The organism is Streptomyces sp. NPDC054757 (assembly GCF_053612185.1).
Map to the genome: position 1 here is coordinate 1 of NZ_JBSHBW010000002.1, position 455,618 is coordinate 455,618.

A 455,618-nucleotide genomic window follows, 5' to 3' on the forward strand; every position below is an offset into this window, starting at 1 on the left:
AGCCGACGAATCCACGGAAGGACAGCCGAAGCGCCAGTCAGTCCTGGGGTCAGACCGCCGAGCGGAGCCACAGCAATCATCACTGTCAGTCCTCCGCGGGACCGGCCGACGGGCTGGTCGTCAGGTTCGCCGGCCGGGGCTCCTTTTCCGGGGTCCTCACCCGACCTCCCCGGCTGCCCCGCCTGCGGGGACGAGAGACCGCTGGTATGGAATTCGACCGGGCACGGCTGGGTGGAGGTGTGCCGTGGGTGCTGGCGCCATGTTCGTGCGGGCACCGGCACCGGTTCGTCCTGGAGACGCCGTTCAACTGGAGAGGGATCTGGCAGCGGGCTCACATGAGCGATGACGGCATGCCGAACCCACATTGACCTGCGGGCCAGCCGGTTGGATGTGGCACGGGGGTGCACGGATGCTGCTGGGAGGCCGCCAGCCGGTCACCACACGTCGACGGACCAGACGTCGCCCCTCTGATGTCCGTCTGGATCTGGGTCGCTTGACCCGTGCGAGTCAAGGTCAGCGACGACTTGGATGCGGGCGGCGGACGCGGATACGCGGTAGCAGTCCATGTGACTCGACGTGTTGTGCTTGTCGAGTTCGATCGTGTGGCCCAGGGCCAGGATGGCGGTCTGCAGTTCCTTGAAGGGGACTCTGGGTGCGAATTCCCCGTATTCCCGCGAGAGCGGGGACGGCACGGTGCTCGGGGACTGGTCGTACAGCAGTCGTTGGATCTTCACGCCGAAGCCGAAGCACGACATCTGCCCTTGCCGCCCTGGCTGGTCCGGCGAGAAGTTGATTTCCACGAGCCCGTAGTCCCGCCGCAGTAGGCCACCACCGGGGACATCGAGGCATGTCGCCCCCAGCGCGGCCTCCCAGGCTTCCGGGTCGGCACCGAGGCCGACCCCCAGGACCCCACCGCAGACGGCGACGTGAGCGTAGAAGTCCAAAGCGGACACCCGTCAACTCCCTCAACTATCCGGACAGGGCACCACGTGCTGATCTCCGCACAGGACAGGCGGATCAGCGCCCAGTATTCCGTGATCGTACGGAGCAGCCGGTCAGGGCAGTCGCCCGGTGAGTCCGGCTCCGTCGTCGACATCGACGTACATCCCATCCCGGCCAACGAGACCAAGGGGGAGCCGGAGCATCAGCACATCGACTTCCGCTTCCTCTTTCACACGGAGACCGCTGATATCGGTGCGCTCCAGATCGGGGAAGTCACGGACGCGGCGTGGCTGTGCGTGGACGCTCTCGCGTCAAGGAGGCTGGTGGGAAGGGTGTCGAGCGCACTGCGCTGAATCGGGCACCGGGCCGCTCGTGGCAGGCGGGCAGGGGCAGATGGTCGTCGTTCGCGACCGGTGTGAAGTGCGCTGGGACAAGGGCCCGTTCAGTCCCCGCCCTTCATCCGGCCCCGCGTCCCGGCGCCCCCGAAGCGGGCGGGTGCGCCGCCCTCCCCGGGCGGTCCGCCGATGACGATGCCGCCGAGTACCGCGCCACCCGGGTCTCCTGGCGGGGTTCCGTAGGCCCGTACGTCCTGTTCGGCCAGGTACTGGGCCTGCCCGGCCAGGGAGTCGGCCTGGCGGGCGGCGGACAGGGCGCGGCGGGGGTCGGGGCCCGCGAGCGGGCCGGACTCCTCCAGGTGGCGCCGGGCCTCCGCAAGGCGGGTGCGGGCCTGGATGCCCACCGCGCCCCGGTGGGTGGTGAGGTAGTCGGCCGCTGCCCCGGTCGTGGAGCGCGCCGTCAGGGTGGCCGCTTCGAGGAGTTCGGCGGCTCTGCGGGGGCCCGGCCCGGGGGCGCCGCCCGCCAGGGCCCGGTCCAGCGGGGCGTCGGCATCCGTGACCCGGCGCAGCGCGTCGACCGGGTCGTAGGGCCCTGTCCGCTGCTCCTGCCGTACGCCCGCCGTGACCGTCTCCGCGCGGGCGATCCGGCCCTGGAGGTCCGCCCCCGCCGCCGCGGTGGCCACCGGCAGCGAACGGGCCTCGGCCAGGTCCGCCTCCGTCTCGGTGAGCGCGCCGGTCAGCCGGACCTCCGCCTCGGCCACCTCCCGGGCCAGCCGGTCGACCGCGTCGATGAGCGTCGCCGCCTGCCCCACCGCGCTCTCCGCCGCCCGTACGTGCACCGCGGCCCGCGCGTACTCCGCGAAGTCCACCGACTGCCGGGCCTGGTTGAGGCCGTTCGTCGCGAAGAGGAGCCGGTCCTTTGCCTGTTCGACGTTCCCGGCGACCGCAGCCGACGCGGATTCCGCGTACCGCTCACGCAGTGCGGCGAGGGTGGACGCGGCGGCCCCGGTGCGTCCCGCGACCGTCCGGAAGGCGCTCTCGGCCGTGGTCAGCGCCTGCGGGGCCTCCGTCTCCAGGGCGCGCAGCCGGTCGAAGCCCTCCGACTCCTCGTCCAGGCGCCGCCCGGCCTCCGTGCACCGGGCCCCGATCTCCTCCAGCACCTGCCGCCGGGCCGCCTCACGTTCCGGGAACGAGTCGTCCAGCTGCTGGCGGAGCCGGAACGCCGTGGCCAGCTCGGTCCTCGCGTACACCAGCGCCGCCCGGTACGGCTCCACCGCCCGGTCCCCGTACCGGGCTGCGGCGAGGTCCAGCTCCTCCGTACTCGTCCGCACCGCGTCGTCAGTCGCCACCAGCAGCTCCCCGGCCTCCGTATCGAGCTGCGCCAGGGCGATCCCCTCGGTGGCCCCGGGCGTCCAGCCCTGCTGCATCGCGCTGCCGGCCGGGGTCGTTCTGGTCCCGGCCCGCCGCCTCCTGCGGATGTACGCGTAGACCGCCAGGCCGCCGACCACGATCACCAGGGCGAGCGGGACCAGCAGAGCGCCGTTGCCCATGTCGACCTTCCGGCCGCCGGGATCGTGAGCGCCGAGCGCGTACACCCGGCCGGTCGCCTGCGCGGCCGGTGCCGGGGCCACCAGCAGGAACACCGCACCGAGCGCGGCGCCCAGAGCGGCGATGACGGCGGTGTGCGGCCGTGCGGATGGCTCGTGCGGCGTCACATGGGGGAGCGTATGACCGTCCCGGGCGGCCCGCGACCGCAGCTGCTCTGCCCGCGGACCGCGGCTACTCTGTGGGGCTTACCGTACGAGCTCGTGGGGGCACGGGGTGCAGGTACGACACTGGGGGATCCGGCGCTGGGGGATCCGAAACTGGGGGATCCGAAACTGGGGGATCCGAATACGGCGCGCGCTGGCGGGCCTGCTGATCCGGACCGCACCGCACGGCGGACGTACGCCAACAGCGCCGCGCGGCCGGGCGCACAGCCCGCTGCGGGTCCGGCTGCGGCGGGCCGGGGCGGCGGTCGCGGTGCTCCTGCTCGTTCCGGTGCTCGCCGCGGGCGTCGCCCTGCGGACCGCATACGCGGGCGACTACCGCGACGGGACCCGCACCCGCGGCCGTGACGCCCTCTGGCTCGGCCACGCTTGGGTCGACGGCCGGAAGAAGGACACCGACGTCCACGCACTCGCGGCCCGGCTGCGGGGGAGCGGTCTGCGGGACCTCTATGTGCACGCCGGGCCCCTGGAGCACGACGGAACCCTGCCGGCCGCCCGCTACGCCGGGGCGAAGTGGCTCATCGCCGCCGTACACCGCGAGCTGCCCGGGGTACGCGTCCAGGCGTGGCTCGGCGACGAGCTGGCCACCGAGAGCCCGGACGGCCTCGATCTGACGCGGGCCGCGTCCCGCAGCGCCGTCGTCGCCTCCGCGCGCCAGGTCATCGACGCGGGCTTCGAAGGGACACACTTCGACCTGGAACCGCTGCACTCGGGCGACCGCGACTATCTGGCGCTCCTCGACCGTCTGCGCACCCTCACCAGGCAGCGCGGCGTCCTGCTCTCGGTGGCCTCCCACCAGATCGACCCGCTGCCCGCCCTGCACACCGTCGCGGGCGCGCTCAGCGGGCACCCGAAGTACTGGTCGCAGAAGTACTTCGGCGAGGTGGCCCGCCGGGTCGACCAGATCGCGGTCATGTCGTACGACACCGCGCTGCCGCTGCCGAGCCTGTACGGCGGCTATGTGGCCGAGCAGACCGAGCTGGCCCTCGAAGTGGCCCCGGAATCAACCGACTTGCTGATGGGGCTGCCCTTCTACCACGAGACCAAACCCGGCCATATTGCCTCCGCCGAGACGGCCGCGGCCGCGGTGCGCGGGGTGCGGCTCGGGCTCGGCAGACAGGAGAGCGGCCGGGAGCGCTTCGGGGTCGCCCTGTATGTCGACTTCGCCGCGACGGAGGCGGACTGGACGGCGTACCGGAAGGGCTGGAACTGAACCGGGCGGCGTACCGCAAGGGCTGGAGCTGAGCGGCGCGTAACCCCTGCCCTGCGGGGGGAGCGGGGCGGCGGGCTGCGCTGCCGTCCCGCCCGGTACGGGAAAGGCGGCGCGCGCCCGTGCGAGCGCCCGCGTTGCTCCGCACGGGTGGGGTTCGGGCGGCTTCACGCCGTGGCTTCCACGGGCGGCCAGGGGCCTCCCCTTCAGTGAAGGGGTCATAGGTGTGATCAACATGAAATGCCACCAAACCCGAAGATTCGCGTTCATTCCCCGCAGGGATGGGCGGGGTCGGCCCCGGAGGTATCAGCCATGTCCCACGTCGGCGTCCCACACGGGAGAGCGAAGCGTCGCAGCGTCGCGCTCCTCGCCACCGGTGTACTCACGCTGCCCGTGCTGGCCGGGTGCGGTTCGAGTGATGACCACGGCAGCAACGCGAAGGCGGTGGGACCCGACATCGCGACGGCCTCGCGGTCCCGGATCGCCGACGGCGGCACCCTGCGCTGGGCGGTCGACGCGATGCCCGCCACCCTGAACACCTTCCAGGCCGACGCCGACGCGTCCACCTCGCGGATCGCGGGCGCGGTGCTGCCCGCGCTCTTCACGCTCGACCGCTCGGGGCGGCCGAAGCTCAACGGCGACTATCTGGAGTCGGCCAAGGTCATCAAGCAGGAGCCGAAGCAGGTCGTCCGCTACCGAATCAACCAGAAGGCGGTCTGGAGCAACGGCCGGGAGATCGGGGCTCCCGACTTCGTGGCCCAGTGGCGGGCGCTCAGCGGCAGGGACTCGGGGTTCTGGACCGCGCGCAACGCCGGGTACGACCGGATCGAGAAGATCGAGCGGGGCAAGGACGACCTGGAGGTCCAGGTCACCTTCAACAAGCCGTACGCGGACTGGCGTTCGCTCTTCACCCCGCTCTACCCGAAGGAGGTCATGAGCACCCCGGACGCCTTCAACGACGGCGCGCGCAAGAAGCTCACGGCGACCGCCGGGCCGTTCAGCATCAAGAGCGTGGACGCCGGAGAGAAGCAGACCACGCTGGTCCGCAACCCGCACTGGTGGGGGCGGCAGGCCAAGCTCGACTCGCTCGTCCTGACCGCCGTCCCGGCCGAGCGGCGCACGGCCGCCCTCACCGCGGGCTCCGTCGACCTCGCGGACGTCGACGGACCGGCCGCCGGCCGGATCACCCTCGCGGACAAGGACGGGAACAACGGGCAGCCGCTGACCCACGGCCCCGGCAGCGAGGTGCAGCCGGCCGACGCCCTGCTCAACTGGGCCGCGGCGCACGGCGCGGACGGCCCGGAGGCCCAGGAGCAGGCGAGCCGGGCCGCCGAGCAGACCCGTCAGGACCGCCAGGAGTACGCGCGGCAGCAGGCGGCCCTGCACGGCTATGTGATCCGCAAGTCCCTGGAGCCCGCCTACACCCAGCTGGCCATGAACGGCAGCTCCGGCCCGCTCGCGGACGAGCGGGTGCGCCGGGCGGTCGCCAGGGCGCTGGACCGCAAGGAGATCGCGTCCGACGTGCTGAAGCCGCTCGGGCTGCCCGCCCTGCCGCCCGGCAGCCATCTCGCGCTGGCGGGCCAGGAGGACTACGCGGACAACAGCGGCGCCATCGGCGACCACAACCCGCGCCAGGCCCAGGCGCTGCTCTCCGCCGCGGGCTGGACGGCCGAGGGCGCACGCCAGGCGGACCAGGGCACCAAGGCGGGAAGCAAGCCGGACGCGTCCGGCACGCCGTCGGGTTCGGGCAAGCCGTCCGCATCCGGCAAGCCGCAGCAGACCGCGAAGCCCGACGCCTCGGGTAAGCCGCAGGAGTCCGCCAAGCCGGAGACCTCCGCCAAGCCGGACACCTCCGCCGAGCCCGACGCGTCGAAGTCCGCTGCGGGCTCCCTCGACGACTCGAAGTCCGGGACCGCTGACGACTCGAAGTCGGGAACCGCCGCGTCCGGCGACGAGAAGCACCAGGTGGCGGGCGCGTACGCCCCCAAGGGCACCGCTGCTCCGGCCGCCGCAGCACCCGCGGCGGCGCTCGGCAAGAACGGCAAGTCGCTGACCCTGCGCTTCGTGCTCCCCTCGGGCCCCGGCTCGGAAGTGATCAACAGCGTCGGCACCAAGATCACGCAGGAACTGGACGCGGTCGGCATCCGTACCGTGGTCAGCAAGGTCGACAGTGCCGGCTACTTCAAGGACCACATCGCCTCCGGCGACTACGACCTGGCCATCTACTCCTGGCCCGCCACCGCCTACCCGGCCACCGACGCCCGGCCCATCTACGCCAAGCCGGCCGTAGCGTCCGACGGCTCCCTCATGGTCGACCAGAACTACACCCGGGTCGGCACGGACCGTATCGACCAGCTCTTCGACCGCGCCGCCGGCGAGCTCAACGAGAAGGCCGCACGGGACCTGGTGAAGCAGGCCGACGCCCATATCTGGGCCACCGCGGGATCGATTCCGCTCTATCAGCGCCCGGACCTCGTCGCCGCGAAGCGCGGTGTCGCGAACGCCGGAGCCTTCGGTTTCACCTCCCCCGTCTACCAGGACATCGGCTTCCTGAAGTCCGCCAAGAAGTCCTGAGCACCCCCGCCCAGCTGTCCCCGAGCCCCGGATCACCGCAGGTCGTAGCGGTGGCCCGGGGCTCAGCCGGGAGATGCGGCCCGACCCCTCCACTTGCCCGCCGGCCTCGTCGGCGGGCAAGCTGGTGTCCCGCGCCGCAGGCTGGCCCGCAAGACCCTCACCGCCCCCGCGCGACCCTTGTCACACCAGGGCCGGGGGCCGCTAACCCTCGCCCGGGAAGCCCCGGGCGCGCGAGCCCCGTACCATGGGACTGGCCGTGGCGCGTCCGCCCGGCGGGCGTAGCCGAGACAGACGCCGCATCCCACGAGCTGAGAGAAGCGCAAGCCACCCATGCCCACGCGCCACGACATCCGTAACGTAGCCATCGTCGCCCACGTCGACCACGGCAAGACCACCCTGGTCGACGCCATGCTCAAGCAGGCCGGCGCCTTCGCCGCGCACGCCGCCGAGCACCTCGACGACCGCATGATGGACTCGAACGACCTGGAGCGTGAGAAGGGCATCACGATCCTGGCCAAGAACACGGCCGTGAAGTACCACCCGAAGGATGGCGGCGACGTCATCACCATCAACATCATCGACACCCCCGGCCACGCCGACTTCGGCGGTGAGGTCGAGCGCGGTCTCTCGATGGTGGACGCGGTCGTCCTCCTCGTCGACGCCTCCGAGGGGCCGCTGCCGCAGACCCGCTTCGTGCTCCGCAAGGCCCTGGACGCCAAGCTGCCGGTCATCCTCTGCGTGAACAAGACGGACCGCCCGGACTCCCGGATCGACGAGATCGTCAACGAGACGTACGACCTCTTCCTCGACCTGGACGCCGACGAGGACCAGATCGAGTTCCCGATCGTCTACGCGTGCGCCCGTGACGGCGTCGCCTCGCTGACCAAGCCCGACGACGGCACCGTCCCGCAGGACAGCGACAACCTGGAGCCGTTCTTCTCCACGATCCTCTCCAGCGTCCCGGCCCCGGAGTACGACGAGGACGCCCCGCTCCAGGCGCACGTCACCAACCTCGACGCGGACAACTTCCTCGGCCGTATCGCGCTCTGCCGTGTCGAGCAGGGCGAGCTGCGCAAGGGCCAGACCGTCGCGTGGATGAAGCGCGACGGCACGATGTCCAACGTCCGCATCACCGAGCTGCTGATGACCGAGGCGCTCACCCGCAAGCCGGCCGAGAAGGCCGGCCCCGGCGACATCTGCGCCATCGCCGGTATCCCGGACATCATGATCGGCGAGACCCTGGCCGACCCGGAGAACCCGATCGCGCTGCCGCTGATCACGGTGGACGAGCCGGCCATCTCGATGACCATCGGCGCCAACACCTCGCCGCTGGTCGGCAAGGGCGGCAAGGGCCACAAGGTCACCGCCCGGCAGATCAAGGACCGTCTGGACCGCGAGCTGATCGGTAACGTCTCGCTCCGCGTCCTGGACACCGAGCGCCCCGACGCCTGGGAGGTCCAGGGCCGCGGTGAGCTGGCGCTCGCCATCCTGGTCGAGCAGATGCGCCGTGAGGGCTTCGAGCTGACCGTCGGCAAGCCCGAGGTCGTCACCAAGCAGATCGACGGCAAGACGCACGAGCCGATCGAGCGCATGACGATCGACTCGCCCGAGGAGCACCTCGGCGCCATCACGCAGCTGATGGCGACCCGCAAGGGCCGTATGGAGACCATGACGAACCACGGTTCGGGCTGGGTCCGCATGGAGTGGATCGTCCCGTCCCGCGGCCTGATCGGCTTCCGTACGGAGTTCCTCACGCAGACCCGCGGCACCGGCATCGCGCACTCCATCTTCGAGGGCCACGAGCCGTGGTTCGGTGACCTGCGCACCCGCCACAACGGTTCGCTCGTCGCGGACCGCGCGGGCGTCGTGACGCCGTTCGCGATGGTCAACCTCCAGGAGCGCGGTGTCATCTTCACCGAGGCCACCACGGAGGTCTACGAGGGCATGATCATCGGTGAGAACTCGCGCGCCGACGACATGGACGTGAACATCACCAAGGAGAAGAAGCTCACCAACATGCGTGCCGCCTCCGCGGACACCACCGAGAACGTGGTGCCGGCCAGGAAGCTGTCGCTTGAGCAGTCGCTGGAGTTCTGCCGCGACGACGAGTGCATCGAGGTGACCCCGGAGACCGTGCGGATCCGCAAGGTCGTCCTGGACCAGAAGGAGCGCGGCCGCAGCGCCTCCCGCGCCAAGCGCTGACGCCCCGCCCCGGGATCCCGCCCGGCCCCCCCACCACGACCGGTGGGGGGCCGGGCGTCTGCACGACCGGTGGGGGGCGTTGCGTGTCCGGCCTCAGCCCATCCGGTCGCCCGGTTTCCCGTACCGAAGGAAGGCGCCGGTCTCCACGGACCACGGGCCGAGCGTCACAGTGTCACCGAAGATGTACGGGGCCTTCTGCCGGTAGCGGTCGCCGCAGGGCTCGGAGTGGACCTCGATGGTCCCGGTGCGCGGATCGACGATCATGTAGAGCCCGATCCCCATGGCCGGATACTCGGCGAGCTTCTCGCCGTAGTCGTTCTCCGGGTTGGAGGGCGAGACGATCTCGATGACTGCCAGGACCTGCGTGGCATCCACGGCGAGGCCCGGTTCGTCGAGTGCTTCCTCGGGGATGACGAGGGCGTCGGGGCGCCGCATCCGGCCGATCTCGGGGTGCTCGATCTCCGGGCCGTTCTCGCAGACATATCCGGGACGGGTGGCCGGAAGCTGCTCATTGAGCTGGTTCCGGATGCGGCGCACCGTTCCCTCGTGGCGCTTCGAGGGGCTCATCATGGCGAGGAACGGCCCGCTGGGGCCGATCTCGACGTTCCAGGATCCCTCAAGGTGTTCGGCGTAGGCAGTGAGTTCCTCGGCGATCGCGCGCATCTTCGCGTAGTCCATGTACGAAGCGTAGCCAGAGCGGCACCGGGGGCTGCGCTCCCGGTGCCGCTCCCGCCCGGCCCGTGCGTCAGGAAGGCCCCCGGTACTGGTGCATCATCACCGCCGGGTCCGGGGACCAGTACGCGTGCACGGTGGCCGTCCGGGTCCAGCCGAGGCGCTCGTACAGTGCGACCGCCGAGGTGTGGGTGGTGACCACGTCCAGGAGCGGGCGCAGCCCCGACTCCCTTGCCACGCGGGTGAGTCGGCACATCAGCAGCTCGCCCATGCGGTGGCCGCGCGCGGCCGGGGAGACGTACAGCCGGTTCACCTCGCAGGTGCCCGCCTCCGCTCCCGGCGTCAGCACCGCGTGCCCGGCCACCTCGCCGTCCAGCTCGGCCACCCAGGAGCCGAGCAGACCGTCCGGCGTGATCCAGGCGGCGGGGTCGGCGGGCCAGTACAGGGGGTAGCGGTCCCGGGCGTGCACATCGGCGAGGATCCGGACACACGCGTCCAGGTCCGCGTCCTGGCGGGGGCGTATGCGAGCGGTCATCGGATCAGCGGTCATCGCAGCATCGAAACACAAACCGCTTGCGGCGCCTGAGCCCGCCCTGTTGGGTGACCGGATGGACACGGGTACCGACCGCACCGACGAGCCGGGTCCCGGGCCTTCGCCCCGCACGGCCACTCCAGGAGCAGGGGTCACGACAGCAGCCGTCGCAACGCCTCGCCTCACGCCGCACGGCGGGCGGCCCGTATCGGCGGCGGCCCGTAACAACGCCGAGTGGTGCGACGCCCTCTGCCGTACCCACGGAGTGCGCGGTGTGTTCTCGCCCGCCGCCTGGACCTGCGCCGAGCGCACCCCGCCGTACTATCCCGATGCGGTGACCCTGGCGCCCGGGGCCGACGCCGCCGCTCTGCTCGCCGCGGTCGACACCGCGGCACCCGGCTGCACGGTCAAGGACAGCTTCGCCGATCTCGATCTGACGGGGCACGGGTTCGACGTCCTCTTCGACGCCGAGTGGATCCACCGGCCGGCCACCCTGCCCGCGCCCCCGGCGCCGGAGGGCGTGCGCTGGGAGCGCGTCCGTACGGCCGAGGGGCTGGAGGAGTGGGAGCGGGCCTGGGACGGCGGGGTACGCGGGCTCTTCCTCCCCGCGCTCCTCGCCGACCGGCACACGGCGGTGCTGGCGGCCCGGCGGGGCGGGCAGTGGGTGGCCGGAGCGGTCGTCAGCGCGAGCGCCACGGCCACCGGGGTGTCCAACCTCTTCACGGTGGGGGAGTACTCCCCGGACGCGGCCTGGGACGGCTGCCTCGCGGCGATCGCGGCCCGCCGCCCCGGCCTGCCGGTGGCCGGTTACGAATCCGGCGACGACCTGAACACCGCGCTGCGCCACGGCTTCGAACCGGCGGGCCCGCTGCGCGTCTGGCTGAGAGAAGGCTGAGGCATGGGGATCCATCCGTCACCGGGCGGTACGGTCATCTTCCTGAACGGCACGTCCAGTTCGGGGAAGTCGAGCATCGCCGCCGAGCTGCTGCGGATCCTGGACGGCCGGTACTTCCACTTCCCGGTGGACGCCTTCCACGCGATGCGCTCGGAGCGGGAGATCCTGCCGCACGAGCTCCAGGACGTCATCGACAGCACCGCCCGCGGCTTCCACCGGGCCGCCGCCGGCATGGCGGCCGGCGGCAACGACATCGTGGTGGACCACGTGTTCAGCCGGAGCTGGCGGCTGGCCGACTGCGTCTCGGTGTTCGTCCCGGACGATGTCATGCTGGTCGGGGTCCGCTGCCCGCTCCTGGAGCTGGAACGGCGCGAACGGGAGCGCGGCGACCGCACCCCAGGGCTGGCGGCCATGCAGTTCGACCAGGTCCACGCGCACGGGCTCTACGACATCGAGTGCGACACCAGCGTGCTGAGCCCGCTGGAGTGCGCGGAGCGGATCAGGGACTTCCTGCCGGTCCGCCCGCGCCCTACGGCCTTCCGGCAGCTGCGCGACCGGTCGGGGGCACGGGATTAGGGTCTGCCCGCGGTCACTGCGCTGGGCGGCAGGTACGGGCCGGTCCGGTTCTCGCGTGGCCCGGCCGCTGTCATGAGGTCTGCTCCGCGCCCGCCGCCCCCGCCGCCGGGACGGGACCGGTGCCGTCGGCCTCGATCACGCCGTCGACGGGGGTGCGCAGCGGGGAGAGGTACGCGAGTCCGGCGATGGCCAGACGGAGCACCGCGCCGACCGCGATGATCAGATACATGTCGTGGAAGGCCGACTCCAGCGCGCCCGCGAGCAGCGCGGAGACCGGGATCGAGGCGAAGGCCAGCATGCGGGTGGTGGCGACCACCCGGCCGAGCAGCTCCCGGGGAACGATCTTCTGGCGCAGGGTGAACCAGGCCACCGGGTTGATGGAGCCCAGCGCGTACAGCAGCCCCCAGACCACCCCGATGGCGAACGCGCCGCGCAGCGGGATCAGCAGCAGGGTGCCGAGACCGGCCAGCGCCGTGGTGCTGATCAGGATCCGGCCGGGCGGGAACCTCTGCACCAGGCGGCCCGCCACCGCCGCTCCGAGCACCGCACCGACCCCCTGGGCGGCCAGCACCACACCGATCACCTGCGGGCTCAGATGCCGGTAAGTGGTCAGATAGAAGACGAAGTTCGCCTGGATCAGCCAGATCGCGAAGTTGGTCCCGGTGAACATCAGCGAGCCCGCGGCAAGCACCCGGTTGCGCCGGAACACGTACCGCAGGGCCACCCGGATGTCCTGGACGAAGGTGGCGCCGCGCTGCGGCTGCCGTCCGCCGTCGGTCGCGGTGTGCCGGATCAGCAGGATGGCGCCGGCCGAGACGACGAACGTCGCCGCGTTGACGTAGATGGTCGTCTCGTAGCCGAGGAACATCACCAGACCGCCCGCCGCGGCCGGCCCGATCATGCTCATGATGTTGTCGCCGGACTGCATCCAGCTGTTGGCCGGGCCGAGCCGGTCGGCGGGCACGATCTCCGGCAGGAAGCTCTGGAACGCCGGGTGGTAGACCGGCTCCACACAGGCCAGCAGGAACGCCGTGAGGTAGATGGGCCACAGTGCGTGGCTGCCCGCCGAGACCACCAGGGCGAGCGCGGTGGCGATCACGGCCGCGGTGAGGTCACCGAAGATGAGCAGCCTGCGCCGGTCGAAGCGGTCCGCGAACACCCCGCCGGGCAGGGAGAGCAGCAGGAAGGGGATGTACTCGATGGCGTAGACCGCGCCCGTACTGAGCGCCGAACCGGTGAGTTTGAGCACCAGCAGGGGCAGGGCGAGGCGGTAGAGCCAGTTGCCCAGTGAGGACGTGATGTAGGCAGTCAGCAGGGTGTAGTAACGACTTCCCACAGGCGCTTCTCCAGAGAGTCCGTGATGAATCGGCGCCGATGCGCGGGGGGTTGAGCGAGGTCCGAGTGAGGTCCGAGCTGGTTCCGGGCGGGTTCCGGGCCAATTCCGGGGCCGGTTCGGGGTCGGTTCCGGTCCGGTTCCGGGCAGGGAAGCCGGGTCCCGTCCGCAGCTGTGGACGGCGGGGGCCGTGGAACACCCTATAGATCTCCGGGTGCCGGGATACGGCGAAAGCATCCGATTCCGGCCACCGGTCCAGCAGGGGCGAGGCGGGGGCCAGGGCGGCGGAGGCAGGGACAGCGGCAGGGGCCCGCAGTCGGTGCCGTCCGGCCCCGGTCCTGCGGAGTTCAGCTGGACACGGCCCGGCCGGCCGCCATCGCTGCGGACGGGCCCGCCGCGGGACCGCACACCGGGCAGTCGCTCTGCCGTTCCCAGCGCTCGCTCTCGCCCATGGCGTAGTCCGCGAACCGCAGTTCCATCAGCCGCCCGGCGGCCACCGGCGGGGCGATACCCGTGACCAGCCTGGTCAGTTCGCCGATCAGGAAGCCGGTGGTCATCGTGACCAGCGGGCAGAACGCCGCGTTGTCGCCGCCGATCTGCCGCTCCCGCTTCTCCTCCAGCAGCTGCCCTGCGACCTCGTCGGCCGCGAAGGTCTGGCGCCGCCAGCACTCGATGCAGCCGGTGCGGCCCGGCAGCATGGTGTAGTAGACGGCGCGCTGGGTTTCGAGACCGCCGGTGATCAGCGGCACCCCGGTACGTACACAGGCTTCGTTCACCCAGTTCGCGATCTCCATCTTGGGCCGGTCCGCGACGGAGATGACCACATCCGACCCCTCCAGTACGCCCAGGACGTCCTCGACGGAGCCGATCTTGAGGTCGACCGGTTCGATGTCGATGTGCGGGTTGAACTCCTTCACCCGCTCGACGGCGAGGGGCAGCTTCCGCTCCCCGATGTCGCCCTCCCGGTACAGGATCTGCCGGTTGAGGTTCGACAGCTCCACCCGGTCGAACTCCACCGCGCGCACATGCCCGATCCCCATCGCGGCCATGTCCAGCAGGATGTGCGAGCCCAGTCCGCCCAGGCCGAGCAGCGTGACCCGGCAGTCGCGGAGCTTGCGCTGCTGGTCGTACTTGTTGTCGTCCATCCGTGCGAACGAGCCGAAGAAGTTGATGTTCCGTTCCCAGCGCTTCAGTTCATGCGCTTCGAGTACACCGTCCGCGGTCTGCCGGGCGTCCAGCAGGAACTGCGCCTCGTCGAACTGGGCCACTGCCTCGTCGACGTCCTGGCGTGAGACCTCGGGGAAGTCGGTGGCCAGCGCCCGGTGCACCTCGTCCGTGGTACGCGTACCGTCCAGCAGCTCAAGGAGGCGGCGGACGGCGCCGGTCGGGTCGGCGATCTCGGTCACCTCGCCGTAGCCGCCGATGAAGACCGTGTCACCCGAGCCGAAGGTGGGCGAGGTGTGCTTGAGCTGGGGCCTGCGTGTCTCGGCGGGGGGCATCGTCGTCTTCCTTCCGCGATACTGATGTGTGGGCCGGCCGGGGAGACCCGGACCGCCCGATGGACCTCCGCGGGTGGGCGATTGGCGCGCCCACCCGCGGAGTCACAGAGGGGTGAGGGAGCGGTGTCCCTCACCGGAGGGCTCAGCCCTCGTTCGCCTGGCCGGCGATGCTGGCCTTACGGGTCGTCATGGCAACGGACATAGTGATCAACTCCTTCCGGGCCCCTCAGGGCGTGGATTTCCCGCTGCCCGCGGGGTGCGGGGAACGGAAGTCTGTGCGCGCGGGCGGCCCGTGCGGCCTGTCAGACCCGGCCGGATCGCGCCGCCCGGCCGACTCGGCCGCCTCGCGCAGCTCGTCCAGGGAGAGAGCCAGCTGTGCGACGGCGTCGTGCCAGGTGCGGCTGGGGTCACCTGTGGCGAGGGTGAGCAGCTCCGCCGGCTTCCGGGTGTCGCCCAGCCGCAGCATCTCCGTCAGCCGGTCACCCACGCCGGGCGGATCGGCCTCGAAGTGGCGCAGCAGCGTGAGCGCGGACAACTGCCCGTACACATAGGCGTAGTTGGAGCCTGGCGTGGTGAAGAGGGGCTCCAGATAGCTCCACCACAGGCGGTACCCCTCGGTCAGGCGGACCGCGGGGCCGTAGAGGCGGTCATGCCCTTCGGTCCACAACTCGCCCATGCGGTCCGCGTCCAGGGCCTCACCGTCGCGCACCCGCTCGTGCAGGGCCACCTCGAACCGGTGCAGCGCCGCATGCCGGCCGATCGCGACCATCTGGTCTGCCAGCCAGCGCGCCAGCCGGCGCAGCCGTACCGCGGGGTCCGCCGTACCGGCCAGCGGCTGCCGCACGGCAAGCCCCTCACAGAACAAGGCGAAGGTTTCGGCCATGACGGGGGCCGGGGTGGCTGCCAGATAGGGCTGACCGGCGGCGAGCTGGAGAGAGACGGCGTGCCCGGTCTCGTGGACGAGGGTCAGTACGTCCCTGGGCATTCCGCGGAAATTCATGGAAACGCAGGGGAGCTGTCCCGGAATGGTCTGAGTGAATGCGCTCCTGCTTTTCCCGGGGCTCGGTACGGCGTCAATCCTGCCGCTGTCGAAAAGAGTGCGGGCCGAATCGGCGGCCGTCGGCGATATGGATTCCATCACGGATATCGCGACGGCCACAGCTTCGGCCCATGTGGTTCCGGTCGACGGCGGCACGAGGGGCGCGTATCTGTCGTAGTCGGCGAAGTCACCGACTCCCAGGATTTCGCGCTTCAGGGTGTAATAGGAGTGGATCAGCGGAAGGCATTCGTCCGCAGCAGTCAGCAGTCAGCAGTCAGCAGTCCGTCGACCTCGGCCCGCGACACCTGGTCGAACAGGCGCCGCTCCCGCAGCCAGTCGGTGCCCCGGATGGCGGCCCGGGTCTCGCTGTCCGCCACCGTCATCGATAGGGCGAAGGCGCGCAGCCCGGCCCGGTCGGCGAGCGCCGCCCCGATGGCCGCGTGGGTCGCCTTCCGGGCGTCGCGGTCCGCCTCGTACAGGCCGGGAAGCGCCTCGGCGACGCTGCGCGGAGCACCGCCGTCCAGCTTTACGGAGAGGTCGCGCAGGAGCTGCTGGGAGAGCCGTTCCCATCCTTCGCCGCCGGTCGGCAGCAGCCGGGCCAGTATGGATTCCTGCACGTCAGGAAGGTTTCCGGCGCTTGCCGCCCGTACCTTGCCGAGGAAGTTCGCGTAGGGGCCCAGGCCGTCGGGGGCCTCGGGCAGGGCGCCCAGTCCGGTTTCGAAGAAGGCCAGGGTCGAGGCCAGTTCGGCCCAGGCCCGGTCGCAGCGGGACAGCAGCGCGAGCGCCCGGGGGCGCAGTGCCGTGTCGGTCTGCAGCAGCTCGCCGTAGCAGGAGGCTTCCTGGATCCGGGCGACGCAGTGCTCGTAACGCCGGATGGCGGTCCGTAAGGAAGGCGCGTCAAGACCGGACAGGGCGCCGGCGTAGTCGGCCGCCATCTTCTGCGCTTCGCGGAGCGGCTCGCTCAGTAACGCGTCCACCACCGCGGAATCCGGGTCGGGGAAGAGGGAGGCGACGTCCCAGTGCGGCACCGCGGAATGCAGTACTGAATGATCCGGTACCGAATAATCCGCTACTGAATTCTGAGCGGCTGGGGAGTTTTTACCGTGCGTCGGCATCCATCCTCCTTTCAAGCCCATCCGTGCTGGCTGTCAACTGAGCGCCGAGAACAGAAATACAGAGAGAGCGACTTGGAGGATCTCCGCCGGGACTGCCTGACTTTTCAACCGGCGGCAGGAGGACAATAGGCAGGGGGTTGTACGGGCGTCAAGGGTCTGTTCCGGAAAGGCTTGTACCCGCCGTTTCGGCCGGGCCGGCGCGAGGTCTGGGGCTGTACTTCGCGCACAGCACAGCGCCCCGCACAGGGGTGCGGGGCGCTGTCGGGAACGGCCGGGCCTCTGGCAGCCTCTGCGGCAACGGTCCATCCCGACGGACGTAACATCCTCATCCGTTGCCAGAAGCCGGCTACAAGCGGCTCTTCTTCAGTTCAGCTTTTGACGACCCAAGTGGATTGCGACCTGTTGCTGGGGCGAACGCCGCACATAACCTTGCCGCTGACCTCCTTGAAGTACCCACACCCTGCGGAACCGATGGAGGTAGAGGAGTTGATTTTCAGGCTGCTGAACATCATTACCTGCGCCTTGGAGCATCCTCGCCCATAGGCCGGCTTGTTCTTGCCGGAATGCGCGAGGCAGTCACCGCCGTACGGGTTCACGATAGTCGCGAGCTTCGAACCCATGTTGGCCCAGCGCTGCTTGTTCGTGTTCTTGCATGCAGCCAGGGTGACCTTCTTGTCGAGCCCGTTGAACTGCAGACACTTGCCGGTCGCCTTGTTCACCAGGTGAACAGAGCCCCACGCCTGTGCTGGTGAGGCCGGGCCGAACGCGGTGAGCGCGAGCGTGGCCACGCCGGTGGTGATGCCGATCTTGCTGATTGTCTTCACTGCTGGTTCCCCCTGTTTCGGATGGCAACCTATGGTCGACGGAGAGTATTGCATCGGCGCTTGGCGTCACGAAAGCGATTTGAGGGGGAATTGAGATTGCCCTGCGACCGGACGACATCAACCCGCTGGGCGGAGTGCGGAGGGCGGGCCGTTCCTCGAATATCGAAGTGGGTGGGCCGCACAAAGGGTGCTGATGTCCTGTGAGAGCCATGCAAAGGGCCGCGGAAATACGTGAGGGCGCCCTCCGTCACAGACGGAGGGCGCCCTCAGCAACGGGTCTCTACGGCCTACTGGGGTCATGGCGGCGGGACCTGGAGCGGTGGGCCGATGCCGTGATTTCCCCGTTCTGGCTCCCGGGCGGTCAGGCGGCGGCCGGGGGCTCCTCGGGGAAGTGGCAGGCCGTGAGGTGGCCGGGCTTGCTGTCCGTCAGCTGGACGAGCGGCGGCTCGTCGGTGGCGCACTTCTCGGTCGCCTTCCAGCAGCGGGTACGGAACCGGCAGCCGCTCGGCGGGTTCAGCGGCGACGGGACGTCACCGACGAGCCGGATGCGGTTGTCCTCCTTCTCCGTGCCCTCGTCGGGGACCGTGGCTTCCGGGACAGCGGAGAGCAGCGCGCGCGTGTACGGGTGCCGCGGGGCGCTGTAGAGCGTCTCGCGGTCGGCGATCTCGACCATCTTGCCGAGGTACATGACGGCGACGCGGTGCGAGAAGTGCCGGACGATCGCCAGGTCGTGGGCGATGAAGAGGAAGGAGATCCCCATCTCCTCCTGGAGCTTCTGAAGGAGGTTGACGACCTGGGCCTGGATGGAGACGTCGAGTGCGGAGACCGGCTCGTCGGCCACGATCAGCTTGGGCTCCAGGGCGAGGGCGCGGGCGACGCCGATGCGCTGGCGCTGGCCGCCGGAGAACTCGTGCGGGAAGCGGTTGTAGTGCTCCGGGTTGAGGCCGACGATCTCCAGGAGTTCGCGGATCCGGTGCTCGCGGCCGCCCTTGGGGTTGATGTCGTTGACCTCCATCGGGCCACCGACGATCTTGCCCACGGTCTGGCGGGGGTTGAGCGACGAGTAGGGGTCCTGGAAGATCATCTGGATCTCGGAGCGGACCGGCGCCAGTTCCTTGCGGGAGGCGTGCGTGATGTCCTTGCCCTGGTACATGATCTTGCCGGCCGTGGGCTCCATCAGCCGGGTTATCAGCCGTCCGGTGGTGGACTTGCCGCAGCCGGACTCGCCGACCAGGCCGAGCGACTCGCCCTGGTGGACGGCGAAGTCGAGGCCGTCGACCGCTTGGACGTCCGCGACCTTGCGCTTGAACGGGAATCCGCCCATCACCGGGAAGTACTTGGTCAGGCCGGTGACTTCGAGCAGGGGGGTGTCGGTGGTCATGTTCGTTCGTTTCCCTTTGGCTCTGGGTCAGCTCAGCCGGGGCTGGATCTGGTCGGCGAAGATGTCCTTCTTCTGGACTGGGCTGAGGTGGCAGGCGGAGCCACGCCCCGCTGCGAGTTCGAGAGGCGGCCGCTCCGTGGAGCAACGGTCCCCGTCGACCTGGTCCTTGAAGGTGCACCGGGGGTGGAAGCGGCAGCCCGTCGGCGGGTTCAGCAGGCTGGGCGGCGAACCCGGGATCGGCATCAGCGGGATGTCGACCGGGCCCTTCAGGCTCGGCATCGAGCCGAGCAGCCCCCAAGTGTACGGGTGCTGGGGCGCCCGGAGTACCTGACGCTTGGAGCCGCGTTCCACACAGCGGCCGCCGTACATCACCAGCACGTCGTCCGCGACATCGGCGATCACACCGAGGTCGTGGGTGATGAAGACGATGGCCGTGCCGAACTCCTGCTGCAGGTCCTTCAGGAGGTCCATGATCTGCGCCTGGACGGTGACGTCCAGCGCGGTCGTCGGCTCGTCGGCGATCAGCAGCTCCGGGTCGCAGACCAGCGCCATGGCGATCATCGCGCGCTGCCGCATACCGCCGGAGAACTGGTGCGGGTAGTCGTCGACCCGCAGGTCCGGCTGGGGAATGCCGACCCGGGTGAGCATCTCGATCGCCCGCTTGCGGGCCACCTGCTTGGAGGCGCCGGTGTGCTTCCGGTACGTCTCACCGATCTGCTGGCCGACGGTGTGGAACGGCGACAGCGAGGCCAGGGCGTCCTGGAAGATCATCGCCATCTTGTTGCCGCGCAGCCGCTCCAGCTCGCGCTCGCTGGCGCCGAGCAGCTCCTGGCCGTCGAGGGTGATCTCGCCGTTGATCTGGGTGCGGTCGCGGTCGTGCAGGCCCAGGATCGTCAGGTTGGTGACGGACTTGCCGGAGCCGGACTCGCCGACGATGCCGAGCGTCTTGCCCTTCTCCACGTCGAAGGAGAGGCCGTCGACGGCCTTGACTGTGCCGTCCTCGGTCGAGAAGTGGACCTGTAGGTCCCTGACAGAGAGGAAGGGCTGCTGATCGGTGCTCGTCACGAGGACGCTCCAGGAAGTGTTGCGGGGATCGGGGGTGGGGCCGAGCGGGGGCGGGAGCGGGTCAGGCGAGACGGATCCGCGGGTCGATGAGGCCGTAGATGGCGTCCACGAAGATGTTGAAGAAGACGATCGCCGCGGCCGCCACGAGCGTGACGCCCAGGAGCATGGGCAGGTCGCTCGTGTCGACGGACTGCAGTGCGAGCCGGCCGATCCCCTGGATGCTGAAGACCTGTTCGGTGATGATCGCGCCGCCGATCAGTGTGCCCAGGTCGATGCCGAAGATGGTGACGATCGGCCCCATGGCGCCCCGCCAGGCGAAGCGGAAGAAGACCGAAGCCCGGGAGAGACCCTTGGCGCGTGCCGTGCGGACGTAGTCCTCGGTGAGCTGCTCCACGAGCTGGGAGCGCGTCATACGGGTGTAGTTCGCCGTGAAGATGATGGAGAGCACCAGCCACGGCAGCAGCAGTCCGGCTGCCCACTTGACCGGGTTCTCCGTGATCGGCGTGTACGACGGCTGGTCGAGCAGCCCCATCTGCTGGACCAGGATGAACATCGCGATATAGCCGACGAAGTAGATCTGCAGCGAGGAGCCGAGCAGCGACAAGGAGCTGGCTACCTTGTCGAGGGCCTTGCCCTGCTTGACGGCGGCGACCATGCCCGTGCCGATACCGATGATCAGGAAGAAGAAGGCGGAGCCCAGCGCGAGCGAGATCGTCAGGGGCAGCCGGTCCATGATCGTGCCGAGGACGGGCTGGCGGTTGGTGAAGGAGTAACCGAGGCAGGGGGCCGGGCAGTGGCCGTAGTTGCCGTAGTCGCGGCCCGCGAAGATGCCGACCAGCCAGTGCCAGTACTGGACCGGCATCGGGTCGGCTATTCCCAGGTTCAGCCGGATCTGCTTGAGCAGCTCTGGCGTGCAGGTCTTACCGCAGGCCAGACGCGCCGGGTCACGGGGGATCGCGTAGAAGAGGTAGAAGGTGATGGCGCTGATGATCAGCAGGATGACGATAGCGCCGGTCACGCGGCGGAGAAGAAATCGAAGCATGGGGTCGTGACTTTCCGGGTGGGGCGCCGTCGCCGAGGTGTAGGGAGCGGGGGAGGGCCGGGGCCGGGGGAGGGCCGGGGCCGGGGGAGGGCAGCCGATCGGGCCGCCCTCCCCCGGGTGACGGGCTACTTCGTCGTGTAGAGCTTGGTGATCGCGATACCGGTGGCGCCGGCGTCGTAGATCAGCCCGCCGACCTTGGAGCCGTGCAGCCAGTTACGGATCGGCCAGTAGTCGGGGACACAGGCCGCCAGCTCCATGATCTGGCGGTCGATGGCGCCCCAGGCCTCGTCGGCCTTCTTCTGGTCCGTGATCAGCGCAGCCGCGTCGATGGCCTTGTTGACACTCGGGTTGTTCAGCTGCGGCCAGTTCGACGCGCCGTTGGCGATCACACGGCCGTCGAAGGTCGGCTGGAGGGCGGTGTAGCCGCCCGGCCAGTCGGCGGACCAGCCGGCCGCGAACATGTCGTAGGTGTTGTCGATCTGGGCGATCTGAGTGTAGAAGGTCGTCTTGTCGACCTGCTTGGTGACCGGGGTGAAACCGGCCTTGGTGAGGGCGTTCTTGATCGCCACAGCCTGCTTGACGGCGTTGTCGGACTGCTGGAAGGCGATGACGACCTTCTGGCCCATCTTGCCGGCCTCCTTGAGGAGCGCCTTGGCCTTCTCCGGGTCACCGGTGGGCTTCTTCCGCTTGCCGTAGAGGTCGAAGTCGGTGTGGCCGGGGGTGAGGGGGCTGATGATCGTGGTGGCGATCTCGGAGTTCGAGGTACCACCGCGGATCAGCTGGCACTGCTGCGACGGCCACGCGTAGTTGAGCGCCTGGCGGACCTTGACGTCCTTGATCCGCGTCGTGTTGATGGCGTAGTAGTACGTCGCGGTGTCGAGGTGCGTCAGGACGCGCTTCTTCAGCTGCGGGTCGCCGAGCACCTTCTGGATGCGCTCGGGCGCGATCTCGTTGAACATCGACACGGTGTGCTGGTCGTTGCCCTGGTCGGCGACGTAGCGGTCCGTGGACGCGAGCAGCTGGAAGCCGAACTGCAGCTGCCACTTGTCCGGGTACGCGTTGCGGATCGGGTCCGTCTTCGGGTCCCAGTGCGGGTTGCGCGAGATCGACATCGACTTGCCGGGCTGACGGGCGTCGATCTTGTACGGGCCGCAGGAGAACGGCTTCTTGTCGTAGTCCTCCTTGGTGTCGTGCTTCTTGGGCACCAAGGAGAAGGCGCGCATACCGAGTGTGAAGTTGAAGTCGGTACGGGCCGTGTTCAGGTGGAAGGTGACGGTCTTGCCGCTGATCTCGATCGAGTCGAGGTGCTTGCCGCTGTAGGGGCCCTTGTAGTCCTTGCCGCCGACCAGCCACTGCTGGGGGTAGCGCGGGCCGTACGTGATGAAGGTGGCGAAGAGCCGCTCGAAGGTGTGGCGGACGTCCTCGATCGTGACGTCGGAACCGTCCTCCCACTTGCCTCCGTCCTTCAGCGTGAAGGACCAGGTCTTGCCGCCGTCCTTCATCGTGCCGGCGTCGGTGGCGAGGTCGCCCACGAGGGTGGCGGTGCCGTTGCTCGCGATCTTGTAGCCGACCAGACCGCGCATGAAGAGCGGGGTGATCCAGCCCTCGTAGCTCGACCAGATCTGCGCCGGGTCCAGGTGGTCGCAGTCGAGCTGGTCCATCGTCCAGATGGTGCCGCCCTTGACCGCGCCCGGGACCTCGGGGGCGGGACCGGTGGAGTCGGCCTTGGTGCCGACCAGGATCTTGTCGGCCTTGCCCTTGCTGACGTTCGGGGCGTCCTTGCCGCCACTGCCGGTGTCGCCGCCACCGCCACCGCTGCTGCATGCGCTGAGGACGGTGGAGCTCGCGGCCGCCACTCCGGTGGCTATCAGGAAGTTTCTGCGGGAGAAAGACATGGCGTATTGGTCCTTGGGTTCGGTGGACGAGGCAGGTGCGACAGGCCGGACCGCGGCGGCCGGGCTGTTGGAGCGGAGATTCAGCGCTTCGACTTGGGGTCGAGCGCGTCGCGTACCGAGTCGCCGAGCAGATTGAAGGCGAGCACGAAGATGACCATGGAGACGCCCGGGAAGAGCATGAAGGTGAAGTCGTCCGTGTAGAACGTCGAACCACGCGCGATCATGACTCCCCAGTCCGGGGTCGGGTCGATCATGCCGACGCCGAGGAAGGCAAGACCGGCCTCGGCCGTCACCATGGCGGGCAGCGCAAGAGTGGACTGGATGAGGATCGGCGTCCAGAGGTTCGGAAGCAGTTCCTTGAAGATGATCCGGGCAGGCGATGCGCCGGTCACCTTGGCTGCCTCGACGAACTCCCGCTCACGCAGCGCCAGTACCTGTCCGCGGAGCAGGCGGGCCAGCGAGGCCCAGCCGAAGCCCGCGAGGACCAGGATCAGACTGATGGCGCGGAGCGACGTCGGGATGTCATCGTCCGGACCGACGAAGAGCCCGTAGACCACCGGCATGAAGGCGATGAAGAACAGGGTCGACGGGAAGGACAGCAGGACGTCGATGAGCCGGCCGATGAGGTAGTCCGTCTTGCCGCCCAGATATCCGGCCGTCACGCCGATGACCACCCCGACGACGGTCAGGAGGATCGTGATCGCCGAGGCGATCAGCAGCGAGGTGCGGATTCCGTAGAGCAGGAACGTGAAGACGTCCCGGCCCAGCGACGGCTCCAGGCCGAACCAGAAGTCGCTGCTGATGCCGCCATTGGGCTTGATCGGGTAGGCGAAGCTGTTGAGCAGCCCGGGGGTGTCCTGGCCGTACGTCTCGTACGGGTTCTTCCCGTACAGCTTCGCGATCAGCGGTGCGGCGATGCCGATCACGAAGAAGAACACGACGACGCAGGCGGATATGACGCCTGTCTTGTCGCGCTTGAATCGCCGCCAAGCCAGTTGGCTTGGGCTCCGGGCGTCGGCGCCCTTGTTCGGGCTGTCGGGCTGCCGGGACTCCTCAACGATATCGGTGGCAGTGGTGTCCACCGGAACGAGGGGGGCCGGGGATGGCGTGGTCATCGAACTCCTGTCCCCGTACGGAAAGCGGCATCCTCCGGGCAGGAGGAGCTAAGGGGTTGGAACGGACCCAATCAATCGAGTTGACAACGGTCAATGCGCGTAGCAAGTCCACACCTGTTCTTTAGGTTTTTGACCGTGTCTTGAAGGAAGAAAGACGCGTTCTTGGTGGACGTCGGATTTGGGTAAACCCCAAAGCGTACCTTTTCGGGCACCCGCGTCCGGTCAAAGGTGTGTCCATTTCGTTATGCGGGGCATCCGGGCGTTTCTGGTGACGGATGGACACAGACGGCCGTAGAGAAGGTGCATTGGTGGTGCTATCCACAGATATTGGGGCCTAAGTGGGATTCAGGACCTAGAGGAGGCACTCCATGCGCGGAGCCACACACGCCAAGTGGGCCGCTTGCGCGGTCGCCGTCGCCCTCGCGGCGACCGCCTGCGGCGGCGGAGGAAGCAGTGGCGGAAGTGGCGGGGCGAACGGGGTCCTCAGCTCCTCCTGGGGCGATCCGCAGAACCCCCTGGAGCCGGCGAACACCAACGAGGTCCAGGGCGGCAAGGTCCTCGACATGATCTTCCGGGGCCTCAAGAAGTACGACCCGAAGACCGGCAAGGCCGAGAACATGATGGCCGCCGGCGTCACGACCAAGGACTCGGTGAACTTCAGGATCACCATCAAGAAGGGCTGGACCTTCAGCAACGGTGAGAAGATCACCGCCAAGTCCTTCGTCGACGCCTGGAACTACGGCGCGGATCTGAAGCACAACCAGAAGGACGCGTACTTCTTCGGGTACATCGACGGCTACGACAAGGTCCACCCGGACTCCGGCAGCGCCACGGCCTCCAAGCTCTCCGGGCTGAAGGTCGTCAACGACACCACCTTCACGGTGAAGCTCAACCAGAAGTTCTCCACGTTCCCCGACACCCTCGGGTACCCGGCCTTCGCCCCGCTGCCCACGGCGTTCTACAAGAACCACTCCGCCTGGCTGTCCAAGCCGATCGGCAACGGTCCGTACACCGTGCAGTCGTACACCAAGGGCTCCAAGATGAGCCTGCGCAAGTGGGCCAAGTACCCCGGCCCCGACAAGGCGCAGAACGGCGGCGTCGACCTCAAGGTCTACACGGACAACAACACCGCCTACACCGACCTGACCGCGGGCAACCTCGACCTGGTCGACGACGTGCCCGCCGCGCAGCTCAAGAACGTCAAGGCCGACCTGAACGGGCGCTACATCAACACCCCCGCGGGCATCATCCAGACGCTCGCCTTCCCCTTCTACCGGCCCGACTGGAACACCGCGGGCGCCAAGAAGGTGCGGATCGGGCTCTCGATGGCGATCAACCGCCCGCAGATCACCAAGACGATCTTCCAGAACACCAGGACCCCGGCCACCGACTGGACCTCCCCGGTCCTCGGCGCCGGCGGCGGATACAAGGCCGGGCTCTGCGGCGCCTCCTGCAAGTACAACCCGGCCGAGGCGAAGAAGCTGGTCAAGGAGGGCGGCGGGATCCCCGGCGGCCAGCTGAAGATCTCGTACAACGCGGACACCGGCTCGCACAAGGAGTGGGTCGACGCCATCTGCAACAACATCAACAACAGCCTCGGCAACGACAAGGCCTGTGTCGGCAACCCGATCGGCACCTTTGCCGACTTCCGCAACCAGATCACGGCGAAGAAGATGACGGGCCCGTTCCGGGCGGGCTGGCAGATGGACTACCCGCTCATCCAGAACTTCCTGCAGCCGCTGTACTACACCAACGCCTCGTCCAACGACGGCCACTGGACCAACAAGCAGTTCGACAAGCTCATCAACCAGGCCAACGCGGAGACCGACAAGGCCGCCGCCGTCAAGAAGTTCCAGGACGCCGAAGGGGTGCTCAGGGACAACATGGGCGCCATCCCGCTCTGGTACCAGAACGGCAGCGCCGGCTACTCCGACCGTCTCTCGAACGTCGCCCTGAACCCGTTCAGCGTGCCGGTCTACAACGAGATCAAGGTCCACTGACGCCTGCGGGAGCACGGCCCGGCGCGCCCGGCGCGCCGGGCCGCACACCTTCCCGGAACGACGACCCCCGGAGCCCCTCATGGGACGTTATGTGATCAGGCGTCTGCTGCAGATGATCCCGGTCTTCATCGGTGCGACGCTGCTGATCTTCCTGATGGTGAACGTCATGGGCGACCCCGTCGCGGGACTCTGCGGCGACCGCGCCTGCGACCCGGCCACCGCCGCCCAGCTGCGCAGCGAGTTCGGCCTCGACAAGCCCGTGTGGCAGCAGTACCTGACCTATATGGGGAACGTCTTCACGGGCGACTTCGGGACCGCGTTCAACGGTCAGAAGGTCACCGACCTGATGGGCAGCGCCTTCCCCGTCACCATCCGGCTCACCATCGTCGCCATCATCTTCGAGGTGCTCATCGGTATCTCCTTCGGCGTGGTCACGGGACTCCGGCGCGGCCGTCCGATCGACTCCACCGTCCTGCTGCTCACCCTGATCGTCATCTCCGTGCCGACCTTCGTCACCGGCCTGCTGGCCCAGCTGCTGTTCGGCGTGAAATGGGGACTGATCCAGCCCGCCGTCTCACCGGAGGCCCCCTTCAACGAGCTGATCCTGCCCGGCCTCGTGCTCGCCTCCGTCTCCCTCGCGTACGTCACCCGGCTGACCAGGACCTCGATCGCGGAGAACCGGCGCGCCGACTACGTCAGGACCGCCACGGCCAAAGGGCTCCCGAGACGCCGCATCATCATCCGCCACCTGCTGCGCAACTCGCTGATCCCCGTCGTGACCTTCATCGGGACCGACATCGGGGGCCTGATGGGCGGTGCCATCGTCACCGAGCGCATCTTCAACATCCACGGCGTCGGCTACCAGCTCTACCAGGGCATCGTCCGCCAGAACAGCCAGACCGTCGTCGGCTTCGTCACCGTCCTCGTCATCGTGTTCCTGGTGGCGAACCTCGTCGTCGACCTCCTCTACGCCGTTCTCGACCCGAGGATCCGGTATGCCTGAGCCGCAGAATTCCGACGAAGCCATCTCCGCCGCCGGGGCCGGCGGGGCCACCGACCTCGCCATGGGCGAGGGCGTGACACTGGAGAACCAGCAGGACGGCGGCGGCCCCGGCCCCGACGAGCCGGCCCGCAGTCTCTGGTCCGACGCCTGGCGCGATCTGCGCCGCAACCCGGTCTTCATCATCTCCGCGCTGGTCATTCTCTTCCTGGTGGTGATCTCGATCTGGCCCCAGCTGATCGCCGACCAGAACCCGCTCGCCTGCAACCTGGACAAGGCCCAGGAGGGCCCCCAGCCCGGCCACCCCTTCGGCTTCACCGGACAGGGCTGCGACGTCTACACCCGTACCGTCTACGGCGCCCGGCAGTCCGTGACGGTCGGTGTCTGCGCCACGGTCGGAGTGGCCGTCATCGGCAGCATCCTGGGCGGACTCGCGGGCTTCTACGGCGGGGCGGGCGACGCGGTCCTCTCCCGGATCACCGACATCTTCTTCGGTATCCCGGTGGTGCTCGGCGGTCTGGTGCTGCTGTCCGTGGTCACCAGCAACACCGTCTGGCCGGTGATCGGCTTCATGGTGCTGCTGGGCTGGCCGCAGATCGCGCGTATCGCGCGCGGCTCCGTCATCACCGCCAAACAGAATGACTACGTCCAGGCGGCGCGGGCGCTCGGCGCGTCCAACTCCCGGATGCTGCTGCGCCACATCGCGCCGAACGCGGTCGCGCCCGTGATCGTCGTGGCGACCATCGCCCTCGGTACGTACATCTCGCTGGAGGCGACCCTGTCCTTCCTCGGCGTCGGCCTGAAGCCCCCCACCGTCTCCTGGGGCATCGACATCTCCGCCGCTTCGCCCTACATCCGCAACGCCCCGCACATGCTGCTCTGGCCGGCCGGAGCACTGGCGATCACGGTGCTCGCCTTCATCATGCTCGGCGACGCGGTGCGCGACGCCCTCGACCCCAAGCTGCGCTGAGGAGTCCGGACCATGCTGCTCGAAGTACGCGATCTGCACGTGGAGTTCCACACCCGCGACGGGGTCGCGAAGGCGGTGAACGGCGTCGACTACACAGTGGACTCCGGTGAGACGCTCGCCGTCCTCGGCGAATCGGGCTCGGGCAAGTCGGTGACCGCCCAGGCCATCATGGGCATCCTCGATGTGCCGCCGGGCCGGATCGCGGGCGGCGAGATCCTCTTCCAGGGGCAGGATCTGCTGAAGCTCAAGGCGGAGGAGAGGCGGAAGATCCGCGGCGCCAAGATGGCGATGATCTTCCAGGACGCCCTCTCGTCGCTCAACCCGGTGCTCAGCGTGGGCGAGCAGCTCGGTGAGATGTTCACCGTCCACCGGGGCATGTCCCGCAAGGACGCCAAGGCCAGGGCCATCGAGCTGATGGAGACGGTGCGGATCCCGGCGGCCAGGGAGCGGGTCGGCCAGTACCCGCACCAGTTCTCCGGCGGGATGCGCCAGCGCATCATGATCGCCATGGCGCTGGCCCTGGAACCGGACCTGATCATCGCCGACGAGCCGACCACCGCCCTCGATGTGACCGTCCAGGCCCAGGTGATGGACCTGCTCGCGGAGCTCCAGCGGGAGTTCAACATGGGGCTGATCCTCATCACCCACGACCTGGGCGTGGTGGCGGACGTCGCGGACAAGATCGCGGTGATGTACGCGGGCCGGATCGTCGAGACCTCACCGGTCCACCAGATCTACCGGGCCCCCGCCCACCCGTACACCAAGGGCCTCCTCGAATCGATCCCGCGCGTCGACCAGAAGGGCCAGGAGCTGTACGCGATCAAGGGGCTGCCCCCGAACCTGCTGCACATCCCGCCCGGCTGCGCCTTCAACCCCCGCTGCCCGCTGGCTCAGGAGGTGTGCCGCACCGACGTGCCGCCGCTGTACGAAGTGTCCCCGGAGCGCCGGAGCGCCTGCCACTTCTGGAAGGAGACGCTCAATGCACGCTGACCGCTCGCGGCGCCACGCGGCACAGGACGAGGCGGGCGCGGAGGCCGAGGCCCGGCGCGACCTGATGGAGAAGTCGCACGCGGAGGTCGCCTTCCACGAGAAGGAGCCCGTCCTCGAAGTCCGCGACCTGGTCAAGCACTACCCGCTCACCCAGGGAATCCTGTTCAGGAAGCAGGTCGGCGCCGTCAAGGCCGTCGACGGGGTGTCGTTCGCGCTCCGCCAGGGCGAGACGCTCGGCATCGTGGGCGAGTCCGGCTGCGGCAAGTCGACCGTGGCCAGGATGCTGGTCAATCTGGAGGCGCCCACGGCCGGCACGATCCGGTACAAGGGCGAGGACATCACCAGAATGTCCGGCCGCGCGCTCAAGGCCGTACGCCGCAACATCCAGATGGTCTTCCAGGACCCGTACACCTCGCTCAACCCCCGGATGACGGTCGGCGACATCATCGGGGAGCCGTACGAGATCCACCCCGAGGTGGCGCCCCGGGGCAGCCGCCGCCGGAAGGTCCAGGACCTGCTCGACGTCGTCGGGCTCAACCCGGAGTACATCAACCGCTATCCGCACCAGTTCTCCGGCGGCCAGCGCCAGCGCATCGGTATCGCGCGCGGCCTCGCGCTCAACCCCGAGATCATCGTGGCCGACGAACCGGTCTCCGCGCTCGACGTGTCCGTACAGGCCCAGGTCATCAACCTGCTGGGGCGGCTCCAGCAGGAGTTCGGCCTGGCGTACGTGTTCATCGCGCACGACCTGTCGATCGTCCGGCACATCTCGAACCGGGTGGGGGTGATGTACCTCGGTCGGATCGTCGAGGTCGGCTCGGACGCGGAGATCTACGAGCACCCCACCCACCCGTACACCCAGGCGCTGCTCTCCGCCGTGCCGGTGCCGGACCCGGAGGCGCGGGACCGGCGCGAGCGGATCATCCTGGCGGGCGACGTGCCCTCACCCGCCAACCCGCCGTCCGGCTGCCGCTTCCGCACCCGCTGCTGGAAGGCGCAGGAGCGGTGCGCGCGTGAGGTGCCTGCGCTGGCGGTGCCCGAGCTGTTCCGGGACGCGGAGGGTCCGGTGCACCACGACTCGGCCTGCCACTTCGCCGAGGAGAAGCAGGTCGTACCGGACACCGGGCCGGACGAGGGCCCGGGAGGGCCTGCGGACGGCGGCGCGGGGCCCTTCGGCGGTGGACCGTCCGGCGGTACCCCCTCGGGTGGGGCACCTTCCGGTGGTACGCCCGGGGGCCCGCCGCCCGGTGGTACGTCCGGGCCCGCCGGTGCGACGCCTGCCTGAACCCGGGGCGCGGGCGAGGCTTCGCCGGCCGCCTACTACTCCAGCCGTAGACCGTAACTGCGCTGGTGATGCCTCATGCTCTCCTCGGCTTGCGGGGCTTGGTCCAGCTGCCGTGGGGCCGGTTTCGTTCCTGGGCCAGCAACGCCGAGTCGAACTGGGCCTTGCTTGTCACTGCTCGCGGTTCGGGTTCGAGCACGGCCGCAGTCGATCGCCAGGGGACAGCCGCGCCCCAGCCGACGAGAGGCATGGTCTCGTTGTAGTGGGGCGCGAACTGCGCGGTGATGAGGGTCGGCATCTGATAGTTCAAGCCACGCACATGCTCGATGAACGCCTCGGATAGCACGACATGGTGCGTTTCAACGTAGTGCGGGAAATCCTGGCGCCAGAGCCAGGATTTCCGTCGGTGACCAGCGATGAGCAGCCCAGGGAATGCCGGTGCGCGCTCCCGGTGATGATGGGTCGGATCGCGGGCCGGTCCGCACGGGTCGAACCCCGCCGCCAGATAAGGAAGTTGATGCTCTGTCTGTTCTCGGACCTGCTGCGCAGGACTCGCCTCAGCTGAGTTGGCTGGACGGGGACTCTGGTGGCGATGAGGCCAAGGGGGACTCCTCGTCGTCCGCTGGAGGTCGCATCTCGGACCTCTTGAAACGGTGCCACGCGTCGCGTGCTTTCCCGGCGGAGTCGATCACGTCCGGGACCTGGTCGAGCAGCCCTTTTAGTGCAAAGAGCAGCACGGAAGCCACGCCAGCGATGGCGAGAATGACGATGATGGCGTTGCCGTCCACCGATCCTGACCTTCCCTGTCATGAGTCGGATCGGGTGCGCAGGCAGCCTCGATCCGAACCCTTCGGTTCGGACCGAGACACCCGCGCTGATGCGGCGCGCAAATGTTCTCGGGTTGGACCGCTTTCCAGGTCCAGGTGTTGCAAGGCGTGCGGTGTTGCTCTACCCATCAACCCCGGGAGCTTGACTCACATCGTCGAGCGTGGTGGTCCAAGAACCACCGAACCCAGTCACTTAGGTTGACGTTGTCCTGCCCTCCCGTTTCACCGGGGCGCACAGGTGCGCGGAGCTTTTCGACTCACTGTTTTCGATGGTACCGCAAGGCACACAACAGCGCCCTGCCGTAGAGAAGTTGATGGCAGGGCGCTGATGTTCGGTCTGGTTACTCCTCCACCGCCTTGACCCGCTCCAACGGCACATCCCACTCAAGGCCGCCACCCTCGGGCACCATGAACGCCTGTCGGCTGACCACCGTCTGTGTCTTCTTGGTGCGTTCCACAAGCACGCCCATCAGCAGGCCCGTGCGTTGAGAGATCGTGTCCTCGACGAGGGTGCCGCGCGGGTAGGGCAACGTGCCGTGGCTGACGGTCGTTTTTGGCTTCTCGTGTCCGGTCACTTCCGACCCTCTCTCCGCAACGCGTCAGCCAGGCGCGCGGCCACATCGGCGCGAACCCGCCCCAGCTCCACGAGCCGCAGGGCCGGGGACGCGGCGTCAACCGCAAGTGAGGGGAGGACGATCCCGACCCCGGCCAGTGCCGCTCTCAGGGACTCCATCGCCGTGAACGGGTCGATGCCCTGCTGTTCTTTGGTCGCCATGAACAGGACGCTAGAAGTGACGAGTTGCCCGGCGGTACGCTGTTTTCTCAAATTTGCTCGCCACTCGTCCGAGGTTGCTGATGTTTTCTCCTGCACCCTGCCTGACCCCGTAGAACGGAACCGACGGCCCGGTCATGCTGTGAGATCAAGACCCCCTCGAAGGGAGAGCGTCATGGCTCGTCAGTTGCGCTTCATCGGCACAGACAGCAAGGTCGATGGTTGCCCCGCCCTGCACACGGACGAAGGAACCGGCGAGATCATCGTGCAAGGCACCCCCGTCACTGACCCCGAAGACCTCGCAAACCTGCAGCATTTCGGGCCGGACGATGCGGCAGTGGCCGTACCGCGCGAACTACTCGTGAACTGGGGGCCGAAGGAAATTGAGCCGGTGCCGGACCTCGTGGATCGGGCCACCTTCCGCCGCCTCTTCGAGACCTTCAAGTACACCGCTTGGCGTCTGGAGACTCGACGCGGATACGCCTCGGACCGTGAGGACCCCGACTTTCAGGCGTTCTTGGCCACCGGGTTCGCGCCCTGCGACCCCAACGAGCCCTGGTTTGTCAACATCAAGGCCCAGAGCGAGGCAGGCAAGACGGTCGGCCGGGTGCGCGTAGCCGACGACCCGATGACGACCGAGCAGCGGTTCTTGCTCGACTACGCCCGGCACAACGCGGCGGTCGGCGAGGACATCCGGTACCTGTGGCGCGAGGACGCGGCCGAGCTGCCCGCCGAAGACTTCTGGATCTTCGATTCGCGGATCGTCGCCCTGCTGCACTTCGACGACGCCGACAACATCACCGACATTGAGCTGATCACCGAACCGGCTGAGGTTGTGCGGTACGCCACGGTGCGTGACGCGGCGATGCACCACGCCGTGCCGTTCGACCAGTTCGCCGCGACCGAATGACGCGTAACCGGTGAGCACTGACTACCAGCAAGCCAGGACGGCCCTGGGGGCGCGACTGCGCGAACTCCGGTTCACCTGCCCTGGTGGTCGTCTTACCGGTCAGCAGCTTGCCCAGCGGCTTGGCTGGCAGGGCTCCAAGGTCAGCAAGCTGGAGAACGCCAAGCAGACAGCCACTCCCGAGGATCTGAGGTCATGGGCCGACGCGACCGAGCAGCCGGGCGTGTACCCCGAGCTTGCCGCCCGGCTGGCGGGGTTCGAGTCCCACATCAGGTCATGGCGTCGCGCGCTGGCGAACGGCTTCAAGCCGCTGCACGAGGGGCTGAGCGCCGAGATCGACCGCACCTCGGAAATGTGGCTCTGGGAAGAGTCAGTGATCCCTGGTCTGTTGCAGACCCCCGAGTACGCGCGCCACGTCATCCAGCGGTATGCCGACCTGTTGGGTGGAGCCAGCGACATCGAGTCCGCTGTGCGCTCCCGGGTGCAGAGGCAGGAGTGGCTGTACCGGCCCGGCTGCAAGCTGCACGTCCTGGCGTGGGAAGCGGCGTTGCGGTCGCTGGTCTGTCCGCCCTCCGTGCTGGCCGCCCAGCTCGACCGCCTTTCCGGGATGCTCGGTATGGACACTGTGGAGCTGGGCGTTATCCCGTTCACGGCCTCCGTCAAGATCGTGCCCGCTAACGGCTTCTGGCTCCTCGATGACCGCCTGGTGGTCGCGGAGGACTGGCACGCCGAGATGTGGTTGGACGACGCCGACAACATCGCCTTGTACTCGAAGGTCTGGCGGACCCTGCATGAGTCGGCCGTGTATGCGTCTGACGCCCACAACGTCATCAACTCCGCCCGCCGTGCACTGAACTCGCATTGACGGATCGCCTGGGCCGAGGCCAGAGAAGACGTCTCCGGGGCCCGTGCTGGCAGGTACGGCCCGCGGTCGCCCCGCGTGGGGGCTCCAGGCCCGGGGAGACCCCACGGTAGGCCGCCGCTGGGCATCCCCGTACCCGCAGGCCCGGCCCGGGGGAGGGCCGGGACGGATCACACCGCGCTAGACGCTCTCCACGCCGGGCGCGTCCGGGCCGCCCGGGTCCGTCTCCAGTTCCCGCAGTGCCGGGTCGAGGATGATCTCCGACTCGCGTTCCGTCGTGGGGGCCTCGGGGAAGTGGCAGGCCGTCAGGTGCCCGTCCCGGTTGCCGTCGACCCGTACCAGCGGGGGCTCCTCGGCCGCGCACTTGTCCTGCGCCTTCCAGCAGCGGGTACGGAAGCGGCAGCCGGAGGGCGGCGAGATCGGGGACGGTACGTCGCCCGCGAGCCGGATGCGTTCATGGACGGCGCGGTCCTCGTCGCTGATGAGCGCGGGCTCCGGGACCGCCGAGAGCAGCGCGTGGGTGTACGGATGGCGGGGCTGCTGGTAGATGGAGTCCCGGTCGCCCACCTCGACGATCTTTCCGAGGTACATGACGGCGACCCGGTCCGAGAAGTGCCGGACGACCGCCAGGTCGTGGGCGATGAACAGGAAGGCGATGTCCAGCTCGCGCTGGAGTTCCTGGAGGAGGTTGACGACCTGGGCCTGGATGGAGACGTCGAGTGCGGAGACCGGCTCGTCGGCCACGATGAGTTTCGGCTCCAGGGCGAGGGCGCGGGCGACGCCGATGCGCTGGCGCTGGCCGCCGGAGAACTCGTGCGGGAAGCGGTTGTAGTGCTCCGGGTTGAGGCCGACGATCTCCAGGAGTTCGCGGATCCGGTGCTCGCGGCCGCCCTTGGGGTTGATGCCGTTGATCTCCATCGGGCCGCCGATGATCTTGCCGACCGTCTGGCGGGGGTTGAGCGACGAGTAGGGGTCCTGGAAGATCATCTGGATCTCGGGGCGTACCGGCGCCAGCTGACGGCGGCCCGCGCGGGTGATGTCCTGGCCCCGGTAGACGAGCCGGCCGGAGGTCGGTTCGAGCAGCCGGGTCAGCACCCGCCCGGTGGTGGACTTGCCGCACCCCGACTCGCCCACCAGGCCGAAGCTCTCGCCGGTGTGCAGGGTGAGGTCGATGCCGTCGACGGCCTGGACCGCGCCGATCCTGCGCTTGAAGGGAAAGCCGCCCATGATGGGGAAGTGCTTGGTCAGCCCCTCGGCGGAGAGCAGTACCTCACCCTGGCGGGGCGCCTTGTCGCGGGGAGCGGGAATGGTGGCCTCGTGCGCCATGTCGTATCGCTTCCTCGGTGTGGTGTCCTGACCCCGGCCGGTGGGCCCGGTCGTGGCTTGATCCATCAACTCCCTTGCCAGCGGTGCGGGATGGGCTCTTCCGTGCTCGTCCGTGCTCTGCCCGTGCTTCTGCCCCGCTGTTGGAACCATCGCAGCTGAGCGAGCGTGGCCCGGTGCGAGGACGCGAGTCAAGGGTCCGAACCGCCGGAGTTCTTCGGCGGAGTGCTTTAACAGAGCGGCAATCCTGCTGTGGCGGAGCCGATATACGGGACCGGCAGAGTGGGGGGCTACGGGGCCGTGCGGGTGCCGTGGACCGGCCGGGGTGATGTGTCACCCCGGCCGGTCGCCCCGGCCCCTGTCTGACGCGCCCTGCTCAGCCGGTCGCGTGCGGCGCCGGATCCAGGGACCGCCGGATGAAGTCCACCTGGAGCAGCAGCAGGTTCTCCGCCACCTGTTCCTGCGGTGTCATATGGGTGACACCGGAGAGCGGCAGCACCTCGTGCGGGCGGCCCGCGGCGAGCAGCGCCGATGAGAGCCGCAGGGTGTGGGCCGCGACCACGTTGTCGTCCGCCAGGCCGTGGATGATCATTAGCGGCCCGGCCGGATTCTCCGGAGCCGAGAGGCCGTCGTCGGTGACGAGCGAGCTCGCCGCGTACACCCCGGGCTGCTCGCCCGGGTCGCCGAGATAGCGCTCGGTGTAGTGGGTGTCGTACAGCCGCCAGTCGGTGACCGGCGCGCCCGCGACCCCCGCGTGGAACACATCGGGGCGGCGCAGCACGGCGAGCGCGGCGAGGTAACCGCCGTACGACCAGCCGCGGATGGCGACCCGGCCCAGGTCGAGCGGGAACCCCTGGGCGGCCAGGCCGTGCAGGGCGTCGACCTGGTCGTCGAGGGTGAGCGTGAAGTCGTCCCTGATGGCCTTCTCCCACGCGGGGGAGCGGCCCGGGGTCCCCCGGCCGTCCGCGACGACCACCGCGAAGCCCTGGTCGGCGAACCACTGCGACGTGAGGTGCGCGTTGTGCGCGGCGACCACCCGCTGGCCGTGCGGGCCGCCGTACGGGTCGAGGAGGACCGGGAGGGGGCCGTCCGATTCCCGGTACCCGCCGGGGAGCAGGACGGCGCACGGAATTTTTCGTGCGCCCCCCTCGGTGAACTTCACGCGGGGGGTGAGACCCGGGGCTTCCGCGTACGAGGCGACCGTGGCCACCTCCTTGCCGTCCCGCAGCACCCGGACATCCGTACCCGGCCGCTCCATCCGGGCCGAGAGCAGCACCGTGACCCCGCCGGAGCGCACCGCCGAGTGCACACCGGGGCCTTCCGAAAGGCGCTCCACGCCCAGCTCGTTGACCCGGTACACATGGATCTCGCCGGTCTCGGGGCGGGCGGCGGCCTCGCCCGCCGAAGCGGAGACCAGCACGTCGTCAACAGAGATGTCCAGCACCGCCCGAACGTGCAACTCCGGCCCGGTGAGCAGCCGGTCGCCGACCGCGAGGACCCGTGCGCCCCCCTCGTCGGCGATCCGGACCAGACCGCCCGCGGGCGCCCAGGCGGGCACCCCGGGGAAGAGGTCGAGCCACACCGGGTCCTCGTCGACATGCACGGTCCTGGTGGTGCCGGACTCCGTGTCGACCCCCAGATAGCGCTGGCTGCGCTGGTCACGTGCCTGGACGAGCAGCAGGGGCGCACCCTCCTGCGACCAGTGCACGGCCGCCAGATACGGGTAACGGACGCGGTCCCAGACCACTTCGGTGCGGGCGCCGTCCAGGGCGTACAGAAAGAGCCGAACCTCGGCGTTGGGGGTGCCGGCCGCCGGATAGCCGACCTGTGCGGGCTCCCGCTCGGGGTGTGCGGGATCGGCGATCCACCAGCGCTGTACGGCGCTGTCGTCGGCCCGCGCCACCAGCAGGCTCCGCGAGTCGGGCGCCCACCAGAAGCCGCGCGAGCGCTGCATCTCCTCGGCCGCGACGAACTCGGCGACCCCGTACGTGACATGGGTGTCCTCCGGCTCCGCGAGCACCCCGTCACCCTCCCCGTCCGCGCCCACGACGCGCAGCGCGCCACCGCTCACATAGGCGATACGGCTGCCGTCCGGGGACGGCCTGGGGTCGATGACCGGTCCAGGCACCGGCAGCTCCCGGGTGCCGCCGTCCCGCAGACCGGCCGTGAACAGCCGTCCGGACAGGGCGAAAGCGGCCAGCTCGGCGGCGCCGTCGACCGCGTACCCGACGATGCCGGCCGAGCCCTCCCTGCTCCGTTCGCGGCGGGCCCGCTCCCCGGCCGAGAGCTGCTCGGCCGCCCCGCCGAGCAGTACCTCGGGGTCGGCGGCGACGCGCTCCTGTGCGCCCTGCCCGGTGTCGAGCACCCAGAGCCGGTTCGCCCGGTCCGTTCCGGTGGGGGAGCGCAGGTAGACGACCCGGCTGCCGTCCGGCGACACCGTGAAGGCGCGCGGGGCGCCGAGCGTGAAGCGCTGGGTCCTGGCGAACCGGCGCGGAAAGGAGTGTTCGTTCGATGTCATGCGACCGAACCTAGTACCGCGGCGGACGACGGAGGAGGCACGGCGGAGCACGCCCGGCGGCGGGCATGTGCCGACCGGTTCTGCCGGGGGCGTACGTCCATGCGCCCCTCGTGCTGCCGTGCATCGATCATGCACGGCGCCGGATAGTTATGATCCGTAGCGCTAGGTGGGTATGAGGCTACCGGCAGTGGTGGCATGCCCCTGGACCGTACGCAAATGGAGGTGAACCGTCATGGCGCTCTCGATCTCGGCGGTGGTGCTGCTGACGATCATCGTCGTGCTCATGGTCAGGAAGTCGGGGCTGAAGGCAGGGCACGCGGTGGTCTGCGCGCTGCTGGGCTTCTACCTGGCCAGCTCGTCAGTGGCGCCCACCATCCACTCGCTGACGACCAATGTGGCCGGGATGATCGGCGGCATCAAGTTCTGAGCCGGTGTCCGGACACCCCGGGGGTGCGCACGGCTCGTACGCTGGTCCCATGACGGACCTCCCCGACCGGCGCCTGCTCCTGGTGCACGCGCACCCCGACGACGAGTCGATCAACAACGGCGCCACCATGGCCGCGTACGCCGCCGATGGCGCCCACGTCACCCTGGTGACCTGCACTCTCGGCGAGGAGGGTGAGGTCATCCCGCCGGAACTCGCCCATCTGACGTCGGACCGCGAGGACGGTCTCGGCGCCCGTCGCATCGGTGAACTGGCCGCCGCGATGAGGGAGCTGGGCGTCACCGACCACCGCTTCCTCGGCGGCCCCGGACGCTTCCGGGACTCCGGGATGATGGGCGTCGGACAGAACCACCGCGAGGGCGCCTTCTGGAACACGGCGGTGGACCACGCGGCCTCGTACCTCGTCGAAGTGGTCCGTTCGGTGCGGCCGCAGGTCCTGGTGACGTACGACACCAACGGCGGCTACGGCCATCCCGACCACATCCAGGCGCACCGTGTCGCGATGCGCGCCGCCGAACTCGCGGCCGAGCCCGCCTTCCGGCCGGAGCTCGGCGCACCGCACACCATCGCGAAGATCTACTGGAACCGGGTGCCGCGCTCGGTGGCCGAAGCGGGCTTCGCCCGGCTGCGGGCGGCCGGTGCCGGCTTCCCCGGGATCGCGGACATCGGCGATGTGCCGGGGGTCGTGGACGACGCGGTCGTCACCACCGAGATCGACGGCACGGCGTACGCGGCGGCCAAGTCGGCCGCGATGCGCGCGCACGCCACCCAGATCGTGGTGGACGGCCCGTTCTTCGCGCTCTCCAACGACCTGGGCCAGCCGCTCTTCACGCGTGAGTACTACGAACTGGTGCGGGGCACACCGGGAGCGCCGGACGGCGAGCGCGAGACGGACTTCTTCGCGGGGATCCCGGGTGTCGCTGCGACCCCGGACCTGGCGGCCGGCGCAGCGCCGGGCACCACGGGAGCGTCCGCATGAGCGCCGGCCAGCACGGTCCGGGCCTCGCCGCCCCGCTGAACCCCCGCCGTATCGCTGCCTACTTCGGGCTGGTCGTCCTCGGCGCACTGGCCGGCCTCGCGGGCGCGCTCGTCCAGGCCGGCTGGTTCCCCGGCGGTCTGGTGCTCGCTCTGGTGGGCACCGCGGCCGTCTTCTACGGCGGCCGGGTGGCGACCGGGACGGCGGTCGGGGTCGGCGCCCCCGCCATCGGCTGGCTGGTCGCCGTCATGCTGCTGACCGCCACCCGCCCCGAGGGCGACTTCGTCTTCGCCGCGGGGACCGGGTCGTATGTCTTCCTGCTCGGCGGGATGGTGGCCGCTGTGATCTGTGCCACCGTACGGAAAGTGCCGCGGCCACCGGCCGATTACGCCCGACCTGGCAAGTGATGTGCCGCTTCGCCCGGTGAACCGGGCCCGGCCGCGGGGCGGTCGGAACGTCGCATTCCGCTGGGTGGGGGGTGCGATCGCGCCGTGCCCAGTATGGTGGTGCGCGCCGCCGAACCTCCCGCACCAGTAAGAACGGGCGGCGGAGCCAACCGGGAGAACCTGCCTTGAGTCGTGAAACTGACAGTTCGTCCACCGGCCGCCAGGGACGTGGCGGGGCCGCGTACCCCTCGGGCACGCCGCCGTACGGAACCCGCCAGTCTCCGGAGGAGACCGCAGGGGCGGCTCCCGAGCCGCAGCCGGACGAGCCCAGGACCGAGACCACGCTGACGACGCGCATCCGGATCAACATCCCCGGCTCGCGGCCGATTCCGCCGGTCGTCATGCGGACGCCCATGGGCGAGAGCGAACCCATCGACGGCGCCCGCGGCACCGACCAGGAGCGCACCGCGGCGATGTCGCTGCCGCCCGAGCCGGAACCGGAGCCCGAGGCGCCGAAGGCCGAGCGGCCCACCAGTGACTGGTTCGCGCCGCGCAAGCCCGCCGCGGCCTCCGGGTCGCCTTCGCCCTCCGGGTCCTCCGCGCCGTCCCCGTCCTCCGGGCCCGCTGCGTCCTCCGCGCAGTCCGGGCTCAACGGGGCGGGGGGAGCGCCGCGTTCCGGCGGACCGTCCGGGCCCGGCGGACCGTCCGCCGCTCCGGGGCCGCGCGGGCCCGGAGCGCAGGACGGTGCGGGCCCCCGCTCCGATCTGCCGTACTTCTCCGACCGGCCGCAGCAGGGCACGGGTGGACCCGGCGCCCCCGGTACGCCGGGCGCCCCCGGTACGTCCGGTCCTTCCGGGGCGCAGTCCGGGCCTCCCGGTGCCCTCGGCTCGCTCGGACCGCTCGGTTCCGCGGGGCTCGCCGGTCCGTCCGGCCCGACGACAGGGCCCGCGACCGGCACCAGTTCCCTGACGCCGCCGCTCGGCGACACCCCCTCCGGCGCCGGGGGGACCGGGACCCCGCTGTCGGACGACACCGCCGTACTGACACCGCAGCAGCTCGCGCCCGGGTACGGTCCCGGCGCCGGTGGCCAGGGCGCCCCGCCGGCCGGCGGCAATGTCTCGGGCTCCACGCTCAGCAGCGGGGTCCCGGTGGCTCCTTCCGAGCGCCGGGCGCCGTTCCCGCCTGGCCCCGGCGGCGGCCCCGGCGGCGGTACAGGTCCCGGCCAGGGCGCGCCCGTCGGCGCCGGGGCGCCGCGCTCCGAAGGACCCACGGCGTTCAGCCCGTCCGAGCACCCCGGCGTGGTCCCCACCCCGGCCCCCGCGCCGGTCCGCCCGGCCGCGCCGGCCAGGAAGGGCCGCTCGAAGCTGAGCCTCATCGCGGTCGGCGTCGTCGTGCTCGCCGGTGTGGCCTACGGCGCCGGGCTGCTGATGAACCACTCCGACGTACCCAAGGGCACCACCGTGCTCGGTGTCGACATCGGCGGCGGCACCCGCGACGAGGCCGTCAACAAGCTCGACAGCGCGCTCGGCAGCCGGGTCAACGCCCCGATCCAGCTGAGCGTCGACGGCCGCAGGACCGAGCTCAGGCCCGCGACGGCCGGACTCACCCTGGAGACCCAGGCCACCGTGCGCAGCGCCGCGGGCAGTGACTACAACCCCGTGTCCGTGATCGGTTCGCTCTTCGGCGGCCGGCGCCAGATCGAACCGGTCCTGCCGACCGACGAGGAGAAGCTCGGCGCCGCGCTCACCGATCTGGCGGGCACGTCGGGCTCGGCGTCGGACGGCACGATCAAGTTCGTACCGGGCAAGGCCGTCGCCGTACCGGGCAAGGCGGGCAAGTCGCTGGACGTCAACAAGTCGATGGTCGCCGTCCGGGACGCGTTCCGGGCACAGGTCCAGACCGGAAAGGCGCGCACCGTGCCGCTCCCGGTCACGGCCAGACAGCCGACGATCTCCCAGACCGAGATCGACCGGGCCATGAAGGAGTTCGCGAAGCCCGCGATGTCCGGTCTGATCACGATCAAGGCGGGCAGCAAGCAGATCCAGTTCGGCCCGGAGAAGTCGCTGCCCAAGATCCTCTCCATGAAGCCCGTCGACGGACGGCTCGAACAGGTCTACAACCGGACCGCCATCGACCAGCTTCTGGAAGGTGTCTTCGACGGCATCATGATCACCAAGGGCGACGGGCAGAAGCACCAGGTCTCGGCCACCGACGTGGCCCAGGCCATGCAGCCCGCGCTGCTCGGCAAGACACCCGCGCAGCGCACGGCCACGATCAATCTCGACCCGAGCTGACCTGGGCCGCGCCGAGACCTGTACGAGAGCCATTCGTACGAGAGCCACCCGTACGAGAGCCACCCGTACGAGAGCCGCACCCGTACGCGGCTCGTGGCCGCACCACAGTGACACCGCACCACAGCGACACTCGTACGACAATCAGGCCCCCGCCGGCCGCACGAACCAGACCGGCGGGGGCTCTGTCATGCCTCGGCTATGACATCTGTCATCGTCAGTCCACGACAGGCGGCTCTGCCGCCGGTGGCGCCGGTACGCGAGGCTGTACCCATGACGAAGACGACAGCACCGCCCACCACCGTGGCCAGCTTCGAGCAGGTGAACAAGAGCTACGGCGAGGTCCGGGCCGTGGACGGCCTCACCCTCGAACTGCACCCCGGCGAGACCGTCGCGCTCCTCGGCCCCAACGGGGCGGGCAAGTCGTCGACGCTCGACCTCCTGCTCGGACTGCGCAACGCCGACTCGGGCACCGTCCGGGTCTTCGGCACCACCCCCGAGCAGGCCATCAGGGACGGCCGCGTCGGCGCCATGCTGCAGAGCGGCGGTCTGATGGAGGACGTCAAGGTCCGCGAGCTGGTCCAGCTCGCCTGCGATCTGCACCGCCACCCGCGCCCGGTCGCCGACGTGCTCGACCGCGCGGGCATCACCCAGATCGCCGACCGTATGGTCAACAAGCTCTCCGGCGGCCAGGAGCAGCGGGTCCGCTTCGCGCTGGCGACGGCCGGTGACAACGACCTGATCGTCCTCGACGAGCCGACCACCGGTATGGACGTCTCCGCCCGGCACGCCTTCTGGGCCACCATGCGTGAACAGGCCGACCAGGGCCGTACGGTCCTCTTCGCCACCCACTACCTGGAGGAGGCGGACGCCATCGCCGACCGCGTCCTGGTCCTGCACAAGGGGCGGCTGCTCGCCGACGGGACCGCCTCCGAGATCAAGGCCAAGGCCGGCGCCCGGCGGATCGCCTTCGACCTGGAGGGTCTGATCGACGAGGACGTGCTGCGCGCCCTGCCGTTCCTGACCGCTTTCGACGTATCCGGCCGCACCGTCCGTATCCAGTCGTCCGACGCCGACGCCACCGTCCACGCGCTGTACGGACTCGGGCTCTACCCCCGCAACCTCGAAGTCGCGGGCCTCGGCCTGGAGCAGGCCTTCGTCGCCATCACCGAGGCCGAGGAGGCCAAAGCAGTATGAGGACCCTGATCAAGCTCGAAATCACCCGGACGCTGCGGAACAAGAAGTTCATGTTCTTCTCGATCCTCTACCCCTCGATGCTGTACCTGATCATCTCCAGCGGCGCCTCCTCGTCGGACAAGCTCGGCAACACCGGCCTCACCCTGCAGAACTTCTACGTGGTCGCGATGGCCTCCTTCGGCGCGCTCACCGCGGTTCTCATGGGCAACAGCGAGCGCATCGCCAAGGAGCGCGAGAAGGGCTGGGTGCGCCAGCTGCGCCTCACTTCGCTGCCGGGCCGCGGCTATGTCCTCGCGAAGATCGGCAGCGCGGCCGTGGTCACCCTGCCGTGCATCGTCGTGGTCTTCATCGTGGCGGCGCTCGCCAAGAGCGTACGGTTCGACGCCTGGCAGTGGCTGGCCCTGACCGGTGTCATCTGGGCCGGCAGCCTGGTCTTCGCCGCGCTCGGCGTCGCCATCGGGTACATCGCCAGCGGGGACGCGGTCCGGCCGATCACCATGATCATCTACTTCGGCCTCTCCATCCTCGGCGGCCTCTGGATCCCCACCACGACCTTCCCGCAGTGGCTGGGGAACATCGCGGAGTGGCTGCCCACCCATGCGTACGCCGGTCTCGGTCAGGCCATCGAACTGGGCAACGCCCCGCACGCCAAGGACGTCGCCATCCTCTTCGTCTACTTCCTGATCTTCGCGGGCGGCGCCGCCTGGCTGTACCGGAAGGACACACTGAAGGCGTGAACCAGGAACGAGTGGTCGGTATCGGCACAGTGCCCGAGAACCCCAGGGAAGCCGCCAGGAAGATGCTCTGGATCGGCATCTGGCTGGTCTTCCTCGCCACCCCGCTGAACGCACTGCTCGACGGCCGCTATTCGGCCGCCGGGCAGGCGCTCGGCTGGACGGGCCTGATGCTCTTCGTCGGCCTGTACCTCGTCATGGTCTTCCGGCACACCGGCCGCTCACGCCGCCCGGACTCCGTCAACAGCACCCTGGCCGCCGTCCTGGGTCTTATCGCCGTCGGGCTCAATCTGGCCCTCGGCTCTCCCTGGCTCGTGCTCTTCGTGTACGTGGCGGTGAACTGCGGTGCGGTCCTGCCGCTGCGGCGGGCGGCCTGGGGGATCCTCGGGGCCACGGCGCTGCTGTGTCTCCTCGCCCTCCGTACCGGTGATCTGGAGCAGCAGGCCGGGCCGCTGCTCGTCCCCACCCTGCTCGGCGGATTCGCGATGACCGGGGTGCGGCAGCTGATCCGTACGACGGTCGAGCTGAAGGAGGCCCGCGCCACGGTCGCCCAGCTCGCCGCCAACGAGGAGCGGCTGCGGATGGCCCGCGATCTGCACGACCTGCTCGGCCACTCCCTGTCGCTGATCACGCTCAAGTCCGAGCTGGCCGGCCGGATGCTCCCGGACCACCCGGGGCAGGCGGCCGGCCAGGTCGCGGACATCGAGCAGGTCAGCAGGCAGGCGCTGACCGATGTACGGGAAGCGGTCACCGGCTACCGCCGCCCCACCCTGCCCGGCGAACTGGCAGGCGCCCGCACCGCGCTCGCGGCGGCGGGCATCACAGCCGATGTGCCCGCCGAGGTGCCGGAGGACTTCCGGGCGGGCGAGCTGGACGAGGACCGGGAGGCCGCCCTCGCCTGGGCCCTGCGCGAGGGCATCACCAACGTCGTACGCCACAGCGCCGCCCGCCACTGCACCGTCACGCTCGGCTCCCGGCAGACCCTGGACGGCCGCCGCGTCGAACTCGTGGTGCGCGACGACGGCAGGAACGCCACCGCGGGCCCGCACGGCAACGGGCTCACCGGCCTGGCCGAGCGCCTCGCCAAGGCCGGCGGCACGCTCGATACGCAAGCCGGTCCCGGCTTCACCCTCACCGCACGCGTCCCTCTAGGATCCGGTGCATGATCAGGCTCCTGCTCGCCGAGGACCAGGCCATGGTCCGTGAGGCCCTCGCCGCCCTGCTGGGGCTTGAGCCGGATTTCGAGGTCGTGGCCCAGGTGGCCCGTGGCGACGAGGTCCTGGCCGCCGCCCGGGAGCATGCCGTCGATGTCGCCCTGCTCGACATCGAGATGCCGGGCCTGACCGGTATCGAGGCGGCGGCGCAGCTCCAGCGCGAACTCCCCGCGCTCAGGGTCGTCGTCCTCACCACCTTCGGCCGCCCCGGCTATCTCCGCCGGGCCATGGAGTCGGGCGCCCACGCCTTCCTGGTCAAGGACGCCCCCGCGGCCCAGCTGGCCACCGCGGTACGGAAGGTGCTCGCCGGGGAGCGGGTCATCGACCCCACCCTGGCAGCCGCGGCGCTCTCGGACGGCGCGAACCCGCTGACGGACCGGGAGCGCGAGGTGCTGCGCGCGGCGGCGGACGGCTCGACCAACGCGGAGCTGGCGGCCGCGCTGCATCTGTCGCAGGGCACCGTCCGCAATTACCTCTCGACGGCGATCCAGAAACTGACGGCCCGCAACCGGGCCGATGCCGTACGGATCGCCCAGGAGAAGGGCTGGCTCTGACGCCACCAGGACGCGTCCCTCACGGATGCATCCTGGCCCCCTTGAGGACCTTGTCCACCGCGTTGCGCGGCCCGTACACCGCCAGCCCCACCAGATCGAGCCGGTCGCGCCCGACCGCACGGACCGCGGCCCGGTTGTCCCGGTCGTTGCCCGTACGGAACAGATCACGGGTGAAGACGGCCCGGGGGAGCGCGCGGGACAGGACACGGGAGTGCGCGGCCCGCAGAGTCTCGCAGGCGCCCTCGAGGACCAGGACGGGCTGCCGGAACATCGGCAGATAGGCGGTGCCGTCGGCGTCGGCGTACGGTCCGCCGATCACCTCGGGCAGCGTCGGGCCGAGCCCGCTGACCAGGAACGCGGTGACGTTCAGCCGCTGCCAGGTCTCCAGGTCCTCGTGGAGCAGCACCGCGATCTTGGTGTCGAAGCGGACCGGCGCCTCGTCGGGGACGGCGGGGGAGGGGGTGGCGGCCGTGGGGCCGGGGACGGTGCCGGTGGGGTCCGGTGCGGTGTCGGTTCTCATGCTCCGAGACTGCCGGGAGGTCCCGCGCGTGGTCTTGTACGTTCTTTGCATGGTGTCCGTGCCGGAGGTCTCCGCATGGCGCCCGCCCGTCGCGGGTGTCGTGGAGGTCTTCCATGCCCACTTCACCGAGCACGCCTATCCGATGCATGTCCATGACGCCTGGACGCTGCTGATCGTCGACGACGGCGCGGTGCGGTACGACCTCGACCGCCATGAGCACGGCACCCCGCACGACACCGTCTCGCTGCTGCCCCCGCAGGTGCCGCACAACGGTACGCCTGCCACCCCGGAGGGCTTCCGCAAGCGGGTGCTCTATCTGGACATGACACAGCTGGACGCCGGGTACATCGGCGCCGCTGTCGACCGGCCCGACCTGGTCGACCCGGTGCTGCGCCACCGTGTCGGGCTGCTGCACCAGGCCCTGGCATCGCCGGGCGACGAGCTGGAGGCGGAGAGCCGGCTGGCCCTCATCGGTGAGCGGCTGCGCGGTCATCTGCGGCCCGGCACCCCGCCCCGCCGGCCGGACGAGGACAGCAGGTCCGTCGCGGACCGGCTGCGGGGACTGCTGGACGAACGGCTGGTCCAGGGGCTGACCCTGCGGGAGGCCGCGGCGGAGGTGCACGCCCACCCGGCCCATCTGGTACGGGCGTTCAGCGGCGCGTACGGCATCACCCCGCACCAGTATCTGACGTCCCGCCGGGTCGACCTGGCCCGCGGGCTGCTGCTCCAGGGACAGCAGCCGGGCGAGGTGGCCGCCGCCACCGGGTTCTACGACCAGTCCCATCTGACACGGCACTTCAAGCGCGTGGTGGGCATCGCTCCCGGCCGCTACGCCCGCACCGCACCGGCACGGTGAGCCCGGCCGGTAGGGGTGGCGGAGCCGTCAACCGGCAGTCGTGCGGGCGACCGGCCCCCGGGCGGCAACTGGCATCAGAGCGCCCTCAGTTGAGCATCGCACGCGCCGCCCTGGCCCGGCCGCGTACCGTCTCGGCCGCCCCCGGGTCGACCGCGGCGACCACCTCCGCGTACTCCTCCAGCTCCACCGCACCGCGCATGAAATCGCCCCGCTCCACCAGGAGCTGGGCGTGTTCGTAGCGCAGCTGCGCCGGGTGGGCGGGGAGCAGCAGGGCCAGTTCGACCGCCCAGAGCTGGACGTCCGTGCGCTCCGGGCGGGCAGCGGCCCAGGCGCGGATGTTGTTCAGCACCCGCAGGATGATCTCCAGCTGATCCGCCGGGGCGAGCATGGCCGGATCGAAGGGTGCACCCGTGGCCCCGGCGACCAGGGCCCCCGCGTCCTCCCCGGTGAGCAGCCGGCCGCCGCCGAAGGGATCGGCGAGCACCCGCTCGTCCGGCGGGCCCGCCGGATCGCCGAAGCCGACCACGAAGTGGCCCGGCAGCGCCACCCCGTACACCGGGGCCCCGGCCCGCCGCGCCACCTCGATCCACACCACCGAGAGAAGGATCGGCAGCCCACGCCCGCGCCGCAGCACCTCATGGAGGAGCGAGGACTCCAGTCGCTGGTAGTCGGCGGCGGCGCCCCTGAAGTCATGCCGTACGCCGAGGAGTTCGCCCAGGGCGAGGGCCCAGGCGCGGGCCCCGGTCACCCCGAACGGCAGCGCGCCCGCCAGCCGGTCGAGTTCGATCTGGGCCGCGTCGATGCCGTCCTGGCCGAGTGAGGGATCGGCCTCCGTGCCCACCAGCAGACACAGCAGGGCGAGATCGGGCCGCTCCGAGCGGGCCTCCTCGGCGAACTGCCGTCGCCAGTCGGTGGATTGCTCGTCCATATCGCTCTCGTACCCGCCTATGCCGTGGGGATGTGCTGCCGGTAGTGGTGGTAGCTGTGGTGGGTCCGGAAGCCCATGCCGTCGTAGAGCGCACGGGCCCCGGTGTTCTCCTCCTCGACCTGGAGCCAGGCCGCCGACGCGCCCTCGTCGAGCGCCCGGCGGGCCAGCGCGGTCATGACGGCGCTCGCCAGGCCCTGGCGGCGGACCGCCGGGTCCACCTCCACGGCCATGAACCCCGCCCACCGCCCGTCGGTCACACAGCGGCCGATCGCCAGGGGCACTCCGTCCGGACCGGCGACCGAGGCGAACCAGGTCGAAGGACCGCTGCCGAGCACCGCGAGCACGGCCGGATCCGGGGCGCTGCACCGCTGGTAGCGGGCGAGCCAGGACGCGTCACAGGAGCGCGAGAGCGCGACCCGCGCGACGGTGTCCTCCAGCGGGCGGGACGGATCGCCGAGCGGCGCCAGCGCCGCGATCCGCACCAGCGCGCTCACCTCGCGGGTCCAGCCGCGCTGTTCGAGTCCGGCCGCCAGCAGTTCCTGAGTGCCCTCGTTCCCGGTGGAGAGCTGGACGTACGCGGGCAGTCCGCGCTCCGCGTACCAGGCGTCCACCCGCTCCAGCGCCTCGTCCAGCGGGCACCCGGGATCACCGAGCGGCAGTACGGAGTTGGCACGGCGGGTGAATCCCTCCCGTCGCCCGGCCTCCGCCCCCCGACGACGTGCGTCGCGCGGCACCTCCTGGACTGCGGCCCGCAGCTGCCAGTCGCCGAGTTGCTCGCTCTCCACCGGCTGCCAGGCGCGGGCCGTGGCCCTCGCCAGTTCGGGAAAGGTCGCCGACGGGCCACGCCGCCGTGCGGGCGCCGCGGGCACGGTCTTCCCCGCGACGAGCGCCGACTCCGGGATACGGACCGACACGCCCGACCGCTGTGTGATGGACAGCACACCATCGTCCCATGATGTGAGAACGCCCACCGTGTCGGTGAACTTCGCACCGGGTGCGGCCTCGTTGGCCAGCTGCCTGACTGATACCCGTTTGCCCACGTCAACAGGTGTAATTCGGACCTCAAGGCGTCCGCCGGTAGTGAATTCCACAGCTCTCTCCGCCCCTCCTGTTCGGATCGCGCCCCGGAACGGAGATACTAGGTGTGGGCATCGACGACGCCGCGCTCCCGCGCAGAGCAGCCCTACCGAGGAGGAACGACAGCGTGACTTACGTCATCGCGCAGCCTTGTGTCGACGTCAAGGACAAGGCGTGCATCGAGGAGTGCCCCGTCGACTGCATCTACGAGGGCTCCCGGTCCTTGTACATCCACCCGGACGAATGCGTCGACTGTGGTGCCTGTGAGCCGGTCTGTCCGGTGGAAGCGATCTTCTACGAGGACGACACCCCGGAGGAGTGGAAGGACTACTACAAGGCGAACGTCGAATACTTCGACGAGCTCGGTTCGCCCGGTGGAGCCTCCAAGCTCGGCCTGATCGAGCGCGACCACCCCTTCATCGCGGCGCTGCCTCCGCAGAACGGCTGATCCCGTAACGACCCGGTCCCGTACGGCATCTTCGCCGTACGGGACCGCGGCATATGACGTGGACGCCGTTCCGCGGGGCCGCAGCCAAGCCCGCGCGGTCCGCACCGCGCGGCTTCCGTACGTACGAGAAAGTGAAGCCCGTGTCCGCACTCTCATCGCGCCTCCCCGCCTTTCCCTGGGACAAGCTGGAGCCGTACAAGGCGACGGCCGCCGTCCACCCGGACGGCATCGTGGACCTCTCCGTCGGCACCCCGGTCGACCCGGTGCCGCCGCTCGTCCGCGAGGCGCTCGTCGCCGCGGCCGATTCACCGGGGTATCCGACGGTGTGGGGGACCCCCGAGCTGCGTGACGCGCTCAGCGGCTGGTGCGAACGCAGGCTGGGCGCGCGTGAGGTCGCGCACACCAATGTGCTGCCGGTCGTCGGCTCCAAGGAGCTGGTGGCCTGGCTGCCGACGCAGCTCGGCCTGGGCGCCGGTGACCGGGTCGCCTACCCGCGGCTCGCCTACCCGACGTACGAGGTCGGGGCGCGGCTCTGCGGCGCGGAGCCCGTGGAGTACGACGACCCGACGGAGCTGGACCCGGAGGGGCTGAGGCTGCTCTGGCTCAACTCGCCGTCGAACCCGACCGGCCGGGTCCTCTCCGTGGACGAGCTGGCCCGGATCGTCGCCTGGGCGCGTGAGCACTCCGTCCTGATCGCCAGCGACGAGTGCTACTTCGAGCTGGGCTGGGAGGCCGAGCCGGTCTCGGTGCTCCACCCGGATGTCTGCGGCGGTGTGTACGAGGGCCTGATCGCCGTCCACTCGCTCTCCAAGCGCTCCAACCTGGCGGGCTACCGTGCCGCGTTCATCGCGGGCGACGACGCCGTGCTCGGTGAGCTGCTGCAGATCCGCAAGCACGGCGGGATGATGACGGCCGCGCCCGTCCAGGCGGCGGTGGTCGCCGCGCTCGGCGACGACACGCATGTGACGGAGCAGCGAGAGCGGTACCTGGCCCGGCGCACCGCCCTGCGGACCGCGCTGGAGGCGCACGGCTTCCGGATCGAGCACAGCGAGGCCAGCCTGTATCTGTGGGCGACCCGCGACGAGGCGTGCTGGGACACCGTGGCCGACCTCGCCGAACTGGGCATCCTGGTGGCGCCGGGTGACTTCTACGGGGAGGCGGGCGGGCGTTTCGTCCGGGTCGCGCTGACGGCCACGGACGAGCGGGTGGCCGCCGCGGTGAAGCGGCTGGGCGAGCGGTAGGCCGGTACGCACGCGCCGAGGCCCCCGGGAGTGGACACTCCCGGGGGCCTCGGCGTGGTGCCCGGCGGCTCCTACTTGCCGAGCGGGAGGCCCTTGACCGGCAGCTTGCCCGCGGACGGCAGGCCGCCGCCCGCGCTCTGCGCGGTGCCGCCCACCAGGGTGCCGGCGCTGCCCGCGGTGTCGCCCGCGGCCTTCTGGGCGGCCGGGGCCGCGGTCTTGCCGACGGCGCCGACGGTCTTGCCCGCGGCCGGGACGGTCTTCTTGACGGCCTTGCTGCCGGTGTCACCGGCCATGCCGGTGGTCGTCCGGGCCGCACTGTCGACGGAGTTGCCCAGGCCGGCGCCGTCGAGGGCGGTCACGCCGCCCAGGTTCGGGGTCTGCGGCAGCGCCGCGGCGTTCGCGACACCGGCCGCGGCGACCACGGGGGCCGCGCCCGCCGCGATCAGCAGCGCGGTACGGGCGATCCGACGGGGCAGGGAGAGGGACATGGTGCTCCTTGAGCGGGAGGGGACTTGGCTGTCCGGCGTCCGGACGCTGTGACAACCGCTCGGGGGGAGGGGGAAGTTGCGGTGCACCGAGGTAAAGAGTCTGCAATGCATCGCATTATCGGTTTCGGATAAAAGCGGACAAACGATGGCACGCCATAAAGCTTGCTGAACCGTCACTTCCCTTGCCCCCCATAGGGTCACCGGACCGATCACCGGGACCCCCCGAGCGGGCGCGAAAAGCGCTCACGGCCGGCCGAGCTCACTGCTTCCGGGTGACGGATCGCGTATGCGTACGGGTTGTCCGTACGTGACAGTGCTGTCCGTACGTGTTCTCCGTACGGGTTGTCCGTACGGGGCGCTCCCGGTCCTACTCCGTGACTGTGATGCGGACTTCGGCGGCGCCCCCGCCCGCGCTCCGCCCCTTCGCACCGGCCTGCCCGGTGCCCGTGTCCGTCCTGTGCCACGGTGCGTGGTTGTTCGCCGCTGTCCACTCCCGGCCCGCGAAGGAGACCCGCTGGATGTGGAGCGCGGCCGAGTTGGCCACCGCCCAGTGCGCCAGCTCCCAGCCGCGCTGCTGCGCGGACCCGGTGCCGAGCGTCCCGACGGCCGGCTTCTTGGCGGAACGGACCGGCAGCAGCACCTCCGACGGCTGCGCGGGCTTCCCGGCGGGCAGCACCCCGGGCCCGAAGGACCGCTTCAGCGCGGCGCGCACCGCGGCCGGATCGCCCACCAGGCTGCTCTTGGTCGCCGCGCAGGAGAACGAGGCGGGCACCCGGCCGGTCAGCGCGGACGCGAGCAGCGTGGCGTCCGGCTCGTGCTTCGCGTACGCATCGGGGAAGGCGCTGCGCTGCACGGCCTGGGCGGCGACCGTCAGCGGCAGCTGCGTGTAGTCATGCACCTTCACGAGGTGCTCGTAGAACTTCCCGGCCGAGTACACCGGGTCCATGATCTGCTTCGCCGTTCCCCAGCCCTGCGACGGCCGCTGCTGGAAGAGGCCCAGCGAGTCCTTGTCGCCATGGTCGAGATTGTGCAGCCCCGACTCCTGGAGCGCGGTCGCCAGCGCGATGGTCACCGCGCGCTCCGGCATCCCGCGCGAGGTTCCCACGGCGGAGATCGTCGCCGCGTTGACGGCCTGCTCGGGACTCAGCCGGTAGCCGCTCCCGCCGTCGCCCTGAGCCGTGCAGCGCGGCCCGCTGCCGCCTCCGCTGAGGTACTGCACCAGGACATAGCCCGCCAGCGCCAGCAGTACGGCGAGGGCGGCCACGATCCGGAAGAGACGACCGCGGCGTGGCGCGGCAGTGGGCTGGGACACAGGGCACACCGTACTGGAGCGCGGGTTAGGGTCTGTGCCATGTCAGAGACCCCGCTTGACCTCACACTCGACGCCCCGGCCCTGACCGCACAACTGGTCGACTTCCCCTCCGTGAGCGGCACCGAGAAGCCCCTCGCCGATGCGGTCGAGGAGGCGCTGAGGGCGCTGCCGCACCTGACCGTCGACCGGTTCGGCAACAACGTCGTCGCCAGGACGCACCTCGGCCGCGCCGAGCGGGTCGTGCTGGCCGGGCACCTCGACACCGTGCCGATCGCGGACAACGTCCCGTCCCGGCTCGACGAGAACGGCGTCCTGTGGGGCTGCGGCAGCTGTGACATGAAGTCCGGCGTGGCCGTCCAGCTGCGGATCGCGGCGACCGTGCCCGAACCCAACCGGGACCTCACCTTCGTCTTCTACGACAACGAAGAGGTCGCGGCCGAACTCAACGGCCTCAAGCACATCGCCGAGGCGCACCCCGACTGGCTGGCTGCGGACTTCGCGGTCCTGCTCGAATCCTCCGACGGCGATGTCGAAGGCGGCTGCCAGGGCACCCTCCGCGTCATCCTGCGCACCAAGGGCGAGCGCTCGCACTCGGCGCGCAGCTGGATGGGGTCCAACGCGATCCACTCCGCTGCGCCGATCCTGGCCAGGCTGGCCGCGTACGAGCCGCGCAGGCCGGTGATCGACGGACTGGAGTTCCACGAGGGGCTCAACGCCGTACGGATCGAGGGCGGCGTCGCCAACAACGTCATCCCGGACGCCTGCACCGTGGTGGTCAACTTCCGTTACGCGCCCGACCGCAGCGAGGAACAGGCCCTGGCGTACGTCAAGGAGTTCTTCGCGGAGTGCGACGTCGACGAGTTCATCGTCGACGACCACACCGGCGGCGCGCTGCCCGGCCTCTCGCACCCCGCGGCCGCGGCGTTCATGGCGGCGGTCGGCGGCGAGGCCCGCCCGAAGTTCGGCTGGACGGACGTGTCGCGCTTCAGCGCGCTCGGTGTTCCCGCGGTGAACTACGGTCCCGGAAACCCGCTGCTCGCGCACAAGCGGGACGAGCGCGTCGCCATCACGAAGATCTCGCACACCGAGGAACGGCTCCGCGCCTGGCTGACGGCCTGAATTTCCTCATTCGTCACTTGTGCCGACCTAGGCTGTGAGGACACGTACAGCGGAGGGAGCACAACATGGGCAACCCTGAAGGAGCGCCGGCGCCGGAGGAACAGCGGCTCGGCCCGGTGGTGCGCCGCCGGGACCAGGTCCAGTCCGGCACCACCGACCAGCGGCTGCTCGACACCACGGAGAAGGGCCCGGCCGACTGGCTGCACACCGACCCCTGGCGGGTCATGCGCATCCAGTCGGAGTTCGTGGAGGGCTTCGGCGCACTGGCCGAACTGCCCAGCGCGATCAGCGTCTTCGGGTCGGCCCGCACCGCGCCCGGCACACCGGAGTACGAGGCGGGGGTACGGATCGGCCGCGCCCTGGTCGACGTGGGCTTCGCGGTGATCACCGGCGGCGGCCCCGGTGCGATGGAGGCGGCCAACAAGGGCGCCAGAGAGGCCAACGGCGTCTCGGTCGGGCTCGGGATCGAGCTGCCCTTCGAGCAGGGGCTCAACCAGCACGTCGACATCGGCGTCAACTTCCGCTACTTCTTCGTCCGCAAGACGATGTTCGTGAAGTACGCCCAGGGCTTCGTGGTCCTGCCGGGCGGCCTCGGCACCCTGGACGAGCTGTTCGAGGCCCTGACCCTGGTGCAGACCCGGAAGGTGACCCGGTTCCCGATCGTGCTCTTCGGTACGGAGTACTGGGGCGGCCTGGTCGACTGGCTGCGCGGCACGGTGGTGGCGCAGGGCAAGGCGTCGGAGCACGATCTGCTGCTCTTCCACGTCACGGACGACGTGGACGAGGCGGTGGCGCTGGTGACCAAGGAGACGGGGCTGTGACGCACGCCCGGCCTGCTCCGAGCGGAAACTCCTAGGCCAGTCCCCGCCGGGCCACCGCCGGAGCGCGGTGGCCCGCGATCGCCGCCACCATGTCCAGTACCTGCCGGGTCTCGGCCACTTCGTGCACCCGGTAGACCTGGGCCCCCAGCCACGCCGAGACCGCCGTCGTGGCCAGCGTCCCCAGCAGCCGTTCCCTGACCGGCTTGTCGAGCGTCTCGCCCACGAAGTCCTTGTTGGACAGGGAGACGAGGACCGGCCACCCCGTCGCGGTCATCTCGCCCAGTCTGCGGGTCGCCTCCAGCGAGTGCCGGGTGTTCTTCCCGAAGTCGTGGCCGGGGTCGATCATGATGCCGTCCGGCCTGACGCCCAGCGCCACCGCACGCTCCGCGAGGCCGACCGTGACCCGCAGGATGTCGTCCATGACGTCGTCGTACGTGACCCGGTGCGGCCGGGTGCGCGGTTCGGCGCCGCCCGCGTGCGTACAGACCAGACCGGCGCCGAACCGGGCCGCTACCGCGGCCAGTTCGGGATCGACCCCGCCCCACGCGTCGTTCAGCACATCCGCGCCCGCCTCGCACACCGCGGCACCGACGTCGTGGCGCCAGGTGTCGACGCTGATCACCACATCGGGGTGGCGCCGCCGCACCTCGGCGACGAAACCGACCGTGCGCCGCGCCTCCTCATCGGCCGTCACATGCTCGCCGGGGCCCGCCTTGACCCCGCCGATGTCGATGATGGCCGCACCCTCGGAGACCGCCTGTTCCACGCGGGAGAGCGCGGGCTCGTCGCGGAAGGTCGCCCCCTGGTCGTAGAACGAGTCCGGGGTCCGGTTCACGATCGCCATGATCACCGGTTCGTGCGCGTCGAACTCGCGCCGTCCCAACCGCAGCATCCGCCTCTTCCTCTCGCCCTCTGATCCCCACCCGACGGGTCGCCTGCGACCCCGGGGCTCCAACCGGAAGACCCTAACGGTCGGCAACGCATGGCACGATCGGACCCGCACGGTTCCGCTATCCGGGGAGAGACTCACTCGTGTTCTGGTTCTTGCTGATCGCGATGGTCGTGGTGGTCGCTGCGGTCACCCTCGCGGTGATCGGCGGCGGTGACGGCGCCGCACTGTCCGACGCGTCCCCCGAACTGCCCGTCGACCCGCTGCCCGCGGCCCGGCCGGTCGGCCGCGCGGACATCGAGGCGCTGCGGCTGCCCATGGTGGCGCGCGGCTACCGGATGGCCGACGTGGACGACGTACTGGGCAGGCTCGGCGCCGAACTGGCCGAGCGCGACGCCCGGATCGCCGAGCTGGAAGCGGCGCTCGCCGGTGCGCGCGCCGCCGCAGTCCACGACGAGGACCCCCGGGGATGAGCCAGGAGGCGGTCCCGGGGGCCGACGGGAAGCTGCGCTGCCCCTGGGCGGTGTCGACCGCGGACTACGTCGAGTACCACGACGGCGAGTGGGGCCGCCCGGTCCACGGCGACGACGCCCTGTACGAGCGGCTCTGTCTTGAGGCGTTCCAGTCCGGGCTGTCCTGGATCACGATCCTGCGCCGCCGCGCCGGATTCCGTAAGGCGTTCGCCGGCTTCGCCATCGCCGATGTGGCCGCCTTCACCGACGACGACCGGGAGCGGCTGCTCGCCGATCCCGGGATCATCCGCAACCGCGCCAAGATCGACGCGGTCCTCGCCAACGCCCGGGAGCTGGCGGGCTGGGAGCCGGGCAGCCTCACCGCGCTGCTCTGGTCGTACGCCCCCGACCCGGCCGCCCGCCCGGCGCCCCGCAGCGTCGCCGACATCCCCGCCGTCACCCCGGAGTCCACCGCGATGGCCCGGGAACTCAAGAGGCGCGGCCTGCGCTTCACCGGCCCGACCACGGCCTACGCCCTGATGCAGGCGTGCGGCCTGGTCGACGACCACCTGGCGGACTGCTTCGCCCGGCGGGCCCCCACGGGCGTCCGTCCCGGGGCGGCGGGCTGACCCGCGGGGGTGTGGCCGGCGGGGATGTGGTCCCTCAGCGCCCCAGATAGCGCGGCTGGGTCTTGCCGACGAAAGCCTCCACCGCGATGAGATGGTCGTCCGACGCACCCGCGCGCGTCTGGAGTTCGTCCTCCTTCTCCAGCGCATCCCGGAGCGGATGACCCGCCCCGTAGGCGAGGGACTCCTTGATCGCGGCGTACGCGACCGTGGGGCCCGCGGCGAGCGCGCGGGCCACCGCCAGCGCCTCCGCGGCCAGCTCCGCCTCCGGCACCAGCTTGTTGGCGATGCCGAGGTCGTACGCCTCCTGGGCACCGAACGAGCGCGGGAACAGCAGCAGATCGGCGGCGCGGCTCTGGCCGATCAGCCGGGGCAGCGTCCAGGAGACGCCCGAGTCCGCGGTGAGGGCGACACCCGCGAAGGACGTGGTGAATTTCGCGGTGTCGGCCACGACCCGGTAGTCGGCGGCGAGCGCGAACCCGAGGCCCGCTCCCGCTGCCACGCCGTTGATCCCGGCCACGACCGGCTTCGGCATCTCGGTCAGGGCCCGCACGATCGGGTTGTAGTGCTCCCGCACGGTCGACATGGTGCGCCCGGTGCCCGCCTCGCGGTCGGCCGTCAGCGAGGCGATGTGCTCCTTGAGGTCCTGTCCGACGCAGAAGGCGCGCCCGGTGGCGGTGAGCAGTACGGCGCGCACCTCCGAAGCGGCGGCCGCGGTCTGCACCGCGTCGCGCAGGGCCGCCTTCGCCTCGGTGTTCATCGCGTTCATGGAGTCGGGACGGTTGATGGTGACCGTCGCGAGTCCGTCGGTCACCTCGTAGAGCACGGTGTCCGCCATGGGGCCCTCCACTGCTGGGTGTCGGCTGCTGATGGTGCTGATACGTCGTACGCAGCTCAGCATGGCGGAGATCATCGACGGCGGACATGTGACCTGCGTCAAACAATGCCGGCCGGGAATGACGGACGGGGCGGCGCAGTATCGCAGGGGGAACGCCGAATTGAGTGGTTTTGCGGAAGTGCGTTGCGCAAGCGATGCAGACCGATGTTGGTCATCGGGTCCTGGGATGCGGGATAATGGCTGGGAAGCAATATGTTCGATGCCGGTGACACCTGGGTTGTCGGCTGCGATGAGCTGGTTTCAGGAAGGGGAACGAGCATGGCGGCCATGAAGCCGCGGACGGGCGACGGCCCGCTCGAGGTGACCAAGGAGGGGCGGGGCATCGTCATGCGCGTTCCGCTAGAGGGCGGCGGACGACTCGTTGTCGAGCTGACCCCGGACGAGGCCGATGCACTCGGCGACGCGCTGAAGAAGGTCGTCGGCTGACGCGGACGCCCCCACAGTTCTTTCCACCACTGCCCCGGCTCCGGCCGGGGCAGTGGTGTTCCGGGTGCGGGGCGGCTGTCGTTCAGCCCGGGTGCGGGCTGTCGTTCAGCCGAGGCGTACGGCGCAGAGCAGCCCGTCGCCGACCGGGAGGAGCGAGGGCAGCAGCCCCTGGCTCTCGCGCACCGTGCGCAGCAGGTCACGCAGGTGCAGCACTTCCGCGGGCTGTGCGGCGGAGTCGACCGTACGGCCGTCCGCGAAGACCCCCTCGAAGCAGACCAGTCCACCGGGCCGCAGCAGGCGCAACGATTCGGCGAGCACATCCAGCGACTCCAGCCGGTCGCCGTCGCAGAACACCAGGTCGTACCCGCCGTCCGCGAGGCGCGGCAGTACGTCGAGTGCCCGGCCCGGGATGAAGCGCGAACGGTTCGCCGCGAAGCCGGCGGAGCGGAACGCCTGACGGGCGAAGCCCTGGCGCTCGGGCTCCGGGTCGACGGTGGTCAGCACGCCGTCGGGGCGCATGCCCTGGAGCAGATAGATGCCCGATACGCCGGTACCGGTACCGATTTCGGCCACCGCTTTGGCGTCCGTGGTGGCGGCAAGCAGCCGCAGCGCCGCACCGGTGCCGGGCGAGACCGAGGGCAGCCCGGAGTCGCGGGCCCGGTCGCGGGCCCAGCGCAGGGCTTCGTCCTCGGCGACAAAAGCGTCGGCGAAGGCCCAGCTCGTCTGCCGGTTGGCGGTAATGGCCCTCTCCTGTCCCCGTAGTTGGCGCACTCGTGACTGTATCCGCTGCACCCGGGAACCCGCAGATGGGACCGCGCGTTGAAGGAGGGCAGGGGGGATGCGGATGTACGAGGATTCCGGCAATCAGTCTTATCCGGAGCTAACGGGCGAGGTGGCTATGGTAGGGGCTCCACTGGACACCACCAGAGCCGACAGGGGAGGTGCGGCTGCGCCTGTGGATCGGGGAGGAGTGCTGCGGCGCTTTCTCAGGTCGGCGGGTGAGCCGAAATCCGTGACCGACATTGCTGACAGCTCCAGCGCTGCTGACTCCGTACAGACCGCTACTTTCGCCTCAGACGCGGATGCGCAGACCTGGACGCCGCCCTCGTGGGAGGAGATCGTCAGCACGCACAGCGGCCGGGTCTACCGGCTCGCCTACCGCCTGACCGGTAACCAGCACGACGCCGAGGACCTCACCCAGGAAGTCTTCGTCCGTGTCTTCCGCTCGCTGTCGACGTACACCCCGGGCACCTTCGAGGGCTGGCTGCACCGCATCACCACCAACCTCTTCCTGGACATGGTCCGCCGCAAGCAGCGGATCCGTTTCGATGCCCTCGGGGACGACGCCGCCGAGCGGCTGCCGAGCCGTGAGCCGTCGCCGCAGCAGGTCTTCCACGACACCCACTTCGACGCGGACGTCCAGCAGGCGCTGGACACCCTCGCCCCGGAGTTCCGCGCCGCCGTGGTCCTCTGTGACATCGAGGGCCTCTCGTACGAGGAGATCGCCGCCACCCTGGGCGTCAAGCTCGGCACGGTGCGCAGCAGGATCCACCGTGGCCGCTCCCACCTGCGCAAGGCCCTCAAGCACCGTTCGCCCGAGGCCCGCCGCGCCGAGCAGCGCGCGCTGGCCGGGGTGGCACCCGGCCTGGACGGAGAGGATGGGACCGCGTGAGTGGATCCAGTCCGACCCCGGCCGAGCAGCACCTCGGGGACCGGCTCGCCGCACTGGTCGACGGTGAGCTGAAGCACGACGCCCGTGAGCGGGTGCTCGCGCATCTGGCCACCTGTGCGAAGTGCAAGACCGAGGCCGACGCGCAGCGCCGGCTGAAAACCGTCTTCGCCGAGACCGCGCCCCCGCCGCCGTCCGAAGGGCTGCTCGCCCGTCTGCAGGGTCTGCCCGCCGGGCCCGGGGGCGACGATCCCGGTCGGCGCGGACCGTTCGGCGGCCGTTTCGCCGACGAGATCTTCGGATCCGCGGGCGCGTCCGGCGGCCGTTCCTCCGACCCCCGGGTCGACACCTTCGGCTATGTGCCCGCGGGGCCGCACGCCACCACGCTTCCGGACGGCGGTCCGGACAGCGGCTTCCGGATCCACCCGGTGGGCCGGAGCGACCAGGAGCGCTCGGCCTGGCGCGGACGGAGATTCGCGTTCGCCGCCGCCAGCGCGGTCTCGCTGGCCGCCATCGCGCTGGGCGGCACGCTGCCGTTCGACGGCGCGGGCGAATCCCCCGCGCATACGGACGGCCCGCCGAACAACGTGACACCGATGAGCGCCACGGACCCGGTGGGTGTCGGCGTGGACCCGCACCGCAGCCGCACCGGCGACGGCGCCCGGCTCGCCCACGGCGGGCGGGCCCCGGTTCTGCCCACTGCCTTCGCCGGACACCACGCGTCGCCCGCGCCGGACGCCCGCCCGGCCCGTCAGCCGCTGTACTCGCTGACGACCCCCCTGGTCACCGTCTCCTCGCTCTCCGCCTCCGCCGTACGTCCCCCGCTGGCGGCCGCCACCCCGCCCGCCGAGCCCGCGCAGCCGAGCCCGGGTGTCACACCGCCACCGGTCCCGCTCGCCGCACCGGGAGCCTCGGGGCTTCCGGCCACCGCCCAGCACTGAGCGGGGCTTCCGGCCCCTGGAAACCTGGTTGAATCCCTGAAAGGCTGCCCGCCACAGGGCATGCGGAGCATGGGGCAGGTGCGGGGAGAGCATGGACGACGGGAAGCCCACCGGGCCGGACGCCGCATGGTGGAGCACACCGGCCCGCCCCGCGCCGGACAGCCCCATGCCGGACCACCTCGCACCGGACCGTCCCTTGCCGGACCTTCCCGTGCCGGGCCGCCCCGCACCGGACCTTCCCTTGGCGGGCCGCCCCGCATCGGACCGTCCCTCGCCGGACCTTCCCGCGCCGGGCCACCCCGCACCGGACCGTCCCGTACTGGATCATCCCGAGCCTGGGCCGATATCTGGGCGGGTACCGTCCCTGCGCGAACCGCTGCCTCCGCTCCAGCCAGTACCGGCAGGAGCACCGGCACCCGCGCCTCAGCCCCAGCCACAGTCCCGGCCGCTGCCCGAGGCGGCACCTCGGCCCGGATCACAGTCCCGGCCACTGCCTGACCCGGTGTCTCACCCGGAGCCGGTGTCCCACCCCGGTCCGGCGCCCCGCCCCGAGCGGCTGTCCCGGCCCCTGCACGACCCCGACCCCTACGGCACCCCGCCCTATGGCGGTCCGGGCCCCTGGGCCCCCGCCCCGCCCGTTCAGCTGCCCGCTCCCACGCCCGCCGAAGGCACCCACGTCCCACCGGCCTACACGGGCGCCGTGCAGCCACCGCAACGCCACGTACCGCACAGGCATCACCAGCCTCTCCCGCCCCAGCAGCCGCACCACCAGCAACACCTGCCGGCTCCACCCCAGCCTCAGCCGCACCACCAGCAACACCTGCCGGCTCCACCCCAGCCCCAGCCCCAACCGCACCACCAACCGCTGCCGTATCCGTACCCGTACCAACTCCAGCAGTCCCCGCAGTGGAGCCGCTACGACCCGTGGAGCGCTCCGCCGTCAGCGCCCCCGCCCCCCAGCGGGGAGCCCGGCGGGGAGAAGCCCGGCGGGCAGAAGAGGCGTCGCCGGGGAGCGGTCGTGGCCATGGTGGTGGCCGCGCTGGTCGCCGGGGCCGTCGGCGGCGGCATCGGCGCGTACGTCGAGCTGAACGGTTCACTGTCGGGCGTCCGGCTCTCGCAGGCCGGCCCGGAGAGCCCCGCCCGTGCGCCCGGCACCACGGCCGGTATCGCCGCGAGCGCGCTGCCCGGGGTGGTCACCCTGCATGTCAGGGGGAGCGAAGAGGCGGGCACCGGCACCGGCTTCGTCCTCGACCGCGAGGGGCACATCCTCACCAACAACCACGTAGTCCAACCGGCCGGATCCGCTGGTGAGATCACCGTCACGTTCAGCGGCGGTGAGAGCGCCAGGGCCCGGGTCGTCGGCCGGGACAGGGGCTACGACCTGGCCGTCGTCAAGGTCACCGGAGTCTCCGGGCTCACCCCGCTGCCGCTGGGCAACTCCGACAATGTGCGGGTCGGCGACCCGGTCGTGGCCATCGGCGCCCCCTTCGACCTCGCCAACACGGTGACCTCCGGCATCATCAGCGCCAAGGACCGCCCGATCACATCGAGCGGCACGTCGAGCGGCGGGGAGGGCGACGGCAGCGACGTCAGCTATGTCGACGCGCTCCAGACCGACGCCCCGATCAACCCGGGCAATTCGGGCGGCCCGCTGGTCGACTCCAAGGCCCGGGTCATCGGCGTCAACAGCGCCATCCGAGCCGCCGGCAACAGCTCGGACTCCGAGGGCGGCCAGGGCGGCCAGGACGGCCAGGAGAGCCAGGGCGGCTCGATCGGCCTCGGCTTCGCCATCCCCATCAACCAGGCGAAGCGCGTAGCCGAGGAGCTCATCAACAACGGCAGGGCCGTCCATCCCGTGATCGGTGTCACACTCGACATGAAGTACGCGGGTGACGGCGCCCGGGTGGCCGACCGGGCGACCGACGGCGGTCCGGCGGTGGCGCCGGGGGGAGCCGGAGCCGGTGCGCGGATCGAGCCGGGGGACATCGTCACAGGTGTGGACGGTGAACCGGTGCACAGCGCCCAGGAGCTGATCGTCCGGATCCGCGCGCACCAGCCGGGCGACAGACTGGCCCTCACGGTCCGCCGGAAGGGCCGCGACCGGCCTGTGACCTTGACTCTTGGATCGGCCGGCGGCACATGAAAGACCGGGGGAAGGTACCGTCCGGGCAGCTTCGCCGGGTACCGTGGTCGGGGCCCGGACCACACCCCGACCTGCGGGCCGCGGAGAACACCAGGAGCAAAAAGTGTTCAATGACGTAGGCCCCCTTGAGATCGTGACGCTCGTGGTGCTCGCCGTGATGGTGTTCGGCCCGGACAAGCTGCCGAAGGTCATCCAGGACGTCACCCGCACGATCCGGAAGATCCGGGAGTTCTCCGAGAGCGCCAAGGAGGACATCCGTACCGAACTCGGCCCGGAGTTCAAGGACTTCGAGTTCGAGGACCTGAACCCGAAGACCTTCGTGCGCAAGCAGCTCATGGACGGCAGCGACGAGCTGGGTCTCAAGGAGATCCGCAGCAGCTTCGACCTGAAGAAGGAGATCTCCGAGATCACCGACGTGGTGAACGGCAGGTCCGTCGTCGACGACAGTGACACGGAGGCCGCGGCCGAGATCGCCCCGAGTAGCGCCAATGGCTCATCGACAGGTCCTGACCTGCTGAAGAAGAGCGGCCCTGACCTGCAGAAGAAGAGTGTGACGGTCGACACCGACGAGCGGCCGCCGTTCGACGCCGACGCCACCTGAGTATTCTCCCTCTGTCCGGCAGTGAGGGCGCCCGTGGGGGTGGGCCGCTTCGGACGCTGAGGAGCGAGGAGGCGGCCGGCACATGGAGACGACGAGTCGGACAGGGGCCCACGCGGTCGACGACTATCTGAGGGCGCCGTTTTCGTGGTACGGGCTGGACGAGGCGTTCACCGGCACACGGCGCCTGATGCAGGTGGGCGTCGCGGCGGACGGTACGGTCCAGCACGGCTCGCTGGGACACGGTGACGAGCCCGCCGTGAGACCCGACGCGCAACCGGAGAAGGACCACTTCGCCGCCGTGGTGACCATCGCGTCCAGCCCGGTGCGGCGCAGCGGGGACGGTACGGGTGTACTGGAGGCCACCACGGTCTCATCGGCGGCCTGGCTCGCCGGTTCGGGACTGCTGGCCTGCACCTGGCCCGCGCAGCTCGACCACGCTCTGCGCGACGACTGGGTCGACCAGCAGACCGAGGCCGCTTTCGAGCTGGCCGACGACCTGTCGGGCCCGGAGTGGTCGGAGCTGACCCTGCCGGTCGACGGGGTGCCGACGTCCTTCTCGTACCGCGAGACGGAGTTCGGCTGGGTGCTGGCCGGTGCCACCGAGACCGGTGTCCACCTGGGGGCCTACGGGCGCGGGATGAGCGCGTACGGGCTGGGATTCGCCGTGGCCAAGGACATCACCGTGTACGTCTGACACACGGGCCGCATCGCACAGGAGCCCGGGGGCCGACCGCCCCCGGGCTCCTGTGCGGGCCCGCCGCCTAGAACTTGTTGCGCGGAGTGACCCCGAGCGACATGCCCGCGAGCCCCCGCTGACGGCTGCTCAGCTTGCCCGCGATGGCGCGCAGCGCGGTGCCCGCGGGGGAGTCCGGGTCGGTCAGCACGACGGGCTTGCCCTCGTCGCCGCCCTCGCGCAGCCGTACGTCGATCGGGATGGAGCCCAGCACCGGCACGGTCGCTCCGGTGGTCTTGGTGAGACCTTCGGCGACCTTCTGCCCGCCGCCCGTACCGAAGACGTCGACCATCTCGTCGCAGTGCGGGCAGGGCAGGCCCGACATGTTCTCGACGACCCCGACGATCTTCTGGTGTGTCTGTACGGCGATGGAGCCGGCCCGCTCGGCCACCTCGGCGGCGGCCTGCTGCGGGGTGGTGACCACCAGGATCTCGGCGTTCGGCACGAGCTGCGCCACCGAGATCGCGATGTCCCCGGTGCCCGGCGGCAGGTCGAGCAGGAGCACATCGAGGTCGCCCCAGAAGACATCCGCCAGGAACTGCTGGAGCGCGCGGTGCAGCATCGGGCCGCGCCACACCACCGGGGCGTTGCCCGGCGTGAACATACCGATCGAGATGACCTTCACGCCGTTCGCGGATGGCGGCATGATCATGTTCTCGACCTGGGTGGGCTTGCCGTACGCGCCGAGCATCCGCGGCACGCTGTGCCCGTAGATGTCCGCGTCGACCACGCCGACCTTCAGCCCGTCGGCGGCGAGCGCGGCGGCCAGGTTGACCGTGACCGACGACTTGCCGACGCCGCCCTTGCCGGACGCGACCGCGTACACCCGGGTCAGCGAGCCGGGCTTGGCGAAGGGGACCTCGCGCTCCGCGGTGCCGCCGCGCAGCGAGGCGGCCAGCTCCTTGCGCTGCTCGTCGCTCATCACGTCCAGCTCGACGCTGACCGCCGTCACCCCTTCGACGCGGGCGACCGCGTCGGTGACGTTGGTGGTGATGGTCTCGCGCATCGGGCAGCCGGAGACGGTGAGGTAGACCGTGACAGCGACCGCCCCGTCCGCTCCGATGTCGACCGATTTGACCATGCCGAGTTCGGTGATCGGACGGTGGATCTCGGGGTCGTTCACTGTCGCCAGTGCTTCACGCACCGCGTCTTCCATAGCCATGCGTCGATGGTACGGCGCCCACCGATATCCCGGGAAAGAGCGGTCAGTGGTCGGCTTCGTCACTTTCCCGCGGGAATACCTGGGGCCGTTCCGCCAGGTCTCTGACGAGGTCCTGGAGTTCAGACCTGATCCAGTCACGGGTGGCCACCTCGCCGAGACCCATCCGGAGCGCGGCGATCTCCCGGGTGAGGTACTCGGTGTCGGCGATGGAGCGTTCGTTCTGATTGCGGTCCTGCTCCAGGTTGACCCGGTCCCTGTCGTCCTGGCGGTTCTGCGCGAGGAGGATCAGCGGGGCCGCGTACGACGCCTGGAGCGAGAGCACCAGGGTCAGGAAGATGAAGGGGAACGGGTCGAAGCGCAGGGCGTGCGGGGCCCAGGTGTTCCACACCACCCAGATGACGATCACGACCGTCATCCAGACGATGAACCGCCCGGTCCCCAGGAACCGGGCGACCCGCTCCGACATGCGGCCGAAGGACTCCGGGTCGTACTCGGGAAGCCAGCGCCGCCGCGGTGCGAGCGGCTGGTCGAGACGGCCCCTGGACGTCTGCTCAGCGGTCATCGGCGGCCTCCGCTGGGCGGTCGTCGTCGCGGTCGTCGTCGTCCGGGCCCGCGCCGTCGGCCGGACCGGGCCCGTCGTCCGGGCCCGCGCTGCCGTCCAGCGGCGGGCGGCCGTCGTCCTCCGCCGGCCGGTCGTCGTCCGGCTGCCGGCCACCGGGCGCGCCGGAATCCTGGTGGAAGTCGGTCTCGCGCCAGTCGCTCGGCAGCAGGTGGTCGAGTACGTCGTCGACGGTGACCACCCCGAGCAGCGAGCCGCTCGCATCCACGACAGGCGCCGCCAGCAGGTTGTACGCGGCGAGATAGCTGGTCAGCACCGGCAGCGTGGCCTGCGGCGGCAGCGGCGGGAGGTCGCTGTCGACGATCGCGCCGACCAGGGTGAACGGCGGATCGCGCAGCAGCCGCTGGAAGTGCACGGCGCCCAGATACTTCCCGGTCGGTGTCTCGTCCGGCGGCCTGCACACGTACACCTGCGCGGCCAGGGCGGGGGAGAGGTCCTCCTTGCGGATCCGGGCGAGCGCGTCGGCGATCGTCGCGTCCGGGCGCAGCACGATCGGCTCGGTCGTCATCAGACCGCCCGCGGTCCGCTCCTCGTACGAGAGCAGCCGCCGTACGTCGGCCGCGTCGTCCGGCCGCATCAGCGTCAGCAGCCGCTCCTTGTCCTCCTCGGGCAGCTCGCTCAGCAGGTCGGCGGCGTCGTCCGGGTCCATCGCCTCCAGGACGTCGGCCGCGCGCTCCTCCTGGAGCTTGCCGAGGATCTCCACCTGGTCGTCCCCGGGCAGCTCCTCCAGTACGTCGGCGAGCCGGTCGTCGTCGAGAGCGGCGGCCACCTCGGCCCGGCGCTTGGGCGACAGATGGTGCAGCACGTTGGCGAGGTCGGCCGGGCGCAGTTCCTCGAAGGTGGCGACCAGGCTCTCCGCGCCCTGGCTCTCCTCCTCCAGGGAGAAACCGGTGACCCCGGACCACTCGACGGTCAGCGTCTCGCCCTTGCGCCGCAGCGCGCCGCCCTTCCCCTTCCGTACGAAGACCTTGTCGATCTCCCAGTCCCGGCGGGCCGGGAGCTGCTGCACGGAGACGTCCAGGACGGTCGCCTGCTCGTCCGTCCCGGTCAGCCGCACCCGCCGGTCCAGCAGCTCACCGAGGACCAGCCGCTCGGTGGGGCGCTGTTCGAAGCGGCGGACGTTGACCACTCCGGTGGTGATGACCTGTCCCGACTCGATACCGGTGACCCGGGTCATCGGCAGGAAGATCCGGCGGCGCCCGACCACCTCGACGACCAGTCCGAGCAGCCGGGGCGGACGGCTGCCGACCCGCAACATCGCGACCAGGTCGCGGACCCGGCCCACCTGGTCGCCGTTGGGGTCGAAGACGGAGACCCCCGCGAGGTGCGAGACGAAGATCCGGGGGGCGCCTGCCGCCATCCGCCGCCTCCTCCTCGTACGCTCCGTGCCCTGGTCCTGGAGGCGTACCGCCGTGCCCGTTTCATGCCACTGCGGTGCCTTCTTCGGGCTTCACGTTAGCCCGTCCCCTTCCGCGCCGCCCCGGCAGCGGGTCCGGATGGCTTCCTGCCGGTTCGCACGGGCGGCACAGGTACGCTGCGGTCTCCTGGTGAGGACACTCGTATGAGAGGCAGTGCGTACGTGGCTGCATTTCCCCCGGCCGCCCGAGCCCGCAGGGCAGGACTCGCGGGCGCGCTCTGCGCCGCTCTGGCGGTGTCGCTCGCGGCCTGCTCGGGCGACCCGGACGCGGGGACCAACGGCGTCGGCAAGCTCTCCGCCAAGGAGATCGAGTCGAAGGCGCGCACCGTGGCGGACAGCGCCAGGGCGGTGGCGCTCTCCGGCACGCTGATCGGCAAGGGCGGCTCGTACCAGCTGGACATGCGGCTCAACACGGACGGCGGCACCGGCTCCGTCACCTCGAAGAGCAGTACGTTCACGCTGCTGCGGATCGGTGACGCGCTCTATGTGAAGGCCGGGGCCGGCTTCTGGAAGCAGACCGACGGCAAGAACGGCGCCGACGCGGCGGGCAAGCTCGACGACAAGTACGTCAAGGTGCCGCAGCGGGACCCGGCGTACCAGCGCTTCCGCGGGTTCACCGACATGCACGCGCTGCTCGGCGGGCTGCTGGGGCTGCAGGGCACGCTGGGCAAGGGCGACCGGACCAAGGTGGGCGGCGTCCCGGCGATCCGGGTCACCGGGGGCGGCGGCAAGGGCGGCACCCTCGATGTGTCGCTGAAGGGAAAGCCCTATCCGCTCCGGTTCGAACGGGCGGGCGGCGCGGGCACGGTCCAGCTGACGCAGTGGAACAGCGACGTCACGCTGGTGCCGCCGGGCAGGGGCGACACGGTGGACTACGGGCGCGATCTGCCCAAGTCGTGAGCGGGGGGCGGGAGTTCGGCCGGAATCGGTGGTTCGGCGCGGGCCCGGTGTCTCGGTGCGGGCCGGGTCTTCGGCGCTGACCGGGGCCTCGGTCCGGGTGGGGCGTCGGTCCGGGTGGGGCGTCGCGGCGGGACCCGTACTGGTTCCGGGCGACGCGTCGGCGGGAACCGTGCCGCTTCCGCCGAGGGCCCGCGTCGGCGGGAGCCACGCGGGCTCCCGGGCCGCCGTTACCGGCGGCGTTTGCGTCGGAGGAGCAGTTTCGGGAGGCCGGCCGGGATCTCCTGACGGGTCGTCGCGGGTGTCGCGGGGGGAGCGGCGGCGAGCGACCCGTCGGGCAGTTCCGTACGGGCCTCGTGCGGTACGAGCCGTACCACCCGGCATTCCCGCGCCCAGCGCTCCACCATCGCCTCGCCGTCCGGAGCGTTCAGCCGCTTGCCCTTCAGCTCGGCGACAGCGGCCTCCCAGGCATCCGAGCGGGGCGCGAGCTCAGCCGTCACCGCGCTCCAGGCGACCAGCCTGCCGCCCTTGTCCTTGCTGCGCACCGTGACCTCGGCCGGAGCCCCGTCGGCCAGCCCCGGCAGCGGCTGCTCCCCGGGGCCGTCCCCGACGAGCAGCGCGGCGCCGTCGTGCCAGACATGCCAGAGCGCCCGCACCGGGCCGGTGCCCCGCACCCAGATGAGGCCGGACTTCTTGGTGGCCTCCTCGACGAGGGCCCGCTCCAGGAAGGTCTGTGTCATGCGCCCAGGGTAAGGGCCGCGCCGCGCCCGCAGGCGGGGCAGGTCCGGAGCCCGGGCCGGCCCGGCGGACCCGCCGAAGCCCTCCGGGACCTGTGGTTGCTCCCGGGGGCCCGCGGCGGCCCGCTCAGAGCCAGCCGTTCCGCTTCAGGGTGCGGTGGATGCCCACACACAGGGCCAGGATCCCGACCATCACCATCGGGTAGCCGTACCGCCAGCGGAGTTCGGGCATGTGCTCGAAGTTCATGCCGTACACGCCCGTGATCATCGTCGGTACGGCGATGATGGCCGCCCACGCGGTGATCTTGCGCATGTCCTCGTTCTGGGCGACCGTCGCCTGCGCCAGGTTCGCCTGGAGGATCGAGTTGAGCAGGTCGTCGAAGCCGACCACCTGCTCCTGGACGCGTGCCAGGTGGTCGGCGACATCGCGGAAGTACTTCTGGATGTCCGGGTCGACCAGCCGCATCGGGCGCTCGCTGAGCTGCTGCATCGGGCGCAGCAGCGGCGAGACCGCCCGCTTGAACTCCAGCACCTCACGCTTCAGCTGGTAGATCCGGCCCGCGTCGGTGCCGCGCGAAGAGCCCTTCGCGGGCTCCGAGAAGACATCGATCTCGACCTCGTCGATGTCGTCCTGCACGGCGGACGCGACCGCCAGATAGCCGTCGACCACCTGGTCGGCGATGGCGTGCAGCACGGCCGAAGGGCCCTTGGCGAGCAGTTCGGCGTCCTCCTGGAGCCGGTGGCGCAGCGCGCGCAGGGAGCCCTGGCCGCCGTGCCGGACGGTGATGACGAAGTCCCGTCCGGTGAAGCACATCACCTCGCCGGTCTCGACCACCTCGCTGGTGGAGGTGAGTTCGGCGTGCTCGACGTAGTGGATGGTCTTGAAGACGGTGAAGAGGGTGTCGTCGTACCGCTCCAGCTTCGGCCGCTGGTGTGCGTGCACCGCGTCCTCGACCGCGAGCGGGTGCAGTCCGAACTCGGCCGCGATACCGGAGAACTCCTCCTCGGTCGGCTCATGGAGGCCGATCCAGGTGAATCCGCCGGACTCATGGGCCTGCTTCAGTGCCTCACGCGGCGTCAGGCACTTCTTGCCCGCCACCCGTACGCCGTCCCGGTAGACCGCGCAGTCCACGACCGCGCTGCTGGCCGACGGGTCGCGGGTGGGGTCGTAATTGCTGTGCGTGGAGCTGCTCTTGCGCAGGGAGGGACGGACCGCTGCGCGCAGGTCACGGATCATCGACATGGCGGGGCTCCTTCACGGAGAGGCCGTCGGCGGGCGTGGCACTGCCCGGAATGGGGGCGTATCGAGGTGAAACTCTCATACGTCCGCAAAGCGGGCGGAACCGCGGCGTCGCGTGACGGCGTTCGCTACAGACACGGATCAGACAGAAGCGGGGTGCTCTTCCGGCGTGCGAAATACCATGAGACTCAGGAGGTTTCCCGGTGTGGCGGCCGGGTATGCAGGGTCTCGGGTCACAGAGAACACGAACAGTGCACGGAAGAGCGGCTTGTACTGCACGGTCGACTCGGATCTCGATCCATCGCAGTCCCACCTCCTCCGGCCGGTCCCCCGTAGGGGACAATGATGCTGCCCTGACCAGCGGCCAAGACTATCAGCCGGCTGAAGCGTCAAGCCCCCACTTTGCCTGTTCGATACGCGTTCTATGCTCGGGCCCATGGCAGATGTTCTCGCTCTGGTCGAAGCCCGGCTGCGCTCAGCGCTGGGCGAGCCGGACGCCCGTGCGGCCGTGACATTCCTCGGCACGGACCGGATCGAGGTGCTGCGCTTCGTGGACGCCGGGGACCCGGCCGTCGTCCGCTACGCCACGCTCGGGATGTCCGCGTACCCCATGGCCGACCCGGCCGGCCCCTCACCCGACCACCGCCCCTCGACGAGCCGCTTCGCGGCGCCCCCGTCGGTCTCGTTCGCCGACCCGGTGCAGGGTCCGCGCGCGGAACTGGTGCTCTCGGTACGCGCCGGGCTCGCCGACACCGACAAGGTGCTCAGGCCACTCGCCGTACTGGCCGCTTCGCCCCAGGTGGAAGGGCTCGTGGTGGCCCCGGGGGCCTCGCTCGACCTCGGTGAACCGCTGTGGGGCGGCGCGCCGTTCAGCTCGGTCCTGGTCGCCGAACCCGGGGGACTCGTCGAGGACCTGGAGCTGGACGCGCCGCTGGACCCGGTCCGCTTCCTGCCGCTGCTGCCCATGACGGACAACGAGGCGGCGTGGAAGCGGGTGCACGGGGCCGGGGAGCTCCAGGAGCGCTGGCTGGCACGCGGAACGGACCTGCGCGATCCGCTGCGCAGGTCCGTTCCGCTGGACTGACCGGCTGACCGGCTGACCGGCTGACCGGCTGACCGGCTGACCGGTCCGGTTCACGTGGCGGGACGCGTTCAGTTCACGAAGACCGAAACGCCGTCCTCCGTGGCGTGCGCCGGCTCCAGCTCCTCCGCCTCGTGGGTCAGCGCCCTGCGCCGTACCCACACGACCAGCGCGCCGAGCACCGCGGCGGCGGCGGCCACCACGAAGGGGATGTGGATGTCGGTCCAGCCCTCGATGTGCGGGGCGAGGAAGGGCGCGGCTGCCGCCGCGAACCAGCGGACGAAGTTGTAGCCCGCGCTCGCCACCGGGCGCGGCGCGTCCGAGACGCCGAGCGCCAGCTCCGTGTAGACGGTGTTGTTGAGGCCGATGAAGGCACCGGACAGGATCGTGCAGACGATGGCCGTCGAGTGGCTGCCGTAGCCGAGCACCACCAGGTCGGCGGCGAGCAGCACCAGGGAGACACCCAGCACCTTGAGGGTGCCGAAGCGCTTCTGGAGCCGGGGCGCCACCAGTACGGAGAACACCGCGAGCAGCAGGCCCCAGCCGAAGAAGACCGCCCCCGACTTGTACGGCGTCATGTTCAGCACGAACGGTGTGAAGGCCAGCACCGTGAAGAACGCGTAGTTGTAGAAGAAGGCCGATCCCGCCACCGAGGCGAGCCCGCCGTGGCCGAGCGCCCTGATGGGGTCGAGCAGGGAGGTCTTCCTGGCCGGCTTGGGCTGTTCCTTGAGCAGGAACGAGATGCAGATGAAGCCGATGGCCATCAGGGCCGCGGTGCCGAAGAACGGGTAGCGCCAGCTGGCGTTGCCGAGCAGCGCGCCGACCAGGGGCCCGCAGGCCATACCGAGGCCGAGCGCGGATTCGTACAGCAGGATCGCCGCGGCGCTGCCGCCCGCCGCGGCGCCGACGATGACGGCGAGTGCGGTGGAGACGAAGAGCGCGTTGCCGAGGCCCCAGCCGGCCCGGAAGCCGACCAGCTCGCCGACAGAGCCCGATGTGCCGGAGAGGGCGGCGAAGACCACGACCAGGGCGAGACCCGCCAACAGGGTCTTCTTGCCGCCGATCCGGCTGGAGACCCAGCCGGTGACCAGCATCGCGACGGCCGTGATCAGGAAGTAGGAGGTGAAGAGCAGCGAGACCTGGCTCGGGGTCGCCTGCAGGCCCTTGGCGATGGACGGCAGGATCGGGTCGACGAGCCCGATCCCCATGAAGGCCACGACCGAAGCTCCCGCCGTGGCCCAGACGGCCATCGGCTGGCGCAGGATGCTTCCGGCCCCTTCGTCGAACGGATCCTTTCCTGGCATGGGACGCCCTCACTCTCGGTTGGATCGTGGCGCCGGATCGCCGCGCCAGATCGTTGTGTTATACACATAATAAGTTAGTGAGGCTAATGAGTGCAACATGCATCTAGTTTCCGCACGGGTGCACGGCGGACGGGTGATCGTCCTTGACGTGGTGACGGCCGGGGAGGACCGTTGGGAGGTATGAGGGGCGAACCCAGTTGCCCGAAGTGCGGCGGCCGGGTCAGGGCACCCGGCCTCTTCGCCGACGCGTGGCAGTGCGACGTGCACGGCGTGGTCCATCCGCTGCAGCCGGCGATACCGCCCAGCGTCGAAGCGCTGGAGGTGATCGCCCACCGCGCGCGAGTGCCCGTCTGGATGCCGTGGCCGCTCCCCGTCGGCTGGCTCTTCACCGGAGTGGTCAGCGCGGGCGACGACCGCAGCGGCGGCCGCGCCACCGCCGTCGCCTGCTCGGGCCCCGGCCCGCTGGAAGGCCCGGGGGAACTGCTGCTGGTGGCGGAGGAGCTGGGTGTCGGGCTCGGCGCGCGGTACGCGGGTGTCGAGGGCCCGGACCCCGGCCGGTACATCGACACCGGCAAACCCCCGCAGGCCAAGGTGCTCGCCGCGGGCCGTCCCACTCCGCTCTGGCGCATCGAGTCCCCCACCGACCGGGCGGTCTTCGCAGGCGAGGCGCGCGGGCTCTGGCTGTGGGCGATCCTCTGGCCCGAGCAGTCGGGGCTGCTGATGTACGACGAACTGGTCCTGACCGACCTGCGGGAGGTCGGCACGGAAGTGGAACTGCTGCCGTGCGGCGCGCTCTCGCCGCGCATCCTGGGCTGAGGGCGGGCACCGGGCCGGAACCGGAGGCGGACGGGCAGTGCGCCCCCGGCGGACCGGAGGCGGACGGCGGGGCGCCCGCGGCGGACCGGAGGGGTGAGCCGCCCGGAGACCGGTCCGGCCAGGACAGCTCCGTATGCCGGTTACCCTTGAGCGTCCCCTGGTGGATGGACCGTCCTACGTCACCGAGCTCCGGAGTCCCGCGTCGTGCGCATCGACCTGCACACCCACTCCACGGCATCGGACGGTACGGACACCCCGGCCGAGCTGGTGCGTCACGCGGCAGCCGCCGGACTCGACGTCGTCGCGCTCACCGATCACGACTCCACCCGCGGCCACGCGGAAGCCCGTGCGGCGCTGCCCGCCGGGCTGACCCTGGTCACCGGTGCCGAGCTCTCCTGCCGCTTCGGTGGCGCCGACGGGGTCGGTATGCACCTGCTCGCGTATCTCTTCGACCCCGAGGAGCCGGAGCTGCTGCGCGAGCGCGAACTCGTACGGGACGACCGCGTCCCGCGGGCCCGCACCATGGTCCGCAAGCTCCAGGAGCTGGGTGTCCCGGTCACCTGGGAGCAGGTGGAGCGCATCGCGGGGGACGCATCCCTGGGCCGTCCGCACATCGCGACCGCCCTGGTCGAGCTGGGTGTCGTCGAGACCGTGTCCGATGCCTTCACCGCCGAGTGGCTGGCCGACGGCGGACGCGCGTACGCCGAGAAGCACGAACTCGACCCCTTCACCGCGATCCGGCTGGTCAAGCAGGCAGGCGGCGTCACGGTCATCGCCCACCCGCGGGCCGTCAAGCGGGGCAGGGTGGTGCCCGAGTCCGCGATAGCGGAGCTGGCCGCCTGCGGTCTCGACGGCATCGAGGCCGATCACATGGACCACGACGAGCCCACCCGCGCCCGGCTGCGCGGGCTCGCCGGTGAGCTGGGGCTGCTCGTCACGGGCTCCAGCGACTACCACGGCAGCCGGAAGACCGTGCAGCTCGGAGCGTGTACGACCCACCCCGAGGTGTACGGCGAGATCACCCGGCGCGCGACCGGGGCCTTCCCGGTGCCGGGCGCCGGCGGACCCGCCGTATAGGGCCTCCGCCCGGACCACGCCGGACCCGTACGGGTCCGGGGCCCGGTGCCGCCCGCCCCTCCTCCACTGCGCCGCCTTCCGGTGTGCCGCCGTGCCGCGCTCCGCGCGCACTCCGCGGTGCCACCCTCCGGCGCCGGGCCGCTTCCGCGCGCCGGCGCCGCTTCCCCCGCTCACTCTCTCCACGCAAGCAAGGCTCACTGTGTTCGACGTCGCCGTTTTCGGATCCCTCTTTGTCACGCTTTTCGTGATCATGGACCCCCCGGGGATCACCCCGATCTTCCTCGCCCTCACCGCGGGCCGCCCCGCCAAGGTCCAGCGCCGGATGGCCGGACAGGCGGTGGCGGTGGCCTTCGGGGTGATCACCGTCTTCGGTCTGCTGGGCCAGCAGATCCTGGACTACCTGCATGTCTCCGTACCGGCGCTGATGATCGCCGGCGGGCTGCTCCTGCTGCTCATCGCGCTCGACCTGCTCACCGGCAAGACCGACGAGCCGACGCAGACGAAGGACGTCAATGTGGCGCTGGTGCCACTGGGTATGCCGCTGCTCGCGGGGCCCGGTGCGATCGTCTCGGTGATCCTCGCGGTGCAGCACGCGTCCACCGCGACCCAGCAGGTGTCCGTGTGGGCCGCCATCGTCGCCATGCATGTCGTCCTCTGGCTGACCATGCGGTACTCGCTGCTGATCATCAGGGTGATCAAGGACGGCGGTGTGGTGCTGGTGACCCGGCTCGCCGGGATGATGCTGTCCGCGATCGCCGTGCAGCAGATCATCAACGGCGTCACCCAGGTCATCAAGGCCGGATGAGCGCACCCGGCCCGGCTGCTGGGCCGCCCCGGCCGCCGGGACGCACAGCGCCCCCGTGCATCTGCACGGGGGCGCTTCCTCTGAACATTCTTACGGTGTTACGAGGCCGAGGTGTCGGCCGGCCGGATGTAGATGCGCTGGCCGATTGCGGCGGCCTGCTGCACGATCCGGTTGACGGAGGCGGCGTCTACGACGGTGCTGTCCATGGCGGAGCCATCGACGTCGTCGAGTCGCATGATTTCGAAGCGCAAGGCTTCTCCCTTCGTCTGATCCTCCTGCAGGAGAACTACTGGTGCGGGCTCTGAACAGTCTTGTCCCGCGTTGATTCCGGACGATTCCCCGTCCGTTAAGAGGTGATTGCGTCGTGCGTGTGCAACACGTTCCGTAGGACCTAACGAGTTGCCACCGGCAAACATTCCCTACGCTAAAGAAAATTTTCGCGAGCCTAACGACCGATGGGTCGGGCCGCCGGTTGTGCTGACTCCGGGACGCCACGGAGAATGAACCCCGTATGAACGATCCAGATATCAGTGCCCAGCTGGAGCGCACCAACGCGCTCCTCCAGCGCGTGCTCTCCGAGGTGTCCAAGACACCCTCCACGCACGCGATCTTCGTCGATGCCGGATATGTGTACGCCGCCGCCGGGCTGCTGGTCACCGGCAACGAGGACCGCAGATCGTTCGACCTCGACACGGAGGGCCTGATCGAGGCGTTCATCGACAAGGCGCGGACCATCTTCGCGGACAGCAGGCTGCTCCGGCTGTACTGGTACGACGGTGCCCGGCGCCGTATCCACACCCCCGAGCAGCAGTCCATCGCCGAACTGCCGGACGTCAAGGTCAGACTCGGCAATCTGAACGCCAACAACCAGCAGAAGGGCGTCGACTCACTGATCCGCACGGATCTGGAGTCACTCGCCCGGCACCGCGCGATCAGCGACGCCGTGCTGGTCGGCGGGGACGAGGACCTGGTCTCGGCGGTCGAGTCGGCCCAGGGGTACGGGGCGCGGGTCCATCTCTGGGGCATCGAGGCGGGGGAGGGCCGCAACCAGGCGGAACCGCTGCTCTGGGAGGTCGACAGTCAGCGCACCTTCGACCTGGACTTCTGGAAGCCGTACGTGGGACGGCGCCCCGTCACGGTCTACGAGGAGGGGACGCCCCCGCCGTCCCGCGATGACGTCCGCTTCGTCGGTGCGCAGATCGCCGCGACCTGGCTCGCCGAACGCGGCCGCCAGACCCTGGCCGAACTGCTGCCGGGGCGGCCCTATCTGCCGGGTCCGGTGGACCAGGATCTGCTGGTCGACGCGGAACGGCTGCTCCAGCGGTCCCTGCGCGGCCACGGCGATCTGCGACGGGCGCTGCGCGACGGCTTCTGGAACCATCTCCAGTCGCAGTACTGATCCGTGGCCGTCCGCCGGGGTTTCAGCCCTGCGCGTCCCAGAAAGCGGTCAGCGCCTCGGCCGTCCGCTCGGGCCGGTCGGTGTTGGGAGAGTGTTCGGCGCCCTCGATCACGCTCCGCACTGCCCCGAGCCGTACGGCCATCTCGTCCAGCAGCGGCACCGGCCAGGTGTCGTCGCTCTCGCCGGAGACGACATGCCGGGCAAGCGGGAGCGCGGCCAGCTCGTCCACCCGGTCCGGCTCGGTCGCCAACTGCCGCCCCGTGGCTATGAGCTGGGCCGGATTGTGCATCAACCAGCGCCTGCGCAGGGCCGGTTCGTCACCGTCCTCGGCGTCCTCGGCGTCCTGCGGCGGACCCATCGCGCGCATCGCGTCCCACACCTGCTCCATGCTCAGCCGGGCGAGCGCGTCGGTCAGCAGCCTGATCTTCTGCTGCTGGACGTCGGCGACCTCGGCCGGGCCGGACGAGATCAGCGTGAGCGACGCGAAGGGCGCCGGGTCCAGCAGCACCGCCGCGCGGGCGATCTGACCGCCGAGCGAGTGCCCGACCAGATGTACGGGGGCGCCGACGGCCGCTGCCTGGGCCAGTACATCCCGGGCCAACTCGGCCTGGGAGTAGGCGTCTTGGTCGTCCGGGCCGGGCGTCTCGTACTGTCCCCGCCCGTCGACCGCGACCACGCGGTAACCCGCTGCGGCGAGCGGCGGGAGCATCGCGCTGAAGTCCTCCTTGCTCCCGGTGAACCCGGGGAGCAGCAGCGCGGCGGGCCTGGCCCCGGGGGCCGGGGACCCGGCGGCGGGGGCCACCAGTGAGGCGAAGGTGCCGCGGGAGGTCCGCAGGGGGCCGGAGTGCGTGCCGGGCGGTGGCGCGAAGGTAAGAGGCCTGCTCATGCCATGAGGCTAGCGCCTCGGCGACCGGCGTTCGCCCCTGGTGTACGCCCTGCTGCGGTACCGGCACGGCAAACGTCGCGGCACTCGTCGGGGCGCCCCTTGCGGCGCTCGCTGTGGCACCCGTCATGACGCCCCGGCCCGGCACCCGCCGCCCCCTCCGAATGCACAAGTCCGTTCGGAGGGACGGGATTCCGGCCGGAGGGACGGGATTCCGGCCGGACCGCCGAGGGGGCGCACCGGGATCCGCCCCGGCCGGGGTGACCGGCCGGCTGCCCCGTCGCCCGTCCCGGCGTCACCGGTGTCTGCGGCGGCTGCGCTCCGGGGAGGCGGTTACGGGCGGGCCGGACAGACCGATGGCCCGGCCCCCGTCGACAGGGGGCCGGGCCATCATCGGTCGTCGCCGGTCTCAGCTCTCGGGCTGGGCCGCCTTCGGCGTCCTCGTGCGGTGGCGCCTCGGCTTCGCTTCGGCGGTCTCCGCACCGGCCGCCGGAGCGTCGGCCGTCTTGGCACCGGTTGTCTTGGCGGCGGCCACCGGTGCCTCCGCCTCGGCCGACTCCGTGGTGGCCTTGGCCGTCCGGGTCCTGGTCCGCTTCGGCTTGACCGCAGGTGCCTCCTGCTCGGGAGCGGCCGGAGCCACCACCGCGGCCTCGGCCACCGCGGTCTGCGCGTCCGCGGCGCTGCTCGACCGCGTACGGCGGCGGCGGCGCGGAGCGCGTACCTCGTCGGTGCCGTCCGCCGGGGCGGCCTGGCCGGTCACGGCCTGTGCCGCGGGTGCGGCGGCGCCGGTCTCCGCGAGCGGTGTGCCGCCGCGGGTGCGCCTGCGCTGGCGGGGCGTACGCGGAGCGCGCTCCTCCTTCACGGCGGGCGCCGGCGCGGACGCCCTGCGGCCGCGGCCGCCCGTCTCGCCCAGGTCCTCGACCGCTTCCGCACCGAGCCCGGCGCGGGTGCGCTCCGCGCGCGGCAGGACGCCCTTCGTACCGGCGGGGATCCCCAGCAGCTCATAGAGGTGCGCCGAGGTCGAGTAGGTCTCCTCCGGCTCGTCGAACGGCAGGTCCAGCGCCTTGTTGATCACCTTCCAGCGCGGGATGTCGTCCCAGTCGACCAGGGTGATCGCGGTACCCGACTTGCCCGCGCGGCCGGTGCGGCCGATGCGGTGCAGATACGTCTTCTCGTCCTCGGGGGACTGGTAGTTGATGACGTGGGTCACATCGTCCACATCGATACCGCGGGCCGCGACATCGGTGCAGACGAGGACGTCGACCTTGCCGTTGCGGAAAGCGCGGAGCGCCTGTTCGCGGGCGCCCTGGCCGAGGTCGCCGTGGACCGCGCCGGAGGCGAAACCGCGGCTTGAGAGCTGTTCGGCGATGTCGGCAGCCGTCCGCTTCGTACGGCAGAAGATCATCGCGAGCCCGCGGCCGTCCGCCTGGAGGATGCGCGAGACCAGCTCGGGCTTGTCCATGGAGTGGGCGCGGAAGATGTGCTGCGTGATGTTCGCCACCGTCTGGCCCTCGCCGTCCGGCGAGGTCGCGCGGATGTGCGTGGGCTGCGACATGTAGCGGCGGGCCAGGCTGATGACCGCGCCGGGCATGGTCGCCGAGAACAGCATGGTCTGGCGCCGGGTCGGCAGCATGCTCATGATGCGCTCGACGTCGGGGAGGAAGCCCAGGTCTAGCATCTCGTCGGCCTCGTCCAGGACGAGCGCACGGATGTGACCGAGGTTGAGCTTCTTCTGACCTGCCAGGTCGAGCAGCCGGCCCGGGGTGCCGACGATGATGTCGACGCCCTTCTTCAACGCCTCGACCTGCGGCTCGTAGGCCCGGCCGCCGTAGATGGCGAGCACCCGGACGTTACGGACCTTGCCCGCGGTCTGCAGATCGTTGGTGACCTGCTGGCACAGCTCACGGGTGGGAACGACGACGAGCGCCTGGGGAGCGTCGGTCAGCTGGTCGGGCTTGGCCCGGCCCGCCTCGACGTCGGCGGGGACGGTGACGCGCTCAAGGAGCGGCAGTCCGAAGCCGAGCGTCTTGCCGGTGCCGGTCTTGGCCTGGCCGATGACGTCGGAGCCGGAGAGCGCGACGGGGAGCGTCATCTCCTGGATGGGGAAGGGGGACGTGATGCCGACGGCCTCAAGGGCTTCGGCGGTCTCGGTGAGAATACCGAGGTCTCGGAACGTAGTCAGGGTGCTGCCTCTTCTGTGAGACGCGGACCGAGGCGAACAAGGGGGTCGTACCGTGCCGACCGGCACGGGACCACTGCCATCGCTCAAGCGCTCGTGCCGCTGAGGGGGCCCCTCACATCGGATCGGTGAGGGCGGTCAAGTGGAGCCGATCGGGCCACCGACCGGGCATCCTCATTCGGATGGCATGCCGAACATGCTGAACATTCGGCAGGCGCATTACCACTGTACCCCCAAATCGCGCAGGTGCGTGGGGTGAATTCATCAGGAGACCAAGGCCACATCGGTCGTCCGCGCCCGCAGGGGCCTCTTTCGGCACCTCTTTTTCTGCTCTCTTTCCGCCGGTCGCAGGGGCACCGCAGGGTCTTCGCACGCTTCCCACCAGGGGTGTACGTACGCCCCTCCCGCCCCGCACCCGCGGGGAGCCGGGGCCGCGCTCGGCAATTCGCCCGCGGCGGCCGGAGCGCTATTGTGCCGTCCATGCAGACGCCTGACACCGCCAAGGAACAGACCGGTATCGCCGCGCAGAACTGGGACACGGCGTCGGCCGACCCGCAATACCACGCCGCGGTCGTGGACCTGCTCGGGGCACTCGCGTACGGCGAGCTGGCGGCCTTCGAGCGCCTCGCCGAGGACGCCAAGCTCGCGCCGACACTGGGTGACAAGGCGGCGCTGGCGAAGATGGCGTCCGCCGAGTTCTCCCACTTCGAGCGGCTGTCCGACCGGCTGGCCGCGATCGACGTGGAGCCGACCGCGTCGATGGAGCCGTTCGCGCAGGCCCTGGACGACTTCCACCGCCAGACCGCGCCGTCGGACTGGCTGGAGGGACTGGTCAAGGCGTACGTCGGCGACTCGATCGCGAGTGACTTCTACCGCGAGGTCGCGGCCCGCCTCGACTCCGACACCCGGGAGCTGGTGCTCGGCGTGCTCGACGACACGGGCCACGGCAACTTCGCCGTCGAGAAGGTACGCGCGGCGATCGAGGCGGAGCCGCGGGTCGGCGGACGCCTGGCGCTGTGGGCGCGGCGGCTGATGGGCGAGGCCCTGAGCCAGGCCCAGCGGGTGGTGGCCGACCGGGACGCGCTCTCCACGATGCTGGTGGGCGGCGTGGCGGACGGCTTCGACCTCGCGGAGGTGGGCCGGATGTTCACCAGGATCACCGAGGCCCACACCAAGCGGATGGCGGCCCTGGGCCTGGCGGCCTGACGGACAGCACCCCACCGAAGAGCACCCCACGCGGACAGCGGCCCCGGGCCTGACGGACAGCGGCCCCGGCCCGGTCGCGTACGGACTTCCCGGCCGCGACCGGGCCTCCCGGCCCGGACGTGACCGGCGCGCTCCGGGCCTACACCGCAGCCGAGCGGCGGATGCGGTGGACCGGGCGGACCAGCAGGGAGAGCACCACCGCTGCGATCACCACCGCGCCCAGCAGCACCAGCGGCGCGTGGCCGGGGCCGAGTGCCGAGCGGGTGAGGAAGGCGCCGAAGAGGGCGCCGACCGGGCCGGTGGCCAGGACCACGTGCCGGGACGGCAGGCGGGTGGGCAGCTTGCGGATCGCGCACCAGGCCAGGGCCAGGCCGAGCAGTACTGATGCGAAGGCTTCCCAGAGCATGTCTTCCCTTCCGGCGCGCCAGTGGTGGATCAGCCGTGAGCTGACAGAACCTTTACTGATCTCGGTCTTACCCGGTGCCCGCGGAACGCAATCCCGGCCGCTGCCGGACCACACGCACGGGGACGGCCCGGCGGTCGTGTTGACCGCCGGGCCGTCCCCGTCGTCCGTTCTGCTGTGCCGCCTGGGCGGCGCCGCCCAGGGAAGCGCTGTCTACAGGGCGCCGAACCCGACCCTGCGGGCCGCGGGCTCACCGAGCTCCACGTAGGCGATGCGGTCGGCAGGCACCAGGACCTTGCGGCCCTTGTCGTCCGTGAGGCTGAGCAGCTGCGCCTTGCCGGCCAGCGCGTCGGCAACCGAGCGCTCGACCTCCTCGGCGGACTGCCCGCTCTCCAGAACGATCTCCCGGGGTGCGTGCTGAACCCCGATCTTGACCTCCACGGCTATGTCCCTCCGACGGTCGTGCGATGCGCGGTGCGCGGTGAGCCGCGCCGTACGCAGCACACATTAGCCGGGCCCGGCGCTCCGCAGGACGTCAGCACCGCACGCCCGCAGCGAACACGGCGGTACCGGACCGGGCGGGCCGGGTCAGCCCTGGTCGCTGCCGTGCAGCGGGAAACCCGCGATACCGCGCCAGGCGAGTGAGGTGAGCAGCTGCACCGCGGTGTCGCGCGGGATGCCGGACTCGCTGGAGAGCCAGTACCGGGCCACCACCTGCGAGACACCGCCGAGACCCACGGCCAGCAGCATGGACTCGTCCTTGGAGAGCCCGGTGTCGCCCGCGATGACGTCCGAGATCGCCTCGGCGCACTGGAGCGACACCCGGTCGACGCGCTCGCGCACGGCGGGCTCGTTCGTCAGGTCGGACTCGAAGACCAGCCGGAACGCGCCGCCCTCGTCCTGGACGTACGCGAAGTAGGCGTCCATCGTCGCCGCCACGCGCTGTTTGTTGTCCGTGGTCGACGCCAGGGCCGTGCGGACCGCCTGGAGCAGCGACTCGCAGTGCTGGTCCAGCAGGGCCAGATAGAGGTCGAGCTTGCCCGGGAAGTGCTGGTAGAGCACGGGCTTGCTGACACCGGCGCGCTCGGCGATGTCGTCCATCGCGGCAGAGTGGTACCCCTGCGCGACAAAGACCTCCTGGGCGGCGCCCAGCAGCTGATTCCGTCGTGCGCGGCGCGGCAGCCGCGTACCCCGCGGACGCGCTGCCTCGGTCTGCTCGATGGCTGTCACGCCGCCTCCCAATGTCTGAACAAGCTCTGTTGAACAAGCACACGCTGGTGCGTCGCTGCCCGCCATCGTACTTTTGGGTAACCCGGCTGTGTGTGGTGCGGAGGCAGAATTTCACGGACCGGGCGGCGGGGGGAAGCGCGCTCAGCGGTAGTCGTCCTCGTCCACCGGGACCACTCTGGCCTGCTCGCTGGCGTCGGCCTCGTTGGTCTTCGCCGGGTCGATGCCGGTCAGCGGGTCGTCCTCCTGCGGAGTGAGGTCCTGCCGCTGCTCCGCGCTGTCGGCCGGGTCGGCCTCCCTGGGCCGGGCCTCCTCGTCCGTCCCGTTCGCACCGGCGTTCCCAGCGGCGGGCGCGGGGTCGTCCGCGGTCCCGGTGTGCCCGGTACCGGTCCCGGGGTGGCGGGGGTCCTCGCGGTCGCTCGGCTCGGTCGGCATGGCTGCTCCCCTTCCCTCTCTACCGAGGGTAGGAGCCCCCGGCCCTGAGCGCGATGTGTCTGTGACAGCGAACACACGGATACCCGCGTGATCGTCTCGTAACATCGCCTTATGTCTTCGACCGAGCTGCCGGGAATCGCGGCCGCCGTTCCGGCCACCGGGGCGAGCACCGTACGGATCGCGGCGGGAGAGGCACTGCGGACCGTCACGCTCCCCGGGCTGACGCTGACCGTGCGCTCCCGGCCGCCGGCCAGGACCGGACTGCCGCCCGCGCTCTTCGTGCACGGGCTCGGCGGCTCCTCGCAGAACTGGTCGGCGCTGATGCCCCTCCTCGACGACGTCGTGGACAGCGAGGCGGTCGACCTGCCCGGTTTCGGCGACTCGCCGCCGCCGGACGACGGGAACTACTCGGTCACCGGCCACGCCCGTGCCGTGATCCGGATGCTCGACGCGGGCGGCCGCGGCCCGGTCCACCTCTTCGGGAACTCGATGGGCGGCGCCGTCACCACCCGGGTCGCGGCGCTCCGCCCCGATCTGGTGCGCACCCTCACCCTGATCTCACCGGCCCTGCCCGATCTGCGGGTTCAGCGCACGGCGGCGCCCACCGCGCTGCTCGCGGTGCCCGGTGTCGCCGGTCTGTTCCGCAGGCTCACCCGGGACTGGACGCCCGAGATGCGCACCCGCGGGATGCTCGGGCTCTGTTACGGGGACCCGTCGCGGGTCAGCGAGGAGGGCGTGCGCAACGCGGTCGACGAGATGCGGCGCCGTCTGGAACTGCCGTATTTCTGGGATGCGATGACCCGGTCGGCGCGTGGCATCGTCGATGCGTACACACTGGGCGGGCAGCATGGACTGTGGCGTCAGGCGCAGCGGGTGCTTGCCCCTACGCTGCTGGTGTACGGAGTGCGGGACCAGCTTGTCTCGTACCGTATGGCCCGCAAGGCGGCCGCCGCTTTCCGCGGTTCCCGGCTGCTGTCGCTGCCCGACGCCGGGCATGTGGCGATGATGGAGTACCCGGAGCTGGTCGCGACCGCCTTCCGGGAGTTGCTGGACGACAACAGGTCGCTGGACGACAACAACAGCAGTGGGAGCTGATCAGGGGAGTGGGACGTCACAGCCGTCGGGACGATGCGCCGCAGCGCGTGGACGAGACCTCCGGCTCCACCGCCGGTGACGGCGCGGACACTGGTGCCCAGGAGCGGCCCGGGGCGGGGACCGGACGCCGCAGGCGGGCCTCCGCCGGGACGGCGTCGCCGCAGGTACGCGGCGGCCACCCCCAGCAGCCCGAGTGGGACACCCCGGGGCCCGAGCGGTACGGGCCCTGGCAGGGCGGGCAGCGGAGCCCCCGGGCCTCCGGGCCGCAGGTGTCAGGGCCCCAAGTGGCCGGACCCCAAGTACCCGGACCCCAAGTACCCGGACCCCAAGTACCCGGCCCCCGCAAGGAGTTCGTCGACGCCTTCACGGATCTGCCCGGCGGGAACCGGGGCACCGCGGTCAGTTCCGGCACCCTGAGCGTCCCGGACACCGAGGAGACCCCGGCCCTGCCCGGCTCCAAACGGGGCGGTACGGGCGGTATGGGCGGTTCAGCCGCTTCAGGCGCCGCGGGCACATCGGATGCGCCGAAGGGGCCGAGTGGTTCGGACGGACCGGGCGGATCGGATACGCCGGGCGGTACGGGCACCCCGGGCGGTGCGGGCCGTACCGACGGCTCGGGCGACGCGGAGGCCGGGAGCGGCAAGAACGGCAAGGGCCGTACCTTCGCCGGGATCGCCGCCGCCGCTGTGACCACCGTGCTCGCGGTCGTGGTCGCGGGTCAGGTCGCCGGCGGGGGCGACAGCCGCGGCGACGCCAGCGCCGCGGGCCGGACCGCGCGGGCGACCGGCGAAGGGGCCGCCTCGCGCGGCGACACCCGGGTGACGCCCAAGGCCGCCCCGCTGCCCCTGACGTACACACAGAAGATGTCCAAGCTCTATCCGCTCGCCCCGAAACTCAAGGCGTCCGGGGATTTCTCGGTGGTCCCGGGATCCGCCAAGGCGCCGGGGCACGGACGTAAATACCGCTACCGGGTGGATATCGAGAAGGGAATGGGGCTCGACGGCACGCTGTTCGCCGACGCGGTCCAGAAGACCCTGAACGACAAACGGAGTTGGGCCCACAACGGGGTCAAGACATTCGAGCGCGTCTCATCCGGGCACCCGGATTTCGTGATTACGCTGGCAAGTCCCGTCACCACCGCCGACTGGTGTGCCAAATCCGGTCTGGACACGCTCGAAGAGAATGTGTCCTGTGATTCGGCGGCGACCGACCGGGTCATGATCAATGCCTACCGCTGGGCCCAGGGGTCGCCCACCTACGGGGACAGCAAGATCTACCCGTACCGCCAGATGCTGATCAACCACGAGGTCGGCCACCGGCTGGGCCACAACCATGTGAGCTGCCGCACCCCCGGTGCGCTGGCGCCGGTCATGCAGCAGCAGACCAAGTCGCTGGACATCGACGGGATCAAGTGCCGGGCCAACCCCTGGGTCTATCCCACCGGCTGAGACGGCTGTCTCAGCCGGGCGTCCACCCGCGTTGACATCGGTCGGCGTGTCGTTCATATTTCTCGGCATGCCGCGCTGCCCCGAGTCCTCCGATCACACCGCCTTTGAGCTGGTGCTGTTCGGCGTGACCGAGCACTGCGTCGCCGACATTCTCTGTCGCTGACACCGCCTGCCCCGGCGCGTGTCGGACTTCTCCCTGCCGCGCCCGGGTCTCTTTCTTCCACCCGCGGGCGCGGCAATTCCTTTCTCCCCGGTGCTCCCCTCCGGCGCTGCTGCCTGCGCGGACCGTTGTCACACTCCCCGGTTCACTTCCCCGGTCGCATTCCGGGTCACATTCCGCGTTCAGCACACCGAGAGGTGCATTTCCGATGCGTCAACTGTCCCCACGCACAGCGTCCGTGGCGGCCGCGAGTCTGGTCCTGGCCCTGGGCGCTGCCGCCTGCGCCGGGCCCAAGGACAGCGGCGACGCCACGTCCGGAGCCCAGGGAAAGCCCCACAAGGGCGGCACGCTCACCGTCCTCAACAGCCAGCCGCAGACGGACTTCGACCCCGCGCGCCTCTACACATCCGGCGGCGGCAACGTCCCCTCGCTGGTCTTCCGTACGCTCACCACCCGCCACCGCGCCAATGGCGCCGCCGGTGCGAAGGTCGTCCCCGACCTCGCGACCGATACCGGCAGACCCAGCAAGGACGCCACCGTCTGGACGTACACCCTCAAGAAGGGGCTGCGTTACGAGGACGGCACCCCCATCACGTCGGGCGACATCAAGTACGGCATCGAGCGGTCCTTCGCCGCCGAACTCTCCGGCGGAGCGCCGTATCTGCGGGACTGGCTGATCGGCGGAGCCCGGTACCAGGGCCCGTACAAGGCGGGAGCCGACGGCAAGAAGGGCAAGGGCCTCGACTCCATCGAGACGCCCGACGACCGGACCATCGTCTTCCATCTGAACAAGCCCGAGGGGGAGTTCCCCTATCTGGCGACGCAGACCCAGACCACGCCCGTGCCGAAGGCCAAGGACACCGGCACCAAGTACGAGGAACACCCGCTCTCGTCCGGGCCGTACAAGGTCGTCAGGAACGAGAACGACGGCGAGCGGATCACGCTGGCGCGCAACACCCAGTGGTCGGCGAAGACCGACAGTGAGCGCAAGGCCTACCCCGACACCATCGACGTACGCTCCGGGCTCGACTCCTCGGTCATCAACCAGCGGCTCGCCAGTTCCCAGGGCGCGGACGCCGCCGCCGTGACCACCGACACCAACCTCGGCCCGGCCGAACTGGCCAAGGTCACCGGCGACAAGAAGCTCGCGGCCCGCGTCGGCACCGGGCACTTCGGCTACACGAACTACCTTGCCTTCAACCCGAAGGTGAAGCCCTTCGACAATCCGAAGGTCCGCGAGGCCGTCTCGTACGCGGTCGACCGCTCGTCGGTGATCAACGCGGCGGGCGGCTCCGCGCTCGCCGAGCCCGCCACCACCTATCTGCCCGACCAGAAATCCTTCGGCTACACGCCCTACGACCACTTCCCGGCGGGCGCCACCGGCAACCCGGCCAAGGCGAAGGCACTGCTGAAGCAGGCCGGTTACGCCAAGGGTCTGACGGTCACGCTGACGCACTCCAACGCCAAGGACTTCGAGACCAGCCCGGAGATCGCCACCGCACTCCAGGAGTCCCTCAAGAAGGCCGGGATCACCGTCAGGCTCCACGGCCTGGAGGACAACGACTACAAGGACAAGACCAAGAACGCCAAGACCGAGCCGGGCCTCTTCCTCGCCCACTGGGGCGCCGACTGGCCCTCCGGCGGCCCCTTCCTCGCCCCGATCTTCGACGGCCGGCAGATCGTCAGGGACGGCGCCAACTTCAACACCGGTTTCCTGGACGACCCTTCGGTCAACAAGGAAATCGACGCGATCAACAAGCTCACCGACCTGAACGCCGCCGCCCGCCGCTGGGGCGCGCTCGACAAGAAGATCGGTGCGCGGGCGCTGACGGTGCCGCTCTTCCACCCGGTCTACAAGCGGCTCTACGGCGAGGACATCAAGAACGTCGTCATCAGCGACTGGACTGGTGTGCTCGACATCTCGCAGGCAGCGGTCAAGTAGCGATGTCTGAAGCCCTGTTGGCCGAAGGAACGGGGGCCGTGGTCGCGGCCCCCGTCTCCGGGGCCCGTCAGTTCTGGCGGCGGCTGCGCGGACAGCGCGCCGCCACCGCGGCGGCGGTCGTCGTCGCGCTGCTCGTCCTGGTCGCGCTCGCCGCGCCGCTGCTCACCGCCCTGGAGGGCCAGGGCCCCAACGCCTACCACCCCGGCCTCATCGACTCGGCGCGCGGCGGCGTCCCCACCGGGCCGCTCGGCGGTATCAGCGCGGGCCACTGGCTCGGCATCGAACCGCAGACCGGCCGCGACCTCTTCGCCCGGCTGGTCTACGGCGCCCGGGTCTCGCTCTCCGTCGCGTTCGCCGCGACGCTCGTCCAGGTGCTGCTCGGTGTCGTCGTCGGGGTCGCCGCGGGGCTCGGCAACAGGCTCCTCGACAACGTCCTCAGCCGGATCACCGACGTCGTCGTGGCGATGCCGCTGATGGTGCTGTCGCTCGCGCTGATGGCGATCGTCCCCGACACCTTCCCGCGCCCGGTGCTGGTCTCGCTCGTCATCGGGCTCATCGCCTGGGGCGGTACGGCGAAGATCGTCCGGGCCGCGACACTGAGCCTCAAGTCGCTCGACCATGTTGCTGCGGCCCGGCTCAGCGGCTGGAACCAGTGGCAGATCGCCCGCCGCGAGCTGCTGCCGTCGCTGGCCGCGCCCGTCATCACGTACGCCGCGCTGCTCTTCCCCTCCAACATCTCGGCCGAAGCGGCGCTGTCCTTCCTCGGCGTGGGAGTCAAACCGCCCACCCCGTCCTGGGGGCAGATGCTCACATCGGCCGATGTCTGGTACCAGGCCGCGCCGCAGTATCTGCTGCTCCCCGCCGGGATGCTCTTCCTCACCGTCGTCTCGCTCACGGTGTTGGGCGACGGCGTGCGGACCGCCCTCGACCCGCGCGCCGCCTCCCGGCTGCGCATCGGCACCGGACGCAGGCGCGAGAAGGGGGCGACCACATGAACCTGGCCGGCTTCCTGCTGCGGCGCCTCGTCGGCGCCGCCGTCACCCTCCTGGCGATCTCCGTGATCATCTACGTGGTCTTCTATGTCGCACCCGGCGACGTCGCACAGATCACCTGCGGCCCGCGCTGCTCACCGGTCCAGGTGCACCAGGTCAGCGAGCAACTGCACCTCGGCGACCCCCTGTACGTGCAGTACGGGCACTTCCTCCAGGGCGTCTTCGCCGGGCGGGACTTCTCCACCGGCACCTCGGTACTGCACTGCGAGGCGCCCTGCCTCGGCCTCTCGTACCGCACCGACCAGCAGGTCACCCAGCTGATCCTCACCAAGCTGCCGGTCACCGCATCCCTCACACTCGGCGCGATGGTGATGTGGCTGGTCCTCGGGGTCGGCACCGGAGTGCTCTCCGCCTGGCGGCGCGGGCGCCCCACCGAGCGGCTGCTCACCGGGATCACCCTGGCCGGCAGCGCGACCCCCGTCTTCGTCATCGGTCTGGTGATGATGATCCTGGTGTGCGGGACGCTGGGCTGGCTGCCGTATCCGCAGTACGTACCGTTCTCCGACGACCCGCAGCAGTGGGCGTGGAACCTGCTGCTGCCCTGGCTCTCGCTCGCCCTGATCGAATCCGCCAAGTACGCCCGGCTGACCCGGGCCTCGATGCTGGAGACGCTGGCCGAGGACCATGTGCGGACCTTCCGCGCGTACGGGGTCGGCGAGCGGCGCATCATCGGACGGCATGCGCTGCGCGGTGCGCTCGCTCCCGTCATCGCGCTCAACGCCAACGACTTCGGCTCGATGTTCGGGGGCGCCCTGCTGACCGAGTCGCTCTTCGGCATCCCCGGGCTCGGGCGCGAACTGGTCCACGCGGTCGCCGTGGTGGACCTGCCGGTGGTGGTCGGCATGGTGCTGGTCACCGGCTTCTTCGTCGTGCTCGCCAACGCCGCGGCGGATGTGCTGTACGCGGTGGCCGACCGACGGGTGGTCCTGACATGAGAAGTGGTCCCGACATGAGTACGGGTGGTCCCGGCATCAGTACGGATGGCCCCGGCATCGGCACGGATGGTCCTGGCATGAGGCTGGTCGACGTCCGGGACCTCTCGGTCTCCTTCGACGGATCCGTACGGGCCGTCGACGGCCTGTCGTTCACGCTGGAGGCGGGCGGCGCGCTCGGCGTCGTCGGCGAGTCCGGCTCCGGCAAGAGCGCGTCGGCGTACGCCCTGCTCGGACTGCACCGGGGGAGCGGCGCCCGGGTCACCGGCTCGGTGACGGTCGCCGGGGTGGATGTGGGGAACGCGACCGACGCCGAGCTGCGCGGGCTGCGCGGCGGCAAGGCCGCGATGGTCTTCCAGGATCCGCTCTCCTCGCTCGACCCGTACTACGCGGTCGGCGACCAGATCGCCGAGGTGTACCGGGTCCATGTGAAGTCCTCCCGCCGGGCCGCCCGCGCGCGGGCGGTCGAGGTGCTCGACCGGGTGGGCATCCCGGACGCCGCCCGGCGCGCCAGGTCACGGCCGCACGAGTTCAGCGGCGGGATGCGCCAGCGGGCGCTGATCGCGATGGCGCTGGCCTGCGAACCGCAGCTGCTGATCGCGGACGAGCCGACGACCGCGCTGGATGTCACCGTGCAGGCGCAGATCCTCGATCTGCTGCACGGGCTGCGCCACGAGACGGGGATGGGGCTGCTCCTCGTCACCCATGACGTGGGCGTCGCGGCCGAGTCGGTGGACGAGGTGCTGGTGATGAAGGAGGGGCGGGCGGTGGAGCGCGGGCCGGTCGCCGGGGTGCTCGGCGCACCGCGCGATCCGTACACCCGCGCGCTGCTCGCGGCGGTGCCACGGGTGGAGGCACCGCGCGCCGGGGCGCCGGGGGCGGCGCTCTCCGGGGTGTCGCGTACGGAGTTGCCGGGCACCCGGGCGCCGGGCACGCGGTCGCCGCTCTCCCGGGTGCCGCGCGCCGACGGAGCGCCTGCCGTCGCGGAGGATGTTCCGCGGCCGGCGGCGCCCGGTGCCGGAGGCTCGCCGCTGGTCGAAGCCGTCGGCGTACGGCGGGTGTTCGGCCGGGGCAGGTCCGCGCTCGCAGCGGTGGACGGGGTGTCCCTCGCCGTCCACCGGGGCGAGACCCTGGGCATCGTCGGCGAGAGCGGCAGCGGCAAGACCACGCTCGGGCGGATGCTCGTCGGGCTTCTGGAGCCCACATCCGGCCGGCTGCACCGGGACGCCCGGGTGCAGATGGTCTTCCAGGACCCGGTGTCCTCGCTCAACCCACGCCGCTCCGTTGGCGAGTCCGTGGCGGACCCGCTACGGGCGCGCGGCGACCGGGACGAGGCGCTGATCCGGGACCGGGTCCGCGATCTGCTGGGCCGGGTCGGCCTGGACCCGGCCCAGTACGACCGCTATCCGCACGAGTTCAGCGGCGGCCAGCGCCAGCGGGTCGGCATCGCGCGGGCGCTCGCGGCCGAGCCCGAGCTGATCGTCTGTGACGAGGCGGTCTCCGCGCTCGATGTGACGACCCAGGCCCAGGTCACCGCCCTGCTCGGCGAGTTGCAGCGGGAGCTGGGGCTCGCCCTGGTCTTCATCGCGCACGACCTCGCGGTGGTACGGCAGGTCAGCGACCGGGTCGCGGTGATGCGGCAGGGCCGGATCGTCGAGGAGGGCGAAGCGGACACCGTGTACGGCGCCCCGCAGGATCCGTACACCCGGCAGCTGCTGGCCGCCGTCCCCACACTCGATCCGGTGCTCGCCGCGGCGCGCCGCGCGGCCCGGACCGATCTCGCGGTGGTCTGACGGGGCTCGGGGTGGTCCGGCCGGCCGGTCCCGGGGACGCCCCCCGGACATGGCCGGGTGACGGAAAGGCACCGTAGCGCCACAGAACGCGACGGGTGCGAGAAAGTTACGACTGTTCACCCCTTCCGGTGGCGCGATGGACAACCGTCCATCGCGCCACCTCTCTGTCCGCTTACGGTCGTCCCGCTGCGAGTCGCCGTCACCCACGGCGACTGCCTGAAGGGAGACCGGGGGTGTGCTCATGCGGACAGGACTGCTTACGGACGGTGGCTATCCGTATGCGACAGGTGAGTCGCGGCTCTGGTGCGACCGGCTGGTGCGCGGTCTCGGCCGGCACGAGTTCGACGTCTACGCACTGAGCCGCAGCGCCCACCAGGAGGCATCCGGCCGAGTGGAACTGCCGCCCCAGGTACGGCGGGTGCGCACCGCGCCGCTCTGGACCGCGCCCCCGGCGGGCCGCTCCTACGGGCGCCGCGACCGGCGCCGCTTCGCCGCGCACTTCGGCGCGCTCGCGGCGGCCGTCTGCGGCGGCGGGCCGGACTTCGCCGACGGCCTCTACGGCCTGGCCGAACTGGCCAGGGAGCGCGGCGGGCTGCAGACGGCGCTCCGCTCCGAGACCGCCGTACGCGCCCTGGAGTCCGCCTGCCGCGCGCCCGGCGCGAGCCGCACCGTGCAGGCCGCCGGGCTCCCCGACCACCTGGCCTTCACCGACCTCCTCGAACGCGCGCTGCGGCCGCTCTCCCTCGACTGGTACACCGACGACACCTTGGGGGCCGCCGACCTCTGCCACGCCACGGCGGGCGGCACGGCCGCGCTGCCCGGGCTGCTGGCCAAACGCTTTTTCGGGGTGCCGCTGCTGGTCACCGAGTACGGCGTCCAGATCCGCTCGCACTTCCTCGCGGGCGGCGGCCGGAGCGCGCCGGTGCGGGCACTGCTCGCCGCCTTCCACCGCGCGCTCGCCGCCGAGGTGTACGGACAGGCCGCGGTGATCACCCCGGGCAATACGCACGCCCGCCGCTGGCAGGAGAAGTGCGGCGCCGACCCGGCGCGGCTGCGCACGGTCTACCCCGGCATGGAGGCCGCACGCTTCGCCGCCGTGGGGGACGGCGCGGACACCGGCGATCCGGCGACGCTGGTCTGGGTCGGGCGCATCGAGCCCGCCAAGGACCTGGTCTCGCTGCTGCACGCCTTCGCCGAGGTGCGCAGGGAGGAACCGGACGCGGTGCTGCGGATCGTCGGGGCGCCCGCCGACGGCCCCGAGGGCGCGGCCTATCTCGCCCACTGCCGGGCGCTGGCCGCCCAGTTGTTCCCGGACGAGGCGCCCGGTGCGCACGCCGTCGGCTGCAACCCCGTGGCCTTCGAGGGGATCGGGGGCCCCGGCGCCCCCGAACTCGCCGACGCCTATGCGGGGGGCGGGGTGGTGGTGCTCTCCAGCGTGGTGGAGGGGTTCCCGGTGAGCCTGGTGGAGGCGATGTTCTGCGGCCGGGCGACGGTCTCCACGGATGTCGGGGCCGTGGTCGAGGTCATCGGCGGCACCGGACTCGTGGTGCCACCGCGCAACCCCAGGGCGCTCGCCCATGCCTGCCTCGCGCTGCTGCGTGATCCCGCGCGCCGGGAGCGGCTGGGTGCGGCGGCGCGTGCGCGGGCGCTCGAACTGTTCACGGTCGAGCAGAACCTCGCGGCATTTCACAGCATTTACCTCGATCTGATCTCCCACTCGCCGGTCCGGCGTACGCCGGAGCACGACACCGGGACTCCCCGGCCCTTCGCCCATCCGGCCGAGTCGCACGTCCGGGGCAGCTGGGCGGCCGGGAGCGGCGCCGGCCCCACCGCGTTCCGTACCCCGAGCTGGGTGGAGCCGGAGTGCGCCCCCGGTAGGGGCCCGGCCTCCGGCACGGCCGGGGCGCGGGAGGAGGACGTACCGGCGGGAGACGTACCCGCGGAGCAGGTACCGGCGGACGGGGCGCCGGGGCCGCGGGCTGCCGGTGTGGTGGCCGCGATGGGGGAGGGCGGCCGATGAACGGGCCCCGTCCACAGCCCGGCGCCGACGCGTGGGGCGACCGCTCGGAAGCCGTACTCGGTGACGCGGGGCTGCCGGAACCCCCCGCGCGCAAGGGCGTACGCGGTCCCGCCGACCCCGTGAGGGCGTTGATGCACCGCCACCGCGAGCTGTGCGAGCAGGCCGTCGACCCGCTGGAGATCGCCGCCGGTCTCGAAGCGCACGGGATCACCGACCGGACCGCGGCCCGCTTCCGGCACCGCGACGTCTTCTCGCTCGCCGACGAGCTGTACGCCCGGATCCCCCGGGACACGGAGGCCGACGGCGCGGGACCGGAGCGGGGGCGGGCCGCCGTTCCCCGTGCTCCCTTCGACGGGCTGCTGCCCGGCGCCTGCGCCGTCGCGACCGTCACCGGGGCCGGACTGGTCCACGGCGGCGGCAGGCTCGCGGTCATGGCGGCGGGCGCGGCCCTCACCGGGCTCGCCCTCGCCGTCACCCTGCGCCGGGGCCCGCTGCGCGCCAGGGGGCGCACCATCCCCGCCGCGCGCCTGTACGTCTGCTGGCTGATCGGCTACGCGCTCTGCGGCGACGGGCTGCTCGACCAGTTCCAGCGCGGCGGCCCGGACGGGCCGTGGCCGCTCTCCGGCACCGCGGTGGCGGGTCTCGCCGTGGCCGTCGCACCCGCCGCCTGGTGTGTCCGGCTCTTCGCGCAGCTCGCCGGGCGGAAGCTCGCGACCAGCCGGGGCACCGCGGAGTTCACGGCCCGCACCCGGCCGCTGGTGGCCGCGGTCACCCTGCTGTACGCGGCCGTGCCCGCCGCCCTGTTGCTCGTGCCGGGCTTCAGCGCGGGAGCGGCGGCGCTCGCCGTCCTGCTCCTCCTCTCCCGGCTGCTCACCGTCCACGGACGCCCCGACGGCGCCGCCGCCGCGCTCGCCACCGCCTGTGCGGGGGAGGCGCTCGCCCTGGCCTCCGTCCTCATCGGCCGCCTCCCCGGCTGCCGCTTCGTCGCCGGGCCCGTCGACACCCTGGGCCCGGCGGCCGTGTCCGCCGTCGTCTGCGGAACGGCGGCGCTCGCCCTGCTGGTGCACGCCACGGCCGCACTCTCCCGCGCATCGGCGCACACCTGAACCGGCGGCCGGCCACGAGCCGGACCGCCCCACCGAACTCCCGCGGAGCCGACGCCGCGGGCCGGCCACCCCGCAACACCGGTCACACCTCACCCCGTAACACCTCAGAAGGAGAACGAATAATGAGCCCCGAACCCTCAGCCCCGACCCGTCGGTACCGAGAGGCGGCCGCGCGATGAGGGTGCTGCTGCTCGGAGCCAACGGATACCTCGGCCGCTATGTGGCCGACCGCCTGCTCGCCGACCCCGCCGTGCACCTCACGGCCCTCGGACGCGGCGACGACGCCGACGTCCGCTTCGACCTCGCCAGCGGCAGTCCGGGAGCGCTCACCCGCTTCCTGGACGCCGTCCACCCCGGGGTCGTCATCAACTGCGCCGGTGCCACCCGCGGCGGTGCCCGCGATCTGACCCGGCACAACACGGTCGCCGTCGCGTCCGTCTGCGAGGCGCTGCGCCGCAGCACCTGCAACGCCCGGATGGTGCAGCTCGGTTGCGCCGCCGAGTACGGGCCGAGCCAGCCCGGCTCGTCCACCGCCGAGGACGCGGTCCCGCGCCCCGGCGGCCCGTACGGGGTCTCCAAGCTGGCCGCCAGCGAGCTGGTGCTCAACTCGGGCCTCGACGCGATCGTCCTGCGGGTCTTCTCACCGGTCGGCCCCGGCACCCCCGCGGGCTCCCCGCTGGGCAGGCTCGCCGAGGCGATGCGCCGGGCGATGCAGGCAGGGGACAAGGAGCTGAAACTCTCCGGGCTCGGTGTCCAGCGGGACTTCGTCGACGTACGGGATGTGGCGCGCGCCGTCCACGCGGCCTCGCTCTCCGCCGCCCAGGGCATCGTCAACATCGGCACCGGCCATGCGGTGAAGCTGCGCGACGCCGCCGCCGTCCTGGCCAGGGTCGCCGGATTCGGCGGCCAGCTCCACGAGTTGGACGCGCCCCAGCACCGCCACGCGGGCCTGGTCGCACCCCGGCCGTCCGAACCGGTCATGGAACATCTGGCCGCGCCCTCCCCGTATCCGGACGGCTGCGGCGGCTGGCAGCAGGCGGACGTACGGACCGCGCGCGACCGGCTCGGCTGGCGCCCGCGCATCAATCTGGAGGAGTCGCTCGCGGACATCTGGATGGAGGCGGCATGCCGTATCTGACCCCGGCCGCGACCCTCTCCGCCGAACTGGGCTTCGGTGTACCGGGGTACGCGCATCCGCTGGTCGCACCGGTCGAATGGGCCGAACTCACCCGCCCGGGAACGCCGTTGCACTGGGTCGTGCTCAATGTCGCGGGCGGTCCCGGCGCCCGGCCCGACCCGCACTGCCTGGCGGCGGCGGGCCGGCTCCGGAACGCGGGGACCCGGGTGCTCGGCCATCTCGACATGGCCCACGGCGCCCGCCCCTTCGGCGAGCTGATCGCGGAGGCCCACCGCTTCACCGACTGGTACCGCACCGAGGGGTTCTTCCTCGACCGGGCCCCGGCCGGGCGGTCCGATCTGCCCGAGACCCGGCGGATCACGGACGCGCTCAGGTCGGTGACCGGCTCCGGCGGCCGTCTCGTGCTCGGGCACGGCGTCCACCCGTACCCCGGATACGCCGAGACCGCCGACCAGTTGGTCACCTTCAGCGGGCCCTGGACGGAGTACCGCTGGTCGCAGGTGGCGGAGTGGACCGCGGAGTACGACCCTTCGCGGTTCGCCCACTTCGTGCACGGCGTCCCGCGCACCCATCTGGAGGAGGCCGTCCGGATCGCCCGCTGGCAGGGAGCGGGGACGATCTTCTTCACCGACAGGACCGACCCGGCCGACAGGACCGGCACGACCGAAAGCTCCGAGAACGCGCCGTTCGAGGCGCTGCCCGGCTACTGGGACGAAATCGTCTCGCGGATCGGACCTGGTGTCTCGGAATGAGAAGGGGCGTGGCAGTGTTACGGAAGAACCATCGTACGTAGATACCGACCAACGGAGTCCCCGTGTCGCTGCCACCCCTGGTCGAGCCAGCTGCTGAACTCACCGTCGATGAGGTCCGCAGGTACTCCCGCCACCTGATCATCCCCGACGTGGGGATGGACGGGCAGAAGCGGCTGAAGAACGCCAAGGTGCTCGCCGTGGGCGCGGGCGGCCTCGGCTCGCCCGCCCTCATGTACCTGGCCGCGGCCGGGGTGGGCACGCTGGGCATTGTGGAGTTCGACGAGGTCGACGAGTCGAACCTGCAGCGCCAGATCATTCACAGCCAGGCCGACATCGGCCGCTCCAAGGCCGAGTCGGCCAAGGACACGGTCCTCGGGATCAACCCCCTGGTGAACGTGGTCCTTCACCAGGAGCGGCTTGAGGCCGAGAACGTGATGGACATCTTCTCCCAGTACGACCTGATCGTGGACGGCACGGACAACTTCGCCACCCGCTACCTGGTCAACGACGCGTGCGTGCTGCTCAACAAGCCGTACGTCTGGGGCTCGATCTACCGCTTCGACGGCCAGGCGTCGGTCTTCTGGTCCGAGCACGGCCCCTGCTACCGCTGCCTCTACCCGGAGCCGCCGCCCCCCGGCATGGTCCCCTCCTGCGCCGAGGGCGGCGTGCTCGGCGTGCTCTGCGCGTCGATCGGCTCCATCCAGGTCAACGAGGCGATCAAGCTGCTCGCGGGCATCGGTGACCCGCTGGTCGGCCGGCTGATGATCTACGACGCCCTGGAGATGCAGTACCGCCAGGTCAAGGTCCGCAAGGACCCCGACTGCGCGGTCTGCGGTGAGAACCCGACCGTCACCGAGCTCATCGACTACGAGGCCTTCTGCGGTGTCGTGTCCGAGGAGGCCCAGGAGGCGGCGGCCGGTTCGACGATCACTCCCAAGCAGCTCAAGGAGTGGATCGACGCCGATGAGAAGATCGAGATCATCGATGTCCGCGAGCCGAACGAGTACGAGATCGTCTCGATCCCGGGCGCGAAGCTGATCCCGAAGAACGAGTTCATCATGGGCACCGCCCTGTCGGACCTTCCGCAGGACAAGAAGATCGTCCTGCACTGCAAGACGGGCGTCCGCTCGGCCGAGGTGCTGGCCGTGCTGAAGTCCGCGGGCTTCGCGGACGCCGTCCATGTGGGCGGCGGCGTGATCGGCTGGGTCAACCAGATCGAGCCCGAGAAGCCGGTCTACTAGGCCGGTCCGCCAGGAACCTATTTCCGCCGCAGGGGGCGGCCCGCACATCCGTGCGAGCCGCCCCCTGCGGCGTGCCCGGCGGGCCGTGGAGCTGCCGCTGTGCCGTCGCCGGGTCGGCGCTACTGTGTCGGAGAGGGAGACAAAAGCCGCATATCCGCCAGATAGGACCTCTCCATGCCGCTCGCCCGCACCCTGTCGCGTGTGCTCGTGGAGCGGAACACCACGCGCGGGGAGCGCGCCGTGTTTCTCGGGTTCCTGCTCCTCGTGCTGGCCGCGATCGTCTCGGTGGAGTCCGTCACCCCGGGTGACCTGCGAGTGGTGCTGTTCGCGGGCCTGGTCCCGCTCGTCGGAGCCTTGGTGCTGAGTGTCCTGACCACCGCCGCGCTGGCCACCCTCGCCGGTGTCTGTATCGCGGTCTCGTATCCGCTCTTCGCACCGCACGAGCGTGACCCCGGACAGATGGCCGTCGTGCTGGCCGCGACCTGGACGGTCGGGATGCTCGCGCTCCTCATCGCGCGGCTCGGCTCCCAGCGCCAGTCCCTGCTGGAGCACACCCGGGGTGCCGCCGAGGCTGTCCAGCTCGCACTGCTGCGGCCGTTCCCGCTGCGGACCAGGGACTTCGTGGCGTACGGGGTGTACCTCGCGGCGGACGAGTACGCACGGGTGGGCGGCGACCTGTACGAGGTGATCGAGTCGCCCTTCGGGACCCGGGTGCTCGTCGCCGACGTGCGCGGCAAGGGCCTCGACGCCATCAACGCGGGGGCGGCCGTGCTCAGCGCCTTCCGGGTGGCGGGGTACGAGGAGCCGGGCCTCTCGGACCTGACCCGGCGCATGGAGAACATACTCGACCGCTACAACGAGTACGCCGAGACCATCGGCCAGGAACCGCGCCATGTCACGGCGCTCCTGGTGGAGTTCGCCCCGGACCGGCAGCGGATGCGGCTGGTGAACTGCGGGCATCTGGAGCCGTACGCCGTCCGCAGGGCCGGTGCGCGGCAGATCGGTCTGGGGGAGGCGGGGCTGCCGCTGGGGCTTGGGTTCCTGGTCCCCGAGGAGGAACGGACGCGCGCCGTCGTGGAGACACGGCTGCCCTACGGGGCCCGGCTGCTGCTGTTCACGGACGGGGTCACGGAGGCGCGGGACCGGCGGGGGGATTTCTACCCGCTGGCCGGGCGGCTGGAGAACTGGGCCGGTCTTGAGCCGGCCGCCCTGGTGCGGGAGATCGAGCAGGACCTCCACCGGTACGTCGGCGGACGGCTCCACGACGACGCGGCGATCCTGGTGATCACGGCCCGCTGAGCGGGCGGCCGGCGCACGGGACATTTGTCCTGCCGGAGTGCGGACGGTTCGCTCTGCCGGCCGGGGCGCCCGGCGCGGGAAGCTTCTCAGGTCGGAAACGAAGCCTCAGGGGGAGCCGGACATGACCGCAGTGAGCACGGAGCAGATCACCGCACAGACCACAGCACAGACCACGGCGCAGACCACGGCGCAGGCCACGGCGCAGACCACGGCGCAGACCACAGCGCAGACCACAGCGCAGGCCACGGCGCAGACCACGGCGCAGACCACAGCGCAGACCACAGCGCAGACCACTGCCCGGGGCACTGCGCCCGGCACGGAGCAGAACCCCGTCAAGCCGCTGCCCGCCTGGTACTTCCCGATCGTCGGCACCTTCGCGGGCATCTTCGACATCGCGCGGGCCTACCCGGCCGCGTACTGGCTGATCCCGGTCGTCGCCGCGGTGAACCTGACGCTCTCGCTCACGGTCCTGCGGACCCGGATGCGCTTCATGAGGGCGCTGTGGAAGAACAAGCGCACCCGGCTGCTGGCCGTCGGCCTCGTCGCGCTGCGGTTCGCGGTCCGCGGGGTGCTGGGGCTCGCCGGACTCGCCGTGGGGGAGGCCGTCGGCAGCGTACTGATCGGTGTGGTGATGGCCGTACTGGGCACCGCGATGGCCTGGGGCGACCAGTGGCTGATCCTGCGGACGCTGGAGCGCAGCCGGGCGCAGGGCGCCTGACCGGCCGCGGGTGCCGCTGGCCCTGACGGACCAGCACCCGTACGTACTCCTAGAGCGCCCCTCTGCGGGTCAGATAGTTGAAGCAGAGCCAGCCGGGCAGCACCGGCAGCCAGAACGTCAGCAGCCGGAAGAGCAGGACGGCGGCGGCCGCGGTCCCCGGGTCGACGCGGGCGATGATCAGCGCACCGGTCAGCGCCGTCTCGACGGCCCCCACCCCGCCGGGGGTCGGCACGGCGGACCCCACCGCGTTGCCGGTCAGGAAGACCACCGCGATGCTCGCGTAACTTATGGTCGAACCGCCGCCGAAGGCCCGGATCGAAGCGTCGAGGCACATCACGAACGCGCCGGTCAGCAGCAGCATCCCGCCGATACCGGTGAGCAGCTTGCGGGGCTGCTGGAGTACGTCGAGCATGCGTGGCACCACACCGGCGAACAGCGAACGCACCCGCGTGACAACGAACTTGCGCAGGAACGGCACCGCCGTCACCACCAGGGCCAGCACCGCGGCCGTCAGCAGACCGGCGATGACCGTACGGGACGGGGTCAGCGACGGGGTCTGCTCGGTGCCCGTCACATAGCCGAAGACCATCAGCAGCAGGATGTGGCTGCCGAGCCCGAAGAGCTGCGAGGCGCCGACACTGGCCACCGCGAGCCCCGGGCGCACGCCCGCGCGCTGCAGGAAACGGGTGTTGAGCGCCACCCCGCCGACCGCCGCGGGCGCCACCAGCTTCACGAAGGACCCGGCGACCTGCGCCGAAACGGCCCGCAGGAACGGCACCTTCTCCGGCACGAAGCCGAGCAGGCTCATCGCCGCCGCCACGTAACTCAGCGCGGAGAACAGCACCGCGATCGCGACCCAGCCCCATCGGGTGGTGGTGATCAGCTGGTGGTAGGGGATGTTCGCGAGCTGTGAGAGCAGGAAGTACGCGGCGACGGACCCGGCGATGACCGTGAACAGGGTGCGGAGCTTGACGCGTTCGAGCCGTACCGGTTCGGCGTGCGCCTGCGGCCGGATCAGCAGCACCTGGTGGCGGATCTGCGAGAGCAGGTCCTCCTCGCGTGCCCCGTCCAGCGCGTCGTCGATGGCCTCCTTCTCGGCCTTCTTCTCGGCGCGGGCGGCCTTGCGGCTGTCGCCCGGCGCCGCGTCGGCCCCGGCCTTCGCCCGCTTCGCCGTCTCCGACGCCTCGATCATGGCTTCCCGTTCGCGCTGTGCCCGCTCGCGGGCCAGCTGACGCAGGGTCGCCCGGGTCGACCTGCTCAGCGCCAGCGGCTGGAGCAGCGGCAGGCTGTCGGCCACCTTGTCGGGGCCGATGACCGCGACGGCGGACGTGACCGAGCGCTCGGCCCCGGCCCGCAGCCCCAGCGTGGTGAGCAGCTGCGCGATGTCCATCCGCAGCACGATGTCGCTCGCCGCGATCTCGCCGCCGCGCAGATCGGTGAGTATCACCCGGCCCGCCCGGTCCACCAGGATCGCGTCCCCGACGAGCCTGCGGTGGGCGATACGCCGGGACTGCAGCGCCTGCATCTGCCGCCAGGTGTTCTGCATCAGCTCGTCGGTGATCTCCTCGTCGGGCAGCGAGTCGAGGGAGCGGCCGCCGGTGTGCTCGTACACGAGCATCACCGCGTCGGGGCCCAGCTCGGACGTGGCGATCAGCTTCGGCGCGTTCGCCCCGGCCGCGATGGCCGCGTACGCGAGGAGCGCCTCCTGCTCCAGGGCCTGGCGCAGCGACTGGATGGAGCGGCCGGTGGAGATGGACCGCAGCGTGAGGCGGCGCCACACCCGGTAGAAGAAGCCCTGGGCCTGCTGCTCCCGGTCGACGACCGTGACGTCGAGCGGCCCGCCGTCCTCCAGCGTGACGAAGTAGCGCCGGCCCCGGTCGCCCTGTTCGGCGGAGTCGGGGATGTCCTCGGCGCGCATCGCGCTGACCGGGTTGAAGCCGACGTGCCGGAGCCCGGCGAGCAGCTGGCGGCCGGTGGGGCGGACGTTGGGCGAGCCGACCGCGTACAGCGTGCCGTAGGCGACGGTCCAGCCCAGCAGGATCGTCACGATGATCGAGAAGGGCGTGGTCTGCCTTCCGACCAGCACGGCGAAGGAGTTGACGAGGAGCACCACCCAGAGCGCCACCCGCCAGCGCGGTCTGCGGGCCATGCCGACGGCCGTCATATAGGCGATGACCGGGGCGAGATAGCCGTGCACTGGGTCGGTGAGCGTGCCGTTGGTGAGGGGCTGGGTGAGCGCCTCGGTGATCGACTTGGGTGCGGCCTTGGCGACCCAGAGGTCGGTGGCGAGCGCCGCTCCGTGGGCGAGTACGGCGGCCAGCACCCCGTCCGCGATCCGCAGACCGTCCCGTTTGACCAGCCGTTCGATCGCGAAGGCGACCGGCAGGATCAGTATGGCGATGGACGAGAAGAGCCCGGCGAGCTTGAGGAGCAGATCGGGTGTCTGGACGGTGCCGTTGTGGATGTCCTGGGCGAGACCCGATGTGGTGCCGTGGGCGAAGGCGGCGATGGCGAGGACCAGCGCGATGGCCAGGATGCCGGTGAGCAGGCGCAGCAGATCGGACGGGCGGTGCACCCGGGCGGCGAGCAGCGGCTCGTCCCCGGAGACCCGGTCGATGGGTGTCGCCCCACCGAACTCGGGGGGCGCGCCGGGGCCGGGGTGCGGTCCGGTGCCGGGGGGCGGTTCCGTACCGTCGCCCGAGCCCGAGCCCGAGCCCGAGCCCGAGCCCGAGCCCGTCCCGTCGCCCGAGCCCGGTTCCGTACCGTTGCCCGGGCCGGGGCCCGTCCCCGGCCGGGCCGGGGTGCCGACCCGCTCCGGCCGCGGTCCTGTCTCCGGCTTCGGCCCCGTCCCCGGCTCGCCCGGAGGAGTCTCGGAGTCGGGGGCGTTCGCCGCCTCCGGTGGCTCCTGCACGCCTGGCCCCTCCGTCGGTTCCTTCTCGTCTCGTATCACCGCGTTCCACCTCGGGGTGCTGGACCCGTGGGCGGAGCGGTGGGGCGCTGTGCGCGGGATACCCGGCCACCGCCCGGACGATGGTGGCATGTCCGGGCGGTGCGGGCAGGCATCAGGGCCCCTTTGCGGGAAATGGCCCGCTCTGCGGCGGGCCCGGCGCGTTGTCGGCGCTGTGGTGCAGGATGGGCCGGGTGAGTGCTGAGCTGCCGGAGTACGCGGAACGGGTGCTGGACGTCGCGGAGCTGATCCCGTCCGGCCGCGTCATGACGTACGGGGACATCGCCGAATGGCTGGGGGAGGGCGGCCCGCGCCAGGTGGGCCGGGTGATGGCCCTCTACGGCGGCGCAGCCCCGTGGTGGCGTGTGGTGCGCGCGGACGGTGCGCTGCTCGCGGGCCATGAGCTGCGTGCACTGGAGCACTACCGGGCGGAGTCGACCCCGCTGCGGGACGCCCCGCGGGCCGCACGGGAGGCGGAGGGCCATCTGCCGCGCCTGGACATGCGGCGGGCGCGGTGGGACGGCGGCGACGGGGCTCATGTCTGACAGCTTCCGCCATTCGGCCCTCCCGCGGGTGGTCCGGAACCCGTACGGAGTACACAGGGGGCCGAGACCCCTGGCACCGGGGCGCCCCGGCCCGGCCGCGTAGCGTCGGCCGAGCACCATGCTCCCCCACCCGCCCCGAACCCCCGATTCTCCCGCCCGCACATCCACGCACCCTTCCCAGGACCGGCGATCCACGTGAGCACCTCCACTTCCCACCGGGTACGGCAACGGGCCCCGGGCCCGTACCGGCTGGTGCGCACCCCGCCGGGCGCGGTGGATCCTCCCGTACTGGACGCACGGCAGCGTGCGGTGGTTGATCACCGCACCGGACCGCTGCTCGTGCTGGCCGGGCCTGGCACCGGCAAATCCACCACGCTGGTGGAGGCGGTGGCGCGGCGCATCGCCGAAGGGACGGACCCCGAACGGATTCTCGTCCTCACCTTCAGCCGCCGGGCCGCCGTGGAGCTGCGCGACCGGATGGCCGTACGGATCCAGGGCGGCGGGCCCCTCCCCGGCGAGCCGGGACCGTTCGCCGGCGGAGACCCGGGCGGCGCCGGTTCCAGGACCGGTACGTACGGACCGCAGGCGACCACTTTCCACTCCTTCTGCTACGCGCTGGTCCGCGCCCACCAGGACGCCGACCTCTTCGCCGAACCGCTGCGGCTGCTGTCGGGACCCGAGCAGGACGTCACGGTGCGGGAGCTGCTGGCCGGCCAGCTCGACCTGGGACGGATCCGCTGGCCCGACGAGCTGCGGGCCTGTCTGACGACCCGCGGCTTCGCCGACGAGGTGCGCGCCGTGCTCGCGCGCAGCCGGGAGCTGGGGCTCGGACCGGAGACCCTGGCCGCGTTCGCGGAGCGCACGGGCCGCCCCGACTGGCGTGCGGCGGCCGGATTCCTCGCCGAGTACCTGGACGTCCTCGACGCGCAGGGCGTGATCGACTACGCGGAGCTGGTGCACCGCGCGGTGCCGCTGGCCGAGCGGGCCGACCTCCGTTACGACGCGGTCTTCGTGGACGAGTACCAGGACACCGACCCGGCGCAGGTCCGGCTGTTGCGGGCGCTGGCGGGCGGCGGCCGGACCCTGGTCGCGTTCGGCGATCCGGACCAGTCGATCTACGCGTTCCGCGGCGCCGACGTGAACGGCATCCTGGACTTCCCCGACACCTTCGCCCGTACGGACGGCCGCCCGGCCCCCGTCGAGGTGCTGACCACCTCACGCCGCTCGGGCGCCGCCCTGCTCACGGCGACCCGGCTGCTCACCCAGCGCATGCCGCTGCCCCGGCTGCCCGCCGCGCAGGTCCGCGCCCACCGGGAACTCTCCGCGGTACGGGCCGGTGGCCGGACCGAGGCGTACACCTACCCGACGGCCGGCACCGAGCTGGACAACATCGCGGACATCCTGCGCCGGGCCCATCTGGAGGAGGGCGTGCCGTGGAACGAGATGGCGGTCCTGGTCCGTGCGGGCGGCCGTTCCATCCCGGCGGTGCGCCGCGCGCTGACCTCGGCCGGGGTCCCGCTGGACATCGCGGGCGACGACATGGCACTGCGCCACGAGCCCGCGGTGACCCCGCTGCTGACGGCGCTGCGGGCGGTGGCGGAAGCGGCGCTGGACAGCAGCGGTACGGGGGCGGGGCGCCCGGCGGGCGGTGGAGACGTCAGCGCGGACGGTGAACCGGCGGCAGGCGGGGACGTCAGCGCGGACGATGAACCGGCGGGCGGTGGAGACGTCAGCGCGGACGGTGAACCGGCGGCAGGTGGAGACGGCGTACCGGCAGGCGAACCGGCAGCCGGTGGAGACGGCGTACCGGCAGGCGGGGACGGCGTACCGGCCCGTGGTGAGGAGGACGGCCCGGCCCCCGGGCCCCCCGCCGCCCGGCTCTCCACCGCGACGGCCCTCACCCTGCTCACCTCACCCCTCGGCGGCATGGACGCCGCCGATCTGCGCCGGCTCGGCCGTGCCCTGCGCGACGAGGAACGGGCGGGCGGGAACCGGCTGCCCGCTCCCTCCGACGAACTGCTCGCCCGCGCACTCGCCGAGCCGGGACGGCTGATCGCGCACGACCCCGCGTACGCCAGGGGCGCCCAGCAGCTGGGCAAGCTCCTGAGCAGAACGCGCGCCCTCCTGGAGAACGGCGGCACCGCCGAACAGGCCCTGTGGGAGCTGTGGAGCGGCACCGGCTGGCCCCGGCGCCTGGAGCGCGCGGCCCTGCGGGGCGGAGCCGCCGGGCGCAACGCCGACCGTGACCTGGACGCCGTCTGCGCGCTCTTCGACACCGCGGCCCGCGCCGAGGACCGTACCGGCGGGCGCGGCGCGCTGAACTTCCTCGAAGAGGTGGACGCCCAGGACATCGCCGCCGACACCCTCTCCAAGCGGACCGTGCGCCCCGAGGCGGTCCAGCTCATGACCGCGCACCGCGCCAAGGGCCTGGAGTGGGGACTCGTCATTGTCGCCGGGGTGCAGGAAGGGCTGTGGCCCGATCTCAGGCGGCGCGGATCGCTCCTGGAGGCGGACCGGATCGGACGGGACGGGCTGGCCGAACCGCTCAGCCCCGGCGCGCTCCTCGCCGAGGAGCGCAGGCTCTTCTACGTCGCGGCGACCCGGGCCCGCGACCGGCTCGTGGTGACCGCGGTGAAGGCACCGGCCGACGACGGGGACCAGCCGTCGCGCTTCCTCACCGAGCTGGGGGTGGAGCCGAAGGACGTCACGGGCCGCCCCCGGCGCCCCCTCGCGGTGGCCCCGCTGGTCGCGGAGTTGCGCGCCACGACCGTCGACCCGAAGGCCTCCCCCGGACTGCGCGAGGCCGCCGCCCACCGGCTCGCCCGGCTGGCCGCCCTCACCGACGAGGAGGGCCAGCCGCTGGTGCCCGCGGCGCACCCGTACCGCTGGTGGGGGCTGTACGAGCCGACGCACTCCGCCGCCCCGGTACGCGACCCCGGGCAGCCGGTCGCGCTCTCCGGCAGCGCGCTGGAGCAGCTGGCCCGCACCTGTTCGCTCCAGTGGTTCCTGGGCCGCGAGGTGAAGGCCGACGCGCCCGCCACCGCCGCCCAGGGGTTCGGCAATGTGGTGCATGTCCTGGCGGACGAGGTGGCGTCCGGGCGTACCCCTGCCGACCTGGCCGTCCTGATGGAACGCCTCGACTCGGTCTGGAACTCGCTCGCCTTCGACGCGCCCTGGAAGTCCGGCCAGGAGAAGGAGAACGCCCGCGCGGCGCTGGAACGCTTCCTGCGCTGGCACGTCATGGACCGTGCGGGCCGCACCCCGGCCGCCACCGAGCACCCCTTCGACGTGACGCTGGAGGCCGGCGAGTACCAGGTGCGGATCCGGGGCTCCATGGACCGGGTCGAGCGGGACACCGAAGGCCGTGCGTACGTGGTCGACTTCAAGACCGGCAAGCAGGCGCCGACCAAGGACGAGGTGGCCCGCCATCCGCAGCTCGCCGTCTACCAGCTCGCCGTCCGCGAGGGCGCGGTGGACGAGGTCTTCGGCGGGCGGCGCCCCGAAGCGGGCGGCGCCGAACTCGTACAGCTGCGACAGGCCGCCCCCCGCAAGGAGGGCGGCGACGCGCTGCCCAGGGTCCAGTCGCAGGAACCGCTCGCGGGGGAGTGGGTCGGGGAGCTGCTGGCGACCGCCGCCGGGAAGGTGCTGGACGAGCGGTTCACCCCGACGACCGGCAGCCACTGCACCCACTGTGCGTTCCGGGCCTCCTGCAGTGCGCTGCCCGAGGGCACCCACATCGTGGAGTGACGGCTGTCCGTGAGCGGTGAGCGGTGAGCGGTCCCGGCGGGACTCGGGCGGGAATGTCACAGGGCGCCGTTAGCCTCTCTGAGGTGACCCCGCGCATCACCGACCCCGAGCAGCTCAAGGAGCTTCTCGGCATTCCCTTCACCCCGGAGCAGACGGCCTGCATCACAGCGCCGCCCGCCCCGCAGGTCATCGTGGCCGGAGCCGGTTCCGGGAAGACCACGGTGATGGCCGCGCGGGTGGTGTGGCTGGTGGGGACCGGGCAGGTCGCGCCCGAGCAGGTGCTCGGGCTGACCTTCACCAACAAGGCGGCGGGCGAGCTGGCCGAGCGCGTCCGCAAGGCCCTGGTCCGGGCCGGGGTGACCGACCCGGACGCCCCCGGACCGTCCCCGGCACCGGGCCCCCGCCCCTCGGCGCCTGCCGTGAGCACCGACCCGGCGGCCGGGAGCGCCGATCCGTACTACTCGCCGGGCGAGCCGCGCATCTCGACGTACCACGCCTTCGCCGGACAGCTGCTCACCGACCACGGTCTGCGGATCGGTCTTGAACCGTCCTCCCGGCTGCTCGCCGACGCCACCCGCTACCAGCTGGCCGCCCGGGTGCTCAAGGAGGCCCCCGGCCCCTATCCGGCGCTGACGAAGTCCTTCTCCTCACTGGTCAGCGATCTGCTGGCGCTGGACGGCGAGCTGGCCGAGCATCTGGTGACCCCGGAGGCGCTGCGTGCGTACGACACCGGGCTGCTGGACAGCCTGGAGAGCGCCCGGCTCTCCAACGCCGAGCTGCGCAAGGTCCCGGAGGCCGCGTGGGCCCGCCGTGAACTGCTCGATCTGGTGAGCCGGTACCGCGCGGCCAAACACAGCCGTGACCTGCTCGACTTCGGCGACCAGATCGCCCTCTCCGCCGAGCTGGCGCTGACCAGGCCCGAGGTGGGGACCCTGCTGCGGGACGAGTTCCGGGTGGTCCTGCTCGACGAGTACCAGGACACATCCGTCGCCCAGCGGCTGCTGCTCTCCGGCCTCTTCGGGGCAGGCAGCGGCCACGCGGTGACCGCCGTGGGCGACCCCTGCCAGGCGATCTACGGCTGGCGCGGCGCGTCCGTCGCCAACCTGGACGACTTCCCCGAGCACTTCCCGTACGCGGACGGGAGCCCCGCCACCCGCTTCTCGCTGAGCGAGAACCGGCGCAGCGGCGGCCGTCTCCTCGACCTGGCCAACGGTCTGGCGGCCCCGCTGCGCGCGATGCACGCGGGCGTCGAAGCACTGCGTCCCGCGCCGGGCGCCGAGCGGGACGGCATGGTGCGGTGCGCCCTGCTCCGTACACACGAGGAGGAGATCGGCTGGCTCGCCGACTCGCTCGCGCATCTGGTGCGCACCGGCAAGGACCCGGGCGAGATCGCGGTGCTCTGCCGCACCGCCGGGGACTTCGCGCAGATCCAGGGCGCGCTGGTGGCCCGGGACGTGCCGGTCGAGGTGGTCGGCCTCTCGGGGCTGCTGCACCTGCCCGAAGTCGCCGATCTGGTGGCGGTCTGCGAGGTGCTCCAGGACCCGGGGGCCAACGCCTCGCTGGTCCGGCTGCTGACCGGGCCGCGCTGGCGGATCGGCCCGCGCGACCTGGCGCTGCTGGGCCGCAGGGCGCGGCTTCTCGTACGGCACGGCGGCGCGGCGGGCGACGACGGGGCTGACGCGGACCAGCGGCTCGCGGAGGCCGTCGAGGGGGTCGACCCGGCCGAGGTGGTCTCGCTGGCGGACGCGCTGGACACGTTCCTGACGGCCGGCGGCGGGGTCCCGGACGGGGGGCCCGCGGACGGGAGCCCTGCGGACTGGGGCGGCGGGCAGGGGGACGGGACGGGCGCCGGGCTTGCGGACGGGGGGCGTGGCGGGCGTCCGGACGGGGTGCGGGGCGGGCGTACGGACGACGGGCTTCCGTTCTCGGCCGATGCCCGGGTGAGGTTCGCCCGGCTCGCCGCCGAACTGCGCGATCTCCGGCGCTCGCTGGCCGACCCCCTGATGGACGTACTGCACCGGGTGCTCGCCACCACGGGTCTTGAGGTCGAGCTGTCGGCCTCCCCGCACGCGCTGGCCGCCCGCCGCCGCGAGACCCTCTCGCAGTTCCTGGACATAGCGGCGGGCTTCGCCTCGCTGGACGGCGAGGCGAGCCTGCTGGCCTTCCTGGCCTTTCTGCGGACGGCGGCCCAGTACGAGAAGGGCCTGGACAACGCACTGCCCGGCGGCGAGAACACCGTGAAGGTCCTCACCGCTCACAAGTCCAAAGGCCTCGAATGGGATGTGGTCGCCGTCCCTGGCCTGGTGACCGGACAGTTCCCGAGCGGGCAGTCCCGCGAGGTGTGGACCGCGCAGCCGAAGGTGCTGCCGCACGCCCTGCGCGGCGACGCGGCGACGCTTCCCGGGGTCGGCGCGTGGGACGCGAAGGGACTGGCCGCCTTCAAGGCGGCGATGAAGTCCCACCAGCACACGGAGGAACTCCGCCTGGGGTACGTCACCTTCACCCGCCCCCGCTCGCTGCTCCTCGGCTCGGCCCACTGGTGGGGTCCGAGCCAGAAGCGCCCGCGCGGTCCTTCGGACTTCCTGCTCGCGCTGCAGGAGCACTGCGCCGCGGGGTACGGCGAGACGGAGATCTGGGCGGACGCCCCGGAGGAGGACGAGGAGAACCCGGCGCTGCGGGACGCGGCGGCGGACCACGCCTGGCCCCTGCCGCTGGACGAGACGTCACTGCGCCGCCGCAGGGCGGCGGCGGAACTGGTGCTGGACAAGCTCAGCGAGCTGAACGGGCAGGACGAGCCGACCGACCCGACAGACCAGACCGGGCAGCACGAGCCGACCGACCCGACCGGGCAGGACGAGCTACACGAGCAGGACGAGCTGACCGAGCCGACCGGGCAGGACGAGGACCGGGGCCCGGGACAGCACCCCGGGCCAACGGCCCCGCACGACGACCCCGCCCCGCACGGCACCCGGGCCCCCGCCCCGCACGACGCCCCCGCCCCGCCCGGCACCCCCGCCCCTCCGCACGTGCCCCATGCCCGGACCCCCCTCACCCCCGAGGACGCCCGCACGCTCACCTCCTGGGACCGTGATCTCGACGCGCTCACGGCCGAACTGCTCCGCGCCAGAAGCACCGTGCGCGACGTCCCCGTGCCCCGCACCCTCACCGCGACCCAGCTGCTGCGCCTCGCCGAGGACCCCGACGCGTTCGCGCAGGAGCTGGCCCGGCCCATGCCCCGCCCGCCGCAGCCCGCCGCCCGCCGCGGCACCCGCTTCCACGCCTGGGTCGAGTCGCGTTTCGACGAGCTGCCGCTGCCCATGCTCGGACCCGACGAGCTGCCCGGCGGTGACGACGACGAACCGGTGATCGCCGACGAGCGGGAGCTGGCCGAACTGAAGGACGCCTTCGAGCGCACCCCGTACGCCGGGCGTACGCCCCACCGGGTCGAGGCCCCCTTCACGCTCACCCTCGCGGGACGGGTGATCCGCGGCCGGATGGACGCCGTCTACCGCACCGGCCGCGACACCTACGAGATCGTCGACTGGAAGACCCACCGGGCCCACACCGCCGACCCGCTCCAGCTGGCCGTCTACCGGCTGGCCTGGGCCGAGCAGCACCACATCCCGCTCACCTCGGTCTCGGCCGTGTTCCTCTACGTACGGACCGGAGAAGTGGTCCGGCCCGCGCGGCTGCCGGGCCGGGCCGGTCTTGAGCGGATCCTGCTGGGCGATCCGGCGGACCCCGCTCCAGCCCCACCGGCGGATCCGCCGGGCGAGCCACCCCGACCGGCCCGTTAGGCTCGATGGCATGAGCGACACCCCGGACAGCGCTGTCCGCACGTACCTGGACCAGCACCGCGGGTCCTTCCTCGCCGACCTGGCCGACTGGCTGCGCATCCCCTCCGTCTCCGCGCAGCCGGAGCACGCGGCCGATGTACGCCGCAGCGCCGACTGGCTGGCCGCCGCACTCCGCGAGACCGGCTTCCCGGTCACCGAGATCCTCGATACGCCCGGCGCCCCCGCGGTGTTCGCCGAGTGGCCTTCGGGCGACCCCCAGGCGCCGACCGTCCTCGTCTACGGCCACCACGACGTCCAGCCCGCCGCGGTCGACGACGGCTGGCACACCGACCCCTTCGAGCCGGTCGTCAGGGACGGCCGGATGTACGGCAGGGGCGCGGCGGACGACAAGGGCCAGGTGTTCTTCCACACACTCGGGGTCCGCGCGCACCTCGCCGCCACCGGCCGCACGGCCCCCGCCGTCAACCTCAAACTTCTGGTGGAGGGCGAGGAGGAGTCCGGCTCCCCGCACTTCAGGGAGCTGGTCGAGCAGCACGCCGAGCGGTTCGCAGCCGATGTGGTGATCGTCTCGGACACCGGGATGTGGTCCGGGACGACGCCGACCGTCTGCACCGGTATGCGCGGCCTCGCCGAGTGCGAGATCACCTTCGAAGGCCCCGAGCAGGACATCCACTCGGGCTCCTTCGGCGGCGCCGTCCCGAACCCGGCCACCGCGGCCGCCCGGCTGGTGGCCGCACTGCACGACGCCGATGGACGGGTCACCGTCCCCGGTTTCTACGACGGTGTCGCGGAGCTCACGGACGCCGAGCGCGAGCTCTTCGCCGAGCTGCCTTTCGACGAGGCCGAGTGGCTGCGGACCGCCAAGTCCCGGGCGGCGGCCGGTGAGCGCGGCCACACCACGCTGGAGCGGATCTGGGCCCGCCCGACCGCCGAGGTCAACGGCATCGGCGGCGGCTACCAGGGCACCGGTGGCAAGACCGTCGTCCCGTCGTCCGCCATGGTGAAGCTGTCGTTCCGGCTGGTGGCGGGCCAGGACCCGGTGCGGATCGAGCGGCTGGTCACCGAGTGGGCGGCCGGCCGGGCGGAGCCCGGGATCCGCCAGCAGGTCATATTCAGCGCAGGTACCCGGCCGTGTCTGACCCCGCTTGACCACCCGGCGCTCCAGTCCGTCGTACGGGCGATGGGCCGGGCGTTCGGCGAGAAGATCCGCTTCACCCGGGAGGGCGGCTCGGGCCCCGCCGCCGATCTCCAGGACGTCCTCGGTGCCCCGGTGCTCTTCCTGGGCATCTCCGTGCCGTCCGACGGCTGGCACGCACCGAACGAGAAGGTCGAACTCGACCTGCTGTTCAAGGGTGTGGAGACCACCGCCTATCTGTGGGGCGACATGGCCGCCGCCCTGCGCTGAGAACGCCGAACCGAACCACCAGTACACGAGGGGGAGTTGGAAGCACCTGTGAGCAACTTCAGCAATGCCACCGAAGGTCACGCGAGCCAGGGCGGGACCGCTGACGACCGGGCCGCCGCCGGTGCCGCCGGGACCGTCACCGGTACGGATCCGCACCGGCCGATCGGTCTGACCGCCCCGAGCGGCATCGACCGGGCCGCCCACCACCGCCTCGACGAGGCATGGCTGGCCGCGGCCTGGAGCCACCCGACGACCCGGGTGTTCGTGGTCTCCGGCGGCCAGGCGCTGATCGACGAGACACCGGACGGCCGGACCGAACTGCTCAAGACCCCGTCGTTCGAGGCCCCCCTCACCGAGGAGCACCGCTACTTCCTGGGCACGGACGCGGACGGAGTGCGCTACTTCGCGCTCCAGAAGGACACCCTCCCCGGCCGGATGGACCAGTCCGCCAGGCCCGCCGGGCTGCGTGAGGCGGGGCTGCTGCTCTCGCCGCTCGACGCCGGGCTTCTGGTGCACGCGGTGGCGCTGGAGAACTGGCAGCGGCTGCACCGCTTCTGCTCCCGCTGCGGCGAGCGCACCGTCATCGCCGCCGCCGGCCACATCCGGCGCTGTCAGGCGTGCGGGGCCGAGCACTACCCGCGTACCGACCCGGCGGTGATCATGCTCGTCACCGACGAACACGACAGGGCGCTGCTCGGCCGGCAGGTGCACTGGCCGGAGGGCCGGTTCTCCACGCTCGCCGGTTTCGTCGAGCCGGGCGAGTCCATCGAGGCCGCGGTGGCGCGTGAGGTGTTCGAGGAGGCGGGCGTCACGGTCGGCACCGTGCAGTACGTCGCCAGCCAGCCCTGGCCCTTCCCGTCCAGCCTGATGCTCGGCTTCATGGCGCAGGCCACGTCATCCGAGATCACCGTGGACGGCGAGGAGATCAGCGAGGCCCGCTGGTTCTCGCGGGAGGACCTGCGCTCCGCGATCGAGGCCGGGGATGTGCTGCCCCCTTCCGGTATCTCGATCGCGGCAAGACTGGTGGAGCTCTGGTACGGCAAGCCGCTGCCGAAGCCGGCGGCCTGACCGGCCGAGCGCGGTGACTGCGGTGACTGCGATTGATGTGCCGGCGAGGGTGCCCGGGGAAGTGGTCACCGGCTGCCCCTGTCCGCCCTCGCCGGGTGTGGTGTGTCGTCGGGCTCGAACGCTCGCGCTGTTGCTCTCCAACTCGCGCTGTTGCTCTTCAAGGGGACATCGATGGAACTCGCCCAGGTCCGCCTCCTGGTCACGGACTTCTCCAGCTGCTACCGCTTCTACCGGGACGTACTGGGGCTGAAGCCGCAGTTCGACGCGGAGGACGGCCCGTACGCGAAATTCACGCCCGAAGGCGGCACCGCGGGCATCGCCCTGCAGGAACGCGCGCACATGGCGCAGGTCCTGGGCGAACTCGCCGCGGAGCCGACGGGCTACCGGTCCCTGGTCGTCCTGCGGGTCGACGACATCGACCGCTACTGCGAGGAGATCACCTCGCGGGGCGCCGTACTCACCCACGGCCCTGCCCCCATGGGGGACCGTATGCGCGTCGCCCACCTCATGGACCCGGAGGGAAACCTCGTGGAACTCCAGGAGTGGCTCGCCCTGCGCGGGTGATGAACCGCGACCCGCCACACACCGCACCCGGGGCTGTCGCCACGACAGGCGCAGCGCAAGACCCCCGTACCGGTTCGGCACGAGGGTCTGTCCGTGTGGAGCGGGGAGGGCGGGGTGGGGTCAGGCGGCCATGGCCTGCTTGACCTGCGCGAGCGAAGGGTTCGTCAGCACCGACTCACTGCCGGAGTCGGAGACCACCTGAACCGTGGGCACGGTCTGGTTGCCGCCGTTCGCCTTCTCCACGAAGGCCGCGGAATCGGCGTCGTGCTCGATGTTCACCTCGGTGTACGCGATGCCCTCACGGTCCATCTGGCCCTTCAGCCGACGGCAGTAGCCGCACCACGTGGTGCTGTACATCGTCACAGTGCCCGGCATGTCTCGCGCTCCTCTGTTGCTGCTTCGCCCGCAGCCTTCTGTACTGCTTCGTCCGATACATGGGGATTTCCTAGGGGCGACCCCGGGAAATCACATGCCGGTAGAACGTACGTGACCGGCCAGCCATTCCCGTTCCCCGGAGGGGCCCGGCGGACGGCCGGCGGCGGCCAGGACGGCCGGGACCAGGTCGGCCGAGAGCACGACGGCCGCGACCGGTACGACTGCGGTACGCGACCGGTACTACTATGGTCCGGTCCCTGTGGACAACGGATCCATCGGGTGCGGGAGACCTGGCAGCATGGCGGGGTGACTGCAGCAACGCACGCCTCTCTCTTCCCGCAGGTCCCGGACTCCGCCGACGCGGTGCTCGACGGGCTCGACCCCGAGCAGCGCGAGGTCGCGACCGCCCTGCACGGTCCGGTGTGCGTGCTGGCCGGAGCGGGCACGGGCAAGACCCGCGCGATCACGCACCGCATCGCCTACGGGGTGCGCGCAGGGATTCTGCAGCCCTCCACGGTGCTCGCCGTGACCTTCACCAACCGCGCGGCCGGAGAGATGCGCGGGCGGCTGCGCCAGCTCGGCGCGGGCGGTGTCCAGGCGCGCACGTTCCACTCGGCGGCGCTGCGCCAGCTCCAGTTCTTCTGGCCCAAGGCGGTCGGCGGCGAGGTGCCCAGGCTCGTCGAGCGCAAGGTCCAGCTGGTCGCGGAGGCCGCCGCGCGCTGCGGTGTCCGGCTCGACCGGAACGAGCTGCGGGACGTGACGGGGGAGATCGAGTGGTCCAAGGTCACCCAGACCGTGCCCGCCGACTACCCGGCCGCCATCGCGAAATCGGCGCGCGATGCGCCCCGGGGCCCGGCCGAGATCTCCCAGATCTACGCGATGTACGAGCAGCTCAAGCGCGACCGCGGAGTGATCGACTTCGAGGACGTACTGCTGCTGACCGTCGGAATCCTGCAGGACCGGCACGACATCGCCGACCGGATCCGCAGCCAGTACCAGCACTTCGTGGTCGACGAGTACCAGGACGTCAGCCCGCTCCAGCAGCGGCTACTCGAACTGTGGGTGGGGGACAGGGAGGACCTCTGCGTCGTCGGCGACGCCGGCCAGACCATCTACTCCTTCACTGGCGCCACCCCCGACCACCTGCTCAACTTCCGGGTCCGCCATCCGCAGGCCACAGTGGTGAAGCTGGTCCGGGACTACCGCTCGACACCCCAGGTCGTCCACCTGGCCAACGGGCTGCTGGCACAGGCGCGCGGCCGGGCCGCCGAGCACCGCCTTGAACTGATCTCGCAGCGCTCGCCGGGGCCCGAGCCCGTCTACAAGGAGTACGGGGACGAGCCCACGGAGGCCGAGGGGACCGCGCGCCGGATCCGGGACCTGATCGCAGCGGGCGTCCCCGCTTCCGAGATCGCCGTGCTGTACCGGATCAACGCCCAGTCCGAGGTCTACGAGCAGGCGCTGGCCGACGCGGGCGTGCCCTACCAGCTGCGCGGAGCCGAGCGGTTCTTCGAACGGCCCGAGGTCCGGGAGGCCGGGGTAGCGCTGCGCGGAGCCGCCCGTGCAGGGGGCAACGACCCGCTGCTCGACGACGCGGTGGATCTGCCGTCCCAGGTGCGTGCGGTGCTCGGCACCAAGGGATGGCGGGCGGAGGCCCCCGCAGGATCCGGTGCGGTCCGGGACCGCTGGGAGTCACTGGCGGCGCTGGTGCGCCTGGCCGAGGACTTCGCCAGGGCCAGGGAGGGGGCGACCCTCTCGGATCTGGTCGCCGAGCTGGACGAGCGGGCGGCGGCGCAGCATGCCCCGACCATCGAGGGCGTCACCCTGGCCTCGCTGCACTCGGCGAAGGGGCTGGAGTGGGACGCGGTGTTCCTGGTCGGTCTCACCGAAGGCATGATGCCGATCACCTACGCCAAGACCGACGCCCAGGTCGAGGAGGAGCGCCGGCTGCTCTATGTGGGCATCACCCGTGCCCGGCTGCACCTCACACTCTCCTGGGCACTGTCCCGGTCTCCCGGGGGGAGGGCCTCCCGCCGGGCCAGCCGCTTCCTCAGCGGGCTGCGGCCGGGTTCGGCTGCCACCGCCGGGCTGCGCGGCGCCGACGGTGGTGCGGGCGGGATCGAGCGGGGGACGGCGGTCCGCCGGAAGCACCGCGGGCCCGTGCGGTGCCGGGTCTGCGGAAAGACGCTGACCGACGGCGGCGAGATGAAGCTGATGCGCTGCGAGGAGTGCCCGTCCGACATGGACGAGGCGCTCTACGAGCGGCTGCACGAGTGGCGTTCCGTCCAGGCCCAGGAGACGGGGCAGCCCGCGTTCTGCGTGTTCACCGACAAGACCCTGATGGCCATCGCCGAGGCCGTGCCGTCGAGCGAGAGCGAGCTGACGCGGATCGCCGGTGTCCCGGCCCGGAAGATCGCGCGGTTCGGGGCCGATGTGCTGAAGATCTGTGCAGGCCAGGAGCTTGCGGGCGAGGACGGGGAAGACTGACCGAAACTCGTCGAGAAAATAGTTTGCGCACGCCCCGGGAACCCCCTTAGGTTCTTAACCACGGGAACAGCGACTTCTCTGAAGCCCTGGTTCCGTGCTGTACTTGATCCACAGCTTTACGTGACCTATACGAATGGGACGCGGCCCCCGGGCCCCAGCTCCCCGAGACGCCGAGAGGAGGCGAGACCAGTGGCAACCACGACGAAGACCAAAATGACTGACCGCTCGGTCGTCGCCACCTGCCTGCTCGGCTCCTCCTTCCGTGGGATCGGTCTGTCCGGCTTCTCTGCCGTCAGCCCTGTTTCCCCCGTGGGCCTTCCCGTTCGGGACCGTAATGAGCGACCGACCCAGGCACCGGAAGCAGCAGTAGCAATCGCGGGGATTCCGTCCTATGCGTTTGCGGCAGCCGGTGCCGAGTTCGGCCAGCAGGCAACGCAGCATCACACGATGTGGGCCTTCCGTGGGCTCGAACCCTGGAGTGATCCAGTCTGATCCAGCATCAGGCAGGCGCCTTCAGGGCCGCGGAACCCCACCCGGGATCCGCGGCCCTTTTGTTTGTACTGGGCCACCAGACGACCTTCGGTCAAACAGACCGGAACGACCAGACGAGGAATGAAACCACCGTGCAAATCGAAGCGCACGCCCCGTCCGTACCGCCCTCACAGACGCTCTCGCCCCCTGTTGCCCCGGAGGATCCCACCGTGTTCCCGCTCACCGCGCTGACCGTTCTCGACGACGCCATCGAGAACCTCGACGCGCCCGTACCCTGCCGCGCCTACGACCCGGAGGTCTTCTTCGCCGAGACCCCGGCGGACGTCGAGTACGCCAAGTCGCTCTGCCGCACCTGCCCGCTGGTCGAGGCCTGCCTCGCAGGCGCCAAGGAGCGTCGGGAGCCCTGGGGTGTCTGGGGCGGTGAGCTCTTCGTCCAGGGCGTCGTCGTCGCCCGCAAGAGGCCGCGTGGTCGTCCGCGCAAGAACCCGGTCGCGGCATGAAACTCAACGGCCCCGGAACGATCGACCGTCCCCAGAAGCACGATCCCCAGAAGCAGGACCCGATGACCTCCTCCACCAGCGAGCCGTCCGGCTCCGCAACCCCAGTCGTCACCACCACCGGCGCGACCGCCTCGCGTCAGAACAGGACCCGTGAGATGCAACTCATCCCAGAAGCCATGGCTCGTGCTCATATGCACGAGCGCCACAGGGAGGCCCATATCGAACGCCAGGCTCTGCGCCTGGTGGCCGCCCGCCGTATGCAACGCCGCGCCGAACGCGTGTCGTTGCGCGCCCGCCGCGCGCTCGCCATGGCGGTCATGCAGTAACAGCCTTGGTAAAGCAGCGAAGTCGCAGCGGATCGGATCAGACCAGACTGACCGGACCGGACCGGACCGGACCGGACCAGTGCGGCAACGCGGTAGAGCGATAACGCGGTAACACGAAAGACGCGCCCAGAGCGCGAAGGACAGCGGGGGCCGGTCGGATGCGACCGGCCCCCTGGCGTGTCCAGACCGGGCGTGTCCAGGCTGGGCATGTCCCGACCGTGCACGTCCAGAACCGGCATGGGGGCCTGGGGTGTTCCGGGCCGGCATGTTCCGGAGCCGTCGGTAGCGGGCCGGTCAGGCGCGCGCCTGGGCGGGAGGGAGCCCCTGCTCCGGGACAGCGTCCGCGCCCTGTTCCGTACCGTCGTCCGAGTCGAGGTCCGCGCCGGGCTCGGTCTCCTTCTCCGCGTCCTCCCCCGAGCTCTTCTCCGCGCTGTTCCCTGTGCTCTTCTCCGTGCTCTTCTCCGTGGCCTGTGCCGGGAGTTGGTCGAGGTCCTGCTCCGGGAGTCCGGTCTCCACGGTCTCCGGAAGGAACCCCGGCATCCAGTCTTCGAGCTCGCCCCGGAGCCGCACGGTCGCACCCAGCTGGCAGAGCACTCCGATGGTGCTCAGTGTCACCCGGTGGATCAGCAGATAGGACGGCGGCAGATTGAGCTGCTTGCCCAACTGATGGGCGGGGGAACGGGGATCGGCGATCCTCGCCGCCTGGGCCCGCATCCAGCCCCGGCTGAACGTGAACTCCTCAGCCTGCACCGGCTCGATGATCGGTACCAGATACTCCAGAACCGCTTCCGGATCGAGCTCGATGGACTCCTTGACGAACCCCTCCTCGCAGAGCATCTCGTAGACGGCCGACGCCTCTCCCTCGATCGTCATCCGCAGAGCCTGGCCGATCGTGGCCGGGAGCCCGCCCGGCAGCCGGTCCACCGTCCCGAAGTCGAGCACCCCCAGCCGCCACCGTGCCGCGGCCCCCTCGGCGGCGGTACCGTCCGCGGGGCCGCCGTCCTCCGCCGGCCGGCCGGCCGTGTCCCCGGCCTCATCTCCGCGCCCGCCCTCATCTGCGGGCAGCAGTCGGAAGTTGCCCGGATGCGGGTCGGCGTGCAGCAGCCCGGTGCGGGCCGGGCCGGAGAAGAGGAAACGGGCGAGCAGCTGCCCCGCCCGGTCACGCTGTTCCTCCGTGCCGTCCGAGATCACATCGGCCAGCGGGATCCCGTCGATCCACTCGGTCACCAGCACCTGGTCGCTCTGGTGCACCACACCGGGCACCACCACGTCCGGATCCCCGGCGAACTCCTCCGCGTGCTCCCGCTGCGCGTCCGCCTCCAGCTCGTAGTCCAGTTCCTCGGACACGCGGTCCCGCAGTTCGGCGATGAGCGGCTTGATGTCCATGCCGGGAATCAGCGGTCCGAGGAGCCGCGCGAACCGGCTCAGCTGGCTGAGATCCGACAGCAGTGCCTCACCGGCCCCCGGATACTGCACCTTGACCGCCACCGCCCGCCCGTCGTGCCACACCGCGCGGTGCACCTGGCCGATGGAAGCGGCGGCCGACGGCTTGTCGTCGAACTCGACGAACAGCTCACGCCACTCCGTACCCAGCTGAGCCTCCAGCACGGCATGCACCGTCTGCACCGGCATGGGCGGGGCGGATTCCTGGAGCTTGGTCAGCGCCGCCCGGTAGGGGCCTGCGATCTCCTCGGGCAGGGCGGACTCGAAGACCGAGAGTGCCTGCCCCATCTTCATGGCCCCGCCCTTCAGCTCGCCCAGGACCTTGAAGAGCTGCTCGGCCGTGCGCTGCTGCACCTCACGTGCCACGATCTCCGCGGACCTGCCGCCGATCCGCTTGCCCAGGCCCCAGGTGGCGCGGCCGGCGAAACCGAGTGGGAGCGACGCCAGCTTGGCGGTACGTGTGACCGCTTTCCGGGGAAGATCAGACATGCGCCCCTCCAAATCCCAGACTGCCGTGGAGCGTACGGCGGTTACCCGGCCATTGTGTCGTGCGGAGCCTCGGCCTCCGAGGCATGCACCCCCTCAGTGTGCCCACCCGCACCGCAGCTGCAGTCGGGGTGGGGTGTGATACGGGCCGCTCGCCAGTCGAGCAGCGGCAGCGACGCTTCCCACCGCGAGCCTGTGGAAGCGGGCAGCTCCCCGTCGAGGAACGTCAGTGCGTGGGCGGTCACCAGTCCCGCGACCGCCGTGGCCAGACCGAGATCGCAGGCCGGGACGGAGCCGCGTCGGCCCGAGCGCCACTGCGCGACCATCCGGGGCCAGCCAGGATCACGCTCGGCCCGGCGCAGGGCCAGGCAGCCCGAGCACGCCGTGCCTCCCGGCAGGACCAGCGGCCCGACCACTCCGGTGCCTTCGAGCACACCCCCGTAGAGATGAGGTGTGCCCGACGCGATCCACTCCGCGGAGACCGCCGGATCCGGCACATAGGCGTCGAGTCCGTCCCGCGGGGCGACGACGACCAGGGACAGCCCGGGCCCGCAGTCCCCGCCCGGTGCGGCAGCCGAAGCCCGTGATGGCGGGCCGGGCGCGGCGCGCCGGACCAGCCGGCGGGCCGCCGTGTCCCGCCGCTCCCCGACGGCCTCGGCCGGGAAACCGCCCGGCGCCACATCCCCGGGGGTGACGGCTCCGCCGTCGAGCACTTCGATCAGGCCCACCCCGGAGGCCGAGAGCAGCGCCGCCACCATGGCCCCGACCCGGCCGGCACCACGGACCTGGACCCGTATGGCCCGCCGCGCCGCGAGCCGGGCCGCGCCGCCGCCCGGCTCCGGATGGACCAGTGAGAGCGATGCCAGGTCGGGGCGGAGCCGGTCCAGGGTGCCGGGCCGGTTCCGTAACGCCTCGACCGCCGCGCCTCCGGCCCGCGCATCGTCGATCAGCCCCGCCTTCGCCAGCCGGGCGACCAGCTTGTCCACCTGGCCGTCCGGCAGCCGCATGGCCCGCGCCTCCTCCCGCAGCAGCTCCATCCCGCGGGTGCCGTCCAGCAGCCCGATGAGACAGCCGGTCGCCGGGTCCACCGGGCCGAGCACCACCGCCTGGGCGGGCGTCACCCCGAACTGCACGGCCTGCCGGTCCCGCCATGCGCGCCGCAGCGCGGGCTTCACCATTGGATGCATCGCACGCCCCCGTTCACAGTCCGCTGGGCTGTCCCAGCGGCTCTGTCGCCAGAATGCCCTCAGGTCATGGACGGTGCGGAGAGTTATCCACAGGCGCGGTGTGCTGATACTTCGAATGCTGCACTCTATGGAATGGATCAAGGTTCAACCGCCATGGGCGCGGGACTTCCCCCACTGACAGCGGGTAACGTCGAGACGTGCCCGTCGATCCCCTGCACACCGCCGGAAACCCCTCGCGCAGCGCGAAGACCCCGCCGCCCTGCGCCCCGGCGACGAGCCCGGTCGAGGTCCGCAGGAGCGCCCGTCGGAACAGAACGGTCTCCGCGTACCGCGAGGGCGACCGCACCATCGTGCTCATCCCGGCCCGGATGTCGGACGCGGAGGAACGGCGCTGGGTGACCGTGATGCTCGACAAACTCGCGGCCCAGGAGAGCAAGCGCGTCCTCGGCGACACCGGGCTCGCCGAGCGCGCGGCGCGGCTGTCCGAGCAGTACTTCGAGGGCAGGGCACGTCCCGATTCGGTGCGCTGGGTGACCAACCAGAACACCCGGTGGGGTTCCTGCACCCCGGCGGAGGGCAGCATCCGGCTGTCGCACCGGCTCCAGGGCATGCCGGAGTACGTCGTCGACTATGTGCTGCTCCACGAGCTCGCCCATCTCCTGGTGCCCGGCCACGGCCCGCGCTTCTGGCGGCTCCTCGATGCGTATCCGCGCACCGAGCGGGCCCGGGGCTACCTCGAAGGGGTGGTCTCCGCCGAGCGGCTGCCCCATCTGCCCGCGGCCCGGGGCGAGTGACGGCTCCACCGTTCCTGCGGTCCTGACGCGGAGTGCGGTGGACGGCCCCGGCGCCCCCGACCTCCGGTGCGGCAGACGGCTCCGGCGTCCCTGGCCTCCGGTGCCGCACGCCCCCCCCGGCGATTCTGTACCGGCTGCGTACCGGGTCCGTCCCGGCTTGGCCGGATGTCGGTGCCAGCCGTTAGCCTGACGCGACGGAAACACACTCGGGATGGGGGACGGTCGTTACGTATGGCCAGGCAATTCCAACGCGGCCACAAGGCCCGGATCAGTGACCTGACAGCGGGCACGGACCTGTACGTGGGTGTACAGATCGCGGGCGCCGGACTGACCTTCGACATCAGCTGCTTCGGACTCGACGCGGATGAACAGCTCTCGGACGACCGGTACTTCATCTTCTTCAACCAGCCCAAGTCGCCCGAGGAGTCCATCCAGCTCCTCGGCGCGCAGGCCGGTGACACCGAATCCTTCCGTGTCACGCTCGACCGCATCCCCGCGACCGTCCAGAAGCTCTCGTTCACCGCGACGATCGACGGCGGCGGCCAGATGTCACAGATCGGGCCCGGGTACATCCGTATCGTCGCCGGCGGCGAAGAGGTCGTCAGATACGCCTTCACCGGCTCCGAGTTCAGCACCGAGCGCGCCGTCATGCTGGGCGACTTCTATCTGAAGGACGTCTGGCGGTTCGCCGCAGTCGGCCAGGGCTTCGACGGGGGACTCGAAGCGCTGCTGAAGAACTTCGGCGGTGAAGTGGCCGACGAGGAGCCCGAAGTTCCGCAGCAGGCCGCCCCGCCGGCCTTCGGCGCTCCCGCCTTCGCTCCCCCCGCCGCTCCCGAGCCCGCCCCCGCTTTCGGCGCGCCGGCTGCCCAGCCCCAGACCGTCCAGCCCCAGACCGCCACGCCCCAGGCCCCGCCTGCCCCGCAGCCGCAGCCCGCGCCCGGGGGAGCGGCGGCCCCGCCTCCACCCCCGGGGCCCACTCCGCCTCCACCCCCGGCGCCCGCTCCGCCGCCCCTGCACTCGGCGCCCACCATGGCCGCGCCGATGCATATGCAGGGCGGCGTCACCCCGCCGCCCGCTCCTGCTCCTTACGCGCCACAGCCGCCGCCGCTTCCCCAGCAGCAACAGCCGCCCCAGTTCGGTCAGTTCCCGGGCCAGGCTCAGCCGCCGGGCGCCCCCGCCCCGTACGGAGACGCCCAGGGCGGGCCGGGCCCCTACGGTCAGCAGCCGTCTCCCGGGCAGCCCGCTCCGTACGGACAGCCCGCCCCCTACGGTCAGCATCAGCCGACCGTGGCGGTCCCCGGGCTGCAGGCCGCCTTCCAGAAGTACCGGGAAACGGACACCGGCCAGCGCTGGACACCGCAGAACAAGTACCTGATGAGGGCTGATCTGACCATCAGTGACACCCCTGTACTCGCCCGCCAGGGCAGCATGGTGATGTACCAGGGCAAGGTCGACTTCAGCTACAAGGGAGCCGGATTCGCCGGGCGGATCGTGGGCCATGCCACCGGCCAGGAGATGCAGCTGATGCGCTGCACCGGCCGTGGACAGGTCTTCTTCGCCGAGAACAGCACCCATCTGCACCCCATTGAGCTGCAGGGCGACGGTATCTGCGTCTCCGCGGAGAACGTGCTCGCCTTCGACGAGACCCTGCAGTACGAGGTCCGCAGGATCGAGGGCCATGGGATCCCCGGCGGGGCCCTGTTCACCATGCAGTTCCAGGGCACCGGCACAGTGATCGTCAAGACCCACGGGGCGCCGGTCGTCCTGCCCGTCACCCCGACCACCTTCGCCGACTGCAATGCGGTCGTCGCCTGGTCGTCGGCCTCGCAGGTGATCGTCGCCAGCCAGGTGCGACTGCGGCACAACGCCTACGCGGGCGACAGCGGCGAGAGCGTGAACCTCCAGTTCCGGGGCGCCCCCGGGAACTTCATCATCGTCCAGCCGTACGAGGTCTGAGGGAGCCCGTCATGAACCAGCAGCTCGCGGGTTACGCCCCGACCCCCGTCACGGCCCGCATGGAGAACCACGGCAGCAAGATGCTGAAGGTCGCCATGCAGACAGGCCAGGACCTGCTCGCACGCACCGGATCGATGGTCGCGTACGAGGGCTTCGTGCAGTACGAGCCGAATCCGCCCGCCGTCCGTCAGATCGCCCGTGACTGGATCACCGGTGAGGGCGCCCCGCTCATGAAGTGCTCGGGCGACGGCCTGCTCTACCTCGCCGACTACGGCGCGGACATCGTCGTCATCAACCTCGACAACGACGCGCTGTCGGTCAACGGCAGCAATCTGCTCGCCTACGACGCGAGCCTCACCTGGGGCGTGGAACGAGTCAAGGGCATGGCCAAGTTCGCCGGCCAGGGGCTGTGGAACATCCAGGTGTCCGGCAGCGGCTGGGTCGCCATCACCTCGCGGGGCACACCGATCGTCGTCGACTGCGGCAGCGGCGAGGACGAGACATATGTCGACCCGGACGCCCTGGTCGCCTGGTCACCGAATCTGAAGGTGAAGGGCAAGCGCAGCTTCAAGGCCGGTTCGCTGATCGGGCGCGGCAGTGGTGAGGCGTACCAGATGGCCTTCTCCGGGCAGGGCATCGTCGTCGTACAGCCGAGCGAGGACAGTACCGACCGTCTGCGGATCCGGAACTGAGGGGAGTCAGAACACCATGCAGAGCCCGCTTTTCAGCTATACGGAGCAGCAGACCCAGGACCGGTACACGGTGCAGAACCCGCAGTTGCTGCGGGTCGCGCTGACCGGACACGACGACGTACTCGCCCGCAAGGGCGCCATGGTCGCGTACCAGGGGATGATCGAATTCGACGGGGAGTACCAGTCGAACCAGCAGCGGCGCGCCCGGGCTCACACGGGCGAGGGGCTCGACCTGATGCGCTGCCACGGACAGGGCACGGTCTACTTCGCCAATCTGGCGCAGCATGTGCACATGGTGGAGGTCGACCAGGACGGTCTGACGGTGGACAGCGCCTATGTCCTGGCGATGGACTCCAGCCTGAACCACACGGTCGTCGCCGTCGACAGCCAGTACGGCATCTCGGGATCCGGCAAGTACCAGCTGCACATCACCGGCCGGGGCCAGGTGGCCCTGATGACCTCGGGGCAGCCGCTGATGATGCAGGTCACGCCGGACAAGTACATCAACGCCGATGCGGACGCGGTGGTCGCCTGGTCGTCCGGTCTGCGGGTGCAGATGCAGGCGCAGACACACTCATCGGGGGTGCGGCGGCGGCGCGGCAGTACCGGTGAGGGCTGGGAACTCAGCTTCCTGGGACAGGGGTTCGCCCTCGTCCAGCCGAGCGAGGTGATGCCGCCGCAGCACGCGAACATCGGCGACGGGGTGCTGGCGCAGTTCGGCGTGGGACAGCAGGGCGCGCACGGCCGGAACCAGGGCAACGTCTGGAACTGACGAGGACGTCCGGACAGACGAGGACGAGGCGGCGGCCTCCTGATCAGCTGCGGGAGGCCCGCCGCCTACTCGTACGGAGGCCCGCCGCCTACTCGTACGGGAGCCCGCAGCCGACTCCTGCGGAACGCCGCACCTCACCTCAGCCGGACGGTTGCCCGGCCAGCGCTGTGCGGGCGGCGTCCACCAGGTGCCGGACGGACGCGTCGGCCACGTCTGCCACCTCGTCGTAGGCGAACCACCGCAGATCCAGCGACTCGTCACTGATCAGCTCCACGGCTCCCGGCGGGACCAGAGCCGCGTACTGCACATCGAAGTGCTGGGTGCACGGCCCCGGAATCGGATGCCGGTCAAGCCGCAGCGGGTCGCCGGGCAGCAGCGTCAGCCCCTCGATGCCGGACTCCTCGGTCGCCTCACGCAGGGCGGCACCCGCCACCGTGCTGTCGCCCGGTTCGCAGTGTCCGCCCATCTGGAGCCACATCCGCAGCTTCCTGTGCAGGGTGAGCAGCACCTGACCGCGTTCCGGGGCCAGGACCAGAGCGCTCGCGGTGAGATGCCCGGACCCGCAGGACTTCCACATCCCGTCCGGGTGGGCCGAGAGATGGTCCAGATACCTCTGGCGCAGCTCGCCCTGGCCCTGGTGGCCCATGAGTACGCGGACCGCGTCGTCCCGCAGGGTGCCCTCGTGCGTCACTGGCCGGAGTCGTCCTTCTTGTCATCGTTCTCGTCGTTCTTGCTGTCCGGCCCGTGCTTGCCGTCGGATTCGGCGCTCCCGCCGGGCTCGTCGCCCTCGCCGGTCCGCGCCGGGCCGGCGTCCGTGTCGCCGCCCTTGGTCAGGTCGGCCTTGCCGGTGCCGGTCCTGTCGCCGCCCGCGGCCTCGCCGAGCATCTTGTCCAGCTCGGAGAAGTCCAGGTGCTCGTGGTGGACGAAACCGTCCGGGTCGTCCAGGTCGGAAGCGGTCGGCAGCATGTCCGGGTGCTCCCACAGGCCGTCCCGGCCGTCGACGCCCCGTGCGTCCGTGAGCGAGGCCCACAGCCGGGAAGCGTCCCGCAGCCGGCGCGGACGGAGCTCCAGGCCGATCAGGGTGGCGAAGGTCTGCTCGGCCGGACCGCCCGACGCCCGGCGCCTGCGCAGCGTCTCGCGCAGTGCGTCCGCCGAGGTCAGACGGGTCTTCGCGGCCTCGTGCACCACGGCGTCCACCCAGCCTTCGACCAGCGCGAGCGCCGTCTCCAGACGGGCCAGTGCGGCCTTCTGCTCCGGGGTGTCCTCCGGCTGGAACATGCCCTGCTGGAGGGCTTCCTGCAACTGCTCGGGATGCGAGGGGTCGAGCTGGCCGACGACGTCCTCCAGCTTCGATGTGTCGACCTTGATGCCGCGGGCGTACCCCTCCACCGCGCCGAACAGATGCGAGCGCAGCCACGGCACATGGGCGAAGAGCCGCTGGTGGGCGGCCTCGCGCAGCGCCAGATAGAGCCGCACCTCGTTCTTGTCGATGCCCAGGTCCTTGCCGAAGGCCTCGATGTTCAGCGGGAGCAGCGCCGCCTTGCCGGCCGGGCCGAGCGGCAGGCCGATGTCGCTGGAGCCGACGACCTCGCCCGCCAGGACGCCGACCGCCTGGCCGATCTGCTGGCCGAACATGGCTCCGCCCATGGACCGCATCATGCCGAGCAGCGGGCCCGCCATGGCCTGCATCTCCTCGGGCAGCACCCCGCCCATGGCCGCTCCGACACGCTCCGCGACCGGGTCGACGAGCTCCTTCCACACCGGCAGGGTCGCCTCGACCCACTCGGCGCGGCTCCAGGCGACAGCCGTACCGGCCCCTGAGGGCAGCGAGGTCGCGCCGTCCAGCCACAGATCGGCCAGGCGCACGGCCTCCTCGACCGCCGACCGCTCGGCCGGGCCCACGCTGGTGTCCTTGGTGCCGTCGGACGTGCCCTGGGCGACCGTCTGCCGGGCGATGTCCTTCGCCATGTCCCAGTTGACCGGGCCGCCCTCGTAGCTCAGCATCTGGCCGAGCTGCTGGAACGCGGCGCCCAGGTCGTTCGGGTTCATCGAACCGAACATCGCGGCGAACGGATTGTCGCCGCCGCTGCCGGGGCCGAACCCGAGTGGATTCTGCGGGGAGCTTCCGCCGCCCTGGCTGCCCTTGCTCTTGCCCTCGTCGCCGTCCTCCGGCTCCTCCGGCGGAAGGCCGAATCCGAATGGAGTGTCACTCACGGGTTTCCTCGGCTCGTAGGGCCGTCGGCCGACTGGCCGACAGCGATTGCCCGACAACACCACCCAGGGTAGAGGGTGACCGCCCGGTCAGGCCGGGTCCGACCGGGCGGCTCCGCACAGACACCGGTGCCCGATGAGGGCTCAGTGCTTGGCTGACGCATGGGCTGCGGCAGGATGGACGCCACCTGGTCCGTACGTGTCAGTTCGCGTACGTACTGAAGACAACCTCTGGAGACGCCCGGTGAGTTCCCCAGATCCGCAGGTTCGCGCAGCGCGAAACCTCTCAACCAAGCCCTCCCGAGGACCCGTCGTCGCGGTCACCGGAGCCGCCTCCGGTATCGGTGCCCTGCTGACCCGGCAGCTGGCCGGGTCCGACGAGGTCAAGCAGGTCGTGGCCATGGACGAGCGGCGCGGTGACGTGGCCGATGCGCAGTGGCACATCCTCGACGTGCGCGACCCGGCGATCGCCGAGAAGCTGCGCGGCGCAGACGTCGTGGTGCATCTCGCGCTCGACCTCGATCTGGAGACCGATGCGTCAGCCCGCTCGGCGTACAACGTCCGCGGCACCCAGACGGTCCTGACGGCCGCCGCTGCCGCCGGGGTCCACCGCGTCGTGCTCTGCACATCGGCCATGGTCTACGGGGCGCTGCCGGACAACGACATCCCGCTCTCGGAGGACGCCGAACTGCGGGCGACCGCCGAGGCCACCGGCGTCGGTGACCTCCTGGAGATCGAGCGGCTGGGCCGCCGCGCCCCGCGGGCCCATCCCGGTCTGAACGTCACCGTGGTCAGGCCGACGGTCCTGGTGGGCGGCACGGACACCGCGCTGACCCGCTACTTCGAGTCCCCGCGCCTGCTGGTGGTCGCCGGCACCCGCCCCACCTGGCAGTTCTGCCATGTGGACGACCTGGTCAGCGCACTGGAGTACGCCGCGCTCGAAAAGGTCGACGGAGAGTTCGCGGTCGGCTGCGACGGCTGGCTCGAACAGGACCAGGTCGAGGAGCTCAGCGGAATCCGGCGGATGGAACTGCCGTCCGCTGTGGCGCTCGGCGCCGCGGCCCGGCTGCACCGGATCGGCCTCACCCCGTCGCCCGCCGGGGACCTGGCGTACACGATGCACCCCTGGGTGGTCAGTGTCGGCAGACTGCACGACGCGGGCTGGCGGCCCCGATGGACCAACGAGGACGTGCTCGCCGAACTTCTCGAAGAGGTCGCGGGACGGCACACCGTCGCGGGCCGCAGGCTCGGCCGCAAGGACGCCACAGCCGCGGGTGCGGCCGGTGCGACGGTCGCGCTGCTCGGTACGGCGGCGCTGGTGCGCCGGGCACGCCGGGCGCGGCGCGGGCGTATCTGAGCTCTGCCCGTCAGGTCACGAGCTGCCTGTTCACCGCGCGCCCGTGCCCGGACCCACCCGCGGGCGCCCTGTAGGACGCTCCAAGGGGGTTGTGCCGGTACCGGTCGAAAGCGCCATTCCGCGCCGTCGTTCCCGTACGGCACCATGGACCTCATGGCATTCACCGACGACCACCCCGGCGAACACGCGGCCCAGGACCCCATCCGGCTGCTGGAGGTCCGTGACACCCCGCTCAGTATCGACGAGGTGTTCAAGGCCGTGGGCGACGAGGCGGCCGGCGGCACGGCGCTCTTCATCGGTACGGTGCGCAACCACGACGGCGGCACCGATGTCGACGCGCTCGGCTACTCCTGCCATCCCTCCGCCGAGGACGAGATGCGCCGGGTCGCCGAGCGGGTCGCCGAGAAGTTCCCGGTGCGCGCCCTGGCCGCGGTCCACCGGGTGGGCGATCTCGCGGTGGGCGATCTCGCGGTGGTGGCCGCCGTCTCGTGCGCGCACCGCAACGAGGCGTTCGAGGCCTGCCGGATGCTCATCGACGATCTGAAGCACGACGTGCCGATCTGGAAGCACCAGACCTTCTCGAACGGCACGGAGGAGTGGGTCGGCATCTGACGCCGTCCCGGACCGGAACGCCCCCCCTCGCGGGGGACCCTGTCCGCCATGTGCTCGATTTGCGTAACCGCCCCCCTGCCGTGAGCGTTGGAGCAGCGGAAGACTAATCTGCTGATCAGTCGGTTCGCGACTGTTCACGGGGGTCCGGAGGTCGGTATGGGTGCGCTTGCCTGGTTGCTGATTCCGCTCATCGCCGCGGTCGGCGCCGCCCTGTGGGGCCGGTGGGCCGCGCGGCAGCGCAAGGCCGCCGACGGCGCCGAACTCGCCGGCTACGCCCGGTTCCGTAAGGCCATGGAGAAGGCCGACGCCGGCTCCGACGCGCTCTGACCCCGCGAGCGCCGGTGCCGCCCGCACCTGGAGCCCCGGCCCCGAGCGGTGCGCCACAGGACGGTCCCGTACTGTCGTTCCATGCCACGCCGCACCTTGACGCTGCTCACGTCCACCCTCGTGCTGATCGCGCTGCTGTGCGGCGGAGTGTTCCTCACCGTCCCGTACGCGGAGATGAGCCCCGGGCCGACCGTGAACACGCTCGGCAAGGCGGGCGGCGAACCGGTCCTGCAGATCTCCGGCCACAAGACGTATCCGACGAGCGGGCACCTCAACATGGTGACGGTCCGGGTCACCCGGTCCGACTACCGGATGAACCTGGTCGAGGCGGTGTACGGCTGGCTCGCGCACGACACCGTGGTCGTCCCCCACGACACCCTGTACCCGGACGGCACGACCGAGCAGCAGTCGACCCAGCAGAATGCCGAGGAGTTCAGCGAGTCCCAGGAGAGCGCCAAGGTCGCGGCCCTGGACGAGCTGGGTATCCCGGTGAAGTCGCGGACCGTGGTCTCCACTGTCGTCAAGGGCAGCCCCGCGCAGGGAAAGCTGCACGCGGGCGATGTGATCAAGGACGTGGACGGCAAGGCCGTCACCCAGCCCGGTGACGTGGCGAAGCTGGTCACCCAGCACAAGCCGGGCCAGTCGGTCGTCTTCACGGTCGTACCGGCGGCGAACGCAGCGGCAGCGGAGAAGAAGCACACCGAGCCGAAGGGCACGAAGAACGTGTCCCTCGTCACCGCCAAGGCGCCCGCCCCGGACCCGGGCCGGGCCATCGTGGGCATCACGGCCGGTGCCGACCACACCTTCCCGTTCCACATCGACATCAAGCTCGCCGATGTGGGCGGTCCCAGTGCCGGGCTGATGTTCTCCCTCGGCCTCGTCGACAAACTGACACCGGGCGATCTGACGGGCGGAAAGTTCGTCGCGGGCACCGGCACGATCGACGACAAGGGTGTGGTCGGGCCCATCGGTGGTATCGAGATGAAGCTCGTCGCCGCACGCAAGGCCGGCGCCCAGTACTTCCTGACACCCAGCGACAACTGCGCCGCGGCCGCCGCCGACACCCCCGCGGGCCTCACCCTGGTGAAGGTGAAGGCGATGAAGGACGCGAAGCAGGCGATGGACAAGATCCGGACCGGGAAGACGGCCGGGCTGCCCAGCTGCTCCGCCAAGTAGCCACACGGCCGCAGAGGCGGGTGGCCGCCAGGCGGAGCGGCTGGGACCGGACCCGGTGAGTCAGGCCCGGAAGATCAGACCTGGAAGGTCAAGCCTCCGAGCTCAGGCCTCGAACGTCACCGAGAGCGCGTCGGCGAGCCCGGGGACCAGCTCCGAGCCCGTCAGCACCTCGTTCGGTGAGTCCTTCGCGCGCAGCCGCAGCGCGGACTCACGGGTGCCGTCCCGCAGCACCGCTACCGTCATCCGCACCTCCTGCCGGTCCGGGTGCTCGGCCACCCAGGCCGTCAGCTGCGCCTCGTCCATGCCGTCCGGCACGGACGCCTCGGCCGACGGCGGCAGCATCAGCCGCTCCACCGTCATCGCGCAGCCGGCCACCGCGTCGGGCCAGGCGATGGTGGCGAGGAACTCGTCGAGCGGCGTGGTGTCCGGGATCTCGTCCTGTTCGACGGGGGTCAGCGAAGCGGCGGGCTCGCCTTCGTCGAGACCGAGCTGGGCGGCGAGGCCGGGCTCCTGGGTACGGAGCTTCGCGGTGTCCACGAGTGCGAAGAGCCGGGCGGGCTGGTCCCAGCCGAGACCGGACGCGTACTCGTCGATTTCGAGCACCGCCACGGTGAGCGGACTGGTGGCCATCGGAGGGCCTGAGGGCGAAGAAAGGTTGGGCATGGGCAATATCCTGCCCTCTTCCACCCCGGGAACGGGAACTGGGTAAAGCCTCAGTAAGTTGCATGAGTGGGCCCTACGATCGCGGGGCCTGCTCCACACGACCGCAGACTTCGAGGTGCGCACGTTGGCTTTCCAGATGCCGGACCGCGGCGGAGGCCCGACCGGGCCACGGATCAGAGTGGGACGGCCGTCCCGCCGCGCCCGGACCCTGCTCATGACACTGGGCGTGCTGGTCGTTCTGGCCATGGCGTTCATCATGTTCGCCGGGTTCTGGACCGACTGGCTCTGGTACCGCTCCGTCCACTACTCGTCCGTCTTCACGACCACGCTGTGGACGAAGATCGGGCTCTTCCTCGTCTTCGGCGTGCTGATGGGGGCCGCCGTCGGCCTGAACATCTGGCTGGCGCACCGGCTGCGGCCGCCGCTGAGCGCGATGTCGCTGGAGCAGCAGAATCTCGACCGCTACCGGATGGGCATCGCCCCGTACAAGAAGTGGCTGCTGCTCGGGGTCACCGCGGTCGTCGGGCTGATCGCGGGTGCCTCCGCGTCCGGGCAGTGGCGTACCTGGCTGATGTTCGTCGACGGTGTGCCGTTCGGACAGAAGGACCCCCAGTTCAAGCTGGACGTGTCCTTCTACGCCTTCGATCTGCCCTGGTACCGCTTCCTGCTGGGCTTCGGCTTCGCCGCCGCGGTGCTCTCGCTGATCGCCGCCGCCCTGGTGCACTACCTGTACGGAGGGCTGCGCGTCACGAGCCCCGGTGCGCGCGCGACATCGGCGGCAACCGGTCATCTGTCGGTGCTGCTCGGTATCTTCGTGGCGTTCAAGGCCGTGGCGTACTGGCTCGACCGGTACGGACTCGCGGTCAAGTCCAGTGACTTCAAGGCCACGGGCAACTGGACGGGCCTGCGGTATGTGGACGCCAACGCCTATCTCCCCGCGAAAACGATCCTCTTCTGTATCGCGGTCATCTGCGCCCTGCTGTTCTTCGCGACGCTCTGGCGCCGCACCTGGCAGCTGCCGGTGATCGGCTTCGGTCTGATGGTGCTCTCGGCGATCCTGATCGGCGGGCTCTACCCGGCGATCGTGCAGAAGTTCACCGTCGAGCCGAACGAGCAGGCCAAGGAAGCTCCGTACATCCAGAAGAACATCAACGCCACGCGCCAGGCGTACAACATCGCGGGCACGGACGTCGACGACTACTCGGGCAAGAGCAGCACCAAGAACACGGCCAAGCAGCGTGACGACGCGAACTCGGCGGCCAGCTACCGGCTGAACGACCCGAACATCGTCTCGCCGACCTTCCAGCAGGTGGAGCAGAAGCGGAAGTACTACGGCTTCCCCGCGACGCTGGACGTGGACCGCTACAACGGCCAGGACACGGTGATCGGGCTGCGCGAGCTGAACATCGCGGGCATCCCGAAGCCCAACTGGATCAACAACCACTTCACCTACACCCACGGCTTCGGCGCCATCGCGGCCAAGGGCACGGCCACGGACAGCAACGGGGCCCCGGTCTTCACCGAGTCCGGCCTGCCGACCACGGGCAGCCTCCCGAAGCTCTCCACGGCCAGGCAGCGGATCTACTACGGCGAGAAGACCACCCAGTACTCGATCGTCGGGGGCCCGCAGAAGGAGCTCGACTACGAGAACAACGGGGAGAAGACCACCAGTTACAAGGGCAAGAGCGGGGTGGACATCTCCAGCCCGCTGAACCGCGCCGCGTACGCGATGGCCTTCAACGAGCCGCAGATCCTCTACTCGGGAGCGATCGGCAAGGGCTCGAAGATCCTCTACAACCGCACGCCGAAGCAGCGCGTCGAGGCGGTCGCCCCCTGGCTGACCATCGACGGCGACTCCTACCCGGCGGTGGTGGACGGGAAGATCCAGTGGGTCGTCGACGCGTACACCACGAGCAACGGATATCCGTACGCCTCGCGCACGACGCTCGGTGACAGCACGGCCGACTCGCTGACCGACAACCAGCGGTCGGTGGTCGCCCAGCAGAACCGGGTCAACTACATCCGCAACTCGGTGAAGGCCACGGTGGACGCCTACACCGGCGAGGTGAAGCTGTACCAGTGGGACACCAAGGACCCGGTCCTCAAGACCTGGATGAAGGCGTTCCCCCACACGGTCAAGCCGAAGGCGGACATCCCGGCCGACCTGCAGGCGCATCTGCGCTATCCGCAGGACATGTTCAAGGTGCAGCGCGAGATGCTGGCGCTCTACCACGTCAAGGACCCCAAGCAGTTCTACAGCGGCAGTGACGCCTGGCAGGTGCCCAACGACCCGACCACCAGGGACAACAGAGCGGTACCGCCGTACTACCTGTCGCTGAAGATGCCGGGCCAGAAGGACGACAAGCAGCGGTTCTCGCTCACCACGACGTTCACTCCGAGCGGGCGGCCCAATCTGGGCGGCTTCATGGCGGTGGACGCGGACGCGGCGAGTCCGGACTACGGCACGATCAGACTCCTCAGAGTCACATCGGAAGTGCCGGGCCCCGAACAGGTGCAGAACAAGCTCAACGGCTCGTCGGAAGTAGGCACCTTCGTCCGGGACATGAAGGGCGCCGACTCGGACATCGAGTACGGGAACCTGCTCACGGTGCCGCTGGACGGCGGGTTCCTCTACGTCGAGCCGGTGTACGCCCAGGGCAACAACGCGCACTATCCGCTGCTGAAGAAGGTGGCCGTCTCGTTCGCGGACGCCGACTCACCGGACGGGGACACCACCGCGTTCGCGAACAGTCTGGGCGACGCGCTGAACCAGGTGTTCGGGGCGGACGGGCAGGAGACCAATCCGCCGTCGACCGGGGACACCACGAGACCGCCGGCCAACGGCACGGTGAAGAAGGCCATCGCCGACGCCCAGAAGGCGTACGAGGACAGCGAGGCGGCGCTGGCCGGGAAGAACCCGGACTGGACCGCCTACGGCAAGGCGCAGAAGGACCTGCAGAACGCCCTTCAGCGGGCGGCCGACGCCGGGGCCAAGGTCAAGCCGAGCGGCAAGACCGGCTGACCGGCCGACCGGCCGACCGGCAGCGGGGCAGGGCCTGATCAGGAGGTAAAAGCCCTGATCAGGCCCGGTCGGTGGCCGGACAGGGGGCGGTCGGGCGCCCCTCCGTGCCGTGGTACGGTTGACTCACAACGGCGCGGGGTGGAGCAGCTCGGTAGCTCGCTGGGCTCATAACCCAGAGGTCGCAGGTTCAAATCCTGTCCCCGCTACTGAAGTCGAAGGCCCGGATCTCGGAAGAGATCCGGGCCTTCTGCGTGTGTCCGCCCCTTTGCCCGTCCGTGCGACTCCTGTGAAGAAGGCCCCGCCTACGGGAAGTTGGGACTCGTTCATGTTTCACTTACCGCGTTGCGGGAAGTCGACAAAACGCTGAAGTGACCTAGTCGGCAGCGATATACCAGGTGTGCGCGAGTTGCACGTAGTGGGACGATGGTGCTTATGGGGGACAGGGCAACTCTGTTGGAGACAGGGCGGTTTGTGCAGAAGCACGCCGATGACGGCCACGACGCCGTCGACGCGCAGGAGACGGCCGACGTCGAGACCGAGGCTCGGCACCGGAGCGGTGCCGAGAGCGGTGAAGCCGCGTCGATGAGCGTCCTGGGCGCACTGCTGCTGCGCCGCGGGGACCTCGACGGCGCGGAGCGGTGGCTGCGCGCCGCCACCGCGGAGGGGGACCGGGCCGCCGCCAACAACCTGGGCGTACTGCTGCACCAGCGGGGCTACGCGGACGAGGCGGCCGGCTGGTGGCGTATCGCCGCCGTCGCGGGCTCCGCTGCCGCGGCCCACGCACTGGGCAGGCACCACAGAGAGCGCGGGGACGAGCCCGCAGCCGAGTACTGGCTGCGCCAGTCCGCCGAGTCGGGCCACGCGCTGGGGGCGTACGCCCTCGCCGACCTCCTTGAGCACCGCGGCGACATCGGCGCGGAGCGCTGGCTGCGCGCCGCCGCGGAGCAGGGACACCGGGAGGCCGCCTACCGGCTGGCGCGCGCCCTGGACCGCGCGGCCGAGGGGAAGGACCCGGCGGCCGAGGCCGAGCGGTGGTACCGGCAGGCCGCCGCGCGCGGCCACCGGCGCGCCGCGCTGCACCTCGGCGTGATCCTGGAGAAGCGCGGCGACCTCAAGGAGGCCGGCCGCTGGTATCTGACGTCCGCCAAGGACGGCGAGGCCCGCGCGGCCTGCGCACTCGGCTTTCTGCTGCGTGACGCGGGCGACGAGGAGAGCGCCGCCGTCTGGTGGCTGCGCGCGGCCCAGGACGGCGACGGGAACGCCGCCAACGCCCTGGGGGCCCTGCACGCCGCCCGGGGCGAGAAGCAGACCGCCGAGCGCTGGTACCGGGCCGCCATGGACGCGGGCGACGTCAACGGCGCGTACAACCTGGCCCTGCTCTGCGCCGCCCAGAAGCGGACGGCGCAGGCCGAGCAGTGGTACCGCCGCGCCGCCTACGCCGGGCACCGCGAGGCGGCCAACGCGCTCGCCGTGCTGCTCCTGCAGAACGGCGACCCGGCCGGCGCCGAGCCGTGGTTCTCCAAGGCCGCCGAGGCGGGCAGCGTGGACGCCGCCTTCAACCTGGGCATCCTGCACGCGGGCCGGGACGACGACCGGGGCGCCCTCGTCTGGTACGAGCGGGCCGCCGCGGCGGGCCACACCGAGGCGGCGCTCCAGGTCGGCATAGCGCTGCTCAGGGACGGCGAGGAGCACACCGCGGAGCGTCACCTGCGCTGCGCGGCGGGCGGCGGCAGCACCGAGGCCGCCTTCCGGCTCGGTGCGCTGCTCGACGCCAGGATGCCGCCGCCGGGGCCGCCGGTCCTGGGCGAGCCCGTCACCGACAAGAGCGAGTGCGAGGAGTGGTACGAGCGCGCCGCCGAGCAGGGGCACCGCCGCGCCCAGGTCCGGGTCGGCATGCTCGCCGCCTCCCGCAACGACGTCGAGGCCGCGGCCGGCTGGTACCGCGAGGCCGCCGAGGCGGGCAGCCGTAACGGCGCCTTCAACCTCGGGCTGCTGCTGGCCCGCGAGGGCAACGAGCGCGAGGCGGGTCTCTGGTGGGCCAGGGCGGCCAACGCCGGACACGGCCGGGCCGCGCTGCGCCTCGCGCTGCTCGCCATCCGCCGTGGTGAGCTGGGCGAAGGGCAGAAGTGGTGCAACCGCGCCGTGGAGCTCGGGCCCGCCGAGGTCGCCGAGCGGGCGGCACGGCTCAGCGAGGCGCTGCGCCAGGAGCTCACCGCGTGAGGGCGAGACGGTGCGGCGCCGCGATCGCCCGACCGCCCCCGCGGGAACAGATTTGCACTGGTCGGCGGCCCCACGTACAGTTGCGAACACAACGGCGCGGGGTGGAGCAGCTCGGTAGCTCGCTGGGCTCATAACCCAGAGGTCGCAGGTTCAAATCCTGTCCCCGCTACTGAAGACCGAAGGCCCGGACTCGGAAGAGTCCGGGCCTTCGGCATGATCCGGAAAAGTCCGGGGCTTCGGTGTGATCCCGGTCCCTCAGGACCGGTGGCCCACCGCCTCCGCGTACAGCGAGCGGTCCACCACCTTGTCCTCCGGCAGCGGGTCGCCCTGCGCGACCCCGGCGTCCCGGTACGCCTTCTGCAGCCGGTCCGTCGTGCCCTTGCGGATCTCCCAGTCCATCCGGAGCGAGGGCGTCGAGGTCAGGACCGACTCGTCGGTCTTCAGCAGCCTGGCCAGCGAGGCCGTGAAGCCCTTGTCGGCCTTGTAGTCGCCGGAGAAGTAGGTGTTCACGGTCCGGATATAGGCGCGCAGGAAGGCGACACCCGCGTCCGGGTCCCTGGCCAGCAGATTCGGGCCGAAGAGCAGCCCGCCGAGCGGTTCGCCCAGTGGCTGGCCGCCCAGGAAGGTGTACTTCGCGTTCCCGTCGACCTTGCGCCAGACCGGGTCGAGCAGCCAGGCCGAGTCGACGCCGCCGTTCTGCAGCGCCGTCAGGACGTCCGCCGAGCCGAGCTGCTGGAAGCCGATCGAGCCGAGGCCGCCGCCGTGCTTCTGGAGGGCCTTCTCCATCGCGTAGGTGACGACCGACCCCTTGCCGATCATGGTGCCCATCTTCCGGCCCTTCATGGTCACCGACGAAGGGCTCTCCCCGTCCTTGAGCCGGGCCCACAGCCCGCTCTTGGAGGCCGGGTCGGGGGAGAAGTTCCCGGCGACCCACTTGATGTCGAAGCCGCCCCTGATGCCGTTCATCACGGCTGCCTCGGGCGCCGCCCACTGGGCGTCGATGTCCCCCTTGGCGAGCAGGGGCAGCGCGTCGGGTGTCGGCAGCACCTTCAGCTGGACGTCCAGTCCCTCCTTCCTGAACTCGCCCTTCTCGACCGCCACTTCGAGCGGGGCCACATACTCGGCCGCCAGCGTGCCGGTCGCGAGGACCAGCTTGCGCTTCTTGGCCAGCGGCCGGGGTGCGGGGGCGCCCTTCGCGCAGCGGGCCGGCGCCCGGCCCGGTGCGAGGTCGGCCGGGTCGGTCCACCCCTTGGCGCAGCCCGCTACGGCCCGCACCGGACGGGGCTTCCTCACGGGCGCCGGGCCGTCGTCGTGTTTCGCGCAGCCGGCAGACACGAGCAGGGAACCGGCGACGAGCAGGGTCGTGCAGAGCGTGCTGATACGCATGGAGCCTCCGTACGAGAGGACATCGGGGCTTCGGGGACCGGGGTTCCCGGAAACAGGGCTTCGGGGACGGCCCGGTTCAGGACTGGCTGCGGCCCCGGTCGCGCGGGGCCCACGGGGTGAGCAACCGCCCGGCGATCCGCACCAGTTCGGAGAAGAGGACCCCGAGCACGGCCACACAGACGATCCCGACGAACATCACGTCGTTCTGGAAGAGCGCGCGGGAGTCGAAGATCAGATGTCCCAGGCCGTCGTCGGCGGCGATCTGCTCCGATGCGACGATGACCAGCACCGCAACCCCGGCCGCGATCCGGGCCCCGACGAGCACCGCGGGCAGTGAGGCGGGCAGCAGGACGTGCCGGAACATCTGCCAGGGCGACGCACCGAAGACCTGCCCCGCGTCGCGGTGTCCGGCCGGGACGGCGAGCACCGCCGCCATCGTGGAGATCCAGACGAAGAAGAAGACCGTGGCGGCGACCAGCGCGATCTGCGGGCCTTCGCCGAGCCCGAACATATTGAGGAAGACCGGCAGCAGGGCGAGCTTCGGGACCACGTACAGTGCGTCGAGCAGCGGTTCCAGGGCGGCCCTCACCAGGGCGAGCGACCCCATCAGCAGGCCGAGTACGTACCCCGAGACCGTGCCGATCGCATAGCCGCCGAGCACCCGCCTGAGCGTGGCCCACACATCGGGCCAGAGCGCGCCGCGGGCCGCACGGTCCCAGCCGTCCGAGAGGATCGTGGAGGGTGCGGGATAGACCCGGTCGTCGAGCCAGGACCGGTCGGCCGCCAGCTGCCAGAGCAGCACCAGGACGACGGGTACGGCGACGGCGAGGGCCAGCTCCAGGGTGCGGCGCCTGCGGTGGGTGCGTACGGGATGCAGCTCCTGCGGGCCCGGCCGTCTGACCAGCAGTCCGTCCTTCGGTGCCTTGACCGCGGTGCTCATGCGGGGACCGCCTCTCCGCGTACCTCGCCGCGCAGCAGCTCCCACAGCTCGGCCTTGAGCGCGGTGAACTCGGGCGCCGACCGCATGTCGCCGGTCCGTGGCCGGGGGAACGGCGGCCGGCGCTCGGCGATGATCCGGCCGGGGCGCGCCGACATCACCAGGACGCGGTCGCCCAGGACGATCGCCTCTTCGAGGCTGTGGGTGATGAAGAGGGCCGTGGTGCGGGTGGTCTGGGTGAGTTCGAGCAGTTCGTCCTGGAGGATGGTGCGCAGCTGTGCGTCCAGGGCCGCGAACGGCTCGTCCATCAGCAGGATCTCGGGTTCCACGGCGAGAGCGCGGGCGATGGCGACGCGCTGGCGCATGCCGCCGGAGAGGGCCGCCGGGTAGGCGTCGGCGAAGTCGGCGAGTCCGATGCGCGCCAGCCAGTCGCGGGCGCGGCGGTCGGCCTCGCTGCGCGGGACGCGCTGGATGTCGAGGCCGAAGCGGACGTTGGCCAGGACGTTCTTCCAGTCGTAGATGCCGTAGTCCTGGAAGATCATCGCGGCCGGGCGGGCAGTCGCGGTACGGATGGCCAGCTCGCCGGTGCTGGGGCGCAGCAGTCCGGCCGCGATCCGCAGCAGGGTGGACTTGCCGCAGCCCGAGGGGCCGACGATGCAGGTGAACTCGCCGGGGGCGATGTCCAGATCCACCGGACCGAGTGCGTCCAGGGCGGTACGGCCGCGGCCGAAGGCACGGGTGAGGGACCGGGCGCGGAGCTTGGGGGAGTGGGCGGGGGGTGGTGCGGGGGGCGCTTCGGCGGTGAGTGGGGGCGGGTGCGGGTCTCCCACGGTGTCTCCTTGCGGAGGGGCGGACGGGTGGTAGCCGCAGAGGATATGACGGGTCGTCAGATACTGGAAGAGGCGTGCGCGCGACGGAGCCCCCGGGGTGTACGTGACGGAGCCCCGGGGCATACGCCCCGGGGCTCCGGTGGAAGTGCTGGTGTGCCGGTGCGGGTCAGGCTGACGCGCAGGCCGGGCAGATGCCCCGGTAGGTCACCTCTACGTCGGAGATCGTGAAGCCGAAGCGCTCCGTGTCCGGCAGGTCGCGCAGCGGGTTGCCTGCGGGGTGGACGTCGCGGATGGAGCCGCACTGGCCGCAGACCAGGTGCTGGTGGGGCCGGTGCGCGTTCGGGTCGTACCGCTTGGCGCGGCGGTCCGTGGAGACCTCGATCACCTCACCGAGCACGACCATCTCGCCCAGCGTGTTGTAGACCGTCGCGCGGGAGATCTCCGGGAGCCGGGACACGGCGCGGGCATGCACCTCGTCGGCGGTCAGATGAACGTGGTCCCCGTCGAGGACCTCGGCCACGACGCGACGCTGTGCGGTCATCCGCCAGCCGCGGTCGCGCAGGCGTTCCAACAGGTCACTCATAAGGTCCAGCCTAACAGGAGGAGGGTCGAGTCCCGAACGGGTGTGACTTTGGACTGTCGCTTGACTTAGACAAAGTCCATCGTAGGATCGGAAAAGGCACCCGCCAAGGGACAGGACAGAGCAGGAATGACGCAGGAGGCGCTCGTGACACAGGGACCACTCACCACGGAGACCGGGGCGCCGGTGGGCGACAACCAGAACAGTGAGACCGCGGGCGCCGGCGGTCCTGTCCTGGTCCAGGACCAGCTGCTCCTCGAGAAGCTCGCGCACTTCAACCGTGAGCGCATCCCGGAGCGCATCGTGCACGCCCGCGGCGCCGGTGCGTACGGCACCTTCACGCTGACCCGCGACGTCTCGCAGTGGACGCGTGCGAAGTTCCTCTCCGAGGTCGGCAAGCAGACCGAGACCTTTCTGCGCTTCTCCACCGTCGCGGGCAACCTCGGCTCGGCGGACGCGGTGCGCGACCCCCGCGGCTTCGCGCTGAAGTTCTACACGGAGGAGGGGAACTACGACCTCGTCGGGAACAACACGCCCGTCTTCTTCATCAAGGACGCCATCAAGTTCCCCGACTTCATCCACACCCAGAAGCGCGACCCGTACACTGGCTCGCAGGAGGCCGACAACGTCTGGGACTTCTGGGGCCTCAGCCCCGAGTCGACCCACCAGGTGACCTGGCTCTTCGGTGACCGGGGGATCCCGGCGTCCTTCCGCCACATGAACGGGTACGGCTCGCACACGTACCAGTGGAACAACGCCGAAGGCGAGGTCTTCTGGGTCAAGTACCACTTCAAGACCGACCAGGGGATCAAGAACCTCACCACCGAGGAGGCCGTCCGCCTCTCGGGTGTGGACCCGGACAGCCACCAGCGCGATCTGCGTGAGTCCATCGAGAAGGGCGACTTCCCGTCCTGGACCGTACAGATCCAGGTCATGCCGGCGGCCGACGCGGCGAACTACCGCTTCAACCCGTTCGACCTGACCAAGGTCTGGCCGCACGAGGACTACCCGCCGGTCGAGATCGGGAAGCTGGAGCTCAACCGCAACCCGGAGAACATCTTCGCCGAGGTCGAGCAGTCCACCTTCTCGCCGGCCAACTTCGTTCCCGGCATCGGTCCTTCACCGGACAAGATGCTCCAGGGCCGTCTCTTCGCGTACGGCGACGCGCACCGCTACCGCGTCGGCATCAACGCCGACCACCTGCCGGTCAACCGCCCGCACGCCGTGGAGGCGCGCACCAACTACCGGGACGGCGTGCTGTACGACGGCCGTCACAAGGGCGCCAAGAACTACGAGCCGAACAGCTTCGGCGGCCCCTTCCAGACGGACCGGCCGCTCTGGAACTCCACGCAGGTCAGCGGCGCCACGGGCAACCACCCGGCGCCCAGCCACGCCGAGGACGGCGACTTCGTGCAGCCCGGGAACCTCTACCGGCAGATGACCGAGGACGAGAAGAGCAGGCTCATCGACAACCTGGCCGGCTTCATCTCGGAGGTCTCGCGCGACGACATCGCCGAGCGCGCGGTGGACAACTTCCGCCGGGCCGACGGTGACTTCGGCAAGCGGCTGGAAGCCGCGGTCCGGGCCCTGCGCGCCTGAACCACCCGGGGCCGCACGGCAAGCCCCCATGAGCAGGGCCGGATCCCCGCGGGGGTCCGGCCCTGCGGGCTGTCCGCCCGGCCGGGTCAGGAGCCGTGTCGTCGGATCAGGAGCCGGGTCGGGAGCCGCCTCAGGAGGAGACCAGTGCCGGGGAGTCACGCCTGTCCGGCGCCCAGCAGCGGATGATGTCACGCACCGACACGACGCCGACCGGTCCCGCGCCGTCGAGCACGATCAGATGGCGGAAGCCGCCGTTCGACATCGCCTCGGCCGCTTCCTCCAGGGTCCAGGAGGGCGCGGCGAAGACCACATCCATGGTGGTGTGGGCGCCCGCGGGCTCCCGGTCGGGGTCCAGGCCGCTGCCTACGGCGTTGAGGATGTCGCGCTCGGTGAGAATGCCGACTCCGCAGGTGTCGGGGTCGAGCACGACAGCCGCACCGATACGGCGGGCGGACATCAGGGCTGCGGACTGGCGGAGTGTGTGGGCGGGGCCGATGGTGAGGACCACCGTGCTCATGGCGTCGCTGACGAACATGGCGGGTGCCACCTCCTGGGAGTTCCAGCATGCGCGTGAATTCACACATTCACAAGCAGGGCTCTCAGAGTCGCACCACCGGCGTGGACCCGGCAAGGTTCCGGGAGGGTGAAGTCCTGGGCGGCAGTTCGGTGTTCGGCGGCGGCGTTCAGTAACGCTGGTTGAGATAGCCGAGCAGGTCCTGGTGGAGCAGGCCGTTGGAGGCGGCCGCGTTGCCGCCCTCGACGCCGCGCACCCCGTCCAGGCTGGTGAACTCGCCGCCCGCCTCCTGGACGACGATGGCGGTGGCCGCCATGTCCCAGAGCGACAGCTCCGGCTCGGCGCACATGTCCACCGAACCCTCGGCGACCATCATGTACGGCCAGAAGTCCCCGTACCCCCGGGTGCGCCAGCAGTCCCGGGTCAGGTCCAGGAAGCCGTCGAGCCGGCCCTGCGCCTCCCAGCCGCCGAGCGAGGCGTACGCGAACGAGGCGTCCGCGACCTTGGAGACCTGCGAGACACGCAGCCGGGTGGCCGAGGTCAGACTGCGCCCGGTGTACGCGCCGCCGCCCTTCGCCGCCCACCAGCGGCGGCCGAGCGCGGGTGCGGAGACCACACCGACCACCGGCTCGTGGCCGTCGTCGCCCGCCACGGCCAGGGAGATCAGCGTGGCCCAGACCGGGACGCCGCGTACGTAGTTCTTGGTGCCGTCGATCGGGTCGATGATCCACCGGCGGGCGCCCGTGCCCGACAGGCCGTACTCCTCGCCGAGGATCGCGTCACGCGGCCTGGCACGCTGGAGCTGTCCGCGGATCAGCTCCTCGGCGCCCTTGTCGGCCTCCGTCACGGGGGTCATGTCCGGCTTCGTCTCGACCTTCAGGTCGAGGGCCTTGAACCGGTCCATGGTCGCCGCGTCGGCGGCGTCCGCGAGGACATGGGCGAGGCGCAGATCATCGTGGTAGTCGGGCATGGTCGTCACAGTATCCACCGGGCCCCCGATCGGGCCACAGGGCCCTGCCGGGCGTGCTGCCGCGCGGACTATTGACACTCCAGCGGCCCCCGTCAACCCTGAGCGCAGAGGCGTACGGCCCAGGAGGCGACGATGCCCGCAGCGCGCGAATCCCTGCTCGACTCCGCCCTCGCGGCCCTCACCGTCCGCGACTGGTCCGCTGTCCGCATGGTCGATGTGGCGGCCGCCGCGGGGTTCTCCCGGCAGACCCTCTACAACGAGTTCGGCTCCAAGGACGGTCTTGCCCGCGCCCTGGTGCGGCGCGAGGCCGACCGCTACCTCCGGGGCGTGGACCGCGCGCTGTCGGGACCGGCCACGGAGCGGGAGCGGATGGTGGCCGTCGCCGTGTGGACGGTCACCGCCGCGCGTGCGCATCCGCTGCTCCGGGCGCTGCTGACCGGTTGCTGGGCGGGGCCGCTGCCCGCGCCCGGTCCCGCGCCCCGGACCGGCGGGCCGTACGCCCCTTCGCAGCGCTGTGCGGCCGGGGGGCCGCCCGCGCCGGGCGAGCTGATCGCGGCGGTACGGCACCGGGCGGCCCTCGCACTGACCGCCGGTCACCTGGCGGATGAGGCGGCCGATCTGGTGTACCGCTGCGAGGTGGCCGTACGCCTCGCGCTCTCGCACCTCGTCGCACCAGGTGACCTGACAGTTGATCACCTGGTGCGCGAGGCGGTGGTGCGGGCGGCGTGAGGGCCGCGGGCGGAAGGTCCCGGGTGCGGTCGGCTACTTCTTGAGCCAGCCGACCTTGCTGTAGTCGGTGTCCGCGAGGCCCGTCGCACCGTAGTTGGCGAGCCCCTTGCGGACCGCCAGGATCTGCGGGCGCTGGTACAGCTCGATCGAGTGGCCGAGCTTCCAGATCTCCACGTCGGCCTCGTTGTAGAGCTTGACGGACTGCGCGTGGTCGGTGGCCTCACCGGCCTTCTTCATCAGCGCGTCGATCTTCGGGGAGCCGACCGAGCCGAAGTTCTGGAAGAGGTTCTTGCCCTTCGGCTGCTGGTAGACCGGGTAGAGCTTGCTGGTGTAGGCCTCGTCCACATTGCGGAAGCTGGCGAGGTCGAAGTTGCCGGTGTTCACGAACTTGTTGAAGTAGTCGTTGGCGGGCACCTTCTTGATCTCGACCCGCACGCCCACCGCGGCGTACATCTGCTGCACCAGTTCGGCCTGGTCCGTCGAGGCGGAATTGCCGCCCGCGCTCAGGACGTAGTCGAGGGTGAGCTTCTTGCCGTCCTTGGTGCGCGGCTTGCCCTCACCCGCGCTCTTCCAGCCCGCCTCGTCGAGCAGCTTCTTCGCCTTCTCGGGGTCGAACTTGTCGAACGCGCTGGTGTTGTCCTGGTAGCCCTGCTGGTTGGGCATGAAGAAGTGGTTGTCCAGCGGCTTGAGTTCGAAGGAGAGGTCCTTCGCGAAGCTGGCGTTGATGCCCTTGCGGTCGGTCGCCGCCTGGAGGGCGTTGCGTACCTTCACGTCCTTCAGGGGACCGCGCCCGCCGTTCAGCGTGATGTGCACCTCGTCCCAGCGCGCCCCGCGCCTGATGGCGGTGTCCGGTTCCTTGACCAGCCGCTTGTAGTCCTCGGGCAGCAGCGCGGTCGTCTCGTCCACCTCCTTGTTGAGGTAGGCCTCCGTCTGGGCGGTCATGTCGAGGACGCGGTAGACGATCGAGGCGAGCTTCGGCTTGTTCCCCCACCACTTGGGGTCCGGGACCAGGGTGACCGTCTGCCCGGTCCTGTCGTACGAGCCGACCTTGAACGCGGCGCTGGTAACCGGGGCCTTCTGCGTCCAGCCCTTGTTGAACTTCTCCGGGGTGTCGATGTACGCGGCCGGGTACAGCGGGTCGAAGAGGCGCTGCCAGTCGGCGTACGGAGTGGAGAAGGTGATCTTCACTCCGTGGGCGTCGGCGCCCTGCTCCACCTTGGATATCTGGCTGTAGCCGGTGGTGTCGGCCGCCTCGTACGCCTTGTCGGTGCCGTTCAGCGCCTTCCACTGGGCGTGGAAGTCCTTCCAGCTCAGCGGCTTCCCGTCGGACCACTTCGCCTTCGGGTTCAGCTGATAGGTCACCACCTGCGGGCTGGTGGAGGTGACCTTCGCCGAGACCAGGAAGTTCGGGTTGGGGTGGCCGATGCCCTTGGCGTCGGCGTCGAAGAGGTCGGGCAGGATCGCTCCGTCGAGGTCCGCGCCGTCGCCCTGCTGGCCGTCGACCTGGTTGACGTTGTACTGCGTGATCCACTGGTCGATCCCGAACCGCAGCGAGCCGCCCTGCTTCAGGTCGCTCAGCGGATGCGCGTTGACGCTCTGGCCGTCCACCTGGGGAGCGGCCTGCTTCTTGGCCGAGTCCCCGCCGTCGTCGGAAGAGCTGCAGCCCGCCACCGCCAGAGTGGCCGACAGTGCTGCGGCGATGGCGACAACGGTGGTTCTGCGCATCGGTGTTCTTCCTCCGGTTCAAGGCGGCCTGATCGAGGCCACAGGTCACCGAGACGGTAAGTCGGCCTCATAGCCCAGCGGGAGAGCAACGGCGATGCTGTTATGCATTCTTTGCATGCGCGCAACAAACATTGGTCAAGCTGTATCAACAAGCCGACGAAAAGCACCCGACGTACAGCACCGGACGATCAATAACCGATCAGCACCGGACAAAGGCACCGATGGGGCCTGCCGCGGCCGTGATCCCACCACGATCCCCAGCGACCGAACCCCAGCGGAGGACCAACACCCGTGGCCGCCTTCCTGGCCAAGCGACTCGGCTACTACGCCGTCCTGTTGCTTGTCGCCATCTGTCTGTCGTACCTGCTGGCCTCGCTCGCGCTGGATCCGCGCGCGTACTACGAGGGCCGCCAGCCGCCCCTCTCGCCCAGCTCCGTCGACCACCACCTCACCGCGCTCGGCGTCAACGACCACACCCCGCTCCTCAGCCGCTTCGGGAGCTGGGCCGGACACGCCCTGCACGGCGATCTCGGACAGACCATCGACGGGACCTCCGTGGACGCGGAGTTCGGCCGCCGGATCGGCGTCAGCCTGCGGCTGCTGCTCCTCGGCAGCATCCTCGGCACGGTCATCGGGGTGCTCGCCGGCGCCTGGACCGCCGTACGCCAGTACCGGTTCTCGGACCGTGCGGTGACCCTGATCTCCTTCGTCCTGCTCTCCACCCCGGTGTTCCTGCTCGCGGTGCTGCTGAAGATCGGAGCCATCTGGTTCAACCAGAAGACCGGCACCGACGTCATCGTCTTCACCGGCGAGAAGACCCCCGGCCTGGACTCCGGCTTCCTGGCCGTGCTCAAGGACCGGTCGGTGCACCTGCTGCTGCCGACCGTCTCCATCGCGCTCGGCACCATCGCCAGCTACAGCCGCTACCAGCGCTCCACGATGCTCGACGTGCTCGGCTCGGACTATCTGCGCACCGCCCAGGCCAAGGGCCTCACCCGGCGCACCGCACTGGTCAAGCACGGGCTGCGCACCGCACTGATCCCCATGTCGACGTACTTCAGCTACGGCTTCCTGGCGCTGTTCACCGGTGCCACCTTCACCGAGACGATCTTCGGCTGGCACGGAATGGGGGAGTGGTTCGTCTCCTCCATCGGCAGGAACGACGTCAACTCGGTCGTCGCCGTCAATGTGTTCGCCGCGGTGCTGGTGCTGCTCTCCGGCTTTCTCGCGGACGTCCTGCACGCCGCGCTCGACCCGCGTATCCGGAACGCCTGAGGAGTACGGACACCATGACCGCTGTCATCGAGACCGCCGCCGCCGACGCGGCCGGCCAGGGTGCGGAGCCGATACGTCCCGCCGGGCGCGCCGGGGTGGTGCTGCGCCGCTTCGTACACAACACGGGCGCGCTCACCGGGGCCGTCATCCTGCTGCTGCTCTTCGTGCTGGCCTTTGCCGGCCCGCTGATCAGCCGCTGGGACTACAGCCATATCGACTACACCGCACTGCGGGAGGCCCCGAGCGCCCGGCACTGGTGGGGCACCAACCGCATCGGGCAGGACGTCTTCGCGCAGACCATCCGGGGGCTCCAGAAGTCCCTGCTGATCGGCCTGCTGGTGGCGCTCTTCTCCACCGTGCTTGCCTCGCTGACCGGGGCCTGCGCCGGGTACTTCGGCGGCTGGACCGACCGGATCCTGATGTTCTTCGTCGATCTGCTGCTGATCTTCCCGTCCTTCCTGATCATCGCGATCATCTCGCCGCGGCTGCAGGGCGGCGGCTGGTTCGCCTTCGTCGGGCTGCTCGCCGTCTTCGGCTGGATGATCACCGCACGGGTGGTCAGGTCGATGACGCTGTCGCTGAAGGAGCGCGAATTCGTCCGCGCGGCGCAGTACATGGGCGTCGGCCCCTTCCGGATCATCTGGCGCCATGTGGTCCCCAACATCGCCTCCTTCCTCATCATCGACGCGACCATCGCGGTCGGTGGCGCGGTGATGAGCGAGACGGCGCTCTCGTACTTCGGGTTCGGCGTCCAGTCGCCCGATGTCTCGCTGGGCACGCTCATCGCCTCATCGACGGCGGCGGCCGTGACCTACCCCTGGATGTTCTTCTTCGCAGCGGGGCTTCTGATCATTTTCGTACTCGCGGTGAATCTGGTGGGCGACGGGCTGCGCGATGCGCTGGACCCGACCTCGCGCCGGCGCCGCGGCCGCAAGGGGGCAGGGCGATGACCTCGGTATCCGACACCTCGGTACGCGACAGCGCGGCGACCGGGGCCCCGGTGCTGGAAGTGAGCGGCCTTGAGGTCGACTTCGACGGCGCACCCGCCGTCCGCGGGGTGAGCTTCTCGCTCCGCCGCGGCGAAGTGCTCGGCCTGGTGGGGGAGTCGGGGTCGGGGAAGTCCGCGACCGCGCTCGCCGCCATCGGGCTGCTGCCCGGGAACGCGGCCGTACGGGGATCGGTACGGCTCGACGGCACCGAACTCGTCGGCGCGTCCGACCGCGAGCTGTCCGCGGTGCGCGGCAGCCGGATCGGCATGGTCTTCCAGGACCCGCTCTCCGCCTTCACCCCTGTCTACCGGATCGGCGACCAGATCGCCGAGGCGGTCCGGGCTCACCAGGACGTTCCGCGTGAGGCGGCCAGGGCGCGTGCCGTGGAACTGCTCGACCTCGTCGGCATCCCGGAGCCCGCGCTCAGGGCGCAGTCGTATCCGCACGAGTTCTCCGGCGGAATGCGCCAGCGCGCCATGATCGCCATGGCGATGGCGAACGACCCGGACGTGATCCTCGCCGACGAGCCGACAACGGCCCTCGACGTCACCATCCAGGCCCAGGTGCTCGATGTGCTGCGCACCGCGCAGCGTGAGACCGGGGCGGCGCTGGTGCTGGTCAGCCATGACCTCGGGGTGATCGCGGGCGCGGCGGACCGGGTGGCGGTGATGTACGCGGGGCGGATCGTGGAGTCCGCGCCCGCCGAAGAGCTCTTCGCGCGGCCCCGGATGCCGTACACGCTGGGCCTGATCGGCGCGGTGCCCCGGCTGGACACCGCCGGCGAGGTGCTGGTGCCGATCCCCGGGTCGCCGCCCATGGCGGGGAGCACCGGACCCGGCTGCCCGTTCGCGCCGCGCTGCCCGCTGGCCGGGGAGTCCTGTCTGACGGAGGAGCCGCAGCTGCGGACCGTGGACGGCCACGCGGTGGCGTGCGTACGCGCCGACGAGATCGCCGGGAAGCGGCTGGGGCCGCTCGATGTGTTCCCGGTGCCGGCCGTCCCGCCCCGGGATCCGGATCCGGAGGCGGTTCCGGCCGATGAGGAACCACCGGCCGCAGGGGCAGGCACAGGGACAGGAACCGCGGCCGGGACCGCCGCCGAGACCGTGCTGAGCGTGCGCGGGCTGGTCAGGACGTTCCCCGTGCTGAAGGGGAGCGCCTTCAAGCGGCGGGTCGGTACCGTGCACGCCGTCGACGGGGTCGATCTGCGGATCCGCCGCGGCGAGACCCTCGCGCTCGTCGGTGAGTCCGGCTCGGGGAAGTCGACCACGCTCTTCGAACTGCTCAGCCTGGCCCGCCCCGAGGGCGGCGAGATCGAACTCTTCGGGCAGCCGCTCGACCGGCTCGACCGCGCCGCCCGCCAAGCGCTGCGCGGACAGGTGCAGATCGTCTTCCAGGACCCGATGGCCAGCCTCGACCCCCGGATGACGGTCGGGGACATCGTCGCCGAACCGCTGCGCGCCCAGGGCGCCGACCGCAGGACGGCGGCCGGCCGTGTCCCCGGGCTGCTCGAACAGGTGGGCCTGGACCCGGCGCACGCCGTCCGCTTCCCGCACGAGTTCTCCGGCGGCCAGCGCCAGCGCGTCGGCATCGCCCGCGCCCTGTCCGTCGGGCCCCGGCTGCTGGTACTCGACGAACCGGTGTCGGCGCTCGACGTGTCGGTCCAGGCCGGCGTCCTCAACCTGCTGAAACGGCTCAAGTCGGAGCTGGGGCTCGCCTATCTCTTCGTCTCGCACGACCTGTCGGTGGTACGGCACATCGCGGACCGGGTGAGCGTCGTCTACCTGGGGCGTACCGTCGAGTCCGGGACGGTCGACGAGGTCTTCGAGCGGCCCCGGCACCCGTACACGCAGGCGCTGCTCTCCGCCGTGCCGCTGCCCGACCCGGTGCGCGAACGCGAGCGGCAGCGGACCAGGATCCTGCTGCCCGGCGACCCGCCCAGCCCCACCCACCGCTACGAGGGCTGCCGCTTCCGGGCCCGCTGCCCCGTCTTCGCGCGGCTCGGCGCGGAGGAGCGGACCCGCTGCGAGAACGAGGTGCCGCAGGACCGTGAGCACGCGGCCGACCATGTGGCGGCCTGTCACTTCCCGGCGGTACGCGAGGTGGTGTGAGCGGGGGGCCCGGGGGTCCGGCCCGCCGCGGCTCCGGTGCGGTCGGTGGGCAGGACCGGTCGGTGTGCCGAGCCGGAGATTCAGTGCACCGGGCCGGTCAGTGCGCAGACCCGGAGATCTGGAGCCCGATCACGCCCACGATCACGAACGCGATCGAGACGAGCTTGAGCGTGGAGACGATGTCGCCGAGGAAGACCATCCCGTAGATCGCGGTGCCCGCCGCGCCGATGCCCGTCCACACGGCGTAGGCGGGCCCGACGTCCAGCTTCCGCAGCGAGAGCGTCAGCAGCCCGAAGCTGCCCAGCGCGAACGCGGCGAAGGCGATCGTCGGCCAGAGCCGGGTGAATCCGTGCGAGAGCTTGAGACACACGGCGAAGCCGGTCTCCAGAAGTCCCGCGACCACGACCAGCAGCCACGCCATTCAGGGCCTCCTCATAGGTGACTGCTCCGTCGTCCGGGACCGCTCCGCCACCGGGAACCGCTCCATCGTCGTGCGCGGCCCGCGCGGCCGCACTGGGAGCGATTATGCATTCAGCCAGGTGGGCCGGGCGGCGAACCGGTGGATCAGTCGCCCTCGCGCCGCTCCCGGGTCGCCAGCAGCCGGCGCAGCGAGTCCAGCCGCGCGGGGTCGGCGTGCCCCCCGGCCACCCAGGCGTCCAGGGCGCACTCCGGCTCGTCGTGGCTGCACCCGCGCGGGCACTCCTCCGTGCCCGGCACCAGATCGGGGAAGGCGAGGATCACCCGGGACGGGTCCACATGGTGCAGCCCGAACGAGCGCACCCCCGGGGTGTCGACGACCCAGCCGCGGTCGTCCGGCAGAGGGAGCGCCAGGGCCGATGTCGTGGTGTGCCGGCCGCGGCCGGTGACCGCGTTGACATGGCCGGTGCTGCGCCGCCGGTCCTCCGGCACCAGCGCGTTGACCAGGGTGGTCTTGCCGACGCCCGAGTGCCCGACGAACGCGGTGACCTTGTCGTTGAGAAAGTCCCTGACCCGGTCGGCCGCCTCGCCCTTCGCCAGCTCCTCGCGGCTGGTCACCACGTACGGGATGTCGAGCGCCCCGTAGGAGGCGAGCAGCGGCTCCGGCGATGCGAGGTCGCACTTGGTGAGGACGAGCAGCGGGGAGAGCCCGCCGTCGTACGCGGCCACCAGACAGCGGTCGATCATGCGGGGGCGCGGTTCCGGGTCGGCCAGGGCGGTGACGATCGCCAGCTGGTCCGCGTTGGCGACGACCACCCGCTCGAACGGGTCGTCGTCGTCGGCCGTGCGGCGCAGTACCGACGTACGCGGCTGGATACGCACGATGCGCGCCAGCGTGTCCTTGGCGCCGGAGAGATCCCCGACGATCATGACCCGGTCGCCCACGACAGCCGCCTTGCGGCCCAGCTCACGGGCTTTCATCGCGGTCACCGCACGCCCGTCGACCAGACAGGTGAGCCGTCCCCGGTCGACCGTGAGGACCATGCCCTCGGCGGCCTCCTCGTGCTTGGGCCGGATGTTCGTACGGGGGCGGTTGCCCTTGGGATTGGGGCGGACGCGGATGTCGTCCTCGTCAGGGTTCTTGCCGTATCGGCGCATCGCGTCAGACCTTGAGCATTTCGGTCCACATCTCAGTGAAATCGGGGAGGGTTTTGGCGGTTGTCGCCACATTCTCGATCTGTACGCCGTCGACGGCGAGCCCGATGACCGCACCTGCCGTGGCCATCCGGTGGTCGTCGTACGTGTGGAAGACACCGCCGTGCAGGGGGCGGGGACGGATACGGAGGCCGTCGGCGGTCTCGCTCACCTCGCCGCCGAGTCCGTTGATCTCCGCCGTCAGCGCGGCCAGCCGGTCGGTCTCGTGCAGCCGCAGATGGGCCACACCGCGCAGCGTGGACGGCGAGTCCGCGAGGGCCGCGACGGCGGCGATCCCCGGGGTCAGCTCGCCGACCTCGCTCAGATCCACGTCGATACCGTGGATCCGGCCGGACCCGGTGAACTCCAGGCCGCGCTCGGTCAGCTCGCAGCCGCCGCCCATCGTGGTGAAGATCTCCCGCAGCGCGTCCCCCGGCTGGGTGGTCCGCGCGGGCCAGTCGGGGATGGTGACCCGGCCGCCGGTGACCAGGGCGGCCGCCAGGAACGGCTGGGCGTTGGAGAGGTCGGGCTCGACGGTCAGGTCCCGGCCGAGCAGGGCGCTGGGCGAGACCCGCCAGACATTCGGCTCGCCGCCCGTCTCCGGCTCGTCCACCTGGGCGCCGACCCCGCGCAGCATGTCCACGGTCATCCGGATGTGCGGCAGCGACGGCAGGGTGGCACCGGTGTGCCGCACCTCGACGCCCTGGTTGAAGCGCGGCGCGGAGAGCAGCAGCGCCGAGATGAACTGGGACGAGGACGACGCGTCGACCTCGACCCGGCCCCCGTCGAGCGCCCCGCTGCCATGCACCGTCAGCGGGAGCGCCCCGCGCCCGTCGTCGTCGATCCGGGTGCCGAGGGTGCGGAGCGCGTCGACGACGCCGCGCAGGGGGCGTTCGTACGACCGGGGGTCCCCGTCGAAGCGGACCGGGCCGTCGGCGAGCGCGGCGACCGGCGGCAGGAAGCGCATGACCGTACCGGCGTTGCCGACGTCGATGGTGGCCGGGCCGTGCAGCCCCGCGGGGATCACCCGCCAGGCCTCGCCGCTGTCGGCGGTCGCCCCGACCGCGGCGGAACTGGACGAGACGGTCTCCTCGATACGGACGCCGAGCGCCCGCAGCGCGTCGGCCATCAGGAGTGTGTCGCGTGAGCGCAGCGGGCGGCGCAGCCAGCCCGGTTCCGCTGCCAGGGCGGCCAGGACCAGACCGCGGTTGGTGACCGACTTCGATCCGGGCACGGTCACCGTCGCTTCGACGGCTCCCGGCGCGTACGGGGCGGGCCAGTGAGCGGTGTGCACGGAACTTTCGGTCATGGCCCTCATTTTACTGATGGCCGGGGCCCGGGGTGCCGCACGTCTCACGGACCAGGCGGCCCCGGTGTCACAGACCGAGCAGCCAGCGCCCGCCGCCGATGAGCGAGCAGAGCGAGACGACGTGGAAGAGCAGCAGCCACACCATCGGCGGGAGATGGGTGAGCCGGCCGAGCTGGTCGGCGTCCGAATCGCCGGCCCGGCCGCGCACCCGCTTGCGCTGGAGCTCGAAGGCCGGGCGCACCCCGCCGATGAGCAGGAACCAGACAGCCGTGTACGCGAAGGCCGCCTGCACCTCGGCGCTGGTGAGCCAGGAGATCAGGACGAACGCGGCGCCCGTGACGATCACGGTGAGTGCCCCGTACGCGTTGCGGATCATCACGAGCATCGCGAGGAGGAGAAGGCAGGCGGCCCAGAGGAAGAGAGTGATGTGGTCGGCGGCGAGCAGCCAGGCGCCGCCGAGCCCCAGCAGCGGCGGGGCGGTGTATCCGGCGCCCGCGGTGAGAATCATGCCGAGGCCGGACGGTTTGCCGCGGCTTACGGTGAGGCCGCTGGTGTCGGAGTGCAGCCTGATGCCGTCCAGACGGCGCCCGGTGAGCAGGGCCGTCAGCCCGTGGCCGCCCTCGTGGGCGATGGTCACTGCGTTACGGGTGAGCCTCCATATGCGGTGCGGCAGGACCGCGAGCAGTGCGACGACGCCGGTGACGATCACCAGCCACTGGTCGGGGTCGGGCTGGGAGGCGAAGACGCGGTCCATGGCGGGAAGGGGCTCCTCGGGGATCGGCGGTCGTGGCAGTCTGGCAAATATGTGCGGACGGTTTGCAGCGAGTCGTGGACCCGAGGATCTCGCAGAGGTCTTCGGGGTGGAGAAGGGGGACCCCGCGGAGCCGGTGGCCCCCGACTGGAACGTGGCACCGACGAAGACGGTCCAGGTCGTCCTGGAGCGTCCACTGAAAGACGCGGCGTCACGGCGTCCGGTTCGTCAGCTGCGGAATCTGAAGTGGGGACTCGTGCCGTCCTGGGCGAAGTCGCCCGAAGGCGCCGCCCGCATGATCAACGCGCGGGCCGAGACGGTCCAGGAGAAGCCGTCGTTCCGCAGGGCCTTCGCCGCGCGCCGCTGCCTCGTCCCCGCCGACGGCTACTACGAGTGGATGACCGAGCAGGACGAGCGGCGTCTTGAGGTCGAGGGCAAGAAGAAGCGGACACGGAAGCAGCCCTACTTCGTGACCCCGGCCGACGGATCGGTGATGGCCTTCGCCGGGCTGTACGAGTTCTGGCGCGATCCGGCGCTGCCCGGCGACCATCCGCAGGCCTGGTGGGCGACGTGTGCCATCCTCACCACCGAGGCGGAGACCACCCCGCTCGCCGGACAGGACGCGGGGCAGGCCCAGGGCCGGGCGCGGCGGACGGCGGACGGCCCTGCGCGGCCGGCGGGGGACGGGGCCGGGCCCCCGCGGTCGCTGGCCGCGATACACCCCCGGATGCCGCTGATCCTCACCCCGGACCGCTGGGACGACTGGCTGGACCCGGCGCACACCGACCCGGAGCGGCTGGCCCCGCTGCTCGGTCCGCCGCCGGCCGGACTGGTCCGTGCGTACCCGGTGGCTACGGCGGTCAGCAATGTTCGCAACAACGGCCCGGAGCTGCTGACCGCACTGGAGGGCCCCGAGGAGGGCACACTCTTCTGATGTGACTCAGAGCATGATCGTGGAGAGTGTCGACACCCCCGCCGGTGAAGCCCGCATCACCTGGCATCCCGCCGCCCGCCCCCATCTCGTGATCGCACTCGGCCATGGCGCCGGTGGCGGTATCGAGGCACGCGACCTCCAGGCGCTGGCCGCCGCGCTGCCGCCGCTCGGGGTGGGCGTCGCGCTGGTCGAGCAGCCCTGGCGGGTGGCGGGCCGGAAGGTCGCCCCCGCGCCGAAGACCCTGGACACCGGATGGCGCGCCGTCTGGCCCGCACTGTGCAGAACGGGACTGCCGGTGGTCGCGGGCGGACGCAGCGCCGGGGCCCGGGTGGCCTGCCGGACCGCCGCGGAGCTGGGCGCCCGCGGCGTCCTGGCGCTGAGCTTTCCGCTGCACCCGCCGGGGAAGCCGGAGAAGTCCCGGCAGAAAGAGCTGACCGGGACCGGGGTCAGCACCCTGGTCGTACAGGGGGCGCGTGACCCGTTCGGCAGACCGGCCGAGTTCCCCGGCGCAGCCGGGTTCCCCGCGGGGGACTTCGAGCTGGTGGAGGTGGCGGACGCCGACCACGGGTTCGCCGTACCGAAGCGGGCCGAGACCGGCCAGGAACAGGCGCTGCGGACCATCACGGACGCCGTCGGCGGATGGGCCGTGCGGCTGCGGGAATGCTGAGTCACCGAGCGCTGTTGTGGGGAACACCGGTGCTGGACACCGGTACACAGAAGCTTGTTCGTGGAGAGGGAGTCCGTCGCATGGGTTCGACCATCTGCCCGCGCCGCCCGCACACCGCTGATCTGGAGTGGACCGTGCTTTCGGCAGACCGGAGCGGTTCTTCCCGGGCGGCGGGCGGACCGGATCGTCGTCTATCCTCCGATTCGAGTGGGTCCGCATTCGGATCCGCCACGGCGTTGGAGGAGGTGGGTCCGGTCACTGGGACCGACACAGGGACCGAAGACGGCCATGCGGAAGAGACGGCCGCGGAGCGCAACGCGCGCTTCGAACGGGATGCCCTCGGCTTCCTCGACCAGATGTACTCGGCCGCGCTGCGCATGACGCGCAATCCGGCCGATGCCGAGGACCTGGTGCAGGAGACGTATGCGAAGGCGTACGGCTCGTTCCACCAGTTCCGTGAGGGGACCAACCTCAAGGCGTGGATGTACCGCATCCTCACGAACACGTTTATCAACTCGTACCGCAAGAAGCAGCGCGAGCCCCAGCGCAGCGCTGCCGAGGAGATCGAGGACTGGCAGCTCGCCCGCGCCGAGTCGCACATGTCGACCGGTCTGCGCTCCGCGGAGTCGCAGGCGCTCGACCACCTGCCCGACTCGGATGTGAAGTCGGCGCTCCAGGCGATCCCCGAGGAGTTCCGCATCGCGGTGTATCTCGCCGATGTCGAGGGCTTTGCGTACAAGGAGATCGCAGACATCATGGGGACACCCATCGGGACGGTCATGTCCCGGCTGCACCGGGGCCGCCGTCAGCTGCGCGGCATGCTGGAGGACTACGCACGCGACCGCGGGCTGGTCCCCGCGGGCGCCGGAGAGTCGAACGAAGCGAAAGGTTCGGGCTCATGAGCTGCGGAGAGCCGCACGAAACGGACTGCTCCGAGGTCCTGGACCATCTCTACGAGTTCCTCGACCACGAGATGCCGGACAACGACTGCACCAAGTTCGAGGTGCACTTCGAGGAGTGCTCCCCGTGCCTGGAGAAGTACGGCCTTGAGCAGGCGGTCAAGAAGCTGGTGAAGCGCTGCTGCGGCAGTGACGACGTACCGGCGGACCTCCGGTCCAAGGTCATGGGACGTATCGATCTGATCCGCTCCGGACAGGCCGTGCCCGACCAGGACATCACCGTCACCGACCGGTCGGCGGCAGCCCAGGAGTGACCCGCCGCCGGGACGTCACGCTCCCGGCCCCTCACACCTCACGGCACCCCCACGGGGCCGCGGCGCAATCGCCGCGGCCCCGTTGCCGTATGCGGGCCCCGGTCGGTCCGTCGCCCTCAGGTCCGCCGTCGCCCCGGTTTCGTCCCCGGCTGTCACCCGATGGGCTGCTGATCCGCCGATGCGGCCCCCCGGCGGCCCGCCCGCGCCTAGTCTCCCCACCCTGTACGGACGCGGAAGCCGTACGGATCCCGACGGATCCCGGAGGAGGCCGCCATGCGGGCACTGCCGCCCACGGCGCGTGGCTGCGTCCTGTGCGCGGTCCTGGGCGCCCTCTGGTGCGTGTGGCCCGCCGTCACCGGCCCGGGCACCCCCTGGACGGCGGTGGCCCTGCTCGCCGCGGTGTACGCGGGGTGCGAGCTGCTCGCCCGCCGGTCGCCGGGGAGCGGGTCGTTCTTCGCCGTACCCCTCGCCGCGGCCCTGCTGCTGCCGCCCGCAGCCGCCGCGCTCGCCGCGGTGCCCGGGGCGCTGCTCGGCGCCGTCGAACACCCGCCGTACGGGGTCCGGCGGGTGTGGCACGCGGCGCAGCTGGCGCTCGCCGTGCGGGCCGCCGCCGAGGTGCCGGCGCTCATCGGCGGGCTGCCCGGCGCCCCGGACCTCCCGTACGCGCTCCCGTACGCCCTGCTGCCCGCGCTCACCGCCGCCCTCGTCCTCTGCCTGGCCCTGACCGCCCTGGACGGCGCCGTGCGGGCCACCGCCGAGCGGCTGCCCGCCCGCACCGCACGCGCCGCGCTGCTGCGCCCGCTCGCCCCGTACACCGTGCACGGTCTCGCCGGGCTCATGATGGCGGTCCTGTGGCGCAGCCCCTTCGGCCCGCCGGCCGCCCTCTTCGTCCTGCTGCCGATGTACATCTCCAGCTGGGTCTTCGCGCAGTACGACCGTGAGCGCGCCGCCCACCGGGCGACGATCCGGGCCCTGGTCCAGGCCGTCGACATCAAGGACCAGTACACCCGCGGCCACAGCGAACGCGTCGGCCAGGCGTCCGCGATGATCGCCGGGGAGCTGGGCATGGCGGGCGACCGTCTTGAGGCGCTGCGCTTCGCCGGGATCCTGCACGACGTGGGGAAGCTCGGGGTGCCCACGCGGCTGCTCAGGAAGGACGGACCGCTCACGCCGGACGAGCGCCGGGTCATCGAACTGCACCCCGAGTACGGACACGAGATGGTCCGCGGTATCGGCTTCCTCGGCGAGGCCAGGGCCGCCATCCTGCACCACCACGAACGGCTGGACGGGTCCGGCTACCCGTACGGGCTCTCCGGGCAGCAGATCCCCGAGTTCGCCCGGGTCGTCGCCGTCGCCGACGCCTTCGACGCCATGACCTCCACCCGCTCCTACCGCAGGGCCAGACCCGTCGACGCCGCCCTGCGGGAGCTGCTGCGGTGCGCGGGTACGCAGTTCGACCCGCGGATGGTCCAGGCGTTCGTACGGGCGCTCGCCCGGCACGGCTGGCGCCCCGCCGTCACCGCCGACGAACCGGACGACTGCCCGCAGCGGCCCGTACCGCCCGCCAGGACCGGCGCGGTGGCCCCCGGCCCGCCCGCCGGTCAGGAGCATTCCGCCGGTCAGGAGCGCCCCGCGTGAGCGCCCGCGCCCCCCGGGCCGTACGGCTGGTCCACGGCGCCGCGGCGCTGGCCGCCGTCGCCGGTCTCGGCTGGACCCTCTGGCGCGGCGTCGGCGACGCGGACACCGCGCTCGCCTTCGGGATACTCGTCGCGGCGGGCGAACTCACCCGCCGCACCGGCCCCGGAAGCGAGCGCGAACCCGCCCCGCTCGGCGCCGCCGCAGCCCTCGCCTACGCCCTGCTCGGCCGGAACGGCGGTCACCCCACCGTCCACGGAGCCCCCCAGGTCGTCGCGATCGTGGTGGCGGGCGCGCTCGCGGGCACCGCACCGCACATCGCGCGCGGCCGCGGGCCCACCGCGGACCAGATGGCCCGCCGGGTGCTCACGGTCGCCTTCGCCGCCGCCTGCTTCCAGCCGCTCTGCGGCGCCGGGGGGACGGCGGCCCGGGCGGTGCGCGGCCCTGCGTACGCCGTCGTGCTGCTGCTCCTGCTCGGCCTCACCGCCCTCTGCGACGCCGTCCTCGCCGCGGCGATGGCCCACGCGCGCACCCGCTGCCCCACCGCGGGACCGGTCGCCTCGCCGGGACCGCGCGGGGGAGTGCCCATCGGGCCGCTGCTCGGCGACGAGCTGCGTGCCCTCGCGGGGATCGGCTCGGCGGTCTGCGCCACCGGTGCCGTGATGGCCCTCGGGGTCGCCGTCGCCGGGCTGTGGGCGCTCCCCGTCCTCTCCGTACCCCTGCTGCTGACCCAGCTCTCGCTGCGCCGCCACGCCCTGGTCCGCGCCACCTACCGCCAGACCATCACCTCGCTGGCCCGCGCCACCGAGATCGCGGGCTACACCCCGCACGGCCACGCCCGCAGGGTCGCCCGGCTCAGCCGCGCCGTCGGCCGCGAGCTGGGTCTCTCCGAAGCGGCGCTGACCGTCCTGGAGTACGCGGCTCTCATGCACGACATCGGCCAGCTCTCGCTCGTCGACCCGGTCCCCGGCGGCGCCACCGCGCCCCTGCCCGCCGCCGAGCAGCGCCGGATCGCGCTCCTGGGCGGTGCCGTGGTCCGGCAGACCGGGGTCGACGCGAAGGTCGCCGTCATCGTGGAGCGGCAGGCGGATCCGTACCGCGAGCAGCCGCTCACCGCCCGGATTATCCGGACCGTCAATGCGTACGAGGACCTGGCAGGGGAAAATGAAGAAGTGAGGGGCGCGGGCGGACCGCTCGGTGCGCTGGAGCGGCTGCGCCTGGGCACCGGCCACGACTACCAGCCGGAAGTCGTGGAATCCCTCGCCCGGGTGCTCTCCCGGGGCGGTGCCGCGTGACGGCGTCCGGGGAGCGGGCCGGGGGCCGGGTCCGCGAAGTCCGGGCCCGGAGCGGGTAACCGATGGGTAATGAGCGCCGCTCCGACCGGACATGGTTGGATGCGAAGAGAGGGTGTCCGGGGGAATCGGAGCCCGGGAAGCAGAGTCTTTTCAGCGACCGGCAGGCGGGAATCGTGAGGATCTTCGGGAAGGTACGGCATCGGCCCTCCGCATCCTGGCGGCAGGCCACGGACCGGGCGTTCACGCTGATCGGGGACGGTCGGTACGAGGACGCGGGCGCGCTGCTCACCCGCGCGGCAGATCTGGAACCGTGGCTGTCCGAGTCCTGGTTCAATCTGGCGCTGCTGCACAAGTTCCGGCACGACTGGGACCGCGCACGCACCGCCGGGCTGCGCGCGGTGGCGCTCCTGGACCGCGGGGCGGGCGCCCCGGACTGGTGGAACGTCGGGATCGCGGCCACCGCGCTGCAGGACTGGCCGCTGGCCCGCCGGGCCTGGCAGGCGTACGGGCTGCGCGTCCCGGGCGAGCCCGCGGCCAGCGGGGAGCCGGTCGGTATGGAGCTGGGCTCGGCCGCCGTGCGGCTCTCCCCGGAGGGGGAGGCCGAGGTGGTCTGGGGCCGCAGGCTCGACCCCGCCCGGCTTGAGGTGCTCTCCATTCCGCTGCCGTCGTCCGGCAGGCGCTGGGGCGAGGTCGTCCTGCACGACGGCGTCCCGCACGGCGAGCGCGTCACCGCGGCGGGCCCCTCCTACCCCGTCTTCGACGAGATCGAGCTGTGGGCTCCCTCGCCCGTGCCGACCTGGGTGGTGCTGCTGGAAGCGGCCACCGAGTCCGACCGGGACGCCCTGGAGCAGCTGGCGGCCGACGCCGGGTTCGCCGCCGAGGACTGGTCGTCATCGGTCCGGCTGCTCTGCCGCGCCTGCTCCGAGTCGCAGATGGAGAGCGACGAGGGCGAGGGCGAGCAGCGCCCCGACCCGCACGACCACAGCGAGCCGGGCCACCCCGGCCCGCTCGGCCACCGCACCGCGGGCGGGCTCTGGGTCGCCGAGCGCGAATGCGGGATAGCCGCCCCGGCCGGGCTTGTGCGCGGGCTGCTCGACGGCTGGGTCGCGGACAGCCCGGACAGCCGTGAGTGGCGGGACCTCGAAGAGGTCTGCTGAGCCGGTCCCTGTCGCCGGGCGGCCCGTTAGGCTGTACGGGATCGATCCGGGTTTTTGAGGAAGGCGTACGGCGGACATGTCGCAGCAGCAGACGGACCAGCAGGCCGACCAGCAGGTCAATGACGGTTTCGTCGTGGACACCGAGGACTGCGAGGAGCGCGAGGAGGCCCACCGCGCCCGTGGCACCGCCCGTCCCATCACCGTCGTGGGCAACCCGGTGCTGCACCGCGAGTGCAAGGACGTCACGTCGTTCGACGCCGAGCTGGCCCAGCTGATCGACGACATGTTCGCCAGCCAGAAGGCCGCCGAAGGCGTGGGCCTGGCCGCGAACCAGATCGGTGTGGACCTGAAGGTCTTCGTCTACGACTGCCTCGACGACGACGGCAAGCGCCATGTCGGAGCCGTCTGCAACCCGGTGCTGGTCGAGACGCCGGCCGGGCTGCGCCACCTCGACGAGTCCAATGAGGGCTGCCTCTCCGTCCCGACCGCGTACGCCGAGCTGGCCCGCCCGGACTACGCGGAGGTCACGGGCCAGGACGCGCAGGGCAACCCGGTCAAGGTGCGCGGCACCGGCTACTTCGCCCGCTGCCTCCAGCACGAGACGGACCACCTGCACGGCTACCTGTACATCGACCGTCTGTCGAAGCGCGACCGCAAGGACGCGCTCCGGCAGATGGAAGAGGGCACGCCGCGCTACGAGACCGTGCCGAACGCCTGAGCAGGTCCGGCCGGGCCCCGGAACGTCCGCCGGTAGGCGTTCGGGGTGGTGCCGAGGGTACGGAGAAAGTGGTGGCGCAGCCCCGCTCCCGTACCGAAGCCGACCCGGCCCGCGATCGCGTCCACCGTCTCGTCCGACGCCTCCAGCAACTCCTGAGCCAGCAGCACCCGTTGACGCAGCAGCCAGCGGTACGGAGTCGTCCCTGTCTCCTGCTGGAAGCGGCGGGCGAAGGTGCGCGGTGACATGAGGGCGCGGGCCGCCAGCTGTTCCACGGTCTGCTCCTCGTCGAGGTGCTGTTCCATCCAGCCGAGTACCCCGGCGACGGTGTCCGCCCGTTCGGGCCGCACCGGGCGCTCCACGAACTGGGCCTGGCCGCCGTCCCGGTGGGGCGGGACCACCATCCGCCGGGCGATCCTGTTGGCGACGTGCGGGCCGTGCTCCGTGCGGACGATGTGCAGACAGGCGTCGATACCGGCGGCCGTGCCCGCGGACGTGATGACGGGCCCCTCGTCCACGTACAGCACATCGGGCTCGACCCTGGCCCGCGGGAAGGCGCGGGCCAGTTCGTCCGCGTGGCGCCAGTGCGCGGCGCAGCGGCGGCCGTCGAGCAGCCCCGCGGCGCCCAGCACGAACACCCCGGAGCAGACACTGAGCACCCGGGCACCCCGGTCCACCGCCCGGCGCAGCGCTTCGAGGAGGTCCGGCGGATAGCCCCGGTTCCCCCGCGACTCGGCGGCGGGCACCGCGATCAGGTCGGCCTCGGCGAGGCGTTCCAGACCGTGTTCGGTGCGCAGGGTGAATCCGGCGTGCGTCCCGAGTACGGGCCCCTCGGCGGAGGCCACCGCGAAGTCGTAGACGGGCAGCCCCTCGTCGCTCCGGTCGAGCCCGAACACCTCGCAGACCACGCCGAGTTCGAAGGGATTGACCCCGTCCATCAGCACCGCGGCGACATTCTTCAGCATGGATCGAGTGTGGCAGCAATTCGATGTTCCATGTCAGTCCTGCCACTGATTTTCCTGGCCGCCCGGCGCCACAGTTGACGGCATGAACACCTTCCTGGACTACCTGACCGTGCTCGGCGTCGCCGTCCTCCTGGCCCTGCCCTCACTCGTCGGCCAGGCCCGCGAGCGCCGTATCGACCGCGAACTCGCCCTGCCCCGCCGGGACGGCGACCCGGACCGGGAGACCGGCCCCGCACCGCTTCCGCCGGCCCGTACGCCGATGTCCCGACGGGACAGAACGCGCCATCCGGCCATGGCACGCACCGCCCGGTGAGAGCCGCTCCCGCCCAGCGCTTACTCTCACTCCTGTCAGAAGATCATCAAGGAGGGGAACATGCGCAGAACCGCGCTGTTGGCCGCGGCATCCGGTGCCACGGCTCTGGTGGTGCTGGGGGCTCCGGCGGCTCACGCCGAGGGCAAGGGGGACATCCGGGTCACGAAGACCGTGGTGAACAACGGGGGCAACGTCATCGTGGGGGTGCACGACGTCAAGAGGTTCCCGGTCACCTTCACGGTGAAGGACAACCACGGGGTGAAGGGCGTCAGCCACGTCAGCGTCTTCAACTCGAAGAACGGCTACGACAGCGACGACTGGACCGGGAACACCTGCCGCAGGTCGAGCAGTACGACATCGGTCTGCACCGAGACCTTCGAGGTGCACCCGGCCTCGTTCAAGTCGTCCGTGGACATCGACCCCAACGACCTCGCCGGCACCTGGCAGGTCAACGCCACCGTCCAGGCGAAGGACGGCGACTACTGGATCCACGACAGCCTCGCCCACTTCGACTTCAAGCGGGCGTCGACGCTCACCACCGACGCCACTCCCGAGCCGGTCGCCAAGGGGGCCAGGCTCACGGTCAGGGGCAAGCTCTCGCGGGCCAACTGGAACGACCTGAAGTACCACGGCTACACCAAGCAGAACGTGAAGCTTCAGTTCAAGAAGACCGGTGCGTCCGGGTACTCCACGGTCAGGACGGTGAAGACCAGCTCCACGGGCACCCTGAGCACCACGGTCACGGCGACCGCCTCGGGCACCTGGCGCTGGGCCTTCTCCGGGACGCACACGACCATGGCGATCACCTCCGCCGGTGACGAGGTGAAACTCCGCTAGTACCCGTACGGTCCTGTGCCCCGGCCGCGAAGGCGCCCCGGGCACAGGACCGTACCGGCTCAGAAGTCGTCGTCGAAGGAGACCGAGCCCTCCACCGCGACCTGGTACGCCGAGGGGCGCCGCTCGAAGAAGTTCGTCAGCTCCTGCACGCCCTGCAGCTCCATGAACGAGAAGGGGTTCTCGGAGCCGTACACCGGAGCGAAGCCCAGCCGGGTCAGCCGCTGGTCGGCGACGCACTGGAGGTACTCGCGCATCGACTCGGTGTTCATCCCGGGCAGCCCGTCGCCGCACAGGTCCCGGCCGAACTGCAGCTCCGCCTCGACCGCTTCGCGCATCATGTCGGTGACCTGCTCGCGCAGCGCGTCGTCGAAGAGCTCGGGCTCCTCCTTGCGGACCGTGTCGACCACCTCGAACGCGAAGTTCATATGCATGGTCTCGTCACGGAACACCCAGTTGGTGCCGGTCGCCAGGCCGTGCAGCAGCCCGCGCGAGCGGAACCAGTACACGTACGCGAAGGCCCCGTAGAAGAACAGCCCCTCGATACAGGCGGCGAAGCAGATCAGATTCAGCAGGAAGCGGCGGCGGTCCGCCTGGTTCTCCAGCCGTTCGATCTTCTCGACCGAGTCCATCCAGCGGAAGCAGAACTGCGCCTTCTCGCGGATGGAGGGGATCTCCTCGACCGCGTCGAAGGCCGCCGCGCGGTCCTCCGGGTCCGGCAGATAGGTGTCGAGCAGCGTCAGATAGAACTGGACGTGCACGGCCTCCTCGAAGAGCTGGCGCGAGAGATACAGCCGCGCCTCGGGCGAGTTGATGTGCTTGTAGAGGGTCAGCACCAGGTTGTTGGAGACGATCGAGTCGCCCGTCGCGAAGAACGCGACCAGCCGGCCGATCATGTGCTGCTCACCCGGCGAGAGCTTGGCCAGGTCCGCCACGTCCGAGTGGAGGTCGACCTCCTCGACGGTCCAGGTGTTCTTGATCGCGTCGCGGTAGCGCTCGTAGAAGTCCGGGTAGCGCATCGGACGCAGGGTCAGCTCGAAGCCCGGGTCGAGCAGGTTCTTCTCGGGCTTGTGGGGTTCGGTGCTCATTACTGGCAGGCCTCGCAGGACTCGGGGTTCTCAAGGGAGCAGGCGATGGCGTCCGCTTCGGCGGCGGCCGGGGCCTGCTGGGCGGGGACGGCGGCGGAGCGCGCCGCCCGCGCGATACGCGTCGCCGGGCGCGAGCGCAGGTAGTACGTGGTCTTGATGCCCTGCTTCCACGCGTACGCGTACATCGAGGAGAGCTTCCCGATGGTCGGCGTCTCCAGGAACAGGTTCAGGGACTGGCTCTGGTCGATGAACGGGGTGCGGGCCGCGGCCATGTCGATCAGACCGCGCTGCGGGATCTCCCACGCGGTGCGGTAGAGCGCCCTGACCTCCTCGGGGATCCAGCTGAAGCCCTGCACCGAACCGCTGGCCTCGCGCAGCGCCTCACGGGACTGCGCGTCCCAGACGCCCAGCTCCTTCAGCTCGTTCACCAGATACGCGTTGACCTGGAGGAACTCACCCGAGAGCGTCTCGCGCTTGAAGAGGTTGGAGACCTGCGGCTCGATGCACTCGTACACCCCGGCGATCGAGGCGATGGTCGCGGTCGGCGCGATCGCGAGCAGCAGCGAGTTGCGCATCCCGGTCCTCGCGATCCGGGCGCGCAGCGCCTCCCACCGCTCCGGCCAGTTCAGCTCGGTCGCGTAGTGGTCGGGGTGCAGCACACCGCGGGCCGCGCGGGTCTTCTCCCAGGCGGGCAGCGGGCCGCTCCTGTCGGCGAGGTCGCAGGACGCCTCGTAGGCGGCGAGCATGATCCGCTCGGAGATCCGGGTGGAGAGCGCCTGCGCCTCGGGTGAGTCGAAGGGCAGCCGCAGCTGGAAGAAGACGTCCTGGAGCCCCATCAGGCCCAGGCCCACCGGACGCCACTTGGCGTTGGAGCGGCCCGCCTGCTCGGTCGGGTAGAAGTTGATGTCCACGACCCGGTCGAGGAAGGTGACCGCGGTGCGGACGGTCGCGTCCAGGCGCTCCCAGTCCAGGGAGCCGCCGGAGACGAACGCGCCGACGTTGACCGAGCCCAGGTTGCAGACCGCGGTCTCGCCGTCGTCCGTCACCTCCAGGATCTCGGTGCACAGGTTCGACGAGTGGACGACCGCACCCGGTTCGGCGGTCTGGTTGGCCGTACGGTTCGACGCGTCCTTGAAGGTCATCCAGCCCTGGCCGGTCTGGGCGAGGGTGCGCATCATCCGCCCGTACAGCTCCCGCGCCGGGATGGTCTTCCTCGCCAGCCCCGCCGCCTCGGCCCTGCGGTACGCGGCGTCGAACTCCTCGCCCCACAGATCGGTCAGCTCCGGCACGTCGGCGGGCGAGAACAGCGACCAGGTGCCGTCCGAGCCAACCCGGCGCATGAACTCGTCGGGCACCCAGTGGGCCAGGTTGAGATTGTGCGTACGCCGGGCGTCCTCACCGGTGTTGTCGCGCAGCTCCAGGAACTCCTCGATGTCCGAGTGCCAGGTCTCCAGGTAGACGGCGGCGGCGCCCTTGCGCCGGCCGCCCTGGTTCACCGCGGCGACCGAGGCGTCGAGGGTCTTGAGGAAGGGGACGATGCCGTTGGAGTGTCCGTTGGTGCCGCGGATCAGCGAACCGCGGGCGCGGATGCGGGAGTACGAGAGGCCGATGCCGCCCGCGTGCTTCGAGAGCCGCGCCACCTCGTGGTAGCGCCCGTAGATCGAGTCCAGCTGGTCGAGTGGCGAGTCCAGCAGGTAGCAGGAGGACATCTGCGGGTGCCGGGTACCGGAGTTGAAGAGCGTGGGGGAGGAGGGCAGATAGTCGAGGCGGCTCATCAGCCCGTACAGCGCGGCCACTTCGGCCAGCGCGTCGGCGGATTCGTCGGCGGCGAGACCGCAGGCGACCCGGAGCATGAAGTGCTGGGGTGTCTCGATGACCTGGCGGGTGAGGGGGTGGCGCAGCAGATAGCGGCTGTAGAGGGTGCGCAGCCCGAAGTACCCGAAGCGGTCGTCGGCCCCGGGGTCGACGGTCGCGTCGAGCCGCTCCGCGTGCAGCCGGACGAAGGCGGCCGTACGGTCGGCGATCAGCCCCTCGCGGTGGCCGACGGCGACCGACGAGGAGAACGACACCGCGCCCTGGCCCGCCGCCTCGTCGGCGATGGTGCGGGTGAGCAGCCGCGCGGCGAGCCGGGAGTACGCGGGGTCCTCGGAGATGAGACCCGCGGCCGCCTCGGTGGCCAGCTCCCGCAGCTCCGCCTCGTCCGACGCCGCGTTGCGCCCGCGCAGGGCGGCAGCGGCGACCCTGCCGGGGTCGGTGTCGGTGAGATCGGCGGTGAGGTCGGTCAGGGTCCGCAGCAGTACGGTTCCCGGGGCGTCCGCCACCTGCTCGGAGACAGGTGCGGTGGGCGCGATGGTCACGGTGCGCTCTCCCTCGCTCGGCTGGGGGCCGGCGGGGGGCACGGGCGCGTACGGGCACAGCAGAGCAGCACACCGCATGGCGTCCGCAGGCCCTACCGCGAGGCCCGGACGTTTCCCATCCGGTTCGGTCGAGCCGGATGCGCCGTCGGCAGGTCCTCGGACTCCACGGTGCGCGAAAGCGCACTGATCACACCGTTGCGGGACAGTTCCGGATTCGCACCGGATTCCCCTGCGGCGACAGCGAGCATGAGCATACATGTGGGGTGCCCGCCGGAAAGCACCCCCCATATGTTGTGTCGTGGAGCCTGGGAGGGTGGCTCGTACGGCCGCTTCGCCGGGGCCGCGTGCAGGCCACCGGGACGCCTCAGAAGCGGTTCAGGGGCGCCCTGCGGGGGCTCCTGGGGGCACGGAGAAGGGCCGCCGCGCTTCTCCCCCGGAAGGGAGGCGCGACGGCCCCTGGCGGAGCGTGGCCCGTGGCGGAGCGAGGCCCCGGCGGACGCAGCCCCGGCGGACCCGGCCCCTGGCGGAGCGGCCGGCTCAGTGGCCGGCCGGTGCTCCCGCCGTGGCCGGAGGCAGCTCCACCTGGACGCCCTCGTCCCCGGCGTCCGCCGTGTAGTCCTCCGGGGAGGTCTCGTCGATCCCGGCGGGTGCCTTCACCGCGTTGAGCACGACAGTGAGCACCAGGGTCACGACCACGTTCAGTACGAACGCCGTCAGACCGATGTAGCCGATCTGTCCGATGCCCGGGATCTCCTTGGAGGAGCCGCCGAAGTGCGCCTGCGTCGGGCTCGCCACGCCGTACGCGGCGAGCGTCCCGTACACCATGCCGACCGCCCAGCCCGCGAGCAGCGCCCAGCGGTGGAACCACCGGGTGAAGAGCCCGCCGACCAGCGCCGGCATGGTCTGGAGGATCCAGATACCGCCGAGCAGCTGGAAGTTGATGGCCACCGTCGGGTCCATGGCGAGCACGAAGAGGAGCGCGCCGACCTTCACCACGAGCGAGACCAGCTTGGAGACCTTGGCCTCCTGGGCGGGGGTGGCCCCCGGCTTGATGAAGTCCTTGTAGATGTTGCGGGTGAAGAGGTTCGCCGCGGCGATGGACATGATGGCGGCGGGGACCAGCGCACCGATACCGATGGCGGCGAAGGCCACCCCCGCGAACCAGTCGGGGAACATGTTCTCGAAGAGCTGCGGGATGGCCAGCTGGCCGTTCTTCACCTTGATACCGGCGGCGATCGCCATGAAGCCGAGGAGGGCGAGCAGCCCCAGCATCAGCGAGTACAGCGGCAGGATCGCGGTGTTGCGGCGGATCACGTTACGGCTGCGCGAGGAGAGCGTCGCCGTGATCGAGTGCGGGTACATGAAGAGCGCGAGCGCGGAGCCGAGCGCCAGCGTCGCATAGCCCCACTGGCCCGCCGCGCCCGGTGCGAGCGCCCCGCGCGGCTTGCCCGTCGCCGGGCTGGTCTGCGAGAAGGCGTGACCGGCCTTGGCGAAGATGTCGTCGAAGCCGCCGAGTTTGATCGGGATGTAGATGATCGCCACCAGGATGACGATGTAGATCAGACCGTCCTTGACGAAGGCGATCAGCGCGGGCGCCCGCAGCCCCGACGAGTAGGTGTACGCGGCGAGCACCGCGAAGGCGATCAGCAGCGGGAGGTCCTTCACGAACCAGTTGCTGCCCTCGCCGCCGACGCCCATCACGTCGAGCACCGCCTGGATGCCGACCAGCTGGAGAGCGATGTACGGCATGGTGGCGAGGATGCCGGTGACCGCGACGGCCAGTGAGAGCCCCTTCGAGCCGAACCGGCCCCGGACGAAGTCCGACGTGGTCACGTACCCGTGCTTGTGCGAGACCGACCAGAGCCGCGGCAGGAAGGTGAAGATCAGGGGATAGACCAGGATCGTGTACGGCACGGCGAAGAACCCGGCCGCGCCCGCCGCGTAGACGGCCGCGGGGACCGCGACGAAGGTGTACGCCGTGTAGAGGTCGCCGCCGAGCAGGAACCAGGTGACCCAGGTGCCGAACGACCTTCCGCCCAGGCCCCATTCGTCGAGGGTGGCCGCGTTCTCGGCGCGGCGCCAGCGGGCGGCCAGGAAGCCGACGACCGTGACGGCGACGAAGAAGAAGATGAAGACGCCGAGCGCGACGCCGTTCACACCGTCCTTCATGCGGACGCACCCCCCTTGCGGGCGCGCTGGTCACGCTGCCACAGCTTGTACGCGGTCATGGTGAGCGCGGTCGAGATGAGCACCCAGAGCATCTGGTACCAGTAGAAGAACGGGATACCGATGAAGGCCGGGTCCACCTTCGCGTATGAACTCACCCAGAGCATGGCGACAAAGGGTGCGATCAGGCATACCGCGATGATCACGCGCACCGGCGTGACCACCGGTCTTTTCTCGGGCATGGTGCGGTCCGTCCCCTCACTGAGCACCTGGTACAACGCGCAGGAAATCTAGGCGAGGATGCTCATCCGACGGAACCCCTATCCGCATACCGGAACGGCAACACCGCTCATCCGGGGGGATTTCGGTGGAGAGCGCCGTTTCCGAGGGGTGTTGGTGCGGACCTTTCCGGGGGTCCGCCGCCCGGGACCTGACTCGGCCGACCGGCCTCAGTCGACCGGCCGCTTGAGGTTGGCCACGAACTTGTAGCGGTCGCCGCGGTAGACCGAGCGCACCCACTCCACCGGCTCGCTCCGCTCGTCGATCGAGTGGCGCGAGAGCATCAGCATCGGCAGCCCCACATCCGTACCGAGCAGCCCGGCCTCCCGGGGGGTGGCCAGCGAGGTCTCGATCGTCTCCTCGGCCTCGGCCAGCCGGACGTCGTAGACCTCGGAGAGCGCGGTGTAGAGCGAGGTGTACTTCACGAGCGAACGGCGCAGCGCCGGGAAGCGCTTGGCCGACAGATGTGTCGTCTCGATGGCCATCGGCTCACCGCTCGCCAGCCGCAGCCGCTCGATGCGCAGCACCCGCCCGCCCGCCGTGATGTCGAGCAGCCCGGCGAGGGTGTCGTCCGCGGTGACATAGCCGATGTCGAGCAGCTGGGACGTGGGCTCAAGGCCCTGCGCCCGCATGTCCTCGGTGTACGAGGTGAGCTGCAGGGCCTGCGAGACCTTGGGCTTGGCGACGAAGGTGCCCTTGCCCTGGATGCGCTCCAGCCTGCCCTCCACGACCAGCTCCTGGAGCGCCTGCCGCACGGTGGTGCGCGAGGTGTCGAACTCGGCGGCCAGGGTCCGCTCCGGCGGCACCGGGGTGCCCGGCGGCAGCGTCTCCGTCATGTCGAGCAAGTGCCGCTTGAGCCGGTAGTACTTGGGCACGCGCGCGGTGCGTCCGGGTGCCGCGCTCTCCGTGTCGGCCGTCCCCCCGCTGGTGCTCATGGCCTGCCTTCCCGAGTGCTGCGCTGCTGCCGTCACCGGCTCCTCCGTCTGTCGCGGCTCACATGGTGGCACGGTCCGGTTACGGGACTTCGCCCTCCCTCAGGTGTCGGTCCGATAACGGACACGACAGCCTTTCTTATACACCCTTGACACCCCAATAGGTCTAGGCCAAGCTCCCGAGTACTGGTCTAAACCATTAAAGACCAGGTCCCAGCCCCACGGGCAGTACCGGTCGCACTCGTTGCGGCAGAACGGCGTTCTCGGGTGGTGGGGGGAAGTTTTTTGCATCCCTGAGGAGGGTGTCGTGAAGCGCGGACTCATCGCGGCGATCGGTGTGGCGGCAATGCTGGCAAGCGTCGCGGCCTGTGGCTCGGACGACAGTAAGGACAGCAAGAAGGCGGGGGCCGACGGCTACAAGGGGCAGACGCTCACCGTCTGGGCCATGGACGGCTCCACGCCTCCCGGCTGGACGAAGGACCTCAAGGCGGCCTTCAAGAAGAAGACCGGCGCCACCGTCAAGTTCGAGACGCAGAAGTGGGACGGGATCCAGCAGAAGATCACCACCGCTCTCTCCGAGTCGACCCCGCCGGACGTCATCGAGGTCGGCAACACGCAGACCCCCGCCTACGCGGCGACCGGCGGCCTGGCCGACCTCGGCGACCTGAAGAGCGAGATCGGCGCCGACTGGACGCCCTCGCTCAGCAAGTCGTCGGAGTACCAGGGCAAGTCGTACGCCGCTCCGTGGTACTTCGCCAACCGCGTCGTCATCTACAACAAGAAGGTCTGGGCGGACGCCGGCATCACCGGCACCCCGAAGACCCGTGCCGAGTTCTTCAAGGACCTCGACGCGATCAAGAAGAAGGGCAAGGCCGAGCCGATCTACCTGCCCGGCCAGAACTGGTACTTCTTCGACGGCCTCACCATCGGCCAGGGTGCGGACCTCGTCAAGAAGGAAGGCGGCAAGTACGTCTCCAACCTCGCCGACCCCAAGGTCACCGCGGCCATGGAGCTCTACAAGAAGTACCAGTCGTACTCCAAGGCCCCCAAGGACAAGGACGAGGCCACCCCGCAGCAGGCCGAGGTCTTCGCCAAGGGCAACGTCGGCGCCTTCATCGGCATGGGCTGGGAGGCCGGCACGGCCATCACCGCCAACAAGAAGATCGAGAAGGACATCGGCTACTTCACCATCCCCGGTGAGACGGCCGCCAAGCCCGAGGGCGTCTTCCTCGGCGGATCGAACTTCGCGGTCGCCGCGGCCAGCAAGAAGCAGGACCTGGCCAAGGAGTTCCTGAAGATGGCGCTCGGCGACAAGTTCGAGGGCCAGCTCGCCAAGGAGAGCGGCATCGTCCCGAACAAGGCGTCGCTCGACTCCAACCTCAAGGGCAACGCCGCGGGCGAGGCCGCCGCTCCCGCAGCCGCGACGTCGGGTGGCACCACGCCGCTCATCCCCGAGTGGGCCGCCGTGGAGAACGACCCCAACCCGGTCAAGAGCTACATGACCTCCGTCCTCTCCGGGAAGTCGCCGGCCGCCGCCGCCGCTTCCGTCGAGGGTGAGATCAACAAGCGCCTGGCGCAGAAGAGCTGACCGCAGGCGCCGGGGGGCGGGCCACCGCCCCCCGGCGTCCCCGCATGGATCTCGACCGTACGGCTCAAGAAGAGATGGCGAGCATGTCAGTGCAGACCGAACAAGCGGACTCGGTCCCCAAGGCCGGCCTCCGAAAGGAAGACGCGCCCCCCGGCGGCCCGGCGGCGGCGCCCAGGAGACGAGCCGGGAGCACGGGCCCCTATCTGCTCCTGCTGCCCGCACTGCTCGCCACCGCGGTGCTGCTCGGGTACCCGCTGGTCAAGAACGGCATGCTGTCGTTCCAGAACCTCAACCCGCGCCAGCTGATCCTCCACCTCACCGAGTGGAACGGCTTCTCCAACTACCAGGAGGTCCTGGGCGGCTCGGACTTCTGGAAGGTCGTCGAGCGGTCGATCTTCTTCACCGCGGCGAACGTCGTGCTGATCATGGTCTTCGGCACGCTCATCGGTCTGCTGCTCGCCCGCCTCGGCAAGAAGATGCGTCTGCTGCTGATGCTCGGCCTGGTGCTCGCCTGGGCCATGCCGATCATCGCGGCGACCACCGTCTTCCAGTGGCTGTTCGCCCAGCGCTTCGGTGTCGTCAACTACGTGCTCGACACCCTCGGCTGGCACTCGATGGCCGACTTCAACTGGACCGGCAGCCAGTTCTCCACCTTCTCGCTGGTGACCCTGCTGATCGTCTGGATGTCGATCCCCTTCGTGGCGATCAACCTCTACGCCGCCTCGACGACCATCCCGAAGGAGCTGTACGAGGCCGCGTCGCTCGACGGCGCCGGGACCTGGAAGAGCTTCACCTCGGTGACGTTCCCCTTCCTCAAGCCGTTCCTGCTGGCCACCACGTTCCTCGAAGTCATCTGGGTCTTCAAGTCCTTCGCCCAGCTCTTCGCGATCAACGGCGGCGGCCCCGACCGGCTCACCGAGACCCTGCCCGTGTACGCCTTCGTCGAGGGCGTCGGCAACCAGCACTTCGGCATGGGCGCGGCGATCTCGTTCCTGACGATCATCGTGCTGCTCGCGCTGACCGCGTACTACCTTCGCACCGTACTGAAGCAAGAGGAGGACGAGCTGTGAGGCGCTCACTGTTCGGCCGGTTCTGGCCCAACGCAACGGCGATCATCCTCTTCATAGGCTTCGCCTTCCCCGTCTACTGGATGTTCAGCACGGCCTTCAAGCCGACCGGCGACATCATCACCGACACCCCCGTGTGGTTCCCGACGGACTTCACCTTCTCGCACTTCAGCAGGGCCGTCGGCGCGGACCACTTCTGGACGCTGGTCCGCAACTCCGTACTGGTCACCGTCATCTCGGTGTTCTCGTCGCTGGTGATCGCACTGCTCGCCTCGTTCGCGATGGCGCGGATGCGCTTCAAGGGCAAGCGCGGGGTGCTGCTGACCTTCATGGTGGCGCAGATGGCGCCCTGGGAGGTCATGGTCATCGCGATCTACATGCTGGTACGCGACGCGGACATGCTGGACAGCCTGGTCCCGCTCACCGCCTTCTACATGATCATGGTGCTGCCCTTCACGATCCTCACCCTGCGGGGCTATGTTGCCGCGGTGCCCAAGGAGCTGGAGGAGTCCGCCATGGTCGACGGCTGCACCCGGGCCCAGGCCTTCATGAAGGTGATCCTCCCGCTGCTCGGCCCCGGACTGATGGCCACCTCGCTCTTCGGCTTCATCACCGCGTGGAACGAGTTCCCGCTGGTGCTCGTCCTCAACAAGGACATCGGGTCGCAGACACTTCCGCTGTGGCTCTCGCAGTTCCAGACGGCGTTCGGCGACGACTGGGGCGCGACCATGGCGGCCTCCTCGCTCTTCGCCGTTCCGATCCTGATCCTCTTCGTCTACTTGCAGCGCAAGGCCGTCAGCGGTCTCACCTCCGGTGCAGTGAAGGGATAACGGCGCTCCATGACCACCATCACCACGGGCACGGACCAGCTCACCCGCGACGCGCTCGCCGTACTCCAGCCCGGATTCGCCGGCACCACGGCCCCCGACTGGGTGCTGCGCAAGGTCGGCGAAGGGCTGGCGTCCGTCGCGCTGTTCGGCCGCAACGTCACCAGCGCCCCGCAGATCGCCGCCCTCACCGCCCGGCTGCGGTCCGAGCGGGACGACATCCTCGTCGCGATCGACGAGGAGGGCGGCGATGTCACCCGCCTCGAAGTACGCACCGGATCCTCCTTCCCCGGCAACCTCGCGCTCGGCGCTGTCGACGACCCGGACCTCACCAGGGCCGTCGCCCGTGAGCTGGGCCGGCGTCTGGCCGAGTGCGGGGTCAACCACAACTGGTCCCCGTCCGCCGACGTCAACTCCAATCCGGACAACCCGGTCATCGGTGTACGGTCCTTCGGCTCCGACACCGCACTGGTGGCCCGGCACACCGCCGCGTACGTCGAGGGGCTCCAGTCCGCCGGGGTCGCGGCCTGCACCAAGCACTTCCCCGGCCACGGCGACACCGCCGTCGACTCGCACCACGCGATGCCGCGGATCGATGTGGACCTGGACACGCTGAACGCCCGTGAGCTGGCGCCTTTCCGGGCCGCCATCGCGGCGGGGGCGAAGTCGGTCATGAGCGCGCACATCCTGCTTCCGGCGCTCGACCGCGAACGGCCGGCGACGCTGAGCCCGCAGATCCTCACCGGGCTGCTGCGCCAGGAGCTCGGTTACGAGGGGCTGATCGTCACCGACGGTATCGAGATGCGCGCCATCGCATCGACGTACGGCATCGAACGCGGCACCGTCCTCGCCATCGCGGCGGGTGCCGACGCCATCTGTGTCGGCGGCGGCCTCTCGGACGAGGGCACCGTACTGCGGCTGCGCGATGCCCTGGTGGCGGCGGTACGGGCGGGCGAACTGCCCGAAGAGCGGCTGGCGGACGCCGCCGCGCGGGTACGGGCGCTCGCGGCGTGGACTCACCGGGCCAGGGGGGCTTCGGAGCCGGGCGCGGCATCGCAGGAGGGGACCGCGCCCGGTACCGATATCGGGCTGGTCGCTGCCCGCAGGGCGCTCCGGGCCACCCCGCAGGACCACCCGCCACTGACCACCGCCCCGTATGTCGCCGTCTTCACACCCGGGGCGAACATCGCGGTCGGGGACGAGACCCCATGGGGTATCGCCGCCGAGCTGACCGCGCTGCTGCCCGGCACCGGGACCGGCAGATACGGCGCGGACAGCGCAGCTGCCGATGTGCTCGCGGCGGCGGGGGAGCGCACGATCGTCGCGGTCGTCCGCGACGCGCACCGGCACCCGTGGATGACCCAGGCCGTGGACGCGCTGCTCACGGCCCGTCCCGGCACCGTCGTGGTCGAGATGGGGGTCCCGCGCGCCGAGCCGCGCGGGGCGCTGTATCTGACGACCCATGGAGCGGCCCGGGTCTGCGGCCGCGCGGCGGCCGAGTTCATCACGGGCGCCACCGGGCGGTAGAGCGGCCGGTGCGACAGCAATGAGCAGGGCCGGGAACCCGCGGGTTCCCGGCCCTGCTCATTGCTTGTTCTCCGTGCGCTTGTTCTCCGTACGGGTGTGCCGTCCCGCTACAGGCCCTGCCACTCCGGCTTCGAGGCGAACGTCGCGCGGAAGTAGTCGGCCAGCTTCAGCTTGGACGCCGCCGCCTCGTCGACGACGACCGTCGCGTGCGGGTGCAGCTGGAGCGCGGACGCGGGCACCACGGCGGCCACCGGACCCTCGACGGTCTGCGCCACGGCCTCGGCCTTGCCCTCGCCGGTGGCCAGGAGCACCACGTGGCGGGCCTCCAGGATCGTCCCGATGCCCTGGGTGATGACGTGGTGCGGGACCTGGTCGATGTCACCGTCGAAGAAACGGGCGTTGTCGACGCGGGTCTGCTCGGTGAGCGTCTTGATCCGGGTGCGGGAGGCGAGCGAGGAGCAGGGCTCGTTGAAGCCTATGTGCCCGTCGGTGCCGATGCCCAGCAGCTGGAGGTCGACCCCGCCGGCCTCGGCGAGCGCCCTGTCGTACGCCTCGCAGGCGGCCGGAATGTCATCGGCCGAACCGTCGGGCCCCATGAAGGACGCCTCCGTCAGCCCGAGCGGCTCGACGACCTCGCGCAGCACCACCGAGCGGTACGACTCGGGGTGTCCTGCGGGCAGCCCCACATACTCGTCGAGCTGGCAGATCCTGGCCCGCCCCGCGTCCACGGCCCCGGCGCCCACTTTGGCGGTCAGCGCCTGGTAGACGGGCAGCGGGGTCGATCCGGTCGCGACACCGAGCAGAGCGTCGGGCTTGCGGCGCAGCAGGCCGGCCATGGCCTCCGCGATGACCTCGCCGCCTGCCTTGGCGTCCGGGACGATGACAACTTCCACGCTGGGCCTGCCGATCTGAAGAGTGCAAACATGTGGTATAGACCAATCTAGCAGAGCGGGCCTCTCGTGTCGGCGGTTCCCCCTGGTTCCCTTTCCGCCCCCTCCCATGGTCGGTCGGCGGCGGGGTGACCGCATACGGACAGCCCGCCGCCGGTCTCCCGGCGGCTGCCGCCGGATGCCGGGAACGGGGTGATCCCGGACTGCTCACGGAAGCCGCGACGGGGGCCAGGCCCGGCCATGGCGGCGGGGGAGCGTTGAGGTGAGTACCCCGGCATCCCCCGGAAACGACTGCGGGCCGCGGCGCCGGTCCGGTCGGGACCCTCGGCCCGGCCGTACGGCACCGCAGCCCTCAGCTGCATCGGCCGTCAGGTGTGCGGTGCCCGGCGGCCGTGGGGAGGACTTGGCGCAGTCAGGGCAGAGAGCGCCGCGTACCTCGTCTCCACTCTCCTGTGCGGGGAGAGCGGAAGTCTTCGCACGCCAATTGTGGACTAGACCATTCTCCGATGTCCATGCGTACGACAGAAAGAATCCGGCGGGTACGCTCACCCACGTGCCCTCCATGAACGATCTCGTACACCAGCACACCGCCCTCGACGACACCGACCTTGAGTGGCTGCACCTGCTGGTCTCGGAGTGGCAGCTGCTCTCCGATCTGTCCTTCGCCGACCTGGTGCTCTGGGTGCCCACGCGCGACGGCACCCGCTATGTCTCCGTGGCGCAGATGCGACCGAACACCGGTCCCACCTCCTACCAGGACGACATGGTCGGCCATCTCGTTCCACGCGGCCGCCGTCCACTGCTCGACGCGGCGCTCGACGAGGGCCGGATCGTGCGCGAGGGCGACCCGGAGTGGCGCGAGGAGGTGCCGGTACGGGTCGAGTCCATTCCCGTACGCCGGGAGGGCCGGGTGCTTGGGGTGATCGCCCGCAACACCAACCTGCTCACCGTCCGTACGCCGTCGCGGCTCGAACTCACCTATCTCCAGTCGGCATCCGATCTGGCCCAGATGATCGCCGCGGGATCCTTCCCCTTCCCCGGCCAGCAGGTCGACATGGACGCGTCCCCCCGGGTCGGTGACGGCATGATCCGCCTCGACGCGGACGGTGTGGTCCTGTACGCCAGCCCCAACGCCCTCTCCGCCTACCACCGGCTCGGGCTCGCGTCCGACCTGGTGGGCCAGCACCTCGGTCAGCTGACCACCGACCTCGCACCGTCCCGCGGACCGGTGGACGAGGCCATGGTCAAACTGGCCAGCGGCTACGCGCCGCGGGAGACGGAGGTGGAGGGGGACGAGGGCGTCATCCAGCTCCGCGCGATCCCGCTCTCCCCGAAGGGCACCCGGATCGGCTCCCTGGTGCTCTTGCGGGACGTCACGGAACTGCGCCGCCGCGAACGCGAGTTGATCACCAAGGACGCCACCATCCGGGAGATCCACCACCGGGTGAAGAACAACCTCCAGACGGTGGCGGCACTTCTGCGCCTCCAGGCCAGGCGGATGGACTCGGACCGCGGCAGGGAAGCGCTCAACGAGGCGGTGCGGCGCGTCGGTTCCATCGCGATCGTCCATGAGACGCTCTCGCAGAACCTGGACGAGCGTGTCGAGTTCGACGAGATCGCCGACCGTGTCATCGCGATGGTGGCAGAGATCTCACCGGGCAAGGTCGACTGCCGGCGCACCGGCCGCTTCGGCATACTCGACGCCGAGGTCGCCACTCCGCTCTCCATGGTGCTGACCGAGATCCTGCAGAACGCCCTTGAGCACGCCTTCGGACCGGGCGAGCTGGGCACCGTCGAGGTCTCCGCCGTCCGGGGCGGTATGCGGGAGGACGCCAGGCTGCTCATCACGGTGCAGGACGACGGACGGGGACTGCCCGGAGGATTCGACGCGAAGACGGCGGGCAATCTCGGGCTGCAGATCGTGCGGACACTGGTGGAAGGGGAGTTGGGCGGCTCCTTCGACATGGTCCCGGCTCCGGAGCGCGGCACCCAGGTGGTGCTCGACATACCGGTCCCGGGCGACGCGTAGCCGGAGACGGCCCCATGGGCGCCGCAACAGCGGTGAGCCCCGGACCGAAATGGTCCGGGGCTCACCGTGTGCCGGGGGAGAAGAACTCTCCCGGCGTTCTGTTACTGCGTGCGCATCGGGGGTACTGCGCGCTGCGTTTCGGGGGCGACGGTGGTGCGTACTCGCTGTACGCGCGCCGCCTGGCTCAAGCTCGTGAACAGGGTGGTCAGGCGGTCGCGTTACGCGCCCGGTTGCGAGCGGCACGGCGCTTCATCGCGCGGCGCTCGTCCTCACTGAGGCCACCCCAGACGCCGGAGTCCTGGCCGGACTCAAGCGCCCACTGCAGGCACTGCTCCATGACGGGGCAGCGGCGGCAGACGGCCTTGGCTTCCTCGATCTGCAGCAGCGCAGGACCGGTGTTGCCGATGGGGAAGAACAGCTCCGGGTCTTCCTCACGACAAACGGCGTTGTGACGCCAGTCCATGGCTGCTACCTCTCTTAGGGTGTTACGTGCAGGTGCTTGTGAATGTGAACGCTTTCACGAATCCCCCCGCAGGTGAAGGGCCGACTGCCAGATGACCTGGTTGCGGTCCGTGTGTTGAGGAGGGGTTCTGGCTTTCAGGGAGGCCGGTGTTGCGGGCCGTCCCGAGCGCCATGTAGAGATTCGCAAACCTCGGCTGCGGATACAACCCCTTCTGGAAAGTTTTTTTTGATTCCTCGGTGTCGGCTAGGTCACAGCCGTACTTCCATGGGGTGGATCCCAGCCCAAACGTTCGAGTTAAAGGACTTTCGCCACTTCCACTCACACAATCACACGCAGTGCACGGCGTACGCCTGTGAACGTCACGCTCGTACGCAGTCCCAGGTGGTCGCCGTCCATCTGGAAGGGGAGTCGGACCTTGGAATGCAAGGAGAAGTCCGTCAGATCGTGCAGCGAAACCGCGTGCTTTCCGTGGGGGCCCCGTTCAGGTGTCGAAGTGAGCAATTGAGTAGCGAAACGCGCCACATGAGCGGGTGACATTCTCGACAGGCCCAGCACGTCGAGCGCGGTGTCGAAGGACGCTTCGGGGGTGGCGTACATCGGGCGATTGCCCAGGTAGGTATAGGGAGAGGCGTTGCAGATTATGGACATCACCAGGTCCGTGACCGGGTCCTCCCCCGGGCGCTCCAGGGTGATCGCGCCGTGCCTGCGGCTCGGCTCGTCGAGGAACTGCCGGACCACCTGACGCACATAGAGCGCATGCGTGGACCGCTTTCCGCGTTCCCGCTGCTGTTCGACCCGGCCGACGACTCCCGCGTCGAATCCGAGCCCGGCACAGAAGGTGAACCAGCGCGAGGGGACCCCCGCGTCCGCCGTGCCCGGGGTGCCGGCCGCCAGGCCCAGGCCGACCGTTCGCTCGCGGCGCTCCCGCAGCGCGTCCAGGAGCGCGCCGGTCGCCTCCACCGCGTCGTTGGGCAGGCCGAGCGCGCGGGCGAAGACATTGGTGGAGCCGCCGGGGACGACCGCGAGGCCGGGGCGCCGGTCCGGGTCGGGACCGTGGTGGAGCAGCCCGTTGACCACCTCGTTGACCGTGCCGTCCCCGCCCAGGGCGACAACGAGATCGATGTCGTCACTCTCCGCGGCCCGCCTGCCGAGGTCGCGGGCGTGCCCCCGGTACTCGGTCGTGACGGCCTCCAGCTTCATCTCGCTGGCCAGCGCGTGGAGCAGTACGTCACGTGTGCGGGCACTGGTGGTGGTTGCTGCCGGATTGACCACGAGGAGTGCGCGCATGACCAGAAGATTACCTACCGCGTGGAACCGGGCCCAGCCCCGGCCTCGGTCCGGCCCCCCGGGCGCCCGCTACCCTGCAGGGGTGAGTACCGACCAGACCGCAGAGCAGCCCAGCGGACCCCGCCCCGCCCGTCTCACCGCCGCAGCGGCGCTGGCCGCGCTGGAAGGGGCGGCGATGGCCGCCGGGGGGCTGTATGTGATCGGCAAGGGCGTCTTCGCCGACGGCGACAGCCCCGAGCAGTCCGTACTGGCCGGTCTGACGCTGATCGTGCTCGCCCTGATCCCGCTGCTCGCGGCCCGCGGGCTGCTGCTCCGCCGCAGCTGGAGCCGGGGCCCCGCGATCGTCACCCAGATCATCGCGCTGCCGGTGGCCTGGACGCTGCTCTCCGCGCAGGGCGTGCTGATCCCGGCCGGGGCGGTGCTCGCGGTGGTGGCCCTGGCGGCGCTCGTCCTGCTGGTCAATCCGACGACGGCCAGGGCGCTGGGGATCAGGAGCGCGCGGGGGGCCTGAGGGCTGTCCTGTAACCCCCGACGGCCGCAGTATTGCCTGCCTGCCTGCCTGCCTGCCCCCAGGCCCCCCGGCCGCCGTCTACTCCTCGACCAGCAGGCGCTCCCGCAGCTGCGCCAGGGTCCTGGCGAGCAGCCGTGAGACATGCATCTGCGAGATACCCACTTCCTGGGCGATCTGCGACTGGGTCATGTTGCCAAAGAACCGGAGCATCAGGATCCGTTTCTCTCGCGGGGGCAGGTCCTCCAGCAGCGGCTTGAGCGACTCGCGGTACTCGACTCCTTCGAGCGCCTCGTCCTCGGAGCCCAGGGTGTCCGCCACCGCGGGTGACTCGTCGTCCGTGTCGGGGACGTCCAGCGAGAGGGTCGAGTACGCGTTGGCGGATTCCAGGCCCTCCAGGACCTCTTCCTCCGAGATACCGAGACGCTCGGCCAGCTCATGGACCGTGGGCGCCCTGCCGTGCTGCTGGGAGAGCTCCGCGGTGGCCGTGGTCAGCGAGAGGCGCAGCTCCTGGAGGCGGCGCGGCACCCGGACCGCCCAGCCCTTGTCGCGGAAGTGCCGCTTGATCTCGCCGACCACGGTCGGAGTCGCGTACGTGGAGAACTCCACGCCGCGGTCCGGGTCGAACCGGTCCACCGACTTGATCAGACCGATCGTGGCGACCTGGGTCAGATCGTCCAGCGGCTCCCCGCGGTTGCGGAAACGGCGGGCCAGATGCTCGACCAGCGGCAGATGCATCCGCACCAGCCTGTTGCGCAGTTCGGCCTTCTGGGGCGAACCGTCGGGGAGCTCGCGCAGCTCGACGAAGAGCGCCCGCGCCCCGCTGCGGTCCCGCGGGTTGTGCTGGTCGTGGTGGTCGTGATGCTCGCTCATGAGGCCCGCCTGATCCGCCGACTCCAAAAGGCCTTCCACCGGATGCGGCCGGGCCTGTTGCTCCGGGATGTCCCCCGCGCCCAGCGTCCGCGCGCCGCGCCCGTCGTCCCGCACCGGTCCGTCCCCGTTCACGCCGGTCCAGGTCCGGCGCCGCGCTGTTTGTACAGACTGATGCTGACCGTACGGTCGTCGGCCACCGTCGACTCGACCTTGCCCGCCAGTGCCGAGAGCACCGTCCAGGCGAAGGTGTCGCGCTCGGGTGCGCGGCCGTCCGTCGTGGGCGCGGACACCGTCACTTCGAGGGAGTCCTCGATGAGACGGAACACGCAGCTCAGTACGGAGCCGGGCACGGCCTGCTGAAGCAGGATCGCGCAGGCCTCGTCGACCGCGATGCGCAGATCCTCGATCTCGTCGAGGGTGAAGTCCAAGCGTGCTGCGAGGCCGGCCGTGGCCGTACGCAGCACGGACAGGTAGGCACCCTCAGCGGGCAGCCGGACTTCGACGAAGTCCTGGGTCCCGGGCTCGCCTGCGATCTGGGACACCCTCACCTCCAAGGTGGCACAAGCTCGTTCATGGTCGGGGAAATACTGCTCCCGCAACCGTGTGTGACATGGTCGCTTCCTGACGCCGTGACGCTATCGCGATCCAAGGTTCCCTGTCGCCAGGACCCCCACCCCACGACTGTCACTCATGGTAAGCCCATGAGTACATACGGTCGCCAGGGGTGTGCACATCCGATTGCGGCGCTGTGATTCTCCGGAATGTCCGGCGGCTCCGCGGGGTTCCCGGGATGCTTCGGCCAACTGGAAAGACGCAGCGAACGGTTGACGTACCCAGAGCTCAGACGATCGAACCGTCGACAAAGCACCACCGCCAGCTCTCTCCCGGCTCGAAACTCCGCATCACCGCGTGCCCGGTCTCCTTGAAGTGTCCGGTGGCGTGCTGGTACGGGGACGAGTCGCAGCAGCCCACATGCCCGCACACCAGGCAGAGGCGCAGCTGTACCGGGTGGCTCCCGATGGCCAGGCACTCGGGGCAGGTGTCGCTCAACGGGGCCGGCTCGGGGCGCGGCAGTTCTGCAACATGCTGGCACTCGCTCATGATTGCCAGGTTACGACGGACCGGGACCGAGGGCGGGGAGACCCATGGACGCATTGCCGCTGGTGGCACTGGTGGCGGGCAGCGCAGCCGTGGCCGGTGTCGCGCGCCGGACGCCGGTGGCGGCGCCGCTGCTCCTGGTCGCGGTCGGGCTGGGCGCCGCGTATCTGCCGGGGGTGCCCGAGTACACGCTGGATCCCGGAGTCGTCCTGCCGCTCGTGCTGCCGCCGCTGCTCTACACGGCGGCCGTCGACTCCTCGTACCTGGATCTGCGCGCCAATCTGCGGCCCGTCGCACTGCTCTCGGTCGGCTATGTGCTCTTCGCGACCGTCGCGGTGGGCTGGCTCGCCTATCTGATCGTGCCGGACCTGCCGCTCACCGCGGCCCTGGTGCTGGGTGCGGTGATCGCCCCGCCGGACGCGGTGGCGGCCACGGCCATCGCCCGGCGTCTCGGGCTGCCCTCCCGGCTCACGACGGTCCTCCAGGGCGAGTCGCTGGTCAACGACGCGACCGCGATCACCGCCTACAAGGTGGCTCTCGCCGCCGCGGTCGGCGCCGGGGTCTCCTGGGCCGGCGGGCTCGGGGAATTCGCCCTGGCGTCGGTCGGCGGAATCGGGGTCGGCCTGGTCCTGATGGTGCCGCTGCACTGGCTGCGCACCCATCTCAGGGAGGCGCTGCTGCAGAACACCCTCTCGCTGCTCATTCCCTTCGTGGCCTATGCGGCGGCCGAGCGGGTACACGCGTCGGGGGTGCTCGCCGTGGTGGTCGTCGCGCTCTATCTCGGACACCGTTCCTGGCAGGTCGACTTCGCCACCCGGCTCCAGGAGGAGGCCGTCTGGAAAATGGTCTCCTTCATTCTCGAATCGACGGTCTTCGCGCTGATCGGACTGCAATTGCCCTTTGTGCTCAGAGGGCTTGGCACTTACGGGGGAGGAGAGGCCGCCTGGTATGCGGCGGTCGTATTCGTGATCGTCGTGGTGGTGCGTTTCGTCTGGGTCTTTCCGGCCACTTTCCTGCCGCGCGTGATCTCCCGCAGGATCAGGGAACGCGAACCCGATACGGACTGGACCGCGCCGGTGGTCGTCGGCTGGGCCGGAATGCGCGGGGTTGTCTCGCTCGCCATCGCCTTCTCGATCCCGCTGACCGCGCACGGCGCACCGTTCCCCGCCAGGAACCTGGTGCTCTTCCTGACCTTTACGACGGTGATCGCCACCCTGGTCGTGCAGGGTCTTTCCCTGCCGCCGCTGATCAGGCTGCTGAAGATCCCGGGCCGTGACGTCCATGCCGAGACGCTCGCCGAGGCCCAGGCGCAGAACGACGCGTCGCAGGCGGCGGAGAACCTGCTGGACGCGATGCTCGCCGACGAGGACAACAGCCTTCCGGAACCGCTCGCCGACCGGTTGCGCGCCGTGATGGCACGGCGCAGGAACGCGGTCTGGGAACGGCTCGGCACGGTCAACGAACGCACCGGTGAGAGCGCCGACGACACCTACCGGCGGCTCGCCAGGACGATGATCGGCGCCGAGCGGGAGGTCTTCGTCGAGCTGCGCGACCGGCGGCGCATCGACGACGAACTCCTCAGGACGCTGCTCCGCAGGCTCGACCTGGAGGAGGCGGCGGCCTACCGCGAGGAGGAGTCGGGCTGACTACCGCGAGGCTGATTACCGTGAGGAGGAGTCGGGCCGGCCGGTGATGACGGCGGCGATCCGGGTGCCCGGCGGGAAGGCGCCTTCGGCGGCCAGTTCGGTCAGTCCGTACAGCATCTTGGCCACGTAGATCCGCTCGACGGGGACCTGGTGCAGCTCCTCGAATCCGGCGGCGAAGGCTTCGAGCCCGGGTGTCGTGCGGGCGTATCCGCCGAAGTGGAACCGGTCGTCGAGCCGCCAGTCACCGATCCTGGCCCCGAAGGCGGCCTGCTGGAGTGCGGTGACCCCGGCGGTGAGGAAGCCGCCCTTCAGGACGGGGAAGCCGAGGGCGCGCTGGTCCGCGGTGAGACCGGCCGCCAGGCCGGCGAGCGTGCCGCCGGTGCCGACGGCCACGGCGACGGTGTCGGCGAGCCCCCGCAGCTCCCGGCCGAGCGCGGCGCAGCCGTGGACGGCCTCGGTGTTGCTGCCGCCCTCGGGGACGACGTACATCCCGGTGGTGTCGAGACCGGCCGGGACCGCCTTGGCGCGGTAGGCCCCGCGGTCCACGAAGTACAGCCGCATACCGCCGGCGGCGCACCGGGCGAGCGAGGGGTTGAGCGGGCGGTGGGCCAGCTCGTCCCCGCGTACGACTCCGATCGTCGGGAAGCCGAGCAGCCGGCCCGCGGCGGCGGTGGCCCGCAGATGGTTGGAGTACGCGCCGCCGAATGTCAGCACGGTCCGCCCGGCCGCCGCCGTCAGATTGGGCGCGAGTTTCCGCCATTTGTTGCCCGGCAGATCCGGGTGGATCAGATCGTCGCGTTTGAGCAGCAGCTGTACGCCGTGGCGGGCGAAGCGGGCGTCGTCGAGCGGTTCGAGCGGCGACGGCAGCAGCGGCCGCAGTGACTGCGGCCCTCCGGGGGCGGGGGAGGGGCCGTGGGCTCCAGGGGGCATGGGGTCATTGTCCGCCCCCGGCATCCGCGACGCGGGGCGGCCCGTACGTCCGTACGTCGGCCCGCCGGCCCGGTGGCCGCCCGTTCGGCAGCCGTCCGCTTGTCGGCCCGCCCGTCCGCTCGGCCCGTCCGTCAGCCCGGCCCGTCCGTCAGCCTGCGGCGAGCCAGAGGTCGGGGCCGAACACCTCGTAGTGGATGTCGGCGGGCCGCACCCCGGCCGCCAGCAGCTGGGTGCGTACGGAGCGCATGAAGGGCAGCGGCCCACAGAGGTACGCATGGGTCCCCGGCGCGAGATCCAGCCCGCCCAGGTCCACCAGCCCGGTGCGGTCCGCCGGATGGCCGGGGCCGGGCTGCTCGTACCAGAAGTGCTCGGTGGCGCCGGGCAGCTTCTCGGTGAGGAGGGCCTGTTCGGCGCGCAGGGCGTGGTCGGCGGGGGAACGGTCGCCGTGCACGACGGTGACCGGAGCCGGGTGCCCGGTCGCCGCCAGGTGTTCCAGCATCGCCAGCACCGGAGTGCAGCCGATCCCGGCCGACGCCAGCAGGAGCGGGGCGTCCGCGGCGCCGGGGCCGATGACGAGATCGCCGTACGGGAGGGAGACCCGGAGCCGGTCGCCGGTCCGTACCCGGGTGTGGAGGTGGTGCGAGACCTCGCCGTCCGGGGCGGCGCCGTCCCGCACGTGCTTCACGGTGATCGAGTGGAGCCGGCCGCCGGGGGCGCCGGAGAGACTGTACTGCCGGATCTGGCGGGACCCGTCGGGGAGCGGGACCTGGACGGAGACGTACTGGCCGGGCCGGAAGTCCGGGGCGGGTGAGCCGTCGGCGGGCCGGAGCCGGAAGGTCACCGTGTCGGCGGTCTCCTCGGTCCTGGACACCACGTCCCAGGTGCGCCACACATCGCCCGCCGCGACCTCGCGCTCCGCGTACAGCCGGGCCTCCAGCGCGATCAGCGCGTTGGCCATCAGCCAGTAGACCTCGTCCCAGGCGGCGGCGACCTCCGGGGTGACCGCGTCGCCCAGTACGTCGGCGATGGCGGCGAAGAGATGGGTGTGCACGACGGCGTACTGGGCGGGCGTGATCCCGAGCGAGGCGTGCCGGTGGGCGATCCGGCCGAGCATGACGTCGGGACGGATGTCCGGGTGCTCCACCAACTGGGCCGCGAAGGCGGCGACGGCGCCCGCGAGCGCCTGCTGTTGGGTGCCGGATGCCTGGTTGCCACGGTTGAAGAGGTCGCGCAGCAGCTCCGGGTGGGCGTCGAAGAGGTTGCGGTAGAAGAGGCCGGCGATGTCATCGATGGCCGCGCCGACGGCGGGCAGGGTGGCTCGGACGGTGGCGGTCGACTGGTCGCTGAGCATCGGTGACTCCTGGCTCTTGAATTGGTATGCGGGATGCGTATTTATGGCCGGGGGTGGTTGCGGGCGACTGTGGGTGGGGTCGGGCGGCGTTGGGTGGTGTGGGTGCGGCCTCGATGTCGCGAGTGGCCGCGCGGGCCGGTGCCCGGATGCGGTGCGAGGGGGGGTGCAGGGTGTGGGAGTTGCGGGAGTTGCGGGAGTGGTGGGAGTTGCGTGAGCGAGTGTGCGGGGGAGCGCCGGGGTGCGTGGGGTCCCGGATCAGCCGTCGTCGGGGCGGTTGCCTATGCCGAGCAGCAGCGGTCCGGTCGGTGATGCGACCAGGTCGGTGACGGTGACCGGGTCCAGCGATGCGTAGAACGCCTCCTGTGCCCGGTGCAGGGCGCCGCGCAGCAGACAGGCCGAGCGGAGCGGGCACGGGGTGGCGCCCTCGCACTCCACGACATCGCCGGGGCCTTCGAGTTCGCGGACCAGTCCGCCGATGGAAGCGGAGCGGCCGGCGCCGGTGAGGCTGAGTCCGCCGCCGCGGCCACGGCGCGCCTCGACCAGGCCGAGGTGCTGGAGTCGGGCGACGGTCTTCGCCGTATGGCTGTACGGCACCCGCATGGCCGCGGCGACCTCCTTGGTGGCCGGCGCCTCGCCCTCCTCCGTGACGGCGAGGCGCATGAGGACGCGCAGCGCCACGTCGGTGAATCTGGTGAGCCGCATGGGCGTCACGCTAAATAACTTGCATAAAAGATGCAACTTATGACCGGTCCGGGGCCGATCCGGACCGTGAACGGCAACGTGCCCCGCTCAAAGCCCTATTAGTCACACTCTTTTGTGTAATGGCGCGCCGCCGGTCTCCGCTGAAAGGCTCCTCATGCACGTCAGCCGATGATCGAGAGGACGCCAGATGTCCGTTGGTGAAGAGGTTCGCGACACGCAGGCAACGCCGCAGCAGAGTCTGGGCACGGCAGCTGCGCGGAACCTCGCGACGACCACCAAGTCCGCACCGCAGATGCAGGAGATCACCTCACGGTGGCTGCTGAAGATGCTCCCCTGGGTCCAGGTGCAGGGTGGTACGTACCGGGTGAACCGGCGGCTGAGCTACTCGGTCGGGGACGGCCGCGTGACGTTCGTGCAGACCGGTGACCGGGTGGAGGTCATCCCGGCCGAGCTCGGTGAACTGCCCGCCCTGCGGGCGTACGAGGACGAGGCGGCCCTGGCCGAGCTGGCGCAGCGCTGCACCCAGCGGGAGTTCGCGGCCGGGGAGGTGCTGGCCGCCAGGGGCGACGTGGCGGACCGGGTCTTCCTGCTGGCCCACGGCCGGGTGCAGAAGATCGGCACGGGACCCTACGGGGACGAGACCGTGCTCGGCTCGCTGGCCGACGGGGCGTACTTCGGCGACCAGGCGCTCCTGGAGGAGGGCGCCACCTGGAACTACACGGCCCGCGCCGACACCGCATGTGTCGCACTGGAGCTGACCAGGGCGGATGTGCTGAACCTCGCGGAGCGCGCCGATTCGCTGCGCGCCCATCTCGCGGGTCTGGTCTCGCTCCCCGCGCAGCGCACCAACAGCTATGGCGAAGCGGCGATCGACCTCTCCGCCGGCCATATCGGCGAGGCGCTCGTACCGAACACCTACGTCGATTACGAGGGCTCCCCCCGCGAGTACGAACTGAGCGTCGCGCAGACCGTCCTGAAGGTCCACAGCAGGGTCGCCGACCTCTACAACCAGCCGATGAACCAGACCGAGCACCAGTTGCGGCTGACCGTCGAGGCGCTGCGCGAGCGCCAGGAGCACGAGCTGGTCAACAACCGCGAGTTCGGCCTGCTCCACAACTGTGACTACGGCCAGCGGCTGCAGCCGCACGACGGAGTGCCCAGCCCGGACGACATGGACGAACTGCTGTCGCGGCGGCGCGGATCGAAGCTCTTCCTCGCCCATCCCAAGGCCATCGCCGCGTTCGGACGCGAGTGCAACAGGCGTGGTCTGGTACCGGAGAGCGTCGATGTCGACGGCCACCATGTGCCCGCATGGCGCGGGGTGCCGATCTTCCCGTGCAGCAAGATCCCGGTCAGCGACGCCCGCACCACGTCGATCATCTGCATGAGGACCGGCGAGGCGGACCAGGGCGTCATCGGGCTGCAGCAGAGCGGCATCCCCGACGAGATCGAGCCGAGCCTCTCGGTCCGCTTCATGGGGATCGACGAGAAGGCGATCATCTCCTACCTGGTGACGGCCTACTACTCCGCGGCGGTCCTGGTGCCGGACGCGCTCGGCGTGCTTGAGAACGTCGAAGTCAGCCGCTGGCGGTGAGGCGGGGCCCCGGACGGGCCGGCGCGGGCGGCGGCCGGCCCGCCGCCCGGTGCCGGCGCGCCCGCGGCATCCATGGCGATCACGCCGTACGCCCGCCGTAGAGGAAGTGACCATGACCATGACCAGAACGGACGCCGCGACCGAGGGGCACGAGGCCGCGGCGCTCCTGGAACGCACCCGTGCCGCCGTGGACCCGGAGCTCCGCTCCGCACTGGAGTCCCTGCCGGGACCCATGCGGAACATCGGGATGTACCACTTCGGCTGGGAGCAGCCGGACGGCTCACCGGCCGCGGAACAGGCGGGAAAGGCGATCAGGCCCGCGCTCGTCCTCGCCGCGGTCCAGGCGCTGGACGGGGACATGCAGGGGGCGGTAAGAGCGGCCACCGCCGTGGAGCTGGTGCACAACTTCACGCTGCTGCACGACGACGTCATCGACCGGGACGCCACCCGGAGGCACCGGGCGACGGCCTGGACCGTCTTCGGCATACCGGACGCGATCATCACCGGGGACGCGATGCAGGCGCTGGCCCTGCGGCTGCTCACGGACGACCCCCACCCCGCCGCGAAGGCGGCGGCCGCCCGGCTCACCGCCTGTGTCATCGAGCTCTGCGCGGGACAGCAGGCGGACTGCGCCTTCGAGGCCCGTGCGGAGGTCTCGCTGGCCGAATGCCTGACCATGGCCGAGGCCAAGACCGGGGCACTGCTCGGCTGCGCCTGCTCGATGGGCGCGCTGTACGCGGGCGCCGGGCCCGAAGAGGCGGCGGCGATGGACGCGTTCGGCCGGGAGGCCGGGCTCGCCTTCCAGCTGATCGACGACCTGATCGGCATCTGGGGCGAGCCGTCCCACACCGGCAAGCCGGCCGGTGCGGATCTCGCGGCCCACAAGAAGTCGCTTCCGGTGGTGGCCGCACTGGGCTCGGGCACCGGGGCCGCGGCGGAACTCGCGGAGCTGTACCGCGGCCCTCTCGACGCGGACGGCATCCGGCGGGCCGCCGACGCGGTCGACCGGGCCGGCGGCCGGGACTGGGCGCAGGCCGAGGCGGCCGACCGGATGGCCCGGGCCGTCGGCCATCTCTCCCGTGCGGTCCCCGACCTGGCGGCGGCGGGAGGTCTGCTCTCCCTGGCGGAGTATGTGACGCGGCGCAGCCGCTGAGCCGTAACCGCCCATGGCCGGACCCGCCGACTCCTGGGTCACGCCGGCTCCCGGAGCCCGCCGACTCCTGGGTTACGCCGGCTCCCGGAGCACGCCGACTCCTGGGTCACGCGACTCCCGGGTCACGTCAACTCTAGGATCACGTCAGCGAGTTGTCGGTGGTGCAACCACCCGTCGACCCGTACGAGCGACGTGAACGGCGAGAGAAGAGGGACCGGACCATGGGTGTGGCGATACGACAGGCGGGCGAGGCCGACCGTGAGGTGCTCGTGCGGCTTCTTGACGAGTCCTTCATGCAGGACCCGGTGAGCAGCTGGGTGTTCCCCGATGAGGCGCACCGCCGGAAGGTGCACGGGAAGTTCCTCGGGGTCTTCATCGATGTGGCCCTCGCCGACGGCCGCGTCGATCTCGCCGAGGACCATACGGCGATGGCCCTCTGGCTCGACATCCCGGCCGGTGTGCCGGAGGAGGAGGACGACACACCGGCCCGGATGCGGGAGACCGCCGATCCGGAGAACGAACGGGCCGAGCTGGTGGGCAGGTTGATGGGCGAGATCCATCCGCACGACCGGGCGCACGCCTATCTGCTCATGATCGGTGTGAAGCCGGAGCGGCAGGGTGAGGGGCTGGGTACCGCGCTGATGGCCCCGGTGCTGGAGCGCTGCGACCGGGAAGGGGTTCCGGCCTATCTGGAGGCGAGCAACGAGCGTAGCCGCGCGTTGTACGAGCGGCTGGGGTTCGTGTTCATGGGCACCGCGGTCCAGTTGCCCGACGGCCCGCGGATGTGGCCGATGTGGCGCGAACCGCGCGGCTGAGCGGCCCGCCTGAGCCGTGTGGCTGAGTCGCCCGCCCGGACGGTCACTCGTACGGGTGCCCGTACGTGCGCTCGCCGGGTGGCGCTGGTGGACCCGTGAGAGTTCTGTCGGAGCGTCAGGAAACGGGCGCCCGAGGCGAACCGGACCAGGAACCCGTCATTCCGGACCGCATCACTCTTGGTGACGCCGGGCTGGTGGCGGCGCTACAGTCGCGCTCATGACACCACAGTCATGGGCCGGCTGGTACCGGGACAGCCATGGATCAGATGCCCTAGTGATCAGCGCAGTAGAGCGTCAACTCCGCACCCGGATCAGGGGAGTCGACTATGCCGGAGCTTCGTTCGACTCGTTCACGCCGGTGGGCGACGCACCGGAAGGAGCCGGGCCGTTGGGCGACTGTGTCCTGGAGTGGGACATGCCGCTCCCGGTCGTTGCCGGTGACAGCACGGCCCAACAGGCCACGTTGAGCTGCCTGCTGGCCCTGCGCCGCCCGGCCACCGATCTCGGCGTCACGCTGCACTACGGCGGGACGAGCTATGTATCGGGCAACGACCAGGGCGACTTCGGCGCGGCCGTCGCGCTGATCCAGGAGCAACTCCCGCCGGGAGCCACCCTCCAGGCACCCTTCTCCGTAGCTGTGTAGCTGTGTGGCTGTGTGGCTGTGTGGCCGTCGTAGTTGGTGTAGCCGTACAGCCGGATAGCTGCGCAGCCGCTCGCCGCCCGGCTCCGGCCGGGCAGCCCACGTACTGGATCCCCACTCGGATCACGTAGCCGGATACCCACCCGCGTTACGTGGTCCGGGCTCTCACCCGGACCACGTACCCGGATCCGGGCTTGACGCTCTACCCGCTCATTGTTCTACTTGGATGCAAACAAGAGGGGAAAGAAGAGGAAGAGGGGGAAGCATGGGGAGTGCCACGGAGGGTTCGGCGAGGGGAGCTCCGGCGAGCGCCCGTATGCGGCGGGTGGCAGTCGCCGGGCTGCCCTTCCTGCTTGCCTACGCCGTCGACCTGGCGGCCTTCATTCACCTCCGGGCCCGGCTGCCGCACCGCCTGGCCAGCCACTTCGGCAACGACGGTCGCCCGGACGACACCGCGGGCCACTTGGAGTACGTCCTGGCCACCACCGCCCTCCTGGTCGGCCTGGGCCTGCTCTGGGTACTGATCGCCCGCGGTGCCCGGGGCCTGATCGTCACGGGCTGGGCGCTCGCCGGTTTCGTCGGCGCGGTGATGGCCGTGGTTCTGTACGCCAACCTGCACACCCCGGTCGAGTTCACCTTCGGCCGGGCCGTCGTCGCCGTCGGGGTGGCGGCCGTGGCGGGTGGGATCGGCTGGTGGGCGGCCCGCTTCGCACCGTCCGTGCTGCCACCGTCCGCCGAGGGGTCCGTCGAGCGGATCGATCTCGCGGCCGGTGAGACCGCGGGCTGGGCGCGCCACACGGGTGCCCGCCCGCTGCTGGTGCTCACGGCGGGCGTCGCGGTCACCGGAGCCCTCGTGCCGGCCGTCGCGGGCTGGCGGCACGCGGTGGCCCCCGTCGCGATCGGACTGGTGCTGATGCTCTTCGCCAGGCCGTACGTCACTGTGGACCGCAGGGGACTGACCGTCTCGACGGGCCGGCTGCCCTGGCCGCGTATCCGGGTGCCGCTGGACGAGGTCGAGTGGGCTGCCAGCCGTGAGGTCAACGCGCTGAAGGACTTCGGCGGCTGGGGGTACCGGTTCCGGGCGGGCCGTTCCGGGCTCATCCTCCGCTCGGGGGAGGCCATCGTGGTCCGGCGCAGGAACGGCCGGGAGTTCGCCGTCACCGTCGACGGTTCGGCCGATGCCGCCGCCCTGCTCAACACCCTGGCCGAACGAAAGGCGGGTCGCTGATGCTCTTCCGGATCGACCCGTCGTCGGCGACCCCGCTCGGGGACCAGATCGCTGCCTGCGTCCGGGGCGCCGTCGCGGACGGCCGGGTGGAGACGGGTGAGCGGCTGCCCGCCGCCCGCGTCCTCGCGGAGTCGCTGGGTGTCAACGTCCATACGGTGCTCCGCGGTTACCAGCGGCTGCGCGAGGAGGGCCTGATCGAACTGCGCCGGGGGAGGGGCGCGGTGGTCGTCGACGGGTCCTCCCAGGCGCGGGCCCGACTGCTCGTCCGGGTCGGGGAGTTCGTGACGGAGGCGAAGGGGCTGGGCCTCTCGGACGAAGCGGTGCTGACACTTGTGCGCGAGGCTCTGTGAGGCCCTCTCCGGAGGGGGGAGCGTGACGAACGGCTCCGTGACGAACGACTCCGTAACGAACAGCTCCGTCACGAACGCGTTCGTGACGTACTTGTTCTGAACGAACATGTTCGTTACGGTGGGGTCATGCACCCTCGCTCCACACCCCGCAGCCGCCGTGACCGGCCCGCGAAACCGGCTCTGACGAGGGACGGCATCGTGGCCACCGCCATGGGGATCATGCGGGCCGACGGTCTGGAAAAGGTCACCATGCGTCGCCTGGCGCAGGACCTGGACACCGGTCCGGCCTCGCTGTACGTCTACGTCAGCAACACCGCAGAGCTGCACGCGGCAATCCTCGACGAACTTCTCGGCACCCTGCCCGCACCAGCAGACGGGCCGTGGCGTGAACGGCTGGAAGAGCTGCTCACCGCGTACTCACTGGTCCTGTTCGCCCATCCCGGGCTGGCGCGCTCCGCACTGGTGGCGCGCCCCAGCGGTCCCCACTACCTGAACCTCATCGAGTCGCTGCTGCGCTTCCTGCACGAGGGGGGCGTGCCGGACGGGCAGGCGGCCTGGGGGGTCGACGTACTCATGCAGTACGCCACCGCGACCGCCGCCGAGCACTCGGCCCGCGAACAGGCCGTCGATGCCCAGGACGAGTGGGACGCGCTGAGCCACGCCGTACACACCGCCGATGCGCGCACGCATCCGCGGATCGCGGCCCTGGGTGCCCGGCTGATGTCGGGCGCACCGGCCGAGCGCCTGTCCTGGGGCTTCCGGACACTGATCAACGGCGTGGTCCACACCGCCACTCCCGACCACACCGCCACTCCCGACCACACCGCCACTCCCACCCCCAACACCGCTGCCCCCGAAGGAGAAGCGCCATGAACCCTGTCACCGCCCCCGCTCCCGCCCCGCACCACGCCGTCGCGATCGTCGGCGGCGGCCTGGGCGGCCTGACCCTGGCCCGCGTCCTGCACGTCAACGGGGTGCCGGCCGCCGTCTACGACCTGGAGACCTCCCGTGACGTCCGCGGCCAGGGCGGCATGCTCGACATCCACGAGGACTCCGGCCAGGTGGCCCTGCGCGCCGCCGGACTGCTTGAGGACTTCCGCGCCCTGGTGCTCCCCGGCGGCGAAGCCATGCGCATCCTCGACCGGCACGCCACGGTCCATCTGGAGGAGGAGGACGACCACGGGGGCAACACACGCCCCGAGGTCGACCGCGGCCGGCTGCGCGATCTGCTGCTGGACTCGCTGCCGCCCGGCGCCGTGCGCTGGGGTGCCAAGGCCACCGGCGCCCGCACCCTGGCCGACGGCCGCCACGAGGTGACCCTCGCCGACGGCACCGCCTTCACCGCCGACCTGCTGGTCGGGGCGGACGGCGCCTGGTCCAGGATCCGGCCGCTGCTCTCCGCCGCGCTTCCCGCGTACACCGGCATCAGCCTGGTGGAGGCCGACCTGCCGGACGCGGACGTCCGTCACCCGGAGTCCGCCGCCGTGGTCGGAGGCGGCATGCTCTTCGCCCTCGGCGAGCGCAAGGGCTTCCTGGCCCACCGCGAGTCCGACGGCAGCCTGCACATCTACGCCGCCCTCACCGCCCCCCAGGAGTGGATCTCCACCGTCGACTTCACCGGTACCGAGAGCGCCCGCGCCGCCGTCCTGGAGCAGTTCGAAGGCTGGGACGACAGTCTGCGCGCGCTGGTGGCCGACGCCGAAGGGCCCCTGGTGCCGCGCCTCGTCCACGCCCTGCCGGTGGGCCACCGCTGGGACCGCGTACCGGGGGTGACCCTGCTGGGTGATGCCGCACATCTGATGTCCCCGCTGGCCGGTGAGGGCGCCAACCTGGCCATGATCGACGGGGCCGAGCTGGGGCTTGCGCTGGCCGCGTACCCGGGTGACACCGAGGCCGCCCTGGACGCGTACGAGGCGGCGATGTTCCCGCGCGCCGAGTCCGCGGCCGCCGAGTCCGCCGCCAACCTGCTCATCTGCTTCAGCGACGACGCACCCAAGGGGCTGCTGGAGCTGTTCGCCTCCCACCACCAGGCGGGCTGACACCGGGCCGGCTGACACCGGGCGGGCTGACACCGGGCCGGCTGACACCGGGCCGGCCGACCCGTACCGCTGCGCCACGAAGCGGCGGGTGGCGGGCAGCGGGCCGCCCGGTCGCTACCGGGCCCGGCGGGTGGTCGCGGCCCAGCAGAGTGCCGCCCCGACCGCGTACCAGAAGAGATCCGGCGCGTTGAACGTGGCGCCGAGCACCGGCCGCAGCACCGCCGGGACCCCTGCGATCTGCAGGAACTCCACGGCCCAGCTGAAGGCCAGGGCGATGGCCGCGGCCGGGGCTGCCCGCAGCCGGGGTGCGATGATCAGCACCACCAGGAAGACCAGGACCGTGTAGAGGGCGTCGCCCGCGTACTTGGCGAACACCCCGCCCGCCAGGGCGCGTACGCCCAGCCACGCGGCGACCGTCACCACCGCCGCACCGCACGCCCGCCACCGCCTGTTCACTCCCGCACTCTACGGGCGGCGGAGTCACGGCCCCGGCCCCGCCGAGGTCACTCGGGCGCCCCGGCGCTTACCGTCTCTCCACGACCGGGGAATGTTCAACTACCTTGTACGGTCCGCCCGTACGGCGACCCCGTACGGCACACCCCGGACGACCCACCTGAAACGGCACACCCCGGACGACCCACCCGCTACGGCGCACCCGGTACGGCCACCCCGTACCGGGCATGCCGTACGGCCACCTCGTACGGTCACCTCGCACGGCTTGCCCGCCACCCGGCGGGCAGCCCGGAACGGAGCAGCCATGAGCACCCCGACCGATCCGGCCACCCCGGAGAACGCACCGGAGGCCACCCCGGGACTCCCGTCCCCCGCAGCCGAGACCCGGGAGGACCGGTTGCAGCGGGGGATGGGAATGCTCGACCGGGTCGTCGGCGAGGGCGGCAGGCAGGTCATCGACTCCCTGGCCGACATCTCGCCCGACCTGGGGCATCACATCGTCGCCTGGGCCTTCGGCGACATCTACACCAGGCCCCAGCTGGCCCTGCGCGACCGCCAGTTGGTCACGCTCGGCATGCTCACGGCCCTCGGCGGCTGCGAACCGCAGCTCGACGTCCACATCAACGCCGCACTCAACGTCGGCCTCAGCGCGGAGGAGATAGTCGAGGCGCTGCTGCACTCGGCGGTCTACTGCGGGATGCCCAAGGCGCTCAACGCCACCGCCGTGGCGAAGAAGGTCTTCGCGGAACACGGGCTGCTCACCGCCCCTGAGAAGCCGGGCGGCACGGCCCGGAGCGTTCCTGAGCAGGGTGTTCCCGGGCAGGGCATGCCTGAACGGAGCGTTCCGAAGCGGGATGTTCCGAAGCGGGATGTTCCGGAGCAGGGCGTTCCGGGGCAGGCCGCACCCGAGTAGCGCGGACGGGGCCCGACCCGCGGTGTCTCGGACTGGCAGGTAGCGCAGACCGGCCCGGAAGTCCTGGGAGGCGGTCGTACGGCCGGCCGAGTCCGGCACGTCCGCGCCCCGGCGTACGGCTTCTGGCGCCTCCAGTACGTCCGGCGACTCCAGCATGTCCGGCGGCTCCAGTGCGTCCGGTACATCCGGTATATCCAGTGCATCCGGTACGTCGGCGGACTCGCGCAACCGTATGGCGCTGAGCAGCACCAGCGACCCGCAGAAGAGCACCCCCGACACCCCGAAGGCACCGGCCGCGCCCCCCGCCGCGAGGACCAGGGCACCGGCCATCGGCCCCACGGCGTTGCTGAACCGTACGGACAGCGTGCGCATGCCCTGCACCCGGGCGAGCTGGTCCGGGCCGGTGAGCTGTGGCGGCAGCGCCCCGACAGCGGGCATGAACAGCGCGTCCACGGCGCCGAAGAGGACCGCCAGCGCGTAGAGCAGCCAGAACTGGGTACCCCCGGCCCAGGTGAGCGCGGCGGCGGTGAGGATGACCACGCACCGCACCAGATCGCTGCCGATGACGACGCGGCGCGCACCGAACCGGTCGGCGACCACACCTCCGCCGAGTATCAGCAGAGCGCGGGGCACGGCTCCGGCGGCCAGTACCGCACCGGCCTGCGCGGGGCCCGCCGCCCGGGTGGCCGCCCAGGTCAGGGCGAGGAAGTAGGTCACGTCACCGGTCACGGACGCGGTGTAGGCGCCCAGCCAGCGCAGGACGTTGGCATCCCGGTGGGCGGCGGTCATCGACCGTCGAGCAGCGGGAACGACTGCAACTGGACCGAGACGGGGGCGGGCGCGTCGGTGGGTGTCGCTCGGCTCGCCCCGTCCGTGCGGCTCGCTCCGTCCGGGCCGACCGCGAGGCCGGGGTCCTCCGGGCCGTCCGGGCCGCCCAATCCGTTGGGGGCCCCGTACGGCGGTCGGCGGGCTCCCCGCTCCCGGTAGCGGCCGATCACCTCCGCCAACTCGGCCTTCATCGCGTTCAGTTCGTCCGGCGTGATGTACACCGTGACATCGCTGAAGACCGAGGCGGCGTACCAGTCGTCGGGCAGCAGCGGCACCCTGCCCGCCAGTTCGCGCAGCTGATCGCTGTAGGCGAGCAGCAGTGCCTGGGCGTACGCCCGGCTCTCCGCCCGCTCCGACGGGCTGCCGGCGCCGGGATCGTGGAAGGAGGTCCGGTGCCGCGCCTGCCACCAGCGGTCCCGGCGGGTGCCACGCCCGGAGTCCTCCTCGATCAGCCCGCCCGCAGCGAGGCGGCGCAGATGGTAGCTGGCCGAGCCCGGGTCGAGCGCGAAGTGCGCCGCGAGCTGGCGCGCGGTGGCGGGTCCGTACTGCCGCAGCCGGCTCAGCAGCCGCAGCCGCACCGGATGGGCGAGGACCCGCAGGGCGGCGGCGTCGAGCGTGATGTCGTGCCGGGGGTCGGGTGCGAGGGGGTCCGATGGGACGGGGCTTAGCTCGACGGCGTCCGGTGAGACGGGATTCGGGGTGACGGCGTCCGGTGCTTCGGCCATGGCGACACCGTAGAAGCAGAAGACTCGTTCCGGAAGAGTCCTTCTGCTTCTGCCGCCGGTCAACTCTCCTGCCCGTACCGGGGGTTGCGCCGAAGAGAGGTGCGCTAGAAAGAGAGGATGAACCAGTCGTCCAACGACCTGAGCGGGACCGTATCCGGGACGGTCGTCCAGGCCGGTCACGTCGGGGAGTTGAACCTCACGCCGCCGGTGCCGACCGCGCTGGCCGGGCTGCCTCCGGCCGCTCCGGAGTTCACCGGCAGACAGGCGGCGCTGCGGACCGTGGCCGACGCACTGCGCTCAGGCTCCGACGGGACCCCGGTCGTGGTGCCCACCCTGGTCGGCACGGCGGGCGTCGGCAAGACGGCGCTGGCGCTGCGGGCCGCCCATGACGCACTGGAGGCGGGACGGTTCCCGGGCGGTGTGCTCTTCGCCAACTTCCAGGGCTACGACGACGACCGCAGGCTGCCCACCGACGTCGCGCTCTCCGTCTTCCTCAGCGCCCTCGGCGTCCCCGACGAGCACTTCCCCCCGACGCCCCAGGGCCGCCTCTCGCTCTACCACTCCCAGCTGGCCGGGCTCGCCGCCCGGGGGTGCGCGCTGCTCGTGGTGCTGGACAACGCCTCGTCGACCGGGCAGATCGGCCCCCTGCTGCCGGGCTCCTCCGTGCACCGGGCGCTGGTGACCAGCCGTCACACCCTCGGCGATCTGCCCGGTTCCCGAATCGTCGACCTCGGTGTCCTCGATCCGTCCGAGGCCGTCGCGCTGATAGCCCGTACGCTCCGCATACGCCGCCCCGACGACACCCGCGCCGACGACGAACCGGACGCCGTGAGCGACCTCGCCCGGCTCTGTGGCCATCTTCCGCTGGCGGTAGCCGTCGTGGCGTCGATCCTGGCCGGTGACCCGGACCAGTCGGCCCGCGAACTCACCGCCGCCCTGCGCGACCGCGCCACCCGCCTGGAGGAACTGTCGTACGGCGGCGGCAGTTCGGTCACCGCCGCCTTCGACCTGTCGTACGCGAGACTCGGCCCCGACGAGGCCCGCGCCTTCCGGCTGCTCTCCCTCAACCTGGGCCAGCAGGTGAGCACGGAAGCCGCCGCCGCACTCACCGGGCTCCCCGTCCCACGGGCCCGCAAGCTGCTCAGCGCGCTGCGCGCGGCCCATATGGTCGAGGCGGGCAAGCCGCGCGGCTGGTTCCGCCTGCACGACCTGCTGCGGCTGTACGCGGAGGCGCTGCGCCGCGAACGGGACGACGAGGAGGCCACCGGGGCCGCGATCGACCGGCTGCTCGCCCACTACCGCGACGCCGCCCGGGACGCCACCGAGCGGATTGTGGCGGCCGCGCGCGAGGGGCGGCACGACGAAGAGTCCGAGCAGTGGCTCGACACCGAGCGAACGAACCTCCGCACAGCCCTGCATCTCGCCCAGACGCACGGCCGTTACGCGGCGGGTCTGCCACTGGCCCACGACGTGAGCTGGTTCCTCCGCCGCCAGCAGGACTGGGCGGCCGGTCTGGAGGCGTGCGAGATGGCGGTGGGCTTCGCGTGCTACGGCGCCGACAGCGCCCAGGAGGCGCAAGCCCTTTACAACAAGGGCGACTTCCTCAAGCACATGCAGGACTACGACCTCGCACTGCACACCTTCGCCGAGGCCCTGGAGGCGTACCGGCGGATCGGTGACCGCTCCGGTCAGGCCGCCACCCTGCACAGCATGGGCACCGCAGCCCGCCGCAGCGGCCGTTACCCGGAGGCGGAGACGTACTACCGCGCCGCCCTGCCGCTCTTCCGGGCGGGCGGGGACGAGACGGCCGTGGCCCACACCCTGTACAACCTCGCTACCACCGCCCGGAACCGTGGCAACCACACGCAGGCCGACGACCACTACCACCAGGCGCTCGACATCTACCGCGCACTCGGCCACACCGTAGGCCGGGCGCGCACCCTGCACCATCTCGGCCTGAACTCCCTGGCGATGAACCACCGGGACACGGCCCGCGCCCGCTGGGAGCAGGCCAGAACGGCGTACGAGGAGGCGGGCCTCGCCCCGTACGCGGAGGAAGTCACGGAGTTGCTGGGGAGGTTGGAGGAGCGGGGGAGGTTGGAGGAGCGGGGGGGCGGAATAGAGCCCGGCGGGAGAGCACAGGCCGAGACGATCAGGGCGCTGATCACTCCGCTGATCCAGGATTCTTACGCTGGTTGGCATGGAAGCGTGCCTTCTTCTGGCGATTCCCGCACGTATTCATGTCACACCATTTGCGGCTGCGGCTCTGGCTGGTGTCGAAGAAGGCGGCCTGGCAGGTCGGTGATGCGCACAGGGCCAGCCGTCCGTCCCGTTCGCCCGCGAGGATGCCGATCGCGTCGGCGGCGATCACGCCGAGGGCGTCCTCCATGCAGGAGGCCGAACCGAGCCGCCACTGCCGCTTGCCCTCGGGCGTCAGGAACGCCGCGGCCCGGCCCTGAGCGCTGCGGTCATTGATGACGTGGACGGCGGATGCGGGGAGAGGATCCTGGATCGCGGCCGCCGTCGCGGCGGCGTGGATCGACTCCCGCAGCTCCCGGGCGAGGTCGAGCTGGGCGCTGGTGCAGGAGTCCACGGCGAGGCCGCTCACCGCCAGCCAGTCGACGAGCCGGTGCGGCGCGGGAATGCGCTCCACGGCGTCGCCATGACGCTCCGACAGTGTCCCGGTGAAGCTGGTCGCCAGCACGCTGCCGAGGCGGAAGTCAGGGAATCCAGCAGGCATGGAACCACCTTAGCCGGTTGCGGCGCAGCTCGTGCGCCTGTTAGAACCGTCTTAGCCGGTTCTCGATAGGTCGTCAGCCGGTTCCACGATGCCCAGGAGGTGTCATGTCCCGCCGCACCAGCGATGTACAAGCATGTGAAACCCACGCAACCGACGCCGACCTCGACGATCTGCGCACGCGACTTGCCGCGGCACGACTGCCGGAGGCCGAGACGGTCCATCGCGCCGCACCCGGCCCCCGCCGATGGGGGCAGGGCGTTCCTCTCACCGACCTCACTTCGGTCCTGGACTACTGGCGCACCGGGTACGACTGGCGTTCGTTCGAGGCGCGCCTCAACCGGATCGGCCAGTTCCGCACCACCATCGACGGCCTGGGAATCCACTTCCTGCACCGCCGGTCCGCGCGCGCGGACGCCACCCCGCTGATCCTCACCCACGGCTGGCCGGGCAGCATCGCCGAGTTCACCGACGTGGTGGACGAGCTGGCGGATCCGGAAGACGCGGACGCTCCGGCGTTCCACGTCGTGGTCCCGTCGCTGCCCGGCTTCGGCTACAGCGACAAGCCGGCCACCACCGGCTGGGGAATCGAAAAGATCGCGGCCGCCTGGGTGGAGCTGATGGGGAGGCTCGGCTACGGCAAGTTCCTGGCGCACGGCGGCGATTGGGGAGGGGTGATCACCACGGTCCTCGGCGGCAGATTCCCGGCGCACGTTCTCGGCATCCACACCACGTTCGCGGAGGCACCACCCGGGCTGACAACGGAGGGGCTGACCGCGGTCGAGCGGGAGTGGACCGAGGAAACCCGCGATTTCTGGCACAACCGCGCGGCGTACGCGAAGCAGCAGGCGACCCGGCCGCAGACCATCGGCTACTCGCTCGTCGACTCACCGGTCGGGCTTCTCGCCTGGATCCTCGACAAGTTCGCCGAGTGGTCGGACACCGAGGACAGCCCGTTCGAGACGATTTCCAGAGACCGGGTCCTCGATGACGTCACCCTGTACTGGCTGACGCGCACCGGCGCATCGGCGGCCCGCATCTACTACGAAAGCCACCAATCGCTCGACCCGGAACTCCGGGTTGCCGTCCCGTCAGCAATCACGATGTATCCCCGCGACATCGAGAAGTGCCCACTCCCCTGGGCCCAGGAGCGGTACCGGCAGATCGTCCGGTGGAGGACACCCGAAACCGGGGGACACTTTCCGTCGCTGGAGGTCCCCGGATTTTTCGTCAGCGACCTGCAAGAGGGCCTCGCGGCCGTACTGGCCGCCGGCCGGTGAACGCGGCCGGACGCGAGCGCGGCGGAGACGGCGCGGCGTGGATGTCGTGCCGCGTGGAGACGGCGCCGCCTGGAGGTCGTGCTGAAAGACCGCAGCCGGCCCGCCCTGGCTGCCATGTTAGGCGGCCTGCGGACCGGGTGCGGTCGGGTGGACCGGACCACCAAAGAGATCGCCGGTCGAAACGGCTTGATCGAGGATCATGCCTTCTTGGTCTCCAATCAGTAGTTCGGGCTTTGTCTCAGTGAGGTGTGAGCGCAGCCCGTAGGAGGGGAGCGGGAGGCCAGTGGCGATGGGTCGCAGTCGCAGGTGAGGTGGGCGGTTGCGCGTTGCTGCCGGGGCGCCTGCCGTTCGCCGGCCCTGTCAGCTGAAGTCGTCGGGAGACGTGGGCAGAAGGGTCAGCCGAGGAATTGCTGGTAGAGCAGTGTGGCGTTCAGGGCGGTGATGGTGGCCGTGGCCGCCCACATGCCTTTGGTGAGCCAGGACGGGTTGGTGAAGCCTCCCATGATCGTCTTGTCGCGTGTGATGAGCACGAGCGGGACCAGGGCGAAGGGGATGCCGAGGCTGAGGATGACCTGGCTCAGTACGAGGACGGCGGTGGGGTCGGCTCCGGCGAGCAGGACGGCCAGGGCCGGGAGCATGGTGATGGCTCGCCGGGCGAAGAGCGGAAGGCGCAGGCCGAGGAAGCCGGACATGATGACCTGTCCGGCGTAGGTGCCGACGCTGGAGGAGGAGATGCCCGCGGCGACGAGCGCGACCGCGAACGCCAGCGCGGCACCGCCGCCGACCAGCGTCGAGAGCTCGGCGTGCGCCTGGGCGATGCCGGCTACCTCGTGGCTGAGGGTGCCGTGGAAGAGCTTTGCTGCGATGAGGAGCATGACGAGGTTGACGGCGCCGGCGGCGCCGAGTGCGAGGGCGATGTCGCAGCGTTCGTAGCGGAGCACGGTGCGGTGTTCCGTGTCCGTGCCGCAGCTGATCCGCTGGTTGGTCAGGGCGGAGTGGAGATAGACGATGTGTGGCATGACCGTGGCGCCGACGATTCCGGCGGCGAGGTAGACCGTGCCCTGGCCGCTGAGGTCGGGCAGCAGGCCGCCGAGGGTGGCGCGTGTGTCGGGGCCGATCCGGAACAGCTCGTAGGCGAAGCCCGCGCAGACGATGACGAAGAGGAAGGCGATGGCGCGTTCGAAGGGGCGGTAGCCGCGGGTCTGGAGGGCGAGGACGAGGAAGGCGGCCGCTGCTGTGATGAGTCCGGCAGCGAAGAGGGGGACGCCGAACAGCAGGTTGAGGCCGATGGCCGCACCGATGAACTCGGCGAGGTCGGTGGCCATCGCGACGAGTTCTGCCTGTGCCCACATGGCCCAGAGCACGGGGCGGGGATACCGCTCGTGGCACAGCTCCGGCAGGGTGCGCCCGGTGACGATCCCCACTTTCGCTGACAGGTACTGGATGGGCATCGCCAGGATGCTGGCCACGAGCACCACCCACACCAGCTGATATCCCGTGTGTGCACCGGCGTAGATATTGGTGGCGAAATTTCCCGGATCGACATAGGCGATAGCGGCAACGAAGGCCGGGCCGAACATCGACCATGCGGCACGCAGCCGCCGCGAACGGCTCGCACCGGTCTCTGTCGGTGTGGGCCGGACAGGAGTGGTTTCCGGGAGCCGGTCTGCCGCGAGCGCCGGAGTCGAGGGCGGCGCAGTGTCGTTTTTCGTGACAAGGGATCCGGTCATGATCAGCTGACCGTGGTGATCAGGTAGGCCAGGGCCCCAGCCGTGAGTATGCAGACTGACGCTGCGCGTAGAGGGGGTGCCAGCCTGCGCCACATTTCAACGCGGCGTCGGCAGCCGGCCGGGACGAGGCCGAAGGCCACGCGTTTGTATGCCTCCAGGTACACGGTCATGGCGGTGCCACCGAGCAGCCCCAGCTCCATCAGGGTGATCGCCCACTGCGTTGCCTGCACCGCTGCTCCATCCGACGTTCTGGTGGGACCTGGTCCCTCAACAGACCTTTGTGAAGTCGTGGTTGAGGTGGGCGACCCGCGCACCGCGCAGACGCAGGAGATGGGTTCGTGCGTCTGCACGGTGCGCGTCGGGTCAGTAGTCGGCAGCGTTGAGGGTGATCTCGCAGATCAGCGAGCAACGCCCGGTCGCTGTCGAGTGGTGAAGGGCTGTCACGGAGCCGGCGTGTGGTCCGATTCGTTGGATGCGCCGGCAGAGGCATCGGCGGCCTGGTTGTTCCTGCGGGTGATGGCGGCGGCTCCGGCCACGGTGGCGGCGGCGAGCGTGGCTCCGCCGACGACCATGCCGGCCTTCTGGGTGTTCTGGGTGCCGCCGCCACCGGTGGCCATGCCGCCGACCGGGGTTCGGCCGGTGTCGTTCGCACCACTGGTGTGGATGGAACCGTTGACTCCGGCGGGGAAGAACCCTCCGGAGGTGGCCTTCTTCGGCGTGAGGTAGACGATGTTGAGGACCTGCTCGGTGCTGCGGCCGAAGGCCAGACCGTTGTTGTCGGCGGGCACGATGTTGGCCTTGCCGTTCTTCACGATGCCCTGGTCGTCGTCGCTCGGCCCGTCGAGGCTGTCCCGGGCGTCCGAGATCTTGCCCGCCTCGGTGGCGAGGTCGCGCTCGAACAACGCCGTCCGGATGTTCGCGGCGTGGTACGCCTCCACGGCGAGGATGCCGGCTGCGGCGCCGAGGTAGGTCTTGTTGCTGATGAGGGGGGCCGCGCCCTTGTATGCGGTGACGCCGACGTCCTCGAAGATGAATGCCGCCAGCAGGAAGTTGTTGTCGTTGGCGTAGGGGTCGAACGTCTGGTTCGGACCGATGAGTCCTGCGGCGCGGGCGGCAGCGGTGAAGCTGCTCTGGATGTCGATCTTCGGCTGGGCGACGGCGGACGAGCCGAGTGCGCCGCGCAGGAACGCGACGTGCTCCCGCTCGTCGCGGGCTATCTCCTCGGCGTACTGGCGCACCGAACGAGAGCGGAACTTGACCTGGCGCCCGCCGCTGACACTGCCCCGGGTGCCCTTGCCTGTGGTCAGGGCGTCGGGGAGGCCGTACCCGTTGACCGCGTAGGAGTAGAACTGGCCTTCCAGGTACTCCAGGTTGAGCGCGAAGTTGAGGATCGCCGCGTCGCTGATCGCACCGGAGTCGCCTCCGGACGGGCCGTCGGACACGGCCGCTGCTGCGGCAGGTGTGGCGGCCGCACCCACGAGACCGGCACCGACCACACCGAGCCCGGCCGCACCCGCGCCCCTCATGAACCGGCGGCGGTCGACGCCGTTCTCGGCACTGCGGGTGATCAGTTCACGCACATATTGTTTCCCGAACACAGCGGAACCCTTCCAGTCGATCATGCTTGTTGAGGGGGAGGAGAGTCGGCACATGAGATGCCCGGGGCCGGATCGGTGCCATCGGCTCAGCGCCCGGCCGTTCATTCCGGGGATCCGGCCAGTGGCGACCCGATGGGGCGGACGCCACTGTGACTGCTCCGGCGAACCCGTCATGGGCAGCTGAAGGCTCCGAATTTCCGAGGTGCCGGACAGGAAGTGGGATCGGCCGCGCCGGGCCTCGGCCGCCCGCCGTGACGCGCAGTCCCGAGGCGCACACGAGGCCATCCACAGGTCAGCGCCAACTCTCAGGTGAGCCCGTCACAGACGAGCAGTGTGGTTGTTCTTCGACCGGCCCTCCCCATAGGAGAAGGGCCGGGTCTATACATCCCGCGCCGCAAGCACGACACGCACAGGTAAAGGCCATTTCCCCCGGTCGGCTCTATACCGTCCTGCTCCTGGCCCCCACGGGCTGGCCGACGGGCAGCACCTCACGTAGGTGGGCCGCCATCGAGGGCGCTGCGCGGGGCGGGACGAACGACAAGTGAACGCGCGAGGCGCAAGCTCGTCCGAGTCGCCGGTACGAGGAGGGCCGCTACAGCGACGGGTACGGAAACGGCTACGGTCGCCGCAACGGACTGCTCGGCTGACTGCTCAGCGGTCTTCTCTGACCTGGCCGAGCATTGGCCGACGGCGAGGCCAGCGTGGTGCAGCGGTCATCTCACCTGCCAGCCCTACGCCGGCCGTTCTGGCAGCCCGACCCTCCTCCGGCGGGCTGCCAGAACGCTGCCACGAACCGGCCCTCGACGCGGAACGCGCCCCCTTCAATCGCTGACGGGCCGCAGGTCAAAGGCCCCGATCCCAGCCGCGCGATGTCCGTGACGTCACCCCTGGTCGACACGCGTTTGGTTCACCCCGCGAAGCGCGCTTTCCGGCTGCGAGAGTGAAGCGATGGGCGCTCTCCACCCCACGTGGACCGGGTGCTCGTGGGATAGGCCCGCACCATCCGGCGAGACCGCTGAACGGGCCGTCGCCCGTCACCGCGCACGGACTCGCGCCGCTGCCGCTCGAGCCCTCGCCTACGGCAGCGGCCAGGCAGCGGCACGCATCAAACACGCAGTCGGCCGGGTGACATCCACGGGATTCCGCATGGCGGAGTTCGGTGTCCGGCCAGGGGGGAGGCGAGTTCCCGGAGTGTGTCGATGACCTTGGCCAGGTCGGGGGTGCCTGGTGAGTAGTCGGCATGGTGGCTGCCGATGCCTACTGGCTGGCCGGCACCCAGCTCCAGCTGGGCAAACTGGATGAGGCATGCGCCAGCGCCGGCCTCGCTCTCGACCTCACCGCAGCTATCGACTCGCCACGAGTGAGCGGCCACGTCCAGGAACTCCACCGCCGAATGCTGCCGTACGCACGTGAGGTCCCCGTCCTCGCCTTCGAGCAACGCATGCGCGACACCCTCGGCTGACCTCCTAGGCGCTGCCGGTCGCCTCGTCCAGCAGCAGATACAGCAGCCCGACCAGGCTGCCACTGCTGACGACCTCGCGGCGGTCGATCATGCCCCGGATCTCCGAGATCGGGATCCACTCGATCCGGTCGGACTCATTCACCTCGGTCGGCGGGCCCGCATACGAGGCGGCCTCCGCGCGGAATACGAAGTGCTCGGAGTCGGTGATGCCATTCGCGGGCTGGGCGTAAACCAGCGGTTTGACGCCCTCCACCCGCCAGCCGGTCTCCTCCTCGACCTCGCGGGCGGCAGCCTGCTCAGGGGTCTCGTCGGCTTCGATGAGGCCCATCGGGAGTTCCCAGCCCCAGGTGTCGGTGATGAACCGGTGCCGCCACATCATCAGCACGCGCTTCTGATCGTCGACCACGGCCGCCACAGCCAGGTGCCGCATCCGGACCACATGGTGTTCCCACCGCCGCCCATCGGGCTGCTGGACGTCCACGAGCCATAGGTTGACCCACGGGTTGCTGTAGATCTGCCGCTCGCCATGGACGGTCCACTGCATGAGCCCAACTCCCTTGCTATGGCTGGGCTCCAGGATGTCACTCTGACGAGAATTCGTCCGCCCGGACGGATCTCCGATGCAGCAGCGGAAGGCAAGTACCCCGCACCGGACACCCGGAACCGAACAGCAAAGACCGCACCCGGCCCGCCATGGCCGCCGTCTTCGGCGGCCTGCGGACCGGGTGCGGTCAAATAGACCGGGCGACCAAAGAGATCGCCGGTCGAACGGCTTGATCGGGGATCAAGCCTTCTTGGTCTCCCAGAAGATCTTGTCGATCTGGGCGATGTAGTCCAGGGCCTTCTGGCCCGTGGCCGGGTCCGTCGAGCCCTTGGCCGTCGACAGCGCCTTGAGGGTGTCATTGACGAGCTGGTGGAGCTCGGGGTACTTCTCGAAGTGCGGCGGCTTGAAGTAGTCGCTCCAGAGCACCGAGACGTGGTGCTTGGCGAGCTCCGCGCGCTCTTCCTTGATGACCGTGGCACGGGCACGGAAGTGCGGGTCCTCGTTGGCCTGGTACTTCTCCTGGACGGCCTTGACGGACTCGGCCTCGATACGGGCCTGGGCCGGGTCGTACACGCCGCAGGGGAGGTCGCAGTGGGCGCTGACCTGCACCTTGGGGGCAAACAGGCGGGAAAGCATGGAGCTGTCCTTCCTCGTGATCGTCTTCTCGGGTGGGACATTACTCCGTGAGAGGCCCGATTTCGCGAGTGCCCCCTGGGGCTTAGGACAAAAGTCCAGGGTCAGTATGGGACTGGTGGACGATCGGACCGGGAGGTACCGGATGACGGATCAGGGGCGGGAGAGCCAAGCTCCGTTGGGTGTGGCGGAGGTGAAGGGGCCGTCCATGATGCCCACCCTGCTCCACGGTGACCAGCTGCTGGTGCACTACGGCGCCGAGTTGCGTCCGGGTGATGTGGCGGTGCTCCGCCATCCGCTGCAGCAGGATCTGCTGATCGTGAAGCGGCTGATCGAGCGGCGCGAGGGGGGCTGGTGGGTGCTGGGGGACAACGCGCACTCCGAGGGTGTCGACAGCCGCGCGTTCGGCACCGTTCCCGAGGATCTGCTGCTCGGGCGGGTACGGGCCAGGTACCGGCCCATCACCCGGGGCCGTCAGCGCTCGGCCGGTGTGGTGCTCTCCTGGCTGGCGTCGGCGGTGCGTCCGGTGCTGGCCGACCGTGCGGTCTCCAGGCGCTTGCGCGCACGGTAGGCGGCCACGTTGGCGCGGGTCGCGCAGCGGTCCGAGCAGTAGCGCCGGGATCGGTTTGTCGATGTGTCGAGATACGCGTTGCGGCACGGCGCCGCCTCGCACAGGCCGAGCCGGTCCACCCCGTACTCGGTGAGATGGAAGGCCAGCCCCATCGAGGCGATGGCCGCGTAGCCGGATGTCGCGTTGGACGGGTGGTCGGCCAGATGCATGTGCCACAGCGGCCGGTCGTCGTCGTCCCGGTGGTCGTGGCCCGAGATCTGCGGCGAGACCGGGAACTCCAGGAGCAGTGAGTTCAGCAGGTCGACGGCCAGGGTCTCGTCCCCCTCGTCCGCGGCCCTGAACACGGCGCGCAGCCTGCCCCTTACCGAGCGGAAACGGGTGACATCGGCGTCCGTGGCGCGCCGGGCCGCCGAGGCGTTGTCGCCGAAGAGCTCACGCACCGCGTCGACCGAGGTCAGGGAGTCCTTGTTACGGGCCGGCTCCTCGGTGTTCACCAGGCGCACGGCGTAGTCCGAGTAATAGGCCAGTTCCACTTGTAGTCCTTACGGAGGCGGTCTAGTGTCGACGGTCGGGCGGCCGTAATGGCTGCTCATCCTTCGAGGGTATTACTTGAGGGTCTGAGTGCCTGAGCATCCGAGCACCTGAGTACCCGAGTGGTGCTGTGGACGGGCTCGCGGCGGCGGGATCAGTGGAGGAAGCAGTGACGGATTCGGGATCGGCGGCAGAGTCGGCAGAGGGAGCAGGGTCGGCAGAGGCAGCAGGGTCGGCAGCGGGTACGGACTGGCAGTCCTGGCAGGAGAGCTGGGACCGCCAGCAGGAGTGGTACATGCCGGACCGCGAGGAGCGGTTCCGGGTCATGCTGGACATGGTCGAGGCGCTGGTGGGAACGGCACCCCGGGTGCTGGATCTCGCGTGCGGTACGGGAAGTATCACGGATCGGCTCCTCAGGCGGTTCCCCGGAGCCACCAGTACGGGCGTCGACCTCGACCCGGCGCTGCTCGCCATCGCGGAGGGATATTTCGCCGGTGACGAGCGGGTCGCCTTCGTGACCGCCGACCTCAAGGACCCTGGCTGGACCGCGCTGCTGCCCCACCGTGAGTACGACGCGGTGCTCACCGCGACCGCCCTGCACTGGCTGCATGCCGAGCCGCTCGCCGCGCTCTACGGGCAGATCGGCTCCCTTGTCGTGGACGGCGGCGTGTTCATGAACGCCGACCACATGATCGACGACCGGACACCGCGGATCAACGCGGCGGAGCGCGCCCACCGGCACGCCGCCATGGACCGCGCCAGGGCGGCGGGCGCAGTCGACTGGGCGGACTGGTGGGCCCTGGCGGCCAAGGACCCGGTACTCGCCGGACCGACCGCCGAGCGCTACCGGATCTACGGTGAGCACGCGGACGGGGACATGCCGTCCGCGCGGTGGCACGCGGGCACCCTGCGTGCGGCCGGTTTCGCCGAGGCGCGGAGCGTCTGGGCCTCGCCGTCCGACACGCTGGTGCTCGCCGTGAAGTAGGGCGCCGCGGAGGTGACACGAGGAAGAGTGCGATCGTTTCGACGATGAGACACCTTGAGCGAATATCACTGAGTGCACCGACCGGCACACTCGGTTTTAGAGCAGGGCACACTCACGCGACCAACTCCCGGGTCGGGGGGTATCAGAACCGCGCCTCGCTTCGTGGGTCACCGCTAGCGGCTAGCTCACGCTGCATCCGATACCCACCGGCAAGATGTGTCCGCCGTGCCGTCCAGTAGAAGACCCATCAGTTTCGGCTCGATCGACTCCGTGATAGCAACGGAAAATCCGAAAAATCCGGTGATGTCTAATTCGATTCCAGCCACTTGCGTATCTGCGGCCTTGTCCAGGAATTAAAACCGTTGACACGAGTGTGTGTTACAAGAAAAGATGCTCAAGGTTGTCAACGCTGATGCGATATCAGTGCGGCCGTTGAAGTCCGACCAGGATGAATCTAGGACCTCGTAAGGTTTGATTCCGCTTCCGCTGGAACGCCGTGGAAGCATTTCTGTAGGGGGATTCTGTGATGGGTAAGAGAAAGATCGTGACGGCACTCTGTTCCGTAATGCTCGGTGCCGCTGCCTTGGTTCCTTTGTCTGCGACGACGGCAAGTGCTGATCCCACATGTGGCTATCTGGTCACCCAGTCGTCCACAAGTAATGGGGCGAAGGTGTACACCGAGGCGCCTAAGTGTGGACAGCAAGTGCAGGCTGTTGCGAATTGCCTGAAGATCGGCGCGAGCGCAAAGGTTTACGGCAACATACGCACAACCGCTGGGTACAGCACCGCCACATGCGGCAGTACCGCGGAAGTGACGCAGAAGGGGTACCGAATCAAAAAGAGTGGTTCCTGGGGCTCTATATACTGGTTTTAATCAGTGAATAAAGCCGTGGGCAAATTGTAAGCCCGCATCACTAAGCCGGAGCAGCAATTGGATCTATGCTGCTCCGGCTTAGTCGCTATTTGAGGAAGGGCTGTCCCGAGCGAGACAGTTGCCCGGTCCCATACTCGAGGGCGAGCTTCCTGTGGGAGGGCAACGGCCTTACAGCACCTTCGACAGGAACGACTTCGTCCGCTCGTGCTGCGGATCGGTCAGGACGTCCCGCGGGTGGCCCGACTCGACCACCACACCGTCGTCCATGAAGACCAGCGCGTCGCCGACCTCCCGGGCGAAGCCCATCTCATGGGTCACGACGATCATCGTCATTCCGTCGTCGGCGAGCCCGCGCATCACGTCCAGGACGTCACCCACCAGCTCCGGGTCGAGCGCCGACGTCGGCTCGTCGAAGAGCATCAGTTTCGGCTCCATCGCCAGTGCGCGGGCGATGGCAACCCGCTGCTGCTGGCCACCGGAGAGCTGCGTCGGATAGCTGCCCGCCTTGTCGGAGAGCCCCACCCGGTCCAGCAGCCGCTCGGCACGGGTACGGGCCACGGCCTTCGCCTCGCCGCGCACCTGGACCGGCGCCTCCATCACGTTCTCGATGGCCGTCATGTGCGGGAAGAGATTGAAGCGCTGGAAGACCATGCCGATGTCCCGGCGCTTCAGGGCGACTTCGCTGTCCTTCAGCTCGTAGAGCCGCTCGCCCTTCTGGCGGTAGCCGACCAGGTCCCCGTCGACGTACAGCCGCCCGGCGTTGACCTTCTCCAGGTGGTTGATGCACCGCAGGAACGTCGACTTCCCGGACCCCGAGGGGCCGATGAGGCAGAACACCTCACGCGGGGCGACCTCCAGGTCGATCCCCTTGAGCACCTGGGTCGGGCCGAAGGACTTGTGGACGCCCTCGGCCTTCACCATCGCGGTCTTCCCGGCCTTCACCGTCGCCGTCATGCGGACACCCCCGAACGGTTGCTGAAGGAAGCCAGATTCGCCTTGACCCGCTGGAACGGGGTCAGCGGCAGGCTGCGGCTGGAGCCGCGCGCGTAGTAGCGCTCCAGATAGAACTGGCCGATGGAGAAGAGGGTGGTGAGCACCAGATACCAGGCGGCGGCCAGGAACAGCATCTCCACCGCGGCCCCGGACGTCTGCCCGATGTCCTGGGCGGTCCGCAGCAGCTCGTAGAACTGCACCGCGGCCACCAGCGACGTGGTCTTCAGCATGTTGATGACCTCGTTGCCGGTCGGCGGCACGATCACCCGCATCGCCTGCGGCACCACGATCCGCCGCAGCGTCTTCGCATGGCTCATACCGAGCGCGTGCGCCGCCTCCGTCTGGCCCTCGTCGACCGCGAGCAGCCCCGCACGGCAGATCTCCGCCATGTACGCGGCCTCGTTCAGGCCGAGACCGAGCAGCGCCGTCAGCAGCGGCGTCATAAAGCTCGACCAGTAGTCCTTGTAGATCGGACCGAGGTTGATGTACTGGAAGACCAGGCCCAGGTTGAACCAGACCATCAGCTGGACGAGGACCGGGGTGCCCCGGAAGAACCAGATGTAGAACCACGAGATCGACGCGGTCACCGGGTTCTTGGAGAGCCGCATCACCGCGAGGACGACGCCGCCGACGATGCCGATCAGCATCGAGAGCACGGTGAGCAGGAGTGTCTGGCCGACACCGTGGATGATCCGGTGGTCGAAGAAGAAGTCCGGGATCGCCCCCCAGTTGATTTTGCCCTGGGAGAACGCGTAGACGATCGCCGCGAGCAGCACGACGGCGACGGTCGCGGCGACGTACCGCCCGTAGTGCCGGACCGGGATGGCCCTGATGGCCAGCGGTCCGGTGGGCGGCGCCTCGACGGGGCCCGCCTTTTCCATGTCAGCAGTCATAGGTGATACCTCTCAGCGCCGGCGTCCGGTCAGGATCCGCCGTTGAGCTTGGCCTCGGTGACCGCGCCCTGCTCGGCGCCCCACTTGGCGAGGACCTTCTTGTACGTACCGTCCTTGATGATGGCGTCCATGGCCTGCTGGATGGCCTTGGTGAGCTGGTCGTTCCCCTTCGCGACGGCGATTCCGTACGGGGCGGCCTGGACCGTCGGGCCGACGATCTGGAAGTCCTTGCCGCCGCCCGATGTCTTCACCGCGTACGCGGCGATGGGGGAGTCGGCCGAACCGGCGTCCGCGCCGCCCGAGCGCAACCGGGTCTGGGCCTGCTGGTCGTCGTCGAAGGCCTGGATGGAGAGCTTCTTGCCGGCCGGACACTTCTTCGCCTGCGCCTTGGCGAGATCGTGGGAGACCGTGCCGCGCTCCATGACGATCGTCTTGCCGCAGAGGTCGGACCAGTCCTTGATGCCCTCGGTCTTGCCCTTGCGAGTGTAGATCGACACGCCGGTTGTGTAGTAGTCGACGAAGTCGACGCCCTCACCGACCTTCTTGCCCTTTTCTAGCCCGTTCTGGCGGTCCTTTGTGTCGGTCATCGCGGACATCAAGATGTCGTAGCGCTTCGCGCGCACGCCGGCGATGAGTGTCTCGAACGTCCCGTTCTCGAACTGGAACGTCACCCCGAGCTGTTTGCCGAGCGCCGCGCCCAGATCGGGGTCGATCCCGGCGACCTTGCCCGAGCCGTCCTTGAACTCGACGGGCGCGTACGCGATGTCGGAGCCGACCTTCACGACGCCCTTGTCCCGGACGGCCTGCGGCAGCAGATGGGCGAGCGGGGCCTTGGCCGACGCACTGTCCCCCTTGGGCCCGTCGTTCTTGGTCTGGTCGCCGCAGGCGGACAGCAGCAGTGCGCCGGCGACCGCGATCGCGCCGACCGCGGCTGTCCGGGACTTCACTGCGGTCGGGCGGCGAGTGGAGCGTGCGGTCATGGTGGTGGTCCTCCGGCGGATCGGACAGATGGCGGATCGGACAGCGCGATGCTGGAGCCGCGGCACACGGTTCTCCGGTGCCACGGCCATGTGTGGATGACGGCATCTTGCCAGCCGTACTGGTCCAATCAGGTCGCTGGTCATGTCAAAATCGGGTAACGGGTCACCCCCGTTCTCCACTTGGCCGGTACGGCACGACCGGACCATCTGCTGGCAAACGCACCTTCCGCCGGAGGATCTCCGGTGCGCCCCGCGCCGTTCCGGGGCGCGTCTCGAAGGATGGACTTCTTCCGCGGTACGGGGCCCACCTGCCCGGATATCCCGCTATGAGCCATCTCACCGCGTCGGTGCGGACTCGATATGGACTCGTCCGATGTGCGGTCCATCCGGTAGAACAGACGGTTACACCCCTCATCCGGGGCTCAGGGCGCGTGTGCGGCGCGCCCGCGCGTATGTACCTCCCCCCGCCCGGCGGGCCAACCGGCCGGCGCGGGGCACATACGCGGTGCCCGCCCACCCCTCCTCAACCAGGAGTGGCCACCCTCAACTGATGAAGACTTAAGGGGTAACAACCAATGGCAGCGGAGATCGTCAATCCTCGCAGCGAAAGCTTCACCGCCTCCTCGCAGGAGGAGGAGACCTTCGACCCGGTCTTCGCCCTGCACCGCGGCGGAAAGATGGCCGTCCAGGCCACGGTGCCGGTGCGCGACCGGGACGACCTGTCCCTCGCGTACACGCCGGGCGTCGCCAAGGTGTGCAGCGCCATCGCCGAGAAGCCGGAGCTCGTCCACGACTACACCTGGAAGTCGCAGGTCGTGGCCGTCGTGACGGACGGTACGGCGGTGCTGGGCCTGGGCGACATCGGCCCGGAGGCCTCCCTCCCGGTGATGGAGGGCAAAGCCATCCTCTTCAAGCAGTTCGGCGGTGTCGACGCCGTCCCGATCGCGCTGGCGACCACCGACACCGACGAGATCGTCGACACCGTCGTGCGGCTCGGCCCCTCTTTCGGCGGCGTCAATCTGGAGGACATCTCCGCGCCGCGCTGCTTCGAGATCGAACGCAGGCTCCAGGAACGGCTGGACATTCCGGTCTTCCACGACGACCAGCACGGCACCGCCGTCGTCACGCTGGCGGCCCTGCGCAACGCGGCGATCCTCACCGGACGCTCGCTGGGCCAGCTGCGCGCGGTCATCTCGGGGGCGGGCGCCGCGGGTGTCGCCATCGCCAAGATCCTCATCGAGGCCGGGATCGGCGATGTCGCGGTGTGCGACCGCAAGGGCATCGTCTCGGCCGACCGCGAGGACCTCACCGAGATCAAGCGGGAGGTCGCCGGTTTCACCAACAAGGCGGGCCTGACCGGCTCGCTGGAGACCGCGATGGCCGGGGCGGACGTCTTCATCGGGGTCTCGGGCGGTACGGTCCCGGAGCCCGCGGTCGCCTCGATGGCCGAGGGCTCCTTCATCTTCGCCATGGCCAACCCGAACCCGGAGATCCACCCCACGGTCGCCGCCAAGTACGCGGCGGTCGTCGCCACCGGGCGCAGCGACTTCCCGAACCAGATCAACAACGTGCTGGCGTTCCCGGGGATCTTCGCCGGGGCGCTCCAGGTGCGGGCCTCACGCATCACGGAGGGCATGAAGCTCGCCGCTGCTGAGGCGCTGGCCGCCGTGGTGGCCGACGAACTGAGCGCGGACTGTGTCATTCCGTCGCCGTTCGACGAGCGGGTCGCCCCCGCGGTCACCGCCGCGGTGGCCGCCGCCGCCCGCGCGGAGGGCGTGGCCCGGCGCTGAGGCGTCCCGGACACGACGCCCCTGGTTGCCCCGGCCTGCCCACGCCTGACGCCTCACGGCGCGGCTCGGCGGGGCGCCTCGCCCCGGCCCAGTGCAGGGAGCGTCACACTCGTGGCCGGTTCCGTACGGAACCGGCCACGCCTATGGTCGGGACATGTTCGCCGCCTACGCAGCCCGCATCGACCGCGACCGCCCGCTCAACGGCCTTGAGCTGGGGGAGCGTCCGGCCCCCGTGGCCCGGCCCGGCTGGACCACGGTCGACGTCAGAGCCGCCTCCCTCAACCACCACGACCTCTGGTCGCTGCGGGGTGTGGGACTCGCCGCCGACAAGCTCCCGATGATCCTGGGCTGTGACGCGGCCGGGGTCGACCAGGACGGCAACGAGGTCGTCCTGCACTCCGTCATCGGGCAGACCGGTTACGGGGTCGGGCCGCGGGAGGGGCGGTCCATCCTGACCGAGAAGTACCAGGGCACCTTCGCCGAGCAGGTCACCGTCCCCGAGTGGAACGTGCTGCGCAAGCCGAAGGAGCTGAGCTTCGAGGAGGCCGCCTGCCTGCCCACCGCCTGGCTCACCGCGTACCGCATGCTCTTCACCAACGCCGGTGTGCGGCCCGGCGATTCGGTGCTCGTCCAGGGTGCGGGCGGCGGGGTGGCGACGGCCGCCGTCGTGCTCGGCAAGGCCGCGGGGCTGCGGGTGTACGCCACCAGCCGGGACGAGGCCAAGCGCAGGCGGGCCGTCGAGCTGGGCGCGGTGGACGCCTTCGAGCCGGGCACGCGGCTGCCCCAGCGGGTGGACGCCGTCATCGAGACCGTGGGGGCCGCCACCTGGTCACACTCCGTCAAATCGCTCAAGCCGGGCGGCACTCTGGTGATCTCGGGCGCCACCAGCGGCTCCGACCCCGTCTCGGCCGAGCTGACCCGGATCTTCTTCCTGGAGCTGAAGGTCGTCGGCTCGACCATGGGGTCCAAGGACGAGCTGGAGGACCTGCTCGCGTTCTGCGCGGCCACCGGGGTGCGCCCGGTCATCGACGAGGTGCTGCCGCTCGACCGGGCCCGCGAGGGCTTCGAGAAGATGGCGTCGGGGGAACTCTTCGGCAAGATCGTGCTGACGGGCGCGTGAGCCCGGCCGGTCGGCCGGTGACGACGATCGGGTCGTGGTCCTGGCCCGTCGGCCGGCGACCACGACCGGGTCCTGGTTCCGTCCTGTCAGCCGGTTACCACCAGAAACCCGCCCCCCGGACGGGTCCGCCGCGAAGGCGGCCGAGCACGGCGGCACCGTACCCGGCTGCCTCTCCGGAGGTCTTCCGGATTACGCCCCCGGGCCGCGCAGGGCCGTGCCGATGCGGGCTGCCGCCGCAGCCAGCTCACGCCTGGCATCCAGGAGTTGGCCCTCGGTGACTCCGTGGTCGCGCGCCGCGTCCCGGATGTCGTCGCGGAAGCGGTCGAGCAGCCGGTCCAGGTCGCGGGCCGGATTGCCGGACGGCTCCTCGCGGGCCCACTCCGGCTCGGGCGGGGGCGCGCCGGCCGCCTTGCCCAGGTCGACGGGGGTCCCGGCGCCCGCCCCTGCGTCCGTGTCCCCGCCGGGAGCCGTGTCCCTGCCGGGAGCGGTGCCCGCACCGGTGGGCTTGTCCGCTCCGGCCGCGGTGTCCGTACGGGTTCCCGGCTCCGGCGTCCGTCCGAAGCGGCCCAGTTCCCGGGTGAATTCGGCGAGCCCCTCGCGCACCCCGGCCGGCCAGTCGCCGCGAGCGAAACGGTCCTGGACCTGCTCGGCGACCCGCTGCAGCTGCTCACGTGCGTAGTCCTGGGCCTCCCTGGCCTGGCGCCGTGCCTGCTGGGCGTCCTCGCGGGCCCGGCGCGACTCGTCCTTCGCCCGGCGCGCCTGCTCCTTCCACTCCTGCTTGGCGCGCTTGAAGTCCTCCTTGGCCTGGCGCCAGCCCTCCTTGTCGGTCCAGCTCCCGTCGAAGAAGTCGGAGGCTTCCGGGAATCCGGGGAACGGCCGCCCCGCACCGGAAGCGCCGCCGCCGGAACCGGCGCCCGCCGCGCGGCCGCCGCCCGACGCCCCGCGCGCCTCCTTCGCCGCCTGGCGGATCTCGCGCCGCAGGTCGTCGGCGGACCCGCTGACGTCGGCCCGGATCTCCGCGGCCAGTTCGGAGACGGACTCGCGGATCTCCAGCTCCAGATCGGCCAGTTCACCGCTGCGGCCCGCCAACTCCGCGCGGCCTGCTTCGGTGATCGAGTAGACCTTCCGGCCGCCCTCGGACGCGTGGGTGACCAGCCCCTCCGCCTCCAGTTTGGCGAGACGCGGATAGACGGTGCCCGCGCTCGGCGCGTACAGCCCCTGGAAGCGCTCCTCCAGGAGCCTGATCACCTCGTAGCCGTGGCGCGGTGCCTCGTCCAGGAGCTTCAGGAGGTAGAGCCGCAGCCGGCCGTGGGCGAATACGGGAGCCATGTCAGAGCACCTTCTCGGTGATGTCGTCCTGTGCGGGCCTGCGCAGCAGGGCGATGGCCCCGCTCACCGTCGTCGCCCGGAGTCTGCCGGTGCCCGCGCCGAGGGTGCCGGTGATCTTCTTGGCACCCCACTGGCCGCTGACCCGCAGATCCTCGAAGGCGTTCGACACGGCGCCGCTCGTGGTGTTCGCGCTGACCTCGGCGTCCGTCGGCTGGGCCAGCCGGATGGCGACCTCGCCCGAGACGGTGGTCAGGGCGATGTCGGACGGCCTGCCGGTCGCGTCGAGGTCCACGACCATGTCGCCGCTGACCGACTCCGCCCGTACGGACGAACCGGCCCCCTCGATCACCGTGAGGTCCCCGGAGACCGAGTGAAAGCGCAGATCGCCGCTGACGGACTGGGCCTCGACGTTCCCCGACACGGTCTCGGCGAGCACGGTGCCGGAGAGGCCGACCAGGGCGGTGTCGCCGGTGACCCCGCGGACCTCCGTACGCCCACGGACCCCGGAGACGACCGCGCCCGCGCCCACCACGCCGACCTCGACGCGGGCCGAAGCGGGCACCGCCACCGAGACGACGGCGTTGCGGCGCCAGCCCTTGCGGTCGAGCCACTTCAGGAAGCCCTTCCAGGGCAGGTCCTCGTAGGCCACCGTCAGGGTGCCGTTCTTCAGGGACACGATCAGCGGAGGGCCGTCGATCTCGGAGATCTCCAGCCGGGCTCCGCCCTGCTCGTCGAGCACGGCGTCGTCGGTGCCCACGACATTGACCGTGCCATTGACGACGCGCACCTGGAGCGCCGTCACGGGTTCGTCGAAGGAGAGCTTCTGGGGCTCCGCCACTGACCTCTCGGACATGGAACTGACCTCCACGGGTCGGCCACGACGCAACATATCGCGTCTTCTGAAGAACACGATATATCGCGGATCGGTGAAGTCAAGCGCGCAGGTGGAATGCGGTGATCTGTCCTAGCGTGGGGCCATGTCAGAGAACGCCACAGGTGCCCTGCTGCTCTGCCGGGCGGACCCGGCCGCCGTCCGGACCCCCGCCCTGGTGCTGGGGGAGCAGCTGCTCATCGCCCCGGCGGGCGAGGAGTGGAGTGTGCTCGTCCCGGAGGGGAAGCCCTGGCTGCACGGCGAAGAGCCGGTCGACCGGGTGGCGGGCGGCTGGGTCACCACGCTGGCGGTCGCGTCCGACTGGCCGGTTCTCGCCCTCTGGTGGGACCACGAACGGTCCGGCCTGACCTTGGCCTCCGGATTCCGGCGGCCGGTCGGCTATGTGTGGCGCGCGGACGGCACGCCGGTCGGTGAGGACGGGGCGATGCGCACGTTCGGCGCGCGGCTGCGGCTCGATCCCGTACTGGATCTGGAGGCGCTGACGGAGCTCACCGCCGCGGATCCGCTCGCCGACTCACGCTCCCGGCTGACCGGACTCACCGCCGTCCTCACCCGGGCCGGACTCGCCCTGCCCACCGGACTCACCCCCGGCGATCCCGCCGACCGGCTGCGCGAGGTGGCCAGGGTCCATCCGGCCACCGGACGGATCGAGCCGACGGGCCTGCGGGAGACCGTACGGACGCAGCTCGCCGCCTTCGAGGACGGGGCGCTCGGCCCCTGGCTGCGCGGTCCGCGCGCCCGTGCGCTGGGCGCGGCCCAGCTGGCGGCCGGTGTTCCGCTCGCGCTCTGGGGGCTCGGCCGCCGCAGCGGGGGCTGGACGGCGGCGGCCGCACTGCTGATGGCGCACGGGGCGCTGAGCCTCGCGTACGACCGGATGCGGGCGGGCGCCTGAGGGGACGGCACGACCGGCGGCCGGTGCCCGGTCCTGACGGCCGGACACCCGGGGCCCGGAGGGGCCAGGGCGTCGGTTACGCGTCCTCGTCCTCGTCGTCGTCCAGCCGGGCCAGCCAGGTCGCCAGCCGCTCGACCGGGACCTCGAAGTCCGGGTTCAGATCGACGAACGTACGCAGCTGCTCGGCGAGCCACTCGAAGGTGACCTCCTCCTCGCCCCGCCGCTTCTCCAGTTCCTCGATACCGCGGTCGGTGAAGTACACGTGTGTCGCTCCTGATGCGTGCCGGATGGTCTCTTCCAGATTATGCGCGGCGGCCGGCCGGGTACGCCGTGGGGCCCGGACGCATCACACGATGCGTCCGGGCCCCACGGGTGGATCCGCTCGTACCGCCTAGGCCTCGAAGACCTCGGCGACCAGCTGGGCCTGCTCGGCCTGGTGGCGCTTGGCGGAGCCGACCGCGGGCGACGAGCCGTGCGGCCGCGAGATGCGGCGCAGGCGCTCACCGTGCGGGACGTCGGCGCCGACCGCCAGGTCCAGGTGGTCGATCAGGTTGAGCGCGATGAACGGCCAGGCACCCTGGTTCGCCGGCTCCTCCTGCGCCCAGAGGTACTTCTCGGCGTTCGGGAACTTGGCGATCTCCGCCTGCAGTTCGGCACCCGGCAGCGGGTACAGCCGCTCCAGACGGATGATCGCGGTGTCCGTGACGCCGCGCTTGGTGCGCTCCGCGTCCAGGTCGTAGTAGACCTTGCCGGCCGTGAAGACCACCTTGCGCACGGCGGCCGGGTCGACGCTGTCGTCCCCGATCACCGGACGGAAGCCGCCCGTGGTGAACTCCTCCGCCTTCGAGGCCGCCGCCTTGAGGCGCAGCATCGACTTCGGGGTGAAGACGACCAGCGGCTTGTGGTGCGGGTTGTGCACCTGCCACCGCAGGAGGTGGAAGTAGTTCGACGGGAGCGTCGGCATGGCGACGGTCATGTTGTTCTGCGCGCACAGCTGGAGGAAGCGCTCCGGGCGGGCGGACGAGTGGTCCGGGCCCTGGCCCTCGTAGCCGTGCGGGAGGAGCAGCGTGACGCCGGAGGTCTGGCCCCACTTCTGCTCGGCGGCCGAGATGTACTCGTCCACCACGGTCTGCGCGCCGTTGACGAAGTCACCGAACTGCGCTTCCCACATGACCAGCGACTCCGGGCGGGCCAGCGAGTAGCCGTACTCGAAGCCCATCACCGCGTACTCGCTGAGCAGCGAGTCGTAGACGTTGTAACGCGCCTGGTCGTCGGAGAGGTAGAGCAGCGGGGTGAAGTCCTCACCGGTCTTGCGGTCGATGAGCACCGCGTGCCGCTGGCCGAAGGTCCCGCGGCGCGAGTCCTGGCCGGAGAGGCGCACCGGGGTGCCCTCCAGGAGCAGCGAACCGATGGCGAGGGTCTCGCCCATCGCCCAGTCGATCGTGCCCTCGTCGATCATCGCGGCCCGGCGCTGCACCTGCGGCAGCAGCCGCGGGTGGACGGTGATCCGGTCCGGGATGTTGACCTGCGACTCGGCGATGCGCTTCACGACCTCCTGGGAGATCGAGGTGTCCACGGCGACCGGGAACTCGGCCTGCGGGACCGGCACCGACGCCTCGGACGGCTCGGACGTGGCCTCGCGTACCTCCGCGAAGACCTTCTCCAGCTGGCCCTGGAAGTCCTGGAGCGCCTGCTCCGCCTCTTCGAGGGTGATGTCGCCGCGGCCGATCAGGGACTCGGTGTAGAGCTTGCGCACCGAGCGCTTCTTGTCGATCAGGTCGTACATCAGCGGCTGCGTGAACGAGGGGTTGTCGGCCTCGTTGTGACCGCGGCGGCGGTAGCAGATGAGGTCGATGACGACGTCCTTGTTGAACGCCTGACGGAACTCGAACGCGAGGCGCGCGACGCGCACCACGGCCTCCGGGTCGTCGCCGTTCACATGGAAGATCGGCGCCTCGATCATGCGGGCCACGTCGGTGGCGTACATCGAGGAGCGCGACGACTCCGGGGCGGCGGTGAAGCCGACCTGGTTGTTGATGACGATGTGCACGGTGCCGCCGGTGCGGTAGCCGCGCAGCTGCGACATGTTGAGCGTCTCGGCGACGACGCCCTGGCCCGCGAAGGCCGCGTCTCCGTGCAGCGCCACCGGGAGCACGGTGAAGTCCGTGCCGCCCTTGTTGATGATGTCCTGCTTGGCGCGCGCGATGCCCTCGACGACCGGGTCGACGGTCTCCAGGTGGGAGGGGTTGGCGGCCAGCGAGACCTTGATCTGCTCGCCGTCGAGACCGGTGAAGGTGCCCTCGGAGCCGAGGTGGTACTTCACGTCGCCCGAGCCGTGCATCGACTTCGGGTCGAGGTTGCCCTCGAACTCGCGGAAGATCTGCGCGTACGACTTGCCGACGATGTTGGCCAGCACGTTGAGACGGCCGCGGTGGGCCATGCCGATGACGACCTCGTCCAGGCGCGACTCGGCCGCCGAGTCGATGACCGCGTCGAGCAGCGGGATGACGGACTCGCCGCCTTCGAGCGAGAAGCGCTTCTGGCCGACGTACTTGGTCTGCAGGAAGGTCTCGAACGCCTCCGCCGAGTTCAGCCGGCGCAGGATGCGCAGCTGCTCCTCGCGCTCGGGCTTGGCGTGCGCGCCGCGCTCGATGCGGTCCTGGATCCACTTGCGCTGCTTCGGGTCCTGGATGTGCATGAACTCGACGCCGGTGGTGCGGCAGTACGAGTCGCGCAGCACGCCCAGGATGTCGCGGAGCTTCATCATCGACTTGCCGGCGAAGCCGCCGACGGCGAACTCGCGCTCCAGGTCCCACAGGGTGAGCCCGTGCTCGACGATGTCCAGGTCGGGGTGCTTGCGCTGCTTGTACTCCAGCGGGTCGGTGTCGGCCATGACATGGCCGCGGACCCGGTAGGAGTGGATCAGCTCGAAGACACGGGCGGCCTTGGTGACGTCGTTGTCGTGCGAGACGTCGATGTCCTTGAGCCAGCGGACCGGCTCGTACGGGATGCGCAGCGCCTCGAACAGGTCGTCGTAGAAGCCGTTCTCGCCGAGCAGCAGGTTGGCGAGGATCCGCAGGAACTCGCCGGACGCGGCGCCCTGGATGACCCGGTGGTCGTAGGTCGAGGTCAGGGTCATGACCTTCGAGACACCCAGCTTGTTGAGGGTGTCCTGCGAAGTGCCCTGGAACTCGGCCGGGTAGTCCATCGCGCCGACGCCCATGATGAGGCCCTGACCGGGCATCAGGCGGGGCACGGAGTGGACGGTGCCGATGCCGCCGGGGTTGGTGAGCGAGGCGGTGACCCCGGTGAAGTCGTCCATCGTCAGCTTGTTCGCGCGGGCGCGGCGGACGATGTCCTCGTACGCCTGCCAGAACTCGAAGAAGTTGAGCGTCTCGGCCTTCTTGATGGCCGCGACGACGAGCTGGCGGTCGCCGTTCGGCTTCACCAGGTCGATGGCGAGGCCCAGGTTGACGTGGGCCGGCTTGACCAGGGTCGGCTTGCCGTCCTTCACTGCGAAGGAGTGGTTCATCGACGGCATGGCCTTGAGGGCCTGCACCATCGCGAAGCCGATGAGGTGGGTGAAGGAGACCTTCCCGCCCCTGGCGCGCTTCAGGTGGTTGTTGATGACGATGCGGTTGTCGAAGAGCAGCTTCACCGGGACCGCGCGGACGGAGGTGGCCGTCGGCAGTTCCAGCGAGGCGTTCATGTTCTTCGCGACGGCGGCGGACGGGCCGCGCAGCGTCACCAGCTCGGGGCCGGCCGGAGCCTCGGGCTCGGCGGCGGGCTCGGCCTTCGCCGCGGGCTTGGCGGCCGGGGCCGGCTTGGCGGCGGCCGCGGGCTTCGCTGCGGCGGGCGCGGCCGGAGCCTGGGCCTGCGGCGCGGCGGGCGCTGCGGCCGGGGCACTACTGGGCTTGGCGGGCGCGGCCGGAGCCGCTGCCGTGGTGGGAGCAGCCCCCGCGGCTGCGCCACCCTGCGCGGCGGCCGCCCGGCCGCTCTCGCCCGACTGGTGGGGAGGGCTCGCGCTCACCGGGTCCGCACCCGCGGTGGGAGCACCGGCAGAACCTGGCTTGTAGTCGGCGAAGAAGTCCCACCAGGCACGATCGACCGAATTCGGGTCCTGGAGGTACTGCTGGTAGATCTCGTCGACGAGCCACTCATTGGGACCGAAAGCATCGGCAGGGCTCTTGCCCTGCTCCTCCTGGTCGGTCGAGATGCTCGAATTACTGGGGGACTGAGACGACACGGCGGCAACCGCCCTCTTCCGCTTCACAAGGTGATGGACAGCGGAAATAAAGGCTACGCCTCCCTGGCCTGGAGGTGCAGGCCGGGCGGGGCAACGTCGCGCAAGTCACACTCGAAAGCTGGTTTCGGGGCTTGAAATGGCGGGAAACAAGCGTGGTTCCGCACCATCCGGGTATGACGCGTCACAGCTACCGCCCCTTGGCCGGCACCCTCTGACGTGCGTACCCGCGGGTTCATTACGGAACGCGGGCTTCCGCTGAAGACTTTACGTCAACTTGGTGTTCTCGATACGCCCGGAAGAGTGACGCGTATCCGGCAGCCACGGGATGATTCGGCCACCCCGATCCGCCCGCCGTGGAGATCGACCGCCCAGCGGGCGATGGCCAGACCGAGTCCGGTGCCGCCGTCGCTGCCCGGACCGTGCGGGGACGGGGCGCGGCCCCGGTTGAAGCGCTCGAAGACCCGGTGCCGCTCCGCCTCGGGAATCCCCGGGCCCTCGTCCTGGACCTCCAGATCCAGTGACTCGGGGTGCGGTCCGCGCCGGGCACGGACGGTGACCCGGCCGTGCGGCGGCGAGTGCTTGACCGCGTTGTCGATCAGATTGGCGACCACCTGGTGGAGCCGCTCGGCGTCCGCGTGCGCCGTCAGCTCGGGTGGTGAGACATCCAGATGGAGATGGACGTCGGTACGGGTGTGCTGGCCACCGGAGGCCGAGGCGCCCGCGCGCTGCGCGGCTGCGAGATTCGCCTCCTTCAGTACGCCCGAGAGATACGGCCACACCTCGAAACGGGCCGCTCTGAGCGGCACCACGCCGTTGTCCAGCCGGGAGAGGTCGAGCAGGGTCTCGACCAGCCGCCCCAGCCGCTCGGTCTGCTTGAGCGCGGTGCGCATCGTCTCCGGGTCGGCGGCCGACACCCCGTCCACGACGTTCTCCAGGACCGCCCGCAGGGCCGCGATCGGGGTCCGCAGCTCATGGGAGACATTCGCCACCAGCTCCTTGCGGTGCCGGTCCACCGCCTCCAGGTCCTCGGCCATCCGGTTGATGGTGGTGGCCAGGTCGCCCAGCTCGTCCCTGCGGTCGGCGCCGCTGACCCGCCGGGTGTAGTCACCGTGCGAGATCGACCGGGCGACCGTGTTCATCTCGTCCAGCGGCGAGGTCAGGCTGTGCGCCACGAACTGGGTGATCAGCATGGAGGCGATCACCGAGAACACCGTGATGAACCGCAGCTCCGTCTTGGTGCGCAGCGCCACCAGCAGCAGCCCCGTGGTGATGAAGACCGACACCACCACGAGCGTGCCGAGCTTGGCCTTGATCGAGACCGGCAGAGGCCGCTCCCGGCTCCACGGCCACGGCCGGGACAGCGCCCGCCCCAGGGTCCGGCCCGGATCCCCGGGCCGGAAGGTGCTCCAGGTCCGCCCGGGGCGCGGGCGGCTCATGGTGCCGGGGTCTCCAGGGCGTAACCGACACCGTGCACCGTACGGATGCGCTCCGCGCCGATCTTCCGGCGCAGCGCCTTGATGTGGCTGTCCACGGTCCGGGTGCCGGAGGCGTCGGCCCAGTCCCAGACCTCCGCGAGCAGCTGCTCGCGCGAGAGGACGGCGCGCGGGGTGTTCGCCAGGCAGACCAGCAGGTCGAACTCGGTGGGTGTCAGATGCACGTCGTCGTTGCGCACCCGCACCCGCCGCTGGGCGTGGTCGATCTCCAGCTCACCGAGGCGCAGGATGCCGCTGCGCGGTGTCGACGCGGCGATGGTCGCCCGCTCCACCCGCCGCAGCAGGACATGGACGCGCGCCGCCAGCTCACGCATCGAGAAGGGCTTGGTCATGTAGTCGTCGGCGCCGACCCCGAGCCCGACCAGCATGTCGGTCTCGTCGTCGCGGGCCGTCAGCATCAGGACCGGCACCGGCCGCTGCGCCTGGACGCGGCGGCAGACCTCAAGGCCGTCGAAGCCCGGCAGCATCACGTCGAGAACCATCAGGTCCGGCTGCCAGCCCGCCGCCGCGTCCACCGCGGCCGGGCCGTCCGTTGCCGTCTGCACCTGGAAACCCTCGGCCCGCAGCCGAGCGGCGATGGCGTCGACGATTGTCGGGTCGTCCTCGACGACCAGCACCCGGCGCTGGGCGCCCGGCGTGGCCGCGACGCCGTTGTGGGTGGTGTGTGTCTGCTCCATCGCCCGCCCCTGGAAGTGCGCTTGGTGTGCGTTCTGCTGCGTACGCGGCTGTTTCAGCTGCGCCACTTGGACAATCGGACACGGCATCCGTATCTCATCTGCCGGTCAGCAGACTAGATGCACGGACGCCGTCCCGGCTACGCAGGGCGAACACCGAGATGGACCACGTCAGGCACGCCCCGGGCAACTGGGATCTCTTCGGTCCTTACCCCGCTGAAACCGGCATTCCGCAAGGCTTCTTCGAAAGTCGCCGAGGGCTGGGCCGACCAGACGGCCAGGATTCCGCCCGGTTTGAGCCGTTCCATGCAGTCTGCGAGCCCCCTGGGGGTGTATAGGCCGCCGTTGTCATCGGTGACCGTCCACCCCGGCCCGTTGTCGATGTCCAGGCACAAAGCGTCATATGCCGATGTGGATTCGCGCATGTGAGCGACCAGATCGGTGGGCAGGATCACAGTCCGGGGATCGGCGAGCGCCGCGCCGGAAATCCGGGCGAGCGGGCCCGTCAGATGCCAGTCGACGACCGCCTGCTCGCGTTCGACGACCGTGATCGTGCCCCACCGGGGGTCCGCAGCGGCGTGTGCGAGTGAGAATCCGACGCCGAGCCCGCCGATGAGCACGGAAGGACGGTCGCAACCGGCCGGCAGCGCGGCCAGTGCCGCGTCGATCAGCAGCCGCTCCGAACGGCCGTCCGACGTGTCCATCAGGAAGCACCCGTTGGCGATGATCTCGAAGTGCTCCCCGCGCTCGCGCAGCACGACCTCGCCGTACGGGCCCTCGCGCCGGTCCAGTGTGCGTACGTCCTCGGTATCGATGGGTTTCCCCCTGGTCGGCCCCGGACGCCGCGGGCGGCGCGGGGGTTGCTTCGTGTGGTGCACCTCATAGGCGCGTTCGGAGGCTATCCCGGAGAGTGAACGTTGGGGGGAGTGGAGGCGAACGGACGGACCCACTGCCGACGGGACGGACAGAGTGGACCACATACAGCGGACACGACGCCCGGCCGGTGCCACCGGCCGCACGCTGCTGCGCCTGCTGCCCACCCCCGCCGGAACGCCCTTCACCTTCGTCTACGTCCTGGTGCTGATCGCCACCTCGCTCTTCGCGCAGCACGCCGACCCGCACACCGTCGCGGCCCTGCTGCGCGACTCCAGTACGGACATGGCGCATCTGGCGCGCACCCCGCTGCTCGTCCTGGTGAGCAGCGCCCTGTGGATAGCCGGCGGCCTGTTCTCGGCGTCCGCCGTGGGGTTCCTGCTGGTCCTCACCGCCCTGGAGCGCCGGATCGGCGCCCTGCGCACCGGTGTGGTCTTCCTGACGGGCCATGTCGTGGCGACGCTGGCCACCGAACTCCCGGTCGGTGTCGCGGTCGCCGCGGGCCGTCTCCCCGACTCCTCCCTCCACCGTTTGGACTACGGCATCAGCTTCGGACTGATGGCCGGGGTCGGGGCGCTGGCCGGGCTGCTCCCGCCGCTGTTCCGCTGGCCCCTCCTGGCGGCGGTCGGCACGGCGCTGGTCCAGGCGCTGCTGGCCTTCGGTGACCCGCTCACCGACTGGGGGCACCCGCTCTCGCTCACCATCGGTCTGGCCTGCTGGCCGCTGGTGCGCCGCTGGGCGGCCGAAAGGGACCGGGCCCGCCCGGCAGCCGCGCTCGCCGAGCCCGCCGCGCCTCCGGGTTCTGCCGTGCCCGCCGTACCGCCGACCGTGCCCGCCGCGCCCTTCGCGCTCTCGCTGCCCGCCACGCCCTCCGCGCTGTCCCTGCCGGTCGCGGCGACCGGACCGGCGGGTGGGCCCGGGACCTCCCCCGATGCCTCCCCGGCGGCATCCCCCGGCTCCGATCGCTGAGAGCGAACACCCGCCCGGGAACACCAGCCCCCTCGCTCAGCATTGAGTGTGCATAGCTCAACTTCACTGCCTAAGGGGAGATCATGGCTGACACGTCCACACCGCTCACCCTGCCCGTGCTGCCGCTCGACGACGAGGTCGTGCTGCCCGGAATGGTGGTGCCTCTGGACCTTTCCGAAGCGGACGTACGCGCCGCGGTGGAGGCCGCCCAGGCGTCCTCCGCCCGCTCCAGTGGCAACAAGCCGCTGGTCCTCCTCGTTCCGCGGCTCGACGGCAGCTACGCGGACACCGGCGTCATCGGCACCGTCGAACAGGTCGGCAGACTCTCCGACGGAGACCCCGGCGCTCTGGTCCGCGGCCGTGGCCGGGTGCGCATCGGCGCAGGCACCACCGGACCCGGCACCGCGCTCTGGGTCGAGGCGGTACGGGTCGACGAGACCGACCCCGAGCCGCTGCCCGGCGCCGTCGCCGCACTGGTCAAGGAGTACAAGGCCCTCGCCACCGACTGGCTGAAGAAGCGCGGCGCCTGGCAGGTCGTCGACCGCGTCCAGCAGATCGAGGGCGTATCGGCCCTCGCCGACAACTCCGGCTACTCACCTTTCCTCACCCTCGCCCAGAAGACCGAGCTGCTGGAGACCGCCGACCCGGTGGCCCGGCTGAAGCTCGCCGTCACATGGCTGGGTGAGCACCTCGCCGAGCAGGACGTCGCCGAGTCCATCGCCAAGGACGTCCAGGAGGGCGTGGACAAGCAGCAGCGCGAGTTCCTGCTCCGCCGCCAGCTGGAAGCCGTACGCAAGGAGCTCTCCGAGCTGAACGGCGAGGCGGACGACGAGTCCGACGACTACCGGGTCCGCGTCGAGGCCGCCGCACTCCCGGAGTACGTCAGGGAGGCCGCGCTCAAGGAGGTCGAGAAGCTGGAGCGCTCGTCCGACCAGAGCCCCGAGGGCTCCTGGATCCGGACCTGGCTGGACACCGTTCTCGAACTGCCCTGGAACGAACGGACCGAGGACGAGTACGACATCAGGGGCGCCAAGGCCGTCCTGGACGCCGAGCACTCCGGTCTGGAGGACGTCAAGGAGCGCATCACCGAGTACCTGGCGGTCCGCAAGCGCCGCGCCGACCGCGGCATGGGCGTCGTCGGAGGCCGCCGCGGCGGCGCCGTACTGGCGCTCGTCGGACCGCCCGGTGTCGGCAAGACCTCACTCGGTGAGGGAGTGGCGCACGCCATGGGCCGCAAGTTCGTCCGCGTCGCGCTCGGCGGCGTACGGGACGAGGCGGAGATCCGCGGACACCGGCGTACGTACGTCGGGGCCCTGCCCGGACGGATCGTGCGGGCGATCAAGGAGGCCGGCTCGATGAACCCGGTCGTCCTGCTCGACGAGATCGACAAGGTCGGCTCGGACTTCCGGGGCGACCCGGCCGCCGCCCTGCTCGAAGTGCTCGACCCGGCCCAGAACCACACCTTCCGGGACCACTACCTGGAGGTCGACCTCGACCTGTCCGATGTGGTGTTCCTGGCCACGGCGAACGTGCTCGAAGCCATCCCGGAGGCGCTGCTCGACCGGATGGAGCTGGTCAGGCTCGACGGCTACACCGAGGACGAGAAGGTCGTCATCGCCCGTGACCACCTGCTGCCCAGGCAGCTGGAGCGCGCCGGTCTCGAACCGGGCGAGGTGACCCTCGACGACTCCGCGCTGCGCAAGCTGGCGGGGGAGTACACCCGGGAGGCAGGCGTACGGAATCTGGAGCGGTCCGTCGCCCGGCTGCTGCGGAAGGTCGCGGCCCGGCACGAACTGGGCGAGCAGGAGCTGCCGCTCACCGTCACCGACACCGGGCTGCGGCCGCTGATCGGGCGGCCCCACCATGTGCCGGAGTCCGCCCAGGACCCGGCGGAGCGCCGTACGGCGGTGCCCGGTGTGGCCACCGGGCTCGCGGTCACCGGCGCGGGCGGCGACGTCCTCTTCGTCGAGGCGTCGCTCGCCGACCCGGAGACCGGTGCGGCGGGGCTGACCCTCACCGGGCAGCTCGGCGACGTGATGAAGGAGTCGGCGCAGATCGCGCTCTCCTTCCTGCGCTCGCGCGGCGCCGAACTGGAGCTGCCGGTCGCGGATCTGAAGGAACGCGGGGTGCACATCCACTTCCCGGCGGGCTCGGTGCCCAAGGACGGCCCGAGCGCGGGCATCACGATGACGACGGCGCTGGCTTCGCTGCTCTCCGGCCGTCAGGTCCGTACGGATGTGGCCATGACCGGCGAGGTGTCGCTGACCGGGCGGGTGCTGCCGATCGGCGGTCTGAAGCAGAAGCTGCTGGCGGCACACCGTGCGGGCATCACGACCGTGGTGATCCCCAAGCGGAACGAGGCCGATCTGGACGATGTGCCCGCCGAGGTGCTCGAAACCCTGGAGGTGCACCCGGTGACGGACGTCCGCCAGGTCCTGGAGATCGCGCTGTCCCCGGCGGAGGTACGGCTCCCGGCAGCCGCCTGACGGCTCCGGCGCCGCACCGGCGTCACACGGGCCGGCGTGGACACGGACCGGCGTAAACATGGGCCGGCGTGGACACGGAAGAACGCGGGGCCCCCGGCATCGTGCCGGGGGCCCCGCGTGGGTCGTGTCCCGGGCGGCGGCCCGGGGTGCGCCGCGTCAGCCGTTGGCGAGTGCCTGGACCCGGTCCAGCGCGCCGTTGAACTTGTCGTGGTCACCGACGGTCGGTCCGCTCGACGTGTACTGCCACATCGTCTGGAAGGCCCAGCCGGCCGGCAGCGTGCCCGGCGCCGATGCGTAGCGGGCGATCCAGAGGGGGTTGGTGGCCCCGAAGCTGCTGTTGTTGCCCGTGCACTGCGTCCACCAGCTGGTCGCGGTGTAGATCACCGCGTCGCGGCCGGTGAGCGACTTGTAGGTGTTGGCGAAGTCGTGGATCCAGGCGACCATCGATGCCGCGCTCAGCCCGTAGCAGGCGTCGCCGTACGGATTCCACTCGATGTCGAGCACACCGGGCAGGGTCTTGCCGTCCCGGGACCAGCCGCCGCCGTGGCTGACGAAGTAGTTCGCCTGGTTGGCGCCGCTGGAGTCGTTCGGGGTCGCGAAGTGGTACGCGCCGCGGATCATCCCGACGTTGTAGGAGCCGTTGTACTGCTGGGTGAAGGAGGGGTTCGTGTAGTAATTGCCCTCGGTCGCCTTGGTGTAGGCCCAGCGCACTCCGCTGCCCCACAGGGTCGACCAGTTGACGTTGCCCTGGTAACCGGAGACGTCGACGCCTTCGGTCTGGGCCGCGCGGATGTCACGGGGGGTGCCGCCCTGGCCGTCGTGTGCGATGACGCCCATCCCCATGGTGGCCGTGCCGCGCGCGGGGAAGTCCGCGGCCGAGGCCGAACCGGGCAGGGCCAGCAGGGAGGTGAGGAGGGCGACAAGGATCCCGACTGCGGCGATACGTCCGCGTCGGGCCGTTCCGGATCTGAGCACGGGCATGAGCGTGCCTCCGAAAGGCTTGGTGGGGGGAGCAGGGGGAATTCTCCGGCATGTCCTGATGTGAGACATATGAACATGTCAGCGAGGACGACGCTACGCACGTAGACCCGTACGGCGGAAGGGGGCCTGGGTGCTGCCGTTGGTCTACTCCTGCGAAATACTGGCCCATCTGCGGCGATGGCAGACGCTGAAAGAAACTTTCAGTATCGGGAAAGCTCCTGAGGGGTGCTGACGTGCACGACAGCGGTACCGGAAGTGAACTCCCCGTCCCGCCAGAGAGTGGTGTGGACCATGAATTCCTCGCGCTGGAGCGGGAGTTGACCGTCTTCCTGCGCCGGGCGCGGGCCTCGTCCGGCGAGATGTCCCGCGCCGTCCACCCCGATCTGGAGGCCGCGGCCTACGGGCTGCTCGTCTGCCTCGACGAGTGGGGCGGGCAGCGCGCCACCGACCTGGCCGGCTACATCGGTGTCGGCCGGGCGACCATGAGCCGTCAACTGCGCTCCCTGGAGAACCTCGGGCTGGTCACCCGGGAGCAGGACCCCGGCGACGGCCGGGCCTTCCTGGTGCAGCTCACCGTCGAGGGGCGGGAGCGGATGCGGCGGGTGCGGGACGCGCGCCGGACCGAGTACGTACGCAAGCTGGAGGGCTGGGACCGGGCCGAGGTCGCCGAACTGGCCCGGCTGCTCCACCACTTGAACGCACGCGCCGAGGAGTGAGCCGGGAACCGGGGGCCGTGGCCGGCCGCGTACCTGCCATGCCGGACCGCGTACCTGCCCGGCCGGACGGTTACAGCTCCAGCAGCACGGCCGACGCGTCGTCGTGCGTCTTGCTGCCCCGCAGGAACGCGCGTGCCGTGTCCGCGTCCTCCAGTGCCCGCACCCGCCCGATCAGCGCCTCCGGACCCTCCTTGCGCAGCAACGCCAGGCACTCCGCCCAGTCGCCCTCCCGGAAGACCTCCACCCACCGGCTCGCACCGTCGCTGAGCGCCGCCAGCGCCCGCACCCCGGCCAGCGGTGTGCGCCCCGTCACCGCGCGCTCCGCCACCGCCGGATCGGCCGCCGCGGTGAAGAAGCCGCCCTCCTGGTTCCGTGCGGCGTCGGCCGTCGCCTCGGTCGCCAGCACCTCGCGCGGCAGCCGGTCGAGCCGGTCGTCGAGCACCGCCCGTACCGTCCCCGGCGCCTCCTCGATCAGCAGCACCGAGTCGGACAGCACCAGGTGTTCCAGGGTCTCCGCCGACCAACGCGCCATGACGACGGTTGCCTGAGGGGTGCGTACGTGAGAAAGGTCACAGGTTGAGCCATGCCTTCCGGCGGTAAGGCGAATGGCCTCCGCAAGTACCTCACGCAGGCTCATATCCCGCCGCGAACCGGACAGTTCGACCAGGGACCCGCCGAGCCGGGCCGTGAACCACGGCACGCCGTGCACACATCCGTCCGGCCCGGCCGGCGGTGTCACACCGTCGAGCAGGACGAGCAGACCGCCCTCTCCCGAGGCAGGCAGGACCGCACCCGTCCAGTCCTCATTGGGGCGTTCGGGGTTGCCGGGTGTGGAGGCGAGTTCGATCCGCATGGCGTTCAGTCTGCCTGAGGCCTTCACGGCGGGCGCACAGTCACGGGCGAATGGTACGGACCGCCGTACGGGCGGTGGGACTTGGTAGGGAATGTACGACTCCGTGACGGCGCCGGGCCGCTGCGGGCGGGCATCCTGCCAAAGCCGGTCCGGAAGTTCCAACCGGCGCCCCGTGCGCGCCCCGCGTGCGCGGGTCGCAGAGTTGTTCGCCAACTTGCAGTTGATGTTCACTCGTTCAGGTGGCTGACCTGGTGATGCGCACTCCCCTCCCAAAACCACTGGAATGGTCAGAAGCCGTACCAGAGGTGGGAGCGCATCCTTGTGATCGGTCATCATCTCGGCGTCATGCGTGGACGAGTCAAGATTGTGAGCACCGGTGCAGAACAAGCGGCTTCGGGGCAACGGAGGCGTGGCGCCCGAGCGCACCACCCGGGTACGCAGGCGCCTGGTCGGCGGTGTGGCCGTCGTCGGTCTCGCCGTCCTCGCGGCAAGCGCCCCGTCGGTGTACGGCGCGTCGGCCGAACTGACCGACGCTCAGCGGCTGGTCACCCTCTCCGACCTGGACCAGCAGACCCTCTCCCTGGCACATGACCTCGCCGACGAGCGGGACGACGTCACGGTCTACATCGCGGGCGGGCGCGCAAAGAAGGACAAGCTGGCGGCCGACCGGGCCACCCGGGTCGACAGCGACATCGAGGAGATCGGCCCGGCCGCCCCGGCCGCCCTCCGTCACGACCTCGCCACCCTGCCCTCCGTCCGCAGGACCGCCCTCACCGGCAAGAGCACCGCGCTCGAAGCCAACAAGGCGTATTCCGACCTGATCGACAAGGTCCAGGAGACCGCGGCCCAGCTCGCCGACCGGACTCCGCCCGACGCGGCGGCGGCCACCCGCGCCACGGTCGACCTCGGCCGTGCGGTCGGGCAGGCGTCCCGGACCCGTGGCCTGCTGCTCGGCGCCCTCGCCGTCCCGCGCCCCGCCGCGACCACCGTGTACGACGCGACGACCGGCACCTACGTCCAGCGGCAGGGGGTCGCCGTCGGCGCCGACGGGCGTACCCGGGACGGACTGAGCGCCGCGGCCCAGCAGGCCAGGGTCCGCGAACTCGCCGCACTCGCCGACTTCGACCAGGAGGCGTCCCCGGCCGACCAGGAGTCGCTCGCCTCCACCGTCTCCGGATCCGAGGTCAGCAGCGCCGAGGGCTACCTTTCGCGCCTCGCCGACCAGCCCACGCTCTCCGCCGCCGCCCAGCAGACCGACCCGGCCAAGGTCGGCGCGGCGCTCGGCGCGCGCACCGACCAGATGCGCGGTGTCGAGGCCTCGCTCGCCACCGCACAGGGCAAACGGCTCGCCGCGCTCCGCGACGACGCCGTGACCGCCCTCGAACTGCGGATCGCCCTCGCCGGGGTGCTGCTGCTCCTCACCATCGGGATCGGCGCCGCGGTCGCCCGTACGCTCACCCGTCCGCTCGCCGTGCTCCGGATCGGCGCCGCGCGCCTGGCCGGTGCCCCCGAGTCGGAGGAGCCGATCGCCTTCACCGGCCGCAACGACGAGTTCGCCCAGGTCGTCCGGTCCATCAACGCCCTGCACACCAGGGTGCTGACCGCCGGGGCCCGCGCCGAGCGCCTCGCGGGCGACCAGCGCGACCTGCGAGGCGGCCGTGACCGCTTCGACGCCGAACGCGCCATGCTGGAGGCGGACACCGCCGACGCCAACGCCCGGGCCGACCGGCTGCACCACACCATCCAGTCGACCTTCGTCAACCTCTCGCTCCGCTCCCTCGGCCTGGTCGAGCGTCAGCTCACCGTCATCGAGGGCCTGGAGGAGCGCGAACAGGACCCCGAGGCGCTGGCCACGCTCTTCAGGCTCGACCACATGGCGACTGTGCTGCGCCGCCACAGCGAGAACCTGCTGGTCCTCGCGGGTACCGAACACGGCCATGGACAGAGCGCGGCCCCCGTCCCGCTGGTGGACGTGCTGCGCGCATCGGTCAGCGAGATCGAGCGGTACGAACGGGTCGCGATCCAGTCCCTGCCGCCCCGCTCCCATGTCGCGGGCTTCGCCGCGGACGACATCAGCCACCTCGTCGCCGAACTCCTGGAGAACGCCACCGCGTTCTCCCCGCCGGAGGCCCGGGTCCAGCTCTCCGGCTGGCTCCTGGAGAACGGCGAGGTGATGCTCTCCGTACAGGACGAGGGCATCGGCATGTCGCCCGGACGGCGCACCGAGCTGAACGCGCTGCTCGCCGACCCCGACGCGTCCCGTCCGGGCGCACCGGGCGACGAGCAGTCCGGGCTCGGCCTCCATGTGGCCTCGCTGCTGGCCAAGCGGCACGGCGTACGGGTCGAGCTGCGCGAGCAGAAGCAGGGCGGGGTGGCCGCAGTCGTCGTACTGCCCAGCGCGCTGCTGCCGGACGAACCCCCGGCCGCACCCTCGCACCTGGTCCCCGGCGCCGGGGCGGCGCCCGCACTGAACCTGCCGGGCTCGATGGCCGAGGCGAACTCCAACACGATCCCGGCCAGGTCGCGTTACGAGATAGGGGCCGACTCCCACGAGCGCACCCCCGACGAGGTGGACGAGCCGACCTTCACCATGCGGCGGCCCGTCCCCGCGCCGGAGCCCACGTCCGTGACCGCGCCCACGCCGGAACCCGGGCAGGGGCAGCACCCCGGCCCGGCGGCCGACGCGGCCCCCGCCCCGGACCCCTCCGTAGCCACCCCGGAGCAGGAAGCCGGCACCACCACCGACAAGGGACTGCCCAAGCGCGTCCCCAAGATCACCAGGCCGGCCGGGACGGCCCCGAAACAGCGCACCGCCAGTGTGGACGCCGCTGCCCTGCGCAGCAGGCTCGGCGGCTTCCACCAGGGAGCCAAGGACGGCCGCAAGGACGTCGAAACGGAGATCTCGGAGCAGAGATCGGATGTTGTACGGACCGATGACGCGGGGGACAGTGTCGAGGAGGCACGCAGTTGACTGCGCCCAGCACATTCGGACTCAGCAGTGAAGCCAGGAACCTGCACTGGCTGTTGAAGAATCTCGTGGAGGAGGTCCCCGGACTCCGTTCGATCGCCGTCGTCTCGTCGGACGGGCTGATGCTGCTCTCGTCGGACTCCGAGGTCCCGGCACCCGCTCCCGCCGAACCCGTCCGGAAGAGCGGCCCCAAGGGCTCCGCGGCCGACCTGGCCACCATCGTCTCCGGCATCGGCAGCCTCACCATCGGCGCCGCGAAGCTGATGGACGGCGGAGGTGTCAAGCAGACGGTGGTCGCGATGGAGGAGGGCAGTGTCTTCGTCATGTCGATCAGCGACGGCTCGCTGCTGGGTGTCCACGCCACACCGGACTGCGACATGAGCGTCGTCGCGTACCACATGGCGCTCTTCGTCGGCCGCGCCGGTCATGTCCTCACCCCCGAACTCCGCAGCGAGCTGCGCAAATCGATGGAGAGCGCCCAGTGACCCCGGCCCTCCCGGTCCGCAACCCGGACCGCCGCCCCGCGCGCGTGCGCCCGTACTCGCTCACCGGCGGCCGCACCAAGTTCGGCCACATCCTCTTCGTGGAGACCTTCGTGGCCGCGATCGAGGCACCGCCCGAGCGCCCGGAGCTGGCCAACGGCCCGGCGCGTCTCATGCCGGAGATGGCCGCCATCGTCGAGATCTGCCGCCGGATGCGCACCGTCGCGGAGATCTCGGCGCTGCTCAAAATGCCGCTGGGGGTCGTCCGGGTCCTGCTCAGCGACCTCGCGGACCAGGGAAGAATCCGTGTGTACGGTACCGGGCACGGCGAAGGCCAGCCCGACCGCGCCTTGCTCGAAAGGGTGCTGAGTGGACTCCGCCGTCTCTGAGACGCTGATCCCCGCCGAAGCCGAAGAGGCCGTCCAGGCCTGGCAGAACGACCGCACCCGGGCCCCCATATCCACCAAGATCGTGGTGGCGGGCGGCTTCGGGGTGGGCAAGACGACCTTCGTCACCTCCGTATCGGAGATCACCCCGCTCCAGACCGAAGCCCTGATGACCGAGGCGAGCGAGGAGACCGACGACCTCAGCGCCACCCCGGACAAGCTGACCACCACGGTGGCGATGGACTTCGGCCGGCTGACGCTCGACAACGACCTCGTGCTGTACGTGTTCGGCACCCCGGGGCAGCAGCGCTTCTGGTTCATGTGGGACGACCTGGTGCGCGGCGCGATCGGCGCGATAGTGCTCGCCGACACCCGCAGGCTCGCCGACTGCTTCCCCGCGCTCGACTACTTCGAGAGCTGCGGACTGCCGTACATCGTCTCGGTCAACCACTTCGAGGGCACACCGGACTTCGAGGCGCAGGACGTGCGGGAGGCGCTGACGATTCCCCCGCACGTGCCCGTACTGATCATGGACGCGCGCAACAGGTTGACGGTGGTCGAGTCGCTGCTGACCCTGGTGGGCCACGCACTCGACACCACCCCCGAATAGGAGAACCACCCGCCATGCGGAAGATACTCATCGTCGGAGCCGGGCAGTCCGGGCTCCAGCTGGCTCTCGGCCTCCAGTCCCAGGGCTACGAGGTCACGCTCATGTCCAACCGCACATCCGATGAGATCCGTTCCGGCCGGGTCATGTCCACGCAGTGCATGTTCCACACGGCGCTCCAGCACGAGCGCGACCTCCAGCTCAACTTCTGGGAGTCGCAGGCCCCGAAGATCGAGGGCCTGGGCGTCTCGGTCGCGGCCCCGGACTCGTCCCGCGCCATCGACTGGGTCGGCAGGCTCGACGGTTACGCCCAGTCCGTCGACCAGCGCGTCAAGATGGCCGGCTGGATGGAGACCTTCGCGCAGCGCGGCGGCCAGCTGGTCATCCACGGTGCGGCCGTATCGGACCTGGACTTCTTCGCCCGGACGTACGACCTGGTGATGATCTCGGCGGGCAAGGGCGAGCTGGTCTCGATGTTCGGCCGGGACGCGGCGCGCTCGCCGTTCACGGTGCCGCAGCGCTCGCTGGCCGTCTCGTACGTACACGGCATGGGCCCACGCCCGGAGCACCCCGACTTCGACGCGGTGCGCTGCAATCTGGTCCCGGGCGTCGGTGAACTCTTCGTGATGCCCACGCTCACCCACAGCGGCCGCGCGGACATCCTCTTCCTTGAGGGCATACCCGGCGGCCCGCTGGACGCCTTCCAGGGCGTCAAGGACCCCTCCGAGCATCTGGCGCTCACCCTCGGCCTGATGGAGAAGTTCATCCCCTGGGAGTACGCACGGGCCACCGACGTCGAACTGACCGACGCGGGCGGCACGCTCTCCGGCCGTTACGCCCCCACGGTCCGCAACCCGGTGGGACGGCTGCCCGGCGGCGGCCTGGTCCTCGGCGTCGCCGACGTGGTCGTGGCCAACGACCCGATCACCGGACAGGGCTCCAACTCGGCGTCCAAATGCGCCGCCAGCTACCTCGGCTCCATCGTCGAGCGGGGCGACCAGCCCTTCGACGAGACCTGGATGCAGCAGACCTTCGACCGCTACTGGGACACCGCCCAGCACGTCACCAAGTGGACCAACGCGATGCTGGGTGTCCCGCCGGAGCACGTACTGAACCTCATCGGGGCCGCGGGGCAGCTCCAGCCGGTTGCCGACCGCTTCGCCAACGGCTTCGACGACCCGGCCGACTTCGAGAACTTCTTCTTCGAGCCGGAGAAGACGGAGGCCTATCTGGCTTCGGTCACCGCCGGCTGACGGAGCCTCCCGGACGCCCCGTGCCGACGACCGGTCGGGCGTCCGGGCGGACCGCGCCGATGACCGGGTTGGACGCCATGGGCGAGACCCTGACCTTGGCGCCGGGGCGGGGGGCCTGGACGACCTTGCCGCCGCCGATGTACAGCGCGACATGGGTGGCCCCCGGGAAGTAGACGATCAGGTCGCCCGGGCGCAGCGACCGCAGGGAGACCTTCCGCAGCCGGCGCCACTGCTCCTGGCTGGTCCGGGGAATCGTGCGCCCGGCGTGCGCCCAGGCTCGCCAGGTCAGCCCCGAGCAGTCGAAGGACCGGGGGCCCTCGGCGCCCCAGAGGTACGGCTTGCCGACCTGGGCGAGCCCGAACGCCACGGCCTTGGCACCGCGCGCGGAAGCCGACGCCTGCGGTCCGCTCAGCGCACCCGAGCTGTCCAGCGCGTCCTGGGCCGCGGTGGTGTCGGCGTCGTCCTGGGCCCTGACGTCGGACGCCTCGCCGGGGGAGAGCCCGGCGAGCAGCGCCTCCGCCTCACGCAGCCGGGCCTGGGCCGTCCGGTACTGCTTCTTCTGCTTGGCGACGAGCGCCTGCTTCTTCTGCAGCGCGGCGCGTGACGCGGTGTCGAGCTTCCCGGCGTGCTGCTCGGCCTTCCTGAGCCGTTCCGCCCTGGCCAGTACGTCGGCCGACGCCCGCTTGATCTGGTGCCCGGCGTCCAGTGCCTGCTGGGGGTCGCCGCTGAGCATCAGGACCAGATAGGGGGACAGCTCCGACTGCTGCTGGTACTGCTCACGGGCCAGCCGCCCGGCGGCGTCCCGGCTCCGGGCCAGCTCCATCCGCGCCTTCACCAGACCGGCGCCGACACTCTTCGCCTTGGTCTCCTGCCGCTTGAGCGCCTCGGTGGTGGCGCGGTAGGTCTGCCCGGCCTGCTCGGACTGCCGGTAGAGGGTCCGCAGCCGGGCGAGCGTGGCCTCGGCCGGGGTACGGGGGGTGGCGGGCGCGGCACCGGGGCCGGGCAGACCGGGGCCGGGCCGGGCGGAGGCGCTCGGTGTGGTGCCGGCCGGTGCGGGGCGGGCCGGTGCGGGTTTCGCGGGTGCGTGTTTCGCCGGACCGGAGTGGGCCGCTCCCGGGGACGCGGTGGGGCCGGGACGGGCGTGGGCGGTGCTGCCTGCGTGGGCGGGCGAGGCTGCCGGGCCCGGTTCCGGTACGGGCCTGCCGGGGGCGGCCGGAACGGCCAGCGCGGGGGTCGCCCCGACGACCACCGTGGCCAGCGCCGTAGAACAGACGAACCGCAGCAATCTGCCTGACACCACATCACCTCTGCTTCCGGGGCGGGCCGTCCGCCCCGCGCCGAGCATGGGGCGGAGCGGGCGTTGTCACCTCCGGGGTGGGCGGAACGGCGCAATCCCGTCACCCGTACAGGGCGGAACCCTTGTGACGCAGGGTGCCTGAGGAGGCGTCAGCCTTCTCGTCCGGATCGATGCCGGGCCTCGCGCCCGCGGCCCTACGTCTCCGGCTTCGCGTCCGGTTGCACGTCGGATTGCACGTCGGGCTGCACGTCCGGTTTCGACCAGGGCCACTTCAGCGTGCGGGGCCGCCCGTCCGGTGCGTACACGTACTTCCAGCCGCGCTGGATGCCCAGCCGCCTGGTATGGCCGGCCGGGGTGCGGACATAGACCAGTACGGTCGGCGGCCCGCCCCCGGCGTCCGGTACGGGAACCTCGTACACCTTGGGCGGCTGACCGGTGGGGCCGAGCAGGACGGGCAGGATCCGCCCGTCCAGGGGACCGCCTTCGAACAGGGTCTCTTCGCTCTTCACCGGGCCAGTCTGACCCAGCCGCCCCGTCAGACGCCCGCCCGGGGCGCCCGGCCGGCGGCCTCCACGTCCGGACCGCCGCCGAGCAGCCGCGCCGCCTCGTCCACCACCGGCACCAGCCGCCGGGCCAGGACTCCGACGGCTCCGTCCGGCCGCTCACCGGCCAGTGCGGTTCCGATGGCCGCAGCGGTCTGCGGGTCCGTCCCTGCTGTCGCCGCGAGGAGCGCGACGAGATGGTCGATCAGCCAGTCGCGCAACTCGCCGACCGGCGGCTGCTTCTCCTCGTCCAGCCAGATCAGCGAGGCCGCCTCGACAGCGGCGATCCAGGTCCGCACCATCATCCGCAGTCGGGGCCCCGGCTGACCGACCCCGAGGTGGACCAGGATCTGCTCGGCAGCGGCCCGCCGTACCTCGTCCACGATCGCCCCGGTACGGGAGGTCTCGGCGACGCTGCCGCCCTGGAGCAGTGCGGAGAACCCGGCGTCGTGCTCGTCGACGAAGGCGAGATAGCGGTCGAGCACCCGGGCCAGTCGTACGGTGAGCGGTCCGGTCTGCGGCTCGGCGAAGCAGAGTTCGAGCTGGTCGGCCGCCGAGCGCAGCGCCTTCTCGTACAACTGCTGCTTTCCGCCGGGGAAGTAGCGGTAGACCAGCGGCCGGGAGACCCCGGCCGCCTCAGCGACGTCGTCGAGCGAGACCTCGTCGGGCGCCCGGTGCGCGAAGAGCGTCAGGGCCGCGTCGAGGAGCTGGACACGGCGCTCCTCGACGCTGAGACGGCGGTACGCGGGGATCGCTGCGGGGGTCATGACCGCAGCGTAATCCCGGTGTTCAGGGCGGGGCACGTTCCGGGCAGCCCCCGGGGACGGCCGCCGCCCCGCCACCGCCATACTGCGGGTGATCGTTTCAGCGGTTCCGGCCCGTGCCACCTCTGCCCTCGTCCTCCCCCGTGCCCCCACCGGACTCGCCCCCGCTCCGCATCCGAAGGGATCCCCCCGACGTGTCCTCGGCTCTTCCCGTCCTCACACACACCTCCGTCGTCGTCATCGGCGCAGGCCCGGCCGGCCTCGTCGTGGCGAACCGGCTGCACGACAGCGGCGTCGACTGCGTACTCCTGGAGGCGGAGAGCAGAGAGTTCATCGAGCGCCGGCCGCGCGCCGGGTTCATGGAGGAGTGGGCGGTACGGGCGCTCGCCGCGCACGGCCTCGCGGAGCGGGTCCTCGTACGGGCCGAGACCCAGGGCGAGTTCGAGTTCCGCTTCGACGGCGAGCGGCACACCGTACCGACCGCGGAACTGTCCGGGCGGCGCCATTTCGTCTACCCCCAGCCGGAGTTGGTCACCGACCTGCTGGCCGCGTACGCCGACAAGGCCGCCGGGGAGGCCCGCTTCGGTGTCCGTGACGTACGCCTTGACGGCATCGGCGGCGACCGCCCGGTCGTCTCGTACACCGATCCGCTGACCGGCTCCCGGCACCGCGTCGTCTGCGACCACGTCGCGGGCTGCGACGGTGCGCGCGGGGTCTCACGGGCGGCGATACCCGAGGACCGTGTCACGGTCAGCCGCCGCGACGACGGGGTGGCCTGGCTGGCGCTGCTCGCCCAGGCTCCGCCATCGGCGGGCGGGGTGGTCTTCGGGATCCACGAGCGCGGCTTCGGCGCCCATATGGCCCGCAGCCCCGAGGTCACCCGCTACTACCTCCAGGTCCCGCCCGGCGACGGCCCGGACAACTGGCCGCACGAGCGTGTCTGGCACGAACTGCGCACCCGGCTCGCGGCGGACGGGGCCGCGCCGCTCACCGAGGGGCCGATCGTCGAGAAGGTGGTCCTGGGCATGCACAACTACGTGGTGGAGCCGATGTCCCACGGCCGGCTCCATCTCGCGGGCGACGCGGCACACCTGGTCGCACCGATCGCGGCGAAGGGCATGAACCTCGCGATCCACGACGCCCTGCTCCTCGCGGACGCGCTGATCGCGGCTGCTCCGGGGCGTGAACGCGGAGCGGGGAGCGGGGACGGCGGTACCGCCCTCGCGGGGTACTCGGACGCGGCGCTGGAACGCGTCTGGCAGTACCAGGAGTTCTCGCAGTGGTTCTCGGACGTCCTGCACGGGGCGTCCTCCGGCGACCGCTTCCGCGCGGGCACGGCCCGCGCCCGCTTGCGAAGGCTCCTGGCATCGGGGCTCGACGCCAGGGCGTTCGCCGGGCTGTACATGGGGGAGGAGAGCGGAAGGTGACCCGGGCGCGGGCGACCGCGACCCGGGGCGGCCGTCACCGTACGAGGTCGATCTCCGCCCACACCACCTTCCGGGGTACGGGTCCCAGGGCCACGCCCCAACGATCGGCCAGCGCTTCGACGATCAGCAGACCACGCCCGGCTTCGGCGTCGTCCGGGGGCGGGGCGGTGCTGCCGGGCCGGGCGGGCGGAAGCCGGTCGCCCCGGGTGTCGGTCAGCTCGATCCGCAGCAGCGTGTCGCCGTGCACGGCGAGACTCAACCGGAAGTCCCGGCCCCGTACCCGCCCGTGGACGGCGGCGTTGGCGGCCAGTTCGGCGACGATGTGCGCGGCTGTGTCCGACGGCAGCCCCCAGGCCCCGAGATGGGCGACGGCCAGCAGCCGGGCAAGTCTGGCGCCGCGGCGGGTGGGGGAGAGCAGCACGGTGAACTGCCGGGCAGGAGCGGAATGTTCGGTTCGAGTGATTTCTTGGGTCACGTCACTCAGAGTGGCCGCAGCCGCCTACCGTGAACAGCGACATGGCGCCTACGTACGGTGACTGTCCCGAGCTTGTCCAGTGCTGTCCCGGCTGTCCGGGGTGACGTGCGGGGGACGAACAGGGTTGAGCCAGAACGGCACTGAGGTCGGAAGCGGGGCACGGATGAGCGTGGACGAGGCTGGTACGGAGCGTGGGGACGGCGGAGCGGACGAGCCCGGCTGGGACGTCGATCCGGATGACGAGTCCGGCACGGCGGTGGTCGCCGCGGTGGGCCGCCAGCTCAAGGCGTGGCGGGAGTCGGCGGGGCTGCGGGCGAGCGAGTTCGGGGGCGCGATCGGGTATGGGGAGGATCTGGTCTACAAGGTGGAGGGCGGTCGGCGCATCCCGCGCCCGGAATTCCTGGACCGGGCGGACGAGGTGCTGGGCGCGGGCGGGAAGATCGCCGCGATGAAGAAGGACGTCGGTGACGTCCGGTATCCGAAGAAGATCGGGGATCTGGCGCGGATGGAGGCGAAGGCGGTCGAACTGGAGGCCTACCACCATCACAACATCAACGGCCTGTTGCAGACCGAGGAACACATGCGGGCCCTGTTCGCATCATGGCTGCCCACCTACACGCTGGACGAGATGGACCGCGTGGTGGCGGCTCGGCTGGCTCGACGGGCCATCTTCGACCGGGACCCCCTCCCGTCCCTGAGTTTCATTCAGGAGGAGGTGACGCTTCGTCGTCCGGTCGGAGGCACAATGGTTCAGCGCCGACAACTCGAACGCCTACTGGAAGTAGGGGAGTTGCGCAATGTGACGATTCAGGTGATGCCGACACACCGCGAGGAACATCCCGGCACAGGCGGCTTGATCGAGGTCCTCAAGTTCCCGGACGGCAGCGCTGTGGGCCGCTCGGAGGGCGCTTTCAGCGGCCGTCCGGTCTCCGATCCGAAGCAGCTCAGGATCCTTGAGTTGCGCTATGGGATGATCCGGGCCCAGGCTCTCACACCACGGGAGTCGCTGGCCTTCATCGAGCAACTTCTGGGGAAGACATGATCCACAGGCCCTCTGCCGGGGACACCGCCGAGCTGAACTGGTTCAAGAGCAGCCACAGCAGTAGTGGCGATGGCAACGACTGCGTCGAGGTCGCGTCCGTACCCGGCGCGGTCCATGTCCGCGACTCCAAGAAGGCGCCGGGCCCGGATCTCGGCTTCGGTCCCGGTGCGTGGGCGGAGTTCGTGGCGTACGCGTCCACGAACTGACCGAGCTGTGTGGAGCAGGGCTGATGTCCTCGCCTGACGACGGGCGAGGGCATCAGCGTGTCCGGGCGGCCCGGGTCCCGCAAGGGGAAAGCCGGAATGTCAGAGGCGGCCAGTAGCCTCTGGTTCCATGGGAGTTCAGATAGACGCAGTGGTGGAATACCCGGTCAACGACGAGGTGGAGAGGGTGCTCGGTCTGGCCGAGGCGGCCGACGAGCCCATCACTGTCACGTTCGTCTGGGAGGGGCGGGGGGTCGAAGAGGCGGAACGCGCCGTCCTGGTGCCCGCGGCCACTCTGGCCCTCTGGGAGCACTGGGCCCCCGCTGCCTGCCCGACGAGCGACGCCAGGGCCAGGAACCAGGCCGAAGAGGACAAGCCGGAGCTGGCCCACCCGGAGGAGTTCGGCCCGTACACACTCTTCCGTCGTCGCGTGGGAGGGCGCACGGCGGTAGCGCGCGGAGGCGTGGTGGTCGCCGAACTGCTCGCCCCCGACGAGGCGCACTGGCTCCAGGAGCAGGCCCGCGACGTCCGCCAGGGCTTCATGGATCCGAAGCAGAGGGCGGCGTTCGAGGAGTTCCTCGCCCGCCAGCCACCCGTCCATGAGCAGTGACGCATGAGGCCCTCGCTGTCCCCACCGAACCTGAGTAGCCGTACTCAGGCGTGCGGCAGTCGCCCGCGTCAGCATGACGGGCATGCTGACGTGGGGCGTGGACATGGGTGCGGCGGTTCTGCTCTCGGCCCTGGACGTGGCCGCACTTGTGGCTTTCTGGTTCGCCGAGAGCCTGAAACAGTGGGCCGCCCAGGGGCAGGCCGTTCCCGGCGCGGTGATCCGGTTTTTCCTGGTAGGGAGTGTGGGGTCGGCTTTCTTGGCAGCAGTCGGCTACGGCTTCTTCTGTGCCGGTCTGCCAGTGGCTTGTGTGTCCCAGGCCCTCTTGTCCGGCTTCCTCGCCCTGCTGCTGATCCTGAGCGCAGGGAGGACGTGCCGTAGGCGAGTGGCGACCTGGCGGACCCGGCGTCGTCTGCGCCGAGAACGCCGTCGTTGGCACGAGTCGCCCCCCCCCGGAGGCCCTGATGCGCGTAACGCTGAGAGAAGTACGAGACGGTGACCTGCCCGTCTTCTACGCTCAGATGAACGATCCCGAGGGGATCCGGATGGCGGCGTTCACTGCCGAGGACCCATCGGACCGTGCGCATTTCGCCGCCCACTGGGCGCGGATCCGCCGTGATCCAGAGTGCATCCTGCGCACAGTCGTGGGCGAGAACGGGGAAAACGTCGGCCACGCCGGCGTGTTCGGGCCACCCGAGGAGCGTGAAGTCACCTACTGGATCGGTCGGGAGTACTGGGGCCGGGGAGCGGCCACCGCCGTGCTGCGAGAACTGCTCGGCACCGTACCGTCCCGCCCGCTGTACGCCCGTGCGGCTGCGGACAACGGCGGCTCTGTAAGAGTCTTGCAGAAGTGCGGATTCGTGGTGACCCGCCACGAGCGAGGTTTCGCGAACGCACGCGGCGAGGAGATCGCAGAGGTGATCCTCACCTCGTCCGACTGACAGGCACCCGTTCAGGCCCCGGCGCCGCGCGCCCCGGCCAGGCACAGGACCTGGTGGAACTCACGTGGGTCTCAGCGCGGGTCGGCCAACTCCTGCCGCACGGCCAGGGCTTCGTCGGAGGCGCGAGCAAAGCCGAACTCGGTCATGGCTTCTTTCTCTCCTGGGCGGGTCTGGGCGGAACATCGCGCGAACGACCGCCCACACGAGGAACAGTCAGCAGTGGTGGATCGGTTCGGTGCCATCGGCTCAGTCGAGGCGGTCCTTTCTACGCCCAGCCTTCCGCCAGAGCACCGTCATCCCGAGCGTCAGGATGCCCAGGGCCGCGACCACGATGGCGACCTTGATCGCGCGGTCCAGCAATAGGTGGCGAAGGAGGTCGGACGACTCCGCTGCAAGGGTGGTCATCGCCCACCACCCTGTCGCCGCGACCAGGACGCACCGCTCCGCCTGTCCTCGAACCGTCGTGCGGCGGCACGCAGTCCGGCCCTCGCCACGGGGTCCGCATAGCGACGCACTTTGTCGAGCCTGCCCCTGTGCTTGAGGGTCAGGGCAATGGCGAAGACCAGCAGCGCCAGCACCACGAGACCGCCCACGATCAGGCCGAACCTGATGAGCATGAAATTGAGATACGTCTCCACGAAGAATCCTCCACCCGTTCTATCACGCCTGTGATACTTCTTTTGTAGCACACGCGTGATAGAACGTATGCATGCCCAAGCACGTTGACCCGGACGCTCGCCGCCGCCTCGTCGTCGACGCGTTGTTTCGAGTCGTCGTCCGTGATGGCCTGCAGCGCACCTCACTGCGAGCCGTGGCCGACGAGGCCCAGCTCAACATCGGCTCCCTGCGCCACTACTTCGCCAGCCAGCAGGACCTGATGCGGTTCGCGATGCAGTCGATGCTCGACCGGGTCGGCGGTCGACTGCTCGAACACATGGAGGACATCGGCGATCTGGGCAGCCACCCCCGCCCGGAACAGCTCCGGCTCGCAGCCGGCCTCCTGGCCGAACTTCTGCCTCTCGACGAACGCCGCCGCGCCGAGGTCACCGTCTTCCTGGACTTCAACACGACCGCCCGCACCAACCCGGCCTTCAGCGACCTGTCCCGCCAGGCCGCCGAAGGCGCGAGACGTCTGGTGCGCCGCGTGCTCACCCGGCTCAACGCATCAGGCACCCTGCGCCCCGGCCTCGACGTCGACATCGAGACCGAGCGGTTGACCGCGCTCCTGGACGGACTCGGCCTCAACGCCGTCCTGCACCCCCAGATCCTGAACCCGCGGACATGTGTTGATGTGCTGCTCACGCACCTGGGCGATCTGTCACTGCCTTTCGAGCCTCCGAGTCCGGCTCGGTGATTGGAGGTGAGTCAGGCGGCGTGAGTCTCGGGGCGTTCGCCGAGGTAGCCGCGTTCGAAACGGGCGCCGGCCCGGACCAGAGCGACGAGGTGGGGTGCGTTCACGGCCCGCCGGCGTCCCTGGGTGGACTCGATGAGTTTGAAGACCACGGCGAGGGCGGCGGCCCGGCTGCCAGCCCCTTTGGTGACCTTGGTCCGTAGCCGGACGGTGGCGAAGGTCGACTCGATGGGGTTCGTGGTCCGCAGGGGGTCCAGTGCTCGGCGGGGGAGTGAAAGAACGTCAGCACTTCGTCCTCGTCGTCCGTGATCCACTTGGCGGCCTTGGGGTATTGCGCCCCATCCTTCGGGAAGGTGCGTCGTTCGCGTGCCGGCCCGAGGCTGATCCACAGGTCTTGAGCATTGCTCCGCCCGCACTCAGCAATCTCTTCTGCCGGCGGGCCAGTTGTTACAGCCTCCCGGCTCGCTCACCCTCCTGAAGAGCGAACGCACCTGTTCGCTCGCTGGCCTTGCCCCTGCTGAGGCCGAGTCCCTTTCAGCGGAGGCGTTCATGGCTCCGGTACAAGGTTGTTGTGGGCCGTCGGGCGTTCTCGCCAGGCCCCATATGGGAGGCCGGCCGCGTGCGGCCTCTGAGGGAGGGGGCGGCAGTCCGGCCATCGGCCCGACTCCAGTACCGGTATAGTTTGACCGGTATAGTTGTTGGTTCCATGAGGGAAAGTGGCACATGATCGAGATCCTGAACCCCGCCCTGCTGACCCGGGCAGAAGACACAGGCGCCCTGGTCGCAGAGATCCTGCAGACGCTGAAGAGCCGGAGCGCGGTCGGCACGAACCTCCTGGACATCGACCGGTGGACCAAGACCATGATCGCCGAGGCGGGAGCGTTGTCCTGTTACGTCGACTACGCGCCGTCCTTCGGGCGCGGACCCTTCGGCCACTACATCTGCACCTCCGTCAATGATGCCGTGCTCCACGGGCGGCCCTACGACTACACGCTCGCCGACGGTGATCTGCTCTCGCTCGACCTTGCCGTCTCCAAGCGCGGAGTTGCCGCTGACTCTGCCATCAGCTTCGTCGTGGGCAAGGCCCAGCCTGCGGAGAGCATCGCGATGATCGGGACAACCGAAAGCGCACTGGCCGCGGGGATCGCCGCCGCCAAGCCCGGGGCCCGTATTGGCGACATCTCACACGCCATCGGTACCGTTCTCAGCCAGGCCGGATACGAGATCAACACCGAATTCGGAGGGCACGGCATCGGGTCGACGATGCACCAGGACCCGCACGTCGCGAACACCGGACGGCCCGGCCGTGGATACAAGCTGCGCCCCGGGCTGCTGCTGGCGCTGGAGCCGTGGGTCATGGCGGACAACGCCACACTCGTCACCGACGCCGACGGGTGGACACTCCGAAGCGCGACGGGCTGCCGGACGGCGCACAGTGAGCACACGATCGCCATCACCGAGGACGGAGCCAGAATCCTCACCTTGCCGAAGCCGTGATGGTGGGCGGCGTTCACCGCCACTTCGGCAGCCTGTGCGAAGTGGTCCGCGGCATTCTCGCCTTTGTGTTGGGTTCCGCCCCTCGCCGGCGCGGATGGCAACTCGATCGCCAAACGGTTGAAGAACTACGGGTACTTCACCAGCCACCGACTCGTAGTCGACACCGGCACCCTTGGGGTGTCGTGGTCGGCTGACTGCCAACTGATCGCGAAAATTTCAATGGGTGCCTGGCCGGAGCCGTACTCGAAAACAGCGGTGCTTCCTCCTTGAGCGGGTGTGGCGGACTTATTTCGACGCCCGCCACACCCGGAGTTCCCTGACGGGCTTCCGCCCCTTTACCTGCCGAGATCACTGCTGGTTCAAGGCGGCTCTCAGGTAAGCGATCAGATCACCGGTCGGTACTTCAACCCAGGTGGACCCGGGAACCCCCGCACGAGAAACCACCTCGTAACGTTCCCGGTCCCACTCATGTACTAGGACCTGACGGCTCGTTCCGTCCATTGGATCAACTCGCAGGCGGACAGCGCCATGTGTGATCGATGGGAAGGCATTCTGCAGTTCCTCATCCGCGTGGAGGCGGCGCAGAAGGTTCCACTGCCTTTGGTGAAAGCTCGACGACAGGAGATCGGACCACTGTAAAGAGGTTGGCTCGCCAGTTTCGATCGCCCTAGCGAATTCACCGAGGTCCATGAAGTCGAATCTCGCTTCCAGCTCGTCGAGCGGCATGTCTTCCCGCCATGCGGCAACCGCCTCCACGAGCAGCTCAAGATCGTCTGTTGAGCCGATATCCCAACTGAACCCCGGAGTGCCCCAAGTGGCCCCGGGAACCAGGAGGCGCACTCGGAACAGACGCTGCTCGGCCTCGGAGCAAACTGACACGAACCCCCTGGAGGTTTCGATGCTGATCGGGTCGGTATCCCAAGACAAAACCCCGAGGTCGTATCCGCGCAGCTTTGCTGCTTCTCTTATAGCTGACCCCAGTCCGCCCGAAGCGGTAATGTCCGGGTGCGGGTCTTTCGAGTGGGGATTCATAGTCCATTCCTCAGCAGTGGCAGTATCCGATGATTGATCCTTTCACTGGCGATAGATCCCCCTTCAGGATGGATAGGTCCGGCATATCTGTCAGGGGGTCCAGTCGCATGGCTCCGTCCGGACCCGACGGTGAGTAGAACTTGACCGAATCCCAGGGTCGTTGTCCATTGGTAAGAGCCCGAGCGATCATGGACATCTCGTAGTCCGTAGCAGGTCCAGCTGAGCCAGCCCTTAGGCCGCGCTGGGCAGCTTCCATAAATCCTCCAAGCTTGTTCAGCCCTGTCATGTTCACGTGTAGCGTCACGCTTGGGTCGGCGATGGCCATTTCTGCGATCCGGGCGAAGTCCTTTGGGGAAACGGAAGAGAAGGTGACGAATTTGTTCTCCCCGGCCCACTTGTCGAGCTTGCCGTTATTTTGCCACCCCAAAGCCACTTTGCAGTTGTGGACGAGGATGGGAGTGGTCCCCGCCAGTACGTAGAAGGTGTGCAGGTCGTCGACCGTGAGGTCGTACACCACGCGCGGAGTCAGGCCCGAGCGGTCGTGGAGGGCGGCCACCGCGTGGACGGAGCCGTCCGCCGTGCGCAGATGGTCACCGACGCGCAGGTCGGAGACCAGCGTCCAACCCCGTTTCGCCACGTAGAACTTGTGGCCGGCGGTGCTGGTGAGATTCCCTCCATCGGCAACGGTTATGTCCACCAATCGCTGGGTGTCGTGCTTGAAGGTGTCAGTCACTTGCCGGGGCTGCAACTGGCTGGAGGACGGATCCGTGGCCTTGACGATGTCTCCCACCCTCACTTGGCTGATAGGCCGGTGTGAACCGTCTGCCATCAGCACCTGGGTTGTGGCAGGGAAGCTGTTCGCCTTGCAGGCGGTGTACAGGTCTTCGTAGGCCTTGAGGGTGTTGTCGAGTTTGGCGAGAGTCGCTGGGTCCAAGTTAAGGGCCTTGAGGGCCTTGAACGCGTCGCGGATCCCGACACCCGTCTTCATAGCGGCATCCAGAGCGCGGACCCCGTCGAAGACCTTCTCGAACGCCGTACTGGGGATGAAGTTGCTCAGCGCCCAGGCGCAGCCACTGACGCTGCCGTGCCAACAGTCGACGAAGTCCTGAACCAGGGCCGCCTTGATGACCTGGTAGGTGAGGCTCTGCTGGATGAGTTCGAGCTTGGAGAAGTATCGCGTGACGTCCTTCTTCAAACCGTGGATGCGCTTACTCTCGATGAGCAGCGTGTCCTGCGACCGACAGCCACCGGCGCTGGCTGTCGTGTCAGGATTGGTACAGAGGAAGAAGTCGACCATCGCGCTGAAGGTGACCGTGAACGTGGTGGTGCAGCCTTCGAAGCCGATCGTGATCTCGCAGGGGTCGTGCTGTTTGGCATCGGTGATCTCGATGCTGTCCTCGTCGACGACGTACCACGTGCCGCCGACTCCAGTACCCGCACCTGTCGAGACCTGCTTGTTCGCGGCGTTGCGTTCCGCTTTCTCGGCCGCTTCCTGGGCGTCCTTGGCGTACTTGGCGGCGTCCTTCGCGGCCTGTTCGGCTTCGGTCGCTGCGGTGTCGGCGCGGTCGGCTGCTGCGCGTGCGTCCTTGGCGTCCTGTTCCGCGAGTGCTGCTGCGGTGCGGGCGGCCTCCGCGTCGAGTGCTGCCTGGTCGGCCGAGTCGCGGGCGTCTTTGGCGTAGCCCTCGGCGCGGCCTGCTGCCTTGTCGGCGGCGGTTGCGTCGATGGTGGCCTGGTTGTCGTAGGCGACGGTTCGGGCCAGTGACGCGGTGGCCTTGGATGCCGCGGTGGCTGCGTCGGCTGCGTAGCCGAGGGCTTCCTTGGCGTAGGTGCGGGCGTCGGCTGCGTATCCGGCGGCGTTGGCGGCGGACTGGTAGGCGGCCTTGGTGTCAGCCCCTGCCTGGTCGGCGAGGGCCTTGGCGGCGGCTGCTTCCTCCAGGGCGTTCTTGGCGTGGGCGTCGGCGACGGCCTTCTGCTGTTCGGCGATCGTCTTGGACGCCTGCCCGGTCAGCACGACCAGGCCGGCGGCCGAGTCGGTGGTGACGTAGGGGGAGCCCAGCTGGATGGCGTCGTTGGCGGGCTTGGCGACCTGTGCGGCTGCGTTGCCCGCGTCCTGGGCTGCCTGGGCGGTGACGTGGGCGAAGCCCGCGGCCTTCGCGGAGGCGGCGAGGGCCTTGGCTGCTTCCTTGTTCGCCGTGTCCGCTTGGGTCTTGGCGGTCTTGGCCTGTGCTTCGGCTTCGTCGGCCAGCTTGACGGCTGTCCTGGCCTCGGACGCGGCGTGCCTGGATGCCTCGATCGCGTCGGCCGCGGCGCTGGTGGCGGTCTTCACCGCGGCATCGGCCTTCAGCTTTGCCGCCTGTGCTCCGTCGGCGTCGGAGCGGGCGCGCTTGGCGGCTGCTTCGGCGCGGGTGGCCGCGGCGTCCGCGTCGGCGGCTGCCTCGGTTGCGGCGTCGGCCTCGGAGCGGGCTTTCCCGGCTGCTGTCTCGGCGTCGTCGGCGTGCTTGTCGGCTTCATTGGCAGCGGTACGGGCGGCGTCCGCCGCGTCGCCCGCGTCGAGGGAGTCGGCGTAGGCGCCCTTGGCGTCGGCCTTGGCGCGGGCGGCGTTCGCCTTCTCCTCGGCGTCCCACGCATCGTCCCGCTTGGCCTTCGCGGCATTGCTCGCCTTGACCGCGGCGTCCCGCTTCTCGCTCGCGGTGGCCTCGGAGGCTTCGGCCTTGTCCTTGGCGCCCTTCGCCTTGGTGGCCTCACCCTCCGCGTTCTTCTTGTGCTGTGCGGCCTCGGCCTGCTTCGCGGCGGCGGTCTCCTTCTCCGCCTTGGCCGTCTTCTCCTCGGCCTCGGCGGCGAGCCGCTTCGCATGCGCCTGGGCGGCCGCCGTCTTGGCGTCGCTCTCGGCCTTCAGGGATGCGGCGAGCTTGGCCTCGGCCTCCTCCTTGTCCTTCTTCGCGTTGTCCCGGTGCACCTTGGCCGCATCCGCTGCGGCCTTCGCCTGCAACTCCGCACTGTGCGCGGCTTCCTTACGGAACTCCGTCTTCACCTGCGCGGCCTGCGCCAGCGCCCGCTGCGCGATGGTCTCGCTGTCCCCACCGGAGGCGCGGGTCGCGGCCTCGGCGGTCTCGCCGGCCTTCACCATCGCTGTCAGCGCGGCTGATGCCCCCTGGGTGACCTGTGCCTTCTGCTGACCGACCAGCAGACCGCGGCCCCGGGGCGCGCCGTTCTTGTCTGCTACGGCGTACGCGGCGGTCTCGGCGGTGTCCGAGTCGGTCGCGGCCTTCTTCGCCGCAGTGGCCTGGGTCTTCAGGGAGGCGAGCTGCTTCTTCGCGGCTGCCTGGGCGTCGGTGACGCCCTTCTTCGCCTGGTCGAACTGCGCCTTCGCGAGAACCTCACCGTCGTGCCCGGACGGCTTGATGTCGAACTGCTGCGCAGCGGTGTTGTTGCACGTGTACAGCTGCGCGTTGAGACCCTTGTCGAAGGTGTGCAGGTCCAGGCACTTGCCGGTGCCCACGTTCTTCAGACTCGTGGTGGCCCGGAGGTTGTACTCCCAGGTCTGCGCCGGGTTGCTGTGGCAGCCCCAGATCTGGATCTTCGTGCCGTTGACCGCGGCGTTCCCGTTCACGTCAAGGCACTTCATGGAATTCACGTTCCGCAGGTGAGAACCGTTGCCGTCGACGTAGACCTGCCACGCCTGCGCCGCGGAACCATTGCACGTGTACACCTGGACCGGAGTGCCATCGGTCTTCGCTGCGCTCTGTACGTCCAGACACTTGCCGTTCGCCGCGTGCACCTCGATCACGGCCGGCGCGTCACCGATCCACCCGGCACCGCCCGCCGACCAGAAGTCCTGCCAGCGGGCAAGATGGTCGGCGATCCACGACTGGCCCAGCAGCTCGCCGAGCGCCTTGGCCCCGGAAGCGAGAGCCTGCGTGGCCGTGGTGTTCGCGTCCAGGATCTGGTTGCGCTGCACCTGCTGGGAGGCGATCTCCTGCTGCCACTCCGTGGCTGCGGTAGCCGATATACCGCCGAGTACCTGGTCCGGGTCGATCGGGTCACGCCACGCACATCCGGCGAAACGGGACTTCAGGTCCTCGACCGCGATCCGGTACTCCGCCGTGCCCGGCTGCGGAGCCGTGTGCGGGAAACCGCCGGACGAAAGGAAGATACGGGCGTTGTCCGCGCCCGCGTTCTCCCCAGGCCCCCCGTGCAGCCAGTCGAATGCATCGTGTTCGGCGACCGCACGGTTCCACTCGTCACCCGACAGGCCCGTCGGGTCAGGGTCCTTGCCGTAGAGAGGTGTGCCCACCGCGTCCAAGGCCTTCAGCGTCTTCGCATCAGCCTCGGGGGTGGCGTCCTCGTAGAAGTCGTCCTCGTTTTTCCAGAAGCGGTCGGCGACCCACTGGCCCAGACCCGTCTGGGAGTAGAAGTCTTCTCTCTCATCTCCTGGATACCCCGGAGGCCAGCGGAAGTCAGTGTCGGTGAAGCTGTCCGGGGGAGTCAGTCCGGTGAGCGGCTTCTGCCACGCGGCCCGGCGGGCATCAAGGGCATGCAGTTCCTTGAGCGCCGCATCCCGGTCCGCCGTGTAGGCGGCGTCGAGCGGACTCTTCTGCCAGTACTCCCGGTCAGCCAGTACATGGAGCTGCTCGGGGGTCTGGTTGAGGCCCCCTTGCGCGGTCCTGGCCATCGACGTACCGCCCAGCCGCAGCACATCTCCCATCAGGCACTGGTCCTGCCGCAGTTGTTCGGCCGCGGTATCGGTGAACCAGTCGTACGAATTACTCGCCGACTCGGTACTCCGTCCGAGATCAAGCAGTTCGGGCCGTACGGTCAGCCCGCCGAGAACGGCCAGGGCGGCCACGGACGTGACAACGGGGGTCAGGATCCCGGATCTTCGAAATCCGGGCATACGGAACCACGGTCTGGGGCGCAACGGAGTATCCCTTCTCAAGGTGAAGGGCACGCCGAAGGAGAACAGAACGGACCGCCGGAAAGGAACGAGCCGTCAGGTGCTGTGCGGCACCCCCCGGCATGCCAGTCCGGTCGACGCCGCCGGCGGGGTGCGGTCAAGATCCTCACCGTGGCGCGGCACGCACCATAGGCACAGGCCAACGGGGTGTTACAAGAGACGACTGTGGCGTTGACTTGAACACAACGGCGACGATCCGGGCCTGTGTGAGCGGGTAACTCCCGTGCGTGTTGCGCGGATTACCTGTGAGGAATATGTGAAGAGTGTGTGAGGTGAATGCCTGGCTCAGGGGTGGAATTGGCTGAAAAGCGATCCCGTCCTCGCAACGCCCCCCGGGTGGCCCCGCCCTACCCCGCCAGCAGCCCCGAACTCACCCACAACCTCCGCCCCGCCCCCCGCAGTACCCCGATGTCGTCCAGGAAGTCAGTCAGGCGCCTGGCGCCGTTCTGCATGACCTCCGCGCGGTGGCCGCTGGCCTTCACCTGGGCGACGGCCTCGCGGCGGTCCAGGCCGGTGTTCGTGTACACCTGCGGGTTGATGAAGCAGGTGGAGAAGACCCGCGCCGCCTCACCGCAGCTCAGCCGGGTGAGGTGCTGTTCCCAGCGGGGTGCGGTCACCATCTGGCGGCGCAACTCCTCGCGGGCGTAACGGACATGGCGCGCTTCCTCGACCACATGGATGCGGGTCACGCCGCGCACCAGGGTCTGGACGCGCTCGTCCGGGAAGGTCAGCCGCTGCATGTAGTCGAGAATCTCCTCGCCCAGCAGGGTCGCCGCGAAGGAGCCCGGGGTGGTCGAGGCGGTCTTCAGGATCCGGGCCAGGTTGTGGTAGATCCGCGGGACCGGGTACGCCGGGGCCCCGCCCTTCTCGATCATCCTGGCGAACATCATCGAGTGCCGGCACTCGTCGGCTATCTCGGTGAGGGCGTACCGCACATGCTTGCTGGTCACCGACTTGTCGTAGATGTGCCGTACGAGCAGCTGCATCAGGATGATCTCGAACCAGATGCCGAGTGAGGCGAGCGACGCCGCCTCGTGCCGGGCCAGGTCCATCCGCTGGTCCTCGGACATTCTCCGCCAGAGCGGGGTGTCGTAGAGCGAGACCAGCTCGGGCGGCCAGAACCACTTGCCGTCCTCGGGCGGTGCCACCCAGTCCAGTTCCCTGTCCGGGTCGAACGAGTGCCTGGCGGACGATTCGAGGAGCCGCGCGGCCACTTGTTCGCGGTCCCTGAGCAGGCCGAGGGCGTCACGGAGCACTTCGTGTTCGGTCGCTGACGTCATCTCTGGGGCACCTCGCGCTTGGGGTTACCGGTGGTCACCCCTTATGAGACTGCTTGTCAGTAAGCTGCGTCAATCCCTCGTGCGTGACTTGTGCGCGACTTGTTGACCCGGCGTCTACCAACGTGTGAGCCTGCCAGGTATGTCGACGCATGAGCTCTACACCAAGGGACCGTCCGAGCCCAACTGGCAGATACCGGCGTCGGGTTCGGCCCGGTTCAGCTGGGAGTACGACGAAGGGCGCGACCGTCTTCTCGCCCTGTACCAGAAGGGCAAGGACAAGCAGTGGGACGGTGCGAAGCGCATCGACTGGTCGCTCGAAGTGGACCCGTACGATCCGCTCGGTACGCCCGACGAGGCGATGACCCTCTACGGCACACCCCACTGGGCGAAGATGACCGACCGCGACCGGGGCGAGCTGCGCAAGCACTACACGTCCTGGCAGTTCAGCCAGTTCCTCCACGGTGAGCAGGGCGCGATGGTGTGCGCCGCCCGGATCGTGGAGTCGGCCCCGGACATGGACGCCAAGTTCTACTCGGCCACCCAGACGATGGACGAGGCCCGGCACGCCGAGATATACGGCCGTTTCCTGCACGAGAAGATCGGGATGCTCTACCCGATCAACGACAACCTCCAGGCCCTGCTCGGCGACACCCTGCGCGACTCCCGCTGGGACATGCCCTATCTGGGGATGCAGGTCCTCATCGAGGGCCTGGCGCTCGCCGCGTTCGGCATGATCCGCGACACCACCGACAAGCCGCTGCCCAAGCAGATACTCGCGTACGTCATGCAGGACGAGGCCCGCCATGTGGCCTTCGGGCGGATGGCGCTGCGCGACTACTACAAGCAGCTCACCGACGCGGAACTGCGGGAGCGCGAGGAGTTCGTCATCGAGGGCTGCTATCTGATGCGCGACCGGCTGCGCGGCGTGGAGGTCCTGGAGAACTTCGGCATCGCGCGCAAGGAGGCCGAACAGCTCTCGGAGCAGTCCGAATTCCTCACGCTCTTCCGGCAGTTGCTCTTCAGCCGGATCGTCCCCTGCGTCAAGGACATCGGCCTGTGGGGCAAGCGGCTGCAGCAGGCGTATGTGGACATGGGCGTCTTCGAGATGGGCAACTCGAATCTGGACCTGCTGATGTCCCAGGACGAGGAGATCGCGGAGCAGCTCGACCGGGAGCGGTTCGCGCAGGAGGAGCAGGAGCGGGTCTCCGAGGTGGAGTCGGCGATAGCTGAAGGCGCCTCACACGCGTGAAGCGCGTTCCTTCCGTGGCCACCCGCCCGCTTACGGGCCCGGACCCTCCATGCCGTCCATGCCCTCCAGGTCATCCAGATCGTCCAGGTCGTCCAGATCAAGAGTCCACTGCTTCGGGGGCGGCCCGGTGAGCAGCTGCTCGGCCCAGATGATCTTCCCCTGTGGCGGATACCTGGTACCCCAGCGCTCCGCGAACTGCGCGACGAGATAGAGCCCGCGCCCGCCCTCGTCCATCGCCGCCGCCCGTTTCAGATGCGGGGATGTGCTGCTGCTGTCCGCCACCTCACAGGTCAGGGTCGCGCTGTGGAGCAGCCGCACCCGGATCGGCGCGGTGCCGTAACGGACCGCGTTGGTGAGCAGCTCGCTCAGGATGAGTTCGGTGTTGAACGCGATCTCGTCCAGGCCCCATTCGCCGAGTCTGCGGGCGGCCTGGGACCGTACGGTGGCCACGGCCGCCGGATCGGCGTCCAGCTCCCAGTCCGCGACGGACGAAGGTTCGAGCAGCCGGGTCCTGGCCACCAGGAGGGCCACATCGTCCTCCCGGTGCGAGGGCGACAGCGCATCGAACACGCTCCGGCACATCTCCTGCGGGTCCGTGTCCCGGCCGGCCTGTTCCGCCAGGGTGGTGCGCAGCAGCTCCAGGCCCGCATCGATGTCCCGGCCGCGCTCCTCCACCAGGCCGTCGGTGTAGAGCACCAGGCTGGTGCCGGCGGCGAGTTCGAGCACCACCGTCTCGAAGGGCAGGCTGGCGGTGCCCAGGGGCGGCCCCGCGGGCACGTCGGGGAACCGGACCGTCCCGCCGGGATCGACGAGCGCCGGGCCGAGGTGCCCGGCGCTGGCCACCGTGCAGCGGCCGGAAACGGATTCGTAGATCGCGTACATGCAGGTGGCGCCGGACACGGTGGTGCCGTTGCCCAGCGAGCTGTTGCCCTCGTCCATGGTGAGGACCAGATCGTTGAGGTGGCCCAGGATCTCGTCGGGGGAGAGGTCCAGCGACGAGAAGTTGTGGACAGCCGTACGGAGCCGGCCCATGGTCACCGCCGCGTGCAGACCGTGGCCCACGACATCGCCGATGACCAGCGCGACCCGGGCGCCGGGCAGCGGGATGACGTCGTACCAGTCCCCGCCCACCCCGGCACGGGCGGGGACATAGCGGTGCGCCACGTCCAGGGCCCGGTTCTGCGGCAGCTCGTGGGGGAGCAGGCTCTGCTGGAGGGTGACCGCCGTGGTGTGCTCCCGGGTGAACCGGCGGGCGTTGTCGACGCTCAGCGCGGCCCGCAGGGCCAGCTCCTCGGCGAAGGACAGATCGTCCGCCTCGTACGGGTCGCGCTCCAGGGCGCGCCAGAAGGCCACAAGCCCCAGCACGACCCCCCGTGCCGTCAGCGGCATCCGGATCAGCGACCCGAACCCCTCCTCCACGGCCCGCAGCCCGCCGGCCGGGTCCTGGGCCCGCCAGTCGTACGTACCGGAGAGATCAGCCTCAAGGGTCGGCTCGCCCGCGGCCAGGTACTGCGCCAGCGGGGTGCCCGGCTCGACGTCGATCCGGGTGCCGGGCGGGTCCAGCGCCGCGCTGCCCCGGACGCCCCGCACGGCGGCCCGCCGCATCGAGGTGAAGGCGCCGCCCGGCTCCCCGCCGGACAGCACGGGCTCCGTCAGATCCACCGTGACGAAGTCGGCGAACCGGGGTACGGCCACCTCCGCCAGCTCCTCGGCGGTCCGTACGGCATCCAGCGAGGTCCCCACCCGCCCGCTGGCGTCGTACAGCAACTGCAGCCGTTCCCGCGCCACTTCGGCGCGTCCGGTCAGGGCGCGCAGCTCGGTGGTGTCCCGCAGGGTCACCACTCTGCTGCCGAGTCCGGCCCGGGTCGGGGTGAGCCGCAGGTTGACCGCGAGGAGCCGGTCCCCGCTGAGGTGCACGACGTCGGTCACCGGCTCCCCCTGGCTCAGCAGCCGCTCGGTGGCCGGGGCGAGGCCGAGGTCCGCGACCCGGCCCAGTTCGGCATCGGGGGGCAGGGCGAGCAGCCGGCGCGCCTCGTCGTTGGCCAGCAGGACCTGGCCGTCGCTGCCGACGATGAGCACACCCTCGCGCACCGCGTGCAGAACGGCGTCGTTGTGCTCGTACATCCGGGTCATCTCGGCAGGTCCCAGGCCGTGGGTCTGGCGGCCGAGGCGGCGGCTGACCAGGGCCGCCCCGGCGGTGGCCAGGGCGAGCGCGGCGGCGGCGGTGCCGAGCAGGAGCGGCAGTCTCCTGCTGACGAGATCCGAGACGTTGCTGATCTCGATCCCGGCCGCGACCAGGCCGACCACCCGGCCGTGCGCGTCGGTCACGGGGGCCAGGGCTCGCACGGCGTCGGACGGCTCCCCGCTGAAGATCTCGGTGAAGGAGTGTCCCGCGAGCGCCTTGCTCAGATCGCCCATGGACCGCTTGCCGATCAGTGAGCGCTGTGGGTCCGTGATGCGGATGCCACGGGTGTCCGTCACGGTGATGAAGTCGACGTCGGCCCCCTTGCGCGCGGCCTCCGCCAGCGGCTGCAGGACGGCCGTCGGATCGCGGGAGCGCAGCGCCTGTGGCAGGCCGGGCCCGTGGGCGAACGCCTCGGCTGCGGCCAGTGAGCGGCTCCGGGCCGCGTTCTCGCTGTCGGACCTGGACTGCACCACCAGCACGGCCGCCGCCGCGATGACCAGCAGGACGATCAGCACCACCTGCATGGCGAACACCTGCATGGCGAGACTCCGGCGCAGCCCCCAGCGGGACGGGTGCGGCACGGGGCTCCGGCGGTGTGCGGTCACTCTCGTTTCATAGCATTGTTCCTTTACCGGGGCGAAGCGGACCAGCCGCCGCCGTCCATGACCGCCCCGGCCCCGGAACCCCCTCGGCGGCCCGCGCCATCTCCACCAGGGACGCGTCCTGCCCGTGCGCGGCGACGAGCTGGAGCCCCACCGGGCACCCGTCCGGGTCGAACCCGGCGGGGATACTCGCCGCCGGATGGCCGCTGAGGTTGAAAGCCCAGGTCAGCGAGGTCGAGTACTGCTCGCCCGGCCCTTCGTGGCCATGCGGCCGGTTCGGGGTCACCGGTGTCAGCAGCAACGGCGTACGGGCGAAGAGCGACGCCAGCCGGTGGTCGTTCTCCGCGCGGACCGCTCCCGCCAGGTCCGGCTGCCCGCCGCGCACCGCCAGCCAGGCGTCGCAGGGGTCGAGCAGGTCGTACGAGGTGGCGACGAGGCGTACGAGACCGGCTGCCACCAGCCGCTCCACCGCCCGCCGGGCGACCCGTTCCACCTCGTCGTCCACGACGGCGAAGCCCAGGTCGGGCGACCAGACGGCGGGCAGCGGGAACTCCGGCGGGGACGGTTCGTACCGGCCCGTCACCGCCCGCAGATACGCCGCGGCCCCGGCGGCGTCGGCGGCCAGCACACCGGCCGACGCCAGTCCGGTCGGGTCGGGCGACGGCAGCAGCCCGGCCGTCGTCCGGAGGCCCAGCACCCCGCACCACGCGGCCGGTATCCGTACCGACCCCGCGCCGTCGCTTCCGGTGGCCAGCGGGACCATCCCGGTGGCCACCGCCACCGCCGAACCGGCCGACGAGCCGCCGGGGTGCGGTCCGGGCGCCAGGGATTGAGGGTGCGGCCGTGTGCGCCGAGACCCCAGGTCTGCCAGTGGGTCCCGGGGCCCGGTACCGCCGTGGAGCCGACCGGCACGGCGCCCGCGGCCCGCAGCCGCCCGGCCGCGTATCCGCGGATACCGGAGGGACCCTTCACCGCGAACGGCACCCCGGACAGCGGAAGCCCGCCGGCCGTGGAGCGGCCCGGGGGGTCCGCTGACCGGTGTTGGCTGCCCGTGGACCTGTCCGGGATGTCTGCGGACCGGTCCCGCACGTGGCCGCCCGGCGCACTGTCCGGCGCTCCGCCCGGCGCTCCGTCCGGCCAGACCTCGGTGAAGGCGCTCAGTGCCGGGTCGAGCCGGCCGATCCGTCCGAGCGCCTCCGCCACCGCCGCATTGCCGGGTACCCCACTCCGCCCCGTCACCCTCATGCCCTCACTCCGTCCCGGTGTCCCGCCGGCAGTGCTGCAACGCCGCCCCGTCAGTGCTGCAACGCCGCCCGCATGACCGCCCGTGCGATCGGAGCCGCGAAGCCGCCGCCCGTGATGTCGGCGCGGTGGGCCGACGCGTCCTCGACGACCACGGCCACCGCGACCGCGGGCCGGCTCGCGCCGTCCGCCTTCGCCCAGGAGATGAACCAGGCGTACGGCGTACCGGCGTTGCCCACTCCGTTCTGCGCGGTACCGGTCTTGCCGCCCACCGTCGCGCCCGGGATCGCCGCGTTGGACCCGGTGCCCTGCGTCACGACATCGACCATCATCTGCTGGAGCTGGACCGCCGTCGACGCGTCCATCGCCCGGCGGTACGACTTCGGGCCGGTGCGGCTGACGACCCGGCCGCCCCTGGCCCGGGTCTCGTCCACCAGATGCGGGTACATCAGCTCACCGCCGTTCGCCACGGCGGCCGAGACCATCGCCATCTGCAGCGGTGTCGCCGAGGTGTTGAACTGCCCGATGGACGAGAGCGCCAGCTGGTCCTCGCTCATATCGGTGTCGAAGTTGCTCCTCGCCACCCCGGACGGAATCCTCAGCCCGGCGTCGTTGAAGCCGAACTTCCCGACCGCCTTGTCCATCCCGTCCAGCCCGACCTTGACGCCCAGGTTGGCCATCACGGTGTTGCACGAGACCTCGATGGCGTACGCGAGTGAGGCGTCGCCGCATCCGCTCGCCTCGTTCGGCAGGACCGTCGTGGTGTGGGGCAGGGTGTACGGGTCGGGGGTGTCGGTGTCCGCGTTCACGTCGGTGACCGCACCCGAGTCGAGGGCGGCCGCGGCCGTCACGATCTTGAAGGTCGAACCGGGCGGATACGTCTGCCGGATGGCCCGGTTGAGCATCGGCTGGGTCGAGGAGGCGTTCAGCCGCGACCAGGCACCCGTGACCGAAGGGCCGGTCCCCGACAGGACCCCGGGATCGTACGAAGGGCTGCTGACCAGCGCCAGGATCTTCCCGGTCGAGGGCTCGACGGCGGCGACCGCGCCGCGCCTGCGGCCGAGACCGTTGTACGCGGCCTCCTGCACCGGGGCCTTGATGGTGGTGGCCACACTGCCGCCCGGCTGCTGGGCGCGGGTCAGCTCGTTCCACAGCGGGAAGGGGGTGAGCATCGGGTCGGTGCCGGAGAGGATGCCGTCCTCGGCGTTCTCGATCAGGGTGGTGCCATAGGTCTGCGAGGCGTAACCGGTGACCGGCGCGTACAGCGGACCCTCGCGGTACGTGCGCTCGTACCGCAGCTGTTCGCCGGTGTCCTTCGACCCGGTGACACTGTGCCCGCCGACCAGGATGTTGCCGCGCGGCTGGTGGTAACGGGTGATGGTCAGGCGGCGGTTGGCCTGGTTCTTGTCCAGTGAGTCCGCCTGGAACACCTGGATCCGCGCGGCGTTGGCCAGCAGGGCGACCAGGAGCAGCAGACAGCAGGCGGCGGCGCGCCGGATGTAGCGGATCACGGTTCGTCCTCCACGATCGGCGCGATGATGCCGGTCTCCGGGAACCCGGCCCTCACCAGACCGGGGTCGGGTCTGCGTGCGGAGTCGCTGATCCGGATGAGCAGCGCCACGATCACCCAGTTGGTGACGAGCGAAGAGCCGCCCTGGGCGAGGAAGGGCATCGCCATACCGGTCAGTGGGATCAGCCCCATCACCCCGCCCGCGATCACGAACACCTGGATCGCCAGGATGGAGGAGAGGCCGATCGCGAGCAGCCGCCCGAAGGAGTCGCGGAGCGCCAGTCCGGCGCGGTAGCCGCGCGCCACCACCAGGGTGTACAGCAGGAAGACCGCGGAGAGTCCGGCGAGCCCCAGCTCCTCGCCCGCCGTCGCCAGGATGAAGTCGGACTTCACGGCGAAGCCGATGAGGATCGAGTGGCCGAGCCCGAGGCCCGTCCCGAGGACACCGCCCGCGGCGAAGGAGAAGAGCGACTGGGCGAGCTGGTTGGCGCCCCGGCCCGCGTCGATGGAGGCGAAGGGGTGCAGCCAGTCCTCGACCCGGCCGCGGATATGGGGTTCGAGGCTGCCGACGACAAACGCCCCGAAGGCGGCCATCACCATGCCGATGGCGATCCAGCTGAGCCGCCCCGTCGCCACGTACAGCATGATCACGAAGAGTCCGAAGAAGAGCAGCGAGGTCCCGAGGTCGCGCTCCAGGACGAGGACGCCCACGCTGATCAGCCAGATCGCCAGCACCGGCGCCAGCACCCGCATGGTGGGCAGTTGGAGCCGCCAGATCCTGCGGCCGGTGTAGGAGAGCGCGTTGCGGTTGGCGGCGAGGTACGAGGCGAAGAAGACCGCGAGCAGGATCTTGGCGAACTCCCCCGGCTGGATGGAGAAACCGCCCACCCGGATCCAGATCTTCGCGCCGTTCACCGCGGGGAAGAAGATCGGGATGATCATCAGGACCAGGGCGGCGGCGACCGAGAGATAGGTGTACTGCTGGAGGATCCGGTGGTCGCGCAGGAAGAGCACGAAGCAGATGAAGAGGGCCACCGCGAGCGTGGACCAGATCAGCTGGGTGGGGGCCGCGCTGTCGCCCGGGGTCTCCAGGTCGAGGCGGTAGATCAGGACGAGCCCGATGCCGTTGAGCAGTACGGCGATCGGCAGCAGCAGCGGGTCCGCGTACGGGGCGCGGAAGCGGACGGCGAGATGGGCGAGGAGAGCCAGCAGACCGAGCCCCGCACCGTAGTTCAGGGTGTCCGCCGGTACGGCGTCGTGCTTCGCGAGTCCGACGTTCATGTAACCGTAGACGGAGATCAGTACGGCGCCGATGAGCAGCACCAGCTCGACGCCCCGACGCTTCGGCAGACGTAGTTCGGGCGGGGGAGCGTCCGCCGTCGTTGCGGTCATGCCAGGAAACGTAGCAAGACGGGTGACGCTATGTCCGTCAATGTCACAGTGCGCCGATGGGGAGCCGGTGGAGCGCGGGGGCGGCGGGAGTCACCGGATCACCGCCGGGCGGCCCTGCGATGACGCGGTATCAGCGCGACCCGGACCGGTGCCGCCGCCTGGACCGGTACCGCTGCCCTGACCGTCTCGGCCGACCGCACCGGCCGGCGGCGCGGCTCACTGCTGGTACGGGTTCTGCCCCTGCTGCTGCGCCGCGGGCCGGCCGTACCCCTGCTGCGGGCCCTGCGGCTGACCGGCGCTCTGCGCGAGGAGCTGCTCGGCCTGCTCCTTGGTCGTCCGGGTCTCGGTACCGCAGAAGGTGCACTGCGTCGCGTACTTGGTGGAGAACGGGAAGAGCGGCACGAAGAACAGCGTGAACTTCGTGACGCGCTTACGGAGCGTGTGGGCGGCCGGATTGCCGCACTGGCCGCACACCAGCGTCAGTATCGCCAGCTGGTAGAGATAGCCTCTGCTGCCAAAAATGATCATGATGGGTCCCCTCCTGGTCGGTAATAGCGGTACACCGTAACCGGGTTCTTGCCCCCGCGGTGTCCGGGCTGTTCCCATGGCCGGGTGGGGGGACGGTGTCCGGACTGCCCCCCCCCCGGCCGGGGCGGGGTGATGGGGCATGCCGGAACTCAGGGTCACACCGGGGCGGTACCAGGGCAGGACCCGGCTGTACGTCACACTGCCGGAAGGCACGGCCGCCGCCTGGTACGACCGGGAGCCGGGGCGGATCAGCCTGGCGCTTGAGGAGTACCGGGCCGAAGTGCTCGACGCCCTCGCGCCCTATCTGACCGGGCAGCCGGCGGTCGGCCCGCCACCGGTCCCCACCCCTGCCGAACTCGCGCTGCTCACCCTGCATCCCGATGACGACCTCGCACCCAACAGGCCCGGTGAGGCGCTGCATGCCGCCCTGGCCGGGCTCGCCGTCTCCCGCTTCCGGCCTGCCCCACGACGTGCGGCCCTCGCGGCACTCGCCGCCCAGGAGACGCTGGGGGCCGAGCTGGACACGCTGGAGGGGGCGGGGTGGCGGGTGCTGCACTCGGTACCGCTGCCCGGCGGCGGGTGTATCGGCCATCTCCTGATCGGCCCGGCAGGGGTGCTGTCCGTGCGGACCCTGGCGGCCCGGAAGCGAACAGTCCGGATCGCGGATCCCCTGGTCGCCACCGGCCGCACAGAGCCGGAACCACAGCTCCGTCGGGCCCGCCACGAGGCAGAGCGCGCGGCGCTCGCCCTGGCCACGACGGTACGCCCGGTGCTGGGGATCGTCGGGGCGGCGGCGGTACGGGTGGGGCCGATTGCGGGGGATCCCGGCGGGGGCAGGTCCGGTGGAGCCGGTGGTTTCCGTGCGGCGGGTGGGCCCGGTGGGCCCGGTGGCCGGGACGGTACCGGCGGGACCGGCGGGACCGGCGGGACCGGCGAGACCGGTGAGTCCGGTGGGCCTGATGGGTCGCGGGCGGGGCCGGACGGTGTGCGGTTGTTGCGGGGCAGCGGGCAGGTGGGCGTAAGGCTGGTGCGGGACGGCGAGGCGGTCGCGGCGCTGGCCGGGCTCGGCGGCGTACTGAAACCGGCGGACATCGAGTCGCTCTACGCGACGGCCCGCGACCGGAGGACCTGGCTGCGGGTATGAGGGCGGGTACGGCCGGGCCGGCCGGGCGGGATCTGCCGCGCGGCCGCCCGGCTCGCCCCGCGTCAGCGGCAGGCACCCGCCGCGTCGCCGCCCGCAACCCTTGAACTGGCCCGGCGCCGCCCAACCAGCCAACAGACCGCTGGAACCGCCTCCGCTACCCCGTAAGGAACCACGCCATGACCACCCCGCGAACCTTCCCCCTGGAGCTGGAGCCCACCCCGATCCATGTGCCGGACGAGGTCCTCGACGACCTGCGCGCCCGGCTCGCACTGACCCGTCCGCCGCTGGACGAGGGGAACGAGGACTGGTCGTACGGCGTCCCGGACAGCTATCTGCGTGAGCTGGTCGCCCACTGGCGGGACGGCTACGACTGGCGCCAGGCCGAGGTTGCCATCAACGCCTACGAGCACTATCGGGTGAGCGTCGCCGGTGTCCCGGTGCACTTCATGCGCAAGCCCGGCCGCGGCCCTCGCCCGATCCCGCTGATCCTCACCCACGGCTGGCCGTGGACGTTCTGGCACTGGTCGAAGGTGATCGACCCGCTCGCCGACCCGGCAGCCTTCGGCGGGGACCCCGCCGACGCGTTCGACGTGATCGTGCCCTCCCTGCCCGGCTTCGGTTTCCCCGGCCCGCTCAAGGGCTTTCCGGACGTCAATTTCTGGAAAGTCGCCGACCTCTGGCACACCCTGATGACCGAGACCCTGGGATACGGGAAGTACGCCGCCGGAGGCTGCGACATCGGCGGAATCGTCTCCAGCCAGCTCGGCCACAAGTACGCCGACGAGCTGTACGGCATCCACATCGGCTCCGGGCTGCCGCTCGACTTCTTCACGGGCCCCCGCGCCTGGGATTTCGCCCGGAACCGGCCCCTCACCGACGACCAGCCCGCCGACGTCCGCGCCCGGATCATCGAGCTGGACCACCGCTCGGCCTCCCACCTCGCCGTACACATGCTCGACGGCGCCACCCTGGCCCACGGGCTGAGCGACTCACCCGCCGGACTGCTCGCCTGGCTCCTTGAGCGCTGGAACGCCTGGAGCGACAACGGCGGCGACATCGAGTCCGTCTTCTCCAGAGACGATCTGCTCACCCACGCCACGATCTACTGGGTGAACAACTCCATTGCCACGTCCATGCGTTACTACGCCAATGCCAATCGCCATCCCTGGACCCCCGCCCACGACCGCACCCCGATCGTGCAGGCCCCGGTCGGCCTCACCTTCGTCACGTACGAGAACCCGCCCGGTATCCACACCGCCGACGAACGCGTCCGGGCATTCGAGACCGGTCCGCAGGCCGCTTGGTTCAACCACGTCAACGTCAACGCCCACGACCATGGCGGCCACTTCATCCCCTGGGAGAACCCCAACGCCTGGGTGAACGACCTGCGCCGTACCTTGCACGGCCGCAGGCCCTGAATGGCCTGTTGGGGCAGGCGGCCGGGCGGTTCAGGCGCGGGGCAGCGGTCCGGCGTGGTCGTGGTTGATCAGCGGTGCGAGCAGGTCGCCGTGCTGCTGGAGGCGCGGGCCGATGTCGTCGATTCTGAACACCAGGCCGGCGGGGTCCGTGCACCCCTCGACCTCCTCCCAGGTCACCGGCGTGGAGACGGTCGGCTCGGTCCGTGCGCGCAGGGTGTAGGGGGTCGCGGTGGTCTTCGCCGCCGCGTTCTGGCTGTGGTCCACGAAGACCTTGCCCGGCCGCAGCGCCCGCTTCATCCGGTGCAGGGCCAGATCGGGCAGGGCGGCCTCGGCCTCGACGGCCAGGGTCTTGGCGTACGCCGAGACGTCGTCCGAAGGCGCCGGCTCCAGCGCTGCCAGCAGATGGAGGCCCTTGGAGCCCGAGGTCTTCGCGTACGCGGTCAGCCCGTCCGCCGACAGCCGGTCGCGCAGCCAGAGCGCCACCGTGCAGCACTCGGCCACGGTGGCCGGTTCGCCCGGGTCCAGGTCGAGTACGAGGCGGTCGGCGCGGGCGGGGGAGTCGGCCTGCCACTGCGGCGTATGGAACTCGACCACCAGATTGGCCGCCCACATCAGACTCGCCAGGTCCTGCACCAGCACCTGGCGCGCGTCCCTGGTCCTGGAGCGGGGGACCTCCGCCGTGTGCACCCAGGCGGGGGTGCCCGGCGGCACGTTCTTGGTGAAGAACCGCTCGCCGCCGGGACCGTCCGGATACCGCAGGAAGGAGACGGGGCGGCCGTGCAGATGCGGCAGCAGGGCTTCGGCCGTACTGGCGTAGTAGTGCAGGGCCTCACCCTTGGTGGTGCCCGTAGCCGGATAGAGGACCTTGTCGAGGTGGGTGAGCGGCAGACGCCGCCCCTCCACCTCGGTGATCGGCGACATGGGTCGAGAATCCCATGGATGGCCGGCCGGTGGCCCGCGCTGCGCCGGGCGGCGCGGGCGGGGCGCCGACCCGCGCCGGTGCGGTGCGGCCTGGGTGTACCGGTGGCCCGCGCCTGCCGGCCGGCGTCGTCAGCCGAGTGCTTTGGCCAGGGTCCCGGGACCGGGGTGCGTGCCGGCCCAGGCGATGTGACCGTCGGGGCGTACGAGCAGGGTGAGGGTGCGGTCACTCGTCCAGTGCGCGTGGACGAGCGGGACCGGCCCGGTGGGGCCGGGCGCGCCCGGGGGTGTGACCAGGACGAAGGCGCCCTCGCGCAACAGCTCGGGCAGCCGCCCCTCGGCCAGTCGCAGCGCGGGCGCCCGGGTGCCCGTCAGCCGGTGGCTGCCCCGGGGGGCGGGGTACGAGATGCCGATGCCGGAGATCCTCGCGATGGCCTTGTCCGACGCCGGGCGTACGGCGGAGAGCAGACGGGTGAGGGCTGTGCGTGTGGCGCGCTGCCCCGGGGTGCTGGCCATGGCCAGACGGATGATCGCCCCGCTGGTGCGCAGCACCTGGGACCCGACCGGGTGCCGCTCCGTGTGGTAGCTGTCCAGTAGCGCCTCGGGTTCTGCGGAGTGCCCGCGCAGAACGGCCGCGAGCTTCCAGGAGAGGTTCGCGGCGTCCTGGAGGCCGGTGTTCATGCCCTGGCCGCCCGCCGGCGAATGGACATGGGCGGCGTCACCCGCCAGAAAGACCCGGCCGGTGCGGTAGGCGGGCACCTGGCGTTCGTCGCTGTGGAAGCGGGAGAGCCAGCGGGCGCCGTGCATCCCGTAGTCGGTGCCGAGTGCGGTGCGGGCGATCCCGCGGAGCTCGTCGAGCTCCACGGGATCGCTGTCGTCGGTCTGCCGGGTGCGGTCCCAGCCCATGACCCGGTACCAGCCGTCGCCGAACGGCGCGATGAAGGCGAAGGAGTCGCCCACGCCGTTCACCGTGAGCACCTCCGGAGGCGTCCCGGTCAGCCGGACATCGGCCAGGATGATCGACCTGATCACGGACTCGCCGGGGAACGGCAGCCCGAGCGCCCGGCGCACCGAGCTGCGCACCCCGTCCGTCCCCACGAGATACCGGGCCCCGACCGTGGAACCCGCCCCGTCGGTCCCGCGCAGGTCGGCGGTGACCGTCCCGGCGGCGGACTGGCTGAGGCCGACCAGCTCCGTCCCATGGCGGAAGCGCACGCCCGCCTTGAGCGCGCGGTCCTTCAGCAGGCGTTCGACCTCGTACTGCGGGGTAATCAGGACGAACGGGAACCGGCTGCGCAGCCGGGTGAGGTCGAGCGAGACCCGGCCGAAGATCTCCAGCTGGTCCAGGCACGTACCGGTCCTGATCAGGTCATCGGCGAGCCCCCGCGCGTCGAGCAGCTCCAGGGTGCGGGCGTGCACGGCGAAGGCGCGCGTCAGGCTGCTTGTTCCGGGCGGACGCCGCTCGACGACGGTGACCGACAGCCGCTGGGCGGCGAGGTCGCCCGCCAGGAGCAGGCCGGCCGGGCCCGCGCCCACGATCAGTACGTCCGTCGGCAGGTCGCTTGAAGCCTCGGTGGTGTTCGCGTCAGTTGTGTTCGCGCGGTTCGCTCCGGTGCTGGGTGTGTCCGTCATGACAGCCTCCGCATGGGCACATGCCATCGCTTGTTGGCCAACATGCGTTGGTCAACGCTTGTTGGCAAGGCTAGAGCGGGCCGGCCTGGCGTGTCAACGTCTGTTGGCCTACGCTTGTTGGCATGCCTGCCCCCTCCGCCCCGCGCCGTACCGCCGCCACGACCAAGGCGGCGATCCTCGAAGCCGCCCGGGAGCGGTTCGCCAGCGACGGGTACGAACGCGCCACGATCAGGGCCATCGCCCGGGACGCGGGCATCGACCCGTCGATGGTGATGCGCTACTACGGTTCGAAGGAGGGGCTGTTCGCCGCGGCGTCCACGATCGATCTGCGGCTGCCCGGCCGGGGCGCACTGCCCGCCGACCACATCGGCGCGATCCTCGTCGGGCACTTCCTGGACCGCTGGGAGCGGGACGACGTGCTCACGGGCCTGCTCAGAGTCGGCGTCACCCACGAAGCGGGGGCCGAGCGGATGAGGGCCATCTTCGCCGAACAGCTCGGACCGGTCGCCGCCGGCACCTGCCCCGACCCCGCGGACGCCCCGCACCGTGCGGCACTCGTCGCGTCGCAGATCCTGGGCATGGCACTCGCCCGGTACGTCCTCCGCATCGAGCCCGCGGTGGCGATGTCGCGCGACGAGATCGTCGGCTGGCTGGCACCGACGGTCCAGCGCTATCTGACGTCCGAACACCCGTAGCCGGATCCCTCTCCGCGGCCCACCTGCGCAGCTCCCCTCCGCGGCCCATCTCCGCAGCTCCCCTTCGGGGCTCTCCTCCGCGGCTTCTCCTCCGTAGCCCTCCTCGGCGGCGTTACACCGTCGCTCTCCGTCGCTCGCTCTCCGGCGCTCTCCTCCGCGAGCGCCGCGGCCGCATCCACGCGAGACTTGGGTGCCGGACCCGGAGCAAGGCGGGTGCCGGACCCGGAACGAGGTCACCGAACAGGACGGGAGCCATCGTGCGATCCATCTGGAACGGGGCCATCTCCTTCGGCCTGGTCAGCATCCCGATCAAGCTGGTGAACGCCACCGAGAACCACTCCGTCTCCTTCCGGCAGATCCACACCGCCGACGGCGGCCGCATCCGCTACCGCAAGGTCTGCGAGCTGGACGGCGAGGAGCTGACCGCCGACGAGATCGGCAAGGCGTACGAGGCCGACGACGGTTCCATGATCCCGATCACCGATGAGGACCTGGCCGCACTGCCGCTGCCGACCGCGAAGACGATCGACATCGTGGCGTTCGTGCCGCTCGATTCGATCGACCCGTTGCAGATGGGCTCGGCCTACTACCTCGCGGCCGGCGGGGCCACGGCGGCCAAGCCGTACACCCTGCTGCGCGAGGCGCTCAAGCGCAGCCGCCGGGTCGCCATCGCCAAGTTCGCGCTGCGCGGGCGGGAGCGGCTGGGGATGCTACGGGTCGTCGGCGACGCCATCGCGATGCACGGGCTGCTCTGGCCGGACGAGATCAGATCGTACGAAGGGGTCGCCCCGGAGACCCCCGTCACGGTGCGCGATGCCGAACTCGACCTGGCCGACGCCCTGATGGACACCCTGGGCGAGGTCGAGATGGACTCGCTGCACGACGACTACCGGGAGGCCGTCGAGGAGTTGATCGCCGCGAAGACGTCCGGTGGCGAGACGCCCGCCCGGCCCGCGGCGGAGGCCGGTGCGGGCAGAATCATCGACCTGATGTCGGCGCTGGAGAGAAGCGTGCAGGCGGCGAAGGACTCACGCGGCGGGGAGGAAGCGGACGACGGGGAGGACGCCGAGGTCCGGGAGCTGCACCCGGCGCGGAAGCGGAAGGCGGCCACGAAGAGCGGTCGGGGGAGCGGGAGCGGGCAGTCCGGTGCGGCGGCCGCCAAGTCCGCACCGCGGAAGGCCGCTTCGGGCCGGGCGGCCCCCAAGAAGACCGCGGCCAGGAAGACCACCGCGCGCGGGGCGGCGTCGGGCGGCAGCGGCTCATCGGCCAAGGGGGCCGCGGCGAAGGGTTCCACGGCGAAACGGGCCCCGGCCAAGAAGAGTGCCGGGGGCAGGGCATCGGCCGGGAACGGGACGTCGAAGAAGACAGCGGCTGCCAGTGGGTCATCCGGTACCCGGGGGAAGAAGCGCGCCTCGGCGTGACACCCGGCGCGACCGGCCCCGAAGCGGCCCCACGGGTGCCTGGCCAGGCGTCACCCGCCCCTGCTCCACAGTCAGTTGCCCCTGGGGTGTCACCCTCCGCGTACTGACAAATGTCCTGCCGGGTACAGGACAGCTGCCTCTGCCGGGGCACCCTCCCTCCTCGCCAAGCTGTACGTATGGAAACCGCGACGAAGAAGCCGAAGAAGAGCATGAGCCCGCTGGTCCTGGATGTCGTCGTCCCGATGGGCGGTTACTACTTCCTCAAGCACGAAGGCATGGGCACGGTCGCCGCTCTCGCCTGGAGCAGCGCCCTGCCGGCCGTACGCACGGTGTGGGGCGTCGTCAGGGAGCGCCGGGTCAACGCACTCGCCGCCCTGATCCTCTTCGTCAACCTCGTCGGCCTGGCGCTCACCACTCTCTCCGGCGACCCGCGGCTGATGCTCGCCAAGGACAGCGCGGTCAGCAGTACGGTCGGCATCGGTGTGCTGGTCTCCGTACTGCTCGGAAAGCCGCTGATGTCGGCCGGCCTGAAGCCCTGGGTCGTCAAGAGCAGCGAGACCAAGGAGGCGGCGTGGAAGCGGCTTTCGGTCGAGTCGAAGCCCTTCCGCCGCCTGGAGTCGGTCTTCTCGCTGGTCTGGGGCGTCGCCCTGGTCGCCGAGTGTGTGGTCCGGGTGATCGCGGTGTACTCCCTGCCGGTCGACACGATGGTCTGGTTCGGCAACGTGATCATGGGCTGCTTCATCGTCCTCGCCATGCTGGTGGGCGGCGCACTCGCGGCCGCACCGATGGAGAGGCTGGTGGCGGCGGAAGCGGCCACCGGCTCGCCGGAGGCGGCCCGCCCGGCGCGCCCCGCCTCCACCGGAGCCACCCGTACGGCGTGAGGCCCTGGACGGCCCGAGCCCGTAACGCCTCCGCTGGGACGCCACTGTCCCGGGGGAGGCGTTACGGCGTACTGACGTACCGGCCACCCCCCTCCACTTCATGTGATCTGAGTCACAAATAAAAAACACACGCGAGGGAGGGCGGCAGCGCGCGCCCCATGCCCGCGCCCCCGCCGGTTACCCGGAGCGCCGGTTCGCGTACCGCCTGACATGCCGCTTTGCCGACGCCCCTGCACCGCGCGCCCGCGCACCACCGGCCGTGACCCCTGGGGCGTGAGAGGCGGAGGAGGTGCGCCGCCCGGCCCGTGAGTCGATCTTCAGGGCGCTCAGGAAATGTGGATGCCCCGTACAAGAGTTAGATTGCTTGCGTCAACTAACGACCCGTGTCCACCGGCGTCGGCGGGCAGGGGTGCGCGCAGAGGGGAACGTGCATCGTGGGCATGACCGGTCGAATACCTGCAGAGTCGTCGCCTCCGGCAGGGCCGGGGGAGCACTACAAGTGGATCGCGCTGTCCAACACCACGCTCGGCGTACTGATGGTGATGATCAATCAGTCGATCGTGCTGATCGCCCTTCCTGACATCTTCCGTGGCATTCATCTCGACCCGCTGGACTCCGCGAACACCAGTTATCTGCTCTGGATGCTGATGGGCTTCATGGTGGTCACCGCGGTGCTGGTGGTCACCTTCGGCAGGCTCGGCGACATGTTCGGCCGGGTCCGTATGTACAACCTCGGCTTCGCCGCCTTCACGCTCTGCTCGGTCATGCTCTCGGTCACCTGGATGGACGGCAGCGCGGGCGCGCTCTGGCTCATCGGCTGGCGTATCGCGCAGGGGATCGGCGGTGCGCTGCTCTTCGCCAACTCCACGGCGATCCTGACCGACGCCTTCCCGGCCAACCAGCGCGGTACGGCGCTGGGCATCAACTCCATCGCGGCCATCGCCGGTTCGTTCCTCGGGCTGATCCTGGGCGGTGTACTGGCCCCGGTGAACTGGAAGATGATCTTCCTGGTGTCGGTCCCGTTCGGCGTCTTCGGCACCATCTGGGCCTATGTGAAGCTCCATGACACCGGGGTGCGGGCCAAGGCGCGCATGGACTGGTGGGGCAATGTCACCTTCGCCGTGGGGCTGATCTCGGTCCTGGTCGGCATCACGTACGGCATCCAGCCCTACGGCGGCAGCACCATGGGCTGGCTGAACCCGTGGGTGCTGACCGCGCTGATCGGCGGCGTGGTCGTGCTGGGGGCGTTCGTCTGGATCGAGATGAAGGTGGCCGAGCCGCTCTTCCGGCTCTCGCTCTTCCGGCTGCGCGCCTTCACCGCGGGCAACATCGCCAGCCTGCTGACCGCGCTGGGGCGCGGCGGCCTCCAGTTCATGCTGATCATCTGGCTCCAGGGGATCTGGCTGCCCCTGCACGGCTACAGCTTCGAGAAGACCCCGCTCTGGGCGGGCATCTACATGATCCCGCTGACCGTCGGCTTCCTCCTGTCGGCCCCGCTCTCCGGCTGGCTCTCGGACCGGCTCGGGGCGCGGCCGTTCACGGTCGGCGGCGCGCTGCTGACAGCGGTGAGCTTCCTGGTCCTGATGACCCTGCCCACCGACTTCCATTACTGGATCTTCGCGCTGCTGCTGCTGGTCAACGGCGTCGGCTCCGGTCTCTTCGCCTCGCCGAACCGCGCCGAGATCATGAACGCCGTCCCGGCACGGTCGCGCGGCGCCGGCTCCGGAATGACCGCGACGTTCCAGAACTCCGCGATGGTCCTCTCGATCGGCATCTTCTTCAGCCTGATGATCGCGGGCCTCTCGCACACCCTGCCGAGCGCCATGCACGACGGCCTTGTGGCCCAGGGTGTGCCCGCGTCCGAGGCCACCCAGGTGTCCCAACTCCCGCCGATCGCCGTGCTCTTCGCGGCCTTCCTCGGCTACAACCCGCTCCAGCAGCTCCTCGGGGACCATCTGGCCAAGCTGCCGGACGGCGGCAAGCACCTCACCAGCAAGGAGTACTTCCCGCATCTGATCTCCGGCCCCTTCCACCAGGGCCTGGTCATCGCCTTCTGGTTCGCGGTCGCGGCCTGCCTGGTGGCCGCGCTCTCCTCGCTGCTGACCGGCCGGGTGAGCCGTAAGCACCGGGTGCTGCCCGCCGAGTCCCTGGGCTCCGAGCTGGCCGGCGTCTCCGGAGGCGCCGGCCTGGGCCTGAGCGAGCCGGTCGTACCGGACGGCGAGGGTGCCCACCCGGCGCCCCCCGGGCGCGGGGCGGCATCGGCGGGGCACGGCGGGACGCCACGTACGTAGCGGAGAAGCGCCGAAGCGGAGAGGCGCCATAGCGGAGAAGCGCTGGGAGGTGAGGCGCTCACGAGGTGAGGCGCTCACGAGGTGGGGCGTTGAAGCGGTGGGGCGCTGAAGCGGTGGCGGAGCCCGGCGGATCGGTTCGCCGACCGGGCACCGCGACCGTTCCGGTCCGGGCGCCGTACGGCGGACTCCGGTGGAAGCCGGACGCGGGCACGGAGGCCGTGGAACGATCTCTACGATGTCAGCCACCGGCCGGAACGGGGGCCGGCACGGGAGATCGGGGGAGCCATGGGAACCACGCAGTGGGCGGAAGGTCCGGAGAGCGCGGAACAGTACGGCTGGGGCACGCTGGACGACCATCTGCTCTACACCTGCGGCCTGGTGCACGACCTCCAGGCGGGCCGCATCGGCGAGCGCCCCCCGATCCCCACCAGGGCGCGGCTGCACCAGGGCGAGCTGTCCCTGGCGGTGGGCCCGGCCGCCCGCTCCACCTGGCGGGCCCTGGGCAACGGCTCGTACGTGAACAGCAGCACGGTCGCGTTCGGCTCCGCGTCCTTCGTGATCGGCAGCATGGTCGGCTCGGCCGTGGGCAACGCGGCCCGCAGGAACAGGGCGATGGCCGACGCACGCCCCCGCTGGATACCGGACGGTCCTGGTGAACTCACCGTCACCGACCGCCGGGCGGTCTTCGGACAGCAGCAGAACCCGCTGGACCTGGGCTGGACGGGTCTGGACTCGGTGGAGCTGATAGCGCCCGAGATCGTCCAGTGCAGCTTCCAGGACACGTACGGCAACGGCTATATGACCGTACAACTGCACACGCTCTGGGCCTCGTTGGTCTTCGTCCTGGCCGCGCGGGCCGCCTTCCCCGCCCACCCCCGGCTGCTCCAGGGGGACTGGCTCCCGCCGGGGTTCGAGGCCCGCTGCGCGGCCATGGGCCGGCCCTGCCCGCCGGTGCGCTGAGGCGGCGGGGCCCCACCCGGACCGAGGCGGCCGTAAAGGGCATGCAAAAAGGCTCTGACCAGCATTTCTGCTGGTCAGAGCCTGATTCCGGAAGTGCCCCCGGCAGGATTCGAACCTGCGCACCCGGCTCCGGAGGCCGATGCTCTATCCCCTGAGCTACGGGGGCGTATCGCTGCGGTAGGCGGCGACGAGTGAAACCCTACCAGCTCAGTGGGGGTGACCATGAACAGGTTTCCGCGGAGGGACCGCGTCCGGTGTCCGCACGGGGTGGAAGTGGGCAAAACCCGGACGCGGCGGTGGCCGCGGTCCTACGCTCGTAGGTGTGTCAGGCGCGTACGGCAGGGTGCTCGTTGTCGACGACAACAAGGTCATCCGGCAGCTGATCAGGGTCAATCTCGAACTGGAGGGCTTCGAGGTCGTGACCGCGGCCGACGGTGCCGAGTGTCTGGAAGTCGTCCACCGGGTCGCCCCTGATGTGATCACCCTCGATGTCGTCATGCCGCGTCTCGACGGTCTGCGTACCGCCGCCCGGCTCCGTGCCGACCCCCGTACCAGCCGGCTGCCGCTCGCGATCGTCAGCGCGTGTTCGCAGCAGGAGGTGGAGAGCGGACTCGCCTCCGGCGTCGACGCCTTCCTGGCCAAACCGTTCGAGCCCGCCGAGCTGATCCGGCTGGTGAGCCGGCTGATGTGCCGGGAGCAGTCGTCGTCCGCCGGTCCCGGCCGGAGCGCCCGCGGCGGCGGCAGGCCCGCAGGGCGGGCCGGGAGCACCCTCGGCTGACCGCATGGCGAAACCGGTTCGCGGAGTGGCCCCCCTTCTCCCATACGCTGGTCCTGTGACTCCCGCAGAGCTCTCCCGCACCGTCGCGCGCGCCGTGCGCCGCGCGGTCGACGAGGGTGCCCTGTCCGTGCCCGTCCCCGAGCGGATCAGGGTCGAGCGGCCCAGGCCCGGCGGGCGGGGCGACTACGCGACCAGTGCGGCGCTCCAGCTGGCCGGCCCGGCCGGGATGGCCCCCCGGGCGGTCGCCGAGGCCCTGCGGCAGCGGATCGCCGGTACCCGGGGGATAGAGCAGGTCGAGATCACCGGGCCCGGCTTCCTGAACTTCACGCTGGTGCCGGACGGCTCGGGCGCGGTCGTCCGCGCCGTGCTCACGGAGGGTCTGCGGTACGGACTGGGGGGAGCGCCCGACGCCCCGGCGGCCCCCGGGGAGCGCGACACCCCACCGGTTCCGGCCACGCCCGACCAGCCGGCTCCCGACCAGCCGGCTCTCGACGCGGCCCGCTGGGGCGCCCTCTTCGGCGGTGGCAGTGACGAACTGCTGGTGCGGCGCGAGAGCAATCCGCTCTTCCGTGTGCAGTACGCCCATGCCCGCAGCCGCGCCCTGCTCCGTAACGCCAGTGAGCTGGGCTTCGGTGCCGCGTCCTGCGCCGAGTACGACGCGGCCTGCGAGCGGGACCGTGAGGCAGCCGTACTGGTCGCCGCTCTCGCCGACTACCCCGGGGCCGTTGAGTCCGCGACAGGCCCCGGGCCCCGCAGGACCTCCCGTACCGCCCGGTCCGCGGCAGCCCCCGCCCCAGCACCCGCGGCAGTCACCCCAGCCGCACCCATAGCCGCGTCCACCCCCGCGGCAGCCCCCAGCCCCACCCCCACCGCACCCTTCGGTGCCGGTCACCGGATCGCCCGGCAGCTCGTCGTGGTCGCCGATGCCTTTCTGGCGTTCCACAGCACGGTGCTCCCCGTCGGGGACGAGAAACCCTCGGCCGCCCACCGCTCCCGGCTCGCCCTCACCGAGGCCGCCGGGACGGTGCTGGCAGGCGGCCTGTCCCTGCTCGGTATCAGCGCACCCGAACACATCTGAAAGAGCGAAGAGATGAGCCGTTCCGCACACCCCGCCGGGCCCCGGCACGCCGATGTCTACACCGAGGGCCACTACTCCGCCCCCGCCGAAGACCTCAACTCCCTGGACGAGAAGGTCTGGTCGCGCACGGTCGGCCGTAACGCGGACGGAGCCGTCACCGTCGGCGGCATCGAAGTGACCCGGCTGGCCGAGGAGTTCGGCACCCCCGCCTACTTCCTCGACGAGGCCGACTTCCGGGCGAGGTGCCGGGCCTGGGCGGACGCCTTCGGGCCGGACGCAGACGTGTTCTACGCGGGCAAGGCGTTCCTCTCGCGCGCCGTGGTGAAGTGGCTCCAGGAGGAGGGGCTCAACCTCGACGTCTGCTCCGGCGGCGAACTGGCCACCGCGCTCGCCGCCGGTATGCCCGCCGAGCGCATCGCCTTCCACGGCAACAACAAGACCGCCACCGAGATCGAGCGGGCCGTCGTGGCCGGTGTCGGCCGTATCGTGCTCGACTCGTTCCAGGAGATCGTCCGGGTCGCCCACATCGCGCAGAGCCACGGGGTGCGCCAGCGGGTCCAGATCCGGGTGACGGTCGGCGTCGAGGCGCACACCCACGAGTTCATCGCCACCGCCCACGAGGACCAGAAGTTCGGGATCGCGCTGGCCGGGGGCGAGGCCGCAGAGGCCGTCCGCAGGGCGCTCAAGCTCGACGGGCTCGAACTCATCGGAATCCACTCGCACATCGGCTCGCAGATCTTCGACATGGCGGGCTTCGAGGTCTCCGCACGCCGGGTCGTGCAGCTGCTCGCCGAGATCCGTGACGAACACGGTGTGGAGCTCCCTGAGATCGACCTCGGCGGCGGCCTCGGCATCGCGTACACCTCGGAGGACGACCCCCGCGAGCCGCATGAGATCGCCAAGGCGCTCGGCGAGATCGTCACCCGTGAGTGCGAGGCGGCCGGTCTCGCCACCCCGCGTATCTCCGTCGAGCCGGGCCGCGCCATCGTCGGGCCGACCGCCTTCACCCTGTACGAGGTCGGGACCATCAAGCCACTGGAGGGGCTGCGCACCTACGTCAGCGTCGACGGCGGGATGTCCGACAACATCCGTACCGCGCTCTACGACGCCGAGTACAGCGTCGCCCTGGTCTCCCGGACCTCCACGGCCGAGCCGATGCTCGCCCGGGTGGTCGGCAAGCACTGCGAGAGCGGCGACATCGTGGTCAAGGATGCATTCCTGCCCGCCGATCTCGCGCCCGGCGATCTGCTCGCCGTACCGGCCACCGGCGCCTACTGCCGCGCCATGGCCAGCAACTACAACCACGCGCTGCGCCCGCCCGTCGTCGCTGTCAGGGACGGCGAGGCCCGGGTGATCGTCCGGCGTGAGACGGAGGAAGATCTCCTGCGCCTCGATGTCGGCTAGTGAAATAGTCATCTCAGAATCCGGACAGGGGACAGAAACCCCCGTCCGGTGAGTGAGACTGGTCCAACCGTAGAAGTATGAGAAGTGAGGTCGGATGATGCGTACGCGTCCGCTGAAGGTGGCGCTGCTGGGCTGTGGAGTCGTCGGCTCAGAGGTGGCGCGCATCATGACGACGCACGCCGACGACCTCGCGGCCCGGATCGGTGCCCCCGTCGAGCTCGCCGGTGTGGCCGTCCGCCGCCCCTCCAAGGTCCGCGAGGGCATCGACCCCGCGCTCATCACCACGGACGCGATGGCCCTGGTCAAACGCGGTGACATCGACGTGGTGATCGAGGTCATCGGCGGCATCGAGCCCGCCCGCACCCTCATCGCAGCCGCCTTCGAGCACGGCGCGAGCGTCGTCTCCGCCAACAAGGCGCTGCTCGCCAAGGACAGCACCGCGCTGCACGCGCTCGCCCAGGGCCAGGGCCGGGACCTCTACTACGAGGCCGCCGTGGCCGGCGCCATCCCGCTCGTCCGCCCGCTGCGCGAATCGCTCGCAGGCGACAAGGTGAACCGCGTCCTCGGCATCGTCAACGGCACCACCAACTTCATCCTCGACAAGATGGACAGCACCGGCGCGGGCTACTCGGAGGCGCTGGACGAGGCCACCGCGCTCGGCTACGCCGAGGCCGACCCGACGGCCGACGTCGAGGGCTTCGACGCGGCGGCCAAGGCCGCGATCCTCGCCGGGATCGCCTTCCACACCCGGGTACGGCTCGACGACGTCCACCGCGAGGGCCTCACCGAGGTGACCGCGGCCGACATCGCGTCCGCCAAGCGGATGGGCTGCACCGTCAAGCTGCTCGCCATCTGCGAGCGCGCCGCCGACGGCAGGTCCGTCACCGCCCGGGTCCACCCCGCGATGATCCCGCTCAGCCACCCCCTGGCCTCGGTGCGCGAGGCGTACAACGCGGTGTTCATCGAGGCCGAGGCCGCCGGGCAGCTGATGTTCTACGGTCCCGGCGCCGGCGGCTCACCCACCGCTTCCGCGGTCCTCGGCGATCTGGTCGCGGTCTGCCGGAACAGGCTCAACGAGGCCACCGGGCCCGGCGAGTCCGCGTACACGATGCTGCCCGTGAGCCCCATGGGCGATGTCGTCACGCGTTACCACATCAGCCTCGACGTGGCCGACAAACCAGGCGTTCTCGCCCAGGTGGCCACGGTCTTCGCCGAGCAGGGCGTATCGATCGACACGGTACGCCAGCAGGGCCGAAATTCAGGCAGCGGTGACGAAGTCGCCATCGAGCAGGGTGGCGGCGGGCAGCGGGCGGGCGGAGGCGGCGAGGCATCACTCGTCGTCGTCACCCACCGCGCGCCCGACGCGGCCCTCTCCGGGACCGTCGAAGCGCTGCGCAAGCTCGACACCGTGCTCGGTGTCGCCAGCATCATGCGTGTTGAAGGGGAGTAAGGACCCATGACCACCAAGGGCACCCACCAGTGGCGCGGCATCATCGAGGAGTACCGGGACCGCCTCCCGGTCACGAGCACGACACCGGTCGTGACACTCCGTGAGGGCGGAACGCCGCTCGTCCCCGCGCAGGTCCTTTCCGAGCGCACCGGCTGCGAGGTGCACCTCAAGGTCGAGGGCGCCAACCCCACGGGGTCCTTCAAGGACCGGGGCATGACCATGGCGATCACCCACGCCAAGGAGCAGGGCGCCCAGGCCGTCATCTGCGCCTCCACCGGCAACACCTCGGCATCGGCCGCCGCCTACGCTGTACGGGCCGGAATGGTCTGCGCCGTCCTGGTGCCGCAGGGAAAGATCGCCCTCGGCAAGATGGGTCAGGCGCTGGTGCACGGCGCGAAGATCCTCCAGGTGGACGGCAACTTCGACGACTGCCTGACGCTGGCCCGCTCGCTCTCGGACAACTACCCGGTGGCGCTGGTCAATTCGGTCAATCCATCCCGTATCGAGGGCCAGAAGACCGGAGCCTTCGAGATCGTCGACGCGCTCGGTGACGCCCCCGACATCCATGTGCTGCCCGTCGGCAACGCCGGCAACATCACGGCGTACTGGAAGGGTTACAAGGAGTACGCGGCGGACGGCCCGGCCACCCGCACCCCCCGTATGTGGGGCTTCCAGGCATCCGGCTCCGCTCCCATCGTGCGCGGCGAGATCGTCAAGGACCCCTCCACCATCGCCACGGCGATCCGGATCGGGAACCCGGCCTCCTGGCAGTTCGCGCTCGACGCACGCGAGGAGTCCGGCGGCTTCATCGACGACGTCACCGACCGTCAGATTCTGGCCGCCTACCGGCTGTTGGCCTCCCGGGAGGGCGTCTTCGTGGAGCCCGCCTCGGCCGCTTCGGTCGCCGGTCTGCTGAAGGCCGCGGACGAGGGCAAGGTGGATCCCGGCCAGCGGATCGTCTGCACGGTGACCGGCAACGGCCTTAAGGACCCCGACTGGGCCGTCGCGGGAGCCCCGCAGCCCGTCACCGTACCGGTCGACGCCGTGGTGGCTGCCGAGCGGCTGGGCCTGGTTCCGTAGCCTCGGGTCCGCACGGACCCGCAGGTCAGGAGCCGGTCCCCGGGGCGCGCCCGGACTGTGCACCGGATGCGCCCCGGCTGTGCTCCCGATCTGCCGCATCACCCGCCGGTGGACCGCCCGGCCGACCGGTCCGACCCGGAGCGCATGGGTAGCGTGCGACACGCATCGTGCGCCTCCTGTGCGCCCTATGTCGCGACAGAACCTTCCTTCGATAAGCTGTAGGCAACCCACCCCGCCGCATGTGCCGCGGTGTTGCTGCCGTGATGGCCCGCAGGTGCTCGTTCTGCCTGTCCGGGTTGTCCGGCCCAGGGCCTCCGGGGGAGTGTTCTCCCGGGAAGCACAGCCGCATCCCCGTCACCACTCCGCGGTCGAAACCAGACGCGCAGTCTCACAAGGAGAGTCATCAGACCGATGGCCGGTCCCGCGTTCCGTGCCGCCGCCGTCCGGGTGCGCACCCCTGCCACCAGCGCCAACCTCGGACCGGGCTTCGATGCCTTCGGCCTGTCGCTGGGGCTGTACGACGACGTGGTCGTCCGGGTCGCCGACGCCGGGCTGCACGTCGACATCGCCGGTGAGGGCGCCGAGACGCTCCCGCGCGACGAGAGCCATCTGCTCGTACGGTCGCTGCGCACCGCCTTCGACCTGCTCGGCGGGCAGCCGCGCGGCCTCGAAGTCGTCTGCGCCAACCGCATCCCGCACGGCCGCGGCCTCGGCTCGTCGTCGGCCGCCATCTGCGCCGGCATTGTCGCCGCCAGGGCTGTGACCATAGGCGGGGCCGAGAAACTCGACGACACGGCCCTGCTCGAACTCGCCACCGAGATCGAGGGCCACCCCGACAACGTCGCCGCCTGTCTCCTCGGCGGCTTCACCCTGGCCTGGACCGACGGCGGAACGGCGCGCGCCATCAGGATGGACCCGGCGGATTCCATCGTTCCGGTGGCCTTCGTGCCCGGCAGGCCGGTACTCACCGAGACCGCGCGCGGTCTCCTTCCGCGGAGCGTCCCCCATGTGGACGCGGCCGCCAACGCGGGTCGCGCGGCCCTGCTCGTGGAGGCGCTCACCAGGCGCCCCGAGCTGCTGCTCGCGGCGACCGAGGACCGACTGCACCAGGAGTACCGTGCTCCGGCGATGCCCGAGAGCGTGGCCCTGGTCGCCCGACTGCGCGCGGACGGCGTCCCCGCGGTCATCTCCGGCGCGGGCCCCACGGTGCTCGCGCTGGTCGAGAACGGTGCGGCCGACAAGGTCGCACGGCTGGCCGGCGAAGGGTGGGCGGCCAACCGGCTGCCCCTCGACGCCTCCGGTACGAGCGTCCTGCCCCTGGGGTAGGTGCGCGTCCGGTTGCCGGTGAACGAGAGGGGGAATATTTGTTGGATCCGGTAGTGTTAACCTCAAGTCAGCACTCGACGTCGTTGTGGCTCGGTGCTCAGTGTCCCCATCAGGGACCGCCTTTTCTTCCGGGAGCCTCCCCAACTGCCTGACAGCCTGCCTGAGCAGTTTCGAGCACGCTCCGGAACCGGCCTCTGCCGGACCCCATGCACGTCTTGCCCTCCGCCGTATCCCGGCGGACCACCGCCCCGGCGTCGGTTCGCGATCAGTCAAGATCTGAACCGCAGTCGGACAGCACAACCGGTCGCCGAGCCAGACAGGCCGACGCCCGCTCCAGGGAAGGACCCTTCGTGAGCGACACCACCGATCTGATGGGCGTGACTGCCGACAACTCTGTCGAGGCCGCGCCCGCCGCCGGTGCTGCCACCGGCAGCACCGCACGGCGCCGCCGCTCCGGCACCGGCCTCGACGGCATGGTCCTGGCCGAGCTGCAGCAGGTCGCGTCCGGCCTCGGCATCAAGGGCACTGCGCGCATGCGCAAGAGCCAGTTGATCGAGGTCATCAAGGAGGCGCAGGGCGCTTCGTCCGCGCCGAAGAGCGCCAAGGCGGACGCCGGCGCTCCGGACGCGGCCGAGACCAAGCCGAAGCGCCGTGCCACGTCCAAGTCCCGTACGGGTGACGAGTCCGCGGCGGCCGAGAAGTCCGCGGCCCAGCAGCAGATCGACATCCCCGGGCAGCCCGCCAGCGACGAGCAGCCCGCGGGCGAGCGGCGCCGCCGCAGGGCCACCGCACAGGCCGGCAGCCCCGAGCCCGCGGCAGCCGAGACCAAGGCCGTCAAGTCCGAGGCCAAGGCCGAGGCGCAGTCCGTGGCCACCGGCGTGAAGACCGAAGCGCCGGCCGATGCCAAGGACTCCAGGGACACCAAGGACAACAGGGACTCCAAGGACTCCAAGGAGGCCAGGGCGGAGTCGGCAACCGACACCGCCGAGGGTCGCCGCGGAGACCGCCAGGACCGCGGCCAGCGCGGTGACCGCCGTGACCGTCAGGACCGCGGTGACCGTCAGGACCGCGGTGACCGTCAGGACCGTGGCGACCGCGGTGGCCGTGACCGCCGTGACCGTGGCGGCAAGGGCGACGACCAGCAGGGCGGCGGCCAGCGCGGTCAGCGCCAGGGCAACCAGAACAACGGCCCCCGCGACGAGAACGACGACGACTTCGAGGGAGGCCGCCGCGGACGCCGCGGCCGTTACCGCGACCGCCGCGGCCGCCGCGGTGACCGTCAGGAGTTCGGTGACACCCCGCAGGTCTCCGACGACGACGTCCTGATCCCCGTCGCGGGCATCCTGGACATCCTCGACAACTACGCGTTCATCCGGACCTCCGGCTATCTGCCGGGCCCGAACGACGTGTACGTCTCGCTCGCCCAGGTCCGCAAGAACGGCCTGCGCAAGGGTGACCACGTCACCGGCGCCGTCCGCCAGCCCAAGGACGGCGAGCGCCGCGAGAAGTTCAACGCGCTCGTCCGCCTGGACTCGGCGAACGGCATGGCGGCCGAATCCGGCCGCGGGCGCCCCGAGTTCCAGAAGCTGACCCCGCTCTACCCGCAGGACCGGCTCCGCCTGGAGACCGACCCGGGTGTGCTGACGACCCGGATCATCGACCTGGTCGCGCCGATCGGCAAGGGCCAGCGCGGTCTGATCGTGGCCCCGCCGAAGACCGGCAAGACCATGATCATGCAGGCCATCGCCAACGCGATCACGGTCAACAACCCCGAGTGCCACCTGATGGTGGTCCTCGTGGACGAGCGTCCCGAAGAGGTCACCGACATGCAGCGGTCGGTGAAGGGCGAGGTCATCTCCTCGACCTTCGACCGGCCCGCCGAGGACCACACCACCGTCGCCGAACTGGCCATCGAGCGTGCCAAGCGTCTCGTCGAGCTGGGCCACGACGTCGTCGTGCTGCTCGACTCGATCACCCGGCTCGGCCGTGCGTACAACCTGGCGGCCCCGGCCTCCGGGCGCATCCTCTCCGGTGGTGTCGACTCGACCGCCCTCTACCCGCCGAAGCGCTTCTTCGGTGCCGCGCGGAACATCGAGGACGGCGGCTCGCTGACCATCCTCGCCACCGCGCTGGTGGAGACCGGATCGCGGATGGACGAGGTGATCTTCGAGGAGTTCAAGGGCACCGGCAACATGGAGCTCAAGCTCGACCGGAAGCTCGCCGACAAGCGCATCTTCCCCTCCGTGGACGTCGACCCGTCCGGTACGCGTAAGGAAGAGATCCTCCTCAACGCGGAGGAGCTCGCCATCGTCTGGAAGCTGCGCCGGGTGCTCCACGCGCTCGACTCGCAGCAGGCGATCGAGCTGCTGCTGGACAAGATGAAGAAGACCAAGTCGAACGCCGAGTTCCTGATGCAGATCGCCAAGACGACACCTTCGGCCGGCAACGGAAACGACTGACCTTCCGTCACGGAACGTCAACTGGCCCGCCCCGTCACGGAAGTGACGCGGCGGGCCAGTCGTATGAGGCGGCGCACCGGTCGTACGGGGCGCTGCGCCCGACCGGTCGCAGGAGGCCCCGGCCGCCCGCCCGGCTCCCGTACACCGCCTCTGCACGCACCGCACACGTGTCGCCCACCCGGCTGCCGTACCGCATCGGCACCGGCCGAGATCTTCGCCACAGCACACCGCCCGCACCGCTCCGGGACGATCTTCCGCACGAAGGGAAAAACCCCAGGTCGGGACCGCTTTTCGAGATCGGGGCCGGCTACCGTCCGTGATGGCGGGGCCGCTCCGGGGTCACAGCGCGTTGTGCAACTCTTTCGCGAGATACGTCGTCTCACAGGGGACGACGGACCGCGCCTGAACTTCGGGGCAGGGGGTAGCGGGACCACCGAGAAAGCTGGAGGGGACATGGGCGAGCCGCAGAAGGGCAGCCGAATACGGGGCAGCGGCAAACGCCGCAGGACGGCCACCGGGCGCCGCAAGGCGCTGGTGATCACCGCATGGGCGGCGGCCGGAGTGGTCGTGCTCGGCGGCGGTGGCCTCGGCTTCCTCTACTTCAAGCTCGACGGCAACCTCAAGAGCGTCGACATCAACGCCCAGCTCGGCGCCGACCGCCCGCACAACGTCGACAACGGCTCGATGGACATCCTGGTGCTGGGATCCGACTCACGGGCCGGCGCCAACTCCAAGTACGGCAAGGACGAGGGCGGCGCCCGCTCGGACACCGCGATGGTCGTCCACGTGTACAAGGGCCACAAGAAGGCCAGCGTGGTCTCGATACCGCGCGACACCCTGATCGACCGCCCCGACTGCACCACGTCCAAGGGCGCGGACGCGCCGGGAGCCCAGCACGCCATGTTCAACACGGCGTACGAGACCGGCGGCCCGGCGTGTGCGGTCAAGACCGTCGAGAAGATGTCCGGGATCCGCATGGACCACTATCTGGAGGTCGACTTCGCCGGCTTCCAGAAGCTGATCGACGACCTGGGCGGCGTACCCGTCACCACCAGCAAGGCGATCAACGACGACAAGAGCCACCTGCACCTGAACGCGGGCACCCACACCCTCAACGGACAGGACGCGCTCGGTCTCGTACGGACCAGGCACGGCGTCGGCGACGGCAGCGACCTCGGGCGAATACAGCTCCAGCAGGCCTTCATCAAGGCCCTCATCAGCCAGGTCAAGCATGTCGGGGTCTTCAGCAACCCCAAGAAGCTCTACAGCCTCGCCGACACCGCGACGAAGGCCGTCACCACCGACTCCGACCTCAACTCCGTGAAGAGCCTGACGTCCTTCGCGGACGGCCTCAAGGGCATCGGCGCGGGCTCCATGAAGATGGTGACGATGCCGGTCGAGTACGACCCGACGAACCTCAACCGCGTCATCCCGCTGGAGGCCAAGTCCCAGCAGGTATGGGCCGCGCTGAAGCAGGACAAGCCGATTCCGGCCTCCGCCACCAAGGGCTCCGCCGGGGACAAGGGCTCGGCGGGCAAGGTCGTGACGAGCTCCTGACCGGCGTACGGAGCCCGGGGGCGGGGCGTCCGGCGGAATAGATCCGGTCCGCCCCCGGTTCACCGACTGTCCGAAATTTTGACGGGCGGGCCACTCCTGGCAGACTGGTCCGCTGGCCCCGGTTCACGTGCTGACAATTCCGCCCGCACGACCCGGCGCCCTCCCGAAACTAGGAGTCACCTTGAAGCGCGACATCCACCCCGAGTACCACGAGACCCAGGTCAGCTGCACCTGCGGTGCGTCGTTCACCACTTTCAGCACCCTCGCCGAAGGCAACATCCGTGCCGAGGTCTGCTCCGAGTGCCACCCGTTCTACACGGGCAAGCAGAAGATCCTCGACACCGGTGGCCGTGTGGCCCGCTTCGAGGCCCGCTTCGGCAAGAAGGCCGCGGACTCCGCCGCCAAGTAGCGAGCTGCTGCGCCGGTCCTCGGACGCTCCTCCCCGGAGCGCCCGGACCGGCGCTTTTGCCGTCCCGGAAGCGCCCTTCTTGACGTACGAAAGCAGGAACCCCCGATGTTCGAGGCGGTCGAGGAACTGATCGGCGAGCACGCCGTTCTTGAGGAACAGCTCGCCGACCCGTCGGTCCACGCCGACCAGGCCAACGCGCGCAGGCTCAACAAGCGCTACGCCGAGCTGACCCCGATCGTCTCCACGTACCGTTCCTGGAAGCAGACCGGCGAGGACATCGAGACGGCGCGTGAACTCTCCTACGACGACCCGGACTTCGCAGCCGAGGTCAAGATTCTCGACAAGCAGCTCGAAGCGCTGACCGAGAAGCTCAGGCTGCTCCTGGTGCCGCGCGACCCCAGCGACGACAAGGACGTGCTCCTCGAAGTCAAGGCGGGCGCGGGCGGTGACGAGTCAGCGCTGTTCGCGGGCGACCTGCTGCGGATGTATCTGCGCTACGCCGAGCGCGCCGGCTGGAAGACCGAGATCATCGACTCCACCGAGTCCGAGCTGGGCGGCTACAAGGACGTCCAGGTCGCGGTGAAGACCAAGGGCGGCAACGGAGCCACCGAGCCCGGCCAGGGCGTCTGGGCGCGGCTGAAGTACGAGGGCGGTGTGCACCGGGTGCAGCGGGTGCCGTCCACCGAATCCCAGGGCCGTATCCACACCTCGGCCGCCGGTGTGCTCGTCACGCCCGAGGCCGAGGAGGTCGACGTCGAGATCCACCCCAACGACCTCCGGATCGACGTCTACCGCTCCTCGGGTCCCGGCGGGCAGTCGGTCAACACCACCGACTCGGCGGTCCGCATCACACACCTGCCGACCGGTGTCGTCGCCTCCTGCCAGAACGAGAAGAGCCAGCTCCAGAACAAGGAGCAGGCCATGCGCATCCTGCGCTCCCGGCTGCTGGCCGCCGCCCAGGAGGCCGCCGAGCAGGAAGCGTCCGACGTGCGCCGCAGCCAGGTCCGTACCGTCGACAGGTCCGAGAAGATCCGGACGTACAACTTCCCCGAGAACCGGATCTCCGACCACCGTGTCGGCTTCAAGGCGTACAACTTGGACCAGGTGCTCGACGGCGACCTGGACGCAGTGATCCAGGCGTGTGTGGACGCGGACTCCGCGGCCAAGCTCGCCGCCGCCCAGTAGTAGCCGGCCCGTACTGGAGAACCGCATGAACCTGCTGCTTGCCGAGGTGGCCCAGGCCACCCAGCGGCTGGCCGACGCCGGCGTGCCCTCCCCGCGTTTCGACGCCGAGGAGCTCGCCGCCTTCGTGCACGGTGTCAAGCGGGGCGAGCTCCACCAGGTCAAGGACGCGGACTTCGACGCCCGCTACTGGGAGACCGTCGCCCGCCGCGAGGCCCGCGAGCCGCTCCAGCACATCACGGGCCGCGCCTTCTTCCGCTATCTGGAACTCCAGGTGGGCCCCGGTGTGTTCGTGCCCCGCCCGGAGACCGAGTCGGTCGTCGGCTGGGCCATAGACGCCGTACGCGCCATGGACGTCGTCGAGCCGCTCATCGTCGACCTCTGCACGGGCTCCGGCGCCATCGCGCTGGCCATGGCCCAGGAGGTGCCGCGCTCGCGCGTGCACGCCGTGGAGCTGTCCGACGACGCGCTGCGCTGGACCCGCAAGAACGCCGAGGGGTCCAGGGTCACCGTGCACCAGGGCGACGCCCTGAGCGCGCTCCCCGAACTCGACGGCCAGGTCGACCTGGTCATCTCCAACCCGCCGTACATCCCGCTCACCGAGTGGGAGTACGTCGCACCCGAGGCCCGTGACCACGACCCGGAGATGGCCCTCTTCTCCGGCGAGGACGGCCTCGACACGATCCGCGGCATCGAGCGCACCGCCCACCGTCTCCTCGTGCCCGGCGGCGTCGTCGTCATCGAGCACGCCGACACCCAGGGCGGCCAGGTCCCGTGGATCTTCACCGAGGAACGGGGCTGGGCCGACGCGGCCGACCACCCCGACCTGAACAACCGGCCCCGGTTCGCCACGGCCCGCAAGGCCCTGCCGTGACGATCGCAGGACCGGTTCCGCACCACATTTCTCAGGCTCTGCAGGCTTTGCTCAGGGAGGCTCGCTAACAATGGCACGGCGATACGACACCAACGATGCGACCGACCGCTCCACCGGTCTGCGCGAAGCCGCGTCCGCCGTCCGCCGGGGCGAGCTCGTCGTACTTCCGACGGACACCGTGTACGGCATCGGCGCCGACGCCTTCAGCTCCGATGGCGTCGCCGACCTGCTCGACGCGAAGGGGCGCGGCCGCAACATGCCGAGCCCTGTGCTCATCGGCTCCCCGAACACCCTGCACGGCCTGGTCACGGACTTCTCGGAGCAGGCGTGGGAGCTGGTCGACGCGTTCTGGCCGGGCGCCCTGACGCTCGTCGCCAAGCACCAGCCGTCGCTCCAGTGGGACCTCGGCGACACCCGGGGGACCGTCGCCGTGCGGATGCCGCTGCACCCGGTCGCCATCGAGCTGCTCACGGAGGTCGGCCCGATGGCCGTCTCCAGCGCCAACCTGACCGGCCACCCGGCGCCGGAGGACTGCGACGCGGCACAGGAGATGCTCGGCGACTCCATCTCCGTCTACCTGGACGGCGGCCCCACACCGGGCATCGTCCCGTCCTCCATCGTCGACGTCACCGGCAAGGTCCCCGTCCTGCTCCGCGCGGGCGCGCTCTCCGCCGAGGAGCTGCGCAAGGTGGTACCCGACCTTGAGGTGGCCAATTGACAGCCCCTGAGGGGCGTGGCATAGGCGCGTCCGCCTCCGGCGGCACGTTCAGGATCCTCCACGTCAGCACCGGCAACGTCTGCCGCTCGCCGATCACCGAGCGGCTGACCCGGCATGCTCTGACGGACCGCCTGGGCACCGGGCTCGCCGACGGCCTGATCGTGGAGTCGGCCGGCACCTGGGGCCACGAGGGCGCCCCGATGGAGGCCAACGCGGCGACCGTCCTGGAGGACTACGGCGCGGACGCCGGGGGCTTCCTCGGCCGTGAGCTGCTCGACGACCATGTGATCCGGGCCGATCTGGTGCTCACCGCGACCCGCGACCACCGCGCGCAGGTCATCTCGATGGGCCACTCCGCGGGGCTGCGCACCTTCACGCTCAAGGAGTTCACCCGGCTCGTACGGGCCATAGACCCGGCGACGCTGCCCGACCCGCTCGACGAGGGCGTGGTCGAGCGGGCCCGTGCACTGGTCAGGGCCGCCGCCGCGCTCCGGGGGTGGCTGCTGGCGCCGACGGCCGAGGCGGACGAGGTCAACGACCCGTACGGGGGGCCGATCACCTTCTTCCGGTCGATCGGCGACGAGATCAACCAGGCACTGGACCCGGTGGTCACGGCGCTCACCGGGGTCGCCGCACCGCACTGAGGGCCCGCCCGTCCCGCAGGAGCGGGCTGTCCGCCCCCGTACGGCAGACCACCGGCAGGCGCCCCCGCGCGGCCCGTCCTACATTGGACGGGACGCCGAGGAGCACACGATGCCGGTCACCACCACCCCGCCCCACCTCGCCGGCCCCCACCCCGCCGGCTTCGACGCGCTGCGCGGGCAGGACCCCGAGATGGCGGACGTACTGCTCGGCGAGGCCGAGCGGCAGGCCACCTCGCTCCAGCTGATCGCCGCCGAGAACTTCACCTCGCCCGCCGTCCTGGCCGCACTCGGCTCCCCGCTCGCCAACAAGTACGCGGAGGGCTACCCGGGCGCCCGCTACCACGGCGGCTGTGAGCTGGCCGATCTCGCCGAGCGGATCGCCTGTGAGCGGGCCACAGCGCTCTTCGGAGCCGAGCACGCCAACGTCCAGCCGCACTCGGGCTCATCGGCCGTCCTGGCGGCGTACGCGGCCCTTCTGCGCCCCGGTGACACCGTCCTGGCCATGGGACTTCCGCACGGGGGCCATCTCACCCATGGATCGCCCGCCAACTTCTCCGGCCGCTGGTTCGACTTCGTCGGGTACGGCGTCGACGCGGAGAGCGGGCTCATCGACTACGGCCAGGTGCGCACGCTCGCCCGGCAGCACCGGCCGCGGGCCATCGTCTGCGGCTCGATCTCGTACCCACGCCACCCGGACTACGCGGCCTTCCGGGAGATCGCGGACGAGGCGGGCGCCTATCTCATCGCGGACGCCGCCCATCCGATGGGCCTGATCGCCGGGGGAGCGGCGCCCAGCCCGGTGCCGTACGCCGACGTCGTCTGCGCCACCACCCACAAGGTGCTGCGCGGGCCGCGCGGCGGACTGATCCTCTGCGGCGCCGAGCTGGCCGACCGGATCGACCGCGCCGTCTTCCCCTTCACCCAGGGCGGCGCCCAGATGCACACGATCGCGGCCAAGGCGGTCGCCTTCGGCGAGGCGGCGGCCCCGGCGTTCGCGGCGTACACGCACCAGGTGGTGGAGAACGCCCGGGTGCTCGCCGCCGGGCTGGCCGCCGAGGGCTTCGAGCTCACCACCGGGGGGACCGACACACATCTCATCACCGCCGATCCGGCGCCGCTCGGCACCGGCGGGGCGACCGCCCGCGCCCGGCTGGCGGCGGCCGGGATCGTCCTGGACACCTGCGCGCTGCCCTACGGCGACGAGCGGGGCGTCCGGCTGGGCACCGCCGCCGTCACCACCCAGGGCATGGGGGCGCCGGAGATGGCCGAGATCGCGGGGCTCCTCACGGCGGCCCTGCGTGAAGAGCGGGGGACCCGTGAAGAAGTACGCGCACTCGCCGGGCGGTTTCCGCCGAATTCGGGCTAGAGCGGTACTCGTGCAACCATCGGAGCTACCCGTGTGTCCTCAACCTCATGCAGGCCGAAGCTAAGGTGTGGGGCTGAGATGGCCAGCGATATCTGTGGGGCAGCCCGTGCGTGAATACCTGCTGACGCTCTGCGTCACGGCCGCGGTGACGTATCTCCTGACCGGGCCGGTGCGGAAGTTCGCCATCATGGCCGGGGCGATGCCGGAGATCCGGGCCCGTGACGTGCACCGTGAACCGACGCCGCGGCTCGGCGGCATCGCCATGTTCGGCGGTCTGTGCGCGGGGCTGCTGGTCGCGGCCCATCTGCAGAACCTCGGCAGCGTCTTCACGCTGTCGAACGAGCCGCGCGCGCTGCTCTCCGGCGCCGGGTTGATCTGGATCATCGGTGTCCTGGACGACAAGTTCGAGATCGACGCCCTGATCAAGCTCGGCGGCCAGATGATCGCGGCGGGCGTGATGGTCATGCAGGGTCTGACGATCCTGTGGCTGCCCATCCCGGGCGTCGGCACCGTCTCGCTCACCCAGTGGCAGGGCACCCTGCTGACCGTCGCGCTGGTGGTGATCACCATCAACGCGGTGAACTTCGTGGACGGCCTGGACGGACTCGCGGCCGGCATGGTCTGCATCGCCGCCGCGGCCTTCTTCATGTACACCTACCGGATCTGGTACGGGTACGGGATCGAGGCGGCCGCCCCGGCCACCCTCTTCGCCGCCGTGCTGATGGGGATGTGCCTGGGTTTCCTGCCGCACAACATGCATCCGGCCCGGATCTTCATGGGCGACTCGGGATCGATGATGATCGGCCTGGTGCTCGCCGCCGGTGCCATCTCGGTGACCGGCCAGGTCGACCCGGACGCGATGAGCCTCAACCTCGGCGGCGGGCGCGAGGCCACCCACGCGATGCTGCCGGTCTTCATCCCGCTCCTGATGCCGCTGACGATCATCGCGGTGCCCTTCGCGGACCTCGTGCTGGCGATCGTGCGGCGCACCTGGAACGGCCAGTCGCCGTTCGCCGCCGACCGCGGCCATCTCCACCACCGGCTCCTGGAGATCGGCCACTCGCACAGCAGGGCGGTGCTGATCATGTACTTCTGGTCGGCCCTTTTCGCCTTCGGCGCGCTGGCCTACTCGGTGCGCTCCTCGTCCACCTGGATCCTGCTGGCGGTCGTGGTGCTGAGCGCGGTGGGCCTCGCCCTGCTGCTGATGCCGCGCTTCACCCCGCGCGCCCCGAAGTGGGCCCAGGGCTTCGTTCCGCCGCGTTACCGGGGGCGCCGCCGCGTGGCTCCCGAGGCGGAATCGGAGACGGCATCGAGGACGGCACCGGAGGCGGCCGGTACGGCGGAATGCGGTGGTACCGGCAATGCGGATGAGACGCCGATTTCATCCGAAACGGGCGATTCCGCACCGCTCGTCGGCCTGAACGGAAACGAACCGATTCCCGCAGGCGTCAACGGGGCGACCGCAATTGGCCCCCGATCCGGGTTCCCCGATCGGCGCGAGGCCGGAACGAGGCGTTGAGCATTTCCCTCAACAGCCCCCAATATCAGGCATAACGAACGCCCGCATGCACAGACGCGCGCCTTCACTCTCATGTGTGACGGGCAGCACACTTCCATGGTAAAGACCTCATCAAATAGTTTGTGATACCGTTCACGAAACCCGGAGATGAAGCCGAAGGGCCGCAGTGCGACGGCTCCTTGGCCCGAGATTTCCCTCTCGAACCGGGCCTACGCTCGTCCATGACGACACCCTGCCCCCACCCGAAGCGGAGCTGCCGCCATGCCGTCCCCCGACGCCCGAACACTCCTCCAGACCGCTGTACCCACCGCCGCAGCCGGCGTTGTCGCCGCTGCGATCAGCGGTGTGGTCGCGGGCGGCAAGGGAGCGGTCGGCGCACTTGTCGGCGCCGTGGTCGTGATCGTCTTCATGGGGATCGGACTTGTCGTCCTGAACCGCACCGCCAGGTCCCTGCCGCACCTGTTCCAGGCCATGGGGCTCATGCTCTATACCGCGCAGTTGTTGCTGCTTGTCATTTTCGTCGCGGTGTTCAAGAACACCACGTTGTTCAACCCCAAGTCTTTTGCCATCACGCTGGTTGTGGCGACGGTTGTCTGGATCGCGGCTCAGGCGCGGGCTTATATGAAGGCCAAGATCCTCTACGTCGAACCGGACTCCGCCGACGGGCACCAGCCCGAGAAGACGGGTTCGTCGAAGTGAAGGGTAGGGGCGGGATAAGCGGGCGTTGTGGATCCTGCTATCGTCCGGTTCCAACTGCGGCACTGCGGGCGCGGGCATCTGAGCTGACGCCTGCACCATCGCGAGGCTCACTGCCTGCCAGCCGCCCCCACATCCGTAACACCAGTCCAGTGCCGAACCGCGGCTGTGCGCCGCGCCGACACAACGAGGTTGCCGTACCTATGCGCCATGTTGAAGGAGCCCGCGGTGAGTGCTGACCCGACGCAGGTGCTCGCCTTCGAGACCGACTGCCACATCTTTGACGGCTGTGGATTCCCGGCTCCCGGCCTGCACTCGTTCCTGTTCAAGCCCCTGTGGGGCGACGGGGACAGCAACTTGTACTTCAACAAGACGATGCTGCTCGCGCTGCTCGGCACGGTCGTCATCGTTGGGTTCTTCTGGGCGGCCTTCCGCAACCCCAAGGTGGTTCCCGGAAAGCTGCAGATGGTCGCTGAGGCCGGATACGACTTCGTGCGCCGAGGAATCGTTTACGAGACGATCGGCAAGCGTGAGGGCGAGAAGTACGTCCCGCTGGTTGTCAGCCTGTTCTTCTTCGTCTGGGTGATGAACCTCTGGTCGATCATCCCGGTCGCCCAGTTCCCCGTGACGGCGATTATTTCCTACCCGGCCGCGCTCGCCCTGATCGTCTATGTGCTGTGGGTCAGCCTGACGTTCAAGAAGCACGGATTCGTCGGAGCCTTCAAGAACTTCACCGGTTACGACAAGTCCCTCGGCGTGGTCCTCGTGCTCTCGATGCCCATCGAGCTCTTCTCCAACCTGCTGGTCCGGCCGTTCACTCACGCGGTCCGACTGTTCGCCAACATGTTCGCGGGCCACACGCTGCTGCTCCTCTTCACGATCGCCAGCTGGTACCTGCTGAACGGCATCGGCTTCGCCTATGCAGGCGTCTCGTTCGTGATGACGATCGTGATGACCGCTTTCGAACTCTTTATCCAAGCTGTCCAGGCCTATGTGTTCGTCCTGCTGACTTGCAGCTATATCCAGGGCGCTCTGGCCGAGCAGCACTGAGTACCCCCACCTCCCTGAATCATCCGGTGGCCATCCCCCACCGGTCCATGAAAGAGAAGGAAGAACCGGCATGTCTGTTCTCCAGACCCTCGCCGCTGGCGTCGAAATCAAGGGCAACCTCGGCTCCATCGGTTACGGCCTCGCAGCCATTGGTCCCGGCGTCGGCGTCGGCATCATCTTCGGTAACGGTACTCAGGCCCTCGCCCGCCAGCCCGAGGCTGCCGGCCTGATCCGCCAGAACCAGATTCTCGGCTTCGCCTTCTGTGAGGCGCTCGCCCTCATCGGTCTGGTCATGCCGTTCGTCTACCCGAGCGCCTGACCTCGGTCGCGAACAGCCCCATTAGACGGAAGGCACTGACGTGAACCCTCTGGTTCAGCTCGCGGCGGAGCAGGAAAACCCGCTCATCCCGCCGATTCCTGAGCTCATCATCGGCTTCCTCGCCTTTGTCATCGTCTTCGGTTTCCTCGCCAAGAAGCTCCTCCCGAACATCAACAAGGTTCTGGACGAGCGCCGCGAGGCCATCGAAGGCGGTATGGAGAAGGCGGACGCCGCCAAGCTCGAAGCCGAGAGCGTGCTTGAGCAGTACAAGGCTCAGCTCGCCGAGGCCCGGCACGAGGCCGCGCGGATGCGCCAGGAGGCGCAGGAGCAGGGTGCCGCGCTCATCACTGAGATGCGTGCGGAGGGCCAGCGTCAGCGTGAGGAGATCATCGCTGCCGGTCACGCCCAGCTCGCGGCCGACCGCAAGCAGGCCGCGCAGTCGCTGCGCCAGGACGTGGGCAAGCTCGCCACGGACCTGGCGGGCAAGCTCGTCGGCGAGTCCCTTGAGGACCACGCCCGGCAGAGCCGCACGGTCGACCGTTTCCTCGATGAGCTTGAGGAGAAGGCCGAGGCCGCTCGATGAACGGCGCGAGCCGCGAGGCACTGGCCTCCGCACGTGAGCGTCTCGACGCGCTGACCGACAGCCCGTCGGCCGACGCGTCGAAGCTCGCCGGCGAGCTGGCCGCCGTCACCGCGCTGCTCGACCGCGAGGTCTCGCTGCGCCGGGTCCTCACCGACCCGTCGCAGGCCGGTGAGGAGAAGGCCCAGCTGGCCGGACGGCTGCTCAGTGGTCAGGTCGGCGGGGACACCGTGGACCTGGTGGCCGGGCTCGTCCGGTCCCGCTGGTCGCAGTCGCGTGACCTGGTCGACACGGTCGAGGAGCTCTCGGCCACCGCCGACCTCACCGCGGCCCAGCGGGCCGGCACGCTGGACGACGTGGAGGACGAGCTGTTCCGGTTCGGCCGGATCGTCACCTCCAGCACCGGACTGCGGGCCGCGCTCACCGACCGCACCGCATCGGGCACCGCCAAGAGCGAGCTGCTGCGCAGCCTGCTCGGCGGCAAGGCCGACGCGGTCACCGAGCGTCTGATCGTGCGCCTTGTGACCCAGCCGCGTGGACGTAGCCTGGAGGCGGGACTGGAGTCCCTGTCCCGGCTCGCCGCGGAGCGCAGGGACCGCACGGTCGCGGTCATCACCTCGGCGGTGCCGCTGAGCGACGGCCAGAAGCAGCGCCTCGGCGCCGTACTGGCCAAGCTGTACGGCCGCCGGATGCACCTCAACCTGGACGTGGACCCCGCGGTCCTCGGCGGGATCCAGGTGCGGGTCGGCGACGAAGTCATCAACGGCTCCATCGCGGACCGTCTCGACGAGGCGACTCGTCGGATGGCCGGCTGACCAGCAGACAAAGCCACCAACTCAACAGTACTGATAACGGCCCGAGTTGGGCCGACAAGTAATTGATTCGGGCCCAACAAGGAGAGCAGGGAACCCAGATGGCGGAGCTCACGATCCGGCCGGAGGAGATCCGGGACGCACTGGAGACGTTTGTCCAGTCGTACCAGCCGGACGCGGCCTCGCGCGAGGAGGTCGGTACGGTCAGCGTGGCCGGCGACGGTATCGCGAAGGTCGAGGGTCTTCCCTCGGCCATGGCGAACGAGCTGCTGAAGTTCGAGGACGGCACGCTCGGTCTTGCGCTGAACCTTGAAGAGCGCGAGATCGGCGCGATCGTTCTCGGCGAGTTCAACGGCATCGAGGAGGGCCAGCCGGTGCAGCGCACCGGTGAGGTGCTCGCGGTCGGCGTCGGCGAGGGCTACCTCGGCCGCGTCGTCGACCCGCTCGGCAACCCGATCGACGGCCTCGGCGACATCGAGACCGAAGGCCGCCGTGCGCTGGAGCTCCAGGCTCCCGGCGTCATGGTGCGCAAGTCCGTGCACGAGCCGATGCAGACCGGCTACAAGGCCGTCGACGCGATGGTGCCGATCGGCCGCGGTCAGCGTCAGCTGATCATCGGTGACCGGCAGACCGGCAAGACCGCGCTGGCTGTCGACACGATCATCAACCAGCGCGACAACTGGCGCACCGGCGACCCGTCGAAGCAGGTCCGCTGCATCTACGTCGCCATCGGCCAGAAGGGCTCCACCATCGCGTCCGTACGCGGTGCGCTGGAGGAGGCGGGCGCCCTGGAGTACACGACGATCGTCGCGGCTCCGGCTTCCGACCCGGCCGGCTTCAAGTACCTGGCGCCGTACACCGGTTCGGCCATCGGCCAGCACTGGATGTACGCCGGCAAGCACGTCCTGATCATCTTCGACGACCTCTCGAAGCAGGCCGACGCCTACCGTGCCGTCTCGCTGCTGCTGCGCCGTCCGCCGGGCCGTGAGGCCTACCCGGGCGACGTCTTCTACCTGCACTCCCGTCTGCTGGAGCGCTGCGCGAAGCTCTCCGACGACATGGGCGCCGGTTCGATGACGGGTCTCCCGATCGTCGAGACCAAGGCGAACGACGTGTCGGCGTTCATCCCGACCAACGTCATCTCCATCACCGACGGCCAGTGCTTCCTGGAGTCCGACCTCTTCAACGCAGGCCAGCGGCCCGCGCTCAACGTCGGTATCTCGGTCTCCCGTGTCGGTGGTTCGGCCCAGCACAAGGCGCTGCGCCAGGTGTCCGGCCGACTCCGTGTCGACCTCGCCCAGTACCGCGAGCTGGAGGCGTTCGCCGCCTTCGGTTCCGACCTGGACGCTGCGTCGAAGGCGTCGCTGGAGCGCGGTAAGCGCATGGTCGAGCTGCTGAAGCAGGGCCAGTACGAGCCGATGCCCGTCGAGGAGCAGGTCGTCTCCGTCTGGGCCGGTACCACCGGCAAGATGGACGACGTCCCGGTCGGCGACATCCGCCGCTTCGAGTCCGAGCTGCTGGAGTACCTGCGCCGCGAGCGCAAGGAGCTCCTCACCTCGATCGCCGAGGGCGCCAAGATGTCGGACGACACACTGACCTCGATCGCCGACGCGATCACCGCCTTCAAGCGGCAGTTCGAGACCTCGGACGGCCAGCTCCTGGGCGAGGACGCGCCGGCCGTCAACGTCTCCAAGTGACGACGGAAGGGACCTGACTCATGGGAGCCCAGCTCCGGGTCTACAAGCGTCGCATCCGATCCGTCACCGCGACCAAGAAGATCACCAAGGCGATGGAGATGATCGCCGCCTCGCGCATCGTCAAGGCGCAGCGCAAGGTGGCGGCGTCGATGCCGTACGCGACCGAGCTCACCCGCGCGGTGACCGCGGTGGCGACCGGCTCCACGACCAACCACCCGCTCACCACCGAGGCCGAGTCCCCGGTCCGTGCCGCGATCGTGCTCATCACGAGCGACCGCGGTCTGGCCGGCGGCTACTCCTCGAACGCCATCAAGGCGGCGGAGCGGCTCACCGAGCGGCTGCGCGGTGAGGGCAAGGAGGTCGACACGTACATCGTCGGCCGCAAGGGTGTCTCGTACTACGGCTTCCGCGAGCGCAAGGTCGTGGATTCGTGGACCGGGTTCACCGACAGCCCGACCTACGCGGACGCCAAGCGGGTCGCCGCGCCCCTGATCGAGTCCATCGAGAAGGAGACGGCCGAGGGCGGCGCCGACGAACTGCACATCGTCTTCACGGAGTTCGTGTCGATGATCACGCAGAACGCGGTCGACAGCCGGATGCTGCCTCTCTCTCTCGACGAGGCCGCCGAGGGCGGAACACCCGCGGACAGCACGAAGGACGAGATCCTTCCGCTGTTCGACTTCGAGCCGTCGGCGGAGGACGTCCTCGACGCTCTGCTGCCGCGCTACGTCGAGAGCCGTGTCTACAACGCACTGCTTCAGTCGGCTGCCTCCGAGCACGCCGCCCGTCGCCGTGCGATGAAGTCGGCCACCGACAACGCCGGGGATCTCATCAAGAACCTCACCCGGCTTGCCAACGCGGCCCGCCAGGCCGAAATCACCCAGGAAATCAGCGAGATCGTCGGTGGCGCAAGCGCCCTGGCCGACGCGACCGCGGGGAGTGACAGGTAAATGACGACGACTACCGAAAGCGCCGTGACCGCCGCCACGGGCCGCGTTGCCCGGGTCATCGGCCCGGTCGTCGACGTGGAGTTCCCCGTCGACGCGATGCCGGAGATCTACAACGCCCTCACCGTCGCGGTCGCTGACCCGGCCGAGGACGGCAAGCTCAAGACGCTGACGCTCGAAGTGGCCCAGCACCTGGGCGACGGCGTGATCCGCGCGATCTCGATGCAGCCCACCGACGGTCTGGTCCGCCAGGCCCCGGTCACGGACACCGGCGACGGCATCACAGTGCCCGTCGGCGACATCACCAAGGGCAAGGTGTTCAACACCCTCGGTGAGATCCTGAACAAGCCCGAGGCCACGTCGGAGATCACCGAGCGCTGGCCGATCCACCGCAAGGCGCCGGCCTTCGACCAGCTTGAGTCGAAGACCAAGATGTTCGAGACCGGGATCAAGGTCATCGACCTTCTCACCCCGTACGTCACGGGTGGAAAGATCGGCCTGATGGGCGGTGCCGGTGTCGGCAAGACCGTTCTGATCCAGGAAATGATCTACCGCGTCGCCAACAACCACGACGGTGTGTCGGTGTTCGCGGGCGTCGGTGAGCGTACCCGTGAGGGCAACGACCTCATCGAGGAGATGGCCGAGTCCGGCGTCATCGACAAGACGGCGCTCGTCTTCGGTCAGATGGACGAGCCCCCGGGCACCCGTCTGCGTGTCGCGCTGGCCGGTCTGACCATGGCGGAGTACTTCCGCGATGTGCAGAAGCAGGACGTGCTCTTCTTCATCGACAACATCTTCCGTTACACCCAGGCCGGTTCCGAGGTCTCCACGCTGCTCGGCCGTATGCCGTCCGCGGTGGGCTACCAGCCGAACCTGGCCGACGAGATGGGTCTGCTGCAGGAGCGCATCACCTCGACGCGTGGCCACTCGATCACCTCGATGCAGGCGATCTACATCCCCGCGGACGACCTGACCGACCCGGCGCCCGCGGCGACCTTCGCCCACCTGGACGCGGTGACCGTGCTGTCGCGTCCGATCTCGGAGAAGGGCATCTACCCGGCGGTCGACCCGCTGGACTCGTCGTCCCGCATCCTGGACCCGCGCTACATCGCGAAGGACCACTACGACGCCGGTATGCGCGTCAAGGGAATCCTTCAGAAGTACAAGGACCTCCAGGACATCATCGCGATCCTCGGTATCGACGAGCTGGGCGAGGAGGACAAGCTCGTTGTCCACCGCGCCCGTCGTGTCGAGCGCTTCCTGTCGCAGAACACCCATGTCGCCAAGCAGTTCACCGGCGTGGACGGTTCGGACGTGCCGCTCGACGAGTCGATCACCGCGTTCAACGCGATCTGCGACGGTGACTACGACCACTTCCCCGAGCAGGCGTTCTTCATGTGCGGTGGCATCGAGGACCTCAAGGCCAACGCCAAGGAGCTCGGCGTCTCCTGAGTCGCGCACCTGAGTCGGGCGCCGGCCCGCGCGGATCACCCGTGACCCGTGTGAGCCATCCGACTCGTGTGAGAGGGACGGGCCTGTCCCGTCCCTCTCCTCACGCCCATTAGACTTTGACCCAACACCCGGCAGCAGTGCCGGGTGGTGACCCGAGGAGCCACCCTTGGCTGCTGAGCTGCACGTCGAGCTGGTCGCGGCGGACCGTAGTGTCTGGTCCGGCGAGGCGACACTGGTTGTCGCGCGCACCACGTCCGGCGACATCGGCGTCATGCCCGGTCACCAGCCGCTGCTCGGTGTGCTGGAATCGGGCCCGGTGACCATTCGTACGAGCGAGGGCGGGACGGTCGTTGCCGCTGTGCACGGCGGTTTCCTCTCGTTCGCCGACAACAAGCTTTCGCTGCTGGCCGAGATCGCTGAGCTGGCGGACGAGATCGATGTCCAGCGCGCCGAGCGTGCGCTGGAGAGCGCGAAGTCGGACGATGACTCGGCCGCCGAGCGGCGCGCCGATGTCCGACTGCGTGCGGTGACGGGGAACTGACGCCTCCCACCGAGATTTGACCTCAGCCGCGGCCCGTCCGGAACCATCCGGACCGGGTCGCGGCTGAGGCGATGCAGAACCAGTTCCCTTACGGCATGAGGCGAGGAGGTCGGTGTAGATGATCCTCGCTCTGCTTGTGTGCGGCCTGGTCGTCGTACTGGTAGCGGTGGGGCTCTTCGTCTTCGGCCTCCGCCGGCGGCTGATCCAGCGTTCCGGGGGCACCTTCGACTGCAGCGTCCGCTGGGACCTCCCGGAGAAACCGGACACGTCCGGCAAGGGCTGGGTGTACGGGGTGGCCCGCTACAGCGGCGACCGCATCATGTGGTTCCGCGTCTTCTCGTACGCCCCCCGACCGCGCCGGACCCTGGAGCGCCAGTCCATCGAGGTCGTCTCCCGGCGTACGCCGGAGGGCGAGGAGGAGATGGCACTGCTCTCCGACGCGGTCGTGCTCCGCTGTTCCCATCAGGGCGTACGTCTGGAACTCGCGATGAGCGAGGACGCCCTGACCGGCTTCCTCGCCTGGCTGGAGGCGGCGCCACCCGGTCAGAGAGTGAATGTGGCCTGAGCAGAGCCTGGTTGCCCGGTCGGCTCAGCGCTCGCCGCCCGGTACCCACAGCACGTCCCCGACCTCCTTGTTCGCGGTGCGCGCCAGGATGAACAGCAGGTCGGACAGCCGGTTCAGATAGGTCGCGGTGAGCGCGTTCATCACCTCGCCGTGCACCTCAAGCGCGGCCCAGGTCGACCGCTCGGCCCTGCGGACCACGGTGCACGCCTGGTGGAGCAGCGCCGCCCCGGGCGTGCCGCCCGGCAGGATGAAGCTCCGCAGCTTGTCCAGCTCTTCGAGGAAGCGGTCGCAGTCGGCTTCCAGCTTGTCGATGTAGTGCTGCTCCACCCGCAGCGGCGGGTACTTCGGGTTCTCCGCCACGGGTGTGGACAGATCGGCCCCCACGTCGAACAGATCGTTCTGGACGCGGACGAGTACCTTCACCACCTCGTCCGGCAGCCCGCCGAGCGCCACGGCGGTGCCGATGACCGCGTTGGCCTCGTTGGCGTCGGCGTACGCGGAGATCCGCAGATCGGTCTTGGCCGTGCGGCTCATGTCGCCGAGCGCCGTGGTGCCCTGGTCGCCGGTACGGGTGTAGATGCGCGTCAGATTGACCATGCGGCCGAGCCTAGCCGGGCACGGTCAGCCGCCGGCCCCGCGGAAGACACGTGTGCCGACCGTCACGGCGACTGCCGCCAGGATTCCGGCCGTGAGCACCCCGTACAGCATCGCCGTACCGGTGTAATCGCCCACATAGCCCGCCCGTACCGCGTCCACCAGATAGCGGAATGGCATGAAGTGCGAGAGCACGTCCAGCCAGGCGGGGGCCAGTGCCATCGGGAGCATCAGGCCCGAGAGCAGCATCGACGGCAGGGTGACCGCGTTGATGACCGGGCCGAACTCGTGCGGCTTGGAGACCTTGAGGGCCAGCGCGTACGAGAGCGAGGCGAGGGTCACCGTCAGGACGCCCACAAAGACGAAGCCGATCAGCACCCCGCCCAGCGGTGCCCGCAGCCCCATCAGCAGCGCCGTCAGCACCAGCAGGACCGACTGGAAGACGAAGAGCGCCGCGTCCCGCAGGACCCGGCCCAGCAGCAGCGCGAGTCTGCTGACCGGGGTCGCCCGCATCCGCTCGAAGACCCCGGTCTGGTTCTCGATGATGATGGCGAAGCCACTGAACGACGCCCCGAACAGCGCGAGTTGGAGCAGCAGCCCGGGGACGAGTACCTGCCAGGAGCCGCCTCGTGAGCCGAGTGGCAGACCGGTCAGCAGCGGGCCGAAGAAGAGCAGATAGAGCAGTGGCATCAGGACGCCGAAGAGGATCTGGAACGTGGAGCGCGCCGTCTGCCGCGCATAGCGGCCGAAGATCAGCGCGGTGTCGTGCACCAGCATGGAAGGGCTCCTAGACGGATACGGGGGCGGTGTCGGCGGGCGTGGCGGTGCGGCCCGTGAGGGCGAGGAAGGCGTCCTGCAGGGAGGCGTCGGCGGAGCCCGCGTACTGGAGCTTGAGGGCGCAGGGCGTGCCGTCGGCCACCACCGTGCCCTCGTCCACGACGACGAGCCGGTCGGCCAGCGCGTCCGCCTCGTCGAGGTAGTGCGTGGTCAGGACGACCGTGGTGCCGTGCTCTTCCCGCAGCCCGCGCACCAGCTCCCACAGATCGGCCCGGCTGCCCGGGTCGAGCCCGGTGGTGGGCTCGTCGAGGAAGAGCACATCGGGCCGGTGGGTGAGGCCCATCGCGATGTCGAGCCGCCGCCGCTGGCCGCCGGAGAGCGCGGCGCACTTGCGGTCGAGCAGCGCGGTCAGGCCCAGTCCGGCCGCGAGTTCCGCGGCCCGCGCCGCCGCGCGGGTCCTGCCCAGCCGGTAGAGGCGGCCCTGGGTGACCAGCTCCTCGCGTACGGACATCTGGGGGTCGGTGCCGCCGCTCTGGGCGACGTAACCGATCCTGCGGCGGACACCCGCCGGGTCCTTCACCAGGTCGCAGCCCGCGACGGTGGCAGCGCCCGAGGTGGGGGCCAGCAGGGTGGTGAGCATCCGCAGGGTGGTGGTCTTGCCCGCGCCGTTGGGGCCGAGGAAGCCGAGGATCTCGCCGGGCCGGACCGTCAGGTCGATACCGCGTACGGCGTCCACCGGACCGGCCTTGGTGGTGAAGGTCCGGGCCAGCCCGGACGTACTGATGATTGGCATGGCACTCAGAAAAACAGAGTGACTTAAATTTTGCAACGCACTTCAGTTTTGGGCTTGCCTCAATTTCTCTCCGGGGCCGGCGGTCCGCATACGATGCGGGCATGGCTGAGGGGCTCAGAGAGCGGAAGAAGCGCCGGACCAGGCAGTACATCTCGGATGTGGCGACCGGTCTCTTCCTGGAGCGCGGCTTCGACGCGGTGACCGTCGCCGAGGTCGCCGAAGCCGCGGAGGTCTCCGTCAACACGGTGTACAACTACTTCCCGGCCAAGGAGGACCTGTTCCTCGACCGGAGCAAGGGCGTCGTGGACCGGCTCGCCCGCTATGTGCGCGGCCGGGACCGTGGCGAGTCCGCCGCGGGCGCGGTCCTGCGTGAGCTGCGGGACCAGGTGACGGCTGTCTCGCCCACGGTCGGCCTCATCGAGGGCTACGACCGCTTTCTGCGCGTCGTACAGGAAGCGCACACGCTGCGCTCCCGGATGTGGCACATCCAGCAGGAGTCCCTGGCGAACGTGGAGACGGCGCTGCGGGAGGAGACGGGCGCGGCCGTCTCCGACACGCTGCCGACCCTGATGGCCGGCCAGCTCTCCTGGATCCAGTCGACGCTGATGGAGTGGATCGGGGGCGAGCTGGTCTCCGGCCGCGCACCGGACGAGGTCTCCCGGCGGGCCCTGGATCTCCTCGACGGCATGGAGGAGATTCTGGGGGAGAAAGTACTCAACTACGCAGTACGGGCCTGAGGGTGACGCCCCGGAGTGTGATGTCCGCCATGTGGGACGTGACGCGTATCTCTTAGCCACCACAAGGTGCTCCGCTCCCTATAACCTCCGCCCCAGAGCCGTTCGCAGAAAGCCGTTGAAGGGGTGCCAATTGGCCAGGAAGCTCGCTGTCATCGGAGCCGGACTCATGGGTTCCGGAATTGCGCAGGTGTCGGCTCAGGCCGGCTGGGACGTCGTCCTGCGCGATGTCACCGATGCGGCCGTGACCCGCGGTACCGACGCCATCAAGGCGTCCTACGAGCGGTTCGTCGCGAAGGGCAGGCTGGAGGGGGCCGACGCCGACGCCGCGCTCGCCCGGATCACCACGACCACCGATCTGGACGCGGTCGCCGACGCCGACATCGTCGTGGAGGCGGTGTTCGAGAAGCTCGATGTCAAGCACGAGATCTTCCGTGCGCTGGACAAGCTGGTGCGGGACGACACGGTGCTCGCCTCCAACACCTCGGCCATCCCGATCACCAAGATCGCGGCGGTGACGGAGCGCCCGGAGCGGGTCGTCGGCGCGCACTTCTTCTCGCCGGTCCCGATGATGCAGCTCTGCGAACTGGTCCGCGGCTACAAGACGAGCGACGAAACCCTCGCCACCGCAAGGGAGTTCGCCGAGTCGGTCGGGAAGACCTGCATCGTCGTCAACCGCGATGTGGCGGGCTTCGTCACCACCCGGCTCATCTCCGCGCTCGTGGTCGAGGCGGCGAAGCTGTACGAGTCGGGCGTGGCCACCGCCGAGGACATCGACACCGCCTGCAAGCTCGGATTCGGGCACGCCATGGGACCGCTGGCCACAGCGGATCTGACCGGGGTCGACATCCTGCTGCACGCCACGGGCAACATCTACACGGAATCCCAGGACGAGAAGTTCGCTCCGCCGGAGCTGATGCGCCGAATGGTCGACGCGGGTGACATCGGCAGGAAGAGCGGGCAGGGGTTCTACAAGCACTGAATCGCACGTGCTGCTCCGCGATCACCTAGTTGGGTGAATTCGGTATCGGTTCGCTTACGGACGGCAACTTCTTTCCCGGCGGGGCAGTCAGTTCAGTGACAGACGTGAAAGACGTGACGGAGTCCGAGAACTCCCGGGGAGCGCATATGCATATCAGGGGCGACCACGTCGAGCTGGTCGTCGGGGGCCGCCTCGACGTCCGCAGCGCGGCGGACGCCCGTACGGTCCTGCACTCGGCCGTCGACGACGGAGTCGGCGACCTGGTGCTCGACCTGACCGCACTCGACTCGTGGGACGCCACCGGCCTCGGGGTCATCATGGGCGTCCACCGGCGGGCCGGGAGATGCGGCCGCCGGCTCGTCCTGCGCGGGGTCCCGCCGCAGATGCAGCGCCTGCTGGTGGCGACCCGGCTGCACCGCATCCTGGCCATCGAGGGCGGTATCGCCGCCGAATGCCTGCCCCGCGTCTGACGCAGGCCGTGGCCCGCTCCCGCTGCGCCGGCCGGCCGCCCTGCGCGCCGGGGACCCCCAGTGGTGACGGATACTGGCAGAAGGTCTAGGGTTCGGTCGCCTGCTGATTGACGAACCCATGTGCGGTAGGCGCCGGACCAGAAGCGACAGCGTGGTGTGCGAGGCCGGGAAGGCAGACCGCGCGCAACGCCGGCTGGGGGCTTTCACCTATGGACCCGATGAACAGCGGACCGGACGAGTACGGCCAGAACTCCGGCCACCGCCCGGCGCAGCAAGGTGGCCCGGTGCCGCCCAGACCACCGCGGGACCCGCTCGCGCCCGACCTCGGGCAGCCGGCGCCCGCCCGCGCCCGCACCGTGCGGCTCGTCACCGGTGACTTCCTGGTCACGGTGAACCCGGTCGACGGCAGTGAGATCGAACACTGCCCGCCGGGCGAGCACCCCGGCCCGCCGCCGCGCCACAGCCCCGAGGAGCGCGCCGATCTGCTCCGCGCGGCGGGTCCGCCGGTGCCCCCCGGCCCCGCCGGTCCCGAACTCCCGCTCATCGAGCGGCAGGAGGAGCACGAGCGGCTGGTACGGCTGCTGGCGCGCGGCCGGTCCGTACGTCTGACGGGGGCCGCCGGTTCGGGGCGCACCTCGCTCGTCGACGCCGTGGCCCGCGACTGCGCCGGTTTCGCGCCCGACGGCGTGGTCCGGCTCTCCGGATACCACCGCACCCCCGCCGACCTGCTGTACGGGCTCTTCGCCTCCGTCCACCGGGCACCCCAGTACCGCCCCGACCGGGCCGAGCTCCTTCCGCTGGTGCGGGGGATCGGTGCGATCGTCGTCCTGGACGACCTGGAGTTCGGCGGCGCCGCACTTGAGGAGCTGCTCGACGCCGCCCCCGAGTGCGCCTTCCTGCTCGCCGCGACCCCCGATGTGGCCGCCCCGCTCCCCGAGTCGCATCTGGAGGAGGTGTTCCTCGGCGGGCTCGGGCGCAGCGCCTCGCTCGACCTCCTGGAGCGCGCCGTGGGACGCCCGCTCACCGACGAGGAGGCCAACTGGGCGGGGGACCTCTGGTTCGAGTCGGAGGGGCTGCCGCTGCGCTTCGTCCAGGCGGGGGCGCTGCTGCGCCAGCGCGATCTGCTCCGTACCGGCCCCGACGCCTTCGGCGGCCACCCCGGGCCCGGCACCGACGACGCCCGTACGGACGGCTCAGGTCCCGCCGCCGGCGCGCCGGGTGACGCCCCCGAGGTCCCGCTGCCCACCCTCGGGCAGGGCGCGGCGCCCGCCCCGCTGCTCGCCGAGCGGCTGAGCGACGCCGCACGGGCCACGCTGGCCTTCGCCGTGGCGCTCGGCGGCGAGGTGCCGCACCAGGCCCATCTGCCGGCGCTGGTCGGGGACACCCACGCCGACGCGGCGATGGGGGAGCTGGCCGCCTCCGGGCTGCTCTCGGCTGCCGGTTCGCACCACCGGCTGGCCGCCGGTGTCGTACAGCAGCTGGAGGCCGCGGGATACGCCGACGACCCCACCGGGCACGCGCTGACCACCGCACAGCACTACGCCTGGTGGGCCGGGCACCCCTCGGTGGCCCCCGACCGGGCCGCCGCCGAGGCGGACGCCGTCCTCGCGGCGATGAGCGCACTCGTACCCGGCACCGAGGCCGGGCACCCCAGTGCCGCCGCACTGCTGGCCCGCAGCGCCGCTCCCGCCTTCGCGGCCGGGCTGCACTGGAGCGCCTGGGAGCGCGCCCTGCGGACCGGCCAGGAGGCGGCCAGGCTCTCCGGCGAGGTCGCCGAAGAGGCCTATTTCCACCATGAGTTGGGGGTACTGGCGCTCTGCACCGGCAATCCGGACCGGGCGCTGGCCGAGCTGGAGGCCTCGATAGCACTGCGCGGCGCGCTGGCCGACAAGGCGGGCACGGTCGCCGGGCGCAGGGCGCTCGCACTCATCGCCGACCGCTCGGGCGCCGCCTCGCTCGGCGGCTATCTGCCCGGCGGCCCCGGCGACACCCCGCCGCAGGGCGCCGAACTCCTGCCGCCCGCCGATGAGGACGCGGCCACACCGCCCGCCGGGACCGGCACAGCGGGCGCCGTCGTCTCGCTCTCCCCGTCGCCGGACGACCACATCACGCTGGTCACCCCGCAACTGCCCGGGCAGGGCGCCGCTCCGCACGGCCGGCGCCGTACGGTCCTGGGCGGTGCCCGGCGCAATCTGGTCGCCGCCGGAGCCGGTGTGCTGCTGGCCGGAGTGCTCGGCACCGTGGTCACCCTCGGCGCGACCGGCAACGACGGCTCCGGGGACGGCCGGCCGGGCCGGTCGGTCAACGACGACGGCGGCAAGGACGGGATGAGCGCGGACGAGCCCACTCAGACCACACCGGGCAGCTCCGACGGCTCGGCCGGCCGCGACTCCACCGGCCCCTCGACGCAGCCCACCCCCAGCGCGAGCGACAGCACACCCTCTCCGGGGGAGAGCACACCATCGGACGGCGCGTCCACACCGGGGGACAAGACCTCGTCGCCCTCGGGGAAGCCGTCCAGCCCCGGGAAGCCGCCCACCGAGCCGACGAGACCGCCGTCCAAGCCCTCGCACTCCCCGCCGGGCACCCCGTCGGGGTCACCGGGCGACCCCTCGGACAGCCCGAGCCCCACCCCGTCCGACTCCACGAGCGAGGACCCGCCGCCCGCCGATTCGCCCTCGTCCACACAGAGCGTCATGCGGCCCTCCACGGCGTCCAGCGCGCCCATGGACAGCGGGAGCCCGCCCACGCCCTCGCAGGACGCGTCGGCGTCCCCCTCGTCCCCGGCCGCCCCCTCCGGGGACTGAGTCCGGGGCGGGCGCAGAGCGTACGGCGGAAGGCCCCGGCGGACAACACGTCCGCCGGGGCCTTCCGTTCAGCCCTGTGCCGTATCCCCGTACCTCAGAAGAGCCGCAGCTTGTCGTCCTCGATGCCGCGCATCGCGTCGTAGTCGAGCACCACGCACTCGATCCCGCGGTCGGTGGCCAGCACCCGGGCCTGCGGTTTGATCTCCTGCGCCGCGAAGACGCCCTTCACCGGGGCCAGATGGGGATCCCGGTTGAGCAGCTCCAGATAGCGGGTGAGCTGCTCCACGCCGTCGATGTCGCCGCGCCGCTTGAGCTCGACGGCCACCGTCCCGCCGTCCGCGTCCCGGCAGAGGATGTCCACGGGGCCGATCGCCGTCATGTATTCACGCCGAATCAGTGTGTGGCCCTCACCGAGGGTTTCGATGCGGTCGGCCAGCAGCTCCTGGAGGTGCGCCTCCACCCCGTCCTTGATGAGCCCCGGGTCGACCCCGAGCTCGTGCGAGGAGTCGTGGAGGACCTCCTCCATCGTGATGATGAGCTTCTCGCCCGCCTTGTTCACCACCGTCCACTGACCGGTGTCGTCCCCCGTCCCCTCCTTCAGAGTGCAGGGCGGCGACATCCAGTTGAGCGGTTTGTACGCCCTGTCGTCCGCATGAATCGAGACGCTCCCGTCGGCCTTGACCAGAATCAGGCGCGGGGCGGACGGCAGATGGGCGGTGAGGCGGCCCGCGTAGTCGACGGAGCAGCGGGCGATGACGAGACGCATGGTCGGCAACGCTACTCGACATCGCCGCTTGTACGCGATTCGCCCTGAACAACCCCGTTCGTTATTGGCCGGTTGTGTGCCCATTCTCCTGGTGCGGCGACCTGTACACGCATACCGTGGAAGCAGGAGGTCGTCGCGTGTGTACTCTGCGTCGCGATCCTCCCGTCCCTGCCCGTAAGGCCCCGGCCGTTCCGGGGTCGCGAGAGGAGAACCCATGTCGCTCGACGTCTCACCGGCCCTACTCGAACAGGCCGAGCGAGGCGAGGTCGATGAAGCCGACTTCATCGACTGCGTCCGGACCTCCCTGCCCTACGCATGGGAGATGATCAGCTCTCTGGCGGTCCAGCTGAAGGTCGACGGCGGCGAGTTCGCCGACAACCAGACGCCGCCCCCCAATGAGCAGGCGCGCGGCCAACTGCTGCGCGCACTCGCGAGTGACGCGATACGAGGAGCGCTGCAGCGGCATTTCGGGGTGCGCCTCGCATTCCAGAACTGCCACCGTGTGGCGGTCTTCCCGCTGGATCCCTCGGTCGATGAGCGGCTCGGCCGTTTCACCTCGATCAGGGGCCAGCTGCTGAACCAGTCTCCGGAACTCAGGGACTGCTGACGCGCCGGGCTGCCGCTCCGTACCGCTGGAGGTGTCTTGGCTGTCGGAGCGGCAGCGCCCGGTTCCACCCGGATCAGTGCAACCTCGGGAGGACTTCGGCTCCGATCAGCCGGAGGTTCTCCTCGGTGGCCGCGACATCGCCCGAACCCTCCACCAGCATCGCGAACCGTGTGATGCCGGTCCTCTCCGCCGTGGCCGCGAGCCGGTCGGCAGCCAGGCGGGGAGGGCCCACCGGGTGGATCCCGCAGAGCATCTCCGTGTACGCGACCGGGTCCCGCATCGCGCGGTGCCTGCCGTCGACGGTCACATGGGCGTCAAGTCCCTGTTTGAGCCAGCCCGGCATCGCCTTCACCAGAGTCTCCACCGCATCGGCGCGCCGGTCCGCGATCTGCGCCACCCCGGCCGCCACATGGCCTGGATCCGCCACGGTCCCGGGTGCAACTCCCGCCGCACGTGCGTACGTTCGCCACAGGGCGGCCATTGCGGCCTTCTCCGTGTCGTCCGAGTGCATCCCGAGCAGCATCGGCAGCCCGCGCTCGGCGGCGAGCCGCACACTGGCGGGCGAGGTGCACGCCACGACGACCTCCGGCCCCGGCACCTCACCGCACCGCAGCTCCTGCGGCCTCGGTACGACGGGGACTTCACGGAACCGGAACCGCTCCCCGGCGGCCGAGACCCGGGACTCGCGCAGCCACCGCAGCAGCAGGTCCAGCGACTCCGGGAAGCCGCTCTCGTACGCGCCGAGTCCCGCGCCGAAGACCTCCAGGTCCACCCACGGTCCACCGCGCCCCACACCGAGGCTGAACCGCCCGCCCGACGTGATGTGCAGCAGCGCCGCCTGCTCGCCCAGTGCGACCGGGTGCACGGTCGGCAGCACGCTCACCGCCGTACCGACCTGGATCCGCCGGGTGCGGCCCAGGATCATCGCGGCCAGTGTCACCGCCGACGGGCACACCCCGTACGGAACGAAGTGGTGCTCGGCCAGCCAGACCGCGTCGAGCCCGGCCTCCTCGGCGACCTCGGCGGACCGGACCGCTCGGTGCAGCGCCTCTTCCTGCCCCTGCCCCGGGAACTGGGCTGCCAGTACAAATGCCCCAACACGCATCGCCTTACGCCTCCTTGCGGCCGACGCGACTCTCCCCTTACCGGCAACAACGTCTGACACGTGCCAAGGGCACGGCCCTTCGCAAAGTTGTTGTGATTTTCCGGTAAGCCGGGGCCCGGGGCTTCACATTCTCACGGTGAGCGGTACCGGTGGGGCGTTCCGCTGCCCGTAGGCTGGAGAGAGCGAGAAACTGTCCGCTCTGCCCCGTGAGGTGTTACGTGTCCCCGCGCCGCAACCGCCCCCGTGGCGGCGAGAAGCCGAGTGAGCCCGCCGGCGGGGGTGGTGGTCCCGACCGTTTCGGCCTCCAGGGCGCCGAGACATGGCAGGGCGAGGAGTGGTCGGTCCGCATGGTCAGCGGGGCGAGTGCGCAGGGCAAGAGGTACCGCTGTCCCGGCTGCGACCAGGAGATCCCCTCGGGGGTGCCGCATGTGGTGGCCTGGCCCGAGTACGGCGGGGTCGACGACCGCAGGCACTGGCACCGGGCTTGCTGGAACGCGAGGGACCGCCGCACCTCCCGGGTGCAGCGGTCCCGTAACGCACCGCGGTACTGACCGGCGGCCGGCGGCTGTCCCGATTGCCGCCCGGCAGCTGTCCTGACGACCGCCTCGCAGTGTCCCGGTGGCCGTCCCGCAGCGTCCCGGTGGCCGGTCCCGGCGGCCGGTGGCCTCAGACGTCGCGGTTGTTGAGCGTGGCGACCGCTCCCGCGTACACCACCGCCGTCACCGCGAGAAGGATCCACAGCGGCTGCCAGCCGGACGGTCCCGTGCTGGAGACCGAGGTGTTGTAGAGAGCGCTGAGCTGGTTGGGAATTGAGTACTCGAAGAGCTTCTCGCGCAGCGAGGAGAGCGAGTCCGCGAACATGAAGAGGGCCAGTACCAGCGGAAGCAGCAGCACCCCGAGCATGATCGTGATCGCACCGGCCGAGTGGCGGATCAGCGAGCCGACGGCCAGCGACAGCAGACCGAGCAGGGCGACATAGAGGCTGACGCCCACCGTCGCACGGATCCACTCCCCGACGTCCGGCGTCCGGGCGCCCATCCCCTTGAGCATCGCGTACTGGAACATCGCGACCAGCGCGGTCGTCACCAGCAGGATCACGAAGGCCAGCAGGAAGAAGACCACCGCCTTCGCCGCGAGCACCCGGGCCCGGCTCGGGCAGGCGGTCAGGGTGGTGCGGATCATGCCGGTGCCGTACTCGGACGCCACGGTCAGCACGCCGAGCGTGACGACACACATGGAGCCCAGCAGCACACCGAAGAAGCCCATGCTCAGCACCGGGGTGCCGCGCATGCTGGTACCGGAACCGGTCGCTCTGACGGCGACCGTGGACAGCAGGCCGATGCCGAAGACGAGCACGATCAGCACGCCGAGGGTCCACATCGTGGAGCGGACCGACCTGATCTTCGTCCACTCCGATGCGATGGCGTGCCCGAGGTGCGCGTCGGTCACCGGGATCGGGGAGACGTAGTGCGGTGCCCGGTGCGGTGCCCGCGATGGCTGGGGCGGCTGCTGCTGCGGCGGCTGGAACGGCGCGGGAGCGGGGGACGTCATCGGGGGTCCTTCGGGGCGTGAGCGGGCGCGGGGGCGGCTGCCTGCGGTGCGGCGGTACCGGTGGCGGGCGGCGCGGTGGGGGCCGTCGCGGGTCCGGTGGAGGCCGCTGCGGGGCCGGTCGTGGGCGCGGCGGCAGGGGCAGCGGGGGACGGCGGCGCTGCGGCCGGGGGAGCGGCGTACGGGTTCCGGCCGGGCGGCGGCGGGGCGTACCAGTCCTGCTGCGGCGGCTCGGGCGGCGCCGCGGGCGGGTCGCCGGGCCGGGCGAAGCCGGAGAGCTCGTCCGCCGTTGAGCGGTAGTCGACCGCCCCCTGGGTCATCCGCATATAGGCCTCCTCCAGGGATGCCTGGTGCGGGGAGAGCTCCCACAGCCGTACGTCCGCGTCATGCGCCAGGTCGCTGATCCGCGCCAGTTGCAGCCCCGTCACCCGCAGCGCGCCGTCCTGCTCCGGCATGACCTGCCCGCCGGCCTCGGTGAGTGTGGCCGTCAGCTTCTCGCGCTGCGGCACGTCGGGGGTGCGGACCCGGGCGAAGTCGGCCGAGTTGTGCGAGATGAAGTCCTTGACGCTCAGGTCCGAGAGCAGCTGGCCCCGGCCGATCACGATCAGATGGTCGGCGGTGAGGGCCATCTCGCTCATCAGGTGCGACGAGACGAAGACGGTACGTCCCTCCGCGGCGAGGGACTTCATCAGATTGCGGACCCAGAGGATGCCCTCCGGGTCGAGTCCGTTGACCGGCTCGTCGAAGAGCAGGACCTGCGGGTCGCCCAGCAGCGCGGCGGCGATCCCCAGGCGCTGCCCCATGCCCAGCGAGAACCCCTTGGAGCGTTTGCGGGCCACCTCCTGGAGGCCGACCACACCGAGCACCTCGTCCACCCGGGAGGCCGGAATCCCGGAGAGCTGCGCCAGCGACAGCAGATGGCTGCGCGCGCTGCGGCCGCCGTGCACCGCCTTGGCGTCGAGCAGTGCGCCGACCTGCCGGGGGGCGTTGGGCAGCTTGCGGAAGGGGTGGCCGCCGATGGTGACATGGCCGGCGGTCGGCTGGTCCAGACCGAGGATCATGCGCATGGTGGTCGACTTCCCAGAGCCGTTGGGCCCCAGGAAGCCGGTCACCATGCCGGGCCGTACCTGGAAGGAAAGGTTGTACACGGCCGTCTTGGCGCCGTAGCGCTTCGTCAGGCCGACTGCCTCGATCATTCTCCAGCCCCATCGACGTTCTGCGGGTCGTCGGGGCCTGGCCGCATTCGGCCGAACACCCCCGTATGAGTGAGGAGGATATCCAGCCCTTGACGGTTCCAGCCAAGTCGTGCGAACCGGCGGCTACCGGCCACCGGACCGGGGAACAGCCGTCAGGCGTCGCGCTTCTTCAGCAGCAGATAGCCGGCGAGCAGCGCCGCCACCACCCACAGCGCCATGATGCCGAGACCGCCCCACGGCCCGTACGGTGCGTCACCACTGCTCGACACCACCTGGGTGATCTTGCTTCCGGCCTGGTCGGGGAGGTATTCGCCGACCTTCTTGGTGGCGGAGACGCTCCCCAGGATGTTGGAGATCAGGAAGAAGAACGGCATCAGGATGCCCAGCGACAGCATCGGACTGCGCAGCAGCGAGGCGACGCCCATCGAGAACATCGTGATCAGGGTCATGTACAGCGCGCCGCCGATCACCGCGCGCAGCACACCGGGGTCGCCGATGTGGGAGCGGTGGCTGCCCAGCAGCGCCTGGCCGAGGAAGTACGTCGCGAAGCTCGTCACCACACCGACGACGAGCGCCAGGACCGTGGCCACCGTGATCTTGCTGATGTAGTAGGTGGCCCGCTGCGGTACGGCGGCCAGCGACATCCGGATCATTCCGGTGCTGTACTCGTTGGAGACCACGAGCACCCCGAAGACGATCAGCGCCAGCTGACCGAGCACGATCCCCGCGAAACTCACCGACGTCGGGTCAAAGGTGAGCTGGTCCGTACGGCTCATCTTGCTGAACTGCGAGTTCGAGAGCGCGCTGAAGAGCGCCCCGAACGCCACCGTCACCACCAGCGCACACGCCAGGGTCCAGACGGTGGACTGCACCGAGCGGATCTTCGTCCACTCCGACTTCATCACCTGGGCGGCCGCCATGGTCAGGCCCCCCTCTGCGGGTTCTGGCCCCATCGGGGCGGTTGCTGCTGGGGATTCTGCGGGGGGTTCTGGCCCCACCCCTGCTGCTGCGGGTTCTGACCCCAGCCGGGCTGCTGTCCCGGCTGTCCTTGCTGCTGTCCCGGCTGCTGCGGTGCGCCCGGGGTGCCCTGGCCGCCGTTGTGTGCGTGGTACTCCACCGACTCCGCGGTGAGCTGCATGAACGCCTCTTCGAGTGAAGCCTGCTGGGGGCTCAGCTCGTGCAGGACGAGCTGGTGCCGGGCGGCGAGTTCGCCGATCTCGGCGGCGGCTGTGCCGTCCACTTCGAGCGTGCCGTCGCCCGCCGGGACCGGCTTGTATCCGGCCTCGTGCAGCACGTCGCGGAGCCGCTCCTGCTGCGGGGAGCGCAGCCGTACGTACGACCGTGAGTTCTCCGCGATGAACTCCGCCATGCTGGTGTCGGCCATCAGCCTGCCCTGGCCGATGACGACCAGATGGTCGGCGGTGAGGGCCATCTCGCTCATCAGGTGCGACGAGACGAAGATCGTGCGGCCCTGTCCTGCGAGGGACTTCATGAGGTTGCGGATCCAGTGGATGCCCTCGGGGTCCAGACCGTTCACCGGCTCGTCGAACATCAGGATCTCGGGGTCGCCGAGCAGTGCCCCCGCGATCCCGAGCCGCTGCCCCATGCCGAGCGAGAAGCCCTTGGCGCGCTTCTTCGCCACGGCCGAGAGACCGACGGTCTCCAGCACCTCACCGACCCGGGAGGCCGGGATGCCGTTGCTCTGCGCGAGGCAGAGCAGATGGTTGTAGGCCGTACGCCCGCCGTGCATGCTCTTGGCGTCGAGCAGCGCGCCGATGTGGCGCAGCGGGTCCTTGAGGTCTGTGTAGTGCTTGCCGTCGATCCGGACGTCTCCCCCCGTGGGGTTGTCCAGGCCGAGGACCATACGCATCGTGGTGGACTTGCCGGCGCCGTTGGGCCCCAGGAAGCCGGTGACGATGCCGGGCCTCACATTGAAGGTCAGCTGGTCGACCGCCGTCTTCTCGCCGTAGCGTTTGGTCAGCCCCGAGAGTTCGATCACTACGTTCCGCCTCGTCGTGTCCGTTGATTCGCCTGGCCTTTCCCCCTGCCCCCGACCCGGCCGCGGAATCCTGAGGGCAGCACGCAGGACACGGTAGGCGCACGACAGGCCCCCCGCCACCGGAGTGACGGGGGGCCTGCGCTGTGGTGCGTACGAGTCCGGACGTGGCGGAGACGCGGCCCCGGGGGAGAGGCGACGTATCAGCGGCCCGACCGGCCGGTCAGCGGGTCTGCCGGTGGGCGAGACCGCCGGTCGGCGGCTCGACCGGTCGGCGAAACTGCTGCTCAGCGGGTCTGCTGCGCCGGGACGCCGCGGGAGGCCGGCTCCTCGTCGGCCGGTGCACCGGCGGCGGCCACCGCGGCACCGGTCAGCGTGGCCAGCATCTCGCGGACGTTGGTCAGCTGGGCGTTGATCGAGTCGCGGCGGTTGGTGAGCGCCGCCAGCTCGCGCTCCGATTCGCTGCGGATCCGGTCGGCCTTGGCGTTCGCGTCGGCCACGATGTCCTCGGCCTGGCGCTGAGCCGTCTCCACCGTCTGACGGGCGCGGCGCTCGGCGTCCGTGCGCAGCTTCTCCGCCTCCAGACGGAGCTGCTCGGCGCGGTGCTCGATCTCGGCCAGACGCTTCTCGGCCTTGGCCTGACGCGAGGCCAGATCGCGCTCAGACTGCTCGCGCCGCTTGGCCAGGTTCGTCTCGAAGTCCGCGGCGGCCTGGGCGGCCTTGGCGCGGGTCTCCTCGAAGAGCGCGTCGGCCTCCTCACGCTTGGACTGCGCGTCCTTCTGGGCCTCGGAGCGCAGCGAGGACGCGTCGCTCTTGGCCTTCTCGACGATCCGGACGCCCTCGTCCTCGGCCTTCGCCTTGCGCTCGGCGGCGAAGGACTCGGCGTCGTTGCGGACCTGCTGGGCGGCCGACTCGGCGAGCTCGCGGTGCTGCTCGGACGCGCGGCGGGCCTCCTCACGGAGGTCCTTCGCCTCTTCCTCGGCGAGCCGGAGGATCTTCTCGACGCGCGCGCCGAGACCCGCGTACGACGGCTCCGCGTCGTTGACCTGGGCCTGCGCGTTCTGCGTCTCAAGGTGGAGTTCCTCGATGCGCTTTTCCAGAGAGGTGATCCGTGCCAGAGCGCTGTCACGGTCGGCGACGAGCTTCGTAATGCGGTCATCCACCTGACCGCGGTCGTAACCACGCCGCACGAGCTCGAAGCCGAATGGGGAGGAAGTGTCGCTCATGGGGTTCCTGTCGAATGAGACCGGTGAGGTGATAGAGGGAATCCTAGGGGCCGAGGCGGCGTGTCATCGAGCGTATGCCCGTTTGATCTGGAGAATGTCCAGCCTTTTGAGTGGCTAGCCATCAGAAGGCTTGCCACTCGTGCGAGTTCCCCCGGCTGCCGCACCCGCCTTGACACCGTCCGCCGCCTTGCCGCCCCCGGTCGGCGCCTCGAAGGATTCCAACGCCTCAAGTACGTCCTGGACACGGGAGATCTCTGCCTGGATGTCAGCCCGACGGCGCATCAGCACATCGTGCTCGCGGGTGGCTTCCTCGATGAGATGGTCCGACTCGGTCACCGCGTCCGCCTTGAGCCGCTCGGCCTCCTGTATCAGACCGGCCTTCTTCTGCTCGGCCTCCTTCAGCAGGGACTCGGCGCGCTTGACCGCGGCGATCCGGACGCTGGCCGCCTCCGACTCGGCGTCCGCCACCAGCTCCTTGGCCTTCGCCTCGGCCTCGGCCTGCTGGTCGGCGGCGGCCTTCAGCAGCTTGTCGACGCGTTCCCCCGCGGACTTCAGCTGCTCGGCGGTCTCGCGGCGGGCCCGCTCGTGCAGCTCCTCGATCTCGGCCGTCACCCGGTCCCGCAGCTCCTCGGACCGCTCCCTTATGGCGGTGGCGTCCCGGCGTGCCCCGACGAGCAGTTCGTCGGCGTCCGTACGGGACCGTTCCACCAGGCTGTTGCCCTCGACGGTCGCGTCCGCGGTGATCCGGTCGGCCTCCTGGCGGGCCGCCCCGACCATCGTGTCGGCCTGCGCCTCGGCCTCCGTCGCGGTGCGCAGCGCCTCCTCCTGGGCCTTCGACATCAGCTGGTCGGCCTGTTCCGCCGCGTCCGCCCGGCGCTTGGCCGCGACCTCGCGGGCCTCGTCCAGCATCCGGTCGGACTCCGCCTGGGCCTCGGCGCGCAGCTGTTCGGCGGCGGCGTCCGCGTCGGCCCTGACGCGCTCCGACTCCACCCGGATGCGCTCGGCGGCCTGCTGGGCGGAGCCGACGGTCTCGGCCGCCTCGGCCCGCATCCGCTCCGACTCGCCCGACGCCTCCGCGATCAGGGCGTCCGCCTGGGCCGCGGCGTCCGAGCGGATGCGGTTGGCGTCCTCGCGGGCGTCGGCCCGTGCGCGCGCGGCGTCCTGCTCCGCCGACGCCACCGCGTCGGACGCCTCGGTCCGCATCCGCTGGGCGTACTCGGCGGTGTCCGAGCGCAGCTTGTCCGACTCGGCGATCGCCTCCGAAACGGTGCGCTCCGCAAGGGACTTGGCCGCCTCGGACTCCTCCTGGGCGACGCTGCGGATCCGGCTCGCATCCTCGGAAGCGCGCTCCCGCTCGGCGTACGCGTCGGAGCGGACCCGGTCCGCCTCCTCCTGCGCCTCGGTCCTGGTCCGCTCGGCCGCGTGCTCGGCCGCCGAACGCAGCCCGGTGATCTCCTCCTCGGCCTGGTCCTGGAGACCCGCGACGGAGTCCCGTACCTGCTGGGCGGTCTGCTCGGCCGCCGACACCAGCTCGCCGGCCCTGCGGTCCGCCTCCTCGACCAGCCGCGCCGCCTCGGCCTGCGCCTCCTCCACCCGCTTGCGCGCGGATGCCAGCAGCTCCTCGCTCTGGCCGCGGGCCTGGACCCGCTCCTGCTCGGCCTCGGAACGGGCCGACGCCAGGGTCTCGTCGGCCTCCCTGCGGCGCCTGTTGGCCTCCTCCTGGGCGGCGTCGAGCGCCTCCTGCGCCTCCGTGCCGACCCGTTCGGCCGCCGCCGCGGCCTCGGCGCGCATCCGGTCGGCGCTCTCCTGCGCCTCGGACTTGAGCCGCTCGGCCTCCGCGGTGGCCTCGCTGCGCAGCCGTACGGCGATGTTCTCGCCCTCGGCACGTGCCTGCGAGGCGTCGGCCGCGGCCTCGTCGCGCAGCCGCTCGGCCTCCTGCTCGGCCTGGTCGCGGAGGGCCCGGACCCGCTCGGCCGCCTCGGTGCGCAGCCGCTCCGTCTCGTCCGCGGTCTCCTTGCGCAGCCGCTGCGCCTCGGTGCGGGCGTCGGCCAGCGCCGTCTCGGCGCCGCTCAGCCGCTCCTCGGCCTCGGTGTGCAGCCGGGCCAGCTCGTCGGCCGCCTCGGCCCTGCGGGCCTCTATGCCGCGCTCGTTCTCCTCGCGCAGCGCACCTGCGGCCTCCTCGGCCTGGGTACGGGTCTGCTCGGCCTGCTCCTCCGCCTCGGCGGCCAGCCGCTCGGCCTCGGTACGAGTGCGCTCCAGGGTCTCCTCGGCCTGGGTGCGCAGCGTCGTGGCGCGCTCGACGGCCTCGGTGCGTACCCGCTCGGACTCGGCGTCCGCCGCCGCGCGCACCTCGCCCGCGTCGGCCTTCGCCTTGGCCAGCAGCTCCTCGGCGGTCCGCGCCGCCTCCTCGATCTGCTGGACGGCCTCCCGGCGGGCCTCGCCGCGGATCCGCTCACCCTCGGCGACCGCGTCGGCCCGCAGCTGCTCGGCCTCGCCGCGGAGCCTGCGCGCCTCGTCCTGGAGCTCGACCGTCTTGGCCCGGTACTCCTTGGTGTCGTCCTTGGCCGCGCCCTTGAGCTGCTCGGCGGACTCGGCGGCCTCGTCGCTGAGCCGCGCGGCCTCCGCCTCCGCCTCGTGCCTGATCCGCTCGGCCTCGTCGGCAGCGGCCCTGGTGGTCGACCTGGCGTCGTCGGACGCCTTGGTCAGGATCTCCTCGGCGGTCCTTGCGGCCTTGGCCAGCTGGGCCGCGGTGTCCTCGGCCGCCGTCGTACGGGCCTTGTCGCCCGCCTCGGTGACCATCCGCTCCGCGGTGCCGCGCGCGTCCTCAAGAGCCTGCTGGGCCTCCGCCTTGAGGGCCTCCGCGTCCTTGGTCGCCTCGCCGACCAGGCGGGCGATCTCGGCCTTGGCGGTGCGGGTGCGCTGCTCGTTGACCGACTCGGCCGTGGTGAGCTGCTTGGCCGCCGTGTCCTTCGCCTCGGCGAGTACCTTCTCGGCCTCCGCCCGCGCCTCGCGCAGGGCGCGCTCGGCCTCCTGGACCCGCTGCTCGGCGCCGCGGCTCAGCTCGGCGGCCCGCTGGCGGGCCTCGTCGGACTCGGCTGCCGTGGACGTACGGAGCTGCTCGGCGTGGGTGGTGGCCTCCTGCGCCTGGGTGGAGGCGGCGGTGAGCAGCCGCTCCGCCTCGGCGCGGGCCCGGCGCAGGAGGGCGTCGGCCTCACCGCGGGCCGACTCGGCCTCGGAGCCGAGCCGCTGACGGGCCTCGGTGACCAGCCGCTCGGCCTCGGCGCGGGCGGCGCTCAGGGACTGTTCGGCCTCGGTGCGTGACTCGTCCATGAGCCTGCGCGCCTGGGCCTCGGTCCGGGCGCGCAGCTGCTCGGCCCAGGCCACGTTCTCGTTGACGTGCGACTCGACGGTCTGCCGGCGCTCGGCCAGCTCCTGGTCCAGGCGCTGGCGCCGGGTGACCGCCTCGCTGTGCAGCTCGGCCTGGAGCCTGGCCTGGTGCTCGGCGTGCTCCTGGAGGATGCGCTGCGTCTGGGCGCGTGCCTCGCGCAGTTCGCGCTCGGCGTCGGTGCGCAACTGGTCGGCCTGCACCTGCGCGTTGCGCAGCATCTGCTCGGCCTGGTAGCCGATGTCCGCCTGGTCGTAGGCAGGACGGGACGCCAGACTGCGGCGCGCCTCATGGAGCTTGGCACGCAAGACCTCGACCTGGTAACCGAGGTCCTCGGCGTGCTGTACGGCCTTCTCCCGCTCGGTCTTCAGCCGGTCCATCTCGGCCTCGAACCGCGAAAGATGGTCGTCTTCAGCCCGGTGGCTCTCCTGGCGTTCGTAGCCCCGCACTGCGCGGTCCCATCCGTCCCCTGGTCGCAACACACTCTTCCCGTTCGAGCGCCGCCGTCTCGGTGATGACGGGCCCCCGGGGGAATGGTGTCAGATCAACGACGAGGCATGGGTCACAGGCCCCGATCCGGCCCCGGACCGGAGCCGCCCACTCTACCGGCCCGGGTATCCGGAGGTCAGTGCTCCTTCGGGGCCGGGGGGTCCGCTTCCTCCGCCGTTCCGTGCCCGGCGGCGGCCGTGACCAGTTCCGTCAGCACCCCGTGGCAGTCCTTGGGGTGCAGGAACGTGATGCGGGAGCCCATCGATCCGGTGCGCGGCTCGTCGTACAGCACACGGACGCCCTTGTCCCGAATATCCTGGGAATCACCGTCCACGTCCGCGGTCCCGAACGCGATGTGGTGCACGCCCTCGCCGTTCTTCGCGAGCCACTTGCCCACCGCGGAGTCCTCGCGGACGGACTCCAGCAGCTGGAGATAGGAGGCGCCGCCGTCGGATGTCTCATTGATCCTGAGCATGGCCTCCCGCACGCCCTGCTCCTCGTTGACCTCGGTGTGGAAGACCTCGAAGCCGTACGTCGCCCGGTAGAACTCGACAGTCGTGTCGAGGTCGAAGCAGGCGATTCCGATGTGGTCGATTCGCGTCAGCATTCCCCCAGTGCAGCGTGGAGACACCCGGTTACGCAACGTGCGCGCGATCACATGGGCGGGGCGATGACGAGCGGCGGACCGCTCAGTACATTCGAGTGCACCTCCTTCCGGGGGGACACCCCCCGACCCCCACTCGTTCACTCTCTTCCAAGGGGCCGCGCCTCATGTCTGGAACGAACAGCAGCACCTCCTCCGTGATCGTCGCCGGAGCCAGGACCCCGATGGGCCGGCTTCTCGGTTCGCTCAAGTCCTTCTCCGGCGCCGATCTCGGCGGTTTCGCGATCAAGGCGGCGCTGGAGCGCGCCGGTATCGGCGGGGACCAGGTGCAGTACGTGATCATGGGGCAGGTGCTCCAGGCCGGGGCAGGGCAGATCCCGGCACGCCAGGCCGCCGTCAAGGCGGGCATCCCGATGAACGTCCCCGCGCTCACCGTCAACAAGGTCTGTCTCTCCGGGCTGGACGCCATCGCCCTGGCCGACCAGCTGATCCGCGCCGGTGAGTTCGACGTGGTGGTGGCCGGCGGCCAGGAGTCCATGACCCACGCGCCCCATCTGCTGCCCAAGTCCCGCGAGGGGTACAAGTACGGCGCGGTCGAGATGCTCGACTCGATGGCGTACGACGGCCTCACCGACTCCTTCGAGTCCATCCCGATGGGTGAGTCCACCGAGAAGCACAACACCCGCCTCGGTATCGAGCGCGCCCCGCAGGACGCCTTCGCCGCCTCCTCCCACCAGCGGGCCGCCGCCGCGCAGAAGAACGGCCTGTTCGAGGCCGAGATCACGCCGGTCGAGATCCCCCAGCGCAAGGGCGACCCGGTCCTCTTCTCGCAGGACGAGGGCATCAGGGCCGAGACCACGGCGGAGTCGCTCGGCAAGCTGCGCCCGGCCTTCACCAAGGACGGCACGATCACCGCGGGCACCTCGTCGCAGATCTCCGACGGCGCCGCCGCGGTCGTGGTGATGAGCAGGGCCAAGGCGGAGGAGCTGGGTCTCGACTGGATCGCCGAGATCGGCGCGCACGGCAATGTGGCGGGCCCCGACAACTCCCTCCAGTCCCAGCCGTCGAACGCCATCCGGCACGCGCTGGGCAAGGAGGGCATCGGTGTCGAGGACCTCGACCTCGTCGAGATCAACGAGGCGTTCGCGGCCGTCGCCGTCCAGTCAATGAAGGACCTCGGCGTCTCGCCGGAAAAGGTGAACGTGAACGGCGGTGCCATCGCGCTCGGCCACCCCATCGGGATGTCCGGCGCCCGGGTGGTCCTGCACCTCGCGCTGGAGCTGAAGCGGCGCGGCGGCGGGGTCGGCGCGGCGGCGCTGTGCGGCGGCGGCGGGCAGGGCGACGCCCTGATCGTGCGCGTACCCAGGTAGGAGCGGAGCGGGACCGGTCCGGGGCTGCGACGGGCACCCGGGTACGGGTCCGTGCGGGTACGGGACCGGCCGCGTACGGGCCGGGGCCGGGTGCCGTATCCGGCGGGAGACGGCATCGGCCGGATAGGGCACCGACCGGATACGGCATCGGCCCGGCGAAACTGATCAGAACTGAGCGGAACTGAGCGGAGCTGTGAACGTGGACATGGACGTCCCCACCCTGGTCGGACAGGCCCGTGAGGGCAGGCCGAGGGCCGTCGCCCGGCTGATCTCCCTGGTGGAGGGGGCGTCCCCGCAGCTGCGCGAGGTGATGGCACGGCTGGCTCCGCTGACCGGCGGCGCGTACGTCGTCGGGCTGACCGGTTCGCCGGGGGTCGGCAAGTCGACTTCGACATCGGCGCTGGTCTCGGCGTACCGGCGGGCCGGCAAGCGGGTCGGTGTGCTCGCGGTCGACCCCTCGTCGCCGTTCTCCGGGGGCGCGCTGCTCGGCGACCGGGTCCGGATGTCCGAGCACGCGTCCGACCCGGGCGTCTACATCCGCTCCATGGCGACCAGAGGCCATCTGGGCGGCCTCGCCTGGGCCGCCCCGCAGGCGATCCGGGTGCTGGACGCCGCGGGGTGCGATGTGGTGCTGGTGGAGACGGTCGGCGTCGGCCAGTCCGAGGTGGAGATCGCCTCGCAGGCCGACACGTCGGTGGTGCTGCTGGCCCCCGGGATGGGCGACGGGATCCAGGCCGCCAAGGCCGGGATCCTGGAGATCGGCGATGTGTACGTCGTCAACAAGGCGGACCGGGACGGCGCCGACGCGACCGCGCGCGAGCTCAACCACATGCTGGGCCTGGGCGAGGCGCGCACCCCGGGCGACTGGCGCCCGCCGATCGTGAAGACGGTGGCGGCGCGCGGCGAGGGTGTCGAAGAGGTCGTCGAGGCGCTGGAGAAGCACCGGGCCTGGATGGAGGAGCACGGCGTCCTGGCGGAACGCCGCAGGGCACGCGCGGCACACGAGGTCGAGACGATCGCGGTGACGGCCCTGCGCGAACGCATCGGCGACCTGCGCGGCCACGACCGCCTCGACGCCCTGGCCGACCGCATCGTCACCGGCACCCTGGACCCCTACGCGGCGGCGGACACCCTGGTGGAAGCGGTGACGGAGGGGGCGGCTGGGGCCGGCGGGGCGCCAGGTGCTGAGGGCTTGTCGGACTGAACCCCGGGGGCGGATTCGCCGGGCCGGGGCCGCTGGAGTCCGCCCAGCGCTTTGACCCCGCCCGCCGCTCCGCGGACCCCGTCCCTCCGCATGTGCTCCGGCTCAGTCGTCGTCCTGGTCGTCGTCGTGCTGGTGGCGGTTCTGGTGTTCGGAGATGACCTTGCCGGTGCTCAGGTTGATGTAGACCTCGTGCCGGGTGCCGTTGTGGGCGGTCACCTCGGCCTCCCAGCGGCCGTTGTCCAGCTCGACCGATGTGACCGTGCCGGGGACGGCGCCGCGGGCCACCGAGGCGGCGTGGACCGCGGTGACGGGGGCGCCCTTGCGGTCGTCCTGGTCGCCGCCGTCCTGGCGCGAGGAGGTGACCTTGCCGGTGGTGCGGTCCAGATGGATCTCGTGCCAGACCTTGTCCTTGCCGTAGAGGTCCACCTCCCAGCGGCCGTGGTCCAGTTCGGCGGAGGTGACCGTGCCCGGCTCGGATGCCTGGGCCGAGCGGATCACCTGGTCGACGGTGGCCGGGCCGCTGGAGCCCGCCGCCGCTCCCGACGCGTTGCCGGTGTCCGGTGCGGACCGCCCGGCCGTCGGGGCAGCCTTCGCGGAAGCCGCCGTCGCGGCCGAGTGCGGTGCGGAGCCCGAGCCGCCGTCCGCGAGGGCGACCCCGGTGGCCGTGCCGCCCGCGGCCAGGGCCGCGGCGGCGATGCAGGCGATGACGTAGTTGCGCTTCATGAGTGAGTACCTCCAGGAGGCGAGTGCGGTGGCTGGTCCGGCCGGTTCTGCCGTCCCGGCTGCTTCGGACAGCTCCCAATCTGCCGCGGGCCTGCTGAACGCAGCCTGAAGCCCCCTGAAGATCCCTTCAGCATGGATTTGGGAGGCTGTCCCCATGCGCCTGTTGATCGTGGAGGACGAGAAGCGGCTCGCGGTGTCCCTCGCCCGCGGACTCACCGCCGAGGGTTTCGCCGTGGATGTCGCGCACGACGGCCTCGAAGGGCTGCACCTGGCCAGCGAGGGCCCGTACGACCTGGTCGTGCTCGACATCATGCTGCCCGGGATGAACGGCTACCGGGTCTGCGCGGCGCTCAGGGCGGCGGGCAACGACGTGCCCATCCTGATGCTGACGGCCAAGGACGGCGAGTACGACGAGGCCGAGGGGCTCGACACCGGGGCCGACGACTACCTCACCAAGCCGTTCTCCTATGTGGTCCTCGTCGCCAGGATCAGGGCGCTGCTCCGCCGGCACGCGGCCGGGCGGCCGTCGCCCGTGCTCACCGCGGGCAGCCTCACCGTCGACACCGCCACCCGCCGGGTGCACCGCGCGGGCACCGAAGTCGCCCTCACGGCGAAGGAGTTCGCGGTCCTGGAGCAACTCGCCGTCCGCCAGGGCGAAGTGGTCGGCAAGCCGGAGATCCTGGAGCACGTCTGGGACTTCGCCTACGAGGGCGACCCGAACATCGTCGAGGTGTACGTGAGCGCCCTGCGCCGCAAGCTGGGCGCCGGACTCATCCAGACCGTGCGCGGCGCGGGGTACCGTCTGGTCGCCGAATGAGGCGCCTGCTCGGTTCCGTACGGGCCAGGGCGGCGCTGGGCGCGACGGCCGTCGTCGCTGTCGCGCTGGTCGCCGCGGGGCTCTCGCTCCTGAGCGTCCTGCGGTCCAACCTCACGGGCCAGACCGATCTGCGCGCCGAGGTCGTCGCCCAGAACATCGCATCGCAGGTCGCGCTCGACGTCCCGTACCGCAAACTCCATCTGCCCGACTCCGACGAGAACCCGGTGCAGGTGGTCACCGAGCACGGCGGACTGCGCGCCGCCAGTGACGATCTGGACGCCGTGACGGGGACGGCGACCACCGCGGTGCATCCGGCGCCGGCCGAGTCGAAGCACGACGACGACCATGGCGACGACAAGAGCCACGGCAAGAGCGACGACAAGAGCGACGACAAGAGCGACGACGACGATGACGACCACGGCAGCGGCGACGATCCGCCGCGCGGTGAGGTCTCGCACGACGACCCCCACTTCAGCTCCGGCACCGCGACCGTGGACGGTGACACCGCCGACTACCGGTTCGCCGCGGTCGAGGTGACCAACGGCAGCGACGACACCCTGATCGTCTACGCGGGCGCCCCGCTCACCACCGAGCAGAGCGCCGTCAGCACGCTCCGCGGCGCGATGCTCATCGGGCTGCCCGCCCTCCTGCTGGTCGTCGCGGGCGTCACCTGGCTGGTGACCCGGCGCGCCCTGCGCCCCGTCGAGGGGATCCGGCGGGAGATGGCGGCGATCACCGCGTCCGAGGACCTCGGCCGGCGGGTCCCGGAGCCCGGCTCGCACGACGAGGTGGCCCGGCTGGCCCGTACGACCAATGAGACGCTCACCGCCCTGGAGCGCTCCGTCGACCGGCAGCGGCGGTTCGTCGCGGACGCCTCCCACGAACTGCGCAGCCCCATCGCGAGTCTGCGCACCCAGCTGGAGGTCGGCGCCGCGCACCCGGAGCTGCTCGACGTCGAGGGCGCGGTCATGGACACTGTACGGCTCCAGCAACTGGCCGCCGATCTGCTGCTGCTCGCCCGCCTGGACGCGGGGGAGCGGCCCGGTGCGGCGCGGATCGACCTGGGGGAGCTGGTGCGCGAGGAGGTCTCGCGGCGGCACGGGGGCCGGGTGCCGGTGACGGTCGACGCCGCGAACGGGCTCGAAGTGGAGGGATCCCGCGGGCAGTTGGCGCGGGTGATCGGCAACCTCCTGGACAACGCCCAGCGGCACGCGCGCTCGGGCGTCGAGGTCTGCGTACGGGAGCGGAACGGCCGGCTCGTCGCGGAGGTCGCGGACGACGGCCCCGGGGTGCCGCCCGCGGAGCGTGAACGGATCTTCGAGCGGTTCGTACGGCTCGACGACGCCCGGACCCGTGACGACGGGGGCGCCGGTCTCGGCCTGGCCATCGCCCGCGATGTCGCGCACCGGCACGGCGGGACGCTCACCGTCGGCGACGGCGCCGCCTTCGCCCTGGACCTGCCCGCCCCGCGGACCGGGGACGCCCCGCGGACCCAGGACACCCCGCCCGCCCAGGACGCTCCGCGGGCCCGGGCAGCCAAGGGGAGCGGCCCTGGCGGCGTCTGACACACTGAGCGCGAACCCAGGCGGTGCGGTGAAGGAAACCGGTGCGATTCCGGTACGGTCCCGCCACTGTGACCGGGCCTCGCGGCCCGGAAGCCAGACACTTCCCGCGCCGCCTTCTCCGTACGACCTGGGGACGAGGACATCCCCCGGAGAGGCCCGGCCATGCCCCGTAACCCCCGGACGTCGCGCGCCGCACTGGCGCTCATACCCCTGATCCTGCTGCCGCTCGCCGGCTGCGGGGCGGGCTCCACGCAGGACACGGGCGCGGACAGGGGCGCGAAAGCTCCCGCCGGATTCCCGTACACGGTCGACAACTGCGGGACCAGGACGACCTTCGACGCGCCCCCGAAGCGGGCCGTCACGATGAACCAGCACGCGACGGAACTCATGCTGGCCCTCGGACTCCGGGACCGGATCGCGGGCACCGCCTACCTCGACGACAAGGTCCTTCCCCGGTACCGCGCCGACTACGCGAAGACCAAGGTCATCGCCAAGGAGTACCCGTCCCGGGAGACCCTCCTCGGCGCCAACCCGGACTTCGTCTACGGCGGTTACGCCAGCGCCTTCGACAAGGCCCAGGGCCGTGACCGGGCCGGGCTCCAGAAGTCGGGCATCAACACCCGGCTCAATATCGAGAACTGCACCGGCGGCCCGGTCGGCCTCGGTCAGCTCAGCACCGAGATCACCCAGGTCGCGCGGACCTTCGGCGTTCCCGGCCGCGGCCGGAAGCTGATCGCGGAGCAGAAGGAGAAGATCGCGGCCGTCGAGGCGAAGCTCAAGGGGGCGGACCGGCCCTCGGTCTTCGTGTACGACTCGGGGGACAGCTCGGCGTTCACGGCGGGCGGCAGCGGTATCGGCAACGAGATCGTGTCACTGGCGGGCGGCACCAACGTCTTCGCCGATCTGGGGAAGAGCTTCGGTGATGTCTCCTGGGAGCAGGTCATCAAGCGCAGGCCCCAGGTCGTCGTGGTCTACGACTACGGCGGGACCAGCGTCGCGGCGAAGAAGAAGCGGCTGCTCGGCGATCCCGCCCTCAAGGACGTCCCCGCCATCAGGAACAGGCGTTTCGCGGTGCTGCCGCTGTCGTCGGCCGTCCTCGGCGTACGCGTCGCTGACGCCGTCGGGGACCTGGCCGCGCAGCTGCACCCCGACGCCGGATGAGGGCCGGGACCAAGGCCCGGCCGCATCCTCCGGCCTCGGGTGTGCTGCGTTCGATGCCCGTCGTGACCGGTGTGCTCACCGTGGTGCTGCTCGCGACGGCGGTGGCGGGACTGGCGCTCGGCCCGGTGCGCATCCCGCCGGGCGAGGTGCTCCGGGTGGTGCTGGGCGGCGAGCGGAGCGGCGCGTATCCGACGATCGTGTGGGACGTGCGGCTGCCCCGGGTGGTGCTCGGGGCCGTCGTCGGGGCGGGGCTCGCGCTGTCCGGGGCGGTCCTCCAGGCGCTGGTGCGCAACGCGCTGGCCGATCCCTTTCTGCTGGGCGCCTCCTCGGGGGCGTCGGCCGGGGCGGTGCTCGTCATCGTCTTCGGCCTCGGCACGGGGGCCGCGGCGACCGTGGCGCTGCCGGCCGCCGCGTTCATCGGCTCGATGGCGGCGCTGGTCGCGGTGTACGCGATGGCCAGGCGCGGCGGGACGATGACGACGGGGCGGCTGATCCTGGCCGGAGTGGCGATCCAGTACGTGCTGTCCGCGCTCACCAGCCTCGTCCTGGTGCTCTCCGCGCAGGCCGAGCATGTGCGCGCCATCATGTTCTGGACGCTGGGCGGTCTCGGCGGGGCCCGCTGGGACGAACTGGCGCTGCCCGCCGGGGTGCTGGCCGTCGGCGCGGTGGTGCTGATCGCGCTGGCCAGACCGCTGGACCTGCTGCTCGCCGGTGAGGAGGGAGCACGCAGCCTGGGCCTGGATCCGGGCCGGTTCCGGGGCGCCGTCTTCATCGGGGTCTCGCTGATCATCGGGGTGCTGGTGGCGTTCAGCGGGGCGATCGGCTTCGTCGGGCTGATGGTCCCGCACGCCGCCCGGCTGGTGGTGGGGGCGGGCCATCGCAGGCTGCTGCCGGTCACCGCGCTGGGCGGGGCGGTCTTCCTGCTGCTGGCCGATCTGCTGGCCCGCACGGTGGCCGCACCCGAGGAGATTCCCGCGGGCGTGGTCACGGCGCTGGTCGGCGGGCCGTTCTTCCTGTGGCTGCTGCGCCGCTCGTCCCGTACGGAGGGGATCACCGGATGAGCACGGCACCGGCCGCCCTGACGGCGGAGGCGATCGGCTACGAGGCCGGGGGCCGGGCCCTCCTGGACGGGGTGTCCCTGGACGCCCGGCCCGGTGAGACGGTCGGCCTGGTCGGGCCCAACGGCAGCGGCAAGACGACGTTTCTGCGCTGTGTGTACGGGGCGCTGCGTCCCGCATCCGGACGGATCCTGCTGGACGGCGGGGACGCGGCCGGGCTCGGAGTGAAGGAGCGGGCCCGGCGGATCGCCGTCGTCCCGCAGGACAGCCCCGGCTCCTTCGGACTCACCGTCCGCGAGGTGGTGGCGATGGGCCGCAGCCCGCACAAACGGTTCTGGGAACAGGACGGCGCCGAGGACGCGGAGCGGATCGATGCCGCGCTTGACCGGGTCGGGGCGGGCCCGTATGCCGGGCGGCGGTTCGACGAGCTGTCCGGCGGGGAACGCCAGCGGGCGCTGATCGCCCGCGCCCTGGTGCAGGAGCCGGGGCTGCTCGCCCTGGACGAGCCGACCAACCACCTGGACATCCGCTACCAGTTGGAAATCCTCGCGCTCGCACGCTCGCTCGGCACCACCAACCTCCTCGTCCTGCACGATCTCAACCTGGCCGCCGCGTACTGCGACCGGCTGTTCGTGCTGAGCGGCGGGCGGCTGGTGGCGTCCGGCGCCCCGGACGACGTCCTGACCGAGGAGATGCTGGATGAGGTGTACGGCGTACGGTCGCGGATCGGTGCGCACCCGGTCACCGGAGCCCCGCACGTCTTCTACCACCCGACGTCATGAACGACGGGACACAGCCCTGGGACCCGCTTCCGTTCGGCCCGCGCTGGCAGGTCGCCGAGGGCGAGCCGCCCGCCGCCGATGCCGGACGGTGGCTGGCGGCCGACCGGCTCGCGGATCCGTCCAGTGACGAGCTGGGCCGGCTGCTGGAGGCCGAACGCACCGGCAGCGGCCATCGCACGGCCCACGCCACGGCGTTGACCGTCATGGCGGTGTACGCGGGCCGGGTCACCGCTGCCGCCGTGCTGCACTGGGCGCTCTACGACGAGGTGCCCGATCTCGGCTCCGGCAATGTGCTGCTGCGGCCGGGGGCCCACGGCATCGACGGGGTCCGGGTGCGCCGGGCCCGGCTGCTCGCCCCCGCGGACGGTGAGGAGCCCGTACGGCTGCTGCACCGCACCGTCCTCGACGGGCATCTGCTGCCGCTGGCCGACGCGCTGCACAGGCGGACCCGGGCGGGGGCACGGCAGTTGCGCGGCGGGGTCGCCCACGGGTGCGCCACCGCGCTCTGCGCGTACGGCGCGGAGACCGGCCTGCTCGCCGAGCGCTGGCGGCGGTTCACGCAGGGAGCGCCCGGTGGTCTCGGCGCCCTGGGCGAGGTGGCGCGGGTGACGGCCGCGACCGGGCGGGAACGGCTGGTGTACCTGCGCTCCACCTGCTGCCTCTTCTACACCAGTGCGGAGGCGGTGCGGTGTGCGAGTTGCTGTCTCACCTCGCGGGAGGAGCGTCTCGACGCGTACGCGGGGCGCGGCCGGGCACGGTGACGGTGACGTACGCGGGGCGCGGCCGGGCACGGTGATCCGCGGGACAGGTGTGACCCGCGACAGGTGTGATCCGTGGGGGGGAGGTGTGATCCGCCCGACGGATGTGAACCGCCGGACGGGTCCTACCCCTTGCGGAGCCCCCGCAGCTGATCGGTGACCGGCTTCAGCGACTCGCGCAGGTCGGCCAGCGCCTCGGGCGTCAGCATGTCGATGAAGTGTCTGCGGACCGACGCCACATGGTGCGGTGCGACCTTCTGCATGGTCTCGCCGCCCAGATCGGTGAGGACGGCGAAGAGCCCGCGCCGGTCCGACTCGCAGTTCTCCCTGCGGACCAGTCCGGCCTTCTCCATCCGGGTGATCTGGTGCGACAGGCGGCTCTTCGACTGGAGGGTGGCGGCGGCGAGATCGCTCATCCGCATCCGCCGCTCCTCGGCCTCGGAGAGATTGACCAGGATCTCGTAGTCGTTCATCGTCAGGCCGAACGGCTGAAGGTCCTTCTCCATCTGGTACGACAGCAGCCTGTGCATGTCCAGATAGGTGCGCCATGCGCACTGCTCGGCGTCGGTCAGCCAGCGGGTGGCCGTCTCGGTCTCCATGATGAGAATTCTACCTAAGAAGTTGAATATTGGACAATTGTGGGGGGTTGCCTCCCGGCGCACACCGCGCCGCACGGTCGCGGACCCGGCCGCGCCACTGATCCGGACCGGCGTATGCGCCGGGCGCGGGGAGGGGGTTCAGGTGTTCGACGTTACACTCCGCAGGCTATCGCTCACAGCCCGAAGCGGCGCTGAAGATCCCCGACCTGGCCGGGAAAGCGCGATCCTGGGCCGTTTTGGCCGGAACGCGGCCCCTGTCCACCCGGAATGCCCGCTTCGTTCGGTACGGAACCGGTCGGCTGCTCGGGCAGCAGCTCCTCGGTCGACTGGAGCAGCACCGTGCCGGCCCCCACGAACTCGAACTGGTGCTCCTCGCCCGAGACGCCCCCGAAACCCGTGAACGACCGGATCCCGCCCAGCACCCCCGTCATATAGGCGTGGTCGTAGTGATGACACGGCGAGGGGCAGTCCGCCCAGCCCACCAGCGCCTGCGGGTCGACCCGGATCGGCGGCTCCATGAAGACCACCGGGCCGTTCGACGCGGCCACGAACTTCCCCGTACCGAGCAGGGTCAGAAAGCCGGGCACGATCGACTGCTTCAGCGACAGCGAAGGCTCGAACGCCAGCAGATTCCCCGCGCGGATGGTGAGGTTGCCGTCCTCCAGGTCGAACGAGTTCACATCGAAGGCGCGGTCGGCGAGCAGCATCTTGCCCGAGCCCTCCGCCACCACCCAGTCCGCGGCGTGCAGCGGGGAGTGGAAGCTGCTGCGCAGCAGCTGGTCGAAGCGGCCGTTGCCGAAGCCGCTGTAGTCGATCCGCCCGTAGTAGGCGATCATCTTGCCCTTCTGCAGGAACCACCGGGTACCGGTGAGCTCCACACAGAAGGTGTACTTGTTGACGTTGTCGTTGGCCGGCAGCGTCATCGGGTCATGGACCACCGGTCCCGTCACAGCTTCTCCTCCGATGCCTGCACATAGACCGCGCCGCTGCCGGACAGCTCCAGCTGGAACGCCTCGCCCGAGCCGCGCCCCACCATCTCCCGCCAGCCGAGCGCCGCCGACAGCCTGTTCCGTACGTCCCCGTGGTGGGCGACGTACGCCTGCGGATCCACATGCACCGGCCCCTGCGGGGTGATCGGCAGCTCCACGACCCCGCCGTGCGCCATCACCGCCACCGAGCCATGGCCCCTGAGCGTCGTGGTGAACAGCCCCTGTCCGGTGACCTGGCCGCGCACCATCCCCATCACCCCGCCCTGCGAGCCCATGAACATCGTGCCCTGCTGGAGCGAACCGTCGAAGGCGAGCAGCCGGTCCGCCTCCACATACAGGGTGTCGCCGGCCAGCGAGATCACCTGGATGTGGTGGCCGCCGTGCCCGAACATCACCGTGCCGCTGCCCTCCACGGTCATCAGCGGCGTCGCCTCGTTGGCCACCCGCCGCCCGATCATGGACATCACACCGCCCTGGCCGCCCCCGATGTCCGGCGTGAAGGTCACATCGCCCCGGTAGGCGAGCATCGCCCCGCGCTGGCTGTAGAGCTTCTGGCCGGGTACCACCGTGGCCTCGACCATCTTCGAGTTGATCTCGGTGAACGGCATCAGACATCACCCCCGAACGTGCTGCGCTCGCTGGGCTGCACATAGACGAGCCCCTCGCCCTCGAACCGGATCTGGAAGGACTCCCCGGACCCCTCGCCCATGAAGGTCCGGAAGCTGACACCGGTCTGGAAGTGCTGCCGGAGGTCGCCGGTGTGGGCGATGTACGCGCCCGGGTCGACCAGGAGCGGGTACTGCGGGGAGACCCGCAGCACGACCGCCGGCCCGTCCGACATCACCGCGGCCTGCCCGGTCCCCTCGACGGTGGTGGTGAACAGGCCGTTGCCCTGGGACGCGCCCCGCAGCCCGGTGAAGGTCGTACCGGTGCGCAGCCCGGCGTCGGTGCACAGCAGGTTGCTCGCCTCCACATGGAGCTTCTCGCCGTGCAGGGTGACGAGGTTGATCTCGGTGGCGCGGTCGGCGAAGTAGCAGGTGCCCTTGCCGCGCACCTCCATCACGCTCATCTGTTCGCCGGTCAGACGCCGGGTCACCATCCCGCGGAGCCCCTCACCGCCGCCGGTCATCTTCTTGAAGGTCATCTGGCCGTCGTAGGCGACCATCGCGCCGTTCTTCGCTCTGACGCTGTCACCCGTCAGGTCGACGGCGAGCATCCTGCTGCCTTGGAGTCGGAACTGAGCCACGGTCCGAAGGTAACGGTCCACCGGGGGTGCGCACAGGGTTCCCGGGGTGTAGACGCACCCTGAAAGAGCCCTGATATGCGGGGCTGCCACAATGGTTCCGAGTTTGTGCGCACTTTCACAAGATCACGCGTGCGTGTGATCGACAGCGCGCACGGTCCTGTTTACGCCGCCCGCTGCCGAAGGTTTCCTCCGTGGACATCAAGACCGCATCCGCCATCCGCCGCCTCCGCCTGGTCTCCGCCCCCGAGGCGGTCTCCTTCCTGCTGCTGCTCGTCTGCTCGGTCCTGAAGCGGACCACGGACTTCAACGCGGTGCCGGTCATGGGCATGGTGCACGGCGTGCTCTTCGTGCTGTACGTGATCTTCTGGGCCGACGCCTGGAACCGCGCCAAGTGGTCCGCCGGGACCGGCATCCTCTACTTCGTCCTGTCGGTGCTGCCCACCGGCGGCTTCTTCGCGGAGCGCAAGCTGCGCCGCGAGGCGGAGAACGCGGTCATCGCCTCCCGCGCGCGCCGCGAGGGCGTGGTGGAGACGTCATGATCGTCGCCTTCTCGGTCTCCCCGCTGGGCGTGGGTGAGGACGTCGGCGAGTACGTCGCCGACGCGGTCCGCGTCGTACGCGAATCGGGTCTGCCGAACCGTACGGACGCCATGTTCACCTCCGTCGAGGGCGAGTGGGACGAGGTGATGGATGTCGTCAGGCGCGCCGTCCAGGCCGTCGAGGCGCGTGCGCCCCGGGTCTCGCTCGTACTCAAGGCGGACATCAGGCCGGGGGTCACCGACGGCCTGACGTCCAAGGTCGAAACGGTCGAGCGGCACCTGGCGCCCTGACCGGTGCGCTCCCTGCCGTACCGACGCCGTGCGGCAGGGGCCGCCCCGGGTGCACGGACCGAAGGGCGAGACGGGGCTGACCGTCATATGACCGGCCGGTAGGGTCGATGCCGTGCCGAAGCCGCTCAGCCTTGCCTTCGATCCCATCGCGCGCGCCGACGAACTCTGGCAGCAGCGCTGGGGACCCGTGCCCTCGATGGCCGCCATCACCTCGATCATGCGCGCCCACCAGATCCTGCTCGCGGAGGTCGACGCGGTCGTCAAGCCGTACGGGCTGACCTTCGCGCGCTACGAGGCGCTGGTGCTGCTCACCTTCTCCAAGGCGGGCGAACTGCCGATGTCCAAGATCGGTGAGCGGCTGATGGTGCACCCCACATCGGTGACGAACACGGTCGACCGGCTGGTCAGGTCGGGACTGGTCGACAAGCGCCCCAACCCCAACGACGGGCGCGGCACGCTGGCCTCCATCACCGACAAGGGCCGTGAGGTCGTCGAGGCGGCCAGCGCGGATCTGATGAAGATGGAGTTCGGGCTCTCCGCGTACGACGCGCAGGGCTGCGGCGAGATCTTCGAGATGCTCAGGCCGCTGCGGGTGGCGGCGGACGACTTCGAGGAGTAAGGGCGGCGCCACGGGTCCCAGGAGGCCGGGCGGCGCAAGGGCAACCCCGCCGAAGATCGCCCATAGCGCCCCGATACGCTCGACTCCATGAAACGAAGCGTGCTGACCCGCTACCGCGTGATGGCCTACGTCACCGGTGTGCTGCTGGTCCTGCTGACCCTCGGCGTCATCGCCAAGTACCTGCTGGACATCAACGGGGCGACCGGTTTCGTCAGCATCGTCGGCATCGCGCACGGCTGGCTGTACGTGGTCTACCTGATCTTCGCCTTCGATCTCGGATCCAAGGCGAAGTGGCCGGTGACCAAGCAGATCTGGGTGCTGCTGGCCGGCACGGTCCCCACCGCGGCCTTCTTCGTCGAGCGGAAGATCTCCCGCGAGCTGGAGCCCCGGATCACCCAGCCGGCCCCGGTGGCCGCCAAGGCGTAATCCCGCCGCCCGCACGATGTGCGGGCGGTCTGCCATCGACAGATACTTGGACGTCCTAGTAAATTCATGGGTATGGACGCTCACGCCATCGAAGAGGGCCGCCGCCGCTGGCAGGCCAGGTACGACAAGGCCCGCAAGCGGGACGCCGACTTCTCCACACTGTCCGGGGACCCGGTTGACCCGGTGTACGGGCCGCGGCCCGGTGACACGTACGAGGGGTTCGAGCGGATCGGCTGGCCCGGTGAGTATCCGTACACCCGTGGCCTGCACCCCACCGGCTACCGCGGCCGCACCTGGACGATCAGGCAGTTCGCCGGGTTCGGGAACGCCCGCCAGACCAACGAGCGCTACAAGACGATCCTCGCCAACGGCGGCGGCGGACTCTCGGTCGCCTTCGACATGCCGACGCTGATGGGCCGCGACTCGGACGAGCCGAAGGCGCTCGGCGAGGTCGGCCACTGCGGGGTCGCCATCGACTCGGCCGCCGACATGGAACTCCTCTTCCAGGACATCCCGCTCGGCGACGTCACCACGTCGATGACGATCAGCGGGCCCGCCGTCCCGGTCTTCTGCATGTACCTGGTCGCCGCCGAGCGCCAGGGCGTCGACCCGGCCGTGCTCAACGGCACGCTCCAGACCGACATCTTCAAGGAGTACATCGCACAGAAGGAGTGGCTCTTCCAGCCCGAGCCGCATCTGCGGCTGATCGGCGACCTGATGGAGCACTGCGCCGCCTCCATCCCCGCCTACAAGCCGCTCTCGGTCTCCGGGTACCACATCCGCGAGGCGGGCGCGACGGCCGCGCAGGAGCTGGCGTACACCCTCGCCGACGGCTTCGGCTATGTGGAGCTGGGCCTCTCCCGCGGGCTCGACGTGGACGTCTTCGCGCCCGGCCTGAGCTTCTTCTTCGACGCGCACGTCGACTTCTTCGAGGAGATCGCCAAATTCCGCGCGGCGCGCAGGATCTGGGCGCGCTGGATGAAGGACGTCTACGGGGCGCGGACCGACAAGGCGCAGTGGCTCCGCTTCCACACCCAGACGGCCGGGGTCTCGCTGACCGCGCAGCAGCCGTACAACAACGTCGTACGGACCGCCGTCGAGGCGCTCGCCGCGGTGCTCGGCGGCACCAACTCGCTGCACACCAACGCCCTGGACGAGACGCTGGCGCTGCCGAGCGAGCAGGCGGCCGAGATCGCCCTGCGGACCCAGCAGGTGCTGATGGAGGAGACGGGCGTCGCCAATGTGGCGGACCCGCTGGGCGGCTCCTGGTACATCGAGCAGCTCACTGACCGTATCGAGGCCGACGCGGAGAAGATCTTCGACCAGATCAAGGAGCGCGGCCTGCGGGCGCACCCCGACGGTCAGCACCCGGTCGGCCCGGTCACATCGGGCATCCTGCGCGGCATCGAGGACGGCTGGTTCACCGGCGAGATCGCCGAATCCGCCTTCCAGTACCAGCGCTCGGTCGAGAAGGGCGACAAGCGCGTCGTCGGCGTCAACTGCCTGCACGGCTCGGTCACCGGCGACCTGGAGATCCTCCGCGTCAGCCACGAGGTGGAGCGCGACCAGGTCCAGGAACTGACGGCCCGCAGGGCCGCCAGGGACGACGCCCGCGTCTCCACGGCCCTGGACGCGCTGCTCGCCGCCGCCCGGGACGGCTCGAACATGATCGAGCCGATGCTGGCCGCCGTCCGGGTGGAGGCCACACTCGGCGAGATCTGCGGCGCCCTGCGGGACGAGTGGGGCATCTACACGGAGCCGCCGGGGTTCTGAGCGCCGGTTCCGGGCGGGAGCGGGGGGTGTGCCCGGGGGCTTCGGCCTCCGGGCACACGCATATCCGTGGTCGGACGCCCACTGGCCGTTACCTCTGACACAGAGCTAAAATAAGAAGCGTGGCCACCGAAGAGTTTCCCGAGTCGCTTGCCGATGTGCTGGCCGGGGTGCACCGGCTGGTCCGGCGGCGGCTGCGGCGAGGGCTTGCCGCGCCACCGCTGCGAGGGGCGCAGGCGGAGTTGCTGCGGCTTGTCGGCGGGCGGCCCGGGATCAGGGTCTCGGACGCGGCCAGAGAGCTGTATATGGCGGGCAATTCGGTCTCGACGCTGGTCAACCAGCTGGCCAGGGCCGGATATCTGATCCGCGACAACGACCCGGACGACCGGCGTGCGGTGCGGCTGCGGCTCACCCCGGCGGCCCGTGAACGGCTGCGTGACTGGCAGACGCGGCGCGGCGAGCTGGTCCGGGCCCAGGTGGCCCGGCTCTCCGACGAGGACCGGGCGGCCCTGGCCGCCGCGCTCCCGGCGCTGCGGCGGCTCGCCGGGAACCTGCACGAGGAGGTGGAGGGCTCATGAGCGACCCGGGGCGCGACGGCAGCGGCGGCGCCGACGAGAACGGCCGGGGCAGTGGCAGCAGTGGCAGTGGCAGTGGTGGCCCCGCCGGGACCGGCGAGGGCGGCCCGGCCGTTTCCTGTAGCGGCCTGGAGTACGCCTTCGGTGCGACCAGGGCCGTCGACGGCGTGGACCTCTCGGTCGGCGCGGGTGAGGTCTTCGGTCTGCTCGGACCCAACGGTGCGGGCAAGACCACCGTGATCCGCTGTATCACCACCCTGCTGCCGGTTCCCTCCGGACGGGTGCGGGTGTTCGGGCACGACGCGGCGAAGGAGCGGATGGCGGTGCGGCGCCTGCTCGGCTACGTACCGCAGCAGCTCTCCGCCGACGCCGGGCTCACCGCACGCGAGAACGTGGCGCTGTTCGCCCGGGTCTTCGATGTCTCCCGGCGCGAACGGGCCGAGCGCGTCACCCAGGCGCTGGCGGCCGTCGGCCTCGCGGAGACCGCGGACCGGCTCGCCAAGACCTACTCGGGCGGCATGATCCGCCGGCTCGAACTCGCCCAGGCGCTGGTGAGCGCGCCCCGACTGCTCATCCTCGACGAGCCGACCATCGGCCTCGACCCGATCGCCAGGACCAGTGTGTGGGAACACATCGACGCCGTACGCCGGGCCACCGGGATGACCGTACTGGTGACCACGCACTACATGGACGAGGCCGAGCAGTACTGCGACCGGCTCGCGCTGATGCATCAGGGCCGGGTACGGGCGCTCGGCACCCCGGGAGAGCTGAGAGCGGGCCTGCGGGAGCGCCGCCGCGCACAGAGCGGCGCCACCGGCTCCCCGGCCGGATCCACTGCCGGGCGGGCCGCCGCCCCGGACACCCCGGACGTCCCGTCCGGCACGGCCCCCGCCGCCGCCCGGCGCGAGGACACCGAGCCCACCCTTGAGGACGTCTTCCGGGACGTCGCGGGCAGTGGTCTCGACGAGCAGGGAGGTGAGTTCCGCGATGTCCGTTCCACCCGCCGCACCGCCACCCGGGTCGGCTGAGGCCGACCGGGCCGGGCTCGGGCTGCTGCTGGTACCGCCGAAGCCACGCACCGGCCGGCGGATGGTGCCGGCCAGGGTGGCCGCCATGTGCGTGGTCGAGCTGCAGAAGCTGCGCCACGACCGTACCGAGCTGTACACCAGAGCCGTCCAGCCCGCGCTGTGGCTGCTGATCTTCGGGGAGACCTTCACCCGGATCAGGGCCATCCCGACCGGCGGCATCCCGTACATCGACTATCTGGCGCCCGGCATCATCGCCCAGTCCGCGATGTTCATCGCGATCTTCTACGGCATCCAGATCATCTGGGAGCGCGACGCCGGAATCCTCACCAAACTCCTTGTCACACCGACCCCCAGAGCCGCCCTGATCACCGGCAAGGCGTTCGCGGCCGGGGTGAAGGCACTGATCCAGGCGGTCGTGGTGGTCGTCATCGCCGCACTGCTCGGCGTCGCGCTGACCTGGAATCCGCTGCGGCTGCTCGGGGTGGCGGTGGTCGTGATCCTGGGCTCGGCGTTCTTCTCCTGTCTGTCCATGACCATCGCCGGGATCGTGCTGACCCGCGACCGGCTGATGGGGATCGGACAGGCCATCACCATGCCGCTGTTCTTCGGCTCCAACGCCCTGTACCCGGTCGCGATCATGCCCGGCTGGCTCCAGGCGATCAGCAAGGCCAATCCGCTGAGCTACCAGGTCGACGCCCTGCGCGGGCTGCTGCTGGGCACCCACGCCCATCTGGCCCTGGACTACGGGGTGCTGGTGGTGGCCGCCGCACTCGGCGTGCTCGCCGCTTCGTCGCTGCTCGGCCGGCTCGCCCGCTGACGCCCGCCGGACCTCACGGCAGGCTCAGCCGGAACAGCGCCCCGCCGCCCGGCGCCTGTTCCGCCGTCAGCTCCGCCCCGTGGGCGCGGGCGATCTGACGGGCCATCGCGAGGCCCAGACCGGAACCGGGCAGCGCACGCGCGGCGCGGGCCCGGTAGAAGCGGTCGAAGACATACGGCAGATCGGCCGGCGCGATCCCGGGCCCGTGGTCGCGTACGGTCAGCTCGGTCGCGGTGAGGACTACGTCGACCCCACCGCCCCCACCGACCCCACCGCCCTCACCGCCCGCACCGGAGAACTTCGCCGCGTTCGAGAGCAGATTGGCGAGCAGCCTGGAGAGCCGCGCCGGTACGCCGTCCAGGACCGGGTCCGCCGTCACCTCCAGGGTGAGGACCAGCCCCGGCCAGTGGCCGCGTGCGGCTGCCACCGCGTGCTCGACCAGCGGGGCCAGCCGGACACTCTCCACCAGCGGTACCGGCTCCTCGTCCCTGGCCAGTTCGATCAGGTCGTTCACCAGCGTCGTCACCTCCTGGATCTGCCGGGTGAGGGCCCCGGCCGCCCGGTCGTGCTGAGCGGGCGTCAACCGGTCGGCACGGGCGAGGAGTTCGGCATTGGTCCGGAGCGCCGTGAGCGGGGTGCGCAGTTCGTGGGAGGCGTCCGCCACCAGCCGGCGCTGCGCGGTGACCGACTGCTCCAGCTCACCCAGCATGGTGTTGAAGGTGGTGGCCAGCCGGGTGACCTCGTCCTCCCGGGTCACGGGCCCCGGCGGCAGCTCGATGCGGTGGCGCGGGTCCCGGGTCGCCGCGATCCGCTCGGCGGCCCGGGTGAGCCGGGCGACGGGCGCCAGACCGGTGCGCGACACCCAGTAGCCCAGCCCCGCCGCGATCAGCACCCCGGCGCCGCCGACCGCCGCGAGCAGCTGGGCCGTCCGCCGCACGCTCTTCTCCACCGGGTCGGCGCGCAGCGCGACCTGCACAGCCTTGTGGTGGCCGAAGGTGGTGGTGAGCATCCGGGTGGGGCGCCCCTGCAGCGTGATGTTGCTGAAGTACGGAGCGCGGGTGCCGGCCGCGACCTCACGGACCGGCCCCGACACCGGCAGCAGATACCGCCCCGCCGGGTCCGCCGAAGGGTCGGCCGGCACGATCTGGGAGCAGGCGGGCGAGGCGAGGAACTGGCACTGCCCCTCCACGACGCCCGGCTGCCCGCCCCCGCGCCCGCTTCCGGTGACGGAAGCCGACTGGACGAGATTGAGGTCCAGCTGGTGGTAGATCTCGTACCGCTGGACGAAGAAGGCCGCCGCGCAGACCCCGAGCGCCACCAGGGCCACGGCCGCCGAAGCGGTCAGGGCGAGCCGGGTGCGCAGCGGACGGCGGCGGCGCCAGCGCGCACCGAGCCGGTGGGACGGCGCCCGGCGCGCGCCGCTCCGGCCGCCGGGGGCGCTCATACGGCGTCCAGCCGGTAGCCGACGCCGTGCACGGTGTGGACCAGGCGCGGCTCGCCGCCCGCCTCCAGCTTGCGGCGCAGATAACCCACGTACACGGCAAGGGAGTTGGAGTCGGGCCCGAAGTCCTGTCCCCAGACCCGCTCCAGGATCAGCTCCCGGGTGAGGACCTGCCCGGGGTGGCGCAGCAGCAGATCGAGCAGGGCGAACTCGGTCCTGCTGAACTCGATCGCGCGTCCCGCCCGGCGCCCGGTGCGCGTCACCGGATCCACCGTCAGATCGCCGTACACCAGGACGCCCGGCTCCTCGTCGGCCGGTGCGGCCCGCCGCAGCAGTGCCCGCACCCGGGCGACCAGCTCGTCGAGTGCGAAGGGCTTCACGAGATAGTCGTCGGCGCCCGCCTCCAGGCCGTCCACCCGCTCGCTCACCGAGTCCAGGGCGGTCAGTACGAGGACGGGCGTCCGGTCGCCGACCGCCCGCAGCTGCCGGCAGACCGCGAGGCCGTCGAGGACCGGCATCATCACATCGAGCACGACCGCGTCCGGCTGCCAGGAGGAGACGGCCGACAGCGCGGCCAGGCCGTCGGCCGCGCCCAGCACCTCGTACCCCTCGACCGTGAGACCGTCCTCCACCGCCAGACGGACCTCCGGCTGGTCGTCCACGACCAGGATCTTCCTGGGCCGGGGGCTCGCGGGCGGGGTGTGCGGGTACGGGTTCATGGGGCAAAGCCTGCCAAAGCAGCGTCTTAGAACCTTCTTACCCCGCGACGCGAGTGTGCTGCCCATGCGCACACCACTCTCCGTCGTGATCGGTGCGGGCGGCACCGGCGGTCATATCTACCCGGGCCTCGCCCTCGCCGACGCACTGCGCCGGGCCGTACCCGGCGCGGTGATCTCCTTCGTCGGCACCGACCGCGGCCTGGAATCCACGCTGATACCCGGCGCCGGATACCCGCTGCACACCGTCGACATGATCCCCTTCGACCCGGCGCTCGGCGCCCGCCGCTATCTGCTGCCCGCCGCCCTGCTGAAGTCCGGTGTGCAGTGCCGGACCATCCTGCGCGAGCAGCGCGCCCAGGTCGCGGTCGGCATGGGCGGCTACCCCAGCGCGCCGGTGGTGCTCGGCGCCCGGATGGCCGGCGTGCCGAGCGTCATCCACGAGTCCAACGCGGTGCCGGGCCGCGCCAACCAGTTCGCGGCCCGGCTCACCCCGCATCTCACCGTCGCCTTCGACCGCAGCCGGGCCCACCTCGCGGGCGGCGAGCGGGCGGAGACGGTCGGGATGCCGATCGCCGCACCGATCGCGGCTCTCGACCGTCCCGCGCTGCGCGCCGAGGCCCGCCGCACCCTGGGCGTCCCCGCCGGGGCGCGGCTGCTCCTGGTCAACGGCGGCAGCCTCGGCGCGGCCCGGCTCACCGCAGCGGCGGTCGGGCTCGCGGCCCGCTGGCAGGCGCGTACGGACGTCCATCTGCTCATCAAGACCGGCCCGGCCGCCCTGGAGGCGGCCAGGGCCCGGCTGGCCGACGAGGGCGGCTGCCGGATCGCGCGCGCCGTCCCCTATCTGGACCGGATGGACCTCGCGTACGCGGCGGCCGACCTGGTGGTCTGCCGGGCCGGTTCCGCCACCGTCGCCGAGCTGGCCACCACCGGGGTGCCCGCGGTCCTCGTGCCCTATCCGCACGCGCCGGGCGACCACCAGACCCACAACGCCCGCGTCCTGAGTGACGCCGGGGCGGGGGTGCTGGTCCCCGACGCGGAGACGACGGCGGAGCGCCTCGCCGATGTGGCGGGCCCGCTCCTCGCCGACCCCGCCCGGCTCGCCGCGATGAGCGGTGCGGCCGGCCCCTCCACCCATGCCCGCGCGGCGGATCTGCTTGCCGCCCGGGTCCTGTCCCACGCAAGGGAGTTCACCTCATGACCCTGTCCCCGGCCACCTCCCGCTGGCAGAACCGCACCGTCCTCGTCACCGGAGCCGAGGGCTTCATCGGCTCCACCCTGGTCGACCTGCTGGTCGAACAGGGCGCGCGGGTCCGGGCCTTCGTGCACTACAAGCCGTACGGCGAGAAGGGCCACCTCGCCCGCCATCTGGGCAGCTCCCAGGTGGAGATGGTGGCGGGCGACATCCGGGACGCAGGCCGGGTCGACGACGCCGTGGCCGGCTGCGACACGGTCTTCCACCTCGCGGCGCTGATCGGCATCCCGTACAGCTACGACGCCCCCGGCGCGTACGTCGCCACGAATGTCACCGGCACCGAGAACATCGCCGAGTCCTGCCGCAGGCACTCCGTACGGCGTCTGCTGCACACCTCGACCAGTGAGGTGTACGGGACGGCGCTCACCGCCCCGATCAGCGAACAGCACCCGCTCCAGCCGCAGTCCCCGTACTCCGCGTCCAAGATCGGTGCGGACATGATGGCGCTCTCGCACTGGCACGCGTTCGGACTTCCGGTGACGGTGGTGCGGCCCTTCAACACCTACGGACCCCGGCAGTCGGCGCGCGCCGTCATCCCCACCATCCTCGCCCAGCTCCACGCCGGAGCACGGGAGATCAGGCTCGGATCGCTCACGCCGACCCGTGACTTCACCTATGTCACGGACACGGCGCGCGGCTTCCTCGCGCTGGCGGAGTGCGACCGGGCGCTCGGCGAGAGCGTCAACCTCGGTACCGGGCAGGAGATTTCGATCGGGGAGCTGGCGCGGGAGCTGATCGCGGCATCCGGCCGGGACGCGGAGGTCGTCGTCGACCCGGCCAGGCTCCGCCCGTCGGGCAGCGAGGTCCAGCGGCTGCTGTCGGACAACTCGCGGGCCCGTGCATGGGCCGGCTGGCAGCCCGAGGTCCCGCTTGCCGAGGGGCTGAAGCGGACATCGGAGTGGATCGCGGAGAATCTGCACCTCTTCGCGGCCGACCGCTACCAGGTCTGATGCGCTGCGGACCGCTCCAGTTCTGATGCGTCGCGGGCCGCCCCAGTTCTCATGCGCGGCGGACCGCTGCCGGGTATCAGAACGGGTGGGGGCCGGGGAATCACCCGGGCTGCGCCGGGGGCGGATCCGGCGCCATGGACGGGGGCGGGGGAGGGGCCGGAGGCTCGGCGGCGGCGCTCAGCCCGGTGCAGAGCAGCAGCGTGAACTCGCGCGCCCACTCCCCGTCCACCGGTTCCGCGCTCACCAGCGCCCGGTGCACCACGGCCCCCGCGACCACGTCGAAGATCAGGTCGGTGTGCCGGGCCGCGGTCTCGGGGTCCTCCTCGAAGGGGAGTTCACCCCGGGCCTGGGCCCGCTCACGGCCGATGGTCACCAGCCGTTTCTGCCGGTCGACGATGGCCGAGCGGATCCGGGCGCGCAGCGCCTCGTCACTGATCGACTCGGCGACCACCGCCATCAGCGCGGTCTTGGTCTCAGGCCGGGCGAGGAGCGCGGCGAACTGGAGCACCACCCCCTCGATGTCGGCGGCCAGACTGCCGCGGTCGGGCAGTTCCAGCTCGTCGAAGAGGACCGCCACGGCGTCCACGACCAGTTCGTTCTTGTGCGACCAGCGCCGGTAGAGCGTCGTCTTCGCCACCCCCGCGCGGGTCGCCACATCGCCCATGGTCAGCTTCGACCAGCCCAGGTCGACCAGCGCGGCTCTCGTCGCCACGAGGATCGCGGTATCGGCCTCTGCGGAGCGTGGGCGACCCGTTCGGGTGGGCTTGCTGAGCGGCATGACCGCGACCATACCGGTCAGTAGCTCAGCCGCCGTGAGTCAGATCACGGAAAACCGGCGGAGGATTTACGCCCGTGGTTCCCGGTGGACCAGTTACGCTACGAGTCGTAGCGTAAGGAGGCGCAAGCGCGCCCCGGCCGCACGAGCACCACGCGACGACCACGCGACAACCGGGTGACAGAAGAACAGCACGAAAGAGCCATGGGCGCCAGGGTGGGGACCCTGCGCCCGTCCGGGCCCCTCACCGGGCCGACGGTCCGCGTCCGTCCCGTACGCCCCGCATCCGGCGGGGGGTGTACGGACGGGCCGGTCCCGCACCACCGGCGGATTTCGCCGACAGCTTGCTGAACGGCTTTCCTGAACGAGTGGTGGAGGGGGGAGGATGTACGTATGCAGCCTAGGAACATGTCCATGAGCGGCGTCGTCGACCTCGCCGCAGTGAAGGCCGCCGGCGAGGCCCGGCAGAAAGCGGAGCAGGCGCGGGCCGAGACCGCCAGGCAGGGCGGAGCAACTCCGGTGTCGCCCGTCTCGCTGGTGATCGATGTCGACGAGGCCGGCTTTGAGCGCGATGTCATCCAGCGCTCGGCCGAGGTCCCGGTCGTCATCGACTTCTGGGCCGAGTGGTGCGAGCCCTGCAAGCAGCTCGGCCCCCTGCTGGAGCGCCTCGCCGTCGAGTACAGCGGCCGCTTCCTGCTCGCCAAGGTCGATGTCGACGCCAACCAGATGCTGATGCAGCAGTTCGGGATCCAGGGGATCCCGGCCGTCTTCGCCGTCGTCGCCGGGCAGGCGCTGCCGCTCTTCCAGGGCGCCGCGCCGGAGGCCCAGATCCGGCAGACCCTCGACCAGCTGATCCAGGTCGGCGAGGAGCGCTTCGGCCTCACCGGGATCCCGGTCGACCCGGACGCGGAGCCGCCCGCCGCGGACGCCGAGCCCGCCGAAGCCCCGGCCGGTCCCTATGACGCGCTGCTCGAAACGGCCGTCCAGGCGCTGGACGCCAATGACTTCGACGGTGCGGTCCAGGCGTACCGCAGCGTCCTCTCGGACGACCCGGCCAACGAGGAGGCCAAGCTCGGTCTCGCCCAGGCCGAACTGCTCGGCCGGGTCAAGGACCTGGACCCGCAGCAGGTCCGGAAGGACGCGGCCGACAAGCCCGCTGACGTCCCGGCGCAGCTCGCCGCCGCCGATCTCGATCTGGTCGGTGGTCATGTCGATGACGCCTTCGGGCGTCTGGTCCAGACTGTGCAGCGCACGGCGGGCAGCGACCGCGAGGCAGCGCGGGTCCATCTGCTCCAGCTCTTCGAGGTCATCGGCTCCGAAGACCCGAGGGTGACCGCGGCGCGTTCCGCCCTGGCGCGGGTGCTGTTCTGACGCTGGTTCTGAAGGGGCGTCAGCCGTTTCTGAACAGTCATTAAACGCGCGGTGTCGGCGGGTTGCCGCTGACGATTTGGCGACACAGCGATAACCGGCGGCCGTACTTTGCCAAAGCTTGGCAATTGCGGCCGTCTGTTACTCCGAGTAAATCAAGTACGTCCTTCTGCCCGGTTATGGGCGCCTACCACCCGATGTGGCGCCGCCGTCGGCTCCACCCTGTGTGCCCGGGCGATATCGGCCGGTCGCGGTTCGGTTATCCCGGCGTTACTAGCCGGTAACGAACCCCTTGTGCCACAGCCGCGAATGCACCACGATCGGCCAGGCTCGGTCCAATAACGCACCAGCGCGGCAACCGGTCGCGGCGTGGCCGCTTGGGTCCCCACCGAGCCGGTCGGCGGCAGTGGGCGCCGGCTGCGGGACAGGGGGGTTCCTGCCACCCGGCGGGGCCTGTCCAGCGGTTGCGCGAAGGCGTGGCCAGTGGTTGTCGCTCGGGGGTGATCGCCGGTGCTTCGGACGCGGTTCGCGCTTCTGAACCGGGCGCTCTCCTTCCCGAGGACGTAGCACTTCTCCCATCCCAGGACGGGCTTCGAACCCGATCCGGAGATGTACGTCCGAGAAGGAGGAAACTAAGTGAGTTCCCAGGTACGTGGCGGAACCAGATGGAAGCGGTTCGCGCTTGTCATGGTGCCTAGCGTGGTCGCCACCGCTGCGGTGGGCGTCGGCCTCGCGCAGGGTGCGCTCGCCGCTTCGTTCAGCGTGTCGGGTCAGAGCTTCAAGGTCAGTGCCGACAGCCTGGACGGGCACGACTTCCGTCAGTACGGAAGCGTCGCGACAGGCAAGTCGCTGGACGGCAAGAACGCCGCTCACGCGGTGGCCGTGTCGGGGTTCAGCAGGGCGAAGATCCAGAACCTGTGTCAGTCGGTGGTCACGCCGAACCTGCCGTTCGGCCTGGGCGACATCACGCTCCAGCTGCGCGCGGGCACCGACTCGAAGAGGCCGGTCGTAGCCAAGGATCTCTACATCGACGTAGCGGACCTCAAGGCTGACGCCGACTTCAGGCACATCGACATCGGTGTCGCGGCGAAGGACTCCGGCATCCAGCCGGGTACCGAGAGCAAGGTCAACGGGAACGGCTTCTCGCAGCGAGCCGACAGGGCCGTGCTGACGAATGTGAAGCAGACGGCGTGGGCGACCACGGCCGGCACCTTCAAGCTCAGCAACCTGACCCTGAAGCTGAAGCACGGGACCGGCGCCGGAAACGAGTGCTACTGAGCACGCCAGGGCGGCCGGGAGGCGGGCTGTTCAGTCTCCTGGCCGCCCGACCCTCTTCACTTTTCACAGCAACACCGGTACCAGGGAGCTGTTTTCCATGAGCGCCGAGTCCACAGGTTCCCGCGATTTCTCCTACTGGAGGCTTCGCTTCCGCGCCTGGCGGGGGAGCCGACCCTTCTGGGCGGGCCTGTTCACCGTGCTGGGTGGCGTACCGATCGCCTACTTCCCGTACGCCAATATGCATCTCGGGAATGTGACGCTCGCGATGTCCACCACGGCGGGCTCCGGGTCGCTGATCATCGGTGTCCTGCTCGTGACACTGGGCCTGACGATGTGGTTCCACGGCGTTGTGCGGGTGTTCGCGGGAATAGCGACGATCCTGCTCGCGCTGATCTCGCTCCCGGTGGCCAACATCGGCGGTTTCATCATCGGCTTCCTGCTGTCGATGATCGGCGGGGCGCTCTCGCTCTCCTGGGCCCCCGCGAAGCCGGAGGCCGATCCGGCGGTGCCCGCCCAGGGCGGCTCCGAGGGCGGGACTCCGTACGGAAGCGTGCCCGGAGGCACCGCTCCCGCGGACGACTTCTCTCCTTTCGGCCACGCTCCGGCCGTCCCTGAGCAGAAGTCGGCCGGATATGACAAGGACACGACAGTGGATGCCAACGGTGGGAGGCACCGTGCGGGGTGACGAAGCGCAGCTGAGTACCACCGAAGGCGACGACTACCGGGAGAGAAGAGGCGGCCGTCACGCGGCCCCCCGGAAGTCGCTGCTGACGAAGCTGCACATACCCGCGAGCAAGGCGATAGCCCTGGCGGCCATGCCCACCGCGGTGTTCGTCGGGATGGGACTCACCCCCAAGCTGGCGATGGCCGACGACCACGGCGACATCCCGTTCGCGGCCGGCCCGTGTGTGTCCCGTTCGGACGACCCGAGCCCCTCGGCGAAGCCGTCGGACTCGCCGAGCCCGTCGGACAGCGCGTCGGACAAGGACGCGAAGGACGACAAGGCCAAGAAGGACGCCGAGACCAAGAAGGACGACAAGTCCGCGGACGCCTCGGACACTCCGTCCCCCTCGGCCACTCCATCGGCGGACGAGAACGGTGCGGCCAAGAAGTTGGGCTCTACGTCCGGTTCCTCCGCCTCGGACCACGGCACCCCTTCGTCCAGCCCCTCGCCGTCCGCTTCGGAGACGAAGAACCCGCTGGACCCGCTGGGTGTGGGTGACGCGCTCAAGCACCTGTTCAACCCGGACAAGGACAAGGCGAGTTCGTCCGCTGACCCGTCCTCCTCCACATCGTCCAAGAAGTCCGGGGAGACAGCGGCGGAGAAGAAGGCCGCGGAGAAGAAGGCCGCGGAGAAGAAGGCGGCCGAGAAAAAGGCCGCCGAGAAGAAGGCCGCCGACAAGAAGGCAGCGGACACCGCCGGGAAGACGGTCGACGAGGTCACGGGCGCGGCGAAGACCACGGCCGACAAGACCGCCGAGAAGATCCGCGAGGCCGCAGCCGAGGCGGGCAAGCCGGTCAAGGAACTCCCCGCGGACGCCAAGGGCCTGGACCCGAAGAAGGACACGGCCGTCCCGGACGGTGCCAAGCCGTCCTACCCGTGCCCCACCGCCGACCCGAAGGCGCTCGCGGCGGCCGACGAGGAGAAAGGCATCCCCGCGCTGCCCGACGACCCGTGGACGCTGAAGAGCTCGATGCTGACCCTCAACGGCCTTGACTACAAGGGCATCGTCGAGGTCCGGACGGGCAGCGGCAAGATCAAGAAGGTCCTGAAGTTCACCGCGTCCTCGCTTGACATCAAGGACCTGCACCAGATGACCGTCGGCCCGAACGGGTCGACCGGCCATGTGCAGGCAGCGTCGGGCTCGACGTCGACCATCCGCGACGGCCAGGTCACGATGTACACGGAGTCGCTGAAGGGCAACCTCTTCGGCCTCATCCCGATCACGTTCAGCCCCGATACGCCGCCGCCGATCAACGTACCGTTCGCGTTCTTCACCAACGTCACGGTCAAGCAGGCAGGGCAGTTCGGCGGCACGCTCCATGTGCCGGGACTCCACAACTACTTCACCGGCGCCTGACCCGCCGGAGCGAGAACTTCCGGGAGCCGCGGAAACGGCTGTGGCCCGCCCCTCGAAACGGAGGGGCGGGTCACAGCCGTATGCGGGCGGAACCGCCGCGGGGCACCGGGCAACCGCGCGGCCGGCCTGTGCGGCAGAATCACCGGAGCCGTGCACATGTCCAGTGGCGCGGCCGGGGCCCGCGCCACCGGGTGGCGGGCGGGAAGCGTGGGGAGTGAGCGGTGGGGGCTGTCGACGGCTGCCGGACGTCGGACGATGACGGCGGGCCCGCCGGGCGCACACCGCGGGGGCCTGTCGGCCGGATACCGCGCAGGTCCGTCGGGCGTACACCGCGCGGGCCTGTCGGCCGCATACCGGATGGATCCTCCGGGCGCACAGCGCGCGGGCACGCCGACCGCATACCGGATGAGTCCGCCGGGCGTACACCACGAGAGCCCGGCGACCGAATACCACCGCACCTTGCCCCGCCCCGACCCGCCCCGAACCGCCTCACCCCGACCCGCTTCACCGCCTACGGGAAGGACCTGCTGCGCGGCGAGTGGCGCCGGATCGTGGGCGAGCCCGTGCGGACGCTCGGACGGCGCGGGGTGCCGGGGGTCGCGCTGGGGGTGCTGGCCGTCCTCGCGGTGATCGTCGTGCATGAGCTGATACGGACCCACGCGGGCGCCACCGCGATACGGCTGACCGGCGAGGTCCGGGCCGATCTGCCCCTCCCGTTGGTCCTGTTGCGTACGCCGGTCTCCCTGGTCCTCACGGACCCCGGGCTGCCCGTCTGGGCGGGACTGCCCAAGCTGTTCCTCGCCTTCGCGCTCGCCGAACTCGTCGTCGGCCGCACCCGCACCCTGCTGCTGGCCTGCGGTACGTCCCTCGCGGGCACTCTCGGCGCCCGCGCGATGATCGCGCTGGGGCACGGCCCGCTGGGGCTGCCGCCCGAGACCGCGCATGTACTCGACACCGGCCCCTCCGCCGCCGTGGCCGGGCTCTTCACCTATCTGGCCGTGGTCCGGCGCGCCCCGGTGCTGGCCGCGCTGACCACCGGGGTGATCGTCGTCCAGTCGGTGCTCCGGCCGAACCTCGCGGGGCGCGAGCACCTGCTGGCCATAGGGGTCGCGCTGGTCGTCGGGGTGGCCGCCTTGGTCCGCTCCCGGCAGACGGGGGCGGGTGGCGAGCCGGCCGCGGCCCTGGCGGGGTGACGGGGTTCCGGGGCACCTCGGGCGTATTCTCCGGGCCGCCGGACATTCCCGCCGGGACACTCCCGCCGACCCCCACGAGGCCACGATGCGAAAGATCATCCTGATGATGTCGGTGTCCCTGGACGGGTACATCGAGGGGCCGGGTCGCGACATCAGCTGGCACCGGGTCGACGACGAACTCCACCGCCACTTCAACGCGTACCTGGCGACCGTGGGCGGCTTCCTCGACGGCCGGGTGACCCATGAGCTGATGGCCGGCTACTGGCCGACCGCGGACGCCGACCCGGCCGGCAGTGAGCCGGTGAAGGAGTTCGCCGCCATCTGGCGCGAGATGCCCAAGATCGTGTACTCCAGGACCCTGGAGCGGGCCGGCTGGAACACCACCGTCGTACGGGAGGTGATCCCGGCCGAGGTGCGGGCGCTCAAGAACCGGCCGGGCGGGGACCTGTCGCTCGGCGGCGCCGGTCTCGCCGCCTCCTTCATGGCGCACGGGCTGATCGACGAGTTCCGTATCTACGTCCACCCCGTGATCGTCGGCGATGGCACCCCGCTCTTCCCCGTGGCCGGGTCCACCGTCGGCCTCGACCTGGCCGAGTCCCGTGTCTTCGGTAACGGCGTCGTGCTGCTGCACTACCGGCGGGCGGGTGAACCGGCCCCGGAGTGACCGGGCACCGGACTGCGGTGGCCGACGGTGCCGTGCGGTACGGGGCGCTGCGTACGGGGCGTGCCGTACGCACCGTCGATGCCGTGCGTACGGGGAGTTGCCGTGCGGCCGGACGGTGTGGTCGGGTCGCACGGCGCCGAGGGCAGCCGGAGTGGCCGCACGGGGCAATGGGGCTGCCCCCCAGCCTGGTGACACGACGTCACGCCCTTGACTAGTGTCCGGCGCGTGAGCATCTGGACTTCTCTGGAGCCTGCGTCCACCACCGTGGACCCCGGCAGTACGGCCACCGTGCGGCTTCGGCTGCGCAACACGGGCGACGTCGTGGACGAGTACCGGTGCGTACCCGTCGGTGACCTCGCCCCGTACGTGACCGTCGAACCACCGACCATCCGTCTCTTCCCCGGCACCACCGGCACCGTGACCCTCACGTTCGCCCCGCCGCGCACCCCCGACGCCATCGCGGGACCCAACCCGTACGGCATCCAGGTCATCCCGACCGAGCACCCCGAGGCGACCACCGTCCCCGAGGGCAACGTCACGATCACCCCGTTCTCCGAGATCCGCGCGGAGCTCGTCCCGCACACCGTCAAGGGCCGCTTCCGCGGACGCCCCAAGCTCGCGATCGACAACCTCGGCAACACCAAACTCACCGCCTCCGTCAACGGCAGTGAGAACGGCGACCAGCTCACGTACGAGATGTACCCGGCCAACGTCCAGATCGAGCCGGGCCGCGCCGCCTTCGTGAAAGCCACCCTCCGGCCCCGCCAGATCATCTGGTTCGGCCGCAAACAGGACCGCCCGTACAAGCTCGCCATCCAGCGCTCGGGCACCAAACCCCTGGACGTCGACGGCACTTACGTCCAGCGCGGCTTCCTGCCCCGCTGGCTCGCCACCCTCTTCGCGGTCTTCATGGCCGTCGCCATCGTCTTCGTCATGTACTGGTTCACCCACAAACCCCAGGTCGCCACCCGCGCCACCGAGAAACTCCAGCAAGCGGGCGTCGCACTCCCCACACCCACCCCGACACCCAACCTGCCCACACCTTCGGATCCGCCGCCCTCACCGGACGCCCCCAAGCCGGGCGCAGGCGGCGACAGCGCCGGGGCCGGAGGCAACGGCAGCGGTGGAGGCGGCGGCGCGCCCAAGAAGAAGGATCCGGCGGACCTGAAGCATGTTCTGATCCGGAACGCGGTGACCAAGCTCTGCGCCGACCTCCCCGGCAGGGACAAGGGCAAGATCAACGGTCCGGTCACCGAGAACGACTGCGCCCCTCCGGAAACGGACAACCAGGTCTGGGATTTCGAGATCCATTACGCGCACGGCGGCCCGAACGACCACAGCCTCTTCACGATCCGCAACACCAATGATCATCTCTGCATGGACCTGGGTGAGTACGGGGCCAGGCCGGCGGGGACACCGGTCGCCGAGTTCACCTGTGACGGCACCAAGGCCGACAACCAGCTGTGGTGGATGGAGAAACAGTCGGACGGCCACTACTACCTCCACAACTACCTGAGCAAAGACCTCTGTCTGAGCGTCAAGGGCGAGAGTTTCCTCAGCCAGTCCTCCGACGAGAACCGCCTCACGATCGATCAGTGCAACACCGATGACCGTGAGTGGGACATCCTCAAGGCATCCCCGGGGTTCTAGGGTCCCTCCGGGAACGTCCGCCGCGCGGGGCCGGTCTCTCGGCAGCGGGCCGGGGGCGTGGCTCCCGTACGTCCGTCCCGCCGGTCGGGGGCGCGTCACTGCGCGTGGGCTACGCTGTGCGGCCATGCATACCGGGACGGCATCGCGCCACTCACGGACAGGTGACCCGGTGCTCCGCTGAGCGCCGTACGGGCCGGTGCGGGCCCGCTGTCCTGCCGGGGACCGTGCGCTGCCGCGCGGGCTCCGCCTCCGTCGTGTTGATCACAGGCTCAACTCATCAACCACGACAGGAGAGTTCATGCCCATCGAAACACTGGAGATCCCCACCCCGGACGGTCCGGCCGACGCCTTCGCCGCCTTCCCCGACCACGGCGGGCGGCACCCGGGGGTGCTGATGTACGCGGACGGCTTCGGCATCCGGCCCGTACTGCGGGAGATGGCCCGCGAACTGGCCGGGCACGGGTACTACGTGCTCGTCCCCCATCTCTTCTACCGGCACGGTCCGGCCCCGCTGATCGACCTTCCCGAGCACATCGGAGAGGAGGCGAGGGCCGGGGTGTTCGCCCAGCTGATGCCGTTGATCGAGGCGCACACCGCCGACCGCGCACTGCGGGACGCCGCCGCCTACCTCGCGTTCCTCACCACCCGGCCCGAGGTGGCCGCCGGGCCGGTCGGAGTGACCGGCTACTGCATCGGCGGTCTCCTGGCGGTGCGCACCGCCGCGGCCCACCCCGGGCGGGTGGCCGCCGTCGCCGCGTTCCACGGTCCCGTGGGCGCGGCCGGGGCCGACGTCCTCGCCGGGATCACAGCCCGGATCCACTTCGGCCATGCCGAGAGCGACCTGACACCGGAGGCCCTGGGCGAGCTGAACCGGGTCCTGGACACGGCGGGGGCCGACTACACCTCCGAGATCTACCCCGGCACGGTCCACGGCTTCACCATGTCCGACACCGACTCCTTCGACCCCGCCGGACTGCGGCGCCACTGGGACCGCCTGCTCCCCCTCCTCGACGGAACCCTGACCGGCAGCTGAGGCCCCCGGCGGCTCGGGCCCGGCACTGAGGCCGACAGCTGAAAGGCCCACAGCTGAAGGGCCCGCAGCCTGGGCCAACGGCGGTGGCCCGCACCCAGGTCAGCAGGGTGCGGGCCACGGCCGTACGGACGGCAGGGAGCGGGGAGTCCGGCTCAGCTCGGGCTGTCCTCGCCGCCGAGGTGGTGCACCCGGACCATGTTGGTGGTGCCGGGGACGCCGGGGGGCGAGCCCGCGGTGATGATCATGCGGTCGCCGTCGCTGTAGCGCTTGAGCTTCAGCAGCTCGGCGTCGACCAGGTCGACCATCGCGTCCGTGTTGTCCACGTGCGGGACCACGTACGACTCGACGCCCCAGCTCAGCGCGAGCTGGCTGCGGGTCGCCTCGTCCGTGGTGAAGGCCAGGATCGGCTGGCAGGTGCGGTAGCGGGAGAGGCGGCGGGCCGTGTCGCCGGACTGGGTGAAGGCCACCAGCGCCTTCGCGTCCAGGAAGTCCGCGATCTCACAGGCCGCGCGGGCCACCGAACCGCCCTGGGTACGCGGCTTCTTGCCGGGCACCAGCGGCTGGAGGCCCTTGGAGAGCAGCTCCTCCTCGGCGGCGACCACGATCTTCGACATCGTCTTGACGGTCTCGACCGGGTACGCGCCCACGCTCGACTCGGCGGAGAGCATGACCGCGTCGGCGCCGTCCAGGATGGCGTTGGCGACATCGGACGCCTCGGCACGCGTCGGGCGCGAGTTGGTGATCATCGACTCCATCATCTGGGTCGCGACGATCACCGGCTTGGCGTTGCGGCGGCAGAGCTCGATGAGGCGCTTCTGCACCATCGGGACCTTTTCGAGCGGGTACTCGACGGCCAGGTCACCACGGGCCACCATGACACCGTCGAAGGCCGCGACGACGCCCTCCATGTGGGCGACGGCCTGCGGCTTCTCGACCTTGGCGATGACGGGGACCCGGCGGCCCTCCTCGTCCATGATCTTGTGTACGTCGATGACGTCGCCGGCGTCGCGCACGAAGGAGAGCGCGACCAGGTCGCAGCCCATCCGCAGCGCGAACCGCAGATCGTCGATGTCCTTCTCGGACAGGGCCGGCACGTTCACCGCGGCGCCGGGCAGGTTGATGCCCTTGTGGTCCGAGATGACACCGCCCTCGATGACGATGGTCCTGACCTCGGAGCCCTCGACCTCGACGACCTTGAGCTCGACGTTCCCGTCGTTGATCAGGATCGGGTCGCCCTTGGCGACATCGCTGGGCAGCCCCTTGTAAGTGGTGCCGCAGATGGTCTTGTCACCCGGGACGTCCTCGGCGGTGATGGTGAACTCGTCACCGCGCACCAGCTCGACGGGGCCCTCGGCGAAGGTCTCCAGGCGGATCTTGGGGCCCTGGAGGTCGGCGAGCACGCCCACGGCGCGGCCGGTGTCCTGGGAAGCCTTGCGGACGCGGTGGTACCGCTCCTCGTGCTCCGCGTGGGACCCGTGGCTCATATTCAGACGGGCCACATTCATACCGGCCTCGATGAGCGTTTTCAGCTGCTCATAGGAGTCGACGGCTGGGCCCAGTGTGCAGACGATTTTGGAACGGCGCATGAGGCGGATCCTATCGGTTTGTTTCGCAACGGAATATTCCGTCTGGCGGAAAGTACAAATGGGCGGTACGGCGCTCAGGTGTCATTCATTGACCAAGGCGTATACCTGCTGCGCGATTTCACGTTCTTCATCCGTCGGAACCACGGCCACGGCCACCCGGGACCCCTCCGGAGAAATCAGCCGGGCCTTGTCGGAACGTACGGCATTGCGCTCGCCGTCGACCGCGAGACCCAGCCCCTCCAGGCCCGCGACGGCCGCCGCGCGCACCGGAGCCGAGTTCTCGCCGACCCCCGCCGTGAACGTCACCGCGTCCACCCGGCCGAGTACCGCGGTATAGGCCCCGATGTACTTCTTCAGCCGCTGTATGTAGATATCGAAGGCCAGCTGCGCCCGCTGATCGCCCTCGCCGGTCCTGCGGATGATTTCCCGCATGTCATTGTCCCCGCAGAGCCCGACCAGACCGCTCTTCTTGTTGAGCAGTACGTCGATCTCGTCGACGGACATTCCGGCCACCCGGGTCAGGTGGAAGATCACGGCGGGATCGATGTCACCGGAGCGCGTCCCCATCACCAGGCCCTCCAGCGGCGTCAGCCCCATCGAGGTGTCCACACAGACCCCGCCCGCCACCGCGGACGCCGATGCCCCGTTGCCGAGGTGCAGCACGATGACGTTGACCTCTTCGGGGGTCCGGCCGAGGAGCGTGGCGGTCCTGCGCGAGACATACGCGTGCGAGGTGCCGTGGAAGCCGTACCTGCGGATGCGGTGCGCGTCGGCGGTCTCCACGTCGATGGCGTACCGGGCCGCGTACTCCGGCATCGTCGTGTGGAACGCGGTGTCGAAGACGGCCACTTGGGGCAGGTCGGGGCGGAGCTCGCGGGCGGTGCGGATGCCGGTGATGTTGGCGGGGTTGTGCAGCGGGGCGACCGGCACCAGACGTTCGATCTCCTGGAGCACCGAGTCGTCCACGACGGTCGGAGCCGTGAACCGCAGCCCGCCGTGCACCACCCGGTGGCCGATGGCCGCCAGCTCCGGCGAGTCCAGGCCGAGACCGTCGGCGTCCAGCTCGGCGGCGACGGCCTTCAGTGCGGCGGAGTGGTCGGCGATGTGCCCGCTCTGCTCACGGGTGGAGCCGCCGTCCGCGAGCAGGGTGTGCACACAGCGCGACGACGCCTCGCCGATCCGCTCGACCAGGCCCGTCGCCAGCTTGCTGCCGTACGCCATGTCGAGCAGCTGGTACTTCAGCGACGAGGAGCCGGAGTTGAGTACGAGAACACGGGTGGCGGTCATACGGATTCCTCCTGGGCGCGGCTCCGGTCCACGCCCTGGGCCTGGATCGCGGTGATCGCGACGGTGTTGACGATGTCCTCGACGAGCGCGCCCCGCGACAGGTCGTTGACCGGCTTGCGCAGCCCTTGGAGCACCGGTCCCACGGCCACGGCGCCGGCCGAGCGCTGCACGGCCTTATAGGTGTTGTTGCCGGTATTGAGATCGGGAAAGACCAGCACGCTGGCCCGGCCCGCGACCGCGGAGCCGGGCAGTTTGGTGGCCGCCACCGACGGGTCGACCGCCGCGTCGTACTGGATGGGCCCCTCGATCAGCAGATCGGGCCTGGCCGCCCGGACCAGCTCGGTGGCCCGCCGCACCTTGTCGACGTCCGCGCCCGAACCCGATGTGCCGGTCGAGTACGAGAGCATCGCGATACGCGGCTCCACCCCGAACTGGGCGGCGGTCGCGGCGGCCTGGACCGCGATGTCCGCGAGCTGCCGGTCGTCCGGGTCCGGGTTGACCGCGCAGTCGCCGTACACGAGCACCCGGTCGGCGAGGCACATGAAGAACACCGAGGAGACGATGGACGCGTCCGGCTTGGTCTTGATGATCTCGAAGGCCGGCCGGATGGTCGCCGCCGTCGAGTGCACCGCGCCCGAGACCATGCCGTCGGCCAGGCCCTCCTGGACCATCAGCGTGCCGAAGTACGACGGGTCCGCGACCACGTCGTAGGCCAGCTCCACGGTGACCCCCTTGTGCGCGCGGAGCTTCGCGTACACCTCGGCGAACCGTTGGCGCAGCGCGGAGGCGACCGGGTCGGTGACATCGGCCCGCGACAGGTCGATGCCCAGGTCGGCCGCCTTCCTGCGGACGGTCTCCGGATCGCCGAGCAGCGTCAGCTCGCAGACCCCGCGGCGCAGCAGGATGTCGGCGGCGCGCAGCACCCGCTCCTCGGTGCCCTCGGGCAGCACCACCCGGCGGCGGTCGGCCCGCGCGGTCTCCAGCAGCTCGTGCTCGAACATCATCGGGGTGACCCGGCCGCTGCGGGCCACCGAGAGCCGGCCGAGGAGTTCAGCCGCGTCCACATGGCGCTCGAACAGGCCGAGCGCGGTCTCCGCCTTGCGCGGGGTCGCCGCGTCCATCCGGCCCTCCAGGGCGAACAGCTCACCCGCGGTGGGGAACGACCCGCCCGCCACCGCGACCACCGGGGTGCCCGGGGCCAGCCGGCCGGCCAGTCTGAGGATCTCCTCGCCCGGACGCTCGTCCAGAGTCAGCAGCACCCCGGCGATCGGCGGGGTGCCCGCGCTGTGCGCGGCGAGCGAGCCGACCACCAGGTCCGAACGGTCCCCGGGGGTGACGACCAGACAGCCGGGCGTCAGCGCGTTCAGGAAGTTCGGCAGCATGGCCCCGCCGAACACGAAGTCCAGCGCGTCCCTGGCCAGCCCCGCCTCGTCGCCGAGCAGCACCGTGCCGCCCAGCGCATGGCTGATCTGGGCGACCGTCGGCGCGGCGAGCGCCGGCTCGTCGGGCAGCACCGAGCACGGCACCGGAAGCTGCGCCGCGAGCTGTCCGGCCAGCTCGGCGCGGTCGCCGGGGGCCACCCGGTTCACCGCCATGGTGATGACGTCGCAGCCCAGCGCCTCGTACGCGCGGTAGGCGTTACGGGTCTCGGAGCGCACGGACTCGGGCGTCTGGCCCTTGCCGCCGACGACCGTGATCACCGAGGCGCCGAACTCGTTCGCCAGCCGGGCGTTGAGCGCCAGCTCGTCAGGGAGCTGGGTGGCGGCGAAGTCGGTGCCGAGTACCAGCACCACCTCGTACCCGCGCGCCACCTCGTGGAAGCGGCCCACCAGCTGCGAGACCAGCTCGTCGGTGCCCTGTTCGGCCTGGAGGGCGGATGCCTCGTGGTAGTCCATGCCGTACACCGACGCCGGGTCCTGGCTCAGCCGGTAGCGGGACCGCAGCAGCTCGAACATCCGGTCGGGCCCGTCGTGCACCAGCGGCCGGAAGATCCCGACCCGGTCCACCTGGCGGGTGAGGAGCTCCATGACCCCCAGCTCGACGACCTGGCGGCCGTCGCCGCGATCGATCCCGGTCACGTACACGCTGCGCGTCACGCGTGCTCTCCGTCCTCTGCCTCGTCGTCCCTGCGTACCCGTTGTCCCTGCGTACTGCTGCGGCGGACCGGTCCGGGGCCCGTCACGTTTCTGCGGGCCGATACCGGGCCCGTCACACTGCGGTGGGCCGGTCCGGACCCGTCACGCTGCGGCGGGCCGTCCCGGTCCTGCCCCGGCCTGCGGGGCCGGGCCCCTGGGGGCGCCCGTGACGGCCCGGCGCGCCCTCTTGACAGTACCCTCGGGGCTGGCTAAGCCGCCTGTCCACGGCTGTGTACGGGACGGAAGGGCCGTCACGGGAGACCCCCGGCGAGCGGTCGTGGAACAATCGGCACGGTTCGCAGGCCCCACCAGGAGCATCCGCAGGCCCCACTAGGAGCAGGAGAATCAGCACGATGCGCATCGGAGTCCTCACCGCGGGCGGCGACTGCCCCGGCCTCAATGCCGTCATCCGCTCGGTCGTGCACCGTGCCGTGGCCGGGCACAACGACGAAGTGATCGGCTTCGAGGACGGCTTCAAGGGCCTGCTCGACGGCCACTACCGCCCCCTCGACCTCAACGCCGTCAGCGGCATCCTGGCCCGTGGCGGCACCATCCTCGGCTCCGCCCGCCTGGAGCGCGACCGGCTGCGCGAGGCCGCCGAGAACTGCGCCGAGCTGACCGAGCGGTACGGCATCGACGCGCTCATCCCGATCGGCGGCGAGGGCACCCTCACGGCGGCCCGGATGCTCTCCGACGCCGGGATGCCGGTGGTGGGCGTCCCCAAGACCATCGACAACGACATCTCGGGCACCGACCGCACCTTCGGCTTCGACACGGCCGTCGGGGTCGCCACCGAGGCGATCGACCGGCTGAAGACCACCGCCGAGTCGCACCAGCGCGTGATGGTCGTCGAGGTCATGGGCCGGCACGCGGGCTGGATCGCCCTGGAGTCCGGTATGGCGGGCGGCGCCCACGGCATCTGCCTGCCCGAGCGTCGCTTCGAGGTCGACGACCTGGTCAAGATGGTCGAGGAGCGTTTCGCCCGCAGGAAGCGGTTCGCCGTGATCTGCGTCGCCGAGGGCGCCCACCCCGCCGAGGGCTCCATGCCGTACGAGAAGGGCGTCATCGACCAGTTCGGCCACGAGCGCTTCGCCGGCATCGGTACCCGTCTCGCCGTCGAGCTGGAGACCCGGCTCGGCAAGGAGGCCAGGCCCGTCATCCTCGGGCACGTCCAGCGCGGCGGCACCCCCACCGCGTACGACAGGGTCCTGGCGACGCGCTTCGGCTGGCACGCGGTGGAAGCGGTGCACCGCGGTGACTTCGGCAATATGACGGCGCTGCGCGGCACGGACATCGGCATGGTGCCGCTGGCGGACGCGGTGACCCATCTGAAGACGGTCGACGAGAGCCGGATGTACGAGGCGGAGTCGGTCTTCTAGGCCGGGCCCGTCTCGTACTGGCCCCTCTCGTCCCGGCCCGTCTCGTACAGGCCCCTGGAGCCACGCAGCATGCGGTGCCTGCAATCCGGTGCCTGCACTCCGGGCCTGCACCCCGCCCGGGGTCCGCACCCACATCCTTCGCACCGGGCGGGGCCGTCTCAGCCCCCGGCGAGCTCCCAGAACCGCACCACGATCGAGTCCAGGAACGCCCGCCCCGCGTCGCCCGCGCCGGCCTCCTCGGTCGACCCCCAGTTGAGCGTCGTCACCATCAGCGCCTGGTAGTCGGAGTGCAGCCGCTCAAGAACTCGCTCAAGATCGGGGCGGGACAGCGGTACGAGCTTGGCCGTGGCCCGTACGTGGGCCTGCCAGCGGGTCGTCGCCGCGCTGGTCAGAATCCCGGCCAGCTCCCCGTCACGCCCCGTCGCCGTGAGGAAGGCCGCCGGGCTCAGCGAGAGGGCCTCCGCCAGCGCCGCCGACTGACGCTCGTTGCCCCGCCACCGGCCGGACTCCTCGGCCTTGCGATAGCTCGCGGGGTCCATACCGACCCGCCGGGCCAGGTCGTCCGGCGCTATGCCCCGGGCCAGCCGGTGCTCGCGCAGGCTGACGGCCTCGACCAGCAGGTCACCCGGAGAGCACCACAACACCCCGGCGAGCGCCGTCAGTTCACGTGCGGACGGCGCCTGGAGCCCGCGCTCCCAGGCGGCGACCACATCCGGGGTGACGAGAAGCCCGTACTGGGCCCGCAGCCCATAGGCGACGTGGCCGGGCGCCATGCCCAGCGCCTCACGGAGGCGGCGTGCGGCGGGGGCGTCGAAGGGCGGGGTCTGGTGCACGGGCACACGGTAAGGGCAAGGGTGGTCCCGCGAATACGGTTTGTTCACACAGTCTCGGTATGTGGAGAAACGTACGGGGACGACGATGATTCTGGCCCTACGGTTCGGCTATGCCGTCGCCCCCACTGTCCCGTAGGGGGCCACAGCCTCACGGACCCGGTCGGCGGGACAGCCCGGGGGTCAACCTCAACCCCGCATGCGCGGGGACCACCTTCACGATGTTGCTGACCAGCCAGTTCACCGCGGGGCCAACCCCGCATGCGCGGGGACCACAAGTACGGCATGGTCACGCGCCGCCGCGGTACGGGGCCAACCCCGCATGCGCGGGGACCACAGGCCCCGACCTGCAGTTTCATGCAGGCAGGTACCCGTTTTTACTTACTTCTGGAGATTCCGACATAGCGACCCTTCTTCGCTTCTCGGGAATCCAGCGAAGCTCCTCCCGGCCCGCTACCTGCATCCCAGCCCCCTTCTCGCCTCTTCCTGAAGTGGTGTCGATGCCAGCCGCCTGCCTCTCGTCCCCCGGACATCACCAGCCCATCACGCTCAGCCGACCCCATAGATCCCGCGCCCCGTGAAGACCAACCCCGCAACAGGTCTTCGCGCGGGCTTGAACCCACGCGATCCCGGTGCGGAAGTCTTCGGTTCAGGGCCGGGAGAGGGTGTGAGGCATGAAGGCGTGAGAAGTAGCGTACTCAGTCGTCTTCCGCCCCGCGGTGTCGGACAGCGACTGTGCGCGAAAGTCTGGTATCCGTCTTCGGATCGGGTCAACATCCTTCCCCGGCGGGGAGGTTGGCGACCGGCCTATCCGCCCCCGAAGAGCCCCCGCCCCTACGGCCGGCTCACCCACCGGTACTGCAGCTCCGGCCGTCCGATCTGACCGTACTGGGGGCGGCGTACCGCCCGGCCCGTCGTGACCAGGTGTTCCAGGTAGCGGCGTGCGGTGATGCGGGAGATGCCGACCGCGTCGGCCGTCGTGGTGGCCGTCGTTCCCTCCGGTGCCGCTCGCAGGGTGCGGGTCACCGCCTCCAGGGTCGGGGCGCTCAACCCCTTGGGGAGTGCGGCCGGTTCGGCGGTGCGCAGGGTGGCGAGGGCGCGGTCCACCTCCTCCTGGCCGCTCGCCTCGCCCGCCGCGGCGCCCCGGAAGTCCGCGTACCGGACCAGGCGGTCGCGGAGGGTGGCGAAGGTGAACGGCTTCAGTACGTACTGCACCACCCCGAGCGAGACCCCCTCCCGTACGACGGCCAGATCGCGGGCCGATGTCACGGCGATGACGTCGGCGGTGTGGCCCCCGGCGCGCAGCGAACGGACCAGTTGGAGGCCGTGGCCGTCCGGCAGATGAAGATCGAGCAGTAGCAGCTCGACCGGGGCGCGGTCCAGGATCCGTACCGCCTCCGCCCTGGAGTGGGCCTTTCCGGTCACCGAGAAGCCGGGCACCCGGCCCACGTACAGCTCGTGCGCGTCCGCCGCGACCGGGTCGTCCTCGACCACCAGCACCCTGATCACGCCGGGGTCACCTCCTGTCGGACCGGCAGCCGTACGACGAACTCCGGGCCCGCCGCCGTGACCGTACCCCCACCGCGGCCGACGGTCTGCCGCACCAGGGCCAGGCCCAGGCCGCGGCCGGTGCTCTTCGTCGACCAGCCGAGCCGGAAGACGTCGTCGCCCGGGGCGACGCCGGGGCCGGTGTCGCGTACCCGGATCAGCAGCTCGCCACCGGCCGCGCGCACGGTCACGGTGACCCGGGCGCCGTCGCTGCCCTGCGCGGCGTCGACCGCGTTGTCGATGAGGTTGCCGAGGATCGTGACCAGGTCGCGGGCGGGCAGCAGCCCCTCCTCCAGGACGCTGTCGTCGGCCAGGACCAGTTCCACCCCGCGCTCGTTGGCCTGCGCCGCCTTGCCGAGCAGCAGCGCCGCGAGCACCGGTTCGTCGACGGCGCCCACCACCCGGTCGGTGAGGGTCTGCGCCAGTTCCAGCTCGCCGGTCGCGAACTCCACGGCCTCCGCGGCCCGCCCCAGCTCGATCAGTGAGACGACCGTGTGCAGCCGGTTGGCGGCCTCGTGGGCCTGCGCGCGCAGCGCCTGGCTGAAGCCGCGCTCCGAGTCCAGCTCGCCCGAGAGCGCCTGGAGTTCGGTGCGGTCGCGCAGGGTGACGACCGTCCCGCGGTGTTCGCCCGACGACACCGGGCGGCTGTTGACGACCACGACCCGGTCGGCGGTCAGATGCACCTCGTCCACCCGGGGCCCGTCGGCGAGCAGCAGCCCGGTGAGCGGGGCCGGCAGCCCGAGGTCGGCGGCGCCACGCCCCACCACGTCGTCGCCGAGCCCCAGCAGCTCACGGCCGCCGTCGTTGATGAGCGCGATACGGCGGCCGCTGTCCAGCATCAGCAGCCCCTCCCGTACGGCGTGCAGGGTGGCCTGGTGGTAGTCGTGCATCCGGCTCAGCTCGGCCGGGTTCATCCCGTGCGTGTGCCGGCGCAGCCGTGCGTTGATGACGTACGTGCCGATGCCGCCCAGCGCGAGGGCGACCCCCGCGAACCAGAGCAGGACACTCACCTGCGCCTGGAGCTGCGCGTCGATCCGGTCCACGGTGATGCCCGCGCTGACCAGACCGGTGACCTCGGAGTGGGCGCCGCCACCGGCCCTGACCGGGGTGACGACCCGGGCGGACGGGCCGAGCGTGCCGGTGTACGTCTCGGCGTACGTCCTGCCGTGCAGCGCCTCAGCGGTGTGGCCCAGGTAGTGCTCACCGATCCTGGCCGGGTCGGGATGCGTCCAGCGGATGCCGTGGACGTTCATGATCGTCACGAAGGCCACCCCGGTGGAGCGGCGCACCTGCTCGGCGTACGGCTGGAGCACCGCAGACGGGTCGTCGGAGACGGTCGCCCGGCGCACGGAGGGGGAGAGCGCCACGGCGGTGGCGGCGGCGGTGGCCTGACGCCGGGCGGCGGCCTGCGCCTGCCGCTGGTCCGACACATAGCTGAACACCGCGCATCCGGCCACGATCACCGCGACCAGCACGACCTGCATCGCGAAGAGCTGGCCGGCCAGGCTGCGGGGCCGCGGGGCGCGTATGTGCATGGCCGACAGTCTGCCCGCTGCGAATTGTGTGAACGAAATGCACGCAAGGGTGACCGCGGTCACAGGCTGATGGAGAGTCTCGGAGATCCACCGGATGGTCAGGGAAGTGGATCGAAGGCGGTCCGGACGTGGATCGGACGTGGTCCGGACGTGGGTCGGACGTGGTCCGGGCGTGGTCCGGACGTGTACGAGGAGGCCGGCGTGTCCGCAAAGAAGCGGGACCGTACGCATTATCTGTATCTCGCGGTGATCGCCGCGGTGGTGCTCGGCATCGTGGTCGGCTTCGCCGCCCCCGGAGTCGCCGTCGAACTCAAGCCCCTGGGCACCGGGTTCGTCAATCTCATCAAGATGATGATCTCGCCGATCATCTTCTGCACGATCGTGCTGGGGGTCGGCTCGGTCCGCAAGGCGGCCAAGGTCGGTGCGGTCGGCGGGCTCGCGCTGGGCTACTTCCTGGTGATGTCGACGGTGGCGCTGGCCATCGGCCTCGTCGTCGGGAACGTCCTTGAGCCCGGCTCCGGGCTGCATCTCACCGAGGCGGTACGGCACGCGGGGGCCGCACAGGCCAGTGGCGCGGGCGACTCCACCACGGACTTCCTGCTCGGGATCATCCCGACGACCATGGTCTCCGCCTTCACCGAGGGCCAGGTCCTGCAGACGCTGCTGATCGCGCTGCTCACCGGGTTCGCGCTCCAGGCGATCGGCCCGGCGGGCCGGCCGGTGCTGCGCGGTATCGAGCACATCCAGCGGCTGGTGTTCCGCATCCTCGCCATGATCATGTGGGCGGCCCCGGTGGGTGCGTTCGGTGCAATGGCCGCCGTCGTCGGCGAGACTGGTGTGGACGCGCTGAAGTCGCTGGCCGTCATCATGATCGGCTTCTATCTGACCTGTGCGCTCTTCGTCTTCGTCGTGCTCGGTGCGCTGCTGCGGCTGATCGCGGGCATGAACATCTTCCTGCTGCTGAAGTACCTGGGCCGCGAGTTCCTGCTGATCCTCTCGACGTCCTCGTCCGAGTCGGCGCTGGCACGGCTGATCGCGAAGATGGAGCACCTGGGCGTGAGCAGGCCGGTCGCCGGGATCACGGTCCCGACCGGTTACTCCTTCAACCTCGACGGCACCGCCATCTATCTGACGATGTCGGCGCTCTTCGTCGCCAACGCTATGGACAAGCCGCTGAGCGGCGGCGAGCAGATCTCACTCCTGCTGTTCATGATCGTCGCGTCCAAGGGCGCCGCCGGTGTCACCGGAGCGGGCCTCGCCACGCTCGCCGGTGGCCTCCAGTCGCACCGCCCCGATCTGGTCGACGGCGTCGGCCTGATCGTGGGTATCGACCGCTTCATGAGTGAGGCGCGGGCGATGACCAACTTCGCCGGGAACGCCGTGGCGACGGTCCTGGTGGGCACCTGGACGAAGGAGATCGACAAGGCGCGGGCGGCGGAGGTGCTCTCCGGGCGGCTGCCGTTCGACGAGGCGACGCTGATGGACGACCGGCCGGAGGGTGCGGGCAGCGGCGCCGATGACGGTGCCGATGGCGATGCAGGCGCCGACGGTGGCCGGGACGGCGGCGGCGAGGGATCCGCGGAGCCGCAGGAGGTGCCCGTGCCGGTGTCCCGGGGCGGCACGGGGACGGCGGAGAGCGGCAAGGAGACGGCGCCCAGGTCCTGACAGCCACCTGACACCCACCGGACGGGCGGGCTCATCCCGGCAGCGGCGCCACCGCCGCCGGGCAGCCCGCCCCGTGGTCGTCGACGACACCGACCGCCTCCAGATACGCGTAGACGATGGTGGTGCCGACGAAGGTGAAACCGCGCCGCTTGAGGTCCTTGCTGATCCGGTCGGACAGCTCGGTGCTGGTGGGCAGCGGGTCCCCGGGCCCCGGCCGGCTGACGACCGGCTGCCCGCCGGTCCACTGCCAGAGATACGTGTCGAACGAGCCGAACTCCTTCTGTACGGCGAGGAAGGCGCGGGCGTTCTTCACCAGTGAGGCGACCTTCAGCCGGTTCCGTACGATGCCCGGATCGCCGAGCAGCTCCGCCAGCCGGTCCTCGTCGTACTCGGCGATCCGCACCGGGTCGAACCCGTCAAGGAGTCTTCGGTAGTTGTCCCGTTTGTTGAGCACGGTCGACCAGGAGAGCCCGGCCTGGGCGCCCTCAAGTACGAGGAACTCGAAGAGATAGCGGTCGTCGTGCGAAGGGCGGCCCCACTCCTCGTCGTGGTAGGCGGCCATCAGCTCGGAGCCGTCCGCCCAGGCGCAGCGGTGCTCGGTGTGCTTCATGGGGATTCCCTGGGGTGCGCGGTCGGGACACGGGTGGGTCGGGTAAGGGTCCGGCGGGATATGGGTGGGGCCGGACAAGGGTCCGGGGTACGGGTGGGGCCGGGTCGGGGGTGGGTCACGTCGGGTCGCGGAGTGCGGAGCAGGCGGTCGGTTCACATGCTGCCACCGGCCACTGACAACGGCCCCGATTCCGACCCCGTACCGCCCTCCGCACCCCCACTGAACCGGTACGACGCGCCGCCCACAGCCGCACCGCCCGGCGCGCGTGCCGATAGTGACGCGTAGTGCCCACTGCGCGTGCCGATATGACGCGCAGTGCCCACACTGGAAGGGACGGACAGGCCGGGCCAGAAGGCCGACGCCCCGGCCTCACCGTCCCGGCACCACTGCTCCGGCCCCGCTCCATACGCTCCACCTCGCGGAAGGCAAGGAAGGTCCCATGACATCCACGCCCACGTCCCCCCGCGCCATGCAGGTCGCCGAGCCCGGCGGCCCCTTCACGCTTGTACGCACCGAACTTCCGGAACCCGGACCTGGCCACGTCAGGATCGCGGTGGAGGCGTGCGGAATCTGCCACTCCGACGCGATGATCACCGGCGGGATGCTGCCGGGAGTGACGTTCCCGGTGACCACCGGCCATGAGATCGCGGGCCGTATCGACGCGCTGGGCGCGGGCGTGGAGGGCTGGGAGGCCGGGGCCCGGGTCGCCGTCGGCTGGTACGGCGGCAGCTGCGGATACTGCGAGGCGTGCCGGGGCGGCGACGCCGTCAACTGCCCGCGGCTGGAGATCCCCGGGGCGGCCTACCCCGGCGGGTACGCCGACACGGTCGTCGTGCCCGCGGTCGCGCTGGCCCGAGTCCCCGACGAACTGACCTCGGTCGAGGCCGCGCCGCTGGCCTGCGCGGGCGTCACGGTCTTCAACGCGCTGCGGCGCAGCGCGACCCGCCCGGGTGACCTGGTCGCGATCCTGGGGATCGGCGGACTGGGCCATCTCGGTGTGCAGTTCGCGGCGAAGATGGGCTTCCGTGCGGTGGCCATCGCCCGCGGCGCGGAGAAGGCGAAGCTCGCACACGGCCTCGGGGCCAGGCACTACATCGACAGCACGGCCGAGGACGTATCGGAGGCCCTGCAGAACCTGGGCGGCGCGAAGGTCGTCCTCGCCACGGTCACCCACGGCCCGGCCATGACGGAGACCTTCGACGGTCTGGGGCGGCGCGGTGAACTCATCGTGGTCGGAGCCACCCCCGACGAAATGACCTTCACCGGCATGCAGTTCATCACCGACACGAAGAAGGTCTACGGCCACGCATCGGGCACCGCCGTGGACACCGAGGACACTCTGCGCTTCGCCGCACAGACCGGCGTCCGCTCCTGGACCGAGGAAGCGCCGCTGGAGGAGGCGGACGAGGCGTTCGCCCGCATGCTGTCGGGCACGGCACGCTTCCGGATGGTCCTCACGACCGGCCGCTGACGCCGGCTCGGCTCCCGTCCCCCCGCTCCAGCGCGGCCCCCACCACCTCGGCCGCCCGGGACGCCGGTACCCCCGCCGTCATCAGCAGGGTGCTGGCCGCCGCCGCGCCGCCCTCCGCGGCCGGGAGGGCCCCCTCGTTGACGGCCTCCATCAGGCCGAACAGGGCCTGCTCGTGGACGTACGCCAGGGCCGCCGCGGTCAGGGGTGAGGTGAACGCGCCCTCGTCCAGGCCGTGTTGGATCAGCGCCGTGCAGGTCTCGCGCACCGGGGTGAGGCGCTGTTTGATGCCCGCCATCGTGACGCTGCGCTGGGCCAGTGCGACCAGTAGGCGGTAACGGTCGGCGATCTCCCAGACGGCGAGGGTCGCGCTGGCCAGTGCCTCGGCCGGGTCGCCGATACCCGCGCGGCCGGTGGCGTGAGCCTCGATCACGGCGGCTGTCGCGTTGTCGACGAGCGCGGCGATCAGGGCCTCGCGGCTGGGGAAGTGGCCGTAGACCGTGCGGCGTACGACACCGGCCGCGCGGGCGATCTGGTCCATCGAGGCGTCCGGGTCGCGCAGCAGCTCGGTGAGGGCCACGTCCAGGATGCGGCGGCGGTTGGCGTCTGCTCGTCCGGAGGTCACCGGCCCATTTTGCACTGCCCCGGGAAGCGCGTTAAATTGCACAGCAGTGTGTAATTGCACAAGCTTGTGCAACTGGGTGTACCCAGGTGTCGCCCAGGTGTGTACGCGGAGACGTACGCGGAGATGTGCGCGCGGGTGCGTACGGAGTGGGAGTGGTGGAACGTCATGAATCTCGTGGTGAGGCAGCCGGTCGCGGAGGGCGAAGGCCCCTACCGGCGCCGCTGGTGGGCGCTGCTGGTCCTCTGTCTGAGTCTGCTGATCATCGTGATGGCGAACACCGCCCTGACGGTGGCGGCCCCCGACATGACACGGGACCTGGGGCTCAGCAGCGCCGACCTCCAGTGGGTCATCGACGGCTACACCGTCCCGTACGCGGCGCTGATGCTGCTGCTCGGGGCCATCGGCGACAAGTACAGCAGGCGTGGCGCGCTCGTGCTGGGTCTGGTCGTCTTCGGCGGGGGAGCGGTCGCCGGATCGCTGGTCGGCAGCGCGACGGGTGTCATCGCGGCCCGTGCCGTCATGGGGGTCGGCGCGGCGATGATCATGCCCGCCACCCTGTCGCTGCTCGCCGCGAGCTTCCCGCGCGCCGAGCGGGCCAAGGCGATCGTCCTGTGGACGGCCACCGCCGGGCTGGCCATCGCCGCGGGACCGCTGGTCGCGGGGGCGCTGCTCAGGCACCACGGCTGGGCCTCGACCTTCCTGATCAATGTGCCGATCGCGGTGCTCGCCATCATCGGCGCCTTCGTCCTCGTACCGCCGTCGAAGGCCGGCCACCGGAACCGGATCGACTATGTGGGCGGGCTGCTCTCGGTGGTCTCCGTCGGCGCCCTCGTCTACATGATCATCGAGGGGCCGCACTTCGGCTGGGGGGTCAAGGCCGTCACCGCCGCCGTCGTGGCGGGCGCCGGTTTCGTGGCGTTCGTGCTCTGGGAGCTGCGGCACCCGCACCCGGTGCTCGACGTCCGGCGCTATCTCGACCGGGGGTTCGCCGGGTCGAATCTCGCCGTCGCCCTCTTCTTCCTGGCCGTGTTCGGCGCCTTCTACTACCTGACCCAGCACCTCCAGTTCGTCCTCGGCTTCGACGCCTTCGAGACCGGCGTACGGATGTTGCCGCTGGCCGGCGCCGTCTTCGTGGGCTCGGCCCTGACCGGGCTCCTGACCCCCCGGCTGGGGATGCGCGTCACGGTCACCGCGGGCATGGTCGGCGGCACCGCGTCGCTGGCGCTGCTCACCCGCATCGACGCGGGCTCGGGGTACGGGGCGTTCGTCCTGCCGCTGGTCCTGCTCGGGCTGGCCATCGGCCTCGCCCTCTCGCCGTGCACCGACGCCATCATGGGCGCGTTCCCGGAGTCCGAACTCGGCGTCGGCGGCGCGGTCAACGACACCTCGATCGAGCTGGGCGGATCGCTGGGCATCGCGATTCTCGGCTCCGTGCTCTCCGGCGCGTACTCCTCGCACCTCGCGGACGCGGCCGGCGGCAAGCTGCCCGCCGCCGCGCTGGACACCGCCCAGGACTCGGTGGGCGCCGGACTCGCGGTGGCCCGGAAGGCCGCTGCGACGGCGGGCCCCGAGCAGGGACGGGCCCTGGCGGACGCGGTGCACGGCGCCTTCGCGCAGGCGGTCGCCCACACCAGCCTGGTCGGCGCGGTGATCCTCGGGGTGGGCACGGTGCTGGTCGCCGTCCTGATCCCGGGCCGCACCCGCCGTACGGAACCGGACGCGGCGCCCGCGGAGGAGCCGGTGACCACCTCGGTCTGAGGATGCCGCCCGGCATCCCCGGGATCCCCGCGGGCCTGCCCGCTCCGCCGCCCGGCATCCCCGGGGGCCTGCCCGCTCCGCCGCCCGGCATCCCCGGGGGCCCGCCCGCTCCGCCGCCCTTGCCCTGACGCCGACGTCAAGGATTACCTTCGGGGCATGCGAATCGGCGAGCTGGCGGAGCGGGCCGGTACCACCACCCGTGCTCTGCGCTACTACGAGTCCCGGGAACTGCTGCCCGCCCGGCGGGCGGTGAACGGCTACCGGACCTACGACGAGGACGATCTGCGGCTGCTCCAGCAGATCAGGACCCTCCAGGACTTCGGCTTCGAACTGGAGGAGACCAGGCCGTTCGTCGAGTGCCTGCGCGCCGGGCACCCGGCGGGCGACGCCTGCCCCGCCTCGCTCGCCGTGTACCGGCGCAAGCTCTCCGAGCTGGACGCGCTGATCGCCCAGCTCCAGGGCGTCCGCGCCCGGGTGGGCGCGGAACTGGCCCGCGCCGAGGCGGAGTTGCCGGGCGGCCCGGAGCCGCGCTGCGAACTGTCCGGCGAGGGCGGATGGGACGAGGACGGGTGGCACAGCGATCGGGACACCGGTCGTGACAACGAACGTGAAAACGAAGGGGAGGGACACCGGAGATGATCCACGCAGAGGGCGTCGGCACCGTGACCGACGCCGACTTCGGCACCGAGGTGCTCGCGGCCGGACTGCCGGTCCTGGTCGAGTTCACCGCCGACTGGTGCGGCCCGTGCCGCCAGCTCGCACCGGTGCTGAGCGCCGTGGCCGCCGAGGAGGCCGGACGCCTCAAGGTCGTACAGCTCGACGTCGACAGCAATCCGGATGTGATGATCCGGTACGGAGTGCTGTCGATGCCGACCCTGATGGTCTTCCGCGACGGGGAGCCGGTGAAGTCGATGGTCGGCGCCCGCCCGAAGCGGCGGCTGCTCCAGGAACTCGCGGACGTGCTCTGACCCGGAACCGGTGCCGGGCGCCGTGGCGCGACCCGTACCGGATACGGAAAAGACCGCACAAAAATACCCCGGGCGAATTGGCGTCCGGGGTATTGCGGCGCGTACAGTGGGAGCTTCTTGTCTTTGCGGTTTCTGTTAATCCGAGCAAGCCAAGAAGAAGTCTTATAACGGCACCGTATCGCGTCAGGAGCTGCATTGTCAACCGAGGAATTGCAGAACGAGCAGCAATTCGTCTCACGGCTCTACGAGCGGCTGGACGCGCTCAGGGAGCGTGCCGAGGCCGCCGTCCAGCGCTCCTTCGCCCAGGTGGGGAAGGGACTTCAGGCGCGGGTCGAGCGCGATGTACTGGTCGCCGAGCGGTCCGGGCTGCTCAGTGCGCTGAATTCGGTGGAATCCGGACTCTGCTTCGGCCGTATTGATTTCACCGATGGATCCCGCTATCACATCGGCCGCATCGGAATCCGCGAGGAGGCCGACGAGAACAACGAACGCACCCCCCTGGTGATCGACTGGCGCGCGCGCATCGCGCGGCCTTTCTACCTCGCCACCGGGCATTCCCCGATGGGGCTGCGCCGCCGCCGGCACCTCACCACCGACGGCCGGACCGTCACCGCGCTCCACGACGAGATCCTCGATCTCACCGACACCGAGCGCACCGGGCACGAGGGGTCCGACGCCGACGCGGTCCTCCTCGCGGCCCTGGACTCCGCGCGCACCGGCCGGATGCACGACATCGTGCAGACCATCCAGGCCGAACAGGACGAGATCATCCGGGCCCCGCACCACGGGGTCCTCGTGGTCGAGGGCGGCCCCGGCACCGGCAAGACCGCGGTCGCGCTGCACCGCGCCGCGTACCTCCTCTACGCGCACCGCGACCAGCTCGCCCGCCGTGCCGTCCTCGTGGTCGGCCCCAACCCGGCCTTCCTCGGCTACATCGGTGAGGTGCTGCCCTCGCTCGGTGAGACGGGCGTGCTGCTCGCCACCCCGGCCGAGCTGTTCCCCGGAGTGACCGCCACCGGCACGGACACCCCGGCCGCCGCCGCGGTCAAGGGGCGTACGGAGATGGCGGACGCGCTGGCCGCCTTCGTACGGGATCTCCAGCGCACGCCCGAGCCCGGCGAGCCCCTGGTGATCCCGCACGACGACGGCGATCTGCTGCTCGACTGGACCATCGCCGACGCCGCCCGCGAGCGGGCCCGCTCGACGCTGCTGCCGCACAATCTGGCGCGTCCGCACTTCGCGTTCCGGATCATCGACGACCTGACCGCGCAGCTGGCCGACCGGCTCGGCGCCGATCCCTACGGCGGGCCCAACTTCCTGGGCCCCGACGATCTCGCCCAGCTCGGCAAGGCCATCGCCGCCAGCCCCGAAGTACACGCGGCCATCGAGGAGTTGTGGCCCGTCCTCACCCCGCAGCAGGTGGTCGCCGACTACCTCACCGACCCGGTGCACCTACCGGAGGCCGACGCGGACACCATCCGCCGCAAGGGCGGCGACTGGACGGCGGCCGACGTCCCGCTGCTCGACGAGGCCGCCGAACTGCTCGGCGATGACGACTCCGCGGTACGCGCGGCGGCCGAGGCGGCCCGCCAGGAGCAGGTGGCGTTCGCCCAGGGCGTCCTCGATCTGTCGCTGGGCTCCGAGTCCTTCGAGTTCGAGGACGAGGAGTCCGAACTGCTCGCGGCGCACGACATCATCGACGCCGAGCGGATGGCCGAACGCCACGAGGAGGCCGACCACCGCAGCGCGGCCGAACGCGCGGCGGCCGACCGCACCTGGGCCTTCGGGCACATCATCGTGGACGAGGCGCAGGAGCTGTCGCCGATGGTGTGGCGGCTGCTGATGCGGCGCTCCCCGACCCGCTCGATGACGCTGGTCGGCGATCCGGCGCAGACCGCCGAGCCGGGCGGTGTGGGCGACTGGGCGACGATGCTCGCCCCGTACGTCGACGACCGCTACGAGCAGGTGCGCCTCGGCATCAACTACCGCACCCCCGCCGAGATCATGGAGGTCGCCGCAGCGGTCCCGGGCGCGGCCGACCCGTCGTTCCGGCCGCCGCGCTCCATCCGCTCCACCGGGGTACGGCCCTGGGTGCGGGCCACCACTGACCTGCCCCGCGCCGTGGCCGACGCGGTGGCGGACGAGCGTCATGACGAGCGCAGGCTCGCGGTGATCGCCCCGGCCGGACTCCACCGCGAACTGGCCGCCGTACTCCCGGAGGTCGAAGGCGGCGAGCCGGATCTGCACCGGCCCGTCGTCCTGCTGGATCCCAGGCAGGCGAAGGGCCTTGAGTTCGACACGGTGATCGTGGCCGAGCCCGGCCTGATCCTGTCCGGCTCGCCGCGCGGCACGAGCGATCTGTACGTGGCGCTGACCCGGGCCACCCAGCGGGCCGGCATCGTGCACACCGACGGGACGCTGCCGGAGTGCCTCAGCGGTGCGGCGGACCCCCGCCCGTGACACCGGGGAGGTGCGGTGGGGGGGGGGGGGCGCCCCCCCCCCCCCCCCACCTCCCGGCTGTCACCTCAAGCCTGCGACGGCCCGCGACGGCCTGCGACGGCCTGCGACGGCCTGCGACGGCCTGCGACGGCCCGCGACGGCCTGCGACGGCCCGCGACGGCCTGCGACGGGCCGCGACGGGCCGCGACGGCTCAGGGCCTGAGCCACACCGTCGCCAGCGGCGGCAGCGTCAGCCCGATGCTGGACGGACGCCCGTGGTACGGCACCGGCTCGGGCTTCAGCGGATCCGTGTTGCGGATGTCGCCACCGCCGTAGAGCCCGGTGTCGGTATTGAGCACCTCGTGCCACTCCGCCACCGAATCGGGCACCCCGAGCCGGTACCCGTGCCGTACCACCGGCGAGAAGTTGGAGACCGACAGGAGCGGGGCGCCGTGCGCGTCGTAGCGCAGGAACGCGAAGACGTTGTCCTCCGCCGCGTCGCCCGCCACCCAGGCGAAACCGCCCGGGTCGGTGTCGCGCTGCCACAGCGCGGGCGTCGCCGCGTACACCGCGTTCAGGTCGCGCACCAGGTCCCGCACCCCGCGGTGGTCGTGCGCCGCGCCGTACGACGGGTCAAGCAGCCACCAGTCCGGTCCGTGCGCTTCCGACCACTCGGCCCCCTGGGCGAACTCCTGCCCCATGAAGAGCAGTTGCTTGCCCGGGTGGGCCCACATGAAGCCCAGATACGCGCGGTGCGTGGCGCGCTGCTGCCACCAGTCGCCCGGCATCTTCGAGACCAGCGCCTGCTTGCCGTGCACCACCTCGTCGTGCGAGATGGGCAGGACGTAGTTCTCACTGAACGCGTACACCATCGAGAACGTCATCTCGTTGTGGTGGTACTTGCGGTGCACCGGCTCCTTGGCCACGTACTCCAGCGAGTCGTGCATCCACCCCATGTTCCACTTCAGCCCGAAGCCGAGGCCCCCGAAGCCGCCCGCGCCGACCTGGTCGGTGGCGCGTGTGACGCCGTCCCAGGCGGTCGACTCCTCGGCGATGGTGACCACGCCCGGGTTGCGCCGGTAGACCGTCGCGTTCATCTCCTGGAGGAAGGCCACCGCGTCCGGGTTCTCCCGGCCGCCGTGCTCGTTGGGCGACCACTGGCCCTCCTCGCGCGAGTAGTCCAGATAGAGCATCGAGGCGACGGCGTCCACCCGGAGCCCGTCGATGTGGAACTCCTCGCACCAGTAAGTGGCGTTCGCGACAAGGAAGTTGCGTACCTCGGTACGGCCGTAGTCGAACTCCAGGGTGCCCCAGTCGGGGTGCTCGGCGCGGTTCGGGTCGGCGTGCTCGTACAGCGGCCGGCCGTCGAACCGGGCCAGCGCCCAGTCGTCCTTCGGGAAGTGCGCGGGCACCCAGTCCATCAGGACCCCGATACCCGCCCGGTGCAGCGCGTCCACCAGATACCGGAAGTCGTCCGGTGTGCCCATCCGGGAGGTGGGCGCGTAGAAACCGGTGACCTGGTACCCCCACGAGCCGCCGAAGGGGTGCTCGGAGACCGGCATCAGCTCCACATGTGTGAAGCCCAGGTCCTGGACGTACGCCGGAAGCTGCGTCGCCAGCTGGCGGTACGTCAGGCCCGGTCGCCAGGAGGGCAGATGCACCTCATAGACCGAGAAGGGCGCCTCATGGACCGGACGGTCGGCCCGGTGCGCCATCCACTGCTCGTCCTGCCAGCGGTGGTGCGACCGGGTCACGACCGACGCGGTGGCGGGCGGCACCTCGGTACGCCGCGCCATCGGGTCGGCGCGCAGGGTGTGGCTGCCGTCCGGGCACATCAGGTCGAACTTGTAGAGCGCGCCCTCGCCGATGCCCGGCACGAACAGCTCCCACACCCCCGACGAGCCGAGCGAACGCATCGGATACGCGGCGCCGTCCCAGTAGTTGAAGTCGCCGCTGACCCGTACCCCCCGCGCGTCCGGCGCCCAGACGGTGAAGCGGGTGCCGGTGACGCCCTGCACGGTCATCGGCTGCGCGCCCAGTGCCCGCCACAGCTCCTCGTGGCGGCCCTCACCGATCAGATGCAGGTCGAGCTCGCCGAGCGTGGGCAGGAAGCGGTACGGGTCGTGGACCTCGATCGTGGCCTCGTCGTACGTGACGAGCAGCGTGTACTCGGGCACGGACCGCAGCGGCAGCAGCGCCGAGAAGAAGCCCTCGCCGTCGTCGTGCAGTTCGGCGCGGAGCCCCTTCGCGACCACGGTCACCGCTGTGGCGTACGGCCGCAGCGCCCGGACGGCGATGCCGCCGCCGGCCGGATGGGCGCCGAGCAGCGCGTGCGGGTCGTGGTGGCCGCCGCTGAGCAGCCGCTCCCGGTCCCCGGCGCCGAGCCGCTCGGCGGGACGTACGCCTCCGGTCGGCTGCGCCGGCAGGACGGCTGCGCCTTCGGCGCCCTTCACGGGTACGGCCGGGCCTGTCACGGGTGCGGCCGTGGCCCTGGGCGCGGCGGCGCTCTTCGCGGCGGCCGTGTCCGGCGCGGACCCGGTGTTCTCCCGGCCCTCCGCGGGCTTGGCGGGCTCGGGCTCGGCGGGCGACGGAGTGCGGGACGGGGGACGGGCGGTCACTGGGGCAGCCTCCTCGGCAGCTTCGGCGCGTGGGGTACGGGGGGTTCGGGAAGCGACAGCCGCTCGATCGCGGCCATCGGGACGGGCAGCCAGTCGGGGCGGTTCCTGGCCTCGTACAGGACCTCGTACACCGCCTTGTCGGTCTCGTAGGCCCGCAGCAGTTCCGGCTCGGCGCGCGGGTCCGCGCCGGAGACCGAGGCATACCCGGCGCAGTACGCGTCACGGCAGCGGATCGCCCACTGCGGGGACCAGGGGCGGTGGGTGCGGGCCGCGTAGTCGAAGGAGCGCAGCATCCCCGCCACGTCGCGGACCACCGGCTGCGGGCGGGTGCGCTCGGCCAGCGGTCTGGCCGGTTCGCCCTCGAAGTCGATGATCGACCACTCGCCGTCCCCGGCCCGCAGGCTCTGGCCCAGATGCAGATCGCCGTGGATGCGCTGGGCGGCCCAGGTGCGTCCCGCGTGGCCCAGGACGGCGATCGCGTCGAAGGCGGTGCGCAGCCCCGGCACATACGGCGCGAGCGCGGGGACCGCCTGGGCCGTGGTCTCCAGCCGCTGCGTCATCTCCGCGGCCAGTTGCTGTATCTGCTGCTTGCTCAGGACCGCGGTGGGCAGCGCGGACGCCAGCGTCCCGTGCACCTCTGCGGTCGCCCGGCCCAGCGCCCGCGCGCCCGCTGTGAAGTCATGGCCGCCGGCGAGGGCGAGCAGGGCCAGCTGCCAGCCGTCCTCGGACCCGGCGAGATACGGCTGCAGCACACCGAGCGTGGCCGGTTCCGGCTCCGTCGTCTCGTACCAGGCGACAGGCGCGGGCACCCGGGCGCAGCCCGCCTGGGCCAGCGCGAGCGGCAGCTCCAGATCCGGGTTCGAGCCGGGGTGGACCCGGCGGAAGACCTTCAGGATGAACGTATCGCCGTAGATCAGTGAGGTGTTGGACTGCTCGGCGCCGAGCGGACGCGCGGGCAGCCCGGTGGGGAGGACGGCGCCGGGATCGCGGTCGAAGCGCAGCGCCCCGGTCCTTCCCGGGGTGCGCAGGCGCTCGAAGAGCAGCCCGGTCAGCCGCGGGTCGAGCAGCGCGTCGTACACCAGGGAACCGGCCAGCGGTCCGGTGCGGGCCCGGCCGATCAGCGCGGCGGCGAGACGCGGCGGCAGTGAGGTCCGTACGCCGAGCAGCAGCTGGTAGCAGTCGCCGGCCGTACGGGCGGGGGAGCCCTGCTCGGCCCGGACCAGCAGATGGAGCAGTCCGGGGGCCGCGCCGACCGGCAGCAGCTCGGTGGCCGAGACCAGCGTGAAGCCGGTGACGGGCCGCCCCTTCCCCGCGAACCAGCGCTGCCGCGGCAGCCACTCGTGCAGCAGAGGGGCGAGCGAGTCCAGAAGGCGGAGGGGGCCGGAAGACCCGGCTGAGCGCACGCTGTTCCGGGTGGATGCAGCCTTGGACATGGCATCGCGTCCTTTCCCGGGCACACCACACGATGCGCAGAGTGTCCCGGATTGCGTGGGGTCGCCTCCATGCTGGACGCAATGGGGGCGGGAATCCGGCTGTGCGGGACGGTGCGGGTGAGGATGGACCAGATGGACTACGGCTGTGGGCCGGGTGCTGGCGCTGCGGTACCAGTGACAAGGGTGCCCGGGGCGGGGCGGCGGAAACCGCCCGGCCCCGGGCCCGCCGTCAGACGGTGGCGGCGTCCTTGCGCAAGCGGAACCAGTAGAAGCCGTGCCCCGCGAGGGTCAGCAGATACGGCAGTTCACCGATCGGGGGGAAGCGCACCCCGCCGATCAGCTCCACCGGATGGCGTCCCGTGAAGGCGTTGAGGTCCAGCTCCGTCGGCTGCGCGAACCGCGAGAAGTTGTGCACGCAGAGCACCAGGTCGTCCTTGTACTCCCGGAGGAAGGCGAGGACGGCCGGGTTGGAGGACGGGAGCTCGGTGTACGAACCGAGGCCGAAGGCCGGGTTCTGCTTACGGATCTCGATCATGCGGCGGGTCCAGTGCAGCAGTGAGGCGGGCGAGGCCATGGAGGCCTCGACGTTCGTCACCTGGTAGCCGTAGACCGGGTCCATGATCGTGGGCAGATAGAGCCGTCCCGGGTCGCTGGACGAGAAGCCCGCGTTCCGGTCGGGGGTCCACTGCATGGGCGTGCGGACCGCGTCCCGGTCACCGAGCCAGATGTTGTCGCCCATCCCGATCTCGTCCCCGTAGTAGAGGATCGGCGACCCGGGCAGGGAGAGCAGCAGCGCGGTGAACAGCTCGATCTGGTTGCGGTCGTTGTCGAGCAGGGGCGCGAGCCTGCGGCGGATGCCGATGTTGGCCCGCATCCGCGGATCCTTGGCGTACTCCGCGTACATGTAGTCGCGCTCTTCGTCCGTGACCATTTCGAGCGTCAGCTCGTCGTGGTTGCGCAGGAAGATGCCCCACTGGGCGTTCTTCGGGATGGCCGGGGTCTTGGCCAGGATCTCCGACACGGGGTAGCGGGACTCCCGGCGTACGGCCATGAAGATGCGCGGCATCACCGGGAAGTGGAATGCCATGTGGCACTCGTCGCCGCCCTTTTTGAAGTCGCCGAAATAGTCGACGACGTCCTCGGGCCACTGGTTGGCCTCGGCGAGCAGCACGGTGTCCGGGTAGCTCGCGTCGATCTCGGCGCGCACCCGCTTCATGAAGGCGTGGGTCCGCGGGAGGTTCTCGCAGTTGGTGCCCTCCTCCTGGTAGAGGTACGGGACCGCGTCGAGGCGGAATCCGTCGATGCCCAGGTCGAGCCAGAAGCGCAGCGCCGAGATGATCTCCTCCTGGACCACCGGGTTCTCGTAGTTGAGATCCGGCTGGTGGGAGAAGAACCGGTGCCAGTAGTACTGCTTGCGCACCGGGTCGAAGGTCCAGTTGGAGGACTCCGTGTCGACGAAGATGATCCGGGCGTCCGCGAACTGCTTGTCGTCGTCGGCCCAGATGTAGTAGTCCCCGTACGGTCCTTCCGGGTCCTTCCGCGACTCCTGGAACCACTCGTGCTGGTCGCTCGTGTGGTTCATCACGAAGTCGATGATCACGCGCATACCGCGCTGGTGGGTGGCGTCGACGAACTCGACGAAGTCGGCGAGATCGCCGAACTCCGGGAGTACGGACGTGTAGTCCGCTACGTCGTAACCGCCGTCCCTCAGCGGGGACTTGAAGAACGGCGGCAGCCAGAGGCAGTCGACGCCGAGCCACTGGAGGTAGTCCAGTTTGGCGGTGATGCCCTTGAGGTCACCGACGCCGTCCCCGTTGCTGTCCTGGAACGACCTGACCAGGACCTCGTAGAAGACGGCGCGTTTGAACCAGTCGGGGTCACGGTCCTTGGGGGGAGTGTCCTCGAACTTGTCGTGGACGGGCTCATTGACAATCATGATGTGGGTGACCCTCCGATCGGCGGGGACGGTCGCAGCACCAGGATGTGCGCGGGCGCACGGCCCGGCTCCAGACGCACATAGTTGGCCCTGCCCCAGTGATAGGTCTCGCCGGTGAGCTCGTCGCGCACCGGGAAGGACTCATGCCATTCCAGGCCGAGATCCGGCATGTCCAACGAGACCGTGGCCTCCTGGGTGTGGTGCGGGTCAAGGTTGACGACCATCAGAATCGTGTGCGAACCGGCCGGGTCTCCGTCCGGCGTGGAGCCCGCCGTGGAGACCGGTACGGGCACCGACTTCGAGTACGCGATCACCGCGTCGTTGTCGGTCGGGTGGAAGTGCACCGAACGCAGCTGCCGCAGCGCCGGATGGCGGCGCCGCAGCTCGTTCAGCGTGGTGATGAGCGGGGCGATGGTCCGCCCCTCCCGCTCGGCCGCCTCCCAGTCGCGCGGGCGCAACTGGTACTTCTCCGAGTCCAGATAGTCCTCGCTGCCCGCTCGGGCCGTGGCGTTCTCGCACAGCTCGTACCCGGCGTACATCCCCCAGGACGGCGACATCGTCGCCGCGAGCACCGCACGGACCTCGAAGGCCGGACGGCCGCCGTCCTGGAGGTAGCCGTGCAGGATGTCCGGGGTGTTCACGAAGAAGTTGGGCCGCATGACCGCCGCGGTCTCCCCGGCCAGCTCGGTGACGTAGTCGGTGAGCTCCTGCTTGCCGGTCCGCCAGGTGAAGTACGTGTACGACTGCTGGAACCCGACGGCGCCGAGGGTGCGCATCATCGCGGGCCGGGTGAACGCCTCGGCCAGGAAGACCACATCCGGGTCCCGGCGGTTGACCTCGGCGATGACCCGTTCCCAGAAGACCACCGGCTTGGTGTGCGGATTGTCCACGCGGAAGATCCGTACGCCGTGCTCCATCCAGAAGCGCAGGATGCGGACGGTCTCGGTGACCAGCCCGTCCATGTCGCGGTCGAAGGCGATCGGGTAGATGTCCTGGTACTTCTTCGGCGGGTTCTCCGCGTACGCGATCGTGCCGTCGGGGCGGTGGTGGAACCACTCCGGGTGCTGGGTCACCCAGGGGTGGTCGGGGGAGCACTGGAGCGCGAAGTCGAGGGCGATCTCCAGACCCAGCTCACGGGCGCGCGCCGTGAAGTCGTCGAAGTCCTCCAGGGTGCCGAGATCCGGATGGACCGCGTCATGGCCGCCGGCCGGTGAGCCGATGGCCCACGGCACCCCCACATCGTCGGGCCCCGCGGTCAGGGCGTTGTTGGGGCCCTTGCGGTGGGTGGTGCCGATGGGGTGGACCGGCGGCAGATAGACCACGTCGAAGCCCATGGCCGCGACCGCCGACAGCCGCTTCGCCGCTGTCCGGAAGGTGCCGCTGACCTGCGGCTTCCCCTCTTCGACCACGGCGCCCTCGGAGCGCGGGAACAGCTCGTACCAGGCTCCCGAGAGCGCCCGCTCGCGCTCGACGAGCAGCGGCATCGGCTCCGACGCGCTGACCAGTTCGCGCAGCGGGTACCTGGCGAGCGCCGCCGCCGCTTCCGGCGCGAGCGCTGCCGCGAGGCGGTCGCCGGCGGGGGCCGAGGTGTCGCCCAGCGCCTCCGCCACGGCGAGAACCGCCCGGCGGCCCCTGCTCCTCGGCACCCCCTCCGCCGCACGTGTATACAACGCGGCGCCCTCGGCGAGCACCAGCTCCGTGTCGATGCCGGCCGGGACCTTGATCCGGGCGGTGTGCAGCCAGGTGGTGACGGGATCGCTCCATGCCTCGACCGTGTACGTCCACCGGCCCTCGCGGTCCGGGGTGACGTACGCGCCCCAGCGGTCGGTGCCGGGGGCCAGCTCACGCATCGGCACCCACGGCGTCGTTCTGCCGCGGGGGCCGCGGAGCACGACATTGGCGGCGACGGCCTCATGGCCCTCACGGAAGACCGTGGCCGTGACCTGGAAGGTCTCGCCGGTCACCGCTTTGGCGGGTCTGCGCCCGCCGTCGACGCCCGGCCGCACATCGAGCACCGGGATACGGCCGATCAGCTGACCGGTGGGAGGCCGCTTCGGTGGCTTCGGGGACTTCGGCTGCGGCGGGGATGTCCGAGGACTCCCTCCGGCCGGCTTGTCCGGTGTTGGTCTGCGGGCTGCGGGCATGACCGCTCCTGTCCGCGTTCACTCAGGCTGTGGGGAGGGCGTGGGGAGGGCTTTGAGGATCTGGCTTTGAGGATCTACCGGGGCGCTCGACGGCTACCGGAGGAGCCTTCCCCCACGCCTCGGGTGGGCAATCCGGCTCCTGAGTTAAGTACTCGTGCGTAATGTGCAAGGCAAGGACCAGGTGGGCCGCGCGTCGCGGACCTCCCGCGCCCCGCCGAGCGGGTGACCGCGGTTTCACACCTTTGGCAGAGTGCGCGGTGTGCCGCCGGGACCGGCCGGACCGGTCGGAGCGCGCCACGCACGGCGCGCACGGCGCACGGCCGCCGGTGGCCGCGCACCCCGTACGGGAGGTGCGGGCGGCGCCTCATGAGGCGGGCCGCGTCCGGCAGGTGACGGATCGTTCCATGCGGGCACACTCCCTCCGGCTCCAGGTCCCACGGCTTCCGTTTCAGGTCCCACAGAGCAGCCTCACCCGTGGTGCGAAGTGCCACAAGCCCACGCGAGGGGGGAGAACCGGCCATAGCACCCGGAGAGACACGCGCGGGCGCACCCCGCGCCGGGGGCGCACCGGCGCACGCGGCCGGGGTCCCGCGCCGTGGTCGAGGGGAGCGTGGACGGTTACCTTCGGGGTGAAGTGCGGACGTACACCGCTGTGCGTCCCCTGGATGCGCATCTCCCCTGCGAAGGTGGAACACGTGAAGGCCATTCGTCGATTCACCGTCCGCCCCGTCCTCCCCGAGCCGCTGCGTCCTCTGGGTGAGCTCGCCCGCAACCTCCGCTGGTCATGGCACGCCGGTACCCGGGACCTGTTCGGAGCCGTCGACCCCGGGGGCCTCGCGGCGGCCGGCGGCGACCCTGTCCGGCTGCTCGGCACGGTGTCGGCCGCACGCCTCGCCGAGCTGGCGGCCGACACCGGCTTCCTGCGCGCCCTGTCCGAGGCCGCCGAAGAGCTCGACACCTATCTGCACGGCCCGCGCTGGTACCAGGAACAGCCCGCCGGGCTGCCCTCGGCCATCGGATACTTCTCACCCGAGTTCGGTGTCACCGCCGCGCTCCCGCAGTACTCCGGCGGCCTCGGCATCCTCGCCGGGGACCATCTGAAGGCCGCCAGCGACCTCGGCGTCCCGCTCATCGGGGTCGGGCTGCTCTACCGGCACGGATACTTCCGGCAGTCCCTCTCCCGCGAGGGCTGGCAGCAGGAGCACTACCCGGTGCTCGACCCCGACGAGCTGCCGGTCACGCTGGTGCGCGAGCCGGACGGCGCACCCAGCCTGGTCACCCTCACGCTGCCCGGCGGCCGCTCCCTGCACGCGCACATCTGGCAGGCGCGGGTCGGCCGTGTCCCGCTGCTGATGCTCGACTCCGACGTCGAGGAGAACGAACCGGGCGAGCGCGGTGTCACCGACCGGCTCTACGGCGGCGGCAGCGAGCACCGGCTCCTCCAGGAGATGCTGCTCGGTATCGGCGGGGTGCGGGCACTGCGCTCGTACTGCCGGATCACCGGGCACCCGGACCCCGAGGTGTTCCACACCAACGAGGGGCACGCGGGCTTCCTCGGCCTGGAGCGGATCCGCGAACTCGCCGGTCGGGGCCTCGACTTCGACGCCGCCCTGGAGTCCGTACGCGCCGGAACGGTCTTCACCACCCACACCCCCGTCCCCGCCGGGATCGACCGCTTCGACCGCGAACTGGTCGCCCGTCACTTCGGGGACGACGGCGAACTGCCGGGCGTCGACGCGGGCCGGGTGCTCCAGCTGGGTACCGAGCCCCCTCCGGGCGGTGAGCCGGGCCTCTTCAACATGGCGGTGATGGGACTGCGGCTCGCCCAGCGCGCCAACGGTGTCTCCACGCTGCACGGCGCCGTCAGCCGGGAGATGTTCGCCGGACTCTGGCCCGGGTTCGACCCCGACGAGGTACCGATCACCTCCATCACCAACGGGGTGCACGCGCCGACCTGGACGGCCCCCGAGATCACCCGCACCGCGGTCGGCCGGATCGGCGCCGCACGCACCGAACAGGCCCTGTCGGTGGGCGGCTCCGACCGCTGGGACGCGGTGGCGGGCATCCCCGACGCGGAGATCTGGGAGCTGCGCAGGACCCTGCGCGAGCAGCTGGTCGGCGAGGTACGGACCCGGCTGCGCGCCTCCTGGCGCGGGCGCGGGGCGTCCGACGCCGAACTGGGCTGGATCGACGGGGTGCTCGACCCCGGGGTGCTGACCATCGGCTTCGCCCGGCGCGTCCCCTCGTACAAGCGCCTCACGCTGATGCTGCGCGACCGCGACCGGCTCGCCGGGCTGCTGCTCCACCCGACCCGGCCCATCCAGATCGTGGTGGCCGGCAAGGCCCACCCGGCCGACGACGGCGGGAAGCGGCTGGTGCAGGAGCTGGTGCGGTTCGCCGACGACCCGCGGGTGCGCCACCGCATCGTCTTCCTGCCCGACTACGGCATGGCGATGGCCGAGCGGCTCTACCCGGGGTGCGATGTCTGGCTGAACAACCCGCTGCGCCCGCTGGAGGCGTGTGGTACGTCCGGGATGAAGGCGGCGCTCAACGGCTGCCTCAACCTCTCGGTGCTGGACGGCTGGTGGGACGAGTGGTTCGACCCGGACTTCGGCTGGGCCATCCCCACCGCGGACGGATCGGGGCTGGACGAGGACCGGCGCGACGAGCTGGAGTCGGCGGCGCTCTACTCCCTGATCGAGGACCGGGTCGCGCCGCGCTTCTACGACCGTACGGCCGAAGGACTGCCCGAGCGCTGGATCGGCATGGTCAGGTCCACGCTGGCCGACCTGGGACCGAAGGTGCTCGCGGGCCGGATGGTGCGTGAGTATGTCGAGCGGCTCTACGCGCCCGCCGCTCTCGCCCACCGCTCGCTCGGGCCCGAAGCGGCCCGGGAGCTGGCCGGCTGGAAGACTCGGGTCAGGTCCGCCTGGCCGGATGTGCGGGTCGACCATGTGGAGGCCGCCGCGGCGACCGCGGCCGACGGGACCGCCGAGCTGGGCTCCACCCTGTCGCTGCGGGTCCGGGTCGCGCTCGGTGCGCTGGGGCCCGACGACGTGGAGGTGCAGGCCGTGTCGGGCCGGGTCGACGGGCAGGACCGGATCACGGACGCCCGGACCGTCGCGCTGAAACCGGCGGGCGGCCCCGGGCTCGACGGGCGGCTGTTGTACGAGGGCCCGCTGGCCCTGGACCGTACGGGACCCTACGGCTACACGGTCCGTATCCTGCCCGCGCACCGGCTGCTGGCGACCGGAGCGGAGCTGGGTCTGGTGGCCGCGCCGACCGCGGCTACGGAGGAGGACGGGGGCGTCCTGCTGCGGTGACAGGCAGTCAGGAACGGCCCGGTGTCCCTGCGGCGCCGGGCCGTTCCGCTGCGGTCCTACCGGGTGGCGAGGCCGACGGCCCCGATCAGCACCCCCAGCGCGGCGGTGGCGGCCAGCGGGACCCAGATCGCCTGCTTCAGGCGCCGCCGTACCTGCTGTCTCTCCCTGGCCAACTCCGTTGCGGACGACGGCTTCTCGTCCGGGATGGCGGGCGGGGCGCCCGGGGTACGGGGCAGGGTGGCGGAGACTTCGAAGCCACCGCCGGGCAGCGGCCCGCGGCGCAGGACCCCGCCCGCGAGACGGACCCGTTCGTCGAGGCCGACCAGGCCCGTGCCGCCCCCGCCGCCGGGCGGCTCCACCGGGTCCGCCCTGCAGGACTCCGCCCGCGGGGCCCTCGGCCCCGGTACCGGGACGGGCGGCCCCGCCGCGCTGGTGACGGTGACCGTCAGGGCCGTGTCCGACCGTACGAGCCGTACCGTCACGGGTGCGCCCGGAGCGTGTCTGGCCGCGTTGGTCAGTGACTCCTGGACGGTCCGGTGCACCGCGCGCCCGGTCATCGGGGCCAGCCCAGCCGCCGCCCCCGCACCGCTCAGCTCGACCTCCATCCCCGATCCGCGGGCCCGCTCCACCTGTTCCGCCACGGTCTCGCCCGGTGTCGGGACCGGCGCGGCCCCGTCGTTCTCCCGCAGAACGCCGATGATGTCCTGCAGCCGTGCGGTGGCGTCCCCCGCTGCGGCCCGGAGTTCACCGGCCGCTCGCTGCTGCTCCCCGTCCAGCGCCGGATCCACCTCAAGTGCCGCCGCCCGCACGGCGATCAGCGACAGGTCATGGCCGAGTGAGTCATGCATGTCGCCCGCGATCCTGGAGCGTTCCAGCAGCCGCGCACGGTCCGCGGCGACGCGCTGCTCACGCTCCAGCCTCCCCGCCAGCAGCCAGCCGGTGTCGACGAGTTGGGCGTACTGGCGCACATAGCGGCCGAGCAGCCAGGGCACCATCACCGCGAAGGCCAGGGTCGACAGCTGTACGAGCCAGGTCCACAGCTCCCGGTGCGCGGCCAGCGTGATCAGCAGCCCGGCCGCCGCGGTCCCGGCGAAGGCGTGCAGCGCGGGCCGGGCGAGCGCGGTCCGCCGGCCGGCCAGATAGCCGAACACCGCCAGCGCCACCGCGTACCGCGGGGACCAGAGCCCCGGCGCAACGGTCAGCCCCAGTGCCACCGCGACCAGCAGCGCGGTCAGGGGCCACCTGCGGGACAGCGCGGCCCCGAACGCGAGAACCACGGTCCCGGCCGCGGTCCGCCACCAGGGGCCCATGCCGTACACCACCGCCCCCAGGACCACGGGCGCACTGACCAGCGCCCAGAGTGCCACGTCGGTGATCCGCTCTCTCCGCATACGCCCAGCTTGCCCGAGCCGGGTGCGCTGCGGCCCCCGACGAAAGTCGGGGGCGAACGCTGCCTTTCGCCCCATCAGCCCGGCGGCCCCCGCCGCCTACCGTCGGCGCGGCAGGCCCTACGACAAGGGCGCCGCGCGGTACGGCACGGGGGGGGCAGCATGGAGGGGACGGAGCCGCGGGTCAGGACCCGGGCGCGTGGGCGGGCCCGGGGAAAGCACGCGGCGGCCAGGAGAACCGGCCCGGTCCGGCGCACGCTGCTGCGCCCCGCGGTGCTGATGGCGGCGGGGACCGTGGTGTCCCGGGCCACCGGCCTGATCAGACAGGTGCTCCAGGCCGGGGCGCTCGGTACGGGGCTCCTCGCGACCACGTACAACCAGGCCAACACCGTCCCCGCGAGCCTGTACTTCCTCATCATCGGCGGAGCGCTGAACTCCGTCCTGGTACCGCAGCTGGTCCGCGCCCGTCTGGAGCAGCCGGACGGCGGACGGGCCTTCGAGCAGCGGCTGGTCACACTCACGCTCACCGTGCTCGCAACCGGCTCCCTGCTCGCCGTGTGGGGCGCCCCGCAGATCATCGGCGTGTACCAGCGGGACACGCCGGACAACCATGCCGCCTTCGAACTCACCGTGGTCTTCGCCCGGTTCCTGCTGCCGCAGATCTTCTTCTACGGGATGTACGGCATCCTGGGCCAGGTGCTCAACGCCCGGCACCGGTTCGGCGCGATGATGTGGACACCGGTACTCAACAACGTCCTGCTCATCGGGGTGTTCGGCTGGTACACCGGAGTCATGACGGCGGCGGGCGGGGTGCGCGGCATCACCCCCGCCCAGGTGACCCTGCTGGGCGCGGGCACCACGCTGGCCCTCGCGGTCCAGGCACTCGCCCTGGTGCCGTTCGTCCACGCCGCCGGTTTCCGGTTCCGGCCGCGCTTCGACTGGCGCGGGACCGGTATGCGGGCGAGCATCGGAGCGGCCCGCTGGACCCTGCTGTTCGTCCTGGCCAATCTCGTGACGGCCACCGTGGTGACCCGCTACGCCACCGCCGCCGACCGTGAACTGCCCCGGGCCGGGGCCGGCTTCACCGCCTACACCTACGCGCAGACCATCTGGTCGCTTCCGCAGTCCGTGGTCACGGTCACCCTGGTCACCGCGCTGCTGCCCCGGATGAGCCGGGCCGCCGCCGAGCACCGCGGCGACGATCTGCGCCGCGATCTCTCGCACGCCCTGCGGACCAGCGGGGCCGTCACCGTCCCGGCCGCATTCTTCTTCCTGGCGCTCGGCCCGCAGCTGGCGCAGCTGCTCTTCGCGCACGGCGCGGCCGACGCCGCCGCCACCCGGCCGCTGGGGTGGATGCTCCAGGCGTTCGGGCCCGGACTGATCCCGTTCTCCGCGCAGTATGTGCTGCTGCGCGGCTTCTACGCCTTCGGGGACACCCGTACGCCCTTTCTGACGGCGCTGTGGACCGGCGCGGTCCAGATCGTGCTGGCCACCGGCTGCCATCTGCTGCTGCCCGCACGCTCGGCCGTCACCGGGATGGCCGCCTCGTACGGGATCGCGTACGCGGTCGGGCTGCTGGTCTCCGCGCGGCTGCTGCGCCGGAGGCTCGGAGGGCGGCTGGACGGCCGCCGGGTCGCCCGCAGTTACGGGAAGCTGACCGGGGCCGCGCTGATGGCCGCTGCCGCCGGGTGGACCGCCGCTGCGCTCTGCCCGGCACCGCCCGGTCCGGCCGCCGGGGCCGCAGCGCTCGCCCTGGCCGTGGGCGGGGCAGCTATGCTGCCGCTGTTCCTGCTGCTCGCCCGGGTGGGGAGGACCGGGGAGCTGCGCGGGCTGCCGGGGATGCGGTGACGGTGGGCCGGCCCGTCAGCCGGCGCCGGTGACCAGCCCCGCTTCGTAGGCCAGGGTGGCCAGTTGGACGCGGTTGCGGAGGTCCAGGCGGGCGAGGACGGCGCTGACATGGGCCTTGACGGTGCCTTCGACGACATGGAGTTCCGCCCCGATCTCCGCGTTGGAGAGACCCGCGCCGACCAGGGCCACCACCTGGCGTTCCCGGCCGGTGAGCGGGTCGAGCCGGGTGCGGGCCCGCGCCGCACGGGAGAGCTGCCCGCCGCCGAGATGGGTGAGGACGCGCCGTGCCACTTCGGGGGAGAGGAACGCGGCGCCGCCGGCGATCGCCCTGATGCCCGCGATCAGCTCCCGGGGATCACCGGACTTCAGCAGGAAGCCGCTGACCCCGCTGGAGAGGGCGCGCACGATGTACTCGTCGTCGGAGAAGGTGGTGAGCATGACGACCGCGGTGTCCGGAGCAGCGCTGCGCAGCTCCCCGGCGGCCCGCAGACCGTCGAGGCGTGGCATCCGGATGTCCAGCAGGGCGACGTCCGGCCGGTGTTTCAGGGCCAGTTCGACCGCCTCGTGCCCGTCCGCCGCCTCCGCGACGACCTCGATGGCGGGGTCGGCGCCGAGGATGGCCCGGATGCCCGCACGGATCAGCGCCTCGTCGTCGGCGAGCAGGACGCGTATCCGTGGGTCCGTCATCGGGCCAGCCTAAGGGCTGTCGTCGAAGTGCCGCCTGCCGCACGGCGTCCGGCCCCTGGAACCGGCAGGACGGCGGAAGGCCCCGCCCGGCGCCGCGGGCGCGGTGCGGGGGCGGGGCCTTCGCAGTGGTGCGGGGGTGCTGCCGGGTGTTACTTCACGTTGATGCCGGTCCAGGCGGCGCCGACCGCCTTGTACTCGGTGCTGTCCGCGCCGTACAGGTCACTCGCCGCCTTCAGCGTCGCCTCGCGGGCCGCCGCGTAGTCGGTGGTCGAGGTCATGTACGTCGACAGGGCCTTGTACCAGATCTGGATGGCCTTGTCCCGGCCGATGCCGGTGACCTTGGAGCCGTCCTTCGTGGGGGAGTCGTAGTCGACGCCGTTGACGGTCTTCTTGCCGCTGCCCTCGCTGAGCAGGTAGAAGAAGTGGTTGGCCGGGCCCGACGAGTAGTGGACGTCGAGGTCGCCGAGGCTGGACGACCAGTAGTCGGCCGACGCGCCGTCCTTGCTGGGCTTGTCCATGTAGCGCAGCGGGGTGCCGTCGCCGTTGATGTTGATCTTCTCGCCGATGAGGTAGTCGCCCGGGTCCGACGTGTTGTCGGCGTAGAACTCGACGGCGGTGCCGAAGATGTCCGATGTCGCCTCGTTGAGCCCGCCGGACTCGCCGGTGTAGTCGAGGTTGGCGGTGGCCGCGGTGAGGCCGTGCGACATCTCGTGGCCCGCGACGTCGATGGCGGTCAGCGGGTCGGCGTTGCCCTCGCCGTCGCCGTACGTCATGCAGAAGCAGCTGTCGTCCCAGAAGGCGTTCACGTAGGAGTCGCCGTAGTGGACCCGGCTGTAGGACGCCTTGCCGTCACCGGCGATGCCGTTGCGCTTGAGGACGTTCTTGTAGAAGTCCCAGGTCTCGGCCGCGCCGTAGTGCGCGTCCACCGCCGCGGTCTCCGCGTTCTTGGCGGTGCCGTCGCCCCAGGTGTCGGTGGACTTGCTGAACAGGGTGCCCTTGCCGGACGTCCCGTGGTTCAGGTTGTACGTCTGGTGGCCGCCGCGGTCTCCGTCGTTCAGCGTGTAGTTCGACCCCGACTTCGTGGTGCCCAGGGTGACCTTGCCGCTGTACTCGCTCTGGCCGGTGCCGGTCTTGACGGCCTGCCACTGCGAAAGCTTCTTGCCGGTGGCCGCGTCGGTGACGACGTGCAGCTGGCTGGGGGTGCCGTCGTCCTGGAAGCCGCCGACCACGGTCTCGTAGGCCAGCGTGGGCTTGCCGGTGGCCGCCCAGATGACCTTGCGCGGGGCCTTGTCGGCCGAAGCCTTGTCGGCGCCGGCGGACTTGGCGGCGCTGAGCGCCTTCTGCTGGGCGGTGGCGGGCTTCACGGCGGCGGTGGTGCCCGCGACCTTGATGGTCGCCTTCGTCGCCTTGGTGACCGTGGCGGCGCCCGACTTCGGGGTGTGGACGACGAGGTCGCCCCCGAGGACCGGGAGACCGGCGTAGGTGCGCTCGTACCGGGTGTGCGTCGTGCCGTTGGCGTCCTTGATGACGTCCCGGACGACGAGCTTCTCCTGGCTGCCGAGGCCCAGCTTGCCCGCGGTGCTCGCGGTGTTGGCGGCCGCCGTGCGCAGCAGGGCCGCGTGCTGGGTGGTGGAGAGGGAGAGCGCACGCGCGGCCGGTGCGGCCGGCGTCGGTGCGGCGCCCGCGGCACCGGAGGAGAGGGTGGTCAGGCCGGTGGCGAGCATCGCCGCCACGGCGATGGAACCGGCGATGCGCTGCGAACGCGATATGTGAGAGGTCACTCGATTTTCCCTTTCAGAGGTGGGGGGTTGGAAAAGTGCGGGTGACATGCGGGTGGTGGCACCGCCCGGGGGAGATTGGGGTCCCCCGGGCAGCACTGTCCTGTGGAACGGTCAAGCGGTCGAACGAAGCTTCTGTGAAGCGCCGTTCAGTGGAACATTAGTGCGGCAGGGCTGCTTTGTGGCAGGAAATCAGAAGGTCAATTTCCAGCTGTTGAGCGTTCCGGTGTCCTGCCGGGCGACATCCTGGACCTTCAGCTTCCAGGTGCCGTTGGCCGTCTCGGTGGACGCGTTGACCGTGTACGAGGCCACCACGTCGTCCGCCGAGTCGGACGAACTGGAGTTCTTCAGCCGGTACGTCTTCCCGCTCGGGCCGACCAGGTCGATGACCAGGTCGCCGCGCCAGGTGTGGCTGATGTTGACGTCCACCTTGAGCGTGGCCGGGGCCTTGCCCGTCAGGCCGGTGACCGCGATCGGCGAGTTGACCGCCGAACCGCCGTCCGGGATCGCGACCTTGGTGGTGGACTGGAAGACGGTGCCCGTGCCCGGGTCGCCGCCGCCGGGCCTGGCGCCGACGTTGATGCCGGCCCAGGCGTCCGCGACCGACTTGTACTCGGCGCTGCTCGCCCCGTACAGCTCGCTCGCGACCGCGAGCGTCCCGGTGCGGGCCGCCGCGTAGTTGGTCGTCGAGGTGAACTTCTCGGTGAGCGCCTTGTACCAGATCAGCTCGGCCTTGTCCCGGCCGATGCCGGTGACGGGCAGGCCGTCCGACGTGGGCGAGTCGTAGTTGACCCCGTTGATGGTCTTCTTGCCGCTGCCCTCGCTGAGCAGGTAGAAGAAGTGGTTGGCCGGGCCCGACGAGTAGTGCACGTCGAGTCCGCCGAGGCTGGAGGACCAGGCGTCCTTGGAAGCGCCGTCCTTGCTCGGCTTGTCCATGTAGCGCAGCGGGGTGCCGTCGCCGTTGATGTCGATCTTCTCGCCGATGAGGTAGTCACCGGGGTCCGACGCGTTGTTGGCGTAGAACTCGACGGCGGTGCCGAAGATGTCGGACGTGGCCTCGTTGAGACCGCCGGACTCACCGCTGTAGTTGAGCCCCGCGGTGGCCGCCGTGACACCGTGCGACATCTCGTGGCCCGCGACGTCGATGGCGGTCAGCGGGGCGGCGTTGCCCGAGCCGTCGCCGTACGTCATGCAGAAGCAGCTGTCGTCCCAGAAGGCGTTGACGTACGAGTTGCCGTAGTGGACCCGGGAGTAGGCGGCGACGCCGTTGCCCGCGATCCCGGACCTGCCGAAGACGTTCTTGTAGAAGTCCCAGGTCTCCGCCGCCCCGTAGTGGGCGTCGGCCGCCGCCGTCTCCGAGTTGGAGGCCAGGCCGTTGCCCCAGGTGTCGGTGGTGTTGGTGTACAGGGTGCCCTTGCCGGACGACCCGTGGTTCAGGTTGTACGTCAGCTGGCCGCCGCGTGTGCCGTCGTTCAGCGTGTAGTTCGACCCCGACTTGGTGGTGCCGAGGGTGACCTTGCCGCTGTACTCGGTGTTGCCGACGCCGGTCTCGATGGCCTGGCGCTCGAAGAGCTTCTTGCCGGTGGCCGCGTCGGTGATGACATGCAGCTCGCTCGGGGTGCCGTCGTCCTGGAAGCCGCCGACCACCGTCTCGTAGGCGAGTACCGGCTTGCCCTGCGCCAGCCAGACCACCTTGCGCGGGGCCCGGTCGGCCGAGGTCTTCGCCGAACCCTGGGCGGCCGCGGCCTTCAGCGCCGTCTTCTCGGCGGCGGCCGGTGCGACGGCCGCGCTGGTGTTCACGTTCTTCAGTTCCGCGCGGGACGCCTTGGTGACGCCCTCGGTCGCTCCTGCCTTCGAGGCGTCGACGATCAGGTCACCGCCGAGGACGGGGAGCCCGTCGTACGTGCGCTCGTACCGGGTGTGCGTGGTGCCGTCACGGTCCTTGGTGACGTCGTGGACCTGGAGCTTTTCATGGGCTCCGAGACCGAGACTCCGGGCGGTGTCCGCCTTGGTGGCGTTCGCCGTACGCAGCAACTCGGCCCGCTGGGAGGGCGAGAGGGCTGCCGGGGCGGCGCCGGGCGCGGACTTGCCGGTGACCGCGGCGGAAGCGGCGGTGTTCCCGGGTGATGCGGAGGCTGTGCCGGCCTGTACTCCTACGGCGAGCAGTGCCGCGGCGGCGACGAGGGCGCCGGTGGCGGTGGCGGTGGCACGACGGTGCGTGGGTCTCACGGGTCTCACGCGGACTCCTTCTGCAAGGGTGGACAGAGCGACCTGGTGAGCCGCCCTGGCGAGCAAGCAGTGCGCAGAACGGGGAGAGAGTGACATCTGTGAGGACCCTGTGTCAGGACCGCGTCAAAAGGTTGGCCGGAAATCGTCCGTTGTCCGCAGGGTCATGTTCGCTATACGGAATGTTTGCTGACGAGTGCCGCGACACCGTCCAGGATCCGGGCCAGGCCGAACTCGAAGACCTGTCCGAGATCCAGCTCGAACCCCGGGTGTCCGGCGAGCGAATTGAGATGCGGGTAGGCCCCGCCGGCCCCGAGAGCGGCGAACTGTGTCTCGTTCCGGGCCATCCACTCGTCGTTGGAGAGCCCGGTGTCCTGGACCGCCTGCCCTTCGAGGTCGGTGGCGGTCGCGAGCCCCTGGACGTGGCCGAAGAGCGTGAGATGCAGATGCATCACCTGATGCGGCGAAAGACCGGTGTCGGCCCCGGCCCGCAGCATCCACTCCGTGTAGGCCATCGCGTTCGGCGAGGGCGTGGGCCGGGTGAAGGACGCCATCGCCCGCGCCATCCACGAGTGCCGCCGGTGCGCGTCCCACAGCCACCGGGTGCCCAGCTCGAACCGGGCGCGCCAGTGGGCCGGCTGGGCCGCGGGCAGCGGCTGTTCACCGTAGACGGCGTCGGCCATCAGCTGGACTAGTTCGCCCTTGCCCCGCACATGGCGGTACAGGGCCATGGTGGACACCCCGAGTCCGGTGGCGACCCGCCGCATCGAGAGCGTGGCCAGGCCATCGGCGTCGGCGAACGCCACGGCGGTGCGCACGATGCGGTCACGGGCCGGGCCCTGCCCGCCGGGGGAGGCGAGGGCGGCCGGGCCCGGGGTGGAGTCCGCTGCGGTGACCGGGCCGGACGGCCCGGCGAGACCCCGGCCGGACGGCCCGGCGAGACCCGGGGCGGGGTGTCCGGCGACGACCGTGCCGACGCCGGGCACCGCCCGTACCAGCCCCTCCTGCCGCAGCACCGCCAGCGCCTTGGTCGCCGTCGCCATCGCCACCCCGCACTCCCGGACGATCGCCCGCGTCGAGGGGACACGGTCGCCTGGCGCGAGCTCGCCCGACTCGATCCTGCGGCGGATCCCGGCGGCGGCGCGGAGGTAGGGCGGCTGGCTGCTCATCCCGGCACTGTACTAGTGCGGTCGACCGGGTGAAGTCCTGTTCGGGAAAGGAGTGCACTACGGTGCACCAGGGTGGTGTTTGCGGTGTACACGGCGTGCTGCTTCGCTCCCGGCATGACCTCTGAACCAGGCACCGAAGCGTGCGGCGCGGCAGGCGCCGAAGAACCCGCCGCACCGCCCACCGCACCGCCCACCGCGCCACTCGCCGCAGCTCCCGCCCCAGCACCGACCGCGGGCCGCCGGGAGTGGATCGCACTCGGGGTGCTGATGCTCCCGCTGCTCCTCGTCTCGATGGACGTCTCCATCCTCTACTTCGCCCTCCCCTACATCAGCCGGGCCCTGGAGCCGAGCGCCACCCAGCAGCTGTGGATGCTCGACATGTACGGCTTCGTGCTCGCCGGTCTGCTGATCACGATGGGCGCGCTCGGTGACCGCGTCGGGCGGCGCCGGCTGGTGCTCGCCGGGGCCGTCCTCTTCGGCACGGCGTCGGTCGCGGCGGCGTACGCCCACAGCCCCGGACAGCTCATCGCCGTACGGGCGTTGCTCGGTGTCGGCGGCGCCGCCCTGATGCCCTCGACCCTCGCGCTGATCCGGCACCTCTTCCGTGACGAGCGGCAGCGCGCGAAGGCGGTCGCCCTGTGGACCGCCGTGATGACCACCGGCATCTCGCTCGGCCCGGTGGTCAGCGGGCTGCTGCTCGCCCACTTCTGGTGGGGCTCGGTCTTCCTGGTCAACCTGCCCGCGATGGCCCTGCTGCTGGTACTCGGACCGCTGCTGCTCCCGGAGTTCAGAACCCCCGCCCGCGGCCGGTTCGACCTGCTGAGCGCGGTGCTCTCGCTCGCCACGCTGCTCCCCGTCATCCGGGGCGTCAAGGAACTGGCGGCGCACGGATACACCCCGCTCTCCGCGCTCAGCGTCACCGCGGGTCTGGCCGTCGGCGTCGTCTTCGTACGCCGTCAGCAGCGCCTGGACCACCCGATGGTCGACCTCGCGCTGCTGCGCCGCCCCGCCTTCTGCGGCTCGCTGCTCGCCAATCTGCTGGCGATGTTCGCGACGGTCGGGTTCGCGGTCTTCCTCACCCAGTATCTGCAGAGCGTGCTGGGCCAGAGCCCGCTCACCGCGGCGCTCTGGTCGCTGGTCCCGATGGCCGGTGTGGCGGTACTCGCGCCCGTCGGGGCCGTACTGGCCGGGCGCTTCGACCGCGCGTACGTGATGGGCGCGGGCTTCACGGTCTCGGCGTGCGGGTTCCTCTGGCTGAGCCGGGTGCACGTCGGCTCACCCCTCTGGTTCACGCTGGCGGGCTCGGCGGTGTACGCGGGCGGTCTGGTCGCGGCGATGACGCTCGCCAACGAACTCGCCATCGGCGCGGCCCCGCCGGAGCGCGCGGGGTCGGCCGCCGCCGTCCTGGAGTCCGGGCAGGAGCTGGGCGGTGCCCTGGGTATGGCCATCCTGGGATCGGTCGGGGCCGCCGTATACCGGAGCGACATGGCGGGCGCGCCGGGCGCCGTCCGCGAGACCCTGGGCGGCGCGACCGCGGTGGCTCACGGGGCCCTGCTCGTCTCGGCGCGCCGGGCGTTCGTGCACGGCCTGGACTTCGCGGCGGTCGGCGCGGCCGTGGCGATGGCGGGAGCCGCGGCGCTCTCCGTCGTCCTGCTGCGGGGAGCGCGCCCGGCGGATGACCCGGACGCTGCCGCCGCTGGAGGGCGGCGCCCCGTGTCGGCGCCGCGAGCCTGAACTCGCCGCGGGGAGCGGCCTGTTGCTGGGCCACCGGAAGTGCCGTACGGAGGGCCAGGTGCATGTCTTCCCGTGCCGGGTGGCAGCCTGATCTCCGTGCGGGGCGCACGGGCCCTGCCGGTCCAGGGGAGGCACCGGATGGGCACGGACTGCGCCGGGGTCACCGCCGCGCTCGCCGACCCCGGTACGGCTGTCCTCGACGCCCGCGCCCGCGAGCGCTTCACGGGCGAGGCGGCCGAACCCCGGCCGGGGCTGCGCCCCGGCCATACGCCGGGAGCGGTGAGCCTGCCCTTCGGCGCGGTCCAGCGGGGAGGCCGGATGCGCCGGGCCGCCGAACTGCGTACCGCCTTCGCCGGGGCCGCGGGCGGACGCGAGCGGCTGGTGTTCAGCTGCGGATCGGGCGTCACCGCCTGTGTGCTGGCGCTCGGAGCCGAACTCGCCGGATACCGCGCCCTGTCCGTGTACGACGGGTCCTGGAGCGAGTGGGGGCTGCCGTCGGACCGGCCGGTGGAAACCGGTGACGGACGGCCGGCTCCCGGCGCCTGAGGGAGGCGTCGAGCGGTCCTGTGGTGAGCGTCGCCGCCGGGCCCGAACCACCGCCCGGGGGCGGCCCGTACCGCCTGCCAGACTGACCCGGACCCGCAGACCCGGATGAGGAGCACGGCATTGACCGCCGACCACCGCACAGGACCGCCCACCCGTGGCAGCGAACGCGACACACTGCGGGCCTTCCTCGACTACCACCGCGCGACCCTCGCCATGAAGTGCGACGGCCTCACCGACGAGGAGCTGCGGGAACAGTCTGCGCCGCCCTCCACGCTGTCACTGCTCGGTCTGGTACGGCACCTGGCAGAGGTGGAACGCACCTGGTTCCGCCGGGTGTTCGAGGACCATGACGTGCCTCTGGTCTGGTCCGACAGGACCGACTTCCAGGCGGCGTACGACGCGAGCGCCTCGACCCGGGCCGAGGCGTTCACGGCCTGGCAGGCCGAGGTGGAACACTCGCGCCGTATCGAGCGGGCGGCCGGTTCCCTGGAGCTGACCGGGTATCAGCCGCGATGGGGCGAAGAGGTCTCGCTGCGCATGGTGATGGTGCACGTGCTCCTGGAGTACGGCCGCCACAACGGCCACGCGGACCTTCTGCGGGAGGGCGTCGACGGGACCGTGGGCGCCTGAGCCCTGAGCCCTGAGCCCGGAGGCGGCCTGGCGGCCCCGTCCGCCGCCTCCGGACCCGTCCGCCGCGGCCTTGCCGCAGGCCCCTCACCCCACCAGGCTGTCCTGCCAGGCCCGGTGCAGGCCGGCGAACCGGCCGCTGCCGCCGATGAGCGAGTCCGGTGTGCCGTCCTCGACGATCCGGCCGTCCTCCATCACCAGCACCCGGTCCGCGATCTCCACCGTGGAGAGCCGGTGGGCGATGACCACCGCGGTGCGGCCGTGCAGCACCGTGTCCATGGCATGCTGCACCGCCCGCTCGCCCGGAATGTCCAGCGAGCTGGTCGCCTCGTCCAGGATCAGTACGGCGGGGTCGGCGAGCAGGGCGCGGGCGAACGCCACCAACTGCCGCTGCCCCGCCGAGATCCGCCCGCCCCGCTTGCGTACGTCCGTGTCGTACCCCTCGGGCAGGGCGCTGATGAATTCGTGGGCTCCGATCGCCTTCGCCGCCTGCTCGATCTCGGCGGGGGTGGCCTCCGGGCGCCCGATGGCGATGTTCTCGGCGATCGTCCCCGAGAAGAGGAATGCCTCCTGCGTCACCATGACGACCCCGCGCCGCAGCTCGGGGACGTCCAGGTCGGCCAGATCCACGCCGTCCAGCCGGACCTGGCCGTCGGTCGGGTCGTAGAACCGGGCCAGCAGCTTGGCCAGCGTCGACTTCCCCGCGCCCGTCGAGCCCACGACCGCGACCGTCTGGCCCGCCGGGATGGTGAGATCGAAGCACGGCAGCACCTCGCCGCCGGTGCGGTACGCGAACCCGACCCCGTCGAACACGACCTCACGGCCCGGGTGTTCGGAGGCGAGGGCGGGCAGCGTACGCGGGGACGCGGGCGCCGGGACCGACGGCTCCTGGGCCAGGAGTCCGGCGATCTTCTCCAGCGAAGCGGCCGCGGACTGGTACGAGTTGAGGAACATCCCCAGCCGGTCGATCGGGTCGTAGAGGCGCCGCAGATACAGCACCGACGCGGCCAGCACACCGAGTTCGAGCCCGCCCCGGGTGACCCGGTAGGCCCCCCACAGCACGATGCAGGCGACCGCGGTGTTGGCGACCAGACGGGAGCCGGTCACATAGCGGGCCATCTCCAGCATCGAGTCACCGTTGGCCCGCTCGTGGCGGTGGTTGAGCCGGTCGAACTCCGTGTCGTTGGCACGCTCCCGGCGGAAGGCACGCACCGGCCTGATGCCGTTCATCGTCTCGGCGAACTTCACGATGACCGCGGCGACCGCGGTCGAGCGCCGGCTGAACACGACGGTGACCCGCCGCCGGTAGCGCCGGATCAGCAGATAGAGCGGTACGAACGAGAGCAGCGCGACCGCGCCGAGCCCGAGGTCGAGGAAGAGCAGCATCGCGCAGATGTAGACGGCGGAGAGCACGACGCCGATCAGCTCCTGGAGCCCTTCGCTGAGCAGTTCGCGCAGCGACTCCACATCGCTGGTGGAGCGGGAGATCAGCCGCCCCGATGTGTACCGCTCGTGGAAGTCCACACTCAGCGCCTGCGCATGGCGGAAGATCCGGCCCCGCAGATCCAGCAGGGCGCCCTGGTTGAGGCGGGCCGAGACCTGGACGAAGGCGTACTGCAGGCCCCCGGAGAGCAGCGCCGACGCGAGGTAGGCGACGCCGACCGCGATCAGCGGGCCGTGGTCGGCGCGGCGGAAGGCGGGGACGCCGGTGTCGATGGCGTACGCGACGAGCAGCGGCCCGGCCTGCACGGCCGCCTGCTGGACCAGCATCAGCACCGCGGAGACGATCGCCGCCGTCCGGTGCGGGGCGATGAGCGAGCGCAGCAGGGCGCCGGTCGCGCCGGGTGGGGCGGGCAGCTCGTCCCGGTCGAAGGGGTCGCCGCCCGACGTCCGCTGTCCCGCCGGGGACCCGGCGGCGGGGCCGGATCCCGGCTCGTCGCCGGGGTCCGGCTCCAGGGCCTCCCGGCCGTCGACTGTGGTGGTCATCGGGTCCCGTCCTCTTCGGCGCCCGACATCAGCCAGGCGTACTCGGCGTTGCTCTGGAGCAGTTCGTGGTGGGTGCCGACCGCTCCGATACGGCCGTCCGACAGCAGCGCGACCCGGTCGGCGAGCAGCACGGTGGACGGCCGGTGGGCGATGACGAGCGCCGTGGTCTCGGCGAGGACCCGGCGCAGGGCTGCCTCCACCAGCGCCTCGGTGTGCACGTCCAGCGCGGACAGCGGATCGTCGAGCACCAGGAAGCGCGGCTGCCCGACGACGGCCCTGGCCAGGGCGAGCCGCTGGCGCTGGCCGCCGGAGAGGCTCAGCCCCTGCTCGCCGACCTGGGTGTCCCGGCCGAGCGGCAGCTCGTGCACGAAGTCGGCCTGGGCGGTCGACAGGGCGCGCAGCAGCGCCTCGTCGTCCGCGCCCGCGTCGCCCATCCGGACGTTCTCACCGACGCTCGCGGAGAAGAGGGTGGGCTCCTCGAAGGCGACCGACACCAGCTCCCGCAGCCGCTCGCGGGGCATGGCGGTGATGTCCTGACCGTCGAGGGTGATGCGGCCCCCGGTGATCTCGTGCAGCCGCGGTACGAGCGCGGTCAGCGTGGTCTTGCCCGAACCGGTGGCGCCCACCAGGGCCAGTGTCTCGCCCGGTCTGATGTGCAGATCGATGCCGTCGAGGACGGGAGGGGTGCCCGGGGCGGCGTCGGGGTAGCGGAACTCGACGCCCTCGAAGCGCAGTCCGCCGGTGGCTGTGGCTGTGGCTGTGGCTGTGGCGGTACTGGCAGCGCCGTTGAGGGCACCGTCGCCCGCACCGTCCGCACCCGCACCGTCCGTACCCGCACCAGCCGTACCCGCACCGCCCGGGGCGAGCGCGGCCGGGCCGGTGGTGTCCGTCTCCTCGGCCACGTCGATCACCTCGAAGTACCGCTGGGTGGCGGTCGCCGCGTCCTGGCTGATCGCCAGGAGGAAGCCGATCGACTCCACCGGCCAGCGCAGCGCCAGCGCGGTGGAGAGGAAGGCGACCAGGGTGCCCGCCGAGAGATGCCCGTCGGCGACCTGGACCGTACCGAGGACCAGCGCCGCGCCGATCGCCAGCTCGGGGATGGTGGTGATCACCGCCCAGATACCCGCGAGGAGCCGGGCCTTGACCAGCTCCGTCGAGCGCAGCCGCGCCGAGAGCTCACGGAAGGCCAGGGCCTGGCTGCGGTGGCGTCCGAAGCCCTTGATGATGCGGATGCCGAGGACGCTCTCCTCGACGACCGTGGTGATGTCGCCCACCTGGTCCTGGGAGACCCGGGCGACCTTGGAGTACTTCGCCTCGAAGATCTTGCAGAGGATCATCAGCGGAACCGCGGGAACCAGCAGCACCAGCCCCAGCATCCACTGCTGCATCAGCAGAATGACGAAGCCGACCACGATCGTCACGCCGTTGACCAGGAGGAACGTCAGCGGGAAGGAGAGGAACATCCGCACCATCATCAGATCGGTGGTGCCGCGCGACAGCAGCTGGCCCGACGGCCACCGGTCGTGGAAGGCCACCGGCAGCCGCTGCAGATGGCGGTAGAGGTCGGCCCGCATCGACGCCTCGATCCAGGCGAGCGGCCGGCCCACCAGCCATCTGCGGAGGCCGAAGAGGAGTGCCTCCGCGACCCCGAGCCCGAGCAGCATCAGCGCGCCCAGCCAGACCCCGCGGGTGTCCCGGTCGGTCACCGGGCCGTCGACGATCCACTTGAGGACGAGCGGGATGACCAGGCTCAGACAGGAGGCGACGATCGCCACCAGAGCGGCCGTGGCCAGCCGTCTTCGCACCGGCCGTACGTACGGCCAGAGCCGTAGCAAAGAACGCACGCCGGAGAGTTGGCTGTCTGTTGCATGTGTTTCGGGCATCGCGCGCGAGCCTACGGTCCGGCACTGACAGTGCCCACTGGATTTCGGGGCGCTCCGGGCCGCCCACCGGCACCGGAGCCCGCCTGCCGGAGGTCGTACCCCACCGCCGGAAGGTCGTACCCCGGCATCGGCCGATCGGTTGATGCCGGTTCGAGCGTGATGGCGGATGCCGCGGAACCCCGTCCCCCGGGAGCCTGTGAGCATGGCAATCATCGAAGTGGACGGGCTGCGGAAGGCGTACGGCGGCAGGCAGGCCGTCGACGGGGTGTCCTTCGCCGTCGACACTGGGGAGATCTTCGGGATCCTCGGGCCGAACGGCGCGGGCAAGACCACGACAGTGGAGTGCATCGGGGGGCTGCGGGTGCCGGACGGGGGCGTGGTGCGGGTGGCCGGATTCGATCCGGTCGCCGACCACGCCCGGGTGACACGGATCCTCGGCGCCCAGCTCCAGGAGAGCCAGCTCCAGCCGAAGATCACCGTCCGGGAGGCGCTGGAGCTCTACTCCTCCTTCTATCCGTACCCCGCCGACTGGCGGCCACTGGCCGAACGGCTGGGCCTCGCCGAGAAGGCGGACTCCCGCTTCGCCAAGCTCTCCGGCGGTCAGAAGCAGCGGCTCTCCATCGCGCTCGCACTGATCGGCAACCCGAAGGTGGTGGTGCTCGACGAGCTGACCACCGGGCTCGACCCGCGCGCACGCCGGGACACCTGGGAGCTGATCGAGGACATCAGGGACGGTGGGGTGACCGTTCTGCTCGTCACCCACTTCATGGAGGAGGCCCAGCGCCTCTGCGACCGCATCGCCGTGATCGACCGGGGCCGGGTCGCCGCGCTGGACACACCGGCCGGGCTCATCCGCCGCTCCTCCGGTTCGACCGTCATCTCCTTCACCCCGTCCGAGCCGCTCGCCGACCGTGAGCTGGACGCGCTGCCCGGCGCCGCCTCCGTACAGCACCGGGACGGCGCCCTCGTCATCGAGGGGACCGACGAGACGGTCAACGCCGTCATCACCCTGCTCGCCAGGCACCACATCACCGCCCACCAACTCCGGGTCACCGACGCCACTCTCGACGACGCGTTCCTGGACCTGACGGGAGCAGCAGCATGAGCACCGTGACCGCGACCGCCCGTACGAGGACCACTGCGGGGACCGGCGCGTCCTTCGCCGTACTGCGCTCCGAACTACGGCTCTTCCGCCGTGAACCTGCCACCATCTTCTGGGTGATGGTGTTCCCCACCGTCCTGCTGGTGATCCTCGGCTCGATCCCGTCCTTCCGCGAGCACGACCCGTCCATCGGCGGCCGGACGATGGTCAGCGCGTACGTCCCGGTCACCGTGCTGCTCGCGATGATCATGGCGGGGCTGCAGGCGATGCCCCAGGTGATCACCGGATACCGCGAACGGGGCATCCTGCGCCGGATGTCCACCACACCGGTGCGGCCGCATACGCTGCTCACCGCGCAGATGGGCCTGCACGGTGCCGCCGCACTCGTCTCGACGGTGCTCTCGCTCACCGTGGGGCGGACCGTCTTCAAGGTCGCCCTGCCCCAGCAGATCCCCGGCTATCTGCTCTCGCTCGCCCTGTCGATCTGTGCCGCACTGGCCCTGGGCTCCCTGGTGGCCGCCCTGTCACGGAACCAGAAGGTGGCGAACGCGACCGGCTCGGCCGTCCTCTTCCCGATGATGTTCTGCGCCGGGGTCTGGCTGCCCGTCCAGGCGATGCCGGACGCCCTGGCCCACGGCGTCGAGCTGACCCCCTTCGGCGCCGCGGCGCAGGCACTCAACGGCGCCGCCACCGGCAGCTGGCCCGGCTGGACCCACCTCGGGGTGCTCGCCCTGTGGACGCTGCTGCTGTCGGCCGGGGCCAATCGCTGGTTCCGCTGGGAGTGACGGTGGCCACCGGCCCGTACGGGCAGACTGGAGGGATGACACCGGACCTGACCGGCCCTGCCGCCCGGACCGGCCCCGCGACCGGCTCCATGACCGTCCTCACCGCCGCGACCGGTCCGGCTGCCCCGTGTGGCCCGGCCGCCGCGACCGGTCCGTGTGGCCCGGCCGCCGCGACCGGTCCGTGTGGCCCGGCCGCCGCGGCCGGCCCGCCCCTGGTCGCCGTCCGGGTGGGCATCGGGTGGGCGGCCTTCCACCGCTACGGCCCGTACGCCCTCCTCGCCGTCGCCACGCTCGCCGCGGCCGCCACCGCCCCCGCCCTGCACATGACCCGGGGCGAGCTGACCGCGGCGGCGGCCCTCACCGCCGCGGGGACCGTGCTCCAGCTCTGGTGGGGCCGCGCGGTCCGCACCCGGCCGGACCCCTCGGCGGCCGGCACCTGCTACTACGTCCTGCGCTGGGCGATCGCCTTCGCCCTGGCCTGGCTGAACCCCTTCTACGCGTTCTATGCGGTCACCGGCTACTTCGGCGCCGAGCGGCTGCTGCCCCGCAGGCTGGTACGGGTCGGGCTGCTGGCCAGTGCGGTCACCATGTCGGGCTCCCAGTCCGGCGGGCTGCCCCCGCACGGCTCCATGGGCTGGGTGGTCTTCGGCGCGCTGTTCGCCGTCAACGTCGCGCTGCTCATCGTCATGACCCATCTCGCCAACCTGGAGGACGAGCGCGCGACGGAGCAGGTCGAGACCATCCGCGAGCTGGAACGCACCAACGACCGGCTCCAGCAGGCTCTCGACGAGAACGCGGCGCTGCACGCCCAACTCCTGGTCCAGGCAAGGGAGGCCGGGGTCGCCGACGAGCGCCGCAGGCTGGCAGCCGAGATCCACGACACCCTCGCACAGGGGCTGGCCGGCATCATCACCCAGCTCCAGGTCGTCTCCGTCGCCGGAGCCCCGGACACCGCACGTGAACACCTCGCCCGCGCCCAGGAACTGGCCCGCCACAGCCTGGGCGAGGCCCGGCGCTCCGTACAGAATCTCAGCCCGGCCGCCCTGGCCGACGACTCGCTCCCGGAAGCGCTGAAGAAGCTGGTCGCCCAGTGGTCGGCCGAGTCGGGCGTCCGCGCCGGGTTCACCGTCACCGGCACCGTCGAACCGCTCCACGACGAGGTCGAGGCCACCCTGCTCCGGATCGCGCAGGAGGCCCTCACCAACACCGGCCGGCACGCCGGGGCGGCCCGGGTCGGGGTCACCCTCTCGTACATGGACGACGAGATGGCCCTCGACGTACGCGACGACGGCCGCGGCTTCGACCCGCTCGCGTCGGGGCCGCGCAGCGCCGAAGGGGGCTTCGGCCTCGGCGGGATGTGTGCCCGCGCCGAGCGGATCGCGGGGACGGTCACGGTCGAGTCCGAGCCGGGGCACGGCACGGCGGTCTCGGCTCGCGTACCGTTGGTCCGCCATGAACCCTGATGTCATCACCCTGCTGATCGTCGACGACCATCCCGTGGTCCGGGACGGTCTGCGCGGCATGTTCACCGGAGCCCCCGGTTTCCAGGTGCTCGGCGAGGCGGCCGACGGCGTCGCGGGCGTCGAGCTGGCCGGGAGCCTCGACCCCGATGTGGTCCTCATGGACCTGCGGATGCCGGGCGGCAACGGCGTGGACGCCATCGCCGAACTGACCCGCAGGGGCAGCCGCGCCAAGGTGCTCGTCCTGACGACGTACGACACGGACTCCGACACCCTCCCGGCCATCGAGGCGGGTGCCACCGGCTACCTCCTCAAGGATGCCCCGCGCGACGAACTCTTCACCGCGGTACGGGCCGCGGCCGATGGCCGTACGGTGCTCTCCCCGGCGGTCGCCTCCCGGCTGGTCTCCCGGGTGCGTGCTCCGGCCGCTCCGGGCCGCGACGCGCTGAGCACCCGCGAGCGCGAGGTGCTGGTGCTGGTCGCCCGGGGCACGTCCAACCGCGACATCGCCCGTGAGCTGTTCATCAGCGAGGCCACGGTCAAGACCCATCTGACCCATATCTACGGGAAGCTGGACGTCAAGGACCGGGCGGCGGCGGTCGCGGTGGCGTACGACCGCAAGATCCTCGGCTGAGACGGGGGGCCGAGGCGGGGGTTGAGACGGGGACCGACGCCCGCCCGGCACCGTCTCGCCTCAGCTCCGCACCCGCAGCAGCAGCACCGACCGCGCCGGGACGGTGAGCGCGGCTCCCCCCGGGTGCGGTGTGCCCGGCGCGGCGCTCTGGTCCTCCCGTGAGGTGTCGACGAGCAGTTCGTAGCTCTCCGCCCACGGGGCTCCGGGCAGCACGAACTCCACCGGTTCCGCCCCCGCGTGCAGGGCCGTCAGAAAGCTGTCGTCGGTGATGCGCTCGCCCCTGGCGTCCCGGCCGGGGATGTCGCCCCCGGAGAGATAGACCCCGAGCGTGGCCGAAGGCGCGTACCAGTCGCGCTCCGTCATCTCCCGGCCGTACGGGGTGAACCACGCGAGGTCCCGCAGCCCGTCGCCCGCCCGCGCGCCGGAGAAGAACGCCCGGCGGCGCAGCACGGGGTGGGCGTGGCGCAGCGCCAGCAGCCGGGAGGTGAGGTTCAGCAGCGCCCGCGGGCCCGGCTCGTCGAGCAGTGACCAGTCGACCCAGCTGACCTCGTTGTCCTGGCAGTAGGCGTTGTTGTTGCCGCCCTGTGTCCGCCCCATCTCGTCCCCCGCGACGAGCATCGGCACCCCGGTCGACACCAGCAGCGTCGTCAGCAGTGAGCGCAGCTGTCTGCGGCGCAGCGCGTTGACCTCCTGGTCGTCCGTCTCGCCCTCGGCGCCGCAGTTCCACGACCGGTTGTCGTCGGTGCCGTCCCGGTTGTCCTCGCCGTTCCGCTCGTTGTGCTTGTGCTGGTACGACACCAGGTCGCGCAGCGTGAAGCCGTCATGCGCGGTGATGAAGTTGACGGACGCCTGCGGGCGCCGGCCGCCCCAGGCGTACAGATCGCTGGAGCCGGAGAGCCGGTACCCGAGATCGCGTACGTCGGGCAGCGCACCCCGCCAGAAGTCCCGCACCGCGTCCCGGTAGCGGTCGTTCCACTCCGTCCACAGCGGCGGGAAGGCCCCCACCTGATACCCGCCGCTGCCCACGTCCCACGGCTCGGCGATCAGCTTCACCCGCCGCAGCACCGGGTCCTGGGCGATCACCGCGAGGAAGGGCGAGAGCATGTCCACGTCGTGGAAGGACCGGGCCAGCGCGGCGGCCAGATCGAAGCGGAAGCCGTCCACGCCCATCTCGGTGACCCAGTACCGCAGCGAGTCGGTGATCAGCCGCAGCACCTGGGGCCGCACCACATGCAGGGTGTTGCCGCAGCCGGTGTAGTCCGCGTACCGGCGCGGGTCGTCCTGGAGCCGGTAGTAGCCGCGGTTGTCGATCCCGCGCAGCGACAGGGTCGGCCCCAGCTCACCGGCCTCCGCCGTGTGGTTGTAGACCACGTCGAGAATGACCTCGATCCCGGCGGCGTGCAGCGCCTGCACCATCCGCTTGAACTCGCCGACCTGTTCGCCGCCGGTGCCGGACGCCGCGTAGCCGGCGTGCGGGGCGAAGTAGCCGACCGAGTTGTAGCCCCAGTAGTTCCGCAGCCCGCGCCGCAGCAGATGGTCCTCGTGCGCGAACTGGTGGACGGGCAGCAGCTCGACCGCCGTCACTCCGAGCCGTACGAGATGGCCGATCGCCGCCGGATGGGCCAGGCCCGCGTACGTCCCGCGCAGCTCATCGGGGATCCCGGGGTGCCGCTTGGTGAAACCGCGGACATGTAGCTCGTAGATGACGGTGTCCGCCCAGGGCGTCTTGGGCCGCAGGTCGTCCGCCCACTCGTCGCCGGGTGTGTCGTCGTGGACGACCACGCCCTTGGGGACGTGCGGCGCCGAGTCCCGCTCGTCGCGCACCGTGTCGGCGACCTGCTGGTCCGGCCAGTCCCTGACATGCCCGTACACCTCGGGGGGCAGCCGGAACTCGCCGTCCACGGCCCGCGCGTACGGGTCGAGGAGCAGCTTCGCGGGATTCCAGCGGGCGCCCGTCCACGGGTCCCATCTGCCCCGGACGCGGTAGCCGTACCGCTGTCCCGGCCGCACCCCGGGCAGGAACCCGTGCCAGATCTCATGGGTCAGCTCGGTGAGTTCGCAGCGGGTCTCCCGCCCCGCCGCGTCGAAGAGGCAGAGCTCGACGGCCTCGGCGCCGCCCGCCCAGAGCGCGAAGTTGGTACCTGCGACCCCGTCGGGCCCGACCCGGTACCGCGCGCCCAGCGGCATGGGTGCACCGGGCCACACGGTCACCGCGTCCGGCACGGGGCCGGCCACCACACCGGGCGCGGCCTTCCGGGCCGCACCGGGCACCGCCTCCCGCGCCGCGCCCGCCCCGCTGCCGGCGACCACGCCGGGCGCCTCCTGAACCGCTTCCTGAACCACGTCCTTCACGGCGTCCTGAACCACGTCCTGAACCGTGTCCTGAACCGCGTTCCGCACCGCTCCCGTCACGGTCTCCTGCTCGGCTGCGCTCGACACCTGGCGGCCTCCCGCGGCTCATCGGGACCGGCGGCGCGCCGGGCCCCGGCGTCCCGGCCGCGGTCCCTCGCATGGTCCTCGCTCTTGTTCTGCCCGCAACAACCGGCAATCTCACGTTTCCCCCGCAGGGGGGTGGTCGTTGAGCGGTCCGTGAGACAACTGACAAAGCGGACACGAGCGGGCGTCGCGGCCGCACTGGCGGCGGTGTGCGCCGGACTGCTGGGCGGCCTCGCCGGATGCGGAGCGGGCTCCGACGGGAAACCGCGGGCCCCCGAAGAGGCGATCCGGGTGATGCCGGACGACGGCGCGAAGGGCGTACGCGCCCACGGCAAGGTCGAGGTACGGGTACCGGACGGGCAGCGGCTCGAACAGGTCACGGTCTACGGGGTCACGGACGGGCACCGCCAGGTACTCCCCGGCACCGTCTCGGACGACGGCAGGACCTGGAAGCCGGACGGCGGCCGGCTGGGGCTGGCATCCCAGTACGCGGTGGACGCGGTGGCATCGGACGGGGACGGCCACACCCTGGCCCGCCACACCACGTTCACCACCTACGTCCCCCCGCACCGCTTCATCGGGTACTTCACACCGGAGAACGGCACCACCGTCGGCACCGGCATGATCGTCTCCTTCAATTTCAGCCGCCCCGTCCAGAACCGCGCGGCGGTGGAGCGGGCGATCCGCGTCACGGCCACCCCGTCGGTGCCGGTCGCGGGCCACTGGTTCGGCGCCGGCCGCCTGGACTTCCGCCCGAGTGCCTACTGGAAGCCCGGCACCCGGGTCTCCGTCGGGCTGCGGCTGCGCGACGTACAGGCGTCCCCCGGGGTGTACGGCACCCAGCAGAAGACCATCGCCTTCACCGTGGGCCGCTCCCAGGTGTCCCTGGTCGACGCCGCGGCGCACACCATGGCGGTACGCCGTGACGGCGCCCTCCTGACGACTCTGCCGGTCACCGCGGGCGCCAGGAAACACACCACGTACAACGGCAGGATGGTCGTCATGGAGAAGCGCGCCGTGACCCGGATGAACGGCCGGACGGTCGGCTTCGGCGGTGAGTACGACATCCCGGACGTCCCGCACGCGATGCGGCTGACCAGATCGGGCACCTTCCTGCACGGCAACTACTGGGCGCCCGCCCGTGTCTTCGGCGCCTCCAACACCAGCCACGGCTGCGTCGGGCTGCGCGACGCACGCGGCGGCAGCGCCACGTCCCCCGCGGGCTGGCTCTTCGACCACACCCTGATCGGCGATGTCGTCGAGGTCGTCAACTCCCGGGACACGAAGGTCGCACCGGACAACGGGCTCGGCGGCTGGAACCTGGACTGGGCGCACTGGAGGTCGGGCTCCGCGCTCGGCTGACCCGCTGACCCCCGCCGTGCCCGTACGACCCGCCCGCCGTGCCCGTACAACCCGCCGCCCGCCCGCCGCACCTCTACGAGCTGGGCGGGCGCGCCCGGTTGGGACGGAACAGTGACATCGCCGGGGAGTCCGGCGGCCCCGCGCTGCGGATATTCTGTGCGCAGTGCGCGCGGACACGGCGCGCGGGGGTACGTGCACCGGCGGCGCCGGGACGTGCGCGAGGGGAGACCACCATCTTGAACGGGCGACCGATATCGGGGACATCGGCCGGGGGCCGGTCCGTGCGCGGGATGCGGGGCGCGAAGTCCGCACTGCCGGCCCTGCTCGCCGGAACGCTGCTGCTGTTCGTCACAGCGTGCGGCGGTTCGGGGAGCGGCAGCGATGAGAAGGCGAAGCAGGACGCGGGCAAGGAGGCCGGCTCCGCGGCCTCGCAGGCCGTTGTGACGGTGGCTCCGAAGGACGGCGCCGGTTCGGTGGCCACCAGCGACGCGCTGAAGGTGACGGCGGACAAGGGCCGGCTGACCTCGGTCACGGTCAAGGACGCCAAGGGCAACACGGTCGCGGGCCGTATCGCGCAGGGCGGCGCCGACTGGCAGCCGCTCCAGCATCTGCCCGCGGCCACCCGCTTCACGGTCCACGCGGTCGCCAAGGACGCCAAGGGCCGGGAGTCCGCCAAGGACACGTCCTTCACCACGCTCGTACCGAAGAACACCTTCGTCGGCCAGTACACACCGGAGGACGGTGCGACGGTGGGTGTCGGGATGCCGGTCTCGATCCACTTCACCCGCGGGATCACCCACCCCGCGGACGTCGAGGACGCGGTCAAGGTGACGGCGGATCCCGCCGTACCGGTCGAGGGCCACTGGTTCGGCAACGACCGCCTCGACATCCGTCCCGAGAAGTACTGGGCGGCCGGTACCAAGGTGACGGTGAAGCTCGACCTCGACGGCGTCGAGGGCCGGCCCGGGGTGTACGGGAAGCAGACCAAGACCGTGAAGTTCACCGTCGGGCGCTCCATGGTCTCCACGGTCGACGCCGACCGGCACACCATGAAGGTCGCCGAGAACGGCAAGGTGATCCGGACCATCCCGATCAGCGCGGGCGCCCCGGCCACCACGACGTACAACGGCCAGATGGTCATCAGCGAGAAGTACGCGGTGACCCGGATGAACGGCGCCACCGTCGGATTCGGCGGTGAGTACGACATCAAGGACGTGCCGCACGCGATGCGCCTCTCCGACTCCGGCACCTTCGTGCACGGCAACTACTGGGCCTCCACCAGTACGTTCGGCGCCGCCAACACCAGCCACGGCTGTGTCGGGCTGCACGATGTGCGCGGTGGCTGGAGCAAGGAGACCCCGGCCGCCTGGTACTACAACAAGTCGATCGTCGGTGATGTGGTGGTCGTCAAGAACTCGCACGACAGGACGATCCAGCCGGACAACGGCCTCAACGGCTGGAACATGTCCTGGGCCGACTGGAAGAAGTGACGCCCGGCGGGAGGTGACGCCCGGCAGGGAGCACCCCCGGCAGGAAGCAACACCAGGCCCGTGGGCCTTCCTCCGTACGGCCCGGTGCACTGTGACCAAGTGCACCGGGCCGCACCGCGTTAGCCGCCGTTAACCTGCTGTCATGACAGTCACCCTCGAAGTCTCCGAAGGCGTCGGCACCATCCGTCTGGACCGCCCGCCGATGAACGCACTCGACGTGGCCGTGCAGGACCGGCTGCGCGAACTCGCCGAAGAAGCCGCCCGCCGCGACGACGTACGCGCCGTGGTGCTCTACGGCGGCGAGAAGGTGTTCGCGGCCGGCGCGGACATCAAGGAGATGCAGGCCATGGACCATGCGGCGATGGTCGTACGGTCGCGCGCCCTGCAGGACTCCTTCACGGCGGTGGCCCGGATCCCCAAGCCCGTGGTCGCCGCGGTCACCGGCTACGCGCTGGGCGGCGGCTGCGAACTGGCGCTCTGCGCGGACTTCCGTATCGCGGGCGAGAACGCCAAGCTGGGCCAGCCCGAGATCCTGCTCGGCCTGATCCCCGGGGCCGGCGGCACCCAGCGGCTCTCCCGGCTGATCGGCCCGTCCCGGGCCAAGGACCTGATCTTCACGGGCCGTCAGGTCAGGGCAGCCGAAGCACTCACCCTCGGTCTTGTCGACCGGGTCGTCCCGGCGGCCGAGGTGTACGAGCAGGCGTACGCCTGGGCGGCGAAGCTCGCCCAGGGGCCGGCCATCGCGCTGCGCGCCGCGAAGGAGTCCGTCGACGCGGGTCTTGAGACGGATCTCGACACCGGGCTCGCCATCGAACGCACCTGGTTCGCCGGTCTCTTCGCCACGGAGGACCGCGAACGCGGTATGCGCAGCTTCGTCGACGAGGGCCCCGGCAAGGCCAAGTTCCGCTGAGCGGCACCCGGTTGGGTGGATTAGCTGCACCTTAAGAGAACCTTAAGGAGTGGGTGATCATGGCCGTTGAATTTCGTTCATGAGGGGGGAGTCTCCGCAGCTCAGGACAGGTGTGAAGGCCCCTGTAATGCCAGGCGCATATGCCAAGACGCAGGGGGTGCAACTGCAGAATGCAATTGCGGATTCCGTCGGAACGGCCCCGGGGGCCCCTTCGGGCAGCCATGATGGGGGGCATGGCGGGCCTGGAGGGTGTGGAGCAACCGCAACAGCGCGCTCAGGCGGATGCTGTGCGATGGGTACCGGCCGTTGAGGACGAACAGGCTCTCAAAGCACTGGAGTTGTTCGGCAGCCCAACGGAGGGGGAGGTGCGCCTCGCGTCCCGTCCCGAGTCCGCGGCGACCGCGCGGCGGCTCACCCAGGGTGTCGTGCTGCGTCAGTGGGGGCTCTCGCCGCAGACCGCCGAGCACGCGGTGCTGCTCGTGTCGGAGCTCGTCGGCAACGCGGTCCGGCACACCGGTGCGCGGGCCTTCGGTCTCCGGATGCTGCGGCGCCGGGGCTGGATCCGGGTGGAGGTGCGCGATCCGTCCCGGGGGCTGCCTTGTCTGATGCCGGTCCAGCCGATGGACGTCAGTGGCCGCGGTCTCTTCCTGGTAGACAAGCTCTCCGACCGGTGGGGGGTCGATCTGCTGCCGCGCGGCAAGACCACCTGGTTCGAGATGCGGGTCGCCGACCGCCAGTCCTCCTGAGGGCCCGCCCGGTCCTCCTGGGGATCTGCCCGGTCCTCCTGAAGGCCCGCTGCGGGGGCCGGCCGCCACCCGGTTGTACCCATCCGGATCACGGCGTGGCTGCTGTGAATCCCAGGTGAGGCGACATTTCTGCCTGGGAATGTGCGGACTTCGGTGGGATGCGGCGGGTGATGTGCGGGAGCGGCGCTCGGCCGCCCCGCTGCTGAGGCTCTCCGTCGTCGACGGACAGGGGGGAGGTAAAAAAGGCCGTTCCGGGCGATTCCTCTTTAACTGGTCGCGTGACTGAGATAAGCCGCCGCAGCGCACTGCGGGCAGGAGCCGGCGCGGCCGTCGCCGGGGCGCTGGCCGCCGGGTGTTCGCGCGGCGCGACCACCGCAGCGGCCCCCACCCCCACCGGGGCCCACCCCGCACGCTCCCCATCCGGGCCCGCGAGGACAGCGGCCCCGCTGCACGCACCGGCCCCCCTCGCCTTCACCGGCCAGCCGGTCCAGATCGCGAACGGCCCCCGGAACCGCAAACGGGTCGCGCTCACCTTCCACGGTCAGGGAAACCCCGCCGTCGCCAAGTCCGTACTGGCCGAGGCGGAGAGGGCCGGCGCGCGGGTCACCGTCCTCGCCGTCGGCACCTGGCTCGACGAGTACCCCGCGATGGCCCGCCGGATCCTCGACGGCGGTCACGACCTGGGCAACCACACCCTCCACCACATCTCCATCTCGGCGATGGGCGAACGGGAGGCGTACGCCGAGATCACCGGCTGCGCCGACCGGCTGCGGCGGCTCACGGGCTCCATCGGCACCTGGTTCCGCCCTTCGCGCACCCAGTACGCGACCCCGCTGGTCCAGCGGCTCGCCGCACGCGCGGGCTACCCGCACGTGCTCTCGTACGACACCGACTCCCTCGACTACACCTCGCCCGGCGCCGCATCCGTCGTCCACAACGTCACCGGCGCGGTCCGGCCGGGTTCGGTGGTCTCGATGCACTTCGGCTATGCGGACACGGTCGCCGCACTGCCCGCCATCCTCGACGCCTTCGACCGCCGCGGGCTGCACGCGGTGACCACTACGGAGCTGCTGACCTCATGATCACTATCCGTACCACCACACTCCTCGCCGCCACCGCCGCCATCGGCCTCACCGTCGCGCTGGGCGGCTGCGGGACGTCCGGCGGGACCGGGCACGCGCACCCGGACGCCGCCAGGGCCACCACCGCCGCGGCCGCCCCGCGCGGCACCGCGGTGAAGTCGTCGCAGCCCGCGCCGCTGGCCGGTATGCCCCCCGTACTCGACCCCAAGGACCTGTACGCGGCGGACCGGCCGGGCCGACTCTCTCCCGTCGTGAAGAAGTTCCCGTCCCTGGTCTACGTACCGAACACCAACTCCAACACGGTCAACGTGATCGACCCCAAGACGTACAAGGTCATCCGCACCATCCCGGTCGGTGTGCAGCCGCAGCACGTCGTGCCGTCCTGGGACCTGAAGACGCTCTGGGTCAACAACGACCGCGGCAACTCGCTCACCCCGATCAACCCGGCGAACGGCAAGGTCGGCAAGACGCTCGCCGTGCACGACCCGTACAACCTCTACTTCACGCCCAACGGGAAGTACGCCATCGTCATGGCCTCGCAGGACCGCCAGCTCGTCTTCCGCGACCCGCACACCATGAAGGTCAGGAAGACGCTCCCGGTGACCTGCGCGGGCGTCAACCACGCGGACTTCTCGGCCGACGGACGGTACTTCATCGTCTCCTGCGAGTTCTCCGGCGAACTGCTCAAGGTCGACACCGAGAAGATGAAGGTGGTCGGCCAGCAGAAACTGCCCTTCAAGGGGGCGATGCCGCAGGACGTGAAGATCTCGCCGGACGGCCGGACCTTCTACATCGCGGACATGATGGCCGACGGCGTCTGGGTGCTCCCCGCGGACAAGTTCACCACCCCGAAGCTGCTGCACACCGGCAAGGGCTGCCACGGCCTCTACATCAGCCGTGACTCCAAGGAGATGTACATCTCCAACCGCGGCGAAGGCACCATCTCGGTCTTCGGCTTCGCGCGGAACAAGCTCCTCAAGAAGTGGTCCCTGCCCGGCGGCGGCAGCCCCGACATGGGCGGTGTGTCGGCCGACGGCAAGGTGCTCTGGCTGACCGGGCGCTACAACGCGGAGGTGTACGCGATCGACACCACCAGCGGGAAGCAGCTCGCCCGCATCCCGGTCGGCAGCGGCCCGCACGGCCTCGCGGTCTATCCGCAGCCCGGCCGCTACTCGCTGGGGCACACCGGGATCTTCCGCTGACCCTGCCGGTCAGGGCGGCCCCGCTCCGCCGGTTAATCTGACTACCGTCAGAGACGTACCGAGAAGGGGTGGACCCAGTGGCGGACAAAGAAGAGGCCCGCAAGGCGTTCGAGCGGCTCGACGTGGACGGCGACGGCCGGATCACCGCGAGCGAGTACAAGAGCGTCATGGCGCAGCTCGGTGACTTCCATGTGACCGAGACAGTGGCTCAGTCCATCATCAGGTCCAAGGACGCCAACGGTGACGGCAGGCTCTCCTTCGAGGAGTTCTGGGCCTCGCTGGACAAGTAGCGCACGCGTGCACGGCCCCCCGGCCTACGGAGCCGAGGGGCTGTCATGCCGTACGGCCCCCCGCGCCGCCCCGTCTCGGTAATCTGGCCCGGTATGGACCGGGAACAGCAGTGGATGCGCAGCGCCCTGGGGCTCGCGGTCATCGCGGCCGACGAAGCCCGGGAGCCCTCTCTCCTGAGGCAGTTGGGCCAGGACTGCGCCGAGCTGCTCCAGCTCTCGGGGGCAGCCGTGGTACTGGCCGGAGCCACGGCGGCACACGGCGGCGGCGAACCGGTCTCCGAGTGCCTGCGCGCCGACCGGGCCCTGGTCAACATCGATCTCGGGCAACAGGGCGCGCGCTGGCCGGAGTTCACCGGCCGCGCACTGGCCGCGGGGCATGCCGTGGCGACGCTGCTCCCCCTGCACGGCGGCGTCGGCCGGCCCTGCGCCGTACTCCAGCTGTTCAGCAGCGAGCGGGAGCTGTCCGATGCCGAGATCGGGTCGGCCCAGCGGCTGGGCGAGCTGGCCATGGTGCTCCGCGCTCAGAGCGACGCGCTCCGCGGCCACCGGGAGACCGCCGGGCAGCTGAGCCGGGCGCTCGACAGCAGAGTCGTCATCGAGCAGGCCAAGGGCATGCTCGCCGAACAGCTGCGGACCGGTACCGGAGAGGCGTTCGACGCGCTGCGCGGTCACGCCAGGTCCCACCGGCTGAAGCTCGCCGACGTGGCGCGTGCCGTGGTCGCCCGCGAACTGCGCCTGGGGAGCGCGCCGTCCGGCTGAACGGAGGGACGCAGGGACGGAGGGCGTGCGGGCGGGGGTGGTGCGGGCCCCGGCGTGCTGTGCCGGGCCCGCACCTTCCGTATCGCGTCCGCAACCGGCCGGTCAGTTCCGGCCGGTCAGTTCCCGACGGAGACCGTGAACCGGACCGGATTGCCGTCGTTCGCCGCGCCCGAGACGTCGGGCTGGCCGTCCGGGACCACGTCGTCGTACGGGAAGGCGTACCCGATCGGCGAGTTGGCGTGGACCACCCGTGCCCAGTGGTTGGTGACGTCCCCCTGGTAGTAGTCGGCGGCCGTCGTGCCGTTCGGCTGGCTGGGGTGGGTGAGCATGATCGAGCGGTTGAACCCGGCGGCGATCCTGGCGAGCAGCGCCTTCTTCTCGTCCGGGTCGTCCGGATTGTTGGCGAAGGGGCCGTCGTTGCAGGTGAAGATGGACTTCGAGTCGGGCTTGGTGAAGGTGTGGCCGCCGTCGAAGGTGAGGGTGTCCCCGCTCACCCGGCCCTTCAGGCTGCCCTTGCCGCCCTGCAGGTCGATGGTGAGGTCGGTGGAGCTGTACTTGTCCCAGACCTGGTCGACATAGCCGCTCCACAGATCGCCGAACGGCATGGCGTCCGGGGAGGCGGACGCCATCAGATTCTGCGGCGACATCACCCGCAGCACCTTGCCGTCCGAGCCGTGGACGACCAGCTTGTCCCAGGGCTGGCCGTCCTTGGCCGCCTGGGCCGTGAGATCCGATGCGATCTTGTCGACCGCGCCGTCGGGGAGCGGGGCCACGGTGTGGTCGGTGTCGCCCTTGAGCGTGAGCCCGATGGGCAGCGAGGTCACCAGGTCGACGTACGAGATGTTGGCGTACAGCTGGTCCGGGTTGAAGGTGAACTCGCAGAACGACCAGGTGCGGCCGTAGTTCGGGTCCGCCGGGGTGGCGAAGGCGGGCTCGACCAGCGAGGGGCCCGGGTTGAGGAAGAAGTCGAGCTTGTCGTCCCGTACGAAGTAGACACGGGCGCCGTACATCTGAGGCAGTGTCAATGTGACGGCACCCGCGCCCGCGGCCTTCAGCGGGATGGCGCAGTCGACGGGCAGCGGTGTCTGCGGGGCCGACGGCGAGTCGGGGTGGTACACGCTGCCGTCGGCGCGCAGCAGGACCCACTTGTCGGTGCCCTGCTCATGGCCGGTGACGTACGCGTTGACGTTGCCTGGCAACGACTTGTTCTCCAGGGCCAGTTCGCAGGTGGCGGCGGAGGCCGACGCGCGTGGGCTCAGCGCGCTTCCCCAGGCGGGGTAGGTGAGAGCGGTGGCGGTCGCCGCGGCGCCGGTCAGGAACATTCTGCGGGATATCACGCAAGTCTCCTGTGGTCTGTGGGGGGGGCGGAGCACGGGAGGCGGGTGGGGCTGTGGGGGGTGGCCTCCCGTTGGCCCATACTGTTGCGAGGTGCGGGGCATTGGTCAAGACCTAGCACTGAGAGCGCTCTCAAATTCCTCTCCGCCTTCACCACTTGAAGACGCGGAGGCTCTGCTCATGGCCTCCGGGCCGTAGCTCCCGGCCTCGCCCCCGGGCAACCGGGCCCCGGCCACGGGTCTCCCGCCCGCGGATTCCCGGCGACGGCCTCCCGCCCGGCGCCCACCGGGACCGCCGGGGCGCTCGCCGCCGCCCCGCACGAGCGCCCCGCCGCCGTCCGGGCCGCCGGCCCCTACGGAGTTGGGCCGGACAGACCCTACGGCGTGGCCCAGTCCTTGAGCGCGTTCTTGCTCCCGAAGCGCGAGTTGGCCACATTCTTGTCGAGCGGGCTGCTGGTGTACTGGTGGAAGGTCCAGGCCGCCTTGATCCTGGGCTTGCCCGCCGTCGTGTAGTCCGCGATCCACAGTCCGTCCCCGGCGTACGACGTGGTGTCGTGGTTCAGCCAGTAGTCGCGGTTCGTGTACAGCAGCACCCGGTTGTGCGGCCGCAGTTTCTTCACCGCGCGGATGAAGCTGTCCTTCTCGGCGTTGCTGGCCCGGGTGCCGTCCCCGGTGGTCTCCCAGTCCACCGCGAGCAGATCGCCCGACTTCTCGGGGGCCTTGCTCACGAAGTACTCGGCCTGTGTCTGGATGTTCCCCGGCCACAGGAAGTGGTAGAAGCCGACGACGCACCCGCCGTCCCGCGCCAGTTTGGTCTGGCTTGTCAGTCGTGGATTGACGTATGTGTGGCCCTCGGAGGCCTTGATGAAGACAAAGGCCTGACCGTCGGTGTCGAACGACGTCTGGTACGTACTGACATCGATGCCGTGCAGCATGCGTGCTACCTCCCCTTGTTCCGTGGTGACTTGGGTATCCCATGTTCCACTTACCCATTCGGGAGGTGTCGACTGCATTCGCTCACCTGGGCGAAGTGAGAACCAGGGATACGTTGTGGCCGCCGAAGCCGAACGAGTTCGCCAGGGCCGCGTCCCAACGCCCCCTGCGGGCGCTGCCGGTGACGACATCCAGCGGTACCCGGTCGTCGAGCCTGGACAGGTTGCGGGTCGGCGGGACGGATCCGTCCCGCAGCGCCAGCAGCGCCGCCATCGCACCCAACGCCCCCGAGGCGCCCAGCAGATGGCCGGTCATGGACTTGGTCGCTGTGACCACCGGGTGGGTGCCGACGGCGGCGGCGACCGCCTCGGCCTCGGCGAGATCGCCCTGCGGGGTGGAGGTGGCGTGCGCATGGACATGGCCGATGTCCCCGGGGGCCAGGTCCGCGTCCAGCAGGGCCTTCCGGATCGCCCGTGCCTGGCCTTCGGGGTCGGATGCGGTGATGTGCCCGGCGCTGGACGTCGTCCCCGCACCGGCCACCGCTCCGTGCGCACGTGCGGCGCGTGCGCGGGCGTGCGCGGCGCTCTCCAGGACCAGGACTGCGGCGCCCTCGCCGAACACGAAACCGTCGCGCTCCGCGTCGAAGGGGCGCGAGGCGCCCTCCGGGTCGTCGTTGGCCGTCGACACCGCCCTCATCTGGGCAAAGGCGGTCAGCGGCAGCGGATGCAGGCTCGCCTCCGCACCGCCCGCCACCACGATGTCGGCCCGCCCCGCCCGGATGAGGTCGAGACCGAGCGCGATCGCCTCCGCCCCGGAGGCGCAGGCGCTCACCGGGGTGTGCGCGCCGCCCTTTGCCCCCAGCTCGATGGAGACCCAGGCGGCCGGCCCGTTGGCCATGAGCATGGGGACGGTGTGCGGCGAGACCTTCCGGGGGCCGGACTCCTCCAGTACGCGGTTCTGCCCGAGCAGGGAGAGCACGCCGCCGGTGCCCGTACCGATCACGACGGCGAGGCGCTCCGGATCGACGGCGGGCGCTCCCGCGTCCGCCCAGGCCTCGCGGGCACAGACCAGGGCGGCCTGTTCGCAGCGGTCGAGCCGGCGGGCCTCGGTGCGCTTCAGCGAATCCGCCGGGTCCTGGCGCATCCGGGCCGCGATCCGCACCGGCAGCGGGCCGGCCCAGTCCTCGTCCGCCAGGCTGCCGATTCCGTTCTCGCCCGCCGTCATCGCGGCCCAGGTAAGCGGGACATCACCGCCGAGGGGCGTGGTGGCCCCCAGCCCGGTGACCCAGACATCCGTTCTTGTCGCCATGCGGTGGACCGTAACCAACCATCCAGTTGGTTGGCAACCTGCGTATGATCGCCCCATGACGAGGAGCACCCGCACCGGGGGGACCCGCGCCCGCCTGCTGGCGGCCGCGCGCACGGAGTTCGCCGAACACGGACTGGACGGCGCCCGCGTCGACCGGATCGCCGAGCGCGCCGGGGCCAACAAGGAGCGCATCTACGGGTACTTCGGCAGTAAGGAGAAGCTGTTCGCGGCGGTCGTCGCGGAGGCGCTGGACGAGCACGCCGTGCAGGTCGGACTGCCGGACGGCGACCCGGGTGAGTACGCGGGGCGGATGTACGACTACCACCGGAGGAACCCGGAGCTGACCCGGCTGATGATGTGGGAGGCGCTGCACTACGGCGACGGGGCGCTGCCCGACAGCGAGGCGCGCTCCGGGCACTACGCGCGGAAGGCGGCCGCGCTCGGTGAGCCGGCCGGCGGGCGTCCGGCCGGGGACGCCGCCGCCACCTTCCTCGCCCTCATCGGTGTGGCGGTCTGGCCGCTGGCCTTCCCGCAGATGGCCCGGCTGGTCCTGGGGGCCGGGCCGGGACCGCTGGACCCCGCCGCGCTGCGGGCCCATGTGGTGGAGACGGCCCGCGCGGTGGCCGCGCACCGCCCCGGCGCCCCGGGGTGAGTACGCCGGTTGCGGCGTCCGGGCCGCCCCGCCGTCCCCCGTCCCGGCGCCGCCGCGTCACCCCTCCCGCTCCGGCTGTCAGGGCTTGCGGGCCACGGCCACATAGCAGGCGGCGTCGGCGTCGCTGACCTGCCCGGACTCCCGTGGGTCGTCGGGCCGCCACCGGTGGGACACCGTGACGCCCGGCTCGACGAGTTCCCAGCCGTCGAAGAAACGGCTGAACTCCTCCTTGGTGCGGAACTGCAGCGGTGTTCCGGCGGCCGTGTAGATGTCGATCATGCGGTTCATGGTCTCCGCGTCGAAGTCCGGGGTGGCGTGCGACAGGGCGAGCGTGCTGCCCGGTGCGAGGGCCTCCTTGTACCGCTCGATGATCGCGTAGGCGCCGTCGGCGTCGGTGACGAAGTGCAGCAGCGCGTTGAGGCTCAGCGCGACGGGCCGGCTCAGATCGAGGGTGTCGCGCAGGGCCGACGCCTTCAGCAGGGTCTCCGGTTCCTTGGCGTCAGCCTCGACATACGCCGTCCTCCCCTGCGGGGTGCTGCGCAGCAGGGCCTGGGCGTGGGCGAGCACGATCGGGTCGTTGTCCGCGTACACCACGCGCGCGGCCGGGACGGAGAGCTGGACCACTTCGTGGAGGTTGGGGGAGGTGGGAATGCCGGTGCCTATGTCGAGGAACTGGCGCAGCCCGTGCTCCGCGGCCCACCGGGTGGCCCGGTGCATGAACTCCCGGTTCGTCCGCGCCGCGACGCGCACACCGGGGAACGCGGCGAGCACCCTGCCCACGGCCTCCCGGTCGGCGGTGAAGTTGGTGGTGCCCCCCAGGTAGTAGTCGTACATCCGGGCGGAGTGCGCCCGGTCCAGCTCCAGATCGACCGGACTCGCCCCGAGATCCTGCCCCTGGTGCTCCGTCATGCTGACTGCCTCCCCTTGTCGGTGTGCCGCTCGTCAGCACCCTGCCCGTCGAGCGGTACAAGAACTCCGGCCGGGCCCGGTCAACTCCGGCCAACTCCGGTCCACTCCAGTCGCCCCTGGTCCACTGCGGTCCCCTCCCGGAAGAGCAACCCGGCGACGGGATTTTCAGGTACACATAGACGAGCCCAACGTGACGGGACGAACACCGATGGCAGCTTCCGTATGCGCCATGGCGTGGATGTGCGGACCACGGTGCGTACCGGCGCGCGGGGGGCGTGTCCCTATCACCGGACGCCGGTTCCAGCAGGGGACCGGCGCTGGTACAGCAGAGCAGGTACGTGTATGCGCCGGAGAACCGCGGTGGACGCCACCGCCTTACGGACGCCGTCCACCGGCCTGTCGGCGCGCAGGCTGCACATGGTCTGCGAGGCGTTCTGCGCCGAGCACCACCAGGAGTGGCAGTCGTACGCTCTCCTCCAGGTGGGGGAGTCAACGACCGCGCATGCCCTGGTGGTTGAGCTCAGGGCCCGGCTGACGCTCCACTGGGAACACGCGTTGCGCCAGGAGTCCGTCGAGGGACACGCCTGGAAGATCTTCAAGGAGATCATCTTCGAGTGGCTGGACGAACGCGGCCTGGAACCGGCGCTGGCCCGGACCGCCGCACCCGCATCGGTCTTCGAGCACATCCTGGGCGCCTGGGCCCCGCCCGCCCCCGGCCCAGCCCTTCCCGGCCCAGCCCTTCCCGGCACCGTCCTTCCCGGCACCGTCCTTCCCGGCACCGTCCCGGGACAGCGGGAACAGAGCCCGTGCCCGGAGCTGTACGCGGCCATCGCGCGCCTTCCGGAGCGCCAGTACGACGTGCTGCTGCTCCGGTACGTGCTGCAATACGATCAGGCCCGTACCGCATTCATCATGGGCGTCCCCCAGGAGACGGTCCGCTCGCACATCCGCCACGCGAAGCGGAAGCTGGCCCGGGACCTCGGCCTCCACGGGGCGCCCGGCCCGGGGGAGTAGCGCATGGACGTGAAACACGGAAGAGCCCCTGGCTCCGCCGCCGCCCGCGACGGCGGCGGGCACCGGCGGGTCGGCCGCCACGGCAGCAGCCACCCGTACCGCGCCCCCTCCGTGGAGCGGGCCCCGTCTCCCTCCCATGGGTGACCCCGACGGCCCGCGCGTCCCACCGCGACCGGGCACACCGGCCCCGGCGCCCTATCCGACGGCGTACGAACAGGCCGCACACGAACTGGGGTTGGCCTGCGCCCTGGTCCTGAACGCCCCGCAGGCGGCGGGCTGCCTCTCCCGGCTGGTCGACGAGCGGCACCCCGGCCCCGAGGGCGCCCTGATGCTGGCGGCGCTGCTGCACATCACCGGCCGGTACGACGCGGCACGCTCCTGGTGGCAGTTCGCCGCGGGCGCGGGCAGCAGAACGGCCGCGTACGCACTCTTCCTCGACCACCGGCGGCGCGGCGAGTACCGGGACGCCAAGCACTGGCGCACCCAGGCGGCGAACCTGGCCACCCCCCGCCGGGCCCCCCGCCCGGAGCCCGCCGCCCCCACCGTCCGCGCGGACCTCCTCCCCGAGGAGGCCCGCCACAGCCTGCTGGCCCAACTCCACCACGGCCTCCCGCCCGACGTACCCCGGGCACTCGCAGAGGTGGTCGACCGGTTGCACACGCGGGGGGACTGACGGCGGGGTCGGACTCCGCTCCCGCCACGCGGGTTACCGGGCCCCGGCCGTCCACGGTGAGCCGTAGCGGTCGGCCAGTTCACGGGCGTCGGCCGGGGAGAGCAGGTGCGGGTCGGTCGCCCGGGTGAGGAGGGTGAGGGCCGACGCCTCCTCGATCTCGACCGCCGCTTCGACGGCCTCCCGGACCGTGCGGCCGGAGACGACCGGGCCGTGGTTCTGCAACAGGGCCGCGCGGAAGGGGAGTTCCAGGGCCAGCAGATCCGCTGCCTGGCGGGGGTCGCCCGGAGGCGCGTACGGCACCAGGGGGGCTTGTCCCACGCGCATGACGAAGTACGGCGAGATCGGCCCGATGGCGGACCAGGGGGACCAGGGCGGCAGGCACGAGGCCGCGGTGGCCTGTCGTGAGTGGAGGTGGACGACCGCTGTGCAGGAGTCCGAGCGGCGGTAGAAGGCCAGATGCAGCGGCAACTCCTTCGAGGGCTTCGGGCCGCTCAGGGTGCGGCCTCCGAGGTCGGTGACGGCCAGTTGGTCCACGGTCAGCCGGCTCAGGTCGCACCCGGTGGGGGCGATGTGCACCTCGTCGCCGATCCGGACGCTGACATTGCCGGTCCTGCCCGGACTCAGACCGAGCGCCGCCAGTTCGTGTGCGGCGCTCACGATGTCCTGCCGGACGGTGTCCTGTCGTATGGCCTCCTGGCCGACCGTGCTCACCCGAGTTCCTTCCATGCGGTGGTGAAGACCGAGTCGTCACCGAAGTTTCCAGATTTGAGGGCGAGGTTGACCACCGGACCGGTGCCCGCCGGGCCTGCCGTCGCCGAGGCCCAGGCGACTCCCGGGGCGATCGCCGGACCGATGCGCAGCCGGGTCACGTCCAGGGCCGTGGTCACGGTGCCCGAGGTCTCGCCACCCGCGATCAGGAACCGTCGTGCGCCGCGGGCCAGCAGCTCCTGGGCGCACCGGCCCAGGGCCCGTTCGACCAGGGCCGACGCGGGTTCCAGCCCCGGGGATGTGTCGTGTTCGATGTCGTCGAGCGATGCGACGGCGTACACCAGGACCGGGTCACCGGGGCGCTGTGCCCACTGGTGCGCGGCCCACCGGGCCAGGTCCGCGACCTCGCCCGGCAGGTCGGCGCGCAGGGCGGCGAGATCGAGTTTGCGGGCGGGCATCCGCTCGCGCCCCCGGGCGACCTGGCGCCGCGTCGCGGCGGACGCGCTCCCGGCCAGCACGGCCTGGAACCCTTCCGCCACCGGAATGTCCCGGGCCCGCGACGGGCGCCCGGCCACCGGGAGACCCAGGGCGAGACCCGAGCCGCCGCTCCACAGCGTGAGCCCCGACGCGCCGTCGGCGATGACCGCCAGATCGGCGTCGTCCACGGCGTCGACGACATGGATCCGGCTGCGCCCCGGGTCGGCCTCCAGCGCCCGCCGGACCGCTGCCGCACCCGACCGCACCGTGGCGTGATCGGTGAGTACGGTCTCGTGACCGCTCTGCGCCGCGAGCAGCCCGACCACATCGGATTCGGTCATCGGCGTGAGCGGGTGGTGGCGCATCGGGCTCTCGCTGAGCAACTGCCGGTGGACGAAGAGATGCCCCTGGTAGACGGTGCGCCCATTGCCGGGAAGGGAGGGGACCGCGAGGGTCACGGAGGCCCCGACGGCGTGCATCAGGGCGTCCAGGACCGGGCCGATGTTCCCCGTCGGTGTGGAGTCGAAGGTCGAGCAGTACTTGAAGTAGAACCGCTCGCAGCCCAGCTCCCGCAGGACCGCCAGGGCGGCGAGGCTGTCGGCGACCGCCCGGCCGGGCGGCGCCGTGCGGGACTGCAGGGCGATCACCACGGCGTCGGCGTCGGCGTCCTGGGCCAGGCCCGGGTCGTCCGGGGCGGGCAGACCGGTGCGGACCACGGTGCGGTACCCGCGGCTCACCAGGTTCGTGGCCAGATCCGTCGCGCCGGTGAAGTCGTCGGCGATGGCGCCCAACGTCGGCATAGTCCCTCCTGCCCTTGCCGTGAGGCGGGCTTCCGTCGGCCCGCTCCCTACGGTGATGTTACAAAGCTTGACACACATGTGCAACGACGTTAATTCTTGTGAATATTGTTGTGGGCCTCGCCCCTACCATCGACTTGGTCCGCCCCTCCGCGAAGAGGGGGCGACGCGAGCACGGTCGGACGGGGGCCCCGCCTGCTCGTCACTCTCCGCCGAGGAACGTCATGGACATCAACGTCATGGACATCACTGAACGGACACGGTCCGACGCCACATCGCCGGTCCGCTATGCCCTCACAGGGGCCTGCGGAGGATTCGGCCGCACGCTTCTCGCCCAGACCCGCTATGTGCCCGGCCTCTCGCCCGCCGTGCTGTGCGACCTGGACACCGGAGGACTGCGCGCCCTGTGGGCCGAGCTGGGCCTGCCCGACGACGGGCTCCGGGTCTGCCGGACCCCCGACGAGGTGCGGCGGGCGGGCTCGGACCCGGACGTCACCCTCGCCGTCCCGGACACCGCGCTGCTGGCGGAGACGGAGTTCGACATCCTGGTCGAGGCCACCGGCAACCCCGCCGTGGGGTACGCGGCCGCGGTGGCGGCCCTCACCGCCGGCCGGCATGTGGCGATGGCCAGCAAGGAGGTCGACTCGGTCGCCGGCGTCCGGCTGTCCCGGCTGGCCGCCCGGCACGGCGTCGTCTACACACCGGCCGGAGGCGACCAGCCCGCCAATGTGCTCGGGCTGCTCCGGTGGGGGCGGCTGATCGGGCTCGACGTGGTGGCGCTCGGCAAGTCCAGCGAGTACGACCTCGTCCTCGACCCGGAGTCGGAGACCGTCACCCAGCAGGACATGACCGTCGCGGTCCCCGGCATGAGCGACCTCCTCACCCTGGGCGACGACGTACGCGGCACCCTGGCCGCCCGCGCGGCCCTGGTCGAAGCGCTGCCCCGCAGATCCAGCGCCGACTACTGCGAGATGTCGGTGGTCTCCCACCACTCCGGCTTCCAGCCCGACGTCCCGGAGCTGCACTACCCCGTCGCGCGCATCGACGAACTGGCCGACGTGTACGCGCTGCGCGAGGACGGGGGCCTGCTCGCCACCACGGGCGCCCTGGACGTCTTCAGCGCGCTGCGCCTGCCGGGCGAGGCGTCGTTCGCCGGCGGCGTCTTCCTCATCGTCCGCACCCACGACGACGTCACCTGGCGGATGCTGCGGGAGAAGGGGCACGTCGTCAGCCGCGACGGCCGGTACGCCTGTGTCTATCTGCCCTTCCACCTCATGGGGGTCGAGACCCCCTTCACCCTGCTGACCGCGGTCCATGAGCACCGGGGCGCCGCCGGCCCGGGTGGCGTGGGCCGCTCCGCCGTGCTCGCGGGCCGGGCGGTGCGCGACCTGCCCGCGGGCACCGAACTGCGGATGCACGGCCACCACCACGAGGTCGACGGCCTGGAACCGGCCCTGCTGACCGCGCAGGACGCCGGACCCGGTACCGCCCCCTACTACCTGGCGGCGAACGCCCGTACCGCCCGGGATGTCCGGGCCGGCACGGTGCTGACCCTCACCGACCTCACCGGCTACGACACCGCTCTCGCCCAGGCGTCGCACGCGGAGCCCGCGCAGGACGCCTGACCCACCCCTCGTATCCCCTGCGGCGCGGACAGCGCCAGAGCGGAAAACCCGAAGGAACGACCCGTGAACCCGAACATCGAGCATCTGCTCCTGGCAGCCGCCGCGATCGTCTTCCTGATCGTGCTGATCACGAAGTGCCGGCTGCACCCGTCACTGGCGCTGACCGTCGCGGCGCTCGCCCTGGGCATGGCCAACGGCATCAGCCCCGCGGGAGCGGTCAAGGACTTCGAGCAGGGCTTCGGCGACACGCTGAGCGACACCGGCCCGGTCATCGCACTCGGCGCCATGCTCGGCGGCATCCTGCTGGGCAGCGGAGGCGCCTACCGCATAGCCGACGCCTTCGTCGTCTCCCGTCCGGTGAAGTGGATCCCGCTGGCCATCGCGGTGGCCGCGCTCATCATCGGACTGCCCAACATCTTCGACGTCAGCTTCGTGATGCTCGTCCCGCTGGCGTACGCGGTCGCCAAACGCACCGGAACGCATCTCCTCTTCGTCGGCCTGCCGCTCGCCGCCGGCCTCTACACCGCACACGGCCTGCTGCCACCGCATCCCGCCCCCACGGCCGCGGTCACCGCCTACCACGCCAACACCGGCCTGACCATCGGCCTCGGTCTGGTCATCGCGATCCCCACCGTGCTGATCTGCGGCCCCCTGCTCACCAAGCTCAGCAGCCGCGCCTTCGGCCCCGCGCCCGACCTCGACGCCGGACCCGTCGCCAGCGTCAGCCCGCAGCCCGAGGGCCGCAGGGCCGGTCCTGTCTCGCTCCCGCTCACCCTGACCGCCGTCCTGCTGCCGCCCTTCCTGATGCTGGTCGGCACGCTCGGCTCCTCGATGACCCGGAAGAACTCACTGCCCTGGCAGGCCTTCGAGACCCTCGACAACCCGATCCTCGCGCTGCTCGTCGCCGTACTCTTCGCGTTCTTCGTCCTCGGGCCCCGGGCCGGCTTCCTGCTGCGGCAGATGCAGACGATGTCCGGCAAGGGGCTGGGCGCGGTCGGCCCGGTGCTGCTGATCATCGGGGCGGGCGGCGGGCTGGCCCAGATGCTGGCATCGACCGGGGTGAGCCACGCGATCACCGGTTACGCGGTGCACTGGTCCGCGCCGCCGCTCCTCCTCGCCTGGGGAATCGCCGCGCTGCTGCGGATCTGCCTCGGCTCGGCGACCGTCGCCACGATCACGACCGCCGGCATCGTGGCGCCCTTCCTGACCGTCTATCCGGGCCTCTCACCCGAACTCCTCGTCCTTGCCACCGCGTCGGGCTCCGTGATGCTGTCGCACGTCAACGACTCGGGCTTCTGGCTCTTCAAGGAGTACTTCCAGCTGTCCGTAGGAAAGACCTTCAGGACCTGGTCGGTCATGCTCTCGGTACAGTCCCTCATCGGACTGGCCGGCGTGCTCCTGCTCTCCCTCGCCGTCTGAGCCGCCGGCGCCCGAGCACCCCCGTCCCCCGTCCCCCGCCCACCGGACCCGGAATAGAGTGATCACATGAGTTCACAGGAGGAGGGGCAGCTGATCCCCGACCAGCGGCGCGAGCTCCTCCTGCGCCGGCTCCGCAGTCATCTCGTGCTCAGCGTGCACCAGCTCACCGAGATGCTCGGCGTCTCACACATGACGGTGCGCCGGGACATCGCCGCTCTGGAGGAGCAGGGCCACGTCTACTCCGTGCCCGGCGGGGTGCGCCTGGCCAGCCGTATCTCCAGCGAACCGAGCCATGAGCGCAAGACCCATGTCGACCGGGCCGAGAAGACGGCCATGGCCGCGCTCGTCGACGGGCTGCTTGTGGACGGGATGAGCGTGTACGTGGACGCGGGGACCACCCTGCTCCATGTGGTGCCCTTCATCACCGCCCGCCAGGGAATGACCGTCGTCACCAACGACTTCACCGTCGTCCACCGGCTGGCCGACGCGCCGCACGTCGAGACGATCCACATCGGCGGCAGGCTCGAACACGAGAACCTGTCCACCGTCGGCCCGGTGGCCGCGGCCACTCTGCGGCAGTTCGCACTCGACCTGGCCCTGATCAGCAGCAGTTCCTGGGACCTGCAACGTGGCGTGACCACCCCGTCGGAGGCGAAGGTCGAGGTCAAGCGTGCCGCGATGGAGTCGGCCTCCCGGTCGGTACTGGTCGCCGCCGCGTCGAAGTACGGCCTGTTCGCCACGTACCGGATGGCTCCGCTCCGCGCCTTCGAACGGATCGTGACCGACAGGGCACTCGAACCGGCCGCCGCCCAGGCGATCCGCGACCTCGGGATCGAACTGGACCTCGCCACCCCCTAGTTGGGTCGCGGCACAGTTGTCGATGAGGTTGTTGATGACGTTGTTGAAGTTGATGACGTTGTTGAAGACGTTGTTGACGACCCATCAGGACCGCGGGGAAAGCACCGCGACGGCCCGGTCGAAGGCCGAGTCCCGGTTCTTCGCGAACTCCTCATCGGTGAAGACCGGTGTCCGAAGCTGCGGCGGGATACCGGTGCCGTCGAAGGTCCGCCCCGAGCCGGTCAGGAACTCCTCGTTCGGGAGCCAGACCTCCATACCGTTGGGGAGCACGCGCTCCAGGACATCGGAGAAGACCCCCTGTGTGGGCTCCCCGACGCGGACGGTCCTGCCGGGGCGGCCGATGAGGGCCTGGGTGAAGGTCTCGCCCGCGCTCACCGTCGTACCGGCGGTCAGCACGGCGACCGGACCGGTGTAGCGGGGCACGCCCGCGGCCGGTTCCACCTGGATGGGCTGCGGCCGCGTGTACCGGGTGCGCTTCCGGTAGGCGAGGTACGGGGTGTCGGTCAGCCGACCGGCGATGTGCAGCCCCAGGGAGTCGGAGCCGCCGCCGTTGATCCGCAGATCGATGACCAGCCCCCGGAGGGAAGCCGTGCGCCGGACGGTGAGCACGGTGTCCAGCGCCCTGTCGAGCTCGGCGAGCTGCGCGCCGTACGAGGGGTCCTGCCGGTCGTAGGCCGCGAATCCGGAGATACGGAGATAGCCCTGGCCGCCGGGCAGATCCGCGTAGCTGATCCGGCCGTTCGCGAACTCCTGCGGCTGCGCGCCCCCGAGGTCGCGCCGCACGATGTACGACTTGACCTTGGTGTCAAGCTCCTGGCTGAGCATGGCCGTACCCGGACGGACCTGGGCGAAGTGGCGGTCGCCGTCGAGCACGGCGACATGGGCGTCGTACAGCGGCCGCACCATCTCGCTGAAGAGGGCGAAGAGTTCGTCCCTGGTCGTACCGGCGTGCACGGTGGGGCGGTACCTGTCCCGTACGGCGTGCCAGTCGATGCCCTTGGCGGCGAAGAAGGGGTAGTTCTCCTCGAAGGACTGCCAGAACACATCGAACGTCGTCACGGGGTCCTCGGGCGTCGCCCGCCCGCACGCCGCCGGGAGCGCCGCGATCCGCCGCAGTTCCTTGTACCCCGGCGAACCCGCCTCCCGCAGCGACCCCGTCGCCCGGACGGTGAGATCCGTTCCGTCAGCGGTGCGGTACACGCCCGGCGCCGTCTGCCGCGCCGCGTCGCCCTTCAGACAGCTGACCGCCGTCGTCTGGTACTCCTGCAGCCGCCCGTCCGCGATCGACAGGACGGTCCCGTAACCGTTCACGCGCCACACCCCGTCGACAGCCGGCCGGGGTGCCGCCGACGCGGGTGCCACCGCCCCGCCCGCGAGGGTCAGTGCCACGACGGCGGTCGCGGCCCTGCTGCTCCTGTGTCGCACCGTCTTCCCTCCCCTGTACGCGATCTGCGTCAGCGCTCCGAGGATCGCCGACCGGCGCGTACGGGAACATCCGGCGGGCCGGTGGACCGGCAGGGGGGACATCCCCCGGGTCCGGACGCCCGGCGACTGCCCGACCGCCCCGCTTCCTGACCGCCCCGCTTCCCGACCGCGCCGCTTCTTGATCGCCTTGACAGGCAGACGTCCAGTGGGAGTCTGGAGATGACGGCGTCGCGCGCCACCACGACCGGCCCGGCGACCCGCACGACCAGTACGGCGAGGGACGGGCCCTTCTGGGGATGTCCGCCCGGCCGAGGGCGCGGCACGGCAGTGCCCCGCCTCATCCAGGTATCCACGGCATTCAGCCGGCAGCCCGCTGCGGCGCCCGTCCGATGGCCACTGCCCGAGAGGGCGCCGAACCCCACAGCTGATCTGACCCTCCGAAGGAACTGCGCCGATGGCTGTACGAGGCGAGCAAGCGGTACGAGGCGAGCAGCCGGTACGAACGGCGTCGCCGCCTCCCAGGGCGCGGGAGGTCGCGAAATTCGCCGCCGTCGGGGCATCCGGTGTGGCGGTGAACCTCCTGGTGTTCAACCTCGTGCGCCACGCCACCTCGATCCCCGTGGTGAGCGCGAGTGTGATCGCCACCGTCGTGTCGATCGCCTTCAACTACATCGGATTCCGTTACTTCGTCTACCGGGACCGCGACAAGAGCGGCTGCACCCGCGAGATGGGGCTCTTCCTGGTGTTCAGCGCCATCGGCCTGGTGATCGAGAACGGCATTCTCTATCTGGCCACGTACGGCTTCGGGTGGGACAGCCCGCTGCAGAGCAACGTATTCAAGTTCCTCGGCATCGCCATCGCCACCCTCTTCCGATTCTGGTCCTACCGCACCTGGGTGTTCCGGGTGATACCACCCACTTCCTCATCATCCCCGTCCCCGTCCTCTTCCTCTTCCTCTTCCTCTTCCTCTTCCTCTTCCTCTTCCTCGCACGGGCCCTGACCCCCCGGAGCCCGCGACCAGGGGCAGCAGACCGGCCCCGGCCGGGTCCCCGGAACCTGGCGGTGCGGCGTGCTCGTTGGTTCGTACGCTCGTGAGGTCATGTATTGGTCGGGATGTCCACTGATCAGGTCGTCCACTGATCGGCTGGTGTGCTGGTCGGCTGGTGTGCTGGTGGGATCGTGTACTGGTCAGCTCGTCTGCTGGTGGGGTGGTGTGCCGATCAGGTCGTCGGTTGGTGGGCTCGTGTACTCATGGGCTGGTGTGTTCGTCCGACTGTCCGCTCGTCTCCGCCCGTCGCGGACATCCCGCGCGAGATGAGCGGGGGACCTACCGCTACCGGCCGGGCGGCGCGTTCGGCCAGGCGGTCGACGAGGCCCGCGAGCATGCCCGTTGGGGTGACACCGATACTGCCTGGCGGACCGTGCGCGCCGCGATCCCGGTGTGGGAGCCGCTCGGCCCCGCCCATATCGCCCCGGTGGGCCTGCTCGCCGACCCTCTGCTCGCGCCTGTGCTCACCGCTGGCCGGCGCCTGGAGCTGCCGGAATCCCCGCGCGGCGGCGAGCGGGGCCCGGCCCCCGGCCCCGCCCGCGACCAGGACCCGGGCGGCCTCTCCTGGCTGGCGCGCCCCGGTGGTCTGCGACCCGGGCAGTCGTCACCGTCCGGCTACCGGATGGTCCTGGTCGAAGGGGTCGCCCCGGACGAACTGCCCGTCCTGCTCGGTTCCTCATCCGACACGGCGCTCGCCCCACCGCTGCTGCACTGGAGAGTCCGTCACCATCACCGCCCCGATCTGCGGACGTTCTCCGGCTACGACGACAAGGCGCTGCTCAGCGTCGGGCGGGCGGGCCAGGGCTGGAGCTTCGGGTTCGAGGACGGCCCGCCTGCCTTCTCCATGGAGCGGTTCGTCTCTCCGGCGCAGGCGGCATCCGCCCGTGGTGGCCACGCGATCGTGGTGTGGAGCGATGGGGGCGGGCGTACCCCGCTCTTCCATGTGTCGATGGCCCGGGGCGGGATGCCGCTGTACGCGTTCACGGTGCGGGACGGGGTGACGGAGCACAGCTCAGGCGCCGTGCCCGCCGGGCTGGCCCCGGATCTTCTCGGTTTCGGCACCGAAAAATCCGACACCGAAAAATCCGACAGTGAGAGGCCAGCCGCTCAGTGGGGCGCCCAGGGCCGGGAACTGGATGCCATCGCCGACCTGTACGGGGTCGCTCTGCCACGTCTCGCTCTCACCGAGGGCCGGCTGCACTCCTTCGAGACGGTGTCCCGGATACGCCCGCCCGGCCCCGGTGAGGCCCATATGACGATCACCATGGGCTGACGCGCACGCAGGCGCTCAGCCTCTCCGCCACAGGCGCTCACCCGCTCCGCCATCAGATACGGAGGTCCGCGGTGACGGTGGAGGCAGGGGTGGTCAGGACGGCGTCGAAGGCGTCGACGACCGGGGTGTGCACAGAGGTGCCCTGGAGGCGGATGCGGTCGGGGCAGTCGGAAGCCTCCGTCCGTGCCCTGCGGAGATCGGCGATACCGAGTCCGAGGCCGCCGTCGGCAAAGGCGCACTCGATGCTTCCGGGTTCGGGCGGTTCCAGTGCCGTGTCGCCGAGGGTGAAGCCGAAGGGTGCTGTCTCGTCGCGGCGCATGTCCGCGGTGTGTCCGCCGATGCTGGTCAGGCCGAGCGCGAAGTAGGTATCGCCCAGTGCACGCCGCAGTTGCTGTCCCATGGGCAGCCCCGTGAGGTGCCCGTCGAAGGAGATGGGTGTCGTCTGGATGTGGGCGTTGTGGGCGGCCAGGACGATACGGGCGCCGGGATCGATACGTTCCAGGTGCCAGAGGACCGAACTGGCCATGTAGGCGTCCCGGGCCGAGGTGTCGGCGGTGAGGCCGTTGCCCGCGAACAGACCGGCCATGGCGCGGAAGGTGTAGTCGGCGTGGCAGGCGCCTTCGAGGCGGTGCAGGGCGAGGTCGTAGTCGTGCCGGTCGCCGCGGGTGGCGTACAGGGGTTCGAGGGCGCGGAAGCGGACGAGGAGGCGGGCGAGGATTGCGGTGAGGGTGTTCTGCTCGGTGGTGGGCAGGCGCGCCCAGGCGGGTGCGGCCACGGCTGCGGAGCCGCCGGCGAACGACCCGGCGATCCGCAGAGCCGTCTCGGCTGCCGGCACGGTCTGGGGGTCGATGCGGCGCAGGTAGTCGGCGACCGGTGACAGGGCGGGCAACAGGGATCCGCCCGCCGCCGGGATGTCGATGCCGGCGAAGCCCACCGGTGCTGAGGCGGTGCGGTTGTGCTGACGTACCCATTGCAGGGGTTCGGTGAGCCCTACGGGGACCGCTGTGGCGAGGTGGACCGCCAGGTCCTCATCGGCGCCCTCTCCCCGGGCCCAGGCATCCAGAGGGAAGCCTTCGCTGAAACCGTACTCGAAGGCCAGGACGGTGAAGCCGCAGCGTTCGACGAGGAACCTCAGCAGGCGGCGCCGCAGAAGCGCGAACTCTTCGACGAAGTGGGAGTGTTCGCCGATCGCGACGATGCGGGCGTCTCCGATGATGCCGCGCAGCGGTTCCAGGTCGTCGAGCGGCGCCTGCGGGTCGAGGTGGGTGAGCGGGACAGCTCGTTCGCGAAGCCAGTGGGTGAACGGGGTCCCGGGGGAGAAACGGGTCATGGTGAGGCTCGATTCAGTGCGGGGAGGGGCCGGGGGCTGCGGCCTCCAGGTCGTCGACCGTGCCGGACATGATCGTGGGGAGGTGTTCAGTGAGATGCGGCAGGGGCCAGTGCCACCAGGCCAGTGCGAGGAGACGGTCGATGTCGGCGTCGCGGTAGCGGCGGCGCAGCAGCCGGGCGGGATTGCCGCCGACGATGCCGTAGTCGCGGACGTCCTCCACGACGACCGAGCCGGAGGCGATGATCGCTCCGTGCCCGATACGGACGCCGGGCATCACCGTGGTCCGGTACCCGAACCAGACGTCGTTGCCCACTGTGGTGTCACCCCGTCCGGGCAGCCCGGTGATGAGGTCGAAGTGGTCGGCCCAGGAGCCGCCCATGATGGGGAAGGGGAATGTGGAGGGGCCGTCCATCCGGTGGTTGGCGCCGTTCATGAGGAACCGCACGCCCTCGCCCAGCGCACAGATTTCCGATGACGAGTTTCTCGGGCCCGTAGTGGTAGAGGACGTTGCGGTTCTCGAAGGCGGTCGGGTCCCCGGGATCGTCGTAGTACGTGAACTCCCCGACCTCGATCAGCGGTGAGGTCACCAGTGGCCTGAGGAGCACGACCCGGGGCTGGTCGGGCATGGGATGAACCTGGGTCGGGTCGGCGGGTACGGGCGGCATCTGTGATCGTTTCCTTCCGGAGGGCGGGCTTCAGACGCGCGCTTCGGCGGCGCCGAACCAGCGGCCGAGCGCTTCGCGGAGCGCCGGTACGGCGTTGTCGGGGGATTCGTCGACGGCGGCGGCCCAGGCGATGTGTGCGTCGGGCCGGATCAGGAGGGCGTCCGCGGGGCGGTCCTCGGTCTTGGCGGTGCAGACGTCGACACGGGTCCGCCAGGCTCCGGCCGCCCGGCGGAGGCCCTCGCGGTCGACGAGGTCCGGGAGCAGGGGCCGTGCGGTGTACAGGAGTTCGCCGACACCGGTCACCCCGCGGTCGCTGTGGAGGGTGAGGTTGGGGGCGAAGGCTCCGGCCAACGGGTGGTCCCCGGACGGTCCGGGCACCGGGTAGCGGATGTCAGCGCCCGCGACCAGCGCCCCCATGCGGCGCAGCGGCTGCTCGTCGGCGAGCAGCTCCTGGAAGAGCTCGCGGAGCGCTTCGGCCGCCGGGTCGGTCCCGCGCCGCAGCGCCACCTGGGCCCGGGTGTGGAGCAGGGTGCGCGCGCCGGCGAAGTGCCGTTCCTCGTGGTAGGTGTCCAGCAGGCCGTCGGGGGCCGTGCCGTGGATGTCGGCGGCCGGCTTCCAGGCCAGGTTGACCGCGTCGAGCATGCCGGCGTTGATCGCGACGCCGGTCGCGGGGAACAGGTGTGCCGCGTCACCGGCCAGCAGGATCCGCCCCTGCCGGTAACGCTCGGCGTGCCGGGCCTTGAAGGTGAACCGCGGCAGTCGGACCGCTTCGGCCAGCGGAAGACCCACGCCCAGGACGCGCCGGAGGCTGTCCCGGAATTCGGTCACGGACATCGGGACGTCGTCGTCGTACTCGTCGCTCTCGTCCTCGGTGGTGTAGAGGGAGACCACGGGGGATTCGGGCGATGCGCCAACGCCCAGAAGACCGGTGGCCGTTCGTGTGGAGCCCCCCTTGACCGTGCCGAAGCCTGCGACGTCGAGATCCCCGTTGCCGAGCACGGTCACGGTGTCCGGCAGGGTGACCTGGGCCAGCCGGTTGACTTCCGGATACGTGGTGCCGGGAAAGGCGATGCCCGCCGCGTCCCGCACCCGGCTGCGGGCGCCGTCGCAGCCCGCCAGGTACCGGGCGGTCACCCGGTACGGTCCGTCCGGGCCGAGCACCTCCGCGGTCACGGCCGCCGTGTCCTGGACGACTCCCGACACCTGGTGCCCGTGGCGGATCTCGACTCCGAGCTCACGGGCGCGTTCGGCGAGTACCTTTTCGAGCTGCTGCTGCGGGAGTGGCAGGGCGTGCATCGGAGGGTCGGCGAGCCGGGTCAGGTCGATATGGACGCCGCCGAACGGGAACCGAGGGGCCGGTACGGGGCCGGTGCAGGCGGCCTCGAACCGCTCCAGCAGGCCCCGGTACCGCAGCAGTTCCAGGATCTGCCCGCCGAGGCCACCGGCCTTCGGGGTGTCCCGGCGATGCGGATGGCGCTCCAGCACCAGGGGGTGCACCCCGGCCAGGCGCAGTTCGCACGCCAGCATCAGGCCGGTGGGACCGGATCCCACGATGATCACGTCAGTGTCCATACGCTCCCCCCTTTGGAACGGCACGTGTCGTGCCGATAGAATTGCACAGCTCGGCATCCCGTCAAGTGCGGCACGTGCCGTGCCGTTAGGGTGGCGCCATGACAGACTCCCGGCGCGGAGCCGCCCGGACCGAGGCCATCATGCGGACCACGCTGGAACTGGGTCAGGAGATCGGCTACGCGAAACTCAGCATCGAAGCGATCGCAGCCCGAGCCGGCGCGGGGAAACACACGATCTACCGCAGATGGCCGTCCAAGGGTGCTCTGCTCCTGGACGCGCTCCTCTCACTGCACAAGGCCAGCCTGGAGTACCCCGACACAGGCGACATCGTCGCCGACCTGCGCACCCAGATCCACGCGGCCGTCGATCTGCTGGCCAATCCCCCCTTCGGTCCGCTGTACCAGGCCCTGGTCGGCGAGGCCCAGTACGACCCCCAGATCGCCGCGGCGCTCAATGAGCGCTTGATCGCCGTCCAGGCCGACTTGACCGTCGCCCGGTTGAAGGCGGCGCAGGACCAAGGCCAGTTGTCGCCCGACTTCGACCTGAGCCTCGCCATGGCGATCCTCTCCGGCCCGCTCTATTTCCAATTCCTGATCACCCAGGAACCCCTGACCCATGAGTACGTCGACCGTGTCGTCCACGCCCTCTTCGCCGGCATGGGCAAGCCGTCATGAAGCAAGCCGGCGAAGGGTGATGGTGATGGCCGGCCACGCGTCGTACCCCTCGGGGCCCGAACGACCTTTCTGCGCAGACCTGTCTATCCGGGAGAGTCATGACAAGCAGGTTCACTGAGCTGACCGTTGACTGCCGTGACCCGGAGCGGCTCGCCGCATTCTGGTGCGCGGTCCTTGACTTCAAGGTGATCGACCGGCGCGAAGGCAAGGTCGAGATCGCTTCCTGGGTGCCGACCGTCGAGGGCATACGGGCCCGCCAGATGCCGCCCACCCTGCAGTTCATCCACGTGCCCGAGGGCAGGGCCGTCAAGAACCGGCTGCACCTCGACATCAGCCCGGTCGACGGCAGCACCGAGGACGAGGTGGTCAGATTGCTCGGCCTCGGCGCCACCAAGGTCGACGTGGGCCAGGGGCCGGACCGGAACTGGGTGGTCATGGCGGATATCGAAGGCAATGAGTTCTGCGTCGTGCGCAGCCTGGCGCCGCAGCGAAGCTAGCCCTACGGGTCAGGGGCTCTGCTGTTCTCTGTTCTCCGGTCGGGGGCAGACGGAGGGCTCCGGTGAGTGCTTCGATGGCCACCGTGTGTGCAATGGCGCAGGGTGGCACCGCCTGGCACCAACTGGCGCAGGTAGCGCCATCCGCACCATTCCTTTCTCTCTGGAAGTTCCTGAGGATTGGTTGCGCCACGTTTTTCCCAGTCAATCTGTGCGCATCTACGCCGCTCACGGGCGCCCTTCGCGCTTCAGTTCCCGGAAAGGCGCCATGCGCGCTTGCGAGTGGCGCCAATGTGGTGCCATGATGACGTCATGGACCTCACCCCGTATGTCGACACCCTCCGCCGTGAACTCGCGGTGGCCGCCGAAGCCGGCGGCGACGAAGCCCGTGAGCTGGCCGACAGGCTCACCGCGCCCTTGGAGTCGGCGACCCGGCTGACCCTGCTCAACGTGCTCTCCGCCGCGATGGGCGAGATCACCCGTGACCTCGCTCCCGGCTCGGTCGACGTACGGCTGCGCGGGCTCGACCCCGACTTCGTGGTGACGCTGCCGCCGGCCGGCGGCGCCCCCGCGGAGCCGGTCACGCCCGTCGAGTCGCTCAGGACCACGTCCGCGCCCGACGGCGACGAGGGTGGCACCGCCCGTGTCAACCTGCGCCTGCCGGCCCACCTCAAGGCCCGCGCCGAGGAGGCCGCGGCCGGCGAGGGGCTGTCGGTCAACGCATGGCTGGTGCGCGCCGTTTCGGCCGCGGTCGACGGCGGTAACCGGCCGCGTACGACGGAGAAGACCCGGACCATCGGGCAGGGCTACACGGGCTGGGTGCGCTAGCCAGAGGCCCGCCCGCGCCACGTCACGCACATCACGTCACACGCACCGCCACGCCCACCAGCGTCACCCACCACACCACGTCCCACCAGCGGGGACGCCACGCATACCCAAGAGGACGGGACAGCTATGCCTTCTTTCAGTACTCCCGAACCGATTTCGGTCACCGCCCACGTGGGCGCCGGTTCCATCCACTTCGCCGCGGATGACCGCCCCGACACTGTCGTCGAGGTGCAGCCCCGCGACCCGAAGCGCGACAAGGACGTGCGGGCCGCCGAGCAGACCGAGGTCACTTACGCCGGCGGCGTCCTGACCGTCAGGACGAAGGAGCGTCGCATGATCGGGCCCTCCGGCGTCGTTGACGTGACGGTCGGACTGCCCACGGGCTCGCGCATCGAGGCGACCGGCTCCTGGACCCAGGTGCTCGGTGAGGGACGGCTCGGCGAGGTCCGTGTGAAGACCTCGGGCGGTGACGTCCGCCTCGACGCGACCGGGCCGCTCCAACTCACCGCCTCCCACGGCTCGATCACCGTGGATCGGGTCCAGGGCGCGGCCGAGATCACCAGCAGCTTCGGCGGCATGCGTGTCGGCACCGTCGACGGGCCCGCCGTCCTGAAGAACTCGCACGGCACCACGACCGTCGGCGTCGCCACCGGTGACCTGCGGGTGAGTGGTGCCAACGGCGACATCGACATCGCGCGCGCCGAGGGTTCGGTCGTCGCCACCACGGCCAACGGCACCCTGCGCGTCGCCGAGGTCAGCCGCGGATCCGTCCGGCTGGAGACCTCCTACGGCGCCATCGACCTGGGCGTACGCGAAGGCACCGCCGCCTGGCTCGACGTCAACTCCGGTCATGGACAGGTGCGCAGCACGCTCGCCGCGTCCGAGAGCCCGGGGGAGTCCGAGGACACGGTCGAGGTCCACGCCCGTACGCGTTACGGGAACATCGACATCCACCGCGCCAGGGTCTGACCCCGGCCGCCCACTGGCCCACGCCCACTGGCCCACGCCCACTGGCCCACGCGCGCTCGCCCACCCGCACTGGCCCGCACCCGCTCGCTCACGCCCAGCCCCGCAAGCCTTCGAAAGGGAGGGCTTCATGCCTTCGTCTGTCATGCCCATGCCCGGATACGTCCAGGGCCAGGAACCGCCCGAAGCCGTATCCGCCGTCGGTCTGCGCAAGTCCTACGGCGACAAGCTCGTCCTCGACGGGATCGACCTGCGCATCCCGGCCGGCACCGTCTTCGCATTGCTCGGCCCGAACGGCGCCGGCAAGACCACCGTCGTCCAGATCCTCTCCACGCTCATCTCCGCCGGCCCCGGCTCCGGTGCCATCCGGGTCAACGGCCACGATCTGGCCGCCGCCCCGCAGGCCGTGCGCGCCGCGATCGGTGTCACCGGGCAGTTCTCCGCCGTCGACGGTCTGATCACCGGCGAGGAGAACATGCTCCTCATGGCGGACCTGCACCACCTCCCGCGCCGGGAGGGACGGCGGACCGCCGCCGAACTCCTGGAGCGCTTCGACCTGGTGGAGGCGGCGAAGAAGCCCGCCGCCACCTACTCGGGCGGTATGAAGCGCCGTCTCGACATCGCCATGACGCTGGTCGGCGATCCGCGGATCATCTTCCTCGACGAGCCGACCACCGGTCTCGACCCGCGCAGCCGGCACGCCATGTGGGGGCTCATTCGCGAACTGGTCTCCGGCGGCGTCACCGTCTTCCTCACCACCCAGTACCTGGACGAGGCCGACGAACTCGCCGACCGCATCGCCGTGCTCAACGGCGGGAAGATCGCCGCGCAGGGCACCGCCGACGAGCTCAAGCGGCTCATCCCCGGCGGACACATCCGGCTCCGCTTCACCGACCCGGCCGCCTACCGGTCCGCCGCGGTCGCCCTGCGCGAGGCCACGCGGGACGACGAGTCACTGTCGCTGCAGATCCCCAGCGACGGCGGCCAGCGCGCACTGCGCTCCCTCCTCGACCAGCTGGACTCGCTGGGTGTCGAGGCCGACGAACTGAGCGTCCACACCCCCGATCTCGACGACGTGTTCTTCGCCCTCACCGGCTCCAGCGTGCCCGCCCAGAACAACCAGCCGAAGGAGGCTGTCCGATGAGCGCCCTCTCCCTCGCCGTACGCGACTCGCACACGATGCTGCGCCGCAATCTGCTGCACGCGCGCCGCTATCCGTCGCTGACCCTGAACCTGCTGCTCACCCCGGTCATGCTCCTGCTGCTCTTCGTCTACCTCTTCGGCGATGTGATGAGCGCGGGCATCGGCGGCGGCGGTGCGGACCGCTCCGCGTACATCGCGTACATCGTCCCGGGCATCCTGCTGATGACCATCGGCGGCACCGTGGTCGGGACCGCGGTGTCCGTCTCCAACGACATGACCGAGGGCATCATCGCCCGCTTCCGCACCATGGCGATCCACCGCGGTTCGGTGCTCGTCGGCCATGTCGTCGGCAGCGTGCTGCAGGCGGTCATGAGCGTGGCCCTGGTGGGCGCCGTCGCCGTGGCCATCGGCTTCCGGTCCAGGGACGCCGGCGTCCTGGAGTGGCTGGCGGCCTTCGGGCTGCTCGTGCTCTTCGCCATGGCCCTCACCTGGGTCGCCGTCGGCATGGGCCTGATCAGCCCGAACGCCGAGGCCGCCAGCAACAACGCGATGCCGATGATCCTGCTGCCGCTGCTCTCCAGCGCCTTCGTCCCGGTCGACGCGATGCCGGGCTGGTTCCAGCCGGTCGCCCGGTACCAGCCGTTCACGCCGGCCATCGAGACGCTGCGGGCTCTGCTGCTCGGCGGCGACATCGGCAACAACGGGTGGCTCGCGGTCGGCTGGTGCCTGGCGCTCGCGGTACTCGGCTACTTCTGGTCCACCTCGAAGTTCAACCGCGACCCGAAGTGACCGCCACGGCCCCGGAGCGACCGCCGTGACGGCCCACTCCCCGGTGCTCTTCCACCCCCGGGACCGGCCGGGCGGCGGCCCTGAACGCAGCAGTCCGGCCGCTCACGCACCGACATCGCGGGCGCGGTAATCGGCCAGGGTCTCCCGGCGTACGAGCAGCCTGGCCCGGCCGTCCTCCACCGCCACCACGGGCGGACGGCCCACGAGGTTGTAGCCGGATGCCATCGACAGCTGGTAGGCCCCGGCGACCGGTACGGCGAGCAGGTCACCGGGCCGGATATCACCCGGCAGACCCACGTCGGCCGCGAGAATGTCGCCCGCCTCGCAGTGCCGGCCGACCACCGTGGCCGTGCGCGTCCCGGCGGTGGAGCGGCGCCCGATGAGCCTGGGTGCGTAGCGGACGCCGTACAGCGCGGGTCTGGGGTTGTCGCTCATGCCCCCGTCCACCGCGACGAACGTCCGCTCACCGGTCCGCTTCACCGAAAGCACCCGGTAGAGCGCCACACCCGCGGGGCCGACCACGGCGCGACCGGGCTCGATGAGGAGACGGGGCACGGGCAGCCGTGCGGCCGCGCAGCCCTCGCTCAGCTCGGCGCGCAGTCTGCGGGAGAGCGCGGGGATGTCCAGCGCGGCCTCTCCGGGCCGGTAGGCGATGCCGTGACCGCCGCCCATGTCCAGCTCGGGCAGGACGACCCCATGGGTGTCCCGCACCCGGGCCATCAGCCCCACCATGCGGCGCACGGCCACGAGGTACGGCTTGATATCGGTGAGCTGCGAACCGATATGGCAGTGCAGGCCGGTCAGTTGGAGCTGGGGCTGTCCGAGAACACGGGCGATCGCGTGGTGGGCCTGTCCGTCGGTGAGGGAGAGGCCGAACTTCTGGTCGTCCGTTCCGGTCCGGATCTTCACATGCCCGCCGGCGGACACCCCCGGCACGACCCGGACCATGACCTTCTGACGGCCCTCGTGACCCACCGCTGCCGCCAGCTGCGCGATCTCCGACGGATTGTCGATGACGATCCGCCCGACTCCGAGCCGTAGCGCGGCCGCGAGGTCATGAGGTGATTTGGCGTTGCCGTGCAGCACGATCCGGCCGGCCGGAAACCCGGCTGTCACAGCGAGTTCGAGCTCTCCGGCCGAGCAGACATCCAGTCCGAGCCCCTCCGCCGCTATCCAGCGCACCATCGCGCGGGAGAGGAAAGCCTTCGCGGCGTAGAGGATGCCGGCCTGCGGAAAGGCAGCCCGGTAGGCCCGGCAGCGCGCATGGACCTCGCCCCTGTCCAGGACGTACGTGGGTGTGCCGAACCGTTCGGCCATCTCGGCCAGATCGACGCCACCGACCGCGAGACCACCGTGCGGCAGCCGGGTCGTGGAGCCTGGCCAGACCGACAGATCGGCGTCGGCCGCAGACGTGGGCGAGGACGCGAGGGTGGTCGTCACGAGGCCAGCTTCCTTCCGCTCGGGGTGGGCATAGGTCCGGGCCCGCGGAGCTCCGCGACCGTACGGGCCGGGGCGTCGGCCCGTACCGGCGGAGCGGTCAGCATCGGATCGAGCGTCATCCGTGTCACGCCGAGCGGTTCGGCCATCGCACGCAGTGCGGGCTCGGAGAGCACGATCCACGCCTGGCCCTCGCCCAGCACTGCGGTGACCATCGCCGCCTCGGTGAAGGCAACGGTGGTACGTACGCCCAGCGGGGTACGGAAGAGACGGAGCGCGGCGCGCGCGGGCCCCGGCAGGACCGGTACGTACAACGGCCCGGCCGGGACCTGTTCCTCGGGTTCAGGATCGTCGTCGTAGGAGCGCAGGCACATGGGAACCTCCCGGAGAAACCACGAGGAGCGGGTGGCATCCCGGGTGCGGGGAGGCAGCCCGGGACGTGACACCGAAGCTATGCCCCGCCCGCGCACCGGTCGCCGTCTCATGATGTGCCCCTGACGCCGGACGGCCGAGTCGTAACGGATCGCTGACGGCCTGCGTGCCGGGCCACCGGGAGCCGGTGGCAGAGCCGATGCCCGGGCTTGCCTTGAGTCACGTCAGGGACTTTTTTTGGAGACTTCTTGTCGAGAGCTGATTACCACGTATCCCTGCTGCGTGAGACGCCTGCGGGGTTGGGCAGTTGATGCTCGGGCGGAATGCGACGGCTTCGGCGAGCCCCGCACTCGTCATGCGTAGGTCTGGGCTCGCCCCGAAAGCCTGGCCGGTCAGTCAGGTCCGGTTCATGACCACGTGAGGGTCGCCGCACTCCAAGTGAGGGTGGCGGCACCGCCGTTGAGGAGTGTGTCTGCGAAGGCGGTGACCTGCCGGGTGACGTCCGTGAAGCCTCCGGGGTAGCTCGTTGCGGCGGTGCCTTGCCGACGGCGCCAGGCGGTGTAGGAGGTCTGGCGGCGCTCGCCGAGGTCGGTGATGGTGGTGCTGAGGGGTTTGAGAGTGATGCCGCGGTGTGTGGCGGTGGCGGTCAGCGCTGTGGTGAGTTCTTGTCCGTCCAGGTCGTTGAGGGTGAGCAGGCGGTAGAGGTCGCCGTAGTCGCGGTCGCGGGTGTTGAGGTCGCCGAGTGAGATGGCGGTGGAGAGTTTTTCGGCGATGACGGTGGCGAGTGGTAGCCGAGGATCTGGAAGCTGTCCGTCGTGAGTTGCTGCGGATACTCGATGATCCGGGGGCCGGGGGTGACGGGGTCGCCGAAGCTGATGTCCAGTTGGAGCTTGAGTCGTGCTCGGGGGATGGAGGCGGCCATCGACAGGCGTAGACCGTGGTACTCGTCCTCCTCACGGATGGGGACGGTCACGGGTGGGATTGACCATCAGGCGAGCACCGCCTCTACGGCGGGGCGGACGACGGAGAGGGCGTCCAACTCGCTTGCGATGTGCTGGAGTTCGCTAATCCCGCCGCGCCCGCTTCGACGCAGGTAGCGGCCGAGCGCGGACAGGGCGAGGGTTTCGCCGAGGCGGCTGCGGTGGCGCATTGCGTCGACGACGCTGCGAGCTGGGCTGTACATGGGGATGGTTTCTCCCGGGGCTGCTTCGAACCGTTCGATACCGAGGTCGAAGGTCTTTGCGGCGTACTGCGCCACCACGGTCGGCGGGTAGGAAATCGTCGGGCGGCGTGTACCGCGCGGCACGGCGATGTGTACTGCTGCGGGGATGTCGTCGATCAGTTCATGCAGGGCCAGGGCGGATTCACCGCACACGACGGCGCGATGGGTCCGTGCGCACACGGCCAGCAAATCCGCGTGCGCCGTCTCCGGGGCGTCTGCCCGCCGGTACACCCCACGGGACAGCTCGTCTATCTCCCCCTCCGTGGCCAAGTGCGCCAGATCGCGAGGGGAGAGCAGGGCCTGTCGTGCCTGCGCTGTGGTGAATGTGGGGGAGAGGCCGGCCAGCCGCTGCTCTAAGCGCGGGTTTTTCCGCCAAGTAAGCAGGGAAGGCCCTGACAGCGCTACGAACGCGCTGGTCAGGGCCTACTTGCTCAGCACTCGATGATGTTCACCGCGAGCCCTCCCCGGGCCGTCTCCTTGTACTTGACCGACATGTCGGCGCCGGTGTCCTTCATCGTCTTGATGACCTTGTCCAGGGAGACCTTGTGGCTGCCGTCGCCGCGCATCGCCATCTTGGCCGCCGTGACCGCCTTGACCGCCGCCATGCCGTTCCGCTCGATGCACGGAATCTGGACCAGTCCGCCGACCGGGTCGCAGGTCAGGCCCAGGTTGTGCTCCATGCCGATCTCCGCCGCGTTCTCCACCTGCTCGGGAGAGCCGCCCAGGACCTCGGCCAGGGCGCCCGCCGCCATCGAGCAGGCGGAGCCGACCTCGCCCTGGCAGCCGACCTCGGCGCCCGAGATCGAGGCGTTCTCCTTGAAGAGCATGCCGATGGCGCCCGCCGAGAGCAGGAAGCGGACCACGCCCTCCTCGTCGGCGCCCGGGACGAAGTTGATGTAGTAGTGCAGGACGGCGGGGATGATGCCGGCCGCGCCGTTCGTGGGGGCGGTCACGACGCGGCCGCCCGCCGCGTTCTCCTCGTTCACGGCCATCGCGTAGAGCGTGATCCACTCCATGGCGCGGGCCAGCGGGTCGCCCTCGGCGCGCAGCTGGCGGGCCGAGTTGGCCGCCCGGCGGCGGACCTTGAGGCCGCCGGGGAGTATGCCCTCGCGCGACATCCCCCGGGCCACACAGGACTGCATGACGCCCCAGATGTCCAGCAGCCCCGCACGGATCTCCGCCTCCGTGCGCCATGCCTTCTCGTTCTCCAGCATCAGCGCGGAGATGGAGAGACCGGTCTCACGGGTCAGCCGCAGCAGCTCGTCGCCGGTACGGAAAGGGTGCTTCAGGACGGTGTCGTCCAGGACGATGCGGTCCTCGCCCACGGCGTCCTCGTCCACCACGAAGCCGCCGCCCACCGAGTAGTACGTCTTCTCCAGGAGCGGCGCGCCCTCGGTGTCGTACGCGAAGACCGTCATCCCGTTCGCGTGGTACGGCAGGGCCTTGCGCCGGTGCAGGATCAGGTCCGCGTCGTAGTCGAAGCCGATCTCGTGCGCGCCGAGGATGCTGATGCGGCCACTGGTGCGGATCTGCTCGATGCGCTCGTCGGCGTGCTCGACATCGACCGTGCGCGGGGACTCGCCCTCCAGGCCGAGGAGTACCGCCTTCGGGGTTCCGTGTCCGTGCCCCGTTGCGCCCAGCGAACCGAAGAGCTCGGCGCGGACCGAGCCGGTGTGGGCCAGCAGACCCTCGTTCTTCAGCCGCGCGGCGAACATCCGGGCGGCCCGCATCGGGCCCACCGTGTGGGAGCTGGACGGACCGATGCCGACCGAGAAGAGGTCGAAGACCGATATGGCCACAGGGAACTCCTTGGTGAGGTAGACGCCGTTGTCTGCCGGGGTGGTGCAGAGAAAGCGCGGTACAGCGGTGAGCAAGTGCGTACGTGGTGCGGGGCACCCCGCTCACCGACCAGTGTGCGGGGTGCCCCGTGGTTCGTACAAAACCGTACTGATCCGGACCGACCGGTCCTGCAACCGTACGGGTCCGGGCCTACTTCAGCCCGGGGTAGAGCGGGAACTTCCCGGCCAGCGCGGAGACCCGGGCGGCCAGCGCCTCCCGGTCGTAGGCAGGCTTCAGCGCGGACGCGATGATGTCCGCGACCTCGGAGAAGTCCTCGGCCTGGAAACCACGGGTGGCCAGGGCCGGAGTGCCGATCCGCAGCCCCGATGTGACCATCGGGGGGCGCGGGTCGTTCGGGACGGCGTTGCGGTTGACCGTGATGCCGATCTCGTGGAGACGGTCCTCGGCCTGCTGGCCGTCGAGCTCCGAGTTGCGCAGGTCCACCAGGACCAGATGCACATCGGTGCCGCCGGAGAGGACCGAGACACCGTGCTCGGTGACATCGGCCTGCACCAGACGCTCGGCCAGGATGCGGGAGCCGTCCAGGGTGCGCTGCTGGCGCTCCTTGAAGTCGTCCGTCGCCGCCACCTTGAAGGCGACCGCCTTCGCCGCGATCACATGCTCCAGCGGGCCGCCCTGCTGACCGGGGAAGACCGCCGAGTTGATCTTCTTGGCGAGCTCGGCGGTGGAGAGGATCACACCACCGCGCGGGCCGCCCAGCGTCTTGTGCGTGGTCGTGGTGACGACATGCGCGTGCGGGACGGGCGACGGGTGCAGACCCGCGGCCACCAGGCCGGCGAAGTGCGCCATGTCGACCATCAGATACGCGCCGACCTCGTCGGCGATCTCGCGGAACGCGGCGAAGTCCAGCTGGCGCGGGTAGGCGGACCAGCCGGCCACGATCAGCTTCGGCTGGGTCTCCTTGGCGAGGCGGGCGACCTCGGCCATGTCGACCTGGCCGGTCTCCTCGTCGACGTGGTACGCGACCACGTTGTAGAGCTTGCCGGAGAAGTTGATCTTCATGCCGTGGGTCAGGTGACCGCCGTGCGCGAGGTTCAGGCCCATGATCGTGTCACCGGGCTTGAGCAGCGCGAACATCGCGGCCGCGTTCGCCTGGGCGCCCGAGTGCGGCTGGACGTTCGCGTGCTCGGCGCCGAAGAGCGCCTTCACACGGTCGATCGCGATCGTCTCGACCACGTCGACGTGCTCACAGCCGCCGTAGTAGCGGCGGCCCGGGTAGCCCTCGGCGTACTTGTTGGTGAGGACGGAGCCCTGGGCCTCCATGACCGCGACCGGAGCGAAGTTCTCCGAGGCGATCATTTCGAGGGTGGACTGCTGGCGGACCAGCTCGGCGTCGACAGCGGCGGCGACGTCCGGGTCGAGCTCGTGGAGGGAGGAATCAAGAAGTGACATCAATAGTCCCTAGGTCCCTAGTTGCCGGCGGAGAGAGCGGCGTACTCGTCGGCGGAGAGCAGGTCGTCCGGCTCGCCGGTGACGCGCACCTTGAACAGCCAGCCGCCCTCGTACGGGGCGGTGTTCACCAGCGACGGGTCGTCGACGACGTCCTGGTTGATCTCGGTGATCTCACCGGAGACCGGGGCGTACAGATCGCTGACCGACTTGGTCGACTCCAGCTCGCCGCAGGTCTCGCCCGCGGTGACCGTGGACCCGGCCTCAGGGAGCTGGGCGTAGACGACGTCACCGAGCGCGTTGGCCGCGAACTCCGTGATGCCGACCGTCGAGACGCCGTCCTCGGCGACCGACAGCCACTCGTGCTCCTTGCTGTAACGCAGCTGCTGGGGGTTGCTCATGACCTGATTCTCCTGGATGCGGGGGAGTGCTGGTGAACAGTGGTCTTACGGGCTGAGATGGTGTGGGTCACTTCTGGCGCTTGTAGAAGGGGAGGGCCACGACCTCGTACGGCTCATGGGTACCGCGGATGTCCACGCCCACACCGGACGTGCCGGGCTCCGCGTATGCCGCGTCGACGTACGCCATGGCGATCGGCCTGCCCAGCGTCGGGGACGGGGCGCCCGATGTGACCTCGCCGACGACCTGGCCGTCCGCGACGACCTGGTAGCCCGCGCGGGGGACCCGGCGGCCCTCGGCGATCAGGCCGACCAGCTTGCGCGGCGGGGCCGAAGCGGCGCGCTCGGCGGCGGCCTCCAGGGCGGTGCGCCCGACGAAGTCGCCCTCCTTCTCGAACTTGACGACCCGCCCGAGACCGGCGTCGAAGGGCGTCAGCGCGGTGGTCAGCTCATGGCCGTACAGCGGCATGCCGGCCTCCAGGCGCAGGGTGTCGCGGCAGGACAGACCACAGGGCACGAGACCGGCCGGGGTGCCCGCTTCGGTGAGGGCCTGCCAGAGCTTCTCGGCGTCGGCCGGGGCGGTGAACAGCTCGAAACCGTCCTCGCCCGTGTAGCCGGTCCTGGCGATGAGCGCAGGGATACCGGCGACGGTGCCGGGCAGACCGGCGTAGTACTTCAGCCCGTCCAGGTCGGCGTCGGTGAGCGACTTCAGGATGCCGGAGGATTCCGGGCCCTGTACGGCCAGCAGGGCGTAGGCGTCGCGGTCGTCCCGTACGACGGCGTCGAAACCGCCCGCGCGTGCGGTCAGCGCGTCCAGGACGGTCTGTGCGTTGCCCGCGTTGGCGACGACCATGTACTCCTGCTCGCCCAGCCGGTAGACGATCAGGTCGTCCAGGATCCCGCCGTCCTCCTGGCAGATCATGGTGTAGCGGGCGCGGCCGTTGCCGACGGTGGAGATGTTGCCGACCAGCGCGTGGTCGAGCAGCCGCACGGCCTCCGGGCCGCTGACGGTGATCTCGCCCATGTGGGAGAGGTCGAAGAGACCGGCACGGGTCCGTACGGCGATGTGCTCGTCGCGCTCACTGGCGTAGCGCAGCGGCATGTCCCAGCCCGCGAAGTCGGTCATGGTCGCGCCCAGCGAACGGTGCAGGGCGTCGAGTGCGGTGAGGCGGGGCGTGGGGCTCATATGCGGTACTCCCGGGGCATGACAGACGAGGACGATCCTCCCCATCTGTCATCGGAACCTGAGAGGTTCGCCGGCGCCTGTCGGGAGGGCGCGGCTTGCACCTTGGGTGGGACCGCGGGGCGGTCCGCTTTTCAGATCTGCCTCGTCCGCGCGGTACGGGGCCTGAGAGATTACAAGGGAGGGACTTGCTCCTTCGGCGCCCCGGCCAGTGACCGGGAACTCTCCCGCGCGGATTCGAACGGCCTGTATGGAGTTGGCGCGCACATCATCGCATGCCGGGCGATCGTTGCCCCACCGGTCTCGCATTACTCTTTCTTTACACTTCGCCGACGGGGGTATGCACAAGGACGCAGGCATGCGCAGGCGCAGGCGGCGTACGGGGTGGCCCGACAGGGGGAGCGGCCATGGTGGGACAGGAGCGGCGTGCGGATCCGGCGCCGGAGACGGTGCCCGGCGGGCCGGGGGCCGGGGCCGGGTGGCCGGCGGGATCCGGGCAGGAGGCGGCCGGGCGGACGGTGGGGCCGGGGCCCGCACGGACCGTGGCCGGGCCGGCCGTACGGAGTGGACGGGCGGGATCCGGGCGCGCGCCCGCGGTGCGGGACCTGCGCCGGCGGACCGGCCGCAGCCCGCACGCCCTGGTGTTCGCCGCGGGGGACGTGGTGGTCCTGTCCGGACTGCCGGGCAGCGGCAAGTCCACGCTGTTGCGCAGGGCCGCCGGGGCGTACGGAATCGACTCGCAGGACACCCGGGACCGCTGGGAGCGCCGGCTGCCGCGCCTGCTGCCGTACTGGAGCTACCGGCCGCTGGTGCGGGCCGCCCACTACGGCAGGCTGTGGCGGGCCCTGCGCTCGGGTGCCGGTGTCGTCGTGCACGACTGCGGTACGCACTTCTGGGTCCGTGCCCTGCTGGCCCGCACGGCGCGGCGGCGCGGCAGCGCCCTGCATCTGCTGCTGCTCGACGTGACGCCCGCGATGGCGCTGGCCGGCCAGGCCGAGCGCGGCCGGAAGGTCTCCGCGTACGCCTTCGCCCGGCACCGCGGGGCGGTCGCCGGGCTGGTCCGGGCGGCCGAGCGGGCGCGGCTGCCCGCCGGTTGCCGTTCGGCCGTGCTGCTCGACCGGGAGGCTGCGGCCGTGCTGCGCGCGATCCGCTTCGGGGCGGCGGATTGAAGGAGCTCAGCTGTCTGTCGTGGCGGGGGCCGTTAGGGTCGGTCGGCAGGTGAACGCGTGCACGGATGCACAGGTGAGAAGGGGATACCTCGGTGGACATGGCATGGCCGGGAAATGAGCTCGAAGAGGTCCTGACCGCATCGGTCGGGAACCCCGGCGCGGGCGGCCGGCTGATCGAGGTGCTGGGGCGCAGCAATCTCTGGGTTCCGCTGCCCAACGGCGGCGGGCAGGAGAGCAGTTCACTCGACCTGCCCACCGTCGAGATCGAGGGCGGGGCCTATGTGCCGGTCTTCAGCTCGGAGGCGCAGTTCCTCCAGTGCGTCGGCTCGCACTACTCCTTCGCGGTGGCCCCCGCCGTCGAGTTCGCCCGGGGGCTGCCGCCGCAGCTGGGTCTCGTGGTGAACCCGGGCGGTGCGATCGGCATGCCGCTGCCGCCGCCCGCGGTGGCCGAACTCTGCCGCAGCGGCCGGACCCCCCTCGACGGGCCCGCGACCGGCGGCCGGGTGCGGCTCTTCGAGCCGGACTGGCAGGAGGAGCCGGTCGACTTCCTCTCCGCCGCCGCGGGCGAGTTCGAGGAGTCGGGTGTGGTCCGCTCGGCCCGCCGGGCCCTCGCCTCCATCGAGGGCGGCGACCCGGTCCTCTTCGTCGGGGTCGAGTTCGCGACATGGGACGGCGCGGGCCGCAACGCCCCGATGGACGCGCTCGGCCGGGCGCTGCACCGGGTCGAGGTGAGCTGGCCGGTCAATCTCGTCCTCCTCGATGTGGCGCAGGACCCGGTCGCCGACTGGATGCTGGAGAAGGTCAGGCCGTTCTACGTCAGGGCCGGGGCGGAGGGGCCGGTGCTGTAGGGGCGGTACCGAGGGGCCGCTGCGGCGGGCCCGGTACCGCGGGACGGGAGGAGCGGACGGTCCGGTGCCGCGCAGGCGCACCGAACCCGCCGCAGCCTAAGCTGGTCGGATGCGTGGGACGCACGGGACGGCCGGCCCGCGGACTGGCCGGAATCGTGCGGCCGACCGGACGGGCGGACCAGCGGCCGGCCGGATGGCCGGAATCGCACGGGCGAACGGTGTGGACCGCGCCGGGCGGGCCGCGTCCCGGCGCATGGCACAAGCACGTCAACGGGTGGATCGAAGAGGGGCGGGACCCAGGGTGAGCGCGTCGGGCACGACGGCCGGGCAGGTCGAGCAGATGCTGCTCCAGGTGACCCCCGGGCGGTACGACGCCTATGAGGCACTGCTGCAGGCGCTCGCCGACAGCCAGGTCTGGATGCTGCTCTGGAACGGCCGGGCCGGGTCGCCGGACGCCCAGTACGGGAACATGGAGATCGAAGGCCTCGGTTACGCCCCGTGTGTGACATCGGCGCAGGAGCTGGCGGTCTCCGGCTGGAACCGTTCGCACGAGGTGGTCACCGGCCGTGACATCGCGCGCTCCCTCTACCCGGACCACTGGGGAATCTGGCTCAATCCGCATGCCCCCGGCGGCGGTGTCGGCATCCCCTGGACCGACCTGCGCCGTATCGCCACCGGTCTGGACCGGATGCCCGCCGGACCGCTGCGGCTCTCCGAACCGGCCATCGAGATCCCGCAGTTCTACGCGCTGCTCACCCAGAGCGCCCACCACACCCCGGCGATCCGCTCATTGAGCCGGGCCTGGGTGCAGCCCGCGCTCGGCACCCCGTATCTGGCCATCGGGCTCGATCTGTACGACACCAGCCAGCAGTCCGTGGATTCGGTGCGGGCGATGATGCAGCAGTCGATCGCCGCGGTTCCGGAGGGGCTGCCGGTGTCGACCGTGGCGCTCTCCGACGCGTACGACCCGGTCGGGATGTGGCTGCGGGCCAACTGCCGCCCCTTCTACGACCGTGAGGCCCACGCGGCCTCCTCTCCCGCGGCGGGATACGGATACCCGCCGGTAGGCTGAGTGTCCCAATTGGGCCGTCAACAGCGGTTGTTGGGTGCGATGTCCGAACTGGCCCATTGGTGAGGAAAGTTTCCGCTCAGCCGGTCCTGACGTCCGGATAACGGAAGTCCATTAACCGCATCACGGTTGCGCATACATTCACCTTCAGGTCTGGCGGGTGATCGCAACCGCAATGAAGACTCCCTGCATCGAGCATCGTCGTGCCCTTGTTGCGACGTGCCATGAACACATTCCGTCACTTCAGCACAGTGGCATCACCCGATGCGCTAGATGCACAGCAGCCGCCACCGCGGCAGGTACGGGCCGGCCACCGCCGGCCGGGAGGGGTCAAAGGCACTGTGACCGCACCGATCGAGACCACCGGGTCGACTGCCGAAGCGCAGCCGGAGGCAGTACTCACGGGGGCCACGCAGAGCCAGATCGAGGGCCGTTCGCTCGGCCGGATCGCCTGGACGCGTTTCAAGCGGGACAAGGTCGCCATGGCCGGCGGGGTCGTCGTGATCCTGCTGGTGCTGGTCGCCCTCCTCTCCAAGCCGATCCAGGCGATGTTCGGGCTCGACCCCAACGGCTTCCACCAGAATCTGGTGGACCCGGCTCTGCTGGGGCCCAAGGGCAGCTTCGGCGGCATCAGTTGGAGCCACCCGCTGGGTGTGGAGCCGCAGACCGGCCGGGACATCCTGGCGCGCATCATCGAGGGCTCCTGGGTCTCCCTGGTGGTCGCCGCCGGGTCGACGCTCCTCTCGGTGGTCATCGGTGTCGTGATGGGCGTGGTGGCCGGCTTCTACGGCGGCTGGGTGGACAGCGGCATCAGCCGTCTGATGGACACCTTCCTGGCGTTCCCGCTGCTGCTGTTCGCGATCTCCATCTCCGCATCGCTGCAGGGCAACGCGTTCGGCCTCAGCGGTCTGACGCTCCGTATCTGCGTGCTGATCTTCGTGATCGGATTCTTCAACTGGCCCTACATGGGCCGCATCGTCCGCGCGCAGACGCTCAGCCTGCGTGAACGGGAGTTCGTCGAGGCCGCCCGCTCGCTGGGGGCCCGCGGGCCCTTCATCCTCCTGCGCGAGCTGCTCCCGAACCTGGTCGCGCCGATCCTCGTCTACTCGACGCTGCTGATCCCCACCAACATCCTCTTCGAGGCGTCCCTGAGCTTCCTCGGCGTGGGCATCCAGCCGCCGCAGGCCTCCTGGGGCGGCATGTTGTCCACCGCGGTCGACCTCTACCAGGTCGACCCGATGTTCATGGTCATTCCCGGCCTGGCGATCTTCATCACCGTGCTGGCCTTCAATCTGCTGGGGGACGGGCTGCGTGACGCACTCGACCCCCGTGGCAAGTAATCGCGGCCGTGCCGCACACCGGACAACCGAGGGGGCTTTCCTCAGCATGAAGAGCAGGAAGACGGCAGCGGCGATAGCCGCGACGGTAGCGCTGGGGCTCGCTGCCACCGCTTGCGGGAGCAGTGACAGTGGCGGCGGGGGCAGCCATGGCAAGGCAGACGCAGCTCTGACCAGCATCGTCAACAAGACCAGCAAGAAGGGAGGGACGGTCACCTACGAGCACTCAAGTGCCGCCGACTCCCTGGACCCCGGCAACACGTACTACGGCTGGGTGCAGAACTTCTCCCGCCTCTACGCGCGTGCGCTGGTGACCTTCAACCCGGCTCCGGGCAAGGACGGGCTCAAGATCGTGCCCGACCTGGCGACCAGCCTGGGCAAGGCGTCCCCGGACGCCAAGACCTGGACGTACCACCTCCGCAAGGGCGTGAAGTTCCAGGACGGCACCGTGATCACCTCGAAGGACGTCAAGTACGCCATCGAGCGGACCTTCGCCCGTGAGGCGCTGTCCAACGGGCCCACGTACTTCAGCACGTACCTCAAGGACGGCGACAAGTACAAGGGTCCCTACAAGGACAAGTCGGCCGACGGTCTCAAGTCCATCGAGACGCCGGACGACTCCACGATCGTCTTCCACCTGAGCAAGCCGTTCGCGGACATGGACTACCTCGCGTCCTTCTCGCAGACCGCTCCGGTGCCGCAGAAGGCCGACAAGGGCGCCTCGTACGTCCAGCACATCGTGTCGTCGGGCCCGTACAAGTTCGCCTCGTACAGCGAGAGCCGCGGCGCGACGCTGGTCCGCAACCCGCAGTGGGACCCGAAGACCGACCCGGTCCGCAAGGCGCTGCCGGACAAGATCAACCTGAATTTCAACGTCCAGCCGACGACCGTCGACGAGCACCTGCTCAACGACACCAGCACCGCTGACATCGCCGGTACCGGTCTGCAGTCCAAGACTCAGCCGAAGGTCATCACCAAGGCCACCGAGAAGGCGAAGACGGACGACCCGTACGCCGGCGCGCTGCAGTACCTCGCGCTGAACGTGCATGTGAAGCCGTTCAACAACGCCGACTGCCGCAAGGCCGTGCAGTACGTCGCCGACAAGGCAGACATGGTCGACGCGATCGGCGGCGAGGTCCGGGGCGACCCGGCGACGACCGTCATCCCGCCGGGTGTCTCGGGCTACAAGAAGTTCGACCTGTACCCGACCCCGGGCAACAAGGGCGACGTGACCAAGGCCAAGCAGTACCTGGCCAAGTGCGGTAAGCCCAAGGGCTTCAAGACGACGCTGACCGCGCGCTCCGACCGTCCCGACGAGGTCACCAGCGCCACCCAGCTCCAGCAGAGCCTGAAGAAGATCGGCATCATCGCCGACATCAAGACGTTCCCGTCGGACAAGTACTTCACCGACTTCGCGGGCGTCCCGGACTGGGTCCACAAGAACAACGCCGGAATGATGATGATGGCGTGGGGCGCCGACTGGCCGGCCGGCTTCGGCTACATCGACCAGATCGTCGACGGCAAGGCCATCAAGCCGTCCGGTGGCACCAACCTGATGGAGCTCGACGACCCGAAGATCAACGCGGAGATCGTCAAGGGCATCGGGACGCTGGACAACGCGAAGCGCAACGCCACCTGGGGCCAGGTCGACCAGATGGTGATGGAGAACGCCTCGCTCGTCCCGCTCTTCTACCGCAAGAACCTGCTCTACCGCCCGGACTCGGCGGCGAACGTAACGGTCAGTCAGGCGTACCTCGGCATGTACGACTACGTGCTGATGACCTCGAC

At 70.7% G+C, this 455,618-nt stretch carries 400 protein-coding genes, 3 tRNA genes, 8 pseudogenes and 3 riboswitches (1 of these 414 running past the window's edge); of the genes and pseudogenes, 239 read left to right on the plus strand and 172 right to left on the minus strand.

Translation table 11 applies throughout. The features are described from left to right. Nucleotides 1-434: 434 nt before the first annotated feature. Nucleotides 435-953: a hypothetical protein gene (locus tag ACWGKJ_RS02740; protein ID WP_385025847.1), complete on the minus strand. Its 519-nt coding sequence runs from the start codon at nt 951-953 to the stop codon at nt 435-437. A gap of 36 nt (nt 954-989) precedes the next feature. Between ACWGKJ_RS02740 and ACWGKJ_RS02745 the strand changes: the two genes are divergently transcribed. Further along, a complete protein-coding gene (locus tag ACWGKJ_RS02745) occupies nt 990-1,295 on the plus strand; it encodes an NUDIX hydrolase (RefSeq protein ID WP_385025849.1) in 306 nt (101 codons plus the stop codon). A gap of 89 nt (nt 1,296-1,384) precedes the next feature. Here the strand turns inward: ACWGKJ_RS02745 and ACWGKJ_RS02750 are convergent, their stop codons facing one another. After that, nucleotides 1,385-2,992, minus strand: coding sequence for a coiled-coil domain-containing protein (locus ACWGKJ_RS02750; protein ID WP_385025852.1), 1,608 nt, complete (start codon nt 2,990-2,992; stop codon nt 1,385-1,387). Nucleotides 2,993-3,260: 268 nt separating this feature from the next. On the opposite strand from ACWGKJ_RS02750, the gene ACWGKJ_RS02755 reads away from it, so the two are divergent. The 3 genes from ACWGKJ_RS02755 (at nt 3,261) to typA (ending at nt 9,032) form a co-directional block, all read left to right on the plus strand. Further along, a complete protein-coding gene (locus tag ACWGKJ_RS02755; protein ID WP_385025974.1) occupies nt 3,261-4,259 on the plus strand; it encodes a glycoside hydrolase family 18 protein in 999 nt (332 codons plus the stop codon). A gap of 309 nt (nt 4,260-4,568) precedes the next feature. Further along, a complete protein-coding gene (locus tag ACWGKJ_RS02760) occupies nt 4,569-6,830 on the plus strand; it encodes an ABC transporter substrate-binding protein (protein ID WP_385025855.1) in 2,262 nt (753 codons plus the stop codon). A 330-nt stretch (nt 6,831-7,160) separates the two neighbouring features. Further along, complete coding sequence (typA, locus tag ACWGKJ_RS02765) at nt 7,161-9,032, plus strand: translational GTPase TypA (protein ID WP_385025858.1); 1,872 nt, start codon at nt 7,161-7,163, stop codon at nt 9,030-9,032. A gap of 93 nt (nt 9,033-9,125) precedes the next feature. On the opposite strand, the gene ACWGKJ_RS02770 is transcribed toward typA, so the two are convergent. Both ACWGKJ_RS02770 and ACWGKJ_RS02775 read right to left on the minus strand, forming a co-directional pair. Further along, nucleotides 9,126-9,710, minus strand: coding sequence for a Uma2 family endonuclease (locus ACWGKJ_RS02770; protein WP_385025861.1), 585 nt, complete (start codon nt 9,708-9,710; stop codon nt 9,126-9,128). A 67-nt stretch (nt 9,711-9,777) separates the two neighbouring features. Then, a complete protein-coding gene (locus tag ACWGKJ_RS02775) occupies nt 9,778-10,239 on the minus strand; it encodes a GNAT family N-acetyltransferase (RefSeq protein WP_385025864.1) in 462 nt (153 codons plus the stop codon). A gap of 73 nt (nt 10,240-10,312) precedes the next feature. Here ACWGKJ_RS02775 and ACWGKJ_RS02780 point away from each other — a divergent pair, with 73 nt between their 5' ends. Continuing rightward, nucleotides 10,313-11,131 carry a hypothetical protein gene (locus tag ACWGKJ_RS02780; RefSeq protein WP_385025866.1) on the plus strand — a complete coding sequence of 273 codons (819 nt, stop codon included), beginning with the start codon at nt 10,313-10,315 and terminating at the stop codon, nt 11,129-11,131. A 3-nt stretch (nt 11,132-11,134) separates the two neighbouring features. Then, nucleotides 11,135-11,707, plus strand: coding sequence for a chloramphenicol phosphotransferase CPT family protein (locus tag ACWGKJ_RS02785; RefSeq protein ID WP_385025869.1), 573 nt, complete (start codon nt 11,135-11,137; stop codon nt 11,705-11,707). 70 nt (nt 11,708-11,777) lie between these two features. On the opposite strand, the gene ACWGKJ_RS02790 is transcribed toward ACWGKJ_RS02785, so the two are convergent. The 10 genes from ACWGKJ_RS02790 to ACWGKJ_RS02835 all read right to left on the minus strand — a co-directional run bounded on the left by ACWGKJ_RS02790 (nt 11,778) and on the right by ACWGKJ_RS02835 (nt 24,015). Beyond that, a complete protein-coding gene (locus tag ACWGKJ_RS02790) occupies nt 11,778-13,043 on the minus strand; it encodes an MFS transporter (RefSeq protein ID WP_385025872.1) in 1,266 nt (421 codons plus the stop codon). 344 nt (nt 13,044-13,387) lie between these two features. Then, nucleotides 13,388-14,539, minus strand: coding sequence for a ThiF family adenylyltransferase (locus ACWGKJ_RS02795; RefSeq protein WP_385025875.1), 1,152 nt, complete (start codon nt 14,537-14,539; stop codon nt 13,388-13,390). 226 nt (nt 14,540-14,765) lie between these two features. Next, nucleotides 14,766-15,734: a M3 family metallopeptidase gene (locus ACWGKJ_RS02800; RefSeq protein WP_453315659.1), complete on the minus strand. Its 969-nt coding sequence runs from the start codon at nt 15,732-15,734 to the stop codon at nt 14,766-14,768. A 104-nt stretch (nt 15,735-15,838) separates the two neighbouring features. Next, on the minus strand, nt 15,839-16,606 hold the full coding sequence (locus ACWGKJ_RS02805) for a hypothetical protein (RefSeq protein WP_385025881.1): 768 nt from the start codon (nt 16,604-16,606) through the stop codon (nt 15,839-15,841). A gap of 455 nt (nt 16,607-17,061) precedes the next feature. Further along, nucleotides 17,062-17,517: an RICIN domain-containing protein gene (locus tag ACWGKJ_RS02810; protein WP_385025884.1), complete on the minus strand. Its 456-nt coding sequence runs from the start codon at nt 17,515-17,517 to the stop codon at nt 17,062-17,064. A gap of 361 nt (nt 17,518-17,878) precedes the next feature. Then, nucleotides 17,879-18,898: an ABC transporter ATP-binding protein gene (locus tag ACWGKJ_RS02815; protein WP_385025886.1), complete on the minus strand. Its 1,020-nt coding sequence runs from the start codon at nt 18,896-18,898 to the stop codon at nt 17,879-17,881. A gap of 27 nt (nt 18,899-18,925) precedes the next feature. Continuing rightward, on the minus strand, nt 18,926-19,963 hold the full coding sequence (locus ACWGKJ_RS02820; RefSeq protein ID WP_385025889.1) for an ABC transporter ATP-binding protein: 1,038 nt from the start codon (nt 19,961-19,963) through the stop codon (nt 18,926-18,928). 61 nt (nt 19,964-20,024) lie between these two features. Then, nucleotides 20,025-21,005 carry an ABC transporter permease gene (locus ACWGKJ_RS02825; RefSeq protein ID WP_385025892.1) on the minus strand — a complete coding sequence of 327 codons (981 nt, stop codon included), beginning with the start codon at nt 21,003-21,005 and terminating at the stop codon, nt 20,025-20,027. A gap of 125 nt (nt 21,006-21,130) precedes the next feature. Next, nucleotides 21,131-22,900 (minus strand): ABC transporter substrate-binding protein, encoded by a 1,770-nt coding sequence (locus ACWGKJ_RS02830; RefSeq protein WP_385025895.1) that lies wholly within the window; start codon nt 22,898-22,900, stop codon nt 21,131-21,133. 80 nt (nt 22,901-22,980) lie between these two features. Continuing rightward, on the minus strand, nt 22,981-24,015 hold the full coding sequence (locus tag ACWGKJ_RS02835; protein WP_385025898.1) for an ABC transporter permease: 1,035 nt from the start codon (nt 24,013-24,015) through the stop codon (nt 22,981-22,983). Nucleotides 24,016-24,383: 368 nt separating this feature from the next. Between ACWGKJ_RS02835 and ACWGKJ_RS02840 the strand changes: the two genes are divergently transcribed. The 5 genes from ACWGKJ_RS02840 to ACWGKJ_RS02860 all read left to right on the plus strand — a co-directional run bounded on the left by ACWGKJ_RS02840 (nt 24,384) and on the right by ACWGKJ_RS02860 (nt 30,260). Next, nucleotides 24,384-26,015, plus strand: a complete 1,632-nt coding sequence (locus tag ACWGKJ_RS02840) for a peptide ABC transporter substrate-binding protein (protein ID WP_385025901.1) — start codon at nt 24,384-24,386, stop codon at nt 26,013-26,015. Between the two features lie 79 nt (nt 26,016-26,094). Continuing rightward, nucleotides 26,095-27,018 carry an ABC transporter permease gene (locus ACWGKJ_RS02845; protein ID WP_385025904.1) on the plus strand — a complete coding sequence of 308 codons (924 nt, stop codon included), beginning with the start codon at nt 26,095-26,097 and terminating at the stop codon, nt 27,016-27,018. Beyond that, nucleotides 27,011-27,985 carry an ABC transporter permease gene (locus tag ACWGKJ_RS02850; protein ID WP_385025907.1) on the plus strand — a complete coding sequence of 325 codons (975 nt, stop codon included), beginning with the start codon at nt 27,011-27,013 and terminating at the stop codon, nt 27,983-27,985. Before ACWGKJ_RS02845 ends, ACWGKJ_RS02850 begins: the two co-directional genes overlap by 8 nt. Before the next feature lie 12 nt (nt 27,986-27,997). Then, nucleotides 27,998-28,975 (plus strand): ABC transporter ATP-binding protein, encoded by a 978-nt coding sequence (locus tag ACWGKJ_RS02855; protein WP_385025910.1) that lies wholly within the window; start codon nt 27,998-28,000, stop codon nt 28,973-28,975. Continuing rightward, nucleotides 28,965-30,260, plus strand: a complete 1,296-nt coding sequence (locus ACWGKJ_RS02860) for an ABC transporter ATP-binding protein (RefSeq protein ID WP_385025913.1) — start codon at nt 28,965-28,967, stop codon at nt 30,258-30,260. Before ACWGKJ_RS02855 ends, ACWGKJ_RS02860 begins: the two co-directional genes overlap by 11 nt. 73 nt (nt 30,261-30,333) lie before the next feature. Here ACWGKJ_RS02860 and ACWGKJ_RS02865 read toward each other — a convergent pair whose 3' ends face one another. The 4 genes from ACWGKJ_RS02865 to ACWGKJ_RS02880 all read right to left on the minus strand — a co-directional run bounded on the left by ACWGKJ_RS02865 (nt 30,334) and on the right by ACWGKJ_RS02880 (nt 31,859). Beyond that, on the minus strand, nt 30,334-30,567 hold the full coding sequence (locus tag ACWGKJ_RS02865) for a hypothetical protein (RefSeq protein ID WP_385025916.1): 234 nt from the start codon (nt 30,565-30,567) through the stop codon (nt 30,334-30,336). Nucleotides 30,568-30,814: 247 nt separating this feature from the next. Continuing rightward, nucleotides 30,815-31,045 (minus strand): hypothetical protein, encoded by a 231-nt coding sequence (locus ACWGKJ_RS02870; protein ID WP_385025919.1) that lies wholly within the window; start codon nt 31,043-31,045, stop codon nt 30,815-30,817. Between the two features lie 380 nt (nt 31,046-31,425). Further along, entirely contained in the window at nt 31,426-31,659 is a 234-nt protein-coding gene (locus ACWGKJ_RS02875) for a hypothetical protein (protein ID WP_385025922.1), read from the minus strand. Beyond that, nucleotides 31,656-31,859, minus strand: coding sequence for a hypothetical protein (locus ACWGKJ_RS02880; RefSeq protein ID WP_385025925.1), 204 nt, complete (start codon nt 31,857-31,859; stop codon nt 31,656-31,658). The genes ACWGKJ_RS02875 and ACWGKJ_RS02880 overlap by 4 nt, the downstream gene beginning before the upstream one ends. A 172-nt stretch (nt 31,860-32,031) precedes the next feature. On the opposite strand from ACWGKJ_RS02880, the gene ACWGKJ_RS02885 reads away from it, so the two are divergent. Both ACWGKJ_RS02885 and ACWGKJ_RS02890 read left to right on the plus strand, forming a co-directional pair. After that, nucleotides 32,032-32,766 carry a DUF6879 family protein gene (locus tag ACWGKJ_RS02885; protein WP_385025928.1) on the plus strand — a complete coding sequence of 245 codons (735 nt, stop codon included), beginning with the start codon at nt 32,032-32,034 and terminating at the stop codon, nt 32,764-32,766. 10 nt (nt 32,767-32,776) lie between these two features. Beyond that, nucleotides 32,777-33,628, plus strand: a complete 852-nt coding sequence (locus tag ACWGKJ_RS02890) for a helix-turn-helix domain-containing protein (protein WP_385025931.1) — start codon at nt 32,777-32,779, stop codon at nt 33,626-33,628. A gap of 177 nt (nt 33,629-33,805) precedes the next feature. On the opposite strand, the gene ACWGKJ_RS02895 is transcribed toward ACWGKJ_RS02890, so the two are convergent. After that, nucleotides 33,806-34,951 (minus strand): ABC transporter ATP-binding protein, encoded by a 1,146-nt coding sequence (locus ACWGKJ_RS02895; RefSeq protein ID WP_385025977.1) that lies wholly within the window; start codon nt 34,949-34,951, stop codon nt 33,806-33,808. A 373-nt stretch (nt 34,952-35,324) separates the two neighbouring features. Next, nucleotides 35,325-37,466, minus strand: coding sequence for a S9 family peptidase (locus tag ACWGKJ_RS02900; protein ID WP_385025934.1), 2,142 nt, complete (start codon nt 37,464-37,466; stop codon nt 35,325-35,327). Between the two features lie 232 nt (nt 37,467-37,698). Here ACWGKJ_RS02900 and ACWGKJ_RS02905 point away from each other — a divergent pair, with 232 nt between their 5' ends. From ACWGKJ_RS02905 to ACWGKJ_RS02940, 8 genes are all read left to right on the plus strand, one after another. Continuing rightward, a complete protein-coding gene (locus ACWGKJ_RS02905) occupies nt 37,699-37,893 on the plus strand; it encodes a hypothetical protein (RefSeq protein WP_164263029.1) in 195 nt (64 codons plus the stop codon). 49 nt (nt 37,894-37,942) lie between these two features. After that, the gene (gene mshB / locus ACWGKJ_RS02910; RefSeq protein WP_385025938.1) at nt 37,943-38,890 is read left to right on the plus strand and encodes an N-acetyl-1-D-myo-inositol-2-amino-2-deoxy-alpha-D-glucopyranoside deacetylase; all 948 of its coding nucleotides are present in this window, start codon (nt 37,943-37,945) and stop codon (nt 38,888-38,890) included. Then, the gene (locus ACWGKJ_RS02915) at nt 38,887-39,294 is read left to right on the plus strand and encodes a DUF6113 family protein (RefSeq protein WP_385025941.1); all 408 of its coding nucleotides are present in this window, start codon (nt 38,887-38,889) and stop codon (nt 39,292-39,294) included. Before mshB ends, ACWGKJ_RS02915 begins: the two co-directional genes overlap by 4 nt. 164 nt (nt 39,295-39,458) lie before the next feature. Next, complete coding sequence (locus ACWGKJ_RS02920) at nt 39,459-41,567, plus strand: peptidoglycan binding domain-containing protein (RefSeq protein WP_385025944.1); 2,109 nt, start codon at nt 39,459-39,461, stop codon at nt 41,565-41,567. Between the two features lie 270 nt (nt 41,568-41,837). Continuing rightward, complete coding sequence (locus ACWGKJ_RS02925) at nt 41,838-42,761, plus strand: ABC transporter ATP-binding protein (RefSeq protein ID WP_385025947.1); 924 nt, start codon at nt 41,838-41,840, stop codon at nt 42,759-42,761. Continuing rightward, the gene (locus tag ACWGKJ_RS02930) at nt 42,758-43,498 is read left to right on the plus strand and encodes an ABC transporter permease (protein ID WP_385025950.1); all 741 of its coding nucleotides are present in this window, start codon (nt 42,758-42,760) and stop codon (nt 43,496-43,498) included. Before ACWGKJ_RS02925 ends, ACWGKJ_RS02930 begins: the two co-directional genes overlap by 4 nt. After that, a complete protein-coding gene (locus tag ACWGKJ_RS02935) occupies nt 43,495-44,661 on the plus strand; it encodes a sensor histidine kinase (protein WP_385025953.1) in 1,167 nt (388 codons plus the stop codon). Before ACWGKJ_RS02930 ends, ACWGKJ_RS02935 begins: the two co-directional genes overlap by 4 nt. After that, nucleotides 44,658-45,263 (plus strand): response regulator transcription factor, encoded by a 606-nt coding sequence (locus ACWGKJ_RS02940; protein WP_385025956.1) that lies wholly within the window; start codon nt 44,658-44,660, stop codon nt 45,261-45,263. The genes ACWGKJ_RS02935 and ACWGKJ_RS02940 overlap by 4 nt, the downstream gene beginning before the upstream one ends. A 19-nt stretch (nt 45,264-45,282) precedes the next feature. On the opposite strand, the gene ACWGKJ_RS02945 is transcribed toward ACWGKJ_RS02940, so the two are convergent. Continuing rightward, nucleotides 45,283-45,834, minus strand: coding sequence for a DUF2000 family protein (locus tag ACWGKJ_RS02945; RefSeq protein WP_385025959.1), 552 nt, complete (start codon nt 45,832-45,834; stop codon nt 45,283-45,285). On the opposite strand from ACWGKJ_RS02945, the gene ACWGKJ_RS02950 reads away from it, so the two are divergent. Continuing rightward, nucleotides 45,833-46,639 (plus strand): helix-turn-helix transcriptional regulator, encoded by an 807-nt coding sequence (locus ACWGKJ_RS02950; protein WP_385025962.1) that lies wholly within the window; start codon nt 45,833-45,835, stop codon nt 46,637-46,639. The two genes, ACWGKJ_RS02945 and ACWGKJ_RS02950, sit on opposite strands and share 2 nt — an antisense overlap. Before the next feature lie 85 nt (nt 46,640-46,724). Here the strand turns inward: ACWGKJ_RS02950 and ACWGKJ_RS02955 are convergent, their stop codons facing one another. Both ACWGKJ_RS02955 and ACWGKJ_RS02960 read right to left on the minus strand, forming a co-directional pair. Continuing rightward, the gene (locus ACWGKJ_RS02955; protein ID WP_385025965.1) at nt 46,725-47,567 is read right to left on the minus strand and encodes a transglutaminase-like domain-containing protein; all 843 of its coding nucleotides are present in this window, start codon (nt 47,565-47,567) and stop codon (nt 46,725-46,727) included. Between the two features lie 17 nt (nt 47,568-47,584). Beyond that, complete coding sequence (locus ACWGKJ_RS02960; protein ID WP_385025968.1) at nt 47,585-48,658, minus strand: GNAT family N-acetyltransferase; 1,074 nt, start codon at nt 48,656-48,658, stop codon at nt 47,585-47,587. 113 nt (nt 48,659-48,771) lie between these two features. Between ACWGKJ_RS02960 and fdxA the strand changes: the two genes are divergently transcribed. After that, on the plus strand, nt 48,772-49,092 hold the full coding sequence (gene fdxA / locus ACWGKJ_RS02965) for a ferredoxin (protein WP_164267011.1): 321 nt from the start codon (nt 48,772-48,774) through the stop codon (nt 49,090-49,092). 140 nt (nt 49,093-49,232) lie between these two features. After that, nucleotides 49,233-50,333 (plus strand): succinyldiaminopimelate transaminase, encoded by a 1,101-nt coding sequence (gene dapC, locus ACWGKJ_RS02970; protein ID WP_385025971.1) that lies wholly within the window; start codon nt 49,233-49,235, stop codon nt 50,331-50,333. Nucleotides 50,334-50,404: 71 nt separating this feature from the next. Here dapC and ACWGKJ_RS02975 read toward each other — a convergent pair whose 3' ends face one another. Together ACWGKJ_RS02975 and ACWGKJ_RS02980 are read right to left on the minus strand one after the other, a co-directional pair. After that, nucleotides 50,405-50,821, minus strand: coding sequence for an ATP-binding protein (locus ACWGKJ_RS02975; protein WP_385030529.1), 417 nt, complete (start codon nt 50,819-50,821; stop codon nt 50,405-50,407). Between the two features lie 367 nt (nt 50,822-51,188). Further along, nucleotides 51,189-52,133: a hypothetical protein gene (locus ACWGKJ_RS02980; RefSeq protein WP_385030532.1), complete on the minus strand. Its 945-nt coding sequence runs from the start codon at nt 52,131-52,133 to the stop codon at nt 51,189-51,191. 39 nt (nt 52,134-52,172) lie between these two features. Here ACWGKJ_RS02980 and dapE point away from each other — a divergent pair, with 39 nt between their 5' ends. Continuing rightward, the gene (dapE, locus tag ACWGKJ_RS02985; RefSeq protein WP_385030535.1) at nt 52,173-53,252 is read left to right on the plus strand and encodes a succinyl-diaminopimelate desuccinylase; all 1,080 of its coding nucleotides are present in this window, start codon (nt 52,173-52,175) and stop codon (nt 53,250-53,252) included. 65 nt (nt 53,253-53,317) lie between these two features. After that, the gene (locus ACWGKJ_RS02990) at nt 53,318-54,073 is read left to right on the plus strand and encodes an LOG family protein (RefSeq protein WP_385030538.1); all 756 of its coding nucleotides are present in this window, start codon (nt 53,318-53,320) and stop codon (nt 54,071-54,073) included. A gap of 31 nt (nt 54,074-54,104) precedes the next feature. Here the strand turns inward: ACWGKJ_RS02990 and folP are convergent, their stop codons facing one another. Beyond that, nucleotides 54,105-54,965 carry a dihydropteroate synthase gene (gene folP / locus ACWGKJ_RS02995; protein ID WP_385030541.1) on the minus strand — a complete coding sequence of 287 codons (861 nt, stop codon included), beginning with the start codon at nt 54,963-54,965 and terminating at the stop codon, nt 54,105-54,107. A gap of 140 nt (nt 54,966-55,105) precedes the next feature. Between folP and ACWGKJ_RS03000 the strand changes: the two genes are divergently transcribed. Both ACWGKJ_RS03000 and ACWGKJ_RS03005 read left to right on the plus strand, forming a co-directional pair. Next, on the plus strand, nt 55,106-55,435 hold the full coding sequence (locus ACWGKJ_RS03000; RefSeq protein WP_385030544.1) for a DivIVA domain-containing protein: 330 nt from the start codon (nt 55,106-55,108) through the stop codon (nt 55,433-55,435). Continuing rightward, complete coding sequence (locus ACWGKJ_RS03005; protein WP_385030546.1) at nt 55,432-56,043, plus strand: DNA-3-methyladenine glycosylase I; 612 nt, start codon at nt 55,432-55,434, stop codon at nt 56,041-56,043. Before ACWGKJ_RS03000 ends, ACWGKJ_RS03005 begins: the two co-directional genes overlap by 4 nt. A 34-nt stretch (nt 56,044-56,077) precedes the next feature. Here ACWGKJ_RS03005 and chcB read toward each other — a convergent pair whose 3' ends face one another. Continuing rightward, entirely contained in the window at nt 56,078-56,878 is an 801-nt protein-coding gene (gene chcB / locus ACWGKJ_RS03010) for a 2-cyclohexenylcarbonyl CoA isomerase (protein WP_385030549.1), read from the minus strand. A gap of 318 nt (nt 56,879-57,196) precedes the next feature. On the opposite strand from chcB, the gene ACWGKJ_RS03015 reads away from it, so the two are divergent. Continuing rightward, on the plus strand, nt 57,197-57,364 hold the full coding sequence (locus ACWGKJ_RS03015; RefSeq protein ID WP_003966491.1) for a DUF3117 domain-containing protein: 168 nt from the start codon (nt 57,197-57,199) through the stop codon (nt 57,362-57,364). A 105-nt stretch (nt 57,365-57,469) separates the two neighbouring features. On the opposite strand, the gene ACWGKJ_RS03020 is transcribed toward ACWGKJ_RS03015, so the two are convergent. Beyond that, complete coding sequence (locus tag ACWGKJ_RS03020; protein ID WP_385030552.1) at nt 57,470-58,135, minus strand: O-methyltransferase; 666 nt, start codon at nt 58,133-58,135, stop codon at nt 57,470-57,472. Between the two features lie 127 nt (nt 58,136-58,262). On the opposite strand from ACWGKJ_RS03020, the gene sigE reads away from it, so the two are divergent. From sigE to ACWGKJ_RS03045, 5 genes are all read left to right on the plus strand, one after another. Further along, a complete protein-coding gene (gene sigE, locus ACWGKJ_RS03025; RefSeq protein ID WP_203600723.1) occupies nt 58,263-59,036 on the plus strand; it encodes an RNA polymerase sigma factor SigE in 774 nt (257 codons plus the stop codon). Then, on the plus strand, nt 59,033-59,974 hold the full coding sequence (locus ACWGKJ_RS03030; protein ID WP_385030555.1) for an anti-sigma factor family protein: 942 nt from the start codon (nt 59,033-59,035) through the stop codon (nt 59,972-59,974). The genes sigE and ACWGKJ_RS03030 overlap by 4 nt, the downstream gene beginning before the upstream one ends. A gap of 1,024 nt (nt 59,975-60,998) precedes the next feature. Beyond that, nucleotides 60,999-62,117, plus strand: a complete 1,119-nt coding sequence (locus ACWGKJ_RS03035; RefSeq protein WP_385030612.1) for a S1C family serine protease — start codon at nt 60,999-61,001, stop codon at nt 62,115-62,117. Between the two features lie 103 nt (nt 62,118-62,220). After that, nucleotides 62,221-62,718 carry a sec-independent translocase gene (locus ACWGKJ_RS03040; RefSeq protein ID WP_385030558.1) on the plus strand — a complete coding sequence of 166 codons (498 nt, stop codon included), beginning with the start codon at nt 62,221-62,223 and terminating at the stop codon, nt 62,716-62,718. A gap of 82 nt (nt 62,719-62,800) precedes the next feature. Next, entirely contained in the window at nt 62,801-63,412 is a 612-nt protein-coding gene (locus tag ACWGKJ_RS03045) for a hypothetical protein (protein ID WP_385030561.1), read from the plus strand. A 67-nt stretch (nt 63,413-63,479) separates the two neighbouring features. On the opposite strand, the gene ACWGKJ_RS03050 is transcribed toward ACWGKJ_RS03045, so the two are convergent. From ACWGKJ_RS03050 to ACWGKJ_RS03060, 3 genes are read right to left on the minus strand one after another with little or no spacing between them, the layout of a single operon-like run. Beyond that, on the minus strand, nt 63,480-64,613 hold the full coding sequence (locus ACWGKJ_RS03050; RefSeq protein ID WP_385030564.1) for an Mrp/NBP35 family ATP-binding protein: 1,134 nt from the start codon (nt 64,611-64,613) through the stop codon (nt 63,480-63,482). 43 nt (nt 64,614-64,656) lie between these two features. Then, nucleotides 64,657-65,175: a DUF1003 domain-containing protein gene (locus ACWGKJ_RS03055; protein ID WP_385030567.1), complete on the minus strand. Its 519-nt coding sequence runs from the start codon at nt 65,173-65,175 to the stop codon at nt 64,657-64,659. Further along, nucleotides 65,165-66,592: a magnesium transporter MgtE N-terminal domain-containing protein gene (locus ACWGKJ_RS03060; RefSeq protein ID WP_385030570.1), complete on the minus strand. Its 1,428-nt coding sequence runs from the start codon at nt 66,590-66,592 to the stop codon at nt 65,165-65,167. The genes ACWGKJ_RS03055 and ACWGKJ_RS03060 overlap by 11 nt, the downstream gene beginning before the upstream one ends. Before the next feature lie 201 nt (nt 66,593-66,793). Here ACWGKJ_RS03060 and ACWGKJ_RS03065 point away from each other — a divergent pair, with 201 nt between their 5' ends. Then, nucleotides 66,794-67,549, plus strand: coding sequence for a hypothetical protein (locus ACWGKJ_RS03065; RefSeq protein WP_385030573.1), 756 nt, complete (start codon nt 66,794-66,796; stop codon nt 67,547-67,549). A 227-nt stretch (nt 67,550-67,776) separates the two neighbouring features. Here the strand turns inward: ACWGKJ_RS03065 and ACWGKJ_RS03070 are convergent, their stop codons facing one another. Next, entirely contained in the window at nt 67,777-68,286 is a 510-nt protein-coding gene (locus ACWGKJ_RS03070; RefSeq protein WP_385030575.1) for a hypothetical protein, read from the minus strand. Between the two features lie 124 nt (nt 68,287-68,410). Then, entirely contained in the window at nt 68,411-69,526 is a 1,116-nt protein-coding gene (locus ACWGKJ_RS03075) for a magnesium and cobalt transport protein CorA (protein ID WP_385030578.1), read from the minus strand. Nucleotides 69,527-69,959: 433 nt separating this feature from the next. On the opposite strand from ACWGKJ_RS03075, the gene ACWGKJ_RS03080 reads away from it, so the two are divergent. Beyond that, complete coding sequence (locus tag ACWGKJ_RS03080; RefSeq protein WP_385030580.1) at nt 69,960-70,607, plus strand: suppressor of fused domain protein; 648 nt, start codon at nt 69,960-69,962, stop codon at nt 70,605-70,607. A gap of 68 nt (nt 70,608-70,675) precedes the next feature. Here ACWGKJ_RS03080 and ACWGKJ_RS03085 read toward each other — a convergent pair whose 3' ends face one another. Beyond that, nucleotides 70,676-71,908 (minus strand): MFS transporter, encoded by a 1,233-nt coding sequence (locus ACWGKJ_RS03085; protein ID WP_385030583.1) that lies wholly within the window; start codon nt 71,906-71,908, stop codon nt 70,676-70,678. A 180-nt stretch (nt 71,909-72,088) separates the two neighbouring features. On the opposite strand from ACWGKJ_RS03085, the gene ACWGKJ_RS03090 reads away from it, so the two are divergent. The 3 genes from ACWGKJ_RS03090 (at nt 72,089) to ACWGKJ_RS03100 (ending at nt 74,606) form a co-directional block, all read left to right on the plus strand. Then, nucleotides 72,089-72,724 (plus strand): DUF6758 family protein, encoded by a 636-nt coding sequence (locus ACWGKJ_RS03090; RefSeq protein ID WP_385030586.1) that lies wholly within the window; start codon nt 72,089-72,091, stop codon nt 72,722-72,724. 204 nt (nt 72,725-72,928) lie between these two features. Then, nucleotides 72,929-73,801 carry a PHP domain-containing protein gene (locus tag ACWGKJ_RS03095; RefSeq protein WP_385030589.1) on the plus strand — a complete coding sequence of 291 codons (873 nt, stop codon included), beginning with the start codon at nt 72,929-72,931 and terminating at the stop codon, nt 73,799-73,801. A 199-nt stretch (nt 73,802-74,000) separates the two neighbouring features. Then, a complete protein-coding gene (locus ACWGKJ_RS03100) occupies nt 74,001-74,606 on the plus strand; it encodes a MarC family protein (RefSeq protein WP_385030592.1) in 606 nt (201 codons plus the stop codon). Between the two features lie 98 nt (nt 74,607-74,704). Here ACWGKJ_RS03100 and ACWGKJ_RS03105 read toward each other — a convergent pair whose 3' ends face one another. After that, nucleotides 74,705-74,857 carry a hypothetical protein gene (locus ACWGKJ_RS03105; protein WP_328319488.1) on the minus strand — a complete coding sequence of 51 codons (153 nt, stop codon included), beginning with the start codon at nt 74,855-74,857 and terminating at the stop codon, nt 74,705-74,707. Between the two features lie 260 nt (nt 74,858-75,117). Between ACWGKJ_RS03105 and ACWGKJ_RS03110 the strand changes: the two genes are divergently transcribed. Next, nucleotides 75,118-76,005, plus strand: coding sequence for an NYN domain-containing protein (locus tag ACWGKJ_RS03110; RefSeq protein WP_385030596.1), 888 nt, complete (start codon nt 75,118-75,120; stop codon nt 76,003-76,005). A 22-nt stretch (nt 76,006-76,027) separates the two neighbouring features. Here ACWGKJ_RS03110 and ACWGKJ_RS03115 read toward each other — a convergent pair whose 3' ends face one another. After that, complete coding sequence (locus tag ACWGKJ_RS03115; protein WP_385030600.1) at nt 76,028-76,891, minus strand: alpha/beta fold hydrolase; 864 nt, start codon at nt 76,889-76,891, stop codon at nt 76,028-76,030. Nucleotides 76,892-77,297: 406 nt separating this feature from the next. Further along, complete coding sequence (locus ACWGKJ_RS03120; protein ID WP_385030603.1) at nt 77,298-78,980, minus strand: DEAD/DEAH box helicase; 1,683 nt, start codon at nt 78,978-78,980, stop codon at nt 77,298-77,300. A 567-nt stretch (nt 78,981-79,547) separates the two neighbouring features. On the opposite strand from ACWGKJ_RS03120, the gene ACWGKJ_RS03125 reads away from it, so the two are divergent. Continuing rightward, nucleotides 79,548-80,273 carry a ferritin-like fold-containing protein gene (locus tag ACWGKJ_RS03125; protein WP_385030606.1) on the plus strand — a complete coding sequence of 242 codons (726 nt, stop codon included), beginning with the start codon at nt 79,548-79,550 and terminating at the stop codon, nt 80,271-80,273. Nucleotides 80,274-80,412: 139 nt separating this feature from the next. On the opposite strand, the gene ACWGKJ_RS03130 is transcribed toward ACWGKJ_RS03125, so the two are convergent. The 4 genes from ACWGKJ_RS03130 to ACWGKJ_RS03145 all read right to left on the minus strand — a co-directional run bounded on the left by ACWGKJ_RS03130 (nt 80,413) and on the right by ACWGKJ_RS03145 (nt 82,338). Further along, nucleotides 80,413-80,679 carry a hypothetical protein gene (locus tag ACWGKJ_RS03130; protein ID WP_385030609.1) on the minus strand — a complete coding sequence of 89 codons (267 nt, stop codon included), beginning with the start codon at nt 80,677-80,679 and terminating at the stop codon, nt 80,413-80,415. Nucleotides 80,680-80,889: 210 nt separating this feature from the next. Continuing rightward, on the minus strand, nt 80,890-81,117 hold the full coding sequence (locus tag ACWGKJ_RS03135) for a DUF3107 domain-containing protein (protein ID WP_328331149.1): 228 nt from the start codon (nt 81,115-81,117) through the stop codon (nt 80,890-80,892). Nucleotides 81,118-81,264: 147 nt separating this feature from the next. Continuing rightward, nucleotides 81,265-81,906: a TetR/AcrR family transcriptional regulator gene (locus ACWGKJ_RS03140; protein WP_385033598.1), complete on the minus strand. Its 642-nt coding sequence runs from the start codon at nt 81,904-81,906 to the stop codon at nt 81,265-81,267. A 141-nt stretch (nt 81,907-82,047) separates the two neighbouring features. Next, nucleotides 82,048-82,338 (minus strand): hypothetical protein, encoded by a 291-nt coding sequence (locus ACWGKJ_RS03145; RefSeq protein WP_385033601.1) that lies wholly within the window; start codon nt 82,336-82,338, stop codon nt 82,048-82,050. Between the two features lie 111 nt (nt 82,339-82,449). Between ACWGKJ_RS03145 and ACWGKJ_RS03150 the strand changes: the two genes are divergently transcribed. The 13 genes from ACWGKJ_RS03150 to ACWGKJ_RS03210 all read left to right on the plus strand — a co-directional run bounded on the left by ACWGKJ_RS03150 (nt 82,450) and on the right by ACWGKJ_RS03210 (nt 99,034). Continuing rightward, nucleotides 82,450-83,433: an alpha/beta fold hydrolase gene (locus ACWGKJ_RS03150; protein WP_385033604.1), complete on the plus strand. Its 984-nt coding sequence runs from the start codon at nt 82,450-82,452 to the stop codon at nt 83,431-83,433. 47 nt (nt 83,434-83,480) lie between these two features. Then, complete coding sequence (locus ACWGKJ_RS03155) at nt 83,481-84,881, plus strand: DUF3152 domain-containing protein (protein WP_385033607.1); 1,401 nt, start codon at nt 83,481-83,483, stop codon at nt 84,879-84,881. Nucleotides 84,882-85,249: 368 nt separating this feature from the next. Next, nucleotides 85,250-86,983 (plus strand): ABC transporter substrate-binding protein, encoded by a 1,734-nt coding sequence (locus ACWGKJ_RS03160; RefSeq protein WP_385033610.1) that lies wholly within the window; start codon nt 85,250-85,252, stop codon nt 86,981-86,983. Between the two features lie 2 nt (nt 86,984-86,985). Beyond that, entirely contained in the window at nt 86,986-87,978 is a 993-nt protein-coding gene (locus tag ACWGKJ_RS03165) for an ABC transporter permease (RefSeq protein WP_453315660.1), read from the plus strand. Nucleotides 87,979-87,980: 2 nt separating this feature from the next. Then, entirely contained in the window at nt 87,981-88,970 is a 990-nt protein-coding gene (locus tag ACWGKJ_RS03170) for an ABC transporter permease (RefSeq protein ID WP_385033619.1), read from the plus strand. A 77-nt stretch (nt 88,971-89,047) separates the two neighbouring features. Beyond that, a complete protein-coding gene (locus tag ACWGKJ_RS03175) occupies nt 89,048-90,760 on the plus strand; it encodes a dipeptide ABC transporter ATP-binding protein (RefSeq protein ID WP_385033616.1) in 1,713 nt (570 codons plus the stop codon). Nucleotides 90,761-91,001: 241 nt separating this feature from the next. Further along, on the plus strand, nt 91,002-92,780 hold the full coding sequence (locus tag ACWGKJ_RS03180) for a DUF3492 domain-containing protein (protein ID WP_385033855.1): 1,779 nt from the start codon (nt 91,002-91,004) through the stop codon (nt 92,778-92,780). Beyond that, nucleotides 92,777-93,886 carry a hypothetical protein gene (locus tag ACWGKJ_RS03185; RefSeq protein WP_385033858.1) on the plus strand — a complete coding sequence of 370 codons (1,110 nt, stop codon included), beginning with the start codon at nt 92,777-92,779 and terminating at the stop codon, nt 93,884-93,886. Before ACWGKJ_RS03180 ends, ACWGKJ_RS03185 begins: the two co-directional genes overlap by 4 nt. Before the next feature lie 175 nt (nt 93,887-94,061). After that, nucleotides 94,062-95,024, plus strand: coding sequence for an NAD-dependent epimerase/dehydratase family protein (locus ACWGKJ_RS03190; RefSeq protein ID WP_385033861.1), 963 nt, complete (start codon nt 94,062-94,064; stop codon nt 95,022-95,024). Beyond that, on the plus strand, nt 95,012-95,776 hold the full coding sequence (locus ACWGKJ_RS03195; protein ID WP_385033864.1) for a spherulation-specific family 4 protein: 765 nt from the start codon (nt 95,012-95,014) through the stop codon (nt 95,774-95,776). The genes ACWGKJ_RS03190 and ACWGKJ_RS03195 overlap by 13 nt, the downstream gene beginning before the upstream one ends. A gap of 62 nt (nt 95,777-95,838) precedes the next feature. Further along, nucleotides 95,839-97,017: an adenylyltransferase/sulfurtransferase MoeZ gene (moeZ, locus tag ACWGKJ_RS03200; protein WP_385033867.1), complete on the plus strand. Its 1,179-nt coding sequence runs from the start codon at nt 95,839-95,841 to the stop codon at nt 97,015-97,017. 174 nt (nt 97,018-97,191) lie between these two features. Further along, complete coding sequence (locus ACWGKJ_RS03205; protein WP_385028815.1) at nt 97,192-98,316, plus strand: PP2C family protein-serine/threonine phosphatase; 1,125 nt, start codon at nt 97,192-97,194, stop codon at nt 98,314-98,316. Nucleotides 98,317-98,437: 121 nt separating this feature from the next. Next, on the plus strand, nt 98,438-99,034 hold the full coding sequence (locus ACWGKJ_RS03210; protein WP_385028812.1) for a hypothetical protein: 597 nt from the start codon (nt 98,438-98,440) through the stop codon (nt 99,032-99,034). Nucleotides 99,035-99,083: 49 nt separating this feature from the next. On the opposite strand, the gene ACWGKJ_RS03215 is transcribed toward ACWGKJ_RS03210, so the two are convergent. Continuing rightward, nucleotides 99,084-101,945 (minus strand): lysylphosphatidylglycerol synthase transmembrane domain-containing protein, encoded by a 2,862-nt coding sequence (locus ACWGKJ_RS03215; protein ID WP_385028809.1) that lies wholly within the window; start codon nt 101,943-101,945, stop codon nt 99,084-99,086. 221 nt (nt 101,946-102,166) lie between these two features. On the opposite strand from ACWGKJ_RS03215, the gene ACWGKJ_RS03220 reads away from it, so the two are divergent. The 6 genes from ACWGKJ_RS03220 to ACWGKJ_RS03245 all read left to right on the plus strand — a co-directional run bounded on the left by ACWGKJ_RS03220 (nt 102,167) and on the right by ACWGKJ_RS03245 (nt 113,107). Then, the gene (locus ACWGKJ_RS03220) at nt 102,167-102,526 is read left to right on the plus strand and encodes an MGMT family protein (protein WP_385028806.1); all 360 of its coding nucleotides are present in this window, start codon (nt 102,167-102,169) and stop codon (nt 102,524-102,526) included. Between the two features lie 195 nt (nt 102,527-102,721). Next, the gene (locus ACWGKJ_RS03225; protein ID WP_385028803.1) at nt 102,722-106,273 is read left to right on the plus strand and encodes an ATP-dependent helicase; all 3,552 of its coding nucleotides are present in this window, start codon (nt 102,722-102,724) and stop codon (nt 106,271-106,273) included. Between the two features lie 83 nt (nt 106,274-106,356). Continuing rightward, nucleotides 106,357-110,070 carry a UvrD-helicase domain-containing protein gene (locus ACWGKJ_RS03230; RefSeq protein ID WP_385028800.1) on the plus strand — a complete coding sequence of 1,238 codons (3,714 nt, stop codon included), beginning with the start codon at nt 106,357-106,359 and terminating at the stop codon, nt 110,068-110,070. A 10-nt stretch (nt 110,071-110,080) separates the two neighbouring features. After that, nucleotides 110,081-111,475, plus strand: coding sequence for a dipeptidase (locus tag ACWGKJ_RS03235; protein ID WP_385028797.1), 1,395 nt, complete (start codon nt 110,081-110,083; stop codon nt 111,473-111,475). 162 nt (nt 111,476-111,637) lie between these two features. Beyond that, the gene (gene nudC, locus ACWGKJ_RS03240) at nt 111,638-112,543 is read left to right on the plus strand and encodes an NAD(+) diphosphatase (RefSeq protein WP_385028833.1); all 906 of its coding nucleotides are present in this window, start codon (nt 111,638-111,640) and stop codon (nt 112,541-112,543) included. Between the two features lie 171 nt (nt 112,544-112,714). After that, the gene (locus ACWGKJ_RS03245; protein ID WP_385028794.1) at nt 112,715-113,107 is read left to right on the plus strand and encodes a VOC family protein; all 393 of its coding nucleotides are present in this window, start codon (nt 112,715-112,717) and stop codon (nt 113,105-113,107) included. Nucleotides 113,108-113,227: 120 nt separating this feature from the next. On the opposite strand, the gene ACWGKJ_RS03250 is transcribed toward ACWGKJ_RS03245, so the two are convergent. Continuing rightward, entirely contained in the window at nt 113,228-113,482 is a 255-nt protein-coding gene (locus ACWGKJ_RS03250; RefSeq protein WP_385028791.1) for a mycoredoxin, read from the minus strand. A 306-nt stretch (nt 113,483-113,788) separates the two neighbouring features. Between ACWGKJ_RS03250 and ACWGKJ_RS03255 the strand changes: the two genes are divergently transcribed. The 4 genes from ACWGKJ_RS03255 (at nt 113,789) to ACWGKJ_RS03270 (ending at nt 117,287) form a co-directional block, all read left to right on the plus strand. Beyond that, the gene (locus ACWGKJ_RS03255; protein ID WP_385028788.1) at nt 113,789-115,969 is read left to right on the plus strand and encodes an ATP-dependent DNA helicase UvrD2; all 2,181 of its coding nucleotides are present in this window, start codon (nt 113,789-113,791) and stop codon (nt 115,967-115,969) included. A 213-nt stretch (nt 115,970-116,182) separates the two neighbouring features. Beyond that, entirely contained in the window at nt 116,183-116,461 is a 279-nt protein-coding gene (locus ACWGKJ_RS03260; RefSeq protein ID WP_385028830.1) for a hypothetical protein, read from the plus strand. A 131-nt stretch (nt 116,462-116,592) separates the two neighbouring features. Beyond that, entirely contained in the window at nt 116,593-116,961 is a 369-nt protein-coding gene (locus ACWGKJ_RS03265) for a WhiB family transcriptional regulator (protein WP_385028785.1), read from the plus strand. After that, entirely contained in the window at nt 116,958-117,287 is a 330-nt protein-coding gene (locus ACWGKJ_RS03270; protein ID WP_385028783.1) for a hypothetical protein, read from the plus strand. The genes ACWGKJ_RS03265 and ACWGKJ_RS03270 overlap by 4 nt, the downstream gene beginning before the upstream one ends. 294 nt (nt 117,288-117,581) lie before the next feature. On the opposite strand, the gene ACWGKJ_RS03275 is transcribed toward ACWGKJ_RS03270, so the two are convergent. Further along, nucleotides 117,582-119,219: an ABC1 kinase family protein gene (locus ACWGKJ_RS03275; protein ID WP_453315661.1), complete on the minus strand. Its 1,638-nt coding sequence runs from the start codon at nt 119,217-119,219 to the stop codon at nt 117,582-117,584. A 41-nt stretch (nt 119,220-119,260) separates the two neighbouring features. Next, nucleotides 119,261-120,403 (minus strand): TOMM precursor leader peptide-binding protein, encoded by a 1,143-nt coding sequence (locus ACWGKJ_RS03280; protein WP_385028780.1) that lies wholly within the window; start codon nt 120,401-120,403, stop codon nt 119,261-119,263. Nucleotides 120,404-120,600: 197 nt separating this feature from the next. Here ACWGKJ_RS03280 and ACWGKJ_RS03285 point away from each other — a divergent pair, with 197 nt between their 5' ends. The 4 genes from ACWGKJ_RS03285 to ACWGKJ_RS03300 all read left to right on the plus strand — a co-directional run bounded on the left by ACWGKJ_RS03285 (nt 120,601) and on the right by ACWGKJ_RS03300 (nt 124,617). Next, the gene (locus ACWGKJ_RS03285; protein WP_385028777.1) at nt 120,601-121,197 is read left to right on the plus strand and encodes a M48 metallopeptidase family protein; all 597 of its coding nucleotides are present in this window, start codon (nt 120,601-120,603) and stop codon (nt 121,195-121,197) included. A gap of 231 nt (nt 121,198-121,428) precedes the next feature. Next, complete coding sequence (locus ACWGKJ_RS03290; RefSeq protein ID WP_385028774.1) at nt 121,429-123,153, plus strand: TerD family protein; 1,725 nt, start codon at nt 121,429-121,431, stop codon at nt 123,151-123,153. An 11-nt stretch (nt 123,154-123,164) separates the two neighbouring features. Then, on the plus strand, nt 123,165-123,845 hold the full coding sequence (locus tag ACWGKJ_RS03295) for an AIM24 family protein (RefSeq protein ID WP_385028771.1): 681 nt from the start codon (nt 123,165-123,167) through the stop codon (nt 123,843-123,845). A gap of 16 nt (nt 123,846-123,861) precedes the next feature. Next, on the plus strand, nt 123,862-124,617 hold the full coding sequence (locus ACWGKJ_RS03300; protein ID WP_385028768.1) for an AIM24 family protein: 756 nt from the start codon (nt 123,862-123,864) through the stop codon (nt 124,615-124,617). 139 nt (nt 124,618-124,756) lie between these two features. On the opposite strand, the gene ACWGKJ_RS03305 is transcribed toward ACWGKJ_RS03300, so the two are convergent. Together ACWGKJ_RS03305 and ACWGKJ_RS03310 are read right to left on the minus strand one after the other, a co-directional pair. Then, the gene (locus ACWGKJ_RS03305; protein WP_385028827.1) at nt 124,757-125,263 is read right to left on the minus strand and encodes an NUDIX hydrolase; all 507 of its coding nucleotides are present in this window, start codon (nt 125,261-125,263) and stop codon (nt 124,757-124,759) included. Nucleotides 125,264-125,304: 41 nt separating this feature from the next. Next, complete coding sequence (locus ACWGKJ_RS03310) at nt 125,305-126,831, minus strand: zinc-dependent metalloprotease (protein ID WP_385028765.1); 1,527 nt, start codon at nt 126,829-126,831, stop codon at nt 125,305-125,307. A gap of 241 nt (nt 126,832-127,072) precedes the next feature. Here ACWGKJ_RS03310 and ACWGKJ_RS03315 point away from each other — a divergent pair, with 241 nt between their 5' ends. The 4 genes from ACWGKJ_RS03315 (at nt 127,073) to ACWGKJ_RS03330 (ending at nt 130,300) form a co-directional block, all read left to right on the plus strand. Beyond that, nucleotides 127,073-128,185, plus strand: coding sequence for an SDR family oxidoreductase (locus ACWGKJ_RS03315; protein WP_385028762.1), 1,113 nt, complete (start codon nt 127,073-127,075; stop codon nt 128,183-128,185). 153 nt (nt 128,186-128,338) lie between these two features. Then, complete coding sequence (locus tag ACWGKJ_RS03320; RefSeq protein WP_385028759.1) at nt 128,339-128,797, plus strand: molybdenum cofactor biosynthesis protein MoaE; 459 nt, start codon at nt 128,339-128,341, stop codon at nt 128,795-128,797. A gap of 156 nt (nt 128,798-128,953) precedes the next feature. Beyond that, complete coding sequence (locus ACWGKJ_RS03325) at nt 128,954-129,124, plus strand: hypothetical protein (RefSeq protein WP_385028756.1); 171 nt, start codon at nt 128,954-128,956, stop codon at nt 129,122-129,124. A gap of 81 nt (nt 129,125-129,205) precedes the next feature. Then, the gene (locus ACWGKJ_RS03330; RefSeq protein WP_385028753.1) at nt 129,206-130,300 is read left to right on the plus strand and encodes a YlbL family protein; all 1,095 of its coding nucleotides are present in this window, start codon (nt 129,206-129,208) and stop codon (nt 130,298-130,300) included. Nucleotides 130,301-130,402: 102 nt separating this feature from the next. Here the strand turns inward: ACWGKJ_RS03330 and ACWGKJ_RS03335 are convergent, their stop codons facing one another. Next, the gene (locus ACWGKJ_RS03335; RefSeq protein ID WP_385028750.1) at nt 130,403-130,963 is read right to left on the minus strand and encodes a PPA1309 family protein; all 561 of its coding nucleotides are present in this window, start codon (nt 130,961-130,963) and stop codon (nt 130,403-130,405) included. 136 nt (nt 130,964-131,099) lie between these two features. Between ACWGKJ_RS03335 and ACWGKJ_RS03340 the strand changes: the two genes are divergently transcribed. The 4 genes from ACWGKJ_RS03340 (at nt 131,100) to ACWGKJ_RS03355 (ending at nt 136,374) form a co-directional block, all read left to right on the plus strand. Continuing rightward, the gene (locus ACWGKJ_RS03340; RefSeq protein WP_385028818.1) at nt 131,100-133,985 is read left to right on the plus strand and encodes a UPF0182 family membrane protein; all 2,886 of its coding nucleotides are present in this window, start codon (nt 131,100-131,102) and stop codon (nt 133,983-133,985) included. Nucleotides 133,986-134,117: 132 nt separating this feature from the next. Continuing rightward, a tRNA-Met gene (locus ACWGKJ_RS03345) sits at nt 134,118-134,191 on the plus strand. Nucleotides 134,192-134,408: 217 nt separating this feature from the next. Further along, nucleotides 134,409-136,205 carry a tetratricopeptide repeat protein gene (locus tag ACWGKJ_RS03350; protein WP_385028747.1) on the plus strand — a complete coding sequence of 599 codons (1,797 nt, stop codon included), beginning with the start codon at nt 134,409-134,411 and terminating at the stop codon, nt 136,203-136,205. A 95-nt stretch (nt 136,206-136,300) separates the two neighbouring features. Continuing rightward, nucleotides 136,301-136,374 (plus strand) — tRNA-Met (locus ACWGKJ_RS03355). Nucleotides 136,375-136,460: 86 nt separating this feature from the next. Here ACWGKJ_RS03355 and ACWGKJ_RS03360 read toward each other — a convergent pair. The 4 genes from ACWGKJ_RS03360 to ACWGKJ_RS03375 form a co-directional block, all read right to left on the minus strand. Then, nucleotides 136,461-137,591 carry an ABC transporter substrate-binding protein gene (locus tag ACWGKJ_RS03360; protein WP_385028925.1) on the minus strand — a complete coding sequence of 377 codons (1,131 nt, stop codon included), beginning with the start codon at nt 137,589-137,591 and terminating at the stop codon, nt 136,461-136,463. Nucleotides 137,592-137,667: 76 nt separating this feature from the next. Beyond that, a complete protein-coding gene (locus ACWGKJ_RS03365) occupies nt 137,668-138,531 on the minus strand; it encodes an ABC transporter permease (protein WP_385028928.1) in 864 nt (287 codons plus the stop codon). Continuing rightward, nucleotides 138,528-139,358, minus strand: a complete 831-nt coding sequence (locus tag ACWGKJ_RS03370; protein ID WP_385028931.1) for an ABC transporter ATP-binding protein — start codon at nt 139,356-139,358, stop codon at nt 138,528-138,530. The genes ACWGKJ_RS03365 and ACWGKJ_RS03370 overlap by 4 nt, the downstream gene beginning before the upstream one ends. A 166-nt stretch (nt 139,359-139,524) precedes the next feature. Next, nucleotides 139,525-139,941 carry a Fur family transcriptional regulator gene (locus ACWGKJ_RS03375; RefSeq protein ID WP_385028934.1) on the minus strand — a complete coding sequence of 139 codons (417 nt, stop codon included), beginning with the start codon at nt 139,939-139,941 and terminating at the stop codon, nt 139,525-139,527. A 126-nt stretch (nt 139,942-140,067) separates the two neighbouring features. Here ACWGKJ_RS03375 and ACWGKJ_RS03380 point away from each other — a divergent pair, with 126 nt between their 5' ends. Further along, nucleotides 140,068-141,537, plus strand: coding sequence for a catalase (locus ACWGKJ_RS03380; protein WP_385028937.1), 1,470 nt, complete (start codon nt 140,068-140,070; stop codon nt 141,535-141,537). Between the two features lie 130 nt (nt 141,538-141,667). Here the strand turns inward: ACWGKJ_RS03380 and ACWGKJ_RS03385 are convergent, their stop codons facing one another. After that, entirely contained in the window at nt 141,668-142,072 is a 405-nt protein-coding gene (locus ACWGKJ_RS03385; protein WP_385028940.1) for a CBS domain-containing protein, read from the minus strand. 148 nt (nt 142,073-142,220) lie between these two features. Beyond that, entirely contained in the window at nt 142,221-143,021 is an 801-nt protein-coding gene (gene hisN, locus ACWGKJ_RS03390; RefSeq protein WP_385028943.1) for a histidinol-phosphatase, read from the minus strand. A gap of 132 nt (nt 143,022-143,153) precedes the next feature. Here hisN and ACWGKJ_RS03395 point away from each other — a divergent pair, with 132 nt between their 5' ends. Further along, nucleotides 143,154-143,750, plus strand: coding sequence for a TetR/AcrR family transcriptional regulator (locus ACWGKJ_RS03395; RefSeq protein WP_385028946.1), 597 nt, complete (start codon nt 143,154-143,156; stop codon nt 143,748-143,750). Between the two features lie 33 nt (nt 143,751-143,783). Here ACWGKJ_RS03395 and ACWGKJ_RS03400 read toward each other — a convergent pair whose 3' ends face one another. Further along, nucleotides 143,784-145,475, minus strand: a complete 1,692-nt coding sequence (locus tag ACWGKJ_RS03400) for an ABC transporter family substrate-binding protein (RefSeq protein ID WP_385028948.1) — start codon at nt 145,473-145,475, stop codon at nt 143,784-143,786. A 291-nt stretch (nt 145,476-145,766) separates the two neighbouring features. Here ACWGKJ_RS03400 and ACWGKJ_RS03405 point away from each other — a divergent pair, with 291 nt between their 5' ends. Genes ACWGKJ_RS03405 through ACWGKJ_RS03415 form a run of 3 tightly spaced genes read left to right on the plus strand, consistent with a single transcriptional unit; the run spans nt 145,767 to nt 149,847 of the window. Next, complete coding sequence (locus ACWGKJ_RS03405) at nt 145,767-146,750, plus strand: ABC transporter permease (RefSeq protein ID WP_385028951.1); 984 nt, start codon at nt 145,767-145,769, stop codon at nt 146,748-146,750. 14 nt (nt 146,751-146,764) lie between these two features. Next, nucleotides 146,765-147,700, plus strand: a complete 936-nt coding sequence (locus ACWGKJ_RS03410; RefSeq protein WP_385028954.1) for an ABC transporter permease — start codon at nt 146,765-146,767, stop codon at nt 147,698-147,700. Next, the gene (locus ACWGKJ_RS03415; protein WP_453315662.1) at nt 147,697-149,847 is read left to right on the plus strand and encodes an ABC transporter ATP-binding protein; all 2,151 of its coding nucleotides are present in this window, start codon (nt 147,697-147,699) and stop codon (nt 149,845-149,847) included. The genes ACWGKJ_RS03410 and ACWGKJ_RS03415 overlap by 4 nt, the downstream gene beginning before the upstream one ends. 97 nt (nt 149,848-149,944) lie before the next feature. On the opposite strand, the gene ACWGKJ_RS03420 is transcribed toward ACWGKJ_RS03415, so the two are convergent. The 4 genes from ACWGKJ_RS03420 to ACWGKJ_RS03435 all read right to left on the minus strand — a co-directional run bounded on the left by ACWGKJ_RS03420 (nt 149,945) and on the right by ACWGKJ_RS03435 (nt 153,521). Next, a complete protein-coding gene (locus ACWGKJ_RS03420; protein WP_385028960.1) occupies nt 149,945-150,268 on the minus strand; it encodes a DMT family transporter in 324 nt (107 codons plus the stop codon). Between the two features lie 143 nt (nt 150,269-150,411). Further along, a complete protein-coding gene (rsgA, locus tag ACWGKJ_RS03425) occupies nt 150,412-151,422 on the minus strand; it encodes a ribosome small subunit-dependent GTPase A (protein WP_385028963.1) in 1,011 nt (336 codons plus the stop codon). A gap of 4 nt (nt 151,423-151,426) precedes the next feature. Next, the gene (gene aroA / locus ACWGKJ_RS03430; protein ID WP_385028967.1) at nt 151,427-152,767 is read right to left on the minus strand and encodes a 3-phosphoshikimate 1-carboxyvinyltransferase; all 1,341 of its coding nucleotides are present in this window, start codon (nt 152,765-152,767) and stop codon (nt 151,427-151,429) included. Nucleotides 152,768-152,834: 67 nt separating this feature from the next. Then, nucleotides 152,835-153,521, minus strand: a complete 687-nt coding sequence (locus ACWGKJ_RS03435; RefSeq protein WP_385028970.1) for a M50 family metallopeptidase — start codon at nt 153,519-153,521, stop codon at nt 152,835-152,837. A 49-nt stretch (nt 153,522-153,570) separates the two neighbouring features. On the opposite strand from ACWGKJ_RS03435, the gene ACWGKJ_RS03440 reads away from it, so the two are divergent. The 8 genes from ACWGKJ_RS03440 (at nt 153,571) to def (ending at nt 161,137) form a co-directional block, all read left to right on the plus strand. Beyond that, nucleotides 153,571-154,452, plus strand: coding sequence for an SOS response-associated peptidase (locus ACWGKJ_RS03440; RefSeq protein WP_385028973.1), 882 nt, complete (start codon nt 153,571-153,573; stop codon nt 154,450-154,452). Nucleotides 154,453-154,465: 13 nt separating this feature from the next. Continuing rightward, complete coding sequence (locus ACWGKJ_RS03445; protein WP_385029021.1) at nt 154,466-155,119, plus strand: alpha/beta hydrolase family protein; 654 nt, start codon at nt 154,466-154,468, stop codon at nt 155,117-155,119. Between the two features lie 245 nt (nt 155,120-155,364). Next, nucleotides 155,365-156,021: a sigma-70 family RNA polymerase sigma factor gene (locus tag ACWGKJ_RS03450; protein ID WP_266853257.1), complete on the plus strand. Its 657-nt coding sequence runs from the start codon at nt 155,365-155,367 to the stop codon at nt 156,019-156,021. Next, the gene (gene rsrA / locus ACWGKJ_RS03455) at nt 156,018-156,332 is read left to right on the plus strand and encodes a mycothiol system anti-sigma-R factor (protein ID WP_266853255.1); all 315 of its coding nucleotides are present in this window, start codon (nt 156,018-156,020) and stop codon (nt 156,330-156,332) included. Before ACWGKJ_RS03450 ends, rsrA begins: the two co-directional genes overlap by 4 nt. Nucleotides 156,333-156,605: 273 nt before the next feature. Next, the gene (locus ACWGKJ_RS03460; RefSeq protein WP_385028978.1) at nt 156,606-157,970 is read left to right on the plus strand and encodes an HD-GYP domain-containing protein; all 1,365 of its coding nucleotides are present in this window, start codon (nt 156,606-156,608) and stop codon (nt 157,968-157,970) included. After that, complete coding sequence (locus ACWGKJ_RS03465) at nt 157,967-159,262, plus strand: HD-GYP domain-containing protein (RefSeq protein ID WP_385028981.1); 1,296 nt, start codon at nt 157,967-157,969, stop codon at nt 159,260-159,262. Before ACWGKJ_RS03460 ends, ACWGKJ_RS03465 begins: the two co-directional genes overlap by 4 nt. Before the next feature lie 173 nt (nt 159,263-159,435). Next, complete coding sequence (locus tag ACWGKJ_RS03470) at nt 159,436-160,419, plus strand: tetratricopeptide repeat protein (protein WP_385028984.1); 984 nt, start codon at nt 159,436-159,438, stop codon at nt 160,417-160,419. Between the two features lie 76 nt (nt 160,420-160,495). Next, nucleotides 160,496-161,137: a peptide deformylase gene (def, locus tag ACWGKJ_RS03475; RefSeq protein WP_385028987.1), complete on the plus strand. Its 642-nt coding sequence runs from the start codon at nt 160,496-160,498 to the stop codon at nt 161,135-161,137. Here the strand turns inward: def and ACWGKJ_RS03480 are convergent. Further along, nucleotides 161,113-162,099: a helix-turn-helix domain-containing protein gene (locus ACWGKJ_RS03480; protein ID WP_385028990.1), complete on the minus strand. Its 987-nt coding sequence runs from the start codon at nt 162,097-162,099 to the stop codon at nt 161,113-161,115. The genes def and ACWGKJ_RS03480 overlap by 25 nt on opposite strands. 82 nt (nt 162,100-162,181) lie before the next feature. Between ACWGKJ_RS03480 and ACWGKJ_RS03485 the strand changes: the two genes are divergently transcribed. Together ACWGKJ_RS03485 and ACWGKJ_RS03490 are read left to right on the plus strand one after the other, a co-directional pair. Continuing rightward, the gene (locus ACWGKJ_RS03485) at nt 162,182-162,412 is read left to right on the plus strand and encodes a hypothetical protein (RefSeq protein WP_385028993.1); all 231 of its coding nucleotides are present in this window, start codon (nt 162,182-162,184) and stop codon (nt 162,410-162,412) included. Nucleotides 162,413-162,472: 60 nt separating this feature from the next. Next, the gene (locus ACWGKJ_RS03490; RefSeq protein ID WP_385028996.1) at nt 162,473-163,249 is read left to right on the plus strand and encodes a hypothetical protein; all 777 of its coding nucleotides are present in this window, start codon (nt 162,473-162,475) and stop codon (nt 163,247-163,249) included. Between the two features lie 59 nt (nt 163,250-163,308). On the opposite strand, the gene ACWGKJ_RS03495 is transcribed toward ACWGKJ_RS03490, so the two are convergent. The 5 genes from ACWGKJ_RS03495 to ACWGKJ_RS03515 form a co-directional block, all read right to left on the minus strand. Next, entirely contained in the window at nt 163,309-164,334 is a 1,026-nt protein-coding gene (locus ACWGKJ_RS03495) for a ribonucleotide-diphosphate reductase subunit beta (RefSeq protein ID WP_385028999.1), read from the minus strand. Continuing rightward, the gene (locus ACWGKJ_RS03500) at nt 164,334-166,691 is read right to left on the minus strand and encodes a ribonucleoside-diphosphate reductase subunit alpha (RefSeq protein WP_385029002.1); all 2,358 of its coding nucleotides are present in this window, start codon (nt 166,689-166,691) and stop codon (nt 164,334-164,336) included. Before ACWGKJ_RS03500 ends, ACWGKJ_RS03495 begins: the two co-directional genes overlap by 1 nt. A gap of 130 nt (nt 166,692-166,821) precedes the next feature. Further along, nucleotides 166,822-166,945: riboswitch (cobalamin riboswitch) on the minus strand. Between the two features lie 283 nt (nt 166,946-167,228). Next, complete coding sequence (mctP, locus tag ACWGKJ_RS03505; protein ID WP_385029005.1) at nt 167,229-168,860, minus strand: monocarboxylate uptake permease MctP; 1,632 nt, start codon at nt 168,858-168,860, stop codon at nt 167,229-167,231. Further along, nucleotides 168,857-169,099 carry a DUF3311 domain-containing protein gene (locus ACWGKJ_RS03510; RefSeq protein ID WP_164265203.1) on the minus strand — a complete coding sequence of 81 codons (243 nt, stop codon included), beginning with the start codon at nt 169,097-169,099 and terminating at the stop codon, nt 168,857-168,859. The genes mctP and ACWGKJ_RS03510 overlap by 4 nt, the downstream gene beginning before the upstream one ends. A 207-nt stretch (nt 169,100-169,306) precedes the next feature. Beyond that, nucleotides 169,307-170,071: a GntR family transcriptional regulator gene (locus tag ACWGKJ_RS03515; RefSeq protein ID WP_385029008.1), complete on the minus strand. Its 765-nt coding sequence runs from the start codon at nt 170,069-170,071 to the stop codon at nt 169,307-169,309. Nucleotides 170,072-170,375: 304 nt separating this feature from the next. Between ACWGKJ_RS03515 and ACWGKJ_RS03520 the strand changes: the two genes are divergently transcribed. The 4 genes from ACWGKJ_RS03520 (at nt 170,376) to ACWGKJ_RS03535 (ending at nt 175,077) form a co-directional block, all read left to right on the plus strand. Continuing rightward, nucleotides 170,376-171,656: an extracellular solute-binding protein gene (locus ACWGKJ_RS03520; RefSeq protein WP_385029011.1), complete on the plus strand. Its 1,281-nt coding sequence runs from the start codon at nt 170,376-170,378 to the stop codon at nt 171,654-171,656. Between the two features lie 83 nt (nt 171,657-171,739). After that, nucleotides 171,740-172,726, plus strand: a complete 987-nt coding sequence (locus ACWGKJ_RS03525) for a carbohydrate ABC transporter permease (protein WP_385029024.1) — start codon at nt 171,740-171,742, stop codon at nt 172,724-172,726. Next, entirely contained in the window at nt 172,723-173,553 is an 831-nt protein-coding gene (locus tag ACWGKJ_RS03530; RefSeq protein ID WP_385029014.1) for a carbohydrate ABC transporter permease, read from the plus strand. Before ACWGKJ_RS03525 ends, ACWGKJ_RS03530 begins: the two co-directional genes overlap by 4 nt. 9 nt (nt 173,554-173,562) lie before the next feature. Continuing rightward, nucleotides 173,563-175,077: a glycoside hydrolase family 3 protein gene (locus ACWGKJ_RS03535; RefSeq protein ID WP_453315663.1), complete on the plus strand. Its 1,515-nt coding sequence runs from the start codon at nt 173,563-173,565 to the stop codon at nt 175,075-175,077. Between the two features lie 107 nt (nt 175,078-175,184). Here the strand turns inward: ACWGKJ_RS03535 and nagB are convergent, their stop codons facing one another. Continuing rightward, nucleotides 175,185-175,970, minus strand: a complete 786-nt coding sequence (gene nagB, locus ACWGKJ_RS03540; RefSeq protein ID WP_385030195.1) for a glucosamine-6-phosphate deaminase — start codon at nt 175,968-175,970, stop codon at nt 175,185-175,187. 559 nt (nt 175,971-176,529) lie between these two features. Between nagB and ACWGKJ_RS03545 the strand changes: the two genes are divergently transcribed. Further along, the gene (locus ACWGKJ_RS03545; RefSeq protein ID WP_385030272.1) at nt 176,530-177,996 is read left to right on the plus strand and encodes a sensor histidine kinase; all 1,467 of its coding nucleotides are present in this window, start codon (nt 176,530-176,532) and stop codon (nt 177,994-177,996) included. A 205-nt stretch (nt 177,997-178,201) separates the two neighbouring features. On the opposite strand, the gene ACWGKJ_RS03550 is transcribed toward ACWGKJ_RS03545, so the two are convergent. Both ACWGKJ_RS03550 and ACWGKJ_RS03555 read right to left on the minus strand, forming a co-directional pair. Next, a complete protein-coding gene (locus tag ACWGKJ_RS03550) occupies nt 178,202-178,459 on the minus strand; it encodes a WhiB family transcriptional regulator (RefSeq protein WP_004937597.1) in 258 nt (85 codons plus the stop codon). A 318-nt stretch (nt 178,460-178,777) separates the two neighbouring features. Beyond that, nucleotides 178,778-179,746: a diacylglycerol/lipid kinase family protein gene (locus ACWGKJ_RS03555; protein ID WP_385030198.1), complete on the minus strand. Its 969-nt coding sequence runs from the start codon at nt 179,744-179,746 to the stop codon at nt 178,778-178,780. A gap of 82 nt (nt 179,747-179,828) precedes the next feature. Here ACWGKJ_RS03555 and ACWGKJ_RS03560 point away from each other — a divergent pair, with 82 nt between their 5' ends. Next, nucleotides 179,829-180,257, plus strand: coding sequence for a hypothetical protein (locus tag ACWGKJ_RS03560; protein ID WP_385030201.1), 429 nt, complete (start codon nt 179,829-179,831; stop codon nt 180,255-180,257). A gap of 78 nt (nt 180,258-180,335) precedes the next feature. Here the strand turns inward: ACWGKJ_RS03560 and ACWGKJ_RS03565 are convergent, their stop codons facing one another. From ACWGKJ_RS03565 to ACWGKJ_RS03575, 3 genes are all read right to left on the minus strand, one after another. Then, a complete protein-coding gene (locus ACWGKJ_RS03565) occupies nt 180,336-181,241 on the minus strand; it encodes an RNA polymerase sigma factor SigF (protein ID WP_385030275.1) in 906 nt (301 codons plus the stop codon). Nucleotides 181,242-181,255: 14 nt separating this feature from the next. Continuing rightward, a complete protein-coding gene (locus ACWGKJ_RS03570) occupies nt 181,256-181,669 on the minus strand; it encodes an ATP-binding protein (RefSeq protein WP_328319579.1) in 414 nt (137 codons plus the stop codon). Nucleotides 181,670-181,967: 298 nt separating this feature from the next. After that, the gene (locus tag ACWGKJ_RS03575; protein ID WP_385030205.1) at nt 181,968-182,228 is read right to left on the minus strand and encodes a UBP-type zinc finger domain-containing protein; all 261 of its coding nucleotides are present in this window, start codon (nt 182,226-182,228) and stop codon (nt 181,968-181,970) included. Nucleotides 182,229-182,272: 44 nt separating this feature from the next. On the opposite strand from ACWGKJ_RS03575, the gene ACWGKJ_RS03580 reads away from it, so the two are divergent. Continuing rightward, nucleotides 182,273-183,871 (plus strand): Na+/H+ antiporter, encoded by a 1,599-nt coding sequence (locus ACWGKJ_RS03580; protein WP_385030208.1) that lies wholly within the window; start codon nt 182,273-182,275, stop codon nt 183,869-183,871. Between the two features lie 15 nt (nt 183,872-183,886). Here the strand turns inward: ACWGKJ_RS03580 and ACWGKJ_RS03585 are convergent, their stop codons facing one another. The 3 genes from ACWGKJ_RS03585 to ACWGKJ_RS03595 all read right to left on the minus strand — a co-directional run bounded on the left by ACWGKJ_RS03585 (nt 183,887) and on the right by ACWGKJ_RS03595 (nt 186,854). Continuing rightward, nucleotides 183,887-184,801, minus strand: a complete 915-nt coding sequence (locus ACWGKJ_RS03585; protein ID WP_385030211.1) for a 1-aminocyclopropane-1-carboxylate deaminase/D-cysteine desulfhydrase — start codon at nt 184,799-184,801, stop codon at nt 183,887-183,889. A 148-nt stretch (nt 184,802-184,949) separates the two neighbouring features. After that, entirely contained in the window at nt 184,950-186,152 is a 1,203-nt protein-coding gene (locus ACWGKJ_RS03590; protein WP_385030215.1) for a globin domain-containing protein, read from the minus strand. A gap of 255 nt (nt 186,153-186,407) precedes the next feature. After that, entirely contained in the window at nt 186,408-186,854 is a 447-nt protein-coding gene (locus tag ACWGKJ_RS03595) for an RrF2 family transcriptional regulator (RefSeq protein ID WP_385030218.1), read from the minus strand. A gap of 187 nt (nt 186,855-187,041) precedes the next feature. Between ACWGKJ_RS03595 and ACWGKJ_RS03600 the strand changes: the two genes are divergently transcribed. The 8 genes from ACWGKJ_RS03600 (at nt 187,042) to ACWGKJ_RS03635 (ending at nt 194,673) form a co-directional block, all read left to right on the plus strand. After that, complete coding sequence (locus ACWGKJ_RS03600) at nt 187,042-188,448, plus strand: family 2B encapsulin nanocompartment shell protein (protein WP_385030221.1); 1,407 nt, start codon at nt 187,042-187,044, stop codon at nt 188,446-188,448. 112 nt (nt 188,449-188,560) lie between these two features. After that, nucleotides 188,561-189,601, plus strand: coding sequence for a family 2 encapsulin nanocompartment cargo protein polyprenyl transferase (locus tag ACWGKJ_RS03605; protein WP_385030224.1), 1,041 nt, complete (start codon nt 188,561-188,563; stop codon nt 189,599-189,601). A 221-nt stretch (nt 189,602-189,822) separates the two neighbouring features. Continuing rightward, on the plus strand, nt 189,823-190,416 hold the full coding sequence (locus tag ACWGKJ_RS03610) for a GNAT family N-acetyltransferase (protein WP_385030227.1): 594 nt from the start codon (nt 189,823-189,825) through the stop codon (nt 190,414-190,416). Between the two features lie 217 nt (nt 190,417-190,633). After that, entirely contained in the window at nt 190,634-191,059 is a 426-nt protein-coding gene (locus ACWGKJ_RS03615; protein WP_385030230.1) for a DUF6304 family protein, read from the plus strand. A 262-nt stretch (nt 191,060-191,321) separates the two neighbouring features. Beyond that, nucleotides 191,322-192,284 carry a DUF1648 domain-containing protein gene (locus ACWGKJ_RS03620; protein ID WP_385030233.1) on the plus strand — a complete coding sequence of 321 codons (963 nt, stop codon included), beginning with the start codon at nt 191,322-191,324 and terminating at the stop codon, nt 192,282-192,284. Next, entirely contained in the window at nt 192,284-192,634 is a 351-nt protein-coding gene (locus ACWGKJ_RS03625; protein ID WP_385030236.1) for a GntR family transcriptional regulator, read from the plus strand. The genes ACWGKJ_RS03620 and ACWGKJ_RS03625 overlap by 1 nt, the downstream gene beginning before the upstream one ends. 126 nt (nt 192,635-192,760) lie before the next feature. Next, a complete protein-coding gene (locus tag ACWGKJ_RS03630; RefSeq protein ID WP_385030239.1) occupies nt 192,761-193,507 on the plus strand; it encodes a TetR/AcrR family transcriptional regulator C-terminal domain-containing protein in 747 nt (248 codons plus the stop codon). After that, the gene (locus ACWGKJ_RS03635; protein ID WP_385030242.1) at nt 193,504-194,673 is read left to right on the plus strand and encodes an FAD-dependent oxidoreductase; all 1,170 of its coding nucleotides are present in this window, start codon (nt 193,504-193,506) and stop codon (nt 194,671-194,673) included. Before ACWGKJ_RS03630 ends, ACWGKJ_RS03635 begins: the two co-directional genes overlap by 4 nt. Before the next feature lie 114 nt (nt 194,674-194,787). Here ACWGKJ_RS03635 and ACWGKJ_RS03640 read toward each other — a convergent pair whose 3' ends face one another. After that, nucleotides 194,788-195,129, minus strand: a complete 342-nt coding sequence (locus ACWGKJ_RS03640) for a DUF2809 domain-containing protein (RefSeq protein ID WP_385030245.1) — start codon at nt 195,127-195,129, stop codon at nt 194,788-194,790. A gap of 406 nt (nt 195,130-195,535) precedes the next feature. Here ACWGKJ_RS03640 and ACWGKJ_RS03645 point away from each other — a divergent pair. Further along, nucleotides 195,536-195,904: pseudogene (locus ACWGKJ_RS03645) on the plus strand (carboxymuconolactone decarboxylase family protein); the annotation flags it as partial. 339 nt (nt 195,905-196,243) lie between these two features. On the opposite strand, the pseudogene ACWGKJ_RS03650 reads toward ACWGKJ_RS03645, so the two are convergent. Together ACWGKJ_RS03650 and ACWGKJ_RS03655 are read right to left on the minus strand one after the other, a co-directional pair. Continuing rightward, nucleotides 196,244-196,828: pseudogene (locus tag ACWGKJ_RS03650) on the minus strand (MFS transporter); the annotation flags it as partial. Further along, on the minus strand, nt 196,825-197,592 hold the full coding sequence (locus tag ACWGKJ_RS03655) for a winged helix-turn-helix domain-containing protein (protein ID WP_385030248.1): 768 nt from the start codon (nt 197,590-197,592) through the stop codon (nt 196,825-196,827). The pseudogene ACWGKJ_RS03650 and the gene ACWGKJ_RS03655, both read right to left, overlap by 4 nt. A 1,527-nt stretch (nt 197,593-199,119) precedes the next feature. Here ACWGKJ_RS03655 and ACWGKJ_RS03660 point away from each other — a divergent pair. Then, nucleotides 199,120-199,611: pseudogene (locus tag ACWGKJ_RS03660) on the plus strand (tetratricopeptide repeat protein); the annotation flags it as partial. Nucleotides 199,612-199,756: 145 nt separating this feature from the next. Here the strand turns inward: ACWGKJ_RS03660 and ACWGKJ_RS03665 are convergent. After that, complete coding sequence (locus tag ACWGKJ_RS03665) at nt 199,757-200,332, minus strand: CGNR zinc finger domain-containing protein (protein ID WP_385030251.1); 576 nt, start codon at nt 200,330-200,332, stop codon at nt 199,757-199,759. 104 nt (nt 200,333-200,436) lie between these two features. On the opposite strand from ACWGKJ_RS03665, the gene ACWGKJ_RS03670 reads away from it, so the two are divergent. Then, nucleotides 200,437-201,609, plus strand: coding sequence for an epoxide hydrolase family protein (locus tag ACWGKJ_RS03670; RefSeq protein ID WP_385030254.1), 1,173 nt, complete (start codon nt 200,437-200,439; stop codon nt 201,607-201,609). Between the two features lie 395 nt (nt 201,610-202,004). On the opposite strand, the gene ACWGKJ_RS03675 is transcribed toward ACWGKJ_RS03670, so the two are convergent. From ACWGKJ_RS03675 to ACWGKJ_RS03685, 3 genes are all read right to left on the minus strand, one after another. Next, nucleotides 202,005-203,339 (minus strand): Nramp family divalent metal transporter, encoded by a 1,335-nt coding sequence (locus ACWGKJ_RS03675; protein WP_385030257.1) that lies wholly within the window; start codon nt 203,337-203,339, stop codon nt 202,005-202,007. Between the two features lie 2 nt (nt 203,340-203,341). After that, nucleotides 203,342-203,569, minus strand: a complete 228-nt coding sequence (locus ACWGKJ_RS03680; protein ID WP_385030260.1) for a hypothetical protein — start codon at nt 203,567-203,569, stop codon at nt 203,342-203,344. 210 nt (nt 203,570-203,779) lie between these two features. Beyond that, a complete protein-coding gene (locus ACWGKJ_RS03685) occupies nt 203,780-204,937 on the minus strand; it encodes a ferritin-like domain-containing protein (protein ID WP_453315664.1) in 1,158 nt (385 codons plus the stop codon). A 1,240-nt stretch (nt 204,938-206,177) separates the two neighbouring features. Between ACWGKJ_RS03685 and ACWGKJ_RS03690 the strand changes: the two genes are divergently transcribed. Further along, nucleotides 206,178-206,399: a hypothetical protein gene (locus ACWGKJ_RS03690; RefSeq protein ID WP_385030266.1), complete on the plus strand. Its 222-nt coding sequence runs from the start codon at nt 206,178-206,180 to the stop codon at nt 206,397-206,399. A 4-nt stretch (nt 206,400-206,403) separates the two neighbouring features. Here the strand turns inward: ACWGKJ_RS03690 and ACWGKJ_RS03695 are convergent, their stop codons facing one another. Further along, nucleotides 206,404-206,943 carry an NUDIX hydrolase gene (locus ACWGKJ_RS03695; RefSeq protein WP_385030269.1) on the minus strand — a complete coding sequence of 180 codons (540 nt, stop codon included), beginning with the start codon at nt 206,941-206,943 and terminating at the stop codon, nt 206,404-206,406. 240 nt (nt 206,944-207,183) lie between these two features. Then, entirely contained in the window at nt 207,184-207,579 is a 396-nt protein-coding gene (gene sodN / locus ACWGKJ_RS03700; protein ID WP_385016473.1) for a superoxide dismutase, Ni, read from the minus strand. Between the two features lie 142 nt (nt 207,580-207,721). On the opposite strand from sodN, the gene sodX reads away from it, so the two are divergent. After that, complete coding sequence (sodX, locus tag ACWGKJ_RS03705; protein WP_385016477.1) at nt 207,722-208,147, plus strand: nickel-type superoxide dismutase maturation protease; 426 nt, start codon at nt 207,722-207,724, stop codon at nt 208,145-208,147. Here sodX and ACWGKJ_RS03710 read toward each other — a convergent pair. Then, nucleotides 208,051-208,680, minus strand: a complete 630-nt coding sequence (locus ACWGKJ_RS03710) for a CGNR zinc finger domain-containing protein (protein WP_385016479.1) — start codon at nt 208,678-208,680, stop codon at nt 208,051-208,053. The genes sodX and ACWGKJ_RS03710 overlap by 97 nt on opposite strands. Nucleotides 208,681-208,973: 293 nt before the next feature. Between ACWGKJ_RS03710 and ACWGKJ_RS03715 the strand changes: the two genes are divergently transcribed. Further along, nucleotides 208,974-209,663: a class I SAM-dependent methyltransferase gene (locus tag ACWGKJ_RS03715; protein ID WP_385017061.1), complete on the plus strand. Its 690-nt coding sequence runs from the start codon at nt 208,974-208,976 to the stop codon at nt 209,661-209,663. Nucleotides 209,664-210,189: 526 nt separating this feature from the next. After that, a complete protein-coding gene (locus ACWGKJ_RS03720) occupies nt 210,190-210,537 on the plus strand; it encodes a putative cross-wall-targeting lipoprotein signal domain-containing proteiin (RefSeq protein WP_385016482.1) in 348 nt (115 codons plus the stop codon). Nucleotides 210,538-210,705: 168 nt separating this feature from the next. On the opposite strand, the gene ACWGKJ_RS03725 is transcribed toward ACWGKJ_RS03720, so the two are convergent. The 3 genes from ACWGKJ_RS03725 to ACWGKJ_RS03735 are packed head-to-tail and all read right to left on the minus strand — an operon-like array spanning nt 210,706 to nt 213,403. Further along, nucleotides 210,706-211,491, minus strand: coding sequence for an amino acid ABC transporter ATP-binding protein (locus ACWGKJ_RS03725; RefSeq protein ID WP_385016485.1), 786 nt, complete (start codon nt 211,489-211,491; stop codon nt 210,706-210,708). Continuing rightward, nucleotides 211,488-212,423, minus strand: a complete 936-nt coding sequence (locus ACWGKJ_RS03730; protein WP_385016488.1) for an amino acid ABC transporter permease — start codon at nt 212,421-212,423, stop codon at nt 211,488-211,490. Before ACWGKJ_RS03730 ends, ACWGKJ_RS03725 begins: the two co-directional genes overlap by 4 nt. A gap of 29 nt (nt 212,424-212,452) precedes the next feature. Beyond that, nucleotides 212,453-213,403: an ABC transporter substrate-binding protein gene (locus tag ACWGKJ_RS03735; RefSeq protein ID WP_385016490.1), complete on the minus strand. Its 951-nt coding sequence runs from the start codon at nt 213,401-213,403 to the stop codon at nt 212,453-212,455. A gap of 575 nt (nt 213,404-213,978) precedes the next feature. On the opposite strand from ACWGKJ_RS03735, the gene ACWGKJ_RS03740 reads away from it, so the two are divergent. Together ACWGKJ_RS03740 and ACWGKJ_RS03745 are read left to right on the plus strand one after the other, a co-directional pair. Next, entirely contained in the window at nt 213,979-215,193 is a 1,215-nt protein-coding gene (locus ACWGKJ_RS03740) for an NAD(P)-dependent malic enzyme (protein ID WP_385016493.1), read from the plus strand. A gap of 154 nt (nt 215,194-215,347) precedes the next feature. After that, nucleotides 215,348-216,313 (plus strand): zinc-binding dehydrogenase, encoded by a 966-nt coding sequence (locus ACWGKJ_RS03745; protein WP_385016496.1) that lies wholly within the window; start codon nt 215,348-215,350, stop codon nt 216,311-216,313. A gap of 189 nt (nt 216,314-216,502) precedes the next feature. On the opposite strand, the gene ACWGKJ_RS03750 is transcribed toward ACWGKJ_RS03745, so the two are convergent. Together ACWGKJ_RS03750 and ACWGKJ_RS03755 are read right to left on the minus strand one after the other, a co-directional pair. Continuing rightward, the gene (locus ACWGKJ_RS03750) at nt 216,503-217,642 is read right to left on the minus strand and encodes a PadR family transcriptional regulator (RefSeq protein WP_385016498.1); all 1,140 of its coding nucleotides are present in this window, start codon (nt 217,640-217,642) and stop codon (nt 216,503-216,505) included. A 1-nt stretch (nt 217,643) separates the two neighbouring features. Continuing rightward, a complete protein-coding gene (locus ACWGKJ_RS03755) occupies nt 217,644-218,495 on the minus strand; it encodes a DUF4097 family beta strand repeat-containing protein (protein WP_385016501.1) in 852 nt (283 codons plus the stop codon). Nucleotides 218,496-218,619: 124 nt separating this feature from the next. Between ACWGKJ_RS03755 and ACWGKJ_RS03760 the strand changes: the two genes are divergently transcribed. Beyond that, entirely contained in the window at nt 218,620-219,426 is an 807-nt protein-coding gene (locus ACWGKJ_RS03760; protein WP_385016503.1) for a hypothetical protein, read from the plus strand. 76 nt (nt 219,427-219,502) lie between these two features. Here the strand turns inward: ACWGKJ_RS03760 and ACWGKJ_RS03765 are convergent, their stop codons facing one another. From ACWGKJ_RS03765 to ACWGKJ_RS03785, 5 genes are all read right to left on the minus strand, one after another. Then, nucleotides 219,503-219,688, minus strand: a complete 186-nt coding sequence (locus tag ACWGKJ_RS03765) for a DUF6104 family protein (RefSeq protein ID WP_385016505.1) — start codon at nt 219,686-219,688, stop codon at nt 219,503-219,505. A 129-nt stretch (nt 219,689-219,817) separates the two neighbouring features. Continuing rightward, on the minus strand, nt 219,818-223,672 hold the full coding sequence (locus ACWGKJ_RS03770; RefSeq protein ID WP_385016508.1) for a multifunctional oxoglutarate decarboxylase/oxoglutarate dehydrogenase thiamine pyrophosphate-binding subunit/dihydrolipoyllysine-residue succinyltransferase subunit: 3,855 nt from the start codon (nt 223,670-223,672) through the stop codon (nt 219,818-219,820). 269 nt (nt 223,673-223,941) lie between these two features. Next, a complete protein-coding gene (locus ACWGKJ_RS03775) occupies nt 223,942-225,108 on the minus strand; it encodes a HAMP domain-containing sensor histidine kinase (RefSeq protein ID WP_385016511.1) in 1,167 nt (388 codons plus the stop codon). Further along, nucleotides 225,105-225,842 (minus strand): response regulator transcription factor, encoded by a 738-nt coding sequence (locus ACWGKJ_RS03780; RefSeq protein WP_385017065.1) that lies wholly within the window; start codon nt 225,840-225,842, stop codon nt 225,105-225,107. The genes ACWGKJ_RS03775 and ACWGKJ_RS03780 overlap by 4 nt, the downstream gene beginning before the upstream one ends. A 137-nt stretch (nt 225,843-225,979) precedes the next feature. Further along, entirely contained in the window at nt 225,980-226,597 is a 618-nt protein-coding gene (locus ACWGKJ_RS03785) for a spermidine synthase family protein (RefSeq protein WP_385016514.1), read from the minus strand. A 211-nt stretch (nt 226,598-226,808) separates the two neighbouring features. Between ACWGKJ_RS03785 and ACWGKJ_RS03790 the strand changes: the two genes are divergently transcribed. Further along, nucleotides 226,809-227,681 carry a rhomboid-like protein gene (locus ACWGKJ_RS03790; RefSeq protein WP_385016517.1) on the plus strand — a complete coding sequence of 291 codons (873 nt, stop codon included), beginning with the start codon at nt 226,809-226,811 and terminating at the stop codon, nt 227,679-227,681. 83 nt (nt 227,682-227,764) lie between these two features. Further along, nucleotides 227,765-230,167: an endopeptidase La gene (lon, locus tag ACWGKJ_RS03795; RefSeq protein WP_385016520.1), complete on the plus strand. Its 2,403-nt coding sequence runs from the start codon at nt 227,765-227,767 to the stop codon at nt 230,165-230,167. Nucleotides 230,168-230,323: 156 nt separating this feature from the next. On the opposite strand, the gene ACWGKJ_RS03800 is transcribed toward lon, so the two are convergent. Further along, nucleotides 230,324-231,148, minus strand: a complete 825-nt coding sequence (locus ACWGKJ_RS03800; protein ID WP_385016523.1) for a lysozyme — start codon at nt 231,146-231,148, stop codon at nt 230,324-230,326. Between the two features lie 233 nt (nt 231,149-231,381). Here ACWGKJ_RS03800 and ACWGKJ_RS03805 point away from each other — a divergent pair, with 233 nt between their 5' ends. Then, a complete protein-coding gene (locus ACWGKJ_RS03805) occupies nt 231,382-231,864 on the plus strand; it encodes a MarR family winged helix-turn-helix transcriptional regulator (protein ID WP_385016526.1) in 483 nt (160 codons plus the stop codon). Nucleotides 231,865-231,934: 70 nt separating this feature from the next. Here ACWGKJ_RS03805 and ACWGKJ_RS03810 read toward each other — a convergent pair whose 3' ends face one another. Beyond that, entirely contained in the window at nt 231,935-232,717 is a 783-nt protein-coding gene (locus ACWGKJ_RS03810; protein ID WP_385016529.1) for a hypothetical protein, read from the minus strand. Between the two features lie 376 nt (nt 232,718-233,093). On the opposite strand from ACWGKJ_RS03810, the gene ACWGKJ_RS03815 reads away from it, so the two are divergent. From ACWGKJ_RS03815 to ACWGKJ_RS03835, 5 genes are read left to right on the plus strand one after another with little or no spacing between them, the layout of a single operon-like run. After that, nucleotides 233,094-235,688 carry a sensor histidine kinase gene (locus ACWGKJ_RS03815; RefSeq protein WP_385016532.1) on the plus strand — a complete coding sequence of 865 codons (2,595 nt, stop codon included), beginning with the start codon at nt 233,094-233,096 and terminating at the stop codon, nt 235,686-235,688. Then, nucleotides 235,685-236,170, plus strand: coding sequence for a roadblock/LC7 domain-containing protein (locus ACWGKJ_RS03820; RefSeq protein WP_385016535.1), 486 nt, complete (start codon nt 235,685-235,687; stop codon nt 236,168-236,170). The genes ACWGKJ_RS03815 and ACWGKJ_RS03820 overlap by 4 nt, the downstream gene beginning before the upstream one ends. Further along, a complete protein-coding gene (locus ACWGKJ_RS03825) occupies nt 236,167-236,556 on the plus strand; it encodes a DUF742 domain-containing protein (RefSeq protein WP_385016538.1) in 390 nt (129 codons plus the stop codon). The genes ACWGKJ_RS03820 and ACWGKJ_RS03825 overlap by 4 nt, the downstream gene beginning before the upstream one ends. Further along, on the plus strand, nt 236,537-237,163 hold the full coding sequence (locus ACWGKJ_RS03830; protein ID WP_385016540.1) for a GTP-binding protein: 627 nt from the start codon (nt 236,537-236,539) through the stop codon (nt 237,161-237,163). Before ACWGKJ_RS03825 ends, ACWGKJ_RS03830 begins: the two co-directional genes overlap by 20 nt. A gap of 14 nt (nt 237,164-237,177) precedes the next feature. Next, nucleotides 237,178-238,413: a styrene monooxygenase/indole monooxygenase family protein gene (locus tag ACWGKJ_RS03835; protein ID WP_385016543.1), complete on the plus strand. Its 1,236-nt coding sequence runs from the start codon at nt 237,178-237,180 to the stop codon at nt 238,411-238,413. On the opposite strand, the gene ACWGKJ_RS03840 is transcribed toward ACWGKJ_RS03835, so the two are convergent. From ACWGKJ_RS03840 to ACWGKJ_RS03850, 3 genes are all read right to left on the minus strand, one after another. Further along, the gene (locus ACWGKJ_RS03840) at nt 238,400-239,710 is read right to left on the minus strand and encodes a C40 family peptidase (RefSeq protein ID WP_385016546.1); all 1,311 of its coding nucleotides are present in this window, start codon (nt 239,708-239,710) and stop codon (nt 238,400-238,402) included. The genes ACWGKJ_RS03835 and ACWGKJ_RS03840 overlap by 14 nt on opposite strands. Nucleotides 239,711-239,904: 194 nt before the next feature. Continuing rightward, nucleotides 239,905-240,219 (minus strand): hypothetical protein, encoded by a 315-nt coding sequence (locus ACWGKJ_RS03845; protein ID WP_385016549.1) that lies wholly within the window; start codon nt 240,217-240,219, stop codon nt 239,905-239,907. Between the two features lie 26 nt (nt 240,220-240,245). Continuing rightward, nucleotides 240,246-241,019: a TetR/AcrR family transcriptional regulator gene (locus tag ACWGKJ_RS03850; protein WP_385016552.1), complete on the minus strand. Its 774-nt coding sequence runs from the start codon at nt 241,017-241,019 to the stop codon at nt 240,246-240,248. Nucleotides 241,020-241,210: 191 nt separating this feature from the next. Here ACWGKJ_RS03850 and ACWGKJ_RS03855 point away from each other — a divergent pair, with 191 nt between their 5' ends. Further along, a complete protein-coding gene (locus ACWGKJ_RS03855; protein WP_385016555.1) occupies nt 241,211-242,443 on the plus strand; it encodes a 4-hydroxybenzoate 3-monooxygenase in 1,233 nt (410 codons plus the stop codon). Nucleotides 242,444-242,477: 34 nt separating this feature from the next. On the opposite strand, the gene ACWGKJ_RS03860 is transcribed toward ACWGKJ_RS03855, so the two are convergent. Beyond that, nucleotides 242,478-242,918, minus strand: a complete 441-nt coding sequence (locus ACWGKJ_RS03860; protein WP_385016557.1) for an ATP-binding protein — start codon at nt 242,916-242,918, stop codon at nt 242,478-242,480. Nucleotides 242,919-243,081: 163 nt separating this feature from the next. Here ACWGKJ_RS03860 and ACWGKJ_RS03865 point away from each other — a divergent pair, with 163 nt between their 5' ends. The 4 genes from ACWGKJ_RS03865 (at nt 243,082) to ACWGKJ_RS03880 (ending at nt 245,711) form a co-directional block, all read left to right on the plus strand. After that, complete coding sequence (locus ACWGKJ_RS03865; protein ID WP_385016559.1) at nt 243,082-243,960, plus strand: helix-turn-helix domain-containing protein; 879 nt, start codon at nt 243,082-243,084, stop codon at nt 243,958-243,960. Further along, nucleotides 243,957-244,166 (plus strand): DUF397 domain-containing protein, encoded by a 210-nt coding sequence (locus ACWGKJ_RS03870; RefSeq protein WP_385016562.1) that lies wholly within the window; start codon nt 243,957-243,959, stop codon nt 244,164-244,166. The genes ACWGKJ_RS03865 and ACWGKJ_RS03870 overlap by 4 nt, the downstream gene beginning before the upstream one ends. 127 nt (nt 244,167-244,293) lie before the next feature. Continuing rightward, the gene (locus ACWGKJ_RS03875) at nt 244,294-244,773 is read left to right on the plus strand and encodes a hypothetical protein (protein ID WP_385016564.1); all 480 of its coding nucleotides are present in this window, start codon (nt 244,294-244,296) and stop codon (nt 244,771-244,773) included. A 461-nt stretch (nt 244,774-245,234) separates the two neighbouring features. Beyond that, the gene (locus ACWGKJ_RS03880; protein ID WP_385016567.1) at nt 245,235-245,711 is read left to right on the plus strand and encodes a GNAT family N-acetyltransferase; all 477 of its coding nucleotides are present in this window, start codon (nt 245,235-245,237) and stop codon (nt 245,709-245,711) included. A 246-nt stretch (nt 245,712-245,957) separates the two neighbouring features. Here the strand turns inward: ACWGKJ_RS03880 and ACWGKJ_RS03885 are convergent, their stop codons facing one another. Both ACWGKJ_RS03885 and ACWGKJ_RS03890 read right to left on the minus strand, forming a co-directional pair. Continuing rightward, the gene (locus ACWGKJ_RS03885) at nt 245,958-246,116 is read right to left on the minus strand and encodes a hypothetical protein (RefSeq protein WP_385016570.1); all 159 of its coding nucleotides are present in this window, start codon (nt 246,114-246,116) and stop codon (nt 245,958-245,960) included. Continuing rightward, nucleotides 246,113-246,349, minus strand: a complete 237-nt coding sequence (locus tag ACWGKJ_RS03890; protein ID WP_385016573.1) for a hypothetical protein — start codon at nt 246,347-246,349, stop codon at nt 246,113-246,115. Before ACWGKJ_RS03890 ends, ACWGKJ_RS03885 begins: the two co-directional genes overlap by 4 nt. A 71-nt stretch (nt 246,350-246,420) precedes the next feature. Here ACWGKJ_RS03890 and ACWGKJ_RS03895 point away from each other — a divergent pair, with 71 nt between their 5' ends. After that, complete coding sequence (locus ACWGKJ_RS03895; RefSeq protein ID WP_385016576.1) at nt 246,421-247,065, plus strand: TetR/AcrR family transcriptional regulator; 645 nt, start codon at nt 246,421-246,423, stop codon at nt 247,063-247,065. Between the two features lie 11 nt (nt 247,066-247,076). On the opposite strand, the pseudogene ACWGKJ_RS03900 reads toward ACWGKJ_RS03895, so the two are convergent. Continuing rightward, a pseudogene (locus tag ACWGKJ_RS03900) lies at nt 247,077-247,402 on the minus strand (transposase); the annotation flags it as partial. A gap of 383 nt (nt 247,403-247,785) precedes the next feature. Between ACWGKJ_RS03900 and map the strand changes: the two are divergent. Continuing rightward, nucleotides 247,786-248,559, plus strand: a complete 774-nt coding sequence (gene map / locus ACWGKJ_RS03905; protein WP_385016579.1) for a type I methionyl aminopeptidase — start codon at nt 247,786-247,788, stop codon at nt 248,557-248,559. A gap of 348 nt (nt 248,560-248,907) precedes the next feature. Here the strand turns inward: map and ACWGKJ_RS03910 are convergent, their stop codons facing one another. From ACWGKJ_RS03910 to ACWGKJ_RS03920, 3 genes are all read right to left on the minus strand, one after another. Beyond that, nucleotides 248,908-249,591 (minus strand): hypothetical protein, encoded by a 684-nt coding sequence (locus tag ACWGKJ_RS03910; protein WP_385016581.1) that lies wholly within the window; start codon nt 249,589-249,591, stop codon nt 248,908-248,910. Nucleotides 249,592-249,601: 10 nt separating this feature from the next. Further along, nucleotides 249,602-254,485: a ricin-type beta-trefoil lectin domain protein gene (locus ACWGKJ_RS03915; protein ID WP_385016583.1), complete on the minus strand. Its 4,884-nt coding sequence runs from the start codon at nt 254,483-254,485 to the stop codon at nt 249,602-249,604. A gap of 407 nt (nt 254,486-254,892) precedes the next feature. After that, a complete protein-coding gene (locus ACWGKJ_RS03920) occupies nt 254,893-255,825 on the minus strand; it encodes an AurF N-oxygenase family protein (RefSeq protein WP_385016586.1) in 933 nt (310 codons plus the stop codon). Between the two features lie 139 nt (nt 255,826-255,964). On the opposite strand from ACWGKJ_RS03920, the gene ACWGKJ_RS03925 reads away from it, so the two are divergent. Next, a complete protein-coding gene (locus ACWGKJ_RS03925; RefSeq protein ID WP_385016589.1) occupies nt 255,965-257,074 on the plus strand; it encodes a ferritin-like domain-containing protein in 1,110 nt (369 codons plus the stop codon). A gap of 30 nt (nt 257,075-257,104) precedes the next feature. On the opposite strand, the gene ACWGKJ_RS03930 is transcribed toward ACWGKJ_RS03925, so the two are convergent. The 5 genes and pseudogenes from ACWGKJ_RS03930 to ACWGKJ_RS03950 all read right to left on the minus strand — a co-directional run bounded on the left by ACWGKJ_RS03930 (nt 257,105) and on the right by ACWGKJ_RS03950 (nt 264,533). Beyond that, nucleotides 257,105-259,798 carry a SpoIIE family protein phosphatase gene (locus ACWGKJ_RS03930; protein WP_385017068.1) on the minus strand — a complete coding sequence of 898 codons (2,694 nt, stop codon included), beginning with the start codon at nt 259,796-259,798 and terminating at the stop codon, nt 257,105-257,107. 73 nt (nt 259,799-259,871) lie between these two features. Beyond that, nucleotides 259,872-261,106 (minus strand): annotated as a pseudogene (locus tag ACWGKJ_RS03935) (amidase family protein). 50 nt (nt 261,107-261,156) lie between these two features. Continuing rightward, nucleotides 261,157-262,614 (minus strand): penicillin-binding transpeptidase domain-containing protein, encoded by a 1,458-nt coding sequence (locus ACWGKJ_RS03940; RefSeq protein ID WP_385016591.1) that lies wholly within the window; start codon nt 262,612-262,614, stop codon nt 261,157-261,159. Further along, nucleotides 262,611-264,005, minus strand: a complete 1,395-nt coding sequence (locus tag ACWGKJ_RS03945) for an FtsW/RodA/SpoVE family cell cycle protein (protein ID WP_385016594.1) — start codon at nt 264,003-264,005, stop codon at nt 262,611-262,613. Before ACWGKJ_RS03945 ends, ACWGKJ_RS03940 begins: the two co-directional genes overlap by 4 nt. A 216-nt stretch (nt 264,006-264,221) precedes the next feature. Then, nucleotides 264,222-264,533 (minus strand): zinc-ribbon domain-containing protein, encoded by a 312-nt coding sequence (locus tag ACWGKJ_RS03950; RefSeq protein WP_385016597.1) that lies wholly within the window; start codon nt 264,531-264,533, stop codon nt 264,222-264,224. Nucleotides 264,534-264,672: 139 nt separating this feature from the next. Between ACWGKJ_RS03950 and ACWGKJ_RS03955 the strand changes: the two genes are divergently transcribed. Next, nucleotides 264,673-265,677, plus strand: a complete 1,005-nt coding sequence (locus tag ACWGKJ_RS03955) for an NERD domain-containing protein (RefSeq protein ID WP_385016599.1) — start codon at nt 264,673-264,675, stop codon at nt 265,675-265,677. Nucleotides 265,678-265,853: 176 nt separating this feature from the next. Continuing rightward, nucleotides 265,854-267,095 (plus strand): epoxide hydrolase family protein, encoded by a 1,242-nt coding sequence (locus tag ACWGKJ_RS03960; RefSeq protein ID WP_385016602.1) that lies wholly within the window; start codon nt 265,854-265,856, stop codon nt 267,093-267,095. Between the two features lie 30 nt (nt 267,096-267,125). On the opposite strand, the gene ligD is transcribed toward ACWGKJ_RS03960, so the two are convergent. Then, a complete protein-coding gene (gene ligD / locus ACWGKJ_RS03965; RefSeq protein WP_385016604.1) occupies nt 267,126-268,016 on the minus strand; it encodes a non-homologous end-joining DNA ligase in 891 nt (296 codons plus the stop codon). 129 nt (nt 268,017-268,145) lie between these two features. Beyond that, nucleotides 268,146-269,645 (minus strand): FAD-dependent monooxygenase, encoded by a 1,500-nt coding sequence (locus tag ACWGKJ_RS03970; RefSeq protein WP_385016607.1) that lies wholly within the window; start codon nt 269,643-269,645, stop codon nt 268,146-268,148. A 122-nt stretch (nt 269,646-269,767) separates the two neighbouring features. On the opposite strand from ACWGKJ_RS03970, the gene ACWGKJ_RS03975 reads away from it, so the two are divergent. From ACWGKJ_RS03975 to ACWGKJ_RS03995, 5 genes are all read left to right on the plus strand, one after another. Then, a complete protein-coding gene (locus ACWGKJ_RS03975; protein WP_385016609.1) occupies nt 269,768-270,340 on the plus strand; it encodes a TetR/AcrR family transcriptional regulator in 573 nt (190 codons plus the stop codon). 257 nt (nt 270,341-270,597) lie between these two features. Further along, a complete protein-coding gene (ku, locus tag ACWGKJ_RS03980) occupies nt 270,598-271,761 on the plus strand; it encodes a non-homologous end joining protein Ku (protein WP_385016612.1) in 1,164 nt (387 codons plus the stop codon). Between the two features lie 176 nt (nt 271,762-271,937). After that, nucleotides 271,938-272,642, plus strand: coding sequence for a VC0807 family protein (locus ACWGKJ_RS03985; RefSeq protein ID WP_385016615.1), 705 nt, complete (start codon nt 271,938-271,940; stop codon nt 272,640-272,642). Nucleotides 272,643-273,082: 440 nt separating this feature from the next. Next, nucleotides 273,083-274,933 carry an MFS transporter gene (locus ACWGKJ_RS03990; protein WP_385016618.1) on the plus strand — a complete coding sequence of 617 codons (1,851 nt, stop codon included), beginning with the start codon at nt 273,083-273,085 and terminating at the stop codon, nt 274,931-274,933. A gap of 285 nt (nt 274,934-275,218) precedes the next feature. Next, nucleotides 275,219-275,893 carry a hypothetical protein gene (locus ACWGKJ_RS03995; RefSeq protein WP_385016621.1) on the plus strand — a complete coding sequence of 225 codons (675 nt, stop codon included), beginning with the start codon at nt 275,219-275,221 and terminating at the stop codon, nt 275,891-275,893. A 94-nt stretch (nt 275,894-275,987) separates the two neighbouring features. On the opposite strand, the gene ACWGKJ_RS04000 is transcribed toward ACWGKJ_RS03995, so the two are convergent. Then, nucleotides 275,988-276,059: transfer RNA gene (locus ACWGKJ_RS04000), tRNA-Arg, on the minus strand. A gap of 156 nt (nt 276,060-276,215) precedes the next feature. Between ACWGKJ_RS04000 and ACWGKJ_RS04005 the strand changes: the two genes are divergently transcribed. The 25 genes from ACWGKJ_RS04005 to ACWGKJ_RS04125 all read left to right on the plus strand — a co-directional run bounded on the left by ACWGKJ_RS04005 (nt 276,216) and on the right by ACWGKJ_RS04125 (nt 302,396). Next, nucleotides 276,216-276,671: a response regulator gene (locus ACWGKJ_RS04005; protein WP_385016623.1), complete on the plus strand. Its 456-nt coding sequence runs from the start codon at nt 276,216-276,218 to the stop codon at nt 276,669-276,671. Nucleotides 276,672-276,726: 55 nt separating this feature from the next. Continuing rightward, on the plus strand, nt 276,727-277,749 hold the full coding sequence (locus ACWGKJ_RS04010) for a DALR anticodon-binding domain-containing protein (RefSeq protein WP_385016625.1): 1,023 nt from the start codon (nt 276,727-276,729) through the stop codon (nt 277,747-277,749). 12 nt (nt 277,750-277,761) lie between these two features. Continuing rightward, nucleotides 277,762-279,153 carry a diaminopimelate decarboxylase gene (lysA, locus tag ACWGKJ_RS04015; protein WP_385016628.1) on the plus strand — a complete coding sequence of 464 codons (1,392 nt, stop codon included), beginning with the start codon at nt 277,762-277,764 and terminating at the stop codon, nt 279,151-279,153. 94 nt (nt 279,154-279,247) lie between these two features. Then, a complete protein-coding gene (locus tag ACWGKJ_RS04020; RefSeq protein ID WP_385016631.1) occupies nt 279,248-280,603 on the plus strand; it encodes a homoserine dehydrogenase in 1,356 nt (451 codons plus the stop codon). A gap of 6 nt (nt 280,604-280,609) precedes the next feature. Further along, complete coding sequence (gene thrC, locus ACWGKJ_RS04025; RefSeq protein WP_385016634.1) at nt 280,610-281,683, plus strand: threonine synthase; 1,074 nt, start codon at nt 280,610-280,612, stop codon at nt 281,681-281,683. Nucleotides 281,684-282,094: 411 nt separating this feature from the next. Further along, the gene (gene thrB / locus ACWGKJ_RS04030; RefSeq protein WP_385016637.1) at nt 282,095-283,009 is read left to right on the plus strand and encodes a homoserine kinase; all 915 of its coding nucleotides are present in this window, start codon (nt 282,095-282,097) and stop codon (nt 283,007-283,009) included. Between the two features lie 350 nt (nt 283,010-283,359). Continuing rightward, the gene (gene rho / locus ACWGKJ_RS04035) at nt 283,360-285,468 is read left to right on the plus strand and encodes a transcription termination factor Rho (protein ID WP_385016639.1); all 2,109 of its coding nucleotides are present in this window, start codon (nt 283,360-283,362) and stop codon (nt 285,466-285,468) included. Nucleotides 285,469-285,921: 453 nt separating this feature from the next. After that, entirely contained in the window at nt 285,922-287,025 is a 1,104-nt protein-coding gene (locus tag ACWGKJ_RS04040; RefSeq protein ID WP_385016642.1) for an LCP family protein, read from the plus strand. A 181-nt stretch (nt 287,026-287,206) separates the two neighbouring features. Further along, nucleotides 287,207-287,434 (plus strand): 50S ribosomal protein L31, encoded by a 228-nt coding sequence (rpmE, locus tag ACWGKJ_RS04045; protein WP_385016645.1) that lies wholly within the window; start codon nt 287,207-287,209, stop codon nt 287,432-287,434. A 105-nt stretch (nt 287,435-287,539) separates the two neighbouring features. Continuing rightward, on the plus strand, nt 287,540-288,619 hold the full coding sequence (gene prfA / locus ACWGKJ_RS04050) for a peptide chain release factor 1 (RefSeq protein ID WP_385016648.1): 1,080 nt from the start codon (nt 287,540-287,542) through the stop codon (nt 288,617-288,619). Between the two features lie 25 nt (nt 288,620-288,644). Continuing rightward, the gene (gene prmC, locus ACWGKJ_RS04055) at nt 288,645-289,490 is read left to right on the plus strand and encodes a peptide chain release factor N(5)-glutamine methyltransferase (RefSeq protein ID WP_385016650.1); all 846 of its coding nucleotides are present in this window, start codon (nt 288,645-288,647) and stop codon (nt 289,488-289,490) included. A gap of 70 nt (nt 289,491-289,560) precedes the next feature. Next, the gene (locus tag ACWGKJ_RS04060; RefSeq protein ID WP_385016653.1) at nt 289,561-290,208 is read left to right on the plus strand and encodes an L-threonylcarbamoyladenylate synthase; all 648 of its coding nucleotides are present in this window, start codon (nt 289,561-289,563) and stop codon (nt 290,206-290,208) included. After that, the gene (locus tag ACWGKJ_RS04065) at nt 290,205-290,852 is read left to right on the plus strand and encodes an arsenate reductase/protein-tyrosine-phosphatase family protein (RefSeq protein ID WP_385016656.1); all 648 of its coding nucleotides are present in this window, start codon (nt 290,205-290,207) and stop codon (nt 290,850-290,852) included. Before ACWGKJ_RS04060 ends, ACWGKJ_RS04065 begins: the two co-directional genes overlap by 4 nt. A gap of 109 nt (nt 290,853-290,961) precedes the next feature. Continuing rightward, on the plus strand, nt 290,962-292,218 hold the full coding sequence (locus tag ACWGKJ_RS04070; protein WP_385016659.1) for a serine hydroxymethyltransferase: 1,257 nt from the start codon (nt 290,962-290,964) through the stop codon (nt 292,216-292,218). Between the two features lie 106 nt (nt 292,219-292,324). After that, nucleotides 292,325-293,737 carry an MraY family glycosyltransferase gene (locus ACWGKJ_RS04075; protein WP_385016662.1) on the plus strand — a complete coding sequence of 471 codons (1,413 nt, stop codon included), beginning with the start codon at nt 292,325-292,327 and terminating at the stop codon, nt 293,735-293,737. A 261-nt stretch (nt 293,738-293,998) separates the two neighbouring features. Then, nucleotides 293,999-294,436 carry a hypothetical protein gene (locus ACWGKJ_RS04080; RefSeq protein ID WP_385016665.1) on the plus strand — a complete coding sequence of 146 codons (438 nt, stop codon included), beginning with the start codon at nt 293,999-294,001 and terminating at the stop codon, nt 294,434-294,436. A gap of 210 nt (nt 294,437-294,646) precedes the next feature. Further along, on the plus strand, nt 294,647-295,483 hold the full coding sequence (gene atpB, locus ACWGKJ_RS04085; protein WP_385017071.1) for a F0F1 ATP synthase subunit A: 837 nt from the start codon (nt 294,647-294,649) through the stop codon (nt 295,481-295,483). A 70-nt stretch (nt 295,484-295,553) separates the two neighbouring features. After that, a complete protein-coding gene (locus ACWGKJ_RS04090) occupies nt 295,554-295,802 on the plus strand; it encodes an ATP synthase subunit c family protein (protein WP_250297805.1) in 249 nt (82 codons plus the stop codon). A gap of 40 nt (nt 295,803-295,842) precedes the next feature. Then, nucleotides 295,843-296,385: a F0F1 ATP synthase subunit B gene (locus tag ACWGKJ_RS04095; protein WP_385016668.1), complete on the plus strand. Its 543-nt coding sequence runs from the start codon at nt 295,843-295,845 to the stop codon at nt 296,383-296,385. Next, the gene (locus ACWGKJ_RS04100; RefSeq protein WP_385016671.1) at nt 296,382-297,197 is read left to right on the plus strand and encodes a F0F1 ATP synthase subunit delta; all 816 of its coding nucleotides are present in this window, start codon (nt 296,382-296,384) and stop codon (nt 297,195-297,197) included. The genes ACWGKJ_RS04095 and ACWGKJ_RS04100 overlap by 4 nt, the downstream gene beginning before the upstream one ends. 98 nt (nt 297,198-297,295) lie before the next feature. Next, the gene (gene atpA, locus ACWGKJ_RS04105) at nt 297,296-298,891 is read left to right on the plus strand and encodes a F0F1 ATP synthase subunit alpha (protein ID WP_385016673.1); all 1,596 of its coding nucleotides are present in this window, start codon (nt 297,296-297,298) and stop codon (nt 298,889-298,891) included. 20 nt (nt 298,892-298,911) lie between these two features. Then, a complete protein-coding gene (locus ACWGKJ_RS04110) occupies nt 298,912-299,841 on the plus strand; it encodes a F0F1 ATP synthase subunit gamma (RefSeq protein ID WP_385016675.1) in 930 nt (309 codons plus the stop codon). Further along, on the plus strand, nt 299,842-301,290 hold the full coding sequence (gene atpD, locus ACWGKJ_RS04115; protein ID WP_385016677.1) for a F0F1 ATP synthase subunit beta: 1,449 nt from the start codon (nt 299,842-299,844) through the stop codon (nt 301,288-301,290). It abuts the gene before it with no gap. A 166-nt stretch (nt 301,291-301,456) separates the two neighbouring features. Then, nucleotides 301,457-301,831, plus strand: a complete 375-nt coding sequence (locus tag ACWGKJ_RS04120; protein WP_328319665.1) for a F0F1 ATP synthase subunit epsilon — start codon at nt 301,457-301,459, stop codon at nt 301,829-301,831. 118 nt (nt 301,832-301,949) lie between these two features. After that, the gene (locus tag ACWGKJ_RS04125; protein ID WP_385016682.1) at nt 301,950-302,396 is read left to right on the plus strand and encodes a DUF2550 domain-containing protein; all 447 of its coding nucleotides are present in this window, start codon (nt 301,950-301,952) and stop codon (nt 302,394-302,396) included. 24 nt (nt 302,397-302,420) lie between these two features. Here the strand turns inward: ACWGKJ_RS04125 and ACWGKJ_RS04130 are convergent, their stop codons facing one another. The 3 genes from ACWGKJ_RS04130 to ACWGKJ_RS04140 are packed head-to-tail and all read right to left on the minus strand — an operon-like array spanning nt 302,421 to nt 304,560. Further along, complete coding sequence (locus tag ACWGKJ_RS04130) at nt 302,421-302,993, minus strand: cob(I)yrinic acid a,c-diamide adenosyltransferase (protein ID WP_385016684.1); 573 nt, start codon at nt 302,991-302,993, stop codon at nt 302,421-302,423. Nucleotides 302,994-303,017: 24 nt separating this feature from the next. Beyond that, nucleotides 303,018-303,767: an ABC transporter permease gene (locus tag ACWGKJ_RS04135; RefSeq protein ID WP_385016686.1), complete on the minus strand. Its 750-nt coding sequence runs from the start codon at nt 303,765-303,767 to the stop codon at nt 303,018-303,020. Between the two features lie 10 nt (nt 303,768-303,777). Next, nucleotides 303,778-304,560 carry an ABC transporter ATP-binding protein gene (locus tag ACWGKJ_RS04140; RefSeq protein ID WP_385016689.1) on the minus strand — a complete coding sequence of 261 codons (783 nt, stop codon included), beginning with the start codon at nt 304,558-304,560 and terminating at the stop codon, nt 303,778-303,780. A gap of 101 nt (nt 304,561-304,661) precedes the next feature. Between ACWGKJ_RS04140 and ACWGKJ_RS04145 the strand changes: the two genes are divergently transcribed. From ACWGKJ_RS04145 to ACWGKJ_RS04160, 4 genes are all read left to right on the plus strand, one after another. Further along, nucleotides 304,662-305,297: a TetR/AcrR family transcriptional regulator gene (locus ACWGKJ_RS04145; protein WP_385016690.1), complete on the plus strand. Its 636-nt coding sequence runs from the start codon at nt 304,662-304,664 to the stop codon at nt 305,295-305,297. A gap of 130 nt (nt 305,298-305,427) precedes the next feature. Continuing rightward, nucleotides 305,428-306,276: a 3-hydroxyacyl-CoA dehydrogenase family protein gene (locus ACWGKJ_RS04150; protein ID WP_385016693.1), complete on the plus strand. Its 849-nt coding sequence runs from the start codon at nt 305,428-305,430 to the stop codon at nt 306,274-306,276. 146 nt (nt 306,277-306,422) lie between these two features. Continuing rightward, nucleotides 306,423-306,746 carry an STAS domain-containing protein gene (locus tag ACWGKJ_RS04155; RefSeq protein ID WP_385017073.1) on the plus strand — a complete coding sequence of 108 codons (324 nt, stop codon included), beginning with the start codon at nt 306,423-306,425 and terminating at the stop codon, nt 306,744-306,746. Nucleotides 306,747-306,955: 209 nt separating this feature from the next. Continuing rightward, nucleotides 306,956-309,553 (plus strand): ATP-binding protein, encoded by a 2,598-nt coding sequence (locus tag ACWGKJ_RS04160; protein ID WP_453315665.1) that lies wholly within the window; start codon nt 306,956-306,958, stop codon nt 309,551-309,553. A 94-nt stretch (nt 309,554-309,647) separates the two neighbouring features. Here ACWGKJ_RS04160 and nucS read toward each other — a convergent pair whose 3' ends face one another. Then, entirely contained in the window at nt 309,648-310,319 is a 672-nt protein-coding gene (gene nucS, locus ACWGKJ_RS04165; protein ID WP_164267471.1) for an endonuclease NucS, read from the minus strand. Between the two features lie 214 nt (nt 310,320-310,533). On the opposite strand from nucS, the gene ACWGKJ_RS04170 reads away from it, so the two are divergent. After that, entirely contained in the window at nt 310,534-310,926 is a 393-nt protein-coding gene (locus tag ACWGKJ_RS04170; RefSeq protein WP_164267472.1) for an SCO5389 family protein, read from the plus strand. A gap of 73 nt (nt 310,927-310,999) precedes the next feature. On the opposite strand, the gene ACWGKJ_RS04175 is transcribed toward ACWGKJ_RS04170, so the two are convergent. Next, a complete protein-coding gene (locus tag ACWGKJ_RS04175; protein WP_385016698.1) occupies nt 311,000-312,031 on the minus strand; it encodes an LLM class flavin-dependent oxidoreductase in 1,032 nt (343 codons plus the stop codon). 218 nt (nt 312,032-312,249) lie between these two features. On the opposite strand from ACWGKJ_RS04175, the gene ACWGKJ_RS04180 reads away from it, so the two are divergent. Then, nucleotides 312,250-312,582, plus strand: coding sequence for an ATP/GTP-binding protein (locus tag ACWGKJ_RS04180; RefSeq protein ID WP_385017076.1), 333 nt, complete (start codon nt 312,250-312,252; stop codon nt 312,580-312,582). 115 nt (nt 312,583-312,697) lie between these two features. Here ACWGKJ_RS04180 and ACWGKJ_RS04185 read toward each other — a convergent pair whose 3' ends face one another. The 7 genes from ACWGKJ_RS04185 to mce form a co-directional block, all read right to left on the minus strand. Further along, nucleotides 312,698-313,582 (minus strand): ABC transporter permease, encoded by an 885-nt coding sequence (locus ACWGKJ_RS04185; protein ID WP_385016700.1) that lies wholly within the window; start codon nt 313,580-313,582, stop codon nt 312,698-312,700. After that, nucleotides 313,579-314,775 carry an ABC transporter ATP-binding protein gene (locus tag ACWGKJ_RS04190; RefSeq protein ID WP_385016702.1) on the minus strand — a complete coding sequence of 399 codons (1,197 nt, stop codon included), beginning with the start codon at nt 314,773-314,775 and terminating at the stop codon, nt 313,579-313,581. The genes ACWGKJ_RS04185 and ACWGKJ_RS04190 overlap by 4 nt, the downstream gene beginning before the upstream one ends. 152 nt (nt 314,776-314,927) lie before the next feature. Beyond that, the gene (locus ACWGKJ_RS04195; RefSeq protein ID WP_385016706.1) at nt 314,928-315,695 is read right to left on the minus strand and encodes an ABC transporter permease subunit; all 768 of its coding nucleotides are present in this window, start codon (nt 315,693-315,695) and stop codon (nt 314,928-314,930) included. Between the two features lie 2 nt (nt 315,696-315,697). After that, entirely contained in the window at nt 315,698-316,774 is a 1,077-nt protein-coding gene (locus tag ACWGKJ_RS04200; protein WP_385016707.1) for an ABC transporter ATP-binding protein, read from the minus strand. 284 nt (nt 316,775-317,058) lie between these two features. Beyond that, nucleotides 317,059-317,997, minus strand: a complete 939-nt coding sequence (locus ACWGKJ_RS04205) for a coiled-coil domain-containing protein (protein WP_385016710.1) — start codon at nt 317,995-317,997, stop codon at nt 317,059-317,061. A gap of 114 nt (nt 317,998-318,111) precedes the next feature. Then, nucleotides 318,112-321,831, minus strand: a complete 3,720-nt coding sequence (gene scy / locus ACWGKJ_RS04210; RefSeq protein WP_385016713.1) for a polarized growth protein Scy — start codon at nt 321,829-321,831, stop codon at nt 318,112-318,114. 176 nt (nt 321,832-322,007) lie between these two features. Then, on the minus strand, nt 322,008-322,478 hold the full coding sequence (mce, locus tag ACWGKJ_RS04215; protein WP_385016716.1) for a methylmalonyl-CoA epimerase: 471 nt from the start codon (nt 322,476-322,478) through the stop codon (nt 322,008-322,010). Nucleotides 322,479-322,642: 164 nt separating this feature from the next. Here mce and ACWGKJ_RS04220 point away from each other — a divergent pair, with 164 nt between their 5' ends. Then, on the plus strand, nt 322,643-323,845 hold the full coding sequence (locus tag ACWGKJ_RS04220; protein ID WP_385016719.1) for an acetyl-CoA C-acetyltransferase: 1,203 nt from the start codon (nt 322,643-322,645) through the stop codon (nt 323,843-323,845). 205 nt (nt 323,846-324,050) lie between these two features. Further along, nucleotides 324,051-325,049, plus strand: coding sequence for a methylmalonyl Co-A mutase-associated GTPase MeaB (gene meaB, locus ACWGKJ_RS04225; protein ID WP_385017078.1), 999 nt, complete (start codon nt 324,051-324,053; stop codon nt 325,047-325,049). Between the two features lie 102 nt (nt 325,050-325,151). On the opposite strand, the gene ACWGKJ_RS04230 is transcribed toward meaB, so the two are convergent. Further along, on the minus strand, nt 325,152-325,772 hold the full coding sequence (locus ACWGKJ_RS04230; RefSeq protein WP_385016721.1) for a PepSY domain-containing protein: 621 nt from the start codon (nt 325,770-325,772) through the stop codon (nt 325,152-325,154). A gap of 154 nt (nt 325,773-325,926) precedes the next feature. Between ACWGKJ_RS04230 and ACWGKJ_RS04235 the strand changes: the two genes are divergently transcribed. The 6 genes from ACWGKJ_RS04235 (at nt 325,927) to ACWGKJ_RS04260 (ending at nt 331,916) form a co-directional block, all read left to right on the plus strand. Next, nucleotides 325,927-326,589, plus strand: coding sequence for a response regulator transcription factor (locus ACWGKJ_RS04235; RefSeq protein ID WP_385016723.1), 663 nt, complete (start codon nt 325,927-325,929; stop codon nt 326,587-326,589). After that, nucleotides 326,586-328,154: a sensor histidine kinase gene (locus ACWGKJ_RS04240; protein ID WP_385016725.1), complete on the plus strand. Its 1,569-nt coding sequence runs from the start codon at nt 326,586-326,588 to the stop codon at nt 328,152-328,154. The genes ACWGKJ_RS04235 and ACWGKJ_RS04240 overlap by 4 nt, the downstream gene beginning before the upstream one ends. A 9-nt stretch (nt 328,155-328,163) precedes the next feature. Continuing rightward, nucleotides 328,164-328,277, plus strand: a riboswitch (cobalamin riboswitch). 39 nt (nt 328,278-328,316) lie between these two features. After that, nucleotides 328,317-329,315, plus strand: a complete 999-nt coding sequence (locus ACWGKJ_RS04245; protein WP_385016728.1) for an ABC transporter substrate-binding protein — start codon at nt 328,317-328,319, stop codon at nt 329,313-329,315. A gap of 53 nt (nt 329,316-329,368) precedes the next feature. Next, nucleotides 329,369-330,376 (plus strand): FecCD family ABC transporter permease, encoded by a 1,008-nt coding sequence (locus ACWGKJ_RS04250; protein ID WP_385016731.1) that lies wholly within the window; start codon nt 329,369-329,371, stop codon nt 330,374-330,376. Then, nucleotides 330,373-331,155 carry an ABC transporter ATP-binding protein gene (locus tag ACWGKJ_RS04255; protein ID WP_385016733.1) on the plus strand — a complete coding sequence of 261 codons (783 nt, stop codon included), beginning with the start codon at nt 330,373-330,375 and terminating at the stop codon, nt 331,153-331,155. Before ACWGKJ_RS04250 ends, ACWGKJ_RS04255 begins: the two co-directional genes overlap by 4 nt. Beyond that, the gene (locus ACWGKJ_RS04260; protein WP_385016736.1) at nt 331,152-331,916 is read left to right on the plus strand and encodes a (2Fe-2S)-binding protein; all 765 of its coding nucleotides are present in this window, start codon (nt 331,152-331,154) and stop codon (nt 331,914-331,916) included. Before ACWGKJ_RS04255 ends, ACWGKJ_RS04260 begins: the two co-directional genes overlap by 4 nt. Nucleotides 331,917-332,038: 122 nt before the next feature. Here the strand turns inward: ACWGKJ_RS04260 and ACWGKJ_RS04265 are convergent, their stop codons facing one another. From ACWGKJ_RS04265 to ACWGKJ_RS04280, 4 genes are all read right to left on the minus strand, one after another. Continuing rightward, nucleotides 332,039-332,512, minus strand: coding sequence for a MarR family winged helix-turn-helix transcriptional regulator (locus tag ACWGKJ_RS04265; protein ID WP_385016739.1), 474 nt, complete (start codon nt 332,510-332,512; stop codon nt 332,039-332,041). Between the two features lie 173 nt (nt 332,513-332,685). Then, the gene (locus ACWGKJ_RS04270) at nt 332,686-333,462 is read right to left on the minus strand and encodes an AIM24 family protein (RefSeq protein WP_385016741.1); all 777 of its coding nucleotides are present in this window, start codon (nt 333,460-333,462) and stop codon (nt 332,686-332,688) included. Further along, nucleotides 333,459-334,109 carry an AIM24 family protein gene (locus ACWGKJ_RS04275; protein WP_385016744.1) on the minus strand — a complete coding sequence of 217 codons (651 nt, stop codon included), beginning with the start codon at nt 334,107-334,109 and terminating at the stop codon, nt 333,459-333,461. The genes ACWGKJ_RS04270 and ACWGKJ_RS04275 overlap by 4 nt, the downstream gene beginning before the upstream one ends. Further along, nucleotides 334,109-334,747 carry an AIM24 family protein gene (locus tag ACWGKJ_RS04280; protein ID WP_385016746.1) on the minus strand — a complete coding sequence of 213 codons (639 nt, stop codon included), beginning with the start codon at nt 334,745-334,747 and terminating at the stop codon, nt 334,109-334,111. The genes ACWGKJ_RS04275 and ACWGKJ_RS04280 overlap by 1 nt, the downstream gene beginning before the upstream one ends. A gap of 191 nt (nt 334,748-334,938) precedes the next feature. On the opposite strand from ACWGKJ_RS04280, the gene ACWGKJ_RS04285 reads away from it, so the two are divergent. From ACWGKJ_RS04285 to ACWGKJ_RS04320, 8 genes are all read left to right on the plus strand, one after another. Continuing rightward, nucleotides 334,939-335,286, plus strand: coding sequence for a DUF3817 domain-containing protein (locus ACWGKJ_RS04285; RefSeq protein ID WP_385016748.1), 348 nt, complete (start codon nt 334,939-334,941; stop codon nt 335,284-335,286). After that, entirely contained in the window at nt 335,283-335,576 is a 294-nt protein-coding gene (locus tag ACWGKJ_RS04290; RefSeq protein WP_385016751.1) for an MTH1187 family thiamine-binding protein, read from the plus strand. Before ACWGKJ_RS04285 ends, ACWGKJ_RS04290 begins: the two co-directional genes overlap by 4 nt. A gap of 112 nt (nt 335,577-335,688) precedes the next feature. After that, entirely contained in the window at nt 335,689-336,195 is a 507-nt protein-coding gene (locus tag ACWGKJ_RS04295; protein ID WP_385016753.1) for a MarR family winged helix-turn-helix transcriptional regulator, read from the plus strand. Nucleotides 336,196-336,282: 87 nt separating this feature from the next. Next, nucleotides 336,283-336,621, plus strand: coding sequence for a DUF3817 domain-containing protein (locus tag ACWGKJ_RS04300; protein ID WP_385016755.1), 339 nt, complete (start codon nt 336,283-336,285; stop codon nt 336,619-336,621). A 72-nt stretch (nt 336,622-336,693) separates the two neighbouring features. Continuing rightward, nucleotides 336,694-338,394 carry an acyl-CoA mutase large subunit family protein gene (locus ACWGKJ_RS04305; RefSeq protein WP_385016758.1) on the plus strand — a complete coding sequence of 567 codons (1,701 nt, stop codon included), beginning with the start codon at nt 336,694-336,696 and terminating at the stop codon, nt 338,392-338,394. 119 nt (nt 338,395-338,513) lie between these two features. Beyond that, nucleotides 338,514-338,969: a MarR family winged helix-turn-helix transcriptional regulator gene (locus ACWGKJ_RS04310; RefSeq protein WP_385016761.1), complete on the plus strand. Its 456-nt coding sequence runs from the start codon at nt 338,514-338,516 to the stop codon at nt 338,967-338,969. Continuing rightward, a complete protein-coding gene (locus ACWGKJ_RS04315) occupies nt 338,966-339,994 on the plus strand; it encodes an ATP-binding cassette domain-containing protein (RefSeq protein WP_385016763.1) in 1,029 nt (342 codons plus the stop codon). The genes ACWGKJ_RS04310 and ACWGKJ_RS04315 overlap by 4 nt, the downstream gene beginning before the upstream one ends. After that, nucleotides 339,954-340,811: an ABC transporter permease gene (locus ACWGKJ_RS04320; RefSeq protein WP_385016766.1), complete on the plus strand. Its 858-nt coding sequence runs from the start codon at nt 339,954-339,956 to the stop codon at nt 340,809-340,811. Before ACWGKJ_RS04315 ends, ACWGKJ_RS04320 begins: the two co-directional genes overlap by 41 nt. A 13-nt stretch (nt 340,812-340,824) precedes the next feature. On the opposite strand, the gene ACWGKJ_RS04325 is transcribed toward ACWGKJ_RS04320, so the two are convergent. After that, the gene (locus ACWGKJ_RS04325) at nt 340,825-342,255 is read right to left on the minus strand and encodes a HAMP domain-containing sensor histidine kinase (RefSeq protein WP_385016768.1); all 1,431 of its coding nucleotides are present in this window, start codon (nt 342,253-342,255) and stop codon (nt 340,825-340,827) included. Continuing rightward, nucleotides 342,252-342,971 (minus strand): response regulator transcription factor, encoded by a 720-nt coding sequence (locus tag ACWGKJ_RS04330; RefSeq protein ID WP_385016771.1) that lies wholly within the window; start codon nt 342,969-342,971, stop codon nt 342,252-342,254. The genes ACWGKJ_RS04325 and ACWGKJ_RS04330 overlap by 4 nt, the downstream gene beginning before the upstream one ends. A gap of 64 nt (nt 342,972-343,035) precedes the next feature. Here ACWGKJ_RS04330 and ACWGKJ_RS04335 point away from each other — a divergent pair, with 64 nt between their 5' ends. Both ACWGKJ_RS04335 and ACWGKJ_RS04340 read left to right on the plus strand, forming a co-directional pair. Next, on the plus strand, nt 343,036-344,169 hold the full coding sequence (locus tag ACWGKJ_RS04335) for a UDP-N-acetylglucosamine--N-acetylmuramyl-(pentapeptide) pyrophosphoryl-undecaprenol N-acetylglucosamine transferase (RefSeq protein ID WP_453315666.1): 1,134 nt from the start codon (nt 343,036-343,038) through the stop codon (nt 344,167-344,169). Then, nucleotides 344,166-345,173: an SDR family NAD(P)-dependent oxidoreductase gene (locus ACWGKJ_RS04340; protein ID WP_385030459.1), complete on the plus strand. Its 1,008-nt coding sequence runs from the start codon at nt 344,166-344,168 to the stop codon at nt 345,171-345,173. The genes ACWGKJ_RS04335 and ACWGKJ_RS04340 overlap by 4 nt, the downstream gene beginning before the upstream one ends. Nucleotides 345,174-345,273: 100 nt before the next feature. On the opposite strand, the gene ACWGKJ_RS04345 is transcribed toward ACWGKJ_RS04340, so the two are convergent. After that, nucleotides 345,274-345,951 carry a TetR/AcrR family transcriptional regulator gene (locus ACWGKJ_RS04345; RefSeq protein ID WP_385030461.1) on the minus strand — a complete coding sequence of 226 codons (678 nt, stop codon included), beginning with the start codon at nt 345,949-345,951 and terminating at the stop codon, nt 345,274-345,276. A gap of 390 nt (nt 345,952-346,341) precedes the next feature. Between ACWGKJ_RS04345 and ACWGKJ_RS04350 the strand changes: the two genes are divergently transcribed. From ACWGKJ_RS04350 to ACWGKJ_RS04385, 8 genes are all read left to right on the plus strand, one after another. Beyond that, on the plus strand, nt 346,342-347,319 hold the full coding sequence (locus tag ACWGKJ_RS04350; RefSeq protein WP_385030464.1) for a tetratricopeptide repeat protein: 978 nt from the start codon (nt 346,342-346,344) through the stop codon (nt 347,317-347,319). 633 nt (nt 347,320-347,952) lie between these two features. Beyond that, nucleotides 347,953-348,594: a DUF6230 family protein gene (locus ACWGKJ_RS04355; RefSeq protein ID WP_385030467.1), complete on the plus strand. Its 642-nt coding sequence runs from the start codon at nt 347,953-347,955 to the stop codon at nt 348,592-348,594. A gap of 97 nt (nt 348,595-348,691) precedes the next feature. Beyond that, complete coding sequence (locus tag ACWGKJ_RS04360; protein WP_385030470.1) at nt 348,692-349,279, plus strand: DUF6114 domain-containing protein; 588 nt, start codon at nt 348,692-348,694, stop codon at nt 349,277-349,279. Further along, nucleotides 349,269-350,675 (plus strand): hypothetical protein, encoded by a 1,407-nt coding sequence (locus ACWGKJ_RS04365; RefSeq protein ID WP_385030523.1) that lies wholly within the window; start codon nt 349,269-349,271, stop codon nt 350,673-350,675. The genes ACWGKJ_RS04360 and ACWGKJ_RS04365 overlap by 11 nt, the downstream gene beginning before the upstream one ends. Before the next feature lie 551 nt (nt 350,676-351,226). After that, nucleotides 351,227-351,868, plus strand: a complete 642-nt coding sequence (locus tag ACWGKJ_RS04370; RefSeq protein ID WP_385030473.1) for a hypothetical protein — start codon at nt 351,227-351,229, stop codon at nt 351,866-351,868. An 85-nt stretch (nt 351,869-351,953) separates the two neighbouring features. Next, nucleotides 351,954-352,532, plus strand: a complete 579-nt coding sequence (locus ACWGKJ_RS04375) for a dihydrofolate reductase family protein (protein WP_385030476.1) — start codon at nt 351,954-351,956, stop codon at nt 352,530-352,532. 225 nt (nt 352,533-352,757) lie between these two features. After that, the gene (locus tag ACWGKJ_RS04380; RefSeq protein ID WP_385030479.1) at nt 352,758-354,182 is read left to right on the plus strand and encodes an RICIN domain-containing protein; all 1,425 of its coding nucleotides are present in this window, start codon (nt 352,758-352,760) and stop codon (nt 354,180-354,182) included. Nucleotides 354,183-354,480: 298 nt separating this feature from the next. Further along, nucleotides 354,481-355,215: a dienelactone hydrolase family protein gene (locus ACWGKJ_RS04385; protein WP_385030482.1), complete on the plus strand. Its 735-nt coding sequence runs from the start codon at nt 354,481-354,483 to the stop codon at nt 355,213-355,215. 152 nt (nt 355,216-355,367) lie between these two features. On the opposite strand, the gene pyk is transcribed toward ACWGKJ_RS04385, so the two are convergent. The 3 genes from pyk to pta all read right to left on the minus strand — a co-directional run bounded on the left by pyk (nt 355,368) and on the right by pta (nt 360,184). Beyond that, nucleotides 355,368-356,801, minus strand: coding sequence for a pyruvate kinase (pyk, locus tag ACWGKJ_RS04390; protein ID WP_385030485.1), 1,434 nt, complete (start codon nt 356,799-356,801; stop codon nt 355,368-355,370). An 81-nt stretch (nt 356,802-356,882) separates the two neighbouring features. Next, nucleotides 356,883-358,088, minus strand: a complete 1,206-nt coding sequence (locus tag ACWGKJ_RS04395; protein WP_385030488.1) for an acetate kinase — start codon at nt 358,086-358,088, stop codon at nt 356,883-356,885. Beyond that, on the minus strand, nt 358,085-360,184 hold the full coding sequence (gene pta, locus ACWGKJ_RS04400; protein ID WP_385030491.1) for a phosphate acetyltransferase: 2,100 nt from the start codon (nt 360,182-360,184) through the stop codon (nt 358,085-358,087). The genes ACWGKJ_RS04395 and pta overlap by 4 nt, the downstream gene beginning before the upstream one ends. 392 nt (nt 360,185-360,576) lie before the next feature. Here pta and ACWGKJ_RS04405 point away from each other — a divergent pair, with 392 nt between their 5' ends. Next, nucleotides 360,577-361,602, plus strand: coding sequence for an ATP-dependent 6-phosphofructokinase (locus ACWGKJ_RS04405; RefSeq protein WP_385030494.1), 1,026 nt, complete (start codon nt 360,577-360,579; stop codon nt 361,600-361,602). Nucleotides 361,603-361,760: 158 nt separating this feature from the next. Here ACWGKJ_RS04405 and ACWGKJ_RS04410 read toward each other — a convergent pair whose 3' ends face one another. The 3 genes from ACWGKJ_RS04410 to ACWGKJ_RS04420 all read right to left on the minus strand — a co-directional run bounded on the left by ACWGKJ_RS04410 (nt 361,761) and on the right by ACWGKJ_RS04420 (nt 365,515). Then, a complete protein-coding gene (locus ACWGKJ_RS04410; protein WP_385030497.1) occupies nt 361,761-362,435 on the minus strand; it encodes a helix-turn-helix domain-containing protein in 675 nt (224 codons plus the stop codon). Between the two features lie 831 nt (nt 362,436-363,266). Next, entirely contained in the window at nt 363,267-363,941 is a 675-nt protein-coding gene (locus ACWGKJ_RS04415) for a response regulator (RefSeq protein WP_385030500.1), read from the minus strand. After that, nucleotides 363,938-365,515, minus strand: a complete 1,578-nt coding sequence (locus tag ACWGKJ_RS04420) for an ATP-binding protein (protein WP_385030503.1) — start codon at nt 365,513-365,515, stop codon at nt 363,938-363,940. The genes ACWGKJ_RS04415 and ACWGKJ_RS04420 overlap by 4 nt, the downstream gene beginning before the upstream one ends. A gap of 201 nt (nt 365,516-365,716) precedes the next feature. Between ACWGKJ_RS04420 and ACWGKJ_RS04425 the strand changes: the two genes are divergently transcribed. After that, nucleotides 365,717-367,180 carry a cation:dicarboxylate symporter family transporter gene (locus ACWGKJ_RS04425; protein ID WP_385030506.1) on the plus strand — a complete coding sequence of 488 codons (1,464 nt, stop codon included), beginning with the start codon at nt 365,717-365,719 and terminating at the stop codon, nt 367,178-367,180. 31 nt (nt 367,181-367,211) lie between these two features. On the opposite strand, the gene ACWGKJ_RS04430 is transcribed toward ACWGKJ_RS04425, so the two are convergent. After that, complete coding sequence (locus ACWGKJ_RS04430) at nt 367,212-367,790, minus strand: DNA-3-methyladenine glycosylase I (RefSeq protein ID WP_453315667.1); 579 nt, start codon at nt 367,788-367,790, stop codon at nt 367,212-367,214. Between the two features lie 439 nt (nt 367,791-368,229). Here ACWGKJ_RS04430 and ACWGKJ_RS04435 point away from each other — a divergent pair, with 439 nt between their 5' ends. After that, nucleotides 368,230-369,261: an alcohol dehydrogenase catalytic domain-containing protein gene (locus tag ACWGKJ_RS04435; RefSeq protein WP_385030509.1), complete on the plus strand. Its 1,032-nt coding sequence runs from the start codon at nt 368,230-368,232 to the stop codon at nt 369,259-369,261. Here the strand turns inward: ACWGKJ_RS04435 and ACWGKJ_RS04440 are convergent. Continuing rightward, nucleotides 369,245-369,883 carry a TetR/AcrR family transcriptional regulator gene (locus ACWGKJ_RS04440; RefSeq protein WP_385030512.1) on the minus strand — a complete coding sequence of 213 codons (639 nt, stop codon included), beginning with the start codon at nt 369,881-369,883 and terminating at the stop codon, nt 369,245-369,247. The two genes, ACWGKJ_RS04435 and ACWGKJ_RS04440, sit on opposite strands and share 17 nt — an antisense overlap. Nucleotides 369,884-370,048: 165 nt before the next feature. Here ACWGKJ_RS04440 and ACWGKJ_RS04445 point away from each other — a divergent pair, with 165 nt between their 5' ends. The 4 genes from ACWGKJ_RS04445 (at nt 370,049) to ACWGKJ_RS04460 (ending at nt 375,069) form a co-directional block, all read left to right on the plus strand. After that, the gene (locus ACWGKJ_RS04445; RefSeq protein WP_385030526.1) at nt 370,049-371,641 is read left to right on the plus strand and encodes an MFS transporter; all 1,593 of its coding nucleotides are present in this window, start codon (nt 370,049-370,051) and stop codon (nt 371,639-371,641) included. Between the two features lie 156 nt (nt 371,642-371,797). Continuing rightward, on the plus strand, nt 371,798-372,280 hold the full coding sequence (locus ACWGKJ_RS04450) for a MerR family transcriptional regulator (RefSeq protein WP_385030514.1): 483 nt from the start codon (nt 371,798-371,800) through the stop codon (nt 372,278-372,280). Further along, nucleotides 372,277-372,609 carry a thioredoxin gene (gene trxA / locus ACWGKJ_RS04455; RefSeq protein WP_385030517.1) on the plus strand — a complete coding sequence of 111 codons (333 nt, stop codon included), beginning with the start codon at nt 372,277-372,279 and terminating at the stop codon, nt 372,607-372,609. Before ACWGKJ_RS04450 ends, trxA begins: the two co-directional genes overlap by 4 nt. Nucleotides 372,610-372,804: 195 nt before the next feature. After that, on the plus strand, nt 372,805-375,069 hold the full coding sequence (locus ACWGKJ_RS04460) for a HelD family protein (RefSeq protein ID WP_385030520.1): 2,265 nt from the start codon (nt 372,805-372,807) through the stop codon (nt 375,067-375,069). 191 nt (nt 375,070-375,260) lie between these two features. On the opposite strand, the gene glgB is transcribed toward ACWGKJ_RS04460, so the two are convergent. From glgB to ACWGKJ_RS04480, 4 genes are all read right to left on the minus strand, one after another. After that, nucleotides 375,261-377,666 carry a 1,4-alpha-glucan branching enzyme gene (gene glgB / locus ACWGKJ_RS04465; protein ID WP_385017472.1) on the minus strand — a complete coding sequence of 802 codons (2,406 nt, stop codon included), beginning with the start codon at nt 377,664-377,666 and terminating at the stop codon, nt 375,261-375,263. Then, nucleotides 377,663-379,099: a maltokinase N-terminal cap-like domain-containing protein gene (locus ACWGKJ_RS04470; protein ID WP_385017476.1), complete on the minus strand. Its 1,437-nt coding sequence runs from the start codon at nt 379,097-379,099 to the stop codon at nt 377,663-377,665. The genes glgB and ACWGKJ_RS04470 overlap by 4 nt, the downstream gene beginning before the upstream one ends. Nucleotides 379,100-379,328: 229 nt before the next feature. Then, the gene (gene treS / locus ACWGKJ_RS04475) at nt 379,329-381,035 is read right to left on the minus strand and encodes a maltose alpha-D-glucosyltransferase (protein ID WP_385017478.1); all 1,707 of its coding nucleotides are present in this window, start codon (nt 381,033-381,035) and stop codon (nt 379,329-379,331) included. Further along, complete coding sequence (locus ACWGKJ_RS04480; protein ID WP_385017816.1) at nt 381,032-383,068, minus strand: alpha-1,4-glucan--maltose-1-phosphate maltosyltransferase; 2,037 nt, start codon at nt 383,066-383,068, stop codon at nt 381,032-381,034. Before ACWGKJ_RS04480 ends, treS begins: the two co-directional genes overlap by 4 nt. A gap of 806 nt (nt 383,069-383,874) precedes the next feature. Between ACWGKJ_RS04480 and glgP the strand changes: the two genes are divergently transcribed. Beyond that, nucleotides 383,875-386,502: an alpha-glucan family phosphorylase gene (glgP, locus tag ACWGKJ_RS04485; protein ID WP_385017481.1), complete on the plus strand. Its 2,628-nt coding sequence runs from the start codon at nt 383,875-383,877 to the stop codon at nt 386,500-386,502. A gap of 56 nt (nt 386,503-386,558) precedes the next feature. Here the strand turns inward: glgP and ACWGKJ_RS04490 are convergent, their stop codons facing one another. Next, a complete protein-coding gene (locus ACWGKJ_RS04490) occupies nt 386,559-387,893 on the minus strand; it encodes a sensor histidine kinase (RefSeq protein WP_385017484.1) in 1,335 nt (444 codons plus the stop codon). A gap of 159 nt (nt 387,894-388,052) precedes the next feature. Here ACWGKJ_RS04490 and murJ point away from each other — a divergent pair, with 159 nt between their 5' ends. After that, complete coding sequence (gene murJ, locus ACWGKJ_RS04495; protein ID WP_385017487.1) at nt 388,053-389,738, plus strand: murein biosynthesis integral membrane protein MurJ; 1,686 nt, start codon at nt 388,053-388,055, stop codon at nt 389,736-389,738. Nucleotides 389,739-389,753: 15 nt separating this feature from the next. Here murJ and ACWGKJ_RS04500 read toward each other — a convergent pair whose 3' ends face one another. The 4 genes from ACWGKJ_RS04500 to ACWGKJ_RS04515 all read right to left on the minus strand — a co-directional run bounded on the left by ACWGKJ_RS04500 (nt 389,754) and on the right by ACWGKJ_RS04515 (nt 395,598). Beyond that, on the minus strand, nt 389,754-390,425 hold the full coding sequence (locus ACWGKJ_RS04500; RefSeq protein ID WP_385017490.1) for a response regulator: 672 nt from the start codon (nt 390,423-390,425) through the stop codon (nt 389,754-389,756). A gap of 149 nt (nt 390,426-390,574) precedes the next feature. Further along, nucleotides 390,575-392,254 (minus strand): M4 family metallopeptidase, encoded by a 1,680-nt coding sequence (locus ACWGKJ_RS04505; RefSeq protein WP_385017493.1) that lies wholly within the window; start codon nt 392,252-392,254, stop codon nt 390,575-390,577. 141 nt (nt 392,255-392,395) lie between these two features. Further along, nucleotides 392,396-394,432 carry a M4 family metallopeptidase gene (locus ACWGKJ_RS04510; protein ID WP_385017818.1) on the minus strand — a complete coding sequence of 679 codons (2,037 nt, stop codon included), beginning with the start codon at nt 394,430-394,432 and terminating at the stop codon, nt 392,396-392,398. Between the two features lie 170 nt (nt 394,433-394,602). Further along, entirely contained in the window at nt 394,603-395,598 is a 996-nt protein-coding gene (locus ACWGKJ_RS04515) for a TetR/AcrR family transcriptional regulator C-terminal domain-containing protein (protein ID WP_385017496.1), read from the minus strand. Nucleotides 395,599-395,865: 267 nt separating this feature from the next. Between ACWGKJ_RS04515 and ACWGKJ_RS04520 the strand changes: the two genes are divergently transcribed. From ACWGKJ_RS04520 to ACWGKJ_RS04530, 3 genes and pseudogenes are all read left to right on the plus strand, one after another. After that, nucleotides 395,866-397,332: an MFS transporter gene (locus ACWGKJ_RS04520; protein ID WP_385017821.1), complete on the plus strand. Its 1,467-nt coding sequence runs from the start codon at nt 395,866-395,868 to the stop codon at nt 397,330-397,332. A 156-nt stretch (nt 397,333-397,488) separates the two neighbouring features. After that, nucleotides 397,489-397,878, plus strand: a pseudogene (locus tag ACWGKJ_RS04525) (rhodanese-like domain-containing protein); the annotation flags it as partial. A gap of 120 nt (nt 397,879-397,998) precedes the next feature. Beyond that, the gene (locus ACWGKJ_RS04530) at nt 397,999-398,508 is read left to right on the plus strand and encodes a DinB family protein (RefSeq protein ID WP_385017499.1); all 510 of its coding nucleotides are present in this window, start codon (nt 397,999-398,001) and stop codon (nt 398,506-398,508) included. Between the two features lie 84 nt (nt 398,509-398,592). On the opposite strand, the gene ACWGKJ_RS04535 is transcribed toward ACWGKJ_RS04530, so the two are convergent. Together ACWGKJ_RS04535 and ACWGKJ_RS04540 are read right to left on the minus strand one after the other, a co-directional pair. After that, nucleotides 398,593-400,491 (minus strand): ABC transporter ATP-binding protein, encoded by a 1,899-nt coding sequence (locus tag ACWGKJ_RS04535; RefSeq protein ID WP_385017502.1) that lies wholly within the window; start codon nt 400,489-400,491, stop codon nt 398,593-398,595. Further along, nucleotides 400,488-402,374 carry an ABC transporter ATP-binding protein gene (locus ACWGKJ_RS04540; protein WP_385017505.1) on the minus strand — a complete coding sequence of 629 codons (1,887 nt, stop codon included), beginning with the start codon at nt 402,372-402,374 and terminating at the stop codon, nt 400,488-400,490. The genes ACWGKJ_RS04535 and ACWGKJ_RS04540 overlap by 4 nt, the downstream gene beginning before the upstream one ends. A gap of 202 nt (nt 402,375-402,576) precedes the next feature. Between ACWGKJ_RS04540 and ACWGKJ_RS04545 the strand changes: the two genes are divergently transcribed. The 4 genes from ACWGKJ_RS04545 to ACWGKJ_RS04560 are packed head-to-tail and all read left to right on the plus strand — an operon-like array spanning nt 402,577 to nt 406,355. After that, complete coding sequence (locus tag ACWGKJ_RS04545; protein WP_385017508.1) at nt 402,577-403,479, plus strand: ABC transporter ATP-binding protein; 903 nt, start codon at nt 402,577-402,579, stop codon at nt 403,477-403,479. Next, nucleotides 403,476-404,261 carry an ABC transporter permease gene (locus ACWGKJ_RS04550; RefSeq protein ID WP_385017511.1) on the plus strand — a complete coding sequence of 262 codons (786 nt, stop codon included), beginning with the start codon at nt 403,476-403,478 and terminating at the stop codon, nt 404,259-404,261. Before ACWGKJ_RS04545 ends, ACWGKJ_RS04550 begins: the two co-directional genes overlap by 4 nt. A 35-nt stretch (nt 404,262-404,296) precedes the next feature. After that, on the plus strand, nt 404,297-405,724 hold the full coding sequence (locus ACWGKJ_RS04555) for a sensor histidine kinase (RefSeq protein ID WP_453315668.1): 1,428 nt from the start codon (nt 404,297-404,299) through the stop codon (nt 405,722-405,724). Beyond that, nucleotides 405,714-406,355, plus strand: a complete 642-nt coding sequence (locus ACWGKJ_RS04560; RefSeq protein WP_385017517.1) for a response regulator — start codon at nt 405,714-405,716, stop codon at nt 406,353-406,355. The genes ACWGKJ_RS04555 and ACWGKJ_RS04560 overlap by 11 nt, the downstream gene beginning before the upstream one ends. A gap of 60 nt (nt 406,356-406,415) precedes the next feature. Here ACWGKJ_RS04560 and glgX read toward each other — a convergent pair whose 3' ends face one another. Then, complete coding sequence (gene glgX / locus ACWGKJ_RS04565; protein WP_453315669.1) at nt 406,416-408,698, minus strand: glycogen debranching protein GlgX; 2,283 nt, start codon at nt 408,696-408,698, stop codon at nt 406,416-406,418. Nucleotides 408,699-408,944: 246 nt separating this feature from the next. Here glgX and ACWGKJ_RS04570 point away from each other — a divergent pair, with 246 nt between their 5' ends. The 8 genes from ACWGKJ_RS04570 to ACWGKJ_RS04605 all read left to right on the plus strand — a co-directional run bounded on the left by ACWGKJ_RS04570 (nt 408,945) and on the right by ACWGKJ_RS04605 (nt 416,632). Further along, nucleotides 408,945-410,153: a L,D-transpeptidase gene (locus ACWGKJ_RS04570; protein ID WP_385017520.1), complete on the plus strand. Its 1,209-nt coding sequence runs from the start codon at nt 408,945-408,947 to the stop codon at nt 410,151-410,153. Between the two features lie 236 nt (nt 410,154-410,389). Next, on the plus strand, nt 410,390-411,643 hold the full coding sequence (locus tag ACWGKJ_RS04575) for a L,D-transpeptidase (protein WP_385017523.1): 1,254 nt from the start codon (nt 410,390-410,392) through the stop codon (nt 411,641-411,643). A gap of 142 nt (nt 411,644-411,785) precedes the next feature. Beyond that, complete coding sequence (locus ACWGKJ_RS04580) at nt 411,786-412,553, plus strand: enoyl-CoA hydratase/isomerase family protein (protein ID WP_385017526.1); 768 nt, start codon at nt 411,786-411,788, stop codon at nt 412,551-412,553. Between the two features lie 221 nt (nt 412,554-412,774). Further along, nucleotides 412,775-413,299 carry an ATP-binding protein gene (locus tag ACWGKJ_RS04585; RefSeq protein ID WP_385017529.1) on the plus strand — a complete coding sequence of 175 codons (525 nt, stop codon included), beginning with the start codon at nt 412,775-412,777 and terminating at the stop codon, nt 413,297-413,299. Between the two features lie 278 nt (nt 413,300-413,577). Next, nucleotides 413,578-414,381, plus strand: coding sequence for a polysaccharide deacetylase family protein (locus tag ACWGKJ_RS04590; protein WP_385017533.1), 804 nt, complete (start codon nt 413,578-413,580; stop codon nt 414,379-414,381). Continuing rightward, nucleotides 414,378-415,583, plus strand: a complete 1,206-nt coding sequence (locus ACWGKJ_RS04595; RefSeq protein WP_385017536.1) for a YncE family protein — start codon at nt 414,378-414,380, stop codon at nt 415,581-415,583. The genes ACWGKJ_RS04590 and ACWGKJ_RS04595 overlap by 4 nt, the downstream gene beginning before the upstream one ends. 77 nt (nt 415,584-415,660) lie before the next feature. Then, entirely contained in the window at nt 415,661-415,873 is a 213-nt protein-coding gene (locus tag ACWGKJ_RS04600) for an EF-hand domain-containing protein (RefSeq protein WP_327295139.1), read from the plus strand. 45 nt (nt 415,874-415,918) lie between these two features. Next, entirely contained in the window at nt 415,919-416,632 is a 714-nt protein-coding gene (locus ACWGKJ_RS04605) for an ANTAR domain-containing protein (RefSeq protein WP_385017541.1), read from the plus strand. Nucleotides 416,633-416,748: 116 nt separating this feature from the next. On the opposite strand, the gene ACWGKJ_RS04610 is transcribed toward ACWGKJ_RS04605, so the two are convergent. From ACWGKJ_RS04610 to ACWGKJ_RS04620, 3 genes are all read right to left on the minus strand, one after another. Continuing rightward, nucleotides 416,749-417,954: a glycoside hydrolase family 64 protein gene (locus tag ACWGKJ_RS04610; RefSeq protein WP_385017827.1), complete on the minus strand. Its 1,206-nt coding sequence runs from the start codon at nt 417,952-417,954 to the stop codon at nt 416,749-416,751. Between the two features lie 389 nt (nt 417,955-418,343). Next, nucleotides 418,344-418,901: a GH25 family lysozyme gene (locus ACWGKJ_RS04615; protein ID WP_385017544.1), complete on the minus strand. Its 558-nt coding sequence runs from the start codon at nt 418,899-418,901 to the stop codon at nt 418,344-418,346. 82 nt (nt 418,902-418,983) lie between these two features. After that, nucleotides 418,984-420,207, minus strand: a complete 1,224-nt coding sequence (locus ACWGKJ_RS04620; RefSeq protein ID WP_385017547.1) for a beta-ketoacyl-[acyl-carrier-protein] synthase family protein — start codon at nt 420,205-420,207, stop codon at nt 418,984-418,986. Between the two features lie 55 nt (nt 420,208-420,262). Here ACWGKJ_RS04620 and ACWGKJ_RS04625 point away from each other — a divergent pair, with 55 nt between their 5' ends. Further along, nucleotides 420,263-420,859 carry a TetR family transcriptional regulator gene (locus ACWGKJ_RS04625; RefSeq protein ID WP_385017549.1) on the plus strand — a complete coding sequence of 199 codons (597 nt, stop codon included), beginning with the start codon at nt 420,263-420,265 and terminating at the stop codon, nt 420,857-420,859. 78 nt (nt 420,860-420,937) lie between these two features. Here the strand turns inward: ACWGKJ_RS04625 and ACWGKJ_RS04630 are convergent, their stop codons facing one another. Next, nucleotides 420,938-421,768: an SAM-dependent methyltransferase gene (locus tag ACWGKJ_RS04630; protein WP_385017552.1), complete on the minus strand. Its 831-nt coding sequence runs from the start codon at nt 421,766-421,768 to the stop codon at nt 420,938-420,940. Nucleotides 421,769-422,110: 342 nt separating this feature from the next. On the opposite strand from ACWGKJ_RS04630, the gene ACWGKJ_RS04635 reads away from it, so the two are divergent. Together ACWGKJ_RS04635 and ACWGKJ_RS04640 are read left to right on the plus strand one after the other, a co-directional pair. Further along, complete coding sequence (locus tag ACWGKJ_RS04635; protein WP_385017555.1) at nt 422,111-422,782, plus strand: RNA polymerase sigma factor; 672 nt, start codon at nt 422,111-422,113, stop codon at nt 422,780-422,782. Between the two features lie 136 nt (nt 422,783-422,918). Continuing rightward, nucleotides 422,919-423,455 (plus strand): hypothetical protein, encoded by a 537-nt coding sequence (locus ACWGKJ_RS04640; protein WP_385017558.1) that lies wholly within the window; start codon nt 422,919-422,921, stop codon nt 423,453-423,455. A gap of 33 nt (nt 423,456-423,488) precedes the next feature. Here the strand turns inward: ACWGKJ_RS04640 and ACWGKJ_RS04645 are convergent, their stop codons facing one another. Continuing rightward, complete coding sequence (locus tag ACWGKJ_RS04645; protein WP_385017561.1) at nt 423,489-424,166, minus strand: class II aldolase/adducin family protein; 678 nt, start codon at nt 424,164-424,166, stop codon at nt 423,489-423,491. Further along, nucleotides 424,163-425,440: a 3-oxo-tetronate kinase gene (gene otnK, locus ACWGKJ_RS04650; RefSeq protein WP_385017564.1), complete on the minus strand. Its 1,278-nt coding sequence runs from the start codon at nt 425,438-425,440 to the stop codon at nt 424,163-424,165. Before otnK ends, ACWGKJ_RS04645 begins: the two co-directional genes overlap by 4 nt. A gap of 221 nt (nt 425,441-425,661) precedes the next feature. Here otnK and ACWGKJ_RS04655 point away from each other — a divergent pair, with 221 nt between their 5' ends. The 3 genes from ACWGKJ_RS04655 (at nt 425,662) to ACWGKJ_RS04665 (ending at nt 429,339) form a co-directional block, all read left to right on the plus strand. Beyond that, nucleotides 425,662-427,062: a homoserine dehydrogenase gene (locus ACWGKJ_RS04655; protein WP_385017567.1), complete on the plus strand. Its 1,401-nt coding sequence runs from the start codon at nt 425,662-425,664 to the stop codon at nt 427,060-427,062. Nucleotides 427,063-427,125: 63 nt separating this feature from the next. Next, a complete protein-coding gene (locus tag ACWGKJ_RS04660) occupies nt 427,126-428,481 on the plus strand; it encodes a GntT/GntP/DsdX family permease (RefSeq protein WP_385017569.1) in 1,356 nt (451 codons plus the stop codon). Nucleotides 428,482-428,547: 66 nt separating this feature from the next. Further along, nucleotides 428,548-429,339: a DeoR/GlpR family DNA-binding transcription regulator gene (locus tag ACWGKJ_RS04665; protein ID WP_385017572.1), complete on the plus strand. Its 792-nt coding sequence runs from the start codon at nt 428,548-428,550 to the stop codon at nt 429,337-429,339. Nucleotides 429,340-429,423: 84 nt separating this feature from the next. Here ACWGKJ_RS04665 and ACWGKJ_RS04670 read toward each other — a convergent pair whose 3' ends face one another. Continuing rightward, nucleotides 429,424-430,764: a S41 family peptidase gene (locus ACWGKJ_RS04670; protein ID WP_385017575.1), complete on the minus strand. Its 1,341-nt coding sequence runs from the start codon at nt 430,762-430,764 to the stop codon at nt 429,424-429,426. Nucleotides 430,765-431,218: 454 nt separating this feature from the next. Here ACWGKJ_RS04670 and ACWGKJ_RS04675 point away from each other — a divergent pair, with 454 nt between their 5' ends. Both ACWGKJ_RS04675 and ACWGKJ_RS04680 read left to right on the plus strand, forming a co-directional pair. Beyond that, nucleotides 431,219-431,764, plus strand: coding sequence for a GtrA family protein (locus ACWGKJ_RS04675; protein ID WP_385017578.1), 546 nt, complete (start codon nt 431,219-431,221; stop codon nt 431,762-431,764). Nucleotides 431,765-432,023: 259 nt separating this feature from the next. Next, a complete protein-coding gene (locus ACWGKJ_RS04680; protein ID WP_385017581.1) occupies nt 432,024-433,085 on the plus strand; it encodes a hypothetical protein in 1,062 nt (353 codons plus the stop codon). Between the two features lie 52 nt (nt 433,086-433,137). Here the strand turns inward: ACWGKJ_RS04680 and ACWGKJ_RS04685 are convergent, their stop codons facing one another. The 3 genes and pseudogenes from ACWGKJ_RS04685 to ACWGKJ_RS04695 form a co-directional block, all read right to left on the minus strand. Beyond that, on the minus strand, nt 433,138-434,415 hold the full coding sequence (locus ACWGKJ_RS04685) for an erythromycin esterase family protein (RefSeq protein ID WP_385017584.1): 1,278 nt from the start codon (nt 434,413-434,415) through the stop codon (nt 433,138-433,140). 13 nt (nt 434,416-434,428) lie between these two features. Beyond that, nucleotides 434,429-435,080 (minus strand): annotated as a pseudogene (locus tag ACWGKJ_RS04690) (CatB-related O-acetyltransferase). A gap of 30 nt (nt 435,081-435,110) precedes the next feature. After that, on the minus strand, nt 435,111-436,652 hold the full coding sequence (locus tag ACWGKJ_RS04695) for an FAD-dependent monooxygenase (RefSeq protein WP_385017587.1): 1,542 nt from the start codon (nt 436,650-436,652) through the stop codon (nt 435,111-435,113). A 98-nt stretch (nt 436,653-436,750) separates the two neighbouring features. Between ACWGKJ_RS04695 and ACWGKJ_RS04700 the strand changes: the two genes are divergently transcribed. The 6 genes from ACWGKJ_RS04700 to ACWGKJ_RS04725 all read left to right on the plus strand — a co-directional run bounded on the left by ACWGKJ_RS04700 (nt 436,751) and on the right by ACWGKJ_RS04725 (nt 441,546). Continuing rightward, the gene (locus tag ACWGKJ_RS04700) at nt 436,751-437,326 is read left to right on the plus strand and encodes a TetR/AcrR family transcriptional regulator (protein WP_385017590.1); all 576 of its coding nucleotides are present in this window, start codon (nt 436,751-436,753) and stop codon (nt 437,324-437,326) included. A 98-nt stretch (nt 437,327-437,424) separates the two neighbouring features. Next, on the plus strand, nt 437,425-437,823 hold the full coding sequence (locus ACWGKJ_RS04705; RefSeq protein ID WP_385017593.1) for a VOC family protein: 399 nt from the start codon (nt 437,425-437,427) through the stop codon (nt 437,821-437,823). Nucleotides 437,824-438,132: 309 nt separating this feature from the next. Then, a complete protein-coding gene (locus tag ACWGKJ_RS04710; RefSeq protein WP_385017596.1) occupies nt 438,133-438,648 on the plus strand; it encodes a toxin-antitoxin system HicB family antitoxin in 516 nt (171 codons plus the stop codon). A gap of 126 nt (nt 438,649-438,774) precedes the next feature. After that, nucleotides 438,775-439,617: a DUF4097 family beta strand repeat-containing protein gene (locus tag ACWGKJ_RS04715; protein WP_385017599.1), complete on the plus strand. Its 843-nt coding sequence runs from the start codon at nt 438,775-438,777 to the stop codon at nt 439,615-439,617. A gap of 142 nt (nt 439,618-439,759) precedes the next feature. Continuing rightward, nucleotides 439,760-440,758, plus strand: coding sequence for an ATP-binding cassette domain-containing protein (locus tag ACWGKJ_RS04720; protein WP_385017830.1), 999 nt, complete (start codon nt 439,760-439,762; stop codon nt 440,756-440,758). After that, nucleotides 440,755-441,546 carry an ABC transporter permease gene (locus ACWGKJ_RS04725; protein ID WP_385017602.1) on the plus strand — a complete coding sequence of 264 codons (792 nt, stop codon included), beginning with the start codon at nt 440,755-440,757 and terminating at the stop codon, nt 441,544-441,546. The genes ACWGKJ_RS04720 and ACWGKJ_RS04725 overlap by 4 nt, the downstream gene beginning before the upstream one ends. Before the next feature lie 102 nt (nt 441,547-441,648). Here ACWGKJ_RS04725 and lysA (ACWGKJ_RS04730) read toward each other — a convergent pair whose 3' ends face one another. From lysA (ACWGKJ_RS04730) to gcvT, 8 genes and pseudogenes are all read right to left on the minus strand, one after another. After that, nucleotides 441,649-442,986: a diaminopimelate decarboxylase gene (gene lysA, locus ACWGKJ_RS04730; protein WP_385017605.1), complete on the minus strand. Its 1,338-nt coding sequence runs from the start codon at nt 442,984-442,986 to the stop codon at nt 441,649-441,651. Then, nucleotides 442,983-443,357 carry an SAV_915 family protein gene (locus ACWGKJ_RS04735; protein ID WP_385017608.1) on the minus strand — a complete coding sequence of 125 codons (375 nt, stop codon included), beginning with the start codon at nt 443,355-443,357 and terminating at the stop codon, nt 442,983-442,985. The genes lysA (ACWGKJ_RS04730) and ACWGKJ_RS04735 overlap by 4 nt, the downstream gene beginning before the upstream one ends. A gap of 405 nt (nt 443,358-443,762) precedes the next feature. Next, nucleotides 443,763-444,328, minus strand: a pseudogene (locus tag ACWGKJ_RS04740) (nucleotidyl transferase AbiEii/AbiGii toxin family protein). 15 nt (nt 444,329-444,343) lie between these two features. Then, entirely contained in the window at nt 444,344-444,997 is a 654-nt protein-coding gene (locus ACWGKJ_RS04745; protein WP_385017833.1) for a type IV toxin-antitoxin system AbiEi family antitoxin domain-containing protein, read from the minus strand. Between the two features lie 11 nt (nt 444,998-445,008). Next, the gene (locus ACWGKJ_RS04750) at nt 445,009-446,376 is read right to left on the minus strand and encodes an L-serine ammonia-lyase (RefSeq protein ID WP_385017835.1); all 1,368 of its coding nucleotides are present in this window, start codon (nt 446,374-446,376) and stop codon (nt 445,009-445,011) included. Nucleotides 446,377-446,566: 190 nt separating this feature from the next. Further along, nucleotides 446,567-447,829 (minus strand): serine hydroxymethyltransferase, encoded by a 1,263-nt coding sequence (gene glyA / locus ACWGKJ_RS04755; protein ID WP_385017611.1) that lies wholly within the window; start codon nt 447,827-447,829, stop codon nt 446,567-446,569. A 17-nt stretch (nt 447,830-447,846) separates the two neighbouring features. Further along, nucleotides 447,847-448,227, minus strand: a complete 381-nt coding sequence (gcvH, locus tag ACWGKJ_RS04760; protein ID WP_385017614.1) for a glycine cleavage system protein GcvH — start codon at nt 448,225-448,227, stop codon at nt 447,847-447,849. Nucleotides 448,228-448,294: 67 nt separating this feature from the next. Next, nucleotides 448,295-449,410 carry a glycine cleavage system aminomethyltransferase GcvT gene (gcvT, locus tag ACWGKJ_RS04765; protein ID WP_385017617.1) on the minus strand — a complete coding sequence of 372 codons (1,116 nt, stop codon included), beginning with the start codon at nt 449,408-449,410 and terminating at the stop codon, nt 448,295-448,297. Nucleotides 449,411-449,551: 141 nt separating this feature from the next. Next, nucleotides 449,552-449,647: riboswitch (glycine riboswitch) on the minus strand. A gap of 167 nt (nt 449,648-449,814) precedes the next feature. Between gcvT and ACWGKJ_RS04770 the strand changes: the two genes are divergently transcribed. The 5 genes from ACWGKJ_RS04770 to ACWGKJ_RS04790 all read left to right on the plus strand — a co-directional run. Then, nucleotides 449,815-450,576, plus strand: coding sequence for an AAA family ATPase (locus ACWGKJ_RS04770; RefSeq protein ID WP_385017620.1), 762 nt, complete (start codon nt 449,815-449,817; stop codon nt 450,574-450,576). A gap of 98 nt (nt 450,577-450,674) precedes the next feature. Continuing rightward, complete coding sequence (locus tag ACWGKJ_RS04775) at nt 450,675-451,424, plus strand: enhanced serine sensitivity protein SseB (protein ID WP_385017623.1); 750 nt, start codon at nt 450,675-450,677, stop codon at nt 451,422-451,424. A 301-nt stretch (nt 451,425-451,725) separates the two neighbouring features. After that, nucleotides 451,726-452,496 (plus strand): enhanced serine sensitivity protein SseB C-terminal domain-containing protein, encoded by a 771-nt coding sequence (locus ACWGKJ_RS04780; RefSeq protein ID WP_385017625.1) that lies wholly within the window; start codon nt 451,726-451,728, stop codon nt 452,494-452,496. A gap of 338 nt (nt 452,497-452,834) precedes the next feature. Continuing rightward, nucleotides 452,835-453,833 carry an ABC transporter permease gene (locus ACWGKJ_RS04785; RefSeq protein WP_385017628.1) on the plus strand — a complete coding sequence of 333 codons (999 nt, stop codon included), beginning with the start codon at nt 452,835-452,837 and terminating at the stop codon, nt 453,831-453,833. Between the two features lie 46 nt (nt 453,834-453,879). Continuing rightward, nucleotides 453,880-455,618, plus strand: partial view of an ABC transporter substrate-binding protein gene (locus ACWGKJ_RS04790; protein WP_385017631.1) — the 5' portion only. Its footprint extends 7 nt past the window's final position; the window shows 1,739 of its 1,746 coding nt (coding positions 1-1,739); its start codon is at nt 453,880-453,882; the stop codon falls past the right edge of the window.

Coding starts and splice junctions, on each gene's coding strand:
- ACWGKJ_RS02760 (WP_385025855.1), top strand. CDS start 4,569: ATGTCCCACGTCGGCGTCCCACACGGGAGAGCGAAGCGTCGCAGCGTC.
- typA (WP_385025858.1), top strand. CDS start 7,161: ATGCCCACGCGCCACGACATCCGTAACGTAGCCATCGTCGCCCACGTC.
- ACWGKJ_RS02770 (WP_385025861.1), bottom strand. CDS start 9,710: ATGGACTACGCGAAGATGCGCGCGATCGCCGAGGAACTCACTGCCTAC.
- ACWGKJ_RS02775 (WP_385025864.1), bottom strand. CDS start 10,239: ATGACCGCTCGCATACGCCCCCGCCAGGACGCGGACCTGGACGCGTGT.
- ACWGKJ_RS02780 (WP_385025866.1), top strand. CDS start 10,313: ATGGACACGGGTACCGACCGCACCGACGAGCCGGGTCCCGGGCCTTCG.
- ACWGKJ_RS02785 (WP_385025869.1), top strand. CDS start 11,135: ATGGGGATCCATCCGTCACCGGGCGGTACGGTCATCTTCCTGAACGGC.
- ACWGKJ_RS02795 (WP_385025875.1), bottom strand. CDS start 14,539: ATGCCCCCCGCCGAGACACGCAGGCCCCAGCTCAAGCACACCTCGCCC.
- ACWGKJ_RS02815 (WP_385025886.1), bottom strand. CDS start 18,898: ATGACCACCGACACCCCCCTGCTCGAAGTCACCGGCCTGACCAAGTAC.
- ACWGKJ_RS02825 (WP_385025892.1), bottom strand. CDS start 21,005: ATGCTTCGATTTCTTCTCCGCCGCGTGACCGGCGCTATCGTCATCCTG.
- ACWGKJ_RS02830 (WP_385025895.1), bottom strand. CDS start 22,900: ATGTCTTTCTCCCGCAGAAACTTCCTGATAGCCACCGGAGTGGCGGCC.
- ACWGKJ_RS02835 (WP_385025898.1), bottom strand. CDS start 24,015: ATGACCACGCCATCCCCGGCCCCCCTCGTTCCGGTGGACACCACTGCC.
- ACWGKJ_RS02840 (WP_385025901.1), top strand. CDS start 24,384: ATGCGCGGAGCCACACACGCCAAGTGGGCCGCTTGCGCGGTCGCCGTC.
- ACWGKJ_RS02845 (WP_385025904.1), top strand. CDS start 26,095: ATGGGACGTTATGTGATCAGGCGTCTGCTGCAGATGATCCCGGTCTTC.
- ACWGKJ_RS02850 (WP_385025907.1), top strand. CDS start 27,011: ATGCCTGAGCCGCAGAATTCCGACGAAGCCATCTCCGCCGCCGGGGCC.
- ACWGKJ_RS02855 (WP_385025910.1), top strand. CDS start 27,998: ATGCTGCTCGAAGTACGCGATCTGCACGTGGAGTTCCACACCCGCGAC.
- ACWGKJ_RS02860 (WP_385025913.1), top strand. CDS start 28,965: ATGCACGCTGACCGCTCGCGGCGCCACGCGGCACAGGACGAGGCGGGC.
- ACWGKJ_RS02880 (WP_385025925.1), bottom strand. CDS start 31,859: ATGGCGACCAAAGAACAGCAGGGCATCGACCCGTTCACGGCGATGGAG.
- ACWGKJ_RS02885 (WP_385025928.1), top strand. CDS start 32,032: ATGGCTCGTCAGTTGCGCTTCATCGGCACAGACAGCAAGGTCGATGGT.
- ACWGKJ_RS02895 (WP_385025977.1), bottom strand. CDS start 34,951: ATGGCGCACGAGGCCACCATTCCCGCTCCCCGCGACAAGGCGCCCCGC.
- ACWGKJ_RS02900 (WP_385025934.1), bottom strand. CDS start 37,466: ATGACATCGAACGAACACTCCTTTCCGCGCCGGTTCGCCAGGACCCAG.
- ACWGKJ_RS02905 (WP_164263029.1), top strand. CDS start 37,699: ATGGCGCTCTCGATCTCGGCGGTGGTGCTGCTGACGATCATCGTCGTG.
- mshB (WP_385025938.1), top strand. CDS start 37,943: ATGACGGACCTCCCCGACCGGCGCCTGCTCCTGGTGCACGCGCACCCC.
- ACWGKJ_RS02915 (WP_385025941.1), top strand. CDS start 38,887: ATGAGCGCCGGCCAGCACGGTCCGGGCCTCGCCGCCCCGCTGAACCCC.
- ACWGKJ_RS02925 (WP_385025947.1), top strand. CDS start 41,838: ATGACGAAGACGACAGCACCGCCCACCACCGTGGCCAGCTTCGAGCAG.
- ACWGKJ_RS02930 (WP_385025950.1), top strand. CDS start 42,758: ATGAGGACCCTGATCAAGCTCGAAATCACCCGGACGCTGCGGAACAAG.
- ACWGKJ_RS02940 (WP_385025956.1), top strand. CDS start 44,658: ATGATCAGGCTCCTGCTCGCCGAGGACCAGGCCATGGTCCGTGAGGCC.
- ACWGKJ_RS02950 (WP_385025962.1), top strand. CDS start 45,833: ATGGTGTCCGTGCCGGAGGTCTCCGCATGGCGCCCGCCCGTCGCGGGT.
- ACWGKJ_RS02945 (WP_385025959.1), bottom strand. CDS start 45,834: ATGCAAAGAACGTACAAGACCACGCGCGGGACCTCCCGGCAGTCTCGG.
- ACWGKJ_RS02955 (WP_385025965.1), bottom strand. CDS start 47,567: ATGGACGAGCAATCCACCGACTGGCGACGGCAGTTCGCCGAGGAGGCC.
- ACWGKJ_RS02975 (WP_385030529.1), bottom strand. CDS start 50,821: ATGTCCCTCTCCCTGCCCCGTCGGATCGCCCGTACCGCGCTGCTGATC.
- dapE (WP_385030535.1), top strand. CDS start 52,173: ATGTCAGAGACCCCGCTTGACCTCACACTCGACGCCCCGGCCCTGACC.
- ACWGKJ_RS02990 (WP_385030538.1), top strand. CDS start 53,318: ATGGGCAACCCTGAAGGAGCGCCGGCGCCGGAGGAACAGCGGCTCGGC.
- folP (WP_385030541.1), bottom strand. CDS start 54,965: ATGCTGCGGTTGGGACGGCGCGAGTTCGACGCGCACGAACCGGTGATC.
- ACWGKJ_RS03005 (WP_385030546.1), top strand. CDS start 55,432: ATGAGCCAGGAGGCGGTCCCGGGGGCCGACGGGAAGCTGCGCTGCCCC.
- chcB (WP_385030549.1), bottom strand. CDS start 56,878: ATGGCGGACACCGTGCTCTACGAGGTGACCGACGGACTCGCGACGGTC.
- ACWGKJ_RS03015 (WP_003966491.1), top strand. CDS start 57,197: ATGGCGGCCATGAAGCCGCGGACGGGCGACGGCCCGCTCGAGGTGACC.
- sigE (WP_203600723.1), top strand. CDS start 58,263: ATGGTAGGGGCTCCACTGGACACCACCAGAGCCGACAGGGGAGGTGCG.
- ACWGKJ_RS03035 (WP_385030612.1), top strand. CDS start 60,999: ATGGTGGTGGCCGCGCTGGTCGCCGGGGCCGTCGGCGGCGGCATCGGC.
- ACWGKJ_RS03045 (WP_385030561.1), top strand. CDS start 62,801: ATGGAGACGACGAGTCGGACAGGGGCCCACGCGGTCGACGACTATCTG.
- ACWGKJ_RS03050 (WP_385030564.1), bottom strand. CDS start 64,613: ATGGCTATGGAAGACGCGGTGCGTGAAGCACTGGCGACAGTGAACGAC.
- ACWGKJ_RS03055 (WP_385030567.1), bottom strand. CDS start 65,175: ATGACCGCTGAGCAGACGTCCAGGGGCCGTCTCGACCAGCCGCTCGCA.
- ACWGKJ_RS03060 (WP_385030570.1), bottom strand. CDS start 66,592: ATGGCGGCAGGCGCCCCCCGGATCTTCGTCTCGCACCTCGCGGGGGTC.
- ACWGKJ_RS03065 (WP_385030573.1), top strand. CDS start 66,794: ATGAGAGGCAGTGCGTACGTGGCTGCATTTCCCCCGGCCGCCCGAGCC.
- ACWGKJ_RS03070 (WP_385030575.1), bottom strand. CDS start 68,286: ATGACACAGACCTTCCTGGAGCGGGCCCTCGTCGAGGAGGCCACCAAG.
- ACWGKJ_RS03075 (WP_385030578.1), bottom strand. CDS start 69,526: ATGTCGATGATCCGTGACCTGCGCGCAGCGGTCCGTCCCTCCCTGCGC.
- ACWGKJ_RS03080 (WP_385030580.1), top strand. CDS start 69,960: ATGGCAGATGTTCTCGCTCTGGTCGAAGCCCGGCTGCGCTCAGCGCTG.
- ACWGKJ_RS03085 (WP_385030583.1), bottom strand. CDS start 71,908: ATGCCAGGAAAGGATCCGTTCGACGAAGGGGCCGGAAGCATCCTGCGC.
- ACWGKJ_RS03090 (WP_385030586.1), top strand. CDS start 72,089: ATGAGGGGCGAACCCAGTTGCCCGAAGTGCGGCGGCCGGGTCAGGGCA.
- ACWGKJ_RS03110 (WP_385030596.1), top strand. CDS start 75,118: ATGAACGATCCAGATATCAGTGCCCAGCTGGAGCGCACCAACGCGCTC.
- ACWGKJ_RS03115 (WP_385030600.1), bottom strand. CDS start 76,891: ATGAGCAGGCCTCTTACCTTCGCGCCACCGCCCGGCACGCACTCCGGC.
- ACWGKJ_RS03120 (WP_385030603.1), bottom strand. CDS start 78,980: ATGACGCTCCCCGTCGCGCTCTCCGGCTCCGACGTCATCGGCCAGGCC.
- ACWGKJ_RS03125 (WP_385030606.1), top strand. CDS start 79,548: ATGCAGACGCCTGACACCGCCAAGGAACAGACCGGTATCGCCGCGCAG.
- ACWGKJ_RS03130 (WP_385030609.1), bottom strand. CDS start 80,679: ATGCTCTGGGAAGCCTTCGCATCAGTACTGCTCGGCCTGGCCCTGGCC.
- ACWGKJ_RS03145 (WP_385033601.1), bottom strand. CDS start 82,338: ATGCCGACCGAGCCGAGCGACCGCGAGGACCCCCGCCACCCCGGGACC.
- ACWGKJ_RS03150 (WP_385033604.1), top strand. CDS start 82,450: ATGTCTTCGACCGAGCTGCCGGGAATCGCGGCCGCCGTTCCGGCCACC.
- ACWGKJ_RS03160 (WP_385033610.1), top strand. CDS start 85,250: ATGCGTCAACTGTCCCCACGCACAGCGTCCGTGGCGGCCGCGAGTCTG.
- ACWGKJ_RS03165 (WP_453315660.1), top strand. CDS start 86,986: ATGTCTGAAGCCCTGTTGGCCGAAGGAACGGGGGCCGTGGTCGCGGCC.
- ACWGKJ_RS03175 (WP_385033616.1), top strand. CDS start 89,048: ATGAGGCTGGTCGACGTCCGGGACCTCTCGGTCTCCTTCGACGGATCC.
- ACWGKJ_RS03180 (WP_385033855.1), top strand. CDS start 91,002: ATGCGGACAGGACTGCTTACGGACGGTGGCTATCCGTATGCGACAGGT.
- ACWGKJ_RS03185 (WP_385033858.1), top strand. CDS start 92,777: ATGAACGGGCCCCGTCCACAGCCCGGCGCCGACGCGTGGGGCGACCGC.
- ACWGKJ_RS03190 (WP_385033861.1), top strand. CDS start 94,062: ATGAGGGTGCTGCTGCTCGGAGCCAACGGATACCTCGGCCGCTATGTG.
- ACWGKJ_RS03195 (WP_385033864.1), top strand. CDS start 95,012: ATGCCGTATCTGACCCCGGCCGCGACCCTCTCCGCCGAACTGGGCTTC.
- ACWGKJ_RS03205 (WP_385028815.1), top strand. CDS start 97,192: ATGCCGCTCGCCCGCACCCTGTCGCGTGTGCTCGTGGAGCGGAACACC.
- ACWGKJ_RS03210 (WP_385028812.1), top strand. CDS start 98,438: ATGACCGCAGTGAGCACGGAGCAGATCACCGCACAGACCACAGCACAG.
- ACWGKJ_RS03220 (WP_385028806.1), top strand. CDS start 102,167: ATGGGCCGGGTGAGTGCTGAGCTGCCGGAGTACGCGGAACGGGTGCTG.
- ACWGKJ_RS03235 (WP_385028797.1), top strand. CDS start 110,081: ATGAGCGACACCCCGGACAGCGCTGTCCGCACGTACCTGGACCAGCAC.
- ACWGKJ_RS03245 (WP_385028794.1), top strand. CDS start 112,715: ATGGAACTCGCCCAGGTCCGCCTCCTGGTCACGGACTTCTCCAGCTGC.
- ACWGKJ_RS03250 (WP_385028791.1), bottom strand. CDS start 113,482: ATGCCGGGCACTGTGACGATGTACAGCACCACGTGGTGCGGCTACTGC.
- ACWGKJ_RS03260 (WP_385028830.1), top strand. CDS start 116,183: ATGACTGACCGCTCGGTCGTCGCCACCTGCCTGCTCGGCTCCTCCTTC.
- ACWGKJ_RS03270 (WP_385028783.1), top strand. CDS start 116,958: ATGAAACTCAACGGCCCCGGAACGATCGACCGTCCCCAGAAGCACGAT.
- ACWGKJ_RS03275 (WP_453315661.1), bottom strand. CDS start 119,219: ATGTCTGATCTTCCCCGGAAAGCGGTCACACGTACCGCCAAGCTGGCG.
- ACWGKJ_RS03280 (WP_385028780.1), bottom strand. CDS start 120,403: ATGCATCCAATGGTGAAGCCCGCGCTGCGGCGCGCATGGCGGGACCGG.
- ACWGKJ_RS03290 (WP_385028774.1), top strand. CDS start 121,429: ATGGCCAGGCAATTCCAACGCGGCCACAAGGCCCGGATCAGTGACCTG.
- ACWGKJ_RS03295 (WP_385028771.1), top strand. CDS start 123,165: ATGAACCAGCAGCTCGCGGGTTACGCCCCGACCCCCGTCACGGCCCGC.
- ACWGKJ_RS03300 (WP_385028768.1), top strand. CDS start 123,862: ATGCAGAGCCCGCTTTTCAGCTATACGGAGCAGCAGACCCAGGACCGG.
- ACWGKJ_RS03305 (WP_385028827.1), bottom strand. CDS start 125,263: ATGGGCCACCAGGGCCAGGGCGAGCTGCGCCAGAGGTATCTGGACCAT.
- ACWGKJ_RS03320 (WP_385028759.1), top strand. CDS start 128,339: ATGGCATTCACCGACGACCACCCCGGCGAACACGCGGCCCAGGACCCC.
- ACWGKJ_RS03325 (WP_385028756.1), top strand. CDS start 128,954: ATGGGTGCGCTTGCCTGGTTGCTGATTCCGCTCATCGCCGCGGTCGGC.
- ACWGKJ_RS03330 (WP_385028753.1), top strand. CDS start 129,206: ATGCCACGCCGCACCTTGACGCTGCTCACGTCCACCCTCGTGCTGATC.
- ACWGKJ_RS03335 (WP_385028750.1), bottom strand. CDS start 130,963: ATGCCCAACCTTTCTTCGCCCTCAGGCCCTCCGATGGCCACCAGTCCG.
- ACWGKJ_RS03340 (WP_385028818.1), top strand. CDS start 131,100: ATGCCGGACCGCGGCGGAGGCCCGACCGGGCCACGGATCAGAGTGGGA.
- ACWGKJ_RS03350 (WP_385028747.1), top strand. CDS start 134,409: ATGGTGCTTATGGGGGACAGGGCAACTCTGTTGGAGACAGGGCGGTTT.
- ACWGKJ_RS03360 (WP_385028925.1), bottom strand. CDS start 137,591: ATGCGTATCAGCACGCTCTGCACGACCCTGCTCGTCGCCGGTTCCCTG.
- ACWGKJ_RS03365 (WP_385028928.1), bottom strand. CDS start 138,531: ATGAGCACCGCGGTCAAGGCACCGAAGGACGGACTGCTGGTCAGACGG.
- ACWGKJ_RS03375 (WP_385028934.1), bottom strand. CDS start 139,941: ATGAGTGACCTGTTGGAACGCCTGCGCGACCGCGGCTGGCGGATGACC.
- ACWGKJ_RS03380 (WP_385028937.1), top strand. CDS start 140,068: ATGACGCAGGAGGCGCTCGTGACACAGGGACCACTCACCACGGAGACC.
- ACWGKJ_RS03385 (WP_385028940.1), bottom strand. CDS start 142,072: ATGTTCGTCAGCGACGCCATGAGCACGGTGGTCCTCACCATCGGCCCC.
- hisN (WP_385028943.1), bottom strand. CDS start 143,021: ATGCCCGACTACCACGATGATCTGCGCCTCGCCCATGTCCTCGCGGAC.
- ACWGKJ_RS03395 (WP_385028946.1), top strand. CDS start 143,154: ATGCCCGCAGCGCGCGAATCCCTGCTCGACTCCGCCCTCGCGGCCCTC.
- ACWGKJ_RS03400 (WP_385028948.1), bottom strand. CDS start 145,475: ATGCGCAGAACCACCGTTGTCGCCATCGCCGCAGCACTGTCGGCCACT.
- ACWGKJ_RS03410 (WP_385028954.1), top strand. CDS start 146,765: ATGACCGCTGTCATCGAGACCGCCGCCGCCGACGCGGCCGGCCAGGGT.
- ACWGKJ_RS03415 (WP_453315662.1), top strand. CDS start 147,697: ATGACCTCGGTATCCGACACCTCGGTACGCGACAGCGCGGCGACCGGG.
- ACWGKJ_RS03420 (WP_385028960.1), bottom strand. CDS start 150,268: ATGGCGTGGCTGCTGGTCGTGGTCGCGGGACTTCTGGAGACCGGCTTC.
- rsgA (WP_385028963.1), bottom strand. CDS start 151,422: ATGCGCCGATACGGCAAGAACCCTGACGAGGACGACATCCGCGTCCGC.
- aroA (WP_385028967.1), bottom strand. CDS start 152,767: ATGACCGAAAGTTCCGTGCACACCGCTCACTGGCCCGCCCCGTACGCG.
- ACWGKJ_RS03435 (WP_385028970.1), bottom strand. CDS start 153,521: ATGGACCGCGTCTTCGCCTCCCAGCCCGACCCCGACCAGTGGCTGGTG.
- ACWGKJ_RS03440 (WP_385028973.1), top strand. CDS start 153,571: ATGTGCGGACGGTTTGCAGCGAGTCGTGGACCCGAGGATCTCGCAGAG.
- ACWGKJ_RS03445 (WP_385029021.1), top strand. CDS start 154,466: ATGATCGTGGAGAGTGTCGACACCCCCGCCGGTGAAGCCCGCATCACC.
- rsrA (WP_266853255.1), top strand. CDS start 156,018: ATGAGCTGCGGAGAGCCGCACGAAACGGACTGCTCCGAGGTCCTGGAC.
- ACWGKJ_RS03460 (WP_385028978.1), top strand. CDS start 156,606: ATGCGGGCACTGCCGCCCACGGCGCGTGGCTGCGTCCTGTGCGCGGTC.
- def (WP_385028987.1), top strand. CDS start 160,496: ATGTCGCAGCAGCAGACGGACCAGCAGGCCGACCAGCAGGTCAATGAC.
- ACWGKJ_RS03480 (WP_385028990.1), bottom strand. CDS start 162,099: ATGCTGAAGAATGTCGCCGCGGTGCTGATGGACGGGGTCAATCCCTTC.
- ACWGKJ_RS03485 (WP_385028993.1), top strand. CDS start 162,182: ATGAACACCTTCCTGGACTACCTGACCGTGCTCGGCGTCGCCGTCCTC.
- ACWGKJ_RS03490 (WP_385028996.1), top strand. CDS start 162,473: ATGCGCAGAACCGCGCTGTTGGCCGCGGCATCCGGTGCCACGGCTCTG.
- ACWGKJ_RS03495 (WP_385028999.1), bottom strand. CDS start 164,334: ATGAGCACCGAACCCCACAAGCCCGAGAAGAACCTGCTCGACCCGGGC.
- mctP (WP_385029005.1), bottom strand. CDS start 168,860: ATGAAGGACGGTGTGAACGGCGTCGCGCTCGGCGTCTTCATCTTCTTC.
- ACWGKJ_RS03510 (WP_164265203.1), bottom strand. CDS start 169,099: ATGCCCGAGAAAAGACCGGTGGTCACGCCGGTGCGCGTGATCATCGCG.
- ACWGKJ_RS03515 (WP_385029008.1), bottom strand. CDS start 170,071: ATGAGCACCAGCGGGGGGACGGCCGACACGGAGAGCGCGGCACCCGGA.
- ACWGKJ_RS03525 (WP_385029024.1), top strand. CDS start 171,740: ATGTCAGTGCAGACCGAACAAGCGGACTCGGTCCCCAAGGCCGGCCTC.
- ACWGKJ_RS03535 (WP_453315663.1), top strand. CDS start 173,563: ATGACCACCATCACCACGGGCACGGACCAGCTCACCCGCGACGCGCTC.
- ACWGKJ_RS03545 (WP_385030272.1), top strand. CDS start 176,530: ATGAACGATCTCGTACACCAGCACACCGCCCTCGACGACACCGACCTT.
- ACWGKJ_RS03550 (WP_004937597.1), bottom strand. CDS start 178,459: ATGGACTGGCGTCACAACGCCGTTTGTCGTGAGGAAGACCCGGAGCTG.
- ACWGKJ_RS03555 (WP_385030198.1), bottom strand. CDS start 179,746: ATGCGCGCACTCCTCGTGGTCAATCCGGCAGCAACCACCACCAGTGCC.
- ACWGKJ_RS03575 (WP_385030205.1), bottom strand. CDS start 182,228: ATGAGCGAGTGCCAGCATGTTGCAGAACTGCCGCGCCCCGAGCCGGCC.
- ACWGKJ_RS03580 (WP_385030208.1), top strand. CDS start 182,273: ATGGACGCATTGCCGCTGGTGGCACTGGTGGCGGGCAGCGCAGCCGTG.
- ACWGKJ_RS03585 (WP_385030211.1), bottom strand. CDS start 184,801: ATGCCCCCTGGAGCCCACGGCCCCTCCCCCGCCCCCGGAGGGCCGCAG.
- ACWGKJ_RS03590 (WP_385030215.1), bottom strand. CDS start 186,152: ATGCTCAGCGACCAGTCGACCGCCACCGTCCGAGCCACCCTGCCCGCC.
- ACWGKJ_RS03595 (WP_385030218.1), bottom strand. CDS start 186,854: ATGCGGCTCACCAGATTCACCGACGTGGCGCTGCGCGTCCTCATGCGC.
- ACWGKJ_RS03600 (WP_385030221.1), top strand. CDS start 187,042: ATGTCCGTTGGTGAAGAGGTTCGCGACACGCAGGCAACGCCGCAGCAG.
- ACWGKJ_RS03605 (WP_385030224.1), top strand. CDS start 188,561: ATGACCATGACCAGAACGGACGCCGCGACCGAGGGGCACGAGGCCGCG.
- ACWGKJ_RS03610 (WP_385030227.1), top strand. CDS start 189,823: ATGGGTGTGGCGATACGACAGGCGGGCGAGGCCGACCGTGAGGTGCTC.
- ACWGKJ_RS03615 (WP_385030230.1), top strand. CDS start 190,634: ATGACACCACAGTCATGGGCCGGCTGGTACCGGGACAGCCATGGATCA.
- ACWGKJ_RS03620 (WP_385030233.1), top strand. CDS start 191,322: ATGGGGAGTGCCACGGAGGGTTCGGCGAGGGGAGCTCCGGCGAGCGCC.
- ACWGKJ_RS03625 (WP_385030236.1), top strand. CDS start 192,284: ATGCTCTTCCGGATCGACCCGTCGTCGGCGACCCCGCTCGGGGACCAG.
- ACWGKJ_RS03630 (WP_385030239.1), top strand. CDS start 192,761: ATGCACCCTCGCTCCACACCCCGCAGCCGCCGTGACCGGCCCGCGAAA.
- ACWGKJ_RS03635 (WP_385030242.1), top strand. CDS start 193,504: ATGAACCCTGTCACCGCCCCCGCTCCCGCCCCGCACCACGCCGTCGCG.
- ACWGKJ_RS03655 (WP_385030248.1), bottom strand. CDS start 197,592: ATGGCCGAAGCACCGGACGCCGTCACCCCGAATCCCGTCTCACCGGAC.
- ACWGKJ_RS03665 (WP_385030251.1), bottom strand. CDS start 200,332: ATGCCTGCTGGATTCCCTGACTTCCGCCTCGGCAGCGTGCTGGCGACC.
- ACWGKJ_RS03670 (WP_385030254.1), top strand. CDS start 200,437: ATGTCCCGCCGCACCAGCGATGTACAAGCATGTGAAACCCACGCAACC.
- ACWGKJ_RS03675 (WP_385030257.1), bottom strand. CDS start 203,339: ATGACCGGATCCCTTGTCACGAAAAACGACACTGCGCCGCCCTCGACT.
- ACWGKJ_RS03690 (WP_385030266.1), top strand. CDS start 206,178: ATGGTGGCTGCCGATGCCTACTGGCTGGCCGGCACCCAGCTCCAGCTG.
- ACWGKJ_RS03695 (WP_385030269.1), bottom strand. CDS start 206,943: ATGCAGTGGACCGTCCATGGCGAGCGGCAGATCTACAGCAACCCGTGG.
- sodN (WP_385016473.1), bottom strand. CDS start 207,579: ATGCTTTCCCGCCTGTTTGCCCCCAAGGTGCAGGTCAGCGCCCACTGC.
- sodX (WP_385016477.1), top strand. CDS start 207,722: ATGACGGATCAGGGGCGGGAGAGCCAAGCTCCGTTGGGTGTGGCGGAG.
- ACWGKJ_RS03715 (WP_385017061.1), top strand. CDS start 208,974: ATGCCGGACCGCGAGGAGCGGTTCCGGGTCATGCTGGACATGGTCGAG.
- ACWGKJ_RS03720 (WP_385016482.1), top strand. CDS start 210,190: ATGGGTAAGAGAAAGATCGTGACGGCACTCTGTTCCGTAATGCTCGGT.
- ACWGKJ_RS03725 (WP_385016485.1), bottom strand. CDS start 211,491: ATGACGGCGACGGTGAAGGCCGGGAAGACCGCGATGGTGAAGGCCGAG.
- ACWGKJ_RS03730 (WP_385016488.1), bottom strand. CDS start 212,423: ATGACTGCTGACATGGAAAAGGCGGGCCCCGTCGAGGCGCCGCCCACC.
- ACWGKJ_RS03735 (WP_385016490.1), bottom strand. CDS start 213,403: ATGACCGCACGCTCCACTCGCCGCCCGACCGCAGTGAAGTCCCGGACA.
- ACWGKJ_RS03740 (WP_385016493.1), top strand. CDS start 213,979: ATGGCAGCGGAGATCGTCAATCCTCGCAGCGAAAGCTTCACCGCCTCC.
- ACWGKJ_RS03745 (WP_385016496.1), top strand. CDS start 215,348: ATGTTCGCCGCCTACGCAGCCCGCATCGACCGCGACCGCCCGCTCAAC.
- ACWGKJ_RS03750 (WP_385016498.1), bottom strand. CDS start 217,642: ATGGCTCCCGTATTCGCCCACGGCCGGCTGCGGCTCTACCTCCTGAAG.
- ACWGKJ_RS03755 (WP_385016501.1), bottom strand. CDS start 218,495: ATGTCCGAGAGGTCAGTGGCGGAGCCCCAGAAGCTCTCCTTCGACGAA.
- ACWGKJ_RS03760 (WP_385016503.1), top strand. CDS start 218,620: ATGTCAGAGAACGCCACAGGTGCCCTGCTGCTCTGCCGGGCGGACCCG.
- ACWGKJ_RS03775 (WP_385016511.1), bottom strand. CDS start 225,108: ATGAGCCGCCCGCGCCCCGGGCGGACCTGGAGCACCTTCCGGCCCGGG.
- ACWGKJ_RS03780 (WP_385017065.1), bottom strand. CDS start 225,842: ATGGAGCAGACACACACCACCCACAACGGCGTCGCGGCCACGCCGGGC.
- lon (WP_385016520.1), top strand. CDS start 227,765: ATGGCTGACACGTCCACACCGCTCACCCTGCCCGTGCTGCCGCTCGAC.
- ACWGKJ_RS03800 (WP_385016523.1), bottom strand. CDS start 231,148: ATGCCCGTGCTCAGATCCGGAACGGCCCGACGCGGACGTATCGCCGCA.
- ACWGKJ_RS03810 (WP_385016529.1), bottom strand. CDS start 232,717: ATGCGGATCGAACTCGCCTCCACACCCGGCAACCCCGAACGCCCCAAT.
- ACWGKJ_RS03835 (WP_385016543.1), top strand. CDS start 237,178: ATGCGGAAGATACTCATCGTCGGAGCCGGGCAGTCCGGGCTCCAGCTG.
- ACWGKJ_RS03850 (WP_385016552.1), bottom strand. CDS start 241,019: ATGACCCCCGCAGCGATCCCCGCGTACCGCCGTCTCAGCGTCGAGGAG.
- ACWGKJ_RS03865 (WP_385016559.1), top strand. CDS start 243,082: ATGAGCGTGGACGAGGCTGGTACGGAGCGTGGGGACGGCGGAGCGGAC.
- ACWGKJ_RS03870 (WP_385016562.1), top strand. CDS start 243,957: ATGATCCACAGGCCCTCTGCCGGGGACACCGCCGAGCTGAACTGGTTC.
- ACWGKJ_RS03875 (WP_385016564.1), top strand. CDS start 244,294: ATGGGAGTTCAGATAGACGCAGTGGTGGAATACCCGGTCAACGACGAG.
- ACWGKJ_RS03880 (WP_385016567.1), top strand. CDS start 245,235: ATGCGCGTAACGCTGAGAGAAGTACGAGACGGTGACCTGCCCGTCTTC.
- ACWGKJ_RS03885 (WP_385016570.1), bottom strand. CDS start 246,116: ATGACCACCCTTGCAGCGGAGTCGTCCGACCTCCTTCGCCACCTATTG.
- ACWGKJ_RS03895 (WP_385016576.1), top strand. CDS start 246,421: ATGCCCAAGCACGTTGACCCGGACGCTCGCCGCCGCCTCGTCGTCGAC.
- map (WP_385016579.1), top strand. CDS start 247,786: ATGATCGAGATCCTGAACCCCGCCCTGCTGACCCGGGCAGAAGACACA.
- ACWGKJ_RS03910 (WP_385016581.1), bottom strand. CDS start 249,591: ATGAATCCCCACTCGAAAGACCCGCACCCGGACATTACCGCTTCGGGC.
- ACWGKJ_RS03915 (WP_385016583.1), bottom strand. CDS start 254,485: ATGCCCGGATTTCGAAGATCCGGGATCCTGACCCCCGTTGTCACGTCC.
- ACWGKJ_RS03920 (WP_385016586.1), bottom strand. CDS start 255,825: ATGACGTCAGCGACCGAACACGAAGTGCTCCGTGACGCCCTCGGCCTG.
- ACWGKJ_RS03925 (WP_385016589.1), top strand. CDS start 255,965: ATGTCGACGCATGAGCTCTACACCAAGGGACCGTCCGAGCCCAACTGG.
- ACWGKJ_RS03930 (WP_385017068.1), bottom strand. CDS start 259,798: ATGCAGGTGTTCGCCATGCAGGTGGTGCTGATCGTCCTGCTGGTCATC.
- ACWGKJ_RS03945 (WP_385016594.1), bottom strand. CDS start 264,005: ATGACCGCAACGACGGCGGACGCTCCCCCGCCCGAACTACGTCTGCCG.
- ACWGKJ_RS03950 (WP_385016597.1), bottom strand. CDS start 264,533: ATGATCATTTTTGGCAGCAGAGGCTATCTCTACCAGCTGGCGATACTG.
- ACWGKJ_RS03955 (WP_385016599.1), top strand. CDS start 264,673: ATGCCGGAACTCAGGGTCACACCGGGGCGGTACCAGGGCAGGACCCGG.
- ACWGKJ_RS03960 (WP_385016602.1), top strand. CDS start 265,854: ATGACCACCCCGCGAACCTTCCCCCTGGAGCTGGAGCCCACCCCGATC.
- ligD (WP_385016604.1), bottom strand. CDS start 268,016: ATGTCGCCGATCACCGAGGTGGAGGGGCGGCGTCTGCCGCTCACCCAC.
- ACWGKJ_RS03970 (WP_385016607.1), bottom strand. CDS start 269,645: ATGACGGACACACCCAGCACCGGAGCGAACCGCGCGAACACAACTGAC.
- ACWGKJ_RS03975 (WP_385016609.1), top strand. CDS start 269,768: ATGCCTGCCCCCTCCGCCCCGCGCCGTACCGCCGCCACGACCAAGGCG.
- ACWGKJ_RS03985 (WP_385016615.1), top strand. CDS start 271,938: ATGGAAACCGCGACGAAGAAGCCGAAGAAGAGCATGAGCCCGCTGGTC.
- ACWGKJ_RS03990 (WP_385016618.1), top strand. CDS start 273,083: ATGACCGGTCGAATACCTGCAGAGTCGTCGCCTCCGGCAGGGCCGGGG.
- ACWGKJ_RS03995 (WP_385016621.1), top strand. CDS start 275,219: ATGGGAACCACGCAGTGGGCGGAAGGTCCGGAGAGCGCGGAACAGTAC.
- lysA (WP_385016628.1), top strand. CDS start 277,762: ATGAGCCGTTCCGCACACCCCGCCGGGCCCCGGCACGCCGATGTCTAC.
- ACWGKJ_RS04020 (WP_385016631.1), top strand. CDS start 279,248: ATGATGCGTACGCGTCCGCTGAAGGTGGCGCTGCTGGGCTGTGGAGTC.
- thrC (WP_385016634.1), top strand. CDS start 280,610: ATGACCACCAAGGGCACCCACCAGTGGCGCGGCATCATCGAGGAGTAC.
- thrB (WP_385016637.1), top strand. CDS start 282,095: ATGGCCGGTCCCGCGTTCCGTGCCGCCGCCGTCCGGGTGCGCACCCCT.
- ACWGKJ_RS04040 (WP_385016642.1), top strand. CDS start 285,922: ATGGGCGAGCCGCAGAAGGGCAGCCGAATACGGGGCAGCGGCAAACGC.
- prfA (WP_385016648.1), top strand. CDS start 287,540: ATGTTCGAGGCGGTCGAGGAACTGATCGGCGAGCACGCCGTTCTTGAG.
- prmC (WP_385016650.1), top strand. CDS start 288,645: ATGAACCTGCTGCTTGCCGAGGTGGCCCAGGCCACCCAGCGGCTGGCC.
- ACWGKJ_RS04060 (WP_385016653.1), top strand. CDS start 289,561: ATGGCACGGCGATACGACACCAACGATGCGACCGACCGCTCCACCGGT.
- ACWGKJ_RS04070 (WP_385016659.1), top strand. CDS start 290,962: ATGCCGGTCACCACCACCCCGCCCCACCTCGCCGGCCCCCACCCCGCC.
- ACWGKJ_RS04080 (WP_385016665.1), top strand. CDS start 293,999: ATGCCGTCCCCCGACGCCCGAACACTCCTCCAGACCGCTGTACCCACC.
- ACWGKJ_RS04090 (WP_250297805.1), top strand. CDS start 295,554: ATGTCTGTTCTCCAGACCCTCGCCGCTGGCGTCGAAATCAAGGGCAAC.
- ACWGKJ_RS04100 (WP_385016671.1), top strand. CDS start 296,382: ATGAACGGCGCGAGCCGCGAGGCACTGGCCTCCGCACGTGAGCGTCTC.
- atpA (WP_385016673.1), top strand. CDS start 297,296: ATGGCGGAGCTCACGATCCGGCCGGAGGAGATCCGGGACGCACTGGAG.
- ACWGKJ_RS04110 (WP_385016675.1), top strand. CDS start 298,912: ATGGGAGCCCAGCTCCGGGTCTACAAGCGTCGCATCCGATCCGTCACC.
- atpD (WP_385016677.1), top strand. CDS start 299,842: ATGACGACGACTACCGAAAGCGCCGTGACCGCCGCCACGGGCCGCGTT.
- ACWGKJ_RS04125 (WP_385016682.1), top strand. CDS start 301,950: ATGATCCTCGCTCTGCTTGTGTGCGGCCTGGTCGTCGTACTGGTAGCG.
- ACWGKJ_RS04130 (WP_385016684.1), bottom strand. CDS start 302,993: ATGGTCAATCTGACGCGCATCTACACCCGTACCGGCGACCAGGGCACC.
- ACWGKJ_RS04135 (WP_385016686.1), bottom strand. CDS start 303,767: ATGCTGGTGCACGACACCGCGCTGATCTTCGGCCGCTATGCGCGGCAG.
- ACWGKJ_RS04140 (WP_385016689.1), bottom strand. CDS start 304,560: ATGCCAATCATCAGTACGTCCGGGCTGGCCCGGACCTTCACCACCAAG.
- ACWGKJ_RS04145 (WP_385016690.1), top strand. CDS start 304,662: ATGGCTGAGGGGCTCAGAGAGCGGAAGAAGCGCCGGACCAGGCAGTAC.
- ACWGKJ_RS04155 (WP_385017073.1), top strand. CDS start 306,423: ATGCATATCAGGGGCGACCACGTCGAGCTGGTCGTCGGGGGCCGCCTC.
- ACWGKJ_RS04160 (WP_453315665.1), top strand. CDS start 306,956: ATGGACCCGATGAACAGCGGACCGGACGAGTACGGCCAGAACTCCGGC.
- nucS (WP_164267471.1), bottom strand. CDS start 310,319: ATGCGTCTCGTCATCGCCCGCTGCTCCGTCGACTACGCGGGCCGCCTC.
- ACWGKJ_RS04170 (WP_164267472.1), top strand. CDS start 310,534: ATGTCGCTCGACGTCTCACCGGCCCTACTCGAACAGGCCGAGCGAGGC.
- ACWGKJ_RS04175 (WP_385016698.1), bottom strand. CDS start 312,031: ATGCGTGTTGGGGCATTTGTACTGGCAGCCCAGTTCCCGGGGCAGGGG.
- ACWGKJ_RS04185 (WP_385016700.1), bottom strand. CDS start 313,582: ATGACGTCCCCCGCTCCCGCGCCGTTCCAGCCGCCGCAGCAGCAGCCG.
- ACWGKJ_RS04190 (WP_385016702.1), bottom strand. CDS start 314,775: ATGATCGAGGCAGTCGGCCTGACGAAGCGCTACGGCGCCAAGACGGCC.
- ACWGKJ_RS04195 (WP_385016706.1), bottom strand. CDS start 315,695: ATGGCGGCCGCCCAGGTGATGAAGTCGGAGTGGACGAAGATCCGCTCG.
- ACWGKJ_RS04205 (WP_385016710.1), bottom strand. CDS start 317,997: ATGAGCGACACTTCCTCCCCATTCGGCTTCGAGCTCGTGCGGCGTGGT.
- mce (WP_385016716.1), bottom strand. CDS start 322,478: ATGCTGACGCGAATCGACCACATCGGAATCGCCTGCTTCGACCTCGAC.
- ACWGKJ_RS04220 (WP_385016719.1), top strand. CDS start 322,643: ATGTCTGGAACGAACAGCAGCACCTCCTCCGTGATCGTCGCCGGAGCC.
- meaB (WP_385017078.1), top strand. CDS start 324,051: ATGGACGTCCCCACCCTGGTCGGACAGGCCCGTGAGGGCAGGCCGAGG.
- ACWGKJ_RS04230 (WP_385016721.1), bottom strand. CDS start 325,772: ATGAAGCGCAACTACGTCATCGCCTGCATCGCCGCCGCGGCCCTGGCC.
- ACWGKJ_RS04235 (WP_385016723.1), top strand. CDS start 325,927: ATGCGCCTGTTGATCGTGGAGGACGAGAAGCGGCTCGCGGTGTCCCTC.
- ACWGKJ_RS04240 (WP_385016725.1), top strand. CDS start 326,586: ATGAGGCGCCTGCTCGGTTCCGTACGGGCCAGGGCGGCGCTGGGCGCG.
- ACWGKJ_RS04245 (WP_385016728.1), top strand. CDS start 328,317: ATGCCCCGTAACCCCCGGACGTCGCGCGCCGCACTGGCGCTCATACCC.
- ACWGKJ_RS04250 (WP_385016731.1), top strand. CDS start 329,369: ATGCCCGTCGTGACCGGTGTGCTCACCGTGGTGCTGCTCGCGACGGCG.
- ACWGKJ_RS04255 (WP_385016733.1), top strand. CDS start 330,373: ATGAGCACGGCACCGGCCGCCCTGACGGCGGAGGCGATCGGCTACGAG.
- ACWGKJ_RS04260 (WP_385016736.1), top strand. CDS start 331,152: ATGAACGACGGGACACAGCCCTGGGACCCGCTTCCGTTCGGCCCGCGC.
- ACWGKJ_RS04265 (WP_385016739.1), bottom strand. CDS start 332,512: ATGGAGACCGAGACGGCCACCCGCTGGCTGACCGACGCCGAGCAGTGC.
- ACWGKJ_RS04275 (WP_385016744.1), bottom strand. CDS start 334,109: ATGCCGTTCACCGAGATCAACTCGAAGATGGTCGAGGCCACGGTGGTA.
- ACWGKJ_RS04290 (WP_385016751.1), top strand. CDS start 335,283: ATGATCGTCGCCTTCTCGGTCTCCCCGCTGGGCGTGGGTGAGGACGTC.
- ACWGKJ_RS04300 (WP_385016755.1), top strand. CDS start 336,283: ATGAAACGAAGCGTGCTGACCCGCTACCGCGTGATGGCCTACGTCACC.
- ACWGKJ_RS04305 (WP_385016758.1), top strand. CDS start 336,694: ATGGACGCTCACGCCATCGAAGAGGGCCGCCGCCGCTGGCAGGCCAGG.
- ACWGKJ_RS04315 (WP_385016763.1), top strand. CDS start 338,966: ATGAGCGACCCGGGGCGCGACGGCAGCGGCGGCGCCGACGAGAACGGC.
- ACWGKJ_RS04320 (WP_385016766.1), top strand. CDS start 339,954: ATGTCCGTTCCACCCGCCGCACCGCCACCCGGGTCGGCTGAGGCCGAC.
- ACWGKJ_RS04325 (WP_385016768.1), bottom strand. CDS start 342,255: ATGAGCGCCCCCGGCGGCCGGAGCGGCGCGCGCCGGGCGCCGTCCCAC.
- ACWGKJ_RS04330 (WP_385016771.1), bottom strand. CDS start 342,971: ATGAACCCGTACCCGCACACCCCGCCCGCGAGCCCCCGGCCCAGGAAG.
- ACWGKJ_RS04335 (WP_453315666.1), top strand. CDS start 343,036: ATGCGCACACCACTCTCCGTCGTGATCGGTGCGGGCGGCACCGGCGGT.
- ACWGKJ_RS04340 (WP_385030459.1), top strand. CDS start 344,166: ATGACCCTGTCCCCGGCCACCTCCCGCTGGCAGAACCGCACCGTCCTC.
- ACWGKJ_RS04345 (WP_385030461.1), bottom strand. CDS start 345,951: ATGCCGCTCAGCAAGCCCACCCGAACGGGTCGCCCACGCTCCGCAGAG.
- ACWGKJ_RS04350 (WP_385030464.1), top strand. CDS start 346,342: ATGCAGCCTAGGAACATGTCCATGAGCGGCGTCGTCGACCTCGCCGCA.
- ACWGKJ_RS04360 (WP_385030470.1), top strand. CDS start 348,692: ATGAGCGCCGAGTCCACAGGTTCCCGCGATTTCTCCTACTGGAGGCTT.
- ACWGKJ_RS04375 (WP_385030476.1), top strand. CDS start 351,954: ATGCGAAAGATCATCCTGATGATGTCGGTGTCCCTGGACGGGTACATC.
- ACWGKJ_RS04385 (WP_385030482.1), top strand. CDS start 354,481: ATGCCCATCGAAACACTGGAGATCCCCACCCCGGACGGTCCGGCCGAC.
- pyk (WP_385030485.1), bottom strand. CDS start 356,801: ATGCGCCGTTCCAAAATCGTCTGCACACTGGGCCCAGCCGTCGACTCC.
- ACWGKJ_RS04395 (WP_385030488.1), bottom strand. CDS start 358,088: ATGACCGCCACCCGTGTTCTCGTACTCAACTCCGGCTCCTCGTCGCTG.
- ACWGKJ_RS04405 (WP_385030494.1), top strand. CDS start 360,577: ATGCGCATCGGAGTCCTCACCGCGGGCGGCGACTGCCCCGGCCTCAAT.
- ACWGKJ_RS04420 (WP_385030503.1), bottom strand. CDS start 365,515: ATGCACATACGCGCCCCGCGGCCCCGCAGCCTGGCCGGCCAGCTCTTC.
- ACWGKJ_RS04430 (WP_453315667.1), bottom strand. CDS start 367,790: ATGAAGCACACCGAGCACCGCTGCGCCTGGGCGGACGGCTCCGAGCTG.
- ACWGKJ_RS04435 (WP_385030509.1), top strand. CDS start 368,230: ATGACATCCACGCCCACGTCCCCCCGCGCCATGCAGGTCGCCGAGCCC.
- ACWGKJ_RS04445 (WP_385030526.1), top strand. CDS start 370,049: ATGAATCTCGTGGTGAGGCAGCCGGTCGCGGAGGGCGAAGGCCCCTAC.
- ACWGKJ_RS04450 (WP_385030514.1), top strand. CDS start 371,798: ATGCGAATCGGCGAGCTGGCGGAGCGGGCCGGTACCACCACCCGTGCT.
- trxA (WP_385030517.1), top strand. CDS start 372,277: ATGATCCACGCAGAGGGCGTCGGCACCGTGACCGACGCCGACTTCGGC.
- ACWGKJ_RS04470 (WP_385017476.1), bottom strand. CDS start 379,099: ATGTCCAAGGCTGCATCCACCCGGAACAGCGTGCGCTCAGCCGGGTCT.
- treS (WP_385017478.1), bottom strand. CDS start 381,035: ATGATTGTCAATGAGCCCGTCCACGACAAGTTCGAGGACACTCCCCCC.
- ACWGKJ_RS04490 (WP_385017484.1), bottom strand. CDS start 387,893: ATGCGGAGAGAGCGGATCACCGACGTGGCACTCTGGGCGCTGGTCAGT.
- murJ (WP_385017487.1), top strand. CDS start 388,053: ATGGAGGGGACGGAGCCGCGGGTCAGGACCCGGGCGCGTGGGCGGGCC.
- ACWGKJ_RS04500 (WP_385017490.1), bottom strand. CDS start 390,425: ATGACGGACCCACGGATACGCGTCCTGCTCGCCGACGACGAGGCGCTG.
- ACWGKJ_RS04505 (WP_385017493.1), bottom strand. CDS start 392,254: ATGTCACCCGCACTTTTCCAACCCCCCACCTCTGAAAGGGAAAATCGA.
- ACWGKJ_RS04515 (WP_385017496.1), bottom strand. CDS start 395,598: ATGAGCAGCCAGCCGCCCTACCTCCGCGCCGCCGCCGGGATCCGCCGC.
- ACWGKJ_RS04520 (WP_385017821.1), top strand. CDS start 395,866: ATGCTCCCGCTGCTCCTCGTCTCGATGGACGTCTCCATCCTCTACTTC.
- ACWGKJ_RS04535 (WP_385017502.1), bottom strand. CDS start 400,491: ATGACCACCACAGTCGACGGCCGGGAGGCCCTGGAGCCGGACCCCGGC.
- ACWGKJ_RS04540 (WP_385017505.1), bottom strand. CDS start 402,374: ATGCCCGAAACACATGCAACAGACAGCCAACTCTCCGGCGTGCGTTCT.
- ACWGKJ_RS04545 (WP_385017508.1), top strand. CDS start 402,577: ATGGCAATCATCGAAGTGGACGGGCTGCGGAAGGCGTACGGCGGCAGG.
- ACWGKJ_RS04550 (WP_385017511.1), top strand. CDS start 403,476: ATGAGCACCGTGACCGCGACCGCCCGTACGAGGACCACTGCGGGGACC.
- ACWGKJ_RS04555 (WP_453315668.1), top strand. CDS start 404,297: ATGACACCGGACCTGACCGGCCCTGCCGCCCGGACCGGCCCCGCGACC.
- ACWGKJ_RS04560 (WP_385017517.1), top strand. CDS start 405,714: ATGAACCCTGATGTCATCACCCTGCTGATCGTCGACGACCATCCCGTG.
- ACWGKJ_RS04580 (WP_385017526.1), top strand. CDS start 411,786: ATGACAGTCACCCTCGAAGTCTCCGAAGGCGTCGGCACCATCCGTCTG.
- ACWGKJ_RS04585 (WP_385017529.1), top strand. CDS start 412,775: ATGATGGGGGGCATGGCGGGCCTGGAGGGTGTGGAGCAACCGCAACAG.
- ACWGKJ_RS04595 (WP_385017536.1), top strand. CDS start 414,378: ATGATCACTATCCGTACCACCACACTCCTCGCCGCCACCGCCGCCATC.
- ACWGKJ_RS04605 (WP_385017541.1), top strand. CDS start 415,919: ATGCCGTACGGCCCCCCGCGCCGCCCCGTCTCGGTAATCTGGCCCGGT.
- ACWGKJ_RS04610 (WP_385017827.1), bottom strand. CDS start 417,954: ATGTTCCTGACCGGCGCCGCGGCGACCGCCACCGCTCTCACCTACCCC.
- ACWGKJ_RS04615 (WP_385017544.1), bottom strand. CDS start 418,901: ATGCTGCACGGCATCGATGTCAGTACGTACCAGACGTCGTTCGACACC.
- ACWGKJ_RS04620 (WP_385017547.1), bottom strand. CDS start 420,207: ATGGCGACAAGAACGGATGTCTGGGTCACCGGGCTGGGGGCCACCACG.
- ACWGKJ_RS04625 (WP_385017549.1), top strand. CDS start 420,263: ATGACGAGGAGCACCCGCACCGGGGGGACCCGCGCCCGCCTGCTGGCG.
- ACWGKJ_RS04630 (WP_385017552.1), bottom strand. CDS start 421,768: ATGACGGAGCACCAGGGGCAGGATCTCGGGGCGAGTCCGGTCGATCTG.
- ACWGKJ_RS04635 (WP_385017555.1), top strand. CDS start 422,111: ATGCGCCGGAGAACCGCGGTGGACGCCACCGCCTTACGGACGCCGTCC.
- ACWGKJ_RS04640 (WP_385017558.1), top strand. CDS start 422,919: ATGGGTGACCCCGACGGCCCGCGCGTCCCACCGCGACCGGGCACACCG.
- otnK (WP_385017564.1), bottom strand. CDS start 425,440: ATGCCGACGTTGGGCGCCATCGCCGACGACTTCACCGGCGCGACGGAT.
- ACWGKJ_RS04655 (WP_385017567.1), top strand. CDS start 425,662: ATGGACATCAACGTCATGGACATCACTGAACGGACACGGTCCGACGCC.
- ACWGKJ_RS04665 (WP_385017572.1), top strand. CDS start 428,548: ATGAGTTCACAGGAGGAGGGGCAGCTGATCCCCGACCAGCGGCGCGAG.
- ACWGKJ_RS04675 (WP_385017578.1), top strand. CDS start 431,219: ATGGCTGTACGAGGCGAGCAAGCGGTACGAGGCGAGCAGCCGGTACGA.
- ACWGKJ_RS04685 (WP_385017584.1), bottom strand. CDS start 434,415: ATGACCCGTTTCTCCCCCGGGACCCCGTTCACCCACTGGCTTCGCGAA.
- ACWGKJ_RS04695 (WP_385017587.1), bottom strand. CDS start 436,652: ATGGACACTGACGTGATCATCGTGGGATCCGGTCCCACCGGCCTGATG.
- ACWGKJ_RS04700 (WP_385017590.1), top strand. CDS start 436,751: ATGACAGACTCCCGGCGCGGAGCCGCCCGGACCGAGGCCATCATGCGG.
- ACWGKJ_RS04705 (WP_385017593.1), top strand. CDS start 437,425: ATGACAAGCAGGTTCACTGAGCTGACCGTTGACTGCCGTGACCCGGAG.
- ACWGKJ_RS04710 (WP_385017596.1), top strand. CDS start 438,133: ATGGACCTCACCCCGTATGTCGACACCCTCCGCCGTGAACTCGCGGTG.
- ACWGKJ_RS04715 (WP_385017599.1), top strand. CDS start 438,775: ATGCCTTCTTTCAGTACTCCCGAACCGATTTCGGTCACCGCCCACGTG.
- ACWGKJ_RS04720 (WP_385017830.1), top strand. CDS start 439,760: ATGCCCATGCCCGGATACGTCCAGGGCCAGGAACCGCCCGAAGCCGTA.
- ACWGKJ_RS04725 (WP_385017602.1), top strand. CDS start 440,755: ATGAGCGCCCTCTCCCTCGCCGTACGCGACTCGCACACGATGCTGCGC.
- ACWGKJ_RS04735 (WP_385017608.1), bottom strand. CDS start 443,357: ATGTGCCTGCGCTCCTACGACGACGATCCTGAACCCGAGGAACAGGTC.
- glyA (WP_385017611.1), bottom strand. CDS start 447,829: ATGTCACTTCTTGATTCCTCCCTCCACGAGCTCGACCCGGACGTCGCC.
- gcvH (WP_385017614.1), bottom strand. CDS start 448,227: ATGAGCAACCCCCAGCAGCTGCGTTACAGCAAGGAGCACGAGTGGCTG.
- gcvT (WP_385017617.1), bottom strand. CDS start 449,410: ATGAGCCCCACGCCCCGCCTCACCGCACTCGACGCCCTGCACCGTTCG.
- ACWGKJ_RS04770 (WP_385017620.1), top strand. CDS start 449,815: ATGGTGGGACAGGAGCGGCGTGCGGATCCGGCGCCGGAGACGGTGCCC.
- ACWGKJ_RS04775 (WP_385017623.1), top strand. CDS start 450,675: ATGGCATGGCCGGGAAATGAGCTCGAAGAGGTCCTGACCGCATCGGTC.